The sequence below is a fragment of the Flavobacterium odoriferum genome (assembly GCF_025499515.1).
Taxonomy (GTDB): Bacteria; Bacteroidota; Bacteroidia; order Flavobacteriales; family Flavobacteriaceae; genus Flavobacterium; species Flavobacterium odoriferum.
This window is the reverse complement of the sequence record NZ_JAMKFA010000001.1, coordinates 115,343-559,552: the sequence shown is the minus strand read 5'-3', so window position 1 is coordinate 559,552 and position 444,210 is coordinate 115,343. Positions and strand designations below refer to the sequence as shown.

Here is a 444,210-nt window from a genome sequence, read left to right as displayed (position 1 = left end):
CAACTGAAAAATAAAAAATAACTTATTTTAACTAGAAAGCCGAAGCGTTATGGCAACACTTCGGCTTTTTGTATTTTCCCAATTTTGTTTAAAAATAAAAAAGGTGAAATTTCTTTCACCCTTTTTGCCCCAAATCTACCATAAAACTTAACCTACTAATTTTCTGGTAGAGCTAAAGTAGAACAAGATGTTATGCAAGCATAAAAAAATTGTTAAATAGCACGAAAACTCGATGAAATGCAATTTGAAGTTTGTTTTTATCACAAAAAGGGTTTTAAATCACAAAAATATTAACGTAAAGAAATAAAAAAAAGGGAGAAATTGCTTTCACCCTTTTTGCCCCAAATCTACCATAAAACTTAACCTACTAATTTTCTGGTAGAGCTAAAGTATATCGAGATATTAATATTTTATAAAAAAATTGTTAAACGAAATAAAAAGTCGATGAAACGCACTTTTTAGTAAGCTCTAGCATCTTTTCCTTCATAAAAATTCATGAATGCTCGGTTTACTACACGATTTCCCCCATCAGTTGGATAATCTCCTGTAAAATACCAATCGCCTAAATTCTTCGGACAAGCAATGTGTAAATCTTCTACCGTTTGATAAATAATTTTTACTTCTGCTTTTGTATCTTCTGGCGTAAGCATTTCGGCAATTTTATCTGAAATTTCTTGATCAGTGAATGGTGCATAAATTTCTTTTACATAATTCACCACATCAGCATCACTAAAATCTTCTTGAGCTTTCGATTTTTGGTACACTTCTTCTACTATATGATATAAATTGCGTTCTTTCAATAAATCTAAAGCTGCTCTGAAAGCTACTAACCCTTCTAATTTAGCCATGTCAATTCCGTAACAATCTGGATAACGAATTTGAGGTGCTGATGAAACAACTACGATTTTCTTTGGATGCAAACGATCCATCATTTTAATGATACTTTGTTTTAAAGTAGTTCCTCGCACAATACTATCATCAATAATAACTAAATTATCGCTTGGTTTTACTACTCCATACGTTACATCATACACGTGAGCTACTAAATCGTCACGACTGCTGTCTTCAGTGATAAACGTTCTTAATTTGGCATCTTTAATAGCGATTTTTTCGGTTCTGATTTTCACTGAAAGCAATTCTTTTAATGAATCTTCAGTTAATGTGTCTTTTTGCTCGATAATCATTTTGGCTTTTCGCTGATTTAAGAAATCTTGAGCTGCTTCAGACATTCCGTAAAAAGAAGTTTCTGCTGTATTTGGAATAAAAGAGAAAACGGTGTTATCGGTATCGTTATCAATTGCTTTTAAAACGCTTGGGAAGATTAATTTTCCTAATTCTTTACGCTCTCTGTAGATTTCGGCATCGCTTCCGCGAGAAAAATAAATGCGTTCAAACGAACATGCTTTTTTTATTAATGGTGTTCTTACTTCTTGAACTGAAACATTTCCGTTTTTCTTAATAATGATAGCGCTTCCTGGTGTTAACTCTTGCACTTTTTCGAAAGGCACATTGAAAACCGTTTGAATCACAGGACGTTCTGAAGCTACCACTACAATTTCATCATCTTCGTAGAAATACGCAGGACGAATTCCGGCAGGATCGCGCAAAACAAACGAATCGCCATGACCAAAAAGTCCAGCCATTGCATAACCTCCATCAAAATTACGAGAAGCACGTTCTAAAATACGTTGCACATTTAATCGTTCTCCTATAATTGGCGAAGCTTCTTGTTTAGAATAGCCTTCGTGTTTGCATTGTTTGTATAATTCGGTAACTTCATCATCTAAAAAATGCCCAATTTTTTCCATTACGGTAACTGTATCGGCCATTTGTTTTGGATGTTGTCCTAAATCAATTAAGTTTTGGAACAACTCCTTTACGTTAGTCATATTGAAATTCCCAGCCACAATTAAATTACGATGCATCCAATTGTTTTGACGTAAAAATGGGTGAACACTTTCGATGCTATTTTTACCGAAAGTTCCATAACGAACGTGACCTAAAAACACTTCTCCCAAATACGGAATATTTTGTTTTTGAAGTGCCACATTGTTTTGATATTCTGGATGTTCTTCTAACTCGCGACTAATTCTGTCGTTAATTTGAGCGAAAATATCCTTAATAGGTTGCGGGTCGTTTGAACGAATACGGCTGATGTATCTTTCCCCTGGATTTACATCCAATTTAATACTCGCTAATCCAGCTCCGTCTTGACCGCGGTTATGTTGCTTTTCCATTAGTAAGTACATTTTTTGTACTCCATAGAAAGCGGTTCCGTATTTTTCTTTATAGAATTCTAACGGTTTTTTTAATCGTAGTAATGCAATTCCACATTCGTGTTGTATAGCGTCACTCATAAGTTGTTGTGTTGTTGTAGGTTGTTGTAATTTTTATTCTTTTTGAAACAAAAAATGCCCCGAAATTTCGAGGCACGTTTTTATTCTTCTAATTCGATTTCAAATTGTGTTAAGGCTTTGAATTGTTTCAAACGCGCATTCACTTCTTTTTTATCTAAAGTTTCCATTCGTTCTGTTCCAAATTTCTCCACACAGAAAGAAGCTAAATTTGAACCGTAAATAATAGCGTTTTTCAAATTGCTAAACGAAATGTTCTCTGATTGTGCAATGTAACCTGCAAAACCACCTGCGAAAGTATCACCTGCACCTGTTGGATCAAACACTTCTTCTAATGGTAAAGCTGGAGCAAAAAATACTTCTTTGTTGTGGAACAATAACGCTCCATGTTCTCCTTTTTTGATTACCACATATTTTGGTCCCATGGTATGAATTTTAGCTGCCGCTTTTACCAAAGAATATTCTCCTGATAACTGACGCGCTTCTTCATCGTTGATAGTGATTACATCTACACGTTTGATTACGTCTAATAATTCTGGTAAGGCACAATCCATCCAAAAATTCATTGTATCTAAAACAACTAACTTTGGTCTTTCAGACATTTGATTTAAAACACCTGATTGTACAATTGGGTGTAAGTTTCCTAATAAAACTACATCCGAATTTTTATACGCTTGCGGCACAACTGGATTAAAATCAGCCAAAACGTTTAATTCGGTAACTAAAGTGTCGCGAGAATTTAAATCGTTGTGGTATTTTCCACTCCAAAAGAAAGTTTTTCCTCCTTTTACGATTTCGATTCCTTCGATATTTACTCCTTTATTTTCTAATAAATCTAAATATTCCTTTGGAAAATCTTCTCCAACCACAGAAACTACTGCTGCATCTACATTAAAAAAGTTAGACGCTAAACCAATGTAAGTCGCGGCTCCACCTAAAATTTTATCTGTTTTTCCGAAAGGCGTTTCAATAGCATCAAAAGCTACTGTTCCTACTATTAATAGTTTGTTCATTAAATTGAATTTGAAATAAAGTGCAAAGATAAGTTTTTGTTTAGAAGTTTAAAAGTTTATATGTTTAAAAGTTTTGAAGGTTAGAGATTTGAGTTTTTTTGTAGATTTGTATGAATCGATGTGTATGAATTTCCAAAAAACATTAATACTTTCTTTAATTATTATTTCTTGTGGATCAAACAACCCAAAAATTAAAAATAAAGAAAAATCCATAAAATGGTTTCTTAAAGAAGAATCTATTTTAGGAACAACTTATGAAAAGTTTGGATTAGTTAAGGAAAATGGTAAATTTTACCATAATGAAAAAGTTATTCAAATAGAAGATGAAAACCATTCTTATTATTATGAAATTTTTGATAATAAATTTGTGTTGATTTCAATTTTCAACAAACCTAATATTTGGTCTAGTCCAACGCTAATACCAAAAGACTCTTTATATATTTATGAATTGAAAAAGCAGCAAAAATCATTTATCTCTTTAAAAAAAACCAGATTTGCTCTAAACAAAAAAGAATTAAAAAATTACTACCCCAAAAATGTTGATATGAATGATGTATTTGATTATTATTTTGCAATTGATAGTATCAATTTGGACACAAATGAACTTTTTTTAATTGACCCAAATTTTAAAATGATAAAACAAAAATTAATACGTTCGAACTAAAATCTACAACAACTTCCCTTCTTCTCGCTCATAAAACTCGTCAATAGATAATTTTTCTTGTTGCGATGCCATAACGGCTAATTCATCGCAGCGTTCATTTTGCGGATGACTGTTGTGTCCTTTTACCCATTGAAAATCGACTTGGTGTTGGCGATAGATTTTTAAGAAACGCATCCATAAATCTGGATTTTTCTTGGCTTTGAAGTTTATTTTTTCCCACTGAAAAACCCAGCGCTTTTCAACAGAATCCACCACATATTTGGAATCGGAAACGACTAAGACTTTAGTTTTTGGATTTTTTAATTTTTCTAAACCTACAATTACTGCTAATAATTCCATTCTATTATTAGTAGACAATCGAAAACCTTCGTAAAATTCTTTTTTATACGGAGTTCCCACCATTTCCATCACCACGCCATAGCCAGCCGGACCAGGATTTCCCTTGGCAGCGCCGTCTGTATATATGTGAACTTCGTGACTCAAGTGAATAGTAGTTAGTGATTAGTGATTAGATTTCCTATTACTTCAGGAAAATATTGATGTTCTAATTCATGGATTTTATGCGCAATTTCTTCCGCTGTTTTGCAATCTTCGATATTTACTGATTTTTGAAAAATAAATTCGCCTTCATCGTAATGTTCGTTTACATAATGAATCGTAATTCCGGTTTCTTTTTCTTTATTTTCTAAAACCGCTTGATGTACATTCATGCCATACATTCCTTTTCCACCATACTTTGGCAATAAAGCAGGATGAATATTGATTACTTTTGGATATTCTTTTAATATAGACTCGGGAAATTTTAGTAGAAATCCGGCTAAAACAATTAAATCGGGTTGAAACTGATGTAATTGTTCGAGTACAAAACCTTCATTTAATTGGCTTTTTGAAAAAACCACTGAAGGAATGTTATGATTTTTTGCTCTATCTAACACTTTGGCATCTGGTTTGTTAGAGAAGATGGCGACTACAGTTCCTTGGCTATTTTTTTTAAAATACCTGATTATTTCTTCGGCATTTGAACCGTTTCCGGAAGCAAAAAGCACAATATTTTTCATTTCTTATTGATTTCTTCCCACAAAAAAAAGAATAATATTTGGTAAAAAATAAAAAAAAGAAGCCTTTGTGAATTATTTTTTTTAAATTCGTGGTCATATTTAGTAACAAAAAGGTTGTTTTAAAATAAAGTTTTTTATTTTTGCCAACAAATTAAATTAAAAATTAAAAGATTATGTCAGACATTGCATCAAGAGTAAAAGCGATTATCGTAGACAAATTAGGTGTTGACGAAAACGAAGTTGTAACAGAAGCAAGCTTCACAAACGATTTAGGAGCTGATTCATTAGACACTGTTGAGCTTATTATGGAGTTCGAAAAAGAATTTGATATTCAAATTCCAGACGACCAAGCTGAAAACATTGCTACTGTAGGTCAAGCTATTTCTTACATCGAAGAAGCTAAAAAATAATAAATAAAACGCCCGTGTGCATTTTTTTGCATGCGGGTTTTTATTATTTTAAGAAATTAGACTATTTTTGATTGAATTTCAATCACATTATATTGAAATACCCTTGTCTCTTTATTATTATAAACTAAAGAAAACACGGGTATTATTTGTTTAAACGATATTTAAAAATAAGGATATGCAATTAAAGCGTGTTGTTGTAACTGGCCTTGGAGCATTAACCCCAATTGGAAATTCCATTCAAGAATACTGGGATGGTTTAATTAATGGGAAAAGTGGTGCTGCACCCATAACGTATTACGATACTGAAAAACATAAAACAAAATTTGCGTGTGAAGTAAAAAACTTCAACATCGAAGATTATATGGATCGTAAGGAATCGCGCCGATTGGATAAATTTGCTCAATATGCCATTGCTGCAAGTGACGAAGCGATTAAAGACGCTGGAATTACTTCAGACAATGTAAACAAACATAGAGTAGGTGTAATTTGGGGTGCTGGAATTGGAGGTTTAGAAACTTTCCAAGATGAAGTTATCTATTATGCTAAAGGTGATGGAACGCCAAAGTTCAATCCTTTCTTTATTCCTAAAATGATTGCCGATATTGCTCCAGCTCATATTTCTATGAGAAATGGCTATATGGGTCCAAACTATACTACAGTTTCTGCTTGTGCTTCTTCGGCTAATGCCTTAATTGATGCCTTCAATTACATTCGTTTAGGAATGTGTGATGTTATCATTTCAGGTGGTTCTGAAGCAGCTGTAACCATTGCAGGAATGGGTGGATTTAATTCTATGCATGCCCTATCAACAAGAAACGAAAGTCCAGAAACAGCTTCAAGACCTTTTGATGCTACTCGTGATGGTTTTGTTCTTGGCGAAGGTGCTGGTGCATTAGTTTTAGAAGAGTACGAACATGCAAAAGCGCGCGGTGCTAGAATTTACTGTGAAGTTGGTGGTGGAGGAATGTCTTCTGACGCCTACCACTTAACGGCTCCGCATCCAGAAGGAATTGGAGTTATTGCAGTAATGGAAAACACTTTACGTGATGCGGGAATGTCTCCAGAGCAAGTTGATCACATCAACACTCACGGAACTTCTACCCCTTTAGGTGATGTTGCCGAATTAAAAGCAATTAGTCATGTTTTTGGCGATCATGCTAAAAATATTAATATCAACTCTACCAAATCAATGACAGGACATTTACTTGGTGCTGCTGGTGCTATCGAAGCAATTGCTTCTATCTTAGCTATGCAACATAGTATTGTTCCTCCAACGATTAACCACACAGTTGTAGATGAAAACATTAACCCAGAATTGAATTTAACTTTAAATAAAGCGCAAAAACGTGAAATTAAAGTGGCGATGAGCAATACGTTTGGTTTTGGTGGACACAATGCTTGTGTATTATTTAAAAAATTGGAAGACTAAACACATGCGTCGTTTATTTAATAAAATACGAAAAAACTCCCGTTCTCAAGAAGACGGGATTTTTTTTGAAAAAATTACCAAAATACTAGGTTTTGAACCTAAAGAGCTTAGATATTACAAAAAAGCATTCACGCATCGTTCTACTAATAAAGTAGACGAAAAAGGAAATCCGTTCAATTATGAGCGTTTGGAATTTTTAGGCGATGCTATGTTAGGCAGCGTAATTGCAGCACATTTATATAACGAAGTTCCGTCTGGAGATGAAGGCTATTTGACAAAAATGCGTTCGAAAATTGTGAGTAGAGAGCATTTAAACGAACTTGGTCGCGATTTTAACTTGCTTCAATTTGTAGAAAGTAAAATCAATTCGAATCAGTTTGGTGAAAATATTCATGGTAATTTATTTGAAGCATTTATTGGTGCTATTTATTTGGATAGAGGTTTTACATATTGCGAAAAGTTTATCCGAAATAAAATCATCAAACAATATGTAGATATTGCCAAATTAGAAGGAAAAGTAATCAGCTACAAAAGTTTAATTATCGAATGGTGTCAGAAAGAAAAAATGTCTTTCTTTTTTGATTTTGTAGAAGATAACGGCATCGAAGGTCAGAAATATTTTGGGGTAAAATTGCTTATCGACCAAAAAATTATTGCCCGAGCAAGAGCCACTTCTAAGAAAAAAGCAGAAGAAAAAGCATCGCAACGCGCTTATTTTGCTTTGCAAGAAAAAATTTCAAAAAAATAACCCAGTACTAAAACGTTTTCGTTACTAAATTAACGTTAAGAACACGTAAATGGGTGCTTTTTAATCGATTTTAGTCTTATCTTTACAACTTAAATTCTGGTAATGGCCATTCATAAAATTCAAATAAACGATTTTGTTTCAGATGATTATGAGCTTATTGCCGTGCATTCATCTTTAGATGATTACAAATTGGCTTATATGCTGAACAAGGAATTAGGCGTTCAATTAAGTAAAAATCTTGCTTATGTAGAAATCGCAATTCCCGAAGGAAAAAGCGCTTTTAGTAATTATATTTTTGATGATGAAAAAAACGATGTTGTTTGGACGTTAATCGAAAACAAAACCACGATTATCAATTCCAACAAACAAACAACCTCATTATTTGAGCAAGTAGACATCACTGTTTTTTTACTACCCGAATTTAAAAAAGCCGATTACCTTATTAAAATTGAAAATATCGATTACGGATTTGACTCAGAATCCATAGTTGATAAAATTCAGGAAATTAAAAATGTAACTACGGCTTACGCGATTGATATCACGAACTTAAAATCTAAAAATAATTTAATTTTTTAATTAAAATGCCAACAAACAAAAAGACTAAAATTGTAGCTACGCTAGGCCCAGCCTGTAGTACAAAAGAAGTAATAAAAAAAATGATTGATGCCGGAGTTAACGTATTTAGAGTTAACTTTTCGCACGCCGATTATACTGATGTTACCGAACGAATTCAAATGATTAGAGAGCTAAACGAAGAGTTTGGTTATACAACTTCAATTTTAGGCGATTTACAAGGTCCAAAATTACGCGTAGGTGTAATGAAAGAAGATGTAGTAGTGAGCAAAGGCGATATTATTACCTTCACTACTGCCGAAGATATCTTAGGAACAGCTTCAAGAGTGTACATGAACTACAAAGAATTTCCTAAAGATGTAAATCCAGGAGAAAGAATCTTATTAGACGACGGAAAATTAATTTTTGAAGTTACTAAAACCGATAAAAACACCGAAGTTGAAGCAGTTGTAGTACAAGGTGGTCCTTTAAGATCAAAAAAAGGAGTAAACTTACCTAACACTAAAGTTTCGTTACCTGCTTTAACAGAAAAAGACATTCGCGATGCTATTTTTGCGATTGAAAATAAAGTGGATTGGATTGCTTTATCGTTTGTGAGAACGCCAAAAGACTTAGAAGATTTACAAGATTTAATTGCAAAACATTCCGATCATAAAATTCCAATTATTGCCAAAATTGAAAAACCTGAAGCGGTTGAAAACATTGACAAAATCGTAGCGTTTTGTGATGGTTTAATGGTTGCTCGTGGCGATTTAGGTGTGGAAGTTCCGGCGGAAGAAGTGCCATTGATTCAGAAAAAATTGATTCACAGAGCAAAAACAGCTCGTATTCCGGTAATTGTGGCAACACAAATGATGGAAACGATGATTACCTCTTTAACACCAACACGTGCCGAAGTAAACGACGTAGCCAATTCGGTTATGGACGGAGCGGATGCCGTAATGTTATCAGGAGAAACTTCAGTAGGAAATTATCCTGTGGAAGTTATTGAAACCATGACTCGTATTATTGAAAGCGTTGAAGATTCACCACTTATTAAAGTGCCAATTTCGCAACCACAAATCAAAAACAGTCGTTATATTACCAAATCGATTTGTTACCACGCAGCTCAAATGGCCGATACTATTAATGCGAAAGCGATTACAACATTAACCAACTCAGGTTATACGGCGTTTCAAATTTCGGCTTGGCGCCCAAAATCGCACATTTTAGTATTTACTTCAAACCGAAGAATTTTAACGCAATTGAACCTTTTATGGGGTGTAAGAGCTTATTTCTACGACAAATTAGTAAGTACAGATGACACGATTGAAGACATCAACACGATTTGCCAAGAAAAGAAATACGTAAAAAAAGGCGATATGGTCGTTAACTTAGCCGCAATGCCTATCGTAGCGAAAGGAATGGTAAATACATTGAGAGTTTCTGAAATAGAATAATCTCATTTCAACATAAAAAACGAGTGCTAAAGATAATTTTAGCACTCGTTTTTGTTTTATATATGTTCGTTTTAAGCGGCTATTTTTTCAAACGCGATAAAATTAGTTACTTCTCCCTTATGATTGAAAATTGGAAATCCTTTGATGTGACAATTGTAAACCGAACCGTCTTTGCAATAATTGATTACGTTTTTCTCAAACGGCACTTTGTTTAAAATGGCTTTTCTGATTTCGTTGCTAACTTGTAAATCGGTTTTGGCGCCTTGAAACATTTTTGGCGAGTTTCCAACGACTTCTTTTGCTTCGTAGCCATTCATTTTTTCGATGTTTTTACTAGCAAAAACGATTTTTAAGTGCGCATCCGTAACTACAATAACAGTTTCATCTTGTAGGCTTTCTTTAAAATCCCAAACCGACTTCCACTGATTTTTATTGGCAATTTGATGTAACGAATTAACATCGTGAAGCACCACATTGGTTTGCAATAAATACTGAGAATAAATATCCCAAGACACTAGCGGCATGGCTTTTATAGCGCCATTTTCATACTGTTTTGCAAACGCAGCATCGTAAACTTTGAACTCCATAACGATTGTAATTTGCATTAAAACTAAAAATAAAAACAAACCAATAGCTATTTAAAACGAACTTTAACGCTTGTTTAAGTTATAAATAAAATCGAAGAAAAACGTTTTGAAGGTGATATTATTTAAAATAGTTTAAGGTTTTTTAGTTCTCAATCTTTAAAATGTAAATGGAAAAGAGTAAATTTGTTTTCTAATTTTAAGTTTCTCTTCCATGAAAGTAGTATCATTTTTTGCAGGCGCTGGCGGTCTAGACTTAGGTTTCCAAAAAGCAGGTTTTGATGTAATTTGGGCCAATGAATATGATAAAGAAATTTGGGAAACTTATGAGAAAAACCATAAAAACACAATTCTTGACAAAAGAAGTATTGTAGATATTTCTTCCGATGAAGTTCCTGATTGTGATGGAATCATCGGCGGACCTCCTTGTCAAAGTTGGTCAGAAGCTGGATCCAAAAGAGGAATTGCCGATAAAAGAGGGCAACTTTTTTATGAATTTATGCGAATATTAGCAGATAAAAGACCTAAATTCTTTCTTGCAGAGAATGTTTCTGGAATGTTGCTCCCCGCCCATAAAGATGCACTTGAAAATATAAAACAAATGTTTAATGATATTGGATATAATTTATCATTTCAATTATTAAATGTTTCTGATTTTGGGGTTCCACAAGATAGAAAACGTGTATTTTTTATTGGTTACAGAAATGATTTAGGAATTAAATTTCAATTTCCTAAATGCTCAACGCTAGAAAATAAAATTACTTTAGAAGATGCTATAGGCGACTTAAAACACAATGCTTTACCAGCAAAAGAAGGAAATTATACTAATGGAAATAATTGTTCAATAAGTAATCATGAATATATGATTGGTGGATTTTCATCAATGTTTATGTCTAGAAATAGAGTCCGCTCTTGGGATGAAGTTTCTTATACAATTCAAGCAGGAGGAAGGCACGCACCTATTCATCCACAAGCACCCAAAATGACATTTATTGAACAAAATGTTCGTGAATTTGTTAAAGGTAAAGAGCATTTATATAGAAGATTAAGTATTCGCGAATGCGCAAGAGTTCAGACATTTCCAGATAATTTTGTTTTTTATTACAAAAGTGTTGTTGCAGGATATAAGATGATTGGAAATGCTGTACCTGTAAAAATGGCTAATATTTTGGCACAGCAAATATTTGAAGATTTAAGCAAAAAAGAAGAAATAAAAAAAGTTCTTTCTCAAAATATTCCATTAATTAATAATGGTAATATTGTTCGTGAAAAAATGAATGAGATTATAAATTCTATACCTGCATAATGGCTAAAATATCAACACAAACAATTAACGGCAAAGCATTTGAATATGCTTTATTAAATGAGTTTTTAGAAAGATTAAGTCAATTAACGCAGGTTTCTGTTTTAAAAAATGAGCCATACAAAACAGCCGAAAAATGCTTTTTGAGTTTTGAGGAGAAGGAACAAGGTAATTATAAACTGGTTGCTAGTTTTGCAGTCAACTTTCTTATTGATATTGAACCTCGTTTATCTAATGGAATTAACAATGAAGATGTTTTACAACTAGAAATTGTTTCTGATAAAATGGGGCAGAGTGGAGATGTTAGAGATGTATTAGCCATTAGATCGATACAAAAATGGGAAATTGGAATTTCAGCAAAAAACAATCATAGAGCTGTTAAGCATTCTCGACTATCAAACGATATTGATTTTGGGTTAAAATGGTTAGATATTCCTTGTTCTGAAAATTATTTTTCTGAAATAAAACCAATTTTTGAAAAGCTAGCTAAGTTGAGAACAGAAAGTAAAGCAACACAAAAATGGGACACTTTAGGTGACTATCATTCATCTGTTTATATTCCTGTATTGGATGCTTTTAGAAAAGAGCTATTACGCCTTGATAATGACAATATTGGTATCGTTGCTAAAAGATTGATAGAGTATTTAATAGGAAGACAAGATTTTTATAAAGTGATTAAAGGAAAAAATAAAGTTGAAATTCAAGCCTACAACTTACATGGTACGTTGAATTTACCTTTTGAAAATATAAAACCTAAAGCAAAAATTCAAAAATTAAAGTTACCAAATAGATTAATAGAAGTTGTTTATCAAGAAAACTCTAAAACAACACTTTTAGTTACTTTAAATGAAGGTTGGCAAATTTCATTTAGAATTCACAGTGCAAGTTCAAGAATAGAACCTTCATTAAAGTTTGATATTAATTTAGTTTCATCTCCACATTCACTTTTTTCAAATCAACTATTTATTAGTAAATAGGGCTTTTTTAAAACTCAAACTTCAATTGCACCGAGACACTTTTTTGAGGCAACTCAGTTTTGGTTTTTTCTTCGTTGTTTAGGTTGTGGATGGAAATTCCTAGTAATCGTACGGAATTTCTTAGGCGTTCTTGGTAGAGTAAATCTTTGGCAACGTCTAAAATGATGTTTTTGTCGTTTACAAAATACGGCAAAGTTTTGCTTCGGGTTTGTAAGGTGAAATCTGAGTATTTTATTTTTAAAGTGATGGTTTTTCCTGAGATTTTGCTTTTTTGTAGGCGTTTTTCTAATTCTTTGGCAATACTTAGCAAACGTTCTTCCATGAAGATTTCAGAAGATAAATTCTCCCCAAAAGTGCGCTCCGCTCCTACTGATTTAATTTTTCTGTTGGGTTTTACCGCACTGTTGTGAATGCTACGCACAATTTGGTAATAATGCAAACCACTATTGCCAAAATGTTTCTCTAAATATTCTAATGATTTTTGCTTTAAATCGTAACCAGTAAAAATGCCTAATTGATACATTTTTTCAGCCGTTACTTTGCCTACACCGTAGAATTTTTTTACGTCTAATTTTTCTAAAAAGGCTTCTACCTCATCTGGATTTACCGTTTTTTGCCCGTTGGGTTTGTTGTAATCGGAAGCTATTTTGGCAACAAATTTATTTACGGAAATTCCTGCCGAAGCCGTAAGACCAACTTCTTCAAAAATTCTTTTTCTGATTTCTTGTGCAATTAAAGTCGCACTAGGATTCCCCTTTTTGTTTTCGGTAACATCTAAATACGCTTCATCGAGCGATAACGGTTCGACTAAATCGGTATAATCAAGGAAAATTTTTCTGATTTTCTTCGAAATTTCTTTGTAACGGTCAAATCTCGGTCGCACAAAAATTAAATCGGGACACAATTTCTTCGCTTGAATACCGCTAATTGCACTTCGAACACCAAATTTTCTAGCTTCGTAACTTGCTGCTGAAACTACTCCACGAACTTCGCTTCCGCCAACAGCCAAAGGTTTTCCTTTCAGCTCAGGATTATCCATTTGCTCTACCGATGCATAAAACGCATCCATGTCGATGTGAATAATTTTCCGTTGCAAAGGTTGCTGTTCCATAAATTTTACTCCGTTGGAAAAAAGAAACTCATTGGTTTACTTAAAAATCGTCTTTTGATGGATGAAAAAATAGGTCTTAATTCTGTTAAAGGAATGTTTCTAGAGCGAAAAGCCAATCCTAAAGACAATCCAAAACTAACTAAAAAATTAACTAATCCAATGATTCCTATGCCGAAAATTCCCCAAAACAACATGCTGTTACTCACCACATAATTCGCACCATAAAGCCCTAACGCTAGGTTTCCGCTGGCAAAAGTGATGTGTCGAATATCTAAATTTAAACCTAAAAATAAGCCTACAGAAGCAGTACTTCCTAAAAATACCCCAAACCAAAAATTGGATATAACACCCGACCATTTTTTATCGTACCAGTTGGCAATTTTTTTTGTTCGCTCTTTTCCGAATGTCATTTTTAACCACGGATGTTCTTCAATTCTATATTTTACTTCAAAATGTTTGTCTCTGTTGGAAATGCTTCCTGAGATAATTCCTGATAAAAACAGAAAAAATCCTGCAATTGCGGCATGAAAAATCGCCATGGAATGAATTGGACTCAAATCTACAAGTAGCTTATTCCATTTGACTTCGGCAATATTATAATGAAACGTGATGTCAATTAACCAAATTCCTAACAACGAAACCGGAAAAGCCATGGCAACGTTTCCGACAAAGGCGATAAACTGTGAACGAAATAAACGTGCAAATAATTTGGCAAAACTTTTATGTTTTTCATCTGCCGAAATGGAATTTTTTCTCAAACCATCTTCTAAAGCTGTGATTAAAGCAGCTGCCGTCATGGCAGGTTGTTTTGTTGCCAAGGTAAATCCCAACAAATAAATAACAATGAATCCAAACGAATAATTTAAACTATAAAAAAACGCATGACCAAAATCGCTGGTTTCTAGCTTTGAAAGAAGCAATTTAAAAATACACAAGAACCCAACAATTAATCCGCCACCGAGCGCTGCATACAACATTTTGAAATATTCTGTTTTACTTTCAGTAATGTAATGTTCGCCTGTTTTTGCGGTGTGTTGCGTAATTTCGTAGGATAATAATTGCGTGCTTTCGTTGATTAATTTTCGAACATTTGTTTTTTGACAATTGTATTTAATCAGCTTTATGGCCAATTCGATGCTTTTGGTTTTCTTTTCTTCGGGTTTATCAATCACTAAAAGGGGCAATAAAACACCTAAACGATACAATTGCTGTTTGATGCGCAACAAGTTTTGGTTTACACGTAACGAAATTCCGTATTTAGAAGAGTTTTGAAACGCTTTTTCTACAAATTCGTTACATTGTTTATACAGCACCAATAACTGCTTGTAATTGATGTCTGAAGATGTGATATGAAAATTATTTTCTTTTTGTTTAATGGTATTTTCAATCGCAAATAATTCTTTTTCAAAAGCAGCAAACGGACTTTCTAAATTGGCATATTCGGGTACCATTTTTAATACTTCAGATTCTAAGGCTCTACCGCTGGTACGTTGTGATAATAAATTCATGGCTTGCATGACTTCAAACAAAACAGAACCTTCGTCGATTGCTTCATAAATTCCAGAAAAACCAAATAGTTCAAAAAGTTCTTCGAGTTGTTTTTTAGGAATTTTATTCACCCAAATAGGATCAGAATCTAAAAAGAAAATCTGATTTAGTAAATATTGCAGTGTTTCTTTTGGTGCTTGGTATGGTAAAATTTTTGCAAAAATTCGCTTTTTTACTTCGTAAATAAAATCGGTGTCTTGTAAAATTCCAGCATCAGTTAGAATAGAATCAAAGTTTCTTCCTTGTAAAATTGATTGTAAAAAAACTACGAAATTTTCTTTTATTTGTGGATTTTCGATAAAAAAATGTAACACATTTGAAATATCTACAACTTCAACTGTCTTAGGCTTTTTGGGTCTAATGGTATTTACTAAAGCAACAACGATGTCTTCGTTATATTCTTCGTTTTTCCATAATTGAAGTTCATTAAAATAGGTATGACAAATTTCTTCAAATGTATTGGTATTTTTTCTTCTGGCTATATTCATACTTTTCTTCTAATAATTGTAAATATACGAATAGAAACATTTTTTTCGTACTTTAGTTACCTAAATAAATCCTAAATTTTGGAAGAAATAGAACGCAAATTTTTAGTTGAATCAACTGATTTTATCAAAGAAAGCACAGTAAATAATAGAATTGTACAAGGTTATTTGAACTCAAATCCTGAACGAACTGTTCGAGTTCGAATCAAAGGAAATAAGGGTTTTTTAACCATAAAAGGCAAAGGAAACGAAAATGGAACAACTCGTTTTGAATGGGAAAAAGAAATTTCACTTTCAGAAGCCGAAGCCTTACTGCAATTGTGTGAAAGCGGTATTATTGACAAAATTAGATATGAAATTCCGCTTGGAAAACACACGTTTGAAGTTGATGTTTTTTCGGGTGAAAATCAAGGATTAATAATTGCCGAAGTAGAACTTACTTCTGAAAATGAGTTTTTTGAACAACCAAATTGGTTAGGTAAAGAAGTTACTGGCGATAAAAAATATTACAATTCGCATTTAAGCGAACATCCTTTTTGTTCCTGGAAATAATTATTCTACGATTTCGATATTAACTCGCAAAGGTGCTCTGCCTTTGTTATGAGAAATTTCTAAGAATGGTTTTTTAGCCATGTCAATTTCACGGTGTCTTGTAAACGGACCTCTATCTGTAATGGTTACAATTACGCTTTTGTTGTTTGCAATATTGGTGACTTTAACTTTAGTTCCAAACTTTAATGTTTTGTGAGCTGCGGTGTAATTGTTGTTGTGAAATACTTTTCCGCTTGCGGTTCTCCTACCATTTAATTTATCTGAATAATGTGATGCTTCAACATTTTTCTTGTAAAAACGGGTTTTTAAATTAGCAATAGAATCAGAAATTCTGATAGAATCGACAACTTTTATTGAGTCTAATAGACGAAGTGAATCTTTTTTCTTTACGGTATCAAATAAAGAAGCTTCTCTAATAAAACCATGTTTAGTCTTATTAGAAAAGCTCAATAGAATTGTAATAAGCAACACAAACGATACTATTATGATATTTTTCTTCATGATTTTCTGTTTTTGTTTAACCTATTACCAAATAGTGTACCAAAAGATTAGTTTAACCAACTACTCCAAGGCAAACGTGATAAAATTAATACTAATCCTAACGTATAGAAAACGGCAATTTTTTTGAATTTACCATTGTTACTTTCTTCTTTTTTGTGTTTAGACCATCCAATTGTAATTAAAACTAACGCGATGATATTAATTAATGGATGTTCTAACATGGTTAATCTTAAATCTGAATTTTTCATTGCGCCTTCAATTGCAAAAGCTTGAAAACCTTTTTCAGAAACGAAATAAACGATTAAACCAACTAACAATTGAATGTGACAAATAATCATTGTGAAAAGCGAAATACGCAAATCTTTATCAGTGAATAATTTTTTTGATGTTAGGCCTAAAATAGCATTAATAGAGGCTAAAACTAACAAAGCTAATGCAGCATAAGCTAAATAAGAGTGAACGTTAAGAAGTACTTGATTCATAGTTTTTTTTTATTGGTGAAATACAAATATAAGAAATAAAAAAACCTCTTACTCAAAAAAATGAGTAAGAGGTTTTATAAAACTATTTTCTAAATTGAATTAGAAGTTATAACGAATTGTAAAATTCCAAGTTCTTCCGAAACCGAAGTAACCTTGGTTACCATCTGCAATTCCTTTGTATACTCTACCAGCAGATTGATATGTAGGACCAGAAGTTCCGCTAATAAATGCATCCGTTTTAATATTAGACGTTAATTCAGATAAATAAACCTCATCAAAAACATTATTCATATTAAATCTAAAGTTAACAGAGTTTTGTTTGTCTTTACCAACTAACATTTTATATGAAATACCTGCATCAACTAAATCATAGCTTGGTAATTCTAAGTTATCTTTAGCCGCAACGTTTGCATATAATTTATCATAGTTTCTCCAATCAGCATCAATTGAAAAGTTTTTAATAAACTCATATTTAACTCCTAATCCCCATGTAGTTTGAGCAGCATCTCCAACTTTTCCTCCATCTAAATCTGTTTCTGTTACTAATAAAGGGTTTAAATTTTCATCCCTTTTTGTGCTTATTGCTTTATCAGCATATTCCCAATTACCCATTGAAGCAAAACCTTTTACATCTATGTTTGAAGTTGGTTTGAAAACAAAATCTAATTCTAAACCTGAATGAATTTGCTTAACACCTTGATTTTCAGTAAATATCACATCGCCCGCAAGTACTGGAGTTGTACCAATAGTTCCATTAGTAGCTTGAACAGTTGAAGTAGTCACAACTCTATCTTCCCAAGTTGTTCTATAAGCGTTTAAACTTGCTGTAAACATCTTTGATTTAAAAGTATATCCAGCTTCTAAACCTAATACTTTTTCATTTTCAGTTAATGGATTTACTTGATTTGTAAAGTTTAAGTAAATGTTATCGTGGTATGGTTGACGAGAATAGTAACCTGCATTTGCGTAAACAGCATGTTTTTCAGCAAAATTATAAGCAGCTCCTCCTTTTACATTATACCCTACGTTAGAAACTTTTTCAGAATCTTGGTATTGATCTTGGTAATCATAATAATCAAATCTTTGGTGCGATTGATTAGAAATTGCTCCTTGGAAAAAAGCTGAAAAATTATCATTTGAATATTCTAATTGACCAAAAACTCCTCCATAAGAAATGGTTTCACTATAATCATAATCAATTTTTTGAGAATCATCCGCAGTATTAAAAAATGCATACCAAGGATTAATATTATAGGATTGATTAACTGTATTTGATACAACTGGTAAAGTTGTATTAGGAACAGGAACAACATGTGTATTATCTCTTAAAGGTCTTGATTCTGTCCATCCATTTAAACCAACAAAATTTGATATTTGACGATAATGATCCCCATTATAGGTTCTTAAATCTAAACCAAAGTTCAAATTTAAGTTTTCATTTAGTTCTTTTTTGAAATTTGTAACTAAACCATACCATGCATGATTATTCATTGACGCTCTTATTGCATAATTAGAACCTGTTCCAATTCCATCAGCATCAGCTAAATTATTAGCATAAATAGCATCATAATCTATATAAGTCGAATAGTTTGTTTGACCAGTAATTGGGTGAGTCGGTACTTTTACGCTTACTTTACCACTACCATAATTACCAGTTCCTCCTCCACGACCCCATGACGCATATAAAACTGTAGATAATGAAGTAGTACTATTGATGTTGAAATCCCAGTTTAAATTAGCAACTGGTTTGTGATAGAAATTTGTTCTCTCAGATATATACTTTCCATTCAAATACCCAAAATTGTTATTATACTTTCTTCCAAATGCTAAATAATCAGAAATTCTTTTTGTGAAGTTTTGATCGTGAGATTGCGGAGCACCAGTGATTAAGAAGTTGAAATTATGTTTTTCATTTGGTTTGTATCCAAAAGAAATAAAATAGTTTTGACCTTCACCTCTTGTCCCTTGGTTATAACCATCTCCTTGCCAGTGTGACATCATGATGCTCATACCAAATCCTTTCGCATTCATACCTGTATTGTATGCTGCTGTAGATTTAAAATAATCGCTATTTGCAACGCCCATAGAAACAAAACCACCTTCTTTTTTATCGGTTGCTTTAGTTACAAAGTTAACGGTTCCTCCAACTGAAGAAATAGCTAATTTTGAAGAACCTAAACCTCTTTGTACTTGAATAAAATTTGCAATGTCAGACATTCCAGACCAGTTTGACCAATACATTTTACCATCTTCCATTCCATTAATTGGTTGACCATTTAATAAAAATGCAGTATTATCTTGTTGGAAACCACGAACAGTAATTCTAGAATCTCCATAACCTCCGGCTTGACCAGCTACATATACTGATGGTGTATTAACCATTGCTTGTGTAACGTCTGCTGTTCCGACTTTAGCTTGAATTTCTGATGCTTTAATTGTAGAAACAGCAATAGGTGTTTTACGTTCTTTTGCAACGTCAATAATTCCTTTACCAACTAAAACCACTTCTTCTAATTGACCAGCCTCTGGCGAAACCACAACGTTTCCTACGTTAACTGAATTACCTGTAATTGTATATGAAACTGTTTTTGTTTCATAGCCTAAAAATGAAATCACAATCTCGCCCGATTTCTGAGAAGTTGTAATTTCAAATTTTCCGTCAAAGTCTGTTGCTGTTCCAGTTGTAGTTCCTTTTACAACAACACTTGCTCCTGCTAACGGCTGATTAAACTCGCCATCAATAACAGTTCCAGTAACTTTTGATTGAGAAAATACTGTAAGGGTTGATATAAACATAAACCCAAAAAGTAATGCATTTTTAAAAATTTTCATTTGCTGTGTTTTTTAAAATATTTTCTGCAAATTTCCTACAAGAATTTATTTCTAATGTTAAGTTAATGTTAATAAAAGTATTCAATCCATTAAAAAACAATCATTTATACTTTTAACGTTTTTTTTAGTTTTTTATCGATGAAAGAGGTGTTAAAAAAGAAATTCCCCAATTTTTCAATTGAGGAATTTCATAATTCTTACTTATTCGGATTTAATTCAGATAATTTTTCAATAAAAACGTAGTTGAACTATCATGTTGTTGCACTTTTTTAGTCACAATTTCTTCTAAAATCGTGTTGGCTAATTGTTTTCCGAGTTCAACGCCCCATTGGTCATAACTGAATATGTTCCAAATAACGCCTTGTACAAAAATTTTATGTTCATATAAAGCCACTAAAGCTCCTAAACTTTCCGGTGTTAGCTTGTTTATTAATAAGGTATTTGTGGGTTTGTTACCAGAAAACACTTTAAAAGGCAATAGAAAATTAGCTTTTTCATCTGAAATGCCTTGCTTTTCAAATTCTGCTTTTACTTGCGCTTCGGTTTTCCCCATTAATAAAGCTTCGGTTTGTGCAAAAAAGTTCGACATCAACTTATCGTGATGGTCTTTATTGCCATACAATGCTTCTTTGAAACCAATGAAATCTGTTGGAATTAATTTGGTCCCTTGATGAATCAATTGGAAAAAAGCATGTTGGGAATTTGTTCCAGGTTCGCCCCAAATAATAGTTCCAGTTTGATAATTTACTGGTTTTCCGTCTCTACCAATGCTTTTTCCGTTACTTTCCATGATACCTTGTTGTAAGTATGGAGCTAACTTCTGTAAATATTGAGTATACGGAATTAATGCTTCGCTTTCGGCTCCAAAAAAGTTATTGTACCAAATGCTCAATAAAGCCAACATTACCGGAATATTTTTGTCGAAAGATTCATTTTTAAAATGCTCATCCATTTGGTTGGCGCCTTTTAGTAATTTATCGAAATTATCAAATCCAACCGCTAAACTAACTGATAATCCAACCGCACTCCATAACGAAAAACGACCGCCAACCCAATCCCACATTGGGAAAACATTGGTAGGATTAATTCCAAATTCGGTTACTCTTTGAATATTGGTTGAAACGGCTACAAAATGCTTAGCCACATCTTCTTGTTTTGCCGATTTTAAAAACCAACTTCTAATCGTTTCAGCATTTGACAAAGTTTCTTGTGTGGTAAACGTTTTAGAAACAATTACAAAAAGTGTTGTTTCTGGATTTAATTTTTTGATGATTTCGTTGACGTGATCGCCATCTACATTAGAAACAAAATGTACATTTAAATGATTTTTGTAAAATTGTAAAGCTTCAACAATCATGGCTGGTCCTAAATCTGAACCCCCAATTCCAATGTTTACAATATCTGTAAATTGTTTTCCTGAAAAACCTTTTCTTTCTCCTGAAATTACTTCATTTGAAAAGTTTTTGATTTTATTTTTAACCGAAAAAACTTCTGGCATAACATTTACACCGTCAACCATTACAGCAGCGTTTTCTGTTGCTCTCAAAGCGGTATGCAAAACAGCTCTATTTTCAGTTTGATTGATTAAATCGCCATCAAAATATTTTGAAATAGCATCTTTTAAATCTACTTTTTTAGCTAAATCCAGCAATAAATCAATCGTTTCTTGTGTTGCAATGTTTTTAGAATAATCTACCAAAAAATCATTCCATTGCAAGTGCATTTTTTCTGCTCTGTTGTTGTCTTTTGCGAATAATTCTTGCATTTGAACGCTTTTCATTGTTTCAAAATGCGACTGAATTTTTTGCCAAGCCTCCGTTTGAGTAGGATTTATTTTTTGAAGTGCCATTATTCTTTAAATTTTATTGCGGTGATGCTGTCTAATTCTTTTTTTAGCGGTTCGATATGTTTTAAATATTTTTGCTTATCTGCTTTGCCCATTGGTTCGGTATTTGGCAATTTTAATCGTAATGGATCTACTTGTACACCATTTTTCCAAAAACGGTAACACACATGAGGACCAGTTGCTAAACCTGTGCTTCCAACTTTTCCAATGGTTTGCCCTTGAGAAACACTTTGTCCGTTTCGAACTAAAATTTTAGACATGTGTAAATATTGTGTAGAATAGGTTGAACTGTGTCTGACTTTTACAAAATTTCCATTTCCTGCGGTATAACCTGTTCGCTCTACCACGCCAGAAGCAGTTGTTTTAATTGGTGTTCCATGTGGAGCAGCATAATCTGTTCCGTTATGTGCTTTGAATCGCATTTGAACTGGATGAAATCTTCTGCCTGAAAAACGAGATGAAATTCTGAAGTAATCTAGTGGTGCTTTCAAGAACATACTTTTTAAGCCTTTTCCATTTTCATCATAAAAATCTTCTTTTTTCTGATTTTCGCTTAGTTTGTATGGAAAAGCAAATATTTTTTTGCCTTTATGCTCAAAATAAGAAGCTTCAATACTTTCAACACCTACATAAATAGAATCGTCAATGTATCGCTCGTTTATGGTAACAGCAAATTTATCTCCTTTTTGAATTTTAAAGAAGTCAATAGTGTAAGCATAAATATTAGCTAATTTTGGAGCTAATGCTGGACTAACTCCTGCGTTGCTCAATGTTTCTGAAAGCGAACCTTCAATTTCTGCCGCAACTACTCTTCTTTTTACAACTGTTGGTTTTTGTTTGTTAGAAACCACTAATGAATCTCTAAAATCAATCACGGTATAATTGATTCGGTCTTCTATATAAACTAAAGCTTGGAGTTTGTTAGGTTTTTTTTTGTCTAAAAACAAGATGTATGGTTTTCCTGCTCTAATTCTTCTAACGTTAAATGAATCTTTTACTTTTTCAGTAATGTCGTGGATTTTAAGACTGTCTTTTAAAGGAAATATTTGTAATAGTGCACTAAAAGTATCACCCGAACGAATGGTGTCTTTTACTACTTTATAATCATTAAAAGTGAACCCATATTCTTTGATTATAGGTTCTTTTTTTACTATTTGTTTTTTGGTTTCTTTCTCCTCTTTTGAATTACATGCTGTAAAAAAAGTAACAAAGAAAAGGGCTGTTATTAAATATCTCAATGTTGTTTGTTTTTGCAAATGTTTTTATTCTCCCCAGTTATCTAATTCTTCTTTTGTCCATAATTCTGGAAAGAAAATTCGTTTTTGATATTTTGGCAACATGTATTTTTTCCAATCGCTTCCTCCTGTTGCTTCATGATTTCCAGGTACACTTTCTATGTATTTTTTTGCCGCATTAAAATGTCCCATAACCCAGGTAATGTTAACCGTTACATCATAATGACGCATTGCTGCTACTAATTCTGGATTTTTTTGATCTGCTTCTGGAAGTTGTTTGAATTTTCGCCACAAGTTAATTGTATTGTATTCTTCCATCCAATCTAAGAACACTTTCTTATATTTTCTTTCGAATTCTAAGATTAAATACGATTTTTCTCCTGTGTGATAATCCTTTCCTGCAGCTTGCCAATACAAATGTTCAAATGCATGTTCGTATGGTGTGTTTCTATCAATTGTTGCTCTAAAACGGTTATCAATTAAGTTGATTAAATCTGTTGAACTGAATTCAATTAAACGATATTGTGCCGATTGAAATCCACTTGCTGGTGTTAATGTATTTCTGAATTTTAAATATTGTTCAGGTTCCATTCCATCTTTCATAATATCGAAAGATGTGGTTAACATATCGAAATAGCGACTAATTCTACCTAACTTTTCAGTAAAATAAGCTGTTGTAGGTTGCTCCGTATGGCAAAGCTGATCCATTTCCCAAAGAATCATTTTGAACAACAATTCATTTACTTGATGATACATTACAAAAACCATTTCATCAGGCAAAGTAGTGCGTTGAATTTGTAAATTCAACAAAGCATCGGTTTGAATATAATCCCAATATGTGATTGGTTTTGACCAAAGCAAACCTTCTAAATGCGTTGATGTGTTTTGATTAATAGCTTCGAACTTATCATTCAATTGATTTAATTGCTCTTGGATTTTTGGAGTAACTTCCATTAGTGATTATTTTACTTTTATTTTAAACGAATGTTTTAAACCTTTAAATGCTTCTAAATCTGCTTTTAAAGACCCAACTGCCAAACTAGCTTTTAAACGAATTGGAATTTTGTTATCGTCGTCTGAAATCCAAACGGTTAAACTTTCTTCTTCTTTAAAAACTCTTCCAGCTTGTACATAAGGTCTAAACATCATACAAGAAACTTTTCCAAATTTAGTGCTAATATCTTCTCTTCCTAAAAATTTTAACTTAAACTTTGTTGTTTCGTCATCAAAAAACATATCAATTGCAATTGATTCGCCTACTTTTAGTTTATCAATTTTTGGGTGATTTCTTAAATAATAGAAAGAAGAAACAATATCTTGAACTTCTTCAGGAACACTAAATGTTTTTTCGGTTTTCTTTTTATAATCTTTAACTAAAACTGTGTTTTTATTTTGATTAAAAAATCCTTCTTGATTTTTTGTGTAGCCACCTTCGTCAATTTTTCTAACAAATTGATAGGGCTTTCCTGTTTCTTTATCAATATAACTTTCATAATTATCTTCTACTTTGAAAAAGAGTTTGCTCATACCAACAGTCCAGCCCTTTCCAACTACATGGTGAACTTTTTTATTATTCTTTACAGCGTCTTTAATTTCTAAAGTAGCGTAGCCAGCATTTACAAATCCGTAGTGAATTCTAAGTTTTATCCATTCGCCAGTTGTGTATGCATTTTCTCTTTGAACAAATGAATTTGTGAAGACAAAAAGAACAAGAAGTAATATAATTTTTTTCATAGTTTATTCATTTTAGAAATGAAAATGCAATTTCTGTTCCAAAAATACTAAAACAAAAAAACCCAGTCAAAAATATGACTGAGTTTTTATGCTATTAACCAACCAAAAAACTATAAATTATGAAAATTTATTACAAAACAAGGCAAACTACCTCCTTGTTTTGCGAGTGCAAAGGTATAAGTGTTTTTGAATTATTCTTAATTAAAAATAAACTTTAACATATTTTTATCAAAATTTACACTACTACAACGTTGTATTTTGATGATTGTTTAATAAAATTGAGTTTTTATAGCGTTCCTCGCAATGCTTGCTCTCTTTCAATTGACTCAAAAAGTGCTTTAAAGTTACCTGCACCGAATCCTCTAGCTCCCATTCTTTGAATAATTTCGAAGAAAAGCGTTGGACGATCTTCTACTGGCTTTGTAAAAATTTGTAATAAATAACCTTCTTCATCAGCATCAATCATAATGCCTAATTTTTGAAGTTCATTAATATCTTCTTTAAATTTTGACATGTGATCTTTTAATCTTTCAGGAATAGCATCATAATATGCTTGTGGTGGTGTGCTTAAAAATTCAATTCCGCGCGCACGCATTTCAGCAACTGTTGTAAGAATATCATCTGTAGCAACTGCAATATGTTGCACTCCTGGACCTTCGTAAAAATCTAAATATTCTTCAATTTGCGATTTTTTCTTTCCTTCTGCTGGTTCGTTGATTGGAAATTTAATTCTTCCATTTCCATTACTCATCACTTTAGACATTAAGGCTGAATATTCAGTAGTAATTTGTTTGTCGTCAAAAGATAAGAAATTTACAAATCCCATTACATCTTCGTACCATTTTACCCAAGTATTCATTTCGTTCCAACCTACATTTCCAACCATGTGGTCAATATATTTTAACCCAACAGGCGTTGGATTATAATCTGATTTATGTTCTACGAAACCTGGCATAAATACTCCAGTATAATTTTTACGTTCTACGAACATATGAACGGTTTCTCCATATGTGTATATTCCAGCACGAACTACTTCACCAAATTCATCTGTTTCAACAGTTGGTTCCATAAAAACTCTGGCACCACGTTTTGTGGTTTCTTCAAAAGATTTTCTTGCATCTTCTACCCAAAGCGCTACAATTTTTACACCATCACCATGTTTTTTAACGTGTTCACCTATTGGTGAATTGCTTGTTAAAGCTGTAGTTAGAACCAAACGTATTTTGTCTTGTTTTAACACATAGCTTACTGAATCTTTTGAGCCCGTTTCTAAGCCTTTGTATGCATGTGATTGAAAACCAAATGCTGTTTTGTAAAAATGAGCCGCTTGTTTTGCATTTCCAACGTAAAATTCTACGTAATCTGTTCCTAATAAAGGCAAGAAATCTTGAGCGCCTTCAAATATTTTTTCTAAGCCGTATTCGACTGATTTTAATTCCTGTGACATAATATTACATTTTTCTGGTAAAATTTACCTAAGTTGTGTTTAATTAATTATTCTTCTAACCAAGATTGATAATACGTATCATCGGCTATTTTCATGGCTTCTTCTGTAACCATTAAAGGTTTGAAAGTATCTACCATTACAGCCAATTCCAATGTTTCTTTTTTACCAATACTTCTTTCTGCTGCTCCTGGGTGTGGCCCGTGCGGAATTCCTGCTGGATGTAACGAAATATTTCCGGGTTTCACATCGTTTCTACTCATAAAATCTCCATCCACATAATACAAAACCTCATCGGCATCAATATTACTGTGGTTGTATGGTGCTGGAATAGCTAATGGATGATAATCGTATAATCTTGGTACAAATGAACAAATTACGAAAGCATCTGTTTCAAATGTTTGGTGAATTGGTGGTGGTAAATGAATTCTACCTGTTATTGGCTCAAAATCGTGAATTGAAAAAGCATAAGGATAATTGTATCCATCATAACCTACAACATCAAAAGGGTGTGAAGCATATACCATTTCAAAAATTTCATCTTTCTTTTTGATTTTGATGATGAATTCTCCTTTTTCGTTATTGGTTTCTAATTCTTCTGGACGACGAATATCGCGTTCACAAAATGGCGAATGTTCTAATAATTGTCCAAACCAGTTTCTGTATTGTTTCGGAGTATAAACTGGACGATGCGATTCTACAATAAACAATCTATTATCTTCTGTATCAAAGTCAATTTTATAAATCATCCCGCGAGGCACAACCAAGTAATCACCATAGCTGAAATCTAAATTTCCAAGCATAGTTCTTAATTTCCCTGTTCCTTTATGGATGAAGATTACTTCGTCTGAATCTGTATTTTTATAAAAATAATCGGTTGTTGATTTTCTTGGTGCCGCTAATACAATGTGACAATCTGAATTAGTCAATACAATTTTTCTGCTTTCTAAAAAATCGTCTTGTGGTGCCACTTCAAAACCTCTTAATTTATAAGACTGAATATTGTTGGCGTTAGCAATTTTTGGTGCTACACTATATTGTTTTCGGATTTCTTTTACCTGAGTTGGTCTTTGTTCGTGATACATGTTGGTTGACATTCCGTCAAAACCTACAGTTCCAAACAATTGTTCATAATACAAATCACCGTTTGGTTTACGGAATTGTGTATGTCGTTTACGAGGAATTTCTCCTAATTTATGATATATTGGCATTTCTTTAAGTTTAAAAGTTATAGATTTAAAAGTTTAAAAGAGTTTCTAATAAAACTTTTTAATTAAAACAAAAAGAAAATTACTCATTCAGGATTTCTCTTGATGAGGAATTTTAAATATGCAAGTAAACCTGTCCAATGTTTCATCATCACAAATATCGGAATTTTTTTTTAAACTACAATTAAAACCAAAAACCTACTGAAAACCAAGTGTGGTGATCTTTAGTTTCTGGCGACCAAGAATGTTTTATTTCTAATGGCCCAATAATAGATTCCATTCCATATCCTATTCCATAACCTGTGTATTTAGGTTTTGATAGCCAATCTTCGGTATGCTCAAAAATTCTATTACCAACATTAGCAAAATTAGCTGTAAAATTTATGTGGTGTTTTTTATAAATTTCATAATCTGCAGTTATTGTTCCTTTCACATAGCTGTCGCCAGCTAAACTCAAAAAGTCATATCCCATAAATGGCTTAATGTTGTTCACGGAAACAAAACCATAACCTCCTAAAACAAAATCAAAGAATGAAATAGTTCTTTCACCAATTGCAAACCCACCTTCTGTTTGCAATTTAATTGTGGTTCTTTTTATAGGTTCAAAAACAATTCCCGCATCTGCTCTAGCTATTGAAAAGCGCTCAAACAGATTAGTATAATCTGATGAATATAAAAATGTTTTCAAATCGCCCGAAAATGACCATCCTTTTTTTGGAAAATATTTTTGGTTAAAAGAATCGTATTTTAAATATCCGAAAGCAGACAAATAATTACTCTTGTCAAAAATTGGAGTTGAATTTTCTAACGTTTCTGACTTAATATTCAAATATTTAAATTCTAATCCAGCACCAAAAGAAAATTTTTGAGCAAAAATAGTTTGAACATACGCTTGATTTGTAATGTCAGTAAAATCAATGTTTACAGAATTAATTCCTAAATCGGTAAAGATTATTCCGTTTGCAAAATCAGTTGCGATATTTCTATTAAAGGAATTAAACTTCGAATTAAAACCAAAACTCCAATAAAAACCATTATCTATGTAATAATCAAAATTATATCTGAAATTATCTCCTAAAATAACATCTAAAGAAGCAACATCATTCTTTGCAATTAACTTTTTGTGAGTGTAGTTAATTAAAGCGCCACTTTTATACAAGTCATCATAATGAATTCCAAACTTTAAAAAAGTATTGCTCTTGTTTTCTTTAAGATTTAATGCTAATCTTTCTCCAGATTGCGTTTTTTCGAAAGAATAACTTATCGCACTAAAGTTTTGCGTTGCATTTAAGTTTGAAATTCCTTTTTCAATTTGCGTCATTGGAATTTTAGTATTTCGCTTGATTTTTAACTTTCCAAGAACATAAGCTCTTGTGAAATTTTCTAACTTATTAAACGTAATATCTCTTATAAAGATAGAATCATTTTTAATTACCTTAAATGTTGTTGGTCTTTCATCTATATTTCTTAAAGGCAATAATTCTTTGATAAATTCATTCGCTTTTTCGTTTCCTTTTTTTATAATTTCTTGCCCTTTATCAAAAGAAACAACTGAAAAACCTTTAATATCGGGTTTAATGTAGATGTTAGTTAAACTTCTTTTTCCTTCCATTTTCTCGATCATGGAAAAATTATTAATTTGCGATAAAACAGCGGTAACATCTTTTAATTGTTCTCTGTTTTTTAAACCATCTTGCACATCAATTCCAATGATAAAATCTATCCCTCTATTTTTTAATTCTTCGATAGGATAATTATTCACCACTCCGCCATCAATTAACAATCGCCCATTAATTTCAACAGGACTATACAATGTAGGCAAAGCGCCACTCGCAATTATAGCTTGCGCTAAAATACCTTCATCTAAAACAATTTGTTCACCCGTTTCAACATCGGTAGCAATACATAGAAAAGGAATTGGAAGTTTATCAAAATCTCTCACATCACTTACATGTTGTGTTAATCTTGACATTAAATTAAAATTATATAATCCTTTTGAAAGTCCTGAAGGCAATCCTAATTTAAAATTATTAAAAGGAAGCGTTAAAGCATAAATTTCATCATTTCTTTTTTCGTAAAATGATTTTGATTCACGCGGTGTATAATCTTGAAGTAATGCATCTACGTCTATTTTAGAAAAAATAGAATCCAATTGATTTGCTGTATAACCTGAAGCGTATAAACCGCCCACAACGGCTCCCATACTGGTTCCGCCAATATAATCTACTTTAATTCCGAGCGAATCGATTACTTTTAAAACACCAATATGAGCCAAACCTTTTGCACCACCACCACTTAAAACAAGTCCAACTTTTGGTCGAGTGTTTTCAACAGCTTTCTCTTGTCCGAGGGCAACTTGGCTTAAGAAGAATAAACTCACAAACAAGAAAAAATGCTTCATTTAATTTTTTTGGGTAATGTTCTTGTAAAAGTCGGAAATTTTTTTGGCTTTTGAAACACCTACAACTTTAGAAATCGCTTTTTCGTCGGCATTTTGCAATCTTTTAACACTTTTGAAATGTTTCATTAATGTAATCATGGTTTTTTCGCCAATTCCAGGAATACTTTCTAAGCTATTCGTTAACGCTGATTTACTTCGTTTATCGCGATGATGTGTGATTCCAAATCGGTGCGCTTCGTTTCTTAAAAACTGAATCACTTTCAAGGTTTCCGATTTTTTATCCAAATACAAAGGTGCTGAATCGCCTGGATAAAACAATTCTTCCAAACGTTTTGCAATTCCAATAATAGCTATTTTACCTCGCAAACCTAAATCATCAATACTTTTTAATGCGGATGATAATTGCCCTTTTCCACCATCAATAATAATCAATTGTGGTAAGGGTTGATTTTCATCTAACATTCGTTTATATCTTCGATAAACCACTTCTTCCATCGAAGCGAAATCATTTGGACCTTCAACCGTTTTGATGTTAAAATGACGGTAATCTTTCTTGCTTGGTTTTCCATCTTTAAAAACCACACAAGCTGCAACAGGATTGGTTCCTTGAATATTAGAATTATCAAAACATTCAATATGTCTTGGCTCAACCGATAAACGTAAATCTTTTTGCATTTGTGCCATGATGCGATTGGTGTGTCGCTCTGGATCAACGATTTGAATTTGCTTTAATTGATCTAATCTGTAATATTTGGCATTGCGTTCTGATAATTCTAAAATTTGCTTTTTATCGCCTAATTGCGGTACCGTAACTTTTATGTTTTCGCCTAAATCAATTGGAAAGGGAACAACAATTTCTCTAGAATTCAAGTGAAAACGTTCACGCAATTCTACTACGGCTAATTCTAACAATTCTTCGTTGGTTTCGTCTAATTTTTTCTTCAATTCCAACGTATGCGAACGTACAATTGCTCCGTGCGAAATTTGTAAAAAATTCACATACGCCATGGTTTCATCGGAAATAATTGAAAATACGTCCAAATTGGATATTTTCGGATTTAAAATGGTGGAACGCGATTGGTAATTTTCTAAAACCTCGATTTTTTCTTTAATTTTTTGCGCTTCTTCAAACTTCATTTCCATTGCCAAATCGGTCATCAATTTCTTGAAATCTTTTAAACTTTCTTTGAAATTTCCCTTTAAAATTTGACGGATTTTTTCGATCTGACTTTGATAGTGCTCCAATGACTCATACCCTTCACAAGGCCCTTTACAATTGCCAATATGATATTCTAAACAGACTTTAAATTTTCCCGAATCGATATTCGCTTTCGATAAATCATAATTACAAGTTCGCAGCGGATACAATTCTTTGATTAAATCTAGAATTGTATGAACGGTTTTAAAACTAGTATATGGACCAAAATATTCCGAACCATCTTTAATCATTTTTCGGGTAGAGAATATTCTTGGAAAACGTTCGTTTTTGATGCAAATCCAAGGATAGGTTTTATCATCGCGAAGCAAGACATTATAACGTGGTTGCAGCTTTTTTATTAAGTTGTTTTCCAACAATAACGCATCGGTTTCCGTAGGAACAACAATGTGTTTTATCGTTACAATTTTCTTAACTAAAACCGATGTTTTATAATTGTCGTGGTTCTTAGTAAAATAGGACTGAACGCGTTTTTTTAAGTTTTTCGCTTTCCCAACATATAGAATTTTTCCATCCTTATCATAATACTGATACACACCCGGATTATCGGGTAAAGTTTGGATTTGAAGTTCTAATGGTGTTTGCATTTTTTTAGAAAGATGATAGAACAAAGATAAGAGAATTGTTTTAATTGGCACGCGGACGACACAAATGCTTTGCAACGCAGATTGAACGGATTTTAAAAATTGCGAACTTTGCATAAATCTTTGCGAACTTTGCGTTTAAACTTTTCATTTCTTAAATTTCTTAAATCTGTGTTCCCAAATGACAATTGTTTTTGTATTTTTAACACTTTAGATTTTAAAAATGACAGCCACAAAACCACTTGTAATCCTTAAAGAAACCATTTTAGCTGGCGAAAGCAAAACCATTAACATGGAAATTGCCAAGTTGCACACCATGAACAAATTGAAAATTCCAATCATTGTGGAGCGTTCAAAAATAGATGGTCCAACGGTTTTATTCACCGCTTGTTTGCATGGCGACGAAATCAACGGTACCGAAATTGTGCGTCAGTTAATCATTCAAAAAATAAACAAACCAAAACGCGGAACGATAATTTGTATTCCGATTATCAATATTTTTGGATTTGTCAATCAAACTAGAGAATTTCCTGACGGTCGCGATTTGAATCGAGTGTTTCCTGGTAGTAAAACAGGTTCTTTGGCAAGTCGTTTTGCCTATTATATTTTAAAAGATATTATTCCGCACGTAGATTACGCTATCGATTTTCATGCGGGTGGAGCCAGTCGTTTTAATGCTCCTCAAATTAGAATTGTACCAGAAAATCCAGAATTAAAGCAACTTTCCGATGTTTTTAATGCGCCTTTTACGTTGTATTCGAAGAATATTTCGGGTTCGTTTCGAAATTCTTGCGATAAATTAGGCGTTAAAATGTTGCTTTTTGAAGGTGGAAAATCATTGGATTTAAATCTTCAAGTTACTGAAGAAGCCGTGGAAGGAACCAAGCGTTTTTTAGATCATTTAGAAATGCTAAATCCGAGAAAAAAAGCAACAAAAAAAGACAACAAAACCATTTATATAGAAAAATCGAGTTGGATTAGAGCGAAATATTCCGGTATGTTTCATGGTTTAACTACGATTGGTAGTTTTGTTAAAAAAGGCGAATTATTGGCTACTATTTCTGATCCTTATGGAAAAGTGGAGCACAAAATGAAAGCGCCGCATGAAGGTTATGTAATTAATGTAAATGATGCGCCTATTATTTACCAAGGTGATGCAATTTTTCATATTTCTACTCACTTAGAATCAGAAAGCTAACAATTATCATGTTTTTATTGAATTAGTACCTGTAATTTCGTCAAAATTTTTAGGTATGAACTTCTGGAAAAAACTATCACAAGAAGAAAGAAAAGCCCGAATTGAAAAGGCTTTACACGATAATGTTAACTTCTCAAAAGACGCTTCTTTAGGCTATCCAGCTTCTAAGTTAGATAGTCGCGTTTTTTATGACGATGCACCATTTTTGAAAGATGCACCAACGCTTCAAACCTATGTTGCGAATCCAAATAACATTGGTTGTCACACTTTTGGTACTTCCGAAAAAGCGTTTTATGGCACACAAGAAATTGAACGCGAAGTTTTAAACGTAATCGCAGTTGATATTTTTAAAGCCAAAGAAAACGAATTCGACGGTTACATCGCTCCTGGTGGAACGGAAGCTAATATTCAAGCGATTTGGGTTTTTAGAAATGAATTTCTACATAATTTTGATGCGAAATTAGACGAAATTGCCATTTTAGCATCGGAGGACACACATTACTCTATTCCGAAAGCTTCGAATTTATTACAAATTGATTGGTTGAAAATTCCGGTTGGGTTTGAAAATCGTGAAATTGATGTTAATGCATTGGTTAACATCATTTCAGAAGCTAAAAATAATGGTAAAAAGTACTTCATCGCCGTTTCAAATATGGGAACAACCATGTTTGGTTCTGTTGATAATCCTGATGATTATACTTCGGCTTTAGAAAAACATAACGTTACTTATCGTTTGCATATTGATGGTGCTTATGGCGGATTTGTGTATCCGTTTAGCAATCAAAAATCGAATATCAACTTCAGTAATCCAAAAATTAGTTCGATTACGATTGATGCACACAAAATGTTGCAAGCGCCTTATGGAACAGGTGTTTTTGTTTGTCGAAAAGGTTTAATCGAAAACGTATTGACCAAAGAAGCGGAATATGTTGAAGGAATGGATTTAACGCTTTGCGGAAGTCGCTCAGGTGCGAATGCCGTTGCCGTTTGGATGATTTTATTTACTTATGGCGCTTATGGTTGGTTTGAAAAAGTAAGTATTTTACAAATGCGTACTCAATTTTTATGTAACGAATTAGACCATTTAAACATCCAATATTTCCGTGAACCGTTTATGAATATTGTAACCATTCATTCGGAATCGATTCCAGAAAAAATTGCAGAAAAGTATGATTTGGTGCCACAACAACACAACGAAAACAACAAATGGTACAAAATTGTGTTAATGGATCACGTAGAAGTAGAACATTTGACTAAATTTATAGACGAATTGAAAGCGTCTGTAAATGGATAAGAAATCGTTAAGGCAAAAGGCAAAAGCTGAAAGGCAAAAGTTAACTCAAGAGGAAATCGAAGACAAAAGTTTAGTGATTGCGAACCAATTGTTGCGAATGAACATTTGGGACAAATTGTATTATCATTTGTTTTTAACGATTGAAGAACAAAAAGAAATCAATACCGAATATATTCTTCAAATTTTAGCGGGAAAAGATAAAGAAATCGTCATTTCGAAGTGCGAGTTTGCTACTTTAGGAATGACGCATTTTTTATTAACGGATAATACCAAAATTAAAAAGAACAGTTACAATGTTCCAGAACCGGTTGATGGTTTAGAAGTTCCTGATGTAAAAATTGATGTGGTTTTTGTACCGCTTTTAGCTTACGACAAGCAAGGAAATCGCGTTGGCTATGGAAAAGGTTTCTACGACAACTTTCTAAGTAAATGCAAGCCTGAAACGATTAAAATTGGGTTATCGTTCTTTCCTCCAGAAGAAAAAATTGAGGATGTTTCGGAAAATGATGTAAAATTGGATTTTTGTGTGACGCCTGAAGAAGTTTTTCGTTTTTAATATTTTGCCATAATATGACTTTCGCCAAAAGCTCTTTTATTAAATACAATTAAAATCCCAACGCCAGTTGAAATTGCTACATCGGCTACGTTAAAAATGGCATTGAAGAAAGTGAAGTGTTTGTCACCCCAAATTGGCAACCAAGAAGGTAAGTTTCCTTCCCATATTGGGAAATAAAACATGTCTACGACTTCGCCGTGAAACCAAGTTCCATATGGGTCGTTTGAAAATGCTGTTGCTACTTGATTGTAACTATCGTTAAAAATTACACCATAAAAAACAGAATCAATAATATTTCCTAAAGCGCCGGTAAAAATTAACGCAATCGCTACAATAAGGAAATTAGAACTATTTTTTCTTACTGAATCCCACAACCACCATGCAATTCCACCAACGGCAATAATTCTGAATAAAGTTAAAATTAACTTTCCATATTCTCCAGGAATTTCTGCTCCCCATGCCATGCCTTCATTTTCGATAAAATGAATACGAAACCAATCAAAAACTTTTACTTCTTCGTTAATATAGAAGTTAGTTTTGACATAAATTTTCGAAATTTGATCGATTAGCAAAATACTAATGATTAATAAATAGGCTTTCTTAAGAGACATTTGCAATTATTTTTGGCAAAAATAGTGGTTTTTATCAAATAAAAAACGCTCCAAACGGAGCGTTAGTAAAATTTTGTAAAAAGATTAACGTTGCAAGTTTTTTGCTTCAATACTCATAGTTGCATGAGGAACGATTTTTAATCTTTCTTTATTGATTAATTTGCCTGTAACTTTACAAATACCATAGGTTTTGTTTTCGATACGAATCAAGGCATTTTTTAAATCTCTAATAAACTTTTCTTGACGAATTGCTAACTGCGAATTGGCTTCTTTACTCATTGTTTCACTGCCTTCTTCAAATGCTTTAAATGTTGGCGATGTATCATCAGTTCCATTATTTAAGTCATTCATATAAGCACTTTTAATAAGCTCTAAGTCGTTTTTAGCTTTTTCCAATTTTGCCTGAATTAACGCTTTGAATTCAGCCAAATCAGCGTCTGAAAATCTAATTTGCTCATCTACCATAATTTCAATATTTTTATAATTATACGTCTTTTAAAAACCTTTCGGCTTTTATTTTGAAATTAATATACTTGTTTTAATATCATCAAACTCAATTTCTATACCATTTTCGATTTTTTCTTCAAAAATCAATGTCTCTGTTAATGTTTCTGATTTAATATACGCTGAATTGGCCAAAACGGCTTCCTCTAACTGTGGATTTTTTTCCATTTTTACAATAATCTTATCCGTAACTTCAAATCCTGAATCTTTTCTAATGTTCTGAATACGATTGACTAACTCTCTCGCAATCCCTTCTTTTCTTAATTCTTCAGAGATGGTAATATCTAAAGCAACGGTAATTCCGTTTGAATTTGCTACCAACCAACCTTCAATATCTTGCGAAGAAATCTCTACATCATCTAATGATAAAGTTATACTTTTTCCTGCAATATCAATAACCAACTCACTATCACGCTCTAATTTTGCAATTTGCTCTTGACTAAAATTCTGTATCTCTTTGGAAATCAATCCCATATCCTTACCAAAACGCGGTCCCAATGTCTTGAAATTAGGCTTAATTTGCTTCACTAAAACACCCGAAGCATCGTCTAATAACTCAATTTCTTTTACGTTTACCTCAGCCATAATTAAGTCAGAAACTGCCTCAATTTCAGCACGCTGATTGTCGTCAAGTACTGGAATCATTACCTTTTGCAACGGTTGACGCACTTTAATCATTTCCTTCTTACGAAGTGATAAAACAAGTGAAGAAACCGTTTGTGCTTTCAACATTTTACTCTCTAACGACTTATCAACAAAGTTTTCAACCGAAACTGGAAATTTCGCCAAATGTACACTTTCAAATGACTCAGAACCTGTAGCTTGTGTTAAATCTCTGTAAAGTTTGTCCATAAAGAACGGAGCAATTGGAGCAGAAAGCTTCGCTACAGTTACCAAACAAGTATAAAGTGTTTGATAAGCTGCGATTTTATCTTGGGCATAATCGCCTTTCCAGAATCTTCTTCTACACAAACGAACGTACCAGTTACTTAGGTTTTCCTGAACAAAATCTGAAATAGCTCTTGCTGCTTTAGTTGGTTCGTAATCCGCATACGCTTCATCCACTACTTGAATTAAAGTATGTAACTCTGATAAAATCCAACGGTCAATTTCTGGTCTTTCTTCTAATGGAACTTCTGCTTCAGAATAAGTAAATCCATCAATATTAGCATATAACGAAAAGAACGAATACGTATTATATAGTGTTCCAAAGAATTTTCTTCTTACCTCAGCAACACCTTCGATATCAAATTTTAAGTTATCCCAAGGATTAGCATTCGAGATCATGTACCAACGTGTAGCATCTGGACCATATTCAGCCAAAGTAGTAAATGGGTCAACAGCATTTCCTAAACGTTTCGACATTTTTTGTCCGTTTTTGTCCAAAACTAATCCGTTAGAAACTACATTTTTGTATGCAATTTTATCGAAAACTAATGTTCCGATAGCGTGTAATGTATAGAACCAACCACGAGTTTGGTCAACTCCTTCCGCAATAAAATCAGCCGGGAATGCTTTATTTTCTTCGATTAAATCTTTGTTTTCAAATGGATAATGCCATTGTGCATAAGGCATCGCACCTGAATCGAACCAAACATCAATTAAATCCGTTTCGCGTTTCATTGGTTTTCCTGATGGAGAAACTAAAACAATTCCGTCTACCACATTTTTATGTAAATCCACTAAATCGTAATTCGATTCGCTCATGTCACCAATTTTGAATCCTTTGTATGGATTTTCTGCTTGGAAACCAGCTGCAATTGATTTTTCGATTTCGTTGTACAATTCTTCAACTGAACCAACTAACATTTCTTCAGTTCCGTCTTCACTTCTCCAAATTGGTAAAGGAATTCCCCAATATCTTGAACGTGATAAGTTCCAATCATTCGCATTTTTTAACCAATTTCCGAAACGACCTTCTCCTGTTGCTTTTGGTTTCCAGTTGATGGTTTCGTTTAAGTCGAACATTCTATCTTTGATTTCGGTTACTTTGATGAACCAAGAATCTAATGGATAGTATAAAATTGGTTTGTCAGTTCTCCAACAATGTGGATAACTGTGTACGTATTTTTCAACCTTAAAGGCTTTATTTTCTTCTTTTAATTGAATAGCGATTTCTACGTCAGCTGAACGTTCTGGCGCTTCTCCCTCGTTGTAATATTCATTTTTAACGTATTTCCCAGAATAATCACCTAAACCTTGGATAAATCTTCCTTGCAAATCTACCAATGGCACAGGGTTTCCGTTTTCATCTAAAACTAACATTGGTGGTACTTCTGGAGTAGCTTCTTTTGCAACTTTAGCATCATCTGCTCCAAATGTTGGTGCTGTGTGAACGATTCCAGTTCCATCTTCTGTAGTTACGAAATCTCCTGAAATTACTCTAAACGCATTTTCTGGATTTTGATAGGGTAACGCTAATGGCAATAATTGTTCGTAACGAATTCCTACTAAATCAGCGCCTTTTGCTTCGGCTAAAATTTGGTATGGAATCTTTTTATCATCTGATTTATAATTTGCAAAATCAGCTTCTGATTCAGCAACAAAATATTTTCCACCAAATTGTTTTCCAACTAAATTCTTAGCTAAAACTACATTTACCGCTTCAAAAGTATATTGATTGAACGTTTTAACTAAAACATAATCGATTTTTGGTCCAACGGTTAATGCTGTATTTGATGGCAACGTCCAAGGTGTAGTCGTCCAAGCCAAGAAATGAACCGTTCCAAAACCTTGTAAAAAACTAGGTAATGTTTCATCTTTTGCTTTAAACTGCGCCACAATCGTAGTATCTGTAACATCACGGTACGAACCTGGCTGATTTACTTCGTGCGAAGACAAACCTGTTCCGGCTTTTGGTGAATAGGGCTGAATAGTGTAACCTTTGTATAGTAAATCTTTGTTGTAAATTTGTTTTAGTAACCACCAAACAGTTTCCATGTATTTGGATTTGTACGTCACATATGGATCTTCCATATCTACCCAATATCCCATTTTTTCGGTCAAGTCATTCCATACGTCGGTGTAACGCATAACGGTTCTTTTACACGCTTCGTTGTATTCGGTTACTGAAATGGTTTTTCCGATATCTTCTTTGGTGATGCCTAATTCTTTTTCGGTACCTAATTCTACAGGTAAACCGTGCGTATCCCAACCTGCTTTACGCTTAACTTGGTAGCCCTTTTGAGTTTTATAACGACAAAAAATATCTTTAATCGCACGCGCCATCACGTGGTGAATTCCAGGCAAACCGTTTGCAGATGGTGGCCCTTCAAAAAACACGTAAGGCGTAGCTCCTTCACGAGAGGTTACCGATTGTTCAAAGATGTGGTTTTTTTTCCAAAAATCAAGAACTTCTGATGCTACTGTCGGCAAGTCAAGTCCTTTGTATTCAGTAAATTTTGTGCTCATTTTGTCGCTTTCTTAAATCAATTTGCGAAAGTAATGATTTAAAGGTAAAAGGCAAAAGGTAAAAGGCAAAAGTTAAGACTTAGGAAAAAACTTCTTTTAAAACTTCTAACGATTTCGGTTTTTTGAAGCCATCTAAATGTAACATGTAGAAATCTAAGAGGATTTTCAGCAAAATTTGACGTTCTATTCCAGCAAATACTTTTTGGTTGGCATCAAATTTTAAGTCTAATAATTTTTTGAACAAATGCGTTTCATGTTCAGTTAACGAATTTACACTTTGAAAAGGCGTAAAATACCCTTCTTTAGTATCAAAAAAAGGAAAATCTATTTCGGTTACATCGGGATAAAAACCAAGATATTTAGTAACTTCCATCATTAAAATTAGATGAAAATTCGCCATTTCGTCGTGTGTATCTAACCAAAGCAAAGCTGTCTCCAAAAAAGAAAATAAATTTTGATTTTTTTCTTCTTCTTTGATGGCGTGATGCAGAATTTCGGAGAGAAAAATTACAATTGTACTTTTAACAATGTCTGTATTTATGGAAAAATAGCTGTGCGCTAATCGGATTTCTTTAAAATGTTCTAGCTTGCCTTTATTCTTGTGATTGGCTTCGATTTCAATAATGGTTAATGGCTGAAAATAGGCGATTTTTTGGTTGGCTTTTTTGTTAGAATAGGCACTTTGCACGAAATAACTTTTTAAACCATCGGATTGTGTGAAACACTTTACAATCAAGCTTTTTTCTTGAAATTTTAGTGATGAAAGAACTATTGCTTTAGTTTTGACTAACATTATCGAATAATCATCACTTTTTTAACCGTAGTATCAGTTCCGTCTTCAGAAGCCACAAAAATCATATACACACCAGAAGCTACTTTGTATTTGCCAAACGCAGTAGTATCCCATTCAATGGTTCCGCCAGAAGTAGTGGTTTCGTGAACTAAATTTCCTTCGATATCAGTGATTTTTACATTCGCCTTGTCTGTTAATCCACTAATTTTAACTGTTCCTAAAAATTCTGGACGGACTGGATTTGGATAAACATATACATTTCCTAAATCATCACTTGGTTTAGTAGACGTTCCTAAAAACGACACCATTCCTTTATCTGTTGCAAAAAAGACTTCACCAGATACACCATCAATTTCTATATCATTAATATTATCGCTTGGTAATGGGGAATTGCTCTTGGTAAATTGATAGATTGTTTGTTGTCCGTTTGGAGAAACCAAAAATACACCTCCATCTGCAATGGAAACCCATTTTCTATTAGCACCATCAACAGCAATGTCTAAAATAGTTTGTTGATAAAATAATTCTTGTGCTAAATCTCCTTCCTGAATAATGATTGAATTAGATGTTAATTCTGTTTCGGAAATAAATTGATCAACGGATAGCACCCTGAGTCCTGCAAAAGTTCCTATCCATAACTGATTTCTGTTATCGATTGTAACACATCTTACATCATTATTAGGTAGATTACCAACTTCTGTATTTAAAACTATAAACTTATTGCTATAATTTTCATTAAAAGCCAATAAACCATCATTAAGTGTAGGAATCCATTTTGTTTTGTTTCTATCAATTGCCATGGGACCATATCTACCAAAAGCATCGTTAGTTACATCTTGCACACTGTAGGATTGCCATTGTCCATCTGTTCTGAGCGTCTTAATTGCTTTGATTGTTCCTGATGTAACTACATTAGTTACCCATAAATTTCCATCTTTATCAAAAGCAGGACTATTGACTCTAACATCAACAGAAGATACACTTATTGACTCTAATCCATTTGGTCCAGTGTTTGAATTATCGAAAATTTGAATATCATCGCCATTAATTTTTAACACTCCCGAAAGATAAGAAGTGGCGTATACTAAATTTTGATTATTTGGACTAATTACTAAATCAGAAATTGATTTCGCTTGAAACAAATCTTCATTTGGAATAGTTACCCAACCATTGTTTTCAGAATATTTACTTATTCCATAATCTTCTAGCGGATAAGGGTTATATAAACGTGAATAATCTCCGTATACTGCCCACAAGAAATTGGTTGCTTTTTTAACTCTAAAAATATAATTTCTAACAGGTCCATTTGGTGACATGTTTTCAAATGTTGTTGGATTAGATAAAAGCGTTGAAAACAAGCCATCTCTCTCTGTTCCGATATAAATATAATCACCAACTACTGATGCGGCTGTAAAATTTAGTGAATAATCAGGAATATTTGTAATGTGTGCTAATTGAGAAAAGGTTTCGCTCAACACATAAACATGATTGAGGGTAGTAACAATTACTTCGGTACCATTTGTTTTTAACTTCAGTCCTGGCTGAATATGATTTAAAATTTCTTGAAAAATTACACCATTATAACGATATGTTCTTGAATTAGTATTCATTGCAACCAATTGATTATCTATTGTTACAATTCCAGCCCAAAAGCCAGCATCAAATGTTTGCCATTGGCTAAAATCAAATAGATTAGGATTGTTTAAATTCCCTTTTCTTATTCCAAAATCTCTTGTTACGGCATAAATTTCATTCCCTAAAACCGTAGTTTGCAATACTTGTGTTTCTTCGCCAGAAGTTCCAATAAAATATGTTATTATAAATTCTGAAGTCGCTAAATCCAACACAGAAATTCCGTAATCTGCTGCAATATATAACCTTCCTTCATACTCATAAAAATCATTTATTTTCTTTTTGTTTGGCGGAACTGGAACGTCTTCAATAACATCAACTTTTGTTACAATTGAACCATCAGGATTAACAATTAAAATTAGTCCGTTCGAGTTTCCCGCAATAGTTTTATTAAAAATGTCTGAATGATGTATTGTTGTTATAGATTCAGGTTTAAAACCATTAACAGAATTAAAAATCGTTAAATCTGATGAAGCTAATGCCTTAGAAAAAACTCCGTTTTGTGTGGCTGCAAATACTTTTCCGGTGGCGTTTTCCACATCAACAATTTCATTGTACGAAAAATACCCTTTCCACATTTGGTTGCTTTGTTGGGAAAACAACAAATGTGTTAAAAATAAAATAGCGATGTAAAGCGATTTTTTCATAGGAAATATTTGATACAAATATAGTATAAACGTAATTAATTTTAGTTTTGATATGTAGAGAAACAAAAAAAGCTCTTTCAAATGATTGAAAGAGCTTTGTAAAATTTTATGTATTATTATACTACGCCTTGTGCTAACATTGCATCTGCAACTTTTACGAAACCAGCAATATTTGCTCCTTTAACATAATTTACATAGCCATCAGCATCTGTTCCATATTTTTTACATTGGCTGTGAATTCCAACCATAATATCTTTTAAACGCATATCAACTTCTTCACTTGTCCAATTTAAACGAATTGAATTTTGTGTCATTTCTAATCCAGAAGCTGCTACTCCACCAGCATTTGCTGCTTTTCCTGGAGCAAATAATACTTTAGCGTCTAAAAATTGTTTAATAGCATCAAGTGTACATGGCATATTAGCTGCTTCAGTAACACACATTACACCATTTGCAATTAATTTTTTAGCATCTTCTTCGTTTAATTCGTTTTGAGTTGCACATGGGATTGCTATATCAACTTTAGCTTCCCAAGGACTTTTACCTTTGTGAAATACTGCTGTTGGGAATTTTTCAACAAAAGCTTCTGCTCTATTGTCTCCACTTGCTCTCATTTCTAACATAAATTCGATTTTTTCGCCAGAAATTCCATCAGCATCATAAATATAACCATCAGGACCAGAAATGGTAACTAATTTCCCACCTAACTCGTTAACTTTTAAAGCAACTCCCCAAGCAACGTTTCCAAAACCAGAAATAGCCACTGTTTTACCAGCAATTTTTTCTCCTTTAGTTTTTAACATTTGCTCCGTAAAATAAACTACTCCGTAACCTGTTGCTTCTGGTCGAATTAAAGAACCTCCGTAAGCCAAACCTTTACCAGTTAAAACTCCTGTAAATTCATTTCTAATTCTTTTATATTGACCGAACATGTAACCAATTTCTCTTGCCCCAACACCAATATCTCCGGCAGGTACATCTAAATCTGGACCAATATGACGACATAATTCTGTCATAAATGATTGACAAAAACGCATCACTTCTCCGTCAGATTTTCCTTGTGGATCAAAATCAGAACCTCCTTTTCCACCACCCATTGGAAGTGTCGTTAAACTATTTTTGAAAACTTGTTCAAAAGCCAAGAACTTTAAAACAGATAGATTTACTGTATTGTGAAAACGAATTCCGCCTTTGTATGGACCAATTGCTGAGTTCATTTGAATACGAAAACCTCTGTTAACTTGAATTTCGCCTTTATCATCTACCCATGGCACTCTAAAAATCACAGCTCTTTCTGGTTCTGCAATTCTTAACAACAAGTTTTTGCCATCATATTTTTTATTGTCAGCTATAAAGGGGATAACTGTTTCTGCAAATTCTTTTACTGCTTGTAAAAATTCGGGTTCGTTTGGATTTTTGGCTGCAACTTGCGCCATAAAATCATTGATTTTTTGTTCCATTGTTTCCTAAAAAACTAATTATATATTCTTTTTAAAATTTGTTTAAATTCTTAATAAAACGTTTTCGTAATTTTAAGTTGACAAATATACATTTTAAATATTACTTGTTATATTTTTAGCAAAATTTTATAACTTCTGTGATTAAATATATCTGCTTAAGTATTATTTGACAATTATTTAAAGAAGAAAAGATAGTTTTTTTTTTGAAGTGAAGTTAGTTTTTATATATTTGTCGGATAATGGAAAATCTTTAGCGATGACTAAAAAATTTAAATACCTACTAATTTTGTTTTTGGGAGTTAATTTCTCTATGACAGCGCAGTTTGGCTTCTCACATGAAGTTGGTGCTTTTGTTGGAGGAGTTGCTTTTCAATCTGACTTTGGAGTAAGACATGATTTTGAAACTAATGCTGGAAATACTGGTTTTGGAGTTGGATTAGTTCACTATATGAATTTTGCTTATAGAGCAGAATGTAACTGTTACACTCCGGAAACCTACTTTAATGATCACTTTAAAGTTCGAACAGAATTATCATACAACAGTACTAAACTTGAGCACTTTGGAGAATGGGCAGACAAAGAATCTTTAGCAGGAAATCAATTAAAAGCAATGAAAGGTGAGGCTAAAGTAACAGACATCGGAATGCAATTAGAATATTTCCCTTTAAGTATTCGCGAATTTACTGCTACAAATGGTTCTTGGGCTCCATTTTTAGGTTTAGGAGCTCACTATTCATTTTTTAGCAATCACACCTATTCAGAATTAGGACCATTAGGAAGCCCTTTAACAACTTATCCTAGATACTTAAATGGCGGTTATTCTTCTGAAGGAGGAAGTACTTGGTCAGTTGTATCAAGTGTGGGTACTCGCTATAAATTAACAGAATTATCTGATTTATTTGTAGAGTTAAGATGGCAATATTATTTTTCAGACTGGGTTGATGGTTTAAATAAAGACCCTAATATTTGGAATGAAAACAAATCTAATGACTGGAATGTTTGGTTTCACGTTGGATACATTTATTATTTAGATTAATATATTTTACAACATAAAAAAATCCCGATTCGTTTGAATCGGGATTTTTTGTTTTTAGTTGTTTCTGTTATTTAAAAGCTTGTTCTAAATCGGCTAATAAATCTTCGATATCTTCAATTCCTACGCTTAAACGAACTAAATCATCTGAAATACCTACTTCTTTTCTTTTATCTTCTGGAATAGAAGCATGTGTCATTAAAGCTGGATGATTTGCTAAAGATTCAACTCCTCCTAATGATTCAGCCAAAGTGAATACTTTTAAATTCTCTAAGAATTTAATTGCATCTTCTTTTTTACCTGATTTAAAAGTAAACGTTACCATTCCTCCAAAACCACTCATTTGCTTTTTAGCAATTTCATGAAACGGATGAGAAGCCAATCCTGGATAATACACTCTCTCTACTAAAGGATGATTATCTAAATAGTCCGCTACTTTTTCTCCGTTTTCACAATGACGTTGTACACGTAAATGCAATGTTTTAATTCCTCTTAAAACCAAGAAAGAATCCATTGGCCCTAAAGTTGCTCCAGTTGCGAATTGTTTGAAATGTAATTCTTCGCCTAATGCTTTGTCTTTGATAATTAAAGCTCCAGCAATAACATCAGAGTGACCTCCTAAATATTTAGTTGCCGAATGCATTACAATATCAGCACCTAAATCCAATGGTTTTTGTAAATATGGCGTTGCAAAAGTATTGTCTACAGCAAATAAGATATTGTGCTTTTTAGTAATCTGAGCAATCGCAGCTATATCCGCTAATTTCATTAATGGATTAGTAGGTGTTTCTACCCAAACCAATTTTGTATTTTCATTGATTAACGATTGGAATTTATCCAAATCATTCATATCCACAAAATGAAATTTGATACCGCTATCTTTATATAATCTTGTAAATAATCGGTAAGTTCCACCGTATAAATCGTCCATAGCAATGATTTCGTCACCTGCTTTGAACATGCGTAACAAACAATCTGTAGCTGCTAATCCTGATGAAAAAGCCAAACCTCTTGCTCCGTTTTCGATACTTGCTAAAGCGTCTTCTAAAGCTGTTCTTGTAGGGTTTGCTGCTCTACTATATTCGTAATCACCTACTGGTTTTCCAGGACTTGATTGCACATAAGTCGATGTTTGAAACACAGGAGGCATTACCGCTCCCGTTACTTTTTCATGATGTTGTCCACCATGTATCGTTTTTGTATTGAATTTCATTTTAAAAAATTTTTACAAAGGTAAATAAAAGTTGTTTGATGCTGCTTTTTGAATCGTTAACAATTCGCTAAATATATTTCTTAATCGACATCATAATTCCCAAATGAATGCCTTCGTGATAATTGTTAAATTCCACAGCTTCTTTCAATGTTCCCAAATGAAATCCCGTTTTGGTTTGGTACGAATGAAATTCTTTGAAAATTCCTGCTTCAAAATCAGTTTTTGTTTTTTCAACCATTTCGGATAGTAATTTCTTGATTTCATCTACTTCTGCTTGAGTAGTTTTTCCATCTGGGCGCGAACCGTTCTGGTATTTCTCAAAAAGTGAATCCGAAATATGCATTGGTAATCCTGATAAGGCGTACACTAATTTTTGCTGCGAAACCACAACGTGACCCATATTCCAAATCAAATTATTGCTCATTCCTTGTGGAATTGTATTCAGTTGCTCTAATGAATAATTCTCTAAAAATTTTAAATAAATACCTCGGCTGGTTTGCCAAATTCTAAAAGTTGCTTCCATTACTTAATTTTTTATAAAATTACTGATTTTTAGAATTCAAAAGGCTGTATTTTTGCATCAGAAATTGAAAAACAACAAAATGAACAAAATATACTATTTGGCTTCGTGTGATACGTGCCGAAAAATCATCAAATCGTTACCCAATTCTGATAAATTAACGTTTATAGATATTCGCCAAAATCCAATTTCGGAAAGCGATTTGGAAGAAATGTATCAACTTTCAGGAAGTTACGAAGCACTTTTTAGTAAAAAAGCACAATTGTATAAATCATTAGGTTTAAAAGATAAAAATCTAACCGAAGCCGATTACAAAAAATATCTTTTAGAACATTACACGTTTTTGAGTCGTCCTGTTGTTCTTTTTAATAATGAGATTTTTATCGGGAACACGCAACCTAATGTCCTTAAATTAACGAAAGCTCTTCAAAGTGTCTAAAAGAAGTTGGGCGTTATTTGCCGCTACCTTAGTTTCCATCATTTACGGCGTAACTTTCACGATTGCCAAAGACGTAATGCCAAAATATGTCGACGCATTCGGATTTATAGTGATGCGTGTTGGTGGTTCGGTAGTTTTGTTTTGGCTGATTTCATTTTTTGGACCCAAAGAAAAAATTGCAAAAGAAGATTTTCCTCGAATTATTGCTGCAGCGTTCTTCGGAGTTGCTTTCAATATGCTGACTTTTTTTAAAGGATTGAGTTATACTTCGCCTATTATGGGAGCCGTTTTGATGGTTACAACACCTATGATTGTGCTTGTTTTATCGGCATTCATCATGAAAGAACGCATGGAAAACCGAAAAGTATTAGGCATCATTTTAGGATTAGCTGGGACAATAACTTTAATTCTTTACGGAAAATCTTTGATCAATGCGACCAATGCAAGTTTAGGAAATTTATTGGTTTTTGTAAACGCGGTTTCATACGGATTTTACCTCATCATCGTAAAGAAATTAATGGATAAATACAACGCATTTACCTTTGTAAAATGGATTTATACTTTTGGTTTCTTGATGGTATTACCTTTTGGTTGGAACGAATTTCAAGCAGTAGATTTTACTAATTTACCAACGGATATTATCTGGAAAATTGGTTTTGTAGTTGTGTTTTCAACATTCTTAACGTATTTGCTAAATTTAGTTTCCATGCGCGAACTAAAACCAACAACCGTAGCGGTTTTTATTTATTTACAACCACTTTTTGCCACTATTTTTGCAGTAAGTTTAGGAAAAGACGATTTGAGTTTGGTGAAATTGATTTCGGCGGTGTTGATATTTGTTGGTGTTTATTTAGTAACACAGAAAAAAGTGACTAGTGACAAGTAATTAGTAACTAGCATTTTTGAAAAGACTAATCACTATTCACTCTTCACTAATTACTAAGAACTTTTCTTATCTTTGAAGACATTTTTATAAAATATATGATACAATCCATGACGGGTTTTGGGAAAGCTTCTTTGCAATTACCAACCAAAAAAATTACCGTAGAAATCAAATCGCTAAACAGTAAAGGTTTAGACTTAAATACACGTATGCCATCCGTTTTTCGTGAAATGGAATTGGGTTTACGCAATCAAATTTCGCAACGTTTAGAACGCGGAAAGGTTGATTTTTCGCTTTATGTAGAAGTAACTGGCGAAGAAACAACTTCAAAAATCAATGTGCCGATTGTAAAAGGCTACATTAACCAAATGAAAGCCGTAATTCCAACTGCAGATGAAACGGAATTAATGAAAATGGCTGTTCGTATGCCCGACGCATTAAAAACCGAACGCGACGAAATCGATGAAAACGAATGGAAACAAATCCAAACCGTGATTGATGAAGCATTAGAAAACATCGCTAATTTTAGAAAAGATGAAGGTGCGTCTTTGGAAAAAGAATTCCAATTGCGCATTTCAAACATCAATAATTTAATGAACGAAGTGGTTTCTTATGATGCTGAACGCGTTGAAACGGTAAAAACTCGTTTAAGAACAGCTTTAGACGAATTAAAAGTAAATGTTGATGAAAATCGTTTCGAACAAGAATTGATTTTTTATCTTGAAAAATACGATATTACCGAAGAAAAAGTGCGTTTGGGCAACCATTTGAACTATTTCTTAGAGACCTTAAACGGAACAGAAGCCAACGGAAGAAAATTAGGTTTCATCACACAAGAAATGGGAAGAGAAATCAATACCATGGGATCCAAATCCAACCATACCGAAATGCAAAAATTGGTAGTAATGATGAAAGATGAATTAGAGAAGATTAAGGAGCAAGTATTAAACGTTTTGTAATCGGATTAAGATGGGGATTATTTTATTGTTTTATTTTATTGTCCTTTTTGTAATTATAGGATTATCTATTTTGCAAATTTTCAAAGTGAGAAAAGAAATCAATTTTAATAAAAAAATATTTTACAGCATTTTAGCATCAATATTTTTTTTATTCATAACCAATTTAACATATGCAAATTCAAAGGAAGTTTATGCTTTCGAACCTTTTTTTCTGATTCCATTTATCACAATAGTTATTCCTTTTGGTTTGGGAGCTATTCTAAATGTTTTAAAAAAAGAAAAATTAAAAATCATTTCTAATTCATTAATATTTAGTATTTTAATTTCAATTATAATAATGATAATTTTTAATGAATATTTAGATGTAATTGAAAGGTTTGACTTGAAAATTTATTATTAAACAACAACACAATGACCAAAGGAAAATTATTACTTTTTATATTTATTCTTTCTCTTTCTTCATGTGGAACAGCAGTAAAAACACTAGCAGGATTTAAAAATCCGAAAGTAGAGAAAAAAGAAGAACTTGTATCTTTTTTTGCTGAAGTTTTGCCAAGTCAAAAAACGTATTTTATGACTGTAAATGAAGTTGGCAATAAAATGGATATTATAAATAATATCGTTTTAGGCTTAAATTCTGAAATATTACTTTTTAATAGTTCTACAGGTGAAAAATATTGTTATCAAGGGACAGAAGAATGTGGTGGTATTCAAATGCAAAACGCATTCAAAAACTTTGATCAAAACTATTTTACTTGTAAAGATAGTTCCGGCTTAAATTTAAGTTCATACTTAGAAAAAATTATTGATGTTAGTGGAAAGAAAATAGCCAAAGAAGAATTGCCAAAAGCTGATTATTACATTTTTCAAAATTGGAATAAATATTCAGGTTCTAAGAAGAAACTTCAAGAAGATGTAAATTGGCTGTTAGATTTAAAGAAAAATTCAGAATTAAATGTAGCAATTATATTTGTTAATGGAGATATGTTAGAAGAATGGGGATTAGAAAAAAACGGCGAATTACCTTTAAAATTTAGAAAAGAAAATGGAGGATTTTCAATGACTTTTGGAGAGCTTCCATTAAAAAAATAATTTAAAGCAAAACTCTAAATCTTTTAGATTATTTCGATACTTTAGATTTTTTAGATAAAATAACAACACAATGATCAAAGGAAAATTATTAGTATTCTCTGCGCCATCAGGTTCAGGAAAAACTACTATAGTAAGACATTTATTAGCCCAACCCGATTTGAATTTAGAATTTTCAATTTCGTGTACAACACGCGAACCACGTGGCGAAGAAGTACATGGAAAAGATTATTATTTCATTTCTTGGGACGAATTCAAAAAGCATATTAAAGCAGAAGATTTTGTAGAATGGGAAGAAGTGTACACTGATAATTTCTACGGCACTTTAAAAGCCGAAGTAGAACGCATCTGGGCTTTAGGAAAACACGTAATTTTTGATATTGACGTTGCAGGTGGATTGCGTATAAAAAGCAAATTTCCAAACGAAACGTTAGCTGTTTTTGTAAAACCACCAAGTGTTGACGAATTAAAACGTCGCCTAAAACAACGTTCTACCGAAAGCGAAGACAAAATCAACATGCGTATTGCAAAAGCATCAGTAGAATTAGCAACCGCGCCACAATTTGACACCATCATCAAAAATTATGATTTAGATGTAGCAAAAGAAGATGCATACAAATTGGTAAAGGATTTTATAAATAAAGATTAATTAGTAAAAAGTGATTAGTAATTAGCTTAAAATGAATGAAATAAAATCATACAAAGATTTATTAATCTGGAAAAAAGGAATTACAATTGTAAAATTAGTTTATCAACTTGTAAAAACTTTTCCGCAAGAAGAAATGTATGCGCTTTCAAGTCAATTAAAAAGAGCTTCTGTTTCAATTCCTTCAAATATTGCTGAAGGTTATGGTAGAAATACCGATAAATCATTTAGTCACTTTTTAGACATAGCAAGAGGTTCTTTATTTGAAATTGAAACACAATTAATTATTGCGAAAGAATTAGGCTTTATTACTAATTTGGAATTATTTCAAGAATTATTAAATCAAATTGAAGAAGAGTCAAAAATGATTAACGCTTTTTCCAAAACGCTTAAAGCTATTCACTAATCACTCTTTACTAATCACTAAAAAGATGAAAATCGGATTGTATTTCGGAACGTTTAATCCCATTCATATTGGGCATTTGATTATTGCCAATCATATGGCAGAGCATTCTGATTTGGATCAAATTTGGATGGTCGTTACACCACACAATCCGCACAAACAGAAAAGTTCGTTGTTAGATGATTACCATCGATTGCACATGGTGCATTTGGCAACCGAAGATTTCCCAAAAATTCAACCTTCGGATATCGAATTCAAATTACCGCAACCGAATTATACCGTAAATACCTTAGCGCATTTACAAGAAAAATTTCCAAAACATGAATTTTCATTAATCATGGGTGAAGACAATTTGAACTCGCTTCACAAATGGAAAAACTACGAAGTCATTTTGCAAAACCACGATATTTATGTCTATCCGCGACTAAATTCAGGTGAAATTGATGAGCAATTTATTAATCATGCAAAAATTCATAGAATTGGCGCTCCAGTTATTGAGTTATCCTCAACCTTCATTCGCGAAAGCATTAAAAAGGGTAAAAATGTAGTGCCGATGTTGCCGAATAAAGTTTGGGAATATGTGGAGCATAATAATTTTTATAAGAAATAGATTAACATTCCTTTACCATTCGTTCCCAATCCCATTGCGTAACTTTGTATTCTTAAAAAATAAAATGTTATGCTAAACTTCGAATTATACAATCCTGTAAATTATGTCTTTGGAAAAGGACAAATTGCTAAACTAACCGATTTAGTTCCTTCAAACACTAAAATTCTTATCGCTTATGGCGGCGGAAGTATCTTCAAAAACGGTGTTTATGACCAAGTAAAAGCAGCTTTACCGAATCACAATATTGTGGAATTTGGCGGAATCGAACCGAATCCTCGTTTTGAAACTTTGATGAAAGCCGTTGCAATTATTCGTGCTGAAAAAATTGGTTTCATCTTAGCTGTTGGTGGTGGAAGTGTGATTGATGGCGTGAAATTTATTTCGGCAGCCGTTAATTTTGAAGGCGATGAAGCCGATATTCTAAAAAAACGAATTTTATTCAAAGATGTTGCTAAAGTAATTCCTTTTGGAACCGTTTTAACCTTACCAGCAACCGGTTCGGAAATGAATTCGGGAGCAGTAGTTACGATTGAAGCTACGCAAGAGAAATTAACGTTAGGCGGAAGCGCTTTGTTTCCAGTATTCTCAATTGTGGATCCAACCGTGATTACTTCGTTACCAAAAAGACAATTGCAAAACGGAGTTGTGGATGCGTTCACACACGTTATGGAGCAATATTTGACCTATACTCACGATGCTTTATTGCAAGACCGAATTTCAGAAAGTATTTTACAAACATTAATTGAAATTGGTCCTGATGTAGTTGAAAATCCGAGTGATTATAAATTAGCTTCCAACTTTGTTTGGAGTGCTACCATGGCATTGAATGGCTTGATTCAAAAAGGAGTTCCTTCAGATTGGGCAACGCACATGATTGGTCATGAATTAACAGCTTTGTACGAAATTGATCATGCGAGAACGTTGGCAATCATTGGTCCAAACTTATACCGCGTAATGTTCGATACGAAAAAAGACAAATTAGCGCAATACGGTCAACGGGTATGGAACATTCAAGGCAATTCAACTGAAGAAATTGCAGAAAAAGCAATCGAAAAAACAGTTGAATTCTTCCATAAAATGGGCATGAAAACCAAATTATCGGAAAACACAGAAAATTACAAAAAAACGGCTGATTTCATCGCCAATCGATTTGAAGAAAGAGGTTGGAAAGTATTAGGCGAAAAACAAAATATCACCATCGAAAAGGTAAAAGCAATCGTAGAAATGAGTTATTAAAATCGCTTCACGCAAACGTTTTTTGTAAATCCTTTTAAAATGATTATTTTTGATTTTCTAAATCGAAACACATAATGGAAAAGAAGCCGAAATTTGCAGTCATTGGAGGAGGAAGTTGGGCAACTGCAATTGCAAAAATGCTTTGTGAAAATCAAGACGAAATTGCTTGGTACATGCGAAGTACTTATGCTATTGAGCATTTGAAACATCAAAAACACAACCCGAATTATTTAAGTTCGGTTGCGTTTGATACCAATAAATTAAAACTCACAAACGACATCAACGAAGCGGTTGCTTATGCTGATTATGTAATTTTTGTAGTTCCTTCTGCTTTTTTAAGCAAAGAATTAGAAAGTTTAACCGAAAGCTTAGAAGGAAAAATCATTTTCTCTGCGATTAAAGGAATTGTTCCAGAATCGAGCTTGATTGTTGGTGAACATTTTCATACCAAATACGATATTCCATTTGATAATATTGGGGTAATTACGGGTCCATGTCATGCGGAAGAAGTGGCTATGGAACGATTATCTTATCTTACAATTGCTTGTAGCGATAGAAAAAAAGCCAAATATGTGGCTAAAAATCTGAGCTCACACTACATAAAAGCAAAAACTACTGATGATATCATTGGAACAGAATATGCAGCTGTTTTAAAAAATATTTATGCTATTGCAGCAGGAATTGCGCATGGTTTAGGTTATGGTGATAATTTTCAAGCGGTTTTGATGAGTAATGGTATTCGCGAAATGAAGAAATTCATTCGTAAAGTGCATAAAATGAAACGAAACATTAATAATTCGGCATATTTAGGCGATTTATTAGTTACTGGATATTCCGTTTTTTCTAGAAATAGAATGTTTGGAAACATGATTGGAAAAGGCTACACCGTAAAATCAGCTCAAATGGAAATGAGTATGGTGGCAGAAGGATATTACGCAGTAAAAAGTGCTTACAAATTAAACAAAGAATACGGAGCTGACACTCCAATTATCGATGCCGTTTACGAAATTTTATACGAAAACAAAGACGCTAAAGCCGTTTTTAAAGAATTAACAGATAAATTAAACTAATACATGCTATCATTAAAAACAGGTTCAATAGATCACTTAATTGATCATCCTGGCATTATTACGGCTTTTACAATTACCATCATTGCGATGTTGGTTTTAGATTTAGGAGTTTTAAACAAAAAAGGTCACGTAGTTTCCAATAGAGAAGCGGCTATTTGGTCGGTGATTTGGATTTCTTTAGCCATGGGATTCAGTGGTATTATTTATCACTACATGGGAGCCGAAAAATTCATGCAATTTCAAGGAGCGTATTGGATTGAAAAAGCGCTTTCTGTAGATAATTTATTTGTATTTATATTAGTTTTTGGCTATTTCAATGTCGCAAAAGAAGCCCAACATAAAGTATTATTTTGGGGTGTAATTGGCGCTTTGGTTTTTAGAGCTATCTTTATTTTTACTGGAGTTTGGTTATTGAACTACACGTATTTACCTGAAATGGAGCTTTTTGGTCAAGTAGTAAAAATCAACTATTTGCTAACCATTTTTGGAATTATTCTAATTGTTGCTGGAATCAAATCAGGTTTTAGTGATGAGGAAGATGAAGGAAGTAAAGATTTTAGTAAAAGTGCGGGTTCTAAATTTGTACACAAGTTTTTTAAAGTAAGTCCAAATTTTGATGGTGATAAATTTTTCACTGTTCAAAACGGAATCAAAATGGCAACACCTTTATTTGTGGTGGTTACTATTGTTGAATTTACCGATTTATTATTTGCAGTAGATAGTATTCCAGCAATTTTCGCCATTGCACCAGACGATCCGTTTATTTTATACACGTCTAATATTTTTGCGATTTTAGGATTACGTTCGTTGTATTTCCTTTTGGCGAACTTTATGTACATGTTCAGTAAATTGAAATACGGATTAGCATTTATCTTAGCCTTTATTGGTGTAAAAATGATTGTAGCACCGTTTTACCACATCGAAACTTCTTATTCTTTAATGGTTGTGGGAAGTGTATTAATTTTGTCTGTAGTAGCTTCTTTGTTGTTTCCTGATAAGGATTAATTTCAAAACATATATCTAATAAAAAAGGTTGTCCGCTAAGACAACCTTTTTTATTAGATAGCTTTACTTTATCGTAATCTCATCCACAAAAATAAACGCATCGCCACCAGCGCCTTGATGCCATTCTGGTAATTTACCGAAATTTTTGGCGATGACTTTTACGTAACGTGCTTTTTTGCCTTTGCTTTCGTTTGATGTGAAATTTAGAATCGTATTTTCTTCTAATTTTGGATCTAACGTATTGTTTACCGAACCAAAATAAATAAAGTTTACATTATCTTCCGAAATGTAATAATTAACTTTCGTTGGCATTAAAATCCACGAACGTTGGTCTTGTAAAAAACGTACCGAAATTTCACTAACATTTTTTACTTCTTTTAAATCGACTACCGCTTCAAAATCCTGACTTTGGTAACCTTGCCAATCGCCTTTTCTCCAATTTTCAGCCCCTAAAATACCATCTAACAAACCTTCTGGACCACCCGCATGATATTGCGGATTGTAAACCGATTTAATATTGACACTGTAACTGTTTGGTTTTTTGAAGAAGGTTGCGGAAATGGTGTTGCTTTGTCCTTCATTTGTTTTTACATAAGTTTCAATAGTTGAAGTTTGCGATATTTCAAAAGGTTTTGTGTAAGGAACAAAAAGTTTCTTTGCCAAATGATCATCTTTATCATTAATCATGAAATAAATCACATCATTTAAGTATTGAGACTTCAATTCAATCTTCAAATTATCTTTAAACGCTTTGCTAGCAGCTTGAATCACAGGAACTGGTTCTATTTTTTTGATAATATAATCTAAATTCCAATCAATATCTTCAGAAGATTCAATTTCTTTCTCTTGTTGAATCGCTTTTTGTTTATTGATTTTTCTTTGCTCTTCAGTAATTACAGCCTTCTCACCACTTTCAAGGTTTACAACTATTTTATCAAAATATAAATCGTTTTCATAATGATGAATAATACTTCCAGGACAAACAGGATATTCACTCATAACACTCAACACATACCAAGCACTCATTTGTCCACAGTCTTCGTTTCCAATTAAACCATCGGGTGTATTGGTGTAAAAATTCTCTAAAATATACTTGATTTTTTCATTCGTTTTTTCTGGTTTTCCCACATAATTGTACAAATATGCCATGTGATGACTTGGTTCGTTTCCGTGAGCATATTGCCCAATTAAACCAGTTACATCGACTTGTTCTCTACCGGTAGTTTTACTTTCACTGTTGAACATTTCGTCTAACTTGGCTTCAAATTTTTCAGGTCCGCCATAAGCTGCAATCATTCCCTCAATATCTTGTGGAACGAAAAATGAGTATTGCCACGAATTGCCTTCGGTAAAATTATTGTTGACTTCTCTTGGGTCGAAAGGTTTATCCCAACCCCCATTTTTCTTTGGACGCATGAAACCCGTTTCCCAATCGAAAATGTTTTTCCAATTTTGAGAACGTTTCATAAAATATTGGTAATCTTCTTGCTTGTTTAGAATCTGTGCCATTTGCGCAATACACCAGTCGTCATAAGCATATTCTAAGGTTTTGGAAACGCTTTCGTGTTCGTCATCTATCGAAATAAAACCATTTTTCTTGTAGGCATCCAAACCTAAAACATCACGCATAGCAGAAGCTTTACTGGCTTCAAAGGCTTTTTCATAATCAAAACCTTTTATTCCTTTTACCATCGCATCAGCAATTACAGAAACGGAGTGATAGCCAATCATACAATCGGTTTCATTAGAAGCCAATTCCCAAACCGGTAATCTGCCGCCTTGTTCGTATTGTTTGATGAAAGTATTGATATAATCGGCAGTTCGTTTTTTATCAATCAAAGTGTACAACGGATGCGCTCCTCTAAACGTGTCCCACAAGGAAAAAACCGTGTAATAATCAAATCCTTCGGCAACATGAATTTGGTTATCTCTACCGCGGTATTTTCCATCTAAATCTTGTGCAATGTTTGGTTGCATCATCGTGTGATACAAAGCCGTGTAGAAAATCGCTAACTTATCTTTATCATTGGAAGTTACTTCAATTTTTGACAATTCTTTGTTCCAAAGAGCAATAGCGGCTTTGTGCGCTTTATCAAAATTCCAATGTTTGATTTCGGAACTATTTAATTTGGCTCCTTCATAACTCGTTGGCGAAAGCGATACTTTTACAAGAATTTTTTCACCTTTTTTGACTTGTTTAGAAAAAAGAGCTGAACTTATTTCTAACTCATTATTATTTTTAATCTGGTTTGCCTTTTTACCAAAATAAATATTATCAAAAGCCACATTAAACTCAATTCGGGCATAAACATATTGATCTCTTGCCCAAGCTTCACTTCTTCTTAATACTTCAATAGTTTTATTGTCTACAACTCGAATTCTTCCTTCCAATAACTTATCGCGATGATTCAAATCTAAGACAATATTGCCTTGACCACTTTCATTGAACGTATATTCATGAAAACCAACACGGGTTGAAGTGGTTAATCGCACATCGATATTGTGTTTATCTAATTTCACAGAATAAAATCCAGCGGAAGCTTTTTCATTCGCATGTGAAAAAGTAGAAGAGTAATCTTTGCTACTAATTGTATGCTTTCCCATAGTCGGCATCAACATGATGTCACCATAATCTGAAACACCAGTTCCGTTCAAATGCGTGTGGGAAAATCCGTAAATCAAATTATCCGAATAATGATAACCTCCACAGCCATCCCAACTACCATCGATTCTGGTATCTGGAGACAACTGCACCATTCCGTAAGGAACTGTTGCGCCAGGAAAAGTGTGTCCGTGACCGCCTGTTCCAATAAATGGATTGACGTGTTTGGCGAAATCTTGTGCTTGGGAAATTGTAGTAGTTAAAAAGGCTAAAGCAATAAGAAATGGTTTCATGTTGTGTTGTTGAAAAAATTTCTTAAAGGTAAAAATATTTTCTTTTTTAGAGAGAGTTAACTCAGATTTACACAACTTTTAAAAATAAATTATTTTTATTGGTTTCCTTTTTCACCAGAATTAATCATTTTTATAGCTGCCTTGGCTATTGAATTATTTGGAAATTCAGTAAGCAATCTTTCATAATATTCTTTAGCATTTTTCCCATCTCCAATTTGACTATAACCAAAGGCAATATTATTTAAAGCCATTTCTTTATACCCCATTTTTGAAGAACTCAACAATAGTAAATAGCGATATTTATCCAAATACTCATTTTGGTCGAAAAAATTATAGCTTTTTTGAAATGAATCAATTCCTTCTAAAAACCGATTTTCTTTATACAAAGACAATCCTTTTCTATGACTTTTAGGAATAAAACTTCTCAAAATATAGCTAATTGACAAATAAGTTATGGCTCCAAATAAAACAGCATTTTTAGGGGAAATTTGATGAAATACAAGCAATAATAATCCCATAAATAAAAATTGTGGGATTACCGATATCCAAGCTGTTTGTCTAATTGTTGGTGTTTCAGAAGCCATATTTAAAATCTAATTTGCAAAAACGCCTCTTTTGTTGATGATTGGTAAATCAGCAGCAGCTTTTTCGTTGATGGAATTGGTTCTAAAAACAAAGGTTTTATCGAATAATTGTCCGTTTGCGAAATACGACAACATGAATTCATTATTCAATTGTAAGACGTTGTTTTCTAACAATTCAACTTTAACGGCGGTTCTTGGTTCTACTTTAGCAAACGCGTGACGGAATGTTCCCGTTCTACGTTCTTCACCATTAATTAAACCATAAGCGCGTGAAACTACCATAGCCATTTCCAATAAATTATCGGTATCGTTTACTAAATAAGCGTACCAAGAATTTTCCATAAAATCGTCGTTCCATTCTTGAAAAGCTACAATGTGAACACCTTCTACTTTTGGGATGATAATGTCTTTTTTCATAGTAAGTGAGATTGCTTCGTTCCTCGCAATGACTAAATTGATGATTTGAATTGCTCTAAGAAACGTACGTCGTTTTCATAAAACATACGGATATCGCCAATTTGATACAACAACATCGCAATACGTTCTACTCCCATTCCGAAAGCGAAACCTGTGTGTTCATCTGGATTGATACCACAGTTTTTCAAAACATTAGGGTCAACCATTCCGCAACCACCAATTTCTAACCAACCGGTTCCTTTGGTAATTCTGTAATCGGTTTCAGTTTTTAATCCCCAATAAATATCGATTTCAGCACTTGGTTCTGTAAATGGAAAATACGAAGGGCGTAAACGAATTTTCGATTTTCCGAACATTTCTTTGGTAAAATACAACAAGGTTTGCTTTAAATCGGCAAAGGAAACGTCTTTATCAATATACAAACCTTCCACTTGATGGAAAATACAGTGCGAACGCGAAGAAACTGCCTCGTTACGAAAAACTCTTCCCGGAGAAATCGTACGAATTGGCGGCTTGTTGTTTTCCATATAACGCACTTGTACTGATGAAGTGTGTGTTCTCAACAAAACATCAGGATTGGTTTGAATGAAAAACGTATCCTGCATATCTCTTGCTGGATGGTATTCTGGTAAATTTAATGCGGTAAAATTGTGCCAATCGTCCTCGATTTCTGGACCTTCAGACACGTTGAAACCAATGGTTGAAAAAATATCAATCATTTGGTTCTTTACAATAGAAATTGGGTGACGAGAACCAATGTTCATCGCTTCTCCTGGACGCGTGGTGTCGCCGTAAATTCCTTTTGCTTCTTCTTTATTTTCTAAAGCGTCTTGAATGGTTTTTACCTTTTCTTCTGCCGAAGTTTTCAATTCGTTGATTACTTGACCAAATTCTTTCTTTTGTTCGTTTGGAACATTTTTGAATTCGGCAAAAAAGTCTTTCAACAAGCCTTTACTTCCTAAATACTTGATTCGGAAGGCTTCTAATTGTTCTTTGTTATCGGTTTGAAAAGATTTTACTTCTTCAATATGGGCTTTAATCGTTTCTGTCATCGCTCGTTGTATAAAGGTGCAAATTTAGTTATTTTTAGTGATTAGTAAATAAAAAAGTGAATAGTAACTAGTAATTAGTGATTAGCAAAAAACACTAAAGAACAAAAGCTAATTACTAATCACTCTTCACTAATTACTCTATCAACTCTTTCTCTAAAAAGTAACTCACTATGGCTTCTTTCATTAGTACAGCTTGTTCGCCTGCTTTTAGTGGTGGCAATTCTTCTTTTACTTTGTAATGCGGCCAACCTTCGTTATCAAAATACTCAAACTCGTAGTACCCATAAGGTTCTAACAAACGGCAAATGGCAATGTGCATCAGGTTTACTTTTTCATCTTTTTTGAAAGTAGCATGAATTTTTCCCAATTCTTGCACACCAATTAGGTAGATAATTCCTTCTAAATCAAGGTCTTCTCCGCCTGAAAATTTTTCTGATAATATATTGACAACGCTTTCCCAACGCTGTTTTAATTGTTCGTCTCTTGACATTTTTTTAAGTTTGAAGCTGGAAGCTGGAAGCACGAAGTTTCCCATCAATCCAATAATGTTTCTGCAAAGATAACAACAGAAAACTACTTTCAACAATTCTTTTATCTTTGTTCTTTATTCTATTTTCTTTCAAATGAGTTTTATTGATATTGTTTTTGCGGTTTTATTAGGTTTTGCGGTTTATAAAGGATTGAAAAACGGACTTTTTGTGGAAGTAGCTTCTCTATTAGCCTTGGTTGCTGGAATTTATTTAGCGATTAAATTTTCGAGTTTAGTAGGTGCGATTTTTACTGGAATTGTCCCAAGTTGGAATCCGAAATATATTGAAATTACCGCTTTTATCATTACGTTTTTGTTGGTAGTGATTGGCATTCACTTAAGCGCGAAAATTTTAACCAAATTAGTCGATTTTGCTTTTCTAGGTTGGATTAACAAATTAGCAGGTGTGATTTTTAGCTTATTGAAAACAATTTTAGCGTTGAGTGTCGTGCTTTTTATTTTTGAGAAAATCAACATCAACAATATGCTACTTTCAAAAGAAACAAAAGATAATTCAATGTTTTATAACCCAATTCAAAATATTTCAAAAGCGATTTATCCTACGATTGAAGGTTGGTATGATAATTTGAAGAAAGGTGTTTCCGAAGAAAAAACTAATTCTTAGCTTTCACTTCCTTAATCGCTTCTTTGTCAATCCACGCTTTGGTTTTGTCGGTGAGTTCTACTTGTTTCCAGTTGCCTAATTCTTCTAAGACGAAAACTTTTGTGCCTTCGTGAAGCGTTACAACATCTTCAGAACTGTTTTTGGGTTCAGCTTTTAAAGTCGTTGATTCTGCAAAAACGATGGCTGGATTGTAATTCGCATCAAATTTCTTTTGTAAAAAGGCTGAGAAAACCGTTACGCCAATTGCGACTAAAAACAATAGAAATAAACTGAAAAAAGTGCGTTTTAGAAACACGGTATTTCCAAAATAATAGCCTAAAAAGAAAAGTAAACTTAGGAAAGCAATAATAACCGCAATCCAAGCCCAAGTATCGTAATGAAATGTGCTTGTAAATTCTTTCACCATTTTCTTAAAACCGACTTCTGGAAGAATTTTAATGTCGTCTATAGCCATTTTTTGAGCAAATGAGAGATTTGTTTGAATAGCTTCGTCATCTGGGTTTAAAAGCAGTGCTTTTTCGTAATTGTAAATGGATGGCGCTACTTTGCCTAATTTGTAATAGCAATTGGCAATATTAAAATACAAATCAGCCGATTCGTTGCCTTGGTTTACAATGCTCCCGAAAGATTGTAGCGCTAGTTCGTAATCGCCTTTGTTGTATAAATCGTTAGCTTTTTTGAAAGTAGTGTCGATGGATTCACTTGCATTGGCAAATGAAATCAAAAACAAAAGGAATAGTATAATTCTATTTTTCATTATTTCAATTGTTTTTCAAGTTCTGAAATTCGTTCCACAGCTCGTTCAAAATCATTTGTCATGGCAATATCTGTTGCTGGTGCATATCTTGCAAATTCGCAATCGTTCATTAATTCCATAAATCGATTGATACTTTCTTCTGATGCGTTTCGTTGTTGTAATAATTCGATGATGTTTTCTTTACTCATTTCAACCGTTTCGATATGTAATTTAGCTTTTAAGAAATTGTGTAACGCTTTCTCCATTGCCATATAAAACGGAACTTTCTCGCCCATTTGTTTTTTGGCTTCCGACAAATATTTCTTCACTAATCGGTTATTATTTCTAACTCGATTACCTACAACATCGGCATCTTTTGCTTCTTTTTGTTTTCTAGCAATCATCACAATCGGAATCAATAATAATGGTGCAAATAACAAACTATAAAACAATCCTGAACCTAAGAAATCTTCTCTAGAAGCAGATACAAATTCTGTTTTCAATTTATTGAATTGGAATACTTCTTTTTTCTGAATGGTTTGTTTATTCGCACTTGGTGTATTGGCTACAAATGTTCCGTCACCTTCCGCAACATCAATTGTAATTTCTTTTGAAGTGATGGTTTTGTACGATTTACTTACCAAATCGTAATACGAGAACTCCATTGGTTTAATCGTATATTTCCCTTTAAATTGTGGAATTATCGTGTATTTGTCTGAAATTTTTCCGGTCATACCCGTAACTGGAGTTTGTACATTTTCTGTATGAGCTGGATCGTACATTTCTAACGCGCTTGGAACCACTGGTTTTGGTAATGTAAATAATTTTAAATTTCCTTTACCTGAAACACTCACTTCTAAATCTAAAGATTCGCCAGCTTTTAAAGACGTTTTTGATGGTTTCACTACAAAATCAAATTTTCCAACCGCACCAGTAAATCCTCCTGGTTTTCCGTTTTCGGGAAGTGGTTTTACATTGATGGTTTGCATTCCTGTTGAAAGTGATTTTTCGATAGCCGTCATTTCATATTGACCAAAAAAATCTCTTCTTCCAGTTGGAACTTCTGCATCGATATCAATTTTAAATGGTTCGATTTTTTTGGCTCCAGCTTCTAACGGATATAAAATTACTTTTCGCAACACCACCATGCTATAATCTTTTCCGTTGAATTTACCTTTCTCGGCACGAAGTTGCTTGATATCGATGTACTGACTCCAAAAATCTTCATATTTTGGTGCTTGAAAGTTTCTGAAATTGGAAACCGAACTATTGTACGGAAAATATAATTTGTAAATCACGGTAACGGGTTCGTTTACATAAGGATTTTTGGTAGAAAGTTCGCCAACCAAATGAATTCCTTCGCCAAAATTGTAATTTTGTTGTTGCTGTTGTCTTGGGTTTTGTCCAGGATAACTTGGCATTTGAATTGGGTCGGTAATTTTAATTTTAATAGGTTGCGATTTATAAACCGTTCCGTTATATTCAATCGAAGCCGAACCAATAGTAAAAGTTCCTTTTTTTGTGGGTGTTAAATAGTAAATTACTTGTGTTGAAATTTCTCGCTTTTGTGTCATTCTTCCATTCACAATAGTTATAGAAGTTTGATTTCCTTTGTTTATAAAAGGACCATCAGCTTTAAACCCTGTGAATTTTGGAGCTACAAAATTATCACCTTCATTATTGATGGAAAAAACCAATGGGATTCTTTCGTTTAAACCATAGGTATCTCTATCGGTTTGTGCTTCAAATTTTACTTGAGCAGAAACAGAAACCGATATAAAAATGATTATCCCTAAAATTATTTTTTTCATTGATTACCAATCTTTTTCATTTGATGCAGGACGTGCTTTTACTTTTTTCTCATTCACTTTGTCCTGAATTTTCTTTTCAGCATTATTAACAGCATCTAAAATATTGTCGATACGTTGTTTGTCAGCACCACTTGGCTTTGGCGATTCATTTTTATCGTCTTTTTTGTCTCCATCGCCTTTGTCGTCTTTTTTGTCTTCGCCTTTGTTTTTATCTTGATCTTTTTTATTGTTTCCTTTGTCGTTTTTGTTGTTTTCGGGTTGCGGTTTATTTTCGTTTCCGCCGCCTTTATTTTTGTCGTTGTTGCCATTTGGTGGTGGATTTTCTTTTTTCTTCTTTTTTGCTAAAGCATAATTATAACGTGTTTCTTCGTCTAATGGGTTGTTTCGTAAAGCATTTTTATAGGCTTCCGCAGCAGCGTCGTAATTTTTATCTAGCATAAATGTGTTGCCTAAATTATGATAAATACGATGTTTTTCGGTTTTCGTTTTTGCCGATTCTAAAGCTTGAATGTATTTAATTTGTGCTTCGCCAGGCTGATTTTGACGGTAAATGCTATTTCCTAAATTGTATGCTGCAACTGCTTTTTTTGGCGATTTTTTCGATTCAGTTACCCGATAATCCGCTTCGGCGTTGGTGTAACTTTTTTGTGCAAAAGATTGATTTCCGTTGTACAGATTTTTATCTTTTTCTTGGCTAAAAAGAACGCCACTTATCAATAAAACAACTATGTAAACTATCTTATTCATGTTTTTTTTCGTTAAATAAATTCAACTTTTGCACCCAATTTGTTTTTTTCTCCAACAGAAAAACATCTACTAATAGCAACAAAAAGCCTAGTCCTAAAAACCATTGATATTGTGATTCAAAATCGGCAATCTGTTGTGATTCAAATTCTGATTTTTCAATTTTATCCAGCGATTTTTTTACTTCTTCCACTACTTCTTTTGTAGAAGTACCAACAATGTATTTTGACTTGGTTTTATTGGCAATGTTTTGTAAAACTTCTGGATATAATTTTGTGATGACGTTTTCTCCGTTTTGATCTTTTTTATAGGACGAAATGTTTCCTCTATCATCTTTTAAAGGAATTAAAGCTCCTTTTTCTGTACCCACACCAATTGTTAAAATACGAATGCCTTTTTCTTGTGCCATTTCAATTGCTTCGTCAGCTCCATCGCCATGATCTTCCCCATCGGAAACTAAAATAATTAGCTTACTAGTGTCTTTAATGTCAAAATAATCAACCGAAAGTTTTATCGCATCATTAAAAGCTGTTCCTTGCGAAGAAACCATGTTTGTATTCATGCTTTGCAAATACATTTTTGCAATGCTGTAATCGGTTGTCATCGGTAAAACAGGATAAGCACTTCCGGCATAACCTACGATTCCAACACGATCATTTCCTAATTGGTTGATAATTTGCGAAACCAATTGCTTTGTTTTTTCTAAACGATTTGGCGCCACGTCTTCGGCTAACATACTTTTAGAAACATCAATCGCAAAAACAATGTCGATTCCTTGTCGTTTTACGGTTTCCATTTTGGTTCCCATTTTTGGGTTTACCAAAGCTATTATCACGCAAGCCAAAGCCAAAAGCAAAATAATTAATTTTAAAACGGGTTTAAACGTTGATTTTTCGGGACTTAATTTTCTAAACAATTCCAAATCGGCAAAAGCAGCTTGCTTTTTTCTTTTCCAAAATAAATTGAATAGAAAAAGTGCCACTACAATTGGAATGAGTGCTACTAAATAAAAATATTTTGGGCTTTCTAATTCAAACATTTTTTCTTTTTCTAAACGATTCCTCTAAAAACTGAATTACGCAACAACACTTCAATTCCTAACAAACCAAAAGCGATGAGTGCGAATATTTTATATTTTTCGTCGTAGTTATAAAATTTTTTCTCGTCAATTTCTGTAGTCTCTAACTTATTAATTTCGTCGTAAATAGCTTGAAGTTTTTTGTTTGATGTTGCTCTAAAGTATTTTGCATCGGTTGTTTTTGCAATTTCTTGCATTAATTTTTGGTCGATTTCAACAGGCATCATTCTAAAAACTAATTTTCCGTTGGCGTCTTTTGCTACAGGGAACATCGCTTTTCCGTTGGTTCCAATTCCAATCGTATAAACTTTTATTCCGTATTCTTTAGCAATTTCGGCAGCTGTTCTTGGGTCAATTGTTCCGGAATTGTTGACACCATCGGTCAATAAAATAATGATTCTACTTTTTGCTTTGCTATCTTTTATTCGATTAATTGCGGTGGCTAAACCAACGCCTATTCCGGTTCCATCAGCTATAATTGAATCGTCATATTCTACCGTTTTTAACGATTGTAAAATAATGGCTTTATCAGAAGTTACAGGAGTTCGGGTATAACTTTCGCCAGCGTAAACCACTAAACCAATTCGGTCGTTAACTCTATCTTGCACAAAGGTTGACGCTACTTTTTTCAAGGCTTCTAAACGATTTGGCTTTAAATCGTTTGCTAACATACTACTCGAAACGTCGATTGCCATTACAATATCGATTCCTTTGGTGGTTTTTGATTTTGAAGTTACATCAACGCTTCTTGGTCGTGCCAATGCAATTATGATGAAACTCAATGCAATTAATCGTAAAACATATAAAAAAGGTTTTGCTTTCGCTAAAAAAGTTCTATTTTTTTTAAATGGTTCTAATGAACTCATTTTTAAAGTTGCCGAAAGCTGATTGCGTTTATAAAATAACCAAGCAATTGCTAATGGTAAAACCAAAAACAGCCACAAAAATTCTGGATTTAAAAAGGTTACTTTTCCCATTATTGTTTCGCTTTTCTTAGTTCAATTGAATTCTGGATTTTCTCCATAATTTGTTTCGCATGTTCATCATCTTCCTTATAAATTAAGAAAAATTCTTGTGCGCCACCAGCTTGAGCAAAAACTACTATTTCGTAGCTCATTTTTTGATCTTCTTTTGTAATCTCGTTAAAAGTGGTAAAACTTCCGTATGATTTTTTACCCGAAAGTCCTTTTACGTTTTCAAAATCAGCCGCTTTTACAATGATGTTTTTAGCACCAAAACGCTCTAATTCTTTCAAATCGCTTTCTAAGGCAACTTCCAAATCAATTTTTGTTGTGTCTTTAAATGCTGTTGTTACCAAAACAATCGAAAAATCATCAATAATGCTTCCGTACATAAATCTATTGGTTGATTTTACGTTTTCGGGAAGGTTATTTTGAATTTTTTCGTCGTTATTTCGTTTCAAAACCTTTGGCGTTTCAATCACAATTGCAGGTTCACCATATTCTGAAGTAATCCATTCTTTTTCTAATAATTTTTCGGTGGTGTAACCAATGTGATGCTCTTTTAAATAATCTAATCCAAAAGTGTAAGCGAAAATTCCGACTGAAATCACAAATAAAACAACAGCAATTCCAACTGAAATTGCAGTTCGCATGAATTTTTGTTTCTTCAACTCTTTTCTACGTACCTCTTCTGCAAAAAGTGCTTCGGCTTGTTCTTCGGTTCTTGGTAATGCTTTGTCAACGATTAATAAGAATTTGTCAACAATACTTTTGTCTTTTTCGATTTCAAATTGTAATGGTTTTGATTTGGCAAATTTTACTAAATCAGAATTTTCTAAAACCTGACGAAATTTGTCCAATTCTTCACGATTTACGAACATTTTCTTCTCTGAAATTGCCTTTTTCAACGAATCCATCAACTCGCTCGATGTGCTTTCCATTGCTGGAATGTGCACCGATTCTTCGATGTACGTTCGAGCAATATCGGTCATTTCAGAATAATATTCTTTTACATCGCCTTTTTGAACCAATTGTTTTTTATCTAAATTTTGAAGATAGGCAATCGCTTTTTCAATCGGCGAAGCAAAAAATTCTTCTTCTTTTACTTTACCTTTTTGTAATCGTTTAATAATAAAATAAGAACCAAAACCTGAAGCGATTATCAGAGCTAATAAAACCAACAATTTCCACCATTCGCTGCTTGGTTCTTCTTCGGTAGCGATGATGTCTTTGATATCATACATTTGCTGTTTTGTGGTGTCGACTTTTACGTTGTTTACCACTATGGAAAGCGAATCGGTTTGAAAATCTTTTTGGTTAATTTTTACGATTAATTTTGGAATCAAGTATCTTCCAGAATCAAATTGGGTTAATCCATACTTTTTTATTAATTCGTATTGTGAGTTGTTTTTTATAGTATCAATTGGATACGATTCTAAAACTTCTAAAGCACCAAAATTTTTTGCATTTGGGAAAACCACTTTGTCTTTAGCGTTTACCGATGCTTTTAACGTTAAATTGAATTGCGAACCAATTTTAATTTGTGAAGAATCAATAGAGGTTGTGACTTTTTGAGAAAACCCAAAAAATCCAAAAAGCATAATAATATATAAGTAAATTTTCTTTTTCATTTTTCTTAATTACGCGCTTTAAAATAACCTAATAATTTGGTTACATAGCTTTCATCTACTCTCGAACTAATCGTTCCTGCTCCACATTTTGAAAAAATATCCTTGAAATAATTTACGTTTTCACGATAGTATTTTTCGTAATCCATTCGCACTTTATTTGATGTCGTATCGACCAAAAGTGTTTCTCCTGTTTCAGCATCAATCATATTTACAATTCCAATGTTTGGAATGCTTTCTTCTCTTTGATCAAAAACACGAATTCCGGTTACATCATGTCGTTTTGAAGCAATTTTTAGCGTGTGTTCGTAATCTTTTGTCATAAAATCGGAAATCAAAAATACAATTGCTTTCTTTTTCAAAACGCTAGATAAATATTTCAACGCTTGTGATAAATCGGTTTTTTTACTTTTCGATTCAAATTCGATTAACTCGCGAATGATTCGTAAAACGTGCGATTTTCCTTTTTTAGGCGGAATAAACAACTCGATTTGGTCCGAAAATAAAAGCAAACCAATTTTATCGTTGTTTTGCGTTGCCGAAAAAGCTAATGTGGCAGCAATTTCAGTAACCATATCGCGTTTTTGTTGGTTTTTTGTACCAAAACTTTCCGAACCCGAAATATCCACAATTAACATCATAGTTAATTCACGTTCTTCTTCAAATACTTTTACAAAAGGTTCGTTATAGCGAGCAGTTACATTCCAATCGATAGCTCTAACGTCGTCGCCATATTGGTATTGACGTACTTCTGAAAAAGTCATTCCGCGTCCTTTAAAAGACGTATGATATTCTCCCGAAAAGATGTGATCACTCAATCTTCGGGTTTTGATTTCAATTTTTCGAACTTTCTTTAGAATTTCTTTGGTATCCATTTTTATTTTGTTTCAGGTTTCAGGTTTTTTTGTCTCAGGTTTCTATAACTTGAAACTTTTAAACTTGAAACAAAAAATTAAGGCACTTCGATTTCGTTAACTATTTTGCTGATAATGTCTTCTGTGGTTACATTTTCGGCTTCAGCTTCGTAAGTGATTCCGATTCTGTGACGTAATACATCGTACACAACAGCACGAACATCTTCTGGAATTACATAACCTCTTCGTTTTATAAAAGCGTAACATTTAGCAGCAGTTGCTAAGTTGATACTTCCACGTGGTGAAGCACCAAAACTGATTAATGGTTTTAAACTTTCTAATTTATATTTTTCTGGATAACGCGTTGCAAAGACAATATCTAATATATATTTTTCGATTTTTTCGTCCATATAGACTTCTCGAACCGCTTCTTGTGCTCTTAAAATTTGCTCAATAGAAACTACTTGATTTACTTTTTCGTAAGCGCCTTTTAGGTTTTGACGAATTACCAAACGCTCATCTTCCATTTTTGGGTAATCGATTACGGCTTTTAGCATAAAACGATCTACTTGTGCTTCTGGTAATGGATAGGTTCCTTCTTGATCCACCGGATTTTGAGTTGCCATTACCAAGAATGGTTTGTCTAATTTGAATGTTTCGTCACCAATTGTAACTTGCTTTTCCTGCATGGCTTCTAACAAAGCGGATTGCACTTTTGCTGGCGCACGATTGATCTCATCGGCTAAAACGAAGTTGGCAAAAATAGGTCCTTTACGAATGGTAAAATCGTTTTGTTTTACGTTGTAAATCATAGTTCCAACCACATCGGCTGGTAATAAATCGGGTGTAAACTGAATTCGACTAAATGAACCGTGAACTGCTTGTGACAGCGTATTAATTGCTAAGGTTTTTGCTAATCCAGGAACACCTTCTAATAAAATGTGTCCTTGTCCTAATAATCCAATTAATAATCGTTCTACCATGTGTTTTTGACCCACAATTACTTTGTTCATTTCCATGGTAAGTAAGTCGATGAAAGCACTTTCTCTTTCTATCTTTTCATTGATTGCTCTAATGTCTAACGTCGATGTATTTTCTTCCATTTTAAGGTTTAATTTGGTGCTGTGAAATTAACAACATTTTTTAACACCGCAAATTGTGATTTTTTTTAATTTTTAGTTGTTAATATAGCGTTAAAAAACATTAAAAAAAGTAGTAATTGTGAGTGTTTTATGATTCTATTTTATAATTTTAAGAAAAATTTCAAAAAACAACCTACTATGTCAGTAAAATTATCACCTATAATTGCCGGAGTTATGAATTGGGGTGTTTGGGATAAAAACCTTAACACAAACGAAATGAATCACTTAATTAATCTTTTTTTTGAAAACGGAATTACGTCATTTGACCATGCCGATATCTATGGTGGTTATACAACGGAAGCTGATTTTGGAAAAGCTTGGGCAGCTTCAAAATTAGACAGAAATAAAGTGCAATTGATTTCAAAGTGTGGAATTCAATATGTTTCTGAAAATCGTCCGCAAAACATAGTAAAACATTATAATTACTCTAAAGACTACATCATTTGGTCGGCTGAAAATTCGCTAAAAAATCTTCAAACTGATTATTTAGATGTGTTTTTATTGCACAGACCAAGCCCTTTACTACAAGCTGATGAAGTTGCTGAAGCAGTTGAAAAACTAAAATCTGAAGGAAAAATATTGTCTTTTGGCGTTTCAAATTTTACACCATCACAAACGGAATTATTACGTCAAAAAACGGAAGTTTCTTTTAATCAAATTCAATTTTCGGCAACCAACTACCAAGCGATGTTAGACGGAAGTTTAGATTATATGAAATTGCACAAAATAACACCTATGGCTTGGAATCCGTTAGGAGTAGTTTTTAGAGAAAATACTGAACAAACCCAACGCTTAAAATTACTTTTTTCTAAGTTAGTAGATAAATATCATGTGGGTTCAGACTTGATTTTATTAGCTTGGATTTTACAACATCCCGCAAACATTTTACCCGTAGCCGGAACTATTAATGTGAGTCGTATTCAACAATTAATGAAAGCAAAATCATTAGTTTTAGACTCGCAAGATTGGTTTGCTATTTGGACTGAAAGTATGGGAAATAAAGTGCCTTAAAAAAGTTATCAGTGTTCAGTTTATAGTTAGCAATAACTAATTACTGAACATCGAATACTGAATACTGTAAAAATGATCAACAAGCGCCTTCTTATCAAAAATTTATTAGCTCACAACGATGAGAATAGTTTTTATGATAAAAAACGTCAGTTAAATTTACATACAAAAGAAGGAAAAGCAAAGTTTTTAAAACACATTTGTGCACTTTCTAATTCAAATCCAAGCAACAATTCTTATATTGTAGTTGGAGTTGAAGATGCAACTAATGAAATTGTAGGTGATGACTTTTTTGATGATAGTCGCATTCAAAATTTGGTAAACGCTTTTTTAGAAAATCCGCCAAAAATTCAATACGAGAATGTCCCTTTTCCAAGTTTACCAAAAGATAAAGTGGTAGGTTTGGTTACAATTAAACCCAAATCGAAAACTTCGTATTTCAAAAAAGGAATTCACACTATAGTTGCCAATAGTACATTTGTTAGGCGAGGCAGCAATACTTCGCCAACTACAGAGAAAATTCCGTATTCAAAACAGAATATTGAAACGGTTATTAGTTTAGAAAACAACTCCCGAAATAGCATTTCCTATACCTTAGAAAGTGTTTTAGATTTTATAAATAACAGACACAAGGATTTAGAATCAAATTATAAAGTTTTTAAAGAGCTTTTTGTGGTTTGCTGGGCCGGAAACAAGAAAAAAGTACGCGATAAAATGTACTATTCGCGCGTGGATATTGAATTGGTAAACGAACAAGTTAAATTGTTTTATTCCGCTTTAGATGAAGTGAGTATTGCCTTTGATGAAGATTCTTTTTCAATTACCGAATATGTGAGTTTGGGATTAAATGATAAAACCAGCTTTTATCCACTAGAAAAAGTCTCCATTCATTTTTTTGACAATGGTTATTACAAAATTGACACGCAGCTATTGTTTGACCCTCCACAATACAACAAAAAAATGTTGCATCACATTTATAATGCCAATAATGCTATTTTGGTTAAACTTCTAAAAGGTGTTGTTTTACAACCTTCTGAAAAAAGAGATTTGGTCAATGTGCCTCACACCTTAATGATTTGTTACCTGAATGGTTTTGAAGATGCCAAACAAAAACTAATTGATGCCAAACCTTATTTAAAAGCATTTGACAATCCTTTAGTATACGTATCTTTTAAAGAAGTAATGCGTATTTTGAGAAAAATGAAATACGATTAATAGAAATTATTCTTACTTCTTTTAAAGAAAATAAGCATTAAATAGGAAACAAAAAGGGCAACTCCCATTATGTAAACTAATTTAAACTGTACACTATAATCGAGTGTGTTAAAGAATGTTGATTTTTCTTGAAAAAGTGTATAATACGTTAAATCAACGATGGCGTAAATCCAGATTAGGCTAAGGATTAACAGGGCGATAACTATTTTTGTATATAACTTCATTTTCTTTATCATTTAGAATATAAAGTTACACACAGACTAAAGATTTATTGTTACAGATTTTCTGTACATTTTCAATTTTTTTTTCCAGTGTTTTGGGCGTTTCTTGAAAAATTTTAGATTAATCCGTGCTTTTTAGCTTCGCGAATGATGTCTTCGTCGCTTCCTTTTTCTATTTTGAAGTAGAATTTTATCTGTGCTTTGCGCTTATCTATTGCACTTATTGACAAATTCATGCGTTGAGGTAAATTTTTAGTTTTTACACCTTCAGCTAAGAGTGTAATTAGCTTTCTGTTGTTTTCATCTAAAAATGAATTTTTTTCATGTAATTCGGCTATATTTTCTATAACCGTTTTACTTGTATAAATATGATTGTTGTATATTTTTTCAAATGCTAATAAAAACTCATCTGCTGTAAAGTCGCTTTTTACTAATAATCCGTTTGGAGCAATATTTCTTTGGATATTATCTAAAATAAAAGCCTCTGCGTGTGAAGTAAGAATTACAATTTTACATTTTGGAAATTTATTTTTGATAAGAAGTGCTAAATCTTCTCCACTTTTAATATTTTTTTCCAAATAAGGTGGCAAACTCAAATCGACAAAAGCAAAATCGAAAGCTTCGGTTATGGGTGTTGTATCGATAATGTTGTAAGCAGATTCACAGTTGTAGGCTGGAGTAGTTGTAATTCGTAAACCTAAATCGTTAAAAGACAATATACTTTTATAACCTTCAATCATTGAAGGATGATCGTCAATCATTAAAATATGGATGTTAGATTTGCCCACGCTATTTTATTTATTTCAAATTTACAAAAATTTTAATTTATAACGGAATTTTTAACTTTATGTTAGTTCCTTTACCTTTTTCAGAAGCTATAAAAATTTCACCTTTCATGGCTTCTGCTCTACTTTTCATGTTTTTTAAACCGATTCCGTTTTTAACTTTTTTTACATTAAAACCAGTACCATTGTCGTTTATTTCTAAATGTAAAAAACCATCATCAACATCGAGTGCTAAACCAATTTTGGTAGCATTAGCATATTTATTAATGTTGTTAAACGCTTCCTGAATTATTCGATAGACATTCATTTTAATTTCAGGACTCATGTTATTCATTGCTTCATCAAAAAAGATATCACAATTGCATTCTGCAGAATATGTTTCTTTTTGATTTTTTAAAAGTTCTTCTAAAATGTTTTTAAAATTACTTTTGTTTATTTCTGATTCTCTGTGCAATTCATGAGAAAATGCTCTAATTTCTTGCTCAATCACACGAATGGAATCAATATGCTCTAATGCTTTTTTGATTGTTTCTTCATCTTGTCTTCTGGATATCGCAAATAAATTTAGTCGTGTACTTGCCAATCTATTTAGAATATTATCATGAAGTTCAAGGGCAATATTTCTTTTTACATTACTTCGAACCTCGTCTATATCTTCTTGATTGTTAAGCATCAATCTATAAATTTCTTCGTTTGATTCTTGTTGCTGTTGATTAAAAACCAATTCTTTGTGCTTGCTTCGCTGATATAAAATAATATATAGTAGAAAACCGAATGAAATAATTAGCAACGACATTATCAAAATAATCTTTCGTTGGTTTGAGAGTGTTTCTTTTTCAGAGATTATTTCGTCGGTTTCAAATTCTATTCGAGCCAGTTTGTTTCGGGTAGCTCTTTCTTGTTTTTGAAGGCTATCGTTTAATTTGATGTAATCTCTTGCATAAGATAAACCTTCTTCAGGAATTAATTTGGTATAAAAATCGAGTGTAATTAACACTTCTTTGTTGTAATGCGATTCTTTGGCTAATTTGTTGGCTTCGCTATTAAGCTGAATTGCTTTAAGCGTGTCGTTTTGAGAAAGGTAATATTCGGTAAGATGAATTCTACTGTTGATTTTTCCATACACATCATCTATTTCATCTCTAACAGCTAATGCGGTTTGAAAATCTTTCAACCCTTCGTTTTTATTGATTTTAAATCGAGAGTAGGCAAAATTATCAAGTAAAGATGTATATAAAACTGGTTGAATTTCTTTGAGATTGTTGATTTTTAATCCTTCTTCAAAAATTTGGCTCGCTTCATTAAATTTGTTAATGCTCAAGTAAACAAACCCAATATTGTTTAAGGTTTGTGCTTGAAATAATGGTTTGTAATTTTCGTCTTCAATTTTTTTAATTTGAAGTAAAGCTTTTTGATGATATTCTAAGGCTTTATTATAATCTCCTAAGCCAGATAAAGAGCTTCCCAAATTAACATAGCATTCATATATTAAAGACTGATCATTGATTTCTTTTGCAATATTTAAAACTTTAATAGTTTCTGATTCGCTTCCTAAAAAATCTTTCTCGTAAAGCAAAATATAAGCCTTATGAAGTATTGTTCTTGCTAAATTAGATTTATCATCCAACTTTTCATATTTTTTTTCTGCTCCTAAATAATAATAGTAAGCACTATCATTTTTAGAAAGAGAAAAATAATAGTCTCCTAAATAATATTCCGCTTTAGCTATATTTAAAGAATCATTAATTGATTCAGAAATATCTAGAATTTTAGTGGTCGTTTCTTTGTATTTATCATATTCTAACAATATGAAGTAACGATTGGCAAGCTTAAAATAGTTTTTGATTTTTATGGAATCATTTTCACTTGCTTCTTGAATGATATTTTTGGCAGAGTCAATATATTTTAGACGAATTTCCTTGTCTAAATTTACATTCGAACTGTTTTCAAAATAAGCATCCAACTTTTTTCGAATAACAGGATTTTTCTCGTTTGAATTACATCCAACGAGAAATATTAAGCCAAATAAAATTATTATCTGTTTCAATTAAAAGATTTGCTTTTGCACAAATTTACAGTTTAAAGATAATAATTAATCGTTTTTTACAATTATTATAGGTGTTCTTGGGTTGGTAATATTTTCTACTTTGATTTTATCTGTTTTTTCAATTTTTAAAGCCATGACTTTTTTAATTGAATCATTTTCTTTGTTGTTTGGCACGTTTGACAAAAACAAAGAACTTACTATTAACAATACTATTGTTTTCATTTTACTATATTTTAAAAGTTATTAATCTTTCTTAGCTATTATTACAGGTGTTCCATCTTCTCTTGAAGTACTATCTACAGTTGTTTGTTCACCTTCTCTAGATTGCATTTGTTGCACGTTTTCTGATAGTTTAATGGCTCTTTCTAAATCTGCATCTTGCTCATCAGTTGAACATGAAAATAATACAATACTAACCATTAATAGACCGAATAATTTTACTGTGTTTTTCATTGGGATTAAATTTTAATTGTTTTGTTATTTGTTTTTTAATTTTAATCTAAATTTTTTATCGATTTTTGCACTATAAAAGTACTAATCGCTTTTATATTCCTGTTACAGATTTTCTGTACATTTTCAATTTTTTTTTCCAGTGTTTATTGAGTTTTTATGAAAAAATTTGTTATTGGAGACATCCATGGAGGTCTAAAAGCGTTACTTCAAGTACTAAAAAAAATTAATTGTGATAAAAATGACACGCTAATTTTTTTAGGTGACTTTGTAGATGGTTGGAGTGAATCGCCAGCCGTTTTAGATTTTCTGATAGAATTACAAAAAAAACAACAATGCATTTTTATTAGAGGTAATCATGATGAACTTCTATTAGACTGGCTATTAGGTAATAACGAAAAATTTGATGAGAAATTGTGGTTTCAACACGGTGGAGAAGCTACTGTGCTTTCCTATAAAAACATAGATAACGAAACCATTAATAAACACGTAACCTTTTTAAAATCTCTTCAAAATTATTATTTAGACGAAAACAACAGATTGTTTCTTCATGCTGGATTTAGCAATATGAAAGGAATAGCGTATGAATATTTTGACGAAACCTTTTATTGGGACAGAACACTTTGGGAAATGGTTATGTCGTTAGATAAAAACCTTGCAGAAGATCATATTTATTATCCAAAAAGATTAAAATTATATAACGAAATATTCATTGGACACACGCCTGTTACACACATTGGAAAAGACATTCCTTTAAATTTTGCAAATGTCTGGAACGTTGATACTGGAGCGGCTTTTAAAGGAAAACTTACTGCAATGAATATTGATACTAAAGAATTTTGGCAAAGCGATTCATTACCAGACTTATACCCTAATGAAAAAGGAAGAAATTAATTTATTTGTATATTTGTAGCCAATTTAAATTTTAATACGATGAAAAAAATTTTAGTAGTAGTTTGCTTATTAGCCGCAGTTCAAATCTCAAATGCGCAAGTTTTTAAAGGAAAAGGAGATACAAAATTCCAAGTTGGAGCTAACATTCAAGAAAAAGGAACTGGAATAATCGCCACTTACGATAGAGGTATAGGAACAAATATGTCGTTTGGTTTTACGTCAATGTATTTATTAGGAATAAAAGAAATTGCTGGAGAAAAACCAAATTTTGATGATCGTTTTGATTTAAGAGCTCGTTTTAGTGCTAATATTGCCGATATTTTTGGTATTGAAGAAAAAGTAGATATTTATCCAGGATTAAATATCGGAATTAAAAATTTTGGAGGCCATTTAGGTGCTCGTTATTTTATTACAGATGGTTTTGGGTTATATTCTGAAATTCAATTTCCAATAGCTCAATATGATAATGATCCTGTTGGATTTGAGAAATATAATAACCAATTTAATTTATCTATTGGAGCTTCTTTCAATTTATAAAAATTGTAAAAATATGTTTATAAAGGAAGTCTAAATGGCTTCCTTTTTTTATTCGGGTTGGAGTAAAATGGTTCTTTGTTGTGGAATAACGTGACAAACATCTGAAGTGACACTAATTACTTCTGAAGTGTACGTTACATACCCCGATTTTGAAACCATAATTGTATAATTCCCTTCTCGCTCATAAGCTCCTGAAAAAATTGGTTCTGCTACATCAAAACTTATCAAGGTTTCAGAATAACTCCCATCAGTGGCTATCACAGAAACACCTTCGCTTAAATACAAATTTGTTTCAGCATCTTTTATAGTGATATTTAAACCAGCCTTTGCTTCTTCAGTACAAGCAATTCCGTTATCCTCTTCATCGCATTGTGTAGCTAATAAAAAAGGCGTTAAAACTATAATTAAGAGTAATTTCTTCATTTTAAGTAGATTTTAATCGAATAATCAAAGATAATTAAATTCAATTTATAACTTTGCTTGCAAAATATTTATTTACGTAATATCCATTCAAAATGAGTGTAATAGAAAAAAAACTGAAAGACCGCAGTGGTTCAGTTTGCGAAATTAGTGGTGCCGAACATGATTTAGTTGTGTACACGTTGCTACCTCATACTGCAGAAAGCTTAGAACATTCGGTTTTAGTTGCAAAACACTTAAAAGACCAAATTGAAAACCCAGAAACTACAGATGAAAAAGACTGGAGAGGCTTATCGGAAAGTATGTGGAGTGAGCATTTACCAGTTCAAATTTTATCTTGGAGAATGTTAGCACGTTTAAAAAATACTGATTTGTTAGATATGATGTACTTAGACGAAGAAGCATTAGAATGGGCAAAAGCAACGGGTGAAGGCGAAGAAGAAGACGAAAACAAAATTGTACATAAAGACAGCAACGGCGTAACTTTATTAGATGGCGACTCAGTTGTATTGATTAAAGATTTAGATGTAAAAGGTGCTACTTTTACAGCAAAACGAGGAGCTGCCGTGCACAACATAAAATTAGTTTGGGACGACGCGAACCTGATTGAAGGTAGAGTAGAAAACCAAAATATTTACATTTTAACACAGTACGTGAAGAAAACGAAGTAATTCTTTTTGTCATTCTGAACTCGTTTACTTCGTCAGTTCGCAAGCTCGGGTCAGAATCTAAAAAGAGAAGCTGAAACAAGTTCAGCTTGACAGAATAACATAGAAACCCTGCAAATTTGATTTGTGGGGTTTTTGGTTTTAGATAATTTTCTGTTTCTACTAAAAAAATTTATTCCTTAAATGCCATATCTATTAAAAAAGCTTCCAACCATGCAGATATATCACCACAACGATAGCGCGGAATTGCATTCCTTGTCCACAAAGTAAAACAACAAAAAAAACTGTAAATAATTGCACTGTCTCAAAAAAGTTGGACACTCTTTTAGGGTGTTTTTATGAAAAGAAAATAAACAATAAAATTATTTACTATTTTTGAGTGGAAAGAGAATGGTTTTAGATTAATTTTAATTTTTTTATTTCAAATCATGAAAGACAACATAAATATTTCTATAAATAAACCCTGCGGTCAAAATTTTGAGAATTTTCAAAGTACTGATAAAGGCGGTTATTGTAATTCCTGTAAAAAAGAGGTTATTGATTTCAGAAATTTAACCGATAAAGAAATTGGTGTGTTTTTTAATAAAAATCAAAATAAGACTTGCGGTGTGTTTTTAGAAAAGCAATTGAAAAGTTATTCTGGAAATCAACTTAATGATAAAAGATCTTTTTATAAAAGTTTGTTTGGATTTTCACTTCTTTCAATATTTACATTGAATGAAGGGTTTAGTCAAACCACTAAAAAAGATACGATTAATTATGAAATAAAAAATACAGAAACAAAAAATTCGAAACAAAGCAAGACGGAACAAGAAATAACTAAAGGTTTTGTTTTTGATGAATTAGGTCCATTAGCAGGTGCAAGTATAACAGTAAAAAACACTAATTTATACACAAATACTGATTTCGATGGAAACTTCATATTCAATAAAAAATTAAATGTAGGCGATATCATAATAGTAAGTTATATTGGTGTCAAAACAAAAGAGTATACAATTTCTGATTTATCTAAAATTAATATTTCCGTTGAATCTTATTTTGATGGCTGCATTATAATGGGAGAAGTTGGTGTAAAAAAAGTGTATAAATCAAAAAAAACATTTTTTCAAAAACTTAAGGATATATTTTAAAATGATAAAATTTAAACTTCTCTTTTTTGTCTTATTAAGTTATTCTTCATTCTCGCAAATCAATGATTTTAAAAACATAAATTTCAACAAAGCAGATAAAATTGCTTATGAACTTAAAGGTGAAAATCTAAACGACTTACCCAAATTATCTCATAACTTAACAAAACTATTATCTAGTGATGTTGAAAAATTTAGAGCTATTTACATCTGGGTATGTACCAATATAGAAAATGATTATTACTTATTTGAGAAAAACACTAGAAAACGAAACAAATACGAAAATGATAGTGTTAAACTTTTAGAGTGGAATAAAGAAATTAGCAGGCAAACATTCAAAAAATTAATAAAACAAAAAAAAACGGTTTGTACAGGTTATGCCTATTTGATTAAAGAACTGTCTAATTTAGCCCATATAAAATGTGAAATTGTTAATGGTTATGGTAGAACAGCTGAGACGGTTTTTTCAAAATCATTTACACCAAACCATTCATGGAATGCAGTTGAATTGAATTCTAAATGGTATTTATGCGATGCAACTTGGTCTAGCGGATTATTTGACTTAAATAAAAACACATTTGATCAGAACTATAATGATGGTTATTTTTTAACTAATCCAAAATATTTTTTGAAAAATCATTTTCCCTTAGACTCTAAATGGCAACTGGTCGAAGAGAAATTAAATTTTGTTGATTTTAAAAGATTTCCATTAGTTTATGATGGATCATTTAAAAATAATTTAATCCCTATTTCTCCTTTAATAATGAATTTTGAAGTTGAAAAAAGCGAAGAGATAATTTTGCATTTAGAAAAGAACAAACCAATTAATTTAGATGCTATTAGAGTTGAATTAGTTTCGGGTAATTATAAAAAAACAATCATTCCAAAAATAACTAGTTTGTCCGATGATATTATTGAGTTAAAATTTGATTTTGATCTGAAGGGTGATTATGACTTACACATAAAAATTAATGAAGATTATATCTCCACTTATGTTGTAAGTATAAATAAGAAAAAGAAATAATTACTTCTTATAAAAATTATTATGCTCCACATATTTCAAAATTTTATGCATTAACATTGGAACTACTTTTTTATTTTTTTTAAAATACAGCTTCTAAGCTAACCCAAACTCTCGGATATCTTGCTGAAATTTTTATTCCGTGCCAGAAAGCAAAAAAACTAAAAAACCCTGCAATTGCAGGGTTTTTCTATATCCAAAAGTAACTAATCACTAATTACTTTTCACTAATCACTTATATTTTAGAAATCAAACTTAATACCTTGTGCCAACGGTAACGCTGTTCCGTAGTTAATGGTGTTAGTTTGTCTTCTCATGTAGGCTTTCCATGCATCAGAACCTGATTCACGGCCGCCACCGGTTTCTTTTTCACCACCAAAAGCACCACCAATTTCAGCACCAGAAGTTCCAATGTTTACGTTAGCAATACCACAATCAGAACCCGCTGCCGAAAGGAATAACTCCATTTCTCTCATGTTGTTGGTAAAGATAGAAGAAGATAATCCTTGAGGAACTGCATTTTGCATGGCAATTGCTTCTTCAATTGTGCTGTATTTCATTACATATAAAACTGGTGCGAATGTTTCGTGTTGTACGATTTCGAACTCGTTCTTCGCTTCAATAATACATGGTTTTACATAACAACCGCTTTCGTATCCTTTTCCTTCTAAAACGCCACCTTCTACAATTACTCTTCCACCTTCTGCTTTTGCTTTTTCAATCGCATCTAAATAATCTTGAACTGCACCTTTATCAATAAGTGGACCCACGTGATTGTTTGCATCTAATGGATTTCCGATTTTTAACTGTGCGTAAGCTTTCGCTAAAACGTCTAAGGTTTTGTCGTAAACACTTTCGTGAACAATTAATCTACGAGTTGACGTACAACGTTGACCTGCTGTTCCTACCGCTCCGAAAACTGCTCCTACCAATACCATTGATAAATCTGCTTCTTTAGAAACGATAATCGCGTTGTTTCCACCTAATTCTAAGATAGTGTTTCCAAAACGCTCCGCTACTGTTTTTGATACGTGACGACCAATTCTTGTAGAACCTGTAAACGATACTAATGGAATACGTTTGTCGTTATTGATTAAATCTCCAGATTCGTTACCCACTACTAAACAGCTGATTCCTTCTGGTAAATTGTTTCTTTCTAATACCGTTTGAATGATGTTTTGACAAGCTACACCACATAAAGGCGTTTTTGAACTTGGTTTCCAAATACAAACGTCACCACAAATCCAAGCTAACATCGTGTTCCAAGACCAAACCGCTACTGGAAAGTTGAAAGCCGAAATGATTCCAACAATTCCAAATGGATGCCATTGCTCATACATTCTGTGCATTGGACGCTCAGAGTGCATGGTTAATCCGTGTAATTGACGTGATAAACCTACTGCGAAATCACAGATGTCAATCATTTCCTGAACTTCTCCAAGACCTTCTTGATACGATTTACCCATTTCAAAAGACACTAATTTACCTAATGCTTCTTTATGTTTACGCAACTCTTCTCCCATTTGACGTACGATTTCCCCTCTTTTTGGAGCCGGAACCAAACGCCATGTTTTGAACGCTTCTTCTGCAGCACTCATAGCTGTTTCGTAATCTTCTTTTGTTGAAGATTTTACTTTTCCAATCAAATCTCCTGTTGCTGGTGAATATGATTCGATAATTTTTCCGTTAGAAAACCACTTGGTTCCAGTAGAAGTTCCTTCGTTAATTTCTTTAATGCCTAATTGTTGCAAAGCTTCTTGCATACCAAATTGAATTGCTGCTTCAGATATCATTTTATAACTTTTTATTCGGTTTTTGTTAAATTTTTACAAATGTAAAAAATATATTTTAATAATTGTGTGTATCAAGTTACACAGCGCTTTTTTAACTATTTCTTAGTCGTAAACTTAGGATTGGTTTCCATTACAGTGCCACATTTTTTACACGTTCTCTTCTCTTCCGAATTGTAGAACGTACTAAAATGAGGTAGAAAATCTTTTTCAATATCGTGTAATTCGAAATACACTTCGTGTAATTTGTGATTGCAATTATCGCAAAACCAAAGTAAACCATCATTGAATCCTTTTCCTGCGCGTTTTCTTTCGATTACCAATCCCACTGAACCAGCAGTTCTTGCAGGAGAATGCGGTACTTTAGCAGGATGTAAATACATGTCGCCAGCTGAAAGTTTCATAGCTTTCTTTTTCCCATCTTCCTGAATGTAAACCGTAATTTCACCTTCTAATTGGTAAAACAATTCTTCGGTTTCATTGTAGTGATAGTCTTTTCGTACGTTGGGTCCACCCACAATCATTACGATATAATCTTCAGACTCAACATATAAATTTTTGTTACTTACTGGCGGTTGAAGTAACTCTTTATTTTCTTTAATCCATTTTTGTAAGTTGAACGGTTTTGAGATTGCCATTGTCTTTAAATTTAAAAGGTAAAGTTACTAAAAAGAAAAAAGGTTAGCTGTAATTTTTGTTACAAACTAACCTTTTGTTTTTGTTTCGATATTGTTATTTTACTTCTTTAAGTAAATAGATGTACACTGGAAAGTGATCTGAAAATCCTGGAACACCATTTTGGTTTCGAAGTGGATAACCTTTGTATTGTCCGGTTTTTTGAATTAGGAAAGGTTTGTTATAAATTCCTGCTTTCCAATATTTGAAAGTTAAATAATCGTTTTTATCTTTAGAAATAAATTGCTCACTTACCATGATTTGATCAAAAATATCACCAGAATCTCTGTAGAATAGAGATGCATGTCCGTCTTTAGCCATTTGTTCAAATGGATTGAAAATGTCAGCAGGTTTTTTAAGCTCTTCTTTTTTAAGTTTAGCACCAATTCCTTGTTTTACACTTTTATTGTATGCGCCGTCATTTAAATCACCCATCGTAATTATTTTAGCATTTGGGTTGATTTTAATAAGCGAATCCATAATTTTTCTGTTTAATCTACCAGCAGCTTCTCTGTAAGGGCTACTTTTTTTCTCACCACCAGAACGTGAAGGCCAGTGATTTACAATTACATTGATTTCTTCACCATCTAATAAACCCGTAACCAAAAGTTGGTCACGTGTATAAATACGCTTTGTTTTTTTGTCATAGTTTACATTTTCTTCTATTTCCTCAGCTTCTTCTTTTGTTTTTTTAGTATCACTTGAAGCATTTTCATACACATATAATGGAACATTTATATAACTTGTAGGTTGAAAATATTTTTCTTGGTATAAAAACCCAACGTCAATTCCACGCTTATCAGGAGAATCAAAGTGAACTACTTTGTATCCTTTGTCAATAAGTGTTGGGTGTTTTACTAAATCTTCTAACACTCTTCTATTTTCAATTTCACATGCACCAATAATTACTGGAGAATTTTTTTGAGTTTCGCTTGTTCCTAACTCGATAAGAACACGACTTAAGTTGTCTAATTTTTTCTTATAATTTTTTGATGTCCAACCTTCAGCGGGAGTATATTCTTCGTCAAAAGTATCTGGGTCGTTTATAGTATCGAATAAATTCTCGAAATTATAGAATGCAACCGTGTGCACTTTAAATTTTTTATCTTGGGCAAAACCATGGCTAATTGACAAAATCGCAATAAAAGCAGCGATAAAATGTTTAATTTTCATAAGATGAATGTTATTTTATTATCAAGTTTAATACAAATTGGATGCCAAAGGTAAATAATATTATTAAAAGTTATACATTTGTAGGCTGTTAAGTTTTTAACGTCTTAACATTAAATTAGTATTAATTTTAATATTCTTTATGAAAAAACTTGTATTAAGTACTTTACTAGTACTGCAAGCTGTTTTTGTTTTTGCACAGCAAAATCCGGCCTTAAAAGGTAAGGTTATCGATGCTAAAAGTCAAAAACCATTACAAAATGTTGTTGCTACAATTCAAAGCACCAACCAATCTGCATTAACAGATTTTGAAGGGAACTTCTTTTTTCAATCAATTCCTTCGGGAGAACAAGTCTTGGTAGTTAAATCAAGTGGCTACAATCAACAAAGATTTGTTTTAGAACCAACGAATGGAGAACCATTAGATTTAGGAGTTGTTGTTTTAGAAGAAGATATTACTTCTGAGCAACAATTAAGTTTGGTTACTATTACCGAAAATGACTTAGGTGATGACAATAGTGGCTCTGAAAGTACTTCAGGTTTATTACAAGCTACAAGAGACACTTACCAACAAGCGGCTGCTTTTAACTGGGGTTTAGCTCGTTTTAGAATTAGAGGTTTAGATAACGAATATGGGGTTACAATGATTAATGGTATTGTCATGAATAAACTGTATGACGGAAGACCACAATGGAGCAACTGGGGTGGTTTAAATGATGCTACTCGCAACCAAGAATTTACAATGGGTTCAGCACCTTCTGATTATACTTTTGGTAGTGCATTAGGAACTCAAGAAATCAATACAAGAGCTTCGTTTTATCGTCCTGGATCTAGAATTTCTATGTCTGGAACAAACACAAATTACAGCTGGAGAATGATGGGAACACACGCATCTGGAATGAATAAAGATGGATGGGCATTTGTGGTTTCTGCATCAAGAAGATGGGCAGAAGAAGGTTATTTTGACGGTACTGATTATGGTGCGAATTCATTGTTTGCTAGTGTTGAGAAAAGAATTAACGATAAACATAGTTTGAACTTAACTGCAATGTACGCCCAAAACAGTAGAGGAAAGTCATCTCCAAATACTAAAGAAGTTAATGATTTAATGGGAATTAAATATAACTCTTATTGGGGGTACCAAAATGGTAAAAAACGTAATTCAAGAGATAAAGATGTTGAAGAACCGTTAGTAATGTTATCACACTATTGGAGATTATCAGAAAAAACTACATTAAATACAAATGTTGCTTTTCAAACAGGTTCTATAGGGAATTCAAGATTGGATTACCAATTAGCTAATAACCCAGACCCAACATACTACAGAAATTTACCAAGTTATTATGCAAACCAACCTGAATTATGGAATGATTTTGTATATGACGTAGATGGGAATCAATTATTTGAAGAAGATGGAGTAACTCCTCAATATCAAAATTTAGATGCACAAAACGCAGGAAATTATTTCAGAACACATTCTCAAATTAATTGGGATGCAATGTATTTTGCAAATACAACAAGCGCAAATGCGGGAAGAAGTGCTTATGTTTTATATGAAGACAGAACAGATGATAATTTATTAAATGCTAATTCAATTATCAATTCGAGTTTATCTGATAATATTACATTGAATGCAGGAGTAAATTTTAGAAAATTACGTTCTCACAACTATCAAAACCTTTTAGATTTATTAGGAGGTCAATATTTCTTAGATGTTGATGCTTTTTACACAGGTGATGCAGCTCAATCAGATTTAAACAATCCAAATAGACAAGTTGGTGAAGGAGATAGTTATGGATATAATTATTTATTACACGCTTTAACATTTGATGGATTTACTCAATTCAAATTTTCTTATGATAAAGTAGATTTTTATTTAGCACAATCATTCTCAAGATCTGAATATCAAAGAGAAGGAATATACAGAAATGGAATTTATGCTAATAATTCTTTTGGAAAAGGAGAAAGCATCACGTTTGAAAACTTTGGATTCAAAGGGGGCTTAACCTACAAATTAAACGGAAGAAACTATTTAGACTTCAATGGATTATACCAAACAAAAGCGCCAAGTTTAAGAAACTCTTTCTCAAACGCTAGAATGAACAACGTTATTACTCCAGATTTAAAAAGCGAAAGTATTACAAGTGCTGATGCAAGTTATATCTTAAGAGCACCAAAATTCAAAGCACGTTTAACAGGTTTCTATACTAAAATTCAAGATGCTACTGAAATTTCATTCTTCTATGGAGAAGGTATTGGAAGCGATGATGGTGGTGATGAAGACACTTTTGTTAGTGAAATTGTTACTGGAATTGAAAAACAAAATATGGGTGCAGAACTTGGTTTAGAATACCAAATTACATCAACTATTAAAGCTTCTGCTTCTGCATCTTATGGTCAGTATATTTATTCTGACAATGCTAAATTAAAAACAAATGATGATGCTTTAGCTGCAACAGGAAACAATTCATTAACTGACTTTGGAACTGTTTATATCAAAGATTATCATCAACCAGGTATGCCTCAAACAGCTGCTTCTTTTGGTTTAGAATATCGTGATCCTCATTTTTGGTGGGTTGGAGCAAATGTAAATTATTTAGCAAACAGCTATATAGATTTTGCAAATATTTTAAGAACTGATAATTTTGTGGTTGATAGTGATGGATATGCTTTTGCAGGGGCAACAGAAGAAAATGTTTCTTCCTTATTAAAACAAGAAAAATTTGATAGTTTTACGTTGGTAAATTTAACTGGAGGAAAATCTTGGAGAATTAGTAAAGCAAATCGTAATACAGTTGGTTTCTTTGCTTCGGTAAACAATTTATTTGATATTGAATACAAAACAGGTGGATTTGAGCAATCAAGAAAAGCAACATTCCCAGATTTACAAGCAGATTTAGCAAATGGAACTCCTTCATTTGGTCCAAAATATTTTTATGGCTATGGAAGAACGTTTTTTGTTAATTTCTATATTAACTTCTAAAAATTGTACGATGAAAAAAATGATTAAACCCTTTTTAATGTTAACTCTTTCATTAGGAGTTTTCACAAGCTGTGTAAAAGATGATGATTTTGCAGTTACATCTTTTAAAGAAACAGTATATAAAGAAGTCTTTGATTCTTATATTGTTAACGACGATGAATACCTAAATTTTGGCGATTGGACTTCTTTCGTTGAAGCTGGAAGTGTTCATTGGTTTGAAAAAGAAACTGATAATAATGGTTATTTAGAGTTCACTTCTTATCTAAGTGGTGAAGCAACTAACATTGCTTGGGCAATAACTCCTAAAATTAACTTAGATAAATCTGAAAACGAAGTTTTAACTTTTAAAACCTCTTCTGAATTTGTATCAGATCCTGCAAATAAAATTGAAGTTTTTATTTCAAATGATTTTGATGGAACAAATGTTTTAGCTGCTACATGGATGCCAATTACTGCTACTTTAGCAAATAATTCTACTAACATTTTAAGTTCAGATTCTAATGGATTTATCAATATTAATTCTGGCGAAATTGATTTATCAACTATTACAGGAGATATTTATATAGCATTTAAAGGAACAGGTTCTGGAACAAATATTACACTTGATGGTTCATTAAGACTTGACGATATTAAAATTTATGATAAAAATTTATAAGATTATGAAAAAGACATTAAAATTGTTATCATTAACTATTTTCATAACTATTGTAGGTTGTGTCAATGGTGATGATTATGGAACTCCCGATTTATCAGGACAATGTACAGATTTAACAGCTACCAAATTAGTAACAGATATCTCTTCGGCAGCAACTTCTACTGTACAACAATATAGTACTACAGCGGATGATATTATCGAAGCTTATGTTACTTCAAGTGACGAAGGTGGAAATTTTTATAAATCAATTTCATTAGTTTCTACTGATGGAAATTATGGGTTTAGTGTTCCTGTTGATGCTTATAATTTATACACTAAATATGAGCCAGGAAGAAAGGTGTTTATAAAAATGAAATCTTTATATTTCTACGACAATTCATTAACAAATTCTTTAGAAATAGGTGAATTATTAGAAAATGGAGAGCCAGAACCAGACCAAGTAGGAAGAATTTCTGGGGTTACTTATGAGGATGTTGTTGTTAGAGGATGTTCAAAAGTTGACGAAGAAACATTAGTTAATTCTGTTACAATTCCAACGCTTTTAAATGATAGTTATTTAAACAAAATTGTAGAGTTAGACAATGTACAATTTGCAGATGCAAACGTAGGAAAAACATATTACGATGCTTCAAACCAAATTGGTGGAGCAACTAATAATATTGTTTCAGACAATTCTGGAAATACAGTAATTGTTCGTGTGAGTGAATTTGCTACTTTTGCAGGAAATGTTGTTCCTTCTCAAAATGGAAAAATTAGAGGTGTTTTAACAAAATATTTAGGTACATATCAATTGATGGTAAGAACATTAAATGATATTATGCTAACTAATCCAAGATTTGATGCATATCCAGCATTAGGTGGAACAGCTATTACTTATTCAGGTGCATTTACTGAAAATTTTGAAAGTTATACTTCAGGAACCGTAACTTCAGGTCAAAGAGTTTTCCCTAAATACGTAAATGATGCTGCAGAAGGTGCAGATTATTGGTATGTTGAAGCATTCAGCGGAAACAAATATTTAAAAATGTCAGCTTTTAGTTCAAGTGCAACTTTCCAAGATCAATTAAATAAAGTATATTTTGTTGTTCCTGTTGATTTTACAGCAGCGAATAGCTTTTCATTCAAAACACAAGACCGATTTAATGTTGGAGGTGTTTTAAAGGTTTACTATTCTACAGATTATACACCACTTGGAGACATAAACGCAGCTACATTAGTAAATATTACTTCAAGTTTTACAATAGCTTCTGGAACTACTGGTAGTGCCTCTATGCCATTTGTAAATAGTGGTGTTTATAATTTTGGCTCTTTGGCTGGGAATGGTTACATTATTTTTGAATATACTGGTGGATATAGTTTTGATCCAGATTTGACTACAACAATGCATATTGATGATATTGTTGTAAATTAAATAATATTAGACAAATATTTCTAAAAGCGACTCAAATTGAGTCGCTTTTTTTATGCTTGCTATTTCGTACCTTTGTATTCTTAAAGAACGATTATGTTAGAGAAAGAAGTTATTGACTTTGAAAAATCAATAGTAGTAGGAATTGTTACGCAAAACCAAAGTGAAGAGAAACTAAACGAATATCTTGACGAATTGGAGTTTTTGACTTTTACGGCTGGAGGAACGGTTGTAAAACGTTTTTCCCAAAAAATGGACAAACCAAATCCGAAAACTTTTGTTGGAACTGGTAAATTAGAAGAAATTAAATATTACATCAAAGACAACAATATCACAACTGTAATCTTTGATGACGAATTAACACCATCACAATCCAAAAACATTACCAAAGAATTAGATTGTAAAGTATTAGATAGAACTAATCTTATCTTAGATATCTTCGCACAACGCGCTGAAACTTCATATGCAAGAACGCAAGTAGAATTAGCACAATGCCAATATTTATTACCACGTTTAACAGGAATGTGGACGCACTTAGAACGCCAAAAAGGAGGAATTGGAATGCGCGGTCCTGGGGAAACTGAAATTGAAACCGACCGTCGTATTGTACGCGATAGAATATCATTACTAAAAGATAAAATTAAAGTAATTGACAAACAAATGGCCACTCAAAGAAGTAATCGTGGTGCCATGGTTCGTGTAGCTTTAGTGGGTTATACCAATGTTGGAAAATCCACGTTAATGAATGCTGTTGGGAAAAGTGATGTATTCGTAGAAAATAAACTGTTTGCAACACTAGACACAACCGTTCGTAAAACCGTAATTAAGAATTTACCTTTTCTTTTAAGCGACACCGTTGGTTTTATTAGAAAACTGCCAACACAATTAGTTGAATCGTTTAAAAGTACGTTAGATGAAGTTAGGGAAGCAGATTTATTACTTCATGTGGTTGATATTTCACATCCTGAATTTGAAGATCATATTGCTTCAGTAAATAAAATTTTATTAGATATTAAAAGTGCTGATAAACCGACTATTATGGTTTTCAATAAAATTGATGCTTTTAAATCCGTTTATTTTGATGAAAACGATTTAAGTGTTGAAAAAACAACCAAACATTACACTTTGGAAGATTGGAAAAGAACCTGGATGAGTAAATTAGGTGAAAACAATACATTATTTATTTCGGCAACTGAAAAAGCCAACTTTGAAGAATTTAGAGAAAAGGTTTACGAAGCTGTTAGAGAAATTCATATTACACGTTTTCCATACAACAAGTTTTTATATCCAGATTATAAAGATGCTGTTGAAAACGAATAACAAAAAGACCTCAATTGAGGTCTTTTTGTTTTATTTAAGCTATTTTGGATTAGAAACCATAATTCACACCTAAACCGATAATTTGTTTGGTTTGAAAGCCTCTAAAAGCATTGTCATCATAAATCGTTTGAAACGCAAAGTTTGTAGAAAGGTATTTATTGATTTTCATTACAATATTCAATTGGTAATCGATATCCACATTTTTCGCTTCTTCCAAATAATTAGAATATAAATTCAAGATGTTTTCAACCGAAACATTTTCCATAATATTGAATTTATAATAACCATTAATGGCAGCTCCTAATTCGTATCTTGTTGTTTCTCCTTGCTCTACTCCAAAAGACGAACCGAATTCTGTAAAATGATCATGAACTACAATTAATTTTGAAGTTGCTGGAGCAATATTAATCTTTAAATTATCGCTTTTTTTCCATAACATACCTGGTCCAAATTGAAAAAAGGCAGGTGAAAAGAAATGAGAAATTTTAACAGTTTGAGTTGCTGGATCTAAACCAGTATCCATTTGTGTTTTGAAATTAAAAAAAGCAGAATAAAACCATTCACCAGAAGCTTTTTTTCCCAATAACGAGTTTAATTCAATTCTATCGTCGGTTTTTTGAGTATCAGCTCCTTTAATTTTAGTTAAACCGTAAGAAACAATCCATTTGTTGTCCCAATTCCAATCGCCGTTTTTATAATTGAAATCATAATTAAAACCAACATTTCCAGCGAAGTTATTTTGACCACCCGCTTGCCAATTACTAAAAGAAGATTGATTAGCTAAAAAAGTAAAAACGCCTTTTCTGGTCCAATGTTTTGTTGTATCAATAGTTGTTTCTTGAGCAATACTAAACGTTGAAACAAATAGTATCAATAAAAAAAGTCTTTTCATTCCTTAAATTTTTAAAAATTAAAGGCGCAAAGGTACTTATTTTTGTTTAAACAACGGAACAGCAGAGCAAGCTTCTCCAAACATAACACTTTTGGCAACTTTCATTAGTTTTTGAATCGCTAAAGTATAAACCTGATTTGGAACCGGTTTTTTAGAACAACCTTTCAAAATTACTGGTTTTTGAAAATAATCGGTATAATCGAGTTTGTTCAAAATATCTTGATACCATTCGATAACTGCTAATTCTTTATTTCCGTGAATTACTTTTAAAGCATGAGGCGCTAAATAAACCGAAACTAAAGCAAATGACCATGCTGGTAAAATAGCATCTGTTGAACAATATAAAGCCACGTATTTGTCTTCAAAATGCGACCAATCTGTATCTTTTAGTTGTGCTCTAAAATCGGATTCCTTTAAGATAAATCCTTCTAATAACCATTGCGAAATATCTAAATCCAGCACATGATTATCTGGATAGTAATCTTCTAAATCAAATACCATCAAAGAACTTTGCGCTACTTTATTTACTATTTCGTCCATTTGAAAAGTTTCAAGTTTCAAGTTTCAAGTTGAACAACCTGAAACTTGAAACATTAAACAAATTTTACAACATTCCTAATTCTAATTTTGCTTCTTCACTCATTAAATCTTTGCTCCAAGGCGGATCAAATGTGATTTCTACTTCACATGATTTTACTGCGTCAATAGATTTTACTTTTTCCTCCACTTCTTGAGGCAAAGTTTCCGCTACTGGGCAATTTGGTGATGTTAAAGTCATTAAGATTTTCACATCATTATCCTCATTAATCATTACGTCGTAGATTAAACCTAATTCGTAAATATCTACTGGAATTTCAGGGTCAAAAATTCCTTTTAAAACTTTTACTACATCTTCGCCTAAGTTGATTGTATCGTTAAATTCTTCCATATTTTTAATTATTTATTGCTTCGATTGAAATGCTAAAGCATACATTTTTATTTGTTTTATCATTGAAACCAAACCGTTTGCTCTTGTTGGTGATAAATGTTCTTTTAATCCTATTTCGTCAATAAAATCAGTATTAGCATCTAAAATATCCTTTGGCGATTGATTGGAAAATGCACGAATTAAAATTGCTATAATCCCTTTAGTTAAAATCGCATCACTATCTGCTGTGAAAACAATTTTTCCATCTTGTTCTTCACCATGAACCCAAACTTTTGATTGGCAACCTTTGATGATGTTTTCGTCAATTTTGTATTGTTCATCAATTAACGGAAGTGTTTTTCCTAATTCAATGATATATTCGTAGCGTTGCATCCAGTCATCAAACATGGAAAATTCGTCTACAATTTCGTTTTGTATTTCTTTAATTGTCATTTTATTTTTCGGTCAATTTCAAAATTTTGTTTACCAATTTTTCTATTTCAACTGGTGGAAAACCATGATCAAATCCATTAGCTGGATATTCAACTCCGTCTGAAATAAAAGTGATATTTGCATGAGCCGCTCCGTCATAATATCTTTTTTCGGTTGGCCATTTTAAATCTTTTACTTTCGCTAAATCCACCGCTCTTGCTAATGTTGAAATTTCTTTCCAATCCGTGTCTGAAACCTCTATTTTTTCATCATAATCTTTGAAATCTCTTACACGTGATACATATAATACTTGCTTTTCAACTTTAACATTAAGCGAAATATTACGAGCCATTGCTTGATACTTTATTACTGGTATGTTGTTTTGCATCACGGCTTCAGATTTGTTATTATTTGAAATTCCTTCTTGTGTCAATCCATTAGAATGAACAGTGTTTTTTTGACAATTACACCCAGTAATTGTGATAATCAAAGTTGCTAAAAATGTAATTGCTTTCATCTGATTAATTTTTTTAAGATAACATCATTTGCGCTTTTTTAACCGCTTCTACAAAGATATCAATTTCTTCCTTGGTATTGTAAAAAGCAAAACTTGCTCTAATCGTTCCTGGAATATTGAAAAAATTCATAATAGGTTGGGCGCAATGATGACCGGTTCTAACCGCTATACCTAACTTATCTATAATTGTGCCAATGTCATACGGATGAATGCCTTCGATATTAAACGAAATTACTGAAGCTTTGTTTTCGCCTGTTCCGTAAATTGTTAAACCTTCAATTTCTTGTAATCTTTTAGTTCCGTAGTCTAATAATTCTTGTTCGTAAGGTGCAATGTTATCAAACCCTATCGAATTCATATAATCAATCGCAGTTCCAAGCACAATTCCTCCTTCGATGTTTGGTGTTCCGGCTTCAAATTTATGTGGCAAATCGGCGTAAGTTGTTTTTTCGAAAGTAACTTCGGCAATCATTTCACCTCCGCCTTGATACGGTGGTAATTTTCGCAACCATTCTTCTTTTCCGTATAAAATTCCAACGCCTGTTGGCCCACAAACTTTATGTCCCGAAAACACATAAAAATCACAATCCAATGCTTGCACATCTGGACGTAAATGAGGGGTTGCTTGTGCTCCATCAATTAAGACGGCCGCTCCAACATCATGTGCTTTTTTAATAATGTATTCAATTGGGTTAACCGTTCCTAACGCATTTGAAATATGATTAACAGTTACGATTTTCGTTTTTTCAATAAGTAATTTGTCAAATTCTGAAATAATCAATTCTCCTTTTTCATTCATTGGAATAACCACCAACTTTGCTCCTGTTTTTTCACATAAAAATTGCCATGGCACAATGTTGCTATGATGTTCTAAAGCCGAAACCATCACCTCATCGCCTGCTTTTAGCAAACTTGAAAAACCATTCGCCACCAAGTTAATTCCGAACGTAGTGCCCGAAGTAAAAATGATTTCGTGATTATGTTTTGCGTTTAAGTGATTTTGAATCGTATTTCTTGACACTTCATACGCATCCGTAGCCAATTGACTCAGCGTATGCACACCGCGGTGAATATTTGCATTGATTTCGCTGTAATATTTGGAAATAGCATCAATTACCACTTGTGGCTTTTGCGAAGTAGCTCCGTTATCAAAATACACCAAGGGTTTGCCATTTACTTTTTGCGATAAAATGGGAAAATCAGCTCTTACTTTTTGAACATCAAACATATTGATATTTTTTATTTTATATAAAACAAAACCGCAATAAAGCGGTCTTATATATTACAAATCAAATCCCATATTTACGCCTAATTTATCGGCGATAATACGAGCAATTTTTGCTTTTAATTCTGGGATTTTTACACTGTTGGTTACTTCGCTTGTAAAAGCGTACATCAACAAAGCTTTCGCTTCTTTTTTAGGAATTCCGCGTTGTTGCATGTAAAACATTGCACTTTCATCTAATTGTCCAATGGTACAACCGTGCGAACATTTTACATCGTCAGCAAAAATTTCCAATTGTGGTTTTGCGTTGATGGTAGCTTTATCACCAATTAAAATGTTATTATTTTGTTGGAACGCATCAGTTTTTTGGGCTTCTTTTTCTACGAAAATTTTTCCGTTGAAAACGCCTGTTGAACTATCGTGTAAAATCGTTTTATAGTTTTGGTGGCTTTCGCAATTTGGCGTTGCATGTTGCACTAAAGTATAATGATCTACGTGTTGTTTATCGCCAATAATGGTAATTCCTTTCAACGTTGAATCAATTCTTTCTCCTTGATGATAGAAATTCAAATTGTTTCTTGTGATGTTTCCACCAAACGAAAACGTATGCACCGCTACTCTACTCTCTTGCTTTTGCGCAATGTACGTATTGTCAATCAAATTGGCAGTTTGCACATCGTTTTGCACTTTGTAATAATCTACAATCGCACGTTTTTGAGCGAAAATTTCGGTAACCGAATTCGTTAAAACCGGATTGCTATTCAAACTTTGATGACGTTCTACGATTTGCACGTGTGCATTTTCTCCCACAATGACCAAATTTCGTGGTTGCACCATCAAAGCCGCTTCATTTCCTGTTGAGAAATAAATAATTTCGATTGGTTTTTCAACCACTTTACTTTTTGGAATGTTGATATATGCTCCTTCCAATGAAAAAGCTGTATTTAAAGAAGTTAAACTCTCTTCTTTACTTGCAATTTGATTAAAATACGTATCAACAATCATTTTGTATTTAGGCTTGGTCAATGCCGAAGACATCAAGCAAACATCTAAACCATCATGTGTAGTAGAAGACAAAAACGAACTGAAAATTCCGTCAATGAAAACTACTTTATATGTGTCAATTTCGTGTAAGAAATACTTTTTTACATCTTTAAATTCAATCGCATTTTCTTTCTTTGGGAAAACCGAAAAATCATTCTTTAAAATCGAATTTAACGAGGTGTATTTCCAAGCTTCCTCTTTTTTAGTAGGGAAACCTTTGTTTTCGAAATTTTTTATGGCGTGATTTCGAACTTCATGTAAATCTTCATTGTCCTTGATTTTTTCTTCAAAGGCCATGAAGGAAGCTAACATTTTTTCTTTCAACTCCATATTATGCTTCTTGTTCTTGTTTAATCCAGTCGTAACCTTTTTCTTCTAACTCTAAAGCTAAATCAGCTCCACCAGTTTTTACGATTTTCCCGTCCATTAAAACGTGAACGAAATCTGGAACAATATAATCTAACAAACGTTGGTAGTGCGTAATGACTAACACCGCGTTGTTTTCGTTTTTCAATTTATTTACACCGTTAGCCACAATTCGTAACGCATCGATATCTAAACCTGAATCGGTTTCGTCCAAAATTGCGATTTTTGGTTCCAACATTGCCATTTGGAAAATCTCGTTACGTTTCTTTTCACCACCCGAAAAACCTTCGTTTAACGAACGCGATAAGAATTTACGGTCCATTTCTAATAATTCTGATTTTTCACGAATTAACTTCAGCATTTCGTTAGCTGGCATTTCCTCTTTTCCGTTGGCTTTTCTACTTTCGTTAATTGCCGTTTTGATGAAATTCGTTACCGAAACTCCTGGAATTTCAACTGGATATTGGAACGATAAGAAAACACCTTTATGAGCTCTTTCTTCTGGAGCTAATTCTGAAATTTCTTCTCCGTCTAAAAAGATTTCACCTTCGGTTACTTCGTAATTTTCGTTTCCAGCAATGATAGAAGATAACGTTGATTTTCCGGCACCGTTTGGTCCCATAATCGCATGAACTTCTCCTGCCTTAATTTCAAGGTTGATTCCTTTTAATATTTCTTTGTCTTCAACAGACGCGTGTAAATTTTTAATGCTTAACATCTTATTTTTTTATTTTAAACCATTTAAGGCATATAAGTTCATATAAGTTTTATCCAACACTTCCTTCAAGTGAAATTTCCAACAACTTCTGTGCTTCCACTGCAAATTCCATTGGTAATTTATTCAATACTTCTTTACTGAATCCGTTTACGATTAAGGCAATTGCTTTTTCGGTTGGAATTCCACGTTGGTTGCAATAGAATACTTGATCTTCTCCAATTTTTGAAGTCGTTGCTTCGTGTTCAATTTTTGCCGAAGCATTTTTACTTTCGATATACGGAAAAGTGTGTGCTCCACAATTATTTCCCATTAAAAGCGAATCACATTGAGAGAAATTACGCGCGTTTTCAGCTCTTGCTCCTATTTGTACTAATCCTCTATAACTATTTTGTGATTTTCCTGCTGAAATTCCTTTAGAAATAATAGTTGACTTTGAGTTTTTACCCAAGTGAATCATCTTAGTTCCTGTATCAGCTTGCTGGTAATTGTTGGTAACTGCAATTGAGTAAAATTCGCCAATTGAATTATCTCCTTTTAAAACAACCGAAGGATATTTCCATGTTACTGCCGAACCTGTTTCTACTTGTGTCCAAGAAATTTTAGCGTTTTTCTCGCATAAACCTCTTTTGGTTACGAAATTATAAACACCACCTTTTCCTTCTTTGTTTCCTGGATACCAGTTTTGAACGGTTGAATATTTGATTTCGGCATCGTCCATTGCAATTAATTCTACAACGGCTGCGTGCAATTGGTTTTCATCACGACTTGGAGCGGTACAACCTTCTAAATACGAAACATAACTTCCTTCATCGGCAATTAACAATGTTCTTTCAAACTGACCTGTTCCACCTTGATTGATTCGGAAATACGTTGATAATTCCATTGGACAACGAACGCCTTTTGGAATGTAACAGAAGCTTCCATCAGAGAAAACCGCTGAATTTAAAGCCGCATAAAAATTATCTTTCTGAGGAACGATTGTTCCTAAATATTTACGAACTAATTCTGGATGTTCTTTGATAGCTTCCGAAATCGAACAGAAAATAATGCCTTTTTCGTTTAATGTTTTCTTAAAAGTAGTTGCTACAGAAACCGAATCCACCACGATATCAATCGCTACATTGTTCATTTTCTTTTGCTCGTCCACTGAAATTCCTAGCTTTTTGTACATCGCCAAAAGTTCAGGATCAACGTCTTCTAATTTTTTATTCGGATCCGCTTTTTTAGGTGCCGAATAATACGAAATCGCTTGAAAATCTGGTTTTTCGTAATGAACGTTTGCCCATTCAGGCTCAACCATTTCTAACCAAGCACGAAAAGCTTCTAAACGCCATTCGGTCATCCATTCAGGCTCTTCTTTTTTCTTCGAAATCGCACGAACAATGTCTTCATTTAAACCAATAGGAAACGTTTCCGAGTCCAATTCGGTATAAAATCCGTATTCGTATTCTTTATTTTCTAATTCGACTTTTAAGTCGTCTTCTGTGTATTTACTCATTTTTTTAATTTAAAAATTTAAAGATTGAAGAATTTAAAAATTCCCATAAAACCTTCAAACTATCATTTTTCTAATTTTGAATCTAAATACTTTATAAAATTAGAAATGTTTTGAGAAATCTCAATTGTTAATTGAAAACTATCTTGCATTTCTTTTTCTGTACAAAATTCCAATTCTTTTGCTAACAACAACATATTTCTAACTTCAGCACAACTCCCTTTTGCAATTTTTAAATATCGAATGAATTGCTTATTGTTGTTATATTCTGAACCTTCAGCTATATTATTTGTAATCGAAATTACAGCTCTTTTAATTTGATCTTTAAAACCAAATTCTTTCTCTAATGAAGAATTATTCAATAATTTAAAAACTTGTTTTGTAAGCAAAACACTTTTCTTGTGTACTTCAAATTCTTCAAAAGATTTCGTCATAATCTTTAAATCATTTAATTTTTCAATCTTTAAATTTTATAACGAAAAACTCTCTCCACATCCACACGTTCTTTGTGCATTTGGATTGTTAAAAACAAATCCTTTTCCGTTTAAACCACCCGAAAATTCTAATATAGTTCCTGCCAAATAAAGAAAACTCTTTTTCTCAACGGCAATTTTTACATTATTATCTTCAAATATTTTATCGTTTTCTCCTATTTCTTTGTCGAATTTTAAATCATAAGACAAACCCGAGCAACCACCACTTTTTACGCCTACTCGCACGTAATCTTTGGCTGCATCAAAACCATCTTCTTGCATCATGCTGATGATTTTTTTACTTGCTGTATCAGATACTTTAATCATTTCCTTATTTTGATTTTGTCTAAATTAACTGCAAAGATAATCCATAAATTGCTTTTTACAAGAGTTGCTAACATTTTTATAACTTATCGATTCATAGTTTCTGTTTATAGTATTTTTTGTAATTTGGCTGAAAATTGTTTGACCTATGAAATTACACCCTATTGAAGCTGGAAATTTTAAATTAGATGGTGGCGCTATGTTTGGCGTGGTGCCTAAAACCATTTGGAATAAAACCAATCCGGCCGACGAAAATAACTTAATTGACATCGCCGCAAGATGCTTATTAATTGAAGACGGAAACCGATTGACGTTGATTGATACCGGAATGGGAAACAAACAATCGGATAAATTTTTTGGATATTATTCGCTTTGGGGTGATCACTCATTAGATAAATCATTAAAAAATGCAGGTTTTCATCGTGATGATATTACAGATGTGTTTATGACGCATTTGCATTTTGACCATTGTGGTGGAAGCGTAAACTGGAACAAAGATAAAACGGGTTACGAAGTAGCTTTTAAAAATGCGAAATTCTGGACAAATGAGAATCATTGGGAATGGGCAACGAAACCAAATTCGAGAGAAAAAGCTTCTTTTTTACATGAAAACATCATTCCAATGCAAGAAAGTGGTCAGTTGAATTTCGTTAAAAGATCTGAAGGCGATTTCTTACAAGAATCAGAATTGGGTTTTGGTATTTTCTTTGCTGATGGTCATACCGAAAAACAAATGTTACCGCACATCAACTACAATGGAAAAACTATCGTTTTTTGTGCCGATTTATTAGCAACTGCTGGTCATATTCCTATTCCGTATGTAATGGGTTATGATACAAGACCTTTGCTGACGTTAGACGAAAAAGCAAAATTCATGAACGCTGCGGCTGACAATAATTATTATTTGTTTTTAGAACACGATGCACATAATGAAATTATCACTGTAGAACGAACCGAAAAAGGGGTTCGTTTAAAAGAGGTTTTTAAATGCGATGATATTTTAAAATAATGTTAAAAACACCTATAACTGTAACAAATACAAACCATTTCAGTCCAATAGCTGAAAATTAATTAATTGAGAATATGAAGAAAATTTTTAGACCACTGTATTTAAGCTTAGCTTTAGGACTTGTTTTAGCAAGTTGTGGATCGCAAAAAATGGTATCAACTCCAGTTGAAAACGTTGACAATTTACCTTTAAAAATTACCCCATTAGCAGATAAAGACTTAAAGCGTTGGAGTCATTTAGACTTAGTAAAAGACACTGTTCCTGGAATGAGCGTTGACAAAGCATATGCTGAACTTTTAAAAGGTAAAAAAGGGCAAAAAGTTATCGTTGGAATCGTAGATTCTGGTGTGGATATTAACCACGAAGATTTAAAAGCGGTGATTTGGACCAATCCAAAAGAAATTGCTGGAAATAAAATTGACGATGACAAAAATGGTTACATTGACGATATGCATGGATGGAATTTCTTAGGAAACGCTGTTCATGAGCAATTAGAAATGACACGTATTGTTAAAAAAGGGCCTGGAACTCCAGATTATGATAAAGCGAAAGCAGAATTGGATAAAGAAAGAAGTGAGTTAGTAGCTGTAAAACCTCAATATGATATGATTTCGCAAGCAAACGAATCAATCAAAAAATACTTAAAAAAAGAAACATATACTATTGAAGATTTAAATGCTATTAAAACTGAAGATAAAGAACTTCTTAAAAATAAAACCATCATGACACAAATTGGTGGAATGATTGGAGAAGGTTTTGTTGAAAAATTTCAAGATGAATATGACAATGTGTTTTCTACTTTAAATTATAACCTAAATGTAGATTTTGATGGTAGAAAAATTGTGGGTGATAATCCAAACGATTTAAAAGACACGAAATACGGTAACAATAACGTAGTGGGTCCAGAGCCAAAAGAAGCAAAACACGGAACACACGTTGCTGGAATTGTTGCTCAAGTTAGAGGCAATAATAAAGGTGGTGATGGTGTTACAAACAATGCACAAATTATGGCAGTTAGAGCCGTTCCAAATGGTGACGAATATGATAAAGATATTGCTTTAGGAATTCGTTATGCGGTAGACAATGGTGCAAAAGTAATCAACGGTTCTTTTGGAAAATATTTTTCTCAAAACAAAGAATGGGTTATCGATGCTATCAAATATGCTGAATCTAAAGACGTTTTAGTAGTTATAGCTGCTGGTAATGAGTCGTATGATTTAGATGTTACAAACAAATATCCAAACGATACGTATGATGGAAGTCCAGAATTTGCTAAAAACGTATTGATTATTGGGGCGCTTTCTCCAGCTTACGGAAGTAAAATGGTTGCAAGTTTTTCTAATTACGGAAAAAACAATGTAGACATTTATGCTCCTGGAGATAAAATTTATGCTACTACTCCATTAAATACTTACGAATATTTACAAGGAACTTCAATGGCATCACCTAACGTAGCTGGTGTGGCAACATTAATTCGTTCATACTATCCAAACTTAACTGCGGTTCAAGTAAAACAAATTATCATGGAAAGTGGAACACCTTTAAAAAATCAAGTTGTAATTGGAGAAGACAAACACAAAGCTAATTTTGCTGATGCTTCTAAATCGGGTAAAATTGTAAATGCTTACAATGCGTTACTTTTAGCTGAGATTATGTCAAAAAAATAATAGTTTAAACCACTATAAAAACCAAAACCTACAGGTTGTTAAATTCTTGTAGGTTTTTCTTTTAAAAAATTGATTATGAAAAACTTACTTTTTATTTTTATTTCTTGCTTTGGTTTCGCACAAAACAATCCAAATCCAGGTTATTGGCAACAACACGTTGACTATAAAATGGATGTGAAAATGGATGTGAAAAAATTCCAATATACCGGAAAACAAGAAATTATTTACACCAATAATTCTAATGATACGTTACACAAAGTGTATTATCATTTGTACAATAATGCGTTTCAACCCGGAAGCGAAATGGATGCGCGTTTACAAGCAATTTCAGATCCCGATAAACGCATGGTGCGCACCTTTAAAAAAGAAGGTAAAGATGTAAAAGAAAGTAAAATCAGCACATTAAAGCCAAATGAAATTGGGTATTTAAACATCGCTAATTTCAAACAAGATGGTGTTACAGCAACCACAAAAGTAGTAGGTACTATTTTAGAAGTTACATTAGCAAAAGCTATTTTTCCAAAACAAAAAACCACACTTACATTAGATTTTGAAGGGCAAGTACCGCTGCAAATTCGTCGTTCGGGAAGAATTTCTGAAGAAGGAGTTGCTTTATCCATGACACAATGGTATCCAAAATTATGTGAATATGATTTTGAAGGATGGCACGCTAATCCATATATTGGAAGAGAATTTCATGGTGTTTGGGGAAATTTTGATGTAAAAATCACTATTGACAAAGCCTACACTATTGGCGGAACGGGTTATTTACAAAACAAAAACGAAATCGGTCATGGTTATCAAGATGCTGGCGTACAAGTCGTATATCCAAAGAAAACCAAAAACCTAACTTGGCATTTTTATGCGCCAAACGTACATGATTTTGCTTGGGGAGCCGATAACGAATTCATTCACGACATGATTTTAGGTCCGAACAATGTAGAATTGCATTTCTTGTACAAAAACAAGAAAGAAAATTTAGAAAATTGGAAAAAAATGCAACCTAAAACTGCGGAATTATTAGCGTTTTTTAATGAAAACGTAGGGCAATATCCCTACAAACAATATTCTGTAATTCAAGGTGGCGATGGCGGAATGGAATATGGTATGTGTACCTTAATCACCGGAAACAGAGCTTTTGGAAGTTTAGTTGGCGTTACCGCACATGAAATGGCGCATTCATGGTTTCAATTTGTATTAGCAACCAACGAAACCAAACATGAATGGATGGACGAAGGATTTACATCGTATATTTCTAATTTAGCGATGAACAAAATTTTGCCTCCTAAAAAACCAGAAAATCCGTTTGAAGATGCATACAACAATTACATTTATTTGGCAAAATCAGGCAAAGAACAACCTCTTTCTACGCACGCTGATCGTTATGATTTGAATATGGCGTATGGAATTTCGGCTTACAGTAAAGGTGAAGTGTTTTTGGCGCAATTGGGTTACCTAATTGGGCAAGAAAACCTCAACAAAACGATCAAACGTTACTACAACGAATATAAATTTACGCATCCCACACCAAACGACATCAAACGTGTGGCTGAAAAGGTTTCTGGCGCTAATTTAGATTGGTATTTGTTAGATTGGACACTAACCACCAACACCATTGATTATGCCATTAAAAACGTTGAAAGCGCAACCGATGGTGTGCAAAGAACAGGTGTTTCATTAGAACGTAAAGGCAGAATGCCAATGCCATTAGATATTTTAGTTGAATATACTGACGGAACTAAAGAATTTTTCTACATTCCAAATACCTTGATGCGTTGGGAAAAACCAAATCCTTACACTGGGATTAAAGCTACTGTTTTAAAAGGCTGGGATTGGGCTTATCCAACCTACTTTTTTGAAATTCCAAAAGCACAATCCAACATAAAATCCATCACTATTGACCCAAGCGGTTTATTAGCCGATGTAAATAAAGAAGACAATGTTTTTGTCAAAAAATAACGAAAAGCGACTTTAGGGTCGCTTTTTTTGTGTTTTAAAGTTTAATAAATTCAAGAATCAAGAATTACTTGTTTGCAATAATTTCGTTTAATATTTGTTTTATGTTCAAGTGTTTTGAATCTGATATTTTTGTTGATTGTTCTGAAACCAATTCAATCCAATCTGATATTTTTTTTGTTTCCGTTGTTTTTATCCCCCAATACTCTGAAAGTTCAATTGCTGAAGTTTGAACCAGAGTTTCGAGAGCAAAATCTAAATTATCAAATAAATTTAAAAATATTCTAGGTATGTTTATATATGTTTTTTTTCCAACTAATAAATTGCCTTTTCCTCCTGACGAAAATAAATCACGAATATTTGGCGTAACAATTCCTTCTCTAGTTACTAACCAAGCTGGAATTCTACTAATTTTTTTAAGAATAAACTTTTGTCTATTTTATCCTTTAAAAGTTGTGTTTAAATGGTTTTCTAAAAATTGAATGTTAGGATAAAACTTGTCTGGTAAAATAATAGAGGTGTTCTCATGTCTTCCAAATATAGATTTATAAGTTTGTTTTTCATTTATATTTTTAGCTTCTTTAGAAATTAAAATTGTATAATCAGAATTAATACCAATATAGCCTAACTCAAAAGCTTTGTCGTGAATATTACATAAACAAAGACCATTCTCTGGATTAAGACGATTTGAAAAATTTTCAGACCATTTTAGAATATGGCTAGCAACTAATAAACTTTTTATGTCGAGTGCACAAATTGTACAAGAATTAGAGTAATTATTAATCACTATTTTTCTGAAAAGTGATTGATTAACTCTTGATTTAATTATTCTTTCTATATCTTTTCCTTCTTTACCTAGCATAATATCATCTTCAATTTCCTTAATTTCGCTTTGATTCAATGTCAGCTCTTCAATTCTCTTATTTTGATACTTTGATAAGAGAAGTTCACTTTTATATAGCATTTCATCCCAATTATTGGTAAAATCATTGTACATTTCGATAGCGTTTTTCCCAGGATTAGCTAAACCTTTAACTCTATCTTTATGTTTTGGATCTTGTCTTGAAAGATGGACTAATTTAAAAGCAACAGCTCCAGGGGATTTGCCTATTAATTCTGCTAATTTTATTACTTCAGGATTTTTGTAATTGAATTGTCCATAACGAAGTTTAGTATATAAATTCATTACAAGTAAAAACTCGTCTCTTGTCCAATTATGTCTAACTATCGCCATTCAATTCTTTTAATGCGTTTTCAACTTTTTTAATCACATCCAAATATTCTTCTTTTAAATCGTCAATCATAACACTTTCTATTTCATTATTGAGTAATGATAATGTGCTTAATAGAGCATCTTCTAATATTAAACTTTTCATAAATTAGATTTTTATTGGATGAGATTTGATGTATTCAATTTTTTCTTCAGCAACTTTTAAAACCCTACTTGCACAATCTTCATCGGCAATTTCGTAAGCAATTTTATCACTCATAAATTGAACTAATAATTCTTCTTTATCAAGCTGTAAAATTTCTGCTATTTTTAAAATTAAATCTTTAGATGGTTTACGTTCATTACGTTCTATCTTACTCAAAATCGCTTGGTCAATATCAACATATGCTGATACTTGACGGAGTAAAAGCCCGAGGTTTTCTCTTCTAGTTCGTATGATTTGCCCAACAGTTTCCATTTGATTTTTTTTACTTGACATTATTTGTCAAATATAATTTATTTTTTCAAAATAAATTAAACCATAAAATTCTGTTTTCAACAAAACCATGTTCATATATTTATTCTTAACTCATAATTTTTAAGTAGTTTATAAATTCTGGGCTAATAATCCACCTGATAAATATCATAATTCACGTTTTTAGAATGTCGTAATTTTAAGGTGCTTAAAACGCAATTCAAAAAATTAGTACGCAATTTTAAAAAACAATAGTTATGAGCATTGCAACCAAAGACATTAGAAACGTGGTATTTCTTGGGCATTCAGGTTCAGGGAAAACCACATTCATCGAGACCATGTTGTTTGAAAGCGGTATCATTCCGCGTCGTGGTTCGGTAGAAGCACACAACACCATTTCTGATTTCACCGACTTAGAACGTGAACGCGAAAACACCATTTACAGCCATTTAATGCACGCCAAATGGCACAACAACAAAATAAACATTATTGACACACCTGGTTTTGATGATTTTATAGGCGAAGTGGTTTCGTCTTTAAAAGTTTCAGACACGGCTTTAATTCTTTTAAACGCAGCTTCTGGTGTAGAAGTTGGCACCGAAATCGTTTGGGAATATGTACAAAATTATCAAACTCCTGCCCTATTTGTCATCAATCAAATGGATCATCCAAAAGCGGATTATGACAACACTTTAGAACAAGCCAAAAATCGTTTTGGAAACAAAGTAATTCCGATACAATATCCGTACAATTCGGGAGAAAAATTCAATAGCATTATCGATGTCCTTCGCATGACGATGTATGTTTTCCCAGAAAATGGCGGAAAACCAGAAAAAATGCCTATTCCAACATCTGAATTAGAAAAAGCAAATGCACTTCATAACGCTTTAGTAGAAGCTGCCGCTGAAAATGAAGAAGGTTTAATGGAAAAATACTTTGAAAAAGGCAATTTAGACGAAGAAGAATTGGCAAAAGGATTAACCATTGCCTTGGCACATCAACAAATTTATCCTGTTTTTTGTGCTTCAGGATTGAAAGATATGGGAAGCGGAAGAATCATGGGATTTATCGATGATATTGCACCTTCTCCAGCCGACAGACCTGCTAAAAAATTAGAAAATGATGCTGAATTAAAATGCGATGCTTCTGATAAAACCACCATTTTTATTTACAAAACACTTTCTGAACCTCAAGTGGGAATGGTTTCCTATTTCAAAGTGCTTTCGGGCGAATTAAACGCTGGTGATGAATTAGTTAATGCAGATAATGGTGAAATCGAACGCCTAACTCAAATTTTTGTAACCGAAGGAAAACAACGAACTGCAGTAGAAAAATTAGTTGCTGGCGATTTAGGAGCAACGGTTCGTTTAAAATTTGGCCATTCAAATAATACGCTTAACGCGAAAGGTGTAGACCGAAAAATCAGAAAAATGCAATTTCCAGACAGCCGTATCAGAAAAGCCGTTTCGACCGCTAATCTTGCTGATATGGAAAAAATGATTAAAGCGTTGCACCAAATTCAGGAAGAAGATTTAACCTTAAAAGTGGAACAATCTGCCGAATTAAAACAAACTATTATTCAAGGACAAGGGCAATTGCATTTGGATTTAATCAAACACCGCATTGAAAACGAAAACAACATCGAAATACTGTTTGAAGAACCAAAAGTTCCGTATCGCGAAACCATAACAAAAGCTGCAAAAGCTGAATACCGTCATAAAAAACAGAGTGGTGGTTCGGGGCAATTTGGAGAAGTACATATTACCATTGAACCTTATTTTGACAATATGCCTGAACCACAAGGTGTAAACATTCGTAATAAAGAAATCGAAGAATTGCCTTGGGGCGGAAAATTTGCGTTCTATTGGTGTATTGTGGGTGGTGCCATTGATAATCGTTATGCAACTGCCATCAAAAAAGGCATCATGCATGAAATGACAGAAGGCCCGTTAACTGGTTCCAATTGTCAAAACATACGAGTTTGCATTTACGATGGAAAAATGCACGCCGTTGACAGCAATGATATTTCGTTTCAATTAGCGGCTTCACATGCATTTCGAATGGCTTTTAACGAAGCAAAACCACAACTTTTAGAACCCTATTATCATTTAGAAGTATTGTGCGAAGATAATCACACTGGTGATGTTATGGGCGATTTACAAACCCGAAGAGCCATCATTCAAGGCATGGACACCGACGGACATTATCAAAAAATAATAGCAGAAGTACCTTTAGCAGATCTAAAAGATTATGGTTCTTCCCTTCGTTCGTTAACACAAGGAAAAGCAAAATTCAAATTAGAATTTAGTAATTATCAATTAGTTCCTCCACACATTCAGGAAAATTTAGTTATAAGCAATGCGTCGCTTTCTGAAGTGTAAAAAATGAATTTTGCGATAGAAAAAGCTTCTTCATTATTTGAAGAGGCTTTTTTTATACCTTTGCGCTATGCAATTCACATATCCCAAAAAAGAAAAATTAAAAAGCAAAACCACTATCGATTTGCTTTTTTCAGAAGGAAATTCGGTTTCGAAATTCCCGCTGCGTTTGGTATATGTTGAAAACAAAGAACCCAATGCCGAACTAATGAAAATGGGAGTTTCGGTATCAAAAAAATATTTCAAAAAAGCGGTAGACCGAAATTATTTCAAACGCGTTTTGCGCGAAACATATCGTTTAAACAAGCATCTTTTGATTGATAATTTAGAAAAACCATATGCTTTTATGTTTTTCTATCAGACCAAAGAACGACTTTCGTATCAAGAAATCGAGGAGAAAACCATCCAACTTTTTCAAAAATTCAACGAAATTAAAAAGTAAATCACCACAATGGTTTAATTTTTGCTCAATATTATTTACTTTCGTAAAATAGTATCAATCAACACGTCAATCCATGAAGCTTTATTTCAAAAGAAAAATAATTATCCCTGTTGTAGCCTTAACTTTTCTTTTTATCGGAGTGAGTTTTAAAAACGATTTTTTTGAAATTGCCAAACAAATCGAAATTTTTACTGGTGTTTTCAAAACTGTGAATCAAAACTATGTCGATGAAACCAATCCAGGTGAAATGATGGATGTTGCCATAAAAGGCATGTTGAAAGAATTGGATCCTTATACTGTTTTTTTTAACGAACAAGATGTTTTAAAATTCAAAATTAACAATACGGGCGAATACACCGGAATTGGTGCTATGGTGCAACGGAAAGACGGAAAAGTATATTTAAAAGAAATTTACAAGGGATTTCCTGCGGATAAAGCAGGTTTAAAAGCTGGTGATGAAATTACGCAAATTGGCGATGTAAACTTAAAAGAATACACCGAAGACGCTTCGCAATTGCTAAAAGGAGCAAAAAACACAGCTGTTGTTGTGCAATACATCCGACAAGGAAAATCACAAACAGCCACAATTATTTTAGATGAAGTTGAAATCAAAGCAGTGCCTTTTTATGCACTTTTAAAAGATAATGTAGGTTATATAGTTTTGTCAAAATTTACCGAAAAAGCAAGTTCAGAAACAAAAGCAGCCTTACTTGACTTAAAAAATCAAGGTGCTACAAAAATCATATTAGATTTAAGAGGAAATCCAGGTGGTTTATTGCACGAAGCCGTAAATATTTGCAACTTATTTGTAGCTAAAGACGAACTTATTGTAACCACAAAATCTAAAAATCCGAAACACAATCATGTGTATAAAACTAAAAATGAACCTATCGATTTAGAAATTCCATTAGCTGTTATTGTAGATGGAAAAAGTGCTTCGGCTTCTGAAATTGTGGCAGGTGCAATTCAGGATTTAGATAGAGGAGTTGTTCTTGGTAGTAGAAGTTTTGGAAAAGGATTGGTACAAAGACCTTTGGATTTATCGTATGGAACTCAAGTTAAAGTTACTATTTCAAGATATTATACTCCTTCTGGAAGATGTATTCAAGCCTTAGATTATTCTAAAAAAGACGAAAACGGAAAAGCGATTAAGAAAAATCAAACCGAATTCAATTCATTTAAAACTAAAGCCGGAAGAACCGTTTATGATGGTGGAGGCGTGTTGCCAGATGTAGAAATTGAAGAGTCTAAAACAGCTAATATTACTGATGCTGTGGTAAAAAAAGACGCTGTTTTTAATTTTGCAACGCAATTGTATTACAAAAATCCAACACAAACCGGAATTCCTTCTGTTTCTGATACAGATTTTGCAAATTTTAAAACCTATTTAAAACAAGAAAAAATCAGTTTGGATACCGAAACCAACAAAGCGTTGAAAAACGTTTTAGAAAGCGCAAAAAAGGAGAAAATTGACACTGAAATTGCTGCTGAATACAAACAATTGGAATTAGCATTAGAAAGAAACCAAGATTTGGCTTTGGACAAAAACAAAGATCAAATTAAGAAATTATTGCAGGAAGAATTGATCATTCGCTATCAATATCGCGAAGGATTATATACTTTCTATACAAAAAACAATACCGAAATCGAAAAAGCTATTGCGCTTTTAAACAATACATCACAATATAAATCTGTTTTAAAAAAATAACATGAATCGCTTTCTTACTATACTATTTGTAGCTTTTTCTTGTCTTTCATTTGCCCAAGAAGAGGAAGAAGTACACTCGATATTTTTTGAATTTGATAAATCAAATTTAAAAAACGAACAAGCTGATGCAGTTGTTGCGTTTGTGAGCAAAATAGATACTTCTCGCATTGCTTCAGTTCAAATTTTTGGCTATTGCGATGATAGAGGCAAAGACGAATATAATTATATTTTATCGACCAATAGAGCAAATACCGTTAAAAACAAATTGGTTGAACGAGGTATCAAAAGCAAAATTATCATTACGCTTGAAGGCAAAGGCAGAATTATGCTCGATGAGGATATGCAAACCAATATTCCAGAAGCGCGCTCTAAAAACCGACGAGTTGATGTAGTGGTAAATTTTAAACCCATTGTAATTGAAGATTTAAAAATTCCAGGCGTTTATAGTTCGGTTAGAAAAGATGTTATTGTTGGCGATAGAATTTACCTTGATAAAGTACTTTTTGAACGTGGTAGTAGTAAATTAACTTATCAAGCTAAAAAAGAATTGGATAAAATTGCCATTCAATTACAAAAGAATAGAAACATTCAATTTGAAATTCAAGGACATGTTTGTTGTACACCCACTTTTCAAAAAGAAGCCGTTGATAGAGATACCAAAAAACGTGAACTTTCAACCAACAGAGCCAAACGTGTTTACAACTATTTATTAATGAAACAAATTAGTAAAACCCGAATGACTTTTAAGGGTTATGGCAACACACAATCGTTAAAACAAGGAAGCGCTTTAGACAGAAGAGTGGAGCTTTTGATTACCAAAAATGAACCTCCTGTTAAGAAGAAATAATGTTTATGATTTAACAAAAAGTATAAAAAAACCATACTTTTTGTTAAAATTTAAAACGTCAAATCAACGTTATTATATTTTTAATTACTTTACATTGTATTTGTAAAGCCAAAATCATGAATATTTTAATTGTTGACGACCATACTGGATACATAGAATCACTAAAAAGTATTGTTTCTTATGCCTTTGAAGATGTCAAAAATCTTGAAATCACAAAAAGTCTAAATTGTGAAAATGCTATTCAAACTATAAAACATCGTGTAGCAATTAATAAAACATTTGATCTTGCTATTATTGATTATATCATGCCTTCCTATACTGAAGAAGAAATCAATAATGGTGGTGATTTATGCACATACCTTAAAAAGGTTATGCCGTCTTGTAAAACCATAATTAACACAGGCATATTAGAAGATTTTACATTGTTTGAAATTGATCAAAAAGTAAAACCTGATGCCTTAACCTTAAAAAGCGATTTAAGTGTTGAGGATTATATAAAAGTTATTCAAGAAGTAGTGCAAGGCAAAAAATTTAAAAGCATCTACGTTACTGAAAAAATTAATAAAATATGGAAACATCAAACCTTTGCTCAAGAACAAAACAGAAAAATTGTAGAGTTATTAGCCTTGGGATACAAAATAAAAGAAATTGCAAAAGAATTATCTTTATCTGAAGTTGCTATTCAAAAACGGATTGTAAAAATTAAAGAAGCTTTAGAAATAAAAGATAGCAATACGAGCATTTTAAGAGAAGCCAAGCGCAGAGGTTATGTTTAACCAAACTAACACGTATGGTTTTACCATACATTTTGTTAAATGTTAAGCCTGTTGTTTTGATTATTAAACACTTTGTTAGATTTTCGAAAGGTTATAACAAAAAATATTTTATTAATTTTACAAAAGAACATTATGAAAAAAATGATTTTTAGTGCAGTAGCACTTGTAGCATTTTCTTTTGCTGGAATGGCAAATGAAGTAAAAGAGAAAAAAGTTGAAACGAAAACCGAAAACAAAAAAGTTGAAAAAATTAAGGTTAAAACAAATTGTGCTATAGCATATTTGGAAGATTTTGAAAGGTTAGAAAACTTAGGTCTTACCTTTGAAGCAGCAGGAGCAATTGCGTTTCACAACTATCAAAAATGCACAGGAACAAACTAAACGGTTTAAAATGTTCTTATGAAAAAAATAATTATATTATTGTTTTTAACTATAAATTCTTATGCACAAATACAGTCCGGCAAAATAGAATATAAGTTAGTGATTGGATATGATGAAAAACTATCAAACGATGCAATTCTTAAACCTTATTTAGAAAAAGCACAAGAAGGAGCAAAACAAATTTCATTTTTTCTTTCATTTAATAAAGAAGCCTCATTTTTTAAAATGAATGATTTTGTTAAAGATGAAAACACAGAATTTGCAAAAGCTTTTTCTGTTGCCACAAACTCCTATTATACATTAGCTGATTCTGAAAAAAAAATCAAACAAGTTGACAATCATTTTGGCCAATTTATAGTGAATTATAATGAAAAAACAGAGTGGAAATTAGAAAATGAGACCAAATACATTGGCGAACATTTATGCTATAAAGCAACATCTGAGCAAATTGTTATTAATTCAAAAGGCACATTTAAACACCCTATAACTGCTTGGTATTGTCCAAATATACCATTCCGTTTTGGACCAAAAGGTTATACGGCATTACCTGGATTAATATTGGAATTACAAGAGCGTAATCTTATTTATGGTGCATTTAAAATTGATTTGAAAAAAGAAAATGACATTATCGCAGAACCTAAAAAAGGAAAAGTTCTAACAGAAGAAGAATACAATAAAATAATTTCTAAGCCTTCAACTTTCTGATGTTTTATTTAAAACTATATTTTTTAACAAAAAGTTATATTTAAACATACCAACACGTATGTTTTATAATACATTTTGTTAAATGATAAGCCTGTTGTTTTGATTGTTAAACACTTTGTTAGAATTTCGAAAAGTTATAACAAAAAATAAATTATTAATTTTACAAAACAACATTATGAAAAAAATGATTTTTAGTGCAGTTGCACTTGTTGCATTTTCATTCGCTGGAATGGCAAATGAGATTGAAGAAGAGAAAATAGAAACAATAACCCTTAAATTATCTTGTGCTACAATTGCAGCAATTCAAACTATGGTTGCGAGTGAGGCTCATTGTAATGAAACTGGTAATGATTGGGATTCATGGACATATAACTTTGTTTATGAAACTTATTATACACAATGTTCTTAATTAAGCAAAAAGAGTCTTTATTTTTTAAAGGCTCTTATTAAAATCTCACTAAATGAAAAAAATATTTATTAGTTATATTTTCTTAATATTATTTATTGGTTGTAAAACAACTAAACAAAACACAATTAATGACAAAACAATCGTTATGTACAAAGTGTCTGAATCTAAAAAAACGGACAAACCTATTAAATTTGACCCTTCTTTTTTAACTTTTGAATTGATTTATGATAAAAACGAAAGTATATTTCACCTTGTAGATAAATTAGACGGCAATAGTAATAATATTGATATTAAAATTACCAAAGGCATCTATGATGGTTATATAAAATTTTATAAAAACAATTTAGAAAAGCAAAAATTTTTTAACGTTGATGAAAAAGGGCTAATATTTAATGTTGAAACTGATTTTAAAAATTATAAATGGGAGATAAACCCGAATGATACCAAAGAAATATCAGGATTTAAATGTTATAAAGCTACAGCAAAAACAGAGCGTAAACACAATGGAAAAACCCAAGATATATTTCAATCTTATGCATGGTTTACTTATGAAATTCCCACCTCTTTTGGTCCAAGGGGATTAGATGGTTTACCTGGCTTAGTGTTAGAAGGTTCCTTTGATGGCAATAAAATTTTTTATGTAACTTCAATTAATAAAACAGATCGAAATATTGAAAAACCTTCTGCGCAAAAAACCATTTCTTATGAAGAATATAGTAATCTAAAATATGATTCAGTATTTGAAATGAAAAAAGCACAACAAGAAAACGCAGCAGAAATTGAACAAGCAAAAAAACAACTTCCAAAAAAATAAACCATATTAAACTATTTATAGTATTTTTCTTCCTATTCCTACCAATAATCTCACATTCCCAAACCTTAACTGGCACGGTGAAAGGTTCACTTGGAAAACTATTTTTAAGAAAAAGTTATGTTTAACCATACCAACACGTATGGTAAAACCATACATTTTCTTAAATGTTAAGCCTGTTGTTTTGATTATTAAACACTTTGTTAGAATTTCACATGGTTATAACAAAAAATAAATTATTAATTTTACAAAACACAAATCATGAAAAAAACATTATTTAGTGCAGTTGCACTTGTAGCATTTTCTTTTGCTGGAATGGCAAATGAAGTAAAACAGGAAGTGAAAACAATTGAAATTACTAAACCAAAGAAAATTGAAGTAGTAAAGAAAAAAGATTGTTTTTTAATAGTTTCTGCATTAATGGACTTTATTGAGTCGCAAATTGGACCAATGGATCAAGATACTGCTATTTCTGTTAATGATAACTTGATGGCAACCTGTGAAGGGAACAATTAATCAAACCAACCAGCTAACTATTTTAAAATAATTAGCTGGTTTTTAAACAATCTATTATGAAAAAAGTATTTTTTTGTTTTCTACTATTTAGCAATTTAATTAATGGGCAATCTGGCACCGTTATTTATGAAGCAATTCCTCTTCAAATGGATGTTTCTAATAAAAAAACCTCAGAAGATGCAACAACAGATGCTGAGGTTAAAAACATGATTCAGAAAATGAATAAAGGAAATTTTAACACAACTCTAATCTTTAATAAAGAAAAAAGTTATTTTTATATTCCTAATGATTTGAATCAAAGCGAACTCGAAATGGGTGAAAAATTAAATAGAATATTAATGAAATATTCACCAACCTATTATGTAGTTAAAGATACTGCTACTTATACTTTAAAAGAAGATTTTATTGTTAAAAATAAGAGTACTCAAGAATGGACAATATCAAATCAAACAAAAAAAATTGACAATTTTATCTGTTACAAAGCCACTAAAATAGAAAAATTTAAAACAAGAAAAAATGAAGATGCTGAAATAACAATTACAGCTTGGTTTTGTGCTGATATTCCTTATTCATATGGACCTATAATGTATAATGGATTACCTGGATTAATTTTAGAATTAGAATTTAAAGGCTACAAATACGTTGCAAAAAAAATTATTTTGTCTCCAGAGAACACAACCATAGAGCTGCCAAGTAAAAATATAATTTCACAAGAAGAATATTCAAAAAAAATAAAAGAAAACTTTCAATTCTAAATGCCAAAACACCTAATTCTATTCCTACTTTTTCCTTTATTCACATTTTCCCAAACCCTAACTGGCACAGTGAAAGATTCTCTTGGAAACCCTTTACAAAATGCTAATGTAATTGCTAAACCTTTGGTTGAAAAGCAAGGGTTAAAATTTGCTATTGCAGATCATTTGGGGCGTTATAAATTAGAATTAGAAAAAGAAGTTTCTTATGAAGTAAGGGTTTCTTATCTTGGTTTTACAGAAGAAATTTTAAATCTTCCAGCTAATTTTACGCAAAAAGAACACCATTTTAAACTCAAAGAAACAGGACAAGAACTCAAAGAAATAATAATCACTTATGATTATAAACCCGTTGTGGTTAAAAAAGACACTTTGATTTATGATGTAAAAGCTTTTACCAACGGCAACGAACGAAAACTCAAAGAACAATTAGAAAAACTACCAGGTGTTGAAGTAGATAAAAACGGTGGCGTAACGGTTCAAGGCAAAAAAGTAACCAAGTTTTTAGTAGAAAATAAATCGTTTTTTGGTGGTGGCACCAAATTAGGTGTTGAAAATATTCCTGCAGATGCAGTTGATAAAGTAGAAGTAATTGACAACTTTAACGAAGTAGGTTTTCTTAAACAAGTTTCTGATTCTGAAGACTTGGCGATGAACATCAAACTGAAAGAAGACAAAAAGAAATTCATTTTTGGCGATGTCGATGCAGGCGTTGAAGTTGCAAACGACAACGGATTTTATTTGGGTCACGCTGCTTTGTTTTATTACGCGCCAAAAACGAATGTGAGTTTCATTGGCGACCTCAACAACATTGGTAGACGTACTTTTTCTTTTCAAGACATGATGCGCTTTCAAGGTGGTGCCAGTACTTTTATTTCGGGAAGAAAACAATTGACTGATTTGTATTCGTTTGCAAGCGATAACACCGATGTAATAGAAAATAAATCGCAATTTAGCGCTTTGAACTTTCGCCAAGAAATCAATTCTAAATTAGATGTGGAAGGTTTTGCTGTTTTTTCCAAACTTTTTACCAGCACTTTAACCGAAAGCAATATCGAATATCTTCAAAACACAACAGCCACTTCAGAAGAACGCATCAATAAAGCTGAAAATAAATCGATTTTAGGCATTGGAAACGTAAAACTAAATTACACACCCAACACAAAGGAGAAATGGTTTTACAACGGACAATTTCAATCGAGTGCTAATGATATGACTTCGATTTTAAATTCAAGACTCGATGGACAACAATCTTCGTTTGAAACGTTAAATTCTGCTGATAATGTTCAAATCAAACAATTTTTAGAATGGCATAAGCAAATTAATTCTAAACATACTACAACTTTTGTGATTAACCAAAGTTATGACGACCAAAAACCCATCAATACTTGGTTAACCGATACCGAATTCTTAACAGGTTTAATTCCGTTAGAAAATGATTCGTTTTACAACATTCAGCAAGTAAAAAAAGTAAAAAACAGTAGTGTTGATGTGCTTTTTAAACATTATTGGATTATCAACAATTACAATCATTTGTATACCAATATTGGAAATAATTTAGGAACTACACAACTTCAAATTACCGAAAAACAATACCTAACCGATGGTACTATTAATGATTTTGCTACAGAAGGTTTTGGGAACGACATGGATTATTTATTAAATGATTTATATTTGGGTTTAGAATATAAGTTCAAAATTGGAAAATGGGTGAACAAACCTGCAATTTATGCCCATTACTATCATTTGAAAACCGAACAAATTGCAGCAGATTACACCTTAAACAACACATTTTTACAACCTAGTTGGTTAAGCGAATACGAATTCAATCAATCGGAAAACTTAAAATTCAATTATCGTTTGGTGAATGAATTTCCCGAAGCGAATCGATTGTTAGAACGTTATACTTTACAAAGCTACAATTCGGTTTTTAGAGGAAATGCGTTATTACGAAACGAACGTTTTCACAACGCAACTTTGAATTACACAAAAACCAGTATGTATCGCGGTTTAATGCTATTTGTTAATGCAAGTTTTACCAAAAAGGTAAGAACGATTCGTAATGAAATTGGTTTAGATGGCATCAATCAATTTACAACGCCAACCATTACCGATAATCCAGAAACAACTTATCGTGTGTATGGAAATATTGATAAAAAAATCCATAAATTTAGATTGGGTTTAAATGCTAATTTATCTTGGTTCAACTATGTTCAAACCGTAAACAACCAAACTATTACAAACGACAGAAACAATCAAAGCATAGGAATTAAGCTACGAACTGCTAATAAAAAATGGCCAAGTGCAAGTATAAGTTATAATAAAATGTTTAGTCAGTTTTCAGGATTAACCAATTCATCGCTAACATCAGATAGATTGGGTTTTGATTTTGATATCGATTTTTGGAAACATTTTAATTTTAAAACCGATTACGAAATAACCTTTAACGAAAACAGCAACAACATCGCAACCGATTTTAGAATTGCCAATGCGTATTTGAGTTATCAAAAGAAAAACAATCCATTTCGATTTGAACTTTCGGCACAGAATTACTTGAACAATGGTACTAAAATCAACAACTCTTTCTCTGATTTTATGATTTCGAGTTCCACTACTTACACATTACCAAGAATTGTAATGTTAACGGTTAGTTATAAGCTCTAAAAAAGTTTTCAGTCGCAGTTTTCAGTCGCAGTAAAACTAGATTTGTGAACTTGGACTTTCTTAGTTCGCATTTGGCTGTAAATACCTTTAATCTGTGTTACAGGCGGTTCTGCTGAGACTGTAAACTAAGAACGCTTCATCTGAATATGAGGAATATCGTCTTCTAAATACATTTCACTAGTTTGGATAAATCCATGTGATTCGTAGAATTTTTTTAGATATTCTTGAGCCGAAATCGTAATTGCAGTTTCATTGAAATTTTCTTTAATCGCTTCAATAGAAACTCGCATTAAATCGTGTCCAATTTTTTTATCGCGGTATTTTGGGCTCACCACAACTCTTCCTATCGAAGTTTCATCAAAATAATAGCCTTTGTTAAACAAACGAGAGTATGCAGCCAAATCGCCGTTGTAATACCCTAAAACGTGAATTGCCTTCTCGTCTTTGCCATCAATGTCTTGATAAACGCAATTTTGCTCCACCACAAACACTTCTGAGCGAAGTTGCAGTAAAGAATATAGTTCGGTGGTAGAAAGTTCGTTAAATCGCTTTATTTCGAATGTTATTTCCATTATAAAAAAGAAGTTCCCAATCAAGGGAACTTTATATTATTTTAAAAATTTAACCGACTGAATTATCGCTTCCAATTCAAAAACTAAATCTCGTTTTGATTTAGACGGATTATAAGTAAATCCTTCTAAAATTAAATAGCGGTTGTTTTTAGTATCTTTAATTGCATAATTTACAAAAGGTCCGGCCATGAAATCGTTTTTTAATTCCCAAGTTCCTTTTGTTAAATAAGTTTTTTTACCTGCAACGGTTACATCAAACAAATAAGGCGCATAAGCTGCTTCGGTAATCATCCAAGTGTTAGGAAGTGTTCCGTGAATATTTGCTTTTCCAATTTCATCACGCATTGCAGTAATATTAGCAATAATGTTAGTGTCTTTTTCAACTTTTTCAATTGGAACTTGATAAATCAAAATACTATTATAACCTGATGAAAACTCTTTTCTTAACCAAATAAAATTGTCTTTCACCATATCATATTTGAATCCGAATCCGATTTCTAAACTTACACCAAACATTTTTTGAACCTTGTCGTCTGAAACTAATGATTTTTTCATTCGAAGTTGATTCTCTATGATTTCGGCTGATTTAACAGTTTTAATAATTTCGGCTGATTTTTCTTCTAAAACCTTTAAAACATCTTCTGTTGTTTTTCCAGAAACTAGAAATACTTTTTGAGGCTTTGCATATACATTATTGTTCGATGAAAAACCTGTTTTAGTATCTTTTTTTACGATAATGATGTTACGGCTTTTTCTAACAAACCCTTCAAAAACCTTGGTTGGATACTGGTTTAAAGTAAACAATGGTTCTTCTTGAGGCAATCCATCAACTGGTGCTGCGAATTTTTTTCTGATGCTATCGCCAATTTCACCATTCCATAAATTATCGTCAATTATAATGGAAACATTATTAATTTTTCCGTTTGATTCTGATAAAACGGCTTGCGCTTCTTCTTTGTTTTCTTTACAAGAAAAAAGTGAAAAAGTGATAAAAAATAGAATTGCTAATTGTTTCATTGAAAAAAGGGGTTTATCCGTTAATTTTTAATTTCATTCCGGGTTGAATATTATCACCGCTAATATCGTTCCATTTTTTTAAATCTTCAATAGAAACTCCGGGAAATTGTTTTGAAATCGAAAATAATGAATCACCATTTTTAACCGTATAAGTACCATTTTTACTGGTTTTTTGCTCTGAATTTTCAGTTATTTTTTTATCAGAATAAATTTTTAATTTTTTTCCAGCTTGAATCGTATTTCCTTTAATTTTATTCCAAGATTTTAGATTGCTAATTGAAACATTGTATTTATCCGCAATTTTTCCAAGGCTTTCACCGCTTTTTATAGTGTGAAATTGTGTTTTTCGTTCAAATTTAGGTTTACTTACAGCCGTTGAAGTCGAATCTGCACCTGTACCAATGGAATCTTTTGAAGTCGATGCAATATATTCTGATTTTGTTTTTTCTTTAAATGTTTCCAAGTAATTCAAATAAGCATATACTTTTTCTTCATTTGAAACAAAAAGTCCCATTTTGTTTTTTGGTAAACGCAAATAATGCGCTTTATCTTCTTCAAACGGAATTACTTTTAATTTATAAATCGGATTTAAAAATTCAATTTGTTCCACTGGAATATCCAATAATTCCGAAATATGTTTGAACGACATTTGTTTTTTCACCATAATGGTATCGGTTTCAAAATACGTTAAAGTCGCTTTTTTTGGAAGAATTCCGTGTTCTTTTTTGAATTCGTAAATGTACATTGTGGCTAAAAAAGCTGGAACATAGTTTGCTGTTTCACGTGGAAGAAATTTGCGAATATTCCAATAATTTTGGCTTCCACCAGAACGACGAATCGCTTTTGAAACGTTTCCAGGTCCAGCATTGTAAGAAGCTAAAACCAAACTCCAATCGCCAAAAATTTCATATAAATGTGACAAATATTGGCAAGCAGCTTCTGTTGCTTTTAATGGATCATGGCGTTCATCAACATAAGAATTTACTTCTAAGTTATATTGTTTTCCAGTTGGGTACATAAATTGCCAAAGTCCAGAAGCGCCAACTCTTGATTTTGCTTTAGGGTTTAAAGCCGATTCAACTATAGCTAAATATTTTAATTCCAAAGGAATGTTATATTTAGCTAAATGCTCTTCAAACATTGGAAAATAATATTCGGAAACCGCCATTAATCGCTCAAAAGCTTTGGTTCTATTCTTTAAAAAAGACTTAATTGTGTTTTCTAAAGCTGGATTATATTCAATATTAAAAGGCGACTTTGCATCCATTTTTGCCAATCGTTTTTTTAATACTTCTGATGATAAATCATAACTAACTTCAGAATCAATATTAAGACTTGAAATATCAGAAAACATATTTTCAGACAATTCAGTATTTGTTAGTTCCGCCATCCATCTTTCGTCAATACAATTACTAGTTGAGTGATTGACAAACGTGTTTTTTAGTGAATCTAAATACGATAACTTTGGTAACGTCAATGTGTTTTGCTCTAAACTTTCTTGAGCAAAGCCAACTGACGAGACTAAAAGTGATATAAAAATTAATTTTTTCATTCTGTTTTTGTTTTTTGGGGCGCATTAAAAACTAATAACTTAATTATCAGGTTTTTATTGTGTAATTATTCTAAAATAGCTGCAATTCCAGGTAAGGTTCTGCCTTCTAACATTTCTAACATCGCTCCACCACCGGTAGAAACGTAACTCATCTTTGGTTCTAATCCAAATTGCTTTACAGCAGCAACGCTATCGCCACCACCTACAAGTGAAAAAGCTCCATTTGCAGTTGATTCTGCAATATATTCGCCTAAAGAAATTGTTCCTTTTGCGAAGTTTTCTATTTCAAAAACACCCAAAGGACCGTTCCATAAAATGGTTTTTGAATCTAAAATTATTTGTCTAAAAATGGCTAAGGATTTTGGTCCAGCGTCTAAACCTTGCCAACCGTCAGGAATATGGTTTACGTCAACAATTTGAGTATTTGCATCGTTTGAAAACGAATCTGCAGCCACAACATCCACAGGTAAGTGAATTTGAACGCCTTTTTCTTTTGCTTGTTTTAAAATTTCGATAGCCAATTCTAATTTGTCGTCTTCACAAATTGAATTCCCGATTTTTCCACCCAAAGCTTTTATAAACGTAAACGTCATTCCACCACCAATAATCATGTGGTTTACTTTATCTAATATATTTTCAATAACCGTAATTTTCGAAGAAACTTTACTTCCTCCTAATATCGCAACTACTGGTTTTTCAGAGTTTTTCAATACTTTTTCGATACTTTCAATTTCTTTGGCTAACAAATATCCGAAGCATTTTGCATCTTGGAAAAATTGAGCAATAATGGTTGTGGAAGCGTGTGCTCTGTGTGCTGTTCCAAAAGCATCGTTCACATAAATATCACCTAACGAAGCTAATTTTTTTGAAAATTCAACATCTCCTTTTTCTTCTTCGGCATAAAAACGTAAGTTTTCTAATAATAAAATTTCGCCCGGTTGTAGATTTTTTGATGCATTTTCAGCAATTTCTCCAATACAATCAGAAGCAAAATGCACTTTTTGACCCAAAATTTCTTCTGTTTTTGCAACGATGTGTTGTAACGAATATTTTGCTTCTACACCTTTTGGTCTTCCTAAGTGACTCATTAAAATTACACTTCCGCCATCTTTCAATATTTTGTCAATTGTAGGCTTTGCTGCCTCGATTCTTGTAGCATCGGTAACCTTAAAATTTTCATCTAAAGGTACGTTGAAGTCTACTCGGATAATTGCTTTTTTATTATTGAAATTGAAGTCGTTGAGTGTTTTCATTTATTGCTTTTTTAATTCGAATGATTGCAAATATAAATTATTGTATTTTAAATCTTTATAATAAATATCATATTTTGTGTTTTTTTTAAATCTTGCAAAACCAATTTTTTGATTTCTTTTCTACCAATTTTGGTAATTTTTGATTAGGTTTGTTCCATGCTTTTCAAAGATATTTTAGGACAAGAACATATTAAAAATCACTTAACTAAGAGTGCCGAAGCCGGAAGAATTCCGCACGCTCAGTTGTTTGTGGGTCCCGAAGGTTGTGGTACACTTCCTATGGCGATTGCGTATGCACAATATATTTTGTGTGGCAATGTTGGTGGAGAAAATGTAGGCGATAATTCAGTTTGTAACCTAAAATTCGAACATTTTTCACATCCTGATTTGCATTTTGTTTTTCCTGTTGCAGGAACTGATACTGTTAAAAGTCATGCCGTTAGTGATAATTTCATGATAGAATGGCGCCATTTTTTAACCGAATCGCCTTACGGAAGTTTGTTTGATTGGTTGAAAAATCTTGGAATTCAAAATAAACAAGGGTTAATTGGAGTAGATGAAGCAACTGAAATCAACAAAAAATTATCGTTAAAAGCTTACGAAGGTGGTTACAAAGTAATGATCATTTGGATGGCCGATAAAATGAATGGCCCTTCAGCAAATAAATTATTGAAGTTATTAGAAGAACCGCCCGCCAAAACCGTTTTTATCTTAATTACCGAAAGCACGAGCGATATGTTGCAAACGATTTTATCGCGTTGTCAAGTGATTGATTTTATTGGTTTGAGCGAAAGTGTAATTGCAGAAGCTTTGGTTTCACGTGAAAATTGTGAGCCAACTATTGCTAAAAAAATTGCGCATCAAAGCGAAGGAAATTATAACAAAGCCTTACATATTTTACGAAAAGAGGATGATGAATATCCTTTTGACGAATGGTTTGTAGAATGGGTGAGAAGTGCTTTTCGTGCCAAAGGAAATGCTGCTGCAATTAACGATTTAATTGCTTGGAGCGAAAACATTGCATCCACTGGAAGAGAAACGCAAAAACAATTTTTACATTATTGTATTCACTTTTTCAGACAAGCTTTATTACTGAATTACAAAGCAAATGATTTGGTGTTTTTAGAAACAAAAGTGCCTAAATTTGAATTAGAAAAATTTGCTCCGTTTGTAAATGGTGCAAATATTACAGATATTTACAAAGAATTAGAAGATGCTATTTACCATATTGAACGCAACGGAAATAGCAAAATCATCCTAACCGATTTATCTATAAAATTAACTCGATTAATCCACAAAAACGCATAATTATGACACAAGTAGCTCCACTTTTAGTTTTGGCTTTTTTAGCAATTACCTTTTTACAATCTGGATATGATAAAATTAAAGACTGGAAAGGCAATGTCGAATGGTTAAATGGACATTTTTCTAATACTGTTTTAGCGAAACAAGTTCCTTTCGCTTTAGGAATTGTATTACTTTTAGAAATTGTTTCAGGTGTTTTATGTGTTTCGGGTATAATTCAAAACATCATGCAAGATGTGGTAATAAAAGGGTTAGGCTTTTATGGCGCTATTTTATCTTGTGTTACTTTACTATTTCTTTTGTTTGGACAACGATTAGCGAAAGATTATGACGGTGCAAGAACTATCGTAATTTACTTTATTCCAGCTGTAATGTTGGTAAACTGGTTGAGTTAATTCGTTATACCCGCTTTAAACAAACGCAACTCATCCCAGGAAAATTTATCGCCGTGGATTTCTTTTAATTCACCTAAACTTTCGCCTTTAAAATCTTTAAAAGCCACTTTTAAATCGGAAATTTTATCTTCTGGCAAAATGTCGGAAAGTTGCACGATTTCCATTTGAATCAGCTTAGTAAAATGGTTATAGATGGTTTGTGGTGTTAGTTTTCGCTGTTTAGCAATTTCGTAAATTGATAAGTTTTGTTTCCACAATTCTAAGGTGTCTTCGTAAGTCGATTTCTTTGGTTCTTTTGTTTTTTTCTTTTTTGAATCGGTGTAATACGAAACCTCTTCGTCGTCTTCCACCAAAGCAGCGTGCGAAGTTCTAAAGCGTTCTGCTACAACCACTAACTTATTGATTTTATAAGTACTCATGTCTTCCGAAATTAAATTTTTCTTCGAAATCTCTTTTCCATCGACAATGATATTAGTTAGTAATTTTGCTTTTTTCAGTTGTAAAATTGCTTTGATTTGGAGTTCTTCTAAAACCAATAATTCGTCATAAAACGCTTTCACTTTTTTGATGCGTTTTACTTCTTCAATTTTCAATAACAATTCTTCTGCAACTGCATCTAACGTTTTGAAAAAATATTGATAAGCCGCATCACATCGTTCTTTAACAAATTTGATATCCAGATTTTCATCGTAGAAAATTTTCTGTAATTGGGACATAAATTTCCCCGAAGGTTCTAAAATTTCGGCGATTTTATCATTTTGAGTTTTTGCCCAGTCGTTATGCTTTGTTTTAGGTGATTTCGGTGCTTCGGAGTTATAACTAAACAAATGATTGCGCCATTCTTGACCTAATTCTTTGAAATCAAATGAATTAAGCAACGTATTCAACCAAAAAAACAACGTTTCTTTGGCTAACGAATGTTGTAAGATTTCTTCAGAAGCTTTGTTTTCAGCATAATTAAGCACTTCTTCATCGCTCGAAATACCATTCATTCGCAACGGAGACAGCAAAATAAGCCCTTTTAACGAACGCAAACGCGATAAAGCTACATACGCTTGTCCAGGCGCAAAAACTTGCGATACATCGAGCGCTGCTTTGTCAAAAGTTAAGCCTTGACTTTTATGCACCGTAATCGCCCAAGCCAATTTGATAGGGTAGTGGACAAAAGTTCCGATGACTTCTTCTTCAATTTCTTTTGTATTTTCGTTGACTTTGTAGCGAATATTTTGCCATTCGTACCTTTCAACTTCAATAGTTTTATTTTCTTCAGGAAAGTGAACAAAAATTTCTTTTTCTGTTAACGATTTAATAACGCCCATTTTTCCGTTATAATATTGCTTTTCGAAATTCAAATCGTTTTTAACAAACATGACTTGCGAACCAACTTTGAGTTGTAATTTTTCGTCTAATGGAAATATTTTTTCTGGAAAATCGTCTGTAATTTCAGGTAAATAGGTGAATTGCTTGCCTTCAAGATCTTGTAAAGACTTTGCGTTTATGGTATCCGCTTTGGAATTGTGAGTAGTTAAAATGATGAATCCTTTATTTTTCTTGAGATCAAAATCGGGTTGTACAAATTGATTTAGAAGTTGAACATCTTCCGAAGTGATTTTATTGTGTCGTAAATTGTTCAAAACATCAATAAATTCGGCATCTGTTTGACGGAAAATTTTATCCAACTCAATATACAAAGGCGGATATTGTTGAATAATATGTGAATGAAAAAAGAACATACCTCGATAGTAATTCTTTAGCATTTCCCATTCTTCATTTTTCACTACTGGTGGTAATTGTAATAAATCTCCTATAAAAAGAACTTGAACCCCACCGAAAGGTCTTTCGTTTCTGCGTACTTTTCGCATCATAAAATCCATGGCATCCAAAACATCGGCACGCAACATAGATACTTCATCAATAACCAACAATTCCATATTTCGAATTACGGAACGTTTCACGTTATTCATCTTAAAATGACGACCTAACGAATCGCGATTTTCAAATTTTACAGTGTCTGAAAAATGTGTAAGTTGCTTATTATCAGGAATAAAAGCTGCAAAGGGCAATTGAAACATCGAATGAATCGTAACGCCATTTGCATTCAAAGCGGCAATTCCTGTAGGTGCTACAACAACCGTATTTTTATGTGTCGTAGCGATAATTTCCTTTAAAAGTGTGGTTTTTCCGGTTCCTGCTTTTCCGGTAAGGAAGATGGATTTATTGGTTTGATTAATAAATCGGAGGGTGTAACTAGCTGCGGCTGATAATGGTTCCATTTGGCATATAAATTTGAAATACAAATATATAGAAACGATTATAAATAAAAAAGTCCCGATTACTCGGGACTTTCAATTATTTTTTCTCTTCTTCTTTAGTAGCTACTTTGTCGTCTTTCTTAGTAGCTTTATAAGTATCATTAAGCTCTTTTAAAACTTCTTTTGTAATGTCATAACCTTCTTTAGCGTAAAGAACTGTTGCAGCATCACCTGTTCCGTAGATATAGTCATATCCTTTTTTCTTTCCGTAATCTTTGATGAATTTTTTAACTTCACTAATTAAAGTATCTTTTAAAACAGCTCCTTCTTGTTGCAATTGTTGGATTAATGCATTTTGTTCAATTCCTAATTGTTGCTCTCTTTGTTGTAATGAAGCACCCATTTGTTGCGCCCATTGTGGTCCTTTTGCCTGAGCATTCTGTTGAAAACTTTGAGCATCAGCTTGAAAAGCTCTAACTTTAGCTTCTAAAGGACGGCCTAATTCTTCAGATTTTACTTTAAATTTATCGTCTTCATCTTTAAACTTCTCGTATTTCTCGATTATTTCTGATGTATTGATATATGCTGTTTTGAATTCTTTTGAATTTGTTTCTGTTTTGTTACAAGCTAAAATGCTTAAAGCAACGCCTAAAATTAAAATGGCTTTTTTCATTTGATCTAAATAATTAATAATTTTTGTAAAAGTAATAATAAGTTGGTAAGTAGCAAATATGTTGCTTTTTTATTTATTTTTCAACTATAAGCATTTTTTATTTTGATTTTAAATTCTGATAGATTCAAGCTATTGAAAACAACTTTCACAAATCGTTCAGAACAAATGTTCTAAAAAACCACAACAAATCACATCAAAACATCTAAAAAAATGCTTAAAATCGCTTTAAAATGATTTTTACTTGTTTTTTAGTACATAAATATGCGATGAAAATTCCTTTTTGAACAATCCGGACACATTTGAGATCAAACCAATAAAAAATCCTGAAATGAAATTCATTTTTCCAGATTTATATTTTTCTGATAAAAGTGACACATAAAAACTATCAAACCACATTGGTTTAATATCTTCTAAGTTCATATTTTGTTTGTCGAATAATTTTTCGATAGCTGTTTTTGAAAAATGCCACAAATGTCTTGGCACATCATAAGCGGCCCAAAACTCTTTATAATATTTTGCATCGTACGATTTGAAATTAGGAACAGCAATAATAATCGTTCCAGATGGTTTCAATAAACGTTTCAATTCAGCAATTTGATGTTCGACATCTGGAACGTGTTCTAAAACATGCCACATGGTAATCACATCAAACGAATTGCTTTCTAACTTTTCAATTGTATCACCAAATTTAATTCCTTTTCCAACAGCAATTCCTTTTGCTTTATCGTTTGGTTCGATTCCAAGAATTTCCCAATTTTGATTTTTTGCTTCTAAAAGAAAATCTCCTGTTCCAGCACCAATATCTAAAATTCTTCCTTTCAAAGGTTGGTACGAATTAATCAAACTAACTTTATCGCGAATTGCTTTTCTTTTGATAAAATGATACATTTTTTCAAACATCGTACGTTTTCCATCGGTGTGTGAAATGTAATCTTCAAATTCGTAATACGAACCTAACTTATCTAAAGTAGGTTGCGGATGCGTTTTTAAGATTTGATATTCTTCATTTAACAACAAGGAAAAAGATTCCCCAGAAACTGAAAAATCTTTAACGGTAATAAAACTTTTATCTTCTAAAAAATTCATTTTTTTATTTTTATGCGAAAGGCTTATTTTAATAGGGTTGACAACGTTGTTTCACATGAAACATATTCAGTTTGCAGTCGCAGTGTTCAGTCGCAGTTAAATAAAAACCGGAAACTGAGACTGAAAACTGAGACTATCTTCCCATATATATTAACAACACTGAAATATCACTTGGCGAAACTCCACTAATACGAGAAGCTTGAGCGATAGTTCGAGGTCGGATTTTATTTAATTTTTGTTTTGCTTCAATTGAAATTGATTGGATTTTATCGAAATTAAAATTATCTGGAATAATCATATCCTCTAATCGAGTCAATTTATCGGCGTTATTTTTTTCCTTTTCGATATAACCAGAATATTTAACTTGTATTTCGGCTTGTTCAACAACTTCTTGATCTAAATCATGTTCTTCGATGTAAGCAGCCACTTTTTTAAATTTTCTAAAATCTTCCAAATCCAATTGCGGACGAGAGAAAACTTTAAACATTTTATCAGGCTGACTCATTGGAGCCGAACCTTTAGCTTCCAAGATTGGATTTGCTTCTTCAGGTTTTAGACTTGTTTCCCTAAAGAAATTTACCATCGCTTCCGATTGTGAAAATTTTTGTTCCATACGAATCAAACGGTCTTCTTTAGCTAAACCAATTTCAAATGCTTTAGGTGTTAATCTAAAATCAGCATTATCTTGACGCAGTAATGTTCTGTATTCAGCTCGTGAAGTAAACATACGATAAGGCTCTTCTGTTCCTTTTGTAATTAAATCGTCAATTAAAACTCCGATATAGGCTTCATCACGTTTTAAGATAAATGGTTCTCTATTTTGCACTTTTAACGCTGCATTAATACCAGCCATTAAACCTTGAGATGCTGCTTCTTCGTAACCAGTTGTTCCATTTATTTGTCCAGCAAAATACAAACCTTCGACTAATTTAGTTTCTAAGGTGTGTTGTAATTGCGTAGGAGGGAAGTAATCGTATTCGATAGCATAACCAGGTCTGAAAAATTTCACATTCTCAAATCCTGCTACAGAACGCAATGCTTTGAACTGAACATCTTCTGGTAATGAAGTTGAGAATCCGTTGATATAATATTCACAAGTTGTCCAACCTTCTGGTTCAACAAAAAGTTGATGACGTTCTTTATCAGCGAAACGATTAATCTTGTCTTCAATCGATGGACAATATCTCGGACCTAAACTTTTGATTCTTCCGTTGAACATTGGACTTCTGTCAAAACCTTCACGTAAAATATCGTGCACTTCTAACGAAGTATACGACATCCAACAAGAACGTTGTGTTTTTAATGGAGCGGTCAAATTAGAATACGAAAACTTTTCTGGAACATCATCGCCAGGTTGCTCTGTCATTTTAGAAAAATCCAAAGAACGACCATCCACACGTGGAGGCGTTCCTGTTTTCATTCTTCCTGATTCGAAACCTAGTTTTACTAAATCTTCTGTGATTCCGAAAGAAGCACTTTCTCCTGCACGACCACCACCAAATTGTTTATCACCAATATGAATCAAACCATTCAAAAAAGTTCCGTTTGTCAACACAACCGACTTAGCTTTTATTTCCACTCCAAGAGAAGTTTTCACTCCAACAATCTTTCCATTCTCAGCTAAAATCCCAGCCACCATTTCTTGGTAGAAATCCAAATTCGGAGTATTCTCCAACATGGTTCTCCATTCGTCCGAAAAACGCATTCTGTCCGATTGCACTCTTGGCGACCACATCGCGGGTCCTTTTGATTTATTCAACATCTTGAATTGGATCGCGGTCTTGTCAGAAACAATTCCAGAGTATCCACCCAAGGCATCAATCTCACGCACGATTTGTCCTTTTGCAATTCCTCCCATAGCAGGATTACATGACATTTGTGCAATGTTTTGAAGATTCATTGTCACCAAAAGAGTAGAGCACCCCATGTTGGCAGCAGCTGCTGCTGCTTCACAACCGGCATGACCAGCACCCACAACAATTACATCATATTGATTTAAAAACATCTTTTATAAATATTATGTTCCACGTGAAACATTTAAAAAAAATCTAGTTTATAAGCTTAATGTTCCACGTGAAACATTTGCATTTTTTCTTCTTCTTTCGAACGCATTAAGGCTTCGTCTTTTGGAGATTTATCTTTGTAACCACAATAGTGTAAAACACCATGTGATAATACACGTTTTAATTCCTCTTCAAAAGAAACATTAAAATCATTAGCATTATCCTTAACTCGTTCCACCGAAACAAAGATATCGCCTTGTATTAAATTTCCTACTGTGTAATCGAAGCTAATAATATCCGTTAAAGTATCGTGATCAAGGTATTCTACATTGATTTTATGTAGGTATTCGTCATCACAAAAGATATAATTGATTTCACCTTCATCAAATCCTTCGGATTCAATAATGCGAGAAATCCAATCTTCATATTGTGCTTCGTTTTCGAGTTCGAAATCTGTTTCGTAATTAAAACTAATCATTGCTTTTAAAATAGTTTTGAACCTTCTGGTTAAAATTGGGTTGCAAAGGTAAGCTTTGTCTGTTTAATATTTCAACACTATTCAGATATTCTTTTAATTCCTTTGAAAGTGGAGTAGTGCTACCATTATAGTTCTTATCATTTGTTTTTGACTGACGCTTGGTGTCTTCTCCTTGTTGCTGAATGGCTTTTTCTAATTTTAAAAGCTCGTGTTTTAAATTCAACATCTTTTGCAAGGTCTCGTTTATAAAACCTTTATTAATTAGTTGTTTTTCGATTTCTTTCATCTGATTCAAAGCACCCATTCCTTGATTCAACATTCCTTCCTTTTCTAAGGCTTTTTGCAAAGCATCACGTAATTGTCTTTGCTCTTTTAAAATGTCTAATACTTTACCTGCATTTCCATCAGAACCATTTTCACCTTCTTCACCACTTTCACCCGATTGTCCTTTTTGTTTTCCTTGACCTGGTTTTTCACCCGGTTTATCTCCAGGCTTATCACCTGGTTTCATTCCGTCTTTCATTTTTTCTCCTAAACCTTCTTGTTGTTTAATGATATCCGGCAATTGCATTCCTTTTCCACCACCAGGTTTTGGCTGCCCTTTTCCAGAGCCTTGACCTTGCATTTCCATATTCATTTCGCTTTGCACATTACTTAAATAATCTGCTAAACGGTTCGCTGATGTTAAAACATATTGTTGATGTGAAGCGCCTTTTGCAATATTATTATCCGCTAAATTTTCTAAAGTCTTATCTAAATTATAATGGATTTCACCGACTTCATTCAAAATCGTTTCGGTAATTTTTGGGTTGCGTAAGGCAACAGCAAATAAACTATCATCCACATGTTTGAATTGTAACTTCAAATCTTGTTGCTTTTTTAAGACTTTATTCAATTGCAAAGAACGTACTTGAGAAGAATTTGTAGTCTTAATTAAACTCTCTTCATCAAATGAAAAAGCTAATAAATTATCAAGAATTTGACGTAACAATTTAGCATCTTCTTGCATTTGTTCCATGTCACCTGATTGCATAGATTGAGACATTTTCTGACTCATTTCTTTCATCTTGGCAGCAGCCGATTTTTGCTTCGGTTTTGCTTTCTGTTGGTTTTGTTTTTGCAATTCATCAGAAGCTTTCTCCATGTCTTTTTTTACATCCTCTTGCACATTCTTGTCATTAGGGATGTCCATTGGAGCTTTTAATTCTTTATTTTGTTTGTCTAAATCTTCAAGTTCTTTCTTAATAACGTCAAACTCTTTATTGATGGCATCTTGATTTTCCTTGTTATTTTCTTTAGTGTCATCAGCTAATTTTTCTTCCTTCTCAGCTAACTTGTCTAATTTGTCAGCAATTTGTTCCGCTTTTTGTTCTACGTAAAAACGCTTTGTCAATTCAACTAATTGCTCTAAATTTTGTTGTTGATTTTTTGCGTTCTGTTTTAACTTATCTGCTTTATCAAACAATTGGTCTTTCTCTAATTTCTTAGAAAGCTCTTCTAATTCTTTAAGCAATTTTTCGTTTTTCTCTGCTTGTTTTTCGGCTTCTTCTAAACGGCGTAATAATTCTTCTTTGTCTTTATCTTCTGTTTTTGGATTGAATTCTTCCAAATTCTCAGTTAACTTTTTAGTGAATTCTTTCATCATTTCATCTTGTTGTTTTTGACGATTGATAAAGTCTTCCACTTTCTTTTGATCTTTGAAATCTAAATTGGATTTCTCTTTATTCAATTTTTGCAGTTTGTCCAATTCTGAAATTTGCTTCTCTTGATTTTGAAGTGATTTTTCTAAACTATTGATGTTTTCATTCTGCTCTTGCAACTGTTTGTCTTCCTTTTGGTCTTCAGTCAATTCATAATGAAGAAAAATAGATGATTTTGTGCTTTTATAATTGTTAACTACATCATTATCAAATACTTCAAAGTAAAATTCGTAATTAACACCTTCTTCAATGGATAAACCATTAGGAAACGAATAAATAAATTGATCCACCGCTTGTTTATTGATAGCTAAATTAGCTTTTCGAACTGCATTTGGATTTCCTTTCGGATAAAAAACAACTTGCAATTTTGATAAACCATGATCATCGGCAACTTGACCAATCATCATTTTAGATTTTAACTTTAATGAATCTGGAGCAATTTGAACTGAAATTGTTGGGTATTGATCTTTGATAGTTGCGATTTGATAAGACAATTTTTCAAATTCATTGATGTTTCTATTCGAAGTAATTACTTCGTAACTTAAATTATCCGTGATTCTTCTTGAAAGCGAAAAATTATTTTCTTTATTCGCGAAAACACTCACTTGATTGTTCGATTTAAAACTCACTTTATCAGTTGCCAAAGCGTTAATTCTCCAATTCACAACCGTTCCTTCTGGAACCACAGCATTTCCAGTTCCTTGAATCACTTCCGATTTCTTTCCTAAATAAGAAGGATATTGCAACACCATTTCAAAGTTGGCAATCGTTGGAACATCCACCACATTAATCTGATACTCTTTCGAATTTAATCCATTCGCTAAAAGCGAAAAAGTAACATCTTTTGATAATTTTGAAAACGTATATTCAAAAACTCCTGGTTTTGTGCTTTGTAAAAAATATTCTTCATCACCAATTTGAATCGCAATATTTTCAGGCATCACTTTTCCTTGTGTTTTGACTTGTAATACGAAGTCGGAATTTTGTTGAGCGGTTAACGATTTATTCAAAACCACAAATTCAAAAGGAGCAGGCGGTGCGAATTTGGTTTCATAATTCACCACACGAGCAAAACTATTGGAAATGATTTCAGAATTTCCGGTAACGAAAAACAAAATCAATAATAGAATTGGAACAATAGCATAAGGCAAAAACTTTTTGTTCTTAGCAAAATTTACCGCATTTGAAAATGGAATCGGTTGTAAGGAAGCTGCTTTTTGTTCGATAGAAGCTGCTAATAATTCTGAAGTTTGACTTTGATTTGCCAATTGTAAAAAGTTCAACAACTTGTCTTGCACTTCCGAAAAATGATTTCCAATAATTTCTGACGCTTGTTCGTAATTGATTCCTTGTTGCAATTTGAATAATTTGAACAACGGAAATGCAATAAAACGAATCAATAAAAACGATTCTACACCTACGAACAACCAAAACAAAACGGTTCTCCCTGAAGTGGATAACCATAAAAAGTATTCAATCAATAAGGTAAAAATGAAATACAACAAGCCCAATCCGATGAAAAGAATGACTCCTTTTATCAGTTCGTTGGTGTAAAACTTCTTGATAAACCCTTCGAGCTTATCGAAAATAATGCTTTTTGCTTCCAAAATTGTTGATATACTGTTTATAACCGATAAAATTACAACATCTTCCTAGAATTGTCAATAGGTTTTTAGTGAAACTTAACATTTATGGTTTTGAATTGTTAATAACCTAATGATTTTCTAAAATCTAAATTCTTACTTCTAAATTGTAATCGTATCTTTGCACAAAATTTAATGAAATGTCAGTAAGAGTAAGATTTGCACCAAGTCCAACAGGACCTTTGCATATTGGTGGTGTTCGTACCGCTTTATTCAATTATTTATTTGCTAAAAAACATGGCGGTACTTTCTATTTACGAATTGAGGATACCGATCAAACGCGTTTTGTTCCAGGAGCAGAAGCTTATATTTTTGAAGCTTTAGAATGGTTAGGAATTGCGCCAGACGAAACTGTAGGAAAGAATGAAAAATTCGGACCTTATCGTCAAAGCGAACGCAAAGCGATGTACCAACAATATGCGGACCAATTGATAAATTCAGGTTGGGCGTATTATGCTTTTGATACCGCAGAAAGTTTAGATACGATGCGAAAAGAAGCAGAAGCAAATGGTAAAACATTTATTTACAATCATTCGGTAAGAGAGCAATTGGATAACTCGTTGACGGTTTCACGTGAAAAAGTGGAGGAAAGAATTGCTGCTGGCGAACAGTATGTAATCCGTTTCAAAACGCCTGTGAATGAAATTTTAGAGTTAAAAGACATCATTCGTGGCGACATTAAATTTGATACGAATTTATTAGACGATAAAGTTTTATTCAAATCAGATGGAATGCCAACGTACCATTTAGCGAATATAGTGGATGACCATTTGATGGAAACTTCTCATGTAATTCGTGGAGAAGAATGGTTGCCAAGTTTGCCTTTACATCATTTATTATACAAGGCCTTTGGATGGAACGCACCAGAATTTGCGCATTTACCATTGATTTTAAAACCAATTGGAAACGGAAAATTATCAAAACGTGATGGTGATAAAATGGGATTCCCAGTATTTCCTTTAGAATGGAAAACCGAAGAGGGTGTTTCATCTGGTTACAGAGAAAACGGATTTTTCCCTGATGCAGTTATCAACTTTTTAGCTTTATTAGGTTGGAATGACGGAACAGAACAAGAGATTTTCTCATTAGAAGAATTGGTACAAAAATTCGATTTAAATAGAATTCACAAAGCTGGAGCGAAGTTTGATCCAGAGAAAAACAAATGGTTCAATCATCAATATTTGCAAAAGCAATCAGATGAAAGTTTAGCAGAAAGCTTTAAAGTGATTTTAGATAAAAAAGGAATCTCGACTTCACTTGATTTAACAAAAGTGGTTTCTTTAATTAAAGAAAGAGCGCATTTCGTGAATGAATTTTGGGATTTAGCGGATTATTTCTTTGAAGCACCAACATCATACGATGAAAAAGCTGCTAAAAACTGGAAAGAAGAAACACCAGGTTTAATGCAACAAGTGATTACGGAATTAGAAAAGATAGAAGATTTTACTTCTGCTAACATCGAAACCTTATTAAAAGAATGGATGACAGCTAACGAAATTGGAATGGGGAAAGTAATGCAACCGTTACGATTGAGTTTAGTAGGCGCGTTAAAAGGCCCACATTTATTCGACATCATAGAAATGATAGGAAAAGCCGAAACGGTGAAAAGAATTGAAAAAGCAATAGCTACTTTATAAAAAAGAAAACCCTCTGAAATTCAGAGGGTTTTTTCTTAAATATTATATATTACTTAATTGATTCATTTAAAGTGTTAGCATAATCTCTTCCATAATTACTTGCAATTCCTTTAACTAATTCTACATAACCAATTCCAGAAGAATTTGGAAAATAAGCAAAAATATTTGATAAATCATCACCTTTATAAATATACAATAATGTTGCAAAATTACCATTAGCAGTAGGTTGACAATACTCATAAACGAAAGCAAAATTTCTCTCATTATTTAAAATTGCTTGTTCAATTCTGCTACTTTCAACAAACTCAAATTTATATTTATAAGTAGATGTAAATTCTTTAACAAATTTTTCACCAACAAGATTTTTATCAATAAGTAAAGTAAGATTACTTAATTCTTTTACACTTGGATTTAATTCAGCAGGAGTCTTACTTCCGTTTTTTCTCATTTCACTAAAAGATAGATCATCGTGTGAAACACCATAATCAATTTGATTTTTGAAAGATGCAATAGCAAATTTAATATCTGCCTCTGTAAATTGCTTTACAGCTGACTTTAAAAATTTAGACTTATCTTCAAAATTAACACTTGACAAATAACCTCCATTTATCATAAAAGTAACATCATTAATTCCTAAATAAATTTGAGTAAACCATGTTGAACCAGACTTATTATATTTGTAACCAATAAATATAAATTCTTTTTTATTTTTTCTAATAACTTTTTCAAATTCCTTTGGCTGTAAATATTGCGAAATTCTCGATGCTCCAAAATACTGTTCAACATATTTTTTTAAATTAGAATTAAATATTTGAGCATTTGGATCAGAATCAGGAAGTTGGAGAAGAAGAATAGGTTTAGTATTGGCAATTTCCCAATCTACTTTTTTAGGAATTTTAAATTGAGCTGTTGAAATAGTAACCAATAATAATAAAATAGAACTAAAAAGTGTTTTCATAAATAATAATTTAGTTGTTAAACAAGAAAGCTCAAATATTTTATATTTGAGCTTTCGATTTATATTTTTTTGTAAGTATTTTACAAATATATTGTAATCTGACCACTAATCAAACCAATATTTCCTTTCATTTTTTCGCCAAGTAACTTTACGTTATCGTTGTTTTTAAGGTTTCCGAAGAAGTTGGTTAAACAATATTGGTAACCAACTCTTGCTCTTACGTTTTTAATTCCGCCGTTGATTCCAACGTAGAAATTAGCGTTTATTTTTGAAACATCTACAATATCTTTGGCAATTAAACCCGGTTGGTCTAACAATAAATTGTTTTCGTCGTCTTTATCAATTCCTAATTTTCCATTTATTTGTAAAACGGGACCAAATTCTAAATTCAAATGGTCTTCAATTGCTACATAACTTGGTACAATATAAATTTGAACCGCCGACATTTTGAAATTCGTTTGCGTTTGTTGCAATCCTTTTAATGTTGGTATAGAGAAATTACTATCGGTAAAAAACATACCAAAACTCATTTGCCAGTTGTTATAATAGTTTCCTCTAACACTTAAACCGCCAATCCATCCACTTTCTGGAGTTACGGTAAAATTATCGGTATAAATATTTAATTGGGTTAAACCCGCACCAATTCCTATTCGGTTACTGTCTTTAAAACCGCGTTGCGCCATTGCAACAGTTGAAATTATTAGAAAAATAAAAACTAATTTCTTCATTTATATAAATTTAGGGGGCAAAAATAGGGTTTATAAATTTGTTTTTGTAACTTTTTACTTTAAAAAGCGTATAACTATAAATCTAAAAACTAAACATTATGGAGTTTATTATGTTTCCAATCATTTTCGTTGGATTAATTGTTCTTTTTTCTTCTTTCTTTACCGTAAAACAACAAATTGTTGCGGTTGTAGAACGTTTTGGAAAATTTCACAGCATTCGTAATTCGGGATTACATTTAAAAATTCCAATTGTGGATAGAATTGCAGGAAAAGTAAACTTGAGAATTCAACAATTAGATGTTATCATCGAAACCAAAACAAAAGATAACGTATTCGTTAAAATGAAAGTTTCGGTACAGTTTAAAGTATTACAAGAAAAAGCATACGAAGCGTTTTATAAATTAGAATATCCACACGACCAAATTACATCGTATGTATTTGACGTTGTGCGTGCTGAAGTTCCAAAATTAAAATTAGACGACGTTTTCGAAAGAAAAGATGATATTGCAGTTGCGGTAAAACGTGAGTTAAACGAAGCGATGACGACTTATGGTTATGACATCATCAATACGTTAATCACTGATATTGATCCAGATATTCAAGTTAAAAATGCGATGAACCGTATTAACGCAGCTGACCGTGAAAAAACAGCAGCAGAATACGAAGCAGAAGCTGGACGAATCAGAATTGTTGCCAAAGCAAAAGCTGAAGCAGAAAGTAAAAGACTTCAAGGTCAAGGTATTGCTGACCAAAGAAGAGAAATTGCTCGTGGTTTAGTAGAATCTGTTGATGTGTTAAACAAAGTGGGAATTAATTCTCAAGAAGCTTCAGCTTTAATTGTAGTAACACAACATTACGATACTTTACAAGCGATTGGTGCAGATGCAAATAGTAATTTAATTTTATTACCAAACTCACCTCAAGCTGGAAGTGACATGTTAAACAATATGGTTGCTTCATTTAGTGCATCAAACCAAGTGGGTGAAATGATGAAAAAAGGAAACATCAAAAAAGTTTCAAAGAAACATCAAAAAGACGAATTTGGAACAGAAGGAGAATCTGAAGAAGTATAATTGAATTATCAAATTAAATTTCAAAACCATCAATTTTTAATTGGTGGTTTTTTTATAACCAAATGTTAGAAATTTATAAATTCAGTGATAATTTTTTAGATACAGTCCCAAAAAGAGAAAATCAGAATAAAATTACCTCAAATTTAGGTAAAAATTAAAATAAAGCGATTTTAGCTACTTTTACAAATAAAGATGTAAAAACACATTACCTAAAAAAGTTTTTTTCTTAAAATTCATTTATGAAAGTCACTTTTTTAAGTTTATAATTATTAAAAATTAATTTTTAATAGATTTTACTAATAATAATTTTTAGTGATGATTTTTTAATTTTTTATTAAAATTTTTATATAAAACAAAAACGTGTCAGGTTTTGAAAATCTGACACGTTTAAAATATGATTAAGATGCTGAAATAAATTCAGCATGACAAAAAATCGAAAATTTTTATTGTTCTGAAATTTTTGCCCAAGTATCTCTAAGTCCAACTGTTTTATTGAAAACTAATTTTTCAGCTGTTGAATCTCTATCTACACAGAAATATCCTAAACGTTGAAATTGAAAATGATCTAATTCTTTTGAAGTAACTAAACTTGGTTCTACATAACCTGTAATTACTTTTAATGAATTTGGATTGATAAATTCTTTAAAATCAACTTCTTTATCTTTATCTGGACTTTCGTTTGTGAATAATCTATCATACACACGAACTTCAGCTTCTTTTGCATGAGGAATCGAAACCCAGTGAATGGTTCCTTTTACTTTTCTTTGACTTGCTTCTGTTCCACTTCCTGATTTAGAATCTACATCATAAGTAGCGTGAATTTCGGTGATATTTCCGTTTTCATCTTTTACAACTGATTCACCTTTAATGATATAAGCATTTTTCAAACGAACTTCAGTTCCTAATGTCAAACGGAAAAATTTCTTGTGTGCTTCTTCTTGAAAATCTTCTCTTTCGATATATAATTCTTTAGAAAATGGCACTTTTCTGTAGGTCATTATTTCTTCTTCCGGATTATTTTCGGCTTCTAACCATTCTTCTTGACCTTCAGGATAATTCGTAATTACTAATTTCACTGGATCTAAAACGGCCATTACACGAGGTGCAACTTTGTTCAAATCTTCACGAACACAGAATTCTAAAAGCGAAACATCAATCAAATTATCACGTTTTGCAATACCGATTGTATTAGCAAAATTTACAATAGAATTTGGCGTATAACCTCTTCTTCTCATTCCAGAAATCGTACTCATACGAGGATCATCCCAACCTGTAACATGCTTTTCTTCAACTAATTGCAATAATTTACGTTTAGAAACAACCGTATGTGATAAATTTCTACGTGCAAATTCTCTTTGCTTTGGACGCACCTTTGTTGGGTCGTAAATTTGATTCAAAAACCAATCATATAATTCACGGTGAGGCAAAAATTCTAACGTACAAAATGAATGCGAAATTTGCTCTAAATAATCACTTTCACCATGCGCCCAGTCGTACATTGGATAAATACACCAATCGTTTCCTGTTCTGTGGTGATGTGCGTGCATGATGCGGTAAATAATAGGATCACGCATCAACATATTGTTAGCGCCCATCGAAATTTTAGCACGTAAAACATGAGTTCCTTTTTCGAATTCTCCGTTTTTCATACGTGTAAATAAGTCCAAATTTTCTTCGATTGAACGATTTCTGTAAGGAGAATCGGTTCCTGGTTGCGTAGGCGTTCCTTTTTGTTGCGCCATTTCTTCCGAAGTTTGGCTGTCTACATACGCTTTATCTTTTTTAATTAATTCCACTGCCCAATCATACAATTGTTGGAAATAATCTGAAGCATAACATTCTTTATCCCATTTAAAACCAAGCCATTCTACATCGCGCTTAATAGCATCTACATATTCTTGTTCTTCTTTAGATGGATTGGTATCGTCGAAACGTAGGTTTACTGGTGCTTTGTAATCGATTCCTAAACCAAAATTTAAGCAAATAGCACTAGCATGACCTACGTGTAAATAGCCATTTGGTTCTGGTGGAAAACGAAAACGTAATTTATCTGCTGACAAACCATTTTTTAAATCTTCTTCAATGATTTGTTCTATAAAATTCAATGATTTTTCTTCTGTTGACATTGTTTTTCTATCTTTTATGCAAAGATAGAAAATGTTTCAAGTTTCAAGTTTAAAAGTTTCAGGTTTTATGTAACTTTGGATAAAGAAAAACAACTTGAAACCAAAAAAACCTCAAACTTGAAACTAAAAATTTATGGGAACTATTAAATTACAAAATATCAGAACATTCTCTTATCATGGTTGTTTGATAGAAGAAGGAAAAATTGGCTCAGATTATAGTGTAGATTTAGAAATTAAAACCGATTTGCGTAAATCTTCTCAAACAGATGAATTGGCTGATACCGTTGATTATGTGTTGTTGAATAAAATTGTAGTGGAAGAAATGGCGATTCGCTCTAAATTATTAGAACATGTTGCACAGCGCATTATCACTAGATGTTTTTCGGAAATTCCGTCAATTTCTAGAATAAAATTAGCGGTTTCTAAATTGAATCCTCCTATTGGTGGCGATGTAGAAGCAGTAACAATTGAAATGGAAGAGTTTAGAAATTAAAATACTTGTCAATCTGAATTTATTTCAGATTCTAATATTCTCAAGTCTTATTGAGATGCTGAAATCGAAGATTCAACGAAGTTAAACAAGTTCAGCATGACAAAAAGGCTTTTTTAATCTATTTTATACACTCTATTTTTGTACATATTACTTGATGCTACAATATGAGCTAGCGCATCTTTAGCTAATTCTTCGTTTAAAGCAACCGGAATTAATTCAGTGTCACTTTTTACTTTAAACTGCAATGGTTTTGTATTTGGATTTAAGATAACAATATCATCTTCTACTCTAAAAGCATAGGTTTCATGGAATAACATAATGGTTCTTCCTTTTGTACCTTTTGGTAATTTTAATAAATTTCTTCCTGGCATTGGCGATTTAGTTGTGATACCTGATAAAGCCAAAACCGTTGATGGAATATCCATTTGACTTGCTAAATTATCGTAGGTAATTCCTTTATCAACATTTGGCGCAATGATTAAAGCAGGAATATGAAATTTATTAACTGGAACTAAATTTTTACCATACGTTCTGGTGTTATGATCTGCAATAACTACAAAAATAGTGTTCTTATAATATGATTCTTTTTTAGCTAATTCAAAGAATTTACCAATAGAAAAATCAGCATATTTCATGGCATTATGAACAGAATTTTTAGGTTGTTCATAAAGTTGAATTCTTCCTTCAGGAAACTCAAAAGGTTCGTGATTTGAAGTTGAAAACATCAAAGAAAAGAAAGGTTTATTACCAAGATTTTTGTAATATTCATTAGCTTTCACTGCTAAATCTTCGTCGGAATATCCCCAAGTTCCTTTCATCGCATATTTTTTTCCATCGTTGTCAAAATCAGTCTCATCAATAATATTTTTGAATCCATTTCCATTGAAAAAAGATGCCATATTATCAAAATTTGCCATTCCACCATAAATGAAACTCGTATCATAATTTTGACGGCCAAAAGCATCTGCCAAGGTAAAAAACCCTTGTTGTGAACCACTTAATTTAACAATACTTTCTGATGGATTAGGTAAAAATCCTGCGGTTACTTGCTCAATTCCTCTTACACTTCGAGTTCCGGTACAATATAAATTGGTAAATAATAAACCTTCCTTTGATAATTTATCTAATTCAGGTGTTAGTGGTAAACCCTTTAAACATCCTACATATTCTGCTCCTAAACTTTCTTGTAAAAAGATTACCACATTGTATTTTGGTTGTGGAGCATCTGGTTTTTGAAGGTGTAAAAAAGGTACTTCTCCAGGAATAAATTCAGTTACATCCATGTATTTTTTTACACGAGAATATGCTTCTAATTCGTCCATTTTACCATATTTTTTAACATCTCCTTCATTCTTCATTGAATACGCTGCGAAAGCTACTGTATAAAACGAATTTAATCCTAATGAGTTTGTCATTTGATCGGAACAAAAGATGGCATTACTAGCATTTATTGGACGTTTAGAAGTTAAACTTCCACGAGCTCCAAAAAACAAAAAGAAAGCAACTACAGGAAATAAAAGTAACTTGTTTTTATACTTACTTTCGATAGGGTAAAATAATTTTTTTCCATAATTGAAAGCATAAAACAATGCTATTCCTAGTAAAATTGTGGTGATAATTAAAGAAGGTAAATAGCTTTTAATTAAAGTTCCAACGACTTCTTTTGGATAAATTAAATAATCTAAAAACAAACGATTTGGTCTCGTGTCATATTGATTGATAAAATCTAAAGTTGATAACTCCATTAAAAGAATTAGAAACAAGAAGAAAATAAAATAAACATTGAAAAATTGTTTGATTTTATTTAAAATACTGTTTGGTAAAGCTGTAATAAGAACAAATGGAAGAAAACTTAAATAGCAAAGGAGAATTAAATCAAAACGAAGTCCAATACTAAATAATTGAAAATAATTTGGAGTTTCTACAACTCTTTCATTAAAAATTATAAATAAGAAAATTCTATTAAATGTTAAAATAAGTAATCCAATTAAAATAAAATTAAAAACAGGCTTTAAATAATAGATTTTTCTCATTTTTTATTGTAAATATTTAGTGAATCAAAAGTATTATAATAATTTTTACAAATAGAAATTATAGCTTAATATTTACTTAATATTTTGCATAAGTAGAAATAAAATGTAAATTTGCAGTCCGTTCAACTAATGGCGTCGTGGCCGAGCGGCTAGGCAGCGGTCTGCAAAACCGTCTACCCCGGTTCGAATCCGGGCGATGCCTCTAAAGAGTTACTAGAAATAGTAGCTCTTTTTTTTTGTTTTAATTTTTAAGAAAAATTAATTAAAGATATTTCGGGCGATGCCTCTAAAACCTTCTAAGAAATTAGAAGGTTTTTTATAGAATAATTTTTAGAAAAAAATAATTAGATCCTGAAACGTGTTCAGGATCACAAATAATGAAAAATATTATTCAGTAATAGCAGTATCAGGCAATAACTTATTGGTTATCATTTCTTTTTCTTTTGGGAAGAAACCTTGTAGTATAAAAAACAAACCAAAAATTAGAATTACCATACTAATCACTCGTTTGATTTTGTAGATATTTGCAGGAATTAATTTGTGTTTCAATTGCTTTGCTAATAATATTTTAGCTACATCGAAAGCCAAATAAAACACTAAAATTGCTGCGAAAAAAATAGAAATTCGAGAAGTGTTCATTTCCATTTGTGGTCCGTAAGTAATGATAATCATCATCCAAAAACCTAAAACTCCAATGTTGATGAAATTCAATAAAAACCCTTTGAAGAACAAAGCAAAGTAATTTTTCTTTGGAATATTATCATCGTCTTGTTCAATTTCAGTTTGTTTTTTGAAATTTCTTTTGAGTTGAATAAACGAAATTAATCCGTAAGCCAACATGATAATTCCGCCAATAACAAAAAGTGTTGGATTATCTTTTAATTGTTCTAAAAGTTGATTGGTACTTAAATAAGCGATTAAAATGAAAATAATATCACTAAAAACAATTCCTAAATCAAAAGTAAATGCCGCTCTAAAACCTTTGGTAATACTGGTTTCAAGTAAAACAAAAAAACCAGGACCAATTGAAAAAGCTAACAAAAGTCCCCAAGGAATTGCGGTAAGTATATCGTGTAAATGCAAATTTAAGTGATAAGTAAAGAGTGATAAGTGATAAGTTCACAAGACTCTTATTAATTAAAGTATAAAATTACTAATTTCTATAAAAAATAACTAATTACTAGTTACTTTTTACTAATCACTAAACTATTTAGCTTGTTCTATAGTTCCTCCAGCTATTTTCTTTTCGTTGATTTGTTTTGGTTTTCCGTAAATTTTAATTTCACCACCAGCTCTTGTTTTAGCATCAACTAAATCTGTTGCATATACGTGAGCCATTCCACCAGCGTTTACCGTAACTACAGATTGTTGCGTTTTACAATCTTGACCATCGTATTTTCCACCAGAATTGGATAAAATGTCTTGATTTTTTACCATTCCTTTTGTAGTTACAATACTTCCTTGCGAAACACGAACTTGTAATCTATCGGCTTGTAAATTAGTTAGTTTAATTTCAGAACCTTCTTTACAAATGATATCAAAATTAATGGCAGAAATTTCATCTTTTGAAGAAACTCTACTTCCTTCATTAGCTTCCACACCTTCTAATTTTTTGTAGTAAACCGTAGCTGAAACATCGTCACCACTTAACATTTTAGTTAAAGGCATTCTGATTTTTAATTCGCCATTTTTATTTACTAATTCTACTTCTTGAGAATTGGCACCCGTTAAAACAACTTTGTTTTCAGTTGAAGCAACTAAGTTGACATCAATTTTATCAAAAGCGGTTACTTTGGTAAAATCACCAACATTTTTTTCGGTTTGTGCTATTCCAAATGAAAAAATGGAACAAGTTATAAAGGTTAAAAATGTGTTTTTCATGATATTTGTTTAAAATCCTAATTGTTTTAATTTATTCTTTACGTCTGAAGCTGTTTTAAATTTAGCTTTTTTAAATTCACCATCATCAATTTTTCCTTCTAACTCATAAAAAATTGAATCAAAAGAAGTATTATTATTTAAACTCTTAGGTAATTGGTTATAATTTGGTTTATCATAAAATTTAGTAAAAAACAACCTTCCTTCATAATCAATTGTATCTCCTTCACCGGTTATTTGACTGATAATAATTCCTAACTCTTTGTCTGAATCATTATCAATATTAGAAAAAAATATACTTTCAATTTTTATTCCATTGATTTCTTTATCTCCTACATTAAAATTATCTATAAATATTCTTCTGTAAATGTTACTTGATAATTCAATAAAAACATATGCTTGAATGTAAGTATCTGGAATTTTTATATTTTGATTATAATTTTCATAAAAACAAAAAATTACTTTTTTTCCCTTAAACCAATATTCAGATTCAACAACTTTATCAAATAATTCAATAACTCTTGTTTCTTCAAAAGGAATATTTTTACTTACAAAATCTGTTGCAGATTCATTTTGATTCCTTTTAAAATCTTGAGCATAAATTATAAAATTGCTTAGATAAAATATTGATAATAATATTCTTTTCATAACTATTCTTTCTTTCTCAAATAATGAAAATCTAATTGTTTTTTCACTAAATCAGCATTTTTTACTTTAACGTAAATTTCGTCTCCTAATTGTAAAATGTTTTTAGAAACTTCACCAACTAAAGCATATTGTTTGTCATCAAACGTGTAATAATCATCTTTTATTTCACGAATTCTAACCATTCCTTCGCATTTGTTTTCGATAATTTCTACATAAATTCCCCATTCTGTTACACCAGAAATTACACCTAAAAACTCTTCGTCTTTGTGATCTTGCATGTATTTTACTTGCATGTATTTCACAGAATCACGTTCGGCTTGAGCCGCTAAACCTTCCATTTGTGAAGAATGCACACATTTTTCTTCGTATTCTTCTTCACTTACACTTTTTCCGCCATCTATGTAAAATTGTAACAAACGGTGTGCCATTACATCAGGATAACGTCGAATTGGCGATGTAAAATGACTATAATAATCAAATGCTAATCCGTAGTGACCAATATTTTCAGTTGAATAAGCTGCTTTACTCATACTTCGAATTGTAAGCGTATCCACTAAATTTTGTTCTTTTTTACCCACAACTTCTGAAAGTAAATTATTCAACGAACTTGAAATGTCTTTTTTAGATTTGAAATTTATCGAATATCCAAACTTAGCAATCACCGTTTGAAGATTGATTAATTTATCTTCATTAGGCTCATCGTGAATTCTATAAATAAAGGTTTTCTTTTGTTTCCCAATGAATTCTGCTACTTTTCTATTGGCTAACAACATGAATTCTTCAATCAAATGATTCGCATCTTTACTTTGTTTGAAGTAAACTCCAATTGGTTCTGCATCTTCATTTAAATTGAATTTTACTTCTACTTTATCAAACGAAATTGCTCCAGCTGCCATTCTTTTTCTACGAAGAATTTTAGCTAATTCATCCATTTTTAAAGTAGCATCAACTATTGGTTTTGGAACGATATATTCGCTTCCAGTTAATGAAATTTTGGCTGGAATAACATCACTTTTAGTTTCTATGATACTCTGAGCTTCTTCATACGCAAAACGTTGATCAGAATACGTTACTGTTCTTCCAAACCATGCATCTAAAACTTCCGCTTTATTATTTAATTGAAAAACAGCTGAAAACGTATATTTTTCTTCATGTGGACGAAGTGAACATGCAAAATTAGATAACACTTCAGGTAACATTGGAACTACTCTATCTACCAAATACACAGAAGTTGCTCTTTTATACGCTTCATCATCTAAAATCGTTCCTTCTTGAAGGTAATGCGAAACATCGGCAATATGAACTCCGATTTCGTAATTTCCATTTTCTAAAACCTGAAACGATAACGCATCATCAAAATCTTTTGCATCTTTCGGGTCAATCGTAAACGTTAAAACATCACGCATATCGCGACGTTTTTTTATTTCTTCTTCTGTGATTGAAGTATCTATTTTATTTGCATATGCTTCCACTTCAATTGGAAAATCATACGGTAAACCATATTCAGCTAAAATCGCGTGAATTTCTGTATTGTGTTCACCTGGTTTTCCTAACACTTTTATCACAGAACCAAAAGGAGAATCGGCTTTTTTAGGCCAATCTTCTAAGGTTACTAAAACAACATCACCGTGTTCTGCATCTCCAATTTTATTTTTTGGAATGAAAATATCGGTATACATTTTAGCATTAGCAGTGGTTACAAAAGCAAAGTTTTTTTGCACATCAATAACCCCAACAAATTCTGATTTTTTACGTTCTAAAATTTCTAAAACTTCTGCTTCTGGTTTACGTGAACTTCTTCTGTTGTAGATATAAGCTTTCACTTTATCGCCATCTAAAGCATGATTTAAGTTAATAAACGGAACAAAAACATCGTCTTCTAATTCGTCACAAACAAAATATCCTGTTTTACGAGACGTCATGTCTATAATTCCTTCGTAATATTCAGCTTTGGAAATAATTTGATATTTTCCAATTTCCGTTTCGTGAATTTTATCTTGTGCTTTGAGTATTTTTAAATCTCTAATAATTTCGTTTCGGCTTTTGGTATCGCTTAACTCTAAAACAGCAGCTATTTGCTTGTAATTAAAAGATTTAGAAGGTTCTCTTGAAAGTATTTTAAATATTTGTGCAGTAAAATCTTTTGGTTTATTTCCTAATTTTTTTGGTTTCTTACTCATTGTATCATTTTCAATTATTGGTTAAAGTTACAAAATACAACAATGTAAAACGAAAATGTATTTCAGTTTTAATATAAAAATAACTTATCGTAACTTTATAATGTAAATCAATTCAGATGGAAAATTTTGTAACCGTTGCTGTTTTTAACTACCAACACGAAACTTTAATTATTAAAAATTTATTAGAGCAAGAAGGAATTGCTTACTTTTTTGAAAACGAAACTATCGTTGGAATCGATCCATTAGCCACAATTGCTTATGGCGGCATAAAATTAAAAGTACATCCAAACGATGAAGCAACCGTAAAAGAAATTCTAAAAAAACTAAACGAAGACGATCATTTAAAAATTGTTTAATTTTTTAAAAGCTGAAAGTTTTCAACATATATTAAAAACAATAAAAAATATTTTTAATTAAATTTAAATTTATGATGGTTATTATAGAGTGTTAATATGTGGAATAAGTTTTTTTACAGAAGTAGTTTTTAAAAGTTATCGTTACTTATACAACGTAATTAACAATTTTAAAATTTAGTAAAGAACTGAAAATAAGACCTTCTAAATTCTTTATTTTATACTTATCAACAGTTGTTGAAATTTGATTTTATAATAGTTTTGTAAATAACTTCAATTGTTGATTTCTGTTGAAAACTGATTTTTTTCTATTGATAACTTTTCTAAAAAATCGTGAAACTAAATTAGGAATTTTGATTGTGGTTTTGGATTACAAATTTTTAATCAACATCCAAAAAAAACTTCTTATTTTCTATCCAAAGTTGTTAACAATAATTGTTAAATTAAGGTTAACTGATTATCAACGATTTACGATAAGTAATTAACATATGATAAAAATCATAGTAGAAAATTGAATACTTTATTGATTTTTAATGAAATACGTTAAAATTTCATATTGTTTCGTTGGTTCTTAAAATCTTCTTTCAAAAGTTCAAAATCTATTTTTCCTTTTGTCTTTTTAAGGTGTTCCAAAATAACAAAACTGCGTTCTATTTTTAAGTTAGAACTTTTAAATCGATTAATAACATGAATAAGAGTTCGTTGCGCTCCAGGAGTTAGTTTATTAAATAAAATACTTCCTTCAGGATCGTTATATAAAACTTCTTCCATTTCTTCCGAAATAGGCATTCTGTATTTTGATTCATCAGGTTGAAGTTCTACTACTATATCTTCACCCACATTTATTTTACTTTCTTTTAAAACCTCTTTATTTAATAAAATGTAATGAAAGCTTCCTTTTGGAGCCATTGCTCTACTAACCGTAATTGTATTATTTAAGGTACATTTTACACGTTTATCGGTTGTGATTTTTAATAATTCTTGATAAATAGCTTCAGGAATTTCAATATAAGGTCCGTGTCCTAAATTGTTTTCGTCGAAATACTTAATTTTTGCTTGAAATTTCATTTCTTCATTATTTATACACAAAGCTAATTTAATATAAAACAACAAATGATTACTTTTGTAAAATATAATTAACAACACAACACACAACATGAAAATTTCAATTGGAAACGACCACGCTGGTCCAGATTATAAAAAAGCTATTGTTCAATATTTAGAAGAAAAAGGACATACCATTTTTAATCACGGAACCGATACTTTTGATAGTGTAGATTATCCTGATTTTGGTCATCCAGTAGCGTATGATGTGGAATCAAAAAAAGCTGATTTAGGAATTGTAATCTGCGGTTCAGGAAACGGAATTGCAATGACAGCTAACAAACACCAAGATATTCGTGCGGCTTTATGTTGGACAAAAGAAATTGCCGCTTTAGCACGTCAACATAATGATGCGAATATTATTAGTATTCCAGCACGTTATACTTCTATTCAGCAAGCTATTGAAATGGTGGATACTTTTTTAAACACTCCATTTGAAGGTGGAAGACACGGTAATCGTGTGAAAAAAATCGCTTGTAAATAATCAAAAATCTTAAAATCAATTCAAATGGAACTCTTAAAAATAGATTTGAATTGTATTAAAAACACTTATAAAAAACGACCATGTGATTCTAACAAAGGAACGCATGGTCATGCTTTGTTAATTGCAGAAAGTACAGACAAAATGGGAGCTGCTATTATTGCTTCAAGAGCTTGCTTACGTTCGGGCGTTGGTTTATTAACAGTTGTTTTTTACCCCGAAAACAAAAATGTTCTTTTCAATTCGATTCCCGAAGCAATGTATGCCAATTCTTGTGTGATGAATGATTTGTCACCATTTAATGCTATCGGAATTGGTCCTGGAATTGGCGTTGATGAAATTAGTTTGCAATACATTTACGAATTGTATGAAAATAAACTTCCCGTTGTTTTTGATGCCGATGCTTTAAATTTAATAGCGAAATATAAAATCGATTGGAAAAACTTTAATTTTCCATTCATTCTAACACCACATCCAAAAGAATTTGACCGATTATTTGGCGAACATGATTCTGAATCGGAAAGAAGAAATACAGCCATCAAAAAAGCTAAAGAACTAAATTGTGTCATCGTTTTAAAAGGACATAAAACTTTTATCACTGACGGAATTCAAACTTTTGAAAACACCACTGGAAATTCAGGTTTAGCAAAAGGAGGTTCTGGCGATGCGTTAACCGGAATGATTACTTCATTTTTAGCACAAGGTTATACTACTTTAGAATCGGCTATTTTAGGAGTTTATCTTCACGGATTAGCAGCTGATATTACACTTCAAACACAAAGTGAAGAAAGTATGTTAATAACAGATGTTATTGAAAATATAGGTTTAGCTTTTAAAAGCTTGAATTCCGAAATATAATAAAACAATCTGAAGAATCACAATAGCGTAGAAACTCAAAATAAAAGAAAATTTATTGGTTTTGTGTTTGAAAAAATTCATTCCTATTAATCCTCCAATAGTTCCACCAATTCCAGCCAATAAAAGCAAATTGAATTCCGAAATGCGTCTTTTATTGTTTTTAGCTTGCCATTTATCGTAGCCAAAAGTTAAAAAACAAAGGCTGTTAATCACAATTAAATAAATAAATAGTACTTCCAAAAGCTAATAATTTTGTCCAAAGATAGTATTTTAGCATTTCAATTATTATTTACAATGACCAATATTCAATTCATTCAAAACCAAACCAACATTGCTCCAAAAAGCATTGAAGCTACTATAAAATTACTTTTAGAAGATTGTACGATTCCGTTTATTTCGCGTTACCGAAAAGATCAAACCGGAAATTTAGATGAGGTACAAATCGAAGCGATTTCAAAATTAAACAAACAATTTGATGAAATCATCAAGCGAAAAGAAAGCATTTTAAAATCGATTGAAGAGCAAAATGCGCTTTCACCTGAATTGAAATCTAAAATTGAAAACAGTTTTGATTTACAAGAATTGGAAGATTTCTATTTACCCTACAAAAAGAAGAAAAAAACCAAAGCCGATGTCGCTCGTGAAAACGGATTGGAACCGTTAGCAAAAATCATCATGAGCCAGAGAAATGACGACATTGAATTTTTAGCCTCGAAATATTTGAATACAAACGTTAAAAACGAAGACGAAGCGTTACAAGGCGCTCGCGATATCATCGCCGAATGGATTAACGAAAACATCTTTATTCGTAAAAACTTACGTCGTTTGTTCCAACGAAAAGCCGAAATCACAACCAAAGTCGTTAAAACTAAAAAAGACGACGAAGGAGCTCAAAAATTCTCCCAATATTTTGATTGGGCAGAACCGATTTCTAAAGCGCCATCGCATCGTTTATTAGCAATGTTGCGTGCCGAAGCGGAAGGTTTTGTGAAGTTAAATGTCGCTGTTGAAAAAGAAGAAGCTTTAGATTTCATTGAAGAAAATATCATCAAAAATAAAAATTCTGATACAACTTCTCATTTAGAATTAGCCATTAAAGACAGCTACAAACGTTTGTTAGAACCAGCCATTTCAAACGAAACTTTGCAAGAAGCAAAAGCGAAAGCTGATATTAAAGCAATTGATGTGTTTTCCGAAAATTTACGTCAGTTATTGTTAGCACCACCTTTAGGAGAAAAACGAATTTTAGCCATCGACCCAGGTTACAGAACCGGTTGTAAAGTGGTTTGTTTGGATGAAAAAGGTGATTTATTAAACAATGAAACCATTTATCCACACGCACCACAAAACGATACCGCTATGGCGATGAAGAAAATTCGCTCAATGGTGAATGCGTATAACATTGAAGCCATTTCTATTGGAAACGGAACTGCTTCTCGTGAAACCGAATTTTTCATTAAAAAAATCGCTTTTGATAAACCCGTTCAAGTTTTTGTAGTTTCGGAAGCAGGAGCATCTGTGTATTCAGCAAGTAAGATAGCCCGTGAAGAATTCTCAAATTATGATGTTACCGTTCGTGGTTCGGTTTCGATTGGAAGACGACTTTCTGACCCATTAGCTGAATTGGTAAAAATTGATCCAAAATCCATTGGTGTTGGGCAATATCAGCACGATGTTGATCAAACCAAATTACAATCAGCATTGGATAGTACTGTGATGAGTTGTGTAAATTCAGTTGGAATTAACATCAACACCGCAAGTAAATCGTTGCTGAGTTATGTTTCTGGAATTGGTGAAAAAATGGCGGAAAATATTGTAGCTTTTCGTTCTGAAAACGGACCTTTTGAAGATAGAAAGCAACTGAAAAAAGTACCACGTTTAGGTGAAAAAGCTTACCAACAAGCCGCCGCTTTCATTAGAATTCGTGATGGAAAAAATCCGTTGGATAACTCGGCAGTGCATCCAGAAGCGTATCCTATTGTGGAAAAAATGGCAAAAGATTTAGGTATCAAAACCACAGAATTAATCGCCAACAAAGAAAAAATCGCACAGATAAAACCTGAAAATTACATAACGGCTGAAATCGGAATTTTAACGTTGAAAGACATTTTAAAAGAGCTAGAAAAACCAGGATTAGATCCAAGAAAAGCCGCAAAAATTTTCGAATTTGACCCGAATGTAAAAACCATAAAAGATTTACGAACAGGTATGATTTTACCTGGAATCGTAAATAACATTACCGCTTTTGGTTGTTTTGTGGATGTAGGAATCAAAGAAAGCGGTTTGGTGCACATTTCGCAACTAAAAGAAGGCTATGTTTCCGATGTAAACGAAGTGGTAAAAATGCACCAACATGTACAAGTAAAAGTCGTTGAGGTAGATGAAGCGAGAAAACGCATTCAGTTGACGATGATTTTATAATTCCCATCTTTTAGCGGGGTGTCAAAAAACAAAACCCAAAATTCCAGCTAATTAAAGTTGGAATTTTGGGTTTTTAATATTAGAATTTAAAGAAAATTATTCTTTAGTTTCTTCTTCTTTTTTAGAATTTGCAGGTTGATCGTCTTTAGCAGCGTTTTTGAATTCTTTAATTCCGCTACCAATTCCTTTCATTAATTCTGGAATTTTTTTACCTCCAAAAAGTAAAATTACAACAACGATTACCAAAACAATTTGCCACGGTCCTGTTATGCCTAAAAATATAGCTAATGCATTCATTTTTTCTAAAATTTAAAGTACAAAGATATAAAGAAATTACCAAATGATTATTTTTTAACGATTTATTATCAGGTTTCAATTTACAAACACGTTGTATTTAGTATATTTGTGATATAAATTAATGCAATAAATGGCTAACAAAAAGCTAAAACGACAGTTACTTCTTAAAAAGTTATACAACAAAAGAAGATTAGTTATTCTTAACGAAGATACTTTTGAAGAAACGTTTTCATTAAAATTAAACTTAATGAATGTCTTTGTTGTAGGAACTATTGGCGCTATTTTAATCATTTTTGTAACCACTTATATTATTGCATTTACACCTTTACGCGAATATATTCCGGGTTATGCTTCTTCAAAATTAAAACAAGAAGCGTTGGAAATGGCAATAAAATCAGACTCTCTTGAAAAATCGGTAAAAATCAACAACGCTTACATTGCTTCCATCAAAAAAGTATTAACCGGCGATTTAGAGTATGCAAAGCTGAATAAAGATTCTATCAAAGCGTTAGATGTTTCTGAAATTGATGTTTCTGGACTTTCACCAACAGAGAAAGAGCAAGAATTAAGAGATCAAGTTATTAAAGAAGACAAGTACAATGTATTTGAAACTTCAAAACCTAAAGTTAGTTTTGTATTATTTCCGCCTGCTCAGGGTGCTATTTTACAAAAATATAATGTAGCTAATAAACATTTAGCAGTTAAAATCGCTTTAACCAATAACACACCAATAAAATCCGTTGGAGCAGGAACCATCATTTTTTCCGATTGGACGCCAAGTTCAGGTTATGTGGTAATTGTTCGTCATAAAGATGATATTTTATCTGTCTATAAAAATGCGGCTTCAGTAACAAAATCACAAGGAAATATCGTACGATCAGGTGAAGTTATTGCTCTTGCCGGAAATGCTAATAATGTACAAAATTCGGGTGCAACACTTCATTTTGAATTATGGAAAGACGGTTTCCCAATAGACCCAACTCAGTTTATCAATTTCAATTAACATGTCAGTAAAAGCTTTTGCAGCAAAATTATTTGCAAAAAGAATTCACGCTAAAACTCAAAAATGGGCCAATAATCCCATTGAAACCCAACAACAAGTTTTTGAAGCCTTAATTAAAGAAGCGGCTCAAACGCAATTTGGAAAGGACCATGATTTTTCAGCTATAAAAACCTTCTCAGATTTTGCTCAAAAAGTTCCAGTTCGCGATTACGAAGGATTAAAACACTATGTTGATAAAGTCGTAAAAGGAGAAGAAAATGTACTTTGGAAAGGAAAACCACTTTATTTTGCTAAAACTTCAGGAACTACTTCAGGAGCTAAATATATCCCGTTGACAAAAGAATCGATGCCGTTTCATATTCAAGCGGCTCGAAATGCTATTTTAAGTTACATTCACGAAACAGGAAAAGCAGAATTTGTAAAGGGTAAAATGATTTTCTTGCAAGGAAGTCCACTTTTGGAAGAAAAAAACGGCATAAAATTGGGAAGATTATCAGGAATTGTCGCGCATTTTGTTCCAAAATATTTACAAAAAAACCGCATGCCAAGTTGGGAAACCAATTGTATTGAAGATTGGGAAACTAAAGTCAATGCGATTGTAGAAGAAACCATTAACGAAGACATGTCGGTGATTTCAGGTATTCCGTCTTGGGTGCAAATGTATTTTGAGAAACTGGCAGCAAAAGCAAATAAGCCTGTGGGCGAAATATTCAAAAACTTCAATTTGTTCATTTATGGCGGTGTAAATTACGAACCCTATCGTGCGAAATTCGAAAATTTAATTGGAAGAAAAGTCGATTCTATTGAATTGTTTCCAGCTTCTGAAGGCTTTTTTGCTTACCAAGATTCTCAGAATGAAAAAGGAATGCTATTGCTATTAAATTCTGGTATTTTCTACGAATTCATAAAAGCAGACGAATTTTTCACCGAACATCCAAAACGCTATACCATTGGCGAAGTAGAATTAGGTGTCAATTACGTTTTAATCATTTCGACTAATGCCGGACTTTGGGCTTATAATATTGGAGATACTATTCAGTTTACGAGTTTAAAACCCTATCGAGTAATTGTCTCGGGAAGAATCAAACATTATATTTCCGCTTTTGGTGAACATGTTATTGGAAAAGAAGTAGAATCAGCTTTAAAAGAAGCAATGGAAGGAAGCGATATTCGTGTAAATGAATTCACTGTAGCACCACAAATTACACCAACCGAAGGCTTACCTTATCACGAATGGTTTATCGAATTTGAAAATGAACCAAACAATTTAGAAGAGTTTGCGTTAAAGATTGATGCCGCTATGCGCAAACAAAACGTGTATTATGATGATTTGATTGTTGGAAATGTGTTAAGAACATTAGTGATTACCAAAGTTCCAAAAAATGGTTTTCAAGAGTATATGAAATCGATAGGTAAATTAGGCGGACAAAATAAATTACCAAGATTAAGCAACGATAGACAGATTGCTCAGTTTTTTGAGATAAAAGAATAAAGATGAAAGAAAATAGAGTGATTTGGATTTTTTTGATTGTTTCACAATTTGCTTTTTCGCAAATCCGTGGCGTGGTCAAAGACAGTATTTCGGGCGAACCCATTCCGTATGTGAATATTTGGGTGGAGAACGAAACGATTGGAACTACTTCGGAAGCAAACGGAAGTTTTTTCTTAGAAGCTTCCAAACAAAAAAACATTGTTTTTTCAGTTTTAGGATATGAAAAAAAAACCATTAAAGGTTCCGAAATTTCTTTGGTAAATTTAAAACCAACAACGTACGAGCTAAATGAAATTGTTGTTCTTAATAAAAAGCAATCTAAAAAAATAGAAATAGGAAATATTAAAGACGCTATTTTTCAATCTTTTGATAACGGCCCAAAAGTTGAAGCGAAGTTTTTTCCGTATCAGTTATCGTATTCTAAAACGAAATTTATAAAAGAAGTCACCATTTTTACAGATAGTAGAATAGACAGCGCAACTATTAAAATACATTTTTATAGTGTAGACGAAAATGGCGCGCCTGGAAAAGAATTATTAAATAAAGATTTTGTGGTTACTCTAAATAAAGGCGTTTTAAGACATAAATTTGATGTATCTCATTTTGACATGGTTTTTCCAGAAAAAGGCATTTTTGTAGCCTATGAAAAACTATTGATTGAAAGCAATAAAACAGGCACAAAATACCAACCATATGTATTGTATAATTTTGTTGAAAGAGACTTTTTTTATACGTATTCTTTCGGAAAATGGAACAAACAAGAAGCAGATTTCCAAGAAAAATTACAATTAAATGAACCCTCAATAAATTTGATATTAACCAACTAAAAAATAAAATTGTAACTTTGCAGGTTAGAAAAACAAAATATTAATGAAAGACATTAAAAACATTTCGCGTTCTAGAGCGCAAGAGTCCTCAGCAGCTATTGAGCGACTGTACATTACCATGAGACATTTATTTAACAGAGGTTTCTATAAACCAATGGGTGTTTCGGGAGAAACTTTAAGAGAAGCCTTATTAGCGCTTCGACCTGAAATTTACGGTTCTATTGCCGAAGAAAAAGTAGAATTAAATGGGTTATTATACGTAATTGAACGTTTACCAATTGGAATTGAAGAATGCCGTTATATCAATTTAACTTCAGATGAAGGCTATTCAAATTCGCACTTTAAAGCAATAGTTCCACCAAAAAGAAGAAGAAATTGTTACCGTATTGACGATGAGCAAATGAATATCGAGATTACACGTGGCCGTTCAGACATCTATGATATTTTAACACATTTGACCTTTATTTTTATCGAATCGCATAAAATTAAAGACAGAGTTTTAATCGACGAAGAAGGAAGATTTACACGCGATTGGGAAAAATTAGAGCAAGTGGTTTTACAAAACAAAAAACTTACTTTAGTTGATAGAGAAAAAGCAATTTCGCACGCTTCAAATATCTTAGGAAGAACTTTTGCAGAAGTAAAGGCAATTTATGAAGATTTTGGAACTACAGAAACACCAGAACGTTTCCTTCACATTGTATATTGGTTAGGAAAATTAGCCATTGAAGAGGTCGTTGATAATAATAAAAGAACCATTACGTTTAGCCCAATTTTAAGAGAAAGATTAGGTCATCATATTTACGGCGAAATTTGGGCAAACAACATTAAAGAAGTTTTAGTAAAAAACTATTTGATTGAAAGACCAATTCATATCATAAGTGCAAATATGCACAGTGTAATGAATTCTATTTTTGCTGAACCTGTTTTAGGAAAAAAATATAAAGATGCAGCTGATTTTCAAATATTTGAAGATTTAAGTAGTTCTAATAATAAAGAGTTACGCAAGAAAGTGGAAGATTTTGCGTTACAACACGGAATGATTTCATTGCCTGATACTTCTGGAACTAACATTGACGTACAAATTTTTGATACGGCTAAAATAGATATTAAAAAAACAGCTTTTGCTAAAGCGAATTTAGGCGAAAACAAACCTGTTTTAATCGTTATGGATTATGCGTTTGGTGAGCAAGCTTATGAAACCATTGATGAATTATTGAAACCATATAAAATTGCTAAAAACAAACTGTTTTTAAATGTGGAATCGGTTTCAATCATGGGTAAAGCTGGAATTTTAGAAGGAGGAAAAGGCGATATCATGATTCCGACAGCGCACGTGAATGAAGGAACGGCAGATAATTATTTCTTTGAAAACGAATTAAAAGCAGAAATGTTGAAAGGAAACGATATTCCGGTTTTTGAAGGACCAATGATTACGGTTTTAGGAACATCGCTTCAAAACAGAGATTTGTTGAAATTTTTCCACGAATCTACTTGGGAAGCTATCGGATTAGAAATGGAAGGCGCTTATTATCAAAAAGCAATTCAATCGGCATCAAAAATCAGAAAAAGTATCAATCCTAATGTAAAAGTTAGATATGCTTATTATGCTTCTGATAATCCATTAGAAACTGGAAGTACATTGGCTTCAGGTGGATTAGGAACCACAGGTGTAAAACCTACATATTTAATTACAATAAAAATATTAGAACAAATCTTTAACGTAAAATAAGAATTAATGAGTACAAATTCTCAAGATCAAGAAATCGATTTAAGACAAATCGGGAACGGAATAAAAAACTTTTTCAAAGGAATAGTGAATAATATTTTTGATTTAATATTTTTTGTAAAAAAGAAAATAATTATCATCGGAATTTTGTTTGTTATTGGGGTAGCTTTAGCCTATATGGTTGATTCCAAAACATACAATCATGAAATTTCGGTTATTCCTAATTTCGGAAGTAATGAGTATTTGTATAAAAAAATTGAACAAATAGATACCAAATTAAGAGAGGAAGATGAAGCCTTTTTTAAAGAATTAGGAATAAAAAATTATGAAGATGTTATCAGTGTTGAAATTGAGGCTTTTCCAGCAATTTATAATTTTGTGAATAATCGTGATCAACAGAACAATTTTGAATTAATTAAATTGATGGCCGAAGATGGCGACATCGATAAAATTATGAAAGACGTGATAACAAGTAAAAATTATTATCATCACAAAATTTCTATCCAAACTAAAGGTATGTTTGAAGAAAAAGAGTTTATCCTTCCTCTTTTAAAGTATCTTAATTCTAATCCGTACTTTGAAGTTCAACAAAAAGTTTATCAAAAAAATTTAGCAGATAAAATTACTTTAAACGATTCTCTTATTAATCAAATAGACAAACTAATTGTCTTATTATCTTCTAACAACTCTTCAGGGACAATTTCAATATCTGAAAAAAATAGTATTCCAGAATTAGTTGAAAAGAAAGATCGTTTAATCGCAGAAAAACAATATTTGCTAACTAATGAAAATATTTTTGATAAGATAATCAAAGAAGAAAGTAGTATTATAAACATTAGAGATTATAAACCTCTATTGTTAAATAATAAAATTTTATTTCCATTAATTTTAATTTTAGTTTATCTTATATCGTATTCATTATTAAACACTTATAAAAACCAAGAAGCTAGAATTAAAAACTAATGAAAAATATATTAGTAACAGGCGGTGCCGGATTTATTGGGGCTAATTTCGTTCCCTATTTTATAGAAAACAATTCAGATTATCATTTAGTAAATTTGGATTTACTCACGTATGCTGGAAATTTAGAAAATGTTTCAGAAGTAGAAAACCATCCAAGATATACGTTTGTACAAGGTGACATTTGTGATAGAAATTTTGTTGAAGATTTATTCCAAAAATTTCTATTTCATGATGTGATTCACTTCGCAGCAGAAAGCCATGTTGATAATTCAATTTCGGGTCCAGAAGCTTTTATAAAAACTAATGTTTTAGGAACGTTTAATTTATTGGACACCGCAAGAAAACTTTGGATGTCAGCTCCTAATCAATATAATGTTGGATTTGAAAATTCGCGTTTTCACCACGTTTCTACCGATGAGGTTTATGGAACTTTAGGCGAAACAGGTCTGTTTGAAGAAACCACTCCTTATGCGCCAAATAGTCCGTATTCCGCTTCAAAAGCGGGTTCAGATATGATTGTAAGAAGTTATTTTCATACGTATGGAATGAATGTTGTAACCACAAATTGTTCTAACAATTACGGACCAAAACAACATGACGAAAAGTTGATTCCAACCATTATTCGTAAAGCAATAAAAGGAGAAAATATTCCAATTTATGGCGATGGAAAAAACGTTCGCGATTGGTTATACGTTTTAGATCATTGCAAAGGAATTGAATTGGCATTCAAAACCGGAAAATCTGGAGAGACCTACAATATTGGCGGAAGAAACGAACGTAATAATTTGTACATCGTAGATACTGTTTGTTCAATTTTGAATGAATTACAACCAAAATCTGAAGGAAAATATCAAGACCAAATTACATTTGTAAAAGACAGACCAGGTCATGATTTGCGTTATGCTATTGATGCAACAAAAATTGAAAATGAATTAGGCTGGAAAGCCGATGAAAATTTCGAATCAGGAATCAAGAAAACCATCGAATGGTATTTACAAAAATATAACAACTAATGAAAGGAATTATATTAGCTGGAGGTTCAGGCACACGTTTACATCCGTTAACATTAGCGGTGAGCAAACAATTAATGCCTATTTATGATAAACCGATGATTTACTATCCATTATCAACTTTGATGTGGGCAGGAATTAGCGAAATCTTAATTATTTCAACACCGCATGATTTACCTTTATTTCGCCAATTATTAGGTGATGGAAAATCATTAGGTTGTAAATTTGAATATGCCGTTCAAGAGCACCCAAATGGTTTAGCCGAAGCGTTTATCATTGGGAAAGAATTTATTGGAAACGATAAAGTAGCTTTAATTCTAGGAGATAATATTTTCTACGGAACAGGTTTAGCCGAATTGTTACAAGAAAACAGCAATCCAAACGGAGGAATTGTTTATGCTTATCATGTTCATGACCCAGAACGTTATGGAGTAGTTGAATTCGATGGTGCTGGTAAAGTTTTATCTATTGAAGAAAAACCAACGCATCCAAAATCAAATTTTGCGGTTCCTGGAATTTATTTTTACGACAATCAAGTAGTTGAAATAGCAGCAAATATTAAACCAAGTCCACGCGGAGAGTTAGAAATTACCGATATCAATAAAGCCTATTTAGAGCAAGGAAATTTAAAAGTTTCCATTTTAGATAGAGGAACTGCATGGTTAGACACCGGAACATTTCAATCTTTAATGCAAGCTGGACAATTTGTACAAGTAATAGAAGAACGTCAAGGATTAAAAATTGGAGCTATTGAAGAAGCAGCTTACAAAATGGGTTTCATCAATGCTGAACAATTAAAAAAATTGGCAGAACCGTTACTAAAAAGTGGTTACGGAAAACATTTAATGAGCTTAATTTAATTAGCTAATATGCCAATATTCAATGTGCCAATGAAGATAATTGGCTAATTGACATACCGTCCAATTGACACATTATTTTTATGAAATTTACAGAAACCAAACTTAAAGGATGTTTTATCCTGGAGCCAAAAATAATAAAAGACGAACGCGGTTACTTCATGGAAAGTTTCAACGAAAAGACTTTTCAAGAAGGCGTTGGGCAAAAAGTAACTTTTGTGCAAGACAACCAATCGTTTTCAACCAAAGGCGTTTTACGAGGATTGCATTACCAATGTGGTGAACACGCTCAAGCAAAGTTAGTTCGTGTACTTGATGGAGAAGTTTTAGATGTTGCGGTAGATTTACGTCCAGAATCAGACACTTATGGTCAATATGAGGCGGTTTTGCTTTCGGCAGAAAACAAAACTCAGTTTTTTGTTCCGAGAGGTTTTGCTCATGGGTTTTTAGTATTATCAGAAACAGCAACCTTCTTTTATAAATGCGATAATTTTTACAATAAGGAAAGCGAAGGTGGAATACTATATAATGATGAAACCCTAAATATCGATTGGAATTTTCCTATCCAAGATTTAATAATTTCTGATAAAGATAAAGTATTACCTAATCTACAAAATGCTAAAAAAGTATGGTAGTATTGGTAACAGGAGCAAACGGACAATTAGGACAAGCAATTCAATCTATTTCTGGGAAATATCCTGAAATAGATTTTGTGTTTTGTTCTTCTTCGGACTTAGACATTACGAATTTAGAAAATTGTCAAGCTGTTTTTTCAAACTATCAACCTCAATTTTGTATCAATGCAGCAGCATACACAGCAGTTGATAAAGCTGAAAGCGAACCAGCGAAAGCTTTTGATATTAACGCAAACGGACCAGAAAATTTAGCGATTACCTGCAAGAAGTTCAATACAATTTTAATTCATATTTCTACTGATTTTGTTTTTGATGCTTATTTTTCAGATGGTATTGCCTATTATGATAGAGAACTTAGATTGCCTTTAAAAAGTGATTTTGGACTTACAGAAACCGATGTGCCTTTTCCAAGCGGCGTTTATGGTTTAACAAAATTACAAGGAGAGCAGGCGATTCAGGCAAATTGGGAAAAACATTTTATCATTAGAACTTCTTGGGTGTATTCTCAATTTGGAAACAATTTTATGAAAACCATGCTACGATTGGCATCGGAACGTGATAGTCTTTCTGTTGTTGCTGATCAAATTGGAACACCAACAAACGCTGTTGATTTAGCTGAGGTTTTGATAAAAATCATCCAATCATCCAATCATCCATCATCTTTCGGAATCTATAATTTCTCAAACGAAAGGCAATGTTCTTGGTATGATTTTGCTAATGAAATATTTCGCCAAAAAGGAGTTTCAATAGATTTAAAACCTATTCCAACTTCGGCTTATCCTACGCCAGCCAAAAGGCCAGCCTATAGTGTTTTGGATAAAACAAAAATTAAAAGTACATTCGATATTAAAATTAATGATTGGCAAACTAGTTTAAGTGCATGTTTAAAACAATTGTAAATTCATGAAAAAAACAATTTTACTTTTTTGCTTCTCTTTCTTTTTTTCTTTCTCTCAAGAAAAAGTATCAACCTATTTTGATGTACAACTTTTTAGAGGGAATATCTATAAACATACGGATGATGTTGGCCATTTAATCACAGGTCATCCAGATGGTTTTTTGCTAAGTTACAACTGGAAAACCTTTGGAAAAAAAGAATGGCAACAAGTGTATAATTATCCTGACTATGGTGTTTCGTATCACTATTTAGATTTCAAAAACCAATATTTAGGGGTTAATCATGCGGTTGGAGTGCATTATAATTTTTATTTTTTCAAGCGTCAATTGATGTTTCGAATTTCGCAAGGAATTGGCATGACTTCTTCACCTTATGACAAGGAAACCAACAACAAAAACAATGCTTTCGGAACTAAATTTATGGACAATAACTACTTTTTATTACAATATAAGAAGGAAAACATTATTGATAAAATAGGACTTCAAGCTGGTTTTATGTTGACTCATTTTTCTAACGGAAGATTCAAAGCGCCAAACAGCGGAATTAACACGATAGCCTTTAATGTAGGATTGAATTATAATTTGAACGACAAACAAGAGTTTATAGTTGATTCATTACCATCAAAAGACACTTATAAAGAACGAATCAAATACAATATCGCTTTTAGAACAGGAATTTCAGAAGGACCTGTTCCACATTTGGGTCAACGTCAATTTTATCACATTGGTTTGTATGCCGATAAACGAATTGGAAGAAAAAGTGCTTTACAATTAGGAACAGATGTTTTTTTCTCTCGTTATTTACAAGATTATATTGAGTTTGTTTCAGTAGCATTTCCCCAAGATCATAAATCATATACAGAACCAGGAACGGACTATAAACGAATTGGACTGTTTGTTGGACATGAATTATTCATTAATAAATTATCTATTGAAACACAACTAGGCTATTATGTTTACAAACCTTTTGATTATGAAATAGACATCTATCAAAGAGTTGGGATAAAATATTATCTTTATAAAAATATTTTCACAGGAGTTGGATTAAAAACCCACGGTGGAAGAGCAGAAGCTATTGAAGCTACACTTGGTGTACGATTATAATATGAGAAAATTTGTTTTACATATAGTTACTTTTTGTTTCCTTATTTTGGTAACCAGTTGTGGTATTTCTGAAGATTGTTTCAAAGGAAATGGAAATCAAATCACACAAACGTTTCCGTTGGAGAACTTTAGTAAAATTAAAGTCTATGATGGTGTTGGTTTAGTTGTTAAAGAAGGCCCAAATTATGAAGTGAAAATCAAAACATCAGATAACATAATTGATGATTTAGAAGTAAGATTAGACGGCGATATGCTTATTGTTAAAGATAATTCTTCTTGTAATATTGCTAGAGATTACGGACAAACTACTGTTTATGTAACTATTCCAGATGGAACTATTTTACCTTTAATACCAGAATTAGAACTGCATTGTAAAACCGAACAAAAAATACAATCTGACGGCGTGTTACACTCACCAATTGTTCGTTTATTTTCAATAGATGTTTCTGACGGTGCTGGAACAGGTGATTTTTATATAGCGGTTGATAACTTACAATTTGTTGTAGAAAACAATAACGTTTCTAATTTCTACATTACAGGACATAGTAATGAAATGTTATTAAACTTTTATTTTGGTAACGGACGTTTTTACGGAAAAGATTTATACGTAGAATTAATAAAAGTGTATCATAGAGGTTCAAATGATATGTTTGTTTACCCAGTTCAAAAAATTGAAGGAATAATTAATGCAACCGGCAATGTTGTTTTAGAAAATATACCTCTGATAATTGATGTTGAAGAGGTTTTTAGAGGAAGATTAATATATTAGTTAGATTTTTACAGAGAAAAAAATTCAGAAATGAGTAATTTTAAAAATATAGATATTTCGATTGTAGTTCCTCTTTATAATGAAGAAGAAGTATTTGATAAATTAATACAACGTCTTACATCGGTAATTAATAATACCAGTTTTTCTTGTGAAGTAATTTTGGTTAATGATGGAAGTAGTGATAAGACAGATACTTTAATCCAAAAAATTTGTAAGGAAGACACTAGGTTTACAGGCGTCTTATTATCAAGAAATCATGGACATCAATTGGCGGTAACCGCAGGTTTACAGTATGTAAGAGGAAAAAAAGGAGCAATGATTATTGATGGAGACTTACAAGACCCACCAGAATTGGTTAATCAATTTTATGATTTATTAATAAACGGATATGATGTAATCTATGCTGTTAGAAAAAACAGAAAAGAAAGTTTCATAAAAAAAATGGCCTATTCAAGTTATTATAGACTACAAAAAAAGGTTTCCAATTTTAATATACCTATAGATAGTGGTGATTTTTCAATGTTAAGTAGGAGAGTTGTCGACACAATGAATAATATGCCCGAGCAAAGCAGATATTTACGGGGTATGAGAGCTTGGGTTGGTTATAAACAAATAGCATATGAATACGATAGAGATGAAAGACATGCTGGTGAAACCAAATATAGTTGGACAAAATTGTTTGAATTGGCCTTTAATGGAATTTTTAACTTTAGTGATTTTCCAGTAAAAATTATTACAAGACTTGGCTTTTTGACGGTTATTTTTTCATTAATTTATTTTGGATATAATATCTATCGGAAAATTTATTATAACGATGTTCCTCAAGGATTTAGCGCAACAATATTAGCAATTATACTTTTTTCGGGTGTCCAGTTAATATCGTTAGGGTTGATTGGAGAATATGTTTTAAGAATTTACAATCAAGTTAGAAATAGACCGCTTTTTATAGTAGATTCAGTTATTCAAGAAGGAAAAGAAATTAATAAATAAAGAATGCAACACGATTATTATAAAGAATATTATGAACTTGAAAGAAATCATTGGTGGTTTGTTGCAAGAGAAGGAATATTGTCTAATTATATTCAACAATTAATTAAGCAAGAAAAGCTTCCTTCAGCAGATTTAAAAATACTCAATGTAGGTTGTGGTCCAGGAAGAAGTTCTGAATATTTATCTAAGTTTGGCAAAGTTACCTCCATAGAATATGATAAATTTTGTTGTGAATTTGCTTCTGAAAAAACAGGATTAGAAATCATCAACGGCTCAATTACAGAATTACCTTTTAGCGATAATTCTTTTGATTTAGTTTGTGCTTTTGATGTTATAGAACATGTTGAAGACGACCAATTGGCGGTTAATGAGTTAAAACGAGTTACAAAGAACGGATCATTAATATTAATTACCGTTCCAGCTTTCATGAGCTTGTGGAGCCATCACGATGTTATTAATCATCATTTTAAGAGATATAAAATCAAGGAGATAAATCAACTTTTCGATTCTACAAATGACGGAAATAAAGTCTTTGATACTTATTTTAATTCATTTCTCTTTTTACCTATTTATTTTTTTAGAAAAGTTAGTAATTTTTTAAAATTAGGTCAAAAAAGAAAAGGATCTGGAAGTGATTTTGAAGCTTTTAAACCAGGAATTTTAAATACGATTCTTTATAAAGTTATGTCATTTGAGAGCGGTTTTATCAATAGAAAAAAGAAATTTCCTTTTGGGGTGTCTATTTTGTATAATTGGAAAAAAAATTAAAAATGTTTAGAAATTTAATAAACCTAATTAAATCAAATAAAGTAATATTTTTATTTTTAATAATAGGGTCTTTTTTAAGACTTTATCATTTGAACTTTCAAAGCCCTTGGTTAGATGAAATTCATACACTTAACGAAGCAAATCCAAAATTATCTTTTAATGAAGTTCATGATGCTTTATTAATTGCAGAACCTCATCCACCATTATACTTTTTTATAATGAATGTTGTTTTTAAAATATTTGGATACTCAACATTCATCGCTAGAATGGTCTCAGCAATAATAGGAATAGCTGGATTATATTCGATTTATTTGTTAGGGAAAGAATTGTTTTCTAAAAAAGTAGGAATATATGCAATGATATTATTATCTGTAAATTACTTTCATATTTATTATTCCCAAGATGCTAGAATGTACGGACTTTTGTTTCTTACAACGACACTTTCTTTTTACTATTTAACTAGATTAATTAAAACACCAACATTAAAAAACACACTGATTTTTGGATTCGTTTCAACATTAATGATTTATAGTCATTTTTTTGCAGTTTTTACATTATTTGCTCAGTATATAATCTTGTTGTATTACATAATTTTCCCTTTCAATATATCAAGAGCAAGGTTTTTTAAATATAGTTTGATTTCAGGATTAATGACAATACTATTGTATATTCCCACATATAAGCTCATATTAAAAACAACTGAAATGAAATCCATTTGGATTCAAATGCCTAGTTTAGATGTTTATACTCAGTTTTTCAAAGACTTTTTTGGGCAATCTGAAACAGTCTTGTTTTTTATCGTTCCATTAATTATTTTTTATTTTATTAAATTGTTTGATGAAAATCAAAAAAATACAATCAACCCAATTGAAGATAAAAATATTTTTAGCTTTATTGTACTTTTTTTATGGATTCTAATTACGATAATTATACCTCTAATAAGAACTTACACTAGTTTACCAATGTTGGTTAACAGATATTTTATAAATATTTTGCCAGCTGTACTTATCATGATTAGTATTGCTTTATCAATGATAAATAATAAAACAGTAAAATATGGAATGATTTCAATACTATTTGTTTTTTCATTATCTGATATTATTATCGTAAAGAAATATTATACACAACCTAATAAATCTCAATTCAGAGAAGCTTCAGAATTTGTAAAAAGCAACTCAAAGCCTAATGAGATTATTTATTCATCTTTATCATGGTATTTTAATTACTTTTTTAATGAACCAAAAATTATTGATAAACCTTTCAACAGCATAATCAGCGAAACAAAAAATGACACAACTTTGCTTGCTCCATTTTGGTATATCAATTCCCATGGTAATAAATTTGAAATAAGTAAAGAGAATGAACAATTTTTTAATGACAATTACGTTGTAGATAAAAATTTTGAAGGTTATGATGCTTGGGCAAAAAGATTTACTCCAAAAAAGTTAATTAAAAACGATATTAAAATAGACAAATTCAAGCCTTTTACAAAGCCAAATTATGGAAATAAAATAAAGGCTTGGATTGAAAAATTTGACATTCAAAATGATTCAATTAAAATTGTAGGGTGGTCTTTTCTAGAAAAAATTGATTCTAAAAACAGTGATATTTATTTAGTGTTTTTGAATGATAATCAAAATAAAATAGTTTTGACTACATTAATTAATAGGCCTGATATTACAGCAACAGAAAATTGTAACATCGATTATAATAATTCAGGCTTTGATTTAAAACTATTGAAAAAAGGATTAAATAAAGGTGTTTATAGATTAGGTATATATATAAAAAACGAAAAAAAAGAAGGTTTATTAATTACTGATAAAGTAATTGATATTAAATAAAAAAAATTAAATTTGCAAAGAAATTAAATAAACATATGAAAAAAATAGTATTATTATCCCTTGTTTTTGTTACAACTTTTGTTTCATGTAAAAATAATGAAGTGTCTGAAAAAGAGAGCGTTTCAACGGAAGGTTCTGCAGAAGTTAAACAAGATACAGTATTTACAATTACTTTAAACGCAACTGTATTAAAAGATGACAGTTTTCAAGTTTATTATAAAAACGAAGAAATGGGTAAATATGAAGAAGTTAATTCACTATTTACAGAGTTTAAAGGAAGCGACAAACCTCAGGATATTGTTTTTAGATTACCTGATGGTGTAATTCCAGATTATATAAGAATGGATTTTGGTGTAAATAAAGAACAAACGGAGGTAAAAGTAAATAGTTTTAAAATGAGTTATTTTGGAAAAGTGTTCCAAGCTAACGCAAGTGAGTTTTTTAAACTAATATTGATTGAACCTAAAACAGCTAATGTTGATGTTGAAAATGGAATAATAAAACCTATAACAATGGGTGATGTTCACGATCCTCTAGGAACTTCTGAAAAACGATTATACGATGAAATCCAGAAAATTGTAAAATAGTTTACTTTCTAAAAATAAAAAAAAGCTATGATTTAAAAAAATTATAGCTTTTTTTATGAATTATATAAAGCACTACGTCAATATGCTTAAAACGTTAATGGGAAATGCTCAAATTAAAAAACTGATACAATATGGTATTGGGCAGGGTTTTAATGTAATAGCTCCATTTATTGTAATTCCGTACATTATATTAAAATGTGGAGAGGAAAACTTCGGTAAATCAGCAATAGGATTGTCTATTGCTTTTTTTATCATTGTTTTTATCGATTTTGGTTGCGATATTTTAGGCGTAAAAGATATTTCGATTAATAGAGATAATGTTGATAAAAGAAATTACATCATTTCTCGAGTCGTTTATATTAAGTGCTTTTTTACTATTTTATTAAGTATTATTTTTCTAATTGTTATAAACTATATAGATTTTTTTTATAAAAACAAAGAACTATTTTATTTTAGTTTTCCAGTTTTTATGGCGCAAATTGCAAATCCATTATGGATTTTTCAAGGGTTAGAAAAATTTAATCTATTTTCTTATTATAGCATACTTTCCAAAAGCATTTATATTATTCTTATATTCTTTTTTTTAGATCAAAAATCAGATTATGTATATATAAATTTAGCTTTTGGTTTAAGTGTTTTTATTGCAGGAATTGTATTCTTTTTTGTTTTAAACAAACAATTTGAATTTGTTTTAGTTCCAATTAAACTTTCAGAATTGTATAACTATATGTTTGCAAATAAAACATATGTTTTGTCGCAAACGTTTATTTGGATGCAATTATACTCCCCAATTCTATTAATAAATTATTTTGGCACATCCATTCAAGTTGGGCAATTTAGGATTGTAGATCAAATTATTTCTATATTCAAAACGTACATTCTGTTAAGCTTTAATTTTATCTATCCAAAAATTTGTTTTGAATTCGATACGAATGCTAAAGAAGCTATAAACAGTTGGAAAATCTTTAACACAATTAATTTTATTTTTTTATCGTCGTTACTAATTTTTTTATTTTGGTTTAGTTATGAAATTGTAGATTTTTACCATATTATGAATGAAGAATATGTAAGTAGCTTATTGCAAATAGCTTTAATTTATCCAATGGTGTTTTTTATTGTATATGCATTTAAGCAATTACTATTGGCGTTACACTACGAAAAGATATTTTCAAGGATTATTATTGCAATGTCGATTCTAAATCTAATTATTATTTCTTTGGTTTATGAAAAATATAGTTTGTTTGGCGTTTTTTATTCTTTTATTTTTGTAGAAATAGTGACTTTACTTATTTTATTAGTATTAACATTTAAACACAGAATTTTATCTAATAACAGCAACATTCATGAAGTTTAAAAAAACTTATTTATTGTATATATTGTGTTTAGTAGTTTTACTATTTAATAATTATGAGCTTACTTTTGTGGTTTGGTCATTTACTGCTTTGATTACATTAAGGACTAATTTTTCTAAACAGTTTATTTACATTATTAGTTGTTTTATTGCGATATTACTAATTAGTTTTTTAACAGAATTATTTTTTTATGACCGAACAATTTTCAATAAAGTTCGTGATGTTACTTATTTATTAAAACCTATTATTGGTTTAACTCTTGGGTATAATTTAGCAAAAAAATATGGTAATAACACTTTAATTTATATTATTAATTGTGGTGTTTTTCTTTCAATTATTCATTTAGTAATAATTTTATATTCAATTTTAGCCTATAAAACATTATCGGTTTCAGAAATTAGACACTATGGAGGGTATTTTAATGATTTTGAACCCTATGTGTTTATTTTACTTTTATTTTCTACCAAATTTAATATTGCTATATCAAAACAAAAGCGATTTATTTACTTAACAATTGTTGCTACATCAATTTTATGTTATTTATCGAGAACAAATTTTATACAATTAATAATTTTAGTATTAGCGGTTAAAGGTTTTTTCAGTTTAACTGTAAAATCTATAAAAATAATTGGTTTTACTGTCTTGGCAACATTAATAGGCTACACTTTAATTTATAATTATAACCCCAAAAGAAAAGGCTCATTTACCGATGAATTTTTATATAAGGTAAAAATAATACCAATTGAAGCCTTTAAAACAAAGATAAATAAAGAGGATTGGAAAGATTTTAATGACAATTTCAGATCATTTGAAAATATTAAAACAGTGAATCAAGTATATTATGGAGGAACACAAGCGATTATTTCGGGTAAAGGTTTAGGTTCTACAGTAGATATTGGAGTAAATATGTTAAATAATGATGAAACAAGAGTGCGTTATTATCCTTTTTTACATAATGCCTTTTCTACTATCTTTTTGAAGTCCGGTTTGCTCGGAATTATATTTTATTTGTTGTCTATTTATCTTATTGGAAAAAAAATAATTTCAACTGACATACAAATTAACAATTTAAATAATTTGCTTTTAGGTTCAGGAATATTTCTAATCATCTCGAGTTGGGTTTTTATGGGATTCTATCTCAAATTAGACAGTAAGTCAATTTTAATAGGATTGTTATTAGGATATAGAGAGTATTTAAAAAAACAATTGGTGAATTCTAAAGAAATTACGTCAACATCTGAAATAAATACTCAACCATAGTTATTTCATTCTCATGTTTAAAGTTACAAATAAAATTTTATCTTACTTTACTCCAAGCCAAATTAGAACAGCTACAATTTAATAAAAATTGATGAAAACAATATTAATCATACACCAATCGGCTGAATTATATGGTTCTGATAAAACCATGCTTTATTTTTTATCCAAATTAGACAAAACAGAATATTTACCAATTATTGTTTTGCCTTTTGATGGTCCATTAAAAAATGAATTAGAAAAAAATAATATAAAGGTTGTTATTGCACCAGTTTTAAAAATTTACAGAAAAATGTTTACTCCAAAAAACATTTTTAAGTTTATTAAAGAGTATTATCAAGGAATAAAAGCATTAGATTCTTTAAACAAACAATATAAATTTGAGCTTGTTTATACGCATACATTAGCAGCTTTAATAGGAATACTATTTGCCAAAAAAAGAAAGATAAAGCATTTATGGCACGTACAAGAAATTATTGCTAAACCTAAAATTTTAAACTTTCTGTTTAAGAGAGCCCTTTCTTTAGATTGCAATCATAAAGTTGTATATGATTCAATAGCAACTATGAATTTTTGGATTGAAAATAACCAAAAATTAGCAAACAAATCAGAAGCTGTTTGGAATGGTGTTGAAACAAAAAATATTAAAAGTTTTACAGATTTTGAAATACAAGAGGTTCGAGAAAATTTCTTTTTTTCATCTAAAGACGAAATTGTGATTTCTCTTGTAGGAAGAATTAACAGTTGGAAAGGACAACAATTATTATTAAAATCTTTTAATCTGTTAGCTAAAAAATATAACAATATTAAATTAGTTTATTTAGGATCTGCGCCACCTAATCAAGAGAATTTTGAAACTGAATTGAAAAACCAAATTTTAGAGTTTGATTTAGAAGGTAAAGTTGTTTTAATTCCTTTCCAAAAAGAAATTGAAAAATTTTGGAACTCAATTGATATTGCTGTTGTTCCATCAACAGAACCAGAACCCTTTGGCATGGTTGTAATTGAAGCTATGTTGGCAAAAAAACCAGTTATTGCTTCTAATCATGGTGGACCAACTGAAATAATTATTCAAAACGAGACCGGCTTATTATTTGAGCCAAATAATCACAATAGTCTTTCTAACGCATTGGAAAAACTTATACAAGACAAACAGTTACGAATGTTATATGGAGAAAATGGATTCAATAGAGTTCACACTACTTTTTCATTAGAAAGTCATGTTAATCATTTTGAGAAAATTTTCGATGAATTATTAAATTAAATTTCATCTAATTTATACAAGCATTTTTATTCAAAAAACTATATTTGTCTTCAAATTTATTGCTTGAATGAAAATTGGAATTTTAGGTACTCGAGGAATCCCTAACCATTATGGTGGTTTTGAACAATTCGCTGAATTTTTTGCTACTTATGCTGCGGGTCAAGGACATGAAGTGTATGTGTACAATTCCCACAGCCATCCATACAAAGAAACAGAATTCAAAAGTGTTAAAATCATACATTGCTACGATCCTGAAAACAAAATAGGAACCATAGGTCAGTTCATTTATGATTTAAATTGCATTTTAGACGCTCGAAAAAGAAACTTCGATATTATTCTTCAGTTAGGATACACGAGTAGTTCAGTTTGGTATTCACTTCATCCGAAAAACGCAATTGTTATTACCAACATGGATGGTTTAGAATGGAAACGAACTAAATATTCTAAAAAAGTACAAAAAGCACTTCAAGTTGCCGAAAGATTAGCTATTAAAAAAAGCGACTTTTTGATTGCAGATTCTATAGGAATTCAAAAGTATATTCAAGAAAAATATCAAAAAGAAAGTACTTATATTGCCTACGGAGCTCATAATTTCAATAATCCAATCCCAGAAATTTTAAAGGAATATCAAGTTGAAAAAGAAAATTTCAACATGATAATGGCGCGTTTTGAGCCTGAAAATAATTTGGACATGGTGTTAGAAGGAGTTGCCATGGCGGAGGATAAAAAACCAATTTTAGTAATTGGAAATCACAATACTAAATATGGAACTTATCTAAAAAATAAATTTGAAGCATTTTCTAATATCCGATTTTTAGGAGCGGTTTATAACTTGGATCATCTTAATAATTTGCGCTATTATTCCAATATTTATTTTCACGGGCATACTGTTGGAGGAACAAATCCATCTTTATTAGAAGCCATGGCATCTAAAGCATTAATCGCAGCTCACAACAATGATTTTAATAAAGGTGTTTTGAAGGATAATGCGTGTTATTTTTCCAACGCAGAAGAGGTTAAAAAAATCTTAAATACTGTCAAAAAAATTGATAACTTGCAATTCGTAGAAAATAACTATGCTGCAATAGCGTCAACTTTTAATTGGGAAAAAATAAATGAGCAATATTTACAGCTTTTTAAGCAATGTTTGGAAGGATCTTCTAGAAGAAAATAAGCAAAACAAAGCGTTTATTCCTTTTGTATTATTGTTAATTACGTTGCCAATTTCTATGGCAATCAACAATATTTTATTGGGCGTTTTTTTTATTTCAGCACTTTTTTACATTGGAAAAAATAAGTTGTCATTTTACTTAGTTTATTTAGTTCCTATTTTGTTGTTTGCATGGATGAGTACTTCCTATTTCTGGTCAATTGATGTTAAAAGAACTTTAAGTGCGATTCCAAAAGAAATTGCTTTGTTACTTGTTCCAATGGCTTTTATGATTATTCCTGCTTTTACAAGAGAACAAAAAGATAAGATTTTAAAATATTACAGTTATGCAATGTTGCTTTATGTAGTATTTTTTATAATTCGTGCTTTCATTCGATATGTACTTACAAATGAAACTAGTGTTTTCTTTTATCATGGTCCAGATAATGATACCGATACTGGATTAGTTCCAAGATTATTAAATGCTATTCATGTTTCGGTTTATGTTGCTGTTGCGTTTTTTTATTTTTTTATTAAAGAACATAAAACTAAATGGGAACAATTATTTATTCTTTTATTGTTTGTTTTTGTAATTTTATTATCGTCTAAAAACATCATTTTAATCTTTGTTTTATTAATCCTAATTCAGATTTTTTTCTATTCAAAAGTAGCCAATCGTCTTCGTTTACGAAATTTGACGATTTTGTTACTAGTTTTAGCTGTAGTCATATCATTTGGAAAAATTAAAGAGCGTTTTTTAATTGAATTTACTAGTAATACTGAGAAAAGTTTATCACATAATGTAAAAGTAAACAATGAAGTAGGAGTTAATAATATAAGCATTTATGAAGCTTGGAATAATGAAAAATTTACCCATAATGATTTTTTTCCAGGAACTTCGTTTCGTGTATACCAAATTAGAATGTTTACAGAGTTTTTGGAAGAAGACGCAATCTTTTGGAAGGGATTTGGATTAAATGCTTCGTTGAATAAATTATTAGAAAAAGAAAAGTATTATAATCTTTACCCTGGTTACGGAAAATTCAATTTTCATAATCAATATGTGCAAAATTTTGCTGAGCTAGGCGTAATCGGATTTTTGTTATTACTTGTTATTTTGTTTATAAACACAAAAAAAGCATTTGCTACAAAAGATTTTATACATATTGCTTTTGCAATCTTAATGATAAGCTTATTTTTGACAGAATCTTTCTTGTGGAGACAAAGAGGAGTATTGTTTTTTATGCTTTTTTATTGTCTTTATAACATGAAAGTGGACTACCGATTAGAAAAAAAATAAAATGAAAAGAATATTAATTACAGGTGCAGCAGGTTTTCTTGGCTCACATCTTTGCGATAGATTTATTAAAGAAGGTTATTTCGTTATCGGAATGGATAATTTAATTACTGGAGATTTAAAAAATATTGAACATCTTTTTAAAGATGAAAACTTCGAATTTTATCACCATGATATTACCAAGTTCGTTCATGTTCCAGGCAAATTAGATTATATTTTACATTTTGCTTCTCCAGCAAGTCCAATCGATTATCTAAAGATCCCAATCCAAACCTTAAAAGTGGGTTCACTTGGAACACATAATTTATTAGGTTTGGCACGTGTGAAAAAAGCAAGAATTCTTATAGCTTCTACATCTGAAGTATATGGTGATCCATTGGTTCACCCACAAACAGAAGAATATTACGGAAATGTAAATACAATTGGACCAAGAGGCGTTTATGATGAAGCCAAACGTTTTCAAGAATCGATAACGATGGCTTATCACACGTTTCATGGTGTAGAAACCAGAATTGTGCGTATTTTTAATACATACGGACCAAGAATGCGACTAAATGATGGTCGTGTAATTCCTGCATTCATCGGGCAAGCGCTTCGAGGTGAAGATTTAACCATTTTTGGCGACGGAAGCCAAACACGATCATTCTGTTATGTTGACGACCAAGTAGAAGGAATTTTCAGATTATTACACTCAGACTACCATTTACCTGTAAATATTGGAAATCCAGACGAAATCACCATTAAAGATTTTGCCGAAGAAATCATTAAACTAACTGGGACTAATCAAAAAGTAGTTTATCATCCACTTCCAATTAACGACCCTATGCAAAGACAACCAGATACAACCAAAGCAAAAGAAATTTTAGGTTGGGAAGCAAAAGTTTCAAGATCCGAAGGCATGAAAATTACGTATGATTATTTTAAGACACTTTCGTCTGAAGAATTGTTAAAAGAAGAGCATAAAGATTTTACAAAATACATTCATTAATTGAAAAACAAAACCGGAAGATACTCAGTTTACATTAGACCCATAATAATATTTTTAGACTTATTAATCGTAAATCTACTAGTATTATTATGTATGAGATCTGCTATGAGTAATTTTGGTTATCATGCCATTTTGACTATATTTTGGCTAATAATATCTTATTATTCAGGTTATTATGAAGTGTATAGATACAGTAAAGGTTTTCAAATTTTAGGTAAATTATTAAAGCAATTCTTTTTTATTAGTTTAATAACATTTGCTTATGTAGGTTATAAGTATAAATATGTAACCACAGATGAAGTTGGATTTTATATTCTTTGTTCGTTTATTTCAGTAGGGTTTTTAAAATTTTCAATTTTCTTTCTGTTAAAAAAATATCGTCTTTTATATGGAGGAAATCACAGAAATGTAATCATTATTGGTAACGGAAAAAGCGTTGACGAATTAAAAGATTTTTTCACAAACAATCCCGATTATGGATATAATTTAAACCATGTTTTTGATTTAAAAAAAAATAAGAAAACCGAATTAGGAGAATGTAAAAATTATGTTATTGAACATAAAATTGATGAAATATACGCTTCAATAAGTACGCTTACAAATAGAGAAATTAATAATTTAATTCATTTTTCAGACAATAATTTAAAAACAATAAAATTTTTACCTGACAGTAAAAATACCTTTTTAAGAAATTTAGCTGTTGAATATTATGATTATATTCCAATTATTTCGTTAAGAAAAATTCCTTTGGATAAGGAAGTAAATAAACGATTAAAGCGTGTTTTTGATGTTGTTTTTTCTTTAATAATAATTGTTTGTTTGCTTTCTTGGTTAACCCCATTAATTGCAATCCTTATTTTGTTAGAATCAAAAGGACCAATTTTTTTCAAACAAAAAAGAAATGGATTAAACTACGAAGAATTCTATTGTTATAAATTCCGTTCTATGCATTTAAATCCAATAGCAGATTTAGAACAAGTACAAAAAAACGACCCAAGAATTACAAGAGTTGGTAAGTTTATTCGTAAAACAAGTATTGATGAATTGCCTCAGTTTTTTAATGTTTTGTTAGGAGATATGTCGGTAGTTGGACCAAGACCTCACATGGTAAGTCACACAGAAATGTACGCAAAAAGCGTTGATAAATTTATGGTAAGACATTTCATAAAGCCAGGAATAACAGGATTAGCCCAAACCAACGGATTTAGAGGAGAGGTTGAAACAGAGAAAGACATTATTAATAGAGTAAAATACGATATTTTCTATTTAGAAAACTGGTCGCTATTGTTAGATATTAAAATTATTTTTGCTACTGTAATTAATGCCATAAAAGGTGAGAAAAAAGCCTACTAATGAATGCTTTAGTTTCAATAATCACACCGTCCTATAATTCTGCAAAATTTATTGCTGAAACCATACAATCTGTGCAAAGTCAAACCTATTCAAATTGGGAAATGATTATTGTAGATGATGGTTCTTCTGATGAAACTGAAAACGTAGTTTTATCTATTATAGAAAATGATAATCGCATCCAATTTCATAAATTGAGTCAAAATTCAGGACCAGCTGTTGCTCGAAATACTGGAATTGAAAAAGCATCAGGAGATTATATGACATTTATTGATGCCGATGATATCTGGTTTCCAACTTTCATCGAAAACAACATTAAAACCATTAACGAAACTGGAATTCCATTCGTGTTTTCATCTTACAGAAGAGCCAATGAACAATTAGAATTTGTGTATTCTGATTTTATTGTTCCCAATAAAGTTTCGTATACCGATATTCTAAAATCTAATTCCATAAGTTGTTTAACTGCTTTTTTAGACATTAAAAAGTTAGGTAAAAAGTATATGCCATTAATCCGTAAACGTCAAGATATGGGATTGTGGTTGAACTATTTAAAAGTGATTCCATTCGCACACGGAATCCAAGAAACACAGGCGATTTATAGAATCAGAGAAAATTCGCTTTCTAGAAAAAAATCGGATTTAATTAAATACCAATGGCAATTTTATAGACAAGTTGAAAACTTCAATGTTTTTCAATCGGCATATTATATGTTACATTGGATGTATAAAGGTTTTATGAAGTATAGAAATTAAAGCATAGACTGAAATTGCTTCAATTTTCCTCTTTTGGTGCGTTCTAAAACTGCTTTTCGGTTGTAAGTAAAATGCAATCCTGGTTCTAAATATTTCGCAATAGCTTTTTCAATTTCTTGAATTTGTTCTGAAGTTAATTCTACCGAACTCACATAATCAATTTCAAAACTATCCAATTTTGTTTGGCGTACGATGAATTCTTTTACGTTTCCATCGTCTTCAATAATACTTTTGGTTACGTAGTAAAACGTTAATCCTGGTGATTTTTTTCCACTTGGTAAAAGTGCCACATCGCTGGTTCTTCCAATTAATTTTTTCAGAATGGGGTTTTTTAACGTACTTTTTTCATCTAAAATCCCAACATCACCAATTTCATATCGAATAAATGGATGCGCTTTGTTATATAAGGAAGTAATCACCACTTTTCCTTCTTTTCCATACGGAACTGGTTGATTATTTTCATCTAAAATCTCCACAAACAAGGTTTCTGCATTCACTTGCCATTCGTCATTCGGATTTTGAAAAGCAATTAAATCCAATTCCGAAGCGCCATATTCATTCACAATTGGAATTCCTAAATGTTTTTCCAATAAAATTTTATCTTCTTCAAACAACATTTCCGAAGTCACCATGCAAACTTTCAACGTTGGACAAACATCGGTTAAAATGATGTTTCGTGCTTGTAAATATTTTCCAAAAAGCACAATCGAACTCGTGTAACCATTGATATAATCAAACTTTTTGGTTTTAAAATGTTCCAAAACACTATCTAATATTTTATCTGATAAATCAAAAATTGGAAAACGATATCTTTTGCTTAAAAAGTCCTTTAAACGTTCTTTTCTGTACCCAATAAAATCCAACGGAATACCATAAAAACGCGCTTGATACGACGAATTGAAATCAACACCATACCAACCAAAACGATGAATAATCGAAGCCCAAGTTATGGCATGCGCTTCTTTATTCTTAGCAAACACAAACGGATTGCCACTCGAACCCGAAGTTTTATTTACAAAAACAGTTTTTTCGGAATAGCCTTTTGAAAGTCTATCTTTTAACGGTTTTTGTAAATCTTTTTTGGTCAAAACTGGTAAATCGTTCCAATTATCAAAAGTTTCTTTTCCAACTAAATTTTGATAAAAAGTGTTGTTTTTCAAATGAAATTCCACAATTTCTCGCTTTTTAGTTTCGAGATAATCGGGATAATCTGTTTCTGAAATTTGTAGAATTTTCTCAAAATCAGTCTGAGCTTTCTCAATCGGAAAACCGTTTAATTTTAAAGAAAGATGAAACAAGTTGAACATTCGTTGGAATTTATCCAAAAGTAATAAATCTGAAAATAATCTTTCTTCTTTTTTCTTTTTTCTTTCTTCTTAAGAAATAGTACTTTTGCCAAACAACATAACAACACACAAAATGACTATTTTACTACTTGGTTCTGGCGGTCGCGAACACGCGCTGGCTTGGAAAATGCTTCAATCTTCAAAATGTACTTCTCTTTTTGTTGCGCCTGGAAATGCAGGAACAGCAACCATTGCAAAAAACGTGGATTTAAATCCGAATGATTTTGATGCTGTTAAAGCTTTTGTTTTACAAGAAAAAGTAGCACTGGTGGTTGTTGGACCAGAAGATCCATTGGTTTTAGGAATTTACGATTTCTTCAAAAATGATGCTCAAATCAATCATATTCCTGTAATTGGACCATCAAAAGTGGGAGCGCAATTAGAAGGAAGTAAAGAATTTGCCAAAGAATTTTTAGTAAAACACAATATTCCAACTGCTCGTTACGAAAGTTTCACTAAAGAAACGGTTGAAAATGGGTGTGCTTTTTTAGAAACACTTGAAGCTCCTTACGTTTTAAAAGCAGACGGATTAGCTGCAGGAAAAGGCGTTTTAATCTTATCGGATTTAGAAGAAGCTAAAACGGAGTTACGAAATATGTTAGTGGGAGCTAAATTTGGAGAAGCGAGTTCAAAAGTAGTTATCGAAGAATTTTTAGACGGAATCGAATTAAGTTGTTTCGTTTTAACTGATGGAAAATCATATAAAGTATTACCAACAGCAAAAGATTACAAACGAATCGGAGAAGGCGATACTGGATTAAACACAGGTGGAATGGGTGCGGTATCTCCAGTTCCATTTGCGGATGCAGTTTTATTAGAAAAAATTGAAACCCGAATTGTAAAACCAACTATCGCTGGTTTACAAAAAGACGGAATAGAATACAAAGGCTTTGTTTTTATCGGATTAATCAACGTGAAAGGCGAACCTATGGTTATCGAATACAACGTTCGTATGGGCGATCCAGAAACGGAAGTGGTAATGCCAAGATTAAAAAGTGATTTAGTCGAAATTTTTGAAGCGATTGGAAATCAAGAATTAGATAAAATCACATTGGAAATCGATGAAAGAGCCGCTACAACTATCATGGTGGTTTCAGGAGGTTATCCAGAAGACTATGAAAAAGGAAAAGAAATTTTTGGATTGGAAAACATCACCGATTCTATTCCATTTCATGCCGGAACAAAATTAGAAAATGGGAAAGTTGTGACAAATGGAGGTCGCGTAATTGCGGTAACGTCTTACGGAAATGACTTTGAGGAAGCCATAAAAAAATCTTATCAAAGTATAGCTAAGCTACAATTTGATAAGATGTATTTTAGAAGAGATATTGGTAAGGATTTATAATTCCTTGCTAATATATCTTTAGATTATTTTAAAAACGAGTGTGCAGTTGTATCTTGCTCATCTTCATTGTTTGCTTTGAAGATGTTCAATTGCTTAATCCAATATGTCATTGCACCACAACAAATAAGAATAAATACCCAATTGATAATATTTGCAGTCCACCAGTTAGTTAATTCAAGTTCTCTTAACCAATCCATTGGTAAGAATAAAAAATCTACGAAAAGTGATTGTATTCCTTCAAAAAATGATTTCATTTTGATAAAGTATTATATTTACACCACAAAAATATAAAATATTCGCATGATAGCAAGTGTTTTTAGTAAAACAAGACCATTTAATTATTTAGTTATCGGAATTTTGTCGTTAGTGTTCTTTATTTTAAAGACTATTTCGACTGCTTCCGCTGATGCTACGTGGGTTTATTATGCCGAAGAGCTTGGTTTGTTTCTGTTGGTTTTGGGTTCTGTTTTTTTAACCAACTTTATTGCGTTGAAGAATGGTTTGACCAAAGGAAATAATTACGCGTTATTGTTGTTTTTTGTTTTCTTGCTTTTTTTCTCTTCTGTTTTTCAGAATAAGAACATTATAATTTCAAATTTTTTATTGCTATTGGCATTGAGAAGATTAATTTCGTTAAAGTCACTTTTATCCACTAAGGAAAAAATTTTTGACGCTTCATTTTGGATTCTTTTAGCCGCATTATTTCACTTTTGGAGTATTTTTTATATTGTTTTAGTTTTTATTGCGATTATTCTCCACGTTTCTAAAGATTACCGAAACTGGATTATTCCTTTTATCGCATTGCTTGCCGTTACAATCTTATTTTTTCTTGCAAATAGTTTATTAGACAATGGCCTAATGAGTACGCTATTGAGCAAAACGTATATTAGTTTTGATTTTTATTATTTCGATAATGTTTATCAACGAATTGCTTTGGCAGTTTTTGCCTCAATAAGTTTATTTGCCTTTTTTTTGCATGTTTTTGATATTCCTAATAAGGCATTGAACATGCAATCTTCTCACAAAACCATTTTATTTTCTTTTATTTTAGGGGTTGGAATTTATGTGCTTTCGGCAAATAAGAATAATGGAAGTTTAGCTTTCTGTTTTGCACCGTTGGCAATCATAGGAGCTAATTTTATCGAAAAAATTGAAAATAATTGGGTAAAAGAAATCGTTGTTTATTCTTTAGTGGCTTTTGGTGTTTTCTTTTTTATAATGCAATTATAATTTAATTCCGTATGCCAAATCTCCAGCATCACCTAAACCTGGAACAATGTAATTGTGCTCATTCAATTTTTCATCTAAAGCCGCTACCCATAAATGACAATTCGAAGGTACATTCTCTTCTAAATACTGAATACCTTCTGGAGTTGCAATCACGACAGCAATATGAATTTCTTTAGGTTGGTGTTCTAAATGCAATTTATGTAAAACCGCCACTAACGATTGTCCAGTAGCTAACATCGGATCAATTAAAATCAAATTTTTTCCTTCAAATGACGGAGCTGCTTGATATTCTACCAAAATTTCAAATTTGTCATCGTTGTTATAATGATGACGGTAAGCCGAAACAAATCCGTTTTCTGCATTATCAAAAAAGCTCATAAAGCCTTGATGTAACGCTAAACCAGCACGTAAAATCGAACATAAAACTACAGGTTCGGCAATGGTTGTCGTGTGTTTAATTCCTAATGGTGTTTGCACATCAATTTCTTTGTAATCAAGTGTTTTACTTAATTCATATGCCATTATTTCTCCAATACGCTCAATATTTTTTCTAAAACGCATGCTGTCTTTTTGGATGTTCACATCGCGAATTTGCGCTAAAAAATGATTAAGAATACTGTTTTGCTCTGAGATATAATGAATGTGCATTGGATTTATTTTTTATTTTCAGGATAAAAGTACAAAAAATCGCTATTTTTGTATCAATTTTAAAGCTATTATTATGTTTGCTGAATTTGCATTTCCCATTTTTGAACAAAGTATCAAAACATATCACATTGTTGACGATGTGTATCAACCAGTTGTAAATCCTTTCGAAAAAGGAACTATTGAATATTTGTTGTTTGCAAAAAATTGGGTAGATACGGTGCAATGGCATTATGAAGATATCGTTCGTGATCCAAATATTGATCCAGTTGCAGCTTTAGATTTAAAACGTAAAATTGATGCTTCTAACCAAGTTCGTACGGATATGGTGGAATACATCGATAGTTATTTCTTAGATAAATATAAAGATGTTCAAGTAAAACCAAATGCAAAAATTAATACGGAAAGTCCAGCTTGGGCAATTGACCGTTTGTCGATTTTAGCATTAAAAATTTACCACATGAACGAAGAAGCAACTCGTGTTGAAGCAACAGCGGAACACAGAGCAAAATGTCAAGAAAAATTGAATGTTTTGTTAGACCAAAAAAACGATATGTTTACTTCAATCAGTCAATTAATTGAAGATATTGAAGCGGGTGACAAATACATGAAAGTGTACAAACAAATGAAAATGTACAACGATGAGGAGTTAAATCCGGTGTTGTATCAAAATAAAAAATAGTCATCATTTGATGTCTAAACCAAAACACATATTGGTAATAAGGCTCTCAGCCATGGGTGATGTCGCTATGACAGTTCCTGTGTTGAGAGCCTTAGTTTTGCAATATCCAGAAATAAAAATTACGGTAGTTTCGCGTCCTTTTTTTCAACCTTTTTTTGACGGCATTCCGAATGTGAATTTCTTTGGAGTTGATTTGAAAGAACGACACAAAGGTTTCTTAGGTTTACTTCGATTATTTTCCGATTTACGAAAATTGCATATTGATGCAGTTGCCGATTTACATAATGTACTTCGTTCTAAAGTTGTCCGAACATTATTCGCTTTAAGTGGAAAAAAAGTAGCCGCAACGGATAAAGGAAGAGTCGAAAAGAAAGCATTAACCAGTTTAACAAACAAAGTTTTTGCTCCTGTAAAATCAATGGTTGAAAGACATGTTGATACTTTCAAACAACTTGGATTTTCAATTGATTTGACGAATCCATTATTTCCAGAAAAAGCGATTTTATCAGAACAAATTCTTTCAATCACAGGAACAAAAAATCAAAATTGGATTGGAATTGCGCCTTTTGCACAATACGAAAGCAAAGTCTATCCAATCGATTTAATGCAAAAAGTGATTGATGGTTTAGCTGAAAACAAAAACCAAAAAATCTTCTTATTTGGTGGAGGCGAGAAAGAAATTCAATTGCTAAATCAATTACAAAGCCAACACGAAAATGTAATCGTTTTAGCTGGAAAACTAAAATTCAAACAAGAATTAGAAGTGATTTCCAATTTAGACGTTATGCTTTCTATGGATTCTGGAAATGCGCATATTGCTGCGATGTTGGGTGTAAAAGTCATTACACTTTGGGGAGCAACGCATCCTTATGCCGGTTTTAAACCATTCAATCAACCTGATGATTTTTGTTTGATTTCAGATAGAGAAAAATATCCATTATTACCAACTTCTATTTATGGAAACAAAAAGGTAGAAGGTTATGAAAATGTGATGCAAACGATTTTACCCAATACAATTGTAGATAAAATAGAAAAGGAGCTGAAGTAGCTCCTTTCTTTTTAGCTATAGGTTTTTTTGCATCAAAATCCTAAATGAACTAAAATATAATTTTTCAATAAGTTGTGGAAAAACTTCTCTTGGTCAGTTTCAACACCAATTGTTGTGAAATTAGCACTTAATAAAAAGCCATTATCACAAATAAATAAAGCCCTATTATCTTCACCACAGGTCCAAATAGCGGGTTTACCACTTGGATATGTTGCTAATACTTGAGCGCCTATTGGTAAAGTGTAGGTTGTTCCATTAAATTCGGCACTAACTCCTGTTCCTAATAACGCTACACCCGCATTCGCTGTTCCCCAATAACTGCTACTTAATGGAATAGTTGAATTTACCGTCGTCGGATTTGCGCCTGCAATAAAAGTTCCTGTTCCTCCAAAAGCAGTGTGATAATTGTTTGAAGTGGTAATTGCATTTCCATCATTCGCATCTAAAGTAATAATTGCAATTCCGCCCAAAGCCACATAATCTCGAATTCTTTGACAATCGGCTAAACTTCTTGAACCTGTAGTTTTGTTCGGTCCACAAGCTACAATGTCAATTGTATTTCGCATGGTTAAAGGAGAAATTCCACCATTAAAAGTGGTAATGTAATCATCATGTAAAATTCCGCCAATGGTATTAAAAATTCCCGTTGGACCATAATTTTGTGGAACCGTTTGTTGGCCGAAAGGAGAAGTAGCATTATAAGCACTTCCATCAATGTATTTTATCGAAATTACTCTTCCGTTCACACGAATTGAAAAGACACAAGTTTGTCCTCCAAATGTGATGGCAAAACTTGCTAATCCTGAGGAAGTAGGAGTTCCTGAAACTATAAAACTTAAGTTCCCATTTCCTAAAGCCAAAGTTCCAGGTGTTAAAGTTGCGGTTAATCCAGTAACACCTGTTGAGTTTATGGTTTGGGTTGGATAAGCTACACCATTTCCTCCGGTATAAGGTAACGTGGTTGTACCCGAATATGTGCTAAATTGTGTTGCAGTTACTGGAGAGTGTGTTGCTCCACTACAGTTCAAACCGGTTACTGTCGGACTTCCACTAATTACAATTTGAACATTGGAACCAGAACATCCTAAATTGGTAATAAAATTACTCAAATTAAATTGTGCATTACCAGTTCCAGAAGGAGTTCCGTTAACATTAAAAACCAATGTTCCACCAGTAGGGTTTGTAAATGCAGCAGCAATTGTTGCGGTTAATCCGGTAACTCCAGTTGAAGGAATACTTTGAGCATCATAACCACCACCATTTCCACCAGCAGGATATGTCACCGTAATAGTTCCTGTGTAAGGCGAACCATTAATTCCAGTTGCTGGATTTTCCACAACAGCTGTTGAACATGTTATAGGGGCAATACTAGCTTTATTGATAGTTACAGTGAAACTACAACTCTTACCATCAAATGTAAATGGAAATGTTGCAGTGGCTGTTGTTGCTGCTGAGACAAATGGGTCGGGAGTTCCTGTTATAGTAAAAGTGAAATTTCCAGCACCAGTTGCTAAAGTTCCTGCATTTAAAGTTGCTGTTAATCCTGTAACTCCTGTTGAAACAATTGGTGTTCCGGCGGAATAAGCCACACCATTTCCGCCAGAGTAAGGAACGGTTACTGTTTTATTGTAAGGTAAACCTGCAATTCCATTTCCGGCTGGTGTAACTGTGAAAGGAGCAGTACAAGGAATAAAAGCAATAGTAGGACCGTTAACAGTTATAGAAAAAGAACAACTTAATCCTCCAAAAGAAATTGCAAAATTAGCTGTTCCGCTTGAAGTTGGTGTTCCCGAAATAACATAAGTTAAATTTCCTATTCCGTTGGTTAGCGTTCCTCCTTGTAAAGTTGCGGTTAAACCTGTAACTCCTGTGGAAGTAATTGGAAAGCCTAAAGGATATGAACCTCCATTTCCTCCAGTATAAGGAATAGTAGCATTTCCAGAATAACTCACACCAACTGCGCCTGGACTTGCTGTTACTCCAGCACAATTTAAAATTGAAATAGTGGCGTCACAAAGTGAATTCCAAGCAGAACTTTTGTAATATTGGAAACAATTAATTGTGGTGTTGTAAATCATTAATCCATTAGCTGGTGAAGCAATAGCATCACGTTGAGCTGTGGTTAATCTAGGCACAAGAAATCCTTGGGTTGTACTAGTTAGATCTAAAATTGAACTTGCATGTGGATTAGTTGTTCCAATTCCAACTTGTGCAAAAGATTGTAATGTGTAAAAAGCGATAATTGTTAATAAGATTTTTTTCATAATCATTTGTATTTTGATGCAGGTCAAAACTACTCCTGTTGAAAATGATAAGAAAATACTATATGTTTGTATTCCGTGAATTTGTACAAATTCCGTATATTTAAACATTAATTAACCTAAAATACAGCCTAATTTAATGTCATTATTACTTCCCATTTTAACTGCTTTTGTGTTAGCATTTCTCTTTTTATTTAGGGGAAATGGTAAGCAAAATAAGACTTCGCAGTTTTTAGGATTGTATTTTTTACTTTGGGCTTTTGCCATTTCGTGCTTCTTTTTGGCAACTGAAAAGTTAACGTGGCTTCCTGAGAAGATTTCGGAGGTAATTATGTTACTTTTCTTTGTTTTCCTACTTGCAATTCCACCTACGATTTATCTTTACAGTGCTTTTTTGGCCGGAATTCGTCAAAACAGAAACGTAAAACATTATTATGTGGTATTTTTGCTTTTCTTCATTAATGCGTTTTCTTTTTTATATATGGATTCGAAAAAGAATCTTTTTATGAAAGAAATGAGCGAAAAAGTATTGACGTATTCCAATTATTTGGCACTACTTTTTGTGTTTCCATTATTGAGTATTTATTATCTGTTTTTATCCGTTTCTATCTTTAAAAGATATAAGAGAGAAAAACAATTGGATGCTACTTCGCCTGGAATTCACCCTAATAAATTGCTTCATTTTATTTTAGGTTACGTCATTTTTATGGTCTTGTTGCTAATAAGTCTAACAGGGATTTTACCTAAATTTTTAAAATTATCTTTCGAATTGTATTCTGCAGCTTATTTCATTTATGTGGGTTACATCAGTTGGAAACAAGAAAAATTGGATTTTGAAGTTGTACAAGAACAAAAGGAAGCTAAAGAATCAGAAATTTTTGCACCATTTTTTGAAGGATTAGAAGAAAAGTTAGGTGCCATAATGAAAGAAGAAAAACCATTTTTAGATGCCAAACTTACTTTGAATCAATTAGCTAAGAAAATTGGAAGTAATGAAAAATATTTGTCACTTTTCTTAAACTCTAAGTACGAAATGAATTTTGCCACTTATATCAATTCCTATCGAATTGAAGAAGCAAAACAACTTTTAGTACAAAAAGAAACCGCCAATTTCACTATTGAAACAATAGCAAATATGGCGGGATTTCATTCTAAATCTTCTTTCAATACTGCTTTTAAGAAAGCTACGGGTTTTACACCCTCAGAATATAAAAACCAAAAAGCTTAAAAGAGTTTTTTATTAACCAGCAACAAGATTAAATTCAGTATTTACAATTTTATCCTCTTTAATTTTAAAAGATCCAATATATGTATGTTCGGGACACCAATCTAAGTCTTGTACAAATGAAGCTTCATTGATCTTTAAAATAAAAGTCTTAGACGTTTTATCGAACGAAATTTTCATTACGTCCTTGCATTCACAATCAAAATTTTCAAATAGAACTTCTTTTTCAAACTCTTTACCTTTTTTTAAATCTTCAATTTTTATATCCTTTAAAAAATCTTCTAGAATTTTATAACTAAAAGGAGTTTGAGTTTGTTTATTAAACTTCTCAAATAAGCTTTTAATTTGAGATTTATTAAAATTTTGACTTAAACTTATATTACCAGATAATAAAGCAAAAAACAAAAATAACGTAATGTAAAACCGATTAAACATCATCAAAATCAATCTTAATCGTAGCTGTTGTTGGATATGCTTGACACGCTAATGTTAATCCTTCAGCAATCTCTGAATCGGTTAAAATTTGATTTTTCTTCATATCGGCAGCACCTTCTGTAATTTTACAAATACAACTACTGCAAATACCACCTTGACAAGAATACGGTACATCTAAACCTTGTTTTAAAGCCGCTTCTAATAAGGTTTGTTTCTGACTCATTTCGAAAGTTGTTTCTTCATCGTCTACTAAAATTGAAATTTTAGTGTGGCCTTCAGCACCACCAACGGATTCGTTTTCGTTTGAAGATGTTGAGAACAATTCGAATTTAATGTCAGCATCTGAAATGTTGTTTTCTTTCAATGTATCCGAAACCAAATTGATCATCTCTTCTGGTCCGCACAAATAGAATTTTGAAAACTCCATTTCGGCATGTTTGTTTTTCAAGATGAAATTTACCGTTGATTTATCGATTCGACCAAACAAAGCATTATCAGCAGTGGATTGACTATACACATATTGCACAAACAAGCGTCCCACATATTGCAATTGCAAATCGTGTAATTGGTTGTGGAAAATGGTATCTTTTTCTGATTTATTTCCGTAAACCAATACAAAAGTACTGTTAGGTTCTTCTTCTAAAACTGATTTTAAAATCGAATACACAGGTGTAATTCCGCTTCCAGCTACAAAAGCTGCGTAGTTTTTCTGGCGCTCTGCTTTTGGTTCGAAAGTGAATTTCCCCTCAGGAGTTCCTACTTCGATTACATTTCCAACCGCTAATTTTTCATTGGCAAATTTGGAAAAGAAACCATTTTTGATAGCTTTCACAGCAATTCGCAATTCGCCACTTTTTGGAGAAGAACAAATCGAATACGCTCTTTTAATTTCTTCGCCGTCAAGCGTAACTTTTATATTTACGTATTGCCCAGCAACAAATTGGTAATACGATTTTAATTCGTCTGGCACATTAAAAAGAATCGAAACGGCATCAGCAGTTTCTTTGATGATTTCTTTAATGCTTAATTTATAAAATGATGACATGTGATTTATTTTTTACAAAAATACTATTTATCAAGAAAATAGAAGATAGAAATTAGAAAATAGATTTTCGGATTTTCAGATGTTGGAATTTCATGTTTATTTGGAACACTGATTGATAAAATTATTGAAATAGTTATAATCTTTTATGAACTTATTAAAGTAAAACTACTTACGCTTTTTATATTCTTCTATGACTTATATGGTTAAATTTTCTGATTTTGAATTTTTTGTTCGAACTTGATTTTTGATTTTGTCCTTGTTCTTGAATTTAAAAAAATACTTAAGAATGTTATGCATAAGAAAATTATGTATATATTTGTTTTGAAATTTTAGTCTTATGAAAAACTCACAATTATATAAAGGTAGTTTGAACACTATCATTATGAAGCTTTTAGAAGAGCAAGGCCGAATGTATGGTTATGAAATTACGCAGAAAGTAAAAGAAATCACCAAAGGCGAATTGAACATCACCGAAGGTGCTTTGTATCCTGCTTTACACAAATTAGAAGCCGAAGGTTTGCTAGATGTTGAGGTAGAAAAAGTAGACAATCGCTTAAGAAAGTACTACAAACTTACCGAAAAAGGCGCCACAGAAACCGTAAACCGTTTAGCTGAATTGGAAGAATTCATCAAAAACATGCAAACGATTGTAAATCCTAAATTGAGTTATTAAGATGAAGTTGACAGCAGAACAAATCACCTACATAGAAAACTACATCAAAAGTTTTGACATCAAATATTATGAAGTCTATATGGAAATTTTAGACCACATGATTTTGAGTGTTGAAGCTATTCTGGAAGAAAATAAAGAAATTACTTTTGAAGATGCGGTTTTGAAAGCAAAAGTAGAAGGTTTTGGCAAAAAAGGTTTTAGAGGTATGATGGATGAAAGATTGCAACTTGCACAGAAACAAGCAAGAAAGGAGAACAATAAAATGATTAAAGAGTATTTTACATTTCCTAAAATTGTGATGACAATAGCTGTTTTTGTTGGATATTTTTTGTTTTTGATGTTTTTTGACGAACCAAGGATAGCTCATGCAATTATTTCTACAGCTCTTATGTTTTTTGGGTTTTCCCAGTATTTATACTTCAAAAAATTTCAAAAAATCAAAAATTTTTACATTTTAAAAACTCACATGTTGAATTTTGCTTCAATGCTGTTATTTCCTATTTATCAATTATCTAATACATTTTTAATTTTCGGGAAAGAGTCAATAGACTTTGATCATATTTTAATACGATTATTTATGACAACTGTTTTCACTTTTTTATTGATTTCGCTATTAGTTTACATTGAAATTAGAAAGAAAACTATGGAAGAATTGAAAACTCAAATTTTTGTTTAAGATGAAACTCACACCAGAACAAATAGACCGTCTTTACCAATTCACGCGCCAACATTACGTGGAATGGTACGATTTACAAACCGAATTAGTAGATCATTTAGCGAATTCAATTGAAGCACAATGGCAAGAAAACCCTAAAGTTTCTTTTGAAGATGCGTTGCAAGTGGAATTCAAAAAATTTGGGGTTTTTGGGTTTATGGATGTGGTGGAACAAAGACAATTAGCACTTAATAAAAAGTATAATTCAATTATTTGGAAACATTTCAAGGCTTTTTTTACAATTCCTAAAGTAATTCTAACTTCTGGTATTATTGGATTAACATTTTTTCTTTTAAAAAATTTACGCTTCAAAGCAGATGTAGTACTTATTGTTTTTGGTATAATTGTTTTGAGTTTCTATTTTTCTATTATCTACCTTTCAAGGAAAAACAAAAAAATAAGTAAATCAACTCAAAAAAAGTGGTTGTTTAAAGAAATTATATTAGGACGTTCTTCTTTGGTTGGAATGACCTATTTACCCATTCAAATTATTATTCATTCTGAAAAAGTAATGGATAATCCTTATGGTATTTTTATCATAAGTTTTTTAATAGTTGCAATGGCTTTAATAGAATATATTATTTTAATAGAAGTTCCTAGAAAAGCAGAAGACTATTTAAAAGAAACCTATCCCGAATATGCATTAGAAAATGCCAATTAAACAAAAAGCCTACTTTATGAGTAGGCTTTCGTTTGTTATTCCATAAACAACGCTTTTAATTCCGTTGCTTCGCTTGGTTTCATTTTTCCAGCTAAGACTAAACTTAGCTGTTTTCTTCTTAATGCTGCTTCGTAACGTTGTTTTTCTAATTCGGTTTCTGGTTCAATTGGTGGAACTGGAATTGGCCTTCCTGTTTCATCAACCGCTACAAATGTATAGATAGCTTCGTTCGCTTTATTTTTAATTCCTGATTCTCTGTCTTCAATCCAAACATCAATAAAAATTTCCATAGAAGTATTGAAAGTTCTCGACACTTTAGATTCAACGGTCACCACACTTCCTAAAGGAATAGCTCTATTAAACGCCACGTGGTTCACCGATGCCGTTACACAAATTCTACGTGAGTGTCTTCTTGCGGTAATACTTGCTGCTCTGTCCATACGCGCTAGCAATTCACCACCAAATAAGTTGTTCAATGGATTCGTTTCACCTGGTAAAACTAAGTCGGTTAAAGTAGTTACCGATTCTGAAGGAAATTTTGGTTGCATTGTTTTTTTTGCAAAGATAAAGATGAATTTGAAAATAAAATGCAAAAAAAAATCCCAAAATTGGGATTTCAATAATTTTTATGCAAAGTGTTAAAAATTTATTCGATTAACAACCAAGCTTCTGCATTGTGCGATTTTTGAATGTTTTTTCTTTCAATTTGTGCTTCGTTTAAATTTTTGAAACTTCCATAAACCACAGGATATAAGTTGTGTTTATTCATTGAAAGCATCTTAGCATTTTCAAAACCAGCAGCTTTTAGTTCAGTAATCGCTTTGTTAGCATTTTCTTCACTTCTATAAGCGCCAGCAACTAAATGATAAGGCATTTTTTCTTCAACTGGAGCAGCTACACTTAATTCAACCGCTTCAACCGGAGCGCTAATTACAAAAGTCGCTTGTTGAATTTGTTGTTGTACTTTTTCTTGAACGTTTTTTTGAACGGCTAATGTTTGATTTTCAATTTGTTGATTATTATAAGCTATATAACCAACACCACCAACACCCAACATCACCACAAAAACAGCAGCATATTTTAAATAAGAGTAATCTCTTTTTCTTTCCGGAGTAAAAATAATTGGTGCTTTTTCTTCTAAAGCTTCTACTTCTTGTTTTAAAATTTCTCTTGTAATTTCAGGAGAAACAAAACTGCTCAAACCAAACGAATCGGTTAAATAATTAACAGTATTTGCTGGTTCAAAAACCCAATTCATTTCATTGTTAACCGAAATTTCGCCAATGTTTTTCAACACTACACGATTGCGGTTTTGCAACAAATACGTCCATTCGTTGACCACATCACCAATTTTGATTACGGCTAATTCGTAGGACATTTTTTCTTGTAATGCCACATGATTTGCCAATAAACCATCATTATTTTTTACATTCGCATTAAACGAAACCACTTTTTTAGGTGGAAAAAACGAACTCGCGCTTCCAGTAACGTGAGCGGACACGGTTTCGGTTAAAAACGCACCAAAACCAGGAACAGTAACGCACTGATAACGATATAATAAGTCGGATATGTGTTTTTCTATAAGCATAACAACAAAGTTAGATAATCAATAGCAATATCAAAATTTTATCAACAAAAATTATTAACAATTCCGATTTTAAATGTAAATAATTGTAAATAAGGTATTTGTGATTTTTGTCATCCTGAGCTTGTCGAAGGGCTGCTGTCCGCTCTACACGGTGCCGCTCCCATCAGGGCTAATTAGGTTTCTATTTTCTTTTTTGGATTATTGCTAAAAAGAACTATTTTTGTTCTTCAATTATACGCCAAATAAATTTTATATACGCCATGACACAGTCAGAATTGTACCACACGCTTGCGCTCATGCAAGTGGAAGGAGTTGGAGATGTAATCGCCAAAAAACTCATCCAACATTGCGGAAACGCTACAGAAGTTTTCGCTTCAAAAAAATCCCAACTTCAAAAAATTGACGGCATTGGTTCGGTTGTAATTAAAAATTTGCAAGATAAATCCGTTTTCAAAAAAGCGGAAGCCGAACTCCAATTCATTACGCAAGAAAATATTTCCACCACTTATTTTCAAGAAGAAAACTATCCCGAACGATTAAAAAATTGTTACGACGGCCCTGTACTTTTATTCCAAGCTGGAAATATCGATTTACAAAACAAAAGAATCATTAGTATTGTCGGCACACGCCAAATCACGACATATGGTATGGAATTTACTAAGAAATTAATTGAAGAAATTTCACCTTTAAATCCAATAATTGTTAGCGGTTTTGCTTATGGTGTTGATATTTACGCACATCAAATAGCAATGGACTGTGGTTTGCAAACCATAGGTGTTTTAGCTCACGGATTAAACCAAATTTATCCGAAAACCCACAAAAAGTACATGGCAAAAATGGAACAAAACGGTGGCTTTTTAACCGAATTTTGGAGCACCAGCAATCCCGATAAAGAAAATTTCATCAAACGAAATCGGATTGTTGCCGGCATTAGCGAAGCTACCATCGTAATTGAAAGTGCAGAAAGAGGCGGTTCGTTAGTTACTGCCAATATTGCTAATGATTATAATCGAGACGTTTTCGCAGTTCCAGGAAGAACAACTGATAAATACAGTCAAGGTTGCAATAATTTGATTAAAACACAACGCGCCAACTTGCTTACTTCGGCTGCCGATTTGGTGTATATTTTGAATTGGGAATTGCAACGCGAATCTCAAAAAGTAGTACAAAAGCAATTGTTCATTTCCTTAACCGATGAAGAACAAATCATTTACGATTACCTTCAAAAAACAGGCAAAGAAATGATGGACATCATCGCTTTAGAATGCGATTTTCCTATTTATCGAATTTCTTCCATTTTGTTAAACATGGAATTAAAAGGAGTGATTAGACCTTTGCCTGGTAAGATGTTTGAGGTGGTTTGATTTTTTTGGCTTATTTTTTGATTGAAATTCCTAAATTTAGAACATGAAAAAAGCACTTAGCGTCTTATCGATAGTTTTGTTTTTATTCTCTTGCACAGAGAAACAAAAATCCTATGAAGAATTAGAAGCAGAAGTTTTGTGTGATGTGTTGCCAGAAGTTTTAGAAAGAGAATTGAAATTTTATTCTGTGAAAATTCCACCACCACCTCAAACATTAGATTCGTTAAAATATAATGACAAACAATTAGATAGTATTAAAATGCTAGATAGTTTGTCATGGGATGCCCACTTAAAAGATTATAAAGTTTATTATCAAAATCGTTTATCTGAAATAAGACAATATAAGAAAGTGCAACAAAAAGTATTAGACACTTTGTTATATGTTAAGAAATTATCTGCTGATGAAACGGTTTATTTAAAAAGTGAATTAGATTCAAGAAAAGTTGGATTAGATGAATTTAATAATTCAAATATTAATGTTAATTTAGTTCCTTATTCAAATACTTTTGAAGGGCAAGATAGAAATTCGGGAGAACAAGTTTTGTTTCTTACAAGAGTATTAATGGACGAAAAAGGAGAAAATTCTTTTTTTACTGTTTTTAAATTCTTTGGTACTTATCATGTGTTTTGTAGAAAGTTAAAAAACAACAAATGGGAGATAAGAAAAGTAATTCCTGATGACAACAATAAGCTTCGCTTAGAATAAAAAACCTCAAAATTTAGACATCTAAACTTTGAGTTTTTTTATTTTTAATTCTGTTTTAATATCAGTCGGCATTAACATACGGTCTTTAAAAGATATTTTAAAATCATATTCGATATTGTATAATTTTAAAATGGCATCTAATTCCTGTTTATCTTCGGTGTTCTTTTTACTATCAAAACGATATCTATTCAAGGCACCAAAAGCATAACCAAGCAAAACCACTGCAATACAAATAAAAATTATTATTATTGATGAGGCTATAAATATAGGTTTACCGCTAGCCTTGCTTAAAATGTTTGCGATATATTCGTTGAATTTATAGGTAAAAAGAAACATAGCCAAACTCATAATTAAGTAAACTACAAAATAGGAGTATACCCAATTCTTTTCTCTTTTTGTTTTTTCAAAAGCGATGTTAACTTCTGTAATCTTTTTTTCAAGATTGTCATTAAATGAAATCTTATCGCAGGACGCATTAAAATTTGGATTACGATTGGTTAAACTGCAAAAAACTCCAATTTCAAGATTTTGTGATTTGTTTTTACACAATTCACAATGCTTGAAGAGTCTTTTTGAGTTTTTGTTCATCTGTAAAAGATGTTAATTAATATCCCAACTTCTCTCTAACTCTTTTCAAAACGCCATTTGCTACTTCACTAGCTTTTGCAGCGCCTTCAAGCAATAATTTATCTACTTCTTCTAAGTTGTTGATGTAGTAATTGTATTTTTCTCTTTCGGTTTTGAATTTCTCAACGATTAATTCAAACAAGGCTTGTTTCGCGTGACCGTAACCGTAATTTCCTGCTTCGTATTTGGCACGTAAATCGACCACTTCTTTTGCAGAACCTAATAATTTGTATAAAGCAAACACATTACAAGTGTCTGGGTTTTTTGGTTCTTCAAGCGGAGTGCTGTCGGTTTCAATAGTTTTTATTTGTTTTAATAACGCTTTATCGTCTAAAAAGATATTGATAAAATTGTTTCTCGATTTACTCATTTTTTGTCCGTCTGTTCCTGGAATAATCATGATTTGCTCATCGATTTTAGCTTCAGGCAATACAAACGTTTCACCCATTTGGTGATTGAATCTCGAAGCTACATCACGGGTAATTTCTAAATGTTGCAATTGATCTTTTCCAACAGGAACAAAGTTTGCATCATACAATAAAATATCAGCCGCCATTAACATCGGATACGAAAACAATCCGGCATTTACATCGTCTAATCTATCGGCTTTATCTTTGAAAGAATGAGCCAATGTTAAACGTTGAAACGGAAAAAAGCAACTCAAATACCAAGAAAGCTCGGTCGTTTGAGGCACATCAGATTGGCGATAAAAAACCACACGATTTGTATCTAAACCACACGCCAGCCAAGCCGCCGCAACACTATATGTGTTTTGTCTTAATTCTGCTCCATTTTTGATTTGCGTAATCGAATGCAAATCGGCAATAAAAAGAAAAGACTCGTTATCAGGATTGTTTGCCATTTGAATAGCAGGAATAATTGCTCCTAATAAATTACCTAAGTGTGGGGTTCCTGTACTTTGAACTCCGGTTAAGATTTTTGCCATTATAATGTGTTTTTTTAACGCAAAGATGTTAAGTTCTTCAAGTTATTATTTTGAAATGCAAATGTAGCGTAAAAACAGAAAAGTAAAAAGAGATAGGTTTTATATAAATGATTACTTTTGGAAAACAAATAAACTTGCTAAATGAAATTTTTAAAATATCCGCTTACATTATTATATCGAGTTTGGTTTTACATCTTGGTTTTGGTTCCAATCATTGTACTGTTTCCATTTATTTTAGCTACGATTTTAAGTGAGAAAACGTATCCGTTATTTTTTAAAATTGCAAGGTTATGGTCTAAGGTTATTTTAATAGGAATGGGATTCCATTATTCTATCGAAGGCGATGAAGTTTTTGAAGATGGCAAAAGTTATATGTTAGTTGCCAATCATACTTCAATGACGGATATTATGTTAATGTTGATTGCTGTTAAAAATCATCCGTTTGTATTTGTGGGAAAGAAAGAATTGGCTAAGATTCCAATTTTTGGTTTTATTTATAAACGCGTTTGTATTTTGGTTGATAGAGCAAACAGTAAAAGTCGTTATCAAGTTTTTGAGCGTGCTCAAAAAAGAATTCACCAAGGATTGAGTATTTGTATTTTTCCAGAAGGAGGTGTTCCAGAGGAACATATAGTATTAGACGAATTTAAAGACGGCGCTTTCAGAATTGCTATTGAACACGGTTTACCAATTGTTCCGATGGTATTTTTTGATAATAAAAAACGATTCTCTTATACTTTTTTTAGTGGAAGTCCAGGAAAAATGCGAGCTAAAATTTACCCAATAATTGAAACGAAAGGCAAAACATTGGAAGACAGAAATGCATTGAAACAACAAGTGCGTCAACTAATTTTAGAACCTTTGGAAAACGATTTAAAATAAAAAAGTCCCATTTTCTGGGACTTTTTCAGTTTCATTTTAACTAGAAACGAAACAACTTAACTTAAATTTAAGCTTAACCAACTAAAGCTTAAAAACTAAAACTTATTCCAGAATACAAACCGATAAAATAAGGTTTGAAGTTACCAGAATTCTCACTAAACGTATTGATTTGGTATTTAAACATAGGTTGGAAATTCGCATTAAAATTTTTCCAAAAACTGTATTTAAAACCCAAACCGACATTACTACTAAAATGTATATTGTTTAAATTATTTGCACTACCAATACTCATTTCTTGCCCATTTGAGACAAGAGATACGTTGTTTTCGCTTAAAAATAAAGTACTAACACCACCAATTACATCTATTCCAAATTTTTTATCGATTAATTTATAACTTAACTCTAAGGGAACTTCGATGAATCCAATTTCTTGATTTAAGGAGCCATCATATTTTACAAGAGGCGTCCCAATAACAGACACAAATTGACCATTATCTTGTAATTTACTTTCTATATTGATCATTTTTCCTGCATTGTTTGTTTTAATATTCTCTAAAGGCTTAGCTCCTATATCCTGATAAAAAGTGATATCATTTGTATTGTAATCAATTTTTAAACTATTTATACCTGTTTTTACAGTAAGTTTTTTGGTTATGTTATAATTTATTCCAACACCATAACTTAATGTACTATTAAAACTTTTTTGATTTGCGATTAGTCTAGAATCAATAGAAGAGCCTTCGGCTAATGAATTGAAATAAACAGGCGATGCGTTAGTGCTAACCGCCCATTTACTCCTTTTCTCTTTTTCTTTTTCATCTTCATTTCTCCCTTCCTCTTTTGCTGCAAGCAATTCTTCTAGTGGATTTTTTTCTTCAGCAATTTTTGCCACTAGCGTACTATCTTTAGTAATGATTTGTGTTGATGCAACAATTGTTGTTGAATTGTTGTTTTCTTTTAAATCATCATTGGTATTATTTGTAACAATTGTTTCTTTTTTATCTTTTTCAAAAAAAGCATCAATCTTATCTGAATTGATATTCTTATTATTAGTTTGATCAATGGATTTTTTCTTTTGATCTATAACTAAACTTTTATCATTTGAATTAACAAACACATTTTCATTACCTATCAATTCATCGTTTGGTATTGTGATGTTGTTGTTTTTTGCAGTATTTCTTTTTTTGTTTTTCGAAATGTTATTTCCTTTAGTGTTATCAACAATATTACCATTTGAATTAGTAAATGATGATATAGTTGAATTTGATTTTTTGTTTTCTTTTGAACCAGAAACAATGACATTTTTTGTTTTCGTTATGCTATTTGTATTAATTTTATTCTGATTAATATTTTCTTCAAATTTATTTTTTTCAGAAGTTTTTTGATTTAATTCATTTGACTCAGAACTTGTAATTCTAGAATTTTTGATTCCAGTATTTGAAATATTGTTGTCATTATTTGTTTTGTTTTTAGCATCTTCAGAAACAATAGTGTTGGTATTGTCTTGAATTAAATTATCCTGTTCAGATTGATAATTCAAAATTAATGTTCCCACAATAATTAAAGAAGCTGCAATTCCTGAAAGTTGAAACCAAAAAGGAATAACTCTCTTTTTTTTCTTCTTTTCATTTAATCGAGAAGCGATCATATCCCAAGAACCTTGAGGCGGAGTCGCTTCAAAGTCTTTGAATTTTTCTTGAAATAATCGTTCTATATTTTTTTGTTCTTTCATTTTGTTTTTTTAATTGAATAGTTGTTATTCAATTCTATTTTTTCTTTCAAAATTCCTTTCGCTCTAGCTAAATTTGATTTTGAAGTTCCAATATTTATGTTCAACATTTCTGCAATTTCTTTGTGAGAATAATCATCCATCACATATAAGTTAAAAACTAATCGATAGCGATCTGGTAGTTCTTGAATAATCTTTGTTAAGAATTCTAATGAAACATTCTCGTCTTCAATTTCTACGTTTTCTTCATCAGCTATTTTTTCAGAAACTATTTCAAAAACACCTTTATTTCTATATTGTTGTAAGGTGTAATTTATAGTTATCCTTTTAGCCCATCCTTCAAATGAACCTTTATTTTTAAATTGACTTATTTTATCAAAAATGATTAAAAAACTTTCTTGTAAATTGTCTTGTGCTTCGGCATAATCCCTCGAATACTTCAAACACACAGAAAATAACTTTGGCGCTAATAGATGGTAAAGTTGTTCTTGTGCTTTGGTATTATTTTTAGTACATTCATATATGAGTTGTTCTAAAATCAAAATTATATTAGTTTACTATCGCTTCATATTCTAAATATTCGTCCACTCCTGATGCATTTGTACCTGTCCAAAATTTAAATAAATAAGTTTGGCTTTCGGTAGGTTTAAAATCTAAAATAACCTCATAAGGACCTTCTTCAATTGCATTTTCACAAGTATTAGATTTTAATTTCACAGCATTAATTGCTACAATTCTTGTAATACCTTCATAGTTGTAATAAAAGCCATCATATAAATGACAAGTTGTTGGTCTTCTGTATTTGATTTTTATTTGGTTAATAACATTTACATTGAAATTAACAGGCATTTCAACAGATTCAACAGGAAGAATAACATATTCAACATTCGGTTCATCGTCCAAGCTGCAAGAGTTAAAAACAAAAAGTAAACTCAATAACAAAACTAACTTTTTCATTTTTTTAAATATGTGTTTTCATTATAGATTAATAATTATATAAAAGGTTGCGTTAAATTACAAAAAAAATCACGCTCAAGGCGTGATTTAATTTTTATGCGTTATTTTCTTTTATTAGATCTTTAATTTTTTGTTCTAACTCATCCATTAATTCTGGGTTGTCTTTGATTAATGCTTTTACAGCATCTCTACCTTGACCCAATTTAGTTTCTCCGTAACTAAACCATGAACCACTTTTTTTGATGATTTCAAATTCTACAGCTAAGTCTAAAACCTCACCTACTTTTGAAATTCCTTCACCATACATAATGTCAAATTCGGCAGTTCTGAAAGGTGGTGCTACTTTGTTTTTAACGATTTTTACTTTAGTTCTGTTACCTAAAACATTATCGCCATCTTTAATTTGAGTCGATTTACGAATATCAATACGAACTGAAGCATAGAATTTTAATGCATTTCCTCCTGTTGTAGTTTCTGGACTTCCAAACATCACTCCAATTTTATCACGTAATTGGTTAATGAAGAAAACGGTACAGTTTGTTTTATGAATCGTTCCTGTTAACTTTCTCAAAGCTTGCGACATTAAACGCGCGTGTAATCCCATTTTAGAATCACCCATATCGCCTTCAATTTCACTTTTTGGTGTTAAAGCAGCAACCGAGTCAATAACAACAATGTCAACAGCTCCCGAACGAATTAAACTTTCCGCAATTTCTAAGGCTTGTTCTCCATTATCTGGTTGTGAAATAATTAAGTTATCAATATCGATTCCTAATTTTTCTGCATAAAAACGATCAAATGCGTGTTCTGCGTCAATAAATGCTGCAATTCCTCCTGCTTTTTGAGCTTCAGCAATGGCGTGTAATGTTAACGTAGTTTTACCTGACGATTCTGGTCCGTAGATTTCAATAACTCTTCCTCTTGGGTAACCATTTACACCAAGTGCTAAGTCGATTCCTAATGAACCCGACGGAATAGCTTCTATTTCTTCAACAGCGCTATCGCCTAATTTCATTACGGTTCCTTTTCCGTATGTTTTGTCAAGTTTGTCTAATGTTAATTGTAAGGCTTTTAATTTGGCTTCTTTATCTGCACTCATAATATGATATTTTTCGTAAAAATACTTAATTTTTTTTATTGCTTAAAAATTTAGGAATTAAAAATAAAATCTTTTGTTCTATAAAAAATTGAATTAATTCCTCTTCTTCCACTGTAAAGTTTTTATTGTTAGATGAATTCAGTAAATTTGAAATCATTTTTTTGTTTTCATCACCTTTGAATTCTAATAAAAATTCATTTTGTTCAATGGTTATTAAACAATCTTCTTCGGTGAAATCAAATTGTGCAATCGGATTTTTAACAAAAAACGAATCTTGATTTGGATATGTTTTTTGCAACAGAGCATATAAACTACTAATAATTTTTTTTGTTCCAATCGAGGTTAAACAAACTTTGTTTTCACAATTTAAAATGACATCATAATTGCATTTTAAAGAACAATTTCCGGGTTTTCCCCAAACAATTTCGTTTTGCTCAGAAAAACTTCCCCATGAACCCGGACCAGTTGGTCCATAAATACCTACGGTTGGCGTATTAAAACCTCCAGCAACATGAGTAATTCCGGCATCATTTCCAATGTGAAATAATGCTCCAGCCATGGCATCACCAACATCGTGTAAATCGCCAGTAACTAATTCAATATGAGAATATTGTTTTGACAATAATTCCAAAGGATTTGGATCTTCTTTTCCTAAAATAATTTTACAATTTAATGATGGAAACAATTCAAAAAGTTCTTCAATTAAATCGGCATAATTTTTTGTTGGCCAAATTTTCAATAAAAATCCTGCGCCAGGATGAATGGTATAAAATGGATTTTCAAAATTTGTATTTCTTTCAAAATATGGAAACCCTTCATTTTTATTAGAGATTTTATTGTGAAATCTCGCAATCGCGTCTATGTAATGTTGGATAGAATGCTGCTTAACTTTCTTTCCGGTAATGTAATTTATTTGATTGTATGTTCTATCAAAAATCGGGTAATTTCCCAGTTCAATTACTCTATCAAATTTATCTTCTTGAAGTTTAATTTCCTTTTCATCAACTACATTTATTCCTTGTAAATGTTTACTAAAAAACGAAACTAATCGAGTACTAACAGCAAAAGTGACACTATCAGAAACATCTTTTAATTTATATATTGATGGTAAAGTAAAGAAAATATCACCCAAACCACCATAACTTTTATACACCAAAACATTTCCTAAACTATTTTCAGAAATTGGTTTTTCAGCATTAAAAATGGTAGAAACTTTATCCCAAAAAACCATTGGTGTTTCCTTCATTTCTTTTTTGGCTCTTTCCACATCATTTGGATAAAAATCAAACGACCAAGTTCCAACTTTATCATTGGTAATCAATTCGCAACCCGACAAAAATGCTTCTGCAGCTAATCTTCCAGAAGGTTCAGGCCAAAATGGTTTGATGAAAAAAGTTTTTGTTTTCCCTAAAATTTGAATTACTTCATCATTAGGAATAGGTTCTTTAAAAATAACATTGCTTGGAATTTCGCAATTGAGTTTATTTTCTCCATAAACCACAAACTCTTTTTCGGAATTTTCTTTTACAAAATCTACAAACTCATAACCTCCTTTTAATTTGTTTAATTCGCCAAAAAACGGAATAATTTCTTCTTTAATTTCCGAAATTGAAATTTTATCAACTTCAACTGTTGGCGGCATAATTAAATGATTTGTAACAGCTTCGCCAAAAAAATCAAAATGCGAATTGTAATGATTAGGTGATTGAAAAACATTGAATTCCGAATTTAAGAATAAATTCCTGAACAAATGAAACTTGTTGGTATGACAACAATTTTTGATGTTCCAATCAACCGTACACAGAATATTTCTTCTAACGCAGAAGTTATAATCGTATTCAACTTTTACATAAGGTTTCTCACTTTTAAGTAAAAATTCTAAAAGTAAAAATTCAAAACGGCATCTTGAAGTACTATTTAGAATAACTAAATCTGTATTAGAAATCGCTTTTTTTGTCTCCTCAAAATTTTCCAATAAATCGGTCGTAACAATATAACCCAACTTAGTCCCTAATTGGACGAGTTGGGTTATAGTTAGTTCAGCTCCTCTTTTTAAAGTAAGAGAAGTATCATGTAAAAATAGAATCTTTTTCAAATGTTATCCTCCGTAGTAGCCATCATCATAATAACCATCATCGTAGTATCCATCGTCATAATAACCATCATCGTAGTATCCATTGCTGTAGTTATCATCATCTGAAGAACATGACGAAACTAAATTTCCAGTAACTATAATGGCTGTTGTTGCCAATAATACTTTACCAGAATTTTTTAAAAAACCGCGTCTATTCATAATAAAATGTTTTTTGTTTTCTATAACAAATGTAAATTATTTTTTAAGAAATCCAAATTTTAATCAATTTTATTACCTTTGCCTTCGAATTCTTCCATTTAGAATTCATAACATATTTCTCACTTAAACGTTTATAGCATGCAACTGTATAACACCTTAAGCGCAGAAGAAAGAGCTCAATTAATTGATGAAGCCGGAAAACAACGTCTTACATTATCTTTTTATGCGTATGCCAAAATTGAAGATCCCAAAAAATTTCGCGACGATTTATTTATCGAATGGAACAAACTCGATGCTCTTGGTCGAACTTATGTAGCCAAGGAAGGTATCAATGCTCAAATGTCTGTTCCAGCAGAAAACTTTGAAGCATTTAGAGAAACTTTAGAAGCGTATGATTTCATGCGTGGCATTCGTTTGAATGTTGCTGTAGAACACGATGATCATTCGTTTTTAAAACTAACCGTAAAAGTTCGAGATAAAATTGTAGCTGATGGTTTGAACGATGAAACGTTTGATGTTACCAATATCGGTGTGCATTTAAAAGCGAAAGAATTCAATCAAATATTAGAAGATCCAAATACGATTGTAGTTGATTTTAGAAATCATTACGAAAGTGAAATTGGTCATTTTAAAGGTGCGATTACGCCGGATGTGGAAACATTTAGAGAAAGTTTGCCAATCATCAACGAACAATTAAAAGACTTTAAAGAAGATAAAAACCTAGTGATGTATTGCACCGGAGGAATTCGTTGTGAAAAAGCATCTGCGTATTTCAAACACCAAGGTTTTAAAAATGTATTCCAATTAGAAGGCGGAATTATCAATTACGCTAAACAAATTAAGGAAGAAAATATTGAAAGTAAATTCATCGGAAAGAACTTTGTTTTCGACCATAGATTAGGTGAAAGAATTACCGACGATATCGTTTCGCAATGTCATCAATGTGGAAAACCTTGCGACAATCATACCAATTGTTTAAACGATGGTTGCCACTTATTATTCATTCAATGTGACGAATGTAAAGCAGCAATGGAAAATTGTTGTTCTACAGAATGTTTAGAAATCACACATTTACCATTAGCCGAACAAGTTAAACTTCGTAGAGGAAAACAAGTAGGTAATAAAGTCTTCCGAAAAGGAAAATCGGAAAATTTAAAATTCAAACATTCAGGGGAATTGTCCGATAAACCTTTGGCTGTAGCCGAAAAAACGAAAGACATTCGCCAGAAGATAAAAGTAAAAAAAGTATTACTTGGTAAAGCCGAACATTATTATGTGAAAGCACAAGTAGGACTTTTTGTTATAGAAAATCAAGAACTAAATGTTGGCGACAGCATTCTAATTTCTGGACCAACAACTGGTAACCAAGAATTGGTTTTAGAAAAAATGTTCGTGAACGGAACTGAAAATTCAGTAGCTAAAGTTGGCGATAAAATAACTTTTGAAGTACCTTTCCGAGTAAGATTATCCGATAAATTATTTAAAATTATCAGCTAATGACAACTTCTGGAAGAATAGAATTGATGGCGCCTGCAGGAAATTTTGAATCTATGCAAGCGGCTTTAGATAATGGTTGCGATTCCATTTATTTTGGTGTCGAACAATTAAACATGCGTGCCCGTGCAACAGTAAATTTTGTTTTGGATGATTTACCTGAAATTGCACGTCGTTGCAACGAAAAAAATGTTAGAACTTATTTAACGCTAAATACGATTATTTATGATCACGATTTGTCGATTGTAAAAACATTGTTGACCAAAGCCAAAGAAGCTGGAATTACGGCTGTAATTGCATCCGACCAAGCGGTTATTATGACGGCTAGAACGATAGGAATGGAAGTGCATATTTCAACCCAATTGAATGTGACTAATATCGAAACAGTTAAATTCTACGCCATGTTTGCCGATACGATTGTATTGTCTCGCGAGTTGAGTTTACGTCAAGTAAAAAAAATCACCGAAGACATCGAAAAAGAACAGGTTAAAGGTCCAAGTGGGAATTTAGTTGAAATTGAAATTTTTGGTCACGGCGCTTTATGCATGGCAGTTTCAGGTAAATGTTATTTGAGTTTACATTCACATAATTCGTCAGCAAATCGAGGTGCTTGCAAGCAAAATTGTCGTAAAAAATATACCGTCATTGACCAAGAAAGTGGTTTTGAAATTGAAGTAGACAACGAATATTTAATGTCTCCAAAAGATTTATGCACCTTAGATTTTTTAGATCAAGTAATCGATTCTGGAATAAAAGTTTTGAAAATTGAAGGTAGAGGACGAGCAGCTGATTATGTAGCAACGGTTATCAAAACCTATCGTGAAGCCATCGATTCGTATTATGAAGAAACGTTTACCAAAGAAAAAATCAACACTTGGATGGAAGCTTTGGCAACCGTTTACAATCGTGGTTTTTGGAGCGGTTATTATTTGGGACAAAAATTAGGCGAATGGTCAGATAATCCTGGTTCTAATGCTACTCAGAAAAAAGTATACGTTGGAAAAGGAATGCATTATTTCCCAAAATCAAGCATAGCCGAATTCAAAATTGAAGCATACGACATCAAAAAAGGCGATAAAATTCTAATTACAGGTCCATCAACCGGAGCACAAGAATTAATTTTAGAAGATTTTTTCGTGAATGATGCCACTTCTGAAAAAGCAACCAAAGGAGATAGTTGTACTTTGAAAGTGCCGTTCCGCATTCGTTTATCGGACAAAATGTATAAAATTGTTGAAAACTAATGGTTGTTGTTACGCTTCAAAGAGATAAATGTATTGGTTGCAATTATTGTGTAGAAATGGCGCCAGCACAATTTCAGATGTCTAAAAAAGATGGAAAATCGGTGTTAATAAAATCGGTTGATGCCAAAGGTTTCTACACTTTAAAATCGGCAGACCATACGATTTTTGAGAATTGTGAATTGGCTGTAAAAGCTTGTCCCGTGCACATAATTACAGTAAAAGAGACATAATTTTTTGGTTTACAATACTATATAAAGACCTATTTCGTTTTATAATGAGATAGGTTTTTTGCATTTGTAAAACTTCAAAAGATTGAATTTGAAAGTTTCCATAAAAAATCAATATCTTTACGCTCAAAAACGTTTTGAAACGTAGTCCATTAGGACAATCACTATATATTTAAATTATGGCATGTACAAACTGTTCAACCGCTGATGGCGGTGCACCAAAAGGGTGTAATAATAATGGGACTTGCGGCACCGATAGCTGCAATAAACTTTCGGTTTTCGATTGGTTGTCAAACATGACATTACCGGGTGGTCAAGCGCCTTTTGATGCTGTTGAAATCAGATTTAAAAACGGAAGAAAAGAATTTTTTAGAAACACCGAAAAACTAACGTTATCTATTGGAGACATTGTCGCTACCGAAGCTTCTCCGGGTCACGATATCGGAATTATTACTTTGACAGGCGAATTGGTTAAAATTCAAATGAAAAAGAAAGGTGAAAATCCAGATAAAGAATTATCAAAAATATACAGAAAAGCTTCCCAAAGAGATATCGATATTTGGACAGAAGCCCGAAATAAAGAAGAAGCGGTTCGTATGCGTGCTCGTGAAATTGCTATCAATTTGAAATTAGAAATGAAAATTTCCGATGTAGAATTTCAAGGCGATGGTTCAAAAGCAACGTTTTATTACACGGCAAATGATAGAGTCGATTTTCGTCAATTAATTAAGGAATTTGCACAAGATTTTAAAATTAGAATCGAGATGAAACAAGTAGGTTTCCGTCAGGAAGCAGCTCGTTTGGGAGGAATTGGTTCTTGCGGAAGAGAATTGTGTTGTTCTACTTGGTTAACCGATTTTAGAAGTGTGAATACTTCGGCAGCACGATACCAACAGTTGTCGTTAAATCCACAAAAATTAGCGGGTCAATGCGGAAAACTAAAGTGTTGTTTGAACTATGAATTAGACACTTATTTAGATGCATTGAAAGACATGCCCGATATGGAAACCAAGTTATATACTGAAAAAGGTGATGCGTATTGTCAGAAAATTGATATTTTTAAAGAAATTATGTGGTTTTCTTATGCGAATGCTCCAGCTCAATGGATGGTTTTACCAGTTGCAAAAGTGAAAGAAATTTTAGCTATCAATAAGAAAAAAGAACGTGTGGCGGCTTTGGAAGATTATGTGGTAGAAACGGTTCAAGAAGTAGAGAAAAAATTTGAAAACGTAGTAGGTCAAGACAGTTTAACACGTTTTGATCAACCTAAGAAAAAATCAAATAATAGAAACAAAAAGAAGAAACCTACAAATTTTAAAAATGCACCTAAAAAAGACTAATTTTATTGGTTTGATGCTGATTGCTGTGCTTTTTATCTCTTGCGATAAAAAACAATTTTTCAGCGAATATAAAGAATTAGATGGTACTTGGAAAAAGGCAGATACCTTGCGTTTTACATTTGAACAAAATGATACTGTAAATCCATATCATTTGTTTTTGAATGTTAGAAACAACAACGATTATCCGTTCAATAACATGTATTTGATTGTTTCCATGAAAGAACCAGGAAAAAAACCAACAATCAAAGTAGATACATTAGAATACTTAATGGCTAATCCAGACGGAACGCTAATGGGCGAAGGTTTTTCAGATGTAAAAGAAAGTAAATTGTGGTATTTAGAAAATCACAAATTCAAAAGAGCTGGAAAATACAATGTTGAAATAGTTCAAGCAGTGAGAGAAACAGGAAAAGTAGAAGGTGTAGCTGAGTTGAAAGGAATTACAGAATTAGGATTAAGAATAGAAAAAACAAAATAACATGGCTACAAAACCAGTTACAAACGATTATTCAACCTACAAAAGAAGGTTTTGGCAACTTTTTATGTATGGTTTTTTAGGAATTATTTTTTTATTCCTTTTTGCATCATGGGGATTTTTTGGAAAAATGCCTTCATTTGATGATTTAGAAAATCCAGATTCAAATGTGGCAACCGAAATTATTTCTGCTGATGGAGTCGTAATCGGTAAATTTTATAAAGAAAACAGAACACCTGTTAAATATGAAGAATTGCCACAACATCTTGTAAAAGCTTTAGTTGCTACTGAAGACGAACGTTTTTATGAACATTCCGGAATTGACGCTAAAGGAACATTGAGAGCAGTTGTTCGATTAGGAAGAGATGGAGGAGCAAGTACGTTAACACAACAATTAGCAAAAAACTTATTTCATGGTGAAGGTTCAAAGTTTATTCTTTTTAGAGTAATCCAAAAAGTAAAAGAATGGATTATTGCTATCCGCTTGGAACGTCAATATACAAAGCAAGAAATTATAGCATTATATTTAAATCAAGTAGATTTTGTAAACGGAGCAGTTGGAATTCGTTCGGCAGCAAAAATTTATATGAACAAAGAACCAAAAGATTTAACCATCGAAGAAGGCGCTTTGTTTGTTGGAATGCTAAAAAACCCTTCGTTATATAATCCAAATCGAAAAAAAAGAGCACAATTGGTTCTAGACAGAAGAAATACGGTTTTAGGTCAAATGGTTAAAAACGGTGTAATTACCGAATCAAAAAAAGAAGAATTAAAGAAACTTCCTATCAAATTAGATTTCAAGCCTGAAAGTCACTCCGAAGGAAGTGCTACTTATTTTAGAGAATACCTGAGAGATTACATGAGAAAATGGGTAAAAACGCATTTAAAACCAGATGGAACAGAATATGACTTGTATCGTGATGGTTTAAAAATCTATACAACCATTGATTCTAAAATGCAACAGTATGCAGAAGAAGCGGTTACCGAGCATTTAAAAAATCTCCAAAAAGAATTTTTCATTGCAGCTAAAGACAAAGAAAATGCACCTTTCGTTGATATAACTCCTGAGCAAACGCAACAAATTATGCTACAAGCTAAGAAGAATTCAGAGCGTTGGAGAAAAATGGATTTGAATGGAAAATCAGAAGAAGAAATTCTAAAATCTTTTGATGTGCCTGCAAAAATGAAAATCTTTACTTATGAAGGTGAAAAAGACACCATCATGAAACCAACAGATTCTATCATTTACTACAAACACATGCTGCAAACAGGTATGATGGCGATGGAACCAAGAAGTGGTCACATCAAAGCATGGGTAGGTGGTGTAAATTATAAATATTTCCAATACGATCACGTGGGTCAAGGAGCAAGACAAGTAGGTTCTACTTTTAAACCATTCTTATATGCAACTGCTATAGAACAATTAGGAATGTCGCCTTGTGACTCTATTATTGATAGTTATTTCACCATGCCAAAAGGCAAATGGGGAATCGATGCCGATTGGTCTCCAAAAAATTCCGATGGCAATTACAGAGGAACCATTACACTACAAAAAGCATTGGCGAACTCAGTGAATACGGTTTCAGCAAAATTAATTGATAGAGTGGGACCAAAAGCAGTTGTTGACATGGCAAAAGAATTAGGAGTTACTTCTGATATTCCTGAACAACCATCAATTGCGCTAGGTGCTGTTGATATTACTGTTGAACAAATGGTAGGAGCCATGAGCACGTTTGCAAATCAAGGAGTGTATGTAAAACCAACATTTATCATCAAAATTGAAGATAAAAACGGAGTAGTCATTGATCAACCTGTACCGGTAACAAAAGATGTCGTAAATAAAGATGTCGCTTATGCAGTTGTTAAACTTATGGAAGGAGTAACCAGTTCTGGAACAGGAGCTCGTTTAAAATATGGTGGTGGTGGTTTCATCCAATACGATTATAGTTTTGGCAATCCAATTGCAGGAAAAACTGGAACTTCTCAAAACAATTCTGATGGATGGTTTATTGGAATGGTGCCAAATTTAGCAACTGGAATTTGGGTTGGAAACGAAGACAGAGCGGCCCATTTTAGAGATACAAGAAGAGGTCAAGGTGCTACGATGGCATTGCCTATTTGGGGAATTTTTATGAAAAAATGTTATGCTGATAGTGATTTAGACGTATCCAAAGAACCTTTTGAAAAACCAGAAAATTTATCCATAAAAGTAGATTGTTGGACACCAAGAAAAGTAGTTGATTCAACTGCGGTTCCAACAGACGAGCCAGACATGGACGAATTCGGATTATAAACAACAACAAACCAAAATATGATTTCTAGAAAAGTTAATAACGTTAAAGAAGCGTTGGAAGGAATTCAAGACGGACAAACCATCATGTTAGGTGGTTTTGGTCTTTGTGGTATTCCCGAAAACACTATTGCTGAATTAGTAAAAAAAAATGTAACCAATCTTACTTGTATTTCCAATAATGCAGGGGTTGATGATTTCGGATTGGGATTACTTTTACAAAAACGTCAAATCAAAAAAATGATTTCTTCTTATGTGGGAGAAAATGCAGAATTTGAACGTCAAATGCTTTCAGGAGAATTAGATGTAGAATTAACTCCACAAGGAACTTTAGCTGAAAAATGTCGTGCTGCTCAAGCCGGAATTCCAGCATTCTTCACACCAGCAGGTTTCGGTACAGAAGTAGCTGAAGGAAAAGAAACACGTGAATTCAACGGAAAAATGCACGTGATGGAATTGGCCTACAAAGCTGATTTTTCTATCGTAAAAGCATGGAAAGGTGACGAAGCAGGAAACCTTATTTTCAAAGGAACAGCTCGTAATTTCAACGCTTGTATGGCAGGTGCTGCAAAAATCACTATTGCTGAGGTAGAAGAATTAGTGCCAGCAGGAACTTTAAATCCTAACGAAATTCACATTCCAGGAATTATGGTCAACCGTATTTTCCAAGGAGAAAAATTTGAGAAAAGAATTGAGCAAAGAACAGTTCGTCAAAAATAATTTGAAGATTCTTTAATTTGAAAATTTGAAGATGAGAAACGATAAAGATAATTTAATTGTAAAATTAACATTTGAGTTTGCTCTTGAAATAATAAGTTTTTCAGAGGAAATTAGAAAATCTAATCGTTTTGAAATGGCATCTCAAATTTTTAGAAGTGGAACATCAATAGGAGCAAATATTAGAGAAGCTCAAAATGCAGAAAGCAAAGCTGATTTTATTCATAAGTTTAAAATTTCAGCTAAAGAAGCAGATGAGTTGCAATTTTGGTTAGAGTTATGTCAGAATTCTGAATTCTATCCAAATCCTAATGAAGAATTATTTAAAAAATTACAATCGATAAATTTGATAATTTCCAAAATAATATCTTCTTCAAAGAAGGGTTAATTTTCAAATCATCAAATTTTCAAATCATCAAATAATATATGGCATTAGATAAAAATCAAATCGCAAAAAGAATAGCACAAGAAGTAAAAGACGGTTACTATGTAAACTTAGGAATCGGAATTCCAACTTTGGTTGCCAATTACGTTCGTACAGATATTTCAGTTGAATTTCAATCGGAAAATGGAGTTTTAGGCATGGGGCCTTTCCCTTTTGAAGGAGAAGAAGATGCCGATATCATCAACGCAGGAAAACAAACGATTACCACTTTGCCAGGAGCAAGTTTCTTTGATTCTGCGTTTAGTTTCGGAATGATTCGTGCACAAAAAGTTGATTTAACCATTTTAGGTGCAATGGAAGTTTCTGAAAACGGAGATATCGCCAACTGGAAAATCCCAGGAAAAATGGTAAAAGGAATGGGTGGCGCTATGGATTTAGTAGCTTCTGCAGAAAATATTATCGTAGCTATGATGCACGTGAATAAAGCTGGAGAATCGAAAATCTTGAAAAAATGTACGCTTCCATTAACTGGAGTGGGTTGTGTGAAAAAAGTCGTTACCGAATTAGCAGTTTTAGAAATCACCCCAAAAGGATTCAAATTGTTAGAAAGAGCGCCAGGTGTTTCAGTAGAAGACATCATCAAAGCAACAGAAGCCGATTTAATCATTGAAGGAGAAATTCTTGAAATGAAAATCGATTAAATATTAATTTTAATTTTACCGCAGATTCACAGATTACAATTTTAAACATCTGTGAATCTGCGTTTTTTCAATAAAGAAACCTCCTAAAAATAAATAATAATCTGCGAATCCGCGGTAATTTTTTCAAGAAAATGAGCTTACCAAAAGTAATTCTAAAATCAGGTAAAGAAAAATCTATTCAACGTCGTCACCCTTGGATTTTCAGTGGTGCGGTTTATGGCGTGAGTCGTGAAATAAACGATGGCGAAATGGTAGATGTAGTCGATTCGAAAAACAATCACTTAGGAACCGGATATTTCAGCGATAAAGGAAGTATTGTGGTTCGTATTTTGACTTTCGCAAATGAAACTTTCTCTGAGAACTTTTGGGCAGCCAAACTACAATCGGCTTGGTATTTACGTACTCAGTTATTGGATTTTGAAGTTACCAATGCGTTCCGAGTAATTCACGGAGAAGGCGATGGAATTTCGGGATTAATTATTGATTATTACGATAAAAACTGGGTTATTCAAGCGCATTCAACAGGAGTTTTTCTTCAAATGGAGAAAATTTCCGAAGCCATAAAATCGAATTTTTCGGAGTATTGTGAAACCATTTATTGCAAAAGTTCAGGAACTTTACCGAATAACGGAACCGATTATTTCTTATTCGGAAACAAAGCTGAAGCAGTTGCAAAAGAGAACAACATTTTGTTTTCAGTAAATTGGGTAGAAGGGCAAAAAACAGGTTTCTTCTTAGACCAACGCGAAAACCGAAAATTATTAGGCGAATTCTCAAAAGGTAAAAAAGTATTAAATACGTTTTGTTACACAGGCGGATTTTCTATTTATGCCATGAGTGCTGGAGCCGAATTGGTAACTTCGGTAGATATTTCTCAAAAAGCGGTGGACTTGGCAGCTAGTAATATGGAATTAAATTTTCCAAACGCCAACCACAAAGCTGTAGCTGACGATGTGTTTAACTTCATGAAAGAGCACACGCAACAATACGATGTGATTGTTTTAGATCCACCCGCTTTCGCAAAAAGTATCAAAAGTAAACATACGGCAACGCAAGCCTACAAACGCTTAAATATAGCAGGATTAAAAGCCTTAGCACCTAACGGAATTTTATTCACGTTTTCTTGCTCACAAGTGATAGACGATGTGTTGTTTTATAACACCGTTGCCGCAGCAGCCATAGAAACTGGAAGAAGCATCAGAGTTTTACACAAATTAGAACAAGGACCCGATCACCCAACCAATATTTACCATCCAGAAGGACATTATTTGAAAGGATTGGTGTTGTTTGTGGAATAAAGTATTGTAAAATGATTTTTCAACTTAAATTTTCAGAATATAATGTTTTATCTAATGGAGCGGATGGTGGACATTATTATTTATCAGCAGAAATAGTATATAAAGAAATAAAAAGGAAAATTATTGTGCTTTTTGATAACAAATCAGATGAAGTACAATTATTAGAAAAGAAAGAAATTTTGGTAACTGGTAATTTAACTGATGAAGGTTTAGATCAGACATTAATTATGACAAATTCTATAATTATCAAATAAAAAACCTGCAAGTCTTTCAACTTACAGGTTTCTTTTTTCTTGCTTCTTTTCTCTTTTTTCTAAGACTAAAGATTCATAAAGAAATCATTCCCTTTATCATCGGTAATAATAAAAGCAGGGAAATCTTTCACTGTAATTTTACGAACGGCTTCCATTCCTAATTCTTCAAAATCCACTACTTCTACAGCTAAGATATTTTCTTTTGCTAAAATCGCAGCAGGACCACCAATCGAACCTAAATAGAATCCACCATATTTTTTACACGCATCCATTACTTGTTTAGAACGATTTCCTTTTGCAAGCATAATCATACTTCCGCCAGCGGCTTGGAATTCGTCTACATAAACATCCATTCTTCCTGCGGTTGTTGGTCCAAAACTTCCTGATGGCATTCCGTCTGGAGTTTTTGCTGGACCTGCGTAATAAACCGGGTGATTTTTGAAATATTCTGGCATTGGTTTTCCAGCGTCTAATAATTCTTTGATTTTTGCATGCGCGATATCACGTGCCACAATCAACGTTCCGTTTAATTTCAAACGCGTTTTGATAGGATATTTTGATAATTCTGCTAAAATTTCTGGCATTGGTTTGTTCAAATCAACTTCTACCGCTGGTTCTAAATGAGGAGCAGTTGTTGGTAAAAACTGACCTGGATTGGTTTCCAATTGCTCTAAGAAAATTCCATCTTTCGTGATTTTTCCTTTGATATTTCGATCTGCTGAACAAGAAACTCCCATTCCCACCGGACAAGAAGCCGCATGACGAGGTAAACGAATGACACGAACATCATGTGTTAAATATTTTCCACCAAATTGAGCTCCAATTTGACTTTCTTGACAAATAATTTGTACTCTTTTTTCCCATTCTAAATCGCGAAACGCTTGACCCGACATGTTTCCAGAAGTTGGAAGATTGTCGTAATAACCTGCCGAAGCTTTTTTCACGGCTGCTAAATTTGCTTCCGCAGAAGTGCCACCAATTACGATAGCCAAGTGATATGGAGGACAAGCTGCTGTTCCTAAATCCATAATGCGCTCACGAACAAATTCGTCTAATGATTTTTCATTCAACAACGATTTTGTTTTTTGATATAAAAACGTTTTGTTTGCCGAACCACCACCTTTTGTTAAGAATAAGAACTCATACGAATTTCCTTTTTTCGCATAAATATCAATTTGAGCTGGTAAGTTCGAACCTGAGTTTTTTTCTTCAAACATCGAAATTGGAACAATTTGCGAGTAACGAAGATTTTTATTTTGGTACGTATTGTAAATTCCTTTTGACAACCATTCGCCATCATCAACACCGGTATAAACGTTTTCACCTTTTTTAGCAACTACAATCGCAGTTCCAGTATCTTGGCAAGAAGGCAATTGACCTTCTACAGCTACAGCAGCATTTTGTAATAAATTATACGCTACAAAACGGTCGTTGTCTGTTGCTTCTGGATCTTCGATAATGTTTCTTAGTTTTTGTAAATGTGCTGAACGCAACATAAACGAAACGTCGTCCATTGCTTCTTGTGCTAATAATTCTAATCCTTTTGGGTCAACCACTAAGATTTCTCTATCGCCAAGTTGCTCTACTTTTACGTAATCTGAAGTTAATTTTTTGTAGTGTGTATCGTCTTTTAAAATTGGATACGGGTCTTGATATAAAAAGTCCATTTGTGTATGTTTTGAAAGGTAAAGTTACGGATTCTTTGTGTTTTGTAAAAGATTTATGATGCTTATTTGGAATTTCTTAAAAAAACCAACTCGCCACAAAAATCGCTGTAATCACACAAATCAAATCCACTAAAAGCATCATTCCTAACGTATAGCGTGTGTTTTTAATGTTGACACTTCCAAAATAAACAGCAATAACATAGAAAGTGGTTTCGGCACTACATTGGAAAATACAACTTAGTCTTCCTGTTAATGAATCTGGGCCAAATTGTTTCATCGCATCAATCATAAAACCACGTGAACCACCTGAACTAAATGGTCGTAACATCGCCACAGGAAGCGAATCGGTAATTTCTTTAGCGACACCCAAATGTGCAAAAACAAACGAAATTCCGTAGCTGATATTTTCAAACAAACCACTGTTTCTGAATAACGATATCGCCACTAACATTCCCATTACATAAGGGAAAATGGTCACTCCGGTTTTTAATCCGTTGTTGGCACCGGTTACAAAAGTGTCGAAAATGGTTGTTTTTTGTTCTACGAATTTCTTTTCTTGAACGAAAGAAAAGATTAAAGTTCCACCAATGATTAATATCAATAACAATCCCGAAAGGTTTGAAGTAAAGTAATTTTTTCCGATTAAATCCAAGCTGTTTACGTAGAATAATAACCCCACAATAGCTCCAATAACTCCCATTATAGCCGCTAATAACGAAGCGCTTTTGAAGTTGATTTTTTGTTTGATTCCGACTAATATAAAAGCAGCAATAGTTCCAATAAAAGAAGTAATGATACAAGGCAACATTACATCGGCAGGGTTGGCAGCGTGTTCAGCCGCACGATAACCGATGATTGAGGTAGGAATTAAGGTTAAACCCGCAGCATGCAAGCACATGAACATGATTTGGGCATCACTTGCTTTGTCTTTATCTTCGTTGAGTTCTTGTAAACTTTGCATGGCTTTTAAACCAAAAGGCGTTGCGGCAGAATCTAATCCTAAGAAGTTGGCAGAAAAGTTCAACGTCATATATGAAATCGATTCGTGATTTTTAGGAATCGAAGGAAATACTTTGGCAAACAACGGACTTAATTTCTTCGCTAATCTTTCAGAAGCTCCAGAAATAATAAGTAATTCCATAATCCCACAGAAGAAAGATAAGTATGCAATTAATGGTAAAATCAAATCAAATAAACTGCTTTTGGTCATAGGTAGTAAACCATCTGCTTTTTGTTTTCCGCTATAGATTTTTACGGTTTGATTGTTGTAGACATAGGTAGTGTCTGCATCAGCTTCATTTTTATTAATAATGAATGTTTTGTCTTCCGCTTTTTGTAAACTATCTTGAACAAATTGAGGTACTTCTTTTAAATATTTTTCACCAATTAAAAGAGGTTCGCCTTGTTTGCCATTCAGTACATAATCAATAGAATAATATTGTGAAGAAAATAATCCAAAAACAATAAAAAAGATAGACGATATAAATATTACTAACCAAAATCTGCTTAAAACCATGTGTTATATTTTTTGTAAATGTAGTAAATCAAATTCAAGTGTAATTTCAAAATTCAAATGCAATTTCAAAAGAAATTTTTTTTAAACGTGAATAATTTCATCATCAATCAATAAATCTTCTCTTCGTAGTCGGAGAAAAATTTGGGCTACAGCTATAACATCTTTTTCGCAGTAGGTAATAATTCTATCAATATTATCTTCAACATAAAAAACGTGTGCTACTTCGCTACCGTCGATATCATCTTTTGGCGATGGAATTCCAAGTACTTTTGTTAAAAGCTTTAATGAAGTAAAATGTTTATAATCGCCAAACTTCCATAATTCTAACGTATCTAAATGAGGTACTTCCCATGGTTTTTTGCCGAATAAATTCAGTTTGTTTGGCAAAGCAATTCCGTTGATAATCATACGTCGAGCAATAAAAGGAATGTCAAATTCTTTGGCATTATGACCGCATAAAATGTGTTGCGCTCCGTTGAAATGAGTATTTAATAAGTTCGAAAAATCATTCAAAATTTTCTTTTCTTCTCCCCAAAAACTGGTTACACGAAAGTTTCTAATATCACCTTTATTTACAAAGTAACCCACCGAAATAGTAATGATTTTTCCAAATTCAGCCCAAATTCCAGCTCTTTCGTAAAAATCTTCTGCCGAAACTTCATCTTTACGTTGGTATTGGGTTTTGTGTTCCCATAAATAACGCGTTTCTTCATCTAAAATACCATAATTTTGGTGTTCTGGAACGGTTTCAATGTCTAAAAACAGAATGTTGTTTAAGTTAATTTTCTCAATCATTTTTGTATGGTTTATAGTTAATTTAATTTCAGGTTAATCTATTTTCTCTTTTCTTGCTTCTTTTTTCTTTCTCCCAACATTTCATACGCCTCTTCCACATAAACATATAAATCTTCACTGTGTGGATCATAAGTTGTTTGCACACCTTTTAAATGTCCTAATCGTACAATTATTATGTCGTCTTCAGGAATAACAATTACAAACTGACCCAAATGTCCGCGCATGTAATATAAATCTTTGCCTAAAAAGTTGTGCATCCACCAACCATACCCATAATGTGGCGTTTCATTAAAGCGAGGTGTAATGCATTTTTTTACAAAAGTACTATCCAATAATTGTTTGCCGTTCCATTTTCCGTTATTCAAATATAGTTTACCAAAACGCGCAAAATCTCTAGCATTACTTGCAATACAACAATAGGCTTTTTCAATTCCGTCAGGTGCTTCATCTAATTGCCAAAGCGCTTCGTTTTCTGCTCCCATGGGTTGCCAAAAGTGTTTTGAAACATAATCAGACAAATGTTCACCCGTTGCTTTTTCAATACACATCGCCAATAATTGAGTAGCGCCACTTAAATATTTGAAGGACTGCCCAGGTTTTTCATTAATGTTTAATCCAAGAATTACTTTATCTAAATCATCATCAAAATAAGCTCGGGTTACAATTGAAAACGGACTGTAATATTTTTCGTCCCAACTTAAGCCAGAAGCCATTGAAGATAAATCACCAACGGTTACTTCTTTTGCAAATTTTCCTTTTAACTCCGGAAAAAACTCGGTTACTTTTTGGTCTAAACTTTTAATTTTTCCTTCCATAATGGCTTTTCCTAATGCCATTGTAACCACGCTTTTTGCCATAGAAAAAGAATTGGTTTTGGAGTTTTTATCAAATCCATCAAAATAACTTTCATGCCAAATGCTATCATTTTTAATGATTAAATAAGCAATGGTTTGAAGTTCTTTATGGTTTTTTTGTAAATTTTGAGTTGCAGGAACTGAGTTGTAATCGGAAGCAATTGACCATGGTTGTGCTGTTCCTTTTTTGATTTCTCGATTGGGGAATTCTTTATAATCTTCTAAAAAAGCGGTAGTATATCCTTTAAAATAAATTGTTTTTACAGCGCGAAGTAAATAATCAACATCGAATACGTACATTAAAACTATAATCGATATAAAAATAATTGTGAACCATTTTAGGAATTTCAACAGGAATTTCATTTGCTAATTTTATAAGATTGTGTTATAAAAGTAGGAAAAAGTTAGAATGAAATTAAAAAAACTAAAACAAACTTTCTTGTTTTACTGGATTTTCATGTTCCAACAGCCATTTTTTTCGCCATAATCCGCCAGCATATCCAGTTAAAGAGCCATCAGAACCTATAACACGATGGCACGGAATTACAATCCAAAGCGGATTTTTACCATTTGCAGAAGCAACTGCACGAATTGCTTTTACATCACCTAATTTTTTGGAAAGGTCTAAATAAGAACATGTTTTTCCGTAAGGAATATTTAATAATTCCTGCCAAACTTTTTGCTGAAAATCAGTTCCAGAGGGATTAATTTTAAAAGAAAAATCAGTTCTTTTTCCTTTAAAATAATCATCAAGTTGAACAACAGCTTCTTTTAGTTCTTTAGGGATTTTAGTAGAGATTTCAGTTTCTTCATTTAGTACATGAATTTTTGAAATGCCATTTTCATCACCACAAATTTCTGTAAATCCCAAAGGAGTATTTATAATTACTGTTTTCATTTTGTAAATATAAAAAAACCACCTGATAAATCAGATGGTTAAATAAGATGCAAAAGTTGAATTAATAATATTTTTATGATCTAATGTCTGTCTTTTTATCTGTTGTTACTGGAGCAGCAGTATCAATAACTTTTCCTTTAAATGAGACTGTTTTTGAAGCATCTACAGCTCCTTCTTTAGTTAGGATAGTAACTGTTTTTTGAAACCCACCTGGAGATGCTGCAGTAAAAGTCGCTGCAACCATTCCTTTTTCTCCTGGTTTAATTGGTGTTTTTGTGTAATTAGCAGCTGTACACCCACAAGCAGGTTTTACATTTGTAATTAAAACTGTTTCGTTTGTTGTGTTTGTGAATGAAAATTCATACGTAACAGGTTTTCCTTTTTCAATATCACCAAAATCATGAATTTCTTTATCCCACTTGATAACAGATTGTTTTGGAGTTGGAGCAGGAGTTACAGTTGCAACTGGAGCTTGAACCGCTTTAGCTGTTTCTGTTTTTACTTCTTTAACTTGAGCAAATGATGCACTTGCAATAAATAATGCTACGATTGATAATTTAATTGATTTCATACCTTATAATATTTTTAGTTATTTTAATTTTGTGTTACAAATCTACTGAAACAAAAAAAAGTTGTTGTTAATTAAATTTTAATGATTGTTAACGACTTGTTAACGGTGCTTTTTTACGCTTCTTTTTTTTGTAATATCGTTGTAATTATGAAGTTTAATAGATTTAATACCGTTATTTTTATTGGTTTTTTTGCAATTGTAGGTGTAATTATCATGCAATTGTTTCTACTTAATCAAGCCTATATTTTTGAGAAGAAAGATGTAGAAGATAAAATCCATTTTGCCTTACAAGATGTGGTAGAACGTATCTATAGGGATAACAAATCTGAACTGCCTACTACAAATTTAATTAAAAAAGTTAGCGAAAATTACTTTATTGTAAACGTAAATGATGTTTTTGAAAATCAAATTTTGGAACATTATTTAAAAACTGAGTTTGAAAAAGTAAAATTAGAATTGGATTTTGAATATGCAATTTATGATTGTAGTTCAGAATCTATGGTGTATGGAAATTATGTAGCGGTTGACGGAAAAAAAGAAAGTGTTTGTGAAGATTGTTTTTCGAAAAACACCGATTTAACCTATTATTTTGCTATTCGGTTTCCACATGTTAAACAAAGTTATTTCAAAAGTTTAAGTCAATATTGGGTATTTACTGCGGTTTTGTTTTTGGTTCTTATTATATATGTGTATTCGGTTTTTTTAATGTTACAACAAAAAAGGTATACTGATTTGCAAAAAGATTTTATCAATAATATGACACATGAGTTCAAAACGCCACTAGCTTCAATTTTAATTGCTTCAAACTACGCTAATTCGCAAAACGAAATTAAAGACAACCCAAAATTGTCTAAATACATGCAAATTATCATCAATCAGAGTAATAAGTTAAATCAGCACATTGAGAAAATTTTGTATGTAGCCAAAACAGATAGCAATCAAATTGCACTTGAAAAAACAAAGGTTGATGTACAATCTGTTTTAGAATTGGTTAAAGAAAATATTCTTTTAAAACACCAAAAAAACATTCAAATTGAGATAGGTTTAGCCAAAAAATATTTTGTTATGGCAGATGAATTTCATTTCTATAATTTAATTTATAATGTAATTGACAATGCGGTTAAGTATTCTGAAAACGAAGCCATTATTCAAATATCATCCAAAGAAAATAACAAAGGATTACAACTCAATTTTTCAGACAAAGGTGTTGGAATTCCAGCTAATGATTTACCATTTGTGTTTGATAAATTTTTTAGAGTTGCACGAGAAGACAGTAAAGATATAGAAGGATTTGGCATTGGACTTTCGTATGTAAAACGCGTTTGCGAATGGCATAAATGGAAAGTTTTTGCAACTAATAATGAAGATAAAGGAATTACAATATCCATCCAAATAAATAAAAACGATTATGAGTAAGAAACGTATTTTGTATGTAGAAGACGACGAAACCTTAGCGTTTTTAACAGCCGATAATTTAGAGCAACATTTTGAAGTTTCGCACTGCAATAATGGCAAAGAAGCATTTCAATTATTTTGTAAAGAAACTTTTGATTTGTGTGTTTTAGATATTATGTTACCCGATATGGATGGATTTGAAATTGCAACCGAAATTAGAAAGCGAAACCAAGAAATTCCGATTATTTTCCTTTCTGCGAAAACCATGAAAGAAGATCGAATTAAAGGTTTGAAACTGGGTGCAGATGATTATTTAATAAAACCGTATTCGATAGAAGAACTTATTTTAAAAATCGAAATTTTCTTAAACCGAAGTCAAAAATCGACCGATAATTCAACACAAAAACAATATACTTTTGGTAGTTTTCACTTTGAACCTGAGAACTATTCATTAAAGAATGAAAACCAAAATATCACGCTAACCGAAAGAGAAGCTTCGTTACTTAAGTTGTTTTTAGATAACCCAAATACGGTATTAAAACGCGAAAAAATTCTGATGGAATTATGGGGCAGTGATGATTATTTCTTAGGAAGAAGTTTGGATGTTTTTATTTCTCGATTACGAAAAATCATAAAAGAAGAAACCCACGTTAGAATCGAAAACATTCCGCGCGTGGGCTTTAAATTGGTGGTTGAATAATAGCGTTATTCAAAACTCATCATGTAGGCTTCTAATGCTTTTCGGTCTTCAGCTGACATAGCTTTTGTAATTACAAAATTGGCTTTCATAATCTCATATTGAGAAGCATCTACTAAAGGTTCGCCTTCACCATTAATAAACGAAGCAATACTTGCACCTTTTTCTTTGTAAATTTTTGCAATGTCTTTAATTGCTGGACCAACTACTTTTACATCTGCTTTGTGACAAGTTGCACAAGTTCCTTTTCCTTCAAAAAGTTCTTGTCCTTTTGCTAATAATTGGTCAACAGTTGCTTCAGGTTGAGCAGCATCAGTAGTTTCTGTTGTTGTTTCAACGGGATTGCCCATAGCATCCGTTTCTTTTTTTTCGCCACAATTAGTCAATGTAATTGCTAATGCAAAAACGGCTAACGATTTTAATATAAGTTTCATGTTTATAAAGTTTAGAAATATCGATAAAATTACAATATCGATTTCACTCAGAATGTGACAAATGTCACATTACTTATTTAATAAAATGGCTGCTTCTTTGGCAAAATAAGTTGAAATTAAACTTGCACCTGCTCTTTTAATACACATTAATTGCTCCATCATAATTTTATCATGATCTAACCAACCTCTTTCGGCAGCAGCTTTAATCATGGCATATTCTCCCGAAACGTGAAAAACCGTTACCGGAACATCAACTGCATTTTTAACTTCACGAACGATATCTAAATAAGCAATTCCGGGTTTTACCATAACCATATCGGCACCTTCTTCTACATCCCACAATGCTTCTTTAACCGCTTCAATGCGATTTGCATAATCCATTTGATATGTTTTTTTATCTTTCGACACTTCTACATCGGCTTCTTTTGGGGCACTATCTAAAGCATCACGAAACGGACCGTAAAACGCTGAAGCATATTTAGCCGAATAACTCATAATTCCTACATTTTGAAAACCCGCAGCATCTAAGCCTTGACGTAAACGTAAAACACGACCGTCCATCATGTCACTTGGTGCTACAAAATCGGCTCCAGCTTGTGCGTGAGAAACTGCCATTTTTACCAAAGCTTCATTGGTTGCGTCATTAGCAATATCACCATTTTCGATGATTCCATCGTGACCGTAAATTGAGTAAGGATCAAGCGCTACATCAGGCATTACAATCATTTCGGGACAAGCTTTTTTGATGGCACGAATGGCTCTTTGCATCAAACCATTGTCATTCCAAGCTTCTTTACCAGTATTATCTTTTAATGATTCATCTACCTTAACATAAATATTCACCGCACGAATTCCTAAAGCAAAAAGTTCTTTTACTTCTTCGACAGTCAAATCAATTGAACGACGAAATATTCCAGGCATTGACGAAATTTCAGATTTGTAATTTTCGCCTTCAGCAATAAACATTGGAAACATAAAATCACTTGGACTTAATGTGGTTTCGCGAACTAAACTTCTTATAGATTCGTTTACTCTTAAACGACGACCTCTGTGTAATGGAAACATAATTTGTATTTCAAATATTAAAGTGTAAAGTTACTAAATTTTCAACGATTTCTTTCTTTTACAATTGATAGTATTGTGTTAATTTATACTATTTTTGTCCTATGAAAAAGCTATTCATTTTAGGCATTTGTCTCCTGCTAACCAGTTGTTTTGAAATAACTGAAAAAATCAAACATAACAGTAATCAAAGTGGTGATTATAGCTTAGTGATTGATTTCTCTAATTCTTGGCTGAAAACTAAATCGGCTATTTTGTTAGAAGAAGTGGATGGTGTGAGCATTCCAAATGAAGAAGATATCAAATCGAAGTTAGCGCAATTTAGAGCCGATGCTTCTAAAATAAAAGGTACTTCAAAAATTTCTACATCGTATGATTTTAATACCTATGTGTTTAAAATTAATTTTTCGTACAATTCAATAGAAACGTTGAATGCGGTTTTGAATACGATTGACAAGAAAAATTCGTTGATTCATTTTAAAAATAATAACGGAAGATTTGAACGCATAGCTTCTTATCCGTTACCAAAAGATTTAGCTAAAAAAGAAGACAAAAAAGAAGATTTACTTAAGGCAAATATCACTTCAGTTTATACTTTTGACAAAGATGTTGCCACAGTTCAAAATCCGAATGCTAAACTTTCAAAATCAAAAAAAACAGTGTTTTTAAAACAAAATATATGGAATGTTTTAAACAACAATAAACTGATGAATAATTCCATAAGTTTTAATCCTTAATATAATATGAGAACGTATTTTTATTTATTATTAGCCCTTCCTACTTTGCTTTTCAGTCAAAACAATTCGGTTAAGCACGACTATTTTATTCAATTTAACACGCCTCAATTTGCTAAAAAAGTCAATATTGATGAGTTGTTCAATCACAAAGCGTTTAAAAGTTTTAATAGAGAAAATTCAGATTTTAAACTAAACGATTTTATTTCATATATAAATCAATCAAAACCAGTAGTAATTCATGGAAATTTCACAGATAGTATTGCGTATTATCAAATGACATTTCCGTTGAAAGATGCTAAGGGTTTGGCAAATTTTATTCAAAACAAAGTTGATAAAATCAATACAAACACTACAGATTCAATAGTTGATGCAATTAAAAAACATTCAAAATACAGTGTTTATTCTCCAAAAAACAGCGACTATACTTTAGCATGGAATAATCACAATTTTATTGTTTATGGTCTTGTTGAAAACAATTATGCGCAACCAAAATATGCTTATGACTATAGTGCTGAAGTTGATAGTGCAGCAGTTGTATACGATGAAGAATATTATGACGAAGAATATGAAGCCGCACCTATTGAGGTAATTGAAGTGGAAGAAGTAACTGAAGATGCTCCTGAGACTGTTGAAGAAATAATTATAGAAAAAAGATTAGGAGAAGAGCCAGCCGTAGTTCAAATGTATGAAGTTGAAGCAGAAGCTGAAGATGGTGAAGAAGAAACTAATTATGACGATGATACATATTATAATCAATGGTTAGAAGAAAGCAGAAAAGAGCAAGAACAAGCGAGAAGAGAAAAGCAAATTAAACAAGAAGAACAAGTAGCGCTTTTGTTTGAAAACGATTTTGAATTTCCCTCTTCAAATAAAATTAACACAAAAGCCGATATTTCTTCATGGGTTGATTATCAATCGGTTTATGGCAAAATGAATTCATTTTATTATTTGTTCAGAACATTTACACCAAATCAAAACACAACTTCTTATAAAAACGTGGTAAAAGGAATGAATGTTGATTTTTATTTTGAAAACGACAAAGCAAGAATGGAGCAAACGGTTGAATATTCTGAATCGTTAGCAAAAGTTATGGAGAAAATAATTGATAGAAAACCAAATAAAAACATCTACAATTATTTTCCAAAAGAAACGCCTTTGGCTTACATGTCTTACCATTCAAGCACCGAACAGGTTTTAAAAAGTTACCCAGAAATTACGGAGCAAATTTTAGCGAATTTACCATTTGAAAAACAAGATACTGAAATTATCACAGACTTGGTAAGCACTATTGTTGATGAAGAAGCTACAGCAACGCTTTTTGATGGAGATTTTTCAATGTTTTTACATAGTATGGAACCTTATGAGTACAAATACACTGGTATTTCATATGATGAAGATTACAACCAAGTTAAGGAAGAAAAAACCATGACTAAAACAAGACCTGTTTTCACTATGATAATGACTTCAACACATCCAACAATGGGTGATAAATTGTTGAATTTAGGTGTAAGAAAAAATGCATTAGTAAAAGAAGGTAATCATTATCTTGTAAAAGAATTTACTGAATTTGGTAAAATAGCATTGTTAAAAGATGGTAATGTTTTTGTAATTACAAATGGATTAAATTACTTGAATAATGGCTCAAAATCTGATTTTTCTAAACAAGTTAAAAAAGATTTGAGTAAAAATTATTTGTACGGAAACTTCGATATGCAACGTTTCATGAAAAGTATGTTGATGACAGAAGATTTTGGAAAAGACACCGAAAAAATGTTAAAAGTGAGCAATCAATTTAAAAACATTGAATTCAAATCTTCAAACAAAATAAAAGGTAATAAAATGAAAGTTGAAATGGAAATGAATTCAAACTTTTCAGATAAAAATATTATTTTACAAACGTTAGATTTAGTAGATTATTTAAACTAAACAAAGGAAAAAATAAAAACTCCGCTATTAAAAATAGCGGAGTTTTTTATACCCAATCAATAGGTTTTGCTAATATTTTTAGTAATTTTTCTTCTTCGCTTCCTGGTTCAGGATGATGGTCATACACCCATTGCACATGTGGTGGTAAACTCATCAAAATACTTTCTATTCTTCCGTTGGTTTTTAGCCCGAAAAGCGTGCCTTTATCATGAACCAAATTAAATTCCACATAACGACCACGACGTATTTCTTGCCAAGTTCTTTGAGCATCCGTATATGGTAAATTTTTTCTTTTTTCCACAATGGGAACATATGCTTGTAAGAAAGAATTTCCAACTTCTGACACGAAATTGAACCAATCTTCCATCGACATTTGCTCGGTTGCTTTTAAATAATCGAAAAACAAACCACCAATTCCACGAGCTTCAAATCGGTGAGCGTTCCAAAAGTATTCATCGCATTTCTTTTTATAGTTCGGATAAAATTCTGGATTATGTTTGTCGCAAGCTGTTTTACACGTTTGATGAAAATGTTTGGCATCTTCTTCAAATAAATAGTAAGGTGTTAAATCTTGTCCGCCGCCAAACCATTGGTTGATGATGTTTCCGTTTTCGTCATACATTTCAAAATAACGCCAATTGGCATGAACCGTTGGCACCATCGGATTTTTCGGATGAATTACTAAACTCAATCCGCAAGCGAAAAAATCGGCTTCTCCAACACCGAACATCTTTTGCATGGTATCAGGCAATTTACCATGAACGGCTGAGATATTCACACCGCCTTTTTCAAAAACGTTTCCGTTTTCAATAACACGTGTGCGACCGCCACCGCCTTCTGGTCGTTCCCAAATGTCTTCACGAAATTTGGTGCTGCCATCAATGTTCTCTAACCCTTTACAGATTTGATCTTGCAGGGTTTGTATGTAGGTGTAGAATTTATTTTTCATGTTCTAATTCATATAATTCCATATCCAAAGGAGTTTCATTTGGAGGTGTGTATTCATTTAAAAGTGTTGTTTTCCACTCAAAACCGCACTTTTCTGCGACTTTACAACTTCCGATATTTGTTTTATGAGCAATAATTTGAAATTTATTGAATCCTAAAACTTCAAAACCGTATTTTGTGGTTAGAGCAATAGCTTTTGACATCCAACCTTTGTTTTCGTATTCTGAACTAATACAATAGGCAAATTCTCCTTGTTTGGTATCCCAATTTATTTCTTTGATGATAATTAAGCCAGCAATTTTTGAAGTTGAAACATCTTTAATTCCAAAAGTAAATTCAGATTTTGAAGTATTTTCTTTTCTTTTTTCTTCAATATATTTTAAACTATCATCAAAGGATTGATTTTTTGACAACGTAATTGGAAAGTAACGTTTAAAGTTGTCAAAATTAAAAACCATCATTTCAGATAAACTTTTTGCGTCATCTGCTTGTAAAGTGATTATATGAAATGAATCGGTTTCTATCATTAGTTATAAAATCAAACTATTTCTTATACTCTTTAACCGCTTCCACAAAAGCCTTAGCATGATCAACAGGAATATTTGGTAAAATACCGTGACCTAAGTTGACGATGTATTTATCTTTTCCGAATTCATCAATCATTTCGTGAACCATTTTTTTGATGGTTGGAATTGGAGATAACAAACGACTTGGGTCGAAATTTCCTTGTAAAGTGATGTCACCACCGGTTAAATAACGCGCGTTTCTTGGCGAACAAGTCCAATCTACTCCTAAAGCTGATGCTTTTGATTTAGACATTTCGTTTAAAGCAAACCAACATCCTTTTCCAAATACGATAACTTCCGTTTCTTCGGCTAAAGCTTCAACAATTTGGTTGATGTATTGCCATGAGAATTCTTGATAATCAACTGGAGAAAGCATTCCGCCCCAAGAGTCAAAAATTTGAATCGCATTACAACCTGCTTTTACTTTTTCTTTCAAGTATAAAATCGTGGTATCGGTGATTTTTTGCAATAATAAGTGTGCCGCTACTGGATTTGAAAAGCAAAATCCTTTTGCAGTATCAAAACTTTTAGAACCTTTTCCTTCAACAGCATAACAGAAAATCGTCCAAGGCGAACCAGCAAAACCAATTAACGGCACTTCGTCGTTCAACATTTCTTTGGTTAATTTTACTGCATCCATCACGTAACCTAAAGTTTCGTGAATATTCGGCACAAAAACTTGATTTACTTGTTCAGCAGTACGAATAGGATTTGGAATTATCGGACCTAAATTGTCTTTCAATTCCACGTGAATTCCCATCGCTCTTGGTACTACCAAAATATCTGAAAATAAAATCGCAGCATCTGGTTTTACAATTCGAATGGGTTGAACCGTGATTTCAGCAGCTAATTCTGGAGTTTCGCATCGGGTGAAAAAATCATATTTATCGCGTAAAGCTCTAAATTCTGGTAAATATCTTCCTGCTTGACGCATCATCCAAACTGGCGGACGTTCAACTGTTTCTCCTTTTAATGCTCTTAAAAATAAATCGTTCTTAATCATTTTTGATTGCTTTAGGCTTTAAGCAATAGGCTATAAGCGTTTATAATATTTTATTACTTCAGTAATTACATTTTCAACGGTGGGTTGCGATGCAATTACTATGTTTTTTGTTCTATTTTCTAATGCTTTTGATGTGGTGGTTCCAATACAAAAACACGTTTTATTATCTAATGAATTGTTTTCCAAAAAACTTTTTACACCTGACGGACTGAAAAACAAAATACCATCATATTCTTTTTTTATTTTGTGTGGTTTCAGTTTGGTTTCATATACGACAATTTCGTTATATGCGATTTTATTTTGCTGAAAATAATTTGGGATTGTATTTTTTCTGATATTTCCACAAAAGAAGGTAAACGAATTACTTTTGTATTTCGAATCGATGATTTGAATCAATTCTTCTGCATAATCAGCACTTTCAATAACGGTGAAACCTTTTTTTTCGAGAAAATTTCTCGTTTTACTTCCTACACACAAACAAGAAATGGAATGAACGTTTTTTACATCCGATTTTAAAATACTTTTCACTGCTTGTTTACTTGTAAAAACTAAGTAATCATTTAGTTGAGGTGTTTCAAATGAAATGGATTTTGTTTGAATAAAATTCTTTTCTACAAGTTCAATTTTAGCATCAGAAAACTTCTTTTTTAATGCTTTTGAAAGTTTTTTTGTAGAGAGAATTCGGTTCATTTTTAGCTTCTAATTTGATGTTCTTCTTGTCCTAAACAATACGTTTCGATGTCTTTGTTATATCCGTAAACTACTAAAATATCATTTTCTTGGACAATAGTATCTGGAGCAGGACGACCAATAGATTCTTTTATGATAGATTTTTTACCAATTAAATTACGTTTTTCTCTTTTGCGAATAATTGTAATTAGTGTTAAATGGTATTTATCGATTGAATCCAATTCGGCTAATGTTTTTCCGTAGAATTCTGGTTTCGCTTTTACTTCCGAAATCGTAAAATTATCATCTAATTGATAGTTTTCTAACGTTGATTTGAAGTTGATTTGCTTGGTTAATCTATCTGCTGATTCTTGCTCTGGGTGAATAATACTATAAATTCCCATCGCCTCTAAAACCGTGTCGTGAATTGGAGACAAAGCTCTACTAATGATTTTTACATCACTCAATTTTTTAATAATTGCAGTTGTAATGATGGCAGCACCTTCGTTTTCACCAATGGCAACTACGACTTTATCCGCATCTTTTAATGGCAAAGCTTCATACGATAATTCGTTTGTTGAATCTAAGGCAATTGCATGCGAAATTTTATCTTTGATAAGATTAATTTTTTCGATGTTTTTATCTACACCAATTACTTCGTTTCCTGTTTCAGTTAAGCTGATGGCAAGCGACATTCCGAAGTTTCCTAAACCAAATACTATAATTTTCATTTTTGGTAGATTAGTTAATTAATATATTTTCTTTTGGATATTCGTAGAATTGATGATTCAATCTTCGTAATAATCCAACCATTAAGTTGAGCATTCCAATACGACCAATAAACATACAAGCAATTAAAACATATTTACTTGGTTCGGTTACTGTTGGTGTATAATTTAAGCTTAATCCTACTGTACTATATGCTGAAAAACATTCAAAGGCAACGGTTAATAAGGGTGTTCCCTTTGGTTCAAAAATCAATATTGCTACAATTGAAATTCCTATTGTAATTAAAGAGATACATAAAATAGCAAAAGCACGAGAAGTTGATTCAGATGAAATTCTTCTTCCAAACAATTGAATTCTGCTTTTTCCACTGGCAACAGCAAAAATATTTAAAGTTGCTAATGCAAATGTACTCGTTTTGATACCACCCGCAGTTGAAGCTGGAGAACCACCAATCCACATTAAAAAGATAATAAACAACAATGAAGGAACGTTCATTTTAGTAAAATCTACTGCATTAAATCCTGCGGTTCTTGGCGTTACCGAATTAAAAGAAGCCGCTGTGATTTTTCCAAAAACACTATCGTGCTCTAATAAGGTGTTGTTGTATTCTGAAATAAATAGGAAAATAAAACCACCGATTAATAAAACTAAAGTAGTGTAAATTACAATTTGAGTGTTTAAAGTGATGATTCGAACTTTTTTATGAATGATAGTTTTATCAAAAAGTTCTACCACATGAGTTTTAATTTTTTGATAAAAGTTAAATACAATGTTGTGACCTAAACCACCTAATACAATCAATGTCATAATAATCCATTGCAAGAAATAGTCAAAACGAATGGCTTCATCATATAATCCAGCCGATAAAATTGAAAATCCTGCATTACAAAATGCCGAAATAGAATGGAATATTGCAAAGAAGAATTTATTATCAATAGCGTTGTTGTCCATGATAGACGAATAAACAAAAATGGCACCAACAGCTTCAACTCCTAAAGTAAAAATAACAACATTAAGAGCAGCCCTAAAAACATCTCTCATGCCATCGTGTGCAATAAAATCTTTAGTATTTAATCCTTCTTTAAATGAAGAACTTCCTCTAAAAAAGAAAGCAAAGAAAGAAGTAAACGTTAATATTCCAATTCCACCTAACTGAATTAAAACTAAAATAATGGATTGCCCCACGACAGTAAATGCTGTGGAAGTGTCAACAACCGCTAAACCAGTAACACAAACAGCACTTGTAGAAGTAAATAGCGCATTAGTAAAGGTAATTCCGTTTGTTGTAGCACTTGGAAGCATTAATAAAAATCCTCCTGTTAAGGCTAAAATCATAAAACTTCCAACAAATACAATTGCCGGATTGAAATAGATATCATAGATATGACGCACTAAAACCAAGAGCCTAAGTAAGAAATAAAAAATAAGTCCGCCTTCTAAAATTGGTTTTACTTTTTGCAGAATATAGTCTGAAGAAAAATCTATATTTATAATAGAAATTATAAAACAGGTTATCATGATACCTGTTAGTAAAATCATATTAGCTAAGGCTACTTTCTTATTGCTTTTATATTTATAAGTAAAGAATTTAAATGAATTAAAGGCTAATAATCCAACAGAAAGGAGAATTAAACCAATAACGTGTGGCGAATTGTAGTTTTCTTCGAAGTCATATCCAAAGTCAAAAACTATAAAAAGCAGTACTATGATATCAAAAAAGCGATATAAATAATTGAGTAACGATTCTTTCTCCATTTTGGGATAAAATTACTTTTTCAAATCACGACGAATGCTTTCCATTAAAGCTTTTCCACCGTTGTTTAAAATTTCTTCGGCACAATTTTTTCCGAAGTTTTTATAAGAATCAAAAGTACAACTTTTTTTGATTGTGTGTTTTTCTTTTCCGTCTAAAGAAAATAAAACACCTTCAAAATCAATTTTATCTAAGGTAAATGTTGCCAAAGCACCAATTGGAGCTGTACAACCACCTTCTAATGTCTTTAAGAATTCACGTTCAATGTGCGTGCAAATCTCGGTTTCAGAGTGATTTAATTTAGCTAAAGCTTCTCTGCAAAAATTATCATTTTCCATTGCCACTACAACCATTGCGCCTTGTGCCGGTGCTGGAACCATCCAATCTAAATTGATATAGTTTTCTGGTTTTAAGTTGATTCGTTCTAAACCTGCAGCAGCAAAAACAGCTCCGCTCCAATCGCTGTCTTGTAATTTTTGCATACGCGTATTTACATTTCCACGTAAATCAACTACATTATGATTTGGATATTTATTCAACCATTGTGCTTGTCTGCGTAAGCTTCCAGTAGCAATGGTACCGTTAGAATTTAAAAAATCTAAATTGCCTTTGTGAACTAAAATATCAAGTGTGTTGGCACGTTCTAAAACCGCTGCTTGCACAATTCCGATAGGTAAAGCAGTTGGAACATCTTTCATAGAATGCACCGCAATATCAACCTGTCCGTTTAACATGGCAATGTCTAACGTTTTGGTAAAAATTCCTGTGATTCCTAATTCGTAAAGTGGTTTATCAAGAATAATATCACCTTGCGACTTAACAGCTGTGATTTCAGTTTTGTAACCTAAATCGTTTAGTTTTTTTTGTACTGTGTGTGCTTGCCAAAGGGCTAATTCGCTATCACGAGTTCCTATTCGGATTGTTTTGCTCATTATTTTGCAACCGTTTCTAATTGGAAAATTTTCTCAATCCATTCAATGCTTTCGTCTACCATGGTTTCGTCATCTTTTAAATGATTGGCAAAATGATTGGTAATTTTTTGAATGATTCTAGCAGTAATTAATTCGGCTTGTTCTTCATCAAAGTTAGCCATTTTTTTACGTTGAAAGTTTAATTCTCCTTCTTTAATTGTATTCAGTTTTGCTTTTAGCGCATGTATTGTTGGTGCAAATTTACGTTGTTTGGTCCAAGCCATAAATTCGTCTTTAATTTCTTCAATAATAGCTTCAGCAGCTGGAATGTGTTTTTTTCTGTTTTCTAAAGTTTCATCGGTCATTTGAGCCAATTGATCCATGTGAACTAATGTAACACCATCTAATTCGTTTACGTTTTCGTTCACATTTTTAGGAATCGATAAATCTAAAATTAACAATGGTTTTTTCAGATTTAATATGGCCTTATCAACGGTAGGATTTAAAGCTCCAGTTGCTACAACTAAAACATCAGCTTTTTGAATTTCTAATTGCAAATCAGCATAATCTTTTACAATTACGTTTAATTTGTTGGCAATTTTTTCAGCTTTATCTTTGGTGCGATTAATCAAAGTGATATGTTCGTGTTTCGAATGTTTTACTAAATTTTCACACGTATTTCTTCCAATTTTTCCAGTTCCAAAAAGTAAAATATTTTTATTAGAAATATCTTCTACATTTTTAAAGATATATTGCACAGATGCAAAAGAAACAGATGTTGCTCCTGATGAAATTTGTGTATCTGTTTTGATTTTTTTACTTGCTTGAATTACTGCATTAACCAATCGTTCTAAGAAAGCGTTTGCTAAATTTAGTTCTTTACTTTGAACAAAAGCGTTTTTTAGTTGGCTTATGATTTCAAAATCACCTAGAATTTGACTATCTAAACCTGTTCCTACACGAAACATATGTGTAATAGCTTCATTGTTTTTATACACAAAAGCAACTTTTTGAAAATCTTCAACGGTTCCTTGGCTGTTTTCGCAAAGTAATTTGATTAATTGAAAAGGATGTTGTGCAAAACCATAAATTTCAGTTCTATTGCAAGTCGAAGTAACTACTAAACTTTCCAATCCTTCTTCTTTTGCTTGGTGTAATAAATTTTGTTTAGCTTTATCATCTAAACTAAATTTACCTCTCATTTCGGCATCGGCTTTTTTGTAACTTAAACCTACTGCGTAGAAAGTTGGATGTTTCGCAAATGTATTGTTTTCCATGGTTTATACTCTTTCCTAAAAGTTTAACAAAATTATTAGTATGCTATTTATAAAAGTAACGCTTAAAGGACTTTTTGTATCGATAAAAGATATTTTGTATCTAATTCATCTTTTTAGCGTTATTTCTATTAAATTTGTAGCAAAATCAAGTGTTTTGAATTTAACTATATAGAACAATTCTAAATAACAATTTGATTTTTGTTTGTAACTATATACGAAAAAATATCGCTATGGGTTCTCAAGAAGAAATAAAAATTGAAAATGATTTTATTTTATATCTTTTTCAAAATGATGGAGACGAAATGTATCGAATTCAAAAACCTGTAAATCAAGGATTTATTCAATTTCATTTTGGCTTAAAAGGAAAAGGAAAATTTATCTTCAATCAAGGAAATTATGCATTGGATTTAAAGGAAGAGAAGTCACTTTTGTTTTATAATCCGCAAAAAGAATTGCCACTTAATCTTGAATTGGCTCCACACACTTGGATCGTATCGGTAATTATTTCGATAAAAAAATTTCATGGTTTGTTTTCATCTCAAGCAGAACATATTCCGTTTTTGAGCGAAGACAACAAAGATAAAAAGTACTATAAAGAGAATGATATAAGTCCGTCAATGGCAATTGTGTTGAGTCAATTGTTCCATTACAACCTCAATTCGTTCATTAAAAATTTATACTATAAAGGAAAAGGTTACGAATTATTAAGTTTGTATTTTAATCGATCTGAAGATCCAAATGCAGAACAATGTCCGTTTTTGATTGACGAAGAAAATGTATTAAAAATAAAAAAAGCCAAAGAAATTATGATTTCTAATATGGCAGAACCACCAGGGTTAGAAGAATTATCTGAGCAAGTGGGATTAAGTTTGAAAAAATTAAAAATGGGTTTCAAGCAAATTTATGGTGATACAGTATATGGATTTTTATTTGAATACAAAATGGATTATGCGCGTCAATTGCTTGATAGTGGTTCATACAATGTAAATGAAGTAGGTTTAAAAATTGGATACAGCACAGGAAGTCATTTTATTGCCGCTTTTAAAAAGAAATTTGGTACTACACCAAAAAAATATTTAATGAATTTGAACACCAATGTGTAAAACCAATTGATATCAATTTCGTATATCAAACTATAAATAAAAAAATGATAATTTAAAAAGTAAGAAAACCAAATTAATTACTTTTATAAAAAAACAATTGCCACATGAAAGGAGTATTATTAGTAAATTTAGGATCACCAGAAAGCCCAACAGCAAAAGACGTTAAGCCGTATTTAGATGAATTTTTAATGGATAAATACGTAATTGATGTTCCGTTTTTATTGCGTGCATTATTAGTTAGAGGAATTATTTTGCAAACGCGTCCAAAAAAATCTGCTGAAGCGTATGCACGAATTTGGACAGATGAAGGTTCGCCTTTAATTGTAATTTCTAAAAAAATGCACCAAAAGGTCCAAAAATTGGTTGATGTTCCGGTTGCTTTAGCTATGCGTTATGGAACCATGACTATTCAAAAAGGGTTGCAAGAATTAAAGAATAAAGGTGTAACCGAAGTAATGCTTTTACCTTTGTATCCGCAACATGCTATGGCTTCAACTACTACTATTTTGGTTTTGGCAGAAGAATTACGTCAGAAGCATTTTCCAGAAATGACATTTACTAATGTTCCAGCATTTTATAACAAACCCGATTTTATTCAGGCTTTGGCAAGTTCTATTAAAAAACATTTGGAAGGATTTGAATATGATCATTTATTATTTTCGTATCACGGAATTCCAAAACGTCATATTCGCAAAACAGATGTTACGAAATCCCATTGTAAAATTGACGGTTCTTGTTGCAACACGCCTTCGCCAGCACACGAATTTTGTTACCGTCATCAATGTTATGAAACTACAAAACAAGTTGTAAAATTATTAGGAATTCCAGAAGGAAAATACAGCCAAACCTTTCAATCGCGTTTAGCAGGAGATAAATGGTTAACACCTTATACGGATGTTGAAATCAATAAAATGCCAGAACAAGGAATTAAAAAATTAGCCGTTGTAACACCAGCATTCGTTGCCGATTGTTTAGAAACTTTAGAAGAAATTGCAATGGAAGCTAACGAGCAATTTTTGCATCATGGCGGAGAGGAATTTATGGCAATTCCATGTTTAAATGATGAAGACGAATGGTGTGGTGTGGTGGCAAATTGGATTAAAGATTTTCAAACTAAATAGAAATGACTTCTAAATGGAACTTTACAACTACATAAAATCACTACATCTAATCTTTGTAATCACTTGGTTTGCTGGGTTGTTTTACATTGTTCGCTTATTTGTATATCATGCCGAAGCCAAACAAAAATCGCAACCTGAGCAAGATATTTTAATAAAACAATACCAATTAATGCAATACCGTTTGTGGTACATTATTACTTGGCCAAGTGCTGTTTTAGCTAGTATTTTTGCTTTTTGGATGTTGTTTTTTACCGAAGTTGGGAAAGTTTGGTTAACCCAACCTTGGATGCATGTAAAATTAGCTTTTGTGTTTTTATTGTATTTGTATCATTTAAAATGCCATCAAATTTTTAAGCAATTACAAAATAACGAAGTGAAAAATTCCTCTGGGTTTTTTAGGCTTTGGAACGAAGGTGCTACTATTATTCTTTTCGCAGTAGTTTTTTTAGTAATTTTAAAGAATGCAATCAATTGGATTTATGGTGTTATCGGAATTTTTGTTTTTTCGATTTTAATTATGCTAGGATACAAATTGTACAAGAAAATCAGAGAAAAGAACCAAAATAGTTAATGGATAGAATTTTTAACATCAAAAATCTTTCACTACGAATAAGAATATTTCTATCCATGATATTCTTAACACTTATTGCGTCTATACTTATTGCTGCGGTTTCCATTTATCAATTTAGAAAAGAAGCAAAAGAATACCATCAAGATAGATTAGAGCGAAAAGAAACTGCAATTGCTGAACACATAAATTATGTTTTACAAACAACAACTTATCCGCTAAACACAAAAAATATTCCGCTAATTTTTAAAGATAAAATTTTCGAATTAGCAGATATTCATAGTATGGAAATTAATTTTTTCGATTTAAAAGGGAACTTATTAATTTCATCAAAGGCAATATTTAAATTAGATAAAGATAAACCAAAGATAAATTCTTCGACTTTAAAAATTATTCAATCTTCTTTAGATAAAAGATATATAGAGTTTTCAAATGTTGACGAAAAAACCTTTCGATCATCCTATTCTTATTTAAAAGACAACAAATTTAAGCCTCTCGCTATTTTAAATTTACCCTATGAAGAAGATGCCGAGTTTTATGATAATGAAGTTCAAAATTTCTTAATTCGATTTGGACAGGTTTATACTTTTATGTTTTTCATTGCCATTGTTCTTTCTTATTTTTTATCGAGCTACATTACAAAATCATTAAAAATCATCAGCGATAAAATTCAGGAAACTCAATTAGATCAACGCAATGAAAAAATTGTTATTGAAGATGGAAGTAAGGAAATCAACTTATTGGTTCGTTCTTATAATAACATGGTAGATAAATTAGAAGAAAGCGCCACTATTTTAGCACAAAGTGAAAGAGAACAAGCTTGGCGCGAAATGGCAAAGCAAGTAGCGCATGAAATCAAAAATCCGCTTACACCAATGCGTTTAACGGTGCAAAGTTTTCAACGAAAATTTGATGCTAACGATCCTGATATTTCAAAAAAATTAAACGATTACACGCAAACCATTTTACAACAAATAGATACGATGAGTTCGGTAGCAAGTGCTTTTTCTAACTTTGCAACCATGCCAGCACAACAAAACGAAACTTTAAATGTTGTCCGAATTGTAAAAATGGCATTGGAAATTTTTAATGAAGATTACATTCAGTTTTCGGCATTGGAAGACGAAATTATTGCCAAGTTAGATAGAACACAATTAATTCGTGTAATCACAAATTTGGTAAAAAATGCCATTCAATCCATTCCAGAAGAGCAAGAGCACAAACTGGTTTTTGTAACCGTTTTTAGAGAAGATAATCAAGTAAAAATTGCGGTTAAAGACAACGGAAAAGGGATTTCCGAAGAAAATGCATCTCGTATTTTCGAACCAAAATTCACCACAAAATCAAGCGGAATGGGACTTGGTTTAGCAATTATTAAAAATATTATCGAAAATTACCACGGAACAATTACTTTTGAAACCGAATTAAACATTGGAACCGAATTTTTGGTTTCTTTCCCAATAAATAAACAATAAAATTATGAACACGAAGTCAAGATTAATTTTAGGATTACTGTTTTTTCAATTATTGCTTTATTCACAAACCTACCAATCAGGAACAGGAATTAATCTTTTTAGAATAAATTCTAATTATGTTTCAGCTGAAGTTGAATATAATTCAGGCGAAATAAAAAAAGGATTAATTTCAGGATTTATTGAAAATGAAAATATTGAAATTTTAAATTTAAGTCAATTTTCAAATTTTGAAAGTCAACTAAATATTGACGATGACAAGTTTAAGTTTAAAAAAGATGAAAATTCAAAGCCTGAAAAATTAAACAAAAATGAATTATCAAGAATTACACTAATTAAAGGAACCTCTAACAAAAATTTCTATTTAAAAGAAGTTTATACGCTAGATATTAAAACAAAGAAACTTAAGAGTCTAGACAGAAAAGTTTGGTTGCCAAAACTAAGGAGCAATCAAAAAATTGATGTTTTTGGTTTTAATTTGTTCTTAAATAATAGGTATACATACACTTATTATTATTTAACTCTAGAAAATGACAAGGTAATTCGTTTTTTTGATGATAAGATGAGGTTGTGTGGTTATGAATGCGGAAAAGAATATTATTCAAATTTTTTAAATGAAGTATTTGTAAGATCTTGTGAGGAAATGAAAGTTCCTGTACAGGAATACATGGATTCAATGACAAAAGAGAATATAAAAAAAACATTTAAGGAAAAAGACAATAAAATTAAAGAAATAAAAAAAGATAAAAATCTCAAATCAGAAGAGAGAGCAAAATTAATTTTGGAGACAGAAGAAAATTTTGTTTTACAACCCATTCAAGATTTAATAAGTATACACGAAGATAAATGTAAATAATATGAACAATCAAAACATTTTAATTGAAAAACAAGACAATATTGCGGTTATTACCATTAATAGACCCACAAAGTTAAACGCATTAAATAAAGCTACAATTCAAGAATTACACGATTGTTTTAAAGCGTTAAACGAAGACAAATCAGTAAAAGCTATTATTATTACTGGAAGTGGCGAAAAAGCATTTGTTGCTGGGGCTGACATTTCAGAATTTGCCAATTTCTCAGTAGAAGAAGGCGGAAAATTAGCTGCTCAAGGACAAGAATTATTGTTTGATTTTGTACAAAATTTAAGCACACCAGTTATCGCAGCAGTTAACGGATTTGCTCTTGGTGGCGGATTAGAATTGGCAATGGCTTGTCATTTTAGAACGGCTTCAACAAATGCAAAAATGGGATTGCCTGAAGTTACTTTGGGTGTGATTCCTGGTTATGGAGGTACACAACGTTTAGCTCAATTGGTTGGTAAGGGTCGTGCTATGGAACTAATCATGACTGCAGGAATGATTGATGCTGAAACGGCTAAAAACTACGGCTTAGTGAACCATGTTGTTGCACAAGAAGAACTATTAGATTTCACAAAAGGTATTGCTTCAAAAATCGCAAACAATTCAAGTGTAGCTATCGCAAAAGCAATCGAAGCAATTAATGCCAATTTTGAAGACGGAACAAATGGTTATGAAGTAGAAATTAAAAACTTTGGTCTTTCTTTTGGAACCGAAGATTTTAAAGAAGGAACCACCGCGTTTTTAGAAAAAAGAAAAGCAATATTTCCAGGAAAATAAAATATGAACCCAGAACTAAGTTCTGGGGTTTTTATTTAAGGTTATTAAAAAATGTTTTAGTTAATTTTTTTAAGTATAATTGTTAAAATGTTTAATTTTGAGTTGAAATAAATATTTTTTAATTATTTAACAAACAACAACACAACAATTATGTTAAAAAAAATTAATGACTTCGTGGCTGAAGTTGCGAAAAAAAATCCAAACGAACCCGAGTTCTTGCAAGCTGTCCACGAGGTGGCCGAAGCTGTTATTCCATTCATTGAAAACAATAAAAAGTATCAAGATAAAATGCTTTTAGAACGAATGGTTGAACCTGAAAGGGTTGTAATGTTTCGCGTTGCATGGTTAGATGATGCCAGAAAAACAAGATTAAACAAAGGATATCGCATCCAAATGAATTCTGCAATTGGTCCTTACAAAGGTGGATTGCGTTTTCACCCTTCGGTAAATTTGAGCATTTTAAAATTTTTGGCTTTCGAACAAGTTTTCAAAAATAGTTTAACGACATTGCCAATGGGTGGTGGAAAAGGAGGCTCAGATTTTGACCCGAAAGGGAAATCAGATACTGAAATCATGAGTTTTTGCCAAGCTTTTATGGCAGAATTATTTAGACACATTGGGCCAGATACTGATGTTCCTGCGGGTGATATTGGTGTTGGAGGTAGAGAAGTAGGGTATTTATTTGGTCAATATAAAAAATTAAGAAACGAATTTACTGGTGTTTTAACTGGAAAAGGAATCTCTTTCGGAGGTTCGTTAATTCGTCCAGAAGCTACGGGATATGGTACTGTTTATTTTGCCCAAAGTATGCTGGCTACTAAAGGACTTTCATTTCAAGGAAAAACAGTTTTGGTTTCTGGTTCCGGTAATGTGGCGCAATATGCTATTGAAAAAGCTACACAATTAGGAGCAAAAGTTGTGACGGCTTCAGATTCTTCAGGATATATTTATGATGCAGACGGAATTGACGCAGAGAAATTAGCGTACATCATGGAAATCAAAAATGTAAATTATGGTAGAATTTCTGAATATTTGAAAAAGTATCCAAAAGCACAATTTTTTGCAGGTAAAGATCCATGGGAAGTTAAATGTGATATTGCTTTGCCTTGTGCCACTCAAAACGAATTGAATGGTGATGATGCACAAAAATTGATTGCAAACGGTTGTATTTGCGTGGCTGAAGGCGCCAACATGCCTTCAACTCCAGAAGCAATTGCAGCTTTTCATAATGCAAAAATCTTATTTGCTCCAGGAAAAGCATCCAATGCAGGTGGTGTAGCAACATCTGGTTTAGAAATGTCGCAAAATTCATTACGATTGAGTTGGACAACAGAAGAAGTGGATGAACGTTTACATAAAATTATGAACAGCATTCACGAATCTTGTGTAAAATATGGTAAAAACGATGATGGATATATTGATTATGTAAAAGGAGCAAACATTGCAGGATTTGTAAAAGTTGCAGATGCAATGCTATCGCAAGGCGTGGTTTAATGAAATTAAATTTTACGGCTTTTGATTAATTTTAAAAGCCGTATTTAATTTTGGAGTAAGCATTTTCGTGTAAAAAATGAACATTTTCGTATAAAATATTGTTTAAAAATAAGCATTACTCAATTGTATAGTATTTTTGCACTAAATACATGTACAATGAAAAAATCTCTCTCTACCCCTTTACTTTTTCTATGTGCTTTGTTAGTAAATAGTAGTGCTTTTTCTCAAGTAGCAATTGGTACAACAATTATTGAAAATGGAGTGCAATTTAAAGTAGAAAGCGCAAACTCTGGTGTATTAATACCAAGAATTGCTTTAACTTCAAGAAATGTTGTTGCTCCTGTAACAGCAACACCACCTGCCGGAACTTTGATTTATAATACTGCAACCTCCGGAACTTTCCCATATAATGTTGTTCCAGGTTTTTATTATTGGGATGGACTTGAATGGCGAGCAATCGCAGACACTAAAATCAATAAAACAATTAAGTGTAGAAATAATACAACTTCAGTGAATTTTTCTAACACAGCTGGAGTTTATATAGATATTTTTAATATTGTAGATTGGAATGAAGAAACAACATTATTTCAAAAAATTAACAATACTGATTTAAGAATTACAGAAGCAGGTTTATATGAAATCACAGGCAATTTTTCATTAAGAGCAAGTGATATTGAAGTTTATTTAAATATGCGTTTAAATATTAATGGCACTGATGTTGGTGAAAAAATTAGAGGTGTTGCACCTGAAGATAGTGGAAGTAATGGTCAATTTTCAATTCATTTTACTCAGTATTTAGTTTTAAATGCAAATGATATTCTCAGATTTAGATCTTATCGAGACGGAGATTCAACAACCATAAATTTTGACACAAACGGAACTTCAAGTTTAGTAGTAAAAAGAATTCGATAATTTTTATCTTTTAAAAATAGTTAAATGTATTTGTTTTAAAATGCATTGCGTTATTTTTGTATTTGTAACAATAAATAAATGAAAACTTCTATTGAATTTTCTTACCGAAAACCTGTAATCACCGCTTCAATTATAGCAATCATTACATTTGTTTTATTGCAATTTGAAGCTTTTGATAATCCAAATCGTCCAACAGCATGGGTTTTGCATTTTATTGGTGCATATTCTTTGATTGCAGGAATATCTTATCTTACTTTTCATATTATTTTTAAAAGATATAAAGACCCTAATAATTGGAGTTTTGGAAAAGATATTATGTCTTTTTTGTTCATTTTAGCTTTCGTTCTTTTATATATTTTGATTTTTAATTCTTTTTACATCAGTTACATAGATGGAAATTTTACCGATTCTTATGTATACGATGGGAGACTGTTTTACTATATAACCTTTATTGGAATTGTAAATTTTGCGGCTATTAAGTTTTTAGATTTTTATATTTTTTATAAGAAAAAAAGTAAACAAAACCCTGATTATATCGAACCACAAAAAATTATACTTGAAGGCAAAAATAAACATGAAAAAATCATCTTAGATATTGATGATTTAGTAATGATAGAAGCTTTAGGGAATTATGTTTTGGTTTTTTATTTAAATCATGAGAAACAGATTGAAAAAGATATTATTCGTAATAGTTTTTCTTTAATTTCTGACCAAGTACAACCAATAAAACAAATTTTAAAAGTGCATCGTTCTTATATTATTAATATGAGTAAGGTTATTAATATAGAAACGAAAAACAGAAAGTCTTCTGTTAAACTTAAGTTTATTGACGAAATGATTCCTGTTTCTAAATCTGCAATAGAGTCTTTGAAAGAATTTTTAGTTATTGGTTAGATTTCTCCTTCCCATTCTGCATAAAATTGACTTAAAAAAGTTACCATAAAATCATGGCGTTTTTGAGCAATTTTTTTACCAGTTTCGGTATTCATTTTATCTTTTAAAAGTAATAGTTTTTCGTAAAAGTGATTCAAAGTTGGCGATTCACTATTCTTATATTCTTCCTTATTCATATTCATGTTTGGTTGAATATTCGGATTGTATAATGGACGATTTTTGAATCCACCATAATTAAAAGTACGAGCAATTCCTATAGCGCCAATAGCATCTAATCGATCAGCATCTTGCACAATTTCTAGTTCTTTGGAATTGAATTTCTTTTCGAAATTCCCACCTTTAAACGAAATATTTTCAATAATTGCAATTACATGTAAAATGATATCTTCTTTTACATTTTGCGATTCTAAAAAAGCACGAGCTGTTTTCGGACCAACCGTTTCATCGCCACCATGAAATTTTGAATCAGCAATATCGTGTAATAAAGCACCAAGCTTCACTACAGTTAAATTGCAATCTTCGCCTTCAGCAATTAACAAAGCATTTTTATAGACGCGTTCAATGTGAAACCAATCGTGACCTCCTTCTGCATTTTCTAATTGTTGTTTTACAAAAAGTATAGTGTTGTCTATTATTGTCATTTCTGATGATATAAAAAATTCCAATCTTGTGTAAAATTGGAATTTAATTTTTTTTTTAGAATTTATAAGTTTATCTAGCTAAAGCCGGTTCTACCCATTTGAAAAGTTGACTCTCGGCAGGAACGACTAAACGTTCAGAAATTTTTGCCATACGAGCTGGTAATTTCATTAGATAATCACGTGCTTTTTCAGCCTCATCTGTAAGATTACCAATTTTATCAATTTCCCATTTCTCATTTAATTTCTGAAGAATATCCACATAATCCATTGCGGTATAAACACCTAAACGCTGAGCTGATTCTGAGAATTTTTCAAAAGCAGTTCCAATACTTTCACCAGATTCTCTAATCAAATGAGCTGGCATCGTAATTTTTTTCTTCATCATGTATTGAAATGATAACATCATTTCGCTCGGATCTACTTCAAAAATACGTTTTACAAATTCGCTATACGCTAAGTGATGACGCATTTCGTCTCCTGCAATTAAATTACACATTTTGTGTAGTTTTTTATCGCCAAATTTCTTAGCCAATTGCGCAACACGATTGTGAGAAACATAAGTTGCTAATTCTTGAAAACTGGTGAATACAAAGTTTTTATATGGATCTCTTCCAGTTCCTGGATCAAAACCATCGTTTATTAAATGGTGCGTAGTAATTTCAACTTCACGCATATTTACTCTTCCCGAAAGATAAAGATATTTGTTTAATACATCTCCGTGACGGTTTTCTTCACCTGTCCATTGACGTAACCATTTTGCCCAACCGTTATCACCGTTTTCTCCTTTTTGAGTAACGCCTTCAACATCCATTAGCCAAGTTTCGTATGTTGGCAAAGCTTCTTCGGTAATGGTATCTCCAACTAAAGTAACCCAAAAATCATAAGGTAAATCTTTAGCTATTTCACGTAATTCTTTTACTTCTTCTAAAAAATTTTCTTTTGAAGAATCAGGAAGTAAATCAGTAGGTTGCCAAATTTTCTCGACAGGGATTAAGAATTCTTCCACGAAGTTATCCACTTTTTTTTCCAAAAATTGCATTACTTCCAAGCGGACGTTTTGTATAGACATGGGGGTTATATTTTAATATGTTTTGTAATTATAGTTTCGGTTTTTTCAAAAATTTCTTCAAACGGATGTTCTGAAATTTTCATAGGTTTATGAATGGTAAATTCTAAACGAGTTCCTAATCCGAGAGGGAAAGTACCAAATTTAGTCATTTTCCACGAATTATTTATAGTAATTGGCAAGAAGTAGGCATCTGGAGCAAACTTGTATAACATTTTTAATCCATTCACCGCGAAAGGTTTAGGTGTTCCGGTTTTGCTTCTTGTTCCTTCTGGGAAAATCACCACAGAGTAATTATTGTTATTAACTAATTCGGCTACTTTTTTAATTTCAGGTAACGCTTGTTTTGGATCTTTTCTGTCAATTAAAGCGGAACCACCATGGCGTAAATTATAAGAAACACTCGGAATTCCTTTCCCAAGTTCAATTTTACTGATGAATTTAGGATGTACTTTTCGCAAAAACCAAATAATAGTAGTGATATCGTGTAAACTTTGATGATTGGCAACTATGATTAAAGGCTTATTTTCAGGAACATTTTCCATGCCTTCAATATGATAAGTCGTACCAAGTAAATGTGCGGTTCTAACTAAACAAAGGTTTAAATAAGCAACACTTATACGATGTGCATTGTATCCAAATAAATTAAAACAAACCCATTGAATCGGATGAAATATTAACAACCAAATAAAAAAAACTAACGTGTATAGAATAGAAAGTGGGTATGAAAGAATTTTTTCCATGTAAAAACCAATTTGGGCAAAAGTAAGCTATAAAATAAAAATCCACCAATGTTTCGGTGGATTTTATTGTATGCCAGCATAGTATCTTAGCAATATTCGTTGTAAGCGTCTTTTAAATTTTCAGCAATTAATTCTGCCGGACGACCTTCGATATGATGACGTTCTAACATGTGAACTAATTCACCATTTTTAAACAAAGCCATACATGGCGAAGATGGAGGAAAAGGAAACATGTGTTGGCGCGCTGCATCAACTGCATCTTTGTCTACACCTGCAAAAACAGTTACTAATTGTGAAGGTTTTTTAGCACCATCTAAACTCATTTTTGCTCCCGGACGTGCATTTCTTGCAGCACAACCACAAACCGAGTTGATTACTACCAAAGTAGTTCCTTCATTTTTTAAAGCATTTTCTACTGCTTCAGCGCTATATAATTCTTGAAAACCAGCCTCTGTTAATTCAGCGCGCATTGGTTTTACCATTTCTTCTGGATACATAATTTTTATGTTATAAGTTAACGAGTGCAAAGTTACAAAGTTTTTTGCTTGTTACTGAAAGGCAATTCATAAAGATTTGTTATGATTTGATAGTTTACTCTTATTTTAAAATTCTTCCAAAAAGTGCTTTTACAAACATCATTTTTGGACATTTCCAAATGACTTGTAAATCTTCCCAAATAGAAGTCTCTTCATCTAAAAATTTAAAAATCACAGTCGAACTTCCTTTTTTAAACATCGAAGAAAATATCTTGGAGCCTAATTCGTTTTTTGAACTCAAAATATCCAACAACAATAAATCGTAGAACCAAAATTTATCTTTTTTATGAAACTTCGAAAAGTCGGATTCTGATTTTAGAAATTGAACTAAAGCTTTCGATTTTTTTGAAGCGTTTTTAAAAGTATAACCTGTACTTGCTTTTGTCCAACCGCCAGCCGACCCAATATTGATGATGTTTTTCGTGTTGTGTTTCCAGAAAGGATAACATGTCATCGGAATATTTCCTTGTTCTTTTTCGATGATTTCGTATTCGGTTATTCCGAGATTTTCAATGTATTTCTTGATTTCAGATTCATATTCCTCTTTTGAAAGTAAGTCTTTTGAAAACAACGTGTATTCTAACAAGGCTTCATTTTCTGATGTTGGTAAAACATACATAAAACGCGTATTACCTTTTTGTTCCACCGAAAAATCCATGAAAGTAGCACAATTTGGAGTAAAAACCGCTTCTTTACTTTTGATAAACCAACCGATAAAATGTTGTTGAATTAATGGGAATTTATTTTGAGCTGTAACAACTTTAGGGTTGTAAATTGAATTGAATACTTTATTACATGTAAATGTTTCATTTTCCGTTTTTACAACACAATGATTCCCTAATTCTGTAAAATCAACTATTTTTTGATTTAGAAAATGAATGTATTTATGTTCGGAAATCTTTTTGAAAACCAATTCATAAAAATCCAAACCATTTATTTTTTTGTACTGATAAGGTGTTAGTTCTAAAACCCGATTGAATTTTTCATTCGCAAAAACAGATTGATTCCATTTTTTTGAGACGATTTCTTCGAACAAATTGTCTTCGTCCCAAAAACACCAAGTTCTATCGTTTACTTTTTTAGTATTCTCATCAATTAGTAAAATAGATTTTTCGTCAAATTTTCCAGATAAAAGCAATTCGTAAACGGTCATCAAAGCCGATAATCCTGAACCTGTGAAAATGTAATGATAATGTTGCATTAAAAAATAGTATATCGAATTCCTAAAAAGCTTCTAATTCCTTGGTTGGGTGCATACACATAAGTTGCGTCAAAATTTTCGCCAAAAGGATCTTCTGCTCCAGCTATTAAATATGGAGTCCCTTTGTTTGGCGTCCAATTCAAAATATTTTTCACACCACCATAAAGTTCAAAACTACGAAATTTTTTATAAGTAAACTGAATGTTTTGCAAACTCCAAATAGGAGAAAAGTCTGGTCTTGGATCTAAATCACCCAAAATTGGCAATCGCATAGGTCCGTATAAATTTCCGGTGTAATCGATGGATAAAAACCATTTTGGAATATCGTACGTTATCGCCCAATTGGCGCTGTATTTTTCCGTTAAAACAGGTGTTGAACTCACTCCGTTTTGCACATTTTTAGGTTCCATAATAGTAAAACCAACAATCGCTTTTATTCCGAAAGGTGTAACCAAATCGATATTGCCACTTATCCCTAAGGTTTGTGCATATCCGTTTAAGTTCGAATAAATAATTTGGTTTGGATTTGTGTCGTAATCTGGAATAATTTGGTTGTTAAAATAGGTGTACCAAGCCGAAGTTTCAAATCCTAAAAAAATACCGTTTTCAAATCTGATTTTTTTCAAATAATTCAAATTGATGTTGTACGAAGTTTCAGGTTTTAAATCTTCGGTAATTACTACATCTCTCGAACCTGTTAAAGCAGCGTGATCTTCGGTAAATAAATTCACGATTCTAAATCCAGTTCCTGCATTAATTCGGAAAACATCATTTTCGGTTGGATTCCATTTGTAGGCAATTCTCGGTGTAAAAATGTTACCATGATTGTTGTTGTAATCGTATCTAGCACCTAATAAAATGTGATGTTTTTCTGCCAATTTTATTTCATCTTGAAGAAACACACTATAAATTTTTGTTTTTTCAGCCGAAATAGTCGCAGTCGTATTATCGTTATAATATTGATAACGAAAAGCTGCTCCCAAAAGCAAATTGTGATTTTCTAATTTTTTATCCCAAGTATATTGTCCAAAAGCAATTTTTTGATTCGCCAAGTAAATCGTATTTCCATAGACCGAATTTTGATCGTGAGCCGTTACGGAAAACGACAAATACATGTCTTCTGTTGTTGGCAATTGATATTTACTCAAAAGTTCCACACGTTTTGTGTAAATGCTTTCGCCATAAACTTCAGAACCACCACGATGCGATTTGTTCCATTGCATTTCGCCACCCCAACGGTCTTCGTAAAAAAGGCGTCCTGCAACGGTGAATTCTTTGTTGTTTTTTCGCTCAAAGTTCCATTTGTTGAAGATCGAAATACGTTCTTGTAAGGTTACATCGGTAAAATTATCGTTGTTGTTGTCAATTGGTTGGTTGTAGTTGTAATAATTGATGCCGACTAAAGTAACCGCATTTTTACCAATGTTACTTTTAAATCCTAAATCCACATTGGTTTCTAACCAAGAAGTCGAAAAAATATCTGCCGAAAACAAAGGAGCAGTTGTTGGTTTTTTGGTGATGATATTGATTAGACCTCCAACCGCTTCACTTCCGTATAAACTTGAGGCTGGACCTTTTACTACTTCAACTCTGTCAATCAACGAATTTGGAATTCCTGATAAACCATAAACGGTTGAAAGTGAACTTACAATCGGCATTCCGTCAATCGTAACCATGGTGTATGGACCTTCTAACCCGTTGATGTGTATATCTCCTGTGTTGCAAATGTTGCAATTCAGTTGAGGTCGAACGCCGTTTACATTTTGCAAGGCTTCAAATATATTGGAAGTTGGGTTTTTCTTTAAAAAGGCTGTTGTATACACTTCTACTGGAACGGGTGTTTCCATTCTTGAGACAGGTTTTAATGTACCAGAAACCACCACATCATCTAAAACATTTGCATCTTCAATCAAGTTAAAATTTAGAATATGATTCGGTTCGTTTGAAACATTTATTTTTTTTCTTTCGGGTTTAAACCCAACATACGAAGCAATAATTGTATAGGAACCGTTAGGAATATTTTCAAATTCATATAAACCATTTTCATTGGTTTCAACTCCTTTATTTAGTTCTTTAATATAAATATTAGCATAAGCTAAAATTTCATTATTAGCGGTCACTTTCCCTTTTATTGTGTTTTGTGAAAAGGTAAAAAGCGAAATAAATAGAGTTGTATAAATAAATATTTTAGACATTATAAAATTAAATTTAGACAAAACTAAAAATAAAACATTTACAAAACTAAAAAAACTTTATATATTTGTCAAAATGAATTGTTTATGACCATTTCTGAAGAAAATTATATTAAAGTTATTTATCATTTGTCGTTGGTTTCTCCAAAAGGCGTCAACACGAACGCTATTGCTGGAATGTTAGACACCAAAGCGTCATCTGTAACTGATATGATGAAGAAACTTTCGGATAAAGATTTGGTGAGTTATCAGAAATATCAAGGAGTTACCTTAACCGAAAAAGGCTTGCATTCAGCAAAAATGATTGTAAGAAAACATCGTTTGTGGGAAGTTTTTTTAGTAGATAAATTAGGTTTTTCTTGGGATGAAGTACACGAAATTGCTGAAGAATTAGAACACATCAAATCCGAACAATTGATAAATAAATTGGATGCTTTTTTAGGTTATCCAGCAGCTGATCCGCACGGTGATCCTATTCCAGATGCAAAAGGTGTGATTAAAAAAATTGAAAAGCAATTGTTGTCGGAAGTGGAAATTAATGCATCATTTCATTGTGTTGGCGTGAAAGATTCTTCTACCGATTTTTTAAAATATTTAGACAAACAAAAAATAGCTTTAGGTTCGGTTGTTAAAGTAATTGACAAAGAAGATTTTGATGATACATTAACGGTTGAAATTGATGGAAAACGATTAACGATTTCGAATAAAATTGCTAATAACTTATACGTACAATAATTATGTTTGATTCAATTATTCATTTTTTTGAAAGTATCGACCCGATTTTGGCTGCTTTTTTAGCGACCACATTTACGTGGGGATTAACAGCATTTGGAGCTTCGTTTGTGTTCTTTTTTAAAACTATGAATCGAGTAGTTTTAGATGGAATGCTTGGTTTTACAGGTGGTGTAATGGTTGCGGCAAGTTTTTGGAGTTTACTAGCACCAGCAATCGAAATGAGTGAAGGAGATGGTTTTATAAAAGTAATTCCAGCCGCAGTTGGATTTTTATTAGGTGCTGTTTTTATTTTCGGATTGGATAAAGTGTTGCCACACATGCACATTAATTTCAAAGAAACCGAAGGCATAAAATCGCCATGGCAACGAACTACTTTGTTGGTTTTAGCGATAACCTTGCATAATATTCCTGAAGGTTTAGCAGTTGGTGTTTTATTTGGTGGAGTTGCAGCTGGAATTCCAGAAGCTTCGATTGCAGGCGCCGTTACTTTAGCGATTGGAATTGGAATTCAAAATTTTCCTGAAGGAATTGCGGTTTCCATGCCGTTACGAAGAATGGGAATGAGCAGAAGAAAAAGTTTCATGTACGGACAATCGTCTGCAATTGTAGAACCTATTTTTGGGGTTATTGGTGCGGTTGCTGTAACTTTTTTTACGCCAATTTTACCTTATGCCTTGGCTTTTGCCGCTGGAGCGATGATTTTTGTTGTCGTTGAAGAAGTAATTCCAGAAACCCAACAAGATAAAAATACCGATATTGCTACTTTAGGTTTTATCGGCGGATTTATTGTAATGATGATTTTAGACGTGGCTTTGGGTTAATGACAAGCACAATCGTCGCCACAAGGTTTTGATTTCTTTACGCGTTTTTTCCAAAAGAATTTTTTTACTAAAAAACCTACTGCTAATGCTAAAGATGCATAGACTAAAATTTGTTGAATATCCATATTTTAAAAATATATTCCAGTTCCTAAAGTTACAAAATTATAATTTGGTGAAGCAATTTTTAAGTGCTCATATCCTAAAGAGAAAAAGTAATTCTTTTTATGATATTTTCCTCTGAGTTCAAATGAATTTACAGGCAAACCATTTATCTTGCTCCACAGCATCGCACTATTAAAGCTAATGTTTTTAATTGCAAAAATATCAGTGTGTAAACCATACGAAAAGCCTACTTTTTGAACATCATTCCCCACATAAGTGGCACCAAGTGTCCAACCTAAATTAAACTTTTTAAATCGAATTCTATCGTAAGCCACGTTAAATTGAAATAGTGAAAGATTAGAATAGTTGTTAGTAATAGCATTTTTTTCAATTAATTCTCGATAATCACCTTGTATATAGAAATATTGAAAAGGTCTGAATTTTGCTTTTAGATGATTTCCGAATGAATTATTGTTACTATACAGAAAATGATTCTCAACATCAAATCGCATCAAATTTTCATATTCAATACTGTCGTTTTCTTTTTGAAAATTCCCCGATTCGCCATCGAAATATGGATATTTAGATAATGTGTTGTATAAATGATTTTCACTTCTGTAATCGCCAATAGTGGAATAAAAACTTACATACAATAAGCCTTCAACAAACAAGCCAGCTAATCCAAAATCATTTGAAGAAGAATTTCTACTAGAGTTAGAATTTGATGAACTCGAACTTGAGGAAGAATTAGAACTGTTTCCAGATTTTAATTCATCTTTAGATTTGTCAATCTTTTGAGAAAAAGAATTCTGTAAGGTAAGGCTAAGTAAAATGACAAGTAATGTGTTTTTCATCAATTTTTGTTTCTTAAAAGCAATCAAAAAGTATGCCTTTATTTCAAAACTTGATATGCAATTAAAGCAGTTATGTAGGCAAATCCACTCATGAAAACCAACTGAATTATGGGCCATTTCCACGAATTGGTTTCTTTTTTTACAATGGCTAAAGTAGAAATACATTGCATTGCAAAAGCATAAAAAAGAAGTAATGAAATACCTGTAGCAAAATTGAATATTTTATCTCCAGTTACAGGGTGCACTTCGGCAGCCATTTTATTTTTAATTGTACTTTCTTCTTCGCTATGACTTCCTACACTGTAAATGGTGGCTAATGTACCTACGAAAACTTCACGAGCAGCAAACGAACTTACCACTGCAATTCCTATTTTCCAATCATAGCCTAATGGACGAATAGCAGGTTCAATTGCTTTCCCCATGTAACCTATGTATGAATTTTCTAACTTAAAGGAATTTACTTGATCTTCAAATGCTTCCGAAGTAATAGTTTTGTTTTGATTTTGTTGGGTAATAATAGCTTCAGCATTATTGAAATCATCACTTAAACCGTGCGAACCTAAATACCATAAAATAACAGATAAGGCTAAAATGATTTTTCCAGCACCCGTTACAAAAGCTTTGGTTTTTTCTAAAACGTTTAACCCAACATTTTTTAACATTGGAATTTTGTAACTCGGCATTTCTACTACGAAATACGATTTGCAACTTAATTTTAAATATTTATTTAATAAGTAAGCCGACAAAACCGCCATTCCAAAACCTAATAAATACAATGCCATCAATGTCAATCCTTGTAAACTTAAGAATCCAAAAATTCTCTTTTCGGGAATAATTAAGGAAATTAAAATGGCATAAACAGGCAATCTTGCAGAACAAGTGGTGAATGGTGTGACTAAAATCGTAATTAATCTTTCTTTCCAATTTTCGATATTTCTCGCACTCATAATTGCCGGAATAGCACAAGCCGTTCCTGAGATTAAAGGAACAATACTTTTTCCAGACAAACCAAATTTTCGCATGATTTTATCCATCAAAAACACCACACGACTCATGTAACCACTTTCTTCTAATACCGAAATGAACAAGAATAAAAAGGCAATTTGCGGAATGAAAATTACGATACCACCAATTCCTGGAATTAATCCTTCGCTAATTAAATTGGTAAATTCTCCCGCTGGAAGATGTTGTTTGGCAAGCGAGCTAAAATTAGCAAACGTTTCATCTATAAAATCCATTGGAATGCTACTCCAGTCAAATAAAAACTGAAAAATAAGCATTAAAATTCCGAAGAAAATTACATAGCCAAAAATTTTATGCGTAAGAACACGGTCAATTTTTGCTCGAATATCTGAAGCTTTTGAAACATCTATTTTTTGACCAATTTTTAGCGTGTCATTAATAAATTGGTAACGTTTTATGGTTTCTTTTTGCTGCAAACGTTTTAAATCGGCGTGCGATTTGGTAAACGAACTTTTAATTTCGTTTCGCTCTAAATTTAAGAAATTGACATCTTGCGTAATTACCAACCAAAGTTTATACAACAATTGATTTGGAAACGCTCTTCTTAAATTATTAAAATAATCTGGGTCAATTGACGATGCGTGTAAACAAGGTTCGGTTGAAAGTTCAGTATAGTTCAGAATTAATTCCTTCAACTGATTAATTCCTGTTTTTTTTCTTGAACTGATTAAAGCAATTTTCGTTTTTAACTCTTTTTCTAAAGCTGGAATATCCAGTTCAATTCCTTTTAAAGCCATTCTATCCGCCATGTTAATGACTAAAATGGTTGGAATTTCTAAATCTTTAATTTGGGTAAAAAGGAGTAAATTTCGTTTTAAATTTTCCACTTCGGTAACCACAACGGCAACATCTGGAAAATCTTCGTCGTTTTTATTTAGCAATAATTCGATTACTACGTTTTCATCAATAGAACTCGCATTTAAGCTGTAAGTTCCGGGTAAATCAATGATTCGAGCTCTCGTGTTTTCGTTTAATTTGCAAACACCTTGTTTTTTTTCAACGGTAATTCCTGGGTAATTTCCCACTTGTTGATTCAATCCTGTAAGTTGGTTAAAAACGGAAGTTTTTCCCACATTTGGGTTTCCAATTAAAGCCACTTTTATAGGATTTGAACTCATGAGAATTAAATTTTAGTAACGGTAATTTCCCTTGCCGTTTCAATACGAATGGCAACATGAGAATCATTTACGTTGAAATATAAAGGATCACCTAAAGGTGCAATTTGAATTAAAGTAATGGAATTTCCAGGCAAACATCCCATTTCTAATAACTTTAGCGGGATTTCATCTAGATTGACCGAAGTAATGGTAGCTACTTCACCAATTTTAAGTTCAGAAGAACAAATTTCCATTTCCTTATTTAGATTGAATTAAAATACAAAAGTAAAAATTATAATCGGACTACAACTGATAATTGTCAACTTTAGCAAAATATTTATAAAAATTAATTTATTGGTTTTCACAAAGCCACAAAATATCTTCTAAAAGTTGTTTCATGTTCTTTGTTTTTGGGTCATCGGTTGGTTTGTCAAGATTGGTGCCATCATAAAAACCTCTAATTCGTTTGTTTTTATCTACCAAAATGAAATTTTCGGTATGAACCATGTCATATAGTTCCTCTGGTTTGCCTGTTTTTACTGCCAAGTATGATTTTCTCGCTAAATAATAAATGTCTTTTTTATCTCCGGTTACTAAATTCCAATGCGAGTCATCAACTCCTTTTTCAAGTGCATATTTTTTTAAAACTTCAGGAGTGTCAATATCTGGTGTAACGGAAAAAGACAACAATTTTACTTCTGGATTATTTTTCAATTGATTTTGTAACCATACCATGTTATCGGTCATTTTTGGGCAAATAGTTGGACAAGTGGTAAAAAAGAAATCGGCCACGTAAATTTTGTTTTCGTACTCTTTTTGAGTGATTATTTTCCCATTTTGATTGGTAAAAGCAAAATCAGCAATTTTATGATCGTTACCAATATGTTGCACCGTAGAATCTACTAATTCAGGATTAATATCTCTAGGAGAATAAATTGGAAGTGTTTTTTCGGGCGTTTGTAAGGTGTAGATTCCAAAGAAAATCCCAAAAGAGAGAACTAAGAATACAATTATGAATGTTTTGTATGGTTTGATGTAAGCAAGCATTTTTAAATTTTTTACAAAAATAGCGTTTATTTCATTTTTTAGGATGATTATACAAATGTTAAAATTGTAATTAGTTGATAATCTTTGTTATATTTGTGAAATTTTACCATAAAACTACTAATAAAATGATTAAAAATTACTTGATTATTAGCTTATTGTGTTCCTTTTTAGGGTTTTCACAATTTAATTCATCTGCCCCATGGATGGACAACAATTCAACATTAAATAGAACATCAGAAAAGACAATTGATGAAATGGTTTATTCATTCAATCAATATTGGTTAACTAAAGATAAAAAAGTTAAGGGTTCTGGTTACAAACCTTTTATGCGATGGGAAAACCATTGGAGAAATAAGACTAACGAGCAAGGTTATCTAATTAGTCCTGATGAAATGTGGGCTGCTTGGAATTCAAAGAAACAAGCAAAAATGTCAAGAAGTGCAAACAGTTTTTTAGCATTGCCTCCGAGTAATTGGCAACCAATAGGTCCAATTCAAAATGCACAACCAAATTCAACAATGGCTAGAGGTAGAGTAAACATTGTACATGTTGATCCTAGTAATCCAAATACAATATATTTTGGAACACCGGCTGGTGGAATATGGAAATCTATTGATAATGGAACAACATGGTCACCAATGTCTGATGAATTACCTCAAATTGGCGTTTCTGGAATTGCGGTAGATTATTCTGATTCTAATACAATTTACATAACAACAGGAGATAAAGATGCAACCGACACCTATTCTATAGGCGTTTTGAAATCAACTGATGGTGGAGTTACATGGAATACTACTGGATTATCATTCGCAAATACAATTACTACAGCTGGAGATATTCTAATACACCCAACTAACAATCAAATTCTATGGTGTGCTACAAGTGTTGGTTTATACAAAACTTCAAATGCAGGAACAACATGGACAATGGTTCAAACAGGTGATTTTGCTCAAGGATCGATTCGATTAAAACCAGGTACCCCATCAACAGTTTATGCTACTTCAAACAATAGATTTTTCCGTTCTACCAATTCTGGAGATACTTTTACTCAAATAACAACAGGTCTTCCTCTTTCAAATGGTAGAATGATAATGGATGTAACGCCAGCTAATAGTGAATATGTTTATATATTGGCGTCTACTACATCAAGTGGTTTTCAAGGAATATATCGTTCTGTAAACGGCGGAACAAATTGGACTAAAATGTCTGGCACAACTAATATTCTTGAGTCAAATCAAGCTTGGTATGATTTAGCGTTTGCGGTTTCTCCAACAAATGCAAATGAAGTTTATTCAGGTTGTTTAAATGTTTGGAAGTCTACAAATGGAGGTTCTACATCTACAAAAATAAACGAGTGGTTTACATACAATGCTACATTTACTCATGCAGATATACATTATTTAGGTTATCATGGCAACAAATTGTATTGTGGTAGTGATGGAGGTATATATGTCTCAGAAAATAACGGAGCAAGCTTTACAGAAAAAACTGGAGAGGCTCAAATAGGACAATTTTATAAAATTTCAGTTGCAAAACAAACTGCTTCTAAAATTGCAGGCGGGCTTCAAGATAATGGAGGATTTGCTTATAATAGTAATGAATGGAGAGGATATCATGGAGGCGATGGTATGGATAATGCAATTTCTCCAGTAAATAACAATATGTATTATGGTTTTATATATAATGGAGATGCATTGTATGTAAGTAGTAATTCTGGGTTATCATTATCTGCTGGGATTACAGGACCTGAAAGTGGTAATTGGGTAACCCCTTTAGTAGTTAATTCTGTTGGAGAGTTGTTTTCTGGGTTTACAAGATTATATAAATTAGTTGGAAGTGCTTGGGTACAACAAAGTGCTAACACGGTAGGTTCTGGAAATATTGATTATATTGAAATAGACCCATCTAATAATGATATAATGTATGTTTCAAATGGTACCGGTTTATATAAAAGTACTGATAGAGGAATTAATTTTAATCTTGTTTATACTGCTCCATCTGCCATTACTTCAATAGAAGTAAATTATTCTAATTCTAATATTGTTTACTTAACTACTGCGGGCACATCAGGAACAGTTAGAAAATCAATAAATGGAGGTACAACTTTTACTGATATTACTTCAGGAATTCCTAACATTGGTAAAAATATCATTGTTCATCAAGGTAGAAATTCATTAAATCCTTTATATGTTGGAACAAGTTTAGGAGTGTATTATATTGACGATTCAATGGCATCATTTCAACCATTTGATACTAATTTACCAAATGTTTCGGTAACAGATTTAGAAATTAATTTAGAAGATTCAAAGTTAATTGCAGGAACATACGGAAGAGGTGTTTGGCAAACAAATATTCCAGTTGAAGTACCAGCTAATGATATAAAATTAGTTCAAATCCAAAATCCAACAATTGGAGTAAGTTGTGGTTCATCGATAATTCCTCAAATTGAAGTAAATAACAACGGATCAAACAATATTACTTCTGTCACGGTTAATTATACGATTGACGGCATACCTAATACTTTTAATTGGTCAGGCAATATTGCACCAGCTTCAAATCAAGTTATAGATTTACCATCTGCTACTTTTTCAAGAGGTTCACATGTAATCAACATAATAACAACAATTACAAATGATGCTTATTCGGATAATAATTCAAGTGAAAAAACATTTTATGTAAATGATTCAGGAACTATTGGAGTTGTAAACCCATTTACTAATACTACAGATGCTTTAATTTCTTATAATGAAAGCGGATCGGGATCACAGTGGGTTAGAGGTATTAGAACAACGGGATTAATGGCTACATCAGGAAACACTGTTTATACTTCTAATTTAACTGGGAATTATCCAGACCTTACAAAATCATATTTAGTATCTCAATGCTATAATTTAAACAGCGTTGTGAATCCTCAAATTAGTTTCGATATGAAATATGATTTAGAAGAAAATTGGGATATTGTTTATGTTGAATACACAACTGATTTTGGAGCCACTTGGAATGTTCTTGGTACTATGGGAACAACATGGTACAATAGTAATAGAACAGCTGCTACTGCTGGTAATGATTGTTATAATTGCCCTGGAGCACAATGGACAGGAACAAATACAACAGTAACTAATTACACGTATCCATTAAATGCTTTTTCAACAGCGTCAAATATTATTTTTAGAATCGTATTTCATTCAGATGAAGCAGAAAATAAGCTTGGGGTGAATATTGATAATTTTGTAATTAATGGAACACTTTCAAATCAAAATTTTGCATTAGAAAATGTTATGGTTTATCCAAATCCTTCAAAAGGAATTTTCAATATTTCATTAGGAAATGTAAAGCCAACAGCAATAGATGTTTACGACTTAACAGGTAAAATCATTCTATCGAAATCTGCATTTCAATCATCAAATATTGAAACTTCAATTGACTTGTCCAATGCAGCTACAGGAATTTATTTTGTAAAAATTTCAGCAGACAATCAATCAACAGTTAAAAGAATTATTAAAGAATAACTATGAATAAATTCATCTTAAAAGGAAGTTTCGGCTTCCTTTTTTTGTCAGTAGCATTATATTCTTGTAAATCATCACAAGAAGTTGCAACAAAAAAAGAGTCAGTAGGAATTAATGTAGGATATATGGATAAATCCGTAAATCCAGCAAACGATTTCAATCGTTATGTAAACGGAACTTGGTTAGATAAAACCGAAATCCCAGCAGACAGAACCCGTTGGGGAAGTTTTGATGAACTTCGTAAAAACACCGATGACGATGTAATGGCAATTTTAAAAGATGCCATCAAAGACAAAACCATCGACCCAAATTCAGATCAAGCAAAAGCTATTAATTTATACAAAACTGTTTTAGATACGGTTAGCAGAAATAAAGCAGGAATTGATCCATTAAAACCTTATTTGGCTAAAATTAATAGCGTTCAAAATGCAGACCAATTAGTTGCTTTATTAGCCGAAATGGAACCAGAAATGGGATTAGGTTTCTTCGGAAGCTACATTGGTGCCGATGCTAAAAACAGTAACAAAAATGTAATTTATGTAGGAACAGGAAGCCTTGGTTTGCCTGATAGAGATTACTACGTTTCCGATGCGCCAGACAACAAAGAAAAACGTGAAAAATACGTAGCTCACGTAACCAGAATGTTACAATATTTAGGTGAATCTGAAGCTACCGCGAATGCGAATGCAAAGAAAATTTTAGCCTTAGAAACTAAAATGTCAACCGCAACTTTAGATAGAGTAGAACGTAGAGACAGAAGAAAAACTTACAATCCAATGAGTTTTGCAGATTTGCAAAAATTAGTTCCAACCGTAAAATGGGATACGTATTTCCAAAACGTTGGAATTGGTAAAGTAGATTCGTTAGTAGTTTCGCAACCAAAATATTTACAAACTGTTGAAACTATTTTGAAAGACAATCAAGTTGAAGATTGGAAAGCGTACATGCGTTGGACAGTTTTAAGAGGTTCGGCAGGTTTATTATCAACCGATATTGAAAATGCTAATTTTGACTTCTACGGAAAAACCTTAACTGGAGCAGTAAAACAACGTCCAGCTGAAGAAAGAGCTTTAGCAACAGTTAACGGAAGATTAGGTGAAGCATTAGGAAAATTATACGTAGCTAAAAAATTCCCACCAGAAGCAAAAGCAAAAGCACAAGCAATGATTGCAAATGTAATGTTGGCTTTTGATAACCGAATCAACAATTTGCCTTGGATGACAAAAGCTACTAAGGAAAATGCAAAAATCAAATTGAATAAATTCCGAGTGAAAATCGGATATCCTGATAAATGGAAAGATTACTCAGAATTACAAGTGAAATCTCCAGAACAAGGCGGAACGTATTTTGATAATTCAAGAATGTACGCAAAATGGAGCCATAAACAAAATATCGCTAAATTAGGAAAACCTGTTGATAAAGAAGAATGGGGAATGTCGCCTCAAACGGTAAATGCATATTTCAGTCCAACAAACAATGAAATTGTATTCCCAGCAGCGATTTTACAACCACCTTTCTACGATTACAAAGCAGACGAAGCCGTAAATTATGGTGGAATTGGGGCTGTAATTGGTCACGAAATTTCTCACGGATTTGATGATTCAGGTTCAAGATACAATGCAGATGGAAATTTAGTAAACTGGTGGAGTGATGAAGATTTGAAACAATTCACATCATTAGGAAGTGCTTTAGCTGATCAATATTCAGCTTTAGAACCATTACCAGGAATTTTTGTAGATGGAAAATTCACTTTAGGTGAAAACATCGGAGATTTAGGAGGAGTTAACGCAGCTTACGACGGGTTACAAATCTATTTGAAAGCAAACGGAAACCCAGGTTTAATCGACGGATTTACGCCAGAGCAACGTTTCTTCATTTCTTGGGCAACCATTTGGAGAAGTAAAATGCGTGATGAAGCGATTAAAAATCAAGTAAAAACTGACCCACATTCACCAGGAATGTATCGTGCGTATGTGCCGTTACAAAATGTGGAAGCGTTCTACAAAGCGTTCAATATTTTACCACACAACGGTATGTATTTACCTTTTGAGAAACGCGTGAAAATTTGGTAATCAAATTCAAAAAATAAAATCAAATCCCATCTTTTTAGGTGGGATTTTTTATTTCTTCTTAATTGCTCGATTCACTAAATAAAGTCCAATAATAGTTATTGTTCCACCAATGATAATTGCAGTAGTTAAAGGTTCATTAAACAACAAATAACCAAAAAATAAAGCCACCATCGGATTGATATACGCATACAAACTACTAATTTCTGTTGGTAGATTTTCCAATGCATAAATAAAAGCAATAAACGTTAACACCGAACCAAAAACGACCAAATACCCAATCGACCACCAAGAAATAGCTGGAATTTCAGTCAACGGAACCGAAGTCCCATTAAATCCAATTACGCTTGAAATCACAATACTCGAAATCAACATTTGCAAACCCAAACTAAAATACGGATTAAAATTCGTCTTATTTTCTTTGATATAAATCGAAGACAACGCCCAAGTAAACGTAGCAATTACCGAAAGTATAATTCCAAATCGGAATTCAGGACGTAAGAAATCGTTGAGGTAATCATAGAAAATGACGCAAATGCCACCAAAGGCGACAATCAAACCTACAACGGCTTTCCAAGATGTTTTTTGTCCGCGAAACAAACTGATGATTACAATCCAAAGTGGAAAAATAGAACCAATAATCGCACCCAAACCACTCGAAATGTATTTCACGCCCCAAGTACTCAAACCGTTACTCAGCATGAAATTCAAAACGCTCAAAACCAAAATCGTGCGCCATTGTCGTTTATTTGGCCAAGGATGTTTTTTGATCAAGAAATAAAACAAATACAACAATCCACCAAAAAGTTGGCGTAGCGCAACCAATTGCATCGGAGGCATGTGCTTGACACCTTCTTTGGAAGCAATCCAAGTGGTTCCCCAGAAAAAGCTAATCCAAATTAATGCTAAAATAGGCAAGCCAATTGCATTTTTCTTTTGTTGGATGTAATTGTGAAATACGCTAAAATAAGCCATTACTAAATTTCTTTTTGGAACGAATAACCTAAAATTGTTTCCACTTTTTCACTAGAAATAATTTTACCTTTCGATTCCGAATTTTCGGCAAAGGTAGGCAATGGCAAATTGAATAGTTCAGCTTTTTTGTGATAATATGCTTTACGTGTTGGATGCTGAGGTGCTACAGCGTTGAAGGTTTGATTCCATTCCCAATTGTCATGCTGAACTTGTTTCAGTATCTCTTCAATAATTCCAATACAATCTTCTCTTTCAATCATATTTACTGGTGCATTTGGATTTTCAACATTCGTTCTGCCTGCCAAAAATTTTATAGGATGACGATCATCACCAAGCAAACCACCAAAACGAATTACGGTAGTTTTAAAATGCGAATTCGATTGTAAAAGTGTTTCGGCAATAACTAATTGTTTGCCACTTTCTGTATCTGGATTTGGTTTTGTTGATTCCGTTATTTCAACAATTGGGAAACCATCACCATAAACTGAAGTCGAACTTATAAAAACAACTTTCTGAATGCCCGATTTTTCGATAAATGGAATCAACGTTTTTACTTTATTTACGAATGTTATTTCGTTAGAAGTCGAAGTTTCTCTTCTTAATCCAGGTGGAATATCTATCACTAAAATATCTGTTTCTTTCAGAAAATCTTCAATATTCCCAATGATTTGATTTTCCTCCAACTGAATTTGGAAAGGTAAAATCCCAGCATTTTTCAACACGTCTAATTTACTTTCCGAAGTCGTAGAACCTTTTACTTCGTAACCTTTTGAATGCAATGATTTGGCTAAAGGAAATCCAAGCCAACCGCAGCCAAGTATGGAGATTTTATTCATTGTATTTTGTCATGCTGAACTTGTTTCAGCATCTAGTTTATGATTAAATTATGAAAATGAGATACTGAAACAAGTTCAGTATGACAAACTAGTGTTAACTATCTTTCTTTACCAACATATAAAAATCATCTTCCAAAGCACGATAGCCTTGGTCGTACAAAAAGAAATAGGTGTTACCCGTTTTGGTTTGTAACATGCTTGTAAAAAACTCAAAATCGAAACCTTTGCTTAGTAATTTGGTTTTGGTGGTTTTTCCTTTGTCTTCTGGGTTGAGTTCGCACAAAATGCGGTAATTTTTACGCAATTTGTTGTTAATATTGCGCATCAGATTGTTCTGATCCTTGTTCATTTTGTTGTTGTACGCATTGCGGCAGCCATCCGAACAAAACTTTTTGTCCTCACGACCGATTATTTTATCGCCACATTCTAAACAGGTTTTACTCATAATAATATCGTTCAATGTTTACCAATTTATTACCAATGAGATGTTTTATCTCTTTTAAAAGCCCTTTTTCATTATATAAATACTCGAATTTTATTGTCTCACTTTTGCCGTATTTTGATGTATCATATTTTAGAATTGTATTTTCATAAAAGTATTCCTTAATGTCAATTTGATTTTCAGAATATTTTTTATCTCTAATTAAAAAGTTGTTTTTATCAAAGTATTGAATAGTTTTATAATAATATTTTGGAAATGTTTTATTTTTATTATCAATTGTAGTGATAAATTTCCCGTATTGATTGTAAACTATTTCCGTATTGGAATCTAAATATGGTCTTTTGTTAGTGAAATACCATCCTGTAGAATCTATTTGTTTTACTAGATTTTTATTTTCATCGTAAAAATAATTTCTTTTGGTGTGCTTTTCTTTTTTATAAGTATATGTTGTCCATTCCAATAGCTTGTTTTCGTCATATTTCCATTCTTGTGCTAAATACTTTTCTTCACAATAAGTACAACTTTTAGAAACTTTAAATTCGGATTTCATATCGAATTTTGAATAATAGGTTGTACTATCAGTTGACTGAAATTGTTTTATTTTTCTGTTTTTTGAATCATATTCAAATTCAGTTATTTTTGGATTATTTATCGAAATAAACAAATGAGTTGTATCATTTTTAAATAAATAGATACTTTCATTTTTATTGTAAACAATATTTTTAATAACATTGTTGAATGAATCGTATTCAAATTCTTCAATAGTTGAATTGTGTTCTATTTTTTCTTTTTCTTTTTTTTCTTCTGATAAATGAAACAATGATTTTCTGGTAATCAGATTGTCTTTGGAATACTCATTTTCAAAATTATAATACTCACGATGGCTTCCGCCTCCATGACCTATTATAAGCCAATTGTGATTTGTTCCTTTTATTTTAAATTTCTCTTTGTTATATTCGTATTGCTTTAATAGCAAACTATCTTTTTTAATTTTCCCATTCTTTTTTACATCTTTCGAATAAACGGTTACCTTTTTTACATTAAATTTTTCAAAGTTTTTAGGGTTTTCCCAATCCACATAAATTTGATTCAAATTTTCATTTTGACCGAATGAAAATATTGAATTGATTAGAATTAGTATTATGATGACTTTTTTCAAGTTTTACTTCTTAAAATTAAACTTCATTTCTTTACCACTTTTTTCAAAAACCACGTAAATATTGATTTCGTTATCCGAAATTTTCTCAAACGTAAATTTGTCGAAATACACATGTGTTGGAGTAACTTTTACCAATTCAAAGTTTTCACTTACTTCCGCTTTTTCCCAGCCTTTTAATTCGCCGTCAAAGTGTTTTAGTTGTAATAAAAGAGTTTTGTCTTTTTCAATAATGTGTCCCAATTCATAAAAAACAACTTTTCCGTCTACGACTAATTTAAAATTAAACATCATTGAATTTCCTATGGGTTCGCTCCAAGTTTCTTGACAAATGCCACCTAATGCTTCGCCTGTCCAATTCCCGACAATCCATTTTACATCTTGTAAAGTGGCTTTTGGAGAACCTTTTTCATCGTTATAATTCAGAGTGTTTTGTGCGTTACTAAAAGTGTTTCCTAAAACAAAAAGCAGTAAAAAAAGAAAGGTTTTCATCTATTTTATTTTTTTAAGTTGATACAAGTCATGTCGACGATCTTTCATGGTTCTAACGCTACCATGTTCGTGCAATTCTTTTAATAAATTAATGTCAACGTCTACAATTAGTGTCATTTCTGTGTTTGCTGTGGTTTCAGCTTTAATTCCGTTACTTGGAAAAGCAAAATCAGAAGGCGTAAAAACCGCCGATTGCGCATATTGAATGTCCATGTTGTTTACTTTTGGTAAATTCCCAACACAACCCGCAATGGCAACATAACATTCGTTTTCAATAGCACGCGCTTGTGCACAATGTTTTACACGAGTATAGCCATTTTGCGTATCAGTTAAAAAGGGAACAAACAAAATATTCATGCCTTCGTCTGCCATTAAACGCGAAAGTTCCGGAAACTCTACATCGTAACAAATTACAATTCCAATTTTTCCACAATCGGTGTCAAAAGTCTGGATGGTATCGCCACCTGTAATTCCCCAATAGAAAATTTCATTTGGTGTGATATGAATTTTGCGATACATTTCTTGTGTTCCATCTCTTCGGCATAAAAAACCTACGTTATACACGTGTCCGTCTTCTAAATACGGCATGCTTCCTGTGATGATATTGATGTTGTAAGAAATAGCAAATTCTTGCATCTTCTTTCGAATAGCATCGGTATATTTTGCCAATTCTTTGATGGCTTCTGCTTCCGAAAGGTGATTGTAATCGGCCATTAAAGGCGCAATGAATAGTTCTGGAAACAACGCAAAATCACTTCCGTAACCAGAAACGGTATCTACAAAAAATTCGGTTTGTTCAAAAAGTGCTTCTAAATTTCCTAACGAACGCATTTGCCATTGAATTAATCCCAATCGAACAATACTTTTTTCAGTATTAATTAATCTAGGATTGTCTTCATAATAAACGTTATTCCATTCTAATAAAACGGCGTATTCTTGTGATTCTACATCGCCTTCCAAATAATTTTTTAACACACGAACTTCGTGAAAATCATTACTCAATTGAAATGATAAAACAGGATCATAAATTTCTTTACGCTTTACTTTATGAATGTATTGTTTTGGATTAATTTCGGAAGCATATTTTCCATAGTTTGGAATTCTTCCTGCAAAAATGATAGATTTTAAGTTTAATTGTTCGCATAATTCTTTTCGGGAATCGTACAATCTTCTGCCTAATCGTAGTCCTCTATATTTTGGATTGATAAAAACGTCAATACCGTATAAAACTTCTCCTTTTGGATTGTGAGTTGAAAATGTATAATTTCCAGTAATGGTTTTGTAGTTTTTGGTTTTAAATGCAAAATCTTCAGTAACCAAAATGGATAATGCTGAACCAACCACCACTCCGTCAGCTACAATTACAAGTTGACCTTCAGGAAATAAAGCTAATAATTTTTCAATATGATCTTCTTTCCAATATGAATTTACCATTTCTGGATACGATTCAATCATGGATTTTTTTAATTCTTTGTAATCTTCGATTTGAAGATTACGTAATTCTACTTTGTTAATTAAATTTGGCATATAATATTGATTTTCAACAAATATAGCGAAAATAATTCCCATTTACAAACGCTTACAAATATTTACAACCGAAAGTAAATAGCTAAATACCGAATAACGTTTTTTTCTTGTCACATCTTTGCACTGTCGAAATGAACGAAAGAAAAATTCAAATGCAAGTTCAATTTCAAAAATCAATTTTATTAATTATTTAAATTTTTACACGCCATGAAAAACAGAGTACAATTAATCGGACATGTAGGTCAAGAACCAGAAATCAAAAACTTAGAATCTGGAAGAGTAGCAAACTTCACTATCGCTACAAATGAAAATTACACCAACGCCAAAGGTGAAAAAGTAGAACAAACCGAATGGCACCGCGTTTCCGCTTGGGGAAAAACAGTAGATATTGTTGAAAAATTATTAACCAAAGGAAGTCACGTTGCCATCGAAGGAAAACTAACTCACAGAAGCTACGATGACAAAGACGGAAACAAACGTTATATCACGGAAGTGGTTGCCAATGAATTGGTTCTATTGAGCAAATAAGTCAAGAACAATTTCAAAATCAACATCACAATACTTTTATAAACACAAACATTAAATATTTATACGCCATGAAAAATTCAGTACAATTAATCGGACATGTAGGTCAAGAACCAGAAATCAAAAACCTAGAAGGAGGGAAAAAATTAGCAAATATCAGCATCGCTACAAACGAAGTGTATTACAAAGACAACGGTGACAAAGTAGAACAAACGCAATGGCACCGTGTAACCGCTTGGGGAAAAACAGCTGACATTATCGAACGATTTGTAACCAAAGGCAAAGAAATCGCCATTGAGGGCAAACTAACACACAGAAGTTACGACGACAAAGACGGAAACAAACGTTATATCACGGAAGTAATAGCAAACGAAATTCTGTTAATCGGTAAATAAGGATGTTATGCAAGTTAAAGTATTTTCAATCCGATTTGATAAAGCATTTTTGGACTTCGATCAACAACAATTGAATGCTTTTTTAAATTCGGTTACGTTTAAAAAGTCGAGCACACAATTTGTGGAAAGTGAAGAAGCACATTGGTCGGTTATTGTTCATTATGAATCAGAAGAACAAGAAAAATCAGAACGATTAGAACGAAAATCTTACGAAGATTTGAATCCGAAAGACAAGCAAGTTTACGGTTATTTGAATCAGTGGAGAAACGAAAAATCAGAAGCTTTGAAACTGAAAAAATACATGATTTGTCACAATTCAGAATTAATCGATTTAGCGATGTATAAGCCAAGTAACTTAGATGAATTGCAACAAATTAAAGGTTTCGGAAAACAAAAGTCGGAACGATTTGGAGAAGATATTTTAGCAATTTTGAATGCTGTTTAATTGATAAACCATCGACTTTTGTCGGTGGTTTATTTATTTAATTCCGCTTGTAAAGCATCTACAAATAATCCCATGTGGTAACCATCAACCAAACCATGATGCGCTAAAACCGTCATAGACATGGTTTTTTTGTCGTTTTCGGTCATCAATTTACCATACGAAACTTTTGGACAGCTATCTTTTAAAGTGTATTTTCTAGAATGTGTTAATCCTGTGAAATTAATCCAAGGAACGGCAGAAAAATGAATGATATTTTCAGGAAATTCTCTTGTAAATAGTCCTGGTGTTATTTGAATTCTTTCGATTTCAGTTTGAACGTTTTTAGCAAATTCGTGAATATCGGAATGAAATTTCATAAACGAAAATCCAAACGTTTTGTCTTCTCGCATGATTGTCGAAGAAGCGTCAATTTCGTCATAAAGTACTACTTCATTTCCTTCAATTCGATATCTGAAATTTTCTACTTGGTTAACGGCAACAATCGTTTTGTGTAAGTAATAAACAAAAAACGGAATTTGCATGGCTTTCGCCTTTTCATAAGCAATAGTCATATCTATTGGTGTGGTAATGCCAAAAAAGGGCTCTTCGAAAGTACAGAAAAATTCAAAGTGTTCTTTTCGGTTCCAAGTGGATATGTCTATTTTTTGTTTCATTTTAATAAGGGTAAAATCTCAGTAATATTGGTAAACGATTTGAAATTATCGTGTTCAATTTCAAAATCAATTTTTTCGTATTCCCAAGTCGTGTGATACGGAATGTGAATCGCGTGTCCGCCAATGTTTAAAACTGGTAAAACGTCTGATTTTAATGAATTTCCAATCATTAAAAAATCTTCGGCTTTACAATCTAAACGAACTAACATTTTTTCGTAATCCAATTCGGCTTTGTCGCTCATGACTTCAATATGATGAAAATAAGCACCAATTCCTGAATCGTGCAATTTGCGGTGTTGGTCTTTTAAATCGCCTTTTGTAGCTACAATTAATTTATGACTTCCTTTTAGTTGTTCTAAAACTACAGTAACGTTGGGTAATAATTCGACAGGTTTTTGCAGTAAATCTTTTCCAATTTGAATCACTTTTTGAATATTTTGTCCCGAAATTTTATGATTGGTTAATTCCAAAGCCGATTCTATCATTGACAATGTAAATGCTTTGATTCCGAAACCATACAGTGGTAAATTCTTAATATGATGATTCAAAATCAATCCCAAAATTTCCTGACTTGATGCATAATCTTGAAACAACACACAAAAGCGTTCTTGCGCCTCATCGAAATAAGGTTCGTTGTGCCATAAAGTGTCGTCGGCGTCGAAAGCGATTATTTTTGGGTTCATTAGTTTTTGAATTTAAAAAAGGAGTAGCTTTTATTTTTCGAATCGTAAGCACCAAAAAACAAATCAGATTTAAATTTAAAAACCGTTGGTTTTTCTAAATCCTTTTTTTCTTCTGCAAAAGCTCTTAGTTTATCAAATGGAAGTTTTTCAATTTCTCCTGGAATATGATTGAAGTTTTGATCAAAAACAGAGTTTATGTAAATTACTTTTCTTTTACTATAAGAATTCAAATTGTCATTAGAAAAGCTTGCGGCAATTACGCTTCCAATTATACTTCCAGTTGCGCCACCAATCATTCCTCCGTAGATTATGAATGAGTTGTTGTTGTCTTCCAGAGAAACGCCACCAATTGTAAAATATAATTTATTATTAGCAGAAAAACAGCTTAATGAAGGGTAAAAGCGATTGGTTTTTCTTAAAAGTTGATTTGTTGTTCCTAAAATTCTAGTACTTTTAACACTGCCGTTTTCTTGAATGATGTCAGAGTTTTTATATTCAAAATCTTTCTCATCATTAATTTCAAATTGCTTTAATAGCTTTCCTTCAAAGTTCTTAATCTCAACAATCATATGTTTGGAGTTCAACTTCATTTGTATTATTTGGTCATCAATAATGAAGGAGTTTGAATCTACAAAAACAAAATCATTTTGCCTAACATACGGCTGATTTAAAGAAAAAACAGAGGCTGTAAATTGTTTTAAGTTGATAGAAATTACTTGTGTAAAACTTTTATTGCTATCTAATGTAAAAATTATATTATTATTTTTTACATACGCTTTTCGTTTTTTCGAACTTATTACTAATGAAGGTGGAGTTTCATTTGAAATGTTTTGAAACGATAATTCCTTTTCAATAGCGTTATCTTCATGAAGAATTGCCCAAAGATTAGTAAATTTATTTTCTTTGTTTACAAATTTCTTATCAGTAAGATCAATAGTTTTTTTCTCTAAAGACTGATTTTTAATAGCATGAAAATTCAAAATACTACTATTTTTTTTTATAGTAATAATGTAAAACACATTGTCAATCACAATGTTTTTCATGATTGCTTCTTCTTCCATTTCTAATTTCAATATTTTACTTGAAACATTCTTTTTTTCATAATTAAAATACTGAACTAATACTTCATTATCTTTCGTGTTTAACCAATAAAGAACACCATTTCCATCTTCAAAACCATTTCCAATTATACTTTTATATTTTTTATCTGGTTTGGAGGTTTTTAATTTTTCTTTAAGGTCTATATTTTCATCAAAAAGTATTGATTCAATATCCGTTTTGTTTATTAAGAAAAATGATAATTGATTTTTTTGATCATCTATTGCATGAAAATAGTCGGTTTTGCTGTCAATTTCTAAATTAATGTTTTTAACTAGTTCTTGAGAATAAGAGATGGTATTTAAGAAGCTAAATAGAAAGATAATAATTTTTTTCATATAACAAGTTTTTTAACTAATCATCGCGCCATTAATCACGCCTTCCGCATCAGGATTTACAAATACCAATTTACCTTCAGCATTGTTCGTTAACAATAACATGCCTTCGCTTTCTACACCGCGTAATGCTCTTGGTGCTAAGTTTACTAAAACAGTTACGCGTTTTCCAATGACTTCTTCTGGTGTAAAATGCTCTGCAATGCCAGAAACAATAGTTCTTACATCAATTCCGGTATCTACTTTCAAAACCAATAGCTTATTGGCTTTTGGCATTTTTTCTGCTTCAATAATCGTTCCGATTCGTAAATCTATCTTTGCAAAATCTTCAAACGAAGCCGTTTCTTTTTGCGGTTCAGCTTTTGCGTTTTCCACTTTGTTGGCAGTTTTAGTTGCTTCTAATTTGTCTAATTGTTTTTGGATTTCGGCATCTTCAATTTGGGCAAATAAAATTTCGGCTTGACCAATTTGATGTCCTGCTGATAATAAATCTGTTTTAGTCGTTACATCATTCCAACCTAAAGCATCGATTTTTAAAATATTCGATAATTTTTTAGCTGTAAACGGTAAAAATGGTTCCGATAAAACCGCTAAAGCAGAAGCAATTTGCAACGCCACATACATTTGCGTTTGTACTCTTGCCGGATTTTCTTTTACCATTTTCCATGGTTCTTCATCCGCTAAATATTTGTTTCCTAAACGAGCCACGTTCATCAATTCACCTAACGCTTCTCTAAATCTGTAACGCTCAATTGAGCTTGAAATTACGGCTGGATAAGCTTTTAATTCGGCTAATGTTTGCTCGTCAACTTCTGAAAATTCGTTTGGAGCTGGAACAATTCCGTTGTAATATTTATTGGTTAGCACCACAACACGATTGATGAAATTTCCAAAAATAGCCGCTAATTCATTATTATTTCTCGCTTGAAAATCTTTCCAAGTAAAGTCGTTGTCTTTTGTTTCTGGAGCATTTGCCGTTAACGCATAACGCAACGAATCTTGTTTTTCTGGGAAATCTTGTAAATATTCGTGTAACCAAACCGCCCAGTTTTTAGAAGTCGACAATTTGTTTCCTTCTAAATTTAAAAATTCATTTGCTGGAACATTATCTGGTAAAATATAACTTCCTTCAGCTTTTAACATCGCTGGGAAAATAATACAATGGAAAACGATATTATCTTTTCCAATGAAGTGAACCAATTTTGTATCGGCATCTTTCCAATATGGTTCCCAATCTTTTCCTTCGCGAGCTGCCCATTCTTTAGTAGATGAAATGTAGCCAATTGGCGCATCAAACCAAACATATAATTTTTTCCCTTCGGCACCTTCAACTGGAACATCAATTCCCCAATCTAAATCACGCGTTACGGCTCTTGGTTCTAAACCACCATCAACCCACGATTTTACTTGTCCGTACACATTTGGTTTCCAGTCGTTTTTATGACCTTCCAAAATCCATTCTCTTAAGAACGATTCGTAGCGATTTAAAGGTAAAAACCAGTGTTTTGTTGATTTTAAAATTGGAGTTTCACCAGTAATGGTAGATTTCGGATTAATTAAATCCGTAGCATTTAAAGTCGAACCACATTTTTCACATTGATCGCCGTATGCTTCCGGATTGTCGCACTTTGGACAAGTTCCAGTTACGAAACGATCTGCTAAAAATTGGTCCGCTTTTGCGTCGTATAATTGTTCGGTAGTTTCTTCGATGAAATCGCCGTTATCGTATAATTTTTTAAAAAATTCTGATGCGGTTTTATGATGAATCTCCGAAGAAGTTCTCGAATAATTATCAAAAGAAATTCCGAAATCTAAAAACGATTGACGAATGATTCCGTCATATTTATCAATTACTTGTTGAGGTGTAATGCCTTCTTTTTTAGCTTTCATTGAAATCGCCACACCGTGCTCGTCGCTTCCGCAAATGAAAGCTACATCTTTTCCTTGCAAACGCAAATATCTTGCATAAATATCAGAAGGAACATAAACACCTGCTAAATGCCCAATGTGAATAGGTCCATTTGTATAAGGTAAAGCCGCTGTAATCGTATATCTTTTCGGATTTTCTAACATATCATCATAAAATTTGATGCAAAAATAATCGATTAGTGATGAAATCAAGAATTTTAATTGGATTTTGTTTACTTTTGAGTTAATAAAATCTGACTATGTATAGATTTATTTTAGTACTTATTTTAATTTCAAACTTTTCTCATTCGCAAAAGAAAATGAAAATACCACCTTATCTTAAAAAAGCCGACACAGTTGCTATTGTTTGTACGGCTCGTAAATTTTTTCCAGAAGATGCAAAACCTGCTATTGAATTATTAGAATCTTGGGGATTAAAAGCCAAATTAGGCAAAACCATAGGTTTAGATAGTTGCCAACTTGGCGGAACTGATGCCGAAAGAACAGCCGATTTTCAAGAAATGATGGACGACGACAACATAAAAGCAATTTGGTGCGCACGTGGTGGTTATGGAACCGTTCGAATTATCGATTCGTTAGATTTTACTAAATTCAAAAAACATCCGAAATGGATTATGGGATTTTCTGATGTTACCGTTTTACACAGTCAACTAAATGTAGAACGAGTTGCTACATTGCATTCGATTATGCCATTTACGGTTCCAAAAGCACCTGAAGAAGTGAAAGAAACCTTACGAAAAGCACTTTTTGGAGTAACTATTTCATATACTGTTCCATCAAAACCATACGATATAAAAGGAAAAGCTTCGGGTGAATTAGTAGGAGGAAATATATCGATTTTATATAGTTTATTGGGTTCAAAATCATCGATTGATACGAAAGGAAAAATTCTCTTTATTGAAGATTTGGACGAATACTTGTATCACATCGACAGAATGATGTACAACCTAAAACGCAATGGTTATTTCGAAAATGTAAAGGGAATTATTGTGGGAAGTATGGCCGATATGCACGATAATGAAATTCCTTTTGGACAAAATGAAGTGCAAATTATAACTGAAATTGCTAAAGAATTTAAAATTCCAATTGTTTTTGAATTCCCAGCGGGTCATCAAAAAGACAACCGAACTTTGATTCTTGGAAAACAAGTAGATTTTGAAGTGAATGATAAAGAAGTTATTTTATCTTTCAAATAACTGAACACAAAAATCTGAATACTGAATACTGAATACTTTAACAAATGGCGGAACACAATGATTTAGGAAAATTTGGAGAAGAATTAGCAGTTGATTTTTTAGAAAAAAACGGCTACGAAATCTTAGAAACCAATTGGATTTTTGACAAAGCCGAAATTGATATTATTGCTCAAAAAGAAAATATTTTGGCAGTTGTTGAAGTGAAAACACGTTCGAGTTTAGATTTTGGTTTGCCACAAGAATTTGTAAAGCCTAAGAAAATCCAATTATTGGTAAAAGCTATAAATGAATATGTTACCCAAAATGATTTAGATGTTGAAGTCCGATTTGACATTGTCGCTATTCATAAAGAAAATACAGAATTTGTTATAGAACACATCGAAGAAGCGTTTTATTATTTTTAATGTTAAATTTGTAACAAATTGTTTTTGGTTTGTATATTTGCGCCAAACAACGACTAAACCAACAAATTAGAATGAAAACTATTTCATCAGTAGTAGAACAATACATTAAATCAAAACCATTTTTACTGAGTTCGCTTTCACAAGGAATCATCAATTTAACTTCTTTGGCAAGAATAATGATGCCAGAATTAGAAGCACATTTAGGAAAAGATGTTAAACAAGGCGCTGTTGTAATGTCCTTAAAAAGGCTTTCGGAGGAATTAGATTTTAAAATCAATTATAAAATTTCAAAAGTCTTAAAAAATATTGGCGAAATCACTGTTCGTTCTTCCCTGACAGATTATACCTTTGTAATCTCTAATACATTATTAGAAAATCAAGCAAAATTATTATCAGAAATAAACAAACTACAGGATATTTTTTACACATCGTCGCGTGGTGTAAACGAAACCAATATTGTTACCAGTGCTTCAGTTGGACCAATTATTGATGCACTATTCAAAGGCGAAAAATTAACACACAAGATTGAAAACTTATCATCAATTACAGTTAAGTTACCTCAAGAAAACATTTCTACACCTGGTGTTTATTACTATATTTTTCAGCGTTTGGCATGGGAAGGTGTAATTATTCATGAAGTAATTTCTACGACTAATGAGTTTACTGTTATTGTAAGTGATGAACAAATTGACATAGCTTTTAAGGTGATAAAAGACCTAAAAAATGTATTTGACTAACAAAAAATAGTTTATTTTTTTTCACATCAAAAAAAGAAACGTATTTTTACCATTCTATACATACTAAAAACAAGTTTTAGTAGTTTAAGAACAAAAACGTTTTACATTGAAAAGCAACTTAATAAAATACTCTCTATCGGTTGGATTAATACTTTTTTTAATAGCTTGTTCTGTTAAAAAAGATAAATTTATTAACCGAAACTTCCATGCCGTAACTACAGAATACAACGTATTATATAATGGAAATGTCGCTTTAGACAAAGGTTTGGCCGATTTAAAAACAACGTATCAAGATAATTTTTGGGAAATTCTACCTGTGGAACGAATGCCTAAGAATGAAGATGCATTGTTGCCAGGACAATCAAAAAATCCAAATTTTGAACGTGCTGAAGAAAAAGCAGTAAAAGCCATTCAAAAACATTCCATGAACATTGCTGGAACTGAAAAAAACCCGCAAATGGATGAAGCGTATTTATTATTGGCAAAAGCGCGTTATTATGACAATCGTTTTATACCATCTTTAGAAGCGTTAAATTATATTTTGTACAAATATCCACTAAGTGATCGAATTTATCATGCAAAAGTGTGGCGCGAAAAAGTAAATATTCGCTTAGATAATGACGAAGTTGCAATCAAAAATCTGAAAAAACTTTTGGAAGACAAAAAAATTTCCGGTCAAGATTTAGCAGATGCAAATGCAATGTTAACGCAGGCTTACATGAATATTCAGGCAAAAGATAGTGCTATTTCAACCATTAAAATCGCAAAGGAAACAACAGATAATAACGAAGAAAAAGCAAGATATTCTTTTATTTTAGGTCAATTGTATGAAAGCATGAATTATCAAGATAGTGCATTTGTAGCTTTTAACGATGTGATTCAAATGAACAGAAAATCACCACGCAGATATGTAATTCAAGCACATGCAAAACAGGCACAACAATTTGATTACAAAAAAGGCGATACTTTAGCTTTTGTAGAAAAATTTAATAAACTTTTAGAAGATAGAGAAAACCGACCTTATTTGGATGTTTTAAATCATCAAATGGGACTTTTCTATGACAAACAAGGAAAAAACAGAGTAGCCGAAAATTATTACAATAAATCAATTAAATCTATTTCTCAAGACAATTATTTAATTTCTTCAAATTATAGAAATATTGGCGAAATTTACTTTCGTGAAGCAAAATACAAAACGGCTGGAAAATATTACGACAGTACATTAATTCGATTAGACGATCGAACAAGAGAATTTAGAAAAATCAAGAAAAAAAGAATTAATCTAGATGATGTAATTAAATATGAATCCATCGCACAACAAAACGATAGTATTTTGTCAGTTGTAGCAATGAATGATTCTGATAGAAATCAATATTATGAAAAACATATTGCTAAACTAAAAATTGAAGACGAGAGAAAAGCAAAATTAGCAGCTGAAAAGGCTGAAAAAGAAGCCAATTTGCTAGCAAGTCAAAACGCATCTTCAAATTCTATGGCTATTGGGGGAAAAGACAATGCAACTGCTGTTAAAGCAAACACTGGTCCATCAAGTTTGCCTCCTGGAATGATGGGTAATTTAGACAATAATAGTTTCTATTTTTACAATCCAGTTACGGTTGAATATGGTAAAAAAGAATTCGCAACCAAATGGGGAAAACGCGAATTAAAAGACAATTGGAAATGGTCTAATTTAAAATCAAATAACTCAAATATCGATTCAAAAGACGATGAGAATATGGGCGAAGATGTTGTTGATGAGAAAAAAGACGAAGAAACTACAAACCCATTATACACTGTTGATTTTTATTTAAAACAAATTCCTACAGATAAGAAACTATTAGACAGTTTAGCAAAAGACAGAAATTTTGCCTATTATCAATTGGGACTTATTTACAAAGAAAAATTTAGAGAAAACGAATTGGCGGCTTCTCGCTTAGAACAATTATTAAAAAATAATCCTGAAGAACGTTTAATTCTTCCAGCAAAATATAATTTGTATAAGATTTATCAAATCATTTCTCCGGCTAAAGCAGAATTGATTAAGCAACAAATTTTAGCAGAATACCCAACAAGTCGTTATGCCGAAATTGTTAAAAATCCAACTATTGAAATTGCCGATGAAACCAATCCAGAAGCAGTTTTTAAAACGATGTACAAAAAATTCGAAAACAATCAAATTAGAGAAGTTTCTGGCGAAATTGACGAAATAATTAATCGTTTTACTGGCGAAGAATCAGTTGCTAAATTTGAATTATTAAAAGCTAAAGTTATTGGAAGATTACAAGGGTTAGATGAATATAAAAAAGCATTAAACTTTGTAGCATTAACCTATCCAAATATAGAAGAAGGTAAACAAGCTGAAAGTTTGTTAAAAACGGATATTCCAAAATTAGAAGCATTAGATTTTAGTAAAAACGAACCAACCGAATGGAAATTAGTTTTCCCTAAGAAATTTCCGTATGATAAAGACGTTAAAAATCTAACCGACAAAATTGAAAAATACCTTAAAGATTCTAATGCAGTATTGTTAAAATCTTCAGATGATATTTATTCGGTTTCAGATAATTTTATTGTAATTCATGGATTTAGTTCAAAAGAATCGGCAAACTCAGTATTATCGGTTTTAAAAGAACACAAAAATTATAAAATTAAAGACCAAGCCTACATCATTTCAACCGAAGACTATAAAATTGTTCAAATGAAGAAAAAATTTGAAGAATGGCTTTTGTTGAATAAATAATAACCCCAAAACCTCATAAAATGTTTGATAAAGTTAAAAACCAAGATCATTTATTAGGAAAAACTAACAGAATTGTTGAAGGAACTACTATAAACGGTGATATTACAACCTTTGCCGATTTTAGATTAGACGGAAAACTCACAGGAAATTTCACTTCCGAAGGAAAAATAGTAATTGGTCCTACAGGAGAAGTCATAGGCGATATCATTTGTAAAAGCATCGATATCGAAGGTGTTTTTTCTGGTAAACTTCAAGCCGAAGGTATGCTAAATGTAAAATCAAAAGCACATATAACAGGCGAAGTAATCGTAGGTAAATTAGCAGTAGAACCTGGTGCCAGATTTGAAGCTAGTTGCGAAATGAGAACGCAAATCAAATAATGGATTCAAACAATAAAAAACAAGCTAATAAGTGGTTAGCACTAATTAATATCCCATTTCAAATGGGATTGATTATTTTTTTAGGAGTCATCTTTGGGCAATGGTTAGATGAAAAATTTAAAATTGAAGGTTCAATATTAACAATAGTATTTTCATTGTTAGCTGTTTTTATAGCGCTTTATAATGTAATTCGACAGGTTAATAAAATGAGTAATGATAAAAAAGAATGAGTAAGAAAATTGCGCGACTGTTTGTTTATTTAATTCCTATAACTGTACTTTTTTACTTTTGTCAGGAATTTATTTTGAGTTCTTATTTCAATCAAATCGAATTTAAATTATCGACTTTTTCGATTTATTTATTCCACTTATTAACGGTTGCAGTTTCGTACACTTTATTAGTGTTGGTAAATAAATATTTTTTTCAGCAAACTGGGTATGCTTTTTTAGCGTTTGGAATCATCAAAATGGGACTTTCGGTATTCTTTTTAATGCCAGTTATTGATTCTGACATTGCTAATAAAATTCCAGATGTGTTGTCTTTTTTTATACCGTTTTTCATTTTTCTATTGTTAGAAACAATTTTTTCGGTTAATTTACTGAATAGTTCCGATTTGAAAGAAAACTAGTAAAATGGTTTTTTAGCTTACTTTTTTTAAAAATTATAATAATAAGTTTTCATTTTTTAATTAATAATGTACCTTTGCACAAAATTTAGAGGAAATAAATTTTACTATTATTAGTATAAGTATATGAGAATAGCAAATCGCACAATTCAATTTTTGTTTTCATTATCATTTTTGATTTTACCATTAATGGCTTCTGCAAGCGGAGGACATTCAGAATCAGCTGATAAAGAGTTTAGCGCTACAGAACTTATTAATTCACACATTGGAGATTCTCACGAGTTTCACATAGCTGATTGGAATGGTCATGCAATTTCGTTGCCATTACCTATTATTTTATGGACAGATAATGGATTAGAGATTTTTTCTGCTTCAGAATTTCATCATGATAATACAGGTCATCATGTAGCGAAAGAAAAATTTGTAAGATATAATGAAGTAATTTTTTATGCTGACAAATTTGAAACATTAAAAGAAGAAGACAAAAGTGCTTTTAATTTTGCTGCTCGTCCTTTAGACTTTTCAATAACAAAGAACGTTTTCTCAATGTTAATGTCTGTTATTATTCTTTTGGTATTATTCATAACAGTTGCGCGTTCTTACAAAAAGAACAGCATGGCTCCAAAAGGCTTAGCTGGTTTCTTAGAACCATTAGTAATTTTTGTTAGAGATGACATTGCAATTCCAAATATCGGAGAAAAGAAATATGGAAAATACATGCCATATTTATTAACTATCTTTTTCTTCATCTGGATCAACAACTTAATTGGTTTAATTCCTTTCTTCCCATTTAGTTCTAACTTAACTGGAAATATTTACTTTACTTTTGTAATGGCATTTATTACATTTTTGATTACAACTTTAAGTGCAAACAAAGCATATTGGGGACACATTTTTGCACCACCAGTGCCAAAAGCGTTATACCCAATTATGTGGCCAGTTGAAATTATTGGAATGTTTACAAAACCATTCGCATTAATGATTCGTTTATTCGCTAACATTACTGCAGGTCATATTATTATTTTGAGTTTAATTTCATTGATATATATATTCAAAACAGTTGCAATTGCTCCAGTTTCAGGTGCTTTCGTATTGTTCATGAGTGTTTTAGAAATGTTGGTTGCTGCTTTACAAGCGTATGTATTTACGTTGTTATCAGCATTATTTATTGGTCAAGCTGTTGAAGAGCACGACCATCACTAGGATTGAGTTTTATTAATTATTAACTATATAAATATTTTATTATGGTATTAGCTGGAATCGGTGCTGGATTAGCTGTTATTGGAGCTGGAATCGGTATTGGAAAAATTGGTGGATCTGCTATGGACGCTATGGCAAGACAACCAGAAGTTGCTGGTAAAATTCAAACTGCAATGATTATTGCTGCTGCTCTTATCGAGGGTGTTGCTTTATTCGCTGTAGTAGTTGCATTAATTGCAAAGTAATTAAAGATAAACTTCTTACAGCGGTTGGCTGTAAGAAGTTTTTATTACAAAACTAAATTAACAATATAGATATATGAACTTTACTTCACCAGAAAGCTTAGTATTTTGGACAACCTTAATTTTCGTTGTATTTTTTCTATTAATGAGAAAATTTGCATGGAAACCTATTTTAGGAGCAGTTAAAGGAAGAGAAGACTCTATTAATAACGCTTTATTAGCGGCTGAAAACGCTAAAAAAGATATGTTAAACTTGAAGTCTGATAATGAAAAATTATTAGCTGAAGCAAGAGCTGAAAGAGACTTGATGATTAAAGAAGCAAGAGAAATCAAAGAAAAAATGATTGCTGATGCTAAATCTGAAGCACAAGTTCAAGGAGCAGCAATGATTGAATCTGCGAAAGCAACAATCGAAAGTGAGAAAAATGCAGCGATGGCAGAATTGAAAAATCAAGTTTCTTCTTTGTCATTAGAAATTGCTGAGACATTATTAAAAGGAGAATTATCTAACAAAGAAGCTCAAACTAAATTGGTTGAGAAAATGTTAGGTGACGCTAAATTAAACTAATATCATGGCAGGAACTAGAGCAGCAATTCGATACGCTAAAGCCATTTTGGACATTGCCCAAGTGAATAACAGCACACAAGCTGTAAATTCAGACATGACTTCAATTGTTAACGCAATTAAAGACAGCTCTGAGTTAAAAGACTTTTTGCAAAGTCCAGTTGTTAAAGGTGAAATTAAGTTTTCTTCTTTAAACGAAATTTTTGCTTCTGCTCAAAAAGAGACAAAAGGATTATTTCAATTGCTTTTAGCTAACAAAAGATTTGAATTATTAAATGATGTTGCTTCACAGTTCAATGCTTTATACGATGAACTTAACGGAATTGAGATTGCTAAGGTAACTACCGCTTTCCCAATTACGCCTGAGTTAGAAGCTAAAGTGTTGGCAAAAATTGCATCGTTTTCGAATAAAAATATTACCATTCAAAATATTGTAGATCCTGCTATTATTGGTGGATTTATTTTAAGAATGGGTGACAAACAATACAATGCATCTGTTGCAAGCAGACTGCAAAATTTAAAAAGAGAGTTTAGTAATTAATATACCATTAAAGATATATCAAAATGGCGGAAATTAAACCTGCTGAAATTTCAGCAATATTAAAACAACAATTATCAGGTTTTGAATCTGGTGCATCGTTAGAAGAAGTTGGAACAGTACTTCAAGTTGGAGACGGTATCGCTCGTGTTTACGGATTATCAAACGCTCAATACGGAGAGTTAGTTCAATTCGAAAACGGATTAGAAGCTATCGTATTGAACTTAGAAGAAGACAATGTTGGGGTGGTACTTTTAGGGCCATCTACAGGAATCAAAGAAGGTTCTACAGTAAAAAGAACACAACGTATTGCTTCTCTTAAAGTAGGAGAACAAATGGTAGGTCGTGTTGTGGATACTTTAGGTAACCCAATTGATGGTAAAGGTCCAATCGGTGGTGAGTTATTCGAGATGCCATTAGAAAGAAAAGCTCCTGGAGTTATCTTCCGTCAACCCGTAACTGAACCATTACAAACAGGAGTAAAAGCAGTTGATGCGATGATTCCAGTTGGTAGAGGTCAACGTGAGTTGGTTATTGGTGACCGTCAAACTGGTAAATCAACAGTTTGTATTGATACCATCTTAAATCAAAAAGAATTTTACGATGCAGGAAAACCTGTATTCTGTATATATGTTGCAATTGGACAAAAAGCTTCAACTGTAGCAGGAATCGCAAAAATGTTAGAAGAAAAAGGGGCAATGGCTTATACAGTTATCGTTGCTGCAAATGCTTCTGATCCAGCTCCAATGCAAGTATATGCTCCTATGGCAGGTGCTGCAATCGGAGAATATTTTAGAGATTCTGGTCGTCCAGCTTTAATTGTTTATGATGATTTATCTAAACAAGCTGTAGCTTACCGTGAGGTGTCTTTATTATTAAGAAGACCACCAGGACGTGAGGCTTACCCTGGAGACGTTTTCTACTTACACTCTCGTTTATTAGAAAGAGCTTGTAAAGTAATTAACAACGACGAAATCGCTAGAAACATGAATGATTTACCAGATTCTATCAAAGGAATCGTTAAAGGTGGTGGTTCATTAACAGCGTTACCAATTATCGAAACACAAGCGGGTGACGTTTCTGCATATATCCCAACAAACGTAATTTCGATTACTGACGGACAGATTTTCTTAGATGGTGATTTATTCAACTCTGGAGTTCGTCCTGCAATTAACGTTGGTATTTCGGTATCTCGTGTTGGAGGTAATGCACAAATTAAATCAATGAAAAAAGTATCAGGTACTTTAAAATTAGACCAAGCACAATTCCGTGAATTAGAAGCTTTCGCGAAATTTGGTTCTGACTTAGACGCTGTAACTTTAAACGTTATTGAAAAAGGAAAAAGAAACGTTGAAATCTTAAAACAAGGTTTAAATTCTCCTTTTACAGTAGAAGATCAGGTGGCTATCATTTATGCAGGTTCTAAAAACTTGTTAAGAAATGTACCAGTTGTAAAAGTAAAAGAATTTGAAAAAGATTTCTTAGAATACTTAAACGCTAAACACAGAGATACATTAGACGCACTTAAAGCAGGTAAGTTTGATGACGCTATCACTGACGTTTTAGAAAAAGTAGCGAAAGAAATTTCAGCAAAATATAATTAATTTTCAGTGAAAAGTGAATAGTGATTAGTAAAAAGCTAATTACTATTCACTAATTACTAATTACTATAAAAACATGGCAAACTTAAAGGAAATACGTAATAGGATTACTTCTGTTTCATCTACGATGCAAATTACATCGGCGATGAAAATGGTTTCTGCTGCAAAATTAAAAAAAGCGCAAGATGCTATTACAGCAATGCGTCCGTATGCAGAAAAACTTACTGAGCTATTACAAAACTTAAGTGCAACTCTTGAAGGAGAAGTTGGTGGTGCTTTTACAGCTCAAAGAGAAGTAAATAAAGTACTTATCGTTGCAATTACTTCAAACAGAGGTTTGTGTGGTGCGTTTAATACGAATGTAATTAAACAAGCAAAAGCAGTTGCTGATACATATGCAGGAAAACAAGTAGATATTTTTGCTATTGGTAAAAAAGGAAACGACGTTTTGCGTAAAACAAACAACGTAATCGAAGTTAACAATGTTATTTTTGACAAATTAACTTTCGAAAATACTTCTGATATTGCACAACAATTAATGGATAAATTTGTGAAAGGTGATTACGATAAAATCGAAATCGTTTACAACGAATTTAAAAATGCTGCAACTCAAATTGTAAGAACACAACAGTTTTTACCTTTAGCTCCAATTGTTGGTGGCGAAGTAGTAGCTTCTGATTATATTTTTGAACCTTCTAAAGAAGAAATTGTGTTGACTTTGATTCCAAAATCATTAAAAACACAATTATACAAATCAATTAGAGATTCATTTGCAGCAGAACACGGAGCACGTATGACAGCAATGCATAAAGCAACCGATAATGCTACAGAATTAAGAGACCAATTAAAATTAACATACAACAAAGCACGTCAAGCAGCTATTACAAACGAAATCTTAGAGATCGTTGGTGGAGCAGAAGCTTTGAATAACTAATTTTAGTTTAGATATTATAAAAAGTCCCGATTTATTCGGGACTTTTTTATTTTATATTTGTATATCATTAATGTAAACTATAAATATATCAATGAATATGCATAAGACAATTACCTCAGAAAACTTGCATAACTTACTTATTATTGAAGGAATAGAAAATTTTATATACCAAAAAGCAGAAATTCTGCAAATAGCTATATGTGATTACCCAGGTCCAGTTCAAGAACCGTTTGACTATTTAAATATTCTTGAGAATGAAATTGGAAAACCTTTAACATTTGACCGAATAAATGCATTTCAAGATAAATTAGATTTAAAAAGGGATGCGTGGAAAGCAGAATCATTATCAGTTATTTTGCATATTTTTAATGATGATAAAAGTGTAACTTTAAATGATATTTTGGAGGAGTTATCAAGTTTCTATTTCACTAATATTAACAATTTTGGCAATCTATAATGTAAGTTTTGAGTAACTTTAGATTTAGTTTTCAGAATTTTTATACTAAAATTCAGAATTACATTCTATATAAATATATTAATTATTCATTTAACAAAACCTTTTTTTCCTCATTTACTTTTATTGGTATATTTGTAAGAATACAAACTATTTTCCAATGAAAAAATATTGCTGTTTCTTCTTACTACTTTTCACGTTTTTTGGTAATGCTCAAAATCTTCGTTTAGAAGACATCATGAAGGGCGACGAATTCATCGGGCACCAACCTGATAATCACCGTTGGTCAATCGACGGGCAAACCGTTTTATTTGATTGGAATCCGAATAATGAAATCGATAACAGCACGTATTTTTGGAACAAATCGAGTAAGTCACCTCAAAAAGTAACGACTTCAAATCCTATTTACGATTTGGATTTCATGGAAACACAGAAAGATTATGATGTTGTGTATTATACGAATCAAGGCGTTTTGTATGCGTATACTAAATCCACAAAAAAGACTAAAAAAGTCATTCAATTAGCAGACCGAATTGCTTCTGTTCAAAGAAGTAGTGATCCTAATATCATCTTTTTTCAGCAAAATCGCAATGTCTATCAATTCAATACCAGAGATTTTTCGATTGTTCAATTAACGAATTTTAGAACTGGAAAAGAAAGTAAATCGTCAAAAGAAGAAGATTCATTTCTAAAAGATCAACAAAAAGAATTGTTTCAATTTGTTCGAGATGAAGCAAAAGCAGACGATTGGTATGAAGCGCAATCCAAATCCAAAAAAGAGAAGTTTCCAAAAGAAATTTTCTACGATAAATCTTCTTTAGAACAAATAAAAGCATCGCCTGATGGAAAATTTGTAACCTTTAGAATTTCAGATTATCCAAATCAGCCATCTACAAATGTTGAAAATTTCATCACTGCTGATGGATTTACGCGTCAAGAAAAAGCACGTGCAAAAGTTTCGATTGATAATTTCAGCAAACATAAATTCGGAATTTTCAATGTAGAAAAAGATACTACGTATTACGTTTCGTTTTCCAATTTAACCGGAATCAAAGAAGCGCCAAAATATTATCAAGAATATGAGGATTTAAAAGGCGATTCGGAATATGATATTCCAGTAGTAATGCAAAGTCCAGTGTATAGTAAAGACGGAAAAAATGTGGTTTTAGAAATCAGAAGTCAAGACAACAAACACCGTTGGATTGTACAATTGGATTTAGTTTCAGGAAAAATAACCGAGTTAGATCATCAACATGACGACGCATGGATTGGCGGACCTGGAATTCCAGGCTATAGTTTCAGTAGCGGAACTTTAGGTTTTATTGATAATGCTACTTTTTATTTTCAATCGGAAGCTACTGGTTTTTCACACTTGTACACGTATAATTTGAAAACCAAGAAAAAAGATGCGCTAACAAAAGGCAATTGGGAAGTTCGAAATGTTCAATTATCCAATGACGCTAAATCGTTTTACATCACAACTACGACAACACATCCAGGAAACAGAAGTTTTTACAAATTAGACATCACTTCTAAAAAAATGACCGGAATTTTAACGAATGATGGTAACTACGAAGTAGAATTATCTCCAGATGAACAAACACTTTTAGTACGTTATTCGTATAAAAACAAACCTTGGGAATTGTACGTTGGTGCTAACAAACCGAATGCTGATTTAAAACAAATTACGTTTTCAACTACGCCAGAATTCAAAAAATACAATTGGAAAACACCAGAAGTTATCACCTTCAAAGCTGAAGACGGAACGACAATCTACGCACGTTTGTACCAACCAAAAGTAGAAAACAAGAACAAAGCGGCAGTCATTTTTGTACACGGCGCAGGTTATTTGCAAAATGCTCATAATTATTGGAGCACGTATCATAGAGAATTCATGTTTCACAATTTGCTTACCGATTTAGGCTACACGGTTTTAGATATCGATTACAGAGCCAGCGATGGTTACGGTCGCGATTTTAGAACGGGAATTTACCGTCACATGGGCGGAAAAGATTTATCCGATCAATTGGATGGAAAGAAATATTTAGTAGAAAAAGCAGGAATTGATGCCAACCGAGTTGGAATTTACGGCGGTTCATATGGTGGATTTATCACGTTAATGGCATTGCTAACAGAACCAGATGAATTCAAAGCTGGAGCTGCTTTACGTTCGGTGACCGATTGGGCGCATTACAATCATGGTTACACGTCAAACATTTTGAATTTTCCAGAAACTGATCCTGAAGCGTACAAGAAAAGTTCTCCTATTTATTTTGCGAATAACTTACAAGACAAATTGTTAATGTTACACGGAATAGTAGACGATAACGTGCAATTCCAAGACATTGTTAGATTGACGCAACGATTTATCGAATTAGGCAAGAAAGACTGGGATTTAGCCGTATTTCCAGTAGAAGCCCACGGATTTACAAGAACGTATTCTTGGGTTGACGAATACAGAAGAATTTTAGACTTATTCAACGAAAATCTATTACAAAAATAAAATGCCACAGTTAATTGAATTAGGAACTAAAGCCGAAATGTTGGAGCAATTATCCATTATCCAACAATTATATCCCGATTATACGCTTGAAATTTATGGCGATTTGCTAGACAAAATGATTCCACATAATTACAAACAATTAATTGTAGTGGAAAACGGAATCACAACGGGTTTGGCTGGGTTTTGGATTGGAACAAAGCTTTGGTCTGGCAAATATTTGGAGTTAGACAACGTAGTGGTGCACGAAGATTTTCGTTCCAAAGGAATTGGTAGTATCATGACCGAATATCTCAATCAAAAAGCTATCGATGAAAATTGTAATATGATTGCTTTAGATGCTTATACGACGAATTTTGGAGCACAAAAATTCTACATGAATCACGGTTTTGTTCCAAAAGGATTTCATTTTGTGAAATATTTAAAACACTAATTATTCAAGTATTCCCAAATAAAACTATAAAATTCACTTTGTTGTTTTACTCTTTTCTCGTAGCTTGAAATGTTTCCAGAATGACCAGCCGTTTTATTTACTTTCAAATAAATTGGATTCTTCTGTGCAGTTCTATTTTGTAATCTTGCAGCAAATTTATACGATTGAAAAGGCGGCACCCTATCGTCGTTTTCAGAAGTAATAATTAAACAAGTTGGATAATTTATATCTTCTTTAATCGTGTGATAAGGCGAATAAGAAATCAAAGATTGAAACTCTTCTTTATTATTTGGATTTCCATATTCATCAAAATGATGTATTCCAGAAGTATATTTATCAAGAGTGGCCATATCTAATCTTCCCATTTCTGAAACTACTACTTTGAATAAATCAGGACGCTGTGTCATGGCAGCACCCACAACTAATCCACCATGCGAACCACCATTAATGGCTAATTTGTTTGGATTGGTATATTTTTCTCGAATTAAAAATTCGGCAGCATCCACAAAATCATTAATCGAATTGATTTTTTTCAATCCTTTTCCTTCTTTGTGCCAGTTTTTTCCTTTTTCGCCACCACCTCTAACTTTCGCAAAGGCATAAACACCACCTTTTTCTAAAAAATGCAATAATCCGGTGTCATAATTTGGGCTGCTAACACTTCCAAAACCGCCATAAGCTCTTAATAAAGTGGGATTATTTCCATTAAGCTCAATTCCTTTTTTGTGAATAATAACTATCGGAATATCTTTATTGTCTCTACTCTTATAAGTAATCGTTTTGGTTTCAAAATAGTTAAATGGGAATAAGGTTGGTTTTGGTTGAATAAAATCATTAAAATAAATATCGTTAGCTCCAGTAGTAATATTTAACTTGTAATTTAATGAAGAAATTGTGTATGAATAAAACGTAACAAATAACTCATTTGTTTTTTCGTCATAAAATCTAATTTGAAAATCCATACTGTGTGGTGCTTCAAATTTTCGAATAAATTTACCAGTATAATCGTATATAGACATATAATATTTGCCCATATTGTTATACTTGCAAATAATATAATCTTCTAAAAAAGTGGCGTCTATTAGTAAATGAGAATATACTTGAGGAATTAAAACGGTACTTTCTGTTCGATTATTTATATCAAAATAACTTACATTTCCCCATGGATATTTTTCATCCGAAAAGTAAAACTTATCGTTAATAATATTTAAAAGTTCAAGATTACTTTTGTCGTCTTTTATGAAGTTTTTAAATTGAAATTGTTCATTTTCAATTGTAGTGTAATAATAGTTTTTCGTGGTTTCATCTTCGCTTGTTTCAACAACAAATAATTTATTTTGCTTGGTAAAAAAACTAAAGTTTGACTTTGTATTTGAAGTATCAAAAACCAATTGGTCTTTACTTTGAATATCTCCAATTTTATGATAGTATAACTGATATGTAGAATCTTTTGCAAAGAACTCTTTGTTTGAATTTTTCTTGTAAAAAATACCTCTGTCGCCATTCCAAGCAATATTAGAAAATTTAATATCGGTTAAAACATCATCAAGATATTTTTTATTGGCAAAGTCTTTAAATTTAATTTCTTGTCTATCACTTCCATTCGGACTAATTTTAAAAGCCAAATATTTAGAGTTTTTGGAAGGAAAATAACCAGATAAAACCACATTCGCATCTTTGTAAACATCAAACGGATCAACCAACGGTTTTCCTAAATCATTTAAACTTTCTCTATAATATAAAACGCTTGGTTTGTTTTTATCGATTCTATAGGTGTTGTAAAAATATTTTCCTTTTTTATTCGGCAATCCATTCGTAGATAAATAATCATAATCTTTTATTTTGAATGAAAAATTATAATTTTTAACCAATTCAGATAGTTTTTCTTCACTAACATTATTTTGTAATGTTACCCAATCGACAACTTCTTTATCAGAAGTGTTTTCTAACCAAGCATAATCGTCTTGAATGGTAATTCCGTGTTTAGAAATTGTTGAGGGAACTTTTTTGGTCTCAATTTTTTGTTGAGAAAAAACGGTAGCAGTAACAAATAGAAGTACTAATAAAAATCGTGTCATAATCATATAAATAGTCTTACGAAAGTATTAAAATATTATTTTAAACAATGGCTTTGGTGTGTTTTTTGCAATAATAATTTCAGTAACTTTATCAAAACGAAATTTATCATGATTCAGTATATTTTATACATATTCTTTGCCACAACATTAATCTCTTGTAACACAACTGAAACAATAGTGCAAGAAAACAATTTATCTACATCTTACGAAACTTGGGTTGCGGGTGTTCGTGGTGGCGGAAGTGGTATTAATTTTTATGTGGATTTAAAAACCGAATTAAGCGAAGAAATTGAGCTAAAAAAAGTAATTTTTAGAGGTTACGAAGTGCCTTTTGAAAAACAAGACGCGTTACATTTCATAGCAAGAATAAAAACCGAAGGCAATCAACAAAAATTTGATGGTGACGATTCCCAAATTTACACCAGTCCAAAAAACGCTTTAACCTTAGAAGAAAACGAAGCAATTTTAATTTTCCTTAAAAACGGAAAAGAAATCCGTCAAACTATTAAAGAAGTTAAAGAAAAACCAATGTTGCTTTATCCTTCGGCAAAACCAAAGAATTAATTACATTTGTTATTCTAAAAAACGAATAGTTTGAGTTCAGGTAAAAGTCTTTTTAAACAAACCCTAATTTATGGCATAGCTACTGTATTGCCAAGAATGCTAAGTTTTCTCTTAGTAAGATTGTATACAGATTATATGCCAACTAATGAATATGGAAAAGTTTCTATAATTTTTTCATTTATGGTTTTTTTTAATGTGGTCTTATCTTATGGAATGGAAACGGCTTTTTTCCGTTTTTATAGTAAGGAAGATGATAAAAAAAAGGTAATTTCAACTTCAACAATTTCACTTTTTTGGTCTACAATTGGTTTCTTGATATTGTTTCTTTTATTCCGAAAAGATTTAGCCCTTTGGTCAAAAATCAATGTTGAATACATCGTTTTTACCATCTGGATTTTAGCTTTAGATGCTTTGGCGATTATTCCTTTTTCTAAAATTAGAGCCGAAGGACGTCCTGTAAAATACGCTGTAATTAAGATTTCAAATGTTGTAATTAATTTATCACTGAACATTTTTTTCTTGGCATTTTTACCCAATTGGACAACAAATACTGATAATGTGTTTATTCAAACTATTTATCACCAAGATTTTCAAATCGGCTATATTTTTGTTTCAAATTTAATAGCAAGTTTGTTTACACTTCTTTTTGTTTTGCCAGATTATTTCAAAATAAAATGGCAATTTGATGCTGATTTGTGGAAAAAAATGATGCAATATGGTTTGCCTATTTTAGTGGCAGGAATTGCCTTTGCCATCAACGAACACTTTGATAAGATTTTACTAGATTGGATGCAAGTCGACATGGCAGATATTGGAGCCTATTCTGCTTGTTACAAAATCGGAATGTTTATGGTGTTGTTTCGAACGGCATACACTTTAGGAATTGAACCGTTTTTCTTTAGTCATGCAAAAAATGAAAATGCACCTCAAACCTACGCTACAATTACCAAATATTTTGTCATTTTTGGTTCGTTTATTTGCTTAGGCGTTATTGTTTTTGCCGATATTTTAAAATTAATTTTAGTGAATAACCAAAATTATTGGTCGGGAATGAATATTGTGCCATTAATAGTTTTAGCCAATTTCTTTTTAGGCATTTACACGAATTTATCTGTTTGGTACAAGTTAATTGATAAAACCAGAATTGGCGCTTATATTTCAATTGTTGGAGCAATAGTAACTTTAGTTTTAAATTTACTTTTAATTCCAATTATCAGTTACATGGGTTCGGCAATTGCCACCATTTTTGCATACGGAACCATGATGTTCATTTCGTACTACATGGGACAAAAAAAATATCCAATTCCATACGATAAGAAATCGATTTTCACTTATTTGGGATTAGCAATATTGCTTTCGGGAATTTCATTTTATGTGCCAATTTTACGTGATACTTATGTCTTCGGAATTGCATCTATCTTGTTTTTTGCTTACTTTGTATACCGAAACGAAAAAGAAACCATTTTAACGATTATCAGAAGAAAATAATAACTTTGAATTATAGATTTAGTAAGGATTTCTCCAATTTCTAAAATCTGTGTTCCAAAAAAACAGAATTGAAAATGCAAATTAAAATCATCAATAAATCAAATCACGAGTTACCAAACTATGAAACCATTGCTTCGGCAGGAATGGATTTACGCGCGAATATATCTGAACCAATTACACTAAAATCATTAGAAAGAACCATCGTAAAAACCGGACTTTTCATTGAATTACCAATCGGTTACGAAGCGCAAGTACGTCCAAGAAGTGGTTTAGCAGCTAAAAAAGGAATCACTGTTTTAAATTCACCCGGAACAGTTGATGCCGATTACCGTGGAGAAATTGGTGTGATTTTAGTAAATTTATCCAATGAAGATTTCGTAATTGAAAACGGAGAACGCATTGCTCAATTAATCATCGCCAAACACGAACGCGCAGAATGGATTGAAGTATCAGAATTGTCAGAAACTTCAAGAGGTGAAGGTGGTTTTGGAAGCACAGGAGTAAAATAAGTGTTCAGAAAAACATCAAAATAATCTTAGCGAACTTTGCGAAAAACCTTTGCGAGCTTTGCGTTTAAAATATAAAAAATGAAAATAATCGTACCAATGGCAGGTCGTGGTTCACGTCTTCGCCCACATACCTTAACCATTCCAAAACCATTAATTCCAGTAGCTGGAAAACCAATAGTTCACAGATTAGTGGAAGATATTGCCGGAGTTTTAAATCAGAAAATAGACGAAGTTGCATTTATTATTCACGAGAGTTTTGGTAAAAAAGTAGAAGAAGATTTAATTGCCATTGCTCAAAAATTAGGTGCAAAAGGAACTATTTATTATCAAAACGAAGCGTTAGGAACAGGTCACGCGATTATGTGCGCCAAAGATTCTTTAAGCGGACCAGCAGTTATTGCTTATGCTGATACTTTAATCCGTGCCGATTTTGATTTAGATACTACCGCCGATAGCGTAATTTGGGTAAAACAAGTCGACCAACCGGAAGCTTTTGGTGTGGTAAACTTAAATTCAAATGGTGAAATTATCGAATTGGTTGAAAAACCAAAAGAATTCGTATCAGATTTAGCGGTTATCGGAATTTACTATTTCAAAGATGTTGCTGTGTTGAAAAACGAACTGCAATCGGTATTAGATAACAACATTATTCACGGTGGCGAATATCAAATTAACGATGGTATCAAGCAAATGATGGCAAAAGGCATGAAATTTGTACCAGGTAAAGTGGACGAATGGATGGATTGCGGGAATAAAGATGTTACCGTTGAAACCAACACAAGAATGCTAGGGTTTTTACATAACGATGGCGAACATTTAGTGGATTATGATGTAAAATTAGAAAATTCAACAATAATTCCTCCATGTTATATAGGTGAAGATGTAGTATTGATTAATGCAACCGTAGGTCCAAATGTTTCATTAGGAAAAGGATGTCACGTAATTGATTCAACCATAAAAAATAGTTTGATTCAAACACACGCACATATAAAAAATGCCAAATTAGACAACGCAATGATAGGGAATCATGCAAGTTTTGATGGAAATTTTACAAGTATAAGTATTGGAGATTATTCCGTTTTAGAATAGATGATAAAAAGAAAACACATCGTTTTATTAGCATTCCTGCTTTTTAGTTTTGGGAGTTTTTCTCATGCGCAAGAAAATCCTGAAGACATCGCATTAGTAGATAACCAAACCGAAGATAATTTTTATGAAGCTTTAAAACAACGAGGCATCGAAAATTATGACAAAGCTATTGTGGCTATTCAGAAATGTTTAGAAAAGGAACCAAAAAACCCAGCTTTTTTATATGAATTAGGAAAAAATCAACTGGATTTAAAAAACTATGTTGATGCCGAAATTTCATTCAAAAGCGCCATAGAAATCGATAGTAAACAACGTTGGTATTGGAATGGTTTATATGATATTTATTATCAAACGAAAGATTTTCAAAAATCGATTCCTGTGGTTCAAAAACTAGTTGAGTTCGACCCAAATATGCGTGAAGATTTGGTCTCGCTTTACATGAATACCAATCAAAAAGACAAAGCCTTAGCCTTGTTGAAAGAAATGGAAGCAAGTTCGCATTTAACCAGTACAATGGAATTCTATAAACTTAAATTAGAAGAATCAAACGAGTTTGCTAAACCTAAAAAAGAATCGTTGGAAGAAGCAATTAAAAAGAATCCAAAATACGAACAAAATTACATCGATTTAATCGTTCTATATTCGAGCTTTAACCAAGAAGATAAAGCATTTGAAGTGGCAAAACAATTAGAAAAAGAAATTCCAAATTCTGATTGGGCACACGTGAGTTTAGTAAAATTTCACTTGAATAATAATGACGGAACAAATGCTTCTAAATCAATGTTTAAAGTATTGGGAAATGACAAAATCGATTTAAAAATCAAACATCGCATTTTTAATGAATTTTTGATTTTTGCTATAAAAAACCCAATATTTTTCAATTATGTAGATGCTGCAATTCCGTATTTTGATAACGATAAGGAGATTGCTGTTGCAAAAGAAGTGGCAAAATTCTTTTGGAAAAAAGGAGATTTAGAAAAAGCAATTTATTACTTCGAAAAAGCTATCAAAAAAAATCCTGAAGATGTTGAAAGTATCAATTATTATTTAGAAGTGATTTATCAAAAGCAAGATTTTCAACTTCTATCTAAAAAAGCAACAGATCTCTCAGAATTATATCCTACACAAGCAAACTATTATTATTATGCAGGTTTTGGATATAATCAAATGAAAAACTTTAAGAAAGCAAAAGAACTATTAGAAAACGGCTTAGATTTTGTAGTAGAAAACAAAACCTTAGAAGCTAATTTTTATAAACAATTAATTATTAGTTGTGAAAATTTGAACGATAATGCCAAAAAGCAATTGTATTCAAATAAACTAAAACAAACAAAATAATGAAATACCTTTTATCTGCCATATTACTTTTCTTTTTAATAGGATGTAAATCCAAGCAATCTGTAGCAACTGCTGCGGCAAATGATAATACAGAAGTTTCAAAAATCATCAACGGACATTATGCAAACGAACACGATTTTAAAACCTTAAATATTCGTGCCAACGCTAAATATGTGGATGAAAAACAATCACAATCAATAAACGCTGAGATTAGAATTAAAAAAGACGAAATCATTTGGATAAATATTAAAGTTTTAGGCTTTCCTGTGGCAAAAGCACTCATTACACCAACAAAAGTGAGCTATTACGAAAAAATAAATAGCACATATTTTGAAGGCGATTTTAGTATGTTAAGCAATTGGTTAGGAACTGATTTAGATTTTAGCAAAGTGCAAAATTTGTTTCTTGGAAAAGCTATTGATGATTTAACAAAAGGGAAATGGGTTTCTGAAATCAACGAAAAATTATACAAATTATCAAAACCTTCTGATTCAGACATTTCAAAAGAATTTTACTTTGAAGCTGCAAATTATTTATTAAAAAAAGAAACAATTTCACAGACAAGTCAAAATAGAACTTTAGAAATCCAATATCCGTCACACAAATCGGTTGAAAAAATGTTTTTACCGAATGAAATCAACATTAAAGCTTCACAAAAAAATAATGTTTCGATTGATATTGAATATAAAAGCACAACATTTAATGAAAATTTGAGTTATTCTTATTCTATACCGAATGATTATAAAGCAATTGAAATTGATTAATTTTTTATTTTAATAAAACAAAAACTACCTTTGTAAAAATCCAAAGTGCATGAACCAATTTTTAAAAATACTTTTTTTCTTTTTTATTACTTCTATTGCTTTTGCTCAAACTTCTGAACAGCAAAAATTAGAGGAAAAAAAAGCGCAAATTTTAAAAGAAATTGCTGATAATAAAGCACGTTTAGAATCCGAAAAGAAAAAAGAAAAATCAGTTTTAAAACAAATTGATCAGCAAAAAGGACTAATTAGTTTAAGACAAAAATTGCTTAACACAACAGCAAAGCAGACGCGTTTATTGAGCGATGATATTTATTTGACGCAACTCGAAATGAATAAACTGAATAGAGAGTTAAAAGTTTTACGCGAAGATTATGAAAAAATGATTGTGAAATCATACAAAAGTAGAAACGAACAAAGCAGAATTATGTTTGTTTTATCTTCAGAAAATTTTCTTCAAGCTTATAAACGTATTCAATACATGAAGCAGTATGCAGGTTTTAGAAAAATGCAAGGTGAAGAAATAAAAGAAAAGCAAAAAAGGTTAGTTGATGCAGAAAAGCGCTTAACAGAGAGCAAAAAAGAAAAAGAAATTGTTCTTAAACAAACCGAAAAAGAAAAGCAAGAATTAGAAAAAGAAAAGCAAGAACAAGAACGCTTGGTAAAACTAATTCAAAAAGATAAGAAAAAATTAGCTGCTGAAATTGATAAAAAGCAAAAAGAGGCAAAAGATATTGATAAAAAAATCAAAAAAATTATTGCTGACGAAATTGCTGCTGCGAACAAAAGAAATGCTGCAAAAACTGGAACCGCTGCGCCAAAAGCAGGAACTAAAGAAGCATCAAAATTTGTTTTATCAGCTGAAGGTAAAGTGGTTTCAGACAACTTTAAAGCAAATAAAGGAAAATTGCCTTGGCCAGTAGTTGATGGTTATATTTCGTTAAAACATGGCGATCAACCGCATCCTGTTCATAAAAATTTGACCATTCATAATAGTGGTGTTGAAATTTCAACAAAACCAGGTTCTTCTGCAAGAGCTGTTTTTGGTGGCGAAGTATTGCAAGTTCAAGTAATTTCGGCAAACAACAAAGCAGTTTATATTCAGCATGGAGATTTTATTACCGTTTATTTGAATTTATCTTCGGTAAGCGTGAGTAAAGGTCAAAAAGTGACAATCAAACAAAATATTGGAAAAATTCATACCGATTCTTCGGGTAGTGCGGTAATTAAATTTTTAGTACTACAAAATACCACAACGTTAAATCCAGAAACTTGGTTAAATTTATAAAATAAGAATGAGGTCATTTGGCCTCATTTTTTTTGAATTATAATTTCTTGTATTTTTATCCTATAATTGAATAAAATGAATTTGTCACACATAAAAATTCTTCACATTGATAGCAATCATCCGTTACTTTGGGAACAGTTGCAATCATTCGGTTTTCATAACGAAGTCGATTTTACTTCATCCAAACAAGAAATAGAAGCCAAAATTGAAAACTACCACGGAATTGTCATCAGAAGTCGCTTCAAAATTGATAAAACATTTTTAGATAAAGCCACAAATTTACAATTTATTGCACGTGTTGGAGCTGGTTTAGAAAGTATCGATTGTGATTACGCAACTGCGAAAGGAATTCATTTAATTGCTGCTCCAGAAGGAAATGCAAATGCAGTTGGTGAACATGCTATCGGAATGTTATTGTCCCTTTTTAATAATCTAAACAAAGCTAATAACGAAGTTAAATCTGGGCAATGGAAACGCGAGGCCAATCGCGGACACGAATTAGAAGGTAAAACGATTGGAATTATTGGTTATGGAAACATGGGAAAATCATTCGCTAAAAAATTACGAGGATTTGACGTAACCGTTTTATGTTATGATATTTTACAGGATATGGGAGATGCAAATGCAACTCAGGTTTCTCTAAGTGAATTACAAGAAAGAGCTGATGTTTTAAGTTTACATACACCATGGACTCTTGAAACCGATAAGATGATAAATGCAGATTTTATTAATAAATTCAAAAAGTCATTTTGGTTTATTAATACGGCAAGAGGAAATTCGGTTGTAACAGTAGATTTGGTTGAAGCTTTACAATCTGGAAAAATTTTAGGCGCTGGTTTAGATGTTTTAGAATACGAAAAGCTGTCTTTTGAAACGTTGTTTGAAGGAGAAAAACCAAAAGCCTTTGAATATTTATTACAAGCTAAAAATGTATTGTTAACACCCCATATTGCGGGTTGGACATTTGAAAGTCATCAAAAATTAGCACAAACTATTGCAGATAAAATAAAGAATATTTACATTTAATTTTGTAACTTTTTTACATGTATTAGACTTATTACTTATATTTTTATATATTCGTACAACTAACCAAAAAAACAGAAAAAATGGAAGTAACTAACCAACAAGAAACTTGGAATCAGCCAAACGGCAACATTCCGGTATTCAAAGTTGACCCAATTATTGTATTATTGTTAAGTTTTATAACTTGTGGATTGTACCTAATCTACTGGAATATTAAAGTGGCTGAAGTTGTAAATGCAGTATCAAACAAAGAGGTGATTTCTACACCAGTAGCCGTTTTTTCTGGATGTTGTTTACCAGTAAATCTATATTTTTATTACGTTTTAGGTAAAGATGGTTTGCCAGATGTTTATAAAAGAACAGGAGAATTAAATAAAGATCAATCTACTTTGTTAATCATTTTAGGTTTATTCTTTCCTTTCGCAGCTGCAATGATTGTTCAAGGAGACATCAATAGATTATACAATTAAAAACTTTGTTTTAAATAGAATTTTAGGTATTACAGGTGCGGTTTTAACACTTGTAATACCTTTTGTTTTATGGCTTCAAAACACGAATAATTCTTTAGATAAAGAGCAATCATTTTGTCCATTAAAAGCCACTACAGGCTTTCCATGTCCGTCATGTGGAATTACGAAATCAATCGTTTATTTTTATGATGGAAATTTATGGAAAAGCTTGAATTTTCATCTTTTCGGACCTTTGGTTGTTGGTTTTTGTTTTTTTATAATTTTTCTTTTTTTGGTAGAAATCCAAACAAAAAATACATACTTTAGAAAATGGTTCTACCACCGAAAGTTGGCGTATTATTTAGCGGCTTTTTTGATAGGATATCACGTTATAAGATTAATTCTTTTTGTACAAGAAAATTCATGGAATGATATTGTACAACAAAGTATTTGGAAATAAAAATGGCTTACAATTGTAAGCCATTTTTATTTATTTTTTATCCTTTCTCTTTTCTTTCCAATTCCGCTTGAAATTCTTCCATAACGGGTTTTACGGTGCTTTCAGGTAAGTCAGAAATTTTAATGTACATTAAGCCATCAACTGAGTTGTTAAATAATGGGTCAACGTTAAATGCTACCACTCTAGCGTTTTGTTTGATGTATTTTTTGATTAAAACGGGTAAACGAAGATTTCCAGGTTCTACTTCATCAATTATTTTATCAAATTTATTCAAATCGGCTTCCGTTTCGTTGAATACGAAGTCCTTGTCGGCATCTTTTAGTTTTACTTTATATTCCTTTTTTGGATGAACATATTGCGCAATATACGGATCGTAGTAATGCGATTTCATAAACTCAATCATCAATGACTTAGAAAAATCCGAAAATTGATTACTAATACTCACACCACCAATTAAATATTTATGTTCAGGAAAATGAAGTGTAGTATGTACAATTCCTTTCCACAGTAAAAATAATGGCATGGGTTTCATTTGGTATTCTTTGATGATAAACGCTCTACCCATTTCGATAGATTTACTCATCATATCATACAATTCGGGTTCAAAACGAAACAATTCATGCAAATAAAAACCATCAATTCCATGTTTTGGATAGATGTGAGAACCTAATCCCATTCGATAAGCACCTGCAATACATTGTGTTTCATCGTCCCACAAAAACATGTGGTGGTAATATTTATCGTAGGCATCTAAATCTAACGATTCGTTAGTTCCTTCACCAACTTCTCTAAATGTTATCTCTCTCAAACGACCAATTTCATGCAAAATATTCGGAATTTTATCAGCAGTTACAAAGAAAACCTCATAATTTTTACTTTGTAATAAACGATAATCACCTTTTTTGAGAAATGCAATTTCTTCGATAATTTCACTATGATTTGCAGGTTTAGCAATTTGTTTAGGAGGTTTTGGAATCGTTAATTTTGGTAAATTAATTTTACTTTCATCCTCAAAAGCATTCGAAAGCATATAGGTTTTCTTACGTAAGAAATCACCATAACTTTCAATATCTTGATATTCGTTTTGTTCTGCTACTGAAATAGGTTTTCCAATGCGAACCTTAATAACTCGATCTTTTTGAGTTAATAATTCACTTGGTAATTTAGCGGTTCTAAGTGTGTCATTGATTTTTGATAAGAAGTAAAATAATTTACTATTCTTAGCATGAAAATAAATAGGGACAACAGGAACTTGTGCTTTACGAATAACTTTGATAGCACCTTCTTCCCAAGGTTTATCTACCACTAATTTTCCGTCTTTATATGTTGAAACTTCTCCAGCAGGAAACATTCCAAGTGGTTTTCCGTCACTTAAATGACGTAAAGTTTCTTTAATTCCAATAACGCTCGATTTAGCATCTTTGTGATTTTCAAACGGATTTACCGGCATAATATACGGCTTCATCGGTTCGATTCTGTGCAATAAAAAGTTAGCAATAATTTTGAAATTTGGTTCTCTTTCAAGCATTAATTTCAAAAGTAAAATGCCATCAATTCCTCCTAATGGATGATTAGAAATGGTTATATATGCACCGTCTTTTGGTAAACGTTTTAAATCTTCTTCTGGAATTTCAAATTTAATTTGAAACTCATCTAAAATGGCATTCAAAAATTCAACTTCGCTTAAATGCTTATTTCGGTCATAAATTTTGTTTAAAGTTGAAATTTTAAGCACTTTCATCAATAGCCAGCCAGAAAAAGTCCCGAAAACTCCGTATTTGTCAGCGTTAATCGCTTTTGCAACTTCTTTAGCAGTAACTAAACCCATTTATAATTTGTTTTTGAGCAAGAAACAAAGATAGCAATTCTGTTGAATTGAGCGCTATTTGGCATTATATTTAAAATCACAAATTTGTTATATTTTTTAGTGTTCTGATAATTAATAGATTATAAATTGTGTCGTTTTTGTGCTTTACTATTTAAAACCTTTTTCCTATATTTGGTCAAAAGCTATAGTAGTAAATGAAAATCATATCATACAACGTTAACGGAATTCGTGCAGCCATTACCAAAGGTTTTTTAGAATGGTTACAACAAGCAAATCCCGATGTTATTTGTCTTCAAGAAATTAAAGCTACAGAAGACCAAATTCCTAAAATCGAAATTGAAGCAGCAGGTTATCCGTATCAATATTATTTTCCAGCAGAAAAGAAAGGATATAGTGGTGTGGCTATTTTGTCAAAAATCGAGCCTAAAAATGTAGTTTTCGGAACTGGAATTCAGCACATGGATTTTGAAGGAAGAAATTTACGAGTAGATTTTGAAGATGTTTCAGTTATGAGTTTGTATCTTCCATCTGGCACAAATATTGATAGATTAGAGCATAAGTTCATGTTCATGGATGATTTTCAAAACTATGTTAATGAGTTGAAAAAAGAAGTTCCAAACTTGGTAATTTGTGGCGATTATAACATTTGTCATGAAGCTATTGATATTCATGACCCAATTAGAAACGCAAAAATTTCTGGTTTTTTACCAGAAGAACGCGCTTGGTTAGATGGTTTCATGAAAAGCGGATTTATAGATACCTTTCGTCATTTAAACAAAGAACCACACAATTACAGTTGGTGGAGTTACAGAGCCAACGCTCGAAATAATAATAAAGGTTGGAGAATCGATTATTGTTTGGCAGCCGAACCTTTGAAAGATAAAATTCAAAGAGCACTAATTTTGCCCGAAGCCAAACATTCCGACCATTGCCCAGTTTTAGTAGAAATAAAATAAGAATCAATTAATCAAAAACGATAATACTAATGATTAGAAAAATTGCCCTTGCTTGTGTAGTTTTAAGTTTAACTACTTCATGTGTTTCTAAAAAAATCTACCAAGATTTAGAAAACAAATATGCCGATTTAAAGAAAGAACACAACGCTTTATCTGACGAAAATGGGTTGCTTAAAACCGATAAAAATCAGTTGGAATTAGACAAAAACAATCTTCAAACGGAATTAGATAAAACAAAAGCGGAACGCGATAAATTAGCTGCAGATTATGCTGCTACAAAAAAGAATTTAGATAATTTGAAAGCGTCTTACGCAGCACTTGAAAAAGATAGCAACGATGCATTAGAAGCTAATATCAATAAAAATAGACAATTGTTAGCCGAGTTAGAAGCAAAACAAAAAGCTTTAGCAGCAGAACAAGATCGTTTAAACAAATTGAAAAAAGATTTAGAAGCTTCGTCAACTCGTTTAGCCGAATTAGAAAAAATGATGGCTGACAAAGAAGCGGCTATGAAAAAACTAAAAGAAACTTTATCTAAATCCTTAAAAGCTTTTGAAGGTAAAGGTTTGACCGTAACTGAAAGAGATGGAAAAGTGTATGTTTCTATGGAAAATAAATTACTTTTTGAATCAGGAAGTTGGACAGTTGGTTCAGAAGGAAAAAAAGCAGTGGATTTAGTTGGGAAAGTTTTAGGAGATAATCCAGACATTTCTGTTTTAATTGAAGGGCATACTGATAATGATAAAATCACAGGAACTATCGGTGGTGGAGTAGAGAATAACTGGGATTTATCTACAAAACGTGCTACAGCAATTGTAAATATTTTATCAGCGAATGCTAAAGTGAAAAAAGAAAACTTAACAGCTGCGGGTCGTGGTGAATATGCGCCATTAATGAGCAACGAAACTGCAGAAGGAAAAGCAAAAAACAGAAGAATCGAAATCATCTTAACGCCTAAATTAGATGAGATTTCTAAAATGTTGAATGAACTATAACATTTCATAAAAGATTGATAAAAAAGGCTTGAGTTTCAAATTCAAGCCTTTTTCTTTGGGTGAAACTTTGTAACTTTGGACTTTAAATTTTCAAATTCTGAAATGAACTACACAACACTACCCAATACCGAACTAAAAGTCAGCAAAATCTGTTTAGGAACTATGACTTTTGGGAATCAAAATACCGAAAGTGAATCGCACAATCAATTAGATTATGCCCTTGAAAAAGGAATTAATTTTATTGATACTGCCGAAATGTATCCTATTGGCGGAAACGCTCAAATTTTTGGGAATACTGAGCGTCACATCGGAACTTGGATAAAGAAAATAGGTGCTTCAGAACGCGAAAAACTGGTTTTAGCTACTAAAATTGCGGGGCCAAATCGTGGAATGGAGTACATTCGTCAGCCATTAGATTTTTCAAAGAAAAGTATTCACGAAGCGGTAGAATTAAGTTTAAAAAACCTTCAAACCGATTATATCGATTTATATCAAATGCATTGGCCTGAACGCATCATGAATATGTTTCAAAAACGTGGTGTTCAAGAATTAGATCCAAAATGGCAAGATAATATTTTTGATGTACTAACGGTTTACGACGGATTAATTAAAGAAGGAAAAATTAAACATATTGGACTTTCAAATGAAAATCCGTGGGGCGTAATGCGTTTTTTAATGGAAAGTGAAAAACACGGTTTACCAAGAATTGCAACGATTCAAAATCCATTTTCATTGTTGAATCGTTTGTATGAAGTTGGTTTGTCTGAAATTGGAATGCGTGAAAATGTTGGATTATTAGCGTATTCTCCACTTGGTTTCGGGTTTTTATCTGGGAAATATTTAAACGGTTATCCAGAAAATTCTCGCATGAAATTGTTTCCAAATTTTGTTCGTTATACCAATGAAAATTGTTTCAAAGCAACTAAATTATACAAAGAATTAGCAGAAGCTAACGGTTTAACATTAACCCAAATGGCAATTGCTTTTGTGCATCGCCAAAAATTTGTGACTTCAACTATTATTGGCGCTACAACTATGGAACAATTGCAAGAAAACATTCAGGCTTTTGACACAATTTTATTAGACGAAATTGTAGCTGAAATAGAGAAAATACAGGAATTAATTCCGAATCCGGCGCCTTAAATTAGTTATTCAACAATTAATTTTGTTGTGTAATTGGTTCCATTAGTGGTTTCAACAGAAATTAAGTAAATTCCTTTTGATAATGGTGATGTAGCAATAGTGTTTTCAGGAATTGAACTTAATTCTTTAGTAAAAAGTAATTTTCCGGTTAAGTCAATAACATCAATTTTAGTGGCAAAATTAGACGTTGAACTCTTTATAGTAAACGATTCTTTAGCAGGATTTGGATACAATGAAAAACCGTTGTTTTCAAAATCAGAACTACTTAAAGATGAATCGATTATTTTATAAATTGTTCCCGAAGAAATTCCTGCAATGTATAATTCACCATTCATATCTTCACCAAAAGTAACAAAGTTATTTCCAGAAAACGAAGTTGTAGTTGTTATGACTCCAGCACTATTAACCATTCTAATTTTATCATCACAATAATCAGTAAAAAAATAATGATTTTGGAAATTTGGATAAGTTGAACCTGTATAAAAATAACCACCAGTTACCGAACAAGCTCCGCCAGAACGAGCATATTGAGCAAACGGAAACGTCATAGTGCTTGAAGGCGCACAACCTGAAGTATTATAAGTTGAATTTCCTTCGTAACATCTCCAACCAAAATTAATTCCAGTGTTTGGTAATGGGTTTACAATTTTATTAATTTCTTCAATGGCACCTTGACCTACATCGGCAATCCATAAATCGCCATTTAATCTGTTGAATGAAAATTTCCATGGGTTTCTTAATCCTATTGCCCAAATTTCATCGTTACCAGCCACTCCAACATATGGATTTGTTGCTGGACTTGTATAAAATGGCGATATAGTAGAATTGACATCAATGCGTAACATTTTACCTAAATTTTCATTGATGTTTTGAGCTCTATTTCCAGGATCACCTCCACTTCCACCATCTCCCATGCCTATGTATAGATAGCCATCAGCGCCAAATTTTATACTTCCGCCATTGTGATTGGTATAAGGTTGTGATATTGTCATTAAAATTGTTCCTGTGATGTTGGCAATATCTGGGTTTCCTGAATTTACAGAATATCTTGCAATAACTGTATTTCCAGAAGTATTGGTATAATTGACAAAGAAATATCCATTTGCAGCATAGTTTGGATGAAAAGCTAAACCTAGTAATCCGCGTTCACCATCTGAAGAAATTAGGGTAGAAAGGTTTAAAAATGGAGTTGTATTTATGGATCCATTGGAATTTAATATTCTAATTAATCCTCCTTTTTGAACAACAAATAAGCGTGAATCTCCAGCGTTTGTAATTTCAACTGGGCTATCAAAACCAGTTGCAAATGACTGTAAAGTGATGGTTTGTGACTGTCCAAAAAATGACATCATTGTTAAACTAAAAAGTAGTATTGTTTTCATAATTGGTAGTTTTGAGTTTCTAAATTTAAGAAATTTTTTTTAAAACAATTCATTTTCAGTAATTTACATTTGTAACATAAAAAAGCGCAAAGAATTTTTACACTCTTTACGCTTTTATTCACTAGGGTTAGTGATTACAAATTATCTATAAACTTATCCTTTGGATATTTGACCTTATAACTGATTCTGAATTTCTTAGTTTCTCCAGCGTTGAGTTTCACATCCCAAGTTAGAATTCCGGTTTCTGTGTTCACTTTTGCTTTTCCGTTGTCTAACAGTTCGATGGTAATTTCTTTATCGGTGCTAATTGGATATTGATCTTTCAACAACATTTCAATTGCTTCTTTTTTGTTGTTTTTTACGGTGATATCGTAAGTAAAAGTTTGTTCTTTATATCCCGACAAGAATTTAGTTCCCGATTTATCCGCAATTTTTTCTCGTTTGATGGCAATTTTTTTATCTCTTCCCATACTCAAATTCAATGTATCTGAAGTTTGATTTGGATTGATCATGGTTTTGCCTACATACATACCTTCGAAAATAATATTGGCTTCTCCAGGTAACAAATTGAATTTAGAATACTCACTAATTTCAGCTAATAAGAAGGCTTCTTTTTCTGCTTTTGGAACGGCGTAATATTTGTAAGTTGCTGGTAATTTTAAATCTTTCAAGGCAACACTATGTGCTTTTCCATTGGATAAAATGTCATATGGAATATCTATATCAAAAGAAATATTTAATTGGTTTTCATTAATTGTTGTGTAATTTGAAATAGAAGATTCATCCAATTCTGCTTTATCTTTTTTCATATAACCAGACACCACAACCGTATTTAGTTTTACGTTGCTATTATCATAACCATATGTTCTTGGATAACCATATCTCAAAAACCAAGCTTGTAAAATTGGGGCAGTGTTATTTTGATTTGGATTACCACTTGAAAGTGTTAGTTTTACTTTTTTCCAATCAATTCCTGTGTTTTGTGCCACTTTTGCTTTGTACATTAAGTTGATTGGCGAGTTGATGTTGTCGGCACGTAAATCGTAAAATGGTGACCACGAAGCGTTGTTTGTAAGGTAATTGATATCTAAATTAACTGAACTTGCAACATCAGTCATAACTTGTAGCACTAATTTACCTTGCGAAGATTTTTCTTGTTTTTGAGTATTCAATTCTAATTTAGAATTCAGTTTTGATAGTTTGTCTTTTAACTTGTTTTCCTTTTCGATAAGAACATCAACCAAATTACTTAACTCGTTTCGTTTAGCTCTGTAATAATCCACTAATTTGATTAACTCAGATACATTTAAACCTGAATTTTGCCCAGCAACATTTTGATTTTTATCTAATAAATCAATCGTTTTGGAATAGGATACTTTTTCATTGGCAATTTTTCCCATTTCTTTTTCGATAAGCATAATACTATCACGAACTCTTTTAATCATCGGATTGCTTTCATCAATTTCATATTCCGAAATAAAATTGCGTGTAAACTGAACCGATAAAACTGTAACATTAGACGGAGCACCAATTTGAATGGTATTCTCATTTACATAATCAGCAACATTTTTAATAACAATCTCACTAGTTCCGGAAGGGAGTGTTACGAAAGCTGATTGTAATAATTCAGCTGAATTGCTATAAACGGTTGCACTTTTAATTTTAGCGGTTGTAAAAATTGGTTTTTGAGCAAATGTGATTGTCGAAAAACATAATAATGTAATCAGAAGTATTTTTTTCATCTCTATAAACTTTAGTGTTTCTAGTATAGAGTGAAATAAAATGTAAAAGGTTGGAAAGTGAGTGAAATTAAATTCCTAAAATAATTTTAGCAATCGTAAAATAGGTTAAAATTCCTAAGATATCGTTACTTGTAGTGATGAATGGACCTGTTGCTAACGCGGGGTCAACTCCATATTTGTTTAAGATAATTGGGATAAAAGTCCCAATTAAAGACGCCATAATAATTACCGAAAGTAAAGCAATTGAAACGGTATAACCCACATGAATTTCGTAGCCCAATAAGAAATAGCTACCTACTAATAAAATTACAGAAAGGATAATTCCGTTTAATAAACTCAAAGAAAGTTCTTTTAATAATCGTTCCACAATCGGACCAATAATAGTATTGTTAGCCAAACCTTGTACAATAATCGCAGAAGATTGAACGCCCACATTTCCTGCCATTGCGGCAATTAGTGGCGTAAAGAAAAATAATTCGCGATGTAAGTCCATTACCGGTTCGAAAATCCCTAAAACATGTACTGAAATGAATCCACCAAATAAAGCTAAAACCAACCAAGGTAATCGCGCTTTTGTAAGTTCCAAAACGCTATCGTCGGCTTCAACGTCTTGCGAGATACCCGCTGCTAACTGGTAATCTTTGTCGGCTTCTTCTTTGATGACATCGATAATATCGTCAATGGTAATGCGACCAACTAAACGACCTAATTCATCTACAACTGGAATGGCTTCCAAGTCGTATTTTTGCATAATTCGGGCAACTTCAACATCTTTTGTGTCTACTTTTACGTAATCTACTTTTTTGATGTAAACATCACTAATAGGCGTTTTTGTTGAGGTTGTCAATAAATCTTTTAATGATAAACGGCCTTTTAATCGTTCTTCGTCATCAACCACATAAATGGAATGCACTCTTGAAACGTTTTCGGCTTGTGCGCGCATTTCTTTTACGCAAGTTAAAACATTCCAGTTTTCGTTGACTTTCACTAACTCTTTTCCCATTAAACCACCGGCAGAGTCTTCATCGTAGCGTAATAAATCTACAATGTCTTTGGCGTGTTCAACGTCTTCTAATTCCGAAATTACTTGCTCTTTTTTATGTTGCGGTAACTCGGCAATAATGTCGGCTGCGTCATCTGTGCTTAATTCGTCAAGCTCTTCAGCAATTTCTTTTGGAGATAAACCGCGCAAGATTTTTTCACGAACTTCTTCATCTAATTCTAGAAGAATTTCAGCTGTTTTTTCAGAATCTAAGGTGTTGAAAATATAAGAAGCGCCGTAATCATCGAGTTCTTCCATGATTTCGGCAATATCAGCAAAGTGAATATCTTCAAGAAGCAAAAGTAATTCTTGCGACTTGTTTTCACTTATAAGTTGTTCTATTTCAGTTAGAAACTCTCTGCTGATTTTAAACTCCATCGGCTGCTATTTTTTGGGTAATATCTATAAATTGTTCCACCGTTAATTGCTCCGGACGGAGGTCAAAGATAGTGTCTAATTTTAAATTATCAGAAAAATTGAATGTTTTTAAACTATTTCGCAATGTTTTTCTTCTCTGTTGAAAGGCAGTTTTTACTACTCTAAAGAACATTTTTTCATCACATGGTAATGAATAATCTGCTTTTCTTCTTAATCGTAATACACCTGAATCTACTTTTGGTGGTGGATTAAAAACATTGGGTGGAACCGTAAACAAATATTCTGCTTCATAAAAGGCTTGTGTTAAAACCGACAAAATCCCGTAGACTTTACTTCCTTTTTTTTCGCAAATACGTTGGGCAACTTCTTTCTGAAACATACCTGCAAATTCCGGAATTTGATCGCGCATTTCCAAGGTTTTGAATACAATCTGTGTTGAAATATTGTACGGGAAATTTCCAATGATTGCAAAAGGTTCGTTATTAAAAACCTCGTTTAAATTGTATTTTAAAAAATCTTTCGAGATGATATGATTTTCTAATTTTGGAAAGTGAACACCCAAATATTCCACTGATTCTTTGTCGATTTCAATTACAAAGGTTTCGGTTGGTTTGTCTAATAAATATTTGGTTAAAATACCCATTCCTGGACCAATTTCCAAAATTTTTGAATAGCCTTCCAGCGAAAGTGTATCGGCAATATCTTTTGCGATACTTTCGTCTTTTAGGAAATGTTGTCCTAAGTGTTTTTTTGCGCTTACTTTTTCCATTTTAATTTGTTTCTCCGTAGAATTCTCCCATTACTTCCAACTCAGTCCTAAAAGCTAGCATTTTATCTGCAAAAAGATGTAGCCCTTCTTGGCGTAATCTTGGTGCATGATTTTGGTAATAGTCTTCTAACTTTGCTCTGGAATCAGTGAAATATTGCACAGCATAAGTTGTGCCACCCATTTCTTCTTCCACCACTACTCGAACCATTTTAGCATTGGTAAATAAACCTGTTGCTAGAACATCGTTAATATGTTTATTTTGCATCCATTTTAACCAATCGTTGTGAATGCTTTCGTCTACGTTTACTGTTACGTTATATATAATCATTATTCTTGTTTAATCGTTTCTTCTTTTCTCTAAATCGTCGTATCGCCTCTTAAAGTTCGATATTGTTTTCTACTTTCGGTATAATACAAACTGTCTGGATGTTCTAAAACCATTTTTTCATACAAAGGTTTAGCTTTTTCGTTGTCTAAAAGATGTTTTCTGTAAATTTCTGCCGAAAAGAATAAGGCTTCATCAATGTAAATTTCTTCTTTATGATTGTCTAAAATATTTTGATAATAGCTTAATGCTTTTAAATAATCTTTCTTTTGATAATAGATATCTGCTATTTTTAACAAGGTTTCGTCTTCAATGCTTTCACCTTTGTGTTTTTCTAAAATAGTTAAAAATGATTGAAGCGCTTCTTCGTTTTTCTTTTGGTACAATTGTAAATCTGCTTTTGCGTAAGCTTGTAATGCCACGCGTAAACTGTCTTCAATAGAGTTGTCTTGAATAAGTAAAAACAGTTCAACAGCATCATTTGCAATTAGTAAACTAGATGATTGTTTGAGGTTTTTTACTTGTTGTAAAGTCCAATCAAAATCTTTTTTATAGAAGTTGGCTTTAGCTAATTTTAGGCTGGCTTCGTGTGCTAAAACATCATTTTTCATGTTGTCTTCTACTTGTGCATAATATAAAATGGCTTGATTGAATTTTTCATCATAGACCATAATATCAGCCAATTCCATTTTAACTTCTGCTTGTTCTCTCAGATTTAATGGCAATTTTAGGGCGTTTTGTAATAATTCGATTCCTAATTTTGATTGATTCAAATAAAACGTTTTAAAATGGGCTGAAAGAATTTGTAAGTCTAATGAATACGGACTAATTCCGTATTTTTTTAGTAAATCTTGCAGTTTTAAATCGATTGTAGCATATTCTTTTTGCAAAGCCGATTCAATTTCCATCGAAAGTAGAAAATGATGTGCTTGCATTTGTAATTCCAAATCTTGTGTATTTTCTAAAACGAAAGTTAGAATTGTGGTTGCATCTTCGTTTTGTTTTTCTTCGATAGCTAATCGAGCGAGCGTTACAATGTTGTAAAAACTTTCAGGATTTCGTTTGTAAACTGCTTTTTCTTGAACAAATGCTTTGCCATATTCTTTTTGCTGCACAAATAACCAACTTAACGATTGATTCCAATATACATCTTGCGATTTTTGTGTTTTTAAAAGTAAGCTTTTCTTGATGGCATCAGCAAAAGTGCCTTCGGTATCATCCATTAAATATCGACTCAATTGATTTTGAACTAATGCGGTATTTTCTTGATTTTTGTAACCATAATCGAGCAATTTTTCTAACATTAAATCCAAATTTCCTAATTGTCCTTGTAGTAGAGCCGTTTGGTAATCAAAATTTAAGTTAGGATTTACTTTTTGCGCGGTTTCATACGTTTTTATTGCCCAATCTAACAAGACTTTCTTTTCAAAAGAATTAGCTACTTGATAAGCGAAATTTGGTTCTTTTTCTACTTCTAATATGACTAAATTGTATTGTTTTTTTGCTTCGTCACCTTTTTTTTGTAATTGAAAATTGTAGCCCAGTTCAACAATTAACATTGGAGGGTTGTATTTTTCTTTTCTTTTTAAAATAATTTCTTCGGCTTTATTGTATTGTTTTAATTGTTGATAGCACTCCAATGTTTTTTGAAAAAAGAAAAAATTGGAAGGTTGCTTTTGTAAATTTTCTTCAAAAATGGTTAAAGCTTTTTCAAATTCGCCATCATCAAAATATTGTAGGGCCAATTGCTCGTTTTGTGCCGAAACCCAAAACGAAGTCATAAAGAGAACAATAAAAACAATTTTTTGCAACATAAATAAAACAAATAATGTACTAAAGTAACACTTTTTAGTGTCAAATTAGTACATTATTTTATAAAGATTAACGTTTAGTTGATAATATCAAATCCAGTGTATTTTCTTAAAACTTCAGGAACTACGATACCTTCAGGCGTTTGATAGTTTTCTAAAATTCCAGCCAATACTCTTGGTAAAGCCAATGAACTTCCGTTCAACGTGTGTGCTAATTGGTTTTTACCTTCTTTGTCTTTGAAACGTAATTTTAAACGATTTGCTTGAAACGTTTCAAAGTTAGAAACCGAACTAATTTCTAACCAACGCTCTTGCGCAGTTGAATACACTTCAAAATCATACGTTAAAGCAGAAGCAAAACTCATATCACCACCACATAAACGTAAAATTCTGTATGGTAATTTTAATTCTTGTAAAATTTCTTTCACGTGTTCCACCATTCCGTCTAATGCTTGGTATGAATTATCAGGATGTTCAATACGAACGATTTCAACTTTATCAAATTGGTGTAAACGATTTAAACCACGAACGTGAGCACCATACGAACCTGCTTCACGACGGAAACAAGGTGTATATCCTGTACAAAGCACAGGTAAATCATTTTCGTTTAATAAAACATCTCTAAAAATATTGGTTACTGGAACTTCTGCTGTTGGAATTAAATATAAATCATCAACACCTACATGGTACATTTGACCTTCTTTATCTGGTAATTGCCCTGTTCCAAAACCAGAAGCTTCGTTTACTAAGTGCGGCACTTGGTATTCCAAGTAACCCGCATCTGTATTTTTGTCTAAGAAATAAGTGATCAAAGCACGCTGTAATTTGGCACATTTTCCTTTATAAACTGGGAAACCTGCTCCTGTGATTTTAACACCTAATTCGAAATCAATTAAATCGTATTTTTTTGCTAATTCCCAGTGAGGCAAAGCGCCTTCGTGTAATTTAGGAATGTCGCCTTCTTGAAAAACGTTTAGGTTTTCCTCAGGAGTTTTTCCTTCTGGAACGATGTCTGCTGGTAAATTGGGTAATTTGTATAATTCTTCTTGTAATTTTGAGGCAAAACCATTCAATACTTCAGTAAGCTCTTTGTCTTTATCACGAAGTTGAACTGATTTTTCTTTTAAGATTTCAGCTTTTGCTTTTTCACCATTTTTCATTAAATCGCCAATATCTTTGGATAGCTTATTCGATTCAGATTTAATAGTGTCTAATTCTGCTTGAGTTGCTCTTCTTTTTTCGTCTAATGCAATTACTTCTTCAATTTCATTTTTAGCATCTAAGTTTTTCTTAGCCAATCGTTTTACTACTTCATCTTTGTTTTCTCTAATGTACGCTATCTGTAACATAATATATAGGATTTTAAGGTTGCAAATTTAAGAAATTGGATTTAGAAAATCTATAAAAAAACGAAATGCTATTAGGTTTACGTATATATATGAAATTCAGTGATAAATTGCTTAAAAATTAAACATTTTGTACTATATTCGCTAAATTTTTATTTAAAAACAAATTTATTGTTACTAAGAAATAATTTTTCTTTTAACAAAATTATGCCCAGAATTTAAAACCTACATGAAAATGAAAAAAATTACTTTTTGTCTAATTCTTATTTCAGGAATTTTTGGTTTTGCCCAAACCGAAGAGATTGATTTTGAACAAATGGTTGAAGCTGAAATGAAATCGGCTTCCTCTTTACAAGCCTTTGCTGTAAATCCAAATACTTTGAATTATGACTTAACTTATCATGAATTGCGTTTTACAGTCAATCCAGCGGTTGATTTTATTTCGGGTCAAGTAACTTCTACTTTTACGGCATTATCTCCAATGAATTCTGTTGTTTTTGATTTAACAAACGAATTGACTGTGAGTACTGTGACATTAGGTGGAAGCCCATTAGCTTTTGTTCAAAACACATCAAATGAATTGGTAATAACGTTACCATCATTATTAAATGCTGGAAATTCAGCTACAGTTGTAATTAACTATTCAGGTGTTCCATCAGATGCTGAAGCTGCATTTACACAAACAACTCATAGTGGGACTCCAGTAATTTTTACACTTTCAGAGCCTTTTGGAGCTAGAGATTGGTGGCCATGCAAACAAGATTTAAATGATAAAATTGATAGTGTTGATATTTATATAACATGTCCTGATGCTTATATTGGTGTATCAAATGGTTTATTACAAAGTTCAACAACTTCTAGTGGAAATGTAACAAGGCATTTTCATCACAATTATCCTATTCCGGCTTATTTAATTTCATTAAATGTTACTAATTATGCCACCTATAATATTCAGGCTGGTTTAGGTACTGTTGCGAGTCCGTTTTTTCCAATAAACAACTATTTATATCCAGAAAGCAATACTGTAACGGTTCAAAATGCAATTAATCAAACAGTGCCAATAATGAATGTGTTTGAAGAAAAATTTGGACCATATCCATACAGAAGTGAGCAATATGGCCATGTTCAATTTAGTTGGGGTGGAGGAATGGAGCACACTACAATGTCGTCAATGGGAGGGTGGAGCAGAAGTTTAATCGCACATGAATTAGGACACCAATGGTTTGGAAATAAAGTTACCTGCGGGACTTGGAAAGATATCTGGTTGAATGAAGGCTTAACAGAATATACAGCCGGAATTGTAGTTGAAGAGTTAGATGGAGATGCAGCATTTGTTTCATGGAAAAACAGTAAAATATCAAGTATTACCTCACAAACAGGAGGAGCAGTTTATTTAACCGACACCGAAGCCGAGGATGTAAACAGAATTTTTAGTTCAAGATTATCTTATAACAAAGGGTCTATGGTGACACATATGTTGCGCTGGGTTATGGGTGATGCGAATTTTTTTCAAGCACTTCAAAATTATTTGAACGCTCCTAATTTAGCGTTTGGCTATGCTGTTACTACAGATCTAAAATCGCAATTAGAAGCTGTGCACGGAAGTAGTTTAACAGAGTTTTTTAACGACTGGGTTTACCTACAAGGCTATCCAACTTATACGGTTAATGCACAAAATTGGGGAGCAGGTCAAGCAAAAATTACTGTTAACCAATCACAGTCAAATGCAAGTGTTTCTTTTTTTGAAATGCCTTTAGAAATCAGATTGTCTGGTGCTGGTGGATTAACGCATGATGTGGTTGTAAGTCATACTTCAAACGGACAAGAATTTATAGTTCCGGTTCCTTTTGTAGTTACTGGAGTGACTTTTGATCCGAACAAACACATTATTTCGAAAAATAATGTGGCTACTTTGGCAAACGAGTCTTTCGATCTAGAGCAAACCATTACGATTTACCCAAATCCAGCAAATGATGTTTTGCATATTATGATGCCAACAACGATTCAATTAGAAAAAGTTGAAATTTATAATACGTTAGGGCAATTAGTAGATACAAAAGACGCTAATGATTTTTCTGTAGCCGAATTATCTGCAGGATTGCATCTGATTAAAATCACTACTTCGGAAGGTGTAATTCATAAAAATTTTATAAAAAAATAGTCCAACTATAAAAATATGATGTAAAGTAAGGTGAAAACCTTACTTTTGTCGTTTAAATAAAAGCATTAAAATGATTCAAGTAGCTCAAATATTATTCATATTATCCGTTTTAGTAATTCTTCACGAGTTTGGTCACTACATTACAGCCAAGATGTTTAAGGTACGTGTAGAGAAATTTTATTTGTTTATGGATGCTGGTTTTTCTTTAGTTAAAAAGAAAATCGGTGAAACTGAATGGGGAATTGGTTGGTTGCCATTAGGAGGTTATGTAAAACTTTCTGGAATGATTGATGAAAGTATGGACACTGAACAAATGAACGCAGAAGCTCAACCTTGGGAATTCCGTTCAAAACCAGCCTGGCAGCGTTTAATTATTATGTTAGGTGGAATAATTGTGAATATAATTTTGGCTTGGTTGATTTTTACAATTATGTATTCAACTGTTGGGCAAAAATTCATTTCAACAGCAAAAATTCAAGAAAACGGATTGGCTTTTGGCGAAGTAGGACAGAAAGCAGGATTTAGAAATGGAGATAAAATTCTTTCAGTAGACGGAAAACACCAGCCAAGTTTTAACCGAATGACATTAGATGTTTTATTAGGCGATAAAGTTGAGGTAGAACGTAATGGCGATAAAGTTGATGTGATTTTAACCGACGAAATGAAGGGTGAAATTATCAGTAAAGAAGGGAAAGGATTTATAGCTGCAAGAAGAACTATTTCTGATGCTTTTATTGATTCTGTTGGGGTTAATTCTGTTTTTAAAAGATTTGATGAGTTTGTAGGAATTGGTGACAAAAAGTTTCAGTATTTCGATCAGTTTACCGATGAGTTGAAAAACAATAAAAATAAATCTGTTGATGTAATAGTAAAAAGAGAAAACAAAGAATTAATAGTTTCTGTAAAGGTTGATAGTGAAGGGAAAATAGGGTTAAATAGTTCTTTTTTTATTGCTCCAAACTATCAATTTAAAAATGCTGTTGTAAATCAAATTGAAGAAAATTCTGCAGCTGAAAAAGCTGGAATTGAATTCGGGGACATTATAAAAGGGGTAAATAATTTACCAATAAATAATGTAAAAGACTTTAAACAATTTGTAAGCACTAGAAAAGGCGAAAAAGTTAGTATTGAAATAATTAGAGAAGATGCTACAAAGACTATTATTGCTACGGTTTCCAAAAAAGGCACCTTAGGAATAGGTTTTAATGATAAAACGGCTGAGGTAATGTATACTAAGGTTAATGATTTGACAATAAGTCAAGCAGTTCCTGCAGCTGTAAAAGAATCTTGGGCATTATTAGTTTACAACGTGAAACAATTCAAATTAATTTTACGACCAAAAACAGAAGCTTATAAGCATGTTCAAAGTCCTATTGGAATTGCACGTCGTTTGCCAGACACTTGGGATTGGGAATTTATATGGAATTTTACCGCCTTATTCTCAATCGGATTGGCTTTTATGAACTTGTTACCAATCCCAGGATTAGATGGCGGGCACGCTTTATTTACAATCGTTGAAATGATAACAGGTAAGAAATTATCAGACAAAGCTGCGGGTTATGTTCAAACCTTTGGAATGATTATCTTATTGACGTTAATGGCTTTAACTTTCGGAAAAGATATTTATCAATTAGTAGTAGATAAACTTTTGTAATTTTTTCAATAAAATAATTTGCGATAACAAAAAATCAGTTTATATTTGCACTCGCTTAAAAGATATACAACTTCCTCCTTAGCTCAGTTGGTTAGAGCATCTGACTGTTAATCAGAGGGTCCTTGGTTCGAGCCCAAGAGGGAGAGCAAACTTTTAAGCACAATATAAACCTATGAGGTGATTCCTCCTTAGCTCAGTTGGTTAGAGCAACAGACTGTTAATCAGAGGGTCCTTGGTTCGAGCCCAAGAGGGGGAGCAAACTTTTAAGCACAATATAAACCTTTGAGGTGATTCCTCCTTAGCTCAGTTGGTTAGAGCATCTGACTGTTAATCAGAGGGTCCTTGGTTCGAGCCCAAGAGGGGGAGCAAACTTTTAAGCACAATATAAACCTTTGAGGTGATTCCTCCTTAGCTCAGTAGGTTAGAGCATCTGACTGTTAATCAGAGGGTCCTTGGTTCGAGCCCAAGAGGGGGAGCGACAAAAAACCGATACAATTTGTATCGGTTTTTTTATTTTAATCTCTTCTCAACCAACCCGTAACGCTCAATCGAGGTTTATTAGTTTCCAAAACTTCATGAACCAATTCATTACTCTTAAAAAAAACCGTTTTTCTATTCGTTGGAGCTACTTTTTGAGTAACATCGCCATCATAAATACATAATTCACCACCATCTTCAGGTTGCCAATTTTCGTTCAAATAGGTAATCATCGAAAACTGTCGGCTTGAATTATCTTGAAATTGATCTAAATGTTTTCGGTAAAAACTGCCTTTATCAAACAACGCAAAATGAAATTCATAACCCGTAATTCCAGTATAACAACTGCGGTTCAAATACGCCACAAAAGCATCTACTTGATCTAAAAATGCATTTTCATATTCATTATTATTCGCTCGGTCTAACCAATAAATTGCATCGCTTCGTATCGCCGAATTTTGAGTTAATTTTGCGGCATTTCCTATTCCAGCGGCTTTCAATAAATTTTGTTCTTTCAATTCAAACAATCTCTTTACCAAATGTTGCGCTAATTCTTCCGATACAAAATGTTCTACAATGCCTACTTTCGAATCCAAATAACTCGAAATTAAGGTTTCAAAACAATCTTCCATTTTATTTACGTTGTAAAATATCGTACAAAGATATCATTTCCTTTTTTAATTTGGGCGTTCCCACAAGGGGCGGGCTGTACGTTGCAATCTTTATTTATAAAATTTGGCAATTTTACAAATAAAGGATTTCCTCTTCCATCCCTAACGCGAACCTCGTTTTCAATTAAAATTAGTATTTTTACAAAAACCTTTCAGCATGCAAAATCTTTTAAAAGTTTCAGAAAACACACAGCTTTCTTGGCGTAATTTAAGTATTCAAAATCGAATTTCTTTTTTGCCTCAATTAGCTCAATTACTTTTAGAAAACAAAGAGAAATATGCAACTTGCATCACCACCGAAATGCACAAACCCATTTCGCAAGCCATTGCTGAGGTTGAAAAATGTGCCCTTTTGTGTAATTACTATTACGAAAATGCCGAAACCTTTTTAGCCACAAAAAACATAAAAACCGATGCTTCAGAAAGTTTTGTCACCTACGAACCTTTAGGTGTAATTTTAGGTGTAATGCCATGGAATTTTCCGTTTTGGCAAGTTTTCCGATTTGCTGTTCCAACACTAATTGCAGGAAATACAGTTGTAGTAAAACACGCAAGCAATGTTCCTAAATCAGCCCAATTAATTCAAGAAATATTTGAAAAAGCAAGTTTTCCAAGAGGCTGTTATCAAGATTTACCAATTCCAAGTAGCGAAGTAGCCAAAGTTATCGCTAATCCAATTATTAAAGCCGTTTCCTTAACAGGTAGCGAACAAGCCGGAATCGCAGTTGCCACCGAAGCTGGAAAACATTTAAAAAAATGCGTATTAGAACTAGGCGGAAGCAATGCCTTCATCGTTTTAGAAGATGCCAATTTAGAAAAAGCAGTAGCAACAGCCGTTAAAGCACGAATGCAAAATGCAGGTCAAAGTTGTATCGCAGCGAAACGCTTTTTAGTTCATGAAAAGATTGTTGATGAGTTTGTGGCAAAATTCAAAGTTGCTATTCAAAATTTAAAAACTGGAAATCCGTTAGATAAAGAAACACAAATCGGTTCGCTTGCGAGAGTTGATTTGGCAGAAGAGTTAGAGCTTCAAGTTCAAAAATCAATTCAAATGGGAGCTAAGTTAATTGTAGGAGGAAACGGAAAAGACGCTTTCTATGAACCAACAATTTTAACAAACGTAACAACAGAAATGCCTGTTTTCAAAGAAGAAACGTTCGGACCTGTGGCTGCCATCATAACTTTCAAAACTATTGAAGAAGCAATTAAATTAAGTAATCAATCGGAATTTGGTTTGGGAGTTTCTATCTTTACTCAAGACATTGATTTTATCAAAACCAAGATTTCAGCTTTTAACGAAGGTGCTGTTTTTATCAATGATATGGTAAAATCCGACCCAAGATTACCTTTTGGAGGTATCAAAAAATCAGGTTACGGAAGAGAATTAGCAGAAGACGGCATTAAAGAATTTGTGAATGTGAAAACTATAATAATTAATACTTTTTAAAATGAAAAAACTAACCATCCTACTTTTAGTAACACTCGTTTTCTCCTGCAAACCATGCGAAGAGAAACTACAATCAGAAAAACAAAACATCACTACCATTTTAGACAACTGGCATAAAGCGGCTGCGGTTGCAAATTACGAAGCCTATTTTGAAGCCATGTCAGATGAATCTATTTATATTGGCACAGATGCCACTGAAAATTGGAACAAAAAACAATTTCAAGCTTTTGCAAAACCGTATTTTGATAAAGGAAAAGCATGGAATTTTAAAGCTATTGAACGTAATATCTACTTTAGTGAAAACGGAAAAACAGTATGGTTTGATGAATTATTGAGTACGCAAATGAAAATTTGTCGTGGTTCAGGGGTTTTGGTTCAAGAAAACGGACAATGGAAAATTAAGCATTATGTGCTTTCAATGACCGTTCCAAATGACAACATGGATGAAGTAGTAAAAATAAAATCAGCATTAGAAGACAAAATTCTTTCCGAGAAGAAATAGGAATAAACAGAAATAATATTAAAACCCAAGATAATTTGTCTTGGGTTTTTTTATGCCCAAATGTTAAAATTTACTTTTTTTTCATTTTAAGAAAACCAAGGCGATTTACTTCTCGTAAATGCAACTAAACAAAAAATCTCAAAAAATGAAAATTAATAAAAAAGTCAAAATTATAGTAGGAAGTATTCTCGGAATATTTGTGCTGCTTTTTTTGGTTTTAGTAGTCCATATTGCTACTGCAAAACCACTGGTCATAGATAACGCATCGCTTCAAATTAGTCGAATAGATTTCAAAGAGCCAATTGATTCGCTAAAAGCAAAAGAGATTCATAGAAATTTGAAAAAAATTCCAGGAGTTAAAACAGACAGATTAAATATAGAAACAGGTGTTTTAGTTTATTTTCATGATATTAAAATTGCCAATTCGGAAGAAATATACAATCAGTTAGTAGCTTTAGGAGATTATAAAGCTGAACGATATATACTTCCAAAAGGATTAGAAAACAAAACCGCTTGTCCGGTCATGACTGAAGATAGTTTCAGTTATAAATTTTCAAGAGGAATTCAACGAATTTTTAATTAATTTCCAAATACTATTACTATGAAAAATTTTTCAAAATTAGCCTTTGTGGCTTTATTTATTGCATCAGGAGCGTTTGTAACATCATGTAACGACGACGATGATAAAGCTGCTGAACCAGCATCTTTGTATGCAAAATTAGGTGGAACAACAATGGTTGCTGACCCAAATAATCCTAGTCAAATGATTGAACAAGGTCGTTTAAGCTATCGTTCGGTTGTAGATTCAACAATTACATTAATTGTTTCTGATGTTTTAGCAGGTGAAGAAGGAAATTTAGGACTACATTTTGCACCAGTTCTTTCGGAAGCGTTAAGCGGAAACACTACAAATGTTGCAATTTTAAGTAAAAACCTTACAGATTTCTTTTCTGCTAATACAGGTGGAGGAGCAACTAATACATATAGTGGTTTAGGTATGGTTGCAGCACACGATCCTGCACAAAATCCACGTATGGGTAAAAAATCTAATAATGCTGATTACGACAAGTTTATTGGTTATGTAGGAGCAGCCGCTGGTTTAAACGGCGTTACTGATCCAGAATTAATAGGAGAAGTTGTAGCAGTATTAGAATCGTTGAGAGCTCCTATAGTTCAGGAGTAAGTTTGTTTTTTGTTTTAATGAAAAACGCTCCATTATATGGAGCGTTTTTCTATTTATTATAAATGTGTTCTTTTAAATTTTTGAACATATCAACAGTCATGTTTTCTATACCGAAATCATTTTTCCAACTCCAATCTTCTCTTGCCGAAGTATCATCAATACTTGCTGGCCAACTATCAGCAATTTTTTGGCGAAAGTCAGGTTCGTAACTCAATTCAAAATTTGTATAATGTTTTTGAATCTCTTCACCAATTTGTTTCGGAGTAAAACTCATTGCTGCTAAATTATAAGATGAACGAATTTTAATTTTTTCAGATGGAGCTTGCATAATTCCAATAGTCGCTTTTATGGCATCATCCATATACATCATTGGTAGTTCAGTATTTTCTGATAAAAAACTTGTAAACTTTCCATCAGTAATTGCTTTGTGGTATATGTCTACGGCATAATCTGTAGTTCCGCCACCAGCTTCGGTACTCCAACTAATTAAACCTGGATAACGAATACTTCTTACATCAACACCATATTGTTTGTTGTAATATTCACACCATCTTTCACCAGTTTGTTTCGAAATTCCATAAACCGTAGAAGGTTCCATAATGGTATATTGAGGTGTATTATGTCTTGGTGTTGTAGGTCCAAAAACCGCAATACTAGACGGCCAGAAAATTTTCTTAATTTTTCCAGCTTTAGCTAAGTTTAATACATGAAACAACGAATTCATATTCAAATCCCATGCAAAAGCTGGATTTTTTTCAGCTGTAGCCGAAAGTAAAGCCGCCATTAAATACACATCTGTGATTTGATATTGTTCAATTAGATGTTCAATTTGATTGTAATCTAAAGCATTAACAACTTCAAAAATTCCGTTGTTAACCACATCGTTATTTAGTTTTCGAATATCAGAAGCGATTACATTATTAACGCCATAAGTAGCTCTAAGTTTAGCGGTAAGTTCGGTACCTATTTGACCACAAGCACCAATTATTAAAATTTTCGTGTCCATTTGATAGATTATAGAAGAAACAAATATAACGATTTCGTACGAATCGAAAACAGCTTTTTTTGTAATATTTTTAGTAAAACCTTTGTTTTGATTCGTATTTAATAATAAATTCTGCTTAAAATGAGAATTATTAAAACAGCAACTAATTGCATATCAAACTAATGTTAAGATATTATTAGATTATCACTTAAATTTTATAAACATTTGTACCTTTGCTCTTTAAATTATAAAAATGAAAGGTTTTATAGCAACTATATTGGTTTTAGCTTTAGGTTTAATGGCCTGTGAAAACGATTCACAACAACAATTAGAGGCACAGAAAATAGCTAAAAAAAACGAAGCTGTTTTTAAGAATATTTCTAAAATGTGGCAATTTAATTTTCCAAATGCAAGACCAGAAGTTAAATCAATTTTGAACGGTTGGAATGAATGGAGACAATTTGAAATTGAGCTTTCGCAAAAGCCAAAATCTACTTTATCGGCTTTTAAAATGAAGATTAAAAACGTGTCTTCAAAAGCAGATACTTTAGTGATTTCTATTCCTTTGGAATATAATAAACCTCAAATTCTGAGTCGAATTACAACGTTAAATACCAAATTGAAATCATTGGAAACATTTATGAATTTAGAAGTTATTCCGCAGCAAAAAGTTGCCAAATTGATTCCCGAAATCAATGAAGAAATCAGCGGTTTGTATAATCAATGGAATGAAATTGTCATTAAAAAAGCAATTCCAAAAGAAATAGGTGAAGAATTAATGTTGCAAGCATTGGACACTACAAGAAATGCTAAGAAAATAGATTTTGACGAATTAGAAAGAAAAGAAAAATTAAAAGATTAATAAATGAGAATGCAATTAACACAAAAAATAATTATAGCTTTATTACTATCCTTTGTTAACTTTGGAACAAGTCAAACAACTACATGGACAGGTTCATCTTGGGATAATGGTGTGCCAACAATTACAGTTGATGCTATTATAGCATCAGGGACATGTGCTATTACTGTAAATACAGAAGCGAAAAGTATAATTGTTCAGTCTGGAGCAACATTAAGTATCCAATCATCTTCAACAATTACAGTTGAAAATGATATACAGGTATTAGGGACTGGAAAATTTATTATTAGAAATAATTGTTCATTAGTACAAAACAATCCATCAGCAGTAAACATTGGAAATATTGAGTATAGAAGAAATGCAGAACCAATGATTCAATACGATTATACTTATTGGTCTTCTCCAGTTGTAGGGCAAGTTTTGAATATCTTTTCACCACTAACATTAAGTGATAAGTTTTATTCCTTTAATGCGGCAACTAATAGTTGGGTTTTGGAAAGCCCAACAAATACGATGCAAATAGGTAAAGGTTATGCAGTTAGAGCACCACAAGGTTATGGAGCAATTGCACAGGTTTTTAATGGGGTATTTGAAGGTGTTCCAAATAATGGTGATTATACTCAAAATGTGGTAGCTTGGGATCCTGTTTTAGGGAATTATAATTTATTAGGAAACCCATATCCGTCCGCTTTAGATACTCGTGATTTAATAGACAACTCATCTATAAATACACTATATTATTGGACACATAATACAGCAATTGCATCTAACGTGTTTACTGCTAATGATTATGCAGTTAGAACAAGAACAGCTGGAACAGCAGCAAGTTCTGGAGGTGTAGTTCCAAATCGATACATGGCATCAGGGCAGGGATTTTTTGCACGATCTTCTTCAACAGGAACAGTAACTTTTACTAATGCTATGAGACAGGCAGGGAATAATGGAAGATTTTTTAGATCAAGTTCTCCTAGTGATACATTTGATGAAGAAGATGATAATTTATTGAGATTAGATTTATCAAATTCTGGAGGCGCATTTAAACAGCAAGTAGTCCAATATTTATCTAGTGCAACAAATGGATATGATGTTGGAATTGATGGCGAACAAATTGACGGTGTTTTCGTAAGTTTTTATTCAATAATACCAGGACATGCTTTGGCAATCCAAGCAAGAGAGTTGCCATGGAATATTGACGATCAAGTTGTCTTTGGATTTAAATCGACAATAAATGCAGTAACAAGTTTTGATATTTCGATATCTGAATTAGGCGTCTTCTTTAATGACAAAGATGTGTTTATTGAAGATAAAGTGACAAATACATTTCATGATTTAAAAGTAAGTCCATATACTTTTTCAAGTAATATGGGTGTTTTTGAAGATAGATTTGTTTTACATTACAAAAACTTATTGTTGTCAAATGATGATTTTGCCGGAATTGAAAATTCAGTATATGTTTTTAAAGAGAATAATCAACCAAAAATCGTTTCAACAAAATCAAATATTGCAAGTGTAATGGTTTATGATATGCTTGGAAGAATTGTCTTTTCAAAAGATAAAATAAACACTTCAGAAATTGTTCTTTCTGAATTAACACAAAACAATCAAGCACTAATTATTAAAACAACATTAGAAAATAACGTTACAGTTGCTAAGAAATTCATTTTTTAACAATCGTTTCCCTAATATAACCACTACTTTTCTATTGAAAACGTAGTGGTTTTTTTATTTTTGTAGTCAATTAAAAAATTCATTTTGAGCAAGTCCGACATTATATCCATTTACGATAAGTCACCAAAGATTGCCGTTTTAGAAAGTACATTCCCAGCGCGCCAAAAGTCTCAAATGACTGGTTTGGTTGGCTCGTCGTTGTCTTTTGTGGCAAATTCGTTGTTTAAAAAATCCGAACTTCCGTTCCTGATTTTATTCAGTAATAAAGAAGAAGCGGCGTATTATTTGAACGATTTAGAACAACTAATCAATACCGAAGACGTACTTTTTTACCCAAGTTCGTACCGAAGACCTTACCAAATTGAAGAAACCGACAACGCTAATGTTCTTTTACGTGCTGAGGTTTTAAACCGAATTAATTCACGTAAAAAACCAGCAATTATTGTTTCCTATGCCGAAGCCATTTTCGAAAAAGTGGTTACCCGAAAAGAATTAGAGAAAAATACGTTGAAACTATCGGTGGAAGACAAACTTTCTATCGATTTTATCAACGAAACCTTATTCGAATACAATTTCAAACGTGTTGATTTTGTGACTGAACCAGGCGAATTTTCCGTTCGTGGTGGAATCATCGACGTATTTTCCTTTTCCAATGATAATCCATACCGAATTGAATTTTTTGGAAACGAAATCGACAGCATCAGAAGTTTTGATGTTGAAACACAATTATCGATTGAAAAACTGAAAAAGATTTCAATCATTCCAAATGTCGAAAATAAATTACTGCAAGAAAACCGCGAAAGTTTTTTGGATTATATCAACGAGAAAACGGTTTTAGTGATTCAAAATACAGAATTATTAGGACAACAATTGGATAAATTATTCGATAAAGCCAATGAAGCTTTCGAAAAATTATCTAAGGATATTCAACATGCACCGCCAGAAGAATTATTCTTAAATCAAAAGCAATTTTTAAAACGTGCACTGGATTTTTCAGTTATTGAGTTGCAGACAAACCCTGTTTTTAAAACCGATAAAAAAGTCGAATTTCATATTCAGCCACAGCCTTCGTTCAATAAACAATTCGATTTGTTGTTGAACAATTTGAGCGAGAATCATTTCAACGGTTACAAAAATTATTTGTGTTGTTCGAATGAAAATCAGGCGAGTCGTTTTCATGATATTTTTGAAGATATTGATGAAGCCAATCACGAAAGTATTCGCAAGCAATATAAAACCATGGTGTTGCCTTTGTTTGAAGGTTTTATCGATGAAGAAAATCAAATTGCATGTTATACCGACCATCAAATTTTTGAGCGTTACCATAAGTTTTCCATCAAAAATGGCTATTCGAAAAAGCAAACCATTACGCTAAAAGAATTGACTTCGTTGTCGGTGGGTGATTATGTAACTCACATTGATCATGGTATTGGAAAATTTGGTGGCTTGCAGAAAATCCAGGTCGAAGGCAAAACGCAAGAAGCCATAAAATTGGTTTATGCCGATAACGATATTGTGTATGTGAGCATTCATTCGCTACACAAAATCTCAAAATATAATGGGAAAGATGGCGCGCCTCCAAAGATTTATAAATTAGGAAGCAACGCCTGGAAAACCCTAAAACAAAAAACAAAAGCGCGTGTAAAACATATTGCATTCAACCTAATTCAGTTGTATGCGAAGAGAAGATTAGACAAAGGTTTTCAGTTTGCACCCGATAGTTATTTGCAAAAAGAATTAGAAAGTTCGTTCATTTACGAAGATACACCAGACCAAGTTACCGCAACAGCCGATGTAAAAGCCGATATGGAAAGCGAACGTCCAATGGACCGATTAGTCTGTGGTGACGTTGGTTTCGGAAAGACAGAAGTTGCGATTCGTGCGGCTTTTAAAGCGGTAGACAACGGAAAACAAGTCGCAGTTTTAGTGCCAACGACTATTTTGGCGTATCAACATTACCGAACATTTTCGGAACGTTTGAAAGATATGCCAGTTACCGTGAGTTATTTGAACCGATTTAGAACAGCGAAACAAAAAGCGGAAACACTTCAAAAATTACAAGAAGGAAAAGTCGATATTTTGATTGGAACACATCAATTGGTAAATAAAAATGTGGTATTTAAAGATTTAGGTTTGTTGATTATTGATGAAGAACAAAAGTTCGGAGTCAACGTAAAAGATAAATTGAAAACCATTGCGACTAATGTAGATACGTTGACCTTAACCGCAACTCCGATTCCGAGAACGTTGCAATTTTCATTGATGGCAGCGCGCGATTTATCTGTAATTACAACGCCTCCACCAAATCGTTATCCAATTGAAACGCACGTGATTCGTTTTAACGAAGAAGCCATTCGTGATGCAATTTCGTATGAAATTCAGCGTGGTGGGCAAGTGTTTTTCATCAATAACCGAATTGAAAATATTAAAGAAGTAGCTGGAATGATTCAGCGCTTGGTGCCAGGAGCAAAAGTCGGCATCGGTCACGGTCAAATGGATGGAAAAAAATTGGAAGAATTGATGTTGGCTTTCATGGAAGGTGAATTTGACGTTTTGGTAGCTACCACCATTATCGAAAGTGGTTTAGATGTTCCGAATGCGAATACGATTTTCATCAATAACGCCAATAATTTCGGATTGTCTGATTTGCACCAAATGCGTGGTCGTGTGGGAAGAAGTAATAAAAAAGCGTTTTGTTATTTCATTACGCCGCCGTATTCGATGATGACGGGTGAAGCGCAAAAGCGTATTACTGCTTTGGAACAATTTAGCGAATTAGGAAGCGGTTTCAATATTGCGATGAAGGATTTGGAAATTCGTGGTGCGGGTGATTTATTAGGTGGTGAACAAAGTGGTTTTATCAACGAAATAGGCTTTGATACTTACCAAAAAATCATGAATGAAGCCATTGACGAGTTGAAAGAAAATGAATTCAAAGAGTTATACCAAGAAGAAAACGACATCGAAACCAAAGAATTTGTCAAAGACATTCAAATTGATACCGATTTCGAATTGCTGTTCCCAGATGAGTACATCAACAACATCACCGAACGTTTGAATTTATATAATGAGTTGAGCCAAATTAAAGACGAAGTCACGCTACAACAATACGAACAAAAATTAATTGACCGCTTTGGTGCGTTACCAAAACCAGCCATTGCCTTACTAAATAGCGTACGCATCAAATGGAAAGCCACCGCGATGGGAATAGAACGTTTGATGATGAAACAAGGCAAAATGGTGGGTTATTTCATTGGCGACCAACAAAGTGATTTCTACCAAAGTAACCGTTTTATGAACGTACTACAATTTGCGCAACGCAACGGCAATGTTTGTAAAATAAAAGAAAAAGAAACCAAAAACGGCTTACGCTTATTGCTGACTTTTGATAATGTGAAATCAGTGAATAAGGCGTTGGAGTTGTTGGAAGGGATTTAAATTTTGTTATATTTATAAATTAAATAATCAAGTTATTATGAGTACATCTATTAAGTTTTATTTAATTATAGTATTTTTTTTAAATCAATTAGTTTTTTGTCAAGCAACAAAAGAAGATAAGCAATTTGTTGCTTTGGGATTATTAAGCAATGATAAGTATCTTGGAGAAACGATTGATTCCTATAATTGTAGTCTTAAATACTTGAATGAAATCAAACAAGGAGAGGTTTTAATAATTACAGGAATAAAAGAATGTGTTTCAGAAAAAAACAATCAATCTTCTAAATTTTACGAAGTAAAATTTAACGAAAAATATTTGTTCATTGAAGTTGATTTTTTAATATGTGAAAAAGATTTTTATGGAATAATTAATGATTTTACAGAGATTGAAAAGAATAGTTTCAGAGAAAATTCTTCTAAATTGGCTGATATTCAAAGATTAGAAAAACTAAAGAAATTTGATGAATTTATAAAATATTCATCTCAGCAAGGTTTAATAATTAAAAAGTGGGATGTTCTTGATGAAAGTGGATATACTGATGGTACTGGAGTGGAAATAGAGTTCATTAACCCTACAAAAAAGACAATAAAATATATTTGGACTACTTTTGTTGGTTATAATGCTGTTAAAGACCCAGTAATAGATAGAGTTAAAGGGTTGAAAAATATTACAGTGAAATCAATTGGTCCTATTGAACCAAATGAATCAGGTTCTTACACTTATGAATATGTTTGGTATACAGATATTGTAGAAACAGCTAAAATAACAAATATTAAGATTCAATATATGGATGGTACTTTTAAGACAATTACTGTTCCAAATAAGGTAATTATGTCTGATGCTTTACTTAAAATTTTGGATGAGCAAGAATGAGTAATTTTATGAAAATTAGTCTTGAAAGTATAAAAAAATTAGTTGAAGATGCTAAAAAAGAGAGTAAAAATTTAGGAGATATCATTAATCCGATTCTTCAAAATTATACTTTAGAAAAAAAAGAAATTTTAGAAGTTTGTCAAATAGGAAAGTTTATTTATAATCTTAATTGTCAAATATCTATTATTGAAAAACCGAGCCCACCAAGACCTGATTTTATAATTAAATATGATTCAAAATTAGTAGGATTAGAGCATACTAGAATATTTTCTGAAAATGCAGGAAATTTTAATAGGGTTAATTCTATAATTGAATATTCAGAAGAAGTATACAAATCAATGTTTCCTAATGATAAAGTACATGCTATTATTTCAGTTGAAGATGACAATATAGTCTATAAACAAATCGAAAAGAAAAAGATAGCAGTTGAAATTGCTCGTTATGTAAATTCAGTTAAAAATGGACTTTTTATAGAAAAACCTTTTTATATTAAAAATGTTAAAACAACAATCCATTCTAAAATCAGTTTTTCTTATGATGAAAAAAAATGGCAAAGTGATTATTTGACAAAAGAACGTTTAGAAAAAGAAATAAATAAAAAGGAAAATAAAATTTTTTTATATAAAAAAGATGAGAAAGAAATATCTGAATATTGGTTAGTGTTATTTATTGGTTCACTTTCTTCTGCGTCTTACGAGTTAAATGAAAATGAAGATTATAAATTACCATCTAAATTTGATAGAGTATATTTGGTTGCTGATTTTGATTCAAAAATTGTTAGAGTAAATTAAAAGGTTCCTATTTTCATACATCTCACCACATCGATAGCGCAATTTTAGACCTGACAGGTTTTTGAAACCTGTCAGGTCTATTTATTTTAACTTCACAAATTAAAAAATTATCAAAATTTAATATTTTATTATTGTAAAACAATAATTTTTATATATTTGTCTCGAACTTTAAAAAGCAAAGAGATGAGAAAATTAAATTTTTTAAAAGGAATTGTTGATTTTGTTTGGATTACCATGTTGATTACGATTCCATTTTTATTGTTTTTTGTTGGAATGGTGCTTTTTAGTAATGAACCTCTTGATATTCCGATAGAAATTAACGGTACAACTTTAGAAGTGGTCGATTTTAAATCAAAGTTAATTTTTGTGTTCTTGATTATTTCGGTGTCACTAATTATTTATGGTTTGTTTCTTTTTCGAAAACTATTGCGTTTGTTTCAATTGAGGGTTATTTTCGATTCGGAAATTGTTATGCTTTTAAAAAGAATAGGATTTGTAATCATTTTATCTGCATTTTTAGGAGGAATTCCTAATTTCATTTCAGAACTATTGAATAATAATATTTCATTGAGTTTAGGATTGAATCCTTTTGTTTTACTATTTTCATTAGGTTTGTTTTTCTTAGTATTGAGTGAGGTTTTTGTCATTGCAAAACACTTGAAAGAAGAAAACGATTTAACATTTTAATTATGCCTATTATTATCAATTTAGATGTCATGTTAGCCAAAAGAAAAATGCGTTCGGCAGAATTAGCTGAAAAACTTGGCATTACAACCGCTAATCTATCCATTATAAAAACAGGGAAAGCAAAGGCAATTCGACTAACTACGTTAGAGTCAATTTGTGAAATTTTAGATTGTCAACCAGCGGATATTTTGGAATATATTAAAAAGTGATTTTACCCAAACAACTCACTTACCACATCTTCAATTTTCGCTACTAAAACAATTTTGATTCCCGTATTTTTTAAGGAAATTTTATTGTGTTTAGAAACAAAAATAGTGGTAAATCCTAATTTTTCTGCTTCTTGAATGCGTTGTTCAATGCGGTTAACCGGTCTAATTTCTCCTGAAAGCCCTACTTCTCCTGCGAAGCAAAAACCTTCTGCAATGGCAATGTCTTCGTTTGAGGATAAAATGGCGGCAACAACGGCTAAATCAATGGCTGTATCTTCTACTGAAATTCCTCCTGTTACGTTTAAGAAAACATCTTTTGTTCCTAATCTAAAGCCAGCACGTTTTTCTAAAACGGCTAAAATCATGTTCAAGCGTTTGGCGTTGTAACCTGTGGTGCTTCGTTGCGGTGTTCCGTAAACTGCTGTGCTAACTAAAGCCTGAATTTCCAACATCAACGGGCGCATGCCTTCTAAAGTAGTGGCAATTGCAGTTCCAGAAAGTTGCTCGTCTTTGTGAGAAATCAAAATCTCAGATGGATTGTCGACTTCACGTAAACCCGAACCTTGCATTTCGTAAATACCTAATTCGGCAGTAGAACCAAATCGGTTTTTCAACGAACGTAAAATTCTATAAACGTGATTTCTATCGCCTTCAAATTGTAAAACGGTATCGACCATGTGTTCCAAAATCTTGGGCCCGGCAATGGTGCCGTCTTTCGTAATGTGTCCAATTAATAAAACAGGCACATTGGATTCTTTCGCATATTTAATCAACTCTGCCGTGCATTCTCTAATTTGAGAAATACTTCCCGCAGACGATTCTATATAATCGGTATGTAAAGTTTGAATTGAATCGATAATGACAATATCGGGTTCAATTTCTAAAATTTGACGGAAGATATTTTGGGTTTTGGTTTCGGTTAAAATGTAGCAATTATCACCAGTTGAGGTAATACGTTCGGCACGCATTTTAATCTGTTTTTGGCTTTCTTCTCCCGAAACATAAAGCGTTTTGTAAGGTAATTTTAAAGCAATCTGCAAGAGCAACGTACTTTTTCCAATCCCTGGTTCGCCACCTAACAACGTTAAGGAACCTGGAACTAGTCCGCCACCCAAAACCCGATTCAACTCGTTATCTGTTGTGTTCAATCGGATTTCTTGTGCGGTATCTATTTCTTTAATCAGTAAAGGTTTGGTGGCGGCTTTTGAAGTAGCACTTGTGGTTTTCCAAGCTACTTTTTCTTCTTTTTGAACCAATTCTTCTACAATGGTATTCCATTCTTTACAAGCGTTACATTGTCCTTGCCATTTTGAATATTGGGTACCACAATTTTGGCAAAAGAAAGCCGTTTTTACTTTACTCATTTTGTTTTATTCTGTTTTTTCTGCAGGAGTTTCCGCTGGAGCATCTTCAATAGGTTTGTCTTCTTTTCCTTTTAAAGCCTCTGCTTTATTCAGCATATAATCTTTGGTTAATTCTCTAATTTCTTCTTGTGTGTAAGCTCTTTGGTATTCTTTTAGTGCTTTTTTAAAGTTACCAGTTTTTTCATAGTACATTGCTTGATGGTATGTTCCTAAGATTGTTTTTGGGTAATGTTTTTCGGCATATTTAGACAATATTTGAAAATCTTCATAGGCTTTATTTTTCATAATTGCCGCTTCAATAGCTTTAAAGTCTGATAATCTTGGTTTGATTTGTAAACCTAATTTTGAATTTAATTCGTCATATTTTTTAATTAGATAATCAGCATAACCCGATTCTAATTTTAAAATTTTGTCTTTAAATTCTACCATTGAAATAGGTTGATAACCATCAAAAATGAAATATAATGCGTTTGGAATCGCTTTTGCCACTAGCGAATAATGTGAAGCTCCTTTAAAAGAATCGTTAAGATATTTGAAATTTGCATTTGGAATCGCTTTAATATTTGCATCTAATTCAGCTGCTTTTTCGTTGATTTCTGGCAAATCACTTTCGCCTGTAGCTTGATAATAAAATACAGGTTTTGTGATTTTTGCTAAACGTTCAGCAACTCTACTTTCCATTGCCGGAGCCATTTCAGGAGCTAACGAAATGTAGGCGTTAAAAACTGGATTGTCTTTATATAAATAAAAATTTAAAAATCCAGCAGTGGTGTCATGACCAGCAACGATTCTAAAAGGTAATGTTCTATATTTTGCTTCAACGTAAGGATATAATTCTTGTCCAACGAATTCAAAGAAATTTGCTCCTGGACCAGACGGGAATCCTGCTTCGTCAAATTCGCTATCTTTAAAACGCGTTTCTCCATTATTTTGATTAATTGCGATGATAATCATTTCTGGTAAATCGTCCCAATAACTACCATATTTTAAAATTCCTTCAAAAGGATCTAACAAATATTCACCATCTAATAAAACTAAAGTTGAATATTTTTTTTCAGGACTCGATTCGTATGAAGGTGGCGTAACAACGGTAAAAGTTCTTGTGCCTATTTTTTTTGTCTCAATCGATTCAGGGATTCGTTGTGCAAAAAGACTTGTAGTTGCTAACAAAATTAGCAAGAAAATTTTTTTCATAAGAAAATAGTTTGGTTAAATAGAGTAGCAATTTACTAATTTATTTCTTATTTAATATAGGTAAAAGTAAATAAGATAATAAACCAAGAAAAATTGTTAAAAGTGTTTGAGAAGTCCAAACTAGCCAGCCAAATGCAACACCAACATCGTTGGGTATTCCGTAAAGAGAATAAATCATGGCAATTGCTAAAGGGAAAGCTCCTAGTCCTCCATTTGTAAACCCTACAGCAAGGGTTCCGAAAATAAATCCCATTACAACTATGTCAAAACTTATATCTGCAGTTTCAGGCATTGCAAAGATGGTGACGTAAAACATCATTAAGTAAGAAAACCAAATGAAAAATGAATGAAAAATGTAATTCCATTTATCTTTCATTTTTAAGATACTTTGCATACCTTCTATTAACCCAGAAAGTTTTTGTTTTAACTTTAAAATGATGTTCCATTCGGCGTAAATCCATACTAAAATAAAAATGATAAATAGAACAAATCCAGCTAAAGTAGACCAAATTAAGGTTTCAAACTTCACGCCTTTATCTATTAAAAAAGTATAGATTTTATCAAATTGAGAGATGAAACCAACTGTAATAAAAAGAAGAACTATTAACATGTCGACTATTCGTTCGGCAACTATGGTTCCAAATGCTTTGTCAAAAGGTACATTTTCGTATTTTTTTAATAAAGCAGCTCTGGATATTTCACCTGAACGTGGAATGGTTAAGTTAACTAAATATGAAACACAAACAGTCATTAAATCATTATGAAATTTAGTTTGATAACCTAAATGCTGTAAAGCAAATTTCCAACGATAAGCTCTTGACCAATAACCAAATAAAGCAATAAAAAGTGATAGAAAAATATAAAAGTAATTTGCTTTTAAAAAGCTAACTTTAATTTTTTCTAATTCTTCAGGAGTTAATGTCGTAAATTGATAATAAATAATACCTATTCCAATAAGTAATGGAATAATTAAGCTTAAAAATTTACGGAATGGCGTTTTCAAACTACGTTAAGGAGTTGTCTTTTTCGTTAGGGAAAACTAATGTAGGTTTGAATTTTTTTGCTTCTTCAAAGTCCATAATTCCATACGAAATAATAATAACGATATCACCTCTGTGTACTTTTCGAGCAGCGGGTCCGTTTAATGTGATTTCGCCAGTATTTCTTGGTCCTTTGATGGCATACGTTTCTAATCGTTCTCCATTGTTGATGTTAACGATTTGTACTTTTTCGCCTTCGATAATGTTAGAAGCTTCCATTAACGCTTCGTCAATGGTTATACTTCCTATGTAATTCAAATCGGCACCTGTTACAGTTACTCTATGAATTTTTGATTTTACTACTTGAATTTGCATGATGCAAAGGTAATTAATTTAGTGAAATATTATCAATTAATCTAATTTTCTCAATAAAAACAGCAATGAATCCGCGGTATTTTTTGGTTACATCTTTTGTTTCTGCGGATAAAAGCGTTTCTTCATCGGCAATTTCAAAATATTCTAATTCAAATTCAGGATGTTTTTTAAACGATTTTTCTACAAATTTAATCGTTTCTTTAATCGTTTCTGTTTGAAAAATTTCTTTCGCTTTGGTTAAAATTTCAAAAATGAGTGCAGCTTTTTTTCGAGCTTCTGGCGAAAGCCTTTCATTTCGAGAACTCATTGCCAAACCACTTTTTTCTCTAAAAATTGCACAACCTATAATTTGAACAGGCAACTTGTGTTTTGAGACTAATTTTTTTACAATTTGTAGTTGTTGAAAGTCTTTTTCACCAAAATATGCTTTGTTGGGTTGAATTATTTCGAACAGTCGTTTAACAATTGTTCCCACACCATCAAAATGTCCAGGGCGATGCATTCCTTCCATTTGATGTTCTAAACCGTCATATTCAAATGATTGTGAAACTGTATTTCCTTCGTAAATATCTGAAACAGAAGGTGCATAAACAATAATTTTATTGCTAACAACGCTCATTTTTTCAACATCTTTTTCAAGTGTTCTTGGATATTTTTCAAGGTCTTCAGCATTGTTAAATTGCGTTGGATTCACAAAAATACTCATCACTGTAATATCGTTTTCGTCAAGTGATTTTTCTAACAAAGACAAGTGTCCTTCATGAAGTGCACCCATAGTTGGAACAAATCCAATAGATTTATTTTGATTAATTAATGGGCTTAAAAAAGCACTTAAATCAGACTTTTTATTAAAAATGAGCATTTTTATAATGGTTAATTCAGATGCAAACTTACTATTTTAGTGGATAAATCCATAAAATTTTGTAATTTTGCAAGGTTTTTTAAAACAATAATTAACTAGAATACATTATGGAAGACAAGAGGATATTGTATGTATCATCTGAAGTGGTGCCCTATTTAGCTGAAAACGAAGTCTCGTTGCAATCGTATGAAATGCCAAAAATGATTAATGAATTAGGCGGTCAAATACGAATTTTTATGCCTAGATATGGTAATATTAACGAAAGAAGACATCAATTGCATGAAGTTATCCGTTTATCAGGAATGAACTTAGTGGTCAATGATATGGATATGCCTCTAATTATTAAAGTAGCTTCAATTCCGAAAGAGAGAATTCAGGTTTATTTTATTGATAATGACGAATATTTCAAAAGAAAAGCAACTTTTTCAGACGAAGAAGGTGTTTTATATCCAGATAACGATGAAAGAGCTATTTTCTTTGCTAAAGGAGTAGTTGAAACGGTAAAAAAATTAAACTGGGTTCCTGATGTAATTCATGTTCACGGTTGGATGGCAGCTTTATTACCAGTTTATTTGAAGCATTATTATAAAGATGAAGGTATTTTTGCAGAAACAAAAATCATATCTTCGGTTTACGAGCAAGGTTTTGAAGGTGAATTAGATGCCAATTTAATGAGTAAAATATTGTTTGATAATATTTCAAAAGAAGCAATTGATGTGATTGAAAAGCCAACGTATGAAAACTTAATGAAGCTTTCTGTTTTGCATTCAGATGCTGTGGTTGTTGGTTCTGAAGGGCTTTCTCCAACTTTAACAAAATATATAGAAAGTTCAAACAAACCTTTTTTACCTTTCGCCTCGAAAGACACAATTAAAGAAGTGTATACTTCGTTTATTAAGAATCACGTATTATAAAAAGGGTCACATTACTATGAAAAGCATTTTTTTAAAAATAACATTACTATTAGCAACTTTTTTCGCATTTACTTCATGTGATAAAGATTTTAATTCATTGGATTCTGATTTAGCAGATGATACTCATTTTAATCTTGAAAAATACCCAGTTGAAAATTTAAAAGCTTATTCAAAAGCTACGGGTCCAGTTCAGTCAAACAACTTGCCTATTAATGCATTAGGAATTTATGAAAATCCTTATTTTGGAACTACCAAAGCGCATTTTGTAAGTCAAGTAGAATTAGCTAATACCAATCCAACAATTGGTGATTCACCCGTTATAGATTCAGTTTATTTGTATGTCCCATATTTTAGCACATTAAAGTCAACATCAGATTCTGGGGAAAGAATTTACGAACTTGATTCTGTTTATGGTTATTCTGAAGACGCAAAGTTTAAACTTCATGTATACGAAAATGGATATTTTTTAAGAGATTTTGATCCTGATGAAGATTTCGAATCTACTCAAAAATACTATACAAACGACAAAAGTTTAGTTGATGCTTATAAAGGTACAGAATTACTTAATAACAGTTCAAAACTTTCTCAAAATGAAGAATTTGTTGTTAGTAACAAAGAAATTTATATATATAAAACTAATGGAAGTGGGTTGTATGTAGATGCTGCAGGAGCTGTTTTAACAAATCAAACAGATCCTTCATTAAGGGTAATTAAGGAGCGAAAAACACCAGGATTATGGTTGGATTTAAAAAATAGCTTTTTCCAACAAAAAATATTAGATGCTGCTGCTTCTGGTGTTTTATTTAACAATAATACTTTTAAAGATTATTTTAGAGGTTTGTTGTTTGAAGTAGAAGAGATTAATCCAGGTCAAGGTTCAATTGCAATGTTAGATTTTTCAAGTGCAGAATTTAAAATACTTTTCAAATCTTCAATTGGAGGAGGTGATGCGCTTAGAAGAACACTAAGTTTGCAAATGGGTTACAAAACAACTTCAAGCAAGAAAAGTAATTGTGTAAATTTTATCGAGCATTCAAAAAGTGCAGCATATAGCTCTGCTTTGTCAAGTTCAGACGAAGTTAATGGAGATGATAGGCTTTATATTAAAGGTGGAGATGGCTCTGTTGTTTTTATAGATGCTTTTAACGATGCTGAATTAGCCTCTCTAAGAAACGAAATGTTAACAAAAAAGTGGCTTGTAAACGAAGCTAGTTTAACGTTTTATATTGATAGAGATGAAGATGCAATGGGGAATGTAGATTCAGAAGAAGAGCCTGAAAGAATTTACATTTTTGATGCAACTAATAACAAGCCTATTTTGGATTATTATGCAGATAATTCAACTAGTTCAGATGTTAAAAAAAATAAAAGCTCTTTTGGAGGAATTATTCAAAGAGAAAAGGTTGAAGATATAAATGGCAATAAAAAAGGAATTAAATATAAAGTTAAACTTACGGAATATATTAAGCAACTCATCAAAAATGAAAATGATGCTTATGATGATAATTTAAGATTAGGACTTACGGTGATAGAGTCGATAAATATTCCAGAAAATGCGTTTATTAATCCAGCAAATCCTATTACTATAGGGTCTGATGTGGTAAAATTTGTACCAGTTTCTTCTGTTATGAATCCTTTAGGAACAGTATTACATGGTCCGTTGAGCACTGCAACTTACGAGGATGAAAATGGAAATATTGTCCCAATGAAATTACAACTTGAAATTTATTTCACTAAACCTAATAATTAATATAACATGTGTGGAATTGTAGGTTATATTGGTCATAGAGACGCATATCCTGTAATCATAAAAGGATTACACAGATTAGAATATAGAGGTTATGATAGTGCAGGTATTGTGCTATATGACGGAAAAGATTTAAAATTATCAAAAACCAAAGGAAAAGTTTCTGACCTTGAAGCTAAAGCAGAAAGCGAAAAAACAACTATTGGTAAAATAGGTATGGGACACACACGCTGGGCAACTCATGGAGTTCCTAATGATGTAAATTCACATCCGCATTTCTCTAATTCGGGGAAATTAGTAATTATTCATAATGGAATCATCGAAAATTATGAGCCATTAAAACAAGAATTAATAAAAAGAGGTTACACTTTCAAGTCTGATACTGATACAGAAGTATTGGTAAACTTGATTGAAGAGGTTAAGAAAAAAGAAAACTGTAAACTAGGAAAAGCAGTTCAAGTTGCTCTAAACCAGGTTATTGGTGCTTATGCGATTGCGGTAATTGATGTTGAAAAACCAGATGAGATTATTGTTGCTCGTTTAGGAAGTCCTTTAGCAATTGGAATTGGTGAAGATGAGTTTTTCATTGCATCAGATGCTACTCCATTTATAGAATATACTTCAAACGCTATTTATTTAGAAGATGAAGAAATGGCTATTGTGCGTTTACACAAACCATTAAAAGTTAGAAAAATCAAAGATGATTCATTAGTTGATCCTTACATTCAAGAGCTTCAATTAAACCTTGAGCAAATTGAAAAAGGCGGTTACGATCATTTCATGATGAAAGAAATATACGAACAACCAAGTGTAATCAAAGATACTTATAGAGGTAGACTTTTGGCAAACAAAGGGATTATCCAAATGTCAGGTGTTGAAGATAATTTAGAAAAGTTCTTAAACGCAAAACGAATCCTTATTGTGGCTTGTGGAACTTCATGGCATGCAGGATTAGTTGCAGAATATATTATCGAAGAATTTTCAAGAATTCCGGTAGAAGTAGAATACGCATCAGAATTCAGATATAGAAATCCAATCATTAATAAGGATGATGTTGTTATTGCAATTTCACAATCAGGTGAAACAGCAGATACGTTAGCAGCAATCAAATTGGCTAAAGAAAACGGAGCATTTGTATTCGGAGTTTGCAATGTGGTAGGTTCTTCAATTTCTCGTGAAACACATGCAGGAGCTTACACGCACGCAGGTCCAGAAATCGGAGTAGCATCTACAAAAGCATTTACAACTCAAATTACTATTCTTACTTTGTTAGCACTACGTTTAGCAAAAGCAAAAGGAACAATGAATAATTCAGATTACCAACGTTATTTATTGGAATTGGAATTAATGCCAGAAAAAGTTCAAGAGGCTTTGTTAACTAATGATGTGGCTAAACAAATTGCCGAAATTTACAAAGACGCAACCAATTGCCTATACTTAGGAAGAGGTTATAACTTCCCAGTAGCTTTAGAAGGCGCATTAAAACTAAAAGAAATTTCATACATCCACGCAGAAGGGTATCCAGCAGCAGAAATGAAGCACGGGCCAATTGCATTGATTGACGAACATATGCCAGTAATTGTAATTGCGCCAAACAAAGGACATTATGATAAAGTGGTAAGTAATATTCAAGAAATAAAATCGAGAAGCGGAAAAATTATTGCCGTAGTTACTAAAGGAGATACACAAGTTAAAGCTTTGGCAGACCACGTAATTGAAATTCCAGAAACAAACGAACCGTTTACACCATTATTAACTACAATTCCGTTACAATTATTATCGTATCATATTGCAGTTCTGAGAGGTTGTAATGTCGATCAACCTAGGAATTTAGCAAAATCCGTTACCGTAGAATAACATTTTAAAAGCGAAATTGGAAGATTTCGCTTTTTTATTGCAAAAAATTCAAAAAATAAATTGCAAAATTGTTTTAGAAAAAACTATCTTTGCACTCGGAAAAATACATCATTTTTTCAACATTAATTAGCTATTAAATAAATACATAAGCAATGTCTAGAATCACAGGAAAAGTTGCACAAATTATCGGGCCAGTTGTTGACGTCGTTTTTAATGACTCAAATAACGAATTACCTAAAATTTACGATTCATTAGAAATCACTAAAAAAGATGGTACTTTATTAGTACTTGAAGTTCAATCTCACATTGGTGAAAACACTGTTCGTACCATTTCTATGGACTCTACAGATGGTTTGGCAAGAGGAGCAGAAGTAGTTGCTACTGGTGCTGCAATTCAAATGCCAATTGGGGCTGACGTTTTTGGTCGTTTATTTAATGTAATTGGTGATGCAATCGACGGTTTAGGAGATTTACCTAAATCTGGCGCAAATGGTTTACCAATCCACAGACCAGCTCCAAAATTTGAAGACTTATCAACTTCTTCTGAAGTTTTATTTACAGGAATCAAAGTAATCGACCTTATTGAGCCTTATGCAAAAGGAGGAAAAATTGGATTATTTGGTGGTGCCGGAGTAGGTAAAACGGTATTGATTCAGGAGTTGATTAACAATATTGCAAAAGGACACGGTGGACTTTCAGTATTCGCAGGAGTAGGTGAAAGAACACGTGAAGGAAATGACTTACTTCGTGAGATGTTAGAGTCAGGAATTATTAAATATGGTGACGATTTCATGCACTCTATGGAAAATGGAGGATGGGATTTGTCTAAAGTAGATATGCCAGGAATGAGAGAGTCTAAAGCTACTTTCGTTTTCGGACAAATGAATGAGCCACCTGGAGCTCGTGCTCGTGTAGCACTTTCAGGATTATCTATCGCTGAATATTTCCGTGATGGAGCTGGATCTGACCAAGGTAAAGATGTATTATTCTTCGTTGATAATATCTTCCGTTTTACACAAGCAGGTTCTGAAGTATCGGCTTTATTAGGTCGTATGCCATCTGCAGTAGGGTACCAACCTACATTAGCAACTGAAATGGGTGCGATGCAAGAGCGTATTACTTCAACTAAAAAAGGATCTATTACATCTGTACAAGCGGTTTACGTACCTGCGGATGACTTAACTGACCCTGCACCAGCAACAACGTTTGCTCACTTAGATGCAACAACAGTATTGTCTCGTAAAATTGCTGAGTTAGGTATTTATCCAGCGGTAGATCCATTAGATTCTACTTCTCGTATCTTAACTCCAGAAATCTTAGGAAACGAGCATTATGACTGTGCTCAAAGAGTAAAAGAGATTCTTCAAAAATACAAACAATTACAAGATATCATCGCCATCTTAGGTATGGAAGAGTTATCTGAAGAAGATAAATTAGCAGTATCTCGTGCACGTCGTGTACAACGTTTCTTATCTCAACCTTTCCACGTAGCGGAGCAATTTACTGGTATTCCTGGAGTATTGGTTGATATTAAAGAAACTATCAAAGGATTTAACATGATTATGGACGGTGAATTAGATCACTTACCAGAAGCAGCGTTCAACCTTAAAGGTACTATCGAAGAAGCTATCGAAGCTGGACAAAAAATGTTAGCAGAAGCATAATTTAGTGTTCAGTGTTCAGTTTCAGTATTCAGTTACTTAAGCTAATCACTAATCACTATTCACTAATCACTAAGTAATATGATTTTAGAAATAGTATCACCAGAAGCTACATTGTTTAAAGGAGAAGTTACTTCGGTAGCAGTTCCTGGAATTAACGGTGAGTTTCAAATGCTAAATAATCACGCACCTATTGTTTCATTATTGGCAAAAGGGAACGTGAAAATCAATGCTCAAAACATTAAAATTGAAAAAGAATTCGTTTCTAAATTCAATAAAGTAAATGAGCAAACGTATTGGTTACCTATTAATTCAGGTACCATAGAAATGAATGAAAACAAGATTATTGTTTTAGCCGACTAAGACAATAAGATTTATAGTAAAAAGTCCTGCAATTTGCGGGACTTTTTTTGTTTTATTACTTTATGATTGAATTGTAAGCAAGATTTAATTTACTTACCACAATTTCAATTTCTTCTTCATTCAAATGTCCGAATCCAAAACGAATGGCACACGTATTTTTATCTTGATAAAGAATGGTCTTTGGCAGAAAGACATCTAATTTCGAAACTTCTTCAGCAAGTTGAATCAATGATATGGAAGGATTAAATTCAATCCAAATGGCTAATCCACCAGAAGGCTTTTTAAATCGAATGGCTTCATTGAAATATCGTTTCAAACATTCGCAAGCAAAATCTCTTCTTTGTTTGTAAACGATGGTATTCTTTTTCAGTAAACGATGAATTTCACCTTCATAAATTAATTCCGAAAGTACTTGTTCTTGAATTAAATCGCCTTGTTTGTCTAACATTTGCAAATAGTTTTTGGCTTCCGAAATCAAATTTTCAGGAGCCACCACAAATCCTGTTTGAAAATTAGGAAACAACGATTGCCCTAACTTTCCAAGATAAATCACCATCCCGTTTCCGTCAGAACTTGCCATAGGTAACATAGCTGAACCTTCGAGTTGAAAATCGTAATCAAAATCATCTTCAATTATGGCAAATTGGTATTTCTTGGCAAGTTGTAAAAGTTGTAATCTTCGTTCAGCAGACAAAGTATTTGTTGTCGGATAATCGCGATTGGAACACACATAAACACATCGGATTTTGCCTTTTGTAAAATGTTTTTCTATGTAATTAATATCTAATCCATTTTCATCAACTGGAATCGTTTTGATATTGGCTCCAGCTTCTTGAAAAATCATGTTGGCATTATAGTTACTCAAATTACCAACCAATACCACATCTTTTTTACGAATTAGAAGTTGCGAGATGATGTATAAACTCATTTCTGTACTTCTTGTACTGATTAAGTTTGTGGGTTTGATATGAAATCCTCGGGTTGCATTTAAAAAATTACACAATTGATTTTCAAACGCAGAATAGTTATTTTTCGATGCATTGTTCCATTTTGAAATCAACGATTTTCGTTTCATTGATGTGCCGTACCATTTTGAAAATTCGTGAATAGGGTGTAATCTTAAATCGGGTTGACCGTCGTTTAAAAAGTATTTTGCTTCCGAAAATTCTTGTGTTGAAGCTAAGTGAAACGAAGTCTGAAATGGGAATCCCGTAGTTTTAGGATAACTATATGCATCGTTTATTTTATTAGATCTCGCTTTAATGGAAGCTGTTTTTGGTTTTGGAACCAAGATAAAAGTGCCTTTGTTTGGAATGATTTCAACCCGGCCTTGTGAAGCTAATTCGTCATAAACCGCAACTGCAGTATTTCTATGAATGTTAAGTAATTGGCTGAAAACTCGGGTTCCAGGCAAAGCCATTCCTTCTTTTAGATAACCTCTTTGTATCGCATTTATAATTTGTTGAGAAATTTGAATATATACGGAAGTAGCACTCGTTTTATCAAAGTGAATAAGCTCTTTCAATACTAAATTAACCGGACTATCTTTCATTTTAAAACTGGACTATTCTAATCGTCCGGAAAGTTACGACTTTTGCACTGTTTTAAAATAAACTTCAAATGAAAAATAAATACTTTTTATCTGCCTTGCTTTTAAGTGCTTTACTTGGAAATGCACAAGAAACAGAATTAAAAACCGATTCTCTTAAAGAAGTTGTAGTTACTTCTTCTCGAATTGATTTGCCTTTTAAAGAAAACTCAAGAACTATTCAAATTGTTACCGCTGAAGACATCAAAAAATTAGGCGTTACCAACGTTGCAGATGCTTTACAACAAGTTGCAGGAATTGACGTAAGACGTCAAGGTGTAAATGGAATGCAAGCCGATTTATACATCAGAGGTGGAAGTTTTGATCAAACGTTACTTTTAATAGATGGAATTAAAGTTGATGATGCTCAAACAGGTCACCATACTTTAAATTTGGCTTTGCCAATTGATGTTATAGAACGCATTGAAGTAATAAAAGGTCCAGCTGCTCGTGTTTTTGGACAAAATGCTTTTACTGGAGCGGTTAATATTGTTACAAAAGATGTAGAAGATAATTCTTTGATTGCGAAAGTACAAGGTGGTTCTTTTGGTCAATTTATTGCTGAAGCTACTGGTGCAGTTAGTTTAAAAGAAAGTAGTCATATCGTGCATTTTTCGAAGAATTTTTCAGAAGGATATCGTTATAATACCGATTTTGACAACACCAATTATGTGTTGAAAAGTCAATTCAATAAAAATAAATTACCTATTGAATTATTGACAAGCTATTCAGAAAGAAAATTTGGAGCAAATGGGTTTTATGGTTTCACTAGTTATATTGATCAATATGAAGAAACTCAAGCGAGTTTAGTTGGTCTTTCAACGGTAATCAAGAAAGGAAATTTCACATGGAAACCAAGAATTTATTGGCGCAGAAATCAAGATTTGTATTTGTTAATTAGAAACAATCCGTCAGCATACAGAAATTTACACATTACAAATAAAATTGCGGTTGAATTAAATGGGTCGCACCAATCTAAAATTGGCATTACAGGATTTGGTGTAGAATTTTCTAAATATTATATTTCTAGTAATAGGTTAGGTGACAATCAAAGAGAAATTGCCTCTTTGTTTTTAGAACATCGTTTTCAGTTTTTTAACAACATTATAGATGTTACGCCAGGAATTTCTGCTTCTTATTTTTCAGATTTTGATAATCAGATTTTTCCAGGGTTAGATTTTGGAGTAAAAATTTCTGAAAAATTTAGAGCTTATGGAAATATTGGAACGTCTTTTAGACTTCCAACGTATACTAATTTATATTATGTTTCGCCAACAACAATTAGTAATCCAAATTTAGAAACAGAAGAAGCTTTTTCTCAAGAAGTTGGATTTAAATATTTAAGTAAAAATATTAATGTTTCGCTAGCTGCATTTAATCGAGATGCTGATAATTTAATTGACTATGTACGTGAAAATGCTTCAGATGCTTGGCAAGCGCAAAATATTCAACATGTAAACACAAAAGGATATGAAGCCAATATAGAATATAAATTTCTATTAAATCAATTACCTCAAAAAATTCAATTAGGTTATTCTTTCTTAGATAATGATGTTAAAAAAAGCGAAGCGAATTTTTCACAATATTCGATTAATTCTATAAAACACCAATTCGTTGGGAATTATGCAATGGAATGGTTCAAAAATTTTAGCAATTCAATTGGGTATAGATATGTGGAAAGAACTTCAGGAGTAAGCTATAATGTTTGGGATGTCAGTGCTTCGTATCAATTAAAAGCTTTAGAATTTTCAGTATATGCTAATAATATTTTCAATACAGAATATGTAGAAGCAGGAATGGTTCCTATGCCAAAAGGAAATATTTTATTTGGAATGAAATATTTGTTTAAATAGAAGGTTAGTTAAGAAGAAAAAAGGACTACATTTTTGTAGTCCTTTTTTATTGAAATTTTATTCACGTAATTGCATAAAAAAGTCCCGATTTAATCGGGACTTTGTTCTTTCTAGGTAATCAAAAAATAATATATATTAGTCTTCGATAACTACTACTTGAGCAGCTACTTTACCTTTTCTTCCTTCTTCTTCTTCGTAGCTAACTGCATCACCTTCATTAAGAGATTCAACTCTCATTCCGCTTGCGTGTACGAAAATGTCTTTTCCTGTTTCATCATCTGTAATAAAACCGTAACCTTTTGATTCATTGAAGAATTTAACTTTGCCTGTGCGCATTTTTGTAATATAAAAAAATTAATAATAGTCAAAGATATACTTATTTCTGACACGAACAAGAAAAAGTTAAAAATATTTCAAAATTACTGATTATCAGTGTCTTCTTTTTTCTTTGAACTTAAGTTTAGCATTCTTTCTCTCGTTTCTTTGTTCTTAAATCTTGAATATAAAAACAATGGCATTAAAACGAAAGCAACTAATAAAATTCCAATTCCAATCCATTTATCGCCATTTAAGCCGTTGTTTTTTTGGAAATATCCAAAAGAAATTAGGCAAGCAATGATTGCGATAAGACCAATTAGAATCTTTTTCATGTTATCTTAATTTAATATGTAATTCTTGTAATTGCGCTTCATCAATTGTAGATGGAGCATCAATCATTACATCTCTTCCTGAGTTGTTTTTTGGGAAAGCAATAAAATCACGAATCGTTTCTTGTCCACCTAAAATAGAAACTAATCTATCCAAACCGAAAGCTAAACCTCCGTGTGGTGGTGCTCCAAATTCGAAAGCACTCATTAAGAATCCAAACTGCGCTTGCGCTTCTTCTTTGCTGAAACCTAACAAATCAAACATTCTGCTTTGTAAATCTCTATCGTGAATACGAATAGAACCTCCACCAATTTCGTTTCCGTTTAATACCATATCGTAAGCATTAGCACGAACTTTTCCTGGTTCGGTTTCAATTAATGCCATGTCTTCTGGTTTTGGAGAAGTAAACGGGTGGTGCATTGCGTGGTATCTTCCGCTTTCTTCATCCCATTCTAATAAAGGGAAATCTACTACCCATAATGGCGCAAATTCGTCTGATTTTCTCAAACCTAAACGAGTAGCCACTTCCATACGAAGAGCTGATAATTGTGTTCTTGTCTTATCTGCTTTTCCTGATAATACTAAAATTAAATCACCTGGTTTTGCGTTGGTAATTTCAGCCCATTTTTTCAAATCTTCTTGGTCGTAGAATTTATCTACAGATGATTTGAAAGTTCCATCTTCTTCACATTTTACATATACCATTCCCGAAGCTCCAACTTGAGGGCGTTTTACCCAATCAATTAAAGCGTCAATTTCTTTTCTTGTATAATTTGCACAGCCTGGTGCAGCGATTCCAACTACTAATTCAGCTGAATTGAATACTGGGAAATCTTTATGTTGGGCTACAGCATTCAACTCGCCAAATTTCATTTCAAAACGAATGTCTGGTTTGTCATTACCGTAGGTTTTCATGGCGTAATCGTAAGTAATTCTTGGGAATTTATCTACTTCAATTCCTTTGATTTCTTTTAGTAAATGACGTGTTAAACCTTCAAACATGTTTAAAATGTCTTCTTGTTCTACGAACGCCATTTCACAGTCGATTTGAGTAAATTCTGGTTGACGGTCAGCACGTAAATCTTCGTCACGGAAACATTTCACAATTTGGAAATATTTATCCATGCCACCTACCATCAATAACTGTTTGAACGTTTGTGGCGATTGAGGAAGTGCGTAAAATTGTCCTTCGTTCATTCTGCTTGGTACCACGAAATCACGTGCACCTTCTGGAGTAGATTTAATTAAATAAGGCGTTTCAACATCACAAAATCCTTGGTCTGAAAGATATTTTCTAACTTCCATTGATACTTTATGACGAAACAATAAGTTGTTTTTAACCGGATTTCTTCTGATATCTAAATAACGGTATTTCATACGAATGTCTTCACCACCATCAGTTTCGTCTTCGATAGTAAATGGAGGTAATTGTGCCTCGTTTAAAATAGTTAATTCAGTAACTAAAATTTCAACGTCACCAGTTGCCATATTTGGGTTTTTAGAAACACGCTCAATAACAGTTCCTTTGATTTGAATAACAAATTCTCTTCCTAAAGATTTTGCTTTTTCAATAACGGCTTTGTTGGTTCTTTGTTCATCAAAGATTAATTGCGTGATACCATAACGGTCACGTAAATCAACCCAAATCATAAATCCTTTATCTCTCGATTTTTGAACCCAACCAGCAAGGGTAACTTCTGTATTAATATGTGATGCGTTTAGTTCGCCGCAATTATGACTTCTATACATTTTGAAAAATTTTATGCAAATGTAGTAACAAATATTAATTTTTTAAGTCTAAATTTATTAGATTTGATAACAGAAATATTTTAATCCAAAAAACATGAAAAAACTATTAACATTGTTGCTATTTTCAGTAGTTTCAACTTATGCACAAAAGGCAGAAGAGAAGGTTACATTTACTGCAAAAATTGCCAACAGAAATTCAGATTCAATTGTAATTCGTTCGGGTAGAAACTTTACAAAAACTATTAAAATTAATAATAAAGGAGAATTTCAGGATTCATTTGATGTGGCTACAGGTTTGTATCAGTTTTTTGATGGTTCAGAATCAACCACATTATTTTTGAAAAATGGATATAATTTAAAATTAACAATGGACGCAAAAGAGTTTGATGAGTCTATTGTTTATTCAGGTAAAGGATCTAAAGAGAATAATTTCTTAGCTCAAAAGGCGCTTTCCGATGAAAATTTTGAAAAAGAACTTGAAGATCTTTTACAGAAAGATGAAGCAACATTTAAATCAGCTTTAGATAAAAAAAGCAATAATGATTTATCAAAATTAGAAGGTAGTGGTTTAGATGAAAAATTAGTAGGATTTTTAAAACCATCTATTCCAATGGAATCAAAAATGCTTTTAGAATATTATAATCAAAAGTTAGCGGCAAAAAAATTAGAAGGAATTGCTTCACCAAGTTTTGATTATGAAAATCATAAAGGAGGAAAAACGAAGTTAGAAGATTTAAGAGGGAAATATGTTTACATCGACGTTTGGGCAACTTGGTGTGGGCCATGTAGAGCTGAAATTCCTCATTTAAAGAAAGTGGAAGAAAAGTACCATGGTAAAAACATTGAATTTGTAAGTATTTCAGTTGATGTTGACAAAGACCATGAAAAATGGAAAAAATTTGTAACTGAAAAACAATTAGGAGGTATTCAATTGTTTGCAGATAAAAACTGGAATTCAGATTTTATTAAAGCTTTTGGTATTAACTCTATTCCAAGATTCTTATTAATTGGTCCTGATGGAAAAGTTTTAAAAGCTGATGCCGCTAGACCTTCTTCTGCTCAATTAACGGAGTTGTTAGATAGTCTTTTGAAGTAAAAAAAACTTAACATTAAAAAAACCAATGTGAAAGCATTGGCTTTTTTAATGTTAAGTTTTTATTTAATGTTATCAAATTGTTAAGTAAAAGTTTTTTTATTGTAAAAGTTTTTTTATATTTGTTATTATAATATTAACCTATTAAAAGAAAAGAAGATGAAAAATGTATTGATTGCAGGTGTAATGTTAGTAACAAGTCTAACATTTGCTCAAGAGGTAAAACCAAAATTAGAAGTGGTTGACCAAATGGTAAAAGCAACATATTATTATGAAAACGGACAAGTAAAACAAGAAGGATATTACTTAGATGGTAAATTACATGGGAAATGGGTTGCATTTAATGAAGATGGTACAAAGCAATCGATGGGAGAATATAATAAAGGAGCTAAATCTGGAAAATGGTTTTTTTGGAGCGATGCTTCATTAAGCGAAGTAGATTTTTCAGATAGTAGAATTGCTGAAGTAAAAAAATGGTCAAAAGATGTTTTAGTTAAAAACTAATTAATCGAATTCTAAAAAAAAGGAACTCAAATTTGAGTTCCTTTTTTGTTTAACCAATAATTAAAATTAAGGTTTAGTTTTTTTATCTAAATTTGGATTAAAAGAAAATCCGATACTAAAATAACCTGTTCCATCTTGTTTGTTAGAAAAAATATAATTGTTAGTATTTTTTCCTCTTTCTGAAACTCTTGCATTGAAAACTGTTGCCAATCCGGTTTCAAATGTTGCAATTATTGATTTGCTAAAACAATGTTCATAGGTTAAACCCGTATTTATTTCAATTGTTCTGTAATCATACACTTTTGCAAATCCGGTTTGGTTTATGTAAGTATAAAATCCGTTAGTATTTAGTTCGCTTCCTAAAGAAATTCTTCCGTTTTCGAATAAATTTCTTTTAAACAAAAAACGTTGTGGTAGAATAAAATCCAAACTCCATTTTGAATTTTTAAATCGATGATCTATTAAAAAAGTTGGAGAAGCTGGAACTGGAGAAGTTGGATCCGCTAAAACAATAAGTCCGACACCAATTGTGGTTCGTTCTGTTTTTTTCAAGATTATCGTTGCTCCAAAAAAACCTTTTATACGTTCAGCATATTTCTCGGTTCCATCAACAATTACACTTGCATTATATAGAAATGGTTTTTTAAACAGTTGTGAAAAATAAGTAAAACTTAAAGCTCCAGAAAGATAATGATAATTTAGTTTTTCATCGTAAACTGGAATCGAATTATCAATTTGACTTGCAACATCATTCAGCTCAAACGCTTCATATCTATATCTAAAAGAAGAAGTAATATTCCATCGTTGTTTTTTAATTATAGTGATATTGGCACTTGCGCTAAAACGAGAATGATTTTTGATTTCGCCTTTTTCAAACGGATTGTCAAATAATTCTGAATCGAAGTCGGTTGGTAAATAATTTTCAAATTTTAGATCAAACATTCGGGTTGTTGGGAACCTGTTGTTAATTGCTGATTGAACATTTTCTTTAAGTTCTTTATTTTCTTGACCTTTTGCAAAAAGAAAAACGAAGCACGTTAAAATAGAAAAAATTAATTTCATTGATTGATGGTTTTGAGTTTATTTTAAACCGTTATTCTAATTGACATAGTATATTTTGAAATATAAAAATGCCTCAATTATCTGAGGCATTTTTATTCAATAAATTAAATTTAATGCTTTGGTGTAAATCCGTCTTCGCTTATTTCTTTGTGAACATAATCAGCTTTCATTAAAGCGTCATAATCTACTTTAACATCTCTTCCAAGTTTCACTCTAATACTATCAACTATAGCGTAAACTACAGGAACTACAATTAATGTTAAGAATAAAGAGGAAATCAAACCACCAATAATTACCCATGCTAAACCATTATTCATTTCGGCAGCAGCACCTTTAGCAAGCGCAATTGGAATCATACCAATTACCATGGCAATAGTAGTCATTAAGATTGGACGCAAACGTGCATGGTTTGCCTGAACTAAAGCTTTGAAAGTTGTTTCTCCTGCTTCTTTTCTGTGATTAGCAAAGTCAACCAATAAAATCGCGTTTTTCGTTACTAATCCTATCAACATAATGATACCTAAAATGGTGAAAATATTAAGTGAGTTGTTTGTTAATGCCAAAGCAAATAACGCTCCAATGAACGATAATGGAATAGAGAACAATACCACAAAAGGCGTAACAAAGTCATCATACAAAGCAACCATTACTAAGTAAACTAAAATAATAGCAGCAAGTAAAGCTACTCCTAAAGTACCAAAACCTTCTGTTTGGTTTTCCATATCTCCACCCCAAACATAGTTAACTCCAGTTGGGCGTTCCATTTTTGAAAATACAGATTCCCATTCGGTTGAAATAGTACCAGAAGGTCTACCTACAGATTGTGCTTCAATCGTAACCGAAGTACTCTTATCTCTTCTTTCTAACATACTTGGACCTGAACTTTCAATCACCTCTGCAAATTGAGATAACTTGATTTGTTGTCCCATATTGTTTACAAAAATCAGATTATTTACATCATTAATGTTAGAACGATCGTATTCATTGAATCGGATGTTGATATCATATTCATATTCTCCTGCTCTAAATTTTCCATCGGTATTTCCGTTGAAAGCAGTTTGCATCGTTAAACCTACTGTTTGAAGATTTAATCCTAATGCTGCCATTTTATCTCGATCCACCTGAACTTTAATTTCAGGATTACCAGCTTCTGAAGTTAGTTTTACTTCTGATGCTCCTGGCACTTTTTTCAATTCAGCAGCTGCTTTTTGAGCAAATAACATTACATCGTCGAAATTTGGACCTGTAACAGTTAAAGCAATTGGAGCTTTATCGGCACCTAATAATCCCATAGGAACGGTTTTTACTTTAGCTCCCACCAATTCTTTTTCTAATTGACGTTTAATTTTAGCTGCATATATAAACGAGTTGTCATCACGTTTTGATTTTTCAACTAAAGAAATCAAAATTTCAGCTTTGTAAGCAGTGGATTGTGTAGCTCCCATACCATCACTAGTTTGACCTACTGTGGTAATCATATCTACGATATTTTTATCTTTTTTTAGATAAGCTTCCGCTTTTTGAGTCATAAAGTTGGTTTGTTCAACAGAAACATCTTTTGGCATTTCAATTTGAACTAAGAATTCTCCTTTATCGGTTTTAGAAAAGAACTCACCACCAATAAATCCACCACCTAATAATCCAAAAATTGAACCAAAGAAAATAACAGTAACGATAGCTAACGTTGTTTTTTTGTAATTTAAAGACCAAGTTAAAATGTCTGTTACTTTGTGAGTGAATTTGTCTAGGTAATTTTCAAAGCCTAAAATAATTTTTCCAAAAAACGATTCTTTATTTAAATGTTCTAATTTTCCGTAACGTGAGAATAGCCAAGGAACAATTGTAAATGAAGCCAATAACGACAATAATGTAGCAATAATTACTGTAACACAGAATTGCGTAATGATATTAGAAACTAATCCAGTACTCATGGCAATTGGTAAGAATACGACCACAATAACTAAAGTAATTGCGGTTACGGTAAATCCAATTTCAGCTGCACCATCATAAGCTGCGCGAACCTTGTTTTTACCCATTTCCATGTGACGGTGAATGTTCTCTAATACTACAATTGCGTCGTCTACTAAGATTCCCACTACTAACGAAAGTCCAAGTAAACTCATTAAGTTTAACGTGTATCCCATTAATGAAATTCCAATGAAAGTAGCAATCAACGAAGCTGGAATCGATACCATTACGATAGCAGCATTACGTAAACTGTGTAAGAAGAATAACATTACAAATGCAACTAAAAAGATAGCAAGAAATAAATCGTGCATTACATTATCGGCAGCAGTTAAGGTAAATTCACTACTATCGTTTGCAACTTTTAATTTTAAGTTTGATTTTGCGTAATCTTGTTCAATTTTAGCAATTGCTTCTTTTACTTTTTTACTAACTTCAACGGCATTTGCATCTGATTGTTTGATAACTTGTAAAAGGATTGATCCTTTCTCGTTAATTCTTGATATTTTAGTTACGTCTTTTTGCGCATCTTGAACATCAGCTACATCACCCAAACGCACTTGAACACCATTGTTTGAAGCAACAACTAAGTTGCGTAATTCTTCAACTGATTTATATTTTCCAGATAAACGAATGGTTGTACTGTTTTCTCTAGTTTTAATATTACCTGTAGGGAAATCTAAGTTTGAAGATAAAACTGCTTGTTGTACTTGAGGAACTGACAATCCAAATCCTTGTAATTTAGTTGCATCTAAGCTTACTTTAATTTCTCTTTCTTCACCACCTACTAAGTTAACTTGTGCCACACCAGGAACACGAGAAACAATTGGTTGAATTTTTTTATCTAACAAGTCATAAAAAGCAATTTCATCCATACTTGCTGTTGCTCCAATGGTCATAATTGGTAAATCACTCAAAGAGAATTTACTTAATGAAGGCGGATCAACATCGTCAGGTAAGTCTTTTAAAACTGCATTGATTTTACGTTGAGCATCATTTAAAGAATAATCGGCATCGGCATCCGCAGTTAGCGTAATCATTACTACCGATAGACTTTCATAAGATTTTGATTCTAATTTTTTGATGTTCTCCATGGTAGAAACCGCATCCTCAATTTTCTTGGTTACGGTGTTTTCCACTTCACTTGGAGAAGCTCCAGGATAAACAGTTGAAACGGTTACTACGTTAATTTCAAATTTTGGAATTAACTCATAACTCAACTGTTTATAACTGTATAGTCCACCTAATAATAGTATCGTAAAAAGTACGATAACCATAGAAGGTCTTTTAATTGATATATCTACAATTTTCATATAATCGATTTTAAGTAAGCGTCCTTTTTATTATTTTACGATAGAAACTTTAGTGCTATCACTTAAGTTAATTTGACCACTAGTTACTACTACATCTCCATTGTTTAAGCCACTTAGAATTTCAACTTTGTCTCCAAAAACTCTTCCAGCTACTACTTTTTTCATTTTTGCAATTTCGTTTTCAACCACAAATACTTGATTGCTACTAACACTTCCTACAAAAGCACTTCTTGGAATTGTCATTAATTCAGGTTGTTTTCCTTCTGGAGCACCAAAAATTACCGAGCCATACATTCCTGCTTTGATTTCGTTATTAGGATTGTTTGTAATTGCTACTTCGATAGGGAAGTTTAAAGAAGTATCTGCTTTTGGAGCAATAAAAGTTACTTTTCCAGTATATTCTTTGTCAGGAAATACACTTGCTTTTACTTTTACAATCGAACCAATTTTTAATTGTGCCACTTGACGCTCACTAACATTTACTTTCAGTTTTAACGAACTTGTATTCACAATTTCAAACATTTTTGTTGGTGGCATTGCGCTTAAAATAGTTCCTACTTCAATGAATTTTTTATTGATAATTCCACCGAAAGGCGCTTTTACTCTTGTGTCACCCACATTAATATTAGCTTGAGTTAATCTAGATTTTGCATTAATCATGTTAATTCTAGCTTGATCTAATTGTTGTTTTGTAACACCTCCAGTTTTGTAAGCACTTTCAAAACGATTGTAATCATTAAGAGCATTTTGATAATTAGCATTAGCTGTTTCTGCTTCAACACTTACCACATCACCTCTAATTATAGCTATTGTTTGACCTTTTGCTACTTTATCACCTTCTTTAACTAAAATTGAGATTACTTTTCCAGAACGTTCTGCTGCAAATTCCAATTCTTGAGCCGGAGAAAAGTTTCCGTTCGCAATAAAATTGTCTTCGATAGGATTTGTAGCTACTGTTGCTACACGCACCGCTACACTACTATTTTCTTGTGCAACAATTGCAGTATCGGCTTCATTTTGTTTTTTATTATTTACAAGAGTTACAATTGTAGCTCCAACTAATCCTACACCTAAAACGATATAAATTATTTTTTTCATTTGATTATTGGTTTAATAAGTTTTTTAGTTCTCCTTTTGATTTTATGAATTGAATTTCTGCTAATTTGTATTCTAAAATAGCGTTAGTGTAATTGTTCTGTGCTTCTACCATTGCATTTTCAGCATCTAATAAATCGGTTAAAGAAGCCAAACCTTGAGTGTAATTATTATTAGTATTGTTTAAAACTTCCTGAGCAAGTTGTGCATTTTCTTTTTGATTGTTGATGGTAATTAAACTGTTTTCAAGTTGTTTTTTTGCATTATCAAATGCTAAATCCAATGCTAATTTTGTGTCATCAAGATCAACTTTTATTGAGTTTAGGGCGTTGTTTGCTTGTCTAACTTTTGCTCTTGTTCCAAAACCTGTAAATAATGGAACTCTTAAACTTAATCCAATAGACGCAAAATCTGACCAATAAACACCATCTGCTGGTTTTGCAAAAAGAGGCATTTCAGGACCTTGACCAATGTAATTATAATTCCCACTTAATGAAAGTGTAGGGTAATAACCAGCTTGAACCGCCTTTTTTTGGTACGTTAATAATTGTTCTTGTTTTTTTAATAACAAATATTCTGTTCTTCCAGTTACGTCTGCTTTTGCAGATAAATCTTGTGGTGTAACCTCAAAAGCATTATTAGGAATGATAATTTTGTTTTCCATTGGCATTCCCATATAGAATTTTAAAGCATTTTCTTGTAAAGTAATCGCATTTAAAATTTGTTGGCGAAGCGAATTAATGTTGTTTACGCGAACAGTAATTCTGTCAAAATCAATTTTTTTAGCCAAGCCATTATCAAATTGCCCTTTTATAATGTCTTTAACTTTGTTGGTGTTTTTCAAATTATTATCAACTACAATAAGTTTTTGTTGTTGTACATAAACTTGATAATACGCATTTGCAACACGTTCAATAACTTGTTCTTCTGTTAATTGTGCATTAATTTGATAAAATTCTCTTGTAGATTTCGCTGCTTTTAAACCAGTAAAAACCGATTGATCAAATAAAGCTTGATTTAAAGATACTCCTGCAATAGAATTCCATTTTTGTCCAAGAGGTGCTAAAATAGTGGTTCCTGGTGCTCCAAAAAAATCGCCTGGTAAAGCATTTAATTGTAAAATAGGATTGTATGTCATACTTCCATTAGCCGAAATTTGAGGTAAGGCTCTCGAACGAACTTCTTGTATTTTATATTCGCTATTTTCTACTTCTAATTTCGCTTTTTTAGCTTCTGCTTTATTTTCGAGAGCAAAAGTGATAGCATCTTTTAACGTTAACGGAGCAATTTCTTGCGCACTTACCGATAATGTAAAACTTAATAAAGTTATGAGGATTGTATTCTTCATTGGTTATATAATTGGGTTTTTTAGGTGTTTTTCTAATTCTATTATTCCAGCTAAAGTAGCCATGGCTCTAATGTGATATTCTAAAGCTTTGACTTCTAATTCATGCGCGTCTTTTTCTAACATGGTATTTTCATTGATATTGAAGATTAACGTGTAATAAAACTTCACATAATTGTCTATGTCTAAATTTTCTCTGTATAAACCTTCTCTAATCCCTTTTGTGATGTTTTGTCGGAAACAATCTTCACAAACACTAACTTGCATACTTAAAACCTTGTCATAAATTTCAGGATAATGTTTTTTTAATTGGTATATTGGAGATGATTCGGCCGACTTGAACATTTCTCTAAACATTCTTTTTACTTCAAAATTTTCTTCAATAGCGTTGAAGTTTTCTTCTGCTATTTTGTTTAAAGTTGCTCGTATTTCTTTATGAACTGCTTGAATACTTTCTTCAATAAGAATGTCTTTATTTGAGAAATATTTGTAAATCGTTTTTTTTGAAATACACATTTCGCAAGCAATATCATCCATAGTAATGCTCTTGAAACCTAGTCTCAAAAACATTTCTTTCGCTTTATTTATAATTTTATCTTTCATCATTTCTCTAAAATCACTTTTAGTGGATTTTATTTTCGGGTACAAATGTATATCGGAAACTTTTAACACCAAAATAGTTCCCATTGTTTTTGCATAAATTTAACATTTGATATATTCGCCTCAATTCAGAATATTGAAGTATTTTAGCAAAAAATTCAAGCAATGCATTCTATATCGTACTATCAAGAAAAAATGGGTAATCATTTTTCGAAAATTGTTTCTAATAAAGAACCTAAAAATTTATACGAACCTATCGAGTATATTTTATCTCTTGGTGGTAAAAGAATGCGTCCCGTTTTGACATTAATGGCCAGTGAGGTTTTTAATGTAGATTGTGAAAAAGCCATTCCTGCTGCAACTGCGGTTGAGGTTTTTCATAACTTTTCATTGATTCACGATGATATCATGGACGATGCGCCTTTGCGAAGAGGAAACCAGACCGTTCATGAAAAATGGGATTTGAATACCGGAATTTTATCGGGTGATGCGATGCTGATTTTGGCCTATCAATATTTTGAAAATTATGAGCCCAAAATTTTTCAAAAATTAGCCAAATTATTTAGTAAAACCGCTTTAGAAGTTTGCGAAGGACAACAATATGATGTGGATTTTGAAATGCGCGACGATGTTACGATACCCGAATATTTGAAAATGATTGAATACAAAACCGCAGTTTTAGTCGGCGCTGCAATGAAAATGGGTGCTATTGTTGCCGAAACTTCAGACGAAAATGCGGATTCAATTTATGATTTCGGATTGAATTTAGGAATAGCTTTCCAATTACAAGACGATTATTTAGATGCTTTTGGAAATCCAGAAACCTTTGGAAAACAAGTGGGTGGGGACATTATTGAAAACAAAAAAACCTATTTATATTTAAAAGCAATTGAGTTTTCAAAACCAGAAGAAAAACAACAATTATTGCATTTGTTTTCGATTCAACCTTCAGAAAACACAGATAAAATTGAATCAGTAAAAGCCATTTTCAATGCTTCAGGAGCAAGCGAAGCTACCAAAAAAGCGATTCAAGAATATACTTTCAAAGCATTTGAAACTTTAGAAAAAATGGATATTGAAAATGAAAAGAAAGCTATTTTAAAAGCTTTTGGAGAGAATTTAATGGGAAGAAATGTATAATCCACCAGCAAATATTGATGCCTTAATTTCGCAAGCCGAAGAAGAACATTTGTACTTCAAGCTTATCGAGCAAGTAAACAAAGATTTTGCTTTAGCAAATGAATCTTTAGATGTGCCAGCAAGTATTTTTCCGTTTGAATTTAAGAATTTAGTACAAGAAAAAATATACAAACTCATTCAATATAAATTTGCTGAATATTTGAATTTACTTTACATTATTGATGTTCCAGAAGATCAAATCAAAAAATTAGATGGTTCTGATTTGGTTGAATTATCGGAGCAAGTTGCTTTTTTAGTGTTAAAACGCGAATGGCAAAAAGTGTGGTTTCGTAATAAGTATTAAAAATAAATTCTTACAAACGGCATAAACGCTTCTGCATAAATATTGTCTCTGTCTTTGTGCAAAACATTGTATCGAATTCCAATAGTTACATTTTCATTACGATATCCAGCTCCAACAAACAAAGCGGTATTCCAAAAATCTTGAGAATCGCTTCCAAAAGAATCATTAAAAGTTCTATTCACTCTTAATTGCTCTAATTCGGTTGAAATTTGTAATTCTTCGATGGGATTAAATAAAGCAACTACGCTTCCTCCATACATATTTGCTTTGTATAAATCGCGTTGTTTTACATAGTTGTATTGCACGCCTAAACCCGCTGACACGTATTGATTAAAGTTGTAAATAGCGCTTGGCGCAACCATAATATCAGCATAGCCATTGCCAACTCCTAAGCCTAATCCACCACCAAATTGTACATGGTTCCAAAAATCACTTTTTGTTTTCATTTCGGTGTTTTCTTGTGCAGAAATTTCAGAATTAAAACCAAATAAAAACACAATAGTTAGTAAAAGTGTTAAATTTATTACGGAATTCTTTTTCATAAATCAGTTTTGAAAAAATTAATGTTATAAAAGTATAAAAATCCTTGAAAGATTATCATAAAATGTTTTACTTTTGCGTAAAATTTTTAATTAATAGGTCTTACCGACAACACACTATGGATAGGTTTTCCTTTTTAAACGCTGCACATACTGCATTTTTTGCAGATTTATACGAACAATATTTACAAAATCCAGATAGCGTTGAGCCAAGCTGGAGAAGTTTTTTTCAAGGATTTGACTTCGCGCAAGCAGGTTATGGTTCTGAAGAATTTGCTGCACAAGTAGTTCAAGTAGCTTCAGGTGATTCAGGAGAAATTTCTGAAAAAATGCAAAAAGAGTTCAATGTTCTGAAATTAATTGAAGGATATAGAACACGCGGGCATTTATTCACAAAAACAAATCCGGTTAGAGATAGAAGACTTCATGGGCCTTCGCTAGCATTAGAAAACTTTGGCTTATCTCATGCCGATTTGAATACGGTTTTTGATGCAGCTAAAATGGTTAACATGAAGCCTTGTACTTTGGCTGAAATTGTAAAGCATTTAGAAAACGTGTATTGCCAATCTATCGGAGTGGAGTACATGTACATCAGAGAACCACACAAATTAGAATGGATTAAAAATCGTTTAGACATCAACGATAATTTACCAAACTTTTCTGCCGATAAGAAAAAACACATTCTTAAAAAATTAAACGAAGCGGTTTCATTTGAAAACTTCTTACACACTAAATATGTAGGTCAAAAACGTTTCTCGTTAGAAGGTTGTGAAGCGGTTATTCCTGCTTTAGACGCTTTAGTTGAAGCTGCGGCTGATAAAGGTGTAGAGCAATTCGTAATGGGAATGGCACACAGAGGTCGTTTGAATGTTTTGGCAAACATCTTTGGGAAAAACACTCAAAACATCTTCTCTGAATTTGACGGGAAAGACTATGACGAAGACGTAAACTTTGATGGTGACGTTAAATATCACTTAGGTTTAACTTCTGATAGAGTAACCGAATCAGGTAAGAAAATCAACTTAAATTTAGCTCCAAATCCTTCGCACTTAGAAACAGTAGGTGCCGTTATTGAAGGAATTACAAGAGCAAAACAAGATAGAAATTATCCAAATGATTTTTCAAAAGTATTACCAATTGCCGTTCACGGTGATGCCGCTGTTGCTGGTCAAGGTATTGTGTATGAAATTATTCAAATGGCTAAATTAGATGGTTATAAAACCGGTGGAACTATCCATTTAGTAATCAATAACCAAGTTGGATTTACAACGAATTACTTAGATGCGCGTTCGTCAACTTATTGTACGGATATTGCTAAAGTAACATTATCGCCAGTTTTACACGTAAATGCAGATGATGCAGAAGCGGTTGTTCATGCGATGTTATTTGCTTTAGATTATCGTATGGAATTTGGAACTGACGTTTTCATCGATTTATTAGGATATAGAAAATATGGTCACAACGAAGGTGATGAGCCTCGTTTTACACAGCCTGTTTTATATAAATTAATTGCAAAACATAAAAATCCAAGAGATATTTATGCTGAGAAATTAGCACAAGAAAATGTGATTTCGGCTGGATTTGTAAAAGAATTAGAAGAAGCATATAAAGCAAAATTAGATGAGAATTTAGAAGCCTCTCGTAAAAAAGACTTAACTGTAATTTCACCATTCATGGAAAATGAATGGGAAGGCTACAAACAAGTTTCTGATGATGTAATGCTTCAAAAATTTGATACCTCATTTGATAAAAAACAATTAACAGAAATTGCTAAAACCATTACAGAACTTCCTGCTGATAAAAAATTCATCAGTAAGATTACGAAGTTAATTGGAGATAGAAAAAATATGGTTGAAACCAATAAATTAGACTGGGCAATGGGCGAATTATTAGCTTATGGTTCCTTAATTTCGGAAGGTTTTGACGTGCGTATTTCAGGGCAAGACGTTGAAAGAGGAACATTCTCACACCGTCATGCTGTAGTTAAAGTAGAAGACTCGGAAGAAGAAGTAATTCTTTTAGACAAAATAAAAGATAAAAAAGGAAACTTTTATATCTACAATTCGCACCTTTCAGAATATGGTGTTTTAGGTTTTGAATACGGATATGCATTGGCATCGCCAAAATCTTTAGTAATTTGGGAAGCACAGTTTGGAGATTTCTCTAACGGAGCTCAAATTATGATTGACCAATACATTTCTGCAGGTGAAGATAAGTGGAACAACCAAAACGGATTGGTAATGTTATTGCCTCACGGTTATGAAAACCAAGGAGCAGAACATTCATCAGCACGTATGGAACGTTATTTGCAAATGTGTGCAAAACACAATATGTATATTGCCGATGTAACTTCGCCAGCCAACTTCTTCCATTTAATGAGAAGACAGTTAAAAACAGAATTCCGTAAGCCATTAGTAGTGTTTTCTCCAAAAAGTTTATTACGTCACCCAGATGTAGTATCTTCAATGGATGAATTAGCAAATGGACAATTCCAAGAAGTATTAGATGATCCAAATGTTGCTGATAAGAAAGCGATTAAAACATTGGTTTTCTGTACAGGAAAAGTATATTTCGACATCATTGCACAAAGAGAAGAATTAGGTAGAAACGATGTGGCGGTTGTTCGTTTAGAACAATTGTTCCCATTAGCAGTTGACCAAATCAAAGCGATTATCGACAGTTATCCAAATGTTGACGATTATGTTTGGGCACAAGAAGAACCTAAAAACATGGGAGCTTATTCTTATATGTTAATGAATTTCGATTTAGTAAAATTAAGATTAGCTTCGCCAAAAGCATATAGTGCACCAGCAGCAGGTAGTTATGAACGTTCTAAAAAACGTCAAAAGAATGCCATTGCAATGGTTTTTGATAAAACATTATTTCAATAAAAATAAAAACAGATAATAGTTTAGGTTTAAGACTAACACAACTTTTAAACTTCTAAACTTATTTTAAACTTTTAAACTAAAAAACATGATTTTAGAAATGAAAGTCCCTTCTCCAGGGGAATCAATTAAAGAAGTAGAAATTGCTACATGGTTAGTAAAAGATGGTGATTATGTAGAAAAAGACCAAGCGATTGCTGAGGTTGATTCAGACAAAGCAACATTAGAATTGCCAGCTGAAGCAAGTGGAATCATTACATTAAAAGCAGAAGAAGGTGATGCAGTAGCAGTTGGTGCTGTAGTTTGTTTAATCGATACAGGTGCAGCAAAACCAGAAGGTGGTGCGGCTCCAGCTAAAGAAGAAGCAAAAACGGTTGAAGTTTCAAAAGCTGAGGCTCCAAAAGCAGCTCCTGTAGCAGAAAAAACATACGCAACGCAAGCGCCATCTCCAGCAGCTAGAAAAATATTAGACGAAAAAAACATCGAGCCTTCTGACATTGTTGGAACAGGTAAAGGAGGAAGAATCACTAAAGATGATGCTGTAAATGCAGTACCATCAATGGGAACACCAACAGGTGGAAACCGTGGTTCAGAAAGAACAAAACTTTCTATGTTACGTAGAAAAGTAGCTGAACGTTTAGTATCAGCTAAAAACGAAACAGCAATGTTAACTACTTTTAATGAAGTAGATATGACGGCTATTTACGCTTTACGTGATCAATATAAAGAAGAGTTCAAAGCTAAACATGGTTTAGGATTAGGCTTCATGTCGTTCTTTACTAAAGCGGTAACTCGTGCTTTACAATTGTATCCAGATGTAAACTCTATGATTGATGGTCAAGAGAAAATTTCTTACGACTTCTGTGATATTTCTGTAGCGGTTTCTGGTCCAAAAGGATTAATGGTTCCAGTTATGAGAAATGCAGAAACGTTATCTTTCAGAGGTGTTGAAGCAGAAATCAAAAGATTAGCTATTAGAGCTCGTGACGGACAAATTACAGTTGATGAAATGACAGGTGGAACATTCACAATTTCTAATGGTGGTGTTTTTGGAAGTATGTTATCAACACCAATTATTAATCCTCCACAATCTGGTATTTTAGGAATGCACAATGTGGTAGAAAGAGCTATCGTTAAAAATGGTCAAATCGTAATTGCTCCAGTTATGTACGTTGCCTTATCATACGACCACAGAATCATCGACGGACGTGAGTCAGTTGGATTCTTAGTAGCGGTGAAAGAAGCATTAGAAAACCCAGCAGAATTATTAATGGGCGGAAATGTGAAAAAAGCATTAGAATTATAGAAATATAAATCCCAATATTTAAAAACCCAAATTCGAAAGAGTTTGGGTTTTTTCTTTACTAAAAATACTGAGTTTGGATAATACTATTTGAAAATAGTAAAAGTTAATCTTGGAAGAATATTCAAAATAGTGTAGTTTTATTCTTATTTTAGCACACTATAATTTTTAGGTTGAGCCCCTTTTCAAGATGTATAAATTTACTTTTTCTGTTATATTGCTATTATTTATTAATTTGATTTTTGCTCAAGAATTGAGTGAATCAGAAATTAGTAGAACCCGAAGTATTCAAGAAAATCTTATTTCAAATCCTGAAAAAGCTTACACTGAGGCTTTGGAAATAAGTAATTCAAAAAATGAGTTATTTCGTTTTTATGGCAAATATTACGTAGCCAATTATTTTTATAATAAATCAGAGTTTACTTACTCAAAGAAACTACTTATCATACTTATAGATAGTATCGAAAAAAGTAAGATGGATAAATCAAGTAAAGTATATCAAGATTTGCTTGGAATGTGTGTAAACAAACTGTTTTACATCCATAAAAATTTAGGAGAATACGACTTAGCATTGTTTTATCTTGATAAATATAAAAATAGTGTGCCCAATAATCATTTTAACGAACAATATGGCTCAATTAAGGTTGCTATGGGCGATTATGTAAATGGAATTGCTTTGTTAAAGAGAGAATTAAAAACTTCTCATCACTTAAAATTGGGAGTAGGTGAAAAAAAAGTAATGAACAAGAAACTGTTTGCAGATAAATATAATATTATTGGCGAAGCTTATCAAAAGTATTATATTCGTTCGAAGAAAACCATGTTGTTAGATTCTGCAAATCATTACTTTAATGTAGCTGCAAAAATGATGTTACAAGATAATTTTCAACCTGAGTACACCAAAGCATTATTAAGCATGCGCGAAGCAAAAAGTGCAGCTTTAGCAGGAAATTACGAGAAATCTTTGTCGTTATATAGAAAGCGAAAAAAGTATCCTATTATTCAGGATAATATAAGAACAGAACAATTGTTCGATTTAGGAATGGCCGATTGTTTTCATCATTTAAAACAAGTTGATTCGGCACTTTTCTATTGTAAAAAATATGTTGAAAGTTATCAAGTAACTAAAGTTTCTAAAGAAAATTTATTAATGACTTATAACATTATGACACAATGTTATAATGAGAAAAATGACACTAAAAATGCGTATCGCTACGCCCAAAAAAGTTTAGAGTTAATTCAATCTATAGAAGGAATAAAAAGTAAATCTTTAAATTTTCTTCACAATTACGATTTAAACAAAATAAGGGAAGAGTCTAATAAAGTTATTGCATCTAAGAATTATTTTAAAATATCGCTTTTTGGTATTTTGATTCTTTTTGCTGTAGTGGTTTATAGTTTTTATTATTATTACAAAAATCAAAAAGAAAAGCATTATCGGTTTTTAAAAATTATTCAAGATCTAAAAGAATCTAAAACTTCAGAAATTAGTATTCTACAAATTGATAAAACCGAACTACAACCAAAACAAACACTCGATGAAGAGCTTATCGAAAAAATAGCAATTGGTTTAAAAAAGTTAGAACAAAAAGAGACCTTTTTAGATCCTAACTTCAAGTTGGCTTTTGTGGCTAAAAAATTAAATACAAATACCGCATATTTGTCGCAATATTTCAATCAAGTAATGCAAAAAACTTTTTCGGAATATACTCAAGAATTACGAATTCATTACGTACTTCAAAAGCTGAAAGATGCTCCCTATTTTCGTAAATATACTTTGCAAGCTATTGCAGAAGAAGTAGGTTATAAAGATGCCAATACACTTGTTCGTGTTTTTAAAAAGCAAACCGGACTTTCTCCAAATTATTTTATTGAACAATTAGAAAGCACAAATTAAGCATTTAATAATCAGTAAAATAAACTCCATTTTATCTTCTGATTATTTATAAATAGTCCAATATATAAATTGGTCAAGTAATTCTTATCATATAGTTTTGGTGGAAAATAAAATCAAACTTAAAACGATTCATCTTTAATAAGTATTGATTTTTTCATTTTTCATTAACCAATTTAACAAACAAATTTATGAGAGTATTAGCTTTAATTTTTATGATTCTATCCTTTTTAGTAGGAGGTTTTTGTGCAGGAGTTTTATTTAAAAACATTGAAAACAGAATGGGAACAGATGGCGATTCTGAAAAACTAGAAGAAGTGTATCGTTTAGTAGAAAACGAGCAAAAACAAATTGATCAATTAAAAAAAGACGGAATCGACGTTACTAAAATTGAAGATCCACAAATAAAAGAAAGTTTAGAAATTATCGAAAGTACTCCTGCTAAATGGAAAGTTGTGTATGCGGGTAAATTGGGTATTTTATTAGCTGTTCTTGCTTTTGTAATGGTTGTAGTAGCATTTATGAAAAAAGAATTTGTTACTAAATTAAGTATTCTTGTTGCTGTATTATCTGTTGTTTTGTGGGCTATAACTCCTTACATGGAAGCAGGAACATTCTCAGGCGCAAATCCTAAATCACTTGCTTTAATTGGATGTATTGGTCTTGTTGTATGTTCTGCATGTGCTTTTATGAGCTACAAATTACATTTAAAAAAATCTCAAGCAACAGCTTAATTAATTTCATCATTCAATTACAATTATGAAAATCAATCGTTTACTATTAGTAGTTTCATTACTTTCTTTTGCTTTTTCTCAGGCTCAATTATCAGCTTTTATTAATGGTAAAGAAGTAAAATCGGGTGCTACAATTTCTAAAAAAGATTTAGCAACCTTACAGGTAAGTTTTAAAAAGCCTAAAGCTGTAACCGTATATTCAGGTTATACAAATCTATATGTAGAGTTTTCAGATAATTCTAATGCCTACATAAACAGTTGGAGTTTTCAAAAAGAGGGTTATACCGCTATGTCTGATTTTATGAAAAATACTCCTGCAACTAAAAAATTCAGTGTTTTTGAAGGTAAAGATTTTTTAACTAGAGGAAATAAACTTGAATGGATTTTAAACGGTGCAAATGGTGTTGAAAAACAAAAAACGATAAAAGTAGAAATAGGATTTTGGGTTAGAGAAGAAACAGGATATAAAGAATATGGACCAAAAGTTCAATTATTAGAACCAATCTTCTTTTATGTACCTATGTGGGAACCAAAAAATCTATATTTACCTTATCTTGATTTAACTATTGATAAAACCAATATAAAGGAAGATATCAATACCAGCCAAACAGGAAGCACAGATAGAAGCGATACAGAAGTAGGGTATCAAATACACAAAAACCAAGAAACATATAAAATTTATGCTTTCGAAAAATCGGCACACCCAGGTTTGACGGTTGAGGAATTAGCTAAAGATTTTATTCATAGAGTTACCTATCATTCTAATAACGATAAAGTAAAAAAAATCCATGAATATGATTTCGAAAAATATAATTTACCTTGGTATCATATTTGCGTGCTTTTCCGAGATGAACAAATACAAAATGTAGATTATTTTATAACTAAAGATGTGAAATCAAAAGATTTAATGAGTTTATACGAAAAAGTTGAATTCGGAAATATGAAAGGATACACATTTCAATCTGGTTTGTACAATACAGGAAGACAAGATGGAAAAACGTATAAAGATGTAGGGCAATTCAGAATCTATATCCTTAACCATCCAACAAATCCAGATTTAGTATTAATGATATGCAATGAAATTGGAAGAGGTACAGAAACTGCACAGGCTATTGATACTAACATGCAAACATTCCTAAAGAGCATTAAGCAATAATTTTTAATAAAATATTCAAATCCCAAACTTCATGTTTTATGTTGTTTGGGATTAATTTAATACTAAAAAAATGGAAACTTTATCAATTATAGGAATGATAATGATGGTATTAGGATTTATCAATGCCGCTTGGGTTGGAATTCTTTATATCATATCATTAAGTGCCGTTGCTGGAACAAAATTATCTAAGAAAGTAGGAACAGCAAATGAAAAAACAGACGAATATCTAGAACAAGGAAAAGCAACATCTAATGGTTTGTTGAAAAAATTGATTTGGAGATTAGCCATCGGTTGTATAGGTTGGTTAATGTTTTACATTGCAACAGGTCGTTTTTAAAATATAGATTGTACCCATGAAAAGTCTGCAAATCGTATTGTTTAAAAGGAATTTTAAGTTCCTATTGTGTATTGCCGCAACATTATTTTGTGGCTTAGGTGTTATTAGCTTCGGAACATTTTTCTTTAGAGAAGGTTTTTCTTGGTGGATTTTGATTGTTGGTTTACTATTAGTTTCTGGGTTTCTTTTATTTGCTTCAAAGATTTATACTTACTTATCATGTAAACAAGTGTATTTAATGGTAGAATCTGATGGAAATACAATTACTTTTTACAATAAAACAGATTCAGGCAAAACGTTCAATACCTCAGAAGTTATCGACCTAAATAAAATGGGTAGGTTTTATATAGTAAAAAAAAGAACCCGATATTTTATGAATAATTATTCGTATGCTTTTGAAGAAAAAGGAAGTAGAACAAGTTTGTTTAAAACTGATGTAAATGCTTTTCCTTCTTTATTTGAAGCATCAGAAAATGATAGAAATAAAGTTTTAGAATTTGTTAAAAGTGTATATCCATCTATTGATTTAGGATATGAAAGTGCTTGGAATAAAATGTCTAGAAATAAAAAATAAATTAAAAATATGAAAAATGTTATAAAAATAGCAGTATTAATCTGCATAGTTTCACTAAGTTCTTGCACGTCAAACCCTCCAAAATTAGTCAAGGCTTCAGAAATCTGCAATGAAGATTATAAAGGTGAAATTGTCATGTGCGAAGGAATTGTAAGATTGCCAGAGCGTTTTTTTAGTGCTGGAGGAAGCGTTACTATGGCTTTTGAAGCAGAAAAAGGAAAATTCAGAATTCCAATGCTAAAGATAAGCACATTTAGCAAAATTGAAGGTGAAAAGAAAAACATGATGGACTTGCTTCCAGATGGATTTACCGAAGAAGATGTTAAAATCTATGACGACAATGGACAACCAGTAAAATTAGGTGATAAAATAAGAGTTACTGGCGAATTACTTGGCGGATTATCAGATTGGTGCGATATAGACGTAACCAAAATTGAAAAAGTTAAATAAAAGAAAAACCACCAACAAAAAGAGTAAATATTTTTAAAATTTACTCTTTTTTTTACTGAAAAAATCAGTAAAAACCAATCAACATGAAAGACACAGTAATAAAACTAATCATCACACTTTTTCTAACGACTTATAACATACAAAGTCAAGAAGTAAAAATTGAATATGATAGAACCGTCATAGACACTAGCGATGTTATTAATGAAACTATAATGCTAAGTGTTAAAAATTTTCCAGATAACACAAACAGATGTGAACTTATAACCGTTTATGCAACTAATGAAACGCATCAAAAAATTAATCCCGAATATTTTTTAACGCAAGCAAATAGAGAATTTTGGATAACTTTTATAAAGAATGAAAAGACTAAGAAATTAACATCTCTCAATGGTAAAGCACGCTTTTTTAACGTTTCAGAAGAAGCAGAAACAATTATAAAAATTGATGGAATCTTAGAAAAAATTAATAAAACAGTTTATTCGAAAAACGATATTAAAGTTATTGTTCTAGATGTCAAATCATTACTTTCTAAAAACGATAAAAAGTCTTTAGAATATAAAAATGAAATAGCATTAATTGTGAAAGAGAATAAATTAAATCAAAAAAGGTTTGAAGAAACATTAAAAAAATCATTTGAAAATTACTTTGAACCTTTTGATATGATGCTATATTGTGAAGACCCAAAAAATAGTGTTTTAAATATTGATTCGCTTTTTACAGAATACAATAAATATCCCGAAGGAATTAAAAATGATCATGTCAAAACATTTCTTTTCTCAAGAAGTGATGCTACTAACAAAGCTAGAATTACTATTAAAGACTCTTCAACATATAAAGAAATCGACTTCAAAGTAATTTTAGATGAGAATTAATTCGGTTGAATTTCATGGGAAATAATTGAATTTAAAAAACGACCACAAAAAATCTCAACTTCTAATGAGCTTGTGATTTCATCAAAAGATTAAATCACCTCAGTAAAAATCACACCAAATACATAAAAATTATATAAAAAAATGAAAAATCTTCTACTTAGTTTAACCATTTTATTTAGTTCTTCTTTCTGCATGAGCCAAACTATAATAAATGGGAATTTTGAGATAAACTCTTTAAGTTCATGCCTTATAAATCCTTCAAATACAACATATAATAACTCTATTTCCAATTCATTTGCTTTTGGAGATTATTTCTTCTCAGGTCCTGATTTGCTTAAAAGCACATGTCCATATGGAAGTCCTGCAAATGGGACTTGGTTTCTAGGAATTGGATATGGTACACAGCCAGGAGTTGGTTTTAGAAGTGATGCTATTTCGTTAGAAATTGACATGAATTTAGTTCAAGGAAATTCTTATACAATTAGATATTTTGATAAAGTTTCAACCGATGGTGGAGGCGCAGGCGGGTTAATTCCACTTCAGTTTGGTCTTTCTACAGAATCATTATCATTTGGAACATTAATTCATAGTTCGGTACCTTCTTATTCTTGGACGGAAAGGAGTTTTACTTTTGTTGCACCAAGCAATGGGAACTTCATAACTTTAAAACCATTAGTAACAGGAACTACAGGAAGTTGGATACATGTGGATAACATTCGAATAGAAAACACTTTAGGACTAGTTGATGAATCACATGAAACCGAAATTGCTTCTTTTCCAAATCCTTTTTCAAATTATTTAACTTTTAAGTTAAATAATAATGATTTATCTGAGTTACGAATTTTTGATTTAACAGGGAGAGAAATTATGAAAAAAGAATTTATCAACGAACTCACATTAGAAACCTTTGATTTTAATCCTGGATTATATTTTTACACAATTACTAGTGAAAGTCGAATTGTAAAAAAGGGCAAAATTCTAAAAAAGGATACAATTTAAATCCCAATATTTTTATTAAATACAAGCAAAAAATCCTACAGAAATGTTGGATTTTTTTGTTTTAAACTCTCTAACAGTTTACTTTAAATACAAACAATGATTACTATAATCAATAATAGCTTTTCCTTTTAGTAAAACATCAGCGCCAATAATACCATCAACAGGTTTCGTTTTGTAATGACGAAGTGCATCATTTACATGACTCATGTCAAAAACAATCAAATAAAACTTTTTATTTTTCCATCTTCCCAATTGAATTTCGTTATTTTTTGCCAGTTGTGTTTCAATTCCCGTTGCACCAGCACCTGAAGCTTTTGTTTCTGAAATTTCTGCATCTAACTTAAAATGTTCAATGCTTTCAAATCCTACACAACTATTGCTGGCTCCTGTGTCTAAAATAAAGTTACCTTTTACGCCATTTATCTTTCCTTTGATTAATAAATGTTGGGTTTTCAGCACCGTAAACTTTATCTTTTTATATTTTTTTCCTTTTAAAAAGTCTTGCAAATCTTCCATAAATAAAAAAGAGCTGTAAAATACAGCTCTTTAAAATATAATAAATTATTTTATTAATAGTTTATTTCAAATGAACCATTATTTATCGTTTTTGTAGCATCTGTAGAAAAATTTAAAACTTCTCCTGAAAAATTTCCTTTAATTGTATTGTTGCTATTGGTTGAAATATTTGTATTTAAATCTCCATTATTACGATATTCTGTTGAGCCATTTTTATAAACAAAGCTATAAATCACATCCGAACCAACATCACCTTTCTCTACAATGAATACAACCATTTCACTAGTGCTAGTTCCAATGGTAGCAGTTACTGTTAATTCAGTATATGCATCAGGAGTACCAGCATCATAAGTTTCTTCATTCACAATTACTGTGTCAAAGTTTTTTTCAACACCATCAACCGTCATTTTAACAAATTTTGTGTTTGAGCTTGATGAATCATCATCTTTTGAACATGAGATAGTGAATAATGATAAGATTGTTAAGAGAATCAAAATTTTTTTCATAAGTAGAAAATTTAAAAGTTAAAATTATATTTACAAATATATATTCTGAAATTTAATTGTGCAAATTTTTTTACATTTACAAATAAATTAAAAGTCAAAATTTTGAACTCGCAACTAATTTTAACCGATACCCATTCGCATTTATATTCAGAAGAATTTGATCAAGACCGCAACGAAATGATGCAAAGAGCAATCAATGCAGGCGTTTCTCGTTTTTTTGTTCCTTCAATTGATTCTAATTATACAACTAAAATGTACGAATTGGAAAAGCAATATCCCGAAAATGTATTTCTAATGATGGGATTACATCCTACTTACGTGAAGGAAAATTACTTAGAAGAATTGGCGCATGTAGAAAGAGAGGTGGCATCTAGAAAATTTTATGCAATAGGAGAAATCGGAATTGATTTATTTTGGGATAAAACCTTTTTAAAAGAACAACAACACGCTTTTAAGCATCAAATTCAATTAGCGAAAAAGTATAAATTAGGCATCAATATTCACTGTCGCGATGCTTTTGATGAGGTTTTTGAGGTTTTAGAAAGTGAAAAATCGAATGATTTATTCGGAATTTTTCATTGTTTTACGGGTGATTTGGGTCAAGCCCAAAGAGCGATTTCGTTAGGAATGAAATTAGGAATTGGAGGTGTAGCAACTTTCAAAAACGGAAAAATCGACCAATTTTTAAATGAAATTGATTTACAATACATCGTTTTAGAAACCGATTCACCGTATTTAGCTCCAGTTCCTTATCGTGGAAAGCGAAACGAAAGTGGTTATACTTTATTGGTAGCTCAAAAGTTAGCCGAAATTTATCAGTTACCACTTGAGGAAATTGCAAGAATTACTACTGAAAATTCAAAACAAATTTTCGGAATTTAACCTAAAATAAAGTTTCAATTCATAAAATTTTTGTTCTTTTGTGAATTGTTTTCAAAATAGATATGACAAAATTCGATTCTATTCGCCCTTATTATGATTCTGAAGTAAACGAAGCCTTGAAGTCTTTGTTGCATCATCCTATGATGAAGGCTATGATGGATTTTACTTTTCCAGAATTAGAAGATGAAATTTGGAAAGAACAATTGAGTAGAACGCATTCTATTCGAGATTTTCAAGTTAATTTTGTTTACCAATCGATTCAAAGAGTTTTAGAGAGAAGTTCGGAAGGACTTACCACTTCTGGTTTTGAGAAATTAGAACCTAATGCTTCGTATTTATTTATTTCCAACCATCGCGATATTATTTTAGATACTTCATTACTGAATGTTTCTTTAATTGATCATGGATTGGTAATGACGGCTTCGGCTATTGGAGATAATTTGGTACAGAAAGATTTTTTACTGAAACTATCAAAATTGAACAGAAATTTCTTAGTTCAAAGAGGATTATCGCCAAGAGAATTATTGCAAAGCTCTAAGTTGATGGCGGAATATATGTATCATTTATTGTCTAAAGAAAATCGTTCGGTTTGGATTGCCCAACGAGAAGGAAGAACCAAAGACGGTAATGATGCCACGCATCAAGGAGTTTTGAAAATGGTAGCCATGGCAAATGATGAAGCAAGAGTGATGGACTTCTTTAAGAAATTAAAAATTGTTCCTGTTTCTATTTCGTATGAATATGATCCAACAGACGCTTTGAAAATGCCGCAATTAATTGCACTTTCAAAAGACGAAGTGTATATTAAGGAGAAAAATGAAGATTTCATTACGTTATTAAGTGGAATCATCGGGCAAAAGAAACGTATTCACATTCATGTAGGCGATGTTTTAGAAAACGAATACGAAAAAATTATTGCCGAAAACGATAATAATAACAAGCAAATTCAAGCTTTGGCACAAGTAATTGACGATTCTATTTTACAATCGTATAAATTATGGCCAACAAATTTTATTGCTTACGATATTTTATACAAAACAACTCGATTTGAACATTTGTACAACGAAAAAGAGCGTCAATTGTTTGAAAGAAGATTAGAAATGCGAATTGACGCCGACAATGAAACTATGAAAGAAGGGTTTTTGGCGATGTACGCAAATCCGGTTGTGAATAAATTGAAATACACGAATGACGTCGCATAAAGCAAAAATATTGCTAATATATACAGGTGGAACCATCGGTATGGTGAAGGACTTTGAAACCGGAGCCTTAAAAGCATTTGACTTTAAAGAATTACTTAATCGAATTCCCGAATTACATCTTTTAGATTGTTCCATTGAAACCATATCTTTTGAAACTCCAATTGATTCATCAAACATGAATATTTCCAATTGGCAAAAAATGGCACAACTAATTGAGGAAAATTATTCAAAATTTGATGGTTTTGTAGTACTTCATGGTTCTGATACTATGTCGTATAGCGCATCTGCATTAAGTTTTATGTTGGAAAATTTAGCAAAACCAGTAATTTTTACGGGTTCGCAATTACCAATTGGTGATTTAAGAACAGATGCCAAAGAAAATTTGATTACAGCAATTCAAGTTGCATCATTACAAAGCAACAAAAAACCTGTAATTCAAGAAGTTTGTTTGTATTTTGAATACAAATTGTATCGAGGAAATCGAACAACAAAAATTAGTGCCGAACATTTTAATGCGTTTACTTCGCCAAATTTTCCTGAATTAGCAGAATCTGGCGTGCATTTAAAAGTAAATAAAGATTTAATATTGGTTTCAAAATCAGTAAAAAAGCTTAAAGTTCACACCGAATTTGATGATAATGTTGCGATTTTAAAATTGTTCCCGGGAATCAATAAAAATGTGTTAACAGCTATTTTTGCTATACCTAACTTAAAAGGAATTGTATTAGAAACCTATGGTTCGGGAAATGCACCAACAGAAGAATGGTTTGTTCAAGCATTGGAAAAGGCAATAAAAAGCAATATTCACGTTATTAATGTAACACAGTGTAGTGGAGGAAGCGTTTCAATGGGCAATTATGAAACTAGTACACAGTTAAAAAATATAGGTGTAATTTCTGGGAAAGACATTACAACTGAGGCTGCTATTACAAAATTAATGTATCTTTTGGGACAGAAAGTTTCTAATAATGTGTTGAAAACCATTTTTGAAACTGCCATTAGAGGAGAAATGACATAAAAATAACATATTAAATTTTTATACATCATTTTTTTTACGTTATTTAGCACCCTTAAAATCAAGTATTGCTACGATAGAGAGGTGGCCGAGTGGTCGAAGGCGCACGCCTGGAAAGTGTGTATACTCCACAAGGGTATCGAGGGTTCGAATCCCTTCCTCTCTGCAGAACAATATTAATTTTAAAAAAATTATAAATATTTTTATATCTTTACCCATTAACTAATTAAAATTTAAGAACAAAAGCGATGAAAAGATTATTTTCTATTTTAGCAATCACAGGGCTTATGACTTTTGGAAATGTTCAAGCTCAAGATTCAACAGCAGCAGCAGCTCCAGCAACAGAACAAGTAGCTGATTCAGCAGCAACAGCAACTACAGATGAAGCAGCAGTAGCTACTACAGATGAACCAGCGGCAGAAGAAGTTACATTTACTCAATCTATGAAAAAACGTTTCATTGAGGGAGATCCAATTTACATGGGAGCAGTATTATTATGTTTAATCTTAGGTTTAGCAATTGCAATCGAAAGAATTATTTATTTAAACTTATCTACTACAAATTCTAAAAAATTAGTAGAAGAAGTTGAAGCAGCTCTAAAATCAGGTGGAATTGAAGCGGCTAAAGAAGTAGCAAGAAACACTTCTGGGCCTGTAGCTTCTATTTTCTTTCAAGGATTAGACCGTTCATCTCACGGATTAGATTCTGCTGAAAAATCTATCGTTGCTTACGGTGGTGTTCAAATGGGGCAATTAGAGAAAAACGTATCTTGGATTTCTTTATTTATTGCTTTAGCACCGATGTTAGGATTCTTAGGAACAGTAATCGGTATGATTGTTGCTTTTGATAACATTGAGTCTGCGGGTTCTATGGAGCCTTCATTAGTAGCAGGAGGTATTAAAGTGGCGTTATTAACAACAGTATTTGGTTTAATTGTTGCGATGATTCTTCAAGTTTTCTACAACTACATTACAGCTAAAATTGACTCAATTGTTAATGATATGGAAGATGCATCTATCTCTTTAGTAGATATGTTATCTGATTACTTTAAAGAAAAAAAATAATTAAGAAATGAATACACATAAATTAGTAAAAATTGCTGCCTTCATTATAGGTATTATTGGCTTAGTAGTGTATTTTGCTACTTTTGCCTATGAGCCAGATGAATTAAAAGCAAATAGTTTAGTAGGTGTTTTTATTACTGTATCTTACATTGCTATGGCAATTGCTGTTGCAGCTGTTTTATATTACGTAGTTAAAAATTTACTTACTCATAAAGATCAGTTAAAAAGAGCTATGATTACTGTTGGTTTATTTCTTGCAGTTATTTTAGTAGCTTTCATATTAGCTGATGGTACTGAAGTAAAATTAAAAGATGGAGGAATGATTTCTTCTTCTTATTCTAAAATAATTAGTACAGGACTTAACACATTCTATATTCTTGCTTTTGCATCAATTGCTGTGTTAGCATGGACAGGTTTCTCTAAAATTAAAAAATAAACTATGGCTAGAAAAGAAAGAGGTGCACCACCTGAAGTGAATGCCGGTTCTATGGCAGATATTGCTTTCTTACTTTTGATTTTCTTTTTGGTTACAACTACTATTGGAGTTGATCAAGGGATAAACAGACTCTTGCCTCGTTATGAACCTAAACCTGTTGTTCCAGATATTAATGAAAGAAATATATTAACAGTTTTAGTAAATAAAGACAACCAATTATTAGTAAACGAAAAATTGGTTGATATTAAAGATTTACGACAAACTGCTATAGATTTCATTGAAAACAATGGAAATGGTACTTGTAGTTATTGTTTAGGAAAAAAAGATCCTAAATTATCAGATAGCCCACAAGATGCTGTTATTTCTTTAAATAATGACGGACAAACTTCATATGGAACCTATATTGCGGTTCAAAATGAATTAGTAGGTGCTTACAATTACTTAAGAGATAGAGAGTGTAAGAAACGTTACGGTATGACTTTTACAGAAATGGATTATATTTATAATGATCCAGCTTCAAAAGCAACCGAAGGATTAGTAGATGATTTAAAGCCTAAAGTGGAAAAAATTCAAGAATTAATTCCAATGAGACTTTCAGAAGCAGAACCAAAAAAGAACTAAAAAAGTATAACTATGTCTAAATTTAAAAAGAAAAAATCAGGTGGAACACCTGCTATTTCAACAGCCTCGCTGCCAGATATCGTATTCATGCTTTTATTTTTCTTTATGACGGCTACGACTATGAAAGATAGTGACTTGAAAATTGAAAATACATTACCAAAGGCAAATCAAACAGCTAAGTTACATAAGAAACAATATGTAATGTACTTATACGCAGGAAAACCTAATGAAAGATATCGTTCTTCTTTAGGAGGTTCTGATCGTATTCAATTAGCTGATAAAATGGCATCAACAGCAGATATTAAAAACTTTGTTATCTTAGAAAGAGCTAACAGAAATTCTGAAGATGAGAAATATTTAACTGCATCGTTGAAAATTGATAAAAACGTTAAAATGGGTCTAGTTAGTGATATTAAGTTAGAGCTACGAAAAATAGATCAATTAAAAGTAAATTATACTACATCACAAGGTAATCCAGTTGAGTAATATATTTGCTAATAAAGTTTAAGAGGTACGCAATTGCGTACCTTTTTTTATTATTTTTATATAAAAATTACAAAATGCGTTTTTTAGTAGTACTCTTTATTATCGGTTTGAATTTTGGCTTTTCACAATCTACTGAAAAAGTTGCTGATTCTTTATTTAGAGAAGACCAAATTTATTGCTCTGTTTCTTATAATTTTTTGCAAAATAAACCAGATAATTTCAGTCAGTATTCTTTTTCTGCTGTACTCACAGCTGGTTTTTTGAGAGATTTTCCAATTTCCAAAAATCGTCACTGGTCTATTGCACCTGGTATAGGGTATTCTTACAGCGATTTAAAACAAAACATAGATTTTTCTGCTGCTTCAAACTCAAGTTCAGCAACAATTGTTAGAAGTAGAATGACACTTCACTATTTAGAAGTTCCTTTAGAAATTAGATGGCGAAATGCCTCACCTGAAAGTCATAAATTTTGGAGAATTCACACTGGTTTTAAAGTGAGTTATTTATTAGGTGGGAAGTTTATTTACGAGTCTGATGCCATTGGAAATGGCGATTTTAAAATCAAAGAAGTAGCCAATGAATTACAATATGGAGTTTACCTAGCCTTTGGATTTAACACTTGGAATCCATACATTTACTATGGTTTAAATCCTATTTTTGACAAAAATAAAACAACATTAGAAAACAATGTAACCGCATTAAATATCGGACTTAAATTCTATATTTTATAGCCAATAGCGGTATAAAAACAATTGTGGAGTCAATCCAATTATAATTCCAACAAGTAATTCTGGATATGTGTGAGCTTTCATGTACAATCTTGACGAAGCTACTAATCCCATGCAAACAATACAAAAGGCAAATAAATTTACAAAAGGCAATTGGTAGTAAGAACTCAATCCGTAAACAAAAGCAGTTAAAGCACTTATTCCTATCATGTGTAAACTTGCTTTAAATTTTAAAATTACCGAAGCTAAAACTAAAATTGAGCTTATTAATCCGCCAAGGAAAAAGTAAAACAATTCAGTTGTTATTTCTTTTGAAATACTAAATTTCAATAAAACTAATAGTAATATTGCTTGAACTGCAATTGGCATTTGTCTTTCCTTCAAAGTGGCTTCAGTAAATGAAGAAACAACGCCAAGTGAACGAAATAAAAAGTAAATTGACAATGGTAAAAGCAACGTCAAAATTACCACTTGTATAAGCGTTACATATATTTGAGAATCATAAAAAAAACTACGTGTTACTAAAAAATAAAATAAGGCACCATAAATAGAAACAAATATGGGATGAAAAATATACGAAAAAACAGGTAATATTTTTTTTAAATCCATGATTACTCTGTTAGATTTTTTTTCTCAAACGCGCTACTGGAATATCTAATTGTTCGCGATATTTCGCAATAGTTCTTCTAGCAATTGGATAACCTTTTTCTTTTAAAATTTCAGCTAATTGATCGTCTGGTAAAGGTTTCTTTTTGTCTTCTTCCGAAATAACTTGTTGTAAGATATTTTTAATTTCAATAGTTGAAACTTCTTCTCCTTGGTCGTTAGTCATCGATTCGCTAAAGAACTCTTTAATTAGTTTCGTGCCATAAGGTGTGTCAACATATTTGCTATTCGCTACACGTGAAACTGTTGAAATATCTAAACCAACCATATCAGCAATATCTTTTAGAATCATCGGACGAAGTTTTGTTTCTTCTCCTTCTAAAAAGTATTCTTGCTGATAAAACATAATCGCATTCATCGTAACATATAAGGTTTCCTGACGCTGTTTAATCGCATCAATAAACCATTTTGCCGAATCTAATTTTTGTTTGATAAATTGAACCGCGTCTTTCTGCGAACTCGATTTTTCAGAAGAATCTTTATAACTCTGCAACATTTCCTGATAATCTTTTGAAACATGCAATTCTGGAGCATTTCTTCCGTTTAATAGCAATTCTAATTCGCCATCAACAATTCGAATCGTAAAATCGGGAACAATGTGTTCTACCATTTTCTGATTACCGTCAAAACTTCCTCCTGGTTTCGGATTTAGTTTTTCAATTTCATCAATCGCTTTTCTTAATTGTTGTTGTGAAACGTCAAATTTCTGCAATAATTTATCGTAATGTTTTTTACTAAAAGCATCAAATTGCTGTTCAATAACTTGAATGGCTAAATTGATAGAATCCGATGGTGTTTTGTGTTTTAATTGCAACAACAAACATTCTTGCAAATCGCGCGCACCTACACCAGCAGGTTCTAAATCCTGAACCAAATGCAAAATACGTTCTACAGTAGCTTCATCAGTATAAATACCTTGAGTAAAAGCCATGTCATCAACAATATCTTGTGTAGTTCTTCTGATGTAACCCATATCGTCAATACTTCCGACTAAAAATTCGGCAATATCGCGTTCGTCATCACTTAAAATAAATGTATTTAACTGATTGATTAAATCTTGATGAAAACTAACAGGTGCAGCAAACGGAAGTGATTTGTCATCATCGTCATCGCTGTAATTATTCGTTTGATATTTATAGTCTGGCGTTTCGTCGTTACTTAAATACTCATCGATGTTGATGTCTTGTGCGTCGATATGGTCGTTGTCATAATCGTCGTAATCGTCATCGTTTGTGTTTACTTCGTAATCATCTGCTTCGTAATTATCTTCCTTGCTACTTTCTTCCAAAGCAGGATTCTCAACCAATTCTTCCTGAAGACGTTGCTCAAATGCTTGCGTAGGCAATTGAATTAACTTCATCAACTGAATTTGTTGAGGCGATAATTTTTGAGATAATTTGAATTGTAAACTGTGTTTTAACATTGTTTTTTGTTTAAAGTTTCAGGTTTCAGGTTTCAAGTTATTCTTTAAAAAACAACTTGAAACTTGAAACTTGAAACAAATATTTTTAGAATTCTGCGTTTTGTGGCGTTCTTGGGAAAGGAATTACGTCTCTAATGTTACCCATTCCTGTTACAAAAAGCACTAATCTTTCAAAACCTAATCCGAAACCTGAGTGAACAGCCGAACCGAATCTTCTAGTATCTAAATACCACCAAAGTTCTTCTTCGTCGATTCCTAAAGCTTTCATTTTTTCTACTAATACATCGTAACGCTCTTCTCTTTGCGAACCTCCAACAATTTCTCCAATTCCTGGGAATAAGATATCCATTGCTCTAACGGTTTCTTTTCCTGGCTCAGTATTGTCGTTCAAACGCATGTAAAACGCTTTAATTTTTGCTGGATAATCAAATAAAATTACCGGACATTTAAAGTGTTTTTCCACTAAGAAACGTTCGTGCTCACTTTGTAAATCAGCACCCCATTCGTTAATGATGTATTGGAATTTTTTCTTTTTATTTGGTGTTGAATCTTTTAAAATATCAATAGCTTCGGTATATGAAACGCGTTTGAAGTTGTTATCTAATACAAAACTTAATTTTTCTAAAAGCGTCATTTCGCTTCTATCCGCTTGTGGTTTTGACTTTTCTTCTTCTAACAATCTGCTTTCTAAGAATTTTAAATCATCACCGCATTTATCAACTGTATATTTGATAACGTATTTAATGAAATCTTCAGCTAAATCCATGTTGTCCGCCAAATCATTGAAAGCTACTTCTGGTTCAATCATCCAAAACTCAGCTAAGTGACGAGAAGTGTTTGAATTTTCCGCACGGAATGTTGGTCCAAACGTGTAAATTTGACCTAATGCCATTGCAAAAGTTTCGCCTTCTAATTGTCCAGAAACGGTTAAATTGGTTTGTTTTCCGAAGAAATCTTCTTTGTAGTTGATGCTTCCGTCTTCGTTTCTTGGAGCAGAACCATCAATTGGTAAAGCCGTTACTTGGAACATTTCACCAGCACCTTCAGCATCAGAACCTGTGATGATAGGCGTGTTTACATAGAAAAATCCTTTTTCTTGAAAATATTGATGTACAGCAAACGCTAATGTTGAACGCACACGCATGATAGCTCCAAAAGCATTCGTTCTAACACGTAAATGTGCATTTTCACGTAAAAATTCTAACGAGTGTTTTTTAGGTTGCATTGGAAATTTCTCCGCATCACTATCACCTAAAATTTCTAATTTCGTTACTTGAATTTCTACTTTTTGTCCGGCACCACGGCTTTCTGCCAAGGTTCCTGTAACGCAAATTGCAGCTCCAGTTGTAATTCTTTTTAAAGTTTCATCAGGAGTGTTTTCAAAATCTACCACACACTGAATATTATGAATGGTTGAACCATCGTTCAACGCAATAAATTGATTGTTTCTAAATGTTCTAACCCAACCTTTTGCTGTTACTTCATGTAATGTTTTCGTGCTGTTTAAAAGGTCTATAACTTTTGAGTGTTTCATTTTGTCTAATATTATTATGCAAATATACTATTTCTCGTTTGAATTTTCTTCTTCAATATCTTCAGCTAAAATATCTAATGTTGGTTCTAAGAATTCTTGTTGGTTGGCAATGGTTTTATCTAACGAAAGCAACAAGGCTGGTAATAAAATTAAGTTTGAAAGCATTGCAAAAAGCAAAGTTGTTGCCACCAATCCTCCTAAGGCAACGGTTCCTCCAAAACTTGATAATGTAAATACCGAGAATCCAAAAAATAATACTACTGAAGTGTAAAACATACTAATTCCTGCTTCTTTCAGTGTGCTGTAAACAGAACGTTTTATTTTCCAATCGTTTGCTTTTAATTCTTGACGGTATTTTGCCAAAAAGTGAATGGTATCGTCAACCGAAATTCCGAAAGCAATACTAAATACTAAAATGGTGGATGGTTTAATTGGAATTCCAAAATATCCCATTAATCCTGCTGTCATTACCAAAGGTAAAATATTTGGCAATAACGAAACCACAATCATTTTGAACGAACGGAACATATAAGCCATTAATAAAGAAATCAAAACAATAGCAAAAAGTAACGATTGTACTAAGTTATCAATCAAATAATGCGTTCCTTTTTCAAAAACATATGCTTTTCCAGTTAGTGAAACTTCATAACGTTCTTTTGGAAAAATATGATTGATTTTATCTTGTAAACGTTCTTCTATTTTTTGCATTTTATCGGTACCAATATCTCTCATGAAAGTCGTAATACGAGCATATTGACCTGTACTATCAACATAGCTTTTCAGCATGTTTTCATTTCCTTTTTGAGTCGAATTTTTTATGTAGGATAGAATAAAAGCTTCTTCTTGTTTAGTAGGTAATTCGTAAAATTCTGGATTTCCGTTATAGTAAGCTTGTTTAGAATATTTAACCAAATTAACGATAGAAACGGGTTTTGATAATTCAGGAATTTCAATAATGGTTTCTTGAAGTTCTTCAATTCGTTTTAAAGTAACCGATTTCAAAGCACCTTTTGGTCTTTTGGTGTCAACTACAATTTCTAAAGGCATAACGCCGTCAAATTCTTTTTCGTAGAAAACAATATCTTTAAAGAATGGTGCTTTTTTCGGCATATCTTCAATGATACTTCCTGAAACTGTGATTTGATAAATTCCAATAATCCCTAAAACTAATATTCCAATTGCAGTTGAAAAAACAGCTACACGATGATGTCTAATGGTGTTTTCAATCCAATTTATGAAGGCTGCCATATAGTTTTTGCCAAGATGTGCCAAGTGTTTTTCCTTTGGCATTGGCATATAACTGTAAACGATTGGAATGATGATTAAGCATAAAATAAACAAGAAAACAATGTTTAAAGAAGCAACAATCCCAAACTCACTTAACAATTTGCTATCGGTAAAAATAAAGGTACCAAAACCAGCTGCGGTTGTTAAATTCGTCATCAAAGTAGCATTTCCTACTTTTGAAATTACTCGTTGTAACGACTTGGCTTTATTACCATGATTCTTGATTTCTTGTTGGTATTTATTAATAAGAAAAATACAGTTAGGAATACCAATTACAATAATTAATGGTGGAATAATCGCAGTTAAAACCGTGATTTCGTAGTTTAAAAGCCCTAGTGTTCCAAACGACCACATTACGCCAATAATCACAACAAACATGGAAATCATAGTCGCTCTGAAACTTCTAAAGAAGAAAAAGAACAGTAAAGATGTAATTCCAAGTGCTGCACCCACAAACAATCCAATTTCGCTAATGATACTGTTAGCGTTTAATGTTCGAATGTATGGCATTCCTGAAACACGGAGGTCTAATCCGGTTTCTTTTTCAAAGGCGTTTATCTTCTCTTGGCTAAGATGTTTTTCGATGAAAGCTTTTCTAGCAGGTGTGTTTACAATTTTTTTATCCATGTAAATTGCAAAACGAACAGCGCCACTTTCTTTATTAAAAAGCATTCCTTCGTAAAAAGGTAAGTCGTTATAGAATTCTTTTTCTTTTGTTTTTAAATAATTATCTGAAATACTATCGTTGTTTATAAAAGGAACTAATTTGAATTTTTGAGCAATCGTATCTTTTTCTAATACGCGTAAATCTTCAATAGAAAGTGTAAGTTCAGTTGCTTTGTCTTTTTTTATTTCTGAAACAAATTTTTCCCAAGCTCTATAATTTTTTTCGGTAAAGAAATTTTTGTCTTTAAATCCTAGAACTACTAAGTTTCCTTCTTCGCCAAATTTTTCTAAAAATGAATTGTACTGAATGTTTATCTCGTGATCATCAGGTAGCAAGTTAGCTTCAGTAAAGGTAAAACGCATGTTTTTCCACTGAAAACTCATGAAAATCGTAAAAAGTACAATAAGTACTAATAAAAAAACGCGGTTTCTTAAAATTCTACTTGCAATATAATCCCAAAAACTGGTACTTAACCACTTTAACATCTCTCAAAAATTAGGGTGCAAAGGTACGGTTTTTGTATTAATTTATTGGTTTAGAGAGTAAGATTTAAGTTAAATTTAAAGTCCTAAATCCAAATAGTAAGAAACTTTAATGGCAATGTTGTCGTCAAAATTAGCTAATTGATATGGACCATATCTGTAAAATGCCACTAAACCAATTCCTTTGTAGATTTTATTACATTCTATACCACTTTCAAAAAAACCATCTTCCATCGTGTTGTAGCTGATACCAAGATGTTGATTGTCGTCTTTGTTTGAACCAAATGCCATTCGTGTAACAACTGTAAATTCGGGATTAATTTTGTAGCCTAAACGAATTTTATTAAAAGTATGTTTCAATTGCAAAGAAGCATATTGATTGGAGAAAAACTCATTAAAATACATAGTTTCAAAACTGTTTTTCCCTGCAAAGGTAACACGTTGTAAAATAGCGTCACGATTCAAATTATTAGGAACAATGCTGTACAAATGAGTAATTGGAACATCTCCAAAAGCTATTCCTGTTTGTAGTAAAATGGAGCTTTTTTGACCTGATAAATAAGGTAGTTCGTAAAAAGTTTTAAAATCAATTTTAGAAAATACAAAATCATTTTCTAAGATTTCAGGAATGGTTTGTGTGTATTGAATTGAAAATTTTGGATGGCGTTTTTCCATTTCAATTTTTCCCATAGGTGTTTGCATATAATTGCTAAATGGATTCCATTGAAATCCCAATTGAACCATTGTAATGTTATAATCTGTATAGGAAACTCCATTGTTTACAAAGGTATAATCAAATAGTGGTTTTACTTGATTTTGAGAAACAGCAAAATAACTATTCGTTTTTGGTAAAAATTTACTTTCTACAAAAACTGAACTTACTTTATTGTTGTAGAAGGTTGAAATGTTAATTGGTCGTGGATCATAAATTTTAAATCTTCGCGAATCTGTAGCAAAATTGGTTTGTGCAATTTCATTAATATCATCAGAATAAGTAGCACTTACCCAAGTTTCAGAGTTTTTGTGTGCTAAATAAGATGGTGTGATTCCGAATTTAATTTCTCTATCTTTAAAACCATAAGCGCCATAAAAAGCCACTTTATATTTTTGAGATAATTTATCGTTTGTAACACCACCAAGTCCAACTCTAAAACCTTCAAAATTATTGTATTTAATAATACTTCGTAAATCTACATCAACTATAGATACAGGGAAATAACCATTAATAATTTTCCTACCTAAAAATAATTTATGTTCAATTTTTTCGGATAACGATAAACTATCGATTGAAGTGTAAGTTCTTATTTTTCTTTTATCAATTGTATCTTTTGCAAAAGCATTCCAATACTCTGCTGGTTTTTTTAAACTGCTTTGCGGAACTTCAATTTTTACTTTTGGTCTTGTTATAGTAACTGGCTGATTAATTTCAATGTCATAAGGCGTAGATTCTATATGTAAATAGGCTTGGTCTGTTGCGTTTTTACTTTCTATATTTTCAAGTGATGAGCTAAATTTAATGGTTCCTCCTAAAATGTTTAAATCATCATAATTGTTCCCTTTCAACACTTTAAAATCGCGCTTTTCTGGAAACCAAATATTATGTTCTTTTTGGAATTTAAAAGTATAGGTTGCATTAATATTTACAATTCCATAAATACGATAATGCGCTTTTGAAATGGCATATGTTTCTGTATCAATATATAATAAACCTCTAAGTCGGTTTGCATTTAATTTTTTTGGTTGAAAATAAACACGATAAGCTTTTCTGCCTTGAATTGAAACTGTGTCAATTAATTTATATGAATACAATCTTCTCCCATAATTAGAAATTGGATTTTGAACTGGAATTTCTAATATTTCAAACGGATTTTCGTAAACAGAATAAGATACTAATTTTAATCCTAAAAATTCGTATAAAGGTTGTTCAAAACCAGCCATTCGTGTAGCTAAAACGGTTTCTTTATTTTGTTTTCCGTTGTGTTGAATAAGGTTTACTTTTTCGGTTTGGTATAAGTGTTGTTTTCCAATTAATTTTTTAAATCTATAGTTTGAGGAATCTAACTTTATTTTATCTTTTCTTAAAAATCTTTTTTTCCGGATAGTATCTATTTTACTTGATATACTATCTGGATTTGCAGAAACATAAATATATTCATAATTTTTGTATTGAAAACTTGATAATGCTTTTTCTGGGTCATTATTTTTTTTGTTTTCAATCACCTTTTTTATGATGTTATTTACTTCTGTTTCAGAATATATTTCAGCTTTTTTATCATTTAAATCAGAAACCAATTTAATAGTTAGAATCGATGTAGTGTTTGAAGCATATACTATTTTTTCATGGAATCCTTTGTAATTTGCTTTTATGGGTAGCTTTAAATCTTTTACTTCGATAGAGAATTTTCCTTCCCAATCTGTAATAATTTTAGCCTTATTGTAGGTTATGGTGGCAAACGCTATAGGAACAGAATTATCAATGTCGATAACTTGTCCTTTAATTTTATTTTGTGCGAGCATGCCAGGGGTGATAATAATGCACAAAAAAAGCCAAAAATATTTCATGTAAGTAATTTCAAGTATTTCTACAAATATATTCAAAATAAAAAATCCCGAGTGTTAATCGGGACTTAAATTTACGAACATTACTTTTGCCAAGGAGTTTTTCCGTCTACTTCTTGAATTAAAATAATTTCTTCTGAATAAAATAAATCTTTTTCAAGTTCCTTAGCATTTAATTCAATAGTAACTTTCTTTGATTTTTCTTGCAATTCTGAAAGTTTGAAATGCTTAATTTTATCATATTCTTTGAAATTGAGATAAACTTTTTTAATACCATCTTCTGTTTCAAGTTGTAAATAAGGATTTTTTAATAAATCATGTTTGATTACATTTTTATAATAATCTACAAATTCTTTATTTTTCTCGTCCGAAACCATTGAGTTAATAATTTTCTCAGTATTTATAGCTTGTTTATCAGTAAGGCCAGATGGCGAAGTTAGATTGATTAATTTGAAATATAAATTTCCTTTATGGTTTTCGGATTGTTTACAGCTAAAAAGTAAAATTGTAAGAAAGAATAACAGTGTGCTTTTCATAAAGCATAAATTTATCTTCCAAATTAATTAAAATAAAAACTCCCGAGTGTTAATCGGGAGTTAAATTTATACTTTCATGATTTCAGCTTCTTTAACCGCTAAAAGTTCATCGATTTTCTTGATGAAAGAATCGGTCAGTTTCTGAACATCTTCTTCAGCTTTTTTGCAAATATCTTCTGCAGTTCCGTCTTTTTCTTCTTTTTTGATGTCTGAATTAGCATCTTTTCGGTGATTTCTAATTCCAATTTTTGCATCTTCAGCTTCAGCTTTTGCTTGTTTTACCAAGTCGCGTCTTCTTTCTTCAGTTAATGCTGGAATATTGATGATAATGTTGTCACCGTTGTTCATTGGGTTTAACCCTAAATTAGCAATCATAATTGCCTTTTCAATAGGATGTAACATGTTTTTTTCCCAAGGCGTAACCGTTAAGGTACGAGCATCAGGAGCATTAATGTTAGCAACTTGCGACAATGGTGTTTGAGAACCATAATAATCTACAAAAACACCACCTAACATTTGAGGTGAAGCTTTCCCTGCTCTAATATTTAAAAATTCTTTCTCTAAATGCGCAACAGAACCTACCATAGCTTCTTTTGCACTGTCTAAAATAAAGTTAATTTCTTCAGTCATTTTTTTGTTTCAAGTTTAAGGTTTCAGGTTTCAAGTTAAGAACAATAACAACATGAAACGTGAAACAAAATTATATTGTTACCGTTGTTCCGATAGTTTCTCCTTCACACACTTTTAATAAGTTACCATCTTTATTCATATCGAATACAATAATAGGCAATTTATTTTCTTGACTCAATGTAAAAGCAGTTGTGTCCATTACATTTAATCCTTTTGCTAATACATCTTCAAACGAAATAAAGTCAAATTTTACTGCATCAGCATTTTTTTCTGGGTCAGAAGTGTAAACTCCATCTACACGAGTTCCTTTTAAAATTACGTCAGCACCTACTTCAATTCCTCTTAAAACTGCAGCGGTGTCAGTTGTAAAATAAGGATTTCCTGTTCCTGCACCAAAAATTACAATTCTTCCTTTTTCTAAATGACGCGTTGCTCTTCTTTTAATGTATGGTTCAGCAATTGCTTCAATTTTTAAAGCCGTTTGTAAACGCGTTTGCATTCCAGCTTCTTCTAAAGCGCCTTGTAAAGCCATTCCATTGATAACTGTTGCTAACATTCCCATGTAATCACCTTGCACTCTGTCCATTCCGTTACTTGCACCAGCTACACCTCTAAAAATGTTTCCACCACCAATAACGATAGCAATTTCTACACCTTTATCGTGAATTTGTTTTATCTCTTCAGCGTACTCAGCTAAGCGTTGTGGGTCAATTCCATATTGTCTATCACCCATTAAAGCTTCACCGCTTAATTTTAGAAGAATTCTTTTGTATTTCATTCCCGTTTATTTTTTTTAATGGAGTCATGCTTTCGCAAGCTCAAGTCATCGTGTTGTTTATTTGTGATGCAAATATAGTTAAATAGCTTTTTTCTAAAAAAAATGTTTTAACATTTATGTTGCTAAATTTTCAAATGCTTTTTTTGCTTCGTTGTAACCCGTTTCAAAAATTAAATCCATCTTGGCTTTATTGGTTTCAAACGTACTAAAGTTAGTCAATTCTTTAGGTTCGATGATTAAATCGCAATGATTAAATTTTTGAAGATTTGAATTGGCAGTCAATAGTTCTAATGCTCTATACGTTACAGATTTGATTGAATTTAAGTTTTTGGCCTCAATATTTTGAACAGGGCTAACATAAACGCCAATAATTGAATCACATTTTCCTTGCAATAAATCAACTGGAAAATGATTCAAAATACCGCCATCACTATATAATTTTTCTTTAATGGTATAAGGCGAAATCATTCCAGGAACTGCTGTTGAAGCCAAAACTGCATCAACAATTTTAGTTTCGGGACTAAATATTTTCAATTTTCCTTTTACCATATCGGTTGCGGTGATATAAGTTGGAATTTTTAAATCACCAAGTGTAGTAGTTTCTCCAAAAATTTCTTCAAAATATTTTTTGAATGATTCCGAATCTACAATTCCAGGTTTTTTAAACGTAAAATGTTTCCAGTGAAAAAAGTAAATCGACTTGAAAAAATCTAGAATCTCTTCTGGTTTTTTTCCAAAAGCATACATAGTTCCTACAATTGCCCCTGCGCTTGAGCCTGAAATACAACAAGGCTCTATGCCTTTTTCAATTAAAAATTTCAGAACGCCAGCATGAGCAATTCCTTTAGAACCACCACCAGAAAGCGCTAATCCGATTGATTTTGAAGTTAAATCCATATGTAACAATTCTTACATTTAATTTCCAAAATTAGACTTAAATTTGCCAAATAAAGTTAATAAGATGAAAAATACCATACAACAAACGTTACTAAATAGTTTTTCTTATTCAGAGTATAGAAAAAAGGTTACTGAATTGATTGCTGAAGGAAAATCAACTGGACACGAACAATCGAATGATTTATTTCATTATTCTGAATTGAATGAAGCCCGAATGAATCGTTTAGAAAAAACCATTGCAATTGTTGATGAAGTAAAAGCCAAATTAGAAAATTTAGATAAAAAATATATTTGGTTAGTTTTAGCAGAAGGTTGGTGTGGTGATGCTGCTCAAATTTTGCCTGTGATTCATAAAATGGCTGAAACCACAAATAAGGTTGAATTAAAAATCGCGCTCCGCGATGATAATGATGCTTTAATGCAGCATTTTTTAACGAATGGAGGAAAAGCAATTCCTAAATTAATCGTTTTAGATGCTGAAACTTTAGATGTTGTTTTAGATTGGGGACCAAGACCTCATGGTGCAAAACAATTGATTTTAGATTACAAAGCGGCTCATGGAGTAGTAGATGAAACGGCTAAAATTGAATTGCAAAAATGGTATTTACACGATAAAGGAATTTCGATTCAGAATGAAATTGTGGAAATGCATGAGCAAGTTTTGAGTTGATTTTTTTTGGAACACAGATTAAAGAAATTTTAAAAATTATCTTAATTTCCATAATCTGTGTTCCTGAAAATAAAAATTTATTTTATTGTTCCAATAATTTTTAATTTATCAGAAGTGGAAATTCCACCAGGGTTGCAACCTAGTTGACCTTCTGGGATTTCCATTTTTAGTTTTTGGTAATAATCTGCCCAAACTTCGAAATACTCATTTGATTTTGGTGATTTGAAAGTCATTGGAAACAAATCAAACAATGGTTTTTTGTACGAATGTAAAAACGCATCATAAATTAATTCCGAACAATAGTATTTTCCATTATCGTACAAATATTCGTCATCATAAGGAACGCCAACTTGTTGTAAAGAAAAAGTAATGGCTTCAGGAATATATTTTCGGTATTTTCTTTTTAATCTTCCTACAAACATTTCTTCATTTGTGTAGGTTTTGAAGGTTTCGTATGGCGTAACTTTAACTGCTTTTCCTGCGGCTTCAATTACGAAAACAGAATCATTTTTAATATACACCATTCCTAAATGACTAAAATCTTTTCCTTGATAACCTTCGGTTACTTCGTTTATCGCTTCGCAAAGTGGACCGCAGTTCATCGATTGAAATAAAATATCGCCTGTTTTTAGTTTTACATTTTGCGAAAAACCAAATTGAAATAGCAGAAAAAATAGAAGTAAAGTTTTATTTTTCATCTTCATGCAATTGTGCAAAATCATCAGGAGTAATTGCATTTTCAACTGAATAATCGCCAATTTTTGTACGACGAAGCGCCGTTAAATGTCCACCCGAATGTAATGCCAAACCAAAGTCATACGCTAACGAACGAATGTAAGTTCCTTTGCTACACTTTACTCTAAAATCGACTTCAGGTAACTGAATTCTTGTGATTTCAAATTCGTAAATCGTAGTTTTTCTCGATTGAATTTCCACTTCTTCGCCTGCGCGCGCGTGTTCGTACAAACGTTTTCCATCTTTTTTAATAGCAGAAAAAACAGGTGGTTTCTGGTCGATTTCACCAATAAACTGTTTTGTAGTTTCTAAAATTAAGGCTTCTGTAATGTGTTCAGTTGGAAAAGTAGCGTCAATTTCGGTTTCTAAATCGTATGATGGAGTAGTAACGCCAACCACAATAGTTCCAGTATATTCTTTAGCTTGTGCCTGAATTTCAGTAATACTTTTGGTGAATTTCCCTGTACAAATAATTAATAAACCAGTTGCTAACGGATCTAATGTTCCGGCGTGACCGATTTTAAATTTCTTTGGTAAATCGTATTTGCGTTTTAAAATGTATTTCAATTTGTTCACCGCTTGAAACGATGACCATTTCAAGGGTTTGTCGATTAAAAGGACTTTTCCTGCTAAAATTTCTTCGGCATTCATTAGATAATAGTTAATTTTTGTACGAAGAAATGAATCAATAGAATTGCAACTCCGGCAATAATTCGGTAATAACCAAAAATTTTAAATCCGTGTTTGGTTAAAAATCCGATGAATGATTTGATAGCGATTAAGGCTACAATAAATCCGACCACATTTCCAATAATTAATAAATTAATTTGGTCATCTGAAAGTACAAAACCATCTTTATAATAATCGTATGATTTTTTCAAAGTGGCTCCTAACATGGTTGGAATTGCTAAGAAAAAAGAAAATTCGGCTGCAGTTGTTCTGGATAATTTTTGTGTCATTCCACCAACGATGCTGGCACCACTTCTAGAAACGCCAGGAATCATCGCTAAACACTGAAACAAACCAATTTTAAAAGCGGTTAAATACGAAATTTCGGTTCCTTCCGAATTGCCAAACCATTCGTCAACTTTCAATAATAAAAAGCCACCTATTATTAAAGAAACCGCTACTGTGATAGGGTTTTCTAATAAACTATCTATAAAATCACCTAATAATAATCCGAAAATTACAGCAGGAATAAAAGCAACAAATAATTTAAAGTAAAAATCAAGCGACTGAAAAAATCGTTTGAAATATAAAACAATTACAGAAAGTATGGTTCCCAACTGAATTACAATCGTAAAAAGTTTAGTAAAATCGTCTTGCGCAATACCAAAAAATGAAGAGGCAATAATCATGTGTCCTGTTGAAGAAATAGGTAAAAATTCGGTTATCCCTTCAATAATGGCAAGAATAATGGCTTGTAAAACATCCATAAAGTATTACTTCTTCGGATTTTTTAAAATCGAATAAATCGTAATTCCGAATCCGATTAAAACTACTGTTGGAGCTAAACGAATTCTTCTGAAACTAAAAATTTCTTTATTAAAAACATTTGGATCTTCGCTTCCGCCACCACTCATTAGAATAAATCCAAGAGCAATTACAGCTAATCCTACTAAAAGAATTTTGTAGTTTACTTTGTCAAAAAGAAATACAGGTTTGTTGTTATTTTCCATTTTTATGTTTTTTTAAATCCACTGAACACTATAAACTGAACACTGAATATTAATATAAATCGTCTGTTTTTAAGTTCAAGAAACGTTGTGTAGCAAAATAAGTACTAATAGAAGTAATGATAATTCCTACGACTAAAACGCCTAAAATTACAATTCCAATAGAAGTATAATCTTTTGCAATTCCTAAACTTGGGAATAAACCATCTACATAAATTACAACACCAATTAATCCAATAATTGCTAATGCCGAACCAATTAATCCTAATTTAATGCTGGTCCAAATAAATGGTTTTCTGATGAATGATTTGGTTGCGCCCACCATTTGCATTGTTTTAATAGTAAATCGGTGCGAATATACAGAAAGGCGTAAAGAACTATTGATCAACAACATGGCAACAACGGTTAAAATTCCGCTGATGATTAAAATCCAAAAACTGATTTCTTTTACATTATTGTTTACTAAATCTACCAATTGTTTGTCGTAAATAATTTCGGTAACCATTTCGTTTTTACGAATAGTACGCTCAATTTTTTTGATACTATCGGCATTTACATAGTCACCTTTTAAGTGAATATCAAATGAATTTTGAAGCGGATTAAAGCCTAAAAACTCCATAAAATCCTTTCCTACAATATCTACGTTGTTTTTAGCAGCGCTGTCTTTATGAACAAAAGCATAATCTTTAATGAATTTGGCATTTTTCATTTCTACATCAAAGGCGCTTAACAAACTGTCATTTGCTTCGTTGTTAAAGAAAACTGTCATTGGAATGTTTTCCTTGAAATCATTTGATATTTTTTTAGAATTAATTACAAATAATCCTAATGTTCCCAAAAGGAATAAAACTAAAAAGATACTTAAAACTACCGAAAAGTAAGACGAAATTAAACGTCGCTTGTTGTAATTTTCAAATGATGATGCCATAAAAGTGTATTTAAGCCGTAAAAATAGTAAAGATATTTTGTTTACATAGAATATAACAACAAAGTTTTAACTTTAGTATTATAAAATGTATTTTTGTTATCTAAATATTAAGCATGATAACAAAAAAATCTTCTCTCGTATTTTTTCTTTTTGTCATTTTTCAAAGTGTTTTTTCTCAAGAAATTGCAATTCCCTATCGTGACGGAAATTTATGGGGAATTTGTAATGAAACCGGAAAAATACTTGTTGAACCTAAGTTTGATAAATTAGAATTTCCAAACACATCTGAAAATTCTAATGACTATATGATTTCTAAGCTAAATGGTTTAGAAGGATTAATTATCAATGGGAAAGAAATTTTAACACCAAAATATACCAGTATTTATGACGATAATGGTTTGTTTCATGTTAAATCAACCGAAAACGAAAGCAGAGCCGATATCCTTTTGCCAAACGGAACTTCAATTTTTGAAAAACCTCTTACGAAAATCTTATATCAAACTAAAATTGAAAAAAATAAAAAATTATTTCATGTTTTAAATCAAAACTTAACCGAGAGTGTTTTTATTTTGGATATGGACAACTATAAAACCGTTCAAGTTTTATATGATAACTATTACTCCATTTCTTACATAAGAACAAGAAGTGATATTGTCAATAGAAATGAAATGCTTTTTGTACTAAAAAAATCAGCAAAAAGCGATTTACTTGCAGAACGTTGGAGTGGGACAAAAATTCCGTTAGATAAAGTAAGTTCTGATTTTCGTTATTTGAAAGAAGAAGAATACCTGCAGTTTTTTGCTAGTAAATATTATGGAAGTAGTGATGATGGATATGCTTCAAATTGGGGAAATGGAAGTAAAGGAGAACCAATGGAAGTAGTTGAATACTCAGGTTCAGCAGATATGGTTGAAGAAGCTCCAATGGCAATTCCTTATGATGAAAGAATGGTTGTTTCAGAATCACCTGAAAATAAAATTAAAAACTTGAATCATAACTTAGTAAAAAAAGACAATAAATTATTTATAGAAAGTTACTCAAACAGAGATTATAAAAATAAAAAAATAGAAGAAATTATCGTAGATGTTCCAGTAAGTGATGTTAAATTGCCTTATGGTTCTTTCACTTTTAAAACAGAAAATGGTTCAGATAATTACAATAATTTTATTCGTTATCAAAAAAACGGAAAAACAATAATTATTTTACCAAACGATTTAAAAAACAAGATTACGTTTGATTTTATTGATGAGCGAAATTTTCCAGTTAAAGAAAATAATATAATTAAAGAAATAGTTTTTTTAGTAGGTAAAAAAGATAAAAACAACCAATTGAAATATGGTTTGTATTCCAATGTTAGAAAACAAATAGTAGATTTTATCTATGATGAGTTCAAAAACATTCAATTTTATTTTAATGATGGAAAAATGTTGTTCAAAATCAAGCAAAATGACAAATATGGCCTAATTCAAACAGACGGAACTATTTTGTTACCAACAAATTTTAATGATTTAACAGAAGTAAACAACAATTATCGTTCAGGTACAAAAGTATTTCAGGTTCAAAATGACAATAAATATGGATTGATATTTCTAACAAGTTCTGAAGTTAAAATAATAGCTCCAGTTTTTGATTATCCTATTAAAGGCGTGATTGCAAAATACCCTGAATTTAAAAATCATAATTTGCATAAAAATATCAATGCTGTAAAAACCATTTCACTAATTGAATTAAAAGACGAATCTGGGCAATTTATGGGTTATGCAACATTTGATGGAACACAATTTTTTAAAGATTAAATGATGAAAAATTATTTTTACATATTACTTTTAGTTTGTTTTAGTGCTTCTGCTCAATATTTTACAGAAGATGGTTATTACCAAATTAGAAAATTAGATACAGATAATTTCGATAATTTCTATTTCAATGAATATGAATTTAACCCAGTTGAAAACGCAAAGACCTTAGCAGAAATTGAAAAGTTATCCAAACAAAACAATTATCCAAATATTAGATATTCCATTTCAAAAGGCACTAATAATACTGCACAAGTTTCAGTCTATGTGAATAACAAATTATTCTCATCTGCAAATTATAAAAACGGATTATTAGACGGTAAAAAAACCATTTTTCATGGCAACGGAAATCCATTTCATGAAATTGATTATGTTAATGGAAAGGCAAATGGCGTTTATAAAATGTATAATGAAAGAAACAAACTTGGTTTTGAAACCCATTTTAAAAACAACTTGAAAGAAGGTAAACGAATTATGTATCCTGATAAACGAAAATTAGAAAGTATAGAGGGAACTTATAAAAACAATGTTTTAGTAGGTGATTTAAAAATCACCGAAGAATATTCAAGCTATTATGGTCAGGAAAAATATTACTATCTTTTTCCAAATGACCTAAAAAACGGAAAAGTGAAACGATATGCTAAAGACAAATTAATTGAAGAGTACGATTTGGTTGCGGGTGAATTACACGGAAATGCCATAATTTATAACCTCGGAAATGATAAATTGCATGCAAAAATTCCATACACTTTGGGCTTAAAAAATGGAATAGCTGAACATTATGATAGAAATGGAGAGTTATTAACCAAATGTGAATTCAAATTTGGAAAAAAAATAGGAAAACATGAAAAATATTCACCTGGAAATCAATTAGATGACGTAGATTTTTATGATGAAAACGGCAATAAAACAGGAACATGGATTAAATATTATTACGGCAAGAAAAACATAGAAACTACCTATAATACTGATGGTTCAATTGTTAAGAGAAACTATGATAACAATGAAAATTTGATTTCTATTTCTAATTTTAATTCAAAAAACTTACAAGAAGGAATTTCACAAAACTTCAAAAACGGTATTTTAGATAGCGAATTTTTTTATAGTAATGATGTTCAAAAATGGGCAAAAATGTATTATGAAAATGGAGCAATTTTTTTAAATAGAACCCCAAAGGGCAAATATTCTGAAATTGAGTATTTTGATATAAACGGAAAATCTGTTCATGTTAATAAAGTAGATAATCTCGGAAAACCTATTGGAGTTCACAAAAACATCCAAATTAATAAGGGAGATTTAGTTGTTGTTGAAGAAACACATTATGATAAAAACGGAAATAGAACCAAATGGATTTATTTTTCAACACCAACACATCGAACAGAATATTTATATAGAAATGAAGTCTATCACGGAAAATCAACTGGTTACAACGTTAACAATGACATCATTTCAGAAACCTATTATTACGAAACCAATGGCCAGTCAAAAATCGTTAGTAAAGAAGAATTTGAAAAACTTACAAAAAGTGAAAAGAAATAGCTTTTTTCAAACTTTCAACTTTGATTTTTAAAACGTAAATTTGCACCTTATTTTTTCGGATAAAACCGATAACAGAAAACTGACATGAAATACCACCACGAAAAAATCGAAGCCAAATGGCAACAATATTGGGCAGAAAATCAAACTTTTGCTGCATCTAACCATTCAGAAAAACCAAAATACTATGTATTAGACATGTTTCCTTATCCTTCTGGAGCGGGCTTACACGTTGGGCATCCACTAGGTTACATTGCTTCCGATATTGTCGCAAGATATAAAAGACATCAAGGTTTTAATGTGTTGCATCCGCAAGGGTACGATTCATTTGGTTTGCCAGCCGAACAATATGCGATTCAAACGGGGCAACATCCTGCGGATACGACGCGTATGAATATCGAAGGTGGTGTGGATAAATCAGGAAATACCATTCAAGGGTATAGAAATCAGTTGGATAGAATTGGTTTTTCTTTCGATTGGAGTCGTGAAGTGCGTACTTCAAATCCCGATTATTACAAACATACACAATGGATTTTCATTCAATTATTCGAATCTTGGTACAATAAAAATTCGGATAAAGCAGAAAGCATTTGCACGTTAATCCAAGAATTTGAAAAGAACGGAAATGCCAATGTAAATGCGGTTTGCGATGATAATATCTTACCATTTTCAGCTGAAGATTGGAAATCATTCTCCTCAGAAGAACAACAAAAAATATTATTACAATACAGATTAACCTATTTAGCCGAAACCGAAGTAAACTGGTGTGCGGCTTTAGGTACGGTTTTAGCGAATGACGAAATTGTAAACGGCGTTTCAGAACGTGGTGGACATCCAGTAGTTCGTAAGAAAATGACCCAATGGAGTATGCGAATTTCTGCTTACGCGGAACGTTTATTACAAGGTTTAAACGATATCGATTGGAGTGAATCCATCAAAGAATCACAAAGAAACTGGATTGGAAAATCAGTTGGAGCAATGGTTTCATTCAAAGTTCTTCCAGCTTCCAGCACCCAGCTTCCAGCAACAATTGAAGTTTTCACAACTCGTCCTGATACTATTTTCGGAGTTACCTTTATGACATTAGCTCCAGAGCACGAATTGGTTGCACAAATCACAACTCCAGAACAGAAAGCAGCAATTGAAGCTTATGTTGAAGCTACAGCAAAACGTTCAGAGAGAGAAAGAATGGCGGATGTTAAAACAATTTCAGGAGTTTTCACAGGTGCTTATGCCGAACATCCTTTTACAAAAGAACCGATTCCAGTTTGGATTGGCGATTACGTTTTGGCAGGTTACGGAACAGGTGCGGTTATGGCGGTTCCTTGTGGTGATGAACGTGATTATGCTTTCGCGAATTTCTTCAAAGGAACTAATGGAATGCCAGCAATTAAGAATATTTTCAACCAAGATATTTCAGAAGCCGCTTTTGGAGAAAAAGGTGGTTTTGAATTGGTAAATTCTGATTTCTTAAACGGATTGGATTATAAAAACGGAACGAAAAAAGCAATTGAAGCTTTAGAACAATTAGGTGCAGGAAATGCGAAAGTAAATTACCGTTTACGTGATGCCGTTTTCTCTCGCCAAAGATATTGGGGTGAACCTTTTCCAGTATATTATGTGAATGGTTTACCACAAATGATTGACAAAAAACACTTGCCAATTGTGTTACCAGAAGTCGAAAAATACTTACCAACCGAAGACGGACAACCACCTTTAGGTAACGCAACGGTTTGGGCATGGGATTCTGAAAATAATGAAGTGGTTAACAATGATTTAATTGATAACACGAAAGTTTTTCCATTAGAATTGAATACCATGCCAGGTTGGGCGGGTTCTTCATGGTATTGGATGCGTTATATGGATGCGCATAATACAGAAGAGTTTGCTAACGAAGAAGCTTTAAAATATTGGGAAAGTGTAGATTTATACATTGGTGGAAGCGAGCACGCAACCGGACATTTATTATACTCTCGTTTTTGGAATAAATTCTTAAAAGACAGAGGTTATGCACCAACCGAAGAACCATTCAAGAAGTTGATCAATCAGGGAATGATTTTGGGAATGAGTGCTTACATAGTAAGAGCTCAAATTGGATCAATTTATTTTTTTGGCGCCGCTGATAAAAAATCGATTGATTTAGAACTTCCAACAACAGTCATTGAATATGAGTTTTATAAGAAATACAATAAATTGCTAGATAAATTTGACGCATTAAATTTAAGTGAAGCAGATAAATATTTAATTGGAGATAAATTTGGAAATGAATGGGTTTTCAAATTGTTAGAAATTTTAGAAGACAATATAACAGGAGTTGATTTTTACGATAAAATAAAAAAAGCTTACTCAGAATCAGATATAAATGATTTGAAAGTAATTAAAAAAATTTTACTTGATTTATTATCGAGTTTAAAAGAAAAATATCCTCAAATTTCGGATAGTATAGGTTTTGATTCATATGGAAATTATTCGGTTTCTTTTAGTTTTAGCCCAATTAGAATTGACTTACAAAATATTGATGAAGTCACTAATGAATTATATATAGATAAATTTAAAATTGACCCTAAATATTCTTCTGAATTTTCTAAAGCAAGATTCATATCTTTTGGAGAAAATATGAAATTTTTAGCTGGAAGAGAAGTAGAAAAGATGTCAAAATCATTCTACAATGTAATAAATCCAGATGATATTTGTGAAGAATACGGAGCAGATACTCTACGTTTATACGAAATGTTCTTAGGACCATTAGAGCAATCTAAACCTTGGAATACAGCAGGAATTACAGGTGTTTCTGGTTTCTTAAAAAAACTATGGAGATTATACTTTGATGATAACGGTTCTGTAATTGTAAACGATGAACCAACAGCTGAAATGTATAAGTCATTACATAAAACCATCAAAAAAGTAACGGAAGACATTGAGAATTTCTCTTTCAATACGTCGGTTTCTCAATTCATGATTTGCGTGAACGAATTGCAACAATTAAAATGTAATCACAGAGCCATTTTAGAACCTTTAGCTATTTTAGTTTCGCCTTATGCACCACATATCGCGGAAGAATTATGGAGTGCTTTAGGTCACGAAGGTTCAATTGCAACCGTTGCTTTTCCAAAATTTGAAGAAAAATATTTGGTAGAATCTGAAAAAGAATACCCAGTTTCGTTCAATGGAAAAATGCGATTTACAATTAAATTGCCATTGGATTTAACCAAAGAGCAAATTCAAGAAATTGTATTAGCAGATGAAAGAACCATTGCACAATTAGCAGGAAATACACCAAAGAATATCATTATCGTTCCAGGTAAAATTATTAATTTGGTAGGATAAAATCCTTTTTGTCATTCTGAACTTGTTTCAGAGTCTATATTTTATAACCGCAGATTCGCAGATTTTAATCTATGAGTCTGCGGTTTTTCATTTCCCCTCTTTTAGAGGGGTGCCCGAAGGGTGGGGTGTCAAAATGTTTCAAAACGATTTTGATAATCTATGAATCTGCGGTTTTTTTATCGGCTTTTTGTAACATTTTTCATTTTTTACGTATAATAGATAAACTAAAAAACTATTCGAAATGGAAAAAAGAAACATTGGGAAACTAATTGCTGGAGTTGTAATCATTGCATTTGTATTTGTAGCTGCTTTAATGTTTGGATTGCCAAGATATAACGTGTGGCAACAAGAAATGGCTGGTAAAGCCGAAATGGCAAAAGCCGAACAAAATCGTAGAATTTTAGTAGAAGAAGCAAAAGCCAAATTAGAAGCCGAAAAATTAAACGCCCAAGCCGAAATTGAACGCGCAAAAGGGATGGCAGAAGCTATGAAATTAGAAAATGGAACGTTAAGCGAAACCTACAACCAATATTTATTCATTAGAACGTTAGAAAAATTAGCTGATAAAGGCGATTTACCACAAATTATCTACGTGCCAACTAACGGAATGGTTCCGGTAATGGATGTTTCTAAAAAATCTCCAGTGAAACAAATGCAAGAGTAATTGTTTTTAGAATTATTTAACTAATGCCAAATTGTCATTTTGTAACTTTGGCTTGTAATTTGTTATTGATTTTAGTAAATTTAGAAATTAAAATATAAAAGATATGTGGACATATTATATAATGCTTGGAGCGATTGCTCTAGTAAGTTGGTTAGTAAGTAATAAATTGAAGAGCAAGTTTGCTTTTTATTCAAAAGTTACCTTACGTAACGGAATGAGTGGTGCCGAAATTGCAGAAAAAATGTTGCAAGATCACGGAATTACAGATGTAAAAGTAATTTCAACTCCAGGTCAATTAACAGACCATTACAACCCAGCAAATAAAACAGTTAATTTGTCAGAAGCAGTTTACAATCAAAGAAATGCAGCGGCAGCAGCAGTTGCAGCTCACGAGGTTGGTCACGCGGTGCAACATGCGCATGCGTATCAATGGTTAACGATGCGTTCTAAAATGGTGCCTGTAGTGAACATTTCTTCAAGTATGTCACAGTGGTTAATTATGGGAGGTTTGATTTTAGGTTTTGCTTCAAAATCAAGTATAGGTTTTTACGTAGCAGTTGCGGGTTTGATTTTAATGGCAATTGCAACTACTTTTAGTTTTGTAACACTTCCAGTAGAATATGATGCTAGTAACAGAGCTTTGGCTTGGTTAAAAAATAAAAACATGGTGAGCCAACAAGAATATGCTGGTGCCGAAGATTCATTGAAATGGGCGGCAAGAACATATGTAGTGGCGGCTTTAGGAGCTTTAGCGTCTTTGTTATATTGGGCTTTCCAAATTTTAGGATCGAGAGACTAATTTTTTACAAACAATATTTTAAAACCCAAATTCAATTAGAATTTGGGTTTTTTGTTTAGATGTGTTTTAATGCAAATAAGATTATGATTATTGAAATCCAAAATAGAATATGTGTATAAATAGATTTCGAATTGATTTTGTTTTTATAAAAATATAAGTAACAGTCGTAAACAAAAAGTAGTATTGATATTGGTAGTAAAAGAATAAAGAGGAAAAAACTCAATCCCGGTGCGTGAGCTCCGCTTGGGAAAAAGTATTCTACTAAAAAACAAAATACTATATACAGAATGTAGAATAAAACTAATTTAAATTCTCTTTTCATTTTACAACTGAATTTGCCTTTCTATCTGCTGTTCCAAAGAAATGTACGTTTCTGTTCTTGAAACGCCATCAATAGGTTGAATTTTTTTGTTGAGTAATTGCATCAAATGTTCGTTGTCTCTACAAATAAGTTTGATTAAAATACTCCAATTTCCAGTGGTGTAATGACATTCTAAAACTTCTGGAATTTTCTTTAATTCTTTTACCACTTCTGGATTACTTGATGCTTTTTCTAAATAAATCCCAATGAAAGCCATCGTGCTATATCCTAAAACTTTCGTATCCACAATAAACTTCGAACCCGAAATCACTCCAGCTTGTTCTAATTTTCTTAGTCGTTGATGAATTGCAGCACCAGAAATTCCAATTTTATTCGCAATCTGTAAAATAGGTTTACGCGCATCTTCCATTAAATCACGTAGGATTTCTTTGTCGATTCCGTCGATTTCAATTTGTAAGTGATTTATCTTCATTTTAAACTTATTTGAAAGTAAAAATACAAAATAGATTTCAAAATTGTATTTTTTATGTCGTCCCTACAGGACTTTTCTCACGGAGCTATTATTCTTTACCGATATTCCGTTCCTACGGAACTAGTAAGAGATAACTTAAATGACTTATATGGTTCAAAAATAATTTTAAAGCGCCGTTAGGTGCGAAATATTAGTAGTTAAACCGTATAGTGATAAAGAAATCCCGTAGGGATGACATTTTACAGCTCTTCTGAAATAAAAAAAATCCGAAACCAATTACGATTTCGGATTTTCAAATCTTGAATTAAGGATTAATTTTTCACATTTAGGGGATTGTAACCTAAATAAGGAACTTCCATTTCTTTGAAAATTACGCCATAATCTTCTAATTCTTTTAATATAGGATTGTACACTTCTTTTGTAATTGGTAATTGTACGCCAGGAGTTATAATTTCTTTATTTAAGATTTTTAATGTTGCAATTGCGACCGGAAGTCCAACTGTTTTTGCCATTGATGTGTAAGTTTGATCATCACCAATGCAAACCATTGTGGAATCAATTTGTTTTTTCTCGCCGTTTAATTCATAACCAAATTTATGATACATCACAATCATATCTTTGTCATTTGGTTCTAAAGCCCATTTTTCAGCTAAAATCTTTTCTAAAATTTGAGCTGGAGTTGCTTTAACTAATCCCACTTTTTTGTTCGGATTGAATAAATCGATTTCCACTAATTTATCCCAAATGATGTCATCTTGGTCAATTTTTTGCGCATGACGTAATTTGATTTCAACAGTGTCTGTTGGGTGATATGGTAAGAATGAATTCGTAAATTCTCTGTACGTCATGTCTTCCGAGTTGTCAATAGTGTATGAATCATCCGTCATTCCTAATTGTACTAAAATATCCCAAGCTCTTGAATAGCCAACTCTTCTAATCGTTCCGCGGTAACAAGTTAAAGCATCGTCTAACCCGTAAACACTTCTGTATTTTAAAGAATCTCTGTTAGCATATGCTTCAAATCTTCCGTAACCTTCTACTTCTAAAAATTCCGTTCTTCTAAATAATTTTGAATACGGAATGTATTTGTATTTTCCTTCTTGTATGAATTTTGCAGCACCTCCTTGTCCAGCCAAAACTACATTCCTTGGATTCCAAGTAAATTTATAATTCCATAAATTGGTATCACTTTCTGGAGCAACTAATCCACCACAGAACGATTCAAAAAGGATAATTTCTCCACCTTTTTCACGAATTTCATCCAATACTTTCATGGCACTCATGTGGTCGATTCCTGGGTCAAGCCCAATTTCGTTCATCAAAACCAAGCCGTTTTCTTTAGCCGCAACATCTAATTCTTGCATTGCTGGACTAATATAAGATGCGGTAACCATGTGTTTTTTGTAGGTAATACAATCTTTAGCTACTTCTAAATGCAAATGTGCAGGTAACATTGAAACTACAACATCTGCTTTTTGAATTTCCTCTTTTCGTTGCGCTTCATTAAAAATGTCAAAGGCAATTGCTCTTGCATTTTTGTGGTTGTTGGTCTTTTGTTTTGCTAATTCTTCCGATAAATCACCAATTGTAACATGAAGATTCTCTTTTTCCGAATTTTCTAAAAGGTATTTTATAAGTGATGAAGCTGATCTTCCTGCTCCAATGACTAAAATATGTCTCATCTTTGGGTGTGTTGTAAAAATATCACACGAAGATAGTAAAATGTTATATTTGTGAAAACATTTTGTTGATTTATGTCATAATTTAACATAAAAACTTTTCCTATCTTTGGTCTCAAATTTAAAAAAATGGACAAAAGAATACTATTAGTTGCTGCAATTTTAGGGGTAACGGCTATAATTTTAGGGGCATTTGGGGCACATGCGTTAAAAAAAGTACTTTCGGTGGAGCAATTGGCAACATTTGAGGTAGGAGTGCGTTATCAAATGTATCACGCGTTGTTTCTTCTCTTTGTAGGAACTTTTGCTTTTTTAGGAGAGAAAGAACGTTCGATTATTTTTTATTTAACGATAGTGGGTGTTTTGTTTTTTTCAGGTTCTATTTATCTTTTAGCAACAAATACTATTACCAATTTGAAGACTAAATTTCTAGGACCTATAACGCCAATTGGTGGTTTGTTCTTGGTTTCAGCTTGGGTGTACTTATTTTATGCTGTTTTATCTAAAAAACAGTGATTAAAAAACGCTATCTAAAATATAATTTATAATTTTGCACTTTATTAAATACACAACATAACAAACAATTTATGGATACGAATGCGCATATTACGAAATCGATTTCGTTAGAAAAGTACGGAATCGTTAATGTATCAGAAATCATATACAATCCTTCATACGATTATTTATATAATGAAGAATTAAACCCAGCTTTAGAAGGATTTGAAAGAGGACAGTTATCTGAACTTGGTGCTGTTAACGTAATGACAGGTGAGTTTACAGGGCGTTCTCCTAAAGATAAATACATTGTTAAAGATAGCGTTACAGAAAATACCATTTGGTGGAATTCTGATAAAGCAGCTAACGATAACAAACCAATTTCTCAAACAACTTGGGATGCTTTAAAAGAAACTACAGTAAAGCAATTATCAAATAAAAAATTATACGTTGTTGACGCTTTTTGTGGTGCAAACGAAAACACAAGATTGAAAGTTCGTTTCATCATGGAAGTAGCATGGCAAGCACACTTTGTGAAAAACATGTTCATCCGTCCTACTGAAGCAGAATTAAAAAACTTTGGTGAGCCAGATTTCATTGTAATGAATGGTTCAAAAACAAGTTTCAAAGATTACGCAGCTCACGGATTAAACTCTGAAGTATATGTAGCGTTCAACTTAACTGAGAAAATCCAATTAATTGGAGGGACTTGGTACGGTGGTGAAATGAAAAAAGGATTGTTCTCTATGATGAACTATTACTTACCATTACAAGGAATTGCTTCTATGCACTGTTCAGCTAACAAAGGAAAAGATGGCGACGTTGCTGTTTTCTTCGGATTATCAGGAACAGGAAAAACTACTTTATCAACTGATCCAAAACGTGAATTAATCGGAGACGACGAACACGGATGGGATAATGATGGTGTTTTCAACTTTGAAGGTGGATGTTATGCAAAGACTATCGATTTAAGTAAAGAAAACGAACCAGATATCTTCGGAGCTATTAAAAAAGATGCGTTATTAGAAAACGTAACTGTTGATGCCAACGGAAAAATTGATTTTAAAGATGGTTCAGTTACACAAAATACTCGTGTTTCTTATCCAATTTACCATATTGATAACATTGTAAGACCAGTTTCTAAGGCAGGTCACGCTACTAAAGTTATTTTCTTAACAGCAGATGCATTCGGAGTAATGCCTCCAGTTTCTAAATTAACTCCAGAGCAAACAAAATATTACTTCTTATCAGGATTTACAGCTAAATTAGCGGGAACTGAAAGAGGAGTAACACAACCAGAACCAACATTCTCAGCTTGTTTCGGAAAAGCATTCTTATCATTGCATCCAACAAAATACGGTGAAGAATTAGTTAAGAAAATGGAGCAACATAATGCTACCGCTTACATGGTAAACACAGGTTGGAACGGAACAGGAAAACGTATTTCAATTAAAGATACAAGAGCAATTATCGATGCTATTTTAGATGGTTCTATCGAGAATGCAGAAACAAAAACAGTTCCAGTATTTAATTTTGTAGTTCCTACTGCTTTACCAAATGTAGACACTAACATTTTAGATCCAAGAAATACGTATGCAGATGCTGCCGAATGGCAAACAAAAGCAGAAGATTTAGCTTCAAGATTCATCAAAAACTTCGTTCAATATACAGACAACGAAGAAGGAAAATCATTAGTAGCGGCTGGTCCTCAATTGTAATCTAAGAAATTTATATAGTAAAAAGTCCCGAAATTTTCGGGACTTTTTTATTGACATAAATCAAACAAAAACCCCAAAATCTACAAGAGTTTGGGGTTTCTTTATATTGGAATTAAACTTATTTTCCTTTGTTTGCTTCAGCTACATACTTTTCTAAAGCTCCAGTCATAGAAGGTGTTCCAGGGCTTGGTGCCATAATGTCTACACGTAAGCCGTGTTCTAAAGCTTCTTTTTGAGTTGTACTTCCAAACACTGCAATTCGAGTGTTATTTTGTTTAAAATCTGGGAAATTTTTGAATAATGATTTAATTCCTGTTGGGCTAAAAAATGCTAAAATATCATAATAGACATCTTTCAGATCTGTTAAATCACTCATTACCGTTCTGTAAAATGTTCCTTGTGTCCAATCTACTTTTAATCCGTCAAGTGTTTGAGGAACATCAGCATTTAATTGGTCAGAAGAAGGTAATAAAAACTTCTCGTCTTTATATTTCTTAATAAGTGAAGACATATCTACAAAGTCTTTTTGTCCCACATATATTTTTCTTTTTCTATAGACAACATAACGTTGTAAGTAAAAAGCAACTGCTTCTGACTGACAGAAATATTTTAAATCTTCAGGTACTTTATAACGCATTTCTTCTGCGACTCTAAAAAAATGGTCAACAGCATTTCTACTCGTTAATATAATAGCCGTATAATTATTTAAGTCAATTTTTTGTGCACGTACTTCTTTGGCAGGAACACCTTCTACATGGATGAAAGGTCTAAAATCAACCTTTACTTTCAGTTTATTTTGAAGCTCAAAATAAGGAGAATTTTCTACTTTAGGCTCTGGTTGTGAAACTAATATTGTTTTCACTTTCAAATTTGACATATTTCTCTCTAATTTTTTGTAAACCAATTATAAATAAAATAGTAAGGTGCTATTTCAAGGGTGCAAAGATACAAAATAAAATAAAATATTTTACGCATCAGTAAATTTTGATATAATTTCAATGCAACGATGTAAGTTGTTATGTTTATTACGAATAATGCAACAAGAAGTATCCAAAAAAACAATTTTGAATCAAATGAGTTATAAAATAAAATAATGTTAACTGGTAAAAGGATGAATCCAAAGTAAGCACGATAATTTACTTTTAGCAAATTAAATTGCTCATTAAATTCTTCGATTTTAAATGCCGTTGCCACAATTTTTTCGATTAGAAACTTCGATAAAATAAAAACGGTTAAAAAAGTAAATATTTGAATATAAACAATTCCGTTTGTTTTTTCTGCTTTGTCAAATTGATTCAATACCAATAATGTAAAAAACGAGAAAGAAAATAATTGTAGAACAAACATTGAAACAGTAAATCCGCTCATTAAATTGCTACTGTCTTTATAAATTTTTGTATATTTATCAGAATAAGCTAAACGGATAAATTCGTTAAATCGAACAGAAGAAATGGTTTTGTTTACGGCAATAATACCTACGCAAAGCACAAACAAAATAGTTGCCCAGTCTTTGCTTTCTATAATTCGTTCCTGTAATTGTATTGCTAACATATTAGCGCAAAATTACAAAAAATAGTTTCATATTTATTATTATAAAATTATTAAGAATTTTAGCGAAGAAATAGCTTATTTTTGCATCAAAATTAATTCATCAATGGACAAAAGCGTTGTCATAATCCCTACGTATAACGAAATTGAAAATATTGAAGCAATTATAACTGCAGTGTTTGCTTTGTCAACCACATTTCATGTTTTAATTGTAGATGATAATTCTCCAGATGGAACTGCCGAAGCGGTAAGAACATTGCAAAAACAATTTGAAAATCAGTTATTTTTGGAAGTTCGAACTAAAAAAGCGGGTCTTGGTACAGCATATGTTCATGGTTTTAAATGGGCGCTTTCGAACGGGTATGAATATATTTTTGAAATGGATGCCGATTTTTCTCATAACCCTAACGATTTAGAAAAATTATTAGCGGCTTGCGAAAACGGAGCAGATGTAGCTATTGGTTCAAGATATTCAAATGGAGTTAATGTTGTCAACTGGCCATTAAGTCGTGTTTTATTGTCTTATTTTGCATCGGTTTATGTGCGAATGATTACAGGCATGAAAATTGCTGATGCAACCGCAGGTTTTAAATGTTATAGAAGAATTGTTTTAGAAAAAATTAATCTCGACAGAATAAAATTCGTTGGTTATGCTTTTCAAATTGAAATGAAATACCGCGCATTTGTTAATAAATTTAATATTGTAGAAGTTCCAATTATTTTTACAGATAGAACAAAAGGACAATCAAAAATGAGTGGCGGAATTATTCGCGAAGCCGTAGTAGGAGTGATAATGTTGAGGTTAAGAAAAATATTTAATAGATTATAATGAATACATATTTAATTAGAAATGCCAAAATTGTAAACGAAGGTGCTGTTTTTGAAGGTGATATATTAATTGAAAATGAAATCATTAAAGAAATTGCTGAAAAAATAAGTCCTAAATCGTCAAATTGTGTAATTATCGATGCAGAAGGAAGTTATGTAATTCCTGGCGCAATCGACGATCAAGTGCATTTTAGAGAGCCAGGTTTAACACACAAAGGAACAATTGAAACTGAAAGTAGAGCAGCAGTTGCTGGCGGAATTACTTCGTTCATTGAGCAACCAAATACGGTTCCAAATGCGGTTACTCAAGAACTTTTAGAAGATAAATACCAAATTGCTTCTCAAACATCTTATGCGAATTATTCGTTTATGATGGGAGGAACGAATGATAATTTGGAGGAAGTTTTAAAAACCAATCCAAGAAACGTTGCCGGAATTAAATTGTTTTTAGGTTCTTCTACAGGAAATATGCTGGTGGATAATCAAGAAGTTTTAGAAAAGATTTTTTCATCTACAAAAATGCTAATTGCTGTTCATTGTGAAGATGAAGCAACGATAAAAGCAAATTTAGAAAAATATAAAGAAGAATTTGGCGACGATATTCCAATGAAATATCATCACCTAATTCGTAGTGCAGAAGCGTGTTATTTGTCTTCATCAAAAGCAATTGCACTGGCAAAAAAAACAGGTGCACGTTTACATGTTTTTCATTTGTCAACAGCAAAAGAAATGGAACTTTTTACAAATAAAATTCCGTTAGAAGAAAAACAAATTACAGCAGAAGTTTGTGTACACCATTTGTGGTTTACAGATGCTGATTATGATGCGAAAGGTTCATTGATCAAATGGAATCCTGCAGTAAAAACACAGGCTGATAAAGATGCGTTGTGGAAAGCTTTATTAGATGATCGAATTGATGTTATTGCAACAGATCATGCTCCTCATACATTAGAAGAAAAAATAAATTCATATACCACTTGTCCTTCTGGCGGACCTTTAGTACAACATGCTCTTGTGGCAATGTTTGAAGCACATCATCAAGGAAAAATTTCGGTGGAAAAGATTGTAGAAAAAATGTGTCATAATCCGGCAAAAATTTTCAAAATTGAGAATCGTGGATTCATTAAAGAAGGATATTTTGCAGACATTGCTATCGTAAATGCTTATTTGCCTTGGAATGTTAAAAAAGAAAATATTTTATACAAATGCGGATGGTCTCCGTTTGAAGGTTATAACTTTAAATCGAGAGTTACGCATACTTTTGTTAACGGAAAATTAGTATATGCTAATGGAAAAGTTAAAGAAACAAAAGTAGGTCAACGTTTATTATTTGATAGAAATATATAGATGAAAAAGTTTTTAGGAATATTTGCGGTCGTTTTTATTATTTCATGTTCAAAAAATCCGGTGCCAAAACCTGATAATTTGTTAGATGATGAAGTAATGACAAATATTTTATTCGATATTGCTATTTTGCAGGCAGCAGATGGTACAATGACTTATCGTTTAGCTGAGAACAACATAAAAGTGAATTCATTCATTTATGAAAAGTATAAGATTGATAGTACAACCTATTATCAAAATCAAAAGTACTACGCTGCAGATACTAGAAAATACAAAAAAATGTATCAAGAAGTTTTAGCTCGATTAGACGAAATTAAATCTTCGTCAGAGACTAAAAAAGATTCAATTATAAAAAAATAAAAACATCCTTAAAGAACTAAATTATTTTAGTTAAATACGTTTCCTTTTTTTGAAAAGAATAATTTAAAGCTGTAACTATTTTTGAAGTATCATAAATATGAACAGAATGCGATGCTTTTGCAGTTGCTCTTGTAAGTTTCCTTTTTCGGTTTGTAATTTTTGCAATTAACCAATCCAATCTCCATGCAATAGATGTCATTGTTTTTGATGCATAAATAGTTGGTGGTTTTATATTCAAAAGGGTTGCTAAATAAGTTATAAAATCTTTTAGAATTACATTTTCTCCCACTAAAATATAGCGTTCGCCAGAAATAGTACTTTTCATTAATTGAAACATGCAATTGGTTACATCTTCCACAGCGACAATGCCAATGCTTCCTTTTGTATAAAACGAAAGCCCTTTTTTTACCGATTGCACAATAATATCACTTCCTTGTTTTGGAAAACCATAACCAAAAATCACACCCGGATTCACAATTACAACTTCCAAACCTTCTTGGAAACCACGCCAAACTTCCATTTCGGCACCAAATTTTGTAATGGCATAATCACCATGTAATTTTTCAGGATTCCATTCGGTTTCTTCAGTAATAATGATTTCGTGTTCTTTAGTATCGCCAAGCGCTGCAATCGAACTCACATGACACAATTTTTTCACGCCAAAATCAATGCAACAGTTTACAACGTTAGCTGTTCCTTCAATATTAGATTTCCGAAGTTTCTCTTCATCATTTGGATTAAATGAAATCAAAGCTGCACAATGATACACATGGGTAACATTTTCAAAAGCAATTTCTAATGAAGGAATATCAGTAATATCGCCTTTTACCCAATTGACTTTATCAAAAAGAGCGGTTTGATGATGAAAAGCAAAAACATTCTTTACTTTTTCAATCTGTTTTTCAGAACGAAATAGCGCTTTTACCTCCTCATTTTCTTGAAGAAGTTTAACCAATAAATGCGAACCTACTAAACCTGTTGCTCCTGTGACTAAAATCATGACGTAAAAATAGCAATTCTTTTAAAAAGAGGCTAACTTTTAAACCTTCAAACTTTTAAACTTTTAAACTAAAAGTTATCTTTGCCAAAATTAAATCGCAAAATGAAGAATTTAGTAGAAGAATTACGTTGGAGAGGTTTGTTTCATGATATGATGCCTGGAACAGAAGAGCAATTACTAAAAGAAGCTACCACAGCTTATATTGGTTTTGATCCAACGGCAGACTCTTTACATATTGGAAGTTTAGTGCAAATTATTCTATTAATGCACTTGAGAAAATCGGGTCATAAAGCCATTGCATTAGTGGGTGGAGCAACTGGAATGATTGGCGATCCTTCTGGAAAATCTAATGAAAGAAATTTGTTAGATGAAGCTACTTTGAATCATAATGTAGAAGGAATTAAGAGTGTTTTATCTCGCTTTTTAGATTTTGATGCGAAAGATGAAAACGCTCCAATTCTAGTAAATAATTACGATTGGATGAAAGATTTTTCATTCATTGATTTTGCTCGTGATATTGGAAAACGTATCACTGTAAACTACATGATGTCTAAAGATTCTGTAAAGAAACGTTTAAGTGGAGAAGAAGGTGCTGAAGGAATGAGTTTTACTGAATTTACGTATCAATTAATTCAAGGCTACGATTTTTATCATTTGAATAAACATTATAATTGTTTACTTCAAATGGGTGGAAGCGACCAATGGGGAAATATTACTACGGGTACAGAATTGGTAAGAAGAATGAATGTTGGTAACGATGAAAAATCAAAAGCATTCGCGTTAACCACACCATTAATTACAAAAGCTGACGGTTCAAAATTTGGAAAATCGGAAGGTGGAAACGTTTGGTTAGATGCTGATAAAACTTCGGTTTATAAATTTTACCAATTTTGGTTAAATTCTACCGATGTTGATGCTGAAAAATACATTAAAATTTTCACGTTCTTAGATAAAGAAACAATTGAAAAATTAATTACAGAACACAACGAAGCGCCACATTTAAGAGCATTGCAAAAACGTTTGGCAGAAGAAATTACTATTATGGTACATTCTGCAGCAGATTTAGAAAATGCTATTGCGGCTTCAAACGCGTTTTTTAGTCCGTCAATGGATGAGTTGAAAAAGTTAGATGAGAAAACGTTTTTAGAAGTATTTGATGGCGTTCCTCAAGCTGAAATTTCAATGGAAGATTTGAATGCAGGTTTGGATATGATTGCTGCATTAGCAGCAAAAACAAACTTCTTAGCTTCTAACAGTGATGCTCGTAGAGAATTGAAACAAAACTCGATTTCTTTAAACAAAGAGAAAGTGGGTGAAGATAAAATCATTACGAAAGAAGATTTAATCAACAATCAATTCTTGTTGTTGCAAAAAGGAAAGAAAAATTATTACGTGATTAAGGTTAAATAACCATCAGGTTACAACCACGAATATCAGAATTGTCAAAACGTCCCAACACTTCGAAAGAATGGTTGGGATATTTTTTGCCCAAATCTTGCGTAGCAATAAACGAACACGAATTGATGTTGGCTAAATCAATAACATTAATTCCACCAGTTTTTCCTTCGGAAACATAAGTTAAGGCATCTTCTGTATCACGAATAAGAACTTGCATCCATTGAGGACATTCGAAAACACCATCGCCAAGAGAATACGCTTGAGAAAGTAGTTCAGTCATGCCATATTCAGAATGAATTTTAGAAACACCGAATCCGTTACATAAAATAGTGTGTAACTCTTCGCGAATCATTTCTTTGCGTTTGCCTTTCATGCCACCGGTTTCCATAATAATGGTGTTTTTTAATTGAAAATTTTGCTTCTCAATCAAATCTAATAAAGCATAAGTAACTCCAATTAAAATCACATTCTGACCTGAATTATCTAATTCAATTAGTTTCGAAATCAATTCATCGTAATTATTTAAATAAAACCCAGAATCTTCATGATTACTACTTTGAATTAAATCTTCCACCATGTAAATCAATGATGAACCCTCGCGCTCTAAATAGGATGGGAGCAAGGCTAAAACACAATAATCTTCAATATTTCCATAGAATTCTGAAAAGCCTAAACGATAACTCATTTCGTACCAACTTATATCGGTAACCAAATGTTTGCTGGTTTGTATTCCGGTTGTTCCGCTACTTGTAAACGTTTGCTGAATCTGTTCAGTAGAACTTAAAACGTTATGACTTTTAAAAAACTGAATGGGTAAAAAAGGAATTTCGGTTAATGATTTCACATTGTTTTTGTTTTTCTTCAAGAAGTTACAAAATTGTTGGTACACCAAATTGTTATCGTACTGATGACGAAAAACTTTTAAAGTAATTTTTTCAAATTCTTTTTTAGAGCTAATTTGGAAAATGTCTTCTTGTGAAATCATGCTGCAAAAATAGGAAACAATTTTATCTTAAATAAGAAAGCACCAACTTTCGTTGATGCTTTCTTATATTTTGTAATGCTGAACTAGTTTCAGCATCTAAATTATTGAATAACTAATTTTCTTGTAGCGGTTTTTCCTTCTTCAGTAACTTTTACAATGTAAACTCCAGAATTTAAACTTGAAACGTTTACTGTGTTATTGATTACATTAGAATTAACAACTTCTTTACCTAATACATCAAAAATTTGAACTGACATATCAGCATTAGCTGTAGAAGTCAAATATAATGTATTTCCTTTTAATGGATTTGGATACATAGTTAAACCTTCAATTGCGTTGAATGATGAAGATGATAATGTAAAGTTACCTAATTGAACAATAGTTTGTAATTGAGGACCAGGTGAAGCTAAACATGTACCAGCAGTATCAAGAGTATTGATTGGAGCTATAGTCCAATTTGCTTCAACAAAACCTGCGTCTGGGCCAGTTCCGTTATTTCTTTTTGCATAAGTGTCTAACCATTCCCAAGATGTTCCAGTACCATCAACATCTGAAACTCCAAATTGGTCGATAACAGCAGTAGTAGCTGTATTTATTATTCTTAATCTATCATCTCCATTTAGGTTTACAACACCATTTTCAATTGAATTTGCTGCTGTAATACCTGGGAATTCATTAGTTGCAATAGACAAATTTCCTCCAGTTAATACAACATAAACAAATTCATTTGTTCTTGTTCCAAGTGGAGTTAAGTCTAAATTTGCTCCCCATGTAGTACTAGCGTTAGTTTGATTTTGAAGTGTGAATGCTGTAAAATCAACAGTTCCATTAGCATAAATTTCACATACTTTAGGGTAGCCTCCTGTACAAGGACCGTCAACGACAGCTGTTAAAACTGGTGTTTGTGCAAAACTAAAAGTTGCTCCTAATGATAATAATAAAGTGTAAAGTTTTTTCATATCTATAAAATTAAATTATGGTACAAAGATAAATAGTTTTTAAGTTTTAGACTAATATTTAGGTGTTAACTTAAAATTAAATTTCAGTAATTCAGTAAATCAACTAGTTGATAATTAGTTTTCTAGTAGCAGAAGCTTCTCCTTCTTTGATTTTAATGATGTAAACGCCTGCTTCTAAATGGCTCACATTTACTTCTTTTGAAGTAATAACTGTTTCCAGTACTTTTTTACCAAGTACGTTAAAAATTTCTACTTTTTTATCTAGAGATGATTTAGTAGTAATAAAAATTTTCCCAGAGTTTACAGGGTTGGGGTATATTGTAAGTCCTTCAATTGAAGGTTCTTGTGTTTTAGATATAGCAAATGGTTTATTTTCCTGCGCTTGTGCACTGAAAGAAAATAAAACAACTAGTAAGAAAATAATATGAGTGTATTTTTTTATCATTCGCATCATAACTAAAGTGTAAAGATATTAAAAAATAAGTACAAATACAATGCCAAATAAAAAATCCCTCAAATCTGAGGGATTTTTAACATTTATGTGGGTTTGTATTAAAAACCAGCTGTCCATCCAGTTGCCCAGCTTGGTGTTGCTCCACTATTACCTGCTCCTGTGTTTGTTCCAGTAGTTAAGTAAGTTGAGTTTGTACCAGCGTATTCTGATTGAGTTGTGATTGATGCTCCAAAATAGATAGGATTAAATACTATATTTCCGTTGTCTACATTTGTGTTTGCTGCTGGATCATCAGTTGAATTTTTGATTTTTAAACCTTTTGTAAAACCATCAATATAAATGTTTTGACAGTCCCATTTTCCAGCACCTTCTTTTAGATACATTCCATGTTCTGAACCAGCTAAGTCACCTTTTAAGATTGTAAAGTTTTTTAATGTAGCATCAGTTGTTGGAGTTGCATTACCATTATCTCCATTGTTTGAACCTTCTACACCCGCTTTTGCTACGTCTTTAATAAAAACATTTTCAAGAGTTCCTGAAAAACCATCAGCAAAGTCAACTGCATCATCTTCACTATGTAAAGCGATTAAGTATTTTGCGTTTACTGTTCCGCCAAAAAACTCAATTCCATCATCTCCACTTTTATATGCTTGAACATATTCTACAATAGTTCCATTACCTACACCAAAAAATGATACACCATTAAATTCTTTATCAGATGTAAATGCAGCACCAGTATATTCAACTCTTAAGTAACGGATTACTCCTGAACTATCGTTGTCTTCTGTTCCTCCATAAGTTAGGTCTGAAACTTCAGCTGTTGCAGTTTGACCTGTTGAACCACCTTTGTTTGTGTTTGCTCTTCCGCAAATTACTAAACCACCCCAATCACCAGTTGCTTTAACTGCGTTTCCACTTGTCATAACAACAGGGTTTGTTGATGTTCCATTTACGTAAATTAAACCATCTTGAGCAACTGCAATATAAGAAGCAGTTCCGCCTGTAGCTTCAATTCTTGTTCCTGCAGGAATGGTCAATGTAGCACCACCTCTTACTACAAAAGAACCAGTTAAGTTATAAACTTGAGTTGGGTCTAAAGTAGCAGATTGTCCGCTTAATAATTCACCTTTAAAATCTGCTGGGTTGATAGTTACTGAGTTACTACCTGTTGAATCATCTTCTCTTGAACAAGAAGTAATTAAAAGTGCAGTTAATGCTAAAGTAGCTAAAACTAATTTTTTCATAATTTGTGTTATTTGTTTAATAATTTGAAGCAAACTTATTGCATTCTAATTACTTGATTCTTATGTAAATGTTATTTGATTATTAAAAAAAAAATCAGAAATCAACATTGTGAGTTCTGAATTTTTCTAAATTGTTAATTTATTGTTTAGAATGTATATTTCATTGATAAGCTGAAATTTCTTCCTTTTTTATATGAATCAACAACTACGTTTTGAATATCTTGTTTTCTTTCAATTGTAGGATCTGTTAAGTTTTTTGCACTGAATCCAATTCCTATATTCTTATTCAATTTGAATTTTAATATAAAGTCTAACGCTATTACTTCGCTATCTACTAAATTTCCTTTTCCGTATGAGCCTAAAGCACTGATTCTGTCTGAAAAATAATTTCCAGCTAAAGTTGCAGTTATTGATTTGTCTTTTGAAAAAGATTTATTGTAGCTTAAATCTGAATTAATTAATAAATCTGAAGCTCCCGTTAAACGAGATTCTTTTTCGGTAAAAGCAACATTTATTGTTCCGTTAGTTTCTTTTATAACTTTTGCTGGTTCTAAATCTTGATTGGTATATAAATATGAAATGTTTAATCCGAAACCTAAGTTTGAGTTTTTTTCGTTTGAGCTATCTTCAATAGTATATAAATTTTTTCTAAATTCTAATTCAGCTCCAATTCCTGTTGCTTTATCACCAGAGTTTACCCAAGAAATGTCATTTGTAGCTGAAGCAACAGTAACTTCATTGATTGGATTTTGAATTAATTTACCAAAACCAGTTACCGAGATAACTTCTCCGTTTTTAGGAAAATATTCCCATTTAACATCTACATTATAATCAGTTGAATTGTATAAAAATGGATTTCCAAAATACACTTGATTTACATCTTCAAATTGGAAAGGTGCTCTTTCTTTAAATTGTGGTAATGTGTAGGTTTTACTTGCAGCAAGCTTTAAGTTTTGTTTTTCGTTAACTTCATATTTAGCATTTAACATTGGTAAATATTCCATTGTATCAAAATTCTTTTTACCACCGCTAGGAGCTAAAGCTGTAGTGTATTTAATATCTTGAATGATAAATTCGCTTCTAAATCCTGCAATTACAAATAATTTTGGCGTGAATTGGTATTCAATTGCTCCATAACCAGCAGAAATTATTTGTTGTCCATTAAAGTTTTGTGGTTTTAATGCATTTGGGCTACCTAAACCACCATTAAATGTTTGAATATTGTAGTATCCTAAATCAATGCTATTTTGATTAAAGAAACCGTCAATATTATTCAAATCTATGAAAGGTAATTCGCTGTCTGGAACTAAAATATTGAAATTAAATTGCGTTGCATCAAAATTAATTTCTTTATATCTTGCGCTGTAGCCTGCAATAATTTTACCTTTATATTTATCGTCTTCGTTTTTTCCAAATTTATAAGATAAGTTAAAGTTGCCTGCAATTTCATCATCGGTCATTTCTTGATAATATCTGTGATTGTCAGACTGGTTTAAAGTTGATGTAATTAAAGTTGATGTTGTTGGATTATCATTGTCTAATGGCACAAAAATATTTTGCATTCTGTCAGGAATAACGTTTTTCATCATATTGTATGAAACACCCCAGTCAAAATTAATTCTTTCGGTAAGTTTGTGTTCTCCTAACAATTGATTAATCAATAAAGTAGTTCTATCAAATGTAGAGCGACGAATAAATCCTCCACCATCTGGTGCGCTATCAAAAATATCAATTACACCGTTGTATTCATCGTGTTTTTGAGATGAAGAATTAATTAACATTGAATTGATTCTAATGTTGTGATTACTATTGATTTTATAATTTATATTAAGTAAGGCATTTGAATTTGTTTGATAATCAAATGATTTTTTAAATAAATTTCTTTTAGCAACACCTTGAACATTTACTCCACCTCTTGAAACACCTTCATTATATTTGTAACCGTTATCAAATGATGCGTTTGCAAAAAGACTAAGTTTTCCATTTGAACCTACATTAAATGATTTTCCACCTCTTATAAATAAAGAACCATCTATTGGTGTTGCAGCGCTTTTATCCCAACTTGTGTTGAAATTATAACTTCCTAGAGGGTTGTTTGGAATTTCTTCTGTTCCAAAACCATGAAAGTTAGGTCCGTCTTGTTGGTAAAATTTATCTTGACCAATAGCGTTTGAATTCATTCCAAATCCTGTTCCAATTTCTAACATTGAAGAAGCCTTGAAGTTTTTAGAAACAATATCTATATTCGCTCCAGCAAAATCACCATAATTTTTGTAATTGAAAGTTTTGTCAATTCCAATATATTCGACAATATCTGTAGAAAAAATATCAAGAGAAATATTTTTTCTTGCAGCATTATTAGATGGTAATGGCAATCCATTCATTGTTGTTGTATTGTATCGGTCGCCTAAACCTCTAACATAAATATTTCCTGTTCCTTCTTGTTTTGTAATTCCTGTAGTTTTAACAACAGCGGCTGCCACATCACTAATTCCTTTTTTAGAAATTTCTTCGGCTCCAATACTTTGCTTAATTTCGACAGCTTTTTGTTGTTCTTGTAACAAAGCGCTTTCTTTTTCTTTAGAAACGGTTTGAATTACTACAACATCATCTAACATAACACCATTAGATTCTAAGGTGTAGTTAATGACCTTTTTTTCATTAGCTTTAACTGTGAATGGAATTTCTTTAGTGTCATAACCTAAAAATCCAATTACTAAAGTATAACTTCCAGGTTTAAGTTTTAAGGTGTATTTACCGTTTTCATCGGTAGTGGTTCCTGTTTTTGTACCTTTAATCATTATGTTGGCAAAAGGTAAAGGTTCGTTATTCATTTCTTTGTCAAGAATAACACCAGATACGGTTGCAGTTTGAGCAATTGCAAATGCGCTGAATAAAAGTGATAATAATAAAAAACGTAGTTTCATTGTAGTGTTGTTAATTTTGGTGCAAAGAAACTGTCAGCGTATTACAATAAGGTTACTGGTTTATTATTAATTGGTTGCTAATGCGTTACTTTAATGTTAATAGATTAAATAATTGTTAACAGCTAAAAACATTTTAATTTATCTTTACCTTTACAATCCAAAACATAACAATTTTTGTAATGAAAAAAAAAGAGATTAAAATCTTATTAGTTGATGATGAGCAAGATATCTTAGAAATTGTAGGATATAATTTATCTCAAGAAGGCTATCAGATTGTAACGGCTTCTAATGGTAAAGAAGCCATTGCAAAAGCAAAAAAAGAACTTCCACAGCTAATTATTATGGATGTTATGATGCCTGAAATGGATGGTATGGAAGCTTGTGAAAACATTAGAAGAATTCCTGAACTTCAAGATACAATAATTACGTTTTTAACCGCTCGTTCTGAAGATTATTCGCAAGTAGCAGGTTTTGATGCTGGGGCAGATGATTACATAGCGAAACCAATTAAACCTAAGGTCTTAGTTAGTAAAGTCAAAGCACTATTAAGAAGATTAAATGGTAGTGAAAGCGCTTCTTCAAGTACAACTTTAAAAGTTGGTAATATTGAAATTAATCGTGAAGAATACAAAATCATCAAAGACGGCGTTGAAATTATCTTACCTCGAAAAGAATTTGAATTGTTTTATTTGTTAGCAACAAAGCCTGGAAAAGTATTCACAAGAGAAGAAATATTAGACCGTGTTTGGGGAAATGAAGTGGTTGTTGGTGGTAGAACTATAGATGTGCACATCAGGAAATTAAGAGAAAAAATTGGAGACGATTTCTTTAAAACCATAAAAGGAGTGGGTTATAAAATCGAATTTTAATGCAATTAAATTTTAAGAAATCATATAAGTTTGCCTTTAAGTCTTCAGCATACATTACACTTTTTTTCTTAGGAGTGTTTTTGTTATATCATTTTTTTAATGCCCCATTACAATTGTTTTTTGTTTTCGGATTTGCACTTTGCTTGTTTGTTTTTTCTTTTTTATTAATTCAATACAGAGTTGAAACATTTATCTACAAAAGAGTAAAAAAAATATATGACGACGTTTCTTTACTTGAAAACACATCGTTTAGAAACCAACCCATTACTACAGATATGGCAACTTTGACAAAAGAAGTTCAAAAATTTGCCCGCGATAAAAAACTTGAAATTGAAACCTTAAAAATTAGAGAAGAATACCGAAGAGAATTTCTTGGGAACGTTTCTCATGAATTAAAAACACCTCTTTTTACCGTTCAAGGTTATTTACTCACACTTTTAGATGGCGCAATGGATGACAAAAACATCCGAAAAAAATATTTGCAACGTGCAGAAAAAGGAGTTGAACGCCTAATCTATATCGTTAAAGATTTAGATATGATTACCAAATTAGAAACAGGAGATATTAATTTAGATGTATCAAAATTTAATATTATTGAAGTAATTCAAAATGTTTTTGATTTGTTAGAAATGCGTGCTTCAAAAAAACACATTACATTAACTTTTGATAACAAATACGCAAAACCTATTTGGATTATTGGCGATCAAGAAAAAGTGCAACAAGTGGTTACAAATTTAGTAGTAAACTCTATTAAATATGGTAAAGAAGGTGGAACAACCGAAGTTGGTATCGAAGATTTAGTAAACAATAAAGTAATTATTCGTATTACCGATAATGGTGAAGGTATCGAGAAACAACACATTCCGCGATTATTTGAACGTTTTTACCGTGTGGATAAAAGTGGCGCTAGAAGCGAAGGTGGTTCTGGTTTAGGTTTAGCAATTGTAAAACACATTATTGAAGGACACAACGAAAAAATCTATGTTGAAAGTCAGTTTGGCGTTGGTTCAGAATTCTCTTTTACCATGGAAAAGGCTAAATAAATTTTCCCAATCAATAGCTGTGGCATAATTTTGTAAACCTTTATAAACATCAATTTTTGAAAGTTTTTCCAATTTAAATTTTTCTTGTTTACAGCTTGGCGCAATGCCTTCGGTTTTGTATTTTTTTGCTAAATATTCTTGTTCGTATTGGCCTGGAGTTGGAATAAAAAAAGCTTTTTTATCTAATTTAGCCAAATCCATAACTGTTGTGTAACCTGAACGACATAACACCATCTCACTTTCATTAAAAGCAGTATTTAATTGTTCAGAATTCATGAAATTATAATACGTAATATGGTTTTCTTTCCACGTTTTTTGTTCGTTTTGAATAACACCTTTTACAAACAAAATCTCTTTTGGATACGCTTGTAATTCTTCAATCAGTTTTTCTTCTAAAAGTGTTCGTTGTGGTTCTGGACCGGATAAAATAACCATTAAATCATACTTTATGGATAATGATTTTTTTTCGAATCTACTCAATGGACCAATATAAATTGTTTTTTTCAATGGTTTTTCTAAATGTCCTAATTTACCTGAAAGGTTTGGGAATTTATCAGTATCTGGAACCCAACATACATTAAACTTAGAAATGTAATTTGAATGTACTTTTGTGGTAAACCAAGATGTTTTCCCAGAAAGAACATTCAATTGGTGAGTCATAAAAACAGAAGGAACACTTTTTGAATAAACACCTAATCGATTATCTGAAATAATGCCTGCAATTTCATAATTTGCTATAATTTTTCGTACCAATGCTTTTTCTTTTCGAATGGCACGAAACATTTTTGGCATTTGGGCAACTAATTTCCATTTGAAGTTTTTACCGTTTTCGGCATACGAAATATTATAACCAGGTAATTCGATGGCGATTATATGTGGGAATTCTTTTTTTAGTAGAGCTAAAGCTACTCCGTCAGAAGCAATAATTGGTGTAAAGCCATTTTGTTCCAATGCTTTTATAATTGGAATGCATCGTGTGGCGTGACCTAATCCCCAATTTAATGGCGCTATGAGTATATTTTTATTCATTCTATTTTGTTACTACAAAGTTAAGCATCAACTTTTCAAATGGACTATTATTTTATTAAAGAAATGAATTGTTCTGCTAATTTATTTTCGCTATCAAAATTATATTCCTCATCGACTTCAACTTTATTGACTTCGTGCTTGTATAATTTCCATTTTTTCTTGTTGTATTCTAATGCGGTTAGGTTTTCAATCCAATCGCCCGAATTTAAATATAATGTAGAGCCTTTATCATTTTTTATGGTTTCCATTTTTGGTTCGTGAATGTGACCGCAAATCACATAATCATACTTGTTTTTGATTGCTAATTCCGTACAAACTGATTCAAAATTGGAAATAAACTTTACAGCAGATTTTACATTACTCTTTATTTTTTTTGATAAAGAATAAGGTTCTTTTTTAAATTTAGCCAAAACCCAGTTTAAAAAACGATTGATTAAAATTAATGTATCATAACCCCAACCGCCTAATTTTGCCAACCATTTTGCATGAGTTATCGAAGCATCAAAGACATCACCATGAAAAATCCATGCTTTTTTTCCGTCTAATTCTAAAACTAATTTATTTTCAAGACTTAAATTCCCAAGATGTAAATCGGTAAATTTTCGCAAGAATTCATCGTGATTTCCTGTTAAATAATGCACTTTCGTTCCTTTTGAACTTAACGAAATTATTTTTTTAATCACATTTAAATGACTTGCCGGGAAATAGGACTTTCTAAACTGCCAAATATCAATAATATCGCCATTTAGAATTAAAGTTTTTGGTTTTATGGAAGATAAATAAGCTAATAATTCTTTTGCATGACAACCATAAGTTCCTAAATGAACATCTGAAATTACAACAACTTCTACCTTTCTTTTCTTCAAAATAAAAATTTTAAGCAAAATACCAAAATCAATCTAATGTTAAGGTTACTGAAACATTATTAAAAGTTTATTTGTAGTGCTAATTATTTGCTTAATTTTGCCCAAAAATTTAGAGAAATAGTGGGAAGTAAAAATAAATTAAAAAGATTTAGCGAAAACGAAACGTTTGCTAATGTTTTTCAACCAACAAGAGAAGAAGTAGTAGGGAACGAATTTCCGTTGAGAGGAAAGTGGAACAGCGAGTTCTTTAAAAACGATAACCCAATTGTTTTAGAATTAGGTTGTGGAAAAGGCGAATATTCTGTTGGTTTAGCAGAAAGAAGTCCAGAAAAAAATTTTATTGGAATTGATATCAAAGGGGCAAGATTTTGGCGTGGTGCTAAAACGGCTGTTGATTCAGGTATGAATAATGTGGCTTTTGTGCGAACGCAAATCGAATTAATTAATCATATTTTTGCCGAAAATGAAGTTTCTGAAATTTGGATTACTTTTCCAGATCCACAAATCAAATACAAAAGAACCAAGCACAGAATGACCAATTCTGAGTTTTTGAATAATTATAAAAAAATTCTGAAACCAAACGGATTAATGCATTTAAAAACCGATTCAGAGTTTATGCACGGTTATACTTTAGGATTGTTACATGGTGAAGGTCATGAAGTAATTTATGCCAATCATAACATCTATAAAAACGAAGGTGCTCCAGCAGAAGTAACTGGAATTCAGACATTTTATGAAAGTCAATATTTAGAAGTGAATAAACCAATTACGTATATTCAGTTTAGAATTAAGTAATTTTTGTTACATTCATTTCAATATTGTTCCTTACTTTTGATAAAAATCAATTTATGACATTTGTTTTAGCATTTTTTTTAGGTTTGATAATTTCCATTGGCGGTATCATTATTCCAGGCATGTTGAATATGACGATTGCTAAAATCAGTATAAAAGAAAATCAAAAACAAGCTCTAAATTTTGCTTTAGGAGCAGTTGTAGTGGTTTTTATTCAAAGTTTTTTAGGAACTTATTTCGCAAAGTTTTTAGATGCAAATCCTGTTTTTAGTGAAGGTTTAAAAAAGATTGGAACTTTTATCTTCATTGGGTTAACCATTGCTTTTACAATAATGGGTTTTAATGCTAAAAAGAAAAAAGATATTGAAGTTACTATCGATAAAAAAAGAAACCGCTTTTTTTACGGAATGGCAATGTCTTCTTTTAACATGTTTGCAATTCCTTGGTATGCTTTAACTAGTTTAATGATGTCTTCAAAAGATCTGTTTCAGTATGATATGATTTCTATTATATTGTTTTCAGTGTCAGCAACTGTTGGAACTTATTTTGTTTTTTATTTATATGCCAAATTTTTTAAGTTAATTGAACATAAGCTTACTTTTATTGTTCAAAACATCAATTTTTTAATTGCTGCATTAACCGGAATTGTGGCAATTTCTTCTATATATAAAATGTATTTTTAATTTTTTTGGCAAAGTCAACTTCAAATAGCGACAACTTTTTTGAACGAGTATATACAATTGCTCGTCAAATTCCCGAAGGGAAAGTTACTTCTTATAGCGCTATCGCAAAAGCATTAGGAACAGCTCGTTCTGCACGAATGGTTGGCTGGGCTATGAATGCTTCTCATAATTTAGATGATGTTCCAGCACATAGAGTTGTTAACAGAAAAGGACTACTTTCGGGCAAACATCATTTTGAAGGCACCAATTTAATGCAACAACTTCTAGAAAACGAAGGAATTAAAGTAGTTGATAATCAAATCGTAGATTTTGAAAAGCACTTTTGGGAACCAGAGTTCTAATTTTGGCACACAATAAATTCTAACAATTCAACTATAACAAAACTTTAAACTTCTAAACTTTAAAACTGATAAAGTTCTTATTATCTTTGCAATTCATATTCAGTTTAAATAAAAAGCAAAACACTTTTAACTTTTAAACTAATAAACTCTTAAACAAGAAAATGAAACTAGATAGAAAAGAAATTTTAACTGCATTAGAAACCATTTCGGTGGCTGGTGAAGGTAAAAATATGGTCGAAAGTGGCGCCATTCAAAATGTAATCACTTTTGGAGATGAAGTTGTAGTTGATGTACTTTTATCAACTCCAGCATTACATATTAAAAAACGCGCAGAAGTGGATATCATAAAAGTAATCCACGAGAAAGTGTACGAAAAAGCCAAAGTAAAAGTAAATATTAAGGTGGAAGCACCAGAAAAACCAGAAAACCCTAATTTAATCAAAGGGAAACAAATTCCTGGAATTTCAAATATCATTGCTGTTGCTTCAGGAAAAGGTGGTGTAGGGAAATCTACTATTACAGCAAATCTTGCGGTAACATTAGCTAAAATGGGATTCAAAGTTGGTGTTTTAGATGCCGATATTTACGGACCTTCAATGCCAATTATGTTTGATGTTGAAAATTCGAAACCCATTTCAGTTGAGGTTGACGGAAAATCAAAAATGCAACCTGTTTCAAGTTATGGTGTAGAAATTTTGTCTATCGGATTTTTCACAAAGCCAGACCAAGCGGTTATTTGGAGAGGTCCAATGGCAGCCAAAGCATTAAACCAAATGATTTTTGATGCCAACTGGGGCGAATTAGATTTCATGCTAATCGATTTACCACCAGGAACAGGCGATATTCACTTATCAATCATGCAATCGTTGCCAATTACCGGTGCGGTTGTGGTAAGTACACCTCAAGCAGTTGCCTTAGCCGATGCTAAAAAAGGAGTTTCGATGTTTATGTCGGAATCTATCAATGTTCCTGTTTTAGGAATTATCGAAAACATGGCGTATTTTACTCCAGAAGAACTTCCTGAAAATAAATATTATATCTTTGGTAAAGAAGGTGCTAAAAACTTAGCAGAAGATTTACAAGTGCCTTTGTTAGGAGAAGTGCCATTAGTACAAAGCATCCGCGAAGCAGGAGATTACGGTCGCCCAGCAGCATTGCAAACGGCTTCAGTTTTAGAAAGTGTTTTCGAAAATATCACAAGAAATGTAGTGCAAGAAACGGTGAATCGTAATGAAACTTTGCCTCCTACAGAAGCTATTAAAATAACAACAATGGCAGGATGTTCTGCTGTTAAAGGAAAATAATATGACTACAATAGAAATAAAAGATAATATTGAAAAAGCATTAGAGGAAATTCGTCCGTTTTTGAATTCTGATGGTGGCAATATTTCACTAGTAGAAATTATTGATGATAAACACGTAAAAGTCCGTTTAGAAGGTGCTTGTACGAATTGTAGTTTAAGCATCAGTACTATGAAAGCAGGTGTAGAAACTACCATCAAAAAGTATGTTCCACAAATTGAAACAGTAGAAAATATAGCATAACTGATTATTATCATATTATGTTATAGTTGAATTATTCAATTTTGCACCTTTGTAACTATTGTAACGTATAGCAAATTTTAGTATTTGTAACTTTACAAAACTAAAAGATTTTAAAACATGATTCAAACGGATATATTAATTATTGGCGCAGGTCCCACGGGACTTTTTGCCGTTTTCGAAGCCGGATTATTACAGTTAAAATGTCATATTATTGATGCTTTGCCTCAGCCAGGAGGACAGTTAGCGGAGTTGTATCCCAAAAAACCTATTTTCGATATTCCAGGTTATCCTTCAGTATTAGCTGGAGATTTGGTGACTAATTTAATGGAACAAATCAAACAGTTTCAACCTGGATTTACGTTAGGGGAAACCGCTGAAACCATTGAAAAATTAGAAGACGGAACCTTCATTGTAACCACTAATGAAGGAACAAAACATCAAGCAAAAGCTATTGCAATTGCAGGTGGCTTAGGAACTTTTGAACCAAGAAAACCTATTTTAAAAGATATCGAGTTCTATGAAAAAGAAGACCGTGGAGTAGATTATTTCGTAAAAGATCCAGAAAAATACCGTGGAAAAAATATCGTAATTGCAGGTGGAGGTGACTCAGCTTTAGATTGGAGTATTTTCTTGTCGAATGTTGCGAATTCAGTGACTTTAGTTCATAGAAGAAATGAATTTCGTGGCGCTTTAGATTCAGTAGAAAAAGTACAAGAATTAAAAAACGCTGAAAAAATTAAATTAGTTACTCCTGCTGAAGTTGTTGGGTTTAATGGTAGTGAAAGAATTACCGCTGTTGATATTGAAGTTAACGGTGCTAGAATGAAAGTAGAATGTGATTATTTTATTCCGCTTTTCGGATTAACACCAAAGTTAGGACCAATTGCTAACTGGGGATTAGAAATCGAAAAGAACGCCATCAAAGTAAATAACGCTTTAGATTATCAAACCAACATCGACGGAATTTATGCAATCGGTGACGTAAATATCTATCCAGGGAAATTGAAATTGATTTTATGTGGTTTTCACGAAGCGACTTTAATGTGCCAAAGTGTCTACAACAGAATCAATCCAGGAAAACGTTATGTATTGAAATACACCACCGTTTCTGGAGTAGATGGTTTTGATGGAACAAGAAAAGAAGCTGAAAAAGCCGTTGTAAAATCGATTGATTAAATAAAAATTTTGTTTTAAGTTTCAGGTTTCATGTTAAGCGAACCTGAAACTTGAAACCTGAAACTTGAAACTAATAATGCCACAAGACATAACCATTTTCATAACCGACAGAAACGGAGTTAAACACGAAGTGTTAGCCCCAACCGACATGAATATGAACATCATGGAGTTAATTCGTTCTTATGAATTAGCCGAAGAAGGAACTGTTGGAGTTTGTGGCGGAATGGCCATGTGCGCTTCTTGTCAGTGTTACGTTTTAAACGATGTAATCTCATTAGAACGTAATCCAGATGAAGAAGCAATGCTTTGGGAAGCCTATCACGTAAAGGATAATTCACGATTAGGTTGTCAAATTCACATAACCGAAGATTTAGAAGGTTTAGAATTAGAAATAGCACCAGAACAATAATAAAAAAGCGAGAATTTTTTCTCGCTTTTTTATTTATAATCCTCCAACTTACAAGGTCCTTCTAAAACTTCTTTTACAATTTGGAGCGTACCATTGTCGGTGGTGTCAATATACCATTTGATTAAAGTAATAGTTCCTTCCACAATTTCAATTCCTGTAATGCTTCTTGGATGCACACAACTTCCGTCATTAAAATAATGCAAAGCATTGTCTTGTGGTTTTGGGAAGCGTGGTCTGTGCGTATGTCCTGTAATTGTAATTTTATTTCCGTTTGCAGCAATCCATTTTTTAATTCTACGCTCAACTTTAATAAGTTCTACATAGTTTTTTGCTGGACTTGTTGGGTCTTTTATACCCCAAACTTGCAAAGGTTTCCAAAGAACTTGAACCAAAAAACGATTGATTTTCCAACCCACATAATTCATGAAATCAGCCTGATGACCGTGTGTTAAGAATAGTTCTTGCTTGGTTTCGGTGTTTTCTAAAACAATAGCTTCGTTATATTTTATGCCAGGGAAAAGCGGTACGTTTTTTCCTTCTCTGGGTTCAAAATATTCCGATAAAACACGTTTTACAGTATTTGGATTTCGAAAAATGAAATCATGATTACCATAAATCATGTGTAATTTTCCTTGATTGAAAAACTTTTGGAGTACTAAAAAAATGTTTTTATTTGCTTCAAAAATCGTCTTAAAAAAGATGTTTTCCCATAGTTCATCACCATCACCTAATTCGATATACTGAAAATTTTCTTTATAGTAATGATTCAAAGCATGCATGTAAATATTGCGATTATTGGCAAAATCATCAGCAAAACTGGCATCTCCACGATGACAATCACTAAACAAAATAAATTTATCTTGATTGGTAAATGGAATTCGTTTGGCTTCTTTGTAAGCTCTTGTTAAACGAGTTTGAGATGACATACTTCTTTTTTTGGAAGCATAAATATATAAAAATTATGCCATTTCAAGTTTTTGTTCCACTTGCTCTTCAATTGCATTCCAAAGTCCAATTCTTTTTTCTAAAGCTAAAACAGAAATTTCTTGAACTTCATTCCATTTTTGTTCTGAATCTCCACAAAGTTCTGCAATCATTTGCATTGCCATTGGTCCGTGTTCGTCTGCGTCTAATTCAATATGTCTTTCAAAATAGTAAATTAGTTTTGACAAATCAGTTTCAGGAAAGTTTTGTTGGAAGCTTTTTAAAATTTCGGTAAACATATTCGGAATCAAATCTTCTCTTCCAAAAGTAAAAGCTGCTGCAATTTCGTGTGGTTTTCCTTGTTCAATCACACGGAAAGTAAAATCTAAAAACGCTTTCACATTCGGATGTAAATCACTTTGCTTTATCGATACAAAAATATTTTTCGTTTCTTCTACATTCTGTAAAAATGCATTAATCTGATTTGTTGAAGCACCACATTGTGTCATCGCATCTAAATACATTTCAAAATGACTTTGACGTGTTCCGTCCAATGTTAAATCGGTTTCTTCGGCTACAACAATTTCATTAATTAAATAACGAATTTCTGGATTTCCAATGGGTAACCACGGAGTTGTAGTGCAAGTTAATTTATTTTGCAAGGCTTTTAGTAACGACATAAAATCCCAAACCGCATAAATGTGGTTTTCTAAGAAACAATGTAAATCTTCAATCGTTTTAACTTTGTTGTATAACGAATGATTTAATAATTGTTCTTTCTGATTTTGAATCGATTGGTTTATGGTTTGAATATTCATAGGGCAATTTTTATTTCTATATACGAAATTCCGACCTTTTTTGGTTTGGAATCCGTACACTACAAATGTAAAAATGCTTCCCTAAAAAGAGAAGCATTTTGTATCAATTTTATCTATTGTTCAATTATTTGAATGCAGGGAAACCAGTTACATCCATACCTGTAATTAACAAGTGAATGTCGTGTGTTCCTTCATAAGTTACTACAGATTCTAAATTCATCATGTGTCTCATGATAGAATATTCACCTGTAATTCCCATTCCTCCAAGCATTTGACGCGCATCACGAGCAATTGTTAACGCCATATCAACATTGTTTCTTTTCGCCATCGAAATTTGGGCTGTAGTAGCTTTTCCTTCGTTTCTTAAAACACCTAATCTCCAAGTTAATAATTGCGCTTTCGTGATTTCAGTAATCATTTCAGCTAATTTCTTTTGTTGTAATTGAGTTGCTCCAATTGGTTTGTCAAACTGAATACGCTCTTTTGAATAACGTAAAGCGGTATCATAACAATCCATTGCTGCTCCAATCGCTCCCCAAGCAATTCCATAACGTGCTGAATCTAAACATCCTAGTGGTGCTCCTAATCCAGATTTGTTTGGTAATAAGTTTTCTTTTGGAACTTTTACGTTGTCAAAAATAAGCTCTCCAGTTGCAGAGGCTCTTAATGACCATTTATTATGTGTTTCTGGAGTTGAAAAACCTTCCATTCCTCTTTCTACGATTAATCCGTGAATTCTTCCTTCTTCATTTTTAGCCCAAACAACTGCAATGTCAGCAAAAGGCGCATTCGAAATCCACATTTTAGCACCATTTAAAAGATAATGATCGCCCATATCTTTAAAATTAGTTACCATTCCACCTGGATTTGAACCAAAATCTGGCTCAGTTAAACCAAAACAACCAATGAATTCTCCAGTGGCTAATTTTGGTAAATATTTCATTCTTTGTTCTTCGTTTCCGTATTTCCAAATTGGATACATAACTAATGAAGATTGAACAGATGAAGTCGAACGTACACCTGAATCTCCTCTTTCAATTTCTTGCATGATTAATCCATAAGAAATTTGATCTAATCCAGCACCGCCATATTCCACAGGAATATACGGACCAAATCCACCAATTTCTCCTAAACCTTTTACGATTTGATGTGGAAATTCTGCTCTTTGTGCGTATTCTTCAATAATTGGAGATACTTCTTTTTTTACCCAAGCACGTGCAGCATCACGCACCATTTTATGTTCGTCAGATAATAATTCGTCTAATAAATAATAATCTGGAGATTGAAATAAGTCTGGTCTCATAGTTTTTGATTTGAAAGTCACAAAAGTAAGTAAAGATTTTTAACAAATCAATTAACAAGTGTTATAATTTTTTAAGAAGCTTTTTCCAGCTGTTCGCTATATCTTTTTGTTTTATCGAATTCTAAAGACATTTCGTTATTTTGTTTTAAAAGAAGAGTAAGAAAAAACAAAAAGGATGCCGCTACCATCTGGGCTAGGGTTACATCTTCAAGTAGAATTCTTTCGTTAATTCGATGTATTCAGGAGTGTAAATATGTCTAGAAATTTCAATGACTAACTCATCAATTAAAGGAGTTTGTTCCATTCTGCAAAAAGCCAATAAACTTCTTTTGATTTCCGATGTTGGTGTGCCTTTTACACGAGTAATTTTTAATGGAAATAAATCCAATTCTTTACATAAAGAAACGAATCTCTCTTCTTCTTTAAAAGGAATAATCACAGAAAAAATTCCGTTATCCGAAAGTAATAATGCAGCCGCTTCAATTAATTCTTCAAAAGGTAAAGCGTCTTCAAAACGTGCTAAATCTCTAGAAGTATTATCAGTTTTATAATCGTCTGTATAAAAAGGCGGATTGGAAATAATTAAATCGTATTCGTCTTCTGGTTCATCAACAAATTCATCCAAACCTGCATGAAAACAAAATAATTTATCACCCCAAGGAGAAGCTTCAAAATTTTCTACGCATTGTTCGTAAGCATCTTCGTCAATTTCAATTGCATCAATTTGTTCGGCGTTACTTCTTTGGGCTAACATCAAGGATAAAATTCCAGTTCCAGCTCCAATATCTAAAACATTGAATGGGTTATTGATTAATGGAGTCCAAGCGCCAAGTAATACACCATCAGTGCCAATTTTCATAGCACAACGATCTTGATTAACAGAAAATTGTTTGAATGTAAAAGTCATTGGAATTATCCAAGATAAAGGTCAACCAAACCTTCAGGAGTTTCTAAAGTAATGGTTTTGTTTGCTCTATCAAGTGCAATGATGAAATCATCAATAAGCGGAATTAAAATTTCAGTTCCGTTTTTATCAATTTCGAAAAGTGGTTGAGCGCCACTATCGTTAATAGCAACAATTTTTCCGATGTTTCCTCTCATTAGGTCGATAACATCAAATCCAATTACTTCGTGGTAATAAAATTGGGTTCCTTCTAATTTTGGTAACATTGAAAGTGGAAGATAGATTTCACTTCCCATAATTTCGTCTGCTTCTTCTTCGGTTTGAATATCTTCAAAACGAACACGTAAGAATTTTTCTTTGTGAAGCGAACTACTTTCAATAAAAAATGGAACCAGACTTTTGTTGATTTCAACAAAAACTGATTCCAAATTTTGATACAATTCGGGTTCATCGGTGTCTAAATACGCCAATACTTCCCCTTTGAAACTAAATTTTTTTGCGATTTTACCTAAATAGAAACAATCTTCTTTACGCATGGAATCGCTGTAAAATTATGCTTGAGTTTCTTCGTTGTTTTCTTCAACAGCAGGAGCTTCTTCTGCAGCAGCCTCAACTACTTCTTCAGCAACTTCTTCTGTAGCTTCAGCAGCTTTTGCAGCCTCAGCTTGAGCAGCAATACGTTTTGCGTTTGCTTCTTGTTCAGCTTTTAAAGCTTTTGCTTTTGCATCAGCTTCAGCTTTAGATAAACCAGATTTTTTTGCATCAACTTTACCAGCTTTTTCGTCTAACCAAGCTGCTAATTTAGCATCTGCTTGCTCTTGAGTTAAAGCACCTTTTCTGATACCTCCATCTAAATGGTGTTTTAATAAAGCACCTTTGTAAGAAAGAATCGCTCTAGCAGTATCAGTTGGTTGAGCCCCATTGTGTAACCATTGAACAGCTTTGTCCAAGTTTAAATCAATAGTTGCTGGATTTGTGTTTGGATTGTAAGTTCCGATTTTCTCTAAGAATTTACCATCTCTTTTTGATCTTGCATCTGCTGCAACAACCCAATAAAAAGGTTTCCCTTTTTTTCCGTGTCTTTGTAATCTAATTTTTACTGACATAATCTTGTGATTAATTTGAGGTTCTCGACCTCGGTTATTTAAGGGTGCAAATATATAAAACTTTGTAATACAAACATATTAACTATCAAAAAAAATATTTTAGAACTAATATGTGTTTATTTAGATAAAAAAGTTATTTTTGTTTCCTACTTATAATTAGAACTTAACACAATGAAAAAAATTCTTTCTTTAATAGCAATAGTAGTATTCTTTAATTCTTGTCAGCAAGATATACAAACTAACACTCCTGCTTTTCAAGCAAAATTGAATGATGTGCAGTGGAGAGCAAATGATGCAAGAGTTTCTATCGATGGTGATGGAGGAATGACGATTACTGCTTATACACCATATGAAACCGTAGTACTAAAATCAAGCGCTTCTGATCCAGGAACTTATACTTTAGGTACAAATGATTATTTGGGTAATCATGCGTCTTACACTAATGATATCGATGGGTTTGAAGATTTTTACAATACAACAACTGTTGAAGGACCAGCATTTAAATTATCTGGAATGATTACAGGCGGAACTGGTTATACAAGTGTTCCAGGTGCGCAAACGATCGGAGGTTCAGGTGTAGGACTAAGGGTTGCTACTCAAACTGCTTCAGGTGCTGTAACAAATGTAACTATTGTAGCAAGAGGTGAAGGATATGTAGCTGGAGATATCGTTACTGTAGTTGGAGGTGATGAAAATGCAACTTTTAGAGTTGTTAATGTTCAGCAAAGTAATGGAGAAATCACTATCGAAGAAGTTGATAATGGTTTATATACTGGAAAATTCAAATTTAATGTTGTTAATGCAGAAGGAGATGTTGTAACTTTCTCAGAAGGTGTTTTTTATAAGATTCCACTCTCAACATTCTAAAAAACAATTTAAAAATATTAAAACCATCTGGAGTAATTCAGGTGGTTTTTTGTTTTTGTTGATAACTTAAATTGGCATTCAATAACTTAAAATGTATTTTTGTTTTTATTCAAAATCAGCTTCTAAATTTTTCTAAAGCTTAATTATCAGATAGATGTACTTAATTTTCGATACAGAAACCACAGGATTACCTCGCAGTTGGTCGGCACCCATTACCGATACCGATAACTGGCCTCGTTGTATTCAAATTGCATGGCAGTTGCATGACGAAATGGGAAATCTTATCGAGCACCAAGATTATTTGGTAAAGCCCGAAGGTTTTAATATTCCATATGATGCCGAAAGAATTCATGGTATTTCTACGGAATTGGCAATGGAGCAAGGAATTCTCTTATCGGAAGTTTTAGAGAAATTCAACATCGCACTTTCAAAAACGAAATTTATTGTAGGGCAAAATGTAGGATTCGATGTTAATATAATGGGATGCGAATTCCATCGTATGAATATTGGTTCCGATATGACTAAAATGCCAGTTTTAGACACTTGTACCGAAATTACTGCCAGTTTATTAAAACTGCCAGGTGGTCGTGGCGGAAGATTTAAATTACCAACATTAACTGAATTACATCAATACCTTTTCAACCAACCTTTTGCAGAAGCGCACAATGCAACTGCCGATGTGGAAGCAACTACTCGTTGTTTTTTAGAGTTAATCAAAAGAGAAGTTTTTACCAAAGAAGAGTTAGATGTAACTCCAGAATATTTTAGAAGCTTCCGAGAAAAAAATCTGGGCGAAATTCAATTAATCGGATTAAAACATATTAATCTGAAACAAGCCTCTGAGGAAATCAGAGTGCGTTTGAAAAAAATTGAACAAGAGGAAGTTCAAACCACAATTTCAGAGGAAGTAAAATCAGATTTAAAAGACGCTGCTTTTGCGCATTTGCACAATCATACGCAGTTTTCAGTTTTGCAATCTACCATTGCAATTAATGATTTGGTGAAAGCTTCAGCAAAATTCAAAATGCCAGCGGTAGCCATGACCGATACTGGAAACATGATGGGTGCTTTCCATTTTGTAAGTGCTGTTATGAATCATAACAAAGCTGCTAAAGCAAAAATTGAAGCCGCAATTGAGGCAGGAGAAGAACCAACAGAAACCGAAATTAAACCTATTGTAGGCTGCGAATTCAATATCTGTGACGATCATAAAGATAAGACCAAGAAAGATAATGGTTATCAAGTAGTTTTATTGGCAAAAAATAAAAAAGGCTATCACAATTTAGCCAAAATGTCTTCAATTGCTTATACCGATGGTTTCTATTACGTTCCGCGTATCGATAGAAAAGTAGTGGAGCAATACAAAGATGACATCATTGTTTTATCCGGGAATTTATACGGAGAAATTCCAAGTAAAATTCTGAATGTCGGTGAAAGTCAAGCTGAAGACGCTTTAATTTGGTGGAAAGAGCAATTTGGTTCTGATTTCTATCTGGAATTAATGCGACACAAGCAAGAAGATGAAAATCGCGTCAATCAAACATTAATTGCTTTCGCGAAAAAGCACAATGTGAAATTGGTTGCAACCAACAATACCTATTACGTTAATAAAGAAGATGCCAATGCGCACGATATTTTATTGTGTGTAAAAGATGGTGAAAAACAAGCAACACCAATTGGTCGCGGACGTGGTTATCGTTATGGGATGCCAAATCAGGAATATTATTTCAAATCGAGTGACGAAATGAAGCAACTTTTTGCGGATTTACCCGAAGCAATTATCAATATTCAAGAAATTATTGATAAAGTGGAAGCGTATTCTTTATATCGTGATGTATTACTTCCAAAATTTAAAATTCCTGATGAATTTGAAGTTCCTGAAGATGCCGAAGACGGTGGCGTGCGAGGCGAGAATAATTATTTAAGACATTTAACTTACAAAGGAGCCGAAAAACGTTACCCCGAATTAACCGATGACATCAAAGAACGTTTGGATTTTGAATTGCTCACGATTTCCAATTCCGGTTATCCAGGTTATTTCTTAATTGTACAAGATTTCATTGCCGAAGCCCGAAAAATGGATGTTTCTGTTGGCCCAGGTCGTGGTTCTGCAGCGGGTTCTGCAGTTGCGTATTGTTTAGGAATTACAAATATCGACCCAATTAAGTACGATTTGCTTTTTGAGCGTTTCTTAAATCCCGACCGTGTTTCCATGCCCGATATTGATATCGATTTTGATGATGAAGGTCGTGGTCGTGTCATGGATTATGTAATCAATAAATACGGTTCTAATCAGGTGGCGCAAATTATTACCTATGGTAAAATGGCTACGAAGTCAGCGATTCGAGATACCGCTCGTGTTCTAGATTTGCCATTATTCGAAGCCGATAGAATCGCCAAATTGATTCCAGGAATGATGCCTTCCAAATGGAATTTAGCCCGATTTTTAGCCGAAGACGAAAGTGAAGTCAAAAAAGCATTGCGTTCGGAAGAATTTGATAAAGTCAAAGAATTAATTGGGATTGCCAACTCAGAAGATTTAGCAGGAGAAACCATTCAGCAAGCAAAAGTGTTAGAAGGTTCCATGCGAAACACCGGAATTCACGCTTGTGGAGTAATCATCACGCCAAGTGATATTACCAATTTCGTTCCTGTTACTACGGCAAAAGATTCCGATTTATATGTTACGCAATTCGATAACTCGGTAGCTGAAAGTGCTGGTTTGTTGAAGATGGACTTCTTAGGATTAAAAACCCTTACCTTAATTAAAGACACGGTGAAATTGGTGAAATATCGTTTAGGTATCGACTTAGACCCTGATAATTTTCTAATTGATGACCAAAAAACATATGAGTTATTCCAAAGAGGTGAAACGGTTGGGGTTTTCCAATACGAATCGCCCGGAATGCAAAAATACATGAAGGACTTAAAACCAACTGTTTTTGCCGATTTAATTGCCATGAATGCATTATATCGTCCGGGACCATTGGAATATATTCCTTCTTTCGTTCGTAGAAAAAACGGCGAAGAAGAAATCAAATACGATTTAGAAGCGTGTGAAGAATACTTAGCAGAAACTTACGGAATTACCGTTTACCAAGAGCAGGTAATGCTTTTGTCACAAAAATTAGCCGGATTTTCAAAAGGTGATGCCGACGTTTTGCGTAAGGCGATGGGTAAAAAACAAATTGACGTTTTGAACAAAATGAAACCTCAATTTATCAATCAAGCAGCAGAAAAAGGTCACGACCCTGTTATTTTAGAGAAAATTTGGAAAGACTGGGAAGCGTTCGCAAGTTATGCCTTCAACAAATCGCACTCTACTTGTTATGCTTGGATTGCTTATCAAACGGCTTATTTAAAAGCGCATTATCCTGCAGAATATATGGCTGCGGTACTTTCTAATAACATGAACGATATCAAGCAAGTTTCGTTTTTTATGGAAGAATGTAAACGTATGGGATTAGCCGTTTTAGGTCCAGATGTGAATGAATCGTATTATAAATTTACAGTAAACGAAAATTATGCTGTTCGTTTCGGAATGGGAGCTGTTAAAGGCGTTGGAGCAGGAGCTGTTCAAACTATTGTTGAGAATAGAAAAGACGGAAATTACAAATCTATTTTCGATTTAGCCAAACGTATTGATTTGCGTGCTGCGAATAAAAAAGCATTCGAAAACTTAGCATTAGCAGGTGGTTTTGATGGTTTTACCGAAACTCATCGAGCTCAATATTTTCATCATGATGGCGATGGAATTACGTTTTTAGAAAAAGCGATTCGTTATGGTTCGAAATTTCAAGAAAACGAAAATTCATCGCAAGTAAGTTTGTTTGGCGATGCTTCGGAAGTACAAATTGCAGAACCACAAGTGCCACCATGTGAAGAATGGAGTACAATGGAAAAGTTAGCCAAAGAAAAAGAAGTCGTTGGAATTTACATTTCGGGACATCCGTTAGATGATTACAAGTTTGAAATGAAATATTTCTGCAATGCAAAATTAGAATCGCTTAAAAATTTGGAGCAACATTTGGGCAAAAACCTTTCTTTTGGAGGAATTGTAACCAATGTACAACATAGAACTGCCAAAAACGGAAAAGGTTGGGCAACTTTTGTATTAGAAGGGTATGACGAGAGTTACGAGTTCCGAATTTTTGACGAAGAATATTTGAAGTATCGTCATTTCTTGTTGCAAAATCAGTTTGTATATTTTAAGATTAACGTGAAAGAAGGTTGGGTAAATCGTGAAACAGGTAAAAAATCTGATCCAAGAATTCAGTTTTTAGATGCCAAAATGTTAGCCGATGTGTTGCCAACGTTTGCTAAAAAACTATTTATCCATTTAGATATTAAAGATCTGCATTCCAATTTTGTTGCAGAATTGAACGAGCTTTTTGCTGCAAATGCGGGTGATAATTCGGTGACTTTTGAAGTTATGGAATTGGAAAAAATTAAAACTACAGCAGCAGATGTTTCACTAATAACGCCAATTGATGTTGATGAAGAAGTGATTGATGAAGCAGGTGAAGATGTAGAAATGAATATTGAAGTTCCAGTAGAGAAAGAAGAAATTATTGTAAAAACAAAACTTTCTATGCCAAGCCGAAAATTGAAAGTAAAAATTTCGTCCGAGTTACTTCAAGAATTAGAAAAAATGCAAGTCAATTTTAAATTGAATTAGTTTTTTAGACAAAAGATGTAGATTGTTTGCAAAAGTTATTAACAATTATATAATCTTATTTGATGGTTATTTGATTAAAGTATAGTATGTTTGTGTTAAGCCCTTATAAATAAAGAGAAGTTTATTTGATGGTTATTTGATTATGGAGCAAGAAAAGTTAATAAATATTGTAAATGATTTGGCAAAACAACCTAACGAAAGTGAATGGGTTGAGTTTAAACATAATTATCATTCAGCAGAAGAAATAGGGGAGCGAATTTCTGCATTAGCTAATGGAGCGTGTTTGCATAATCAGCCTTTTGGATATCTTGTCTATGGAATTGAAGATAAAACACACAAAATATTAGGTACAACTTTTAATATTAAATCTGCAAAAAAAGGAAAAGAAGATATAGAAAGTTGGCTAATTAATAGACTAGAACCCAAAATTGATTTTAGAACTCATTGTTTTGAATACAAAGAAGGAATAAATATTTCATTAGTAATTATTCCAAGTGCCATAAATAGACCAGTAAGTTTTCTTCATAAGCCGTATGTAAGAATTTCAAGTTATACTAGAAACTTGAATGAGTTTCCAGAAAAAGAAGCTAAAATATGGCGAAAAGAACCAGTTAAGCCCTTGGAAGAACAATTAATAAAGCAAAAATTAACTTCAAATGAAGTTGTAAATTTATTAAATACTCAAACTTATTTTGAATTACTAAAATTACCTTATCCTAATAATCAGGAAGCAGTAATAGAAAAATTCGTTTCAGAAAAATTTATTAAAAAAAATAAAGATTCCTACGATATTACTAAGTTAGGAGCCATACTACTAGCTAAAAATTTAGATGAATTTGAGGAGGTAGGTAGAAAGGCAGTTCGTGTTATTGTTTACAAAGGGAAAAACAAGATTGACACAATAAGAGAGCAAATAGGGAAACGAGGTTATGCCGTAGGTTTTGAGGGATTAATAGATTGGATTAATGGTCAACTTCCAGCTAATGAGGAAATAGGAAGAGCTTTTAGAAGTGAAACTAGAATGTATCCTGAAATTGCAATAAGAGAACTTGTTGCAAACGCAATTATCCATCAAGACTTTAGTGAAAAAGGATTTCCAATGATAGAAATATTTTCAGATAGAATTGAAATTTCGAATCCGGGAATTCCATTGATTACACCTCAACGATTTATTGACGAGTATGTTTCCAGAAATGAAAGGCTTGCGGATGTTTTAAGAAGGTTTGGAATGTGCGAAGAGAAAGGTAGTGGTATAGATAAAGTTATTTTTTATAATGAAATGTATCAATTACCAGCAGTAGATTTTATTGTGTCTGAAAAGAGAACAAGAATAACGCTTTTTAGTTATAAAGATTTGAGTAAGTTAGATAAGAAAGATAAAATAAGAGCTTGTTATCAACATGCTTGTTTGCGATATGTTTCAAATGACATTATGACTAATCAAAGTTTAAGAGAGCGCTTTCAAATAGAAGAGCAAAATTCAGCTATTGCATCAAGGATTATTAAAGATACAATAAATGATGGGTTAATAAAAGATGATGATCCAATGAGTAATTCAAGAAAATACAAAAAGTATATTCCTTTTTGGGCTTGATAATTTTTTAATCAATTCTAACAATATAAGAATAATTAAAACTGATTTTTAAAAGCGAAATCATTTCAATTTAATTCCTAAATTTGCATTCATAATAAGTATAAAACTAAATAGAAAAATATGGCATTAGCAATAACAGATGCTACTTTTGATGAGGTAGTATTAAAATCAGACAAACCAGTAGTAGTAGATTTTTGGGCAGCTTGGTGTGGACCATGTAGAATGGTTGGACCAGTTATCGACGAAATCCACAGCGAGTACGAAGGAAAAGCAGTAGTAGGAAAAGTGGACGTAGATGCAAACCAAGAATTTGCTGCAAAATACGGTGTTAGAAACATCCCAACAGTATTAATTTTCCAAAACGGAGAAGTAGTAGGAAGACAAGTGGGTGTTGCGCCTAAAAAAACCTATACTGATGCAATTGACGCATTACTATAATCAACAGAAAATAGATAAGGAAAGGTTCAGCGAAAGTTGAGCCTTTTTTGTTTTTAAAACACATAGTTACATAGGGTTTTATTATAATTTTTTCGTTTTGAAGAGTTCATATAATAAAAATCAGTTTTAATCTGCGTTTCGCCTGAGCGAATCCGTTTTATCCGCTTCCCATTTCTAAAATCTTTTTCTATCTTTACGATATGAATTTAGAATCTCAAATACAAAAAATCTCCAGTTTTCAGCATTTGGAGCTTTTGGCTAATCAAATTGTCGAAGGTTTTATTTCGGGTATGCACAAATCGCCTTTTCATGGGTTTTCTGCAGAGTTTGCCGAACATAAAATCTATAATCCAGGAGAAAGTACCAAACATATTGATTGGAAGTTGTTTGCTAAAACCGATAGATTATATACCAAACGCTACGAAGAAGAAACCAATTTGCGTTGCCATTTGATTTTAGATAATTCGTCTTCGATGCATTATCCAAAATTGAAAGATAATCAACAGTTTTATGAGAATAAAATCGGATTTTCGGTGTTGGCTTCTGCGGTTTTGATGAATTTGCTTAAAAAACAACGCGATGCTGTTGGATTGAGCGTTTATTCAGATACCTACGAATTCTATGCTTCAGAAAAGGGGAGTGATCGTCATCATCGCATGATTTTAAATAAGCTGGAAGGTATTTTAGAAAATCATAATCAAACCAAAAAAACAGATACAGTTACTTTTTTACATCAAATTGCCGAAAATATTCACCGTCGTTCGATGGTAGTTTTGTTTACCGATATGTTTCAAAACGAAGATAGCGAGAAAATCTTCAAGGCACTACAACATTTAAAACACAACAAACATAAAGTGGTAGTTTTTCATGTGTATGATAAAAAAACAGAATTAAATTTCAGTTTTGATAACACGCCAAGAAAATTTATCGATGTTGAAACAGGAGAAGAGATTAATTTATTTGCCGAAAATACACAAGAATCGTATCAAAAAAAGGTTGAAGAATTTTTCAAAACAGTAGAAACAACCTGTATGCAGTACCAAATTAAGTATGTTCCAGTTTCTGTAGATGAAAAATTTGAAAAAATTATGACTACGTATTTAGTTGAAAAACAAAAGTTTGGGTAAAAGCGATAAAAAAAGTTTAATATTTTTCTAAAAAATATTTGCAGGAATGAAAAAGCGTAGTATATTTGCACTCGCAATCAAGCACTGGTTTGGTAGTTCAGTTGGTTAGAATACATGCCTGTCACGCATGGGGTCGCGGGTTCGAGTCCCGTCCAGACCGCCAGTAAAGAGGAAGCCTTTCGTAAAAGAAAGGCTTTTTTGCCCTCTTAAAATATTTAAAATAGTTGTGTTGTTTAGGTACGAAAGTACCAAAAGGTTTAGTAGTTAGACCAATGGAAAGCTTTGCATTTATGCAGAGCTTTTTTGATTTATATACTTTTTGAGTATTCCTTTATATATTCCAATTTATTAAATTTTAAAAGAAAAATCACTTTTAAACCATTTTTTTAGTTGTAACTAATAAATTAGTTTGTATATTTGTTTTTATAAACTAAAAAATTAGTTCGTAAAATGAAACAATTAACTAAAGCAGAAGAAGAGATAATGCAGGTTTTGTGGGAATTGGAAATTGCAAATGTAAAAGAAGTAATTACTATGTTAGCCTCGCCAAAACCAGCTTACAATACTGTATCAACAATTATTAGAATATTGGAAAGTAAAAATTTTGTTTCCCACAAACAAGAAGGGAAGTGGCATTATTATTTTCCGCTAATAAATAAAGAGGAATACAGCAATTCGTCCATAAATAAATTAGTTGAAAATTATTTTGAGGGTTCGTTTAATGAAATGGTATCTTTTTTTATTAAAAAGAATGATGTTAAATTATCAGATATAGAGTCGTTATTAAAAGAAATTAAAAAATAAAGTAATGAGTGCTTTTTTAATTTATAGTCTTCAAGCAATTATTTTGCAAGCTTTATTTGTAATTGTGTTTGAAATTTTCTTTGAGAAAGAAACTTTTTTTAAAGCGAATAGAATATACTTAATTGGGTCATTGATTTTGTCATTTATTATTCCGTTGATAGAAATTCCGATTAATTTGATTGATCAAGAACAAGCAATAATTCAATTAAAAGAAATTGTAATTACAAGAAATAATTCTGTTTTCAATATTGATGAAAAAGCTAGTGCATATTCATTTATTTTTATAATTTATTTAATCGGATTTTTAATCTTTTTTGGGCTTTTCTTCTATAAATTAATTAAAATTTTCAGCCTAATAAAAAGTTCAAAACATTTTAAAAATAATCAAAGTAATTTGTTTTATATAGAGAATTCTAATCAAGCATTTTCTTTTTTTAATTTTATTTTTATCGGAACCGATAATCAAAATTTTGATGTAATTGTAAAACACGAATTAGTTCATGCAAAGCAATGGCATTCATTAGATATTCTTATTGTTGAAATATTGAAAATTGTATTTTGGTTCAACCCAATTTTATATCATTATCACAAAAGATTTATTGAACTTCATGAATTTGAAGCAGATATGAAAAGTGCAAACGAAGACAAAAAAAAATATTTCGAAGTTTTACTTTGCCAAATTTTAAATTGTAATTCTATTTCATTAACAAATAATTTTTATAATCAATCATTAATCAAAAAACGAATCGTTATGTTACAAAAATCAAAATCAAAAAGAAGAGGAATTGCAAAGTATTTAGTAGTAATTCCAGTAGTAGTGTTGTCAATGACTGTATTTTCTACAACAATTGTTGCTCAGGAAGTAAAAAAAATTGAAAAAGTTGTGGGAAATAAGCCAAATGAAACTACAGAAACAGCACCAAATCAAACTACAAAAACTCCTTCTACAATGGTAAAAATGGAGCCAAAAGTTAATACAGAGGTAAAGGTTGAAGAAATTTCAGATGATATTCCGTTTGTAGTAATGGATCAAATTCCGCTATTTCCTGATTGTGTTGGAGTTGAAAAATCCGCTCAATTTGATTGTTTTCATACTCAAATGCAACAACATATTAAACAAAATTTTACCTATCCTGTTGAAGCTATGAAAAAAAATATTCAAGGAAGAATTATGATTGAATATTTAATTAATAAAAATGGTGACGTTGAAATTTTAAGGGTTAGGGGTCCAGTAAATTCTGAATTATTGCAAGAAGAAGCCAAACGGATTATTAGTTTATTGCCTAAGTTTATTCCCGGAAAGCAAAAAGGTAAAATCATTGGTGTTAAACACGTAATTCCAATTACTTTTAAAATACAATAAAATTGAATTGAAATAGAATATTAAACTCCATAATTTATTTTGTGGAGTTTTTTATTAAAACCAAACCGTTCTATTTTGCCACACTAAAACTAAAAAAAGTCCTAAAAAAAGTAAACTCACCAGTACTTTCATAAAGGTTCCAGCTAAAAACCCAATAAATGAACCAGTAGCAGCTTTGAATGCTCTTCCTTTTTCTTGAGAGTTATAAATAAGTTCTCCCACGAGTGCTCCAACAAAAGGTCCAATTAAAAACCCAAACGGAATTGGAGCAAAAATTCCAACAACTAAACCAATATTTGTTCCCCAAATTCCGTATTTACTTCCGCCAAAATACTTTGTTCCTTTTGCAGGAATTATATAATCTAAAATGCCAATTATAAATGCTATTAGTAGAGTGACTGCTAAAATCCAATAATTTATCGAAATACTTTCACATAAATATAGCATCAAAATCCCAACCCAACTAATAGGCGGTCCTGGCAAAGCAGGAAGAATACTACCAATAATACCAACTAGCATTAAGATGAAACCCAGAATCAATAAAAAGTATTCCATAAGATTTTAGTTATTGTCTAACAAATTTATAACTTTGTTTCATACTTTTTTAATTATTTGATTCTATGAGAATTGTTTTTATACTTTTTATTTCTTTTCTATTTGTTAATCTAGCGGTTGCTCAAGACAAAAATATGTCAACACAAGAGCGTTTGAAAGAATTGGCAAGAATTAAAAAAGAGTCTGACGAACAAAAAAAGAAAGAATGGGATGCATATTTAGTTCGTGTTAAGGAAAGTAAAATTGCAAAACAGCAAAAAAAGCAAGCTGATTCCATTGAGAAGTCGAAACTAGCTGATAATATCAAAAAAGATGTAGATGATTTTCCTAAATGTGGTGATCAAGAATCACCTTATTACATGAGAAAAAGTACGACAACTGGTTTTGAAGAAAAAATTACTTTTACAGATTATATTAGAAAGCATATTATGACTAAATTGAATTATCCTGAATTTGCAATGGATCACGAATTACAAGGAAGGGTTATGGTTCATTTTATTATTGATAAAGAGGGAAATCCGCAAATTAAAGAAGCAATTGGCCCAAAAAACGGATTGATTTTAGAGGAAGAAGCAATACGTATAATTAAATCATTGCCAACTGCTATTCCAGCTACTTGCGATGGAGAACCGATAAATGTTTTGTATGCAATACCTATAAACTTTCAGATGCAAGAGTAATATGAAAAAAATAATTCAACTGCTTTTTTTGATTTTAGTAATTCAATCTTGTCAATACTTCGATAAACAAGTGCCTGATGAAAAGGAATTATTAGAGCAAGAATTAAAAAAAATCAATTGGGATGAAGTGGATGAATTTCCATCTGTTTTGCAATGCGATACCATTAAAGATGTTGAAATAAAAAGACAATGTTTTTTCGATTACTTAGCACAAACAATTCAGGAACGAATAGGAATTGACACCTTGCAGATGTTGTATCCAGAAATGGACACTATAGAAGTAAAAGTGACTATAAATCCTGATGCAAGTTTGCAATTTGAACCTCAGTTTTCAAAAGACAGTGTAACGTATGATAAAGTAAAAATTGATAGTATTTTAACCGCACGTTTGTCTGATTTTCCAAAAGTTGAACCCGCAATTAAAAGAGGAATTAAAGTAAAAACTCAATTTGTACTTCCCGTAATTATTAAAGTTGAAAAGTAGTTTATTTCTTAAAGTTTCTTCCTTTCCAGCTATATTTTCCAAACAAAGAGTATATCGCTACTGAAACACTAAAAAACGGATACAACAAACTACTTGCCAATACATATTGTAATTTCGATTCGAAGAAATTTGCCGTTTTATAAATCAAAATAAAATCAATTAGGAATTTTAAAGCAACAAAAAGCATGAAAATGTTTTGATCCAATAAACCTACCAACCAAAGTAGAAAACTCACTATCCAAGTCAAATTCTCGCCAAAAACCACCAGCGCTAACAGCTTTCCATAAATAGATGAATAACCAGTACTTTTTGAAGCCCAACGAACCCTTTGCTGAAACAATTCAGACCAAGTGGCAACTGGTTTTGTAGCAACAATACTTTCTTTAGCTAATAAAAAGCCAACTTTCTTCGGAGCAACTGAAACTGCTTTTTGAAGTAGAAAAACATCGTCTCCGCTAGCAATGGTTTCATTTCCTTGAAATCCGTTTAATTCCTTGAAAAATTGTTTGGAATAG

General features: G+C 32.1%; 421 protein-coding genes and 7 tRNA genes (1 of these 428 running past the window's edge). 231 read left to right on the top strand and 197 right to left on the bottom strand.

From position 1 onward, the window contains the following. Positions 1–458 precede the first annotated feature (458 nt). Complete coding sequence (locus M9Q43_RS02630) at positions 459–2,357, bottom strand: amidophosphoribosyltransferase (RefSeq protein ID WP_262317419.1); 1,899 nt, start codon at positions 2,355–2,357, stop codon at positions 459–461. Positions 2,358–2,437: 80 nt separating this feature from the next. Beyond that, a complete protein-coding gene (locus M9Q43_RS02625; protein ID WP_262317418.1) occupies positions 2,438–3,367 on the bottom strand; it encodes a PfkB family carbohydrate kinase in 930 nt (309 codons plus the stop codon). A 73-nt stretch (positions 3,368–3,440) separates the two neighbouring features. Here M9Q43_RS02625 and M9Q43_RS02620 point away from each other — a divergent pair, with 73 nt between their 5' ends. Then, complete coding sequence (locus M9Q43_RS02620) at positions 3,441–4,031, top strand: hypothetical protein (protein ID WP_262317417.1); 591 nt, start codon at positions 3,441–3,443, stop codon at positions 4,029–4,031. Positions 4,032–4,034: 3 nt separating this feature from the next. Here M9Q43_RS02620 and rnhA read toward each other — a convergent pair whose 3' ends face one another. Together rnhA and purN are read right to left on the bottom strand one after the other, a co-directional pair. Next, positions 4,035–4,514, bottom strand: a complete 480-nt coding sequence (gene rnhA / locus M9Q43_RS02615) for a ribonuclease HI (protein WP_133609274.1) — start codon at positions 4,512–4,514, stop codon at positions 4,035–4,037. A gap of 11 nt (positions 4,515–4,525) precedes the next feature. Then, positions 4,526–5,089 (bottom strand): phosphoribosylglycinamide formyltransferase, encoded by a 564-nt coding sequence (purN, locus tag M9Q43_RS02610; protein ID WP_262317416.1) that lies wholly within the window; start codon positions 5,087–5,089, stop codon positions 4,526–4,528. Between the two features lie 173 nt (positions 5,090–5,262). On the opposite strand from purN, the gene M9Q43_RS02605 reads away from it, so the two are divergent. The 5 genes from M9Q43_RS02605 to pyk all read left to right on the top strand — a co-directional run bounded on the left by M9Q43_RS02605 (position 5,263) and on the right by pyk (position 9,688). After that, on the top strand, positions 5,263–5,499 hold the full coding sequence (locus M9Q43_RS02605; RefSeq protein WP_007137004.1) for an acyl carrier protein: 237 nt from the start codon (positions 5,263–5,265) through the stop codon (positions 5,497–5,499). Between the two features lie 175 nt (positions 5,500–5,674). Next, entirely contained in the window at positions 5,675–6,928 is a 1,254-nt protein-coding gene (gene fabF, locus M9Q43_RS02600; RefSeq protein WP_262317415.1) for a beta-ketoacyl-ACP synthase II, read from the top strand. Positions 6,929–6,932: 4 nt separating this feature from the next. Continuing rightward, positions 6,933–7,676 carry a ribonuclease III gene (rnc, locus tag M9Q43_RS02595; protein WP_262317414.1) on the top strand — a complete coding sequence of 248 codons (744 nt, stop codon included), beginning with the start codon at positions 6,933–6,935 and terminating at the stop codon, positions 7,674–7,676. Positions 7,677–7,778: 102 nt separating this feature from the next. Beyond that, a complete protein-coding gene (locus M9Q43_RS02590; RefSeq protein WP_262317413.1) occupies positions 7,779–8,252 on the top strand; it encodes an IPExxxVDY family protein in 474 nt (157 codons plus the stop codon). Positions 8,253–8,257: 5 nt separating this feature from the next. Further along, positions 8,258–9,688 (top strand): pyruvate kinase, encoded by a 1,431-nt coding sequence (pyk, locus tag M9Q43_RS02585; RefSeq protein WP_262317412.1) that lies wholly within the window; start codon positions 8,258–8,260, stop codon positions 9,686–9,688. A 71-nt stretch (positions 9,689–9,759) separates the two neighbouring features. On the opposite strand, the gene M9Q43_RS02580 is transcribed toward pyk, so the two are convergent. Beyond that, positions 9,760–10,275, bottom strand: coding sequence for a PAS domain-containing protein (locus M9Q43_RS02580; RefSeq protein WP_262317411.1), 516 nt, complete (start codon positions 10,273–10,275; stop codon positions 9,760–9,762). A gap of 211 nt (positions 10,276–10,486) precedes the next feature. On the opposite strand from M9Q43_RS02580, the gene M9Q43_RS02575 reads away from it, so the two are divergent. Both M9Q43_RS02575 and M9Q43_RS02570 read left to right on the top strand, forming a co-directional pair. Next, positions 10,487–11,578 (top strand): DNA cytosine methyltransferase, encoded by a 1,092-nt coding sequence (locus M9Q43_RS02575; RefSeq protein WP_262317410.1) that lies wholly within the window; start codon positions 10,487–10,489, stop codon positions 11,576–11,578. Beyond that, positions 11,578–12,552, top strand: coding sequence for a HaeIII family restriction endonuclease (locus tag M9Q43_RS02570; protein ID WP_262317409.1), 975 nt, complete (start codon positions 11,578–11,580; stop codon positions 12,550–12,552). Before M9Q43_RS02575 ends, M9Q43_RS02570 begins: the two co-directional genes overlap by 1 nt. Before the next feature lie 7 nt (positions 12,553–12,559). On the opposite strand, the gene dinB is transcribed toward M9Q43_RS02570, so the two are convergent. Both dinB and M9Q43_RS02560 read right to left on the bottom strand, forming a co-directional pair. After that, positions 12,560–13,663 (bottom strand): DNA polymerase IV, encoded by a 1,104-nt coding sequence (gene dinB / locus M9Q43_RS02565; RefSeq protein ID WP_262317408.1) that lies wholly within the window; start codon positions 13,661–13,663, stop codon positions 12,560–12,562. A gap of 5 nt (positions 13,664–13,668) precedes the next feature. Continuing rightward, complete coding sequence (locus tag M9Q43_RS02560) at positions 13,669–15,699, bottom strand: site-specific recombinase (protein ID WP_262317407.1); 2,031 nt, start codon at positions 15,697–15,699, stop codon at positions 13,669–13,671. Between the two features lie 78 nt (positions 15,700–15,777). Here M9Q43_RS02560 and M9Q43_RS02555 point away from each other — a divergent pair, with 78 nt between their 5' ends. Next, entirely contained in the window at positions 15,778–16,248 is a 471-nt protein-coding gene (locus tag M9Q43_RS02555) for a CYTH domain-containing protein (RefSeq protein WP_262317406.1), read from the top strand. Here M9Q43_RS02555 and M9Q43_RS02550 read toward each other — a convergent pair whose 3' ends face one another. The 11 genes from M9Q43_RS02550 to uvrC all read right to left on the bottom strand — a co-directional run bounded on the left by M9Q43_RS02550 (position 16,249) and on the right by uvrC (position 31,734). Continuing rightward, entirely contained in the window at positions 16,249–16,749 is a 501-nt protein-coding gene (locus M9Q43_RS02550; RefSeq protein ID WP_408611235.1) for a septal ring lytic transglycosylase RlpA family protein, read from the bottom strand. Between the two features lie 47 nt (positions 16,750–16,796). Beyond that, positions 16,797–17,231 carry a hypothetical protein gene (locus M9Q43_RS02545; protein ID WP_262317405.1) on the bottom strand — a complete coding sequence of 145 codons (435 nt, stop codon included), beginning with the start codon at positions 17,229–17,231 and terminating at the stop codon, positions 16,797–16,799. Positions 17,232–17,330: 99 nt separating this feature from the next. Beyond that, positions 17,331–20,063 (bottom strand): TonB-dependent receptor, encoded by a 2,733-nt coding sequence (locus tag M9Q43_RS02540; RefSeq protein WP_262317404.1) that lies wholly within the window; start codon positions 20,061–20,063, stop codon positions 17,331–17,333. Between the two features lie 211 nt (positions 20,064–20,274). Further along, a complete protein-coding gene (pgi, locus tag M9Q43_RS02535; protein ID WP_262317403.1) occupies positions 20,275–21,912 on the bottom strand; it encodes a glucose-6-phosphate isomerase in 1,638 nt (545 codons plus the stop codon). Beyond that, complete coding sequence (locus M9Q43_RS02530) at positions 21,912–23,147, bottom strand: M23 family metallopeptidase (protein WP_262317402.1); 1,236 nt, start codon at positions 23,145–23,147, stop codon at positions 21,912–21,914. The genes pgi and M9Q43_RS02530 overlap by 1 nt, the downstream gene beginning before the upstream one ends. A 24-nt stretch (positions 23,148–23,171) precedes the next feature. Continuing rightward, complete coding sequence (locus M9Q43_RS02525; protein ID WP_262317401.1) at positions 23,172–24,098, bottom strand: tryptophan 2,3-dioxygenase family protein; 927 nt, start codon at positions 24,096–24,098, stop codon at positions 23,172–23,174. Between the two features lie 6 nt (positions 24,099–24,104). Next, a complete protein-coding gene (locus tag M9Q43_RS02520; RefSeq protein ID WP_262317400.1) occupies positions 24,105–24,878 on the bottom strand; it encodes a DUF3108 domain-containing protein in 774 nt (257 codons plus the stop codon). A 286-nt stretch (positions 24,879–25,164) separates the two neighbouring features. Then, positions 25,165–26,325 carry a 4-hydroxyphenylpyruvate dioxygenase gene (hppD, locus tag M9Q43_RS02515; protein ID WP_262317399.1) on the bottom strand — a complete coding sequence of 387 codons (1,161 nt, stop codon included), beginning with the start codon at positions 26,323–26,325 and terminating at the stop codon, positions 25,165–25,167. A 47-nt stretch (positions 26,326–26,372) separates the two neighbouring features. After that, positions 26,373–27,533, bottom strand: a complete 1,161-nt coding sequence (locus M9Q43_RS02510) for a homogentisate 1,2-dioxygenase (RefSeq protein ID WP_262317398.1) — start codon at positions 27,531–27,533, stop codon at positions 26,373–26,375. 181 nt (positions 27,534–27,714) lie between these two features. Beyond that, positions 27,715–29,931, bottom strand: a complete 2,217-nt coding sequence (locus M9Q43_RS02505) for a patatin-like phospholipase family protein (RefSeq protein ID WP_262317397.1) — start codon at positions 29,929–29,931, stop codon at positions 27,715–27,717. Then, complete coding sequence (gene uvrC, locus M9Q43_RS02500) at positions 29,932–31,734, bottom strand: excinuclease ABC subunit UvrC (protein ID WP_262317396.1); 1,803 nt, start codon at positions 31,732–31,734, stop codon at positions 29,932–29,934. Positions 31,735–31,954: 220 nt separating this feature from the next. On the opposite strand from uvrC, the gene M9Q43_RS02495 reads away from it, so the two are divergent. From M9Q43_RS02495 to M9Q43_RS02485, 3 genes are read left to right on the top strand one after another with little or no spacing between them, the layout of a single operon-like run. Then, positions 31,955–32,929, top strand: coding sequence for a succinylglutamate desuccinylase/aspartoacylase family protein (locus M9Q43_RS02495; protein ID WP_262317395.1), 975 nt, complete (start codon positions 31,955–31,957; stop codon positions 32,927–32,929). A gap of 55 nt (positions 32,930–32,984) precedes the next feature. Beyond that, a complete protein-coding gene (locus M9Q43_RS02490) occupies positions 32,985–34,223 on the top strand; it encodes a pyridoxal-dependent decarboxylase (protein WP_262317394.1) in 1,239 nt (412 codons plus the stop codon). After that, complete coding sequence (locus M9Q43_RS02485) at positions 34,216–34,779, top strand: 5-formyltetrahydrofolate cyclo-ligase (protein WP_262317393.1); 564 nt, start codon at positions 34,216–34,218, stop codon at positions 34,777–34,779. Before M9Q43_RS02490 ends, M9Q43_RS02485 begins: the two co-directional genes overlap by 8 nt. Here M9Q43_RS02485 and M9Q43_RS02480 read toward each other — a convergent pair. From M9Q43_RS02480 to gdhA (M9Q43_RS02455), 6 genes are all read right to left on the bottom strand, one after another. After that, positions 34,776–35,390, bottom strand: a complete 615-nt coding sequence (locus tag M9Q43_RS02480) for a lipoprotein signal peptidase (protein WP_262317392.1) — start codon at positions 35,388–35,390, stop codon at positions 34,776–34,778. The two genes, M9Q43_RS02485 and M9Q43_RS02480, sit on opposite strands and share 4 nt — an antisense overlap. Positions 35,391–35,474: 84 nt before the next feature. Beyond that, positions 35,475–35,855, bottom strand: coding sequence for a TraR/DksA family transcriptional regulator (locus tag M9Q43_RS02475; protein WP_262317391.1), 381 nt, complete (start codon positions 35,853–35,855; stop codon positions 35,475–35,477). A 48-nt stretch (positions 35,856–35,903) separates the two neighbouring features. Further along, the gene (ileS, locus tag M9Q43_RS02470; protein WP_262317390.1) at positions 35,904–39,305 is read right to left on the bottom strand and encodes an isoleucine--tRNA ligase; all 3,402 of its coding nucleotides are present in this window, start codon (positions 39,303–39,305) and stop codon (positions 35,904–35,906) included. A gap of 79 nt (positions 39,306–39,384) precedes the next feature. Next, positions 39,385–40,098, bottom strand: coding sequence for a DNA repair protein RecO (recO, locus tag M9Q43_RS02465; protein ID WP_262317389.1), 714 nt, complete (start codon positions 40,096–40,098; stop codon positions 39,385–39,387). After that, a complete protein-coding gene (gene porZ, locus M9Q43_RS02460) occupies positions 40,098–42,377 on the bottom strand; it encodes a type IX secretion system anionic LPS delivery protein PorZ (RefSeq protein ID WP_262317388.1) in 2,280 nt (759 codons plus the stop codon). The genes recO and porZ overlap by 1 nt, the downstream gene beginning before the upstream one ends. 116 nt (positions 42,378–42,493) lie before the next feature. Next, a complete protein-coding gene (gdhA, locus tag M9Q43_RS02455) occupies positions 42,494–43,837 on the bottom strand; it encodes an NADP-specific glutamate dehydrogenase (RefSeq protein WP_262317387.1) in 1,344 nt (447 codons plus the stop codon). Between the two features lie 256 nt (positions 43,838–44,093). Between gdhA (M9Q43_RS02455) and M9Q43_RS02450 the strand changes: the two genes are divergently transcribed. Continuing rightward, positions 44,094–44,873, top strand: coding sequence for a THC0290_0291 family protein (locus M9Q43_RS02450; protein WP_262317386.1), 780 nt, complete (start codon positions 44,094–44,096; stop codon positions 44,871–44,873). A gap of 67 nt (positions 44,874–44,940) precedes the next feature. Here the strand turns inward: M9Q43_RS02450 and M9Q43_RS02445 are convergent, their stop codons facing one another. Together M9Q43_RS02445 and M9Q43_RS02440 are read right to left on the bottom strand one after the other, a co-directional pair. Beyond that, positions 44,941–46,083 (bottom strand): cystathionine gamma-synthase, encoded by a 1,143-nt coding sequence (locus M9Q43_RS02445; RefSeq protein WP_262317385.1) that lies wholly within the window; start codon positions 46,081–46,083, stop codon positions 44,941–44,943. Positions 46,084–46,150: 67 nt separating this feature from the next. Then, positions 46,151–46,606, bottom strand: coding sequence for a DinB family protein (locus M9Q43_RS02440; protein ID WP_262317384.1), 456 nt, complete (start codon positions 46,604–46,606; stop codon positions 46,151–46,153). Positions 46,607–46,685: 79 nt separating this feature from the next. On the opposite strand from M9Q43_RS02440, the gene M9Q43_RS02435 reads away from it, so the two are divergent. From M9Q43_RS02435 to M9Q43_RS02390, 10 genes are all read left to right on the top strand, one after another. Continuing rightward, positions 46,686–47,042 (top strand): arsenate reductase family protein, encoded by a 357-nt coding sequence (locus M9Q43_RS02435; protein WP_262317383.1) that lies wholly within the window; start codon positions 46,686–46,688, stop codon positions 47,040–47,042. Next, positions 47,035–47,928 (top strand): DMT family transporter, encoded by an 894-nt coding sequence (locus M9Q43_RS02430; RefSeq protein ID WP_262317382.1) that lies wholly within the window; start codon positions 47,035–47,037, stop codon positions 47,926–47,928. The genes M9Q43_RS02435 and M9Q43_RS02430 overlap by 8 nt, the downstream gene beginning before the upstream one ends. 95 nt (positions 47,929–48,023) lie before the next feature. Continuing rightward, positions 48,024–48,884 (top strand): YicC/YloC family endoribonuclease, encoded by an 861-nt coding sequence (locus tag M9Q43_RS02425; protein WP_262317381.1) that lies wholly within the window; start codon positions 48,024–48,026, stop codon positions 48,882–48,884. Between the two features lie 411 nt (positions 48,885–49,295). Beyond that, positions 49,296–49,976, top strand: coding sequence for a hypothetical protein (locus M9Q43_RS02420; protein WP_262317380.1), 681 nt, complete (start codon positions 49,296–49,298; stop codon positions 49,974–49,976). 70 nt (positions 49,977–50,046) lie between these two features. Beyond that, complete coding sequence (gmk, locus tag M9Q43_RS02415; protein ID WP_262317379.1) at positions 50,047–50,622, top strand: guanylate kinase; 576 nt, start codon at positions 50,047–50,049, stop codon at positions 50,620–50,622. 31 nt (positions 50,623–50,653) lie between these two features. Continuing rightward, positions 50,654–51,025 (top strand): four helix bundle protein, encoded by a 372-nt coding sequence (locus M9Q43_RS02410; RefSeq protein ID WP_262317378.1) that lies wholly within the window; start codon positions 50,654–50,656, stop codon positions 51,023–51,025. A 25-nt stretch (positions 51,026–51,050) separates the two neighbouring features. Beyond that, complete coding sequence (nadD, locus tag M9Q43_RS02405; RefSeq protein WP_262317377.1) at positions 51,051–51,632, top strand: nicotinate (nicotinamide) nucleotide adenylyltransferase; 582 nt, start codon at positions 51,051–51,053, stop codon at positions 51,630–51,632. A 69-nt stretch (positions 51,633–51,701) separates the two neighbouring features. Continuing rightward, a complete protein-coding gene (locus M9Q43_RS02400) occupies positions 51,702–52,868 on the top strand; it encodes an iron-containing alcohol dehydrogenase (RefSeq protein ID WP_262317376.1) in 1,167 nt (388 codons plus the stop codon). A 74-nt stretch (positions 52,869–52,942) separates the two neighbouring features. Beyond that, positions 52,943–53,938 carry an NAD(P)H-dependent glycerol-3-phosphate dehydrogenase gene (locus M9Q43_RS02395; protein WP_262317375.1) on the top strand — a complete coding sequence of 332 codons (996 nt, stop codon included), beginning with the start codon at positions 52,943–52,945 and terminating at the stop codon, positions 53,936–53,938. A gap of 27 nt (positions 53,939–53,965) precedes the next feature. After that, positions 53,966–54,943: a TerC/Alx family metal homeostasis membrane protein gene (locus M9Q43_RS02390; RefSeq protein ID WP_262317430.1), complete on the top strand. Its 978-nt coding sequence runs from the start codon at positions 53,966–53,968 to the stop codon at positions 54,941–54,943. Between the two features lie 63 nt (positions 54,944–55,006). On the opposite strand, the gene M9Q43_RS02385 is transcribed toward M9Q43_RS02390, so the two are convergent. The 5 genes from M9Q43_RS02385 to M9Q43_RS02365 form a co-directional block, all read right to left on the bottom strand. Beyond that, positions 55,007–57,838, bottom strand: coding sequence for a GH92 family glycosyl hydrolase (locus M9Q43_RS02385; protein WP_262317374.1), 2,832 nt, complete (start codon positions 57,836–57,838; stop codon positions 55,007–55,009). A 95-nt stretch (positions 57,839–57,933) separates the two neighbouring features. Continuing rightward, positions 57,934–58,422, bottom strand: coding sequence for a tetratricopeptide repeat protein (locus M9Q43_RS02380; protein WP_262317373.1), 489 nt, complete (start codon positions 58,420–58,422; stop codon positions 57,934–57,936). Positions 58,423–58,431: 9 nt separating this feature from the next. Further along, a complete protein-coding gene (locus M9Q43_RS02375) occupies positions 58,432–58,839 on the bottom strand; it encodes a hypothetical protein (RefSeq protein ID WP_262317372.1) in 408 nt (135 codons plus the stop codon). Positions 58,840–58,871: 32 nt separating this feature from the next. Further along, positions 58,872–59,891 carry a phenylalanine--tRNA ligase subunit alpha gene (gene pheS / locus M9Q43_RS02370; RefSeq protein ID WP_133610264.1) on the bottom strand — a complete coding sequence of 340 codons (1,020 nt, stop codon included), beginning with the start codon at positions 59,889–59,891 and terminating at the stop codon, positions 58,872–58,874. A gap of 133 nt (positions 59,892–60,024) precedes the next feature. Then, positions 60,025–60,381 (bottom strand): hypothetical protein, encoded by a 357-nt coding sequence (locus M9Q43_RS02365; RefSeq protein WP_166235521.1) that lies wholly within the window; start codon positions 60,379–60,381, stop codon positions 60,025–60,027. A 133-nt stretch (positions 60,382–60,514) separates the two neighbouring features. Here M9Q43_RS02365 and M9Q43_RS02360 point away from each other — a divergent pair, with 133 nt between their 5' ends. Then, the gene (locus tag M9Q43_RS02360; protein ID WP_262317371.1) at positions 60,515–61,045 is read left to right on the top strand and encodes a CvpA family protein; all 531 of its coding nucleotides are present in this window, start codon (positions 60,515–60,517) and stop codon (positions 61,043–61,045) included. Here M9Q43_RS02360 and M9Q43_RS02355 read toward each other — a convergent pair. The 8 genes from M9Q43_RS02355 to M9Q43_RS02320 form a co-directional block, all read right to left on the bottom strand. After that, entirely contained in the window at positions 61,035–61,802 is a 768-nt protein-coding gene (locus tag M9Q43_RS02355; RefSeq protein ID WP_262317370.1) for a tetratricopeptide repeat protein, read from the bottom strand. The genes M9Q43_RS02360 and M9Q43_RS02355 overlap by 11 nt on opposite strands. Further along, complete coding sequence (locus M9Q43_RS02350) at positions 61,802–63,592, bottom strand: BatD family protein (protein WP_262317369.1); 1,791 nt, start codon at positions 63,590–63,592, stop codon at positions 61,802–61,804. The genes M9Q43_RS02355 and M9Q43_RS02350 overlap by 1 nt, the downstream gene beginning before the upstream one ends. Before the next feature lie 3 nt (positions 63,593–63,595). Beyond that, positions 63,596–64,339 (bottom strand): tetratricopeptide repeat protein, encoded by a 744-nt coding sequence (locus tag M9Q43_RS02345; protein ID WP_262317368.1) that lies wholly within the window; start codon positions 64,337–64,339, stop codon positions 63,596–63,598. After that, the gene (locus tag M9Q43_RS02340; protein WP_262317367.1) at positions 64,332–65,375 is read right to left on the bottom strand and encodes a VWA domain-containing protein; all 1,044 of its coding nucleotides are present in this window, start codon (positions 65,373–65,375) and stop codon (positions 64,332–64,334) included. Before M9Q43_RS02340 ends, M9Q43_RS02345 begins: the two co-directional genes overlap by 8 nt. An 11-nt stretch (positions 65,376–65,386) precedes the next feature. After that, positions 65,387–66,391 carry a vWA domain-containing protein gene (locus tag M9Q43_RS02335; RefSeq protein WP_262317366.1) on the bottom strand — a complete coding sequence of 335 codons (1,005 nt, stop codon included), beginning with the start codon at positions 66,389–66,391 and terminating at the stop codon, positions 65,387–65,389. Further along, the gene (locus tag M9Q43_RS02330; protein WP_262317365.1) at positions 66,391–68,007 is read right to left on the bottom strand and encodes a BatD family protein; all 1,617 of its coding nucleotides are present in this window, start codon (positions 68,005–68,007) and stop codon (positions 66,391–66,393) included. Before M9Q43_RS02330 ends, M9Q43_RS02335 begins: the two co-directional genes overlap by 1 nt. A 5-nt stretch (positions 68,008–68,012) precedes the next feature. Continuing rightward, positions 68,013–68,879, bottom strand: a complete 867-nt coding sequence (locus tag M9Q43_RS02325) for a DUF58 domain-containing protein (RefSeq protein WP_262317364.1) — start codon at positions 68,877–68,879, stop codon at positions 68,013–68,015. A 77-nt stretch (positions 68,880–68,956) separates the two neighbouring features. Further along, positions 68,957–69,961, bottom strand: coding sequence for an AAA family ATPase (locus M9Q43_RS02320; RefSeq protein WP_262317363.1), 1,005 nt, complete (start codon positions 69,959–69,961; stop codon positions 68,957–68,959). Positions 69,962–70,138: 177 nt separating this feature from the next. Here M9Q43_RS02320 and M9Q43_RS02315 point away from each other — a divergent pair, with 177 nt between their 5' ends. Both M9Q43_RS02315 and M9Q43_RS02310 read left to right on the top strand, forming a co-directional pair. Beyond that, the gene (locus M9Q43_RS02315; RefSeq protein ID WP_262317362.1) at positions 70,139–71,011 is read left to right on the top strand and encodes an aldo/keto reductase; all 873 of its coding nucleotides are present in this window, start codon (positions 70,139–70,141) and stop codon (positions 71,009–71,011) included. Positions 71,012–71,083: 72 nt separating this feature from the next. Continuing rightward, positions 71,084–72,223 (top strand): ATP-binding protein, encoded by a 1,140-nt coding sequence (locus tag M9Q43_RS02310; protein WP_262317361.1) that lies wholly within the window; start codon positions 71,084–71,086, stop codon positions 72,221–72,223. Positions 72,224–72,560: 337 nt separating this feature from the next. On the opposite strand, the gene M9Q43_RS02305 is transcribed toward M9Q43_RS02310, so the two are convergent. From M9Q43_RS02305 to M9Q43_RS02290, 4 genes are all read right to left on the bottom strand, one after another. Then, positions 72,561–73,205, bottom strand: coding sequence for a response regulator (locus M9Q43_RS02305; RefSeq protein ID WP_262317360.1), 645 nt, complete (start codon positions 73,203–73,205; stop codon positions 72,561–72,563). Positions 73,206–73,269: 64 nt separating this feature from the next. After that, complete coding sequence (locus M9Q43_RS02300; RefSeq protein WP_262317359.1) at positions 73,270–75,276, bottom strand: ATP-binding protein; 2,007 nt, start codon at positions 75,274–75,276, stop codon at positions 73,270–73,272. A gap of 45 nt (positions 75,277–75,321) precedes the next feature. Beyond that, positions 75,322–75,498 (bottom strand): hypothetical protein, encoded by a 177-nt coding sequence (locus M9Q43_RS02295; protein ID WP_262317358.1) that lies wholly within the window; start codon positions 75,496–75,498, stop codon positions 75,322–75,324. Between the two features lie 21 nt (positions 75,499–75,519). Further along, complete coding sequence (locus M9Q43_RS02290; protein ID WP_262317357.1) at positions 75,520–75,729, bottom strand: hypothetical protein; 210 nt, start codon at positions 75,727–75,729, stop codon at positions 75,520–75,522. A gap of 156 nt (positions 75,730–75,885) precedes the next feature. Between M9Q43_RS02290 and M9Q43_RS02285 the strand changes: the two genes are divergently transcribed. Both M9Q43_RS02285 and M9Q43_RS02280 read left to right on the top strand, forming a co-directional pair. Beyond that, positions 75,886–76,620 carry a metallophosphoesterase gene (locus M9Q43_RS02285; protein ID WP_262317356.1) on the top strand — a complete coding sequence of 245 codons (735 nt, stop codon included), beginning with the start codon at positions 75,886–75,888 and terminating at the stop codon, positions 76,618–76,620. Between the two features lie 39 nt (positions 76,621–76,659). Further along, entirely contained in the window at positions 76,660–77,157 is a 498-nt protein-coding gene (locus M9Q43_RS02280; RefSeq protein WP_262317355.1) for a DUF6646 family protein, read from the top strand. A gap of 48 nt (positions 77,158–77,205) precedes the next feature. On the opposite strand, the gene M9Q43_RS02275 is transcribed toward M9Q43_RS02280, so the two are convergent. After that, entirely contained in the window at positions 77,206–77,580 is a 375-nt protein-coding gene (locus M9Q43_RS02275; protein WP_262317354.1) for a hypothetical protein, read from the bottom strand. Positions 77,581–77,672: 92 nt separating this feature from the next. On the opposite strand from M9Q43_RS02275, the gene M9Q43_RS02270 reads away from it, so the two are divergent. The 3 genes from M9Q43_RS02270 (at position 77,673) to M9Q43_RS02260 (ending at position 80,396) form a co-directional block, all read left to right on the top strand. After that, on the top strand, positions 77,673–78,248 hold the full coding sequence (locus tag M9Q43_RS02270; RefSeq protein ID WP_262317353.1) for a PhnA domain-containing protein: 576 nt from the start codon (positions 77,673–77,675) through the stop codon (positions 78,246–78,248). A 425-nt stretch (positions 78,249–78,673) separates the two neighbouring features. Further along, positions 78,674–79,375, top strand: coding sequence for a carboxypeptidase-like regulatory domain-containing protein (locus M9Q43_RS02265; RefSeq protein WP_262317352.1), 702 nt, complete (start codon positions 78,674–78,676; stop codon positions 79,373–79,375). A gap of 1 nt (position 79,376) precedes the next feature. After that, positions 79,377–80,396, top strand: coding sequence for a transglutaminase domain-containing protein (locus M9Q43_RS02260; RefSeq protein WP_262317351.1), 1,020 nt, complete (start codon positions 79,377–79,379; stop codon positions 80,394–80,396). 239 nt (positions 80,397–80,635) lie between these two features. Here M9Q43_RS02260 and amaB read toward each other — a convergent pair whose 3' ends face one another. From amaB to M9Q43_RS02245, 3 genes are all read right to left on the bottom strand, one after another. Beyond that, the gene (gene amaB, locus M9Q43_RS02255) at positions 80,636–82,186 is read right to left on the bottom strand and encodes an L-piperidine-6-carboxylate dehydrogenase (protein WP_408611233.1); all 1,551 of its coding nucleotides are present in this window, start codon (positions 82,184–82,186) and stop codon (positions 80,636–80,638) included. Between the two features lie 95 nt (positions 82,187–82,281). Continuing rightward, positions 82,282–82,821 (bottom strand): 3-hydroxyanthranilate 3,4-dioxygenase, encoded by a 540-nt coding sequence (locus M9Q43_RS02250; RefSeq protein WP_262317350.1) that lies wholly within the window; start codon positions 82,819–82,821, stop codon positions 82,282–82,284. Between the two features lie 94 nt (positions 82,822–82,915). After that, on the bottom strand, positions 82,916–84,031 hold the full coding sequence (locus M9Q43_RS02245) for an endonuclease/exonuclease/phosphatase family protein (protein WP_262317349.1): 1,116 nt from the start codon (positions 84,029–84,031) through the stop codon (positions 82,916–82,918). 139 nt (positions 84,032–84,170) lie between these two features. On the opposite strand from M9Q43_RS02245, the gene M9Q43_RS02240 reads away from it, so the two are divergent. From M9Q43_RS02240 to hflX, 4 genes are all read left to right on the top strand, one after another. Then, positions 84,171–87,011, top strand: a complete 2,841-nt coding sequence (locus M9Q43_RS02240) for a TonB-dependent receptor (RefSeq protein WP_262317348.1) — start codon at positions 84,171–84,173, stop codon at positions 87,009–87,011. A 10-nt stretch (positions 87,012–87,021) separates the two neighbouring features. Next, the gene (locus M9Q43_RS02235; RefSeq protein WP_262317347.1) at positions 87,022–87,666 is read left to right on the top strand and encodes a DUF5017 domain-containing protein; all 645 of its coding nucleotides are present in this window, start codon (positions 87,022–87,024) and stop codon (positions 87,664–87,666) included. 4 nt (positions 87,667–87,670) lie between these two features. Next, complete coding sequence (locus M9Q43_RS02230) at positions 87,671–89,077, top strand: DUF5689 domain-containing protein (RefSeq protein WP_262317346.1); 1,407 nt, start codon at positions 87,671–87,673, stop codon at positions 89,075–89,077. A 93-nt stretch (positions 89,078–89,170) separates the two neighbouring features. Beyond that, a complete protein-coding gene (gene hflX / locus M9Q43_RS02225) occupies positions 89,171–90,394 on the top strand; it encodes a GTPase HflX (RefSeq protein ID WP_133609197.1) in 1,224 nt (407 codons plus the stop codon). Between the two features lie 49 nt (positions 90,395–90,443). Here the strand turns inward: hflX and M9Q43_RS02220 are convergent, their stop codons facing one another. The 11 genes from M9Q43_RS02220 to M9Q43_RS02170 all read right to left on the bottom strand — a co-directional run bounded on the left by M9Q43_RS02220 (position 90,444) and on the right by M9Q43_RS02170 (position 98,790). After that, the gene (locus M9Q43_RS02220; protein ID WP_262317345.1) at positions 90,444–91,286 is read right to left on the bottom strand and encodes a DUF3078 domain-containing protein; all 843 of its coding nucleotides are present in this window, start codon (positions 91,284–91,286) and stop codon (positions 90,444–90,446) included. A gap of 36 nt (positions 91,287–91,322) precedes the next feature. After that, positions 91,323–91,826, bottom strand: a complete 504-nt coding sequence (locus M9Q43_RS02215) for a DUF2480 family protein (RefSeq protein WP_262317344.1) — start codon at positions 91,824–91,826, stop codon at positions 91,323–91,325. 64 nt (positions 91,827–91,890) lie between these two features. Further along, on the bottom strand, positions 91,891–92,214 hold the full coding sequence (locus tag M9Q43_RS02210) for an SUF system Fe-S cluster assembly protein (protein WP_111566555.1): 324 nt from the start codon (positions 92,212–92,214) through the stop codon (positions 91,891–91,893). Between the two features lie 12 nt (positions 92,215–92,226). After that, the gene (locus tag M9Q43_RS02205) at positions 92,227–92,646 is read right to left on the bottom strand and encodes a SufE family protein (protein WP_262317343.1); all 420 of its coding nucleotides are present in this window, start codon (positions 92,644–92,646) and stop codon (positions 92,227–92,229) included. A gap of 1 nt (position 92,647) precedes the next feature. Then, positions 92,648–93,142, bottom strand: coding sequence for a hypothetical protein (locus M9Q43_RS02200; protein WP_262317342.1), 495 nt, complete (start codon positions 93,140–93,142; stop codon positions 92,648–92,650). A 13-nt stretch (positions 93,143–93,155) separates the two neighbouring features. Next, positions 93,156–94,370 carry an aminotransferase class V-fold PLP-dependent enzyme gene (locus M9Q43_RS02195; RefSeq protein ID WP_262317341.1) on the bottom strand — a complete coding sequence of 405 codons (1,215 nt, stop codon included), beginning with the start codon at positions 94,368–94,370 and terminating at the stop codon, positions 93,156–93,158. 54 nt (positions 94,371–94,424) lie between these two features. Continuing rightward, positions 94,425–95,741 (bottom strand): Fe-S cluster assembly protein SufD, encoded by a 1,317-nt coding sequence (gene sufD / locus M9Q43_RS02190; protein ID WP_262317340.1) that lies wholly within the window; start codon positions 95,739–95,741, stop codon positions 94,425–94,427. A gap of 1 nt (position 95,742) precedes the next feature. Next, positions 95,743–96,495, bottom strand: a complete 753-nt coding sequence (gene sufC / locus M9Q43_RS02185) for a Fe-S cluster assembly ATPase SufC (protein ID WP_262317339.1) — start codon at positions 96,493–96,495, stop codon at positions 95,743–95,745. Between the two features lie 49 nt (positions 96,496–96,544). Then, a complete protein-coding gene (gene sufB / locus M9Q43_RS02180) occupies positions 96,545–97,993 on the bottom strand; it encodes a Fe-S cluster assembly protein SufB (protein WP_262317338.1) in 1,449 nt (482 codons plus the stop codon). A gap of 62 nt (positions 97,994–98,055) precedes the next feature. Further along, positions 98,056–98,424, bottom strand: a complete 369-nt coding sequence (locus tag M9Q43_RS02175; RefSeq protein ID WP_262317337.1) for a four helix bundle protein — start codon at positions 98,422–98,424, stop codon at positions 98,056–98,058. Between the two features lie 36 nt (positions 98,425–98,460). Next, positions 98,461–98,790, bottom strand: coding sequence for a HesB/IscA family protein (locus M9Q43_RS02170; RefSeq protein WP_133609171.1), 330 nt, complete (start codon positions 98,788–98,790; stop codon positions 98,461–98,463). 145 nt (positions 98,791–98,935) lie between these two features. On the opposite strand from M9Q43_RS02170, the gene M9Q43_RS02165 reads away from it, so the two are divergent. The 3 genes from M9Q43_RS02165 (at position 98,936) to M9Q43_RS02155 (ending at position 103,422) form a co-directional block, all read left to right on the top strand. Next, positions 98,936–99,796, top strand: a complete 861-nt coding sequence (locus M9Q43_RS02165; protein WP_262317336.1) for an MBL fold metallo-hydrolase — start codon at positions 98,936–98,938, stop codon at positions 99,794–99,796. Between the two features lie 74 nt (positions 99,797–99,870). Beyond that, the gene (locus M9Q43_RS02160; protein ID WP_262317335.1) at positions 99,871–101,463 is read left to right on the top strand and encodes a S8 family peptidase; all 1,593 of its coding nucleotides are present in this window, start codon (positions 99,871–99,873) and stop codon (positions 101,461–101,463) included. Between the two features lie 75 nt (positions 101,464–101,538). Continuing rightward, entirely contained in the window at positions 101,539–103,422 is a 1,884-nt protein-coding gene (locus tag M9Q43_RS02155) for a M1 family metallopeptidase (protein ID WP_262317334.1), read from the top strand. Between the two features lie 436 nt (positions 103,423–103,858). Here M9Q43_RS02155 and M9Q43_RS02150 read toward each other — a convergent pair whose 3' ends face one another. From M9Q43_RS02150 to M9Q43_RS02140, 3 genes are read right to left on the bottom strand one after another with little or no spacing between them, the layout of a single operon-like run. Next, positions 103,859–104,653, bottom strand: coding sequence for an HNH endonuclease (locus M9Q43_RS02150; protein ID WP_262317333.1), 795 nt, complete (start codon positions 104,651–104,653; stop codon positions 103,859–103,861). Further along, on the bottom strand, positions 104,640–104,795 hold the full coding sequence (locus M9Q43_RS02145) for a hypothetical protein (RefSeq protein WP_262317332.1): 156 nt from the start codon (positions 104,793–104,795) through the stop codon (positions 104,640–104,642). The genes M9Q43_RS02150 and M9Q43_RS02145 overlap by 14 nt, the downstream gene beginning before the upstream one ends. 3 nt (positions 104,796–104,798) lie before the next feature. Then, positions 104,799–105,128, bottom strand: a complete 330-nt coding sequence (locus M9Q43_RS02140; protein WP_262317331.1) for a helix-turn-helix domain-containing protein — start codon at positions 105,126–105,128, stop codon at positions 104,799–104,801. A 233-nt stretch (positions 105,129–105,361) separates the two neighbouring features. On the opposite strand from M9Q43_RS02140, the gene M9Q43_RS02135 reads away from it, so the two are divergent. The 12 genes from M9Q43_RS02135 to M9Q43_RS02080 all read left to right on the top strand — a co-directional run bounded on the left by M9Q43_RS02135 (position 105,362) and on the right by M9Q43_RS02080 (position 117,493). Next, positions 105,362–107,485 (top strand): elongation factor G, encoded by a 2,124-nt coding sequence (locus M9Q43_RS02135; protein WP_262317330.1) that lies wholly within the window; start codon positions 105,362–105,364, stop codon positions 107,483–107,485. A 67-nt stretch (positions 107,486–107,552) separates the two neighbouring features. Beyond that, on the top strand, positions 107,553–107,924 hold the full coding sequence (gene rnpA, locus M9Q43_RS02130) for a ribonuclease P protein component (protein WP_262317329.1): 372 nt from the start codon (positions 107,553–107,555) through the stop codon (positions 107,922–107,924). 73 nt (positions 107,925–107,997) lie between these two features. Further along, positions 107,998–109,632, top strand: coding sequence for a S41 family peptidase (locus M9Q43_RS02125; protein ID WP_262317328.1), 1,635 nt, complete (start codon positions 107,998–108,000; stop codon positions 109,630–109,632). 1 nt (position 109,633) lies between these two features. Then, the gene (locus M9Q43_RS02120; RefSeq protein ID WP_262317327.1) at positions 109,634–110,479 is read left to right on the top strand and encodes an OmpA family protein; all 846 of its coding nucleotides are present in this window, start codon (positions 109,634–109,636) and stop codon (positions 110,477–110,479) included. A gap of 116 nt (positions 110,480–110,595) precedes the next feature. Continuing rightward, a complete protein-coding gene (locus M9Q43_RS02115) occupies positions 110,596–111,255 on the top strand; it encodes a helix-turn-helix domain-containing protein (RefSeq protein WP_262317326.1) in 660 nt (219 codons plus the stop codon). 132 nt (positions 111,256–111,387) lie between these two features. After that, on the top strand, positions 111,388–111,636 hold the full coding sequence (locus M9Q43_RS02110; protein WP_262317325.1) for a hypothetical protein: 249 nt from the start codon (positions 111,388–111,390) through the stop codon (positions 111,634–111,636). Between the two features lie 18 nt (positions 111,637–111,654). Continuing rightward, complete coding sequence (locus M9Q43_RS02105; RefSeq protein ID WP_262317324.1) at positions 111,655–112,341, top strand: GLPGLI family protein; 687 nt, start codon at positions 111,655–111,657, stop codon at positions 112,339–112,341. Positions 112,342–112,525: 184 nt separating this feature from the next. Further along, entirely contained in the window at positions 112,526–112,750 is a 225-nt protein-coding gene (locus tag M9Q43_RS02100; protein WP_262317323.1) for a hypothetical protein, read from the top strand. A 52-nt stretch (positions 112,751–112,802) separates the two neighbouring features. Beyond that, entirely contained in the window at positions 112,803–113,564 is a 762-nt protein-coding gene (locus M9Q43_RS02095; protein WP_262317322.1) for a GLPGLI family protein, read from the top strand. 258 nt (positions 113,565–113,822) lie between these two features. After that, a complete protein-coding gene (locus tag M9Q43_RS02090; RefSeq protein WP_262317321.1) occupies positions 113,823–114,077 on the top strand; it encodes a hypothetical protein in 255 nt (84 codons plus the stop codon). A 56-nt stretch (positions 114,078–114,133) separates the two neighbouring features. Continuing rightward, positions 114,134–114,832 (top strand): GLPGLI family protein, encoded by a 699-nt coding sequence (locus M9Q43_RS02085; protein ID WP_262317320.1) that lies wholly within the window; start codon positions 114,134–114,136, stop codon positions 114,830–114,832. Beyond that, on the top strand, positions 114,833–117,493 hold the full coding sequence (locus M9Q43_RS02080; protein WP_332841706.1) for a TonB-dependent receptor: 2,661 nt from the start codon (positions 114,833–114,835) through the stop codon (positions 117,491–117,493). Between the two features lie 125 nt (positions 117,494–117,618). Here M9Q43_RS02080 and M9Q43_RS02075 read toward each other — a convergent pair whose 3' ends face one another. The 4 genes from M9Q43_RS02075 to M9Q43_RS02060 form a co-directional block, all read right to left on the bottom strand. Then, positions 117,619–118,065, bottom strand: a complete 447-nt coding sequence (locus tag M9Q43_RS02075; protein ID WP_262317318.1) for a GNAT family N-acetyltransferase — start codon at positions 118,063–118,065, stop codon at positions 117,619–117,621. Positions 118,066–118,101: 36 nt separating this feature from the next. After that, complete coding sequence (locus M9Q43_RS02070) at positions 118,102–119,082, bottom strand: DUF4837 family protein (protein WP_262317317.1); 981 nt, start codon at positions 119,080–119,082, stop codon at positions 118,102–118,104. A 13-nt stretch (positions 119,083–119,095) separates the two neighbouring features. Continuing rightward, positions 119,096–120,634 (bottom strand): lytic transglycosylase domain-containing protein, encoded by a 1,539-nt coding sequence (locus M9Q43_RS02065; RefSeq protein ID WP_262317316.1) that lies wholly within the window; start codon positions 120,632–120,634, stop codon positions 119,096–119,098. Positions 120,635–120,699: 65 nt separating this feature from the next. After that, entirely contained in the window at positions 120,700–121,887 is a 1,188-nt protein-coding gene (locus tag M9Q43_RS02060) for a phosphoglycerate kinase (protein ID WP_262317315.1), read from the bottom strand. A gap of 156 nt (positions 121,888–122,043) precedes the next feature. Here M9Q43_RS02060 and M9Q43_RS02055 point away from each other — a divergent pair, with 156 nt between their 5' ends. After that, positions 122,044–123,195 carry a DNA polymerase III subunit gene (locus M9Q43_RS02055; protein ID WP_262317314.1) on the top strand — a complete coding sequence of 384 codons (1,152 nt, stop codon included), beginning with the start codon at positions 122,044–122,046 and terminating at the stop codon, positions 123,193–123,195. Between the two features lie 2 nt (positions 123,196–123,197). After that, a complete protein-coding gene (locus tag M9Q43_RS02050) occupies positions 123,198–123,587 on the top strand; it encodes a DoxX family membrane protein (RefSeq protein WP_262317313.1) in 390 nt (129 codons plus the stop codon). Here M9Q43_RS02050 and M9Q43_RS02045 read toward each other — a convergent pair. The 6 genes from M9Q43_RS02045 to M9Q43_RS02020 all read right to left on the bottom strand — a co-directional run bounded on the left by M9Q43_RS02045 (position 123,584) and on the right by M9Q43_RS02020 (position 133,386). Beyond that, the gene (locus M9Q43_RS02045) at positions 123,584–125,860 is read right to left on the bottom strand and encodes a helix-turn-helix domain-containing protein (RefSeq protein WP_262317312.1); all 2,277 of its coding nucleotides are present in this window, start codon (positions 125,858–125,860) and stop codon (positions 123,584–123,586) included. The two genes, M9Q43_RS02050 and M9Q43_RS02045, sit on opposite strands and share 4 nt — an antisense overlap. Before the next feature lie 76 nt (positions 125,861–125,936). Then, positions 125,937–126,512 carry an OmpH family outer membrane protein gene (locus M9Q43_RS02040; protein ID WP_262317311.1) on the bottom strand — a complete coding sequence of 192 codons (576 nt, stop codon included), beginning with the start codon at positions 126,510–126,512 and terminating at the stop codon, positions 125,937–125,939. 237 nt (positions 126,513–126,749) lie between these two features. Then, complete coding sequence (locus M9Q43_RS02035) at positions 126,750–127,598, bottom strand: class I SAM-dependent methyltransferase (RefSeq protein WP_262317310.1); 849 nt, start codon at positions 127,596–127,598, stop codon at positions 126,750–126,752. 133 nt (positions 127,599–127,731) lie between these two features. After that, the gene (gene mnmG / locus M9Q43_RS02030; protein WP_262317309.1) at positions 127,732–129,603 is read right to left on the bottom strand and encodes a tRNA uridine-5-carboxymethylaminomethyl(34) synthesis enzyme MnmG; all 1,872 of its coding nucleotides are present in this window, start codon (positions 129,601–129,603) and stop codon (positions 127,732–127,734) included. A 56-nt stretch (positions 129,604–129,659) separates the two neighbouring features. Continuing rightward, on the bottom strand, positions 129,660–130,079 hold the full coding sequence (gene ybeY, locus M9Q43_RS02025; RefSeq protein ID WP_026725417.1) for an rRNA maturation RNase YbeY: 420 nt from the start codon (positions 130,077–130,079) through the stop codon (positions 129,660–129,662). Further along, on the bottom strand, positions 130,072–133,386 hold the full coding sequence (locus M9Q43_RS02020; protein WP_262317308.1) for a DUF4175 family protein: 3,315 nt from the start codon (positions 133,384–133,386) through the stop codon (positions 130,072–130,074). The genes ybeY and M9Q43_RS02020 overlap by 8 nt, the downstream gene beginning before the upstream one ends. Before the next feature lie 176 nt (positions 133,387–133,562). Between M9Q43_RS02020 and gltX the strand changes: the two genes are divergently transcribed. Next, positions 133,563–135,059, top strand: a complete 1,497-nt coding sequence (gene gltX, locus M9Q43_RS02015; RefSeq protein ID WP_262317307.1) for a glutamate--tRNA ligase — start codon at positions 133,563–133,565, stop codon at positions 135,057–135,059. A gap of 49 nt (positions 135,060–135,108) precedes the next feature. Here the strand turns inward: gltX and M9Q43_RS02010 are convergent, their stop codons facing one another. Together M9Q43_RS02010 and M9Q43_RS02005 are read right to left on the bottom strand one after the other, a co-directional pair. Then, on the bottom strand, positions 135,109–136,017 hold the full coding sequence (locus M9Q43_RS02010; RefSeq protein WP_262317306.1) for a hypothetical protein: 909 nt from the start codon (positions 136,015–136,017) through the stop codon (positions 135,109–135,111). Positions 136,018–136,097: 80 nt separating this feature from the next. Next, positions 136,098–136,745 carry a PorT family protein gene (locus M9Q43_RS02005; protein ID WP_262317305.1) on the bottom strand — a complete coding sequence of 216 codons (648 nt, stop codon included), beginning with the start codon at positions 136,743–136,745 and terminating at the stop codon, positions 136,098–136,100. Positions 136,746–136,843: 98 nt separating this feature from the next. Between M9Q43_RS02005 and M9Q43_RS02000 the strand changes: the two genes are divergently transcribed. Further along, positions 136,844–137,818: an SPFH domain-containing protein gene (locus M9Q43_RS02000; protein WP_262317304.1), complete on the top strand. Its 975-nt coding sequence runs from the start codon at positions 136,844–136,846 to the stop codon at positions 137,816–137,818. A 443-nt stretch (positions 137,819–138,261) separates the two neighbouring features. On the opposite strand, the gene M9Q43_RS01995 is transcribed toward M9Q43_RS02000, so the two are convergent. Next, positions 138,262–139,944, bottom strand: a complete 1,683-nt coding sequence (locus tag M9Q43_RS01995) for a glutamine--tRNA ligase/YqeY domain fusion protein (RefSeq protein ID WP_262317303.1) — start codon at positions 139,942–139,944, stop codon at positions 138,262–138,264. A gap of 133 nt (positions 139,945–140,077) precedes the next feature. On the opposite strand from M9Q43_RS01995, the gene folB reads away from it, so the two are divergent. Next, positions 140,078–140,437, top strand: coding sequence for a dihydroneopterin aldolase (gene folB, locus M9Q43_RS01990; RefSeq protein ID WP_262317302.1), 360 nt, complete (start codon positions 140,078–140,080; stop codon positions 140,435–140,437). A gap of 113 nt (positions 140,438–140,550) precedes the next feature. Here the strand turns inward: folB and M9Q43_RS01985 are convergent, their stop codons facing one another. Further along, on the bottom strand, positions 140,551–142,470 hold the full coding sequence (locus M9Q43_RS01985; RefSeq protein ID WP_262317301.1) for an LTA synthase family protein: 1,920 nt from the start codon (positions 142,468–142,470) through the stop codon (positions 140,551–140,553). A gap of 131 nt (positions 142,471–142,601) precedes the next feature. On the opposite strand from M9Q43_RS01985, the gene M9Q43_RS01980 reads away from it, so the two are divergent. Next, positions 142,602–142,672, top strand: a tRNA-Cys gene (locus M9Q43_RS01980). A 185-nt stretch (positions 142,673–142,857) separates the two neighbouring features. Here the strand turns inward: M9Q43_RS01980 and M9Q43_RS01975 are convergent. From M9Q43_RS01975 to rnr, 4 genes are all read right to left on the bottom strand, one after another. Then, entirely contained in the window at positions 142,858–143,553 is a 696-nt protein-coding gene (locus M9Q43_RS01975; RefSeq protein ID WP_262317300.1) for a LysE family translocator, read from the bottom strand. A gap of 123 nt (positions 143,554–143,676) precedes the next feature. Next, entirely contained in the window at positions 143,677–144,351 is a 675-nt protein-coding gene (locus tag M9Q43_RS01970) for a head GIN domain-containing protein (protein ID WP_262317299.1), read from the bottom strand. Between the two features lie 9 nt (positions 144,352–144,360). After that, complete coding sequence (locus tag M9Q43_RS01965; protein ID WP_262317298.1) at positions 144,361–144,996, bottom strand: hypothetical protein; 636 nt, start codon at positions 144,994–144,996, stop codon at positions 144,361–144,363. A 2-nt stretch (positions 144,997–144,998) separates the two neighbouring features. After that, entirely contained in the window at positions 144,999–147,176 is a 2,178-nt protein-coding gene (gene rnr, locus M9Q43_RS01960; RefSeq protein ID WP_262317297.1) for a ribonuclease R, read from the bottom strand. Positions 147,177–147,292: 116 nt separating this feature from the next. Here rnr and M9Q43_RS01955 point away from each other — a divergent pair, with 116 nt between their 5' ends. Beyond that, positions 147,293–147,532 (top strand): DUF2007 domain-containing protein, encoded by a 240-nt coding sequence (locus tag M9Q43_RS01955; protein WP_262317296.1) that lies wholly within the window; start codon positions 147,293–147,295, stop codon positions 147,530–147,532. Positions 147,533–148,072: 540 nt separating this feature from the next. On the opposite strand, the gene M9Q43_RS01950 is transcribed toward M9Q43_RS01955, so the two are convergent. Further along, positions 148,073–148,597: a DUF1905 domain-containing protein gene (locus M9Q43_RS01950; protein ID WP_262317295.1), complete on the bottom strand. Its 525-nt coding sequence runs from the start codon at positions 148,595–148,597 to the stop codon at positions 148,073–148,075. Positions 148,598–148,685: 88 nt separating this feature from the next. Here M9Q43_RS01950 and rpiB point away from each other — a divergent pair, with 88 nt between their 5' ends. Then, on the top strand, positions 148,686–149,117 hold the full coding sequence (rpiB, locus tag M9Q43_RS01945; RefSeq protein WP_262317294.1) for a ribose 5-phosphate isomerase B: 432 nt from the start codon (positions 148,686–148,688) through the stop codon (positions 149,115–149,117). A 24-nt stretch (positions 149,118–149,141) separates the two neighbouring features. Beyond that, on the top strand, positions 149,142–149,972 hold the full coding sequence (locus M9Q43_RS01940; protein ID WP_262317293.1) for an NAD(P)H-hydrate dehydratase: 831 nt from the start codon (positions 149,142–149,144) through the stop codon (positions 149,970–149,972). Here M9Q43_RS01940 and M9Q43_RS01935 read toward each other — a convergent pair. Further along, the gene (locus M9Q43_RS01935) at positions 149,940–150,212 is read right to left on the bottom strand and encodes a DUF1294 domain-containing protein (protein ID WP_262317292.1); all 273 of its coding nucleotides are present in this window, start codon (positions 150,210–150,212) and stop codon (positions 149,940–149,942) included. The two genes, M9Q43_RS01940 and M9Q43_RS01935, sit on opposite strands and share 33 nt — an antisense overlap. Before the next feature lie 54 nt (positions 150,213–150,266). Here M9Q43_RS01935 and M9Q43_RS01930 point away from each other — a divergent pair, with 54 nt between their 5' ends. After that, positions 150,267–152,393, top strand: coding sequence for a Tex family protein (locus tag M9Q43_RS01930; protein WP_262317428.1), 2,127 nt, complete (start codon positions 150,267–150,269; stop codon positions 152,391–152,393). A 96-nt stretch (positions 152,394–152,489) separates the two neighbouring features. Here M9Q43_RS01930 and tatA read toward each other — a convergent pair whose 3' ends face one another. Further along, entirely contained in the window at positions 152,490–152,690 is a 201-nt protein-coding gene (tatA, locus tag M9Q43_RS01925) for a twin-arginine translocase TatA/TatE family subunit (RefSeq protein WP_262317291.1), read from the bottom strand. A gap of 130 nt (positions 152,691–152,820) precedes the next feature. Here tatA and M9Q43_RS01920 point away from each other — a divergent pair, with 130 nt between their 5' ends. The 23 genes from M9Q43_RS01920 (at position 152,821) to M9Q43_RS01810 (ending at position 177,575) form a co-directional block, all read left to right on the top strand. Next, positions 152,821–153,693, top strand: a complete 873-nt coding sequence (locus tag M9Q43_RS01920) for a murein hydrolase activator EnvC family protein (protein WP_262317290.1) — start codon at positions 152,821–152,823, stop codon at positions 153,691–153,693. 1 nt (position 153,694) lies between these two features. Continuing rightward, positions 153,695–155,185, top strand: coding sequence for a GH3 auxin-responsive promoter family protein (locus M9Q43_RS01915; RefSeq protein WP_262317289.1), 1,491 nt, complete (start codon positions 153,695–153,697; stop codon positions 155,183–155,185). Between the two features lie 2 nt (positions 155,186–155,187). Then, positions 155,188–156,012: a carboxypeptidase-like regulatory domain-containing protein gene (locus M9Q43_RS01910; protein WP_262317288.1), complete on the top strand. Its 825-nt coding sequence runs from the start codon at positions 155,188–155,190 to the stop codon at positions 156,010–156,012. Positions 156,013–156,055: 43 nt separating this feature from the next. Beyond that, a complete protein-coding gene (locus tag M9Q43_RS01905) occupies positions 156,056–157,744 on the top strand; it encodes a DUF6909 family protein (RefSeq protein ID WP_262317287.1) in 1,689 nt (562 codons plus the stop codon). A gap of 6 nt (positions 157,745–157,750) precedes the next feature. Further along, the gene (locus tag M9Q43_RS01900; RefSeq protein WP_262317286.1) at positions 157,751–158,704 is read left to right on the top strand and encodes a hypothetical protein; all 954 of its coding nucleotides are present in this window, start codon (positions 157,751–157,753) and stop codon (positions 158,702–158,704) included. After that, positions 158,704–159,717 (top strand): dTDP-glucose 4,6-dehydratase, encoded by a 1,014-nt coding sequence (gene rfbB / locus M9Q43_RS01895; RefSeq protein ID WP_262317285.1) that lies wholly within the window; start codon positions 158,704–158,706, stop codon positions 159,715–159,717. The genes M9Q43_RS01900 and rfbB overlap by 1 nt, the downstream gene beginning before the upstream one ends. Then, on the top strand, positions 159,717–160,574 hold the full coding sequence (gene rfbA, locus M9Q43_RS01890) for a glucose-1-phosphate thymidylyltransferase RfbA (protein WP_262317284.1): 858 nt from the start codon (positions 159,717–159,719) through the stop codon (positions 160,572–160,574). Before rfbB ends, rfbA begins: the two co-directional genes overlap by 1 nt. Positions 160,575–160,654: 80 nt before the next feature. Beyond that, positions 160,655–161,206: a dTDP-4-dehydrorhamnose 3,5-epimerase gene (gene rfbC, locus M9Q43_RS01885; RefSeq protein WP_262317283.1), complete on the top strand. Its 552-nt coding sequence runs from the start codon at positions 160,655–160,657 to the stop codon at positions 161,204–161,206. Further along, entirely contained in the window at positions 161,200–162,105 is a 906-nt protein-coding gene (gene rfbD, locus M9Q43_RS01880) for a dTDP-4-dehydrorhamnose reductase (RefSeq protein WP_262317282.1), read from the top strand. Before rfbC ends, rfbD begins: the two co-directional genes overlap by 7 nt. Before the next feature lie 4 nt (positions 162,106–162,109). Next, complete coding sequence (locus M9Q43_RS01875) at positions 162,110–163,207, top strand: acyloxyacyl hydrolase (RefSeq protein WP_262317281.1); 1,098 nt, start codon at positions 162,110–162,112, stop codon at positions 163,205–163,207. A gap of 1 nt (position 163,208) precedes the next feature. Beyond that, complete coding sequence (locus tag M9Q43_RS01870) at positions 163,209–163,976, top strand: DUF2807 domain-containing protein (protein ID WP_262317280.1); 768 nt, start codon at positions 163,209–163,211, stop codon at positions 163,974–163,976. 30 nt (positions 163,977–164,006) lie between these two features. Beyond that, entirely contained in the window at positions 164,007–164,966 is a 960-nt protein-coding gene (locus M9Q43_RS01865; protein ID WP_262317279.1) for a glycosyltransferase family 2 protein, read from the top strand. A gap of 3 nt (positions 164,967–164,969) precedes the next feature. Continuing rightward, the gene (locus M9Q43_RS01860) at positions 164,970–165,734 is read left to right on the top strand and encodes a class I SAM-dependent methyltransferase (RefSeq protein ID WP_262317278.1); all 765 of its coding nucleotides are present in this window, start codon (positions 164,970–164,972) and stop codon (positions 165,732–165,734) included. An 89-nt stretch (positions 165,735–165,823) separates the two neighbouring features. Next, complete coding sequence (locus tag M9Q43_RS01855; RefSeq protein WP_262317277.1) at positions 165,824–167,575, top strand: glycosyltransferase family 39 protein; 1,752 nt, start codon at positions 165,824–165,826, stop codon at positions 167,573–167,575. 35 nt (positions 167,576–167,610) lie between these two features. Then, positions 167,611–168,162, top strand: a complete 552-nt coding sequence (locus M9Q43_RS01850; RefSeq protein ID WP_262317276.1) for a hypothetical protein — start codon at positions 167,611–167,613, stop codon at positions 168,160–168,162. A gap of 82 nt (positions 168,163–168,244) precedes the next feature. Next, positions 168,245–169,516, top strand: a complete 1,272-nt coding sequence (locus tag M9Q43_RS01845) for an oligosaccharide flippase family protein (RefSeq protein ID WP_262317275.1) — start codon at positions 168,245–168,247, stop codon at positions 169,514–169,516. After that, positions 169,506–170,774 (top strand): hypothetical protein, encoded by a 1,269-nt coding sequence (locus tag M9Q43_RS01840; protein ID WP_262317274.1) that lies wholly within the window; start codon positions 169,506–169,508, stop codon positions 170,772–170,774. Before M9Q43_RS01845 ends, M9Q43_RS01840 begins: the two co-directional genes overlap by 11 nt. Positions 170,775–170,865: 91 nt before the next feature. Next, the gene (locus tag M9Q43_RS01835; protein WP_262317273.1) at positions 170,866–172,035 is read left to right on the top strand and encodes a glycosyltransferase family 4 protein; all 1,170 of its coding nucleotides are present in this window, start codon (positions 170,866–170,868) and stop codon (positions 172,033–172,035) included. A 67-nt stretch (positions 172,036–172,102) separates the two neighbouring features. After that, on the top strand, positions 172,103–173,209 hold the full coding sequence (locus M9Q43_RS01830) for a DUF1972 domain-containing protein (protein ID WP_262317272.1): 1,107 nt from the start codon (positions 172,103–172,105) through the stop codon (positions 173,207–173,209). Next, positions 173,151–174,485 (top strand): O-antigen ligase family protein, encoded by a 1,335-nt coding sequence (locus tag M9Q43_RS01825; protein WP_262317271.1) that lies wholly within the window; start codon positions 173,151–173,153, stop codon positions 174,483–174,485. The genes M9Q43_RS01830 and M9Q43_RS01825 overlap by 59 nt, the downstream gene beginning before the upstream one ends. A gap of 1 nt (position 174,486) precedes the next feature. Next, entirely contained in the window at positions 174,487–175,470 is a 984-nt protein-coding gene (locus M9Q43_RS01820) for a UDP-glucuronic acid decarboxylase family protein (protein WP_262317270.1), read from the top strand. Beyond that, positions 175,471–176,823 (top strand): undecaprenyl-phosphate glucose phosphotransferase, encoded by a 1,353-nt coding sequence (locus tag M9Q43_RS01815; protein ID WP_262317269.1) that lies wholly within the window; start codon positions 175,471–175,473, stop codon positions 176,821–176,823. It abuts the gene before it with no gap. Next, complete coding sequence (locus M9Q43_RS01810) at positions 176,823–177,575, top strand: glycosyltransferase family 2 protein (protein ID WP_262317268.1); 753 nt, start codon at positions 176,823–176,825, stop codon at positions 177,573–177,575. The genes M9Q43_RS01815 and M9Q43_RS01810 overlap by 1 nt, the downstream gene beginning before the upstream one ends. Here M9Q43_RS01810 and M9Q43_RS01805 read toward each other — a convergent pair. Next, positions 177,572–178,882 (bottom strand): phenylacetate--CoA ligase family protein, encoded by a 1,311-nt coding sequence (locus tag M9Q43_RS01805; protein WP_262317267.1) that lies wholly within the window; start codon positions 178,880–178,882, stop codon positions 177,572–177,574. The two genes, M9Q43_RS01810 and M9Q43_RS01805, sit on opposite strands and share 4 nt — an antisense overlap. A 112-nt stretch (positions 178,883–178,994) precedes the next feature. On the opposite strand from M9Q43_RS01805, the gene purD reads away from it, so the two are divergent. Next, a complete protein-coding gene (purD, locus tag M9Q43_RS01800) occupies positions 178,995–180,266 on the top strand; it encodes a phosphoribosylamine--glycine ligase (RefSeq protein WP_262317266.1) in 1,272 nt (423 codons plus the stop codon). A gap of 23 nt (positions 180,267–180,289) precedes the next feature. Here purD and M9Q43_RS01795 read toward each other — a convergent pair whose 3' ends face one another. Then, positions 180,290–180,520, bottom strand: a complete 231-nt coding sequence (locus tag M9Q43_RS01795) for a DUF6341 family protein (protein WP_262317265.1) — start codon at positions 180,518–180,520, stop codon at positions 180,290–180,292. Positions 180,521–180,566: 46 nt separating this feature from the next. On the opposite strand from M9Q43_RS01795, the gene M9Q43_RS01790 reads away from it, so the two are divergent. Then, entirely contained in the window at positions 180,567–181,496 is a 930-nt protein-coding gene (locus M9Q43_RS01790) for a DUF6427 family protein (RefSeq protein ID WP_262317264.1), read from the top strand. Here M9Q43_RS01790 and upp read toward each other — a convergent pair. Next, positions 181,491–182,144, bottom strand: a complete 654-nt coding sequence (upp, locus tag M9Q43_RS01785; protein ID WP_262317263.1) for a uracil phosphoribosyltransferase — start codon at positions 182,142–182,144, stop codon at positions 181,491–181,493. The genes M9Q43_RS01790 and upp overlap by 6 nt on opposite strands. A 73-nt stretch (positions 182,145–182,217) precedes the next feature. On the opposite strand from upp, the gene M9Q43_RS01780 reads away from it, so the two are divergent. Beyond that, on the top strand, positions 182,218–182,823 hold the full coding sequence (locus tag M9Q43_RS01780) for a DUF4254 domain-containing protein (protein WP_262317262.1): 606 nt from the start codon (positions 182,218–182,220) through the stop codon (positions 182,821–182,823). 10 nt (positions 182,824–182,833) lie between these two features. Further along, positions 182,834–183,871 (top strand): glycosyltransferase family 9 protein, encoded by a 1,038-nt coding sequence (locus M9Q43_RS01775; protein ID WP_262317261.1) that lies wholly within the window; start codon positions 182,834–182,836, stop codon positions 183,869–183,871. A 32-nt stretch (positions 183,872–183,903) separates the two neighbouring features. On the opposite strand, the gene M9Q43_RS01770 is transcribed toward M9Q43_RS01775, so the two are convergent. Continuing rightward, a complete protein-coding gene (locus tag M9Q43_RS01770; protein ID WP_262317260.1) occupies positions 183,904–186,135 on the bottom strand; it encodes a beta strand repeat-containing protein in 2,232 nt (743 codons plus the stop codon). A 136-nt stretch (positions 186,136–186,271) separates the two neighbouring features. Between M9Q43_RS01770 and M9Q43_RS01765 the strand changes: the two genes are divergently transcribed. Next, positions 186,272–187,360, top strand: coding sequence for a helix-turn-helix domain-containing protein (locus M9Q43_RS01765; protein WP_262317259.1), 1,089 nt, complete (start codon positions 186,272–186,274; stop codon positions 187,358–187,360). 12 nt (positions 187,361–187,372) lie between these two features. Here M9Q43_RS01765 and M9Q43_RS01760 read toward each other — a convergent pair whose 3' ends face one another. Both M9Q43_RS01760 and M9Q43_RS01755 read right to left on the bottom strand, forming a co-directional pair. Continuing rightward, a complete protein-coding gene (locus M9Q43_RS01760) occupies positions 187,373–187,762 on the bottom strand; it encodes a hypothetical protein (RefSeq protein WP_262317258.1) in 390 nt (129 codons plus the stop codon). Between the two features lie 22 nt (positions 187,763–187,784). Then, the gene (locus tag M9Q43_RS01755; RefSeq protein ID WP_262317257.1) at positions 187,785–188,837 is read right to left on the bottom strand and encodes a ferredoxin--NADP reductase; all 1,053 of its coding nucleotides are present in this window, start codon (positions 188,835–188,837) and stop codon (positions 187,785–187,787) included. Between the two features lie 337 nt (positions 188,838–189,174). Here M9Q43_RS01755 and M9Q43_RS01750 point away from each other — a divergent pair, with 337 nt between their 5' ends. Genes M9Q43_RS01750 through M9Q43_RS01740 form a run of 3 tightly spaced genes read left to right on the top strand, consistent with a single transcriptional unit; the run spans position 189,175 to position 190,886 of the window. Next, positions 189,175–189,510 carry a PadR family transcriptional regulator gene (locus M9Q43_RS01750; RefSeq protein WP_262317256.1) on the top strand — a complete coding sequence of 112 codons (336 nt, stop codon included), beginning with the start codon at positions 189,175–189,177 and terminating at the stop codon, positions 189,508–189,510. Between the two features lies 1 nt (position 189,511). Beyond that, positions 189,512–190,186 (top strand): hypothetical protein, encoded by a 675-nt coding sequence (locus M9Q43_RS01745; RefSeq protein ID WP_262317255.1) that lies wholly within the window; start codon positions 189,512–189,514, stop codon positions 190,184–190,186. Between the two features lies 1 nt (position 190,187). Then, positions 190,188–190,886, top strand: coding sequence for a hypothetical protein (locus M9Q43_RS01740; RefSeq protein ID WP_262317254.1), 699 nt, complete (start codon positions 190,188–190,190; stop codon positions 190,884–190,886). 35 nt (positions 190,887–190,921) lie between these two features. On the opposite strand, the gene M9Q43_RS01735 is transcribed toward M9Q43_RS01740, so the two are convergent. Together M9Q43_RS01735 and M9Q43_RS01730 are read right to left on the bottom strand one after the other, a co-directional pair. Then, positions 190,922–191,434, bottom strand: a complete 513-nt coding sequence (locus tag M9Q43_RS01735) for an acyl-CoA thioesterase (protein ID WP_111566472.1) — start codon at positions 191,432–191,434, stop codon at positions 190,922–190,924. A gap of 98 nt (positions 191,435–191,532) precedes the next feature. Then, positions 191,533–192,474: an HU domain-containing protein gene (locus M9Q43_RS01730; protein ID WP_262317253.1), complete on the bottom strand. Its 942-nt coding sequence runs from the start codon at positions 192,472–192,474 to the stop codon at positions 191,533–191,535. 260 nt (positions 192,475–192,734) lie between these two features. Between M9Q43_RS01730 and dprA the strand changes: the two genes are divergently transcribed. Together dprA and M9Q43_RS01720 are read left to right on the top strand one after the other, a co-directional pair. Further along, entirely contained in the window at positions 192,735–193,838 is a 1,104-nt protein-coding gene (gene dprA / locus M9Q43_RS01725) for a DNA-processing protein DprA (RefSeq protein WP_262317252.1), read from the top strand. Positions 193,839–193,881: 43 nt separating this feature from the next. Continuing rightward, complete coding sequence (locus tag M9Q43_RS01720) at positions 193,882–194,544, top strand: hypothetical protein (protein ID WP_262317251.1); 663 nt, start codon at positions 193,882–193,884, stop codon at positions 194,542–194,544. A gap of 21 nt (positions 194,545–194,565) precedes the next feature. Here the strand turns inward: M9Q43_RS01720 and M9Q43_RS01715 are convergent, their stop codons facing one another. Both M9Q43_RS01715 and trpS read right to left on the bottom strand, forming a co-directional pair. Continuing rightward, positions 194,566–195,132, bottom strand: a complete 567-nt coding sequence (locus tag M9Q43_RS01715) for a hypothetical protein (protein WP_262317250.1) — start codon at positions 195,130–195,132, stop codon at positions 194,566–194,568. A gap of 16 nt (positions 195,133–195,148) precedes the next feature. Then, entirely contained in the window at positions 195,149–196,117 is a 969-nt protein-coding gene (gene trpS, locus M9Q43_RS01710; RefSeq protein ID WP_262317249.1) for a tryptophan--tRNA ligase, read from the bottom strand. A 141-nt stretch (positions 196,118–196,258) separates the two neighbouring features. On the opposite strand from trpS, the gene M9Q43_RS01705 reads away from it, so the two are divergent. Continuing rightward, complete coding sequence (locus M9Q43_RS01705; protein WP_262317248.1) at positions 196,259–196,999, top strand: lysophospholipid acyltransferase family protein; 741 nt, start codon at positions 196,259–196,261, stop codon at positions 196,997–196,999. Between the two features lie 88 nt (positions 197,000–197,087). Here the strand turns inward: M9Q43_RS01705 and M9Q43_RS01700 are convergent, their stop codons facing one another. The 6 genes from M9Q43_RS01700 to M9Q43_RS01675 all read right to left on the bottom strand — a co-directional run bounded on the left by M9Q43_RS01700 (position 197,088) and on the right by M9Q43_RS01675 (position 203,077). After that, entirely contained in the window at positions 197,088–198,731 is a 1,644-nt protein-coding gene (locus M9Q43_RS01700) for a hypothetical protein (protein WP_262317247.1), read from the bottom strand. Next, the gene (locus M9Q43_RS01695; RefSeq protein ID WP_262317246.1) at positions 198,728–199,270 is read right to left on the bottom strand and encodes an RNA polymerase sigma factor; all 543 of its coding nucleotides are present in this window, start codon (positions 199,268–199,270) and stop codon (positions 198,728–198,730) included. Before M9Q43_RS01695 ends, M9Q43_RS01700 begins: the two co-directional genes overlap by 4 nt. Positions 199,271–199,277: 7 nt before the next feature. Beyond that, entirely contained in the window at positions 199,278–199,685 is a 408-nt protein-coding gene (locus tag M9Q43_RS01690) for a hypothetical protein (protein WP_262317245.1), read from the bottom strand. 94 nt (positions 199,686–199,779) lie between these two features. Beyond that, complete coding sequence (gene recA / locus M9Q43_RS01685; RefSeq protein WP_262317244.1) at positions 199,780–200,784, bottom strand: recombinase RecA; 1,005 nt, start codon at positions 200,782–200,784, stop codon at positions 199,780–199,782. A 25-nt stretch (positions 200,785–200,809) separates the two neighbouring features. Beyond that, positions 200,810–202,879 (bottom strand): glycosyltransferase family 9 protein, encoded by a 2,070-nt coding sequence (locus tag M9Q43_RS01680; RefSeq protein ID WP_262317243.1) that lies wholly within the window; start codon positions 202,877–202,879, stop codon positions 200,810–200,812. A 3-nt stretch (positions 202,880–202,882) separates the two neighbouring features. Then, positions 202,883–203,077 (bottom strand): hypothetical protein, encoded by a 195-nt coding sequence (locus M9Q43_RS01675; protein ID WP_262317242.1) that lies wholly within the window; start codon positions 203,075–203,077, stop codon positions 202,883–202,885. Positions 203,078–203,215: 138 nt separating this feature from the next. Here M9Q43_RS01675 and trhO point away from each other — a divergent pair, with 138 nt between their 5' ends. The 11 genes from trhO to M9Q43_RS01620 all read left to right on the top strand — a co-directional run bounded on the left by trhO (position 203,216) and on the right by M9Q43_RS01620 (position 213,502). Further along, complete coding sequence (gene trhO, locus M9Q43_RS01670) at positions 203,216–204,574, top strand: oxygen-dependent tRNA uridine(34) hydroxylase TrhO (RefSeq protein WP_262317241.1); 1,359 nt, start codon at positions 203,216–203,218, stop codon at positions 204,572–204,574. Further along, on the top strand, positions 204,574–205,815 hold the full coding sequence (locus M9Q43_RS01665) for a peptidase U32 family protein (protein WP_262317240.1): 1,242 nt from the start codon (positions 204,574–204,576) through the stop codon (positions 205,813–205,815). Before trhO ends, M9Q43_RS01665 begins: the two co-directional genes overlap by 1 nt. Continuing rightward, on the top strand, positions 205,815–206,045 hold the full coding sequence (locus M9Q43_RS01660) for a ferredoxin (protein ID WP_262317239.1): 231 nt from the start codon (positions 205,815–205,817) through the stop codon (positions 206,043–206,045). Before M9Q43_RS01665 ends, M9Q43_RS01660 begins: the two co-directional genes overlap by 1 nt. 176 nt (positions 206,046–206,221) lie before the next feature. Next, positions 206,222–207,382: a PSP1 domain-containing protein gene (locus M9Q43_RS01655; RefSeq protein ID WP_262317238.1), complete on the top strand. Its 1,161-nt coding sequence runs from the start codon at positions 206,222–206,224 to the stop codon at positions 207,380–207,382. After that, positions 207,363–207,860, top strand: coding sequence for a gliding motility lipoprotein GldH (locus tag M9Q43_RS01650; RefSeq protein ID WP_262317237.1), 498 nt, complete (start codon positions 207,363–207,365; stop codon positions 207,858–207,860). The genes M9Q43_RS01655 and M9Q43_RS01650 overlap by 20 nt, the downstream gene beginning before the upstream one ends. 1 nt (position 207,861) lies before the next feature. Continuing rightward, positions 207,862–210,150: a penicillin-binding protein 1A gene (locus tag M9Q43_RS01645; RefSeq protein WP_262317236.1), complete on the top strand. Its 2,289-nt coding sequence runs from the start codon at positions 207,862–207,864 to the stop codon at positions 210,148–210,150. Between the two features lie 18 nt (positions 210,151–210,168). Beyond that, positions 210,169–210,867 carry a CoA transferase subunit A gene (locus M9Q43_RS01640; protein ID WP_262317235.1) on the top strand — a complete coding sequence of 233 codons (699 nt, stop codon included), beginning with the start codon at positions 210,169–210,171 and terminating at the stop codon, positions 210,865–210,867. A gap of 31 nt (positions 210,868–210,898) precedes the next feature. Beyond that, positions 210,899–211,252, top strand: a complete 354-nt coding sequence (locus M9Q43_RS01635; RefSeq protein ID WP_262317234.1) for a four helix bundle protein — start codon at positions 210,899–210,901, stop codon at positions 211,250–211,252. A gap of 38 nt (positions 211,253–211,290) precedes the next feature. Next, positions 211,291–211,950 carry a CoA transferase subunit B gene (locus tag M9Q43_RS01630; RefSeq protein ID WP_262317233.1) on the top strand — a complete coding sequence of 220 codons (660 nt, stop codon included), beginning with the start codon at positions 211,291–211,293 and terminating at the stop codon, positions 211,948–211,950. Between the two features lie 131 nt (positions 211,951–212,081). Beyond that, positions 212,082–213,248 carry a class I SAM-dependent rRNA methyltransferase gene (locus M9Q43_RS01625; protein ID WP_262317232.1) on the top strand — a complete coding sequence of 389 codons (1,167 nt, stop codon included), beginning with the start codon at positions 212,082–212,084 and terminating at the stop codon, positions 213,246–213,248. 11 nt (positions 213,249–213,259) lie between these two features. After that, positions 213,260–213,502, top strand: a complete 243-nt coding sequence (locus M9Q43_RS01620) for a hypothetical protein (protein WP_262317231.1) — start codon at positions 213,260–213,262, stop codon at positions 213,500–213,502. A 65-nt stretch (positions 213,503–213,567) separates the two neighbouring features. Here the strand turns inward: M9Q43_RS01620 and M9Q43_RS01615 are convergent, their stop codons facing one another. The 6 genes from M9Q43_RS01615 to M9Q43_RS01590 all read right to left on the bottom strand — a co-directional run bounded on the left by M9Q43_RS01615 (position 213,568) and on the right by M9Q43_RS01590 (position 219,803). Beyond that, positions 213,568–215,169 carry a fumarate hydratase gene (locus M9Q43_RS01615; RefSeq protein ID WP_262317230.1) on the bottom strand — a complete coding sequence of 534 codons (1,602 nt, stop codon included), beginning with the start codon at positions 215,167–215,169 and terminating at the stop codon, positions 213,568–213,570. A gap of 76 nt (positions 215,170–215,245) precedes the next feature. Then, positions 215,246–216,685, bottom strand: a complete 1,440-nt coding sequence (locus M9Q43_RS01610; protein WP_262317229.1) for a nucleoside recognition domain-containing protein — start codon at positions 216,683–216,685, stop codon at positions 215,246–215,248. 81 nt (positions 216,686–216,766) lie between these two features. After that, positions 216,767–217,480, bottom strand: coding sequence for a 3'-5' exonuclease (locus M9Q43_RS01605; RefSeq protein ID WP_262317228.1), 714 nt, complete (start codon positions 217,478–217,480; stop codon positions 216,767–216,769). A gap of 38 nt (positions 217,481–217,518) precedes the next feature. Next, entirely contained in the window at positions 217,519–218,697 is a 1,179-nt protein-coding gene (locus tag M9Q43_RS01600) for a serine hydrolase domain-containing protein (RefSeq protein ID WP_262317227.1), read from the bottom strand. 61 nt (positions 218,698–218,758) lie between these two features. After that, positions 218,759–219,232, bottom strand: a complete 474-nt coding sequence (locus tag M9Q43_RS01595) for a methylated-DNA--[protein]-cysteine S-methyltransferase (protein WP_262317226.1) — start codon at positions 219,230–219,232, stop codon at positions 218,759–218,761. A gap of 73 nt (positions 219,233–219,305) precedes the next feature. After that, complete coding sequence (locus tag M9Q43_RS01590) at positions 219,306–219,803, bottom strand: DUF1573 domain-containing protein (RefSeq protein ID WP_262317225.1); 498 nt, start codon at positions 219,801–219,803, stop codon at positions 219,306–219,308. Between the two features lie 147 nt (positions 219,804–219,950). Here M9Q43_RS01590 and M9Q43_RS01585 point away from each other — a divergent pair, with 147 nt between their 5' ends. Beyond that, the gene (locus tag M9Q43_RS01585; protein ID WP_262317224.1) at positions 219,951–221,219 is read left to right on the top strand and encodes a sensor histidine kinase; all 1,269 of its coding nucleotides are present in this window, start codon (positions 219,951–219,953) and stop codon (positions 221,217–221,219) included. Further along, on the top strand, positions 221,212–221,898 hold the full coding sequence (locus tag M9Q43_RS01580; protein WP_262317223.1) for a response regulator transcription factor: 687 nt from the start codon (positions 221,212–221,214) through the stop codon (positions 221,896–221,898). The genes M9Q43_RS01585 and M9Q43_RS01580 overlap by 8 nt, the downstream gene beginning before the upstream one ends. Before the next feature lie 5 nt (positions 221,899–221,903). Here the strand turns inward: M9Q43_RS01580 and M9Q43_RS01575 are convergent, their stop codons facing one another. Together M9Q43_RS01575 and hemB are read right to left on the bottom strand one after the other, a co-directional pair. Next, a complete protein-coding gene (locus M9Q43_RS01575) occupies positions 221,904–222,329 on the bottom strand; it encodes a c-type cytochrome (protein WP_262317222.1) in 426 nt (141 codons plus the stop codon). A gap of 69 nt (positions 222,330–222,398) precedes the next feature. After that, entirely contained in the window at positions 222,399–223,394 is a 996-nt protein-coding gene (gene hemB / locus M9Q43_RS01570) for a porphobilinogen synthase (RefSeq protein ID WP_262317221.1), read from the bottom strand. A 101-nt stretch (positions 223,395–223,495) separates the two neighbouring features. Here hemB and M9Q43_RS01565 point away from each other — a divergent pair, with 101 nt between their 5' ends. Continuing rightward, complete coding sequence (locus M9Q43_RS01565; RefSeq protein WP_262317220.1) at positions 223,496–224,128, top strand: hypothetical protein; 633 nt, start codon at positions 223,496–223,498, stop codon at positions 224,126–224,128. Between the two features lie 6 nt (positions 224,129–224,134). Continuing rightward, a complete protein-coding gene (locus tag M9Q43_RS01560) occupies positions 224,135–226,054 on the top strand; it encodes a DUF4836 family protein (protein ID WP_262317219.1) in 1,920 nt (639 codons plus the stop codon). A gap of 46 nt (positions 226,055–226,100) precedes the next feature. Here the strand turns inward: M9Q43_RS01560 and hemF are convergent, their stop codons facing one another. From hemF to hemA, 8 genes are read right to left on the bottom strand one after another with little or no spacing between them, the layout of a single operon-like run. Beyond that, positions 226,101–227,003, bottom strand: coding sequence for an oxygen-dependent coproporphyrinogen oxidase (gene hemF / locus M9Q43_RS01555; RefSeq protein WP_262317218.1), 903 nt, complete (start codon positions 227,001–227,003; stop codon positions 226,101–226,103). Continuing rightward, on the bottom strand, positions 226,993–227,529 hold the full coding sequence (locus tag M9Q43_RS01550) for a GNAT family N-acetyltransferase (protein ID WP_262317217.1): 537 nt from the start codon (positions 227,527–227,529) through the stop codon (positions 226,993–226,995). The genes hemF and M9Q43_RS01550 overlap by 11 nt, the downstream gene beginning before the upstream one ends. Positions 227,530–227,545: 16 nt before the next feature. Next, positions 227,546–228,571, bottom strand: coding sequence for a uroporphyrinogen decarboxylase (gene hemE / locus M9Q43_RS01545; RefSeq protein ID WP_262317216.1), 1,026 nt, complete (start codon positions 228,569–228,571; stop codon positions 227,546–227,548). A 30-nt stretch (positions 228,572–228,601) separates the two neighbouring features. Continuing rightward, complete coding sequence (locus M9Q43_RS01540; protein WP_262317215.1) at positions 228,602–229,261, bottom strand: uroporphyrinogen-III synthase; 660 nt, start codon at positions 229,259–229,261, stop codon at positions 228,602–228,604. A gap of 2 nt (positions 229,262–229,263) precedes the next feature. Further along, positions 229,264–229,971, bottom strand: a complete 708-nt coding sequence (locus tag M9Q43_RS01535; protein WP_262317214.1) for a potassium channel family protein — start codon at positions 229,969–229,971, stop codon at positions 229,264–229,266. Between the two features lie 10 nt (positions 229,972–229,981). Further along, complete coding sequence (locus tag M9Q43_RS01530; RefSeq protein ID WP_262317213.1) at positions 229,982–231,724, bottom strand: TrkH family potassium uptake protein; 1,743 nt, start codon at positions 231,722–231,724, stop codon at positions 229,982–229,984. 12 nt (positions 231,725–231,736) lie between these two features. Continuing rightward, entirely contained in the window at positions 231,737–232,657 is a 921-nt protein-coding gene (gene hemC / locus M9Q43_RS01525; protein WP_262317427.1) for a hydroxymethylbilane synthase, read from the bottom strand. Beyond that, entirely contained in the window at positions 232,654–233,910 is a 1,257-nt protein-coding gene (gene hemA, locus M9Q43_RS01520; RefSeq protein WP_262317212.1) for a glutamyl-tRNA reductase, read from the bottom strand. Before hemA ends, hemC begins: the two co-directional genes overlap by 4 nt. A 230-nt stretch (positions 233,911–234,140) precedes the next feature. On the opposite strand from hemA, the gene M9Q43_RS01515 reads away from it, so the two are divergent. The 9 genes from M9Q43_RS01515 (at position 234,141) to M9Q43_RS01475 (ending at position 243,114) form a co-directional block, all read left to right on the top strand. Beyond that, the gene (locus tag M9Q43_RS01515; RefSeq protein WP_262317211.1) at positions 234,141–235,013 is read left to right on the top strand and encodes a helix-turn-helix domain-containing protein; all 873 of its coding nucleotides are present in this window, start codon (positions 234,141–234,143) and stop codon (positions 235,011–235,013) included. 104 nt (positions 235,014–235,117) lie between these two features. Further along, the gene (gene hemH / locus M9Q43_RS01510; protein WP_262317210.1) at positions 235,118–236,134 is read left to right on the top strand and encodes a ferrochelatase; all 1,017 of its coding nucleotides are present in this window, start codon (positions 235,118–235,120) and stop codon (positions 236,132–236,134) included. A 13-nt stretch (positions 236,135–236,147) separates the two neighbouring features. Beyond that, a complete protein-coding gene (locus M9Q43_RS01505; protein ID WP_262317209.1) occupies positions 236,148–236,705 on the top strand; it encodes a CopD family protein in 558 nt (185 codons plus the stop codon). A 56-nt stretch (positions 236,706–236,761) separates the two neighbouring features. After that, the gene (locus M9Q43_RS01500) at positions 236,762–238,177 is read left to right on the top strand and encodes a sensor histidine kinase (RefSeq protein WP_408611240.1); all 1,416 of its coding nucleotides are present in this window, start codon (positions 236,762–236,764) and stop codon (positions 238,175–238,177) included. Between the two features lie 52 nt (positions 238,178–238,229). Continuing rightward, positions 238,230–239,030 carry a hypothetical protein gene (locus M9Q43_RS01495; RefSeq protein WP_262317207.1) on the top strand — a complete coding sequence of 267 codons (801 nt, stop codon included), beginning with the start codon at positions 238,230–238,232 and terminating at the stop codon, positions 239,028–239,030. Position 239,031: 1 nt separating this feature from the next. After that, positions 239,032–239,814 (top strand): enoyl-CoA hydratase/isomerase family protein, encoded by a 783-nt coding sequence (locus M9Q43_RS01490; protein ID WP_262317206.1) that lies wholly within the window; start codon positions 239,032–239,034, stop codon positions 239,812–239,814. Positions 239,815–239,964: 150 nt separating this feature from the next. Then, a complete protein-coding gene (gdhA, locus tag M9Q43_RS01485; protein ID WP_262317205.1) occupies positions 239,965–241,308 on the top strand; it encodes an NADP-specific glutamate dehydrogenase in 1,344 nt (447 codons plus the stop codon). A gap of 156 nt (positions 241,309–241,464) precedes the next feature. Continuing rightward, the gene (locus M9Q43_RS01480; protein ID WP_262317204.1) at positions 241,465–242,220 is read left to right on the top strand and encodes a hypothetical protein; all 756 of its coding nucleotides are present in this window, start codon (positions 241,465–241,467) and stop codon (positions 242,218–242,220) included. 78 nt (positions 242,221–242,298) lie between these two features. Further along, the gene (locus M9Q43_RS01475) at positions 242,299–243,114 is read left to right on the top strand and encodes a LytTR family DNA-binding domain-containing protein (RefSeq protein ID WP_262317203.1); all 816 of its coding nucleotides are present in this window, start codon (positions 242,299–242,301) and stop codon (positions 243,112–243,114) included. Here M9Q43_RS01475 and M9Q43_RS01470 read toward each other — a convergent pair. The 6 genes from M9Q43_RS01470 to M9Q43_RS01445 form a co-directional block, all read right to left on the bottom strand. Then, the gene (locus tag M9Q43_RS01470; protein ID WP_262317202.1) at positions 243,111–243,755 is read right to left on the bottom strand and encodes an HD domain-containing protein; all 645 of its coding nucleotides are present in this window, start codon (positions 243,753–243,755) and stop codon (positions 243,111–243,113) included. The genes M9Q43_RS01475 and M9Q43_RS01470 overlap by 4 nt on opposite strands. A 70-nt stretch (positions 243,756–243,825) precedes the next feature. Continuing rightward, a complete protein-coding gene (locus M9Q43_RS01465) occupies positions 243,826–244,824 on the bottom strand; it encodes an acyl-ACP desaturase (RefSeq protein ID WP_262317201.1) in 999 nt (332 codons plus the stop codon). Positions 244,825–244,829: 5 nt separating this feature from the next. After that, positions 244,830–245,564: a lysophospholipid acyltransferase family protein gene (locus M9Q43_RS01460; RefSeq protein ID WP_262317200.1), complete on the bottom strand. Its 735-nt coding sequence runs from the start codon at positions 245,562–245,564 to the stop codon at positions 244,830–244,832. 86 nt (positions 245,565–245,650) lie between these two features. Next, positions 245,651–246,061 carry a BrxA/BrxB family bacilliredoxin gene (locus M9Q43_RS01455; protein ID WP_262317199.1) on the bottom strand — a complete coding sequence of 137 codons (411 nt, stop codon included), beginning with the start codon at positions 246,059–246,061 and terminating at the stop codon, positions 245,651–245,653. A gap of 100 nt (positions 246,062–246,161) precedes the next feature. Continuing rightward, the gene (locus M9Q43_RS01450) at positions 246,162–247,301 is read right to left on the bottom strand and encodes a lycopene cyclase family protein (protein ID WP_262317198.1); all 1,140 of its coding nucleotides are present in this window, start codon (positions 247,299–247,301) and stop codon (positions 246,162–246,164) included. Beyond that, positions 247,301–249,496 carry a TonB-dependent receptor gene (locus M9Q43_RS01445; RefSeq protein ID WP_262317197.1) on the bottom strand — a complete coding sequence of 732 codons (2,196 nt, stop codon included), beginning with the start codon at positions 249,494–249,496 and terminating at the stop codon, positions 247,301–247,303. The genes M9Q43_RS01450 and M9Q43_RS01445 overlap by 1 nt, the downstream gene beginning before the upstream one ends. A gap of 84 nt (positions 249,497–249,580) precedes the next feature. Here M9Q43_RS01445 and M9Q43_RS01440 point away from each other — a divergent pair, with 84 nt between their 5' ends. After that, positions 249,581–250,228, top strand: coding sequence for a metal-dependent transcriptional regulator (locus M9Q43_RS01440; RefSeq protein WP_262317196.1), 648 nt, complete (start codon positions 249,581–249,583; stop codon positions 250,226–250,228). A gap of 2 nt (positions 250,229–250,230) precedes the next feature. Next, complete coding sequence (locus M9Q43_RS01435) at positions 250,231–251,049, top strand: ZIP family metal transporter (RefSeq protein WP_262317195.1); 819 nt, start codon at positions 250,231–250,233, stop codon at positions 251,047–251,049. Here M9Q43_RS01435 and M9Q43_RS01430 read toward each other — a convergent pair. The 5 genes from M9Q43_RS01430 to M9Q43_RS01410 form a co-directional block, all read right to left on the bottom strand. Next, a complete protein-coding gene (locus M9Q43_RS01430) occupies positions 251,046–251,174 on the bottom strand; it encodes a FeoB-associated Cys-rich membrane protein (RefSeq protein WP_262317194.1) in 129 nt (42 codons plus the stop codon). The genes M9Q43_RS01435 and M9Q43_RS01430 overlap by 4 nt on opposite strands. Positions 251,175–251,177: 3 nt before the next feature. Next, positions 251,178–252,005 (bottom strand): hypothetical protein, encoded by an 828-nt coding sequence (locus M9Q43_RS01425; protein ID WP_262317193.1) that lies wholly within the window; start codon positions 252,003–252,005, stop codon positions 251,178–251,180. A 38-nt stretch (positions 252,006–252,043) separates the two neighbouring features. After that, positions 252,044–254,146 (bottom strand): ferrous iron transport protein B, encoded by a 2,103-nt coding sequence (feoB, locus tag M9Q43_RS01420; protein WP_262317192.1) that lies wholly within the window; start codon positions 254,144–254,146, stop codon positions 252,044–252,046. 5 nt (positions 254,147–254,151) lie between these two features. Beyond that, positions 254,152–254,379: a FeoA family protein gene (locus M9Q43_RS01415; RefSeq protein ID WP_133608872.1), complete on the bottom strand. Its 228-nt coding sequence runs from the start codon at positions 254,377–254,379 to the stop codon at positions 254,152–254,154. 97 nt (positions 254,380–254,476) lie between these two features. Then, the gene (locus M9Q43_RS01410) at positions 254,477–255,172 is read right to left on the bottom strand and encodes an SCO family protein (protein WP_262317191.1); all 696 of its coding nucleotides are present in this window, start codon (positions 255,170–255,172) and stop codon (positions 254,477–254,479) included. Positions 255,173–255,297: 125 nt separating this feature from the next. On the opposite strand from M9Q43_RS01410, the gene M9Q43_RS01405 reads away from it, so the two are divergent. Both M9Q43_RS01405 and M9Q43_RS01400 read left to right on the top strand, forming a co-directional pair. Next, positions 255,298–258,681, top strand: a complete 3,384-nt coding sequence (locus M9Q43_RS01405; RefSeq protein ID WP_262317190.1) for a T9SS type A sorting domain-containing protein — start codon at positions 255,298–255,300, stop codon at positions 258,679–258,681. 2 nt (positions 258,682–258,683) lie between these two features. Then, positions 258,684–260,753 carry a M13 family metallopeptidase gene (locus M9Q43_RS01400; RefSeq protein ID WP_262317189.1) on the top strand — a complete coding sequence of 690 codons (2,070 nt, stop codon included), beginning with the start codon at positions 258,684–258,686 and terminating at the stop codon, positions 260,751–260,753. Between the two features lie 48 nt (positions 260,754–260,801). Here M9Q43_RS01400 and M9Q43_RS01395 read toward each other — a convergent pair whose 3' ends face one another. The 6 genes from M9Q43_RS01395 to M9Q43_RS01370 all read right to left on the bottom strand — a co-directional run bounded on the left by M9Q43_RS01395 (position 260,802) and on the right by M9Q43_RS01370 (position 266,178). Continuing rightward, on the bottom strand, positions 260,802–261,725 hold the full coding sequence (locus M9Q43_RS01395; protein WP_262317188.1) for a DMT family transporter: 924 nt from the start codon (positions 261,723–261,725) through the stop codon (positions 260,802–260,804). Between the two features lie 2 nt (positions 261,726–261,727). Continuing rightward, the gene (locus tag M9Q43_RS01390; protein WP_262317187.1) at positions 261,728–262,561 is read right to left on the bottom strand and encodes an SDR family oxidoreductase; all 834 of its coding nucleotides are present in this window, start codon (positions 262,559–262,561) and stop codon (positions 261,728–261,730) included. A gap of 94 nt (positions 262,562–262,655) precedes the next feature. Further along, the gene (locus tag M9Q43_RS01385) at positions 262,656–263,006 is read right to left on the bottom strand and encodes a hypothetical protein (protein WP_113987668.1); all 351 of its coding nucleotides are present in this window, start codon (positions 263,004–263,006) and stop codon (positions 262,656–262,658) included. Further along, positions 262,999–264,162 (bottom strand): hypothetical protein, encoded by a 1,164-nt coding sequence (locus M9Q43_RS01380; protein ID WP_262317186.1) that lies wholly within the window; start codon positions 264,160–264,162, stop codon positions 262,999–263,001. The genes M9Q43_RS01385 and M9Q43_RS01380 overlap by 8 nt, the downstream gene beginning before the upstream one ends. Positions 264,163–264,165: 3 nt before the next feature. Beyond that, the gene (locus tag M9Q43_RS01375; RefSeq protein ID WP_262317185.1) at positions 264,166–264,651 is read right to left on the bottom strand and encodes a DUF6265 family protein; all 486 of its coding nucleotides are present in this window, start codon (positions 264,649–264,651) and stop codon (positions 264,166–264,168) included. Beyond that, a complete protein-coding gene (locus M9Q43_RS01370) occupies positions 264,652–266,178 on the bottom strand; it encodes a carbon-nitrogen hydrolase family protein (protein WP_262317184.1) in 1,527 nt (508 codons plus the stop codon). It abuts the gene before it with no gap. Positions 266,179–266,385: 207 nt separating this feature from the next. On the opposite strand from M9Q43_RS01370, the gene M9Q43_RS01365 reads away from it, so the two are divergent. The 3 genes from M9Q43_RS01365 to M9Q43_RS01355 all read left to right on the top strand — a co-directional run bounded on the left by M9Q43_RS01365 (position 266,386) and on the right by M9Q43_RS01355 (position 267,543). After that, positions 266,386–266,706, top strand: coding sequence for a single-stranded DNA-binding protein (locus M9Q43_RS01365; RefSeq protein WP_262317183.1), 321 nt, complete (start codon positions 266,386–266,388; stop codon positions 266,704–266,706). Positions 266,707–266,774: 68 nt separating this feature from the next. Further along, positions 266,775–267,098, top strand: coding sequence for a single-stranded DNA-binding protein (locus M9Q43_RS01360; protein WP_262317182.1), 324 nt, complete (start codon positions 266,775–266,777; stop codon positions 267,096–267,098). A gap of 7 nt (positions 267,099–267,105) precedes the next feature. Continuing rightward, on the top strand, positions 267,106–267,543 hold the full coding sequence (locus tag M9Q43_RS01355) for an HRDC domain-containing protein (RefSeq protein WP_262317181.1): 438 nt from the start codon (positions 267,106–267,108) through the stop codon (positions 267,541–267,543). Positions 267,544–267,572: 29 nt separating this feature from the next. Here M9Q43_RS01355 and M9Q43_RS01350 read toward each other — a convergent pair whose 3' ends face one another. Genes M9Q43_RS01350 through metG form a run of 4 tightly spaced genes read right to left on the bottom strand, consistent with a single transcriptional unit; the run spans position 267,573 to position 272,385 of the window. Continuing rightward, positions 267,573–268,196 (bottom strand): chloramphenicol acetyltransferase, encoded by a 624-nt coding sequence (locus M9Q43_RS01350; RefSeq protein ID WP_262317180.1) that lies wholly within the window; start codon positions 268,194–268,196, stop codon positions 267,573–267,575. Continuing rightward, positions 268,193–268,879, bottom strand: a complete 687-nt coding sequence (locus tag M9Q43_RS01345; RefSeq protein WP_262317179.1) for an HAD family hydrolase — start codon at positions 268,877–268,879, stop codon at positions 268,193–268,195. Before M9Q43_RS01345 ends, M9Q43_RS01350 begins: the two co-directional genes overlap by 4 nt. After that, positions 268,879–270,315, bottom strand: coding sequence for a hypothetical protein (locus M9Q43_RS01340; protein WP_262317178.1), 1,437 nt, complete (start codon positions 270,313–270,315; stop codon positions 268,879–268,881). Before M9Q43_RS01340 ends, M9Q43_RS01345 begins: the two co-directional genes overlap by 1 nt. A gap of 12 nt (positions 270,316–270,327) precedes the next feature. Then, a complete protein-coding gene (gene metG, locus M9Q43_RS01335) occupies positions 270,328–272,385 on the bottom strand; it encodes a methionine--tRNA ligase (RefSeq protein WP_262317426.1) in 2,058 nt (685 codons plus the stop codon). 95 nt (positions 272,386–272,480) lie between these two features. Here metG and M9Q43_RS01330 point away from each other — a divergent pair, with 95 nt between their 5' ends. The 16 genes from M9Q43_RS01330 to M9Q43_RS01255 all read left to right on the top strand — a co-directional run bounded on the left by M9Q43_RS01330 (position 272,481) and on the right by M9Q43_RS01255 (position 286,790). Next, a complete protein-coding gene (locus M9Q43_RS01330; RefSeq protein ID WP_262317177.1) occupies positions 272,481–273,437 on the top strand; it encodes a S66 peptidase family protein in 957 nt (318 codons plus the stop codon). A gap of 44 nt (positions 273,438–273,481) precedes the next feature. After that, complete coding sequence (locus tag M9Q43_RS01325) at positions 273,482–273,841, top strand: YraN family protein (RefSeq protein WP_262317176.1); 360 nt, start codon at positions 273,482–273,484, stop codon at positions 273,839–273,841. A 71-nt stretch (positions 273,842–273,912) separates the two neighbouring features. Then, positions 273,913–274,578 (top strand): aspartate kinase, encoded by a 666-nt coding sequence (locus tag M9Q43_RS01320; protein WP_262317175.1) that lies wholly within the window; start codon positions 273,913–273,915, stop codon positions 274,576–274,578. A 106-nt stretch (positions 274,579–274,684) separates the two neighbouring features. Further along, positions 274,685–277,318 carry a type IX secretion system periplasmic lipoprotein PorW/SprE gene (gene porW, locus M9Q43_RS01315; protein ID WP_262317174.1) on the top strand — a complete coding sequence of 878 codons (2,634 nt, stop codon included), beginning with the start codon at positions 274,685–274,687 and terminating at the stop codon, positions 277,316–277,318. Positions 277,319–277,338: 20 nt separating this feature from the next. Continuing rightward, positions 277,339–277,698 carry a bactofilin family protein gene (locus M9Q43_RS01310; RefSeq protein ID WP_262317173.1) on the top strand — a complete coding sequence of 120 codons (360 nt, stop codon included), beginning with the start codon at positions 277,339–277,341 and terminating at the stop codon, positions 277,696–277,698. Continuing rightward, complete coding sequence (locus tag M9Q43_RS01305) at positions 277,698–277,928, top strand: AtpZ/AtpI family protein (RefSeq protein ID WP_262317172.1); 231 nt, start codon at positions 277,698–277,700, stop codon at positions 277,926–277,928. The genes M9Q43_RS01310 and M9Q43_RS01305 overlap by 1 nt, the downstream gene beginning before the upstream one ends. Further along, the gene (locus tag M9Q43_RS01300) at positions 277,925–278,326 is read left to right on the top strand and encodes a DUF6168 family protein (RefSeq protein ID WP_262317171.1); all 402 of its coding nucleotides are present in this window, start codon (positions 277,925–277,927) and stop codon (positions 278,324–278,326) included. Before M9Q43_RS01305 ends, M9Q43_RS01300 begins: the two co-directional genes overlap by 4 nt. Positions 278,327–278,449: 123 nt before the next feature. Then, the gene (gene atpB / locus M9Q43_RS01295) at positions 278,450–279,526 is read left to right on the top strand and encodes a F0F1 ATP synthase subunit A (RefSeq protein WP_408611228.1); all 1,077 of its coding nucleotides are present in this window, start codon (positions 278,450–278,452) and stop codon (positions 279,524–279,526) included. A gap of 41 nt (positions 279,527–279,567) precedes the next feature. Next, entirely contained in the window at positions 279,568–279,768 is a 201-nt protein-coding gene (gene atpE / locus M9Q43_RS01290; protein WP_026717725.1) for an ATP synthase F0 subunit C, read from the top strand. Positions 279,769–279,841: 73 nt separating this feature from the next. Beyond that, positions 279,842–280,333, top strand: coding sequence for a F0F1 ATP synthase subunit B (locus tag M9Q43_RS01285; protein WP_262317170.1), 492 nt, complete (start codon positions 279,842–279,844; stop codon positions 280,331–280,333). Positions 280,334–280,337: 4 nt separating this feature from the next. Next, entirely contained in the window at positions 280,338–280,871 is a 534-nt protein-coding gene (atpH, locus tag M9Q43_RS01280) for an ATP synthase F1 subunit delta (RefSeq protein ID WP_262317169.1), read from the top strand. Positions 280,872–280,894: 23 nt separating this feature from the next. Beyond that, the gene (atpA, locus tag M9Q43_RS01275; protein ID WP_133608824.1) at positions 280,895–282,472 is read left to right on the top strand and encodes a F0F1 ATP synthase subunit alpha; all 1,578 of its coding nucleotides are present in this window, start codon (positions 280,895–280,897) and stop codon (positions 282,470–282,472) included. Positions 282,473–282,545: 73 nt separating this feature from the next. Beyond that, positions 282,546–283,403, top strand: coding sequence for an ATP synthase F1 subunit gamma (gene atpG / locus M9Q43_RS01270; protein WP_262317168.1), 858 nt, complete (start codon positions 282,546–282,548; stop codon positions 283,401–283,403). Positions 283,404–283,500: 97 nt separating this feature from the next. Beyond that, complete coding sequence (locus tag M9Q43_RS01265) at positions 283,501–283,860, top strand: hypothetical protein (RefSeq protein WP_262317167.1); 360 nt, start codon at positions 283,501–283,503, stop codon at positions 283,858–283,860. A gap of 157 nt (positions 283,861–284,017) precedes the next feature. Further along, entirely contained in the window at positions 284,018–286,360 is a 2,343-nt protein-coding gene (locus M9Q43_RS01260) for a S9 family peptidase (protein WP_262317166.1), read from the top strand. A gap of 1 nt (position 286,361) precedes the next feature. After that, positions 286,362–286,790 (top strand): GNAT family N-acetyltransferase, encoded by a 429-nt coding sequence (locus M9Q43_RS01255; protein ID WP_262317165.1) that lies wholly within the window; start codon positions 286,362–286,364, stop codon positions 286,788–286,790. On the opposite strand, the gene M9Q43_RS01250 is transcribed toward M9Q43_RS01255, so the two are convergent. Next, positions 286,787–288,868 (bottom strand): prolyl oligopeptidase family serine peptidase, encoded by a 2,082-nt coding sequence (locus M9Q43_RS01250; RefSeq protein ID WP_262317164.1) that lies wholly within the window; start codon positions 288,866–288,868, stop codon positions 286,787–286,789. The genes M9Q43_RS01255 and M9Q43_RS01250 overlap by 4 nt on opposite strands. Before the next feature lie 108 nt (positions 288,869–288,976). Here M9Q43_RS01250 and M9Q43_RS01245 point away from each other — a divergent pair, with 108 nt between their 5' ends. From M9Q43_RS01245 to M9Q43_RS01200, 10 genes are all read left to right on the top strand, one after another. Continuing rightward, the gene (locus M9Q43_RS01245) at positions 288,977–289,432 is read left to right on the top strand and encodes a hypothetical protein (RefSeq protein ID WP_262317163.1); all 456 of its coding nucleotides are present in this window, start codon (positions 288,977–288,979) and stop codon (positions 289,430–289,432) included. Between the two features lie 30 nt (positions 289,433–289,462). Next, complete coding sequence (locus tag M9Q43_RS01240; RefSeq protein WP_262317162.1) at positions 289,463–290,920, top strand: lipopolysaccharide biosynthesis protein; 1,458 nt, start codon at positions 289,463–289,465, stop codon at positions 290,918–290,920. Positions 290,921–290,994: 74 nt separating this feature from the next. After that, the gene (gene dut / locus M9Q43_RS01235; protein ID WP_262317161.1) at positions 290,995–291,429 is read left to right on the top strand and encodes a dUTP diphosphatase; all 435 of its coding nucleotides are present in this window, start codon (positions 290,995–290,997) and stop codon (positions 291,427–291,429) included. A 78-nt stretch (positions 291,430–291,507) separates the two neighbouring features. Continuing rightward, positions 291,508–292,518: a sugar phosphate nucleotidyltransferase gene (locus M9Q43_RS01230; protein WP_262317160.1), complete on the top strand. Its 1,011-nt coding sequence runs from the start codon at positions 291,508–291,510 to the stop codon at positions 292,516–292,518. Then, complete coding sequence (locus tag M9Q43_RS01225) at positions 292,519–293,856, top strand: tetratricopeptide repeat protein (RefSeq protein ID WP_262317159.1); 1,338 nt, start codon at positions 292,519–292,521, stop codon at positions 293,854–293,856. Continuing rightward, positions 293,856–294,620, top strand: coding sequence for a DUF4292 domain-containing protein (locus M9Q43_RS01220; protein ID WP_262317158.1), 765 nt, complete (start codon positions 293,856–293,858; stop codon positions 294,618–294,620). Before M9Q43_RS01225 ends, M9Q43_RS01220 begins: the two co-directional genes overlap by 1 nt. 49 nt (positions 294,621–294,669) lie before the next feature. Continuing rightward, the gene (locus tag M9Q43_RS01215) at positions 294,670–295,905 is read left to right on the top strand and encodes a murein hydrolase activator EnvC family protein (RefSeq protein WP_262317157.1); all 1,236 of its coding nucleotides are present in this window, start codon (positions 294,670–294,672) and stop codon (positions 295,903–295,905) included. Positions 295,906–295,980: 75 nt separating this feature from the next. Next, positions 295,981–296,931: a 2-hydroxyacid dehydrogenase gene (locus M9Q43_RS01210; protein ID WP_262317156.1), complete on the top strand. Its 951-nt coding sequence runs from the start codon at positions 295,981–295,983 to the stop codon at positions 296,929–296,931. Positions 296,932–297,011: 80 nt separating this feature from the next. Further along, positions 297,012–297,398 (top strand): DUF4234 domain-containing protein, encoded by a 387-nt coding sequence (locus M9Q43_RS01205; RefSeq protein WP_262317155.1) that lies wholly within the window; start codon positions 297,012–297,014, stop codon positions 297,396–297,398. Next, positions 297,364–297,837 carry a DUF2752 domain-containing protein gene (locus tag M9Q43_RS01200; protein WP_262317154.1) on the top strand — a complete coding sequence of 158 codons (474 nt, stop codon included), beginning with the start codon at positions 297,364–297,366 and terminating at the stop codon, positions 297,835–297,837. Before M9Q43_RS01205 ends, M9Q43_RS01200 begins: the two co-directional genes overlap by 35 nt. A 37-nt stretch (positions 297,838–297,874) precedes the next feature. Here the strand turns inward: M9Q43_RS01200 and M9Q43_RS01195 are convergent, their stop codons facing one another. Next, on the bottom strand, positions 297,875–299,665 hold the full coding sequence (locus tag M9Q43_RS01195; RefSeq protein ID WP_262317153.1) for a lysophospholipid acyltransferase family protein: 1,791 nt from the start codon (positions 299,663–299,665) through the stop codon (positions 297,875–297,877). 194 nt (positions 299,666–299,859) lie between these two features. On the opposite strand from M9Q43_RS01195, the gene M9Q43_RS01190 reads away from it, so the two are divergent. From M9Q43_RS01190 to M9Q43_RS01180, 3 genes are all read left to right on the top strand, one after another. Continuing rightward, the gene (locus M9Q43_RS01190; protein ID WP_262317152.1) at positions 299,860–300,621 is read left to right on the top strand and encodes an exodeoxyribonuclease III; all 762 of its coding nucleotides are present in this window, start codon (positions 299,860–299,862) and stop codon (positions 300,619–300,621) included. Between the two features lie 29 nt (positions 300,622–300,650). Next, positions 300,651–301,616, top strand: coding sequence for an OmpA family protein (locus M9Q43_RS01185; protein WP_262317151.1), 966 nt, complete (start codon positions 300,651–300,653; stop codon positions 301,614–301,616). 102 nt (positions 301,617–301,718) lie between these two features. Continuing rightward, positions 301,719–302,759 (top strand): aldo/keto reductase, encoded by a 1,041-nt coding sequence (locus M9Q43_RS01180; RefSeq protein ID WP_262317150.1) that lies wholly within the window; start codon positions 301,719–301,721, stop codon positions 302,757–302,759. Between the two features lie 5 nt (positions 302,760–302,764). Here M9Q43_RS01180 and M9Q43_RS01175 read toward each other — a convergent pair whose 3' ends face one another. From M9Q43_RS01175 to serS, 7 genes are all read right to left on the bottom strand, one after another. Next, positions 302,765–304,141 carry a PQQ-dependent sugar dehydrogenase gene (locus tag M9Q43_RS01175; protein ID WP_262317149.1) on the bottom strand — a complete coding sequence of 459 codons (1,377 nt, stop codon included), beginning with the start codon at positions 304,139–304,141 and terminating at the stop codon, positions 302,765–302,767. 134 nt (positions 304,142–304,275) lie between these two features. After that, positions 304,276–305,883, bottom strand: coding sequence for a DUF4139 domain-containing protein (locus M9Q43_RS01170; RefSeq protein ID WP_262317148.1), 1,608 nt, complete (start codon positions 305,881–305,883; stop codon positions 304,276–304,278). Positions 305,884–305,950: 67 nt separating this feature from the next. Beyond that, positions 305,951–307,303, bottom strand: coding sequence for a magnesium transporter (gene mgtE, locus M9Q43_RS01165; protein ID WP_262317147.1), 1,353 nt, complete (start codon positions 307,301–307,303; stop codon positions 305,951–305,953). Beyond that, positions 307,293–308,072 carry a 16S rRNA (adenine(1518)-N(6)/adenine(1519)-N(6))-dimethyltransferase RsmA gene (rsmA, locus tag M9Q43_RS01160; protein WP_262317146.1) on the bottom strand — a complete coding sequence of 260 codons (780 nt, stop codon included), beginning with the start codon at positions 308,070–308,072 and terminating at the stop codon, positions 307,293–307,295. Before rsmA ends, mgtE begins: the two co-directional genes overlap by 11 nt. Before the next feature lies 1 nt (position 308,073). Continuing rightward, positions 308,074–308,400 (bottom strand): DUF4286 family protein, encoded by a 327-nt coding sequence (locus M9Q43_RS01155; RefSeq protein WP_262317145.1) that lies wholly within the window; start codon positions 308,398–308,400, stop codon positions 308,074–308,076. Positions 308,401–308,429: 29 nt separating this feature from the next. After that, the gene (locus M9Q43_RS01150; protein WP_262317144.1) at positions 308,430–310,178 is read right to left on the bottom strand and encodes a tetratricopeptide repeat protein; all 1,749 of its coding nucleotides are present in this window, start codon (positions 310,176–310,178) and stop codon (positions 308,430–308,432) included. 107 nt (positions 310,179–310,285) lie between these two features. Further along, positions 310,286–311,557 carry a serine--tRNA ligase gene (gene serS, locus M9Q43_RS01145; protein WP_262317143.1) on the bottom strand — a complete coding sequence of 424 codons (1,272 nt, stop codon included), beginning with the start codon at positions 311,555–311,557 and terminating at the stop codon, positions 310,286–310,288. 232 nt (positions 311,558–311,789) lie between these two features. Here serS and M9Q43_RS01140 point away from each other — a divergent pair, with 232 nt between their 5' ends. The 6 genes from M9Q43_RS01140 (at position 311,790) to M9Q43_RS01115 (ending at position 315,845) form a co-directional block, all read left to right on the top strand. Next, complete coding sequence (locus tag M9Q43_RS01140) at positions 311,790–313,715, top strand: M1 family aminopeptidase (protein WP_262317142.1); 1,926 nt, start codon at positions 311,790–311,792, stop codon at positions 313,713–313,715. Positions 313,716–313,785: 70 nt separating this feature from the next. After that, positions 313,786–315,369 carry a site-2 protease family protein gene (locus M9Q43_RS01135; protein ID WP_262317141.1) on the top strand — a complete coding sequence of 528 codons (1,584 nt, stop codon included), beginning with the start codon at positions 313,786–313,788 and terminating at the stop codon, positions 315,367–315,369. A gap of 73 nt (positions 315,370–315,442) precedes the next feature. Continuing rightward, positions 315,443–315,515: transfer RNA gene (locus M9Q43_RS01130), tRNA-Asn, on the top strand. Between the two features lie 36 nt (positions 315,516–315,551). Then, positions 315,552–315,625: transfer RNA gene (locus M9Q43_RS01125), tRNA-Asn, on the top strand. 36 nt (positions 315,626–315,661) lie between these two features. Then, positions 315,662–315,735 (top strand) — tRNA-Asn (locus tag M9Q43_RS01120). A gap of 36 nt (positions 315,736–315,771) precedes the next feature. Then, a tRNA-Asn gene (locus M9Q43_RS01115) sits at positions 315,772–315,845 on the top strand. Positions 315,846–315,884: 39 nt separating this feature from the next. On the opposite strand, the gene M9Q43_RS01110 is transcribed toward M9Q43_RS01115, so the two are convergent. Continuing rightward, complete coding sequence (locus M9Q43_RS01110) at positions 315,885–316,478, bottom strand: 2OG-Fe(II) oxygenase (RefSeq protein ID WP_262317140.1); 594 nt, start codon at positions 316,476–316,478, stop codon at positions 315,885–315,887. A gap of 196 nt (positions 316,479–316,674) precedes the next feature. On the opposite strand from M9Q43_RS01110, the gene M9Q43_RS01105 reads away from it, so the two are divergent. The 4 genes from M9Q43_RS01105 (at position 316,675) to M9Q43_RS01090 (ending at position 319,649) form a co-directional block, all read left to right on the top strand. Continuing rightward, complete coding sequence (locus M9Q43_RS01105; RefSeq protein ID WP_262317139.1) at positions 316,675–317,964, top strand: NAD-dependent succinate-semialdehyde dehydrogenase; 1,290 nt, start codon at positions 316,675–316,677, stop codon at positions 317,962–317,964. 1 nt (position 317,965) lies between these two features. Continuing rightward, entirely contained in the window at positions 317,966–318,466 is a 501-nt protein-coding gene (locus M9Q43_RS01100; protein WP_262317138.1) for a nuclear transport factor 2 family protein, read from the top strand. Positions 318,467–318,611: 145 nt separating this feature from the next. Then, the gene (locus tag M9Q43_RS01095; RefSeq protein WP_262317137.1) at positions 318,612–319,049 is read left to right on the top strand and encodes a hypothetical protein; all 438 of its coding nucleotides are present in this window, start codon (positions 318,612–318,614) and stop codon (positions 319,047–319,049) included. An 18-nt stretch (positions 319,050–319,067) separates the two neighbouring features. Beyond that, entirely contained in the window at positions 319,068–319,649 is a 582-nt protein-coding gene (locus tag M9Q43_RS01090; RefSeq protein ID WP_262317136.1) for a globin family protein, read from the top strand. A gap of 49 nt (positions 319,650–319,698) precedes the next feature. Here M9Q43_RS01090 and M9Q43_RS01085 read toward each other — a convergent pair whose 3' ends face one another. Then, complete coding sequence (locus tag M9Q43_RS01085; RefSeq protein WP_262317135.1) at positions 319,699–320,655, bottom strand: NAD-dependent epimerase/dehydratase family protein; 957 nt, start codon at positions 320,653–320,655, stop codon at positions 319,699–319,701. 232 nt (positions 320,656–320,887) lie between these two features. Between M9Q43_RS01085 and M9Q43_RS01080 the strand changes: the two genes are divergently transcribed. From M9Q43_RS01080 to M9Q43_RS01050, 7 genes are all read left to right on the top strand, one after another. Further along, complete coding sequence (locus M9Q43_RS01080; protein WP_262317134.1) at positions 320,888–321,496, top strand: hypothetical protein; 609 nt, start codon at positions 320,888–320,890, stop codon at positions 321,494–321,496. A 3-nt stretch (positions 321,497–321,499) separates the two neighbouring features. After that, positions 321,500–323,161, top strand: coding sequence for a T9SS sorting signal type C domain-containing protein (locus M9Q43_RS01075; RefSeq protein ID WP_262317133.1), 1,662 nt, complete (start codon positions 321,500–321,502; stop codon positions 323,159–323,161). A 174-nt stretch (positions 323,162–323,335) separates the two neighbouring features. Further along, positions 323,336–326,599 (top strand): transcription-repair coupling factor, encoded by a 3,264-nt coding sequence (gene mfd, locus M9Q43_RS01070; RefSeq protein WP_408611239.1) that lies wholly within the window; start codon positions 323,336–323,338, stop codon positions 326,597–326,599. A gap of 37 nt (positions 326,600–326,636) precedes the next feature. Further along, positions 326,637–327,473 (top strand): hypothetical protein, encoded by an 837-nt coding sequence (locus tag M9Q43_RS01065; protein ID WP_262317131.1) that lies wholly within the window; start codon positions 326,637–326,639, stop codon positions 327,471–327,473. A gap of 8 nt (positions 327,474–327,481) precedes the next feature. Further along, complete coding sequence (locus M9Q43_RS01060; RefSeq protein WP_262317130.1) at positions 327,482–328,264, top strand: hypothetical protein; 783 nt, start codon at positions 327,482–327,484, stop codon at positions 328,262–328,264. A gap of 183 nt (positions 328,265–328,447) precedes the next feature. Beyond that, the gene (locus tag M9Q43_RS01055; RefSeq protein WP_262317129.1) at positions 328,448–328,951 is read left to right on the top strand and encodes a DUF2975 domain-containing protein; all 504 of its coding nucleotides are present in this window, start codon (positions 328,448–328,450) and stop codon (positions 328,949–328,951) included. Between the two features lie 2 nt (positions 328,952–328,953). Continuing rightward, positions 328,954–329,160, top strand: a complete 207-nt coding sequence (locus tag M9Q43_RS01050; protein WP_262317128.1) for a helix-turn-helix domain-containing protein — start codon at positions 328,954–328,956, stop codon at positions 329,158–329,160. A gap of 2 nt (positions 329,161–329,162) precedes the next feature. Here M9Q43_RS01050 and radA read toward each other — a convergent pair whose 3' ends face one another. Genes radA through panC form a run of 5 tightly spaced genes read right to left on the bottom strand, consistent with a single transcriptional unit; the run spans position 329,163 to position 333,935 of the window. After that, on the bottom strand, positions 329,163–330,524 hold the full coding sequence (radA, locus tag M9Q43_RS01045; protein ID WP_153201170.1) for a DNA repair protein RadA: 1,362 nt from the start codon (positions 330,522–330,524) through the stop codon (positions 329,163–329,165). Between the two features lie 6 nt (positions 330,525–330,530). Continuing rightward, positions 330,531–331,718, bottom strand: coding sequence for an alpha/beta hydrolase (locus M9Q43_RS01040; RefSeq protein WP_262317127.1), 1,188 nt, complete (start codon positions 331,716–331,718; stop codon positions 330,531–330,533). Positions 331,719–331,758: 40 nt separating this feature from the next. After that, entirely contained in the window at positions 331,759–332,721 is a 963-nt protein-coding gene (locus tag M9Q43_RS01035) for a lysylphosphatidylglycerol synthase transmembrane domain-containing protein (RefSeq protein ID WP_262317126.1), read from the bottom strand. Position 332,722: 1 nt separating this feature from the next. Next, positions 332,723–333,073, bottom strand: coding sequence for an aspartate 1-decarboxylase (gene panD, locus M9Q43_RS01030; RefSeq protein WP_008255780.1), 351 nt, complete (start codon positions 333,071–333,073; stop codon positions 332,723–332,725). 13 nt (positions 333,074–333,086) lie between these two features. Further along, positions 333,087–333,935 (bottom strand): pantoate--beta-alanine ligase, encoded by an 849-nt coding sequence (gene panC / locus M9Q43_RS01025; protein ID WP_262317125.1) that lies wholly within the window; start codon positions 333,933–333,935, stop codon positions 333,087–333,089. 107 nt (positions 333,936–334,042) lie between these two features. Here panC and M9Q43_RS01020 point away from each other — a divergent pair, with 107 nt between their 5' ends. The 5 genes from M9Q43_RS01020 to M9Q43_RS01000 all read left to right on the top strand — a co-directional run bounded on the left by M9Q43_RS01020 (position 334,043) and on the right by M9Q43_RS01000 (position 340,477). Further along, complete coding sequence (locus M9Q43_RS01020) at positions 334,043–334,849, top strand: glycogen/starch synthase (protein WP_262317124.1); 807 nt, start codon at positions 334,043–334,045, stop codon at positions 334,847–334,849. A gap of 16 nt (positions 334,850–334,865) precedes the next feature. Continuing rightward, positions 334,866–336,599, top strand: a complete 1,734-nt coding sequence (locus M9Q43_RS01015; protein WP_262317123.1) for a DUF4270 domain-containing protein — start codon at positions 334,866–334,868, stop codon at positions 336,597–336,599. Between the two features lie 6 nt (positions 336,600–336,605). Then, a complete protein-coding gene (glmS, locus tag M9Q43_RS01010; protein WP_111566307.1) occupies positions 336,606–338,453 on the top strand; it encodes a glutamine--fructose-6-phosphate transaminase (isomerizing) in 1,848 nt (615 codons plus the stop codon). 152 nt (positions 338,454–338,605) lie between these two features. Then, entirely contained in the window at positions 338,606–340,117 is a 1,512-nt protein-coding gene (atpD, locus tag M9Q43_RS01005; RefSeq protein WP_262317122.1) for a F0F1 ATP synthase subunit beta, read from the top strand. Between the two features lie 78 nt (positions 340,118–340,195). Continuing rightward, complete coding sequence (locus M9Q43_RS01000) at positions 340,196–340,477, top strand: F0F1 ATP synthase subunit epsilon (protein WP_026725933.1); 282 nt, start codon at positions 340,196–340,198, stop codon at positions 340,475–340,477. A gap of 55 nt (positions 340,478–340,532) precedes the next feature. Here M9Q43_RS01000 and M9Q43_RS00995 read toward each other — a convergent pair whose 3' ends face one another. Then, positions 340,533–342,029, bottom strand: coding sequence for an aminotransferase-like domain-containing protein (locus M9Q43_RS00995; RefSeq protein WP_262317121.1), 1,497 nt, complete (start codon positions 342,027–342,029; stop codon positions 340,533–340,535). Positions 342,030–342,097: 68 nt separating this feature from the next. On the opposite strand from M9Q43_RS00995, the gene M9Q43_RS00990 reads away from it, so the two are divergent. Then, positions 342,098–343,918 (top strand): TonB-dependent receptor plug domain-containing protein, encoded by a 1,821-nt coding sequence (locus M9Q43_RS00990; protein ID WP_262317120.1) that lies wholly within the window; start codon positions 342,098–342,100, stop codon positions 343,916–343,918. 135 nt (positions 343,919–344,053) lie between these two features. On the opposite strand, the gene M9Q43_RS00985 is transcribed toward M9Q43_RS00990, so the two are convergent. From M9Q43_RS00985 to aspS, 3 genes are all read right to left on the bottom strand, one after another. Then, positions 344,054–344,254: a cold-shock protein gene (locus M9Q43_RS00985; RefSeq protein ID WP_008255794.1), complete on the bottom strand. Its 201-nt coding sequence runs from the start codon at positions 344,252–344,254 to the stop codon at positions 344,054–344,056. Positions 344,255–344,337: 83 nt separating this feature from the next. Then, positions 344,338–344,568: a hypothetical protein gene (locus M9Q43_RS00980; protein WP_262317119.1), complete on the bottom strand. Its 231-nt coding sequence runs from the start codon at positions 344,566–344,568 to the stop codon at positions 344,338–344,340. 1 nt (position 344,569) lies between these two features. Beyond that, positions 344,570–346,315 (bottom strand): aspartate--tRNA ligase, encoded by a 1,746-nt coding sequence (gene aspS / locus M9Q43_RS00975; protein WP_262317118.1) that lies wholly within the window; start codon positions 346,313–346,315, stop codon positions 344,570–344,572. A 94-nt stretch (positions 346,316–346,409) separates the two neighbouring features. On the opposite strand from aspS, the gene M9Q43_RS00970 reads away from it, so the two are divergent. Both M9Q43_RS00970 and M9Q43_RS00965 read left to right on the top strand, forming a co-directional pair. Then, positions 346,410–347,411, top strand: a complete 1,002-nt coding sequence (locus M9Q43_RS00970; protein ID WP_262317117.1) for a TlpA family protein disulfide reductase — start codon at positions 346,410–346,412, stop codon at positions 347,409–347,411. A 156-nt stretch (positions 347,412–347,567) separates the two neighbouring features. After that, positions 347,568–347,912 (top strand): toxin-antitoxin system YwqK family antitoxin, encoded by a 345-nt coding sequence (locus tag M9Q43_RS00965; protein WP_262317116.1) that lies wholly within the window; start codon positions 347,568–347,570, stop codon positions 347,910–347,912. A 66-nt stretch (positions 347,913–347,978) separates the two neighbouring features. Here M9Q43_RS00965 and M9Q43_RS00960 read toward each other — a convergent pair whose 3' ends face one another. From M9Q43_RS00960 to M9Q43_RS00940, 5 genes are all read right to left on the bottom strand, one after another. Continuing rightward, a complete protein-coding gene (locus tag M9Q43_RS00960; protein WP_262317115.1) occupies positions 347,979–348,974 on the bottom strand; it encodes a hypothetical protein in 996 nt (331 codons plus the stop codon). Positions 348,975–349,084: 110 nt separating this feature from the next. Further along, positions 349,085–352,252 (bottom strand): efflux RND transporter permease subunit, encoded by a 3,168-nt coding sequence (locus tag M9Q43_RS00955; RefSeq protein ID WP_262317114.1) that lies wholly within the window; start codon positions 352,250–352,252, stop codon positions 349,085–349,087. Between the two features lie 30 nt (positions 352,253–352,282). Then, on the bottom strand, positions 352,283–353,350 hold the full coding sequence (locus M9Q43_RS00950) for an efflux RND transporter periplasmic adaptor subunit (RefSeq protein WP_262317113.1): 1,068 nt from the start codon (positions 353,348–353,350) through the stop codon (positions 352,283–352,285). A gap of 4 nt (positions 353,351–353,354) precedes the next feature. Beyond that, complete coding sequence (locus tag M9Q43_RS00945) at positions 353,355–354,695, bottom strand: TolC family protein (RefSeq protein WP_262317112.1); 1,341 nt, start codon at positions 354,693–354,695, stop codon at positions 353,355–353,357. A gap of 3 nt (positions 354,696–354,698) precedes the next feature. After that, a complete protein-coding gene (locus tag M9Q43_RS00940; RefSeq protein ID WP_316044619.1) occupies positions 354,699–355,298 on the bottom strand; it encodes a TetR/AcrR family transcriptional regulator in 600 nt (199 codons plus the stop codon). Positions 355,299–355,457: 159 nt separating this feature from the next. Between M9Q43_RS00940 and M9Q43_RS00935 the strand changes: the two genes are divergently transcribed. Both M9Q43_RS00935 and M9Q43_RS00930 read left to right on the top strand, forming a co-directional pair. Next, positions 355,458–356,432 (top strand): polyprenyl synthetase family protein, encoded by a 975-nt coding sequence (locus M9Q43_RS00935; RefSeq protein WP_262317111.1) that lies wholly within the window; start codon positions 355,458–355,460, stop codon positions 356,430–356,432. Then, positions 356,425–356,775 carry a hypothetical protein gene (locus tag M9Q43_RS00930; RefSeq protein WP_262317110.1) on the top strand — a complete coding sequence of 117 codons (351 nt, stop codon included), beginning with the start codon at positions 356,425–356,427 and terminating at the stop codon, positions 356,773–356,775. The genes M9Q43_RS00935 and M9Q43_RS00930 overlap by 8 nt, the downstream gene beginning before the upstream one ends. On the opposite strand, the gene M9Q43_RS00925 is transcribed toward M9Q43_RS00930, so the two are convergent. Further along, on the bottom strand, positions 356,772–357,317 hold the full coding sequence (locus M9Q43_RS00925) for a hypothetical protein (protein ID WP_262317109.1): 546 nt from the start codon (positions 357,315–357,317) through the stop codon (positions 356,772–356,774). The genes M9Q43_RS00930 and M9Q43_RS00925 overlap by 4 nt on opposite strands. A 116-nt stretch (positions 357,318–357,433) precedes the next feature. Here M9Q43_RS00925 and M9Q43_RS00920 point away from each other — a divergent pair, with 116 nt between their 5' ends. The 10 genes from M9Q43_RS00920 (at position 357,434) to M9Q43_RS00875 (ending at position 368,521) form a co-directional block, all read left to right on the top strand. After that, entirely contained in the window at positions 357,434–360,205 is a 2,772-nt protein-coding gene (locus M9Q43_RS00920; protein ID WP_262317108.1) for a 2-oxoglutarate dehydrogenase E1 component, read from the top strand. A gap of 85 nt (positions 360,206–360,290) precedes the next feature. Then, positions 360,291–361,508: a 2-oxoglutarate dehydrogenase complex dihydrolipoyllysine-residue succinyltransferase gene (gene odhB / locus M9Q43_RS00915; protein WP_262317107.1), complete on the top strand. Its 1,218-nt coding sequence runs from the start codon at positions 360,291–360,293 to the stop codon at positions 361,506–361,508. Between the two features lie 187 nt (positions 361,509–361,695). After that, on the top strand, positions 361,696–363,402 hold the full coding sequence (locus M9Q43_RS00910) for a helix-turn-helix domain-containing protein (protein ID WP_262317106.1): 1,707 nt from the start codon (positions 361,696–361,698) through the stop codon (positions 363,400–363,402). Between the two features lie 188 nt (positions 363,403–363,590). After that, positions 363,591–364,133 (top strand): hypothetical protein, encoded by a 543-nt coding sequence (locus tag M9Q43_RS00905; RefSeq protein ID WP_262317105.1) that lies wholly within the window; start codon positions 363,591–363,593, stop codon positions 364,131–364,133. Positions 364,134–364,158: 25 nt separating this feature from the next. Continuing rightward, the gene (locus M9Q43_RS00900; RefSeq protein WP_262317104.1) at positions 364,159–365,289 is read left to right on the top strand and encodes a hypothetical protein; all 1,131 of its coding nucleotides are present in this window, start codon (positions 364,159–364,161) and stop codon (positions 365,287–365,289) included. 70 nt (positions 365,290–365,359) lie between these two features. Then, positions 365,360–365,626, top strand: a complete 267-nt coding sequence (locus M9Q43_RS00895; RefSeq protein ID WP_262317103.1) for a hypothetical protein — start codon at positions 365,360–365,362, stop codon at positions 365,624–365,626. Between the two features lie 16 nt (positions 365,627–365,642). After that, on the top strand, positions 365,643–366,200 hold the full coding sequence (locus M9Q43_RS00890) for a hypothetical protein (protein ID WP_262317102.1): 558 nt from the start codon (positions 365,643–365,645) through the stop codon (positions 366,198–366,200). Positions 366,201–366,209: 9 nt separating this feature from the next. Next, positions 366,210–366,650: a hypothetical protein gene (locus tag M9Q43_RS00885; RefSeq protein WP_262317101.1), complete on the top strand. Its 441-nt coding sequence runs from the start codon at positions 366,210–366,212 to the stop codon at positions 366,648–366,650. 83 nt (positions 366,651–366,733) lie between these two features. Continuing rightward, positions 366,734–367,522, top strand: a complete 789-nt coding sequence (locus tag M9Q43_RS00880; RefSeq protein WP_262317100.1) for a hypothetical protein — start codon at positions 366,734–366,736, stop codon at positions 367,520–367,522. A gap of 141 nt (positions 367,523–367,663) precedes the next feature. Next, the gene (locus M9Q43_RS00875) at positions 367,664–368,521 is read left to right on the top strand and encodes a T9SS type A sorting domain-containing protein (protein ID WP_262317099.1); all 858 of its coding nucleotides are present in this window, start codon (positions 367,664–367,666) and stop codon (positions 368,519–368,521) included. 78 nt (positions 368,522–368,599) lie between these two features. Here M9Q43_RS00875 and M9Q43_RS00870 read toward each other — a convergent pair whose 3' ends face one another. Together M9Q43_RS00870 and M9Q43_RS00865 are read right to left on the bottom strand one after the other, a co-directional pair. Then, complete coding sequence (locus M9Q43_RS00870) at positions 368,600–369,037, bottom strand: retropepsin-like aspartic protease (RefSeq protein WP_262317098.1); 438 nt, start codon at positions 369,035–369,037, stop codon at positions 368,600–368,602. Between the two features lie 53 nt (positions 369,038–369,090). Further along, positions 369,091–369,543, bottom strand: coding sequence for a hypothetical protein (locus M9Q43_RS00865; RefSeq protein WP_262317097.1), 453 nt, complete (start codon positions 369,541–369,543; stop codon positions 369,091–369,093). A gap of 102 nt (positions 369,544–369,645) precedes the next feature. On the opposite strand from M9Q43_RS00865, the gene M9Q43_RS00860 reads away from it, so the two are divergent. The 9 genes from M9Q43_RS00860 to M9Q43_RS00820 all read left to right on the top strand — a co-directional run bounded on the left by M9Q43_RS00860 (position 369,646) and on the right by M9Q43_RS00820 (position 375,980). Next, complete coding sequence (locus M9Q43_RS00860; protein WP_262317096.1) at positions 369,646–370,425, top strand: TatD family hydrolase; 780 nt, start codon at positions 369,646–369,648, stop codon at positions 370,423–370,425. Positions 370,426–370,487: 62 nt separating this feature from the next. Next, on the top strand, positions 370,488–371,627 hold the full coding sequence (locus tag M9Q43_RS00855; protein ID WP_262317095.1) for a 1-acyl-sn-glycerol-3-phosphate acyltransferase: 1,140 nt from the start codon (positions 370,488–370,490) through the stop codon (positions 371,625–371,627). Beyond that, positions 371,614–372,645, top strand: coding sequence for an asparaginase (locus M9Q43_RS00850; protein ID WP_262317094.1), 1,032 nt, complete (start codon positions 371,614–371,616; stop codon positions 372,643–372,645). Before M9Q43_RS00855 ends, M9Q43_RS00850 begins: the two co-directional genes overlap by 14 nt. Positions 372,646–372,720: 75 nt before the next feature. Further along, positions 372,721–372,808 (top strand) — tRNA-Ser (locus M9Q43_RS00845). Positions 372,809–372,890: 82 nt separating this feature from the next. Next, positions 372,891–373,706, top strand: a complete 816-nt coding sequence (locus tag M9Q43_RS00840; RefSeq protein WP_262317093.1) for a MotA/TolQ/ExbB proton channel family protein — start codon at positions 372,891–372,893, stop codon at positions 373,704–373,706. 7 nt (positions 373,707–373,713) lie between these two features. Continuing rightward, complete coding sequence (locus tag M9Q43_RS00835; RefSeq protein ID WP_262317092.1) at positions 373,714–374,142, top strand: hypothetical protein; 429 nt, start codon at positions 373,714–373,716, stop codon at positions 374,140–374,142. 3 nt (positions 374,143–374,145) lie between these two features. Beyond that, on the top strand, positions 374,146–374,763 hold the full coding sequence (locus M9Q43_RS00830) for an ExbD/TolR family protein (RefSeq protein WP_262317091.1): 618 nt from the start codon (positions 374,146–374,148) through the stop codon (positions 374,761–374,763). Between the two features lie 12 nt (positions 374,764–374,775). Next, the gene (locus M9Q43_RS00825) at positions 374,776–375,249 is read left to right on the top strand and encodes an ExbD/TolR family protein (protein ID WP_262317090.1); all 474 of its coding nucleotides are present in this window, start codon (positions 374,776–374,778) and stop codon (positions 375,247–375,249) included. A gap of 74 nt (positions 375,250–375,323) precedes the next feature. Further along, complete coding sequence (locus M9Q43_RS00820) at positions 375,324–375,980, top strand: porin family protein (RefSeq protein WP_262317089.1); 657 nt, start codon at positions 375,324–375,326, stop codon at positions 375,978–375,980. Here the strand turns inward: M9Q43_RS00820 and M9Q43_RS00815 are convergent. The 9 genes from M9Q43_RS00815 to M9Q43_RS00775 all read right to left on the bottom strand — a co-directional run bounded on the left by M9Q43_RS00815 (position 375,975) and on the right by M9Q43_RS00775 (position 387,436). Next, on the bottom strand, positions 375,975–376,586 hold the full coding sequence (locus M9Q43_RS00815) for a hypothetical protein (RefSeq protein WP_262317088.1): 612 nt from the start codon (positions 376,584–376,586) through the stop codon (positions 375,975–375,977). The genes M9Q43_RS00820 and M9Q43_RS00815 overlap by 6 nt on opposite strands. A 10-nt stretch (positions 376,587–376,596) precedes the next feature. Continuing rightward, entirely contained in the window at positions 376,597–378,066 is a 1,470-nt protein-coding gene (gene rpoN / locus M9Q43_RS00810; RefSeq protein WP_262317087.1) for an RNA polymerase factor sigma-54, read from the bottom strand. 85 nt (positions 378,067–378,151) lie between these two features. Then, the gene (asnS, locus tag M9Q43_RS00805; RefSeq protein ID WP_262317086.1) at positions 378,152–379,600 is read right to left on the bottom strand and encodes an asparagine--tRNA ligase; all 1,449 of its coding nucleotides are present in this window, start codon (positions 379,598–379,600) and stop codon (positions 378,152–378,154) included. Between the two features lie 27 nt (positions 379,601–379,627). Beyond that, on the bottom strand, positions 379,628–382,039 hold the full coding sequence (locus tag M9Q43_RS00800) for an efflux RND transporter permease subunit (RefSeq protein ID WP_262317085.1): 2,412 nt from the start codon (positions 382,037–382,039) through the stop codon (positions 379,628–379,630). 75 nt (positions 382,040–382,114) lie between these two features. After that, positions 382,115–384,553 carry a DUF5686 family protein gene (locus M9Q43_RS00795; protein WP_262317084.1) on the bottom strand — a complete coding sequence of 813 codons (2,439 nt, stop codon included), beginning with the start codon at positions 384,551–384,553 and terminating at the stop codon, positions 382,115–382,117. A gap of 125 nt (positions 384,554–384,678) precedes the next feature. Continuing rightward, the gene (locus tag M9Q43_RS00790) at positions 384,679–385,131 is read right to left on the bottom strand and encodes a hypothetical protein (protein ID WP_262317083.1); all 453 of its coding nucleotides are present in this window, start codon (positions 385,129–385,131) and stop codon (positions 384,679–384,681) included. Positions 385,132–385,197: 66 nt separating this feature from the next. Continuing rightward, positions 385,198–385,761, bottom strand: coding sequence for a ribosome recycling factor (gene frr / locus M9Q43_RS00785; RefSeq protein WP_262317082.1), 564 nt, complete (start codon positions 385,759–385,761; stop codon positions 385,198–385,200). 70 nt (positions 385,762–385,831) lie between these two features. Further along, entirely contained in the window at positions 385,832–386,539 is a 708-nt protein-coding gene (gene pyrH / locus M9Q43_RS00780) for a UMP kinase (protein ID WP_133608649.1), read from the bottom strand. Between the two features lie 114 nt (positions 386,540–386,653). Next, entirely contained in the window at positions 386,654–387,436 is a 783-nt protein-coding gene (locus tag M9Q43_RS00775; protein ID WP_262317081.1) for a patatin-like phospholipase family protein, read from the bottom strand. A 64-nt stretch (positions 387,437–387,500) separates the two neighbouring features. On the opposite strand from M9Q43_RS00775, the gene M9Q43_RS00770 reads away from it, so the two are divergent. After that, positions 387,501–388,106: a thioredoxin family protein gene (locus M9Q43_RS00770; RefSeq protein WP_262317080.1), complete on the top strand. Its 606-nt coding sequence runs from the start codon at positions 387,501–387,503 to the stop codon at positions 388,104–388,106. A gap of 77 nt (positions 388,107–388,183) precedes the next feature. On the opposite strand, the gene M9Q43_RS00765 is transcribed toward M9Q43_RS00770, so the two are convergent. The 5 genes from M9Q43_RS00765 to M9Q43_RS00745 are packed head-to-tail and all read right to left on the bottom strand — an operon-like array spanning position 388,184 to position 391,445. After that, the gene (locus tag M9Q43_RS00765; RefSeq protein WP_262317079.1) at positions 388,184–388,804 is read right to left on the bottom strand and encodes a YiiX/YebB-like N1pC/P60 family cysteine hydrolase; all 621 of its coding nucleotides are present in this window, start codon (positions 388,802–388,804) and stop codon (positions 388,184–388,186) included. After that, positions 388,794–389,492, bottom strand: a complete 699-nt coding sequence (truB, locus tag M9Q43_RS00760; protein ID WP_262317078.1) for a tRNA pseudouridine(55) synthase TruB — start codon at positions 389,490–389,492, stop codon at positions 388,794–388,796. Before truB ends, M9Q43_RS00765 begins: the two co-directional genes overlap by 11 nt. Continuing rightward, positions 389,492–390,277 (bottom strand): undecaprenyl-diphosphate phosphatase, encoded by a 786-nt coding sequence (locus M9Q43_RS00755; protein ID WP_262317077.1) that lies wholly within the window; start codon positions 390,275–390,277, stop codon positions 389,492–389,494. Before M9Q43_RS00755 ends, truB begins: the two co-directional genes overlap by 1 nt. A gap of 6 nt (positions 390,278–390,283) precedes the next feature. Further along, a complete protein-coding gene (locus M9Q43_RS00750) occupies positions 390,284–390,520 on the bottom strand; it encodes a DUF3098 domain-containing protein (RefSeq protein ID WP_262317076.1) in 237 nt (78 codons plus the stop codon). A 49-nt stretch (positions 390,521–390,569) separates the two neighbouring features. Next, positions 390,570–391,445, bottom strand: a complete 876-nt coding sequence (locus M9Q43_RS00745) for a cell division protein FtsX (protein WP_262317075.1) — start codon at positions 391,443–391,445, stop codon at positions 390,570–390,572. Positions 391,446–391,558: 113 nt separating this feature from the next. On the opposite strand from M9Q43_RS00745, the gene M9Q43_RS00740 reads away from it, so the two are divergent. From M9Q43_RS00740 to M9Q43_RS00720, 5 genes are all read left to right on the top strand, one after another. Continuing rightward, positions 391,559–393,241 (top strand): WG repeat-containing protein, encoded by a 1,683-nt coding sequence (locus tag M9Q43_RS00740; RefSeq protein WP_262317074.1) that lies wholly within the window; start codon positions 391,559–391,561, stop codon positions 393,239–393,241. Positions 393,242–393,244: 3 nt separating this feature from the next. Then, positions 393,245–394,777 (top strand): toxin-antitoxin system YwqK family antitoxin, encoded by a 1,533-nt coding sequence (locus M9Q43_RS00735; protein WP_262317073.1) that lies wholly within the window; start codon positions 393,245–393,247, stop codon positions 394,775–394,777. 84 nt (positions 394,778–394,861) lie between these two features. Continuing rightward, positions 394,862–398,101 (top strand): leucine--tRNA ligase, encoded by a 3,240-nt coding sequence (locus tag M9Q43_RS00730; protein WP_262317072.1) that lies wholly within the window; start codon positions 394,862–394,864, stop codon positions 398,099–398,101. Between the two features lie 241 nt (positions 398,102–398,342). Next, complete coding sequence (locus M9Q43_RS00725; RefSeq protein WP_262317071.1) at positions 398,343–398,765, top strand: flotillin family protein; 423 nt, start codon at positions 398,343–398,345, stop codon at positions 398,763–398,765. 103 nt (positions 398,766–398,868) lie between these two features. Next, positions 398,869–399,564 carry a zinc metallopeptidase gene (locus M9Q43_RS00720; RefSeq protein ID WP_262317070.1) on the top strand — a complete coding sequence of 232 codons (696 nt, stop codon included), beginning with the start codon at positions 398,869–398,871 and terminating at the stop codon, positions 399,562–399,564. A gap of 323 nt (positions 399,565–399,887) precedes the next feature. On the opposite strand, the gene M9Q43_RS00715 is transcribed toward M9Q43_RS00720, so the two are convergent. Together M9Q43_RS00715 and M9Q43_RS00710 are read right to left on the bottom strand one after the other, a co-directional pair. Continuing rightward, positions 399,888–400,358: an Lrp/AsnC family transcriptional regulator gene (locus tag M9Q43_RS00715; protein WP_111566260.1), complete on the bottom strand. Its 471-nt coding sequence runs from the start codon at positions 400,356–400,358 to the stop codon at positions 399,888–399,890. A 311-nt stretch (positions 400,359–400,669) separates the two neighbouring features. Continuing rightward, complete coding sequence (locus tag M9Q43_RS00710) at positions 400,670–402,040, bottom strand: saccharopine dehydrogenase family protein (RefSeq protein WP_262317069.1); 1,371 nt, start codon at positions 402,038–402,040, stop codon at positions 400,670–400,672. Positions 402,041–402,166: 126 nt separating this feature from the next. On the opposite strand from M9Q43_RS00710, the gene M9Q43_RS00705 reads away from it, so the two are divergent. Together M9Q43_RS00705 and pckA are read left to right on the top strand one after the other, a co-directional pair. Beyond that, positions 402,167–402,553 (top strand): DUF423 domain-containing protein, encoded by a 387-nt coding sequence (locus M9Q43_RS00705; RefSeq protein WP_262317068.1) that lies wholly within the window; start codon positions 402,167–402,169, stop codon positions 402,551–402,553. A 71-nt stretch (positions 402,554–402,624) separates the two neighbouring features. Continuing rightward, positions 402,625–404,250 (top strand): phosphoenolpyruvate carboxykinase (ATP), encoded by a 1,626-nt coding sequence (gene pckA / locus M9Q43_RS00700; RefSeq protein ID WP_262317067.1) that lies wholly within the window; start codon positions 402,625–402,627, stop codon positions 404,248–404,250. A 118-nt stretch (positions 404,251–404,368) separates the two neighbouring features. Here the strand turns inward: pckA and M9Q43_RS00695 are convergent, their stop codons facing one another. Beyond that, positions 404,369–405,118: a uroporphyrinogen-III synthase gene (locus M9Q43_RS00695; RefSeq protein ID WP_262317423.1), complete on the bottom strand. Its 750-nt coding sequence runs from the start codon at positions 405,116–405,118 to the stop codon at positions 404,369–404,371. Positions 405,119–405,135: 17 nt separating this feature from the next. After that, positions 405,136–405,801 carry a DUF4271 domain-containing protein gene (locus M9Q43_RS00690; protein ID WP_262317066.1) on the bottom strand — a complete coding sequence of 222 codons (666 nt, stop codon included), beginning with the start codon at positions 405,799–405,801 and terminating at the stop codon, positions 405,136–405,138. A 103-nt stretch (positions 405,802–405,904) separates the two neighbouring features. Here M9Q43_RS00690 and M9Q43_RS00685 point away from each other — a divergent pair, with 103 nt between their 5' ends. From M9Q43_RS00685 to M9Q43_RS00675, 3 genes are read left to right on the top strand one after another with little or no spacing between them, the layout of a single operon-like run. Next, on the top strand, positions 405,905–406,627 hold the full coding sequence (locus tag M9Q43_RS00685) for a polyprenol monophosphomannose synthase (protein WP_262317065.1): 723 nt from the start codon (positions 405,905–405,907) through the stop codon (positions 406,625–406,627). Continuing rightward, positions 406,627–407,973, top strand: a complete 1,347-nt coding sequence (locus M9Q43_RS00680) for a dihydroorotase (RefSeq protein ID WP_262317064.1) — start codon at positions 406,627–406,629, stop codon at positions 407,971–407,973. Before M9Q43_RS00685 ends, M9Q43_RS00680 begins: the two co-directional genes overlap by 1 nt. Further along, positions 407,974–408,330 carry a DUF4296 domain-containing protein gene (locus M9Q43_RS00675; RefSeq protein ID WP_262317063.1) on the top strand — a complete coding sequence of 119 codons (357 nt, stop codon included), beginning with the start codon at positions 407,974–407,976 and terminating at the stop codon, positions 408,328–408,330. A gap of 16 nt (positions 408,331–408,346) precedes the next feature. Here M9Q43_RS00675 and M9Q43_RS00670 read toward each other — a convergent pair whose 3' ends face one another. After that, the gene (locus M9Q43_RS00670; RefSeq protein WP_262317062.1) at positions 408,347–409,330 is read right to left on the bottom strand and encodes an NAD-dependent epimerase/dehydratase family protein; all 984 of its coding nucleotides are present in this window, start codon (positions 409,328–409,330) and stop codon (positions 408,347–408,349) included. A 102-nt stretch (positions 409,331–409,432) separates the two neighbouring features. Between M9Q43_RS00670 and tyrS the strand changes: the two genes are divergently transcribed. Continuing rightward, complete coding sequence (gene tyrS / locus M9Q43_RS00665) at positions 409,433–410,740, top strand: tyrosine--tRNA ligase (RefSeq protein ID WP_262317061.1); 1,308 nt, start codon at positions 409,433–409,435, stop codon at positions 410,738–410,740. Here tyrS and M9Q43_RS00660 read toward each other — a convergent pair. The 5 genes from M9Q43_RS00660 to M9Q43_RS00640 all read right to left on the bottom strand — a co-directional run bounded on the left by M9Q43_RS00660 (position 410,733) and on the right by M9Q43_RS00640 (position 417,297). After that, complete coding sequence (locus M9Q43_RS00660) at positions 410,733–411,713, bottom strand: LuxE/PaaK family acyltransferase (RefSeq protein ID WP_262317060.1); 981 nt, start codon at positions 411,711–411,713, stop codon at positions 410,733–410,735. The two genes, tyrS and M9Q43_RS00660, sit on opposite strands and share 8 nt — an antisense overlap. A 101-nt stretch (positions 411,714–411,814) precedes the next feature. Next, positions 411,815–412,672 carry a T9SS type A sorting domain-containing protein gene (locus M9Q43_RS00655; protein ID WP_262317059.1) on the bottom strand — a complete coding sequence of 286 codons (858 nt, stop codon included), beginning with the start codon at positions 412,670–412,672 and terminating at the stop codon, positions 411,815–411,817. Between the two features lie 103 nt (positions 412,673–412,775). Next, on the bottom strand, positions 412,776–413,126 hold the full coding sequence (locus M9Q43_RS00650) for a T9SS type A sorting domain-containing protein (RefSeq protein WP_408611225.1): 351 nt from the start codon (positions 413,124–413,126) through the stop codon (positions 412,776–412,778). A gap of 98 nt (positions 413,127–413,224) precedes the next feature. Then, complete coding sequence (locus M9Q43_RS00645) at positions 413,225–414,370, bottom strand: hypothetical protein (RefSeq protein WP_262317058.1); 1,146 nt, start codon at positions 414,368–414,370, stop codon at positions 413,225–413,227. 146 nt (positions 414,371–414,516) lie between these two features. Continuing rightward, entirely contained in the window at positions 414,517–417,297 is a 2,781-nt protein-coding gene (locus tag M9Q43_RS00640; protein WP_262317057.1) for a TonB-dependent receptor, read from the bottom strand. A 179-nt stretch (positions 417,298–417,476) separates the two neighbouring features. Between M9Q43_RS00640 and M9Q43_RS00635 the strand changes: the two genes are divergently transcribed. Beyond that, positions 417,477–418,166 (top strand): response regulator transcription factor, encoded by a 690-nt coding sequence (locus M9Q43_RS00635; protein ID WP_262317056.1) that lies wholly within the window; start codon positions 417,477–417,479, stop codon positions 418,164–418,166. Then, positions 418,166–419,209, top strand: coding sequence for a sensor histidine kinase (locus M9Q43_RS00630; RefSeq protein ID WP_262317055.1), 1,044 nt, complete (start codon positions 418,166–418,168; stop codon positions 419,207–419,209). The genes M9Q43_RS00635 and M9Q43_RS00630 overlap by 1 nt, the downstream gene beginning before the upstream one ends. On the opposite strand, the gene M9Q43_RS00625 is transcribed toward M9Q43_RS00630, so the two are convergent. Then, positions 419,174–420,238 (bottom strand): glycosyltransferase, encoded by a 1,065-nt coding sequence (locus tag M9Q43_RS00625; protein ID WP_262317054.1) that lies wholly within the window; start codon positions 420,236–420,238, stop codon positions 419,174–419,176. The genes M9Q43_RS00630 and M9Q43_RS00625 overlap by 36 nt on opposite strands. Positions 420,239–420,285: 47 nt before the next feature. Beyond that, positions 420,286–421,104, bottom strand: coding sequence for a UDP-2,3-diacylglucosamine diphosphatase (locus M9Q43_RS00620; RefSeq protein WP_262317053.1), 819 nt, complete (start codon positions 421,102–421,104; stop codon positions 420,286–420,288). A gap of 120 nt (positions 421,105–421,224) precedes the next feature. Here M9Q43_RS00620 and trmB point away from each other — a divergent pair, with 120 nt between their 5' ends. The 7 genes from trmB (at position 421,225) to M9Q43_RS00585 (ending at position 426,050) form a co-directional block, all read left to right on the top strand. Next, entirely contained in the window at positions 421,225–421,899 is a 675-nt protein-coding gene (trmB, locus tag M9Q43_RS00615) for a tRNA (guanosine(46)-N7)-methyltransferase TrmB (RefSeq protein WP_262317052.1), read from the top strand. A 53-nt stretch (positions 421,900–421,952) separates the two neighbouring features. Continuing rightward, positions 421,953–422,579: a LysE family transporter gene (locus tag M9Q43_RS00610; protein ID WP_262317051.1), complete on the top strand. Its 627-nt coding sequence runs from the start codon at positions 421,953–421,955 to the stop codon at positions 422,577–422,579. A 5-nt stretch (positions 422,580–422,584) separates the two neighbouring features. Beyond that, the gene (locus M9Q43_RS00605) at positions 422,585–422,920 is read left to right on the top strand and encodes an MGMT family protein (protein WP_262317050.1); all 336 of its coding nucleotides are present in this window, start codon (positions 422,585–422,587) and stop codon (positions 422,918–422,920) included. Between the two features lie 161 nt (positions 422,921–423,081). Continuing rightward, complete coding sequence (locus tag M9Q43_RS00600; protein ID WP_262317049.1) at positions 423,082–424,224, top strand: Mrp/NBP35 family ATP-binding protein; 1,143 nt, start codon at positions 423,082–423,084, stop codon at positions 424,222–424,224. A gap of 1 nt (position 424,225) precedes the next feature. Further along, entirely contained in the window at positions 424,226–424,465 is a 240-nt protein-coding gene (locus M9Q43_RS00595; protein WP_262317048.1) for a NifU family protein, read from the top strand. A gap of 117 nt (positions 424,466–424,582) precedes the next feature. Then, a complete protein-coding gene (locus M9Q43_RS00590) occupies positions 424,583–425,641 on the top strand; it encodes an NAD(P)/FAD-dependent oxidoreductase (protein ID WP_262317047.1) in 1,059 nt (352 codons plus the stop codon). Between the two features lie 76 nt (positions 425,642–425,717). Then, a complete protein-coding gene (locus tag M9Q43_RS00585; protein ID WP_262317046.1) occupies positions 425,718–426,050 on the top strand; it encodes a 2Fe-2S iron-sulfur cluster-binding family protein in 333 nt (110 codons plus the stop codon). A 29-nt stretch (positions 426,051–426,079) separates the two neighbouring features. On the opposite strand, the gene M9Q43_RS00580 is transcribed toward M9Q43_RS00585, so the two are convergent. From M9Q43_RS00580 to M9Q43_RS00555, 6 genes are all read right to left on the bottom strand, one after another. Further along, positions 426,080–426,976 carry a metallophosphoesterase gene (locus tag M9Q43_RS00580; protein WP_262317045.1) on the bottom strand — a complete coding sequence of 299 codons (897 nt, stop codon included), beginning with the start codon at positions 426,974–426,976 and terminating at the stop codon, positions 426,080–426,082. Between the two features lie 33 nt (positions 426,977–427,009). Next, positions 427,010–427,792: a DUF3050 domain-containing protein gene (locus M9Q43_RS00575; RefSeq protein ID WP_262317044.1), complete on the bottom strand. Its 783-nt coding sequence runs from the start codon at positions 427,790–427,792 to the stop codon at positions 427,010–427,012. A gap of 124 nt (positions 427,793–427,916) precedes the next feature. Beyond that, on the bottom strand, positions 427,917–429,095 hold the full coding sequence (locus M9Q43_RS00570) for an acyl-CoA dehydrogenase family protein (protein ID WP_133608551.1): 1,179 nt from the start codon (positions 429,093–429,095) through the stop codon (positions 427,917–427,919). 199 nt (positions 429,096–429,294) lie between these two features. Continuing rightward, a complete protein-coding gene (locus M9Q43_RS00565) occupies positions 429,295–429,954 on the bottom strand; it encodes a tRNA1(Val) (adenine(37)-N6)-methyltransferase (protein WP_262317043.1) in 660 nt (219 codons plus the stop codon). Positions 429,955–430,007: 53 nt separating this feature from the next. Continuing rightward, positions 430,008–430,535 carry a ribosome maturation factor RimM gene (gene rimM / locus M9Q43_RS00560; RefSeq protein ID WP_133608547.1) on the bottom strand — a complete coding sequence of 176 codons (528 nt, stop codon included), beginning with the start codon at positions 430,533–430,535 and terminating at the stop codon, positions 430,008–430,010. A gap of 15 nt (positions 430,536–430,550) precedes the next feature. Next, the gene (locus tag M9Q43_RS00555) at positions 430,551–431,105 is read right to left on the bottom strand and encodes a 30S ribosomal protein S16 (RefSeq protein WP_262317042.1); all 555 of its coding nucleotides are present in this window, start codon (positions 431,103–431,105) and stop codon (positions 430,551–430,553) included. Positions 431,106–431,276: 171 nt separating this feature from the next. Here M9Q43_RS00555 and M9Q43_RS00550 point away from each other — a divergent pair, with 171 nt between their 5' ends. From M9Q43_RS00550 to M9Q43_RS00515, 8 genes are all read left to right on the top strand, one after another. Continuing rightward, positions 431,277–431,972 carry a DUF6252 family protein gene (locus tag M9Q43_RS00550; RefSeq protein ID WP_262317041.1) on the top strand — a complete coding sequence of 232 codons (696 nt, stop codon included), beginning with the start codon at positions 431,277–431,279 and terminating at the stop codon, positions 431,970–431,972. A gap of 154 nt (positions 431,973–432,126) precedes the next feature. Continuing rightward, complete coding sequence (gene dnaE / locus M9Q43_RS00545; protein ID WP_262317040.1) at positions 432,127–436,650, top strand: DNA polymerase III subunit alpha; 4,524 nt, start codon at positions 432,127–432,129, stop codon at positions 436,648–436,650. 142 nt (positions 436,651–436,792) lie between these two features. After that, entirely contained in the window at positions 436,793–438,244 is a 1,452-nt protein-coding gene (locus M9Q43_RS00540; RefSeq protein WP_262317039.1) for an ATP-binding protein, read from the top strand. Between the two features lie 120 nt (positions 438,245–438,364). Further along, the gene (trxA, locus tag M9Q43_RS00535) at positions 438,365–438,682 is read left to right on the top strand and encodes a thioredoxin (protein ID WP_133608539.1); all 318 of its coding nucleotides are present in this window, start codon (positions 438,365–438,367) and stop codon (positions 438,680–438,682) included. 200 nt (positions 438,683–438,882) lie between these two features. Further along, complete coding sequence (locus tag M9Q43_RS00530; protein ID WP_262317038.1) at positions 438,883–439,809, top strand: DUF58 domain-containing protein; 927 nt, start codon at positions 438,883–438,885, stop codon at positions 439,807–439,809. An 86-nt stretch (positions 439,810–439,895) separates the two neighbouring features. Beyond that, positions 439,896–439,972: transfer RNA gene (locus M9Q43_RS00525), tRNA-Asp, on the top strand. A gap of 287 nt (positions 439,973–440,259) precedes the next feature. Continuing rightward, positions 440,260–440,613, top strand: a complete 354-nt coding sequence (locus M9Q43_RS00520; protein ID WP_262317037.1) for a BlaI/MecI/CopY family transcriptional regulator — start codon at positions 440,260–440,262, stop codon at positions 440,611–440,613. A gap of 4 nt (positions 440,614–440,617) precedes the next feature. Beyond that, entirely contained in the window at positions 440,618–441,976 is a 1,359-nt protein-coding gene (locus M9Q43_RS00515) for a TonB family protein (RefSeq protein ID WP_262317036.1), read from the top strand. Between the two features lie 54 nt (positions 441,977–442,030). Here M9Q43_RS00515 and M9Q43_RS00510 read toward each other — a convergent pair whose 3' ends face one another. After that, positions 442,031–442,531, bottom strand: a complete 501-nt coding sequence (locus M9Q43_RS00510; RefSeq protein ID WP_262317035.1) for a DUF456 domain-containing protein — start codon at positions 442,529–442,531, stop codon at positions 442,031–442,033. A gap of 134 nt (positions 442,532–442,665) precedes the next feature. On the opposite strand from M9Q43_RS00510, the gene M9Q43_RS00505 reads away from it, so the two are divergent. Together M9Q43_RS00505 and M9Q43_RS00500 are read left to right on the top strand one after the other, a co-directional pair. Beyond that, on the top strand, positions 442,666–443,211 hold the full coding sequence (locus M9Q43_RS00505; RefSeq protein WP_262317034.1) for an energy transducer TonB: 546 nt from the start codon (positions 442,666–442,668) through the stop codon (positions 443,209–443,211). 1 nt (position 443,212) lies between these two features. Beyond that, entirely contained in the window at positions 443,213–443,695 is a 483-nt protein-coding gene (locus tag M9Q43_RS00500; protein ID WP_262317033.1) for a hypothetical protein, read from the top strand. Between the two features lies 1 nt (position 443,696). Here the strand turns inward: M9Q43_RS00500 and M9Q43_RS00495 are convergent, their stop codons facing one another. Next, positions 443,697–444,210, bottom strand: the final stretch of a protein-coding gene (locus M9Q43_RS00495) for a glycosyltransferase family 2 protein (protein WP_262317032.1). Its footprint extends 596 nt past the window's final position; the window shows 514 of its 1,110 coding nt (coding positions 597–1,110); its start codon lies beyond the right edge, outside the window — the gene reads right to left on this strand; its stop codon occupies positions 443,697–443,699.

Excerpts from the sequence above, each read along its gene's own strand:
- M9Q43_RS02630 (WP_262317419.1), bottom strand. The coding sequence starts at position 2,357 with ATGAGTGACGCTATACAACACGAATGTGGAATTGCATTACTACGATTA.
- M9Q43_RS02625 (WP_262317418.1), bottom strand. The coding sequence starts at position 3,367 with ATGAACAAACTATTAATAGTAGGAACAGTAGCTTTTGATGCTATTGAA.
- purN (WP_262317416.1), bottom strand. The coding sequence starts at position 5,089 with ATGAAAAATATTGTGCTTTTTGCTTCCGGAAACGGTTCAAATGCCGAA.
- M9Q43_RS02605 (WP_007137004.1), top strand. The coding sequence starts at position 5,263 with ATGTCAGACATTGCATCAAGAGTAAAAGCGATTATCGTAGACAAATTA.
- fabF (WP_262317415.1), top strand. The coding sequence starts at position 5,675 with ATGCAATTAAAGCGTGTTGTTGTAACTGGCCTTGGAGCATTAACCCCA.
- rnc (WP_262317414.1), top strand. The coding sequence starts at position 6,933 with ATGCGTCGTTTATTTAATAAAATACGAAAAAACTCCCGTTCTCAAGAA.
- M9Q43_RS02590 (WP_262317413.1), top strand. The coding sequence starts at position 7,779 with ATGGCCATTCATAAAATTCAAATAAACGATTTTGTTTCAGATGATTAT.
- pyk (WP_262317412.1), top strand. The coding sequence starts at position 8,258 with ATGCCAACAAACAAAAAGACTAAAATTGTAGCTACGCTAGGCCCAGCC.
- M9Q43_RS02580 (WP_262317411.1), bottom strand. The coding sequence starts at position 10,275 with ATGGAGTTCAAAGTTTACGATGCTGCGTTTGCAAAACAGTATGAAAAT.
- M9Q43_RS02575 (WP_262317410.1), top strand. The coding sequence starts at position 10,487 with ATGAAAGTAGTATCATTTTTTGCAGGCGCTGGCGGTCTAGACTTAGGT.
- M9Q43_RS02570 (WP_262317409.1), top strand. The coding sequence starts at position 11,578 with ATGGCTAAAATATCAACACAAACAATTAACGGCAAAGCATTTGAATAT.
- dinB (WP_262317408.1), bottom strand. The coding sequence starts at position 13,663 with ATGGAACAGCAACCTTTGCAACGGAAAATTATTCACATCGACATGGAT.
- M9Q43_RS02560 (WP_262317407.1), bottom strand. The coding sequence starts at position 15,699 with ATGAATATAGCCAGAAGAAAAAATACCAATACATTTGAAGAAATTTGT.
- M9Q43_RS02550 (WP_408611235.1), bottom strand. The coding sequence starts at position 16,749 with ATGAAGAAAAATATCATAATAGTATCGTTTGTGTTGCTTATTACAATT.
- M9Q43_RS02545 (WP_262317405.1), bottom strand. The coding sequence starts at position 17,231 with ATGAATCAAGTACTTCTTAACGTTCACTCTTATTTAGCTTATGCTGCA.
- M9Q43_RS02540 (WP_262317404.1), bottom strand. The coding sequence starts at position 20,063 with ATGAAAATTTTTAAAAATGCATTACTTTTTGGGTTTATGTTTATATCA.
- pgi (WP_262317403.1), bottom strand. The coding sequence starts at position 21,912 with ATGGCACTTCAAAAAATAAATCCTACTCAAACGGAGGCTTGGCAAAAA.
- M9Q43_RS02525 (WP_262317401.1), bottom strand. The coding sequence starts at position 24,098 with ATGGAAGTTACTCCAAAAATCCAAGAGCAATTAAATCAATTGAATGAT.
- M9Q43_RS02520 (WP_262317400.1), bottom strand. The coding sequence starts at position 24,878 with ATGAAAAAAATTATATTACTTCTTGTTCTTTTTGTCTTCACAAATTCA.
- hppD (WP_262317399.1), bottom strand. The coding sequence starts at position 26,325 with ATGTCACAGGAATTAAAATCAGTCGAATACGGCTTAGAAAAAATATTT.
- M9Q43_RS02510 (WP_262317398.1), bottom strand. The coding sequence starts at position 27,533 with ATGCCAATATATCATAAATTAGGAGAAATTCCTCGTAAACGACATACA.
- M9Q43_RS02505 (WP_262317397.1), bottom strand. The coding sequence starts at position 29,931 with ATGAAGCATTTTTTCTTGTTTGTGAGTTTATTCTTCTTAAGCCAAGTT.
- uvrC (WP_262317396.1), bottom strand. The coding sequence starts at position 31,734 with ATGCAAACACCATTAGAACTTCAAATCCAAACTTTACCCGATAATCCG.
- M9Q43_RS02495 (WP_262317395.1), top strand. The coding sequence starts at position 31,955 with ATGACAGCCACAAAACCACTTGTAATCCTTAAAGAAACCATTTTAGCT.
- M9Q43_RS02490 (WP_262317394.1), top strand. The coding sequence starts at position 32,985 with ATGAACTTCTGGAAAAAACTATCACAAGAAGAAAGAAAAGCCCGAATT.
- M9Q43_RS02485 (WP_262317393.1), top strand. The coding sequence starts at position 34,216 with ATGGATAAGAAATCGTTAAGGCAAAAGGCAAAAGCTGAAAGGCAAAAG.
- M9Q43_RS02480 (WP_262317392.1), bottom strand. The coding sequence starts at position 35,390 with ATGTCTCTTAAGAAAGCCTATTTATTAATCATTAGTATTTTGCTAATC.
- M9Q43_RS02475 (WP_262317391.1), bottom strand. The coding sequence starts at position 35,855 with ATGGTAGATGAGCAAATTAGATTTTCAGACGCTGATTTGGCTGAATTC.
- ileS (WP_262317390.1), bottom strand. The coding sequence starts at position 39,305 with ATGAGCACAAAATTTACTGAATACAAAGGACTTGACTTGCCGACAGTA.
- recO (WP_262317389.1), bottom strand. The coding sequence starts at position 40,098 with ATGTTAGTCAAAACTAAAGCAATAGTTCTTTCATCACTAAAATTTCAA.
- porZ (WP_262317388.1), bottom strand. The coding sequence starts at position 42,377 with ATGAAAAAATCGCTTTACATCGCTATTTTATTTTTAACACATTTGTTG.
- gdhA (WP_262317387.1), bottom strand. The coding sequence starts at position 43,837 with ATGGAACAAAAAATCAATGATTTTATGGCGCAAGTTGCAGCCAAAAAT.
- M9Q43_RS02450 (WP_262317386.1), top strand. The coding sequence starts at position 44,094 with ATGACTAAAAAATTTAAATACCTACTAATTTTGTTTTTGGGAGTTAAT.
- M9Q43_RS02445 (WP_262317385.1), bottom strand. The coding sequence starts at position 46,083 with ATGAAATTCAATACAAAAACGATACATGGTGGACAACATCATGAAAAA.
- M9Q43_RS02440 (WP_262317384.1), bottom strand. The coding sequence starts at position 46,606 with ATGGAAGCAACTTTTAGAATTTGGCAAACCAGCCGAGGTATTTATTTA.
- M9Q43_RS02435 (WP_262317383.1), top strand. The coding sequence starts at position 46,686 with ATGAACAAAATATACTATTTGGCTTCGTGTGATACGTGCCGAAAAATC.
- M9Q43_RS02425 (WP_262317381.1), top strand. The coding sequence starts at position 48,024 with ATGATACAATCCATGACGGGTTTTGGGAAAGCTTCTTTGCAATTACCA.
- M9Q43_RS02420 (WP_262317380.1), top strand. The coding sequence starts at position 49,296 with ATGACCAAAGGAAAATTATTACTTTTTATATTTATTCTTTCTCTTTCT.
- gmk (WP_262317379.1), top strand. The coding sequence starts at position 50,047 with ATGATCAAAGGAAAATTATTAGTATTCTCTGCGCCATCAGGTTCAGGA.
- M9Q43_RS02410 (WP_262317378.1), top strand. The coding sequence starts at position 50,654 with ATGAATGAAATAAAATCATACAAAGATTTATTAATCTGGAAAAAAGGA.
- nadD (WP_262317377.1), top strand. The coding sequence starts at position 51,051 with ATGAAAATCGGATTGTATTTCGGAACGTTTAATCCCATTCATATTGGG.
- M9Q43_RS02400 (WP_262317376.1), top strand. The coding sequence starts at position 51,702 with ATGCTAAACTTCGAATTATACAATCCTGTAAATTATGTCTTTGGAAAA.
- M9Q43_RS02395 (WP_262317375.1), top strand. The coding sequence starts at position 52,943 with ATGGAAAAGAAGCCGAAATTTGCAGTCATTGGAGGAGGAAGTTGGGCA.
- M9Q43_RS02385 (WP_262317374.1), bottom strand. The coding sequence starts at position 57,838 with ATGAAACCATTTCTTATTGCTTTAGCCTTTTTAACTACTACAATTTCC.
- M9Q43_RS02380 (WP_262317373.1), bottom strand. The coding sequence starts at position 58,422 with ATGGCTTCTGAAACACCAACAATTAGACAAACAGCTTGGATATCGGTA.
- M9Q43_RS02375 (WP_262317372.1), bottom strand. The coding sequence starts at position 58,839 with ATGAAAAAAGACATTATCATCCCAAAAGTAGAAGGTGTTCACATTGTA.
- pheS (WP_133610264.1), bottom strand. The coding sequence starts at position 59,891 with ATGACAGAAACGATTAAAGCCCATATTGAAGAAGTAAAATCTTTTCAA.
- M9Q43_RS02365 (WP_166235521.1), bottom strand. The coding sequence starts at position 60,381 with ATGTCAAGAGACGAACAATTAAAACAGCGTTGGGAAAGCGTTGTCAAT.
- M9Q43_RS02360 (WP_262317371.1), top strand. The coding sequence starts at position 60,515 with ATGAGTTTTATTGATATTGTTTTTGCGGTTTTATTAGGTTTTGCGGTT.
- M9Q43_RS02355 (WP_262317370.1), bottom strand. The coding sequence starts at position 61,802 with ATGAAAAATAGAATTATACTATTCCTTTTGTTTTTGATTTCATTTGCC.
- M9Q43_RS02350 (WP_262317369.1), bottom strand. The coding sequence starts at position 63,592 with ATGAAAAAAATAATTTTAGGGATAATCATTTTTATATCGGTTTCTGTT.
- M9Q43_RS02345 (WP_262317368.1), bottom strand. The coding sequence starts at position 64,339 with ATGAATAAGATAGTTTACATAGTTGTTTTATTGATAAGTGGCGTTCTT.
- M9Q43_RS02340 (WP_262317367.1), bottom strand. The coding sequence starts at position 65,375 with ATGTTTGAATTAGAAAGCCCAAAATATTTTTATTTAGTAGCACTCATT.
- M9Q43_RS02335 (WP_262317366.1), bottom strand. The coding sequence starts at position 66,391 with ATGGGAAAAGTAACCTTTTTAAATCCAGAATTTTTGTGGCTGTTTTTG.
- M9Q43_RS02330 (WP_262317365.1), bottom strand. The coding sequence starts at position 68,007 with ATGAAAAAGAAAATTTACTTATATATTATTATGCTTTTTGGATTTTTT.
- M9Q43_RS02325 (WP_262317364.1), bottom strand. The coding sequence starts at position 68,879 with ATGGATACCAAAGAAATTCTAAAGAAAGTTCGAAAAATTGAAATCAAA.
- M9Q43_RS02320 (WP_262317363.1), bottom strand. The coding sequence starts at position 69,961 with ATGGAAGAAAATACATCGACGTTAGACATTAGAGCAATCAATGAAAAG.
- M9Q43_RS02315 (WP_262317362.1), top strand. The coding sequence starts at position 70,139 with ATGTCAGTAAAATTATCACCTATAATTGCCGGAGTTATGAATTGGGGT.
- M9Q43_RS02310 (WP_262317361.1), top strand. The coding sequence starts at position 71,084 with ATGATCAACAAGCGCCTTCTTATCAAAAATTTATTAGCTCACAACGAT.
- M9Q43_RS02305 (WP_262317360.1), bottom strand. The coding sequence starts at position 73,205 with ATGATTGACGATCATCCTTCAATGATTGAAGGTTATAAAAGTATATTG.
- M9Q43_RS02295 (WP_262317358.1), bottom strand. The coding sequence starts at position 75,498 with ATGAAAACAATAGTATTGTTAATAGTAAGTTCTTTGTTTTTGTCAAAC.
- M9Q43_RS02290 (WP_262317357.1), bottom strand. The coding sequence starts at position 75,729 with ATGAAAAACACAGTAAAATTATTCGGTCTATTAATGGTTAGTATTGTA.
- M9Q43_RS02285 (WP_262317356.1), top strand. The coding sequence starts at position 75,886 with ATGAAAAAATTTGTTATTGGAGACATCCATGGAGGTCTAAAAGCGTTA.
- M9Q43_RS02280 (WP_262317355.1), top strand. The coding sequence starts at position 76,660 with ATGAAAAAAATTTTAGTAGTAGTTTGCTTATTAGCCGCAGTTCAAATC.
- M9Q43_RS02275 (WP_262317354.1), bottom strand. The coding sequence starts at position 77,580 with ATGAAGAAATTACTCTTAATTATAGTTTTAACGCCTTTTTTATTAGCT.
- M9Q43_RS02270 (WP_262317353.1), top strand. The coding sequence starts at position 77,673 with ATGAGTGTAATAGAAAAAAAACTGAAAGACCGCAGTGGTTCAGTTTGC.
- M9Q43_RS02265 (WP_262317352.1), top strand. The coding sequence starts at position 78,674 with ATGAAAGACAACATAAATATTTCTATAAATAAACCCTGCGGTCAAAAT.
- M9Q43_RS02260 (WP_262317351.1), top strand. The coding sequence starts at position 79,377 with ATGATAAAATTTAAACTTCTCTTTTTTGTCTTATTAAGTTATTCTTCA.
- amaB (WP_408611233.1), bottom strand. The coding sequence starts at position 82,186 with ATGATATCTGAAGCAGCAATTCAATTTGGTATGCAAGAAGCTTTGCAA.
- M9Q43_RS02250 (WP_262317350.1), bottom strand. The coding sequence starts at position 82,821 with ATGGCAATCTCAAAACCGTTCAACTTACAAAAATGGATTAAAGAAAAT.
- M9Q43_RS02245 (WP_262317349.1), bottom strand. The coding sequence starts at position 84,031 with ATGAAAATTAAACATTTTATCGCTGCTTTTATTGCGATTTTGTCAATT.
- M9Q43_RS02240 (WP_262317348.1), top strand. The coding sequence starts at position 84,171 with ATGAAAAAACTTGTATTAAGTACTTTACTAGTACTGCAAGCTGTTTTT.
- M9Q43_RS02235 (WP_262317347.1), top strand. The coding sequence starts at position 87,022 with ATGAAAAAAATGATTAAACCCTTTTTAATGTTAACTCTTTCATTAGGA.
- M9Q43_RS02230 (WP_262317346.1), top strand. The coding sequence starts at position 87,671 with ATGAAAAAGACATTAAAATTGTTATCATTAACTATTTTCATAACTATT.
- hflX (WP_133609197.1), top strand. The coding sequence starts at position 89,171 with ATGTTAGAGAAAGAAGTTATTGACTTTGAAAAATCAATAGTAGTAGGA.
- M9Q43_RS02220 (WP_262317345.1), bottom strand. The coding sequence starts at position 91,286 with ATGAAAAGACTTTTTTTATTGATACTATTTGTTTCAACGTTTAGTATT.
- M9Q43_RS02215 (WP_262317344.1), bottom strand. The coding sequence starts at position 91,826 with ATGGACGAAATAGTAAATAAAGTAGCGCAAAGTTCTTTGATGGTATTT.
- M9Q43_RS02210 (WP_111566555.1), bottom strand. The coding sequence starts at position 92,214 with ATGGAAGAATTTAACGATACAATCAACTTAGGCGAAGATGTAGTAAAA.
- M9Q43_RS02205 (WP_262317343.1), bottom strand. The coding sequence starts at position 92,646 with ATGACAATTAAAGAAATACAAAACGAAATTGTAGACGAATTTTCCATG.
- M9Q43_RS02200 (WP_262317342.1), bottom strand. The coding sequence starts at position 93,142 with ATGAAAGCAATTACATTTTTAGCAACTTTGATTATCACAATTACTGGG.
- M9Q43_RS02195 (WP_262317341.1), bottom strand. The coding sequence starts at position 94,370 with ATGTTTGATGTTCAAAAAGTAAGAGCTGATTTTCCCATTTTATCGCAA.
- sufD (WP_262317340.1), bottom strand. The coding sequence starts at position 95,741 with ATGGAGTTGAAAGAAAAAATGTTAGCTTCCTTCATGGCCTTTGAAGAA.
- sufC (WP_262317339.1), bottom strand. The coding sequence starts at position 96,495 with ATGTTAAGCATTAAAAATTTACACGCGTCTGTTGAAGACAAAGAAATA.
- sufB (WP_262317338.1), bottom strand. The coding sequence starts at position 97,993 with ATGAGTAAATACACAGAAGACGACTTAAAAGTCGAATTAGAAAATAAA.
- M9Q43_RS02175 (WP_262317337.1), bottom strand. The coding sequence starts at position 98,424 with ATGACGAAATCTTTTGAAGAATTTGAAGTACACAAGAAAAGTGTTTTG.
- M9Q43_RS02170 (WP_133609171.1), bottom strand. The coding sequence starts at position 98,790 with ATGATTAAAGTATCTGATACAGCAAGTAAAAAAATCATCAGCATGATG.
- M9Q43_RS02165 (WP_262317336.1), top strand. The coding sequence starts at position 98,936 with ATGAAATTACACCCTATTGAAGCTGGAAATTTTAAATTAGATGGTGGC.
- M9Q43_RS02160 (WP_262317335.1), top strand. The coding sequence starts at position 99,871 with ATGAAGAAAATTTTTAGACCACTGTATTTAAGCTTAGCTTTAGGACTT.
- M9Q43_RS02155 (WP_262317334.1), top strand. The coding sequence starts at position 101,539 with ATGAAAAACTTACTTTTTATTTTTATTTCTTGCTTTGGTTTCGCACAA.
- M9Q43_RS02150 (WP_262317333.1), bottom strand. The coding sequence starts at position 104,653 with ATGGCGATAGTTAGACATAATTGGACAAGAGACGAGTTTTTACTTGTA.
- M9Q43_RS02145 (WP_262317332.1), bottom strand. The coding sequence starts at position 104,795 with ATGAAAAGTTTAATATTAGAAGATGCTCTATTAAGCACATTATCATTA.
- M9Q43_RS02140 (WP_262317331.1), bottom strand. The coding sequence starts at position 105,128 with ATGTCAAGTAAAAAAAATCAAATGGAAACTGTTGGGCAAATCATACGA.
- M9Q43_RS02135 (WP_262317330.1), top strand. The coding sequence starts at position 105,362 with ATGAGCATTGCAACCAAAGACATTAGAAACGTGGTATTTCTTGGGCAT.
- rnpA (WP_262317329.1), top strand. The coding sequence starts at position 107,553 with ATGCAATTCACATATCCCAAAAAAGAAAAATTAAAAAGCAAAACCACT.
- M9Q43_RS02125 (WP_262317328.1), top strand. The coding sequence starts at position 107,998 with ATGAAGCTTTATTTCAAAAGAAAAATAATTATCCCTGTTGTAGCCTTA.
- M9Q43_RS02120 (WP_262317327.1), top strand. The coding sequence starts at position 109,634 with ATGAATCGCTTTCTTACTATACTATTTGTAGCTTTTTCTTGTCTTTCA.
- M9Q43_RS02115 (WP_262317326.1), top strand. The coding sequence starts at position 110,596 with ATGAATATTTTAATTGTTGACGACCATACTGGATACATAGAATCACTA.
- M9Q43_RS02110 (WP_262317325.1), top strand. The coding sequence starts at position 111,388 with ATGAAAAAAATGATTTTTAGTGCAGTAGCACTTGTAGCATTTTCTTTT.
- M9Q43_RS02105 (WP_262317324.1), top strand. The coding sequence starts at position 111,655 with ATGAAAAAAATAATTATATTATTGTTTTTAACTATAAATTCTTATGCA.
- M9Q43_RS02100 (WP_262317323.1), top strand. The coding sequence starts at position 112,526 with ATGATTTTTAGTGCAGTTGCACTTGTTGCATTTTCATTCGCTGGAATG.
- M9Q43_RS02095 (WP_262317322.1), top strand. The coding sequence starts at position 112,803 with ATGAAAAAAATATTTATTAGTTATATTTTCTTAATATTATTTATTGGT.
- M9Q43_RS02090 (WP_262317321.1), top strand. The coding sequence starts at position 113,823 with ATGAAAAAAACATTATTTAGTGCAGTTGCACTTGTAGCATTTTCTTTT.
- M9Q43_RS02085 (WP_262317320.1), top strand. The coding sequence starts at position 114,134 with ATGAAAAAAGTATTTTTTTGTTTTCTACTATTTAGCAATTTAATTAAT.
- M9Q43_RS02080 (WP_332841706.1), top strand. The coding sequence starts at position 114,833 with ATGCCAAAACACCTAATTCTATTCCTACTTTTTCCTTTATTCACATTT.
- M9Q43_RS02075 (WP_262317318.1), bottom strand. The coding sequence starts at position 118,065 with ATGGAAATAACATTCGAAATAAAGCGATTTAACGAACTTTCTACCACC.
- M9Q43_RS02070 (WP_262317317.1), bottom strand. The coding sequence starts at position 119,082 with ATGAAACAATTAGCAATTCTATTTTTTATCACTTTTTCACTTTTTTCT.
- M9Q43_RS02065 (WP_262317316.1), bottom strand. The coding sequence starts at position 120,634 with ATGAAAAAATTAATTTTTATATCACTTTTAGTCTCGTCAGTTGGCTTT.
- M9Q43_RS02060 (WP_262317315.1), bottom strand. The coding sequence starts at position 121,887 with ATGAAAACACTCAACGACTTCAATTTCAATAATAAAAAAGCAATTATC.
- M9Q43_RS02055 (WP_262317314.1), top strand. The coding sequence starts at position 122,044 with ATGCTTTTCAAAGATATTTTAGGACAAGAACATATTAAAAATCACTTA.
- M9Q43_RS02050 (WP_262317313.1), top strand. The coding sequence starts at position 123,198 with ATGACACAAGTAGCTCCACTTTTAGTTTTGGCTTTTTTAGCAATTACC.
- M9Q43_RS02045 (WP_262317312.1), bottom strand. The coding sequence starts at position 125,860 with ATGGAACCATTATCAGCCGCAGCTAGTTACACCCTCCGATTTATTAAT.
- M9Q43_RS02040 (WP_262317311.1), bottom strand. The coding sequence starts at position 126,512 with ATGAAAAAAGCCATTTTAATTTTAGGCGTTGCTTTAAGCATTTTAGCT.
- M9Q43_RS02035 (WP_262317310.1), bottom strand. The coding sequence starts at position 127,598 with ATGAATTTTTTAGAAGATAAAAGTTTTATTACCGTTAAAGATTTTTCA.
- mnmG (WP_262317309.1), bottom strand. The coding sequence starts at position 129,603 with ATGTTTTTAAATCAATATGATGTAATTGTTGTGGGTGCTGGTCATGCC.
- ybeY (WP_026725417.1), bottom strand. The coding sequence starts at position 130,079 with ATGATTAGTTTTAATTACGAAACAGATTTCGAACTCGAAAACGAAGCA.
- gltX (WP_262317307.1), top strand. The coding sequence starts at position 133,563 with ATGTCAGTAAGAGTAAGATTTGCACCAAGTCCAACAGGACCTTTGCAT.
- M9Q43_RS02010 (WP_262317306.1), bottom strand. The coding sequence starts at position 136,017 with ATGAAAACACTTTTTAGTTCTATTTTATTATTATTGGTTACTATTTCA.
- M9Q43_RS02005 (WP_262317305.1), bottom strand. The coding sequence starts at position 136,745 with ATGAAGAAATTAGTTTTTATTTTTCTAATAATTTCAACTGTTGCAATG.
- M9Q43_RS02000 (WP_262317304.1), top strand. The coding sequence starts at position 136,844 with ATGGAGTTTATTATGTTTCCAATCATTTTCGTTGGATTAATTGTTCTT.
- M9Q43_RS01995 (WP_262317303.1), bottom strand. The coding sequence starts at position 139,944 with ATGTCAACAGAAGAAAAATCATTGAATTTTATAGAACAAATCATTGAA.
- folB (WP_262317302.1), top strand. The coding sequence starts at position 140,078 with ATGGGAACTATTAAATTACAAAATATCAGAACATTCTCTTATCATGGT.
- M9Q43_RS01985 (WP_262317301.1), bottom strand. The coding sequence starts at position 142,470 with ATGAGAAAAATCTATTATTTAAAGCCTGTTTTTAATTTTATTTTAATT.
- M9Q43_RS01970 (WP_262317299.1), bottom strand. The coding sequence starts at position 144,351 with ATGAAAAACACATTTTTAACCTTTATAACTTGTTCCATTTTTTCATTT.
- M9Q43_RS01965 (WP_262317298.1), bottom strand. The coding sequence starts at position 144,996 with ATGAAAAGAATATTATTATCAATATTTTATCTAAGCAATTTTATAATT.
- rnr (WP_262317297.1), bottom strand. The coding sequence starts at position 147,176 with ATGAGTAAGAAACCAAAAAAATTAGGAAATAAACCAAAAGATTTTACT.
- M9Q43_RS01955 (WP_262317296.1), top strand. The coding sequence starts at position 147,293 with ATGGAAAATTTTGTAACCGTTGCTGTTTTTAACTACCAACACGAAACT.
- M9Q43_RS01950 (WP_262317295.1), bottom strand. The coding sequence starts at position 148,597 with ATGAAATTTCAAGCAAAAATTAAGTATTTCGACGAAAACAATTTAGGA.
- rpiB (WP_262317294.1), top strand. The coding sequence starts at position 148,686 with ATGAAAATTTCAATTGGAAACGACCACGCTGGTCCAGATTATAAAAAA.
- M9Q43_RS01940 (WP_262317293.1), top strand. The coding sequence starts at position 149,142 with ATGGAACTCTTAAAAATAGATTTGAATTGTATTAAAAACACTTATAAA.
- M9Q43_RS01930 (WP_262317428.1), top strand. The coding sequence starts at position 150,267 with ATGACCAATATTCAATTCATTCAAAACCAAACCAACATTGCTCCAAAA.
- tatA (WP_262317291.1), bottom strand. The coding sequence starts at position 152,690 with ATGAATGCATTAGCTATATTTTTAGGCATAACAGGACCGTGGCAAATT.
- M9Q43_RS01920 (WP_262317290.1), top strand. The coding sequence starts at position 152,821 with ATGGCTAACAAAAAGCTAAAACGACAGTTACTTCTTAAAAAGTTATAC.
- M9Q43_RS01915 (WP_262317289.1), top strand. The coding sequence starts at position 153,695 with ATGTCAGTAAAAGCTTTTGCAGCAAAATTATTTGCAAAAAGAATTCAC.
- M9Q43_RS01910 (WP_262317288.1), top strand. The coding sequence starts at position 155,188 with ATGAAAGAAAATAGAGTGATTTGGATTTTTTTGATTGTTTCACAATTT.
- M9Q43_RS01905 (WP_262317287.1), top strand. The coding sequence starts at position 156,056 with ATGAAAGACATTAAAAACATTTCGCGTTCTAGAGCGCAAGAGTCCTCA.
- M9Q43_RS01900 (WP_262317286.1), top strand. The coding sequence starts at position 157,751 with ATGAGTACAAATTCTCAAGATCAAGAAATCGATTTAAGACAAATCGGG.
- rfbB (WP_262317285.1), top strand. The coding sequence starts at position 158,704 with ATGAAAAATATATTAGTAACAGGCGGTGCCGGATTTATTGGGGCTAAT.
- rfbA (WP_262317284.1), top strand. The coding sequence starts at position 159,717 with ATGAAAGGAATTATATTAGCTGGAGGTTCAGGCACACGTTTACATCCG.
- rfbC (WP_262317283.1), top strand. The coding sequence starts at position 160,655 with ATGAAATTTACAGAAACCAAACTTAAAGGATGTTTTATCCTGGAGCCA.
- rfbD (WP_262317282.1), top strand. The coding sequence starts at position 161,200 with ATGGTAGTATTGGTAACAGGAGCAAACGGACAATTAGGACAAGCAATT.
- M9Q43_RS01875 (WP_262317281.1), top strand. The coding sequence starts at position 162,110 with ATGAAAAAAACAATTTTACTTTTTTGCTTCTCTTTCTTTTTTTCTTTC.
- M9Q43_RS01870 (WP_262317280.1), top strand. The coding sequence starts at position 163,209 with ATGAGAAAATTTGTTTTACATATAGTTACTTTTTGTTTCCTTATTTTG.
- M9Q43_RS01865 (WP_262317279.1), top strand. The coding sequence starts at position 164,007 with ATGAGTAATTTTAAAAATATAGATATTTCGATTGTAGTTCCTCTTTAT.
- M9Q43_RS01860 (WP_262317278.1), top strand. The coding sequence starts at position 164,970 with ATGCAACACGATTATTATAAAGAATATTATGAACTTGAAAGAAATCAT.
- M9Q43_RS01850 (WP_262317276.1), top strand. The coding sequence starts at position 167,611 with ATGAAAAAAATAGTATTATTATCCCTTGTTTTTGTTACAACTTTTGTT.
- M9Q43_RS01845 (WP_262317275.1), top strand. The coding sequence starts at position 168,245 with ATGCTTAAAACGTTAATGGGAAATGCTCAAATTAAAAAACTGATACAA.
- M9Q43_RS01840 (WP_262317274.1), top strand. The coding sequence starts at position 169,506 with ATGAAGTTTAAAAAAACTTATTTATTGTATATATTGTGTTTAGTAGTT.
- M9Q43_RS01835 (WP_262317273.1), top strand. The coding sequence starts at position 170,866 with ATGAAAACAATATTAATCATACACCAATCGGCTGAATTATATGGTTCT.
- M9Q43_RS01830 (WP_262317272.1), top strand. The coding sequence starts at position 172,103 with ATGAAAATTGGAATTTTAGGTACTCGAGGAATCCCTAACCATTATGGT.
- M9Q43_RS01825 (WP_262317271.1), top strand. The coding sequence starts at position 173,151 with ATGAGCAATATTTACAGCTTTTTAAGCAATGTTTGGAAGGATCTTCTA.
- M9Q43_RS01820 (WP_262317270.1), top strand. The coding sequence starts at position 174,487 with ATGAAAAGAATATTAATTACAGGTGCAGCAGGTTTTCTTGGCTCACAT.
- M9Q43_RS01810 (WP_262317268.1), top strand. The coding sequence starts at position 176,823 with ATGAATGCTTTAGTTTCAATAATCACACCGTCCTATAATTCTGCAAAA.
- M9Q43_RS01805 (WP_262317267.1), bottom strand. The coding sequence starts at position 178,882 with ATGTTCAACTTGTTTCATCTTTCTTTAAAATTAAACGGTTTTCCGATT.
- purD (WP_262317266.1), top strand. The coding sequence starts at position 178,995 with ATGACTATTTTACTACTTGGTTCTGGCGGTCGCGAACACGCGCTGGCT.
- M9Q43_RS01795 (WP_262317265.1), bottom strand. The coding sequence starts at position 180,520 with ATGAAATCATTTTTTGAAGGAATACAATCACTTTTCGTAGATTTTTTA.
- M9Q43_RS01790 (WP_262317264.1), top strand. The coding sequence starts at position 180,567 with ATGATAGCAAGTGTTTTTAGTAAAACAAGACCATTTAATTATTTAGTT.
- upp (WP_262317263.1), bottom strand. The coding sequence starts at position 182,144 with ATGCACATTCATTATATCTCAGAGCAAAACAGTATTCTTAATCATTTT.
- M9Q43_RS01780 (WP_262317262.1), top strand. The coding sequence starts at position 182,218 with ATGTTTGCTGAATTTGCATTTCCCATTTTTGAACAAAGTATCAAAACA.
- M9Q43_RS01775 (WP_262317261.1), top strand. The coding sequence starts at position 182,834 with ATGTCTAAACCAAAACACATATTGGTAATAAGGCTCTCAGCCATGGGT.
- M9Q43_RS01770 (WP_262317260.1), bottom strand. The coding sequence starts at position 186,135 with ATGAAAAAAATCTTATTAACAATTATCGCTTTTTACACATTACAATCT.
- M9Q43_RS01765 (WP_262317259.1), top strand. The coding sequence starts at position 186,272 with ATGTCATTATTACTTCCCATTTTAACTGCTTTTGTGTTAGCATTTCTC.
- M9Q43_RS01755 (WP_262317257.1), bottom strand. The coding sequence starts at position 188,837 with ATGTCATCATTTTATAAATTAAGCATTAAAGAAATCATCAAAGAAACT.
- M9Q43_RS01750 (WP_262317256.1), top strand. The coding sequence starts at position 189,175 with ATGAAAAACTCACAATTATATAAAGGTAGTTTGAACACTATCATTATG.
- M9Q43_RS01745 (WP_262317255.1), top strand. The coding sequence starts at position 189,512 with ATGAAGTTGACAGCAGAACAAATCACCTACATAGAAAACTACATCAAA.
- M9Q43_RS01740 (WP_262317254.1), top strand. The coding sequence starts at position 190,188 with ATGAAACTCACACCAGAACAAATAGACCGTCTTTACCAATTCACGCGC.
- M9Q43_RS01735 (WP_111566472.1), bottom strand. The coding sequence starts at position 191,434 with ATGCAACCAAAATTTCCTTCAGAATCGGTAACTACTTTAACCGACTTA.
- M9Q43_RS01730 (WP_262317253.1), bottom strand. The coding sequence starts at position 192,474 with ATGCTTATAGAAAAACACATATCCGACTTATTATATCGTTATCAGTGC.
- dprA (WP_262317252.1), top strand. The coding sequence starts at position 192,735 with ATGACACAGTCAGAATTGTACCACACGCTTGCGCTCATGCAAGTGGAA.
- M9Q43_RS01720 (WP_262317251.1), top strand. The coding sequence starts at position 193,882 with ATGAAAAAAGCACTTAGCGTCTTATCGATAGTTTTGTTTTTATTCTCT.
- M9Q43_RS01715 (WP_262317250.1), bottom strand. The coding sequence starts at position 195,132 with ATGAACAAAAACTCAAAAAGACTCTTCAAGCATTGTGAATTGTGTAAA.
- trpS (WP_262317249.1), bottom strand. The coding sequence starts at position 196,117 with ATGGCAAAAATCTTAACCGGAGTTCAAAGTACAGGAACCCCACACTTA.
- M9Q43_RS01705 (WP_262317248.1), top strand. The coding sequence starts at position 196,259 with ATGAAATTTTTAAAATATCCGCTTACATTATTATATCGAGTTTGGTTT.
- M9Q43_RS01700 (WP_262317247.1), bottom strand. The coding sequence starts at position 198,731 with ATGAAAGAACAAAAAAATATAGAACGATTATTTCAAGAAAAATTCAAA.
- M9Q43_RS01690 (WP_262317245.1), bottom strand. The coding sequence starts at position 199,685 with ATGAAAAAGTTAGTTTTGTTATTGAGTTTACTTTTTGTTTTTAACTCT.
- recA (WP_262317244.1), bottom strand. The coding sequence starts at position 200,784 with ATGAGTGCAGATAAAGAAGCCAAATTAAAAGCCTTACAATTAACATTA.
- M9Q43_RS01675 (WP_262317242.1), bottom strand. The coding sequence starts at position 203,077 with ATGAATAGACGCGGTTTTTTAAAAAATTCTGGTAAAGTATTATTGGCA.
- trhO (WP_262317241.1), top strand. The coding sequence starts at position 203,216 with ATGCAACTGTATAACACCTTAAGCGCAGAAGAAAGAGCTCAATTAATT.
- M9Q43_RS01665 (WP_262317240.1), top strand. The coding sequence starts at position 204,574 with ATGACAACTTCTGGAAGAATAGAATTGATGGCGCCTGCAGGAAATTTT.
- M9Q43_RS01660 (WP_262317239.1), top strand. The coding sequence starts at position 205,815 with ATGGTTGTTGTTACGCTTCAAAGAGATAAATGTATTGGTTGCAATTAT.
- M9Q43_RS01655 (WP_262317238.1), top strand. The coding sequence starts at position 206,222 with ATGGCATGTACAAACTGTTCAACCGCTGATGGCGGTGCACCAAAAGGG.
- M9Q43_RS01650 (WP_262317237.1), top strand. The coding sequence starts at position 207,363 with ATGCACCTAAAAAAGACTAATTTTATTGGTTTGATGCTGATTGCTGTG.
- M9Q43_RS01645 (WP_262317236.1), top strand. The coding sequence starts at position 207,862 with ATGGCTACAAAACCAGTTACAAACGATTATTCAACCTACAAAAGAAGG.
- M9Q43_RS01640 (WP_262317235.1), top strand. The coding sequence starts at position 210,169 with ATGATTTCTAGAAAAGTTAATAACGTTAAAGAAGCGTTGGAAGGAATT.
- M9Q43_RS01635 (WP_262317234.1), top strand. The coding sequence starts at position 210,899 with ATGAGAAACGATAAAGATAATTTAATTGTAAAATTAACATTTGAGTTT.
- M9Q43_RS01630 (WP_262317233.1), top strand. The coding sequence starts at position 211,291 with ATGGCATTAGATAAAAATCAAATCGCAAAAAGAATAGCACAAGAAGTA.
- M9Q43_RS01625 (WP_262317232.1), top strand. The coding sequence starts at position 212,082 with ATGAGCTTACCAAAAGTAATTCTAAAATCAGGTAAAGAAAAATCTATT.
- M9Q43_RS01620 (WP_262317231.1), top strand. The coding sequence starts at position 213,260 with ATGATTTTTCAACTTAAATTTTCAGAATATAATGTTTTATCTAATGGA.
- M9Q43_RS01615 (WP_262317230.1), bottom strand. The coding sequence starts at position 215,169 with ATGGACTTTTTATATCAAGACCCGTATCCAATTTTAAAAGACGATACA.
- M9Q43_RS01610 (WP_262317229.1), bottom strand. The coding sequence starts at position 216,685 with ATGGTTTTAAGCAGATTTTGGTTAGTAATATTTATATCGTCTATCTTT.
- M9Q43_RS01605 (WP_262317228.1), bottom strand. The coding sequence starts at position 217,480 with ATGATTGAGAAAATTAACTTAAACAACATTCTGTTTTTAGACATTGAA.
- M9Q43_RS01600 (WP_262317227.1), bottom strand. The coding sequence starts at position 218,697 with ATGAAATTCCTGTTGAAATTCCTAAAATGGTTCACAATTATTTTTATA.
- M9Q43_RS01595 (WP_262317226.1), bottom strand. The coding sequence starts at position 219,232 with ATGAAAACAGTAATTATAAATACTCCTTTGGGATTTACAGAAATTTGT.
- M9Q43_RS01590 (WP_262317225.1), bottom strand. The coding sequence starts at position 219,803 with ATGAAATCAATTAAATTATCAATCGTAGCATTATTTATTGCAAGTGCA.
- M9Q43_RS01585 (WP_262317224.1), top strand. The coding sequence starts at position 219,951 with ATGAAGTTTAATAGATTTAATACCGTTATTTTTATTGGTTTTTTTGCA.
- M9Q43_RS01580 (WP_262317223.1), top strand. The coding sequence starts at position 221,212 with ATGAGTAAGAAACGTATTTTGTATGTAGAAGACGACGAAACCTTAGCG.
- M9Q43_RS01575 (WP_262317222.1), bottom strand. The coding sequence starts at position 222,329 with ATGAAACTTATATTAAAATCGTTAGCCGTTTTTGCATTAGCAATTACA.
- hemB (WP_262317221.1), bottom strand. The coding sequence starts at position 223,394 with ATGTTTCCATTACACAGAGGTCGTCGTTTAAGAGTAAACGAATCTATA.
- M9Q43_RS01565 (WP_262317220.1), top strand. The coding sequence starts at position 223,496 with ATGAAAAAGCTATTCATTTTAGGCATTTGTCTCCTGCTAACCAGTTGT.
- M9Q43_RS01560 (WP_262317219.1), top strand. The coding sequence starts at position 224,135 with ATGAGAACGTATTTTTATTTATTATTAGCCCTTCCTACTTTGCTTTTC.
- hemF (WP_262317218.1), bottom strand. The coding sequence starts at position 227,003 with ATGAAAAATAAATTCTACACCTACATACAAACCCTGCAAGATCAAATC.
- M9Q43_RS01550 (WP_262317217.1), bottom strand. The coding sequence starts at position 227,529 with ATGATAGAAACCGATTCATTTCATATAATCACTTTACAAGCAGATGAC.
- hemE (WP_262317216.1), bottom strand. The coding sequence starts at position 228,571 with ATGATTAAGAACGATTTATTTTTAAGAGCATTAAAAGGAGAAACAGTT.
- M9Q43_RS01540 (WP_262317215.1), bottom strand. The coding sequence starts at position 229,261 with ATGAACCGAATTCTCTCTACAAAAAAACTTTCAAAAGCATTAAAAAAG.
- M9Q43_RS01535 (WP_262317214.1), bottom strand. The coding sequence starts at position 229,971 with ATGAAAATTATAGTATTTGGTTTAGGAAACTTCGGAATGTCGCTTGCC.
- M9Q43_RS01530 (WP_262317213.1), bottom strand. The coding sequence starts at position 231,724 with ATGGAGAAAGAATCGTTACTCAATTATTTATATCGCTTTTTTGATATC.
- hemA (WP_262317212.1), bottom strand. The coding sequence starts at position 233,910 with ATGGAAAACAATACATTTGCGAAACATCCAACTTTCTACGCAGTAGGT.
- M9Q43_RS01515 (WP_262317211.1), top strand. The coding sequence starts at position 234,141 with ATGGGTTCTCAAGAAGAAATAAAAATTGAAAATGATTTTATTTTATAT.
- hemH (WP_262317210.1), top strand. The coding sequence starts at position 235,118 with ATGAAAGGAGTATTATTAGTAAATTTAGGATCACCAGAAAGCCCAACA.
- M9Q43_RS01505 (WP_262317209.1), top strand. The coding sequence starts at position 236,148 with ATGGAACTTTACAACTACATAAAATCACTACATCTAATCTTTGTAATC.
- M9Q43_RS01500 (WP_408611240.1), top strand. The coding sequence starts at position 236,762 with ATGATATTCTTAACACTTATTGCGTCTATACTTATTGCTGCGGTTTCC.
- M9Q43_RS01490 (WP_262317206.1), top strand. The coding sequence starts at position 239,032 with ATGAACAATCAAAACATTTTAATTGAAAAACAAGACAATATTGCGGTT.
- gdhA (WP_262317205.1), top strand. The coding sequence starts at position 239,965 with ATGTTAAAAAAAATTAATGACTTCGTGGCTGAAGTTGCGAAAAAAAAT.
- M9Q43_RS01480 (WP_262317204.1), top strand. The coding sequence starts at position 241,465 with ATGAAAAAATCTCTCTCTACCCCTTTACTTTTTCTATGTGCTTTGTTA.
- M9Q43_RS01475 (WP_262317203.1), top strand. The coding sequence starts at position 242,299 with ATGAAAACTTCTATTGAATTTTCTTACCGAAAACCTGTAATCACCGCT.
- M9Q43_RS01470 (WP_262317202.1), bottom strand. The coding sequence starts at position 243,755 with ATGACAATAATAGACAACACTATACTTTTTGTAAAACAACAATTAGAA.
- M9Q43_RS01465 (WP_262317201.1), bottom strand. The coding sequence starts at position 244,824 with ATGTCTATACAAAACGTCCGCTTGGAAGTAATGCAATTTTTGGAAAAA.
- M9Q43_RS01460 (WP_262317200.1), bottom strand. The coding sequence starts at position 245,564 with ATGGAAAAAATTCTTTCATACCCACTTTCTATTCTATACACGTTAGTT.
- M9Q43_RS01455 (WP_262317199.1), bottom strand. The coding sequence starts at position 246,061 with ATGTATCCAGAAGAAATGGTAAAACCAATGCGCGCTGAATTAACAGAG.
- M9Q43_RS01450 (WP_262317198.1), bottom strand. The coding sequence starts at position 247,301 with ATGCAACATTATCATTACATTTTCACAGGTTCAGGATTATCGGCTTTG.
- M9Q43_RS01445 (WP_262317197.1), bottom strand. The coding sequence starts at position 249,496 with ATGTCTAAAATATTTATTTATACAACTCTATTTATTTCGCTTTTTACC.
- M9Q43_RS01440 (WP_262317196.1), top strand. The coding sequence starts at position 249,581 with ATGACCATTTCTGAAGAAAATTATATTAAAGTTATTTATCATTTGTCG.
- M9Q43_RS01435 (WP_262317195.1), top strand. The coding sequence starts at position 250,231 with ATGTTTGATTCAATTATTCATTTTTTTGAAAGTATCGACCCGATTTTG.
- M9Q43_RS01430 (WP_262317194.1), bottom strand. The coding sequence starts at position 251,174 with ATGGATATTCAACAAATTTTAGTCTATGCATCTTTAGCATTAGCAGTA.
- M9Q43_RS01425 (WP_262317193.1), bottom strand. The coding sequence starts at position 252,005 with ATGAAAAACACATTACTTGTCATTTTACTTAGCCTTACCTTACAGAAT.
- feoB (WP_262317192.1), bottom strand. The coding sequence starts at position 254,146 with ATGAGTTCAAATCCTATAAAAGTGGCTTTAATTGGAAACCCAAATGTG.
- M9Q43_RS01415 (WP_133608872.1), bottom strand. The coding sequence starts at position 254,379 with ATGGAAATTTGTTCTTCTGAACTTAAAATTGGTGAAGTAGCTACCATT.
- M9Q43_RS01410 (WP_262317191.1), bottom strand. The coding sequence starts at position 255,172 with ATGCTTGCTTACATCAAACCATACAAAACATTCATAATTGTATTCTTA.
- M9Q43_RS01405 (WP_262317190.1), top strand. The coding sequence starts at position 255,298 with ATGATTAAAAATTACTTGATTATTAGCTTATTGTGTTCCTTTTTAGGG.
- M9Q43_RS01400 (WP_262317189.1), top strand. The coding sequence starts at position 258,684 with ATGAATAAATTCATCTTAAAAGGAAGTTTCGGCTTCCTTTTTTTGTCA.
- M9Q43_RS01395 (WP_262317188.1), bottom strand. The coding sequence starts at position 261,725 with ATGGCTTATTTTAGCGTATTTCACAATTACATCCAACAAAAGAAAAAT.
- M9Q43_RS01390 (WP_262317187.1), bottom strand. The coding sequence starts at position 262,561 with ATGAATAAAATCTCCATACTTGGCTGCGGTTGGCTTGGATTTCCTTTA.
- M9Q43_RS01385 (WP_113987668.1), bottom strand. The coding sequence starts at position 263,006 with ATGAGTAAAACCTGTTTAGAATGTGGCGATAAAATAATCGGTCGTGAG.
- M9Q43_RS01375 (WP_262317185.1), bottom strand. The coding sequence starts at position 264,651 with ATGAAAACCTTTCTTTTTTTACTGCTTTTTGTTTTAGGAAACACTTTT.
- M9Q43_RS01370 (WP_262317184.1), bottom strand. The coding sequence starts at position 266,178 with ATGCCAAATTTAATTAACAAAGTAGAATTACGTAATCTTCAAATCGAA.
- M9Q43_RS01365 (WP_262317183.1), top strand. The coding sequence starts at position 266,386 with ATGAAAAACAGAGTACAATTAATCGGACATGTAGGTCAAGAACCAGAA.
- M9Q43_RS01360 (WP_262317182.1), top strand. The coding sequence starts at position 266,775 with ATGAAAAATTCAGTACAATTAATCGGACATGTAGGTCAAGAACCAGAA.
- M9Q43_RS01355 (WP_262317181.1), top strand. The coding sequence starts at position 267,106 with ATGCAAGTTAAAGTATTTTCAATCCGATTTGATAAAGCATTTTTGGAC.
- M9Q43_RS01350 (WP_262317180.1), bottom strand. The coding sequence starts at position 268,196 with ATGAAACAAAAAATAGACATATCCACTTGGAACCGAAAAGAACACTTT.
- M9Q43_RS01345 (WP_262317179.1), bottom strand. The coding sequence starts at position 268,879 with ATGAACCCAAAAATAATCGCTTTCGACGCCGACGACACTTTATGGCAC.
- M9Q43_RS01340 (WP_262317178.1), bottom strand. The coding sequence starts at position 270,315 with ATGAAAAAAATTATTATCTTTCTATTTAGCTTCTTAAATACCATCTCT.
- metG (WP_262317426.1), bottom strand. The coding sequence starts at position 272,385 with ATGTTAGAAAATCCGAAAAGATATACGATTACAGCGGCTTTACCTTAT.
- M9Q43_RS01330 (WP_262317177.1), top strand. The coding sequence starts at position 272,481 with ATGTATAGATTTATTTTAGTACTTATTTTAATTTCAAACTTTTCTCAT.
- M9Q43_RS01325 (WP_262317176.1), top strand. The coding sequence starts at position 273,482 with ATGGCGGAACACAATGATTTAGGAAAATTTGGAGAAGAATTAGCAGTT.
- M9Q43_RS01320 (WP_262317175.1), top strand. The coding sequence starts at position 273,913 with ATGAAAACTATTTCATCAGTAGTAGAACAATACATTAAATCAAAACCA.
- M9Q43_RS01310 (WP_262317173.1), top strand. The coding sequence starts at position 277,339 with ATGTTTGATAAAGTTAAAAACCAAGATCATTTATTAGGAAAAACTAAC.
- M9Q43_RS01305 (WP_262317172.1), top strand. The coding sequence starts at position 277,698 with ATGGATTCAAACAATAAAAAACAAGCTAATAAGTGGTTAGCACTAATT.
- M9Q43_RS01300 (WP_262317171.1), top strand. The coding sequence starts at position 277,925 with ATGAGTAAGAAAATTGCGCGACTGTTTGTTTATTTAATTCCTATAACT.
- atpB (WP_408611228.1), top strand. The coding sequence starts at position 278,450 with ATGAGAATAGCAAATCGCACAATTCAATTTTTGTTTTCATTATCATTT.
- atpE (WP_026717725.1), top strand. The coding sequence starts at position 279,568 with ATGGTATTAGCTGGAATCGGTGCTGGATTAGCTGTTATTGGAGCTGGA.
- M9Q43_RS01285 (WP_262317170.1), top strand. The coding sequence starts at position 279,842 with ATGAACTTTACTTCACCAGAAAGCTTAGTATTTTGGACAACCTTAATT.
- atpH (WP_262317169.1), top strand. The coding sequence starts at position 280,338 with ATGGCAGGAACTAGAGCAGCAATTCGATACGCTAAAGCCATTTTGGAC.
- atpA (WP_133608824.1), top strand. The coding sequence starts at position 280,895 with ATGGCGGAAATTAAACCTGCTGAAATTTCAGCAATATTAAAACAACAA.
- atpG (WP_262317168.1), top strand. The coding sequence starts at position 282,546 with ATGGCAAACTTAAAGGAAATACGTAATAGGATTACTTCTGTTTCATCT.
- M9Q43_RS01265 (WP_262317167.1), top strand. The coding sequence starts at position 283,501 with ATGCATAAGACAATTACCTCAGAAAACTTGCATAACTTACTTATTATT.
- M9Q43_RS01260 (WP_262317166.1), top strand. The coding sequence starts at position 284,018 with ATGAAAAAATATTGCTGTTTCTTCTTACTACTTTTCACGTTTTTTGGT.
- M9Q43_RS01255 (WP_262317165.1), top strand. The coding sequence starts at position 286,362 with ATGCCACAGTTAATTGAATTAGGAACTAAAGCCGAAATGTTGGAGCAA.
- M9Q43_RS01250 (WP_262317164.1), bottom strand. The coding sequence starts at position 288,868 with ATGACACGATTTTTATTAGTACTTCTATTTGTTACTGCTACCGTTTTT.
- M9Q43_RS01245 (WP_262317163.1), top strand. The coding sequence starts at position 288,977 with ATGATTCAGTATATTTTATACATATTCTTTGCCACAACATTAATCTCT.
- dut (WP_262317161.1), top strand. The coding sequence starts at position 290,995 with ATGCAAATTAAAATCATCAATAAATCAAATCACGAGTTACCAAACTAT.
- M9Q43_RS01230 (WP_262317160.1), top strand. The coding sequence starts at position 291,508 with ATGAAAATAATCGTACCAATGGCAGGTCGTGGTTCACGTCTTCGCCCA.
- M9Q43_RS01225 (WP_262317159.1), top strand. The coding sequence starts at position 292,519 with ATGATAAAAAGAAAACACATCGTTTTATTAGCATTCCTGCTTTTTAGT.
- M9Q43_RS01220 (WP_262317158.1), top strand. The coding sequence starts at position 293,856 with ATGAAATACCTTTTATCTGCCATATTACTTTTCTTTTTAATAGGATGT.
- M9Q43_RS01215 (WP_262317157.1), top strand. The coding sequence starts at position 294,670 with ATGAACCAATTTTTAAAAATACTTTTTTTCTTTTTTATTACTTCTATT.
- M9Q43_RS01210 (WP_262317156.1), top strand. The coding sequence starts at position 295,981 with ATGAATTTGTCACACATAAAAATTCTTCACATTGATAGCAATCATCCG.
- M9Q43_RS01205 (WP_262317155.1), top strand. The coding sequence starts at position 297,012 with ATGGAAGTAACTAACCAACAAGAAACTTGGAATCAGCCAAACGGCAAC.
- M9Q43_RS01195 (WP_262317153.1), bottom strand. The coding sequence starts at position 299,665 with ATGGGTTTAGTTACTGCTAAAGAAGTTGCAAAAGCGATTAACGCTGAC.
- M9Q43_RS01190 (WP_262317152.1), top strand. The coding sequence starts at position 299,860 with ATGAAAATCATATCATACAACGTTAACGGAATTCGTGCAGCCATTACC.
- M9Q43_RS01185 (WP_262317151.1), top strand. The coding sequence starts at position 300,651 with ATGATTAGAAAAATTGCCCTTGCTTGTGTAGTTTTAAGTTTAACTACT.
- M9Q43_RS01180 (WP_262317150.1), top strand. The coding sequence starts at position 301,719 with ATGAACTACACAACACTACCCAATACCGAACTAAAAGTCAGCAAAATC.
- M9Q43_RS01175 (WP_262317149.1), bottom strand. The coding sequence starts at position 304,141 with ATGAAAACAATACTACTTTTTAGTTTAACAATGATGTCATTTTTTGGA.
- M9Q43_RS01170 (WP_262317148.1), bottom strand. The coding sequence starts at position 305,883 with ATGAAAAAAATACTTCTGATTACATTATTATGTTTTTCGACAATCACA.
- mgtE (WP_262317147.1), bottom strand. The coding sequence starts at position 307,303 with ATGGAGTTTAAAATCAGCAGAGAGTTTCTAACTGAAATAGAACAACTT.
- rsmA (WP_262317146.1), bottom strand. The coding sequence starts at position 308,072 with ATGGAAAAAGTAAGCGCAAAAAAACACTTAGGACAACATTTCCTAAAA.
- M9Q43_RS01155 (WP_262317145.1), bottom strand. The coding sequence starts at position 308,400 with ATGATTATATATAACGTAACAGTAAACGTAGACGAAAGCATTCACAAC.
- M9Q43_RS01150 (WP_262317144.1), bottom strand. The coding sequence starts at position 310,178 with ATGACTTCGTTTTGGGTTTCGGCACAAAACGAGCAATTGGCCCTACAA.
- serS (WP_262317143.1), bottom strand. The coding sequence starts at position 311,557 with ATGTTACAGATAGCGTACATTAGAGAAAACAAAGATGAAGTAGTAAAA.
- M9Q43_RS01140 (WP_262317142.1), top strand. The coding sequence starts at position 311,790 with ATGAAAAAAATTACTTTTTGTCTAATTCTTATTTCAGGAATTTTTGGT.
- M9Q43_RS01135 (WP_262317141.1), top strand. The coding sequence starts at position 313,786 with ATGATTCAAGTAGCTCAAATATTATTCATATTATCCGTTTTAGTAATT.
- M9Q43_RS01110 (WP_262317140.1), bottom strand. The coding sequence starts at position 316,478 with ATGGAAGATTGTTTTGAAACCTTAATTTCGAGTTATTTGGATTCGAAA.
- M9Q43_RS01105 (WP_262317139.1), top strand. The coding sequence starts at position 316,675 with ATGCAAAATCTTTTAAAAGTTTCAGAAAACACACAGCTTTCTTGGCGT.
- M9Q43_RS01100 (WP_262317138.1), top strand. The coding sequence starts at position 317,966 with ATGAAAAAACTAACCATCCTACTTTTAGTAACACTCGTTTTCTCCTGC.
- M9Q43_RS01095 (WP_262317137.1), top strand. The coding sequence starts at position 318,612 with ATGAAAATTAATAAAAAAGTCAAAATTATAGTAGGAAGTATTCTCGGA.
- M9Q43_RS01090 (WP_262317136.1), top strand. The coding sequence starts at position 319,068 with ATGAAAAATTTTTCAAAATTAGCCTTTGTGGCTTTATTTATTGCATCA.
- M9Q43_RS01085 (WP_262317135.1), bottom strand. The coding sequence starts at position 320,655 with ATGGACACGAAAATTTTAATAATTGGTGCTTGTGGTCAAATAGGTACC.
- M9Q43_RS01080 (WP_262317134.1), top strand. The coding sequence starts at position 320,888 with ATGAAAGGTTTTATAGCAACTATATTGGTTTTAGCTTTAGGTTTAATG.
- M9Q43_RS01075 (WP_262317133.1), top strand. The coding sequence starts at position 321,500 with ATGAGAATGCAATTAACACAAAAAATAATTATAGCTTTATTACTATCC.
- mfd (WP_408611239.1), top strand. The coding sequence starts at position 323,336 with ATGACTGGTTTGGTTGGCTCGTCGTTGTCTTTTGTGGCAAATTCGTTG.
- M9Q43_RS01065 (WP_262317131.1), top strand. The coding sequence starts at position 326,637 with ATGAGTACATCTATTAAGTTTTATTTAATTATAGTATTTTTTTTAAAT.
- M9Q43_RS01060 (WP_262317130.1), top strand. The coding sequence starts at position 327,482 with ATGAAAATTAGTCTTGAAAGTATAAAAAAATTAGTTGAAGATGCTAAA.
- M9Q43_RS01055 (WP_262317129.1), top strand. The coding sequence starts at position 328,448 with ATGAGAAAATTAAATTTTTTAAAAGGAATTGTTGATTTTGTTTGGATT.
- M9Q43_RS01050 (WP_262317128.1), top strand. The coding sequence starts at position 328,954 with ATGCCTATTATTATCAATTTAGATGTCATGTTAGCCAAAAGAAAAATG.
- radA (WP_153201170.1), bottom strand. The coding sequence starts at position 330,524 with ATGAGTAAAGTAAAAACGGCTTTCTTTTGCCAAAATTGTGGTACCCAA.
- M9Q43_RS01040 (WP_262317127.1), bottom strand. The coding sequence starts at position 331,718 with ATGAAAAAAATTTTCTTGCTAATTTTGTTAGCAACTACAAGTCTTTTT.
- panD (WP_008255780.1), bottom strand. The coding sequence starts at position 333,073 with ATGCAAATTCAAGTAGTAAAATCAAAAATTCATAGAGTAACTGTAACA.
- panC (WP_262317125.1), bottom strand. The coding sequence starts at position 333,935 with ATGCTCATTTTTAATAAAAAGTCTGATTTAAGTGCTTTTTTAAGCCCA.
- M9Q43_RS01020 (WP_262317124.1), top strand. The coding sequence starts at position 334,043 with ATGGAAGACAAGAGGATATTGTATGTATCATCTGAAGTGGTGCCCTAT.
- M9Q43_RS01015 (WP_262317123.1), top strand. The coding sequence starts at position 334,866 with ATGAAAAGCATTTTTTTAAAAATAACATTACTATTAGCAACTTTTTTC.
- glmS (WP_111566307.1), top strand. The coding sequence starts at position 336,606 with ATGTGTGGAATTGTAGGTTATATTGGTCATAGAGACGCATATCCTGTA.
- atpD (WP_262317122.1), top strand. The coding sequence starts at position 338,606 with ATGTCTAGAATCACAGGAAAAGTTGCACAAATTATCGGGCCAGTTGTT.
- M9Q43_RS01000 (WP_026725933.1), top strand. The coding sequence starts at position 340,196 with ATGATTTTAGAAATAGTATCACCAGAAGCTACATTGTTTAAAGGAGAA.
- M9Q43_RS00995 (WP_262317121.1), bottom strand. The coding sequence starts at position 342,029 with ATGAAAGATAGTCCGGTTAATTTAGTATTGAAAGAGCTTATTCACTTT.
- M9Q43_RS00990 (WP_262317120.1), top strand. The coding sequence starts at position 342,098 with ATGAAAAATAAATACTTTTTATCTGCCTTGCTTTTAAGTGCTTTACTT.
- M9Q43_RS00985 (WP_008255794.1), bottom strand. The coding sequence starts at position 344,254 with ATGCGCACAGGCAAAGTTAAATTCTTCAATGAATCAAAAGGTTACGGT.
- M9Q43_RS00980 (WP_262317119.1), bottom strand. The coding sequence starts at position 344,568 with ATGAAAAAGATTCTAATTGGTCTTATCGCAATCATTGCTTGCCTAATT.
- aspS (WP_262317118.1), bottom strand. The coding sequence starts at position 346,315 with ATGTATAGAAGTCATAATTGCGGCGAACTAAACGCATCACATATTAAT.
- M9Q43_RS00970 (WP_262317117.1), top strand. The coding sequence starts at position 346,410 with ATGAAAAAACTATTAACATTGTTGCTATTTTCAGTAGTTTCAACTTAT.
- M9Q43_RS00965 (WP_262317116.1), top strand. The coding sequence starts at position 347,568 with ATGAAAAATGTATTGATTGCAGGTGTAATGTTAGTAACAAGTCTAACA.
- M9Q43_RS00960 (WP_262317115.1), bottom strand. The coding sequence starts at position 348,974 with ATGAAATTAATTTTTTCTATTTTAACGTGCTTCGTTTTTCTTTTTGCA.
- M9Q43_RS00955 (WP_262317114.1), bottom strand. The coding sequence starts at position 352,252 with ATGAAAATTGTAGATATATCAATTAAAAGACCTTCTATGGTTATCGTA.
- M9Q43_RS00950 (WP_262317113.1), bottom strand. The coding sequence starts at position 353,350 with ATGAAAAAAATAATTTATATCGTTTTAGGTGTAGGATTAGTTGGAGCT.
- M9Q43_RS00945 (WP_262317112.1), bottom strand. The coding sequence starts at position 354,695 with ATGAAGAATACAATCCTCATAACTTTATTAAGTTTTACATTATCGGTA.
- M9Q43_RS00940 (WP_316044619.1), bottom strand. The coding sequence starts at position 355,298 with ATGATGAAAGATAAAATTATAAATAAAGCGAAAGAAATGTTTTTGAGA.
- M9Q43_RS00935 (WP_262317111.1), top strand. The coding sequence starts at position 355,458 with ATGCATTCTATATCGTACTATCAAGAAAAAATGGGTAATCATTTTTCG.
- M9Q43_RS00930 (WP_262317110.1), top strand. The coding sequence starts at position 356,425 with ATGTATAATCCACCAGCAAATATTGATGCCTTAATTTCGCAAGCCGAA.
- M9Q43_RS00925 (WP_262317109.1), bottom strand. The coding sequence starts at position 357,317 with ATGAAAAAGAATTCCGTAATAAATTTAACACTTTTACTAACTATTGTG.
- M9Q43_RS00920 (WP_262317108.1), top strand. The coding sequence starts at position 357,434 with ATGGATAGGTTTTCCTTTTTAAACGCTGCACATACTGCATTTTTTGCA.
- odhB (WP_262317107.1), top strand. The coding sequence starts at position 360,291 with ATGATTTTAGAAATGAAAGTCCCTTCTCCAGGGGAATCAATTAAAGAA.
- M9Q43_RS00910 (WP_262317106.1), top strand. The coding sequence starts at position 361,696 with ATGTATAAATTTACTTTTTCTGTTATATTGCTATTATTTATTAATTTG.
- M9Q43_RS00905 (WP_262317105.1), top strand. The coding sequence starts at position 363,591 with ATGAGAGTATTAGCTTTAATTTTTATGATTCTATCCTTTTTAGTAGGA.
- M9Q43_RS00900 (WP_262317104.1), top strand. The coding sequence starts at position 364,159 with ATGAAAATCAATCGTTTACTATTAGTAGTTTCATTACTTTCTTTTGCT.
- M9Q43_RS00895 (WP_262317103.1), top strand. The coding sequence starts at position 365,360 with ATGGAAACTTTATCAATTATAGGAATGATAATGATGGTATTAGGATTT.
- M9Q43_RS00890 (WP_262317102.1), top strand. The coding sequence starts at position 365,643 with ATGAAAAGTCTGCAAATCGTATTGTTTAAAAGGAATTTTAAGTTCCTA.
- M9Q43_RS00885 (WP_262317101.1), top strand. The coding sequence starts at position 366,210 with ATGAAAAATGTTATAAAAATAGCAGTATTAATCTGCATAGTTTCACTA.
- M9Q43_RS00880 (WP_262317100.1), top strand. The coding sequence starts at position 366,734 with ATGAAAGACACAGTAATAAAACTAATCATCACACTTTTTCTAACGACT.
- M9Q43_RS00875 (WP_262317099.1), top strand. The coding sequence starts at position 367,664 with ATGAAAAATCTTCTACTTAGTTTAACCATTTTATTTAGTTCTTCTTTC.
- M9Q43_RS00870 (WP_262317098.1), bottom strand. The coding sequence starts at position 369,037 with ATGGAAGATTTGCAAGACTTTTTAAAAGGAAAAAAATATAAAAAGATA.
- M9Q43_RS00865 (WP_262317097.1), bottom strand. The coding sequence starts at position 369,543 with ATGAAAAAAATTTTGATTCTCTTAACAATCTTATCATTATTCACTATC.
- M9Q43_RS00855 (WP_262317095.1), top strand. The coding sequence starts at position 370,488 with ATGACAAAATTCGATTCTATTCGCCCTTATTATGATTCTGAAGTAAAC.
- M9Q43_RS00850 (WP_262317094.1), top strand. The coding sequence starts at position 371,614 with ATGACGTCGCATAAAGCAAAAATATTGCTAATATATACAGGTGGAACC.
- M9Q43_RS00840 (WP_262317093.1), top strand. The coding sequence starts at position 372,891 with ATGAAAAGATTATTTTCTATTTTAGCAATCACAGGGCTTATGACTTTT.
- M9Q43_RS00835 (WP_262317092.1), top strand. The coding sequence starts at position 373,714 with ATGAATACACATAAATTAGTAAAAATTGCTGCCTTCATTATAGGTATT.
- M9Q43_RS00830 (WP_262317091.1), top strand. The coding sequence starts at position 374,146 with ATGGCTAGAAAAGAAAGAGGTGCACCACCTGAAGTGAATGCCGGTTCT.
- M9Q43_RS00825 (WP_262317090.1), top strand. The coding sequence starts at position 374,776 with ATGTCTAAATTTAAAAAGAAAAAATCAGGTGGAACACCTGCTATTTCA.
- M9Q43_RS00820 (WP_262317089.1), top strand. The coding sequence starts at position 375,324 with ATGCGTTTTTTAGTAGTACTCTTTATTATCGGTTTGAATTTTGGCTTT.
- M9Q43_RS00815 (WP_262317088.1), bottom strand. The coding sequence starts at position 376,586 with ATGGATTTAAAAAAAATATTACCTGTTTTTTCGTATATTTTTCATCCC.
- rpoN (WP_262317087.1), bottom strand. The coding sequence starts at position 378,066 with ATGTTAAAACACAGTTTACAATTCAAATTATCTCAAAAATTATCGCCT.
- asnS (WP_262317086.1), bottom strand. The coding sequence starts at position 379,600 with ATGAAACACTCAAAAGTTATAGACCTTTTAAACAGCACGAAAACATTA.
- M9Q43_RS00800 (WP_262317085.1), bottom strand. The coding sequence starts at position 382,039 with ATGTTAAAGTGGTTAAGTACCAGTTTTTGGGATTATATTGCAAGTAGA.
- M9Q43_RS00795 (WP_262317084.1), bottom strand. The coding sequence starts at position 384,553 with ATGCTCGCACAAAATAAAATTAAAGGACAAGTTATCGACATTGATAAT.
- M9Q43_RS00790 (WP_262317083.1), bottom strand. The coding sequence starts at position 385,131 with ATGAAAAGCACACTGTTATTCTTTCTTACAATTTTACTTTTTAGCTGT.
- frr (WP_262317082.1), bottom strand. The coding sequence starts at position 385,761 with ATGACTGAAGAAATTAACTTTATTTTAGACAGTGCAAAAGAAGCTATG.
- pyrH (WP_133608649.1), bottom strand. The coding sequence starts at position 386,539 with ATGAAATACAAAAGAATTCTTCTAAAATTAAGCGGTGAAGCTTTAATG.
- M9Q43_RS00775 (WP_262317081.1), bottom strand. The coding sequence starts at position 387,436 with ATGGATTTAACTTCAAAATCAATCGGATTAGCGCTTTCTGGTGGTGGT.
- M9Q43_RS00770 (WP_262317080.1), top strand. The coding sequence starts at position 387,501 with ATGAAAAATACCATACAACAAACGTTACTAAATAGTTTTTCTTATTCA.
- M9Q43_RS00765 (WP_262317079.1), bottom strand. The coding sequence starts at position 388,804 with ATGAAAAATAAAACTTTACTTCTATTTTTTCTGCTATTTCAATTTGGT.
- truB (WP_262317078.1), bottom strand. The coding sequence starts at position 389,492 with ATGAATGCCGAAGAAATTTTAGCAGGAAAAGTCCTTTTAATCGACAAA.
- M9Q43_RS00755 (WP_262317077.1), bottom strand. The coding sequence starts at position 390,277 with ATGGATGTTTTACAAGCCATTATTCTTGCCATTATTGAAGGGATAACC.
- M9Q43_RS00750 (WP_262317076.1), bottom strand. The coding sequence starts at position 390,520 with ATGGAAAATAACAACAAACCTGTATTTCTTTTTGACAAAGTAAACTAC.
- M9Q43_RS00745 (WP_262317075.1), bottom strand. The coding sequence starts at position 391,445 with ATGGCATCATCATTTGAAAATTACAACAAGCGACGTTTAATTTCGTCT.
- M9Q43_RS00740 (WP_262317074.1), top strand. The coding sequence starts at position 391,559 with ATGATAACAAAAAAATCTTCTCTCGTATTTTTTCTTTTTGTCATTTTT.
- M9Q43_RS00735 (WP_262317073.1), top strand. The coding sequence starts at position 393,245 with ATGAAAAATTATTTTTACATATTACTTTTAGTTTGTTTTAGTGCTTCT.
- M9Q43_RS00730 (WP_262317072.1), top strand. The coding sequence starts at position 394,862 with ATGAAATACCACCACGAAAAAATCGAAGCCAAATGGCAACAATATTGG.
- M9Q43_RS00725 (WP_262317071.1), top strand. The coding sequence starts at position 398,343 with ATGGAAAAAAGAAACATTGGGAAACTAATTGCTGGAGTTGTAATCATT.
- M9Q43_RS00720 (WP_262317070.1), top strand. The coding sequence starts at position 398,869 with ATGTGGACATATTATATAATGCTTGGAGCGATTGCTCTAGTAAGTTGG.
- M9Q43_RS00715 (WP_111566260.1), bottom strand. The coding sequence starts at position 400,358 with ATGAAGATAAATCACTTACAAATTGAAATCGACGGAATCGACAAAGAA.
- M9Q43_RS00710 (WP_262317069.1), bottom strand. The coding sequence starts at position 402,040 with ATGAGACATATTTTAGTCATTGGAGCAGGAAGATCAGCTTCATCACTT.
- M9Q43_RS00705 (WP_262317068.1), top strand. The coding sequence starts at position 402,167 with ATGGACAAAAGAATACTATTAGTTGCTGCAATTTTAGGGGTAACGGCT.
- pckA (WP_262317067.1), top strand. The coding sequence starts at position 402,625 with ATGGATACGAATGCGCATATTACGAAATCGATTTCGTTAGAAAAGTAC.
- M9Q43_RS00690 (WP_262317066.1), bottom strand. The coding sequence starts at position 405,801 with ATGTTAGCAATACAATTACAGGAACGAATTATAGAAAGCAAAGACTGG.
- M9Q43_RS00685 (WP_262317065.1), top strand. The coding sequence starts at position 405,905 with ATGGACAAAAGCGTTGTCATAATCCCTACGTATAACGAAATTGAAAAT.
- M9Q43_RS00680 (WP_262317064.1), top strand. The coding sequence starts at position 406,627 with ATGAATACATATTTAATTAGAAATGCCAAAATTGTAAACGAAGGTGCT.
- M9Q43_RS00675 (WP_262317063.1), top strand. The coding sequence starts at position 407,974 with ATGAAAAAGTTTTTAGGAATATTTGCGGTCGTTTTTATTATTTCATGT.
- M9Q43_RS00670 (WP_262317062.1), bottom strand. The coding sequence starts at position 409,330 with ATGATTTTAGTCACAGGAGCAACAGGTTTAGTAGGTTCGCATTTATTG.
- tyrS (WP_262317061.1), top strand. The coding sequence starts at position 409,433 with ATGAAGAATTTAGTAGAAGAATTACGTTGGAGAGGTTTGTTTCATGAT.
- M9Q43_RS00660 (WP_262317060.1), bottom strand. The coding sequence starts at position 411,713 with ATGATTTCACAAGAAGACATTTTCCAAATTAGCTCTAAAAAAGAATTT.
- M9Q43_RS00655 (WP_262317059.1), bottom strand. The coding sequence starts at position 412,672 with ATGAAAAAACTTTACACTTTATTATTATCATTAGGAGCAACTTTTAGT.
- M9Q43_RS00650 (WP_408611225.1), bottom strand. The coding sequence starts at position 413,126 with ATGATGCGAATGATAAAAAAATACACTCATATTATTTTCTTACTAGTT.
- M9Q43_RS00645 (WP_262317058.1), bottom strand. The coding sequence starts at position 414,370 with ATGAAAAAATTAGTTTTAGCTACTTTAGCATTAACTGCACTTTTAATT.
- M9Q43_RS00640 (WP_262317057.1), bottom strand. The coding sequence starts at position 417,297 with ATGAAACTACGTTTTTTATTATTATCACTTTTATTCAGCGCATTTGCA.
- M9Q43_RS00635 (WP_262317056.1), top strand. The coding sequence starts at position 417,477 with ATGAAAAAAAAAGAGATTAAAATCTTATTAGTTGATGATGAGCAAGAT.
- M9Q43_RS00630 (WP_262317055.1), top strand. The coding sequence starts at position 418,166 with ATGCAATTAAATTTTAAGAAATCATATAAGTTTGCCTTTAAGTCTTCA.
- M9Q43_RS00625 (WP_262317054.1), bottom strand. The coding sequence starts at position 420,238 with ATGAATAAAAATATACTCATAGCGCCATTAAATTGGGGATTAGGTCAC.
- M9Q43_RS00610 (WP_262317051.1), top strand. The coding sequence starts at position 421,953 with ATGACATTTGTTTTAGCATTTTTTTTAGGTTTGATAATTTCCATTGGC.
- M9Q43_RS00600 (WP_262317049.1), top strand. The coding sequence starts at position 423,082 with ATGAAACTAGATAGAAAAGAAATTTTAACTGCATTAGAAACCATTTCG.
- M9Q43_RS00595 (WP_262317048.1), top strand. The coding sequence starts at position 424,226 with ATGACTACAATAGAAATAAAAGATAATATTGAAAAAGCATTAGAGGAA.
- M9Q43_RS00590 (WP_262317047.1), top strand. The coding sequence starts at position 424,583 with ATGATTCAAACGGATATATTAATTATTGGCGCAGGTCCCACGGGACTT.
- M9Q43_RS00585 (WP_262317046.1), top strand. The coding sequence starts at position 425,718 with ATGCCACAAGACATAACCATTTTCATAACCGACAGAAACGGAGTTAAA.
- M9Q43_RS00580 (WP_262317045.1), bottom strand. The coding sequence starts at position 426,976 with ATGTCATCTCAAACTCGTTTAACAAGAGCTTACAAAGAAGCCAAACGA.
- M9Q43_RS00575 (WP_262317044.1), bottom strand. The coding sequence starts at position 427,792 with ATGAATATTCAAACCATAAACCAATCGATTCAAAATCAGAAAGAACAA.
- M9Q43_RS00570 (WP_133608551.1), bottom strand. The coding sequence starts at position 429,095 with ATGAGACCAGACTTATTTCAATCTCCAGATTATTATTTATTAGACGAA.
- M9Q43_RS00565 (WP_262317043.1), bottom strand. The coding sequence starts at position 429,954 with ATGAAAATTGGCACTGATGGTGTATTACTTGGCGCTTGGACTCCATTA.
- rimM (WP_133608547.1), bottom strand. The coding sequence starts at position 430,535 with ATGCGTAAAGAAGATTGTTTCTATTTAGGTAAAATCGCAAAAAAATTT.
- M9Q43_RS00555 (WP_262317042.1), bottom strand. The coding sequence starts at position 431,105 with ATGTCAGTAAAAATTAGATTACAAAGACACGGAAAAAAAGGGAAACCT.
- M9Q43_RS00550 (WP_262317041.1), top strand. The coding sequence starts at position 431,277 with ATGAAAAAAATTCTTTCTTTAATAGCAATAGTAGTATTCTTTAATTCT.
- dnaE (WP_262317040.1), top strand. The coding sequence starts at position 432,127 with ATGTACTTAATTTTCGATACAGAAACCACAGGATTACCTCGCAGTTGG.
- M9Q43_RS00540 (WP_262317039.1), top strand. The coding sequence starts at position 436,793 with ATGGAGCAAGAAAAGTTAATAAATATTGTAAATGATTTGGCAAAACAA.
- trxA (WP_133608539.1), top strand. The coding sequence starts at position 438,365 with ATGGCATTAGCAATAACAGATGCTACTTTTGATGAGGTAGTATTAAAA.
- M9Q43_RS00530 (WP_262317038.1), top strand. The coding sequence starts at position 438,883 with ATGAATTTAGAATCTCAAATACAAAAAATCTCCAGTTTTCAGCATTTG.
- M9Q43_RS00520 (WP_262317037.1), top strand. The coding sequence starts at position 440,260 with ATGAAACAATTAACTAAAGCAGAAGAAGAGATAATGCAGGTTTTGTGG.
- M9Q43_RS00515 (WP_262317036.1), top strand. The coding sequence starts at position 440,618 with ATGAGTGCTTTTTTAATTTATAGTCTTCAAGCAATTATTTTGCAAGCT.
- M9Q43_RS00510 (WP_262317035.1), bottom strand. The coding sequence starts at position 442,531 with ATGGAATACTTTTTATTGATTCTGGGTTTCATCTTAATGCTAGTTGGT.
- M9Q43_RS00505 (WP_262317034.1), top strand. The coding sequence starts at position 442,666 with ATGTCAACACAAGAGCGTTTGAAAGAATTGGCAAGAATTAAAAAAGAG.
- M9Q43_RS00500 (WP_262317033.1), top strand. The coding sequence starts at position 443,213 with ATGAAAAAAATAATTCAACTGCTTTTTTTGATTTTAGTAATTCAATCT.